Origin of the sequence: Bradyrhizobium sp. WYCCWR 13022, assembly GCF_030435535.1 — a bacterium.
Lineage (GTDB): Bacteria > Pseudomonadota > Alphaproteobacteria > Rhizobiales > Xanthobacteraceae > Bradyrhizobium.
Map to the genome: position 1 here is coordinate 281,140 of NZ_JAUIZJ010000010.1, position 455,318 is coordinate 736,457.

Sequence of the window (455,318 nt, forward strand, 5' to 3'; positions counted from 1 at the left end):
TTGCCGCTTCCCAGCATCATGCCGAACACGGTGAGCTCGGGCAGCGGCATGCCCAGCGTCTTGATGAGGTCGCCGAGCTCGCGGCCGTCGAACGGGCGTGTCACCATCGAGCGGCCGCCCTGCGCGCCGCCGGGCGCCTCGGCGTGATAGTCCGGGAAGACCAACGGCATGTCGAAACGCAATGCCGTCTTTGTGGTGAAGAAGTCGACGGCCTCGGGGCCGGCACTGAGGAACGCATCGACCCGCGCCGCGTCAAAATTGTTGCCGGCCTCGTGGTGCAGATAGGTGCGGGCCTGCTCCGGTGTCTCCGCGATGCCGTACGCCTTCGCCAGCGACGTCCCGGGGATCCACAGCCAGCCGCCGGAGCGGGCGGTGGTGCCGCCGAAGCGCGGCTCCTTCTCGACGATCAGCACGTCGAGGCCGCGGTGCCGCGCCGTGATCGCCGCCGACATGCCGGAGCATCCCGATCCGGCCACGAGCACATCGCACTCGTAGGTTTCGCTCGCGTTGCGCTCGTTGCCGGCCATGCCTCACCTCACTTCTTCAACAGCGGACATTTGGACTCGGAGACCGGACGGAAGGCGTCCTCGCCCTTCACGGTCTTGATGATCTCCAGATAGTCCCAGGGCTCCTTCGACTGCTCCGGCGACTTCACCCTGGCCAGGTACATGTCGCGGATGACGCGGCCGTCCTCGCGGAGCTTGCCGCCGTGGACGAAGGTATCCTCGATCGGCAGTTCGCGCATCTTCGCCATCACCTTGGCCGGATCGTCGGTGCCCGCGGCCTTGATGGCCTTGAGATAATGCAGAACCGAGCCGTAGACGCCGGTGTGGATCATGGTCGGCATCACATTGGTGCGGGCGAAGAATTTCCTGGACCAGGCGCGCGTCTGCTCGTCCATGTTCCAGTACGACGCGGTCGTCATGTAGGTGCCCTGTGCCGACTTCAGCCCGATCGCATGCACGTCGGTGTCGAACATCAGGAGGCCGACGAGCTTCTGGCCGCCCTGCACGAGGCCGAACTCGCCTGACTGCTTGATGGCGTTGTCGGTGTCCTGCCCGGCATTGGCGAAGGCGACGACGTCGGCCTTCGAGCTTTGCGCCTGCAGCGCGAAGGAGGAGAAGTCCGCGGTGTTGGTCGGATGCTTCACGCCGCCGAGCACCTTGCCGCCCATCTCGTTGATGAAGCGCGTCGCGTCCTTCTCGAGCTGCTGGCCGAAGGCATAGTCCGCGGTGATGAAGTACCAGGATTTTCCGCCCTCCTTGATCACGGCGGAGGCCGTCACCTTGGACAGCGCGTAGGTGTCGTAGGTGAAGTGCACGGTGTTAGGGCTGCACAGCTCGTCGGTCAGCGAGCTCGCGCCGGGGCCGGAGAGCAGGGCGATCTTGTTGCGCTCGCGCACCATGTTGTGCACGGCGATCGCGATGCCGGAATTGGGGATATCGGCGACCGCGTCGACCTTGCCGTTGTCGAACCAGCCGCGCACGATGTTGACGCCGACGTCGGTCTTCATCTGGTGATCGGCGCTGATGATCTCGATCGGCTTGCCGAGCACGGTTGGCCCGAACTCCTCCACCGCCATCCTGGCCGCCTCGACCGAACCCGGCCCCGAGTTGTCGCGGCCCCAGTTCGACAGATCCGTCAGCACGCCGATCCGCACCACGTCGTCGGAGACTTGCGCGCTGGCGATCGTGGTCGTGGCAGCAGAAATCATGGCAGCGAGCATGGCGCAGGCCAAAAGCCCTCTCATCGAAGTTTCCTCTCTTTCATGGGCCGCTTGGCGCGGCCTGATGTTCCGGGCAAAGTTAGATATTAGCAAATTAGTTTGTCAATAGCGAATAAGAGGCGATTCGCCCGGACGACGGTGAGGTGGCTGCGGTGCGAACATCACGCGTCGTGATCACGGTCGCATACAATGCTCCTCCAGGTTGCAACCCCAGCAGCGATTGGCCATGATGCCCCGTGGAATCGTGGGGCGGATGGCAATGACTGTTGCAACGGGGGTCTCCGGCGAAGCGGAGCGGTCGACGACGGCGCATGTGGTGTGGGCAAGTGCGCTCGGCACCGCGATCGAGTGGTACGACTTCCTGATCTACGGCACCGCCGCCGCACTCGTGCTCAACAAGCTGTTCTTCCCGAGCTTCGATCCCTTCCTCGGCACGCTGGCGGCGTTCTCGACCTATGCGGTCGGCTTCGTGGCGCGGCCGATCGGCGGCGCCATCATCGGGCATTACGGCGACCGGCTCGGACGCAAGACAATGCTGGTCGCGACCATGATCGCGATGGGGCTCGGCACATTCCTGATCGGCTGCCTGCCGACCTACAGCCAGATCGGCGTCTGGGCGCCGATCCTGCTCGTCATCCTGCGCTTCATTCAGGGGATCGGGCTCGGCGGCGAGTGGAGCGGTGCGGTCGTCATGGTGGTCGAGCATGCCGGCAACCGCCGCGGCTTCTACGGCAGCCTGGTGCAAATAGGCTTTCCCGTCGGCGTCGCGGCGTCCACCGGCATCTTCGGACTGATGACGCAGCTGCCTGAAGCGGATTTCTTGAACTGGGGCTGGCGTGTGCCGTTCCTGATCAGCATTTTGCTGGTCGGCATCGGCTTCATCGTACGGCTGAGGCTCGCAGAGACACCGCACTTCAAGGAAGTGGTCGAGCGCAAGGAGGTGCTGGCGCAGCCGGTCTGGGAAGTGCTGCGGCGTGACTGGCGCAGCTTTCTGCTGGCGATCGGCATCACGGTGTCCGAGGTCGGGCTCGCCTATCTCCTCACCGTGTTCGTCGTGGTTTACGCCACGGCAAAGCTCGGCGTCCCGCGCCAGGTGATCCTGAATGCCGTCGTCTATGCGGCAATCGTCGAGTTCGCGACGCTGCCGCTCGCCGGCTGGCTCTCCGATATCTTCGGTCGCAAGGCGCTCTATCTCGCCGGCGCCGTGTTCACGGTGGCGCTGGCGTTTCCGCTGTTCTGGTTCCTGAACACAAAGGAGCCGGTACTGATCACGCTGGCACTCGTCGTCACGATGACGCTGACGCATGCGCTGCTGTTCGGACCGAAGGCCGCGTTCATGCCGGAGCTGTTTCGCACCCAGGTGCGCTACAGCGGCGCCTCGTTAGGGGCAAATGTCGCAGCCGCGCTGAGCGGCGGCTTCTCGCCGCTGATCGCAACCGCGCTGCTGGCCTGGGCCGGCTCCTACTGGCCGGTGTCGCTCTACATCATCGCGCTCTCGATCGTCACGATCATCGCGACGCTGATGACGCCGGAGACGGCGCGCGACACGCTCAAGTCCTGAGGCAATTCGTCATCATCTCTGCTGCTCGAACGGGCCGGCGAGGCCCGTTGCCGCGCCTTGCATACACGGCCTGACGCCTTCTTATGCGTGCCTGCCGAAAGCCGATGCAGCGGCCTGATCCATTAGCCGCGTTTATGCAGCGGATTTTTACTTCCAATTTTACTTCGCAAAATCCCGGCCATAGCCTCACGCGCAACTGATCACCAAGCAGCCGATCAATGGCGATCGGTACGCGCGTTCATCGTAACCAACGAGGGTTGCCATGTCTGATGAGACCAAGGGGACGTCCGCTTCCGATCCGGCGGGACTGGAAGCCAAGGCGAACGTCAAGTCGTCCAAAAAGCTGAGCCGGCGCACACTCTTGAAGGGTGCGGCGGCCGTTGCGGGCGCGGCCGCAGGGTCGGATGCGATTCGCGGATTCCCGACCATCTGGGCGCAGGAGATCAAGGACATCGAGTTGCGCCATGTCGGTGTGTCGTATTCCGTGGTGAAGGCGATCGGCGACCAGGCGGCCAAGGATCTTGGCTTCAAGGTGACGATGCAGAACCTCGACACGTCGGCTGCCATCAACCGCTTCATAAGCCAGCCTAATACGGTCGATATCGCCGACCTCGAGGGCTGGCAGGCCAAGCTCGCCGCCAAGCGCAGCGTGATCCAGGGCATCGAGGTCAAGAAGATCAAGGAGTTCGACAACATCCTGCCGATCTTCACCAAGGGCGAGATCGATGGTCACAAGATCCCGCGCCAGGGTATCTCGCCCTATGAAGCCATGTACATCGCCAAGCCTGACTCCACCGATCTCCACGATGGCGTCACGGAATGGGCGACCTTCCTGCCGCAGGTCTACAACGCCGACTCCATCGGCTATCGCCCTGATCTCGTCGGCCACGAAGTGACCGAATGGAAGGATCTGATCGATCCAAAATTCAAGGGCAAGGCCGCGATCCTCGACGTGCCTGCAATCGGCATCATGGATGCCGCGCTCTGCTTCGAAAGTGCCGGACTGATCAAGTACGGCAACAAGGGTAACATGACCAAGGAGGAGATCGACTTCACCTGCAACAAGCTGATCGAGCTGAAGAAGGAAGGCCAGTTTCGCGCGACCTGGACCACCTTCGACCAGTCGGTGCAGCTGATGGCCGCGGGCGAAGTGGTGATCCAGTCGATGTGGTCGCCGGCGGTTGCCGCGGTGCGCGTCAAGGAAATTCCCTGCGTCTACGCGCCCGTCAACATCAAGAACGGCAAGGAAGGCTATCGCGGCTGGTGCAACGGCATGGGCCTGATGAAGCATCTCTCCGGCAAGAAGCTCGATGCCGCCTACGAATATCTCAACTGGTATCTCTCGGGTTGGCAGGGCGGCTTCGTCGCGCGCTACGGCTACTACAGCCCGGTGCCCTCGACCGCGAAGAAATTCCTGACGCCCGCCGAATGGGCGTTCTGGTACGAGGGCCAGCCAGCGCCTGAGGTCGTCAACGATCCTTACGGCGTGCCGATGGAAAAGGCCGGCACCAGGCGCGACGGCGGCTCGTTCCTCGAACGCGTCAAGAACATCTCGTGCTGGAACACGCTGATGGACGAGGCCGCCTACATGAACAAGCGCTGGAACGACTTCAAGGTGGCCTGAAATCTGCTTTCCCTGACGTCAGGAAGCACCGGCGCCGCCACGCGCCGGTGCGACAAGATCGGCTCCGAGGCGTTTGCTGATATGCAGCCAAGCTCAAGTCCCTCACGTTCGAACCTCGCCGGCTGGCTCTATGTCTCGCCGCTCGTGCTCGTGCTCGTGCCGTTCTTCGTGGCGCCGATCCTGGTGGTGCTGGCCGCGAGCGTCTTCGCCACCGACGGCTTTGGCGGGCTGACACCGGGCTTCACGCTCGCAAGCTATATCGAGGTGCTGCATTCGGCACTGACGTTGAAGCTGTATCTGGCGACCATCAAATTCACCGTGCTGACGTGGATCTTCACGCTGATCATCGGCTTCTTCGTCGCCTATTTCCTGGTGTTCCACGTCCGTAACCAGTTGCTCGCGATCGGCCTGTTCCTGCTGTGCACCGTGCCGTTCTGGACCTCGAACATCATCCGGATGATTTCCTGGATTCCGCTGCTAGGCAAGGAAGGCCTGATCAACCAGGCGCTGCTGGCGATGGGCGTGATCCGTCAGCCGCTGGAAGTGCTGCTGTTCTCCGACCTCGCTGTCGTCATCGCCTACGTCCACCAGCTCACGATCTTCATGATCGTGCCGATCTTCAATTCCATGGCGCGGATAGACAAGAAGCTGATCGAGGCGGCGATCGATGCCGGCGCCAGCCGCTTCGACATCATGCGCCTGATCGTGGTGCCCATGTCCAAGAGCGGCATCGCGCTCGGCACCATCTTCGTGGTCTCGATCGTGATGGGCGATTTCTTCGTGGTGAAGGTGATGTCCGGCGGCGGCTCGGCATCGGTGGTCAGCGCGTTCTACGAGGATGTCGGCGTGCTGCAATATCCGACCGCGGCCGCGAGCGCCGTGCTGCTGACGCTGGTGCTGGTCGCCGTCGTCTCGCTGATCCTGCGCACCGTCGATGTCAGGCAGGAGATTACGCGATGAGCGCGGTTCTCGCCGACATGCCCGAAACGGTCGCGCCTGCGACAACCAAGGCGATCGCGCCGAGCAAGGGCGGCCGGCCCTGGACGTTCTATGTGCTGGTGACGCTGTTTGCGGCCTACGTGATCGCGCTCTATGGTCCGATGTTCTGCATCTACGTCCTGTCGTTCCAGGACATTCGCGGCGGCCTCGTATTCCCGATGAAGGGGCATTCGCTGCACTGGTTCGTCGATCTCTTCACTCAAGTGCGGACCGGCGACGTCAAGGGCTCGTTCGACCGCTCGATCAAGCTGGCCTTTGTCGTCACCATCATCACCGTGGTGGTCTCGTTCCTCGCCGGCCTCGGTTTCCGCAAGCGCTTTCGCGGCGACTCGTTTGTTTTCTACATGATGATCGGCAGCCTGGTCGCCCCCGGCCTGGTGCTCGGTCTCGGTACGGGGCTCCTGTTTCAGGCGCTGGGGCTGAATGCGAGCTGGTACACCTCCGCGCTCGGTGCCCAGCTCTCCTGGACGCTGCCGTTCGGCGTGCTCGTGATGTTCGCGGTGATGTCGCGCTTCGACCATGTATGGGAAGAAGCAGCGTACGACCTCGGCGCCAGCCGCTGGCAGTCAATCCGGCTGGTGATGATCCCGGTGCTGGCGCCCGGCATGGTCGCGGTAGCGCTGTTCGGTTTCACGCTGTCCTATGACGAGTTTGCGCGCAGCCTGCAGACCGCAGGCTCGCTGAACACGCTGCCGCTGGAAATCTGGAGCATGACGCTGAACGTCACCTCGCCCTCGCTCTATGCACTCGGCACGGTGACCACCATCGTCTCCTTCATCGTCATTGGCGCAAGCCTCGGCACCATCGTGCTGATCCAGAGGAAGCGCGGCAGCCAGGCCAAGGGTAAAGAATGAAGTACGATCGCGGCGATATCGAACTGGCGGGCGTCTGCAAGAGCTTCGACGGCGCGACCTATGTGGTTGACGGTGTCAACCTGAGGATCGCCGACGGCGCCTATTGCTGCTTCATAGGCCCGTCCGGCTGCGGTAAGACCACGATCCTGCGCATGATCGCCGGCCATGAGGACCCGACCGCCGGCGAGATCGTCATCGGCGGCCAGAACGTCGTCGGGCTTGCGCCGGTGCAGCGCCGCACCGCGATGATGTTCCAGTCCTACGCGCTGTTCCCGCATCTGACCGTGCGCGAGAACATCGCCTTCGCCTTGCGCGTGCGCGGCCAGTCCAAGGCCGATCGTCTGCGCGCCGCCGATGCCATGATCGAGAAAGTGCGGCTGACGCAGTTCGCCGATCGCCTGCCGGCGCAGCTCTCCGGCGGCCAGCAGCAGCGGGTCGCGCTGGCGCGCGCCGCGATCACCGAGCCGCGCGTGCTGCTTCTCGACGAACCATTGTCCGCGCTCGACGAGCAGCTCCGCGTCCAGATGCGCCAGGAGCTGCGGCGGATGCAACAGGAGCTCGGCATCACCTTCATTCACGTCACCCACACCCAGCTCGAAGCCATCGCGCTCGCGGACCTCGTCGTCGTGATGGAGCAGGGCAGGATCAAGCAGGCGGGCGCCGCGCGCGACGTCTATGCCCACCCGCATGATCGCTACGTCGCCGAGTTCATGGGCGGTCAGAACGTGCTGTCCGGCCGGGTCGAGAAGGTCAACGGCGCCAGCTTCACGCTCGCGCAGGCAGCTCCTTCGGGCATCGAAGTGCCGCTTCAGGCTCGTGCAAACGTCAACGTCGGCGACCAGGTCGATATTGCCGTGCGGCGCGACGATGTCGCGCTTATCAGGCCGGGCAGGGATTTGCCGCCCGGTTATACCACCTCGCTGCCGAGCCGGGTGCTTGCGATCGAATACCAGGGCTACTTCGTCAAGGTCATGCTCGACACCGTGCCGGATGACGAGTTCGTCGCCTACGTGCCGGAAAAGACCTTCTTCGCAGATCCCTTCACAGTCGGCGATGTCGTCATGGCCACATGGGCCGCCGGCAGCGCGTTGCCTCTCGCCTAAAGACCCGTCGCGCACAGGAGTATGACCGTGCAGATATCCTTCACACTCAACGGCCGGCCAACCACTGTCGACGTCGAGCCCGCAACGCTCGTCGCCGAGCTGCTGCGCGAGCAGCTCAATCTCACGGGCACGCATATTGGCTGCGACACCAGCCAGTGCGGCGCCTGCGTGGTGCATCTCGATGGCCTGCCCGTGAAAAGCTGCACGCTGCTGGCGCCCGCGCTCGACGGCGCGACGCTGCTCACCATCGAAGGTCTGCAAGGCGCGCCCGGCTCGAACCAGATGCATCCGATGCAGGAGGCGTTTCGCGAGCATCACGGCCTGCAATGCGGCTTCTGCACGCCCGGCATGCTGATGACCGCGGTGGCGCTCGCCAACGAGAAACCGGACCTGACCGAGGCCGATGTCCGCCACGGCCTCGAAGGCAACATCTGCCGCTGCACCGGCTATCAGAACATCGTCGTCTCGGTGATGGCCGGCGCCGCCGCCATGAACGCCGCCAAGGGAGAGTGACCATGGGCAATGTGATCGGCATCGGCGCCGCACCGAAGCGGAAGGAAGACCAGCGCTTCCTCACCGGCCGCGGCAATTACGTCTCCGATATCAAGCGCCCCGGCATGGCCGCCGGTGTGTTCGTGCGGTCGCCGCATGGGCACGCAGTGCTGCGCGGCATCGACAAGAGCGCGGCGCTGGCCTCGCCCGGCGTCGTTGCCGTGCTGACCGGCGACGACGTCAAGGCCGACGGCCTGGGCTCGCTGCCCTGCGGCTGGGGTATCTCGGACGCCAAGGGCGTGCCGATGAAGGAGCCGCCGTTCCCGATGCTGGCACAGGACAAGGTGCGCTTCGTCGGCGACATGGTGGCGTTCGTCATTGCCGAGACGCCGGAGCAGGCGAACGCCGGCGCCGAACTGCTGAAGGTCGACTACGAGGTGTTTCCCTCCGTGGTAGGCGTGCTCGAAGCAGTCAGGCCGGATGCGCCGCAGTTGTTCGACGACGTGCCGAACAATATCTGCTGCGACTGGGAGCTCGGTGACAAGGCCGCGGTCGAGACCGCGTTCCGCAAGGCCGCGCATGTCGCAAGGCTCAGCCTCGTCAACAATCGCCTGATCGGCAATCCCATGGAGCCGCGCGCAGCGATCGCGGAATACGAGCCCGGCACCGATCGCTTCACGCTGTGGACCACCAGCCAGTTTCCGCACGTCGTGCGCTTCCTGATGGGCGCGCTGGTGCTGAACATCCCGCAGCACAAGCTGCGCGTGGTTGCGCCAGATGTCGGCGGCGGTTTTGGCGTCAAGCAGTTCCACTATGGCGAGGAGGCCGTGATCACCTGGGCAGCCAAGCGCGTCAGGCGGCCGGTGAAATGGGTGGCGAGCCGCTCGGAAGGCTACGTTTCCGATCGCCACGGCCGCGATCACGTCACCGAGGCCGAACTGGCCCTGGATGAAAACGGAAAGTTTCTCGCCTTCCGCGTCAACACGCTCGCCAATATGGGCGGCTATCTCTCGACCTTCGGGCCGAACATCCCGACCAACCTCTATGGTCCGCTGCTTGGCGGCGTCTACACCACGCCGGCGATCTACTGCAACGTGAAGGTGGTCTTCACCAACACTGTCCCGGTCGACGCCTATCGCGGTGCCGGCCGACCCGAAGCGACCTTCGTGCTGGAGCGCATCGTCGATGTCGCGGCCGCCGAGATGGGAATCGATCGCGTCGAGATCCGCCGCCGCAACATGATCCCGAAGGAGGCCTACCCCTATCAGACCCCGGTGCTGGTGCAGTACGATTCCGGCGATCCCATGGGTTGCCTCGATGGCGCGCTGGTCGCTGCCGACGTCAAGAATTTCGGCGTGCGCAAAGCGGCCTCTTCCAGCAAGGGAAAATTCCGCGGGCTCGGCTACTCCACCTATGTCGAGGCTTGCGGCCTCGCGCCGTCGCGCTTTGCGGGGCGGCTCGGCGCGCGCGGTGGCCTCTACGAGAGTGCCACGGTGCGGGTGCATCCGACCGGGCAGGTGACGGTCATGATCGGTACGCACAATCACGGCCAGGGTCATGAGACGACGTTCGCGCAGATCGTCTCGGACAAGCTCGGCGTCGCCTTCGAGAATGTCGACATCGTGTTCGGCGATACCGACCGCGTGCAGTTCGGCATGGGTACCTATGGCTCGCGTTCCCTCGTGGTCGGTGGCGCTGCGCTGTCCAAGGCGACGGACAAGGTGATCGCCAAGGGCAAGAAGATCGCATCGCATCTGCTTGAAGCAGCCGAAGTCGATATCCAGTTCGAGAGCGGCAAATTCTCCGTCGCCGGTACCGACCGCGCGAAGACCTTCGAGGAGATCGCGGGCGCGGCCTATGTCCCGCACAATTATCCGCTCGAAGTGCTGGAGCCCGGGCTGGAGGAGCAGGCCTATTATGACCCTGTCAATTTCACCTATCCCGGCGGCTGCCACATCGCCGAGGTCGAGGTTGACCCTGAAACGGGTACGGTGACGCTGGTCAATTACACCGCGGTCGACGACGTCGGCACGGTGATCAACCCGATGATCGTCGAGGGCCAGCTGCACGGCGGCATCGTGCAGGGCGTCGGCCAGGCGCTGTTCGAGAACGCGGTCTATGACGAAGGCTCCGGCCAACTGCTGTCGGGTTCGCTGATGGATTATTGCATGCCGCGCGCCGACCATCTGCCGATGATGAAGGTCGCGACGCATTCCACACTCTGCACGCACACGCCGATGGGCGTGAAGGGTTGCGGCGAAGTTGGAACCATCGGCTCGCCGGCGGCCGTCATCAATGCGGTCGTCGACGCGCTGTCGCATCTCGGCGTCACCCATGTCGACATGCCGGCGACGCCGAACCGGATCTGGCGCCTGCTGCAAAACGCGTCGCTGCCGGTGGCCGCGGAATAGGGAGGACAACAATGAAGCCGTTCGCCTACCACCAACCCGACAAGATTCCCGACGCGGCGAAGCTTTTGACCACGATCGAGGACAGCAAGCTCGTCGCCGGTGGCATGACGCTGATCCCGACGCTGAAGCAGCGGCTGGCGAGCCCGCCCGCACTGGTCGATCTGTCAAAGCTCGGATCCCTCAAGGGTATCACCGACGATGGTGCGACCATTACGATCGGCGCGATGACGCCGCATGCGGTGGTTGCAGCCTCAAAGTCGGTGCAGGCGAAAATACCCGGGCTCGCGGCGCTGGCCTCGATGATCGGAGATCCCGCGGTGCGCAGCCGCGGCACCATCGGAGGGTCCGTCGCCAACAACGATCCCGCCGCGGATTACCCAGCCGGTGTGCTCGGCCTCGGCGCCACCATCATCACCAGCACGCGCGAGATCGCGGCCGACAAGTTCTTCCTCGGCCTGTTCGAGACCGCGCTCGAGCCGGGCGAGATCATCACCGCGATCCGCTTTCCCGCGCCGCTCAAGGCCGGTTACGCAAAGTTCAAGGCACCGGCGTCGCGTTATGCGCTGGTCGGCGTGTTCGTCGCGAAATTCGCTGATGGTACCCGTGTCGCCGTCACCGGCGCGGGTCCCGGCGTGTTCCGTGTGCCGCCGATGGAGGCGGCGCTGTCGGAGAGTTTTGAGCCGTCGGCCATCGCGGCGATCAAGATAGACAACGACGGCCTCACCTCCGATATCCACGCCGAAGCCGACTACCGTGCGCATCTCGTCACGGTGATGGCCAAGCGCGCCGTCGACGCGGCGCTCAGCTAGCTCTTTAGGGTTGATGATGACTGATGGTTCCGGCCGAGCGGCCTTCCCGCCGGCGCCGACTGGCCTTGGCGCACTTTCTGCAACCGAGATCTTGGCCGGCTACCGGCGCAAGGCGTTCACGCCGCGCGATGTCGTTGACGACACCATCACTGCGCTCGAAACGACGAACGAAGCCTGCAACGCGGTGGTGACACCGATGTACGAGCAGGCGAGGGCGGATGCCGACCGCCTGACGAAGGAGATGCGCGCGGGCGAAGCCAAGGGGCCGCTCGCGGGCGTGCCCGTCACGATCAAGGACCTCGTCTTCGTCGCGGGCGTGCCGGCCTACGCCGGCTCGCCGATGAACAGGAGCTTCGTACCTGATGTCGATGCCGCTGTGGTGTCGGCGCTGAAGGCGTCAGGCGCGATCATCACCTGCAAGACCACGACCTGCGAGTCCGGCTACAAGTTGACGGCCGACAGTCCGGTCACCGGCATCACGCGCAATCCCTGGAATCCCGGTCGTACCAGCGGCGGATCGAGCGGCGGCGCGGCGGCGGGTGTGGCCGCCGGCTGCGGCCCGATCGCGATCGGCACCGACGGCGTCGGCTCGATCCGTGTGCCGTCCTCCTTCTGCGGCGTGTTCGGGTTGAAGCCGACCTTCGGCCTCGTGCCGCGCTCGCCCGGCTTCTCGCCGCCGTCCTGGGCCTCGCTTGCCCATACCGGGCCGATCACGCGCACCGTTGCGGACGCCGCGCTGACACTTGAGATCATCGCCGCTTACGATATGCGGGACGCTGCAAGCCTTCCCGTGTCCGCACGTCGTTTTGATGCGACTGCAGGGCGCCTCGATGGCGTTCGCATCGGCGCCAGCGCCGATCTCGGCTATGCTGCCGTCAGCCCTGATGTGAGCGCGGCCTTCGGCAAGGCGCTCGCCGTTCTCGATTCCTGCGGTGCGCACGTCACCATGGATGGTCCGGGTCTCGATCCCGAGATCCTCGAGCATACGCTGAAGCCGATCGCCTTCACCGAACAGGCCGCCGCGGTTGCGACCAGGACGACGGCCGATCTTGCAGACTCGGAGGCTGACTATCGCGATGTCGTCAGCGCCGGCCGCCACTACAGCGGCACGGACTACATCGAAGCAAGTTACCGCCGCGGCCAGGCGCGCAGTGCTTTCGTGAAGCTGTTCGAGCGCGTTGATGTGCTGGTCACGCCGACCGTTGCCGTGACCGCGTTCGACGCTGGAAAGATCGGCGTCGAGACGATCGATGGCCGCAAGGTCGATCCGCACCTCGGCTGGTCGCCCTTTACCTGGCCGATCAATCTTGCGGGTTTACCGGCGGCGACATTGCCCTGCGGCTTCGATCGCGACGGCATGCCAATCGGGCTTCAGATCATCGCGCCCTGGCTCGGCGAGCCCACGATCTTCCGCATCGCCGCCGCGTTCGAGCAGGCGCAGCCCTGGGCCAAGTTCTGGCCGCAACTCGCGTTAGGTGAGGGGAGAGGGCGCGCCAAGGGGTGAAGCGGCCATGATGCAATCATGCCGGTGTTTTGCCCGACGTGTCAAATCCGGAAAGCATGGTCCGAAAACCGCGCCGCGGCTCTCCGAAAAATGACGCGCGAAAACCCCTTTGCAAACAAGGGCCATTCTACTGTGCATGGGGTTGTTTTCGAGTTTGTGTCGGCCTAGCCCAGCTCGATCGGCGCGCCGCGGCCGCTGAGCTCCTCGTCGAGGCGCAGATAGTGCGCGAGATAGTCGTGTAGCGCGGTCGCCGCCTTCGAGGTTGCGCCGCTCGACTTGTAGAGCAGCAGCTCGATCTTCGGCAGCGGCGGCAGGCCTTCGTTCGGTCCAATCTCGCGCATCGCCGGCACCAGCGCGCTGCGGCCGAGCACCGTGACGGCCATGCCGGCGAAGGCCGCGGCTTGCAGGCCGCCGACGCTTTCGCTGACGCAGGCGACGCGCCAGCGCAAATTTGCGCGCTCCAGCGTATCGATCGCATAGTCGCGATAGATGTTGCCCGGCGGCAGGAGCGCGAGCGGGATCGGTCGCTCCTGATGCGCCGTGGACTGCTCGCCGGTCATCCACACCAGCTGTTCGCGCCGCACGACCTGGCCGCCGGTGAAATCGTTCATGCGAGTGACGAGCGCGATGTCGACGTCGCCGCGCTTGACGAGGCCGACGAGCGGAGTCGACAGCGCGCAGTTGAGCTCGACCTGGACGCGCGGGAACGACTTCCGGAACACACTGAGGATCTGCGGCAGCATGAACGCGGCATAGAGGTCGGGCGTGCCGAGCACGACCTGGCCCTCGATCTCCTGCGATGCCAGCTGCGAGATCAGCTCGTCATGCAACCGCAGGATGGATTTGGCATAGGTGAGGACGGTGGTGCCGTCGTCGGTCAGCATCAGCCTGCGGCCGCCATGCTCGAACAGCTGCTTGCCGGTGAGCTCCTCCAGCCGCTGCAATTGCAGCGTGATGGCCGGCTGGGTACGGCCCAGCCGTCGCGCGGTCTCGGTGATGCTGCCGGTCTCGACCACCGAGATCAGCGACCGGAGCATGCGGATGTCGAGACTGATGAGGTTCATGCGGCGTCCATATCGCCCAGAAATTATGCAAGTTCCATGCTAGTGCGGGAGCGCGCCGGACCGCATCCCTGACGAATAAGCCGGAACCTGGTCGCGCCCGGACGGCGTTGCTGGCATACCGAATATCTGAAATCAGCCAAACCGGCGCGATCTTCAGAACGGCATGGCCGCGGAGAAGAAGCCCTGGGAGATCGGCAGAAGCTTCGATCATGCGGCAGTGCTCGGCCCGATCCATCCGGCGAGCAAGATCGGCCATTTCGAGAAGGGTCGGCACGTCTCTGAATTGCCGGAGTTCCCTCGGCGATTGCCCCGTGTTGGGCCATGAACAAACCTGTTGTGGCCATATTTGGGGGTGAAGTGATTTCCCGTGAGGGAGGCACTCGGATGAACAAGGCTCTGATCACTGGCATCGTGCTGCTGGCTGGCGTGCCCGCAAGCGCCGTTGCGCAGGAGCGTGCTGGCTCCGCGGCGTTGGGCGCAGTGTCCGGTGCGGTCGTGCTCGGCCCGGTCGGTGCCGTCGCGGGCGCCGTGATCGGCTATACGGCCGGTCCATCGATCGCCCGGTCATGGGGCATGGGGGGCTCGCGATCGGCAAGACACCGGCAGCCACCACGCCGCGAGGCGAACCGGGCTCCGTCACGCACGCGCGAGGCAATGGAAGCTAACGGCCAGATGAGGCCTGCGACCACTGCATCGGTTCAAGCCGCTCCTGCCGCTCCACCTGTTCAAGCTGCGCCCGCAGCGACGACGATGCCGCCCGCTCAAGGATTCGAATAAGGGCTGCGGTCTAAGCCGCAGTGGTCTTCGGTCGCAGCCGATCGACCGTTCGCGCGATCAGTGAAGCGACTTCCGCGACTTTCGGCCCAATCCGGAACTCCGGCCCTGCAACGACGACCGAGAGCCGGCGGTCGCCGATCGGCAGCGGGATCGCCGCTCCCGCGAGGTCGCGGCTGTAGTCGGCAAAACTCTGGCAATAGCCGCGCTCGATCGAATTGCGCAGCTCGGCCTCGACCGCCTCGATGCTGATCGGTGTCGACGGGCCGTATTGCCTGAACTCGATCTTGCGATAGACGGAGTCGCGCTCCTCCTGAGAATATTGCAGCAGCAGCGCACGGCCGCTGGCGGTGGCGTGGATCGGAACGCGGTGGCCGATGGTCGCGAAATAGCGGATCGCCGCCCTGGATTCGACGACGTCGATGAACACCGCCATCACGCCCGCCGGCGCAACGATGGACGCCGTCTCGCCGGTTTCGGCGGAGAGGTCGGCGATCAACTGATGCGTCCACGGCGGCAGCGGCTCGACCTCGGAGATCATCCGCGCCATCGCCAGCCACCGCGGCGTCGGATAGAAGCCGGCGCGCGGGCGCGGTTCGTAGAGATAGCCCTTCTCCGAGAGGGTCGCGAGCAGGTTGAAGGTCGACGAGCGCGGCCAGCCGAAATGATCGGCGATCTCGGCAAGCGTCGCCGGCTTCTTCGTTTGCGCGAAGAATTCCATGATCTCCAGGACGTTTGCGGCTTGGCGAACGATCATGGTTTGGATTTATGTCCTGCTCTAGCTCTGGCCGAGGATCTTCTTCGCGGCGCGAAGATGCGGCTTGTCGATCATCTGGCCATCGAGACGCAACGTGCCCGAGTTCGGATTGCTCGCGAACGCCGCGATCACCTTCTCCGCCCAGATGCGCTCTGCGTCGGTCGGATCGAACGCTGCGTTGACGATTTCGACGTGCTTGGGATGAATCAGCGCCTTCGCGGAAAACCCGTCGCGCCGTGCGGCGCGCGTTTCCTGCTCGAGGCCCGCGAGATTGTCGATGTCGGTGTAGACGGTGTCGATCGGCGCGACCTCGGCCGCGGCCGCCGCCATCAGGCAGAGATCGCGCGCCAGGCGATAGGGGCTGTGGAACACCCCGCCCGCTGCCTTTTCGGTGGCGCCGAGCGATGCCGAGAGATCTTCCGCGCCCCACATCAGGCCGGCGAGGCGAGGGGAGCAGCCCTTGTAGCTACCCAGCCCGAAGATCGAGCTGGCGGTCTCCGTCGCCACGCAGACGATGCGGGTTGCGCCGACCGCGATGCCCGATGCGGCTTCCAGAGCTTCGAGCCACGTCGCGACCTGGCGCACATCGTCGCCGCCTTGCGATTTCGGCAGCACGATGCCGTCAGGCTTGCCCGGAATCACCGCAGCGAGGTCAGTGAGCGTCATGCCGGTATCGAGCGCGTTGACGCGGACATAGAGCTGGTGCGAACCGGGGCGGCCCTTCAGCATCGCCAGCGTCAGCCCGCGCGCCTCCGGCTTCCTGTCGGTGACGACGGAATCCTCGAGATCGATGATCAGCGCGTCGGCCTTGCCTTCGCTCGCCTTCTCGAATTTGCGCGGGGAATCCCCCGGCACGAACAGCATCGAACGCATCAGACCGGCCTCTTGTGCATCATCGCCATGCGGCGGCATTTGCCGACGATCTCGTCGTTCTGGTTCAGAGCATGGTGCTCGAACTCGACGATGCCCGCCTTCGGGCGCGATTTGGATTCCCTCAACGAAAGCACCTTCGTCGTCGCCCGCAAGGTGTCGCCATGGAAGACCGGCTTCGGAAAGGTCACGTCGGTCATGCCGAGATTGGCGACGGTGGTGCCCATGGTCGTATCATAGACCGTCATACCGATCATGATGCCGAGCGTGTAAAGGCTGTTGAAAATGCGCTGGCCGAACTCGGTCTTTTCCGCGAAATGCGCGTCGATGTGCAGCGGCTGCGGATTGAGCGTCAGCAGGCTGAACATGGTGTTGTCCATCTCCGTGACGGTCCGGGTCAGCGGATGCCTGAACTCCTGGCCCACGGAAAAGTCTTCGAAATAAAGTCCGGCCATCGCGGTTTCCTCCCAGTCTTGGTGCGATTTGGCCCGCGGGCCGTTAGGGCGGCGCGGCCAGGTGAACTGCTTTTTGCTCGGCGAGCCGCTCGATCTCCTCCGTCGAGAAACCAGCCTCGCGCAAAATGTCGCGGCCGTGCTGACCGAGCGTCGGCGCGGGGCCGGCGGCTTCCGGCTGGGTCACGCTCCAGGTCGAGGGCACGCGCATCTGGCGGATGCGACCCTCCACGGGGTGGTCCACCGTCTTGAAGAAGTCGATTGCCTGGAGATGCGGATCTTCCAGAATCGTCTCCAGCGTGTGCATTGGCATCACCGGAATGTCGGCGCGCTCGAGTAGCTCGCGCCAGTCCGTGGTCGTACGCGTTGCGAAGATGTGGCCAATTTCCGCGTAGATCTCGTCGATGTGTCTCGTTCGCGCAGCGTGGTTGGCAAAACGCGGCTGATCGAGGAAATGCGGTTGCCCGATCGCCTCGAAGAAGCTCCGCCAGTGCTTGTCGTTGTAGATGAGCACGCAGAGATAACCGTCGCTGGTCTTGTAGGGCCGGCGATAGCGCGACAGCAGGCGGGCGTAGCCGCCATGGTCGAGCGGTGGATCGTAGGTGAGGCCGCCGAGATGATCGACCAGCACGAACTCGGTCATCGATTCGAACATCGGCACGTCGATGCGCTGGCCCTGACCGGTGCGCTGCTGGTGGATCAGCCCGCCCATGATGGCGTTGACCATCATCAGGCCAACGATGCGGTCGGCGATGGTGACGGGGACGTATCGCGGCGTGCCGTCGCCGGCGGCAGCTAACAGCGTTGGAATCGTGGCCGCGCCCTGGATCAGATCGTCATAGGCAGGCTTGGCGGCATAGGGACCGGACTGGCCGTAGCCGAATGCGCCGACATAGACCAGCGACGGATTGATCGCGGCCAGCGTCTCGTAGTCGAGGCCGAGCCGCGCCATTGCCTGCGGACGCACATTGTACACCAGCGCGTTGGCGCTCTTCGCCAGCCGCAGCAGCGCGTCGCGCGCTTCCGGCTTCTTGAGATCGAGCACGATGCTGCGCTTGCCGCGATTGGCATTGTGAAACATCCCGCCCATGCCGGGCGTGCGGCCGGGGCCGATCTGGCGAACGATGTCGCCCTCGGGGCTTTCGACCTTGATGACGTCGGCGCCCATGTCCGCCAGCACCTGGGTGCCGTAGGGGCCCATCAGCACCGAGGTCAGGTCGAGAATGGTGAAGCCGGCGAGCGGTCCCATGAGGCCTCACGCGATAAATTCATATAGGTGGAGTTAGGGTTCAGAAATCGACCATGTCAATTCGTGGTTCCTGCCCTGGCGCGCATAGCCCTATGCTTAGTTCATATACTTGACATATAAATTCACATATATGTACATTTTCTCAAGCAATAAGCGGAGCGAGGGCCGAGCGGACCGGCAGCCAGCGGCTGTCGCCTTCGACATTGGACGCGTCAGGGAGAATGAAATGAAGAAGAATCTGGTCCGGGTTGCCACCGTGCTCGCGTTGTCGCTGCCGGTTTCGACGCATCAGGCGCAGGCGCTCGAGCTCAAGGTCGCCGACAGCTTTCCCGCCGGACACTATCTCGTCCGTCTGATGCTCAAGCCCTGGATGGACGACGTCACCAAGCGCACCAACGGCGCGGTGACCTTCACCTATTATCCGAACCAGCAGATCGGCAAGGCCGCCGACATGCTGCGGCTGACACAATCGGGCGTGGTCGACATCGGCTACATCGGGCCGTCCTATGTCTCCGACAAGATGCCGCTGTCGGAAGTCGCGCAACTGCCGGGCGCGTTCGCGACCAGCTGCCAGGGCACGCTCGCTTATTGGAAGAGTGCGCGCGAAGGCGTGCTGGCTAAGCAGGAATATGCGCCCAACAAGATCAAGCTGCTGATGGCCGTCGTGTTGCCGCCCTATCAGGTGTGGACGGTCAAGTCGAAGGTCGAAACCGTCAAGGACATGCAGGGCCTGAAGCTGCGCACCACCGGCGGCGCGCAGGATCTCACGCTGCGCGCGCTCAACGCGGTGCCGGTGCGCATGGCTGCGCCCGATGCCTATGAGTCGCTCTCGCGCGGCACGATGGATGGTCTCTTGTTCCCGCTCGATAGCGTCGTGGCCTATGGCCTGGACAAGCTGGTCAAGCACGGTACCGAAGGCGTCAGCTTCGGCAGCTTCATCGTGGCCTATTCGATCAACCAGTCGGTCTGGGACAAGCTGCCCGACGACGTGAAGAAGGCGATGAACGAAGCATCGGAAGCGATCACGCCAAAGGCCTGCGCCGACGTCGACAAGGAAGGTGCCGTCACCAAGAAGCAGATGCAGGACGAAGGCGTCACCTTCGATCCGCTGCCCGAGGCAACGCGCGCCGAGATGAAGGACAAGCTCAAAGGCGTAGGTCACGAGTGGGCGGCCGGTCTCGACAGCCGCGGCAAGCAGGCCTCTGCGGCGCTGAAGGAGTTCGACGACTTGCTCGCCGCCGGCAGCAAGTAATCCTGAAACGAACAGGGAGACGCGAGGTGATCGAACGGGCAGGGCAGGTGCTCGGCGCGCTGGAGCGCGCGCTGACGGTGATCGCAGTGGTGTTCCTGTTCGTGATCATGGTGCTGGTCGTCACCGACGTGTTCATGCGCTATGCACTGAACAGCCCGTTCTCCTTCACCTATGACCTGATTGGGCTATACCTGCTAGCGGGCGTGTTCTTCTTCACGCTGTCGGATGCCTTGCGCGAGCACGCGCATGTCGGCGTCGACATTTTGCTGTCGCGCTTCTCGCCGGCGGGGCGGCGGCTGTCCGAGATTGTCACCGCGCTCGCCGGCCTGTTTGTGTTCGCCCTGATCTGCAAAGTCGGCTTCGCGCGCGCGCTGGAAAATTACGAGCAGCACGACGTCCTCTCGGGCGCCATTCCATGGCCGACCTGGATTTCTGCCGCGCTGGTGCCGTTCGGCTGCGGTGTACTGGTGCTGCGGCTCGCGCTCCAGCTCATCGGCAATGTGCTGAGTCTGGCCAGCGGACGGGACCTCTATCCGCTGCCGCCGGTCACCGGCGTCGGCGAAGCCCGCGGCTTCGAGTAACGGCAGGCATCCATGACACCTCTCATCGTTCTCGCTCTCCTGTTCGGCCTGCTCGCGCTCGGTACGCCCGTCGGTTTCGCCATGGCGTTTTCCGGATCAGTCGGTCTCGTCATGGTCGGCGGCTTCCCGACGCTATCGGGCATCCTGGAGACCGCGCCGCTCTCGACGGTCTCCTCCTATGAGCTCATCACCATCCCGATGTTCCTCCTGATGGCGGACCTCGTGCTGCTGTCGGGCGTTGCCGATGATCTGTTCAAGACGGCCTCGGCCTGGGTCGGGCGCGTTCCCGGCGGGCTCGGCATGGCGACGGCTCTTGCCGGCGCGGGTTTCGGCGCGATTTGCGGCACCTCGACGGCGTCAGCCGCGACGCTGTCCTCGACCAGCCTGCCGGCGATGATCCGCCAGGGTTACGAGCCGAAGATGGCCGCCGGCGTCGTCGCGATCTCGGGCACGCTGTCGATGCTGCTGCCGACCAGTGTCGCGCTCGTCATCTTCGGCCTGCTCGCCGAGGTGAACATCGGAAAACTCCTGATCAGCGGCATCATCCCCGCGATCCTCGTCACCATCACCATCATGGCCACGATCTATTTCCTGGTCTGGCAGGATCCCTCGCGCGCGCCCGCCGCGAAATCAGTGCCGTGGCGGGAGAAGTTTGCGCTGCTGTGGCAAGTGTCGCCTATGGTGGTGCTGTTCTCGATCGTCACAGGCACGATCTATCTCGGGGTCGCGACGCCGACTGAGGCTTCCGCCTTCGGTGCATTCGGCGCCTTTTTGCTTGCGATCGTCAAGGGCAAGATCACGCCGACCTCGCTCTACAAGACGCTGCTGCGCGCTTGTCACGGCACCTGCATGATCATCATGATCCTCGTCGGGGCCTCGATCTTCGGCTATTTCTTCACGCTCACCCATGTGACCCAGGATCTGGTCGCCTGGATCGGCTCCTTGCCGACCTCGCGCTGGATCATCATCACGCTGATCCTGTGCGGCTATATCGTGCTCGGTTCCTTCATGGACCAGATCGCGATCCTGGTGCTGACCGTGCCGATCGTGCTGCCGCTGATCAAGACGCTCGGCTTCGACCCGATCTGGTTCGGCGTCATCAAGATCGTCACGGCCGAAGTCGGCATGATCACGCCGCCGGTCGGGCTGAACTGTTTCATCGTCGCACGTTATGCCAAGCGGCCGGTGGCGGAGGTGTTTCACGGCACCTTCCCGCACTTCGTTGCGCACCTGGTCGCGATTGCGATCCTGGTGGCGTTTCCGTCCATCATCCTCTGGCTTCCCTCGCAGATGGGGCGCTAAGCTTAACGAGCCTCCACAAGGAGACCATCATGGATTTCGCGCTTACCGATCAGCAGGAAGCCATTCGGGACGCCATCGCCAAGATCTGCGAAGGCTTTCCCGACGCCTATTGGCTGAAGAAGGATCACGACGGCGGCTTCCCGCACGATTTCCACAAGGCGCTCGCCGACGCCGGCTGGCTCGGCATCTGCGTGCCGGAGGAATATGGCGGCTCCGGCCTCGGCATCACCGAGGCTGCGATCATGATGCGCACCATCGCGGAATCCGGCGCCGGGATGTCCGGCGCCTCCGCGGTGCATATCAACGTGTTCGGTCTCAATCCCGTCGTCGTGTTCGGCACCGAGGAGCAGCGCAAGCGCATGCTGCCGCCGATGGTCGATGGCCGCGAGAAGGCGTGCTTTGCCGTCACCGAGCCCAACACCGGCCTCAACACCACCCAGCTCAAGACCCGCGCCGTCGCCAAGAACGACCGCTACATCGTCAACGGCCAGAAGGTGTGGATCTCGACCGCACAGGTCGCGCACAAGATCCTGCTCTTGGCGCGCACCACGCCGCTGGAAGACGTGCGCTCGCCGACCCACGGCCTCAGCCTGTTCTACACGGATTTCGACCGCAAGAAGATCAAGGTCCACGAGATCGAGAAGATGGGCCGCAAGATCGTCGATTCCAACGAGCTGTTCTTCGAGGATTTCGAGATCCCGATGGAGGACCGCATCGGCGAAGAGGGCAAAGGTTTCCAGTACATTCTCGAAGGCATGAACCCCGAGCGTATCCTGATCGCGGCGGAGGCCGTCGGCCTCGGCAAGCTGGCGCTGGCGCGCGCGACCGAATACGCCAAGACGCGCACCGTGTTCAACCGCCCGATCGGCAAGAATCAAGGCATCCAGCATCCGCTGGCAGTCAACTGGGTCGAGCTCGAGGCGGCCTGGCTGATGGTGATGCAGGCGGCATGGCAATACGACAAGGGCTTGCCTTGCGGTGCTGGCGCGAACGCCGCGAAATATTTTGCGGGCGAAGCCGGATACCATGCCTGCGAGCAGGCGGTGATGACCCATGGCGGCTTCGGCTACGCCAAGGAATTTCATGTTGAGCGTTATTTGCGCGAGGTGCTGATCCCGCGCATCGCACCGGTCAGCCCGCAGCTTGCGCTGAGCTTCATCGCGGAAAAGGTGCTGGGCCTCGCCAAGTCGTACTAGAGGGACGGGCTTGCCGGCAGGATCCCCATGAACCCAGACTTTCGCGGCTTGATTCGTGAGGGTGATCTTGTCGTCTGCGGCCAGGCCACGGCCGAGCCGCTTACGTTGACTGAAGCGCTGATGGCGCAGGCCGGAGAATTGCCGGCTTTCCGGATGATGGTCGGGCCGATCTTCTCCGACACGTTCTCCGCAGCCCGCGCACCCAACGTCTCGTTCCAGAGCTACGGCGTGATCGGCAACGCGCGGCGGCTCGCCAGGGCCGGGCGGCTCGACGTGATCCCGAGCAACTACAGCGCCTTCTGTGCCGACTTTGCCTCGCGCCGGCACAAGGCTGATGTCGTCCTTGTGCAGCTTGCGGAGTCCGGTGACGGGCGACTGAGCGCCAGTCTCTCCAATGACTATGTCATCGATGCCGCGCGCGGTGCGCGCCTTGTCATTGCCGAGATCAATCCGGACGCGCCCTTCACGTTCGGGACGGAATGGCCGGACGATATTCCGATCCACATGCGCGTGGCAGCCCGCCGTGCACCGGTTGAATTGGGGTCACCGCCGCTCGACGACATTTCCCGGCGCATCGCTGCGCATGCGGCGAGTCTGATACCCGACGGCAGTACGCTTCAGTTCGGCGTCGGCCGAATTCCGGACGCGATCCTGTCCTCGCTCTCGCATGTACGCGATCTCGGCATTCATTCCGGCCTGATCAACGATGCCGTCGTTGATCTGATCGAGCGTGGTGCCGTGACCAATGCGAAGAAGGGGATCGATGCAGGGATCACGGTCACCAATCAGGTGATAGGCACAGGACGGCTGTACGGCTTCGTGCACGAGAACAAGGCTGTTTCGGTGCGGCCGACGTCCTACACGCACGGTCAGGGCGTGCTTGCGCGGATCAACCGGCTGGTCGCGATTAATTCGGCGCTTCAGGTCGGACTGGACGGGAGCGTGAATTCCGAGACGCTCAATGGCATTGCGATCGGGGCGATCGGCGGGCAGCTCGACTTCGTGCGGGGGGCCAACGCGTCTGCCGGCGGGCGCGCCATCATCGCGCTGCCAGCAACGGCATCTGACGGCACGAGCCGGATCGTCGCCCGTGTCGAGACGGTGACGACGCCTCGCGCCGATGTCGATGCCATCGTCACCGAATGGGGTATCGCGGAGCTGCGCGGCTGCGGTCTTGCCGCGCGCGCGCGCCGCATGATCGCGATCGCGGCGCCAGAGCACCGAGACGTGCTATCGGCGCAGCTCCGCGACGCCGCCGGCTAACTCAGTTCATCATCGCCAGCGTCGGCCGCTGGCTCTCGGGAGATCCGATGACTCCCGGGAGATCCGTGACCTCGCCGGCGATCATGATCGACATCCGCCAGAACAAATGGGCAAGACGGGTGAACACCAGCCGCTCGCGCTCAGTGGCCGCGGTGCCGTCCGGGATCGTCACGGTTTCCAGGCCGACCACTTTCTTGAAGTCCGGCCAGATCATCATCGATTGCGCGATCACGGAATAGCAGTTCGGAGCCTCGTCGCTCTCGTCGGGCGCCTGGGGCAGACCCGGATATTGCGTGGCCGCGGCGTAGAACTTGTAGGCGCCGTAGCCGAGCTGGAGCAGGAACTTTTCGGGCACTGCGACGTCGGCGGCAAAGGACACCAGCCGCGCGTCGCTCAGGATATCCGGGTCGATGGCGCGAAGGTCCTGGGCGCGAAGCGCGGAGCAGAAGGCGAGGTCGCGATTGTGCTCGCGGAGCAGATTGGCCAGCGGCTGCTGCTGTTGCACGGTGTCGGTGAGCAGGATGATGGTCTTGAGCATCGCGTGAGGTCCCTCAGGGGAAGAGATGGCGGGCGGTCGTGACGGCGTCGTCGGCAGCGCAATGTGCGAAGAAGTCGTTGGCGATGCGCCGTCCCGGCTCTATCTCCAGGATGCGGTAGCGGGCCTGCGCTGCTGCCTCGCGTGCGGCGCCGACGTCCTCCTGCCAGGCGCAGAGCGACAGCTCGAGGCGGCCATAGCCGCCGCAATCGGCGGCGTAGGCGCCGGTCACGGCCTCTACGGTCGCGGCCACCGCACCGGGCTCGCTGGCCGAGATGTCACGCAGGATCACGGCGATGCCCTTGCCGGCCTCGGCCTTCGACGTCATGACCATGAAGGCGTCGCGCGCGCCGGTGCGGCCGGCTCGGCGCGCGGAACGCACCAGGCCCGCAAAGGCAGGATCTGGCCCGAGCTCCATCGTCGTCGTCTGCTGCTTGTGCAGGACCGTTGCGCGCATCGCGCCGAGATCGCCCGCAAGTGCGTGATAGGACCGCGGCAGCCACACCGTGTCGAGCGGGACTTGCGAGGATGTCAGGCTCCAGGCCTGGTCGAGCAGATAACCTTCCCAAATCGCAGGGTACGACGCAGCGAGATGCTGCCAGGTGCGCAGCAGCATCTCTGCAGCTCTCGTGCGGCCGAGATAGAGCGTACGCGCCGACATCTCCCAGCGATTCCATTTGTGGAGGGCGACGTCGCAGCCGAGGAAGCACGGCAGCAGCGGCGCTTCCCGCAGCACGGCACCGGCTTCGACGAACAGCAGCGGCTCGCGATATTTGTTCCACATCCGTAGCAGGAACTCCGCTTTCTCGAAGCAGAGCAGGCGGTCGCCGAGCTGGGTATCGATCGGTTCGATATGACAGGCGAGATCAAAGCGCTCGAGCGAATGGCGCAGCGCGAAGGCGGCCGTCGCGTCGCCGCCGCGCGGGTAGCATGAAACGATCCGCGGACGGACGGTGGTGGTATCGGCGGCGGTGAGGAATTTCGACCAGCCGATGCCGCCCCACCACATCTCGTGCGGGCCGTCGGCGCCGCAGGGGCCGACGGTGCCGAATTCGGTCAGCTTGGACTTGAGGAAGTCGGAGCCGGGATTTTCGCCTCCGGGAATGACGACGGCGCAGCCGGGATTGAGCGAGCGGTAGAACAGTTCGGCCGCAGCGCCGCTGAGCGGCTCCTTCAGAATGATGACGCCGCTGCGCCGGTCACCGACGCTTTCGTCCAGCGTCGGCGCGCCGTACTGGCCGGTCAGCCAGTCGAGGCGTTTGCGCTGGGCGCGGCCGAACCTGATACGGCCGGATTGCAGGACGTCATCAAGGTTTGCGTGCATCCCGTCAGTCAATTCCGTGCCTCTCGCGTCACCAGCCAAGCCCTTGGACTTGAACGGCCGGGGCGGCGCGATCAGGCGCACTATTTCGCCGTGGGCCCGAGCGGAGTGATCGCGACGGAGTAGATGGCGATGTCCTGGGTCATCGGGGCGACCGATATCAGCAGGCACGCGTCGTCGCTCTCGGTGCGATAATGAGTGCCGTTCCGCTGCACACCGGCATAGACCAGGCTTTCCTCAGCGATGCCGGTCACATCCTGGCTCTCGGCGGCGTCGCTGATCTCGTCGGCGTATTGGATGGCGACGCCATGAAGGAGGCCTTCCCCGGCGAATTTCGGCAGCGGCAGCGCGATCATGGCGATGCCCATCGCGCGCGAAACCGGAATGCGCAGGCGCAGCTCGCCGAGGCCGGTGCGATAAGACGTTGCAGTCTCCAGCGACGCTTCGCCATTGGCACGGAACAGTCCGATCTGGATCTGGCCACATGGGCTCTCTTCGAAGACGTCGGCGGGCAGGCGGTTGGCTCCGAACAGCGTGTAGAGATAGGCGTTCGACGGCGACAGGCGGGCAAAGCAGCCTGCGAGCCACATCGGCGGGGCGGCAGAGGCGCAGGCGGCGGAGAAGCCGCGGGCAGTGATTTGCCGACGAATGAAATCGCTGTCGATCATCGGCGCCAGCGCGTGCGTGCCGAGATTGACGTCGTGCTTCAATCCGCCGAGCAGCGCCAGCTCATCCTCGTCGGGCAGCAGCAGGAACCGCGCCAGTGTCGCCGTGCACCAGCGCGCAGCGATATCGGGGGCGTCATAAGGAGCGAGACAGAAGTCGAGGGCGACCTCCTCGGCGCTCCCGGCAAAGGCGACGCAGCCAGCCTGAATCTCCGCTGCAAGCGCGATCTGGCTGGCTGGGCGCGGATTGATCTCGCGCAACACCTTGTCGCCGTCATAATCACGGACCGAGCCGTCGGCGGAGCAGCAGATTTGCTCAAGCAATGCGATATTGCGGATCAGCATGCGCTTGATGTGCGGCGTCACCACCAGGTCCGTGATGAAGCCCGCTGCGCTGTCCCGGTCGGCGATATCGTCGAACGCGTCGTCGAGCGAGACCAGGTACGCGCCGTGGAGACGGATCTTGATGCCTGCGAGATCGAAGACGCGGCGCAGCGCCTTCTGCACGCTGCCGGAATAGCCGAGGTCGGCGAGGACGAGATCGGTGCAGTTGTCAAAGTCGGGGATCAAGTGGCGCAGGTAGGCCAGCAGTCGCGCGCGCAGCGCCGCGGCGAGTTCGACGATCTGGCTCGCGTCCATCAGGTCGGGAAGGGCCTCGGCGATGTCAGGTCCGCTTGCGATTCCGTTGGGTGACGCGGCGAAGAAGGCGGCGACCTTGGGCGGCAGGATCTTGATCATGTCGCGGAAGGTCGGCGCATCGATCTTCAGAATTTTGGCTAGGAGCTCGATGAGCGGCTGCATGGTATCGGCCGACGCGATCAGGCTGACCCGCCGGTTGATCTCGAGATAGGCCGATGTGGGGCCGTGCATTTCCTGCCAGATCCGGTGGGATAAGAAGCCGTCGCGGCCGAGGAAGGCGAGGGCGATCGTTCGGCCCGGGCCCGCAACCTCCTGGCAACGCCGGGCGATGAAGGCATCGAACGCCGTCATCACCGGGCCGAGCACGGTCATGCCGAGATGAAAGGCCGGAGATTTCTCGGCGCTGCGGGCGGCGACCATGCGCCGCAAGGTCCGAGCGCCGTGATCGAGCCGAGACGGCGCGCCGGTGCACAACAGCTCGAACAGCGCGGTCTCGCGTTGGAACTTCGAGGCGAGCTGCAGCGTCGCCTGCGGGTAATACCGCGGACGAATGCCGTGGCGCTTTGCGCCCTTGATGTCCGCCTTGTCGTTATCGCCGACGTGAAAGGAGGCGCCGGCGTCGATATCCTGCTCGGACAGGTATTTCGCGAAAAGCGACTCGCTCTTGCCGCTGCCGTGGTCGCAGGAGGCGTAGAGGAAGTCCCATGTCAGTCCGGGGCGGCACGCCCGCAGCAGCCGCGATAGCTGGTCCGAATCCCAATAGGTGTCGGAGATGAACCCGACGCGATGGCCGGCGCGCTTCGTGTCCAGATATTGCCTGATCATGTCCTGATTGGCGCGGCAGAGCTCCAGCTCGGCCGCGAACTCTGATTCGACGAGATCGTTCAGGTGGCTGCGCGCAAGGCCGAACAGCCTGAATGGAAAGAAGGAATAGATTTCCTCGATGTGAACTTCGCTCGTGCCGCGCTTCTCCTTTGCGGTTCTCCGCGCGCGTGCTTCGGCCTGAATGCGATGCTGAACGAAACTCGCAGAAACATCAGGACAAGTTCTTGAAATGTCGGAAAGCTCGTAAGTCCTTTCAAATACGCCATCCGGCGCCGTGCAGGCGCGCAACAGAAATGTATCGAAAACATCGAACGACCAAGCAGAAACAATTTGCGCGCGGCGCTGCGCGCCGGCCGTTGCGATCGTCATGTGCAGAATCCCCGCCAATCAGATCAATTAACGCGCACGTTCACCATGTCAGGCGCCACACGCGCGAAAAAATTCTCGCGCGATTCAAAAACGCATTCGTCACGACTGACAGATTCAAAAAAATCGTTAGGTTCGAAAAAGGTGATTCGGAAAAAATTGCCGAGTGCAGAAGTCGTCTCGCGTTCATTCACACTCGGAAACATTAGCTTCTTGATGCGCATCGCGCGCGTCGCGTTTGATCACCTAGTGCCGCGTAATGTCAGCGTTTTCTTCCAACGACATCTGTTTAGGATGATTGATCCGCCATGGCGCGAGACGATGTGATGATTACCGATGGGCTGCGCGAGAATATCGCGCCCTCGGCAATTATTGCCCGACACTCGGCAAAAGATACCGGCTAACATCTTGAAAAATAACAAAAATTATCCGCCTGGATCGTTCTGGTGCCGCGTTCAACGCCTGGAAGCCATGTGGCATGTGCGCCGCCGGCATTGCGGGTTGGAGATTGCGGGATGAGTTACGCTGCTGATGTCTGGGCTCCCGCCGAGGCCGAGATCGCGACGACGCTTCCGGCTGACGAGATCGTCCCCATGATGCCGTCGGTGCCGCTGGCGCCGGATTCTACGCCTGTTGCCGCCGAAATCGTCTTCGACGAGGACAGCGAACTCCTGGACAAGCTTGCGACGGGCGACGAGGTCGCTTTTCGCATGCTGGTCGAGCGCCACATCGACCGCGCTTACGCGATCGCGCTGCGCATCGTTGGCAATGCCGCGGACGCCGAAGACGTGGTGCAGGACACCATGCTCAAGATCTGGAGCCATCGCGGGCGCTGGCAGCACGGCCGCGCAAAGTTCTCGACCTGGCTCTACCGCGTCATCTCCAACCGCTGCATCGATCTGCGCCGCAAGCCGCGCAACGAAAATGTCGAGACAGTGCCGGAGGTCGCCGACGGCCAGCCCGGCGCCGTCGAGATCATCGAACGCAACGAATTGAACTGCATGCTCGAACTCGCCATGCAGCGCCTGCCCGAGCAGCAGCGCATCGCGGTAATCTTCTCGTACCACGAGAACATGAGCAACGGCGAGATCGCCCAGGTGATGGACACCACGGTGGCGGCGGTGGAGTCCCTGCTCAAGCGCGGGCGTCAGCAGCTTCGCCAATTGCTGCGCAAGCACGAACGCGACATCCGCACGGCGTTTACCGATCGCTAACCATAAAAGTCGGCATCCGAAAATTTTAGCGCCTGATCTCCTTGCGCTCCACCGTTTGAGCGAACGGACGGGGCTGCGGTCCGCGTCGTCAGTCGTCTTCAAAGATGCGGCACGCCATGCCCATCAGCACAGGAGTTTCCAATGCCTGCAATCTCCACCAACACCGCGGCGAACTCCGCGGTCCGTTACCTCAACATCAATTCGGCGCAGGAGAGCAGTGCGCTCGCCAAGCTGTCGAGCGGCTCGCGCATCACCTCGGCATCGGACGACGCCGCCGGTCTTGCGATCTCGACCCGCATCTCGTCGGACGTCACCACGCTGCAGCAGGCCGCGACCAACGCCTCGCAGGCCACCGCGATCCTCCAGACCGCCGACGGCGGTGCTTCCAACATCTCGGACATCCTGGCGCGCATGAAATCGCTGGCTTCCGAGTCCGCCTCGGGTACCACGACCGATTCCAGCCGTGCCTATATCAACTCGGAATTCTCGCAGCTCACGAGCGAAATCGATTCGATCGCGACCGGCACGCGGTACTCCAGCCAGAGCCTGCTCGATGGATCGAGCGTGTTCTCCTCGGGCGTCTCCGTGCTGGTCGGCTCGTCCGGCTCCGACACCATCACCATCACGCTGACGAGCCTGACGTCGTCCTCGCTCGGCGTGACCTCGCTCGATGTCAGCACTCTGTCGGATGCGGCCTCGGCGCTCGACGTGCTCGATACCGCGATCGACACGGTCTCCGCCGCCCGCGCCAGCATCGGCGCGCAGGAATCGCGCTTCAACTTCTCGTCCGACTCGATCTCGACCCAGACCCAGAACCTGCAATCGGCCAACTCGGCGATCAAGGACGTCGATATCGCGGCCGAGCAGGCCACGCTGTCCTCGGCCGAGGTGAAGACCCAGGCCGCAGTGTCGGCGGAATCCGCGGCGAACCAGATGCCGCAATACCTGCTCAAGCTGCTCGGCTAAGCGCTCAAGCCGGGGATTTCCGGGCCGGCTTGACGCCGGCCCGGTTCACCCGGGGGAAGGATCGGGCAGCACAGTGACGTCAGTCAGTTCCAGCACCAGCAGCACGTCGACCGCCAGCTCGAGCACGTCGAGCGCGTCGTCGGTGACTACGACCGGCACCACGACATCGACCAGTGTGGACTGGAGCGCGCTGATCACGGCGGCGGTGAACGCCAAGCTGACGGCGGCCACCACGATCTCGACCTCGATCACCAACAACGAGGCCAAGATCTCGGCCTATCAGACGCTCCAGACCGACCTTTCCACGCTCTCCAGCGGCCTGTCATCGCTCGCGACGGCCGTCGTCAATTCGCTCGCCACCAACGTCTTCGCCACGCGCTCGGCGACCATCAGCTCGAGCGGCGACGTCGGCGCGTCCTCCGCGCTCTCGATGTCCGTCAGCAACGGCGCGGCGACCGGGGACCACACGCTGACCATCAGCCAGGTCGCGACTGCGCAGAAGGTGGTTGGCACTTCGCAGTCGAGCGAGACCAGCGCGCTCGGCTATTCCGGCACGTTCTCGCTTGGCCTCGGCAGCGGCAGTACCGCCAGTATCGACGTAACCATCACGATGTCGCTGCAGGACGTCGTCGACGCCATCAACGCCCAGACCTCGACCACCAATGTGCAGGCCTCGATCGTCCAGGTGTCGAGCGGGTCGTACGAGATGGTGCTGTCGGGCACCGAGGATGCCGCCGACATCAGCTATTCAAGCACATCCGGCGATGACATCCTGAACGAGCTCGGCGTGACCGACAGCACGGGTGCCTTTGCCGACGTGCTGCAGACCTCGCAGGCGGCGGAATTTTCCCTCGACGGCATCTCGATGACGCGAGATACCAACGACATCACCGACGTGCTGACAGGCGTGACCTTCAACCTGCTCCAGGCGACGCCCAGCGGGACATCGCTCAGCATCAGCATCGAGCCCGACACCAGCCAGATCGAGACGGCGGTCGAGAACCTCGTCACCAACTACAACACGTTCCGCGATGCGGTGATCGCGCAGCAGGCGACGGCTTCGGACGGCACCGCGGATTCGAGCGCGGTGCTGTTCGGCGACGGCACGATGCGCGACATCATGGATTCGCTTCAGAATGCGCTCAACAGCACCGTGGGCGGCCTCACCATGGCGGACCTCGGCCTGTCCTTCAACGAGAAGAACGAGCTCGAGCTCGACACCTCGACGCTCTCGAACGTCCTCAGCACGAACTTGAGCGGCGTCACCACGCTGCTGTCGGCGCAAACCAAGACATCGTCGAGCCAGCTCAGCGTCGTCAACACCGGCACGTCGCCGCAATCCTTCACACTCGACCTCGCAGTGGATTCGTCCGGAAACCTCACCTCGGCCTCGGTCGGCGGCGATTCCTCGCTGTTCACGGTGAGCGGCACCACGATCATCGGTGCGGCCGGAACGGCCTATGCAGGCATGGCCTTCTCCTATTCGGGATCGACGTCGCAGTCGATCACGGTGACCTCGACCTCCGGCATCGCCACGCAGCTCTATCAGCTGTCCAAGACCTATTCGTCGAGCACCGGCTCACTGCAGACGCTGATCACGAACCTGACCGATCGCGACACCGAACTTCAGCAGAAGGTCGATGACATCGAAAGCGCCGCGTCCGCCTACCAGACGCAACTCCAGACCCAATACGCGAATTACCAGGCTGCGATCACGAGCGCGAACAACACGCTCACCTATCTCAAGGCCCTGCTTAACTCCAGCTCGAGTAGTTGATGATGCATAATCCGATGGCGTACATGGCCAATCAGGCCTATCGGGGCGCGGCCACCAGTGTGCCGCCACTGAAGGCGGTCTCGATGCTGCTGGCTGGAGCGATTACCTTCCTCCAGAAGTCGCTGGCCGCGCAGGAAGCGCGGCGCTTCGAGGAGGCGCACGACCTCCTGCTGAAGGCGACCGCGATCCTGCGCGGACTCAGCCACAATCTCGACTTCGCCAGGGGCGGGGCGGTGGCCGAGCGGTTGTTCCAGACCTACAACATCCTGATCGTGGCGAGCCACAAGGCGTTCGGCCGGCCGCATGCGCGCGAGAGTTTTCGGCGGATCATCGCTGCCGTGACCGAGTTGCGGGAGGCCTGGGAGCATGTCGATGCGACGGTTCGCGGCGCCAAACCTGCGCCGGCCGATTCGACCCGTACGGGCTGAAAGGCGTTCGCATCCGGGCCGCGCAATCGTCCCGGCGATCCTCTGTCCGGGAGTTTGGGCCACTTTCCGTAGTGGTCCGGGCAGTTTTGGCGCGCGAAGCCGCCGGAAATCGGTTTCCGCCGCAGCTGCGATGCTTTATGACGGGCCTGACCGAGGCGGGATCGGCGGGCGATGGACGTCACCGAGTTTGAGGAACTGATCGACCAGCTGGGCGAGGATCTCTCGCGCTGGCCCGACGATCGACGCTTGCCTGCTGAAGAGCTGCTGAAGCATTCCTCGGCCGCTCAGGCCTCGCTGGAAGAGATGCGGGTCTTGCGCCGCGCGCTTGCCGCTCCCCCGGTCCGGGCACCCGCCGGCCTTGCCGACCGCATCGCCGCCGCGGCGGCGAAGATGAAGAGCGATACCGCCGAGCCGCGCACCGAGGGCGAGACGGCGGAGAGCTGAACGGCTCTTCTGATTTTTCGTATCCCCACCTGCTCCAGGAGATCGTCACGCCCGGGCTTGTCCCGGGCATCCACGTTCTTGAGATTGCGAGCATCCCGCGGATGGCCGGGACAAGTGTGTGGCCCGGCCATGACGCAGTGGAAGCGCTGCACGCGCTTCCACCCGGCAGATTCTGCCTTATCGAAAGCGATCTTTGCAGCGGCGAATCCGCGCCTGAATCCACGCGCCCACGCGTTTCATCAGCACACAGATTTCAAGCGCGCTGACCGACATCGCTGTCGCCGGCTGCGCGGGAAAGCCGGAGTTCCTGATGACTGTTTCCGCAACGAGTTCTGCAACGACGTCGACCACGACGACGTCGTCCTCGTCGAGCACGTCGTCCAGTTCGACGCTGACATCTAGCGATTTTCTCAGTCTGCTGGTCAGCGAGCTTCAGAACCAGGATCCGCTGAACGCGACCTCGACCACCGACTTCATCAATCAGCTCACCTCTTACGCGAATTTCAGCCAGCAGCAGTCGATCAACTCGAACCTGAGTTCGCTCTCCAGCTCGTTCTCGAGCCTCGTGACGCTCAATTCGGTCAACTATATCGGTCACACCGTCGAGGCGAAGACCGACACGTCGACGCTGACGAACGGTTCGGCGACGTTCGGTTACTCGTTGTCGTCGGCCGCCTCCGATGTCTCCATTACCGTCAAGGACTCCTCGGGCAACACCGTCTACACCGGCACCGGCACCGGCAATGCCGGGTCCAACAGCTTCACCTGGGACGGCAAGAATTCCAGCGGCACCCAGCTTTCCGACGGCGGCCAGTACACCATCTCGGTGACCGCGACGGATTCCGCCGGCAACTCGGTCCTCAACTACACGACCGTCACCGGGACCGTGACCGGCATCGACACCTCGACGTCCACGCCCTCGCTGACCGTGAACGGCGTCTCCGTCAGCGCTGCCGACATCATCGGCGTCACGTCCTGATCCAACGTCCTGATCTTCTCGGAGTTTCATCATGAGTCTCACCGGTGCACTTTCCTCGGCGATCTCCGCGCTCAGTGCGCAGAGCCAGTCGCTGTCGATGATCAGCGACAACATCGCCAACTCCTCCACGACGGGCTACAAGACGACGTCGGCGATGTTCGACGATCTCGTCACCGCATCGAGCAATACGACGTCCTACGCCTCGGGCGGCGTCACCGTCTCGGGCCGGGCCAACATCACCCAGCAGGGCCTGCTGGCCTCGACCTCCAACGCCACCGACGTCGCGATCCAGGGCTCGGGCTTCTTCGTCGTGACCAGCGCCACGTCGGGCGGAACCGTCTCCTACACCCGCAATGGCGCCTTCTCGACCGACAACGCAGGCTACCTCGAGAACAACGGCAGCTACCTCGAGGGCTGGCGCACCGATGCGGACGGCAACGTCGTCGGCAATGAATCGGCGAGCAATCTCGAAGCCATCAACACCGAGGTCGCTTCGACCAGTGGCAGCGCCACCACCAAGACGACGATCGCGGCGAACCTGCCGTCGGATGCCGCGACCGGCGACACCTATACCAGCTCGATGACCGTGTACGACTCGCTCGGTGCAGCGAATTCGATGCAGGTGACCTGGACCAAGACCGGGACCAACACCTGGAGCGCAAGCTTCGCCGACCCGACCTCGACTTCGGACACCACGACCGCGACCGGCACGGCTTCGGGCACGGTCGATATCACCTTCAACAGCGACGGCTCGCTCGCCAGCACCAGTCCGAGCCCTGCGACCGTCTCGGTCACGGGCTGGACCGACGGTGCGGCCGACAGCACGATCACGATGAATCTCGGCACGGCCGGAGGCACCGACGGCTTGACGCAATACGCCTCGGGCGAGACGACGCCGACCGTCAACGTCACCAGCATCTCGTCCGACGGCCTGTCCTACGGCAAGCTGTCCAGCATCTCGATCGGCAAGAACGGCATCGTCGACGCCACCTATTCCAACGGCCAGACCATCGCGATCTACAAGATCGCGGTGGCGACCTTTGCCGATCCCACCGGACTGTCCGCCGCCAGCGACGGCCTCTATTCCGCGACGGTGGCATCGGGCAATGCCTCGCTGCAGGCCTCCGGCGAGAACGGCGCCGGCACGATCTACGGCAGCGAGCTGGAATCCTCCACCACCGACACCTCAAGCCAGTTCTCCAGCATGATCTCGGCGCAGCAGGCCTATTCGGCCGCGTCGCAGGTCATCTCCACCGTCAACAAGATGTACGACACCCTGATCTCGGCGATGAGGTGAGCGATGCGCAGCGAGGAGGCCAAGGTCGCCGGAGAGGCGCTGCTGCGCCGGCTGCGACGGCTGGTGGCACGGGCCGGAGCCGTCAAGGAAACCGACCACAAGCAGCTCCTTGCGCTGCTCGACGATCTCGAAACGACGCGCCGCGCGCTGTTGAAGGAATGCGCAGAAGTCGAGGGCGAGATGAGACGGGCGAGCGTCAGGACGACCGCGATCGGCGCTTACTTGCGCAACGCGCAAGTCCATCGCGGCAAACGGCATAGTTAGAAGAAGGCGATGACCATGAGTGTAGCCCAAGCCAATAGCCAAGCCACCAGAGCCGGTGCTGCAAACGGCGATGCACGGATCAAGTCGCTGATCGGACTGATCGACGTCCTGATCGCGCTGGTCGCTGAGGAGAACGCCGAACTTGCCAAGGGCCTGCCGGCCTCGCGCCTCAAGCAGGTCGACGAGAAGAACCGCCTGGCCGAGATTTTCGAGCGGACCGTCGCCGAATGCGCGGGCGGCACGAACACCCTGAACGTGCGGGACCGGATCCTGCGCGAGCAGCTCCTGGACCGGATCCTGAAACTGCGCGCGGCGATGGACGAGAACCTCGTTCGCCTGCGCGCGGCGATCGAGGCCAGCAACCGCCGGATCGAGGCGGTCATGCAGGCGATCCGCGAGCAGATCGCCGCGGTGTCGCCCTATGGCGCCTCCGGCCGCGTTGCCGCGCGTGCCGTCTCCAGCGGCACCAGCCGCAGCGCCTGACGAACAGGGGAGGCAAGCCGTGTCGCTCGATATCGCACGATCGATCGCCTTCAGCGGCCTGTCGTCCACGTCGGTGCAGATCAGCGTGACGTCGTCGAACATCTCGAACGCGGACACGACGGGCTATACCAAGAAGACCGCGAACCAGTCGAGCAGCGTCACCAACGGCGTAGGCACCGGCGTAACGGTGACGGGCATCACCTCGACGGTCGACAAGCTGCTGCTGAAGTCGCTGGTCAGTGCCGATTCCGATCTCGGCTCGGCCGACACGACCAACACCTACCTGACCTCGCTGGAGAAGCTCTATGGCTCGACCAGCAGCACCGACAGCTCGTCGACCGGAACCTCCCTCGCGAACAGCATCGCTTCACTGGAATCGGCGCTGTCGTCGCTGGCGAGCACGCCGAGCAGCGCCTCGCTGCAATCCAACGTCGTCAGCGCGCTCGACGATGTCACGAGTCAATTGCGGGACACATCGAGCGGGATCCAGAAGCTCCGCGCCAATGCCGACCAGGACATCGCGTCCTCGATCGACGACGTCAACACGGACTTGCAGAGCATCGCGGACCTGAACGCCGAGATCAAGCAGACGGCGGCGGCCGGCCAGTCGACGGCCGACCTGGAGGACCAGCGCAACACCGCGCTGCAGGACGTCGCCTCCAAGATGAACATCAGCTACTACACCGCGTCGAACGGCGATCTCCAGGTCTACACCACGACCGGGCAGGCGCTGGTCGACAGTTCCGCGCACAAGATCAGCTATACGGCGGCTGCCAATGTGTCGTCGTCGACGACCTATACGACCGGCTCGTCGTCGAGCGGCTTCAGCGCGATCACGGTGAACGGCGTCGACGTCACCTCGCAGATCACTGGCGGGAGCATCGGCGGGCTGATCACGCTCCGAGACAAGACCCTGCCGGCGGCACAGTCCCAGCTCGATCAGCTCGCGACGCAACTCGCCTCCGCGGTCAACACCGTCTCGAACAGCGCCTCCTCGGTGCCGGCGCCGACAACCCTGACCGGGACGACCAGCGTCACCAGCAGCACGGCGCTATCGGCCACCGGCACGGTACGCCTTGCCGTCACCGACCAGAGCGGCAACCTTGTCTCCTACAGCGATCTCGACCTGTCGTCCTATTCGACGGTTGGCGATCTCGTCACTGCCATCAACGGCATTTCCGGGATGTCGGCGTCGATCGATTCCGATGGTCATCTCTCGATCACCGCGACCGGCTCGGGCAATGGCGTCGCCATCAACGAGATGACGAGCTCGGTTGGAAGTTCGAGCGAAGGATTTTCGAACTATTTCGGCCTCAACGACCTCGTGACCGGAACCAGCGCGTCGGATATCGCGGTCAACAGCAGCATCCTGTCCGGCACCAACGAGCTGCAGCTCGCCACGCTGGACTCCTCGTCGAGCCTCACGGTCGGCAGCAGCGTGCTGACGTCGGGGTCGGCGACGGTGGTCAATTCGTTCTACAGCGCATTGACGGCGTCCCGGACGTTTTCGTCCACCGGCGGGCTCGCAGCCACCACCGGCTCCTTCGCCGACTACGCCTCCGCCATCGTGGCGGACGTCGCGAGCAAATCCTCGCAGGCGACGACCAATTACACCGCCAGGGAGACCGCGCAATCGACCTATGCGAGCTCGCTGTCGTCGCAGTCGGGCGTCAACCTCGACGAGGAATCGGCCAATCTGAGCACGCTCCAGAACCAGTATTCGGCGGCCTCCGCGCTGATCTCGGCGATCAACTCGATGTACTCGGCGCTCATCACCGCCGTGCAGTCGTCGTAAGGCGGGGAGCCGGCCCATGGTCGCGATGCGGATCGCCACCTTCGCCCAGTCGAGCAAGATGATCGCCGACGCGATGCGCGTGGAATCGGTCATGGCCAACGAGCAGGTCCAGGAATCCTCGGGCGTCGTCTCGACCGATTTCGGCGGCTACGGCTCGAACGCGCAGCATGTCGTGAATCTCCAGGTCTCGGTGACGCGCGCGCAGTCCTATATCGATGCGGCGACGCTCGCCGACAGCAAGGTCCAGGTGATGTATTCTGCCGTCGGCTCGATGACCGACATCATCACCCAGCTCCGCTCCCAGCTCAGCGCCGCCTCGACCGGAAGCTCGACCGAGACGACCTCGGTGATCTCCTCCGCCCAGCAGATGCTTCAGGAAATGGGCTCGCTGATGAACACGCAGTATGACGGCCAGTATGTCTTTGCCGGCGGCAAGACCGATACGGCGCCGGTCGACCTGACCAGCTTCTCGTCAGGCACGGGCTCCACGACCACGGCAGATACCAGCTACTATCAGGGCGACGACGAGATCGCCTCGGTGCGCGTCGCCACCGACAACACCGTCTCGTATGGCGTCAGTGCCGACAACTCTGCGTTCGAGGAGGTGATGCGGGTGCTGAAGTTCGTGGCCAACAGCACCTCGCTGTCGTCCTCGGACATCTCCAGCGCGCTCGATCTCGCCGGCACGGCGCTCGACGATACCGCGGCGGTGCAGGCAAGGCTGTCCAGCTCGGCGTCCTCGATCGAGACGGCGAGCGCGCGCCAGACCGACTACAAGAGCTACGCCGAGAGCCTGTCGAACGATCTCACCGGCGTCGACGTCGCCGCCATCACCGCGCAGCTCTCGACCTATCAGGCGCAGCTCACCGCGTCCTATTCGGCGATGTCCAAGATTCTCAGCATGAATCTCGCGAGCTATCTGAAATAAGCGAGGCCTATTCGGCGGCGATCCGCTCCATCGCCATGGCGCGGAGCTTTGCGCGCTGGATCTTGACGCCGTTGGCGCTGTCGGTGACCGGGAAGGAGTCCACGACATAGATCCGTGCCGGAACCTTGTAGCCGGCGATCCGCTCGCGCAGGCGTGCCGTCAGCATATCCTGCTGCGGCGAAGTTTTCGCCGGGATCACGAAAGCGACGCAGCGGGCCTGGCCCTTCAGATCGACCGCGACGACCTGGGCATCGGCGACGCCGTCGCATGATTTGAGTTCATCCTCGATCTCGCCGGGCGCAACCAGGAAGCCGCCGAGCCGCATGGCGTCGCCGGCGCGGGTTTCGTAAACGAAGGCGCCACCGCGGATACGGCCGATATCGCCGGTGCGGAAGAAGCCGTCGGTGGTGATCGCATCGCGCGTCGCATCCGGGTTGTTGAAATAGCCGAGAAAGCGCGACGGCGCGCTGATCTCGATTTCGCCGGAGACGCCGGGCGCGGCAAGCGCGCCGGTCTCGGTGTCGCGCACGCGGACCTTTGCGTCTGGCGACATCGGCCAACCGCCGCCCTCGATGCGGTCGGCGAAGGCGTCGCCGGGGCGGGCGATCGAGAACAGCGCCTGCACCTCGCTGGAGCCGTAGAGACCGAACAGCGGCAGGCCGCGCGACTCGGCCTCTGCGGCCAGCTCACGCCAGCCGGGCTGGAACGCGGCAAAGCCACAGACTTCGAGCTGCGGGAACGGCCGTGGCACGTCGGTCAGCGCAAGGATACGGCGAAACATCTCGTCGGAGCCGAAGGAATGCGTGATCTTGCGCTCGCTGAGGATCTTCAGCGCCGGCGTCGCCTCGAAGGCGTCAAGCACGTGGACGGTTGCACCGCTAGCGATGAAACCGAGCAGACTCGTCATGCCAAAAGTGCCGCAGAACGGCAGCATCGCCAACAGCGAGTGACGCTGCTGTGAGAGCTGTAGCGCTCCGGCCACGGCTCTGGCGTGGCTCGCCAGCGTCCGCTGCGAATGCGCGACCAGCTTTGGTCCTTTGGTGGTGCCCGACGTCGTGTAGAGCAGCACGGGCAGGTCGATATCATCCTGGGTTGGGGCCGGCGGGTAGGGCTTGTCGAAGGCATCGAAGCGCACGCAGGGCCATTGCGCGGGGATCGCATCCGCGCCAACCACCGCGAGCTTTTGCAGAGCGGGCACTTCGTCCTTGCCGATGCCGGCGAGGATGGACGCGAAATCGATCGAGCGGAATGCCGCCTCGACCACCAGCAGTTTGGCGCCGGACAACTTCAGGAGATGTGCCACCTCCGCGCTGCGGTAGCGCGTGTTGACGGCGGCGACGATCGCACCCAACCGGGCGGCGGCAAACAGCAGCGCGATCCATTCGACCCGGTTGACCAGCCAGACCGCGACGACGTCGCCCTTGCCGATCCCCTGCGCCGCAAGCCACGCCGTGGTCTGCCCGACCTTTCGCGAAAACTCCGCGCGCGAGACGGGCCTGCCGTCGAACACGAGGACGGGATCGGTGGGGCTCTCCGATCCAATCAGCGATTGCAATGAAACATCGTCGGCGTGCATGGCAACCGGAGTAGCCCGATCGCGCAAACCTGTCTACTTGGTGCCGAACATCCGGTCGCCGGCGTCGCCAAGACCCGGCACGATGTAGCCGTGATCGTTGAGCCGCTCATCGATCGCGGCGGTCCAGATCGGCACATCGGGATGCTCGCTCTGAAACTGCGCGATGCCTTCGGGCGCCGCCAAAAGGCAGACGAAGCGGATGTCGCGGGCGCCGCGGTCCTTGAGCAGGGAGGCGCCGGCGCAGGCTGAATTGCCGGTTGCCAGCATCGGGTCCATCAGGATCACGGTACGGTCGGACAGGTCCTGCGGGGCCTTGAAGTAATATTCCACGGCCTGCAACGTCTCGGGGTCCCGGTAGAGCCCGATATGGGCGATGCGGGCCGAAGGCATCAGCGCCAGCATGCCGTCGAGGAAGCCGACGCCGGCGCGCAGGATCGGCGCCAGCGTGAGCTTCTTGCCGGCGATCTTCGGCGCCCGCATCGGCGAGATCGGCGTCTCGATCTCGACCAGCTCGAGCGGCAGATCGCGCGTCACCTCGTAGCCGAGCAGCATCCCGATCTCGTTCAGGATCTCGCGAAAGCTCTTGGTCGAGCGGTCCTTCTCCCGCATCAGGGAAAGCTTGTGCTGGACCAGGGGGTGGGCGACGACGTTCACGCTGCTCATGCTCATGCAGCCGATCTAGCACGGTTCCGCAAAACTGCGCCAGATCGCCCGGACGTTTTCCGCAAGGGGCGGGCCGGCCTATCCAGGCATCGCAATCGTCGTGCGTGCCCGGTTGCTCGCCTCCTGGGCAGCGGTGATCAATTCGCGGTCGATCGCGCGGGAGCGATCGGGGAAGAACTAGACCCCGAGGCCGCGCGCGGCGAGCGTGATCACGATCGTCAGAACCGCACCCCAGATCAGGCTCAGCGTCATGGTCAGGATGGTCGTGGTGACCGCGTGCTCGAGATGTCCTTTGAGAAACGGCATTCTAGCTATCCGAAGTGGGTGCCGCCGCAAGCCGCACGCCGAGCAACAATGCGCCCATCAACGCCACCAGGATGGCAATCTTGAGCTCGATCATTCCGCACTACCTCGCGGCGAGGCGTGCCACGAGCCTCCTGGCCTGCGCTGCCAGACTGATCAGCGGATTGCCGCGATTCTCGAGGTCGAGCTCGAAGGTCTCGGTGGGAAACACCAGTGCGCGCCGGCGCGCTCTGGCGGTTGGCGAAATCGACGGCCGATCTCTTGAACAGAAACAGGCCGCCGATGCGGCCGCGCGCCTCGCGCGCGACCCAGAAGTCGGCCGTGTTGCGGCCGATGAAGAAGGCCGGAATGGCGGCGCTGATCACATCGGGGTCGAGCGGCTTGACCTCCGCCACAGGCGGCTGGCGGGGCTGGCGATGTGCGGCTTGAAGAGCAATCGCGGCCATTGCGGCCTCCTCACACATTTGCAAGGTCATGACAGCGCTCAGGCGTGAAGGTGCCAGATATAGATCGCGGTCTTCAGCGCGATCAGGGCAGTCAGCACGCTGCCCATCGTGAGCACCGCAAGCATGCGCAAGGCGACGCGCTTGAGCCGGGCCTTGCGCTCCATGGAGATTCGCGCCGGGCGTTCGGCCCAGTTGAGGGATCGCTCAAAGCCCTGTGTCAGCATCGACATGTCGGAAGTCCTTATCCGCGGAGCGACGAGACGGTCGCTCCAATCTGGCTTCCATGATGGGCATCGCGGCGTAGGATTGCGAGATGGGCGAGGCTGCTGTCATATAGGAGCGCCATAAAGGCGCGGTCCATGATGGAATCCGCGCCGGCCGCTTCAGCGCGCCGCGCGAGTTCAGCCGGGCATCGCCCACAAGCTCGCGATCAGCTCAGCCGATATTCTCGCAGGCCACCGGCTCATAGAGCGCATCCGGGGCAGGACGCACGCTGGGAACGCTCGGCCGCGAGGTTTCGACGGCCAGTGCCTGGACCTCCACGAACGCCGACAGCAGCGCGATCGCGAGGTCGCCGTGGCATCCCTCGACCGCGGCATCGAGCCAATCCGGCAGTTCGCGTTCACGCGACAGCGCGCAGTGCCATTCGCCTTCGTCATAGGCGATGCGGCGGACGTGCCACAGCGGCAGCTCGAGCTCCATCAATGCCAAGGCGGCATCGGTCCAGGCCTCTGCATCGATCAGCTGGGTCAGGCGGGCGGTGCGCTCGCTTTGACGGAGCGAGGGGATTCGCCGGCAGGCCTTGTCAATGATTTCGCGCATCAGCGGACCGGTCATGCCTTGCGCATTGCGCAGGCGGTCGCTGAGGGAGGGGGAATCGTAAGGTCGGAAAGCGACGGTCATGTCAGGCCTCCTGGAAGTGGCGTCGGTCAGTCGGCCGGCCTCTTCAGGATGGCGGGAGGGGCATTGGAAAACGAGATGAAGCGGGGCTGGGAGATATAGGAATTTCATAAAGGTGGGATTCGCTGAGGAGCACGATCCTGTTGCCAACCCCTCCGCCGTCATCCCCGCGAAGGCGGGATCCATAACCCCCGGGGGACGTCGCGGAGTGAAATCGATGACCGCGAGTCATCGCCAAACTCCTCCCTGGGGTTATGGATCCCGGATCTGCGCTTCGCTTGTCCGGGGAGTACAGCGGGGGTGGGCGCGCCGACTTGTTTCGATCGCACCTGCCGCCCGGCCCTTTATGAGATTCCTATAACTTCGCCAGAACCCTCGTCTCGAAAACATATGCTCATGGTGTCACTTCAGCACAGTCAAAAGTCCCGTCTGGCTAACGGAAATGCGTCGGGTTTCGCTTTTCGTCGATGCCGCCGGGTCCACGAGAAAGAGTTGCTCCCGGCATAGGGACGCAACGAGGAGCATCCCATGATGGACATTCTCATGCTGGCGCTGGCTGCGGCGTTCTTCGCGCTGGCGATCGGCTACACTTACGCCTGCGAGCGGTTGTGAAGGAGCGCACCATGATCTTCGACTATGCGCTCGCCGGTGCCGTCTCGTTCGGCCTCCTGATCTACCTCACCTATGCGTTGCTGCGGCCGGAACGATTCTGAGCCGTGCTGCTGCTTGTCGAACTGCTGCTGGCGGACGTTGCGCTCGTCGGCTGCCTGCTTGTGGTGCTCCTGCCGCTGTTGCGCCGGACACCGAGCCTGAAGGGTTGATTCCATGACCATGATCGGTTGGCTCCAGATCATTCTCTATTGTGCGATCATCGTCGCGCTCGCCAAGCCGCTCGGCTGGTACATGACGCGCGTGTTCAATGGCGAAAAGACGTTCCTCTCGCCGGTGCTGCGTCCCATCGAGGCCGGCATCTACTGGATCTCAGGCGTCGACGAGAAGCGCGAGCAGCATTGGCTGACCTATACGGTTTCCATGCTGCTGTTCCATGTCGGCGGCTTCCTCATCATCTACGGCGTGATGCGCTTGCAGGCGCTGCTGCCTTTCAATCCGGCCGGGCAGGTCGCTGTGGCGGAAGATCTTTCATTCAACACCGCGATCTCCTTCATCACGAACACCAACTGGCAGAATTACGGTGGTGAAAGCACGCTGTCTTATCTGGTGCAGATGGTCGGCCTGACACATCAGAATTTCCTGTCGGCGGCGACGGGCATTGCGCTTGCCGTTGCACTGATCCGCGGCTTCGCGCGGGCGTCGGTACGCACGGTCGGAAATTTCTGGGTGGACGTCACCCGATGCACGCTCTACGTGCTGCTGCCGATCTGTGTCGTCTACACGCTGTTCCTGGTCTCGCAAGGCATGCCGCAGACGCTCGGAGACTATGTCGAGGCCACCACGCTCGAGGGCGCCAAGCAGACTATCGCGGTCGGCCCCGTCGCCTCGCAAGTCGCGATCAAGATGCTGGGCACCAATGGCGGTGGCTTCTTCAATGCCAACGCCGCGCACCCCTTCGAGAATCCGACCGCGCTGTCGAACTTCGTACAAATGCTGTCGATCTTCGCGCTGGGTGCGGCGCTGACCAACGTGTTCGGCCGCATGGTCGGTAACCAGCGCCAGGGCTGGGCCATCCTGGCCGTGATGGGCGTGCTGTTCGTCGCCGGCGTGGCCGTCACCTACTGGGCGGAAGCGAACGGCACCTCGACGCTCCAGGCGCTCGGCCTCGCGGGCGGCAACATGGAAGGCAAGGAAGTCCGCTTCGGCATCGTCGCGTCCTCGCTGTTCGCTGTGATCACCACGGCCGCCTCCTGCGGCGCGGTTAACGCGATGCATGACAGCTTTACCGCGCTCGGCGGCATGATCCCGCTGATCAACATCGAACTCGGCGAGATCGTCGTCGGCGGCGTCGGCGCGGGCATGTACGGCATGCTGCTGTTCGTCATTCTCGCGATCTTCGTGGCCGGTCTGATGGTCGGCCGCACCCCCGAATATGTCGGCAAGAAGATCGAGGCGCGCGAGGTGAAGATGGCGATGCTGGCGATCCTGGTGCTGCCGCTGATGATCCTCGGCTGGACCGCCGTCGGCGTGGTCTATCCGCCGGCCGTCGCCTCCATGGCCAATGCCGGCCCGCACGGTTTCACCGAGGTGCTCTATGCCTATACATCGGCGACCGGCAACAACGGCTCGGCCTTCGCAGGCCTCACCGGCAACACCTTCTTCTACAACCTCACACTTGCGAGCGCGATGTTCGTCGGCCGCTTCTTCATGATCGTTCCGGCGATGGCGATCGCGGGCTCGCTTGCCGCCAAGAAATCCATCCCGCCGTCAACGGGCACGTTCCCGACCACCGGCGGGCTGTTCGTCGGTCTCGTCGTCGGCGTGATCCTGATCATTGGCGGCCTCACCTTCTTCCCGGCACTCGCGCTCGGCCCGATCGTCGAGCATCTCGCGATGAACGCCGGTACCGTCTTCTGATGTCTGGAGTGACCTCCATGGAAACCATGAAATTGCAAAAGCGCGCGTCCGTCTCGGCGATGCTCGACCCCAAGATCGTCGTGCCCGCGATCCGCGCGTCCGTCACCAAGCTCGATCCGCGGCTCATGATCAAGAACCCCGTGATGTTCGTGGTCGAGATCGTGGCTGCGCTCACCACGGTGATCTTCCTGCGCGACCTCGTCACGGGTGGGGCCAATCTCGGCTTCACTTTCCAGATCATCCTCTGGCTCTGGTTCACCGTGTTGTTCGCCAACTTCGCCGAAGCGGTGGCCGAGGGCCGCGGCAAGGCGCAGGCGGACTCGCTGCGCAAGACCCGCACTGAAAGCCAGGCCAAGCTTCTGACCGGCGCCGGCCGGGATTTCAAGCTCGTGCCCGGCACGAGCCTGAAGGTCGGCGACATCGTGCTGGTCGAGGCCGGGGATACCATTCCGTCCGACGGCGAGGTGATCGAGGGCGTTGCTTCCGTCAACGAAGCCGCCATCACGGGTGAATCCGCACCCGTGATCCGCGAATCCGGCGGCGACCGCTCGGCGGTGACCGGCGGCACCCAGGTGCTGTCCGACTGGATCCGCGTTCGCATCACGGCTGCGCAGGGCTCGACCTTCATCGACCGCATGATCAGGCTGGTCGAGGGCGCCGAGCGGGCGAAGACGCCGAATGAGATCGCGCTCAACATCCTGCTCGCCGGCCTCACCATCATCTTCGTGTTCGCCACCGTCACCATTCCGAGCTACGCGGCCTATGCCGGCGGTTCGATCTCGGTGATCGTTCTGGTCGCGCTGTTCGTGACGCTCATTCCGACCACCATCGGCGCGCTGCTCTCGGCCATTGGTATCGCCGGCATGGATCGCCTGGTGCGCTTCAACGTGCTGGCGATGTCCGGCCGCGCGGTCGAAGCTGCCGGCGACGTCGACACGTTGCTGCTGGACAAGACCGGTACCATCACGCTCGGTAACCGGCAGGCGACGGCGTTTCGCCCCGTGCGCGGCGTGACCGAGCAGGAGCTGGCGGACGCCGCTCAGCTCGCCTCGCTTGCCGACGAAACCCCGGAAGGACGGTCCATCGTCGTGCTGGCGAAGGAAAAATACGGCATCCGCGGCCGCGGCATGGGAGAATTGGGCGCGACGTTCGTTCCGTTCACGGCGCAGACCCGCATGAGCGGCGTCGATGCCGGCGGGTCATCCGTGCGCAAGGGTGCGGTCGATGCCATCCTGAACTACATCGGCGGCGGTGCCGCGCAGGCGGTCGCCACGGGAAACGCCGTACGCGCTATTCAACCCTCGCCGAATTCCGACATGGCGCGGGAGATTCAGGCAATTTCCGATGAGATCGCCAAGGCCGGCGGCACGCCGCTGGCGGTCGCCAAAGACGGCAGGCTGCTCGGCGTCATCCAGCTCAAGGACATCGTCAAGGGCGGCATCCGCGAGCGCTTTGCCGAACTGCGTCGCATGGGCATCCGCACCGTCATGATCACCGGCGACAATCCGATGACTGCGGCTGCGATCGCGGCGGAAGCAGGCGTCGATGACTTCCTGGCCCAGGCAACGCCCGAGGACAAGCTGAAGCTGATCCGCGACGAGCAGGCCAAGGGCAAGCTGGTGGCGATGTGCGGCGACGGCACCAACGACGCGCCGGCGCTCGCGCAGGCCGATGTCGGCGTCGCCATGAACACCGGCACCCAGGCCGCCCGCGAGGCCGGCAACATGGTCGACCTCGACTCCAACCCGACCAAGCTGATCGAGGTGGTCGAGATCGGGAAGCAGCTGTTGATGACGCGCGGCGCGCTGACGACGTTCTCGATCGCCAACGACGTCGCAAAATACTTTGCGATCATCCCGGCGATGTTCCTGGCGTTCTACCCGCAACTGAATGTGCTCAACGTCATGAACCTGTCGAGCCCGCAGAGCGCTATTCTGTCGGCGATCATCTTCAACGCGCTCATCATCGTCGGCTTGATCCCGCTGGCGCTGAAGGGCGTTGCCTATCGTGCGGTGGGTGCAGGTGCGCTGCTTCGGCGCAACCTCTTGATCTACGGCCTTGGCGGTATCGTCATTCCCTTCATCGGCATCAAGGCGATCGACCTCGTGGTTGTTGCCTTGCACCTGGCCTAACCGTCGTCGCGGGCGCGCAACGCGCGCCTCGCGCCGCGACGAAGAATTGGAGACCCAACATGCTCAGAGAAATCCGCCCCGCCATCGTCCTGTTGCTGGTGCTCACCGCCATCACGGGCCTGGCCTACCCGCTCGCCATGACCGGTATCGCCGGCGCGATCTTTCCCGCCAAGGCGCAAGGCAGCCTGATCGAGAAGGACGGCAAGGTGATCGGCTCTACCCTGATCGGCCAGGAGTTCAAGGACGACAAATATTTCCACGGCCGCCCCTCGGCGACCCTGGCGCCGGACCCCAATGATTCGACCAAGACGGTGTCCGCTCCCTACAACGCCGCCAACTCCGGCGGCTCCAATCTCGGCCCGACCAGCAAGGCGCTGGCCGACCGGCTGAAGGAGGATGTGGACAAGCTGAAGGCCGAAAATCCGAACGCCGCCGTGCCCGTGGATCTGGTCACGACCTCGGCGAGCGGTCTCGATCCCGACATTTCGCCCGAAGCGGCCGAATTCCAGGTGCCGCGCGTTGCCAAGGTGCGGAACATGTCGGAGGATTCGCTGAAGCAGCTCGTCGTCGCCAACACCCAGGGCCGCCTGCTCGGCCTGCTCGGCGAACCCAGGGTTAACGTTCTGGCGCTGAATCTCGCGCTGGATCGTGCCTCCGCGAAGTAGCGCTCTAGGCTGGGGATTTCAGGGTGATTATATTGGCCTGATGGTTCAACAGCGCCGCGATCCCGAACAACGTCCGTCGCCGGAGGCGCTGCTGGAAGCAGCGCGCCGGGAGGAGAGCGCGAGCGGCAAGCTGAAGATCTTCGTCGGCGCCGCCCCCGGCGTCGGCAAGACCTACGAGATGCTGCAAAGCGCCCACGCCAGGCGCAAGGCGGGTATCGACGTCGTGGTCGGCTTCGTCGAGACCCATGGCCGCGCCGAGACCGAGGCACTGGTGCGGGGGCTCGAAGTGGTCCCCCGCAAGCGGCTCGACTATCGCGGCCAGATCGTCGAGGAGATGGACCTCGATGCGGTGATCGCGCGGCGACCGAAGATCGCTCTGGTCGACGAACTCGCCCACACCAACGCGGCCGGAAGCCGTCATCCCAAACGCTATCTCGACGTCGAGGAGCTGCTCTCCCACGGCATCGACGTCTATACCGCCGTCAACATCCAGCACATCGAGAGCCTGAACGACGTCGTTGCCCAGATCACCCATGTGCGAGTGCGCGAGACCGTGCCGGATTCGATCTTCGATCGCGCCGATGCGATCGAGCTGATCGACCTCACCCCCGACGATCTGATCCAGCGCCTGCGCGAGGGCAAGGTCTACGTTCCCAAGCAGGCCGAGCGCGCGCTGGAGCATTATTTCTCGCCAGGCAATCTGACCGCGCTCCGCGAGCTCGCGCTGCGGCGGACGGCCGAGCGGGTCGACGAGCAGCTTCTCACCCACATGCAGGCGAACGCCATCGCCGGTCCCTGGGCCGCGGGCGAGCGCATCCTCGTTTGCGTCAGCGAGGATCCGCGCGCAGCCGGGCTCGTGCGTTACACCAAGCGGCTGGCAGATCGACTGCATGCCCCGTTTACGGCGATCTCGATCGAGACGCGGCGCTCGCTCCAGCTCTCCGAGCAGGAGCGCGACCGGCTCGCCGATACGTTGCGGCTGGCCGAATCGCTCGGCGGCGAGGCCCTGACGATCCCCGCGGTTGGCCGGCGCATCGCCGACGACGTCATCAACTTCGCGCAGGGCAACAACGTCACCCAGATCGTGATCGGCAAGTCGACCCGCTCGCGCTGGTTCGAGATGACGCGCGGCTCCGTCGTGCATGATCTGGTGCGCCGCGCCGGCAATATCAGCGTTCATGTCATTCCCGGTGACGAACTGCCGGACGAGGCGGCACCCAAAACGGCGGTGCAGACCGCCGCGCGGGCCGAGCCGTTCAATCCGCTGCCTTATCTGAAATCGCTCGGCGTCGTGCTGGTCGGCCTCGGTGCCGCCGAACTGTTGCAGCCGCGGTTCGGCATCGAGAACGTCGACCTCGTGCTGATGACCGCGGTCGTCGCGGTCGCGGTGCGCTATGGACTGTGGCCGTCGCTGCTGGCGAGCCTCGCTGCCTCGCTCGCCTATAATTTCTTTTTCCTGCCGCCGGTCTACACCTTCACCATCACGGATCCGACCAACGTCGCTGCGTTCTTCTTTTTCATGCTGATCGCGATCCTGGTCTCGAATGTCGCCGCGCGCGTCCGCACCCAGGCCGACACCGCGATCGGCCGCATCCGCACCACCGAACAGCTCTACGCGTTCAGCCGCAAGCTCGCCGGCACCGCCACCCTCGATGACGTGCTATGGGCCTCGGCCTACCAGATCGCGCTGATGCTGAAAGTCCGCGTGGTGCTGCTGCTGCCGGAGGATGGGCTTCTGACGGTGAAGTCGGGCTATCCGCCGGAGGACCAGCTCGATCAGGCCGACCTCGCCGCCGCCAACTGGGCCTGGAGCAACGATCGCTCCGCCGGCCGCGGGTCCGATACGCTGCCGGGCGCCAAGCGGCTGTTCCTGCCGATGCGCACCGGGCGGGGCCCGATCGGCGTCATCGGCATCGACAACGACCGCACCGGCCCGCTGCTGACGCCGGACCAGCGCCGGCTGCTGGATGCGCTGGTGGATCAAGGCGCGCTCGCGATCGAGCGCGTGTTGCTGGTCGAGGACATGGACCGCGTCAAGCGCACCGTCGAATCCGAGCGGCTGCGCTCGGCGCTGTTGACCTCGATCTCGCACGATCTGAAGACACCGCTCGCCTCCGTGCTGGGCGCGGCTTCGACCATGCGCGACCTCGCCGGGGCGCTGTCCGACACCGAAAAGCGCGATCTGCTCGCGACCGTGATCGACGAATCCGAGCGGCTCAACCGCTTCATCGCCAATCTGCTCGACATGACCAAGCTCGAATCCGGCGCCATCGTACCCAACACGGCGCTGCATGATCTTGGCGAGATCGTCGGCAGCGCGCTGCGGCGGGCATCGAAGATCCTCACCGCGCACAAGGTCGAGCTCGTGCTTTCAGCCGATCTGCCGATGCTGGAGCTCGACGCCGTGCTGTTCGAGCAGGTGCTGTTCAACCTGCTCGATAACGCCGCGAAATATTCGCAGCCCGAGACCACCATTGCGATCAGGAGCCGGCGCGAGCGTGACCAGGTGGTGCTGGATATCGCCGACGAAGGCGCCGGCATTCCGCCCGATGAGCTCGAAAGCGTGTTCGACAAATTCTACCGCGTGCAGAAGGGCGACCATGTGCGCCCCGGCACCGGGCTCGGGCTTGCCATCTCCCGCGGCTTCGTCGAGGCGATGCGCGGCACGATCACGGCTGCCAACCGCAGCGACCGGACTGGCGCCGTCCTCACCATTCGTCTGCCGGTTCCGGCACAGACCCACGCATTGGATACCGCCGCATGAGCGCTGCCCCGATCAAGGTTCTGGTGATCGACGACGAGCCGCCGATCCGCAAATTGCTGCGGATGGGACTGTCGACGCAGGGTTACGAAATCCTGGAGGCGTCGAACGGCAAGATCGCGCTGGAGAAGCTCAGCGAAGAGCCGGCCCTGATCATTCTCGATCTCGGCCTGCCCGATATCCAGGGCCACGAGCTGCTGCGCACCATCCGCGCGCGCAACGAGAGCGTCCCGATCGTGGTGCTGTCGAGTCGCGGCGACGAGGCCGGCAAGGTGCAGGCGCTCGATCTCGGGGCCGACGACTACCTGACCAAGCCGTTCGGCATGGACGAACTGCTGGCGCGGCTGCGCGCCGCGTTGCGGCACCAGCTCCAGGTGCAGGGCGAGCGCCCGGTGTTCCGCACCGGCGATCTTTCGGTCGATCTTGTCCGCCGCATCGTCAAGCTCGGCGAGCGCGAGATAAAACTGTCGCCGAAGGAATATGACCTGCTGCGGGTGCTGGTCCAGCACGCCGGCAAGGTGCTGACGCATCGGTTTCTGCTCAAGGAGCTATGGGACGAATTGACGGATGCACAATATCTGCGCGTCTACGTCCGCCAGCTCCGCCAGAAGATCGAGGCCGATCCGGAGCGCCCGCAATACGTGCTGACCGAGACGGGGATCGGGTACCGGCTGAAGGCGGGGGATTAGGCCCCGCCTTCTTCCGGGCTCGATGCTTTGCATCGCGCCGGAATGACGACTACCCCGCCTTTCGATGTGGCGCCGTCGACCGTTGCGTCTTCCGTGCAGCCCGCCGCCGGCCCGTCGCCCGTCGCCCATGGGACTTCGATGTCGTCTTCTTCCCGCCGCGCCCCTTCAGGCTCTGCTTCAGCGCATCCATCAGGCTGACGACGTTGCTCGGCTTCTCCTCGCGCTCCGGCAACTCGATGGTCTTGCCGCTTGCCTTCCGCTTCACCAGCGCCTTCAGCGCGGCCTCGTAGTCGTCCTTGAATTTGCTCGGGTCGAAATGAGCGGCCTTGGTGTGCAGGATATGTCCGGCGAGCTCGACCATGTCCTTGGTGATCTTCGGGCTCTTGATATCGTCGAAGAACGGGTCCTCGTCGCGCAACTCGTAGGGAAAGCGCAGCGTGGTGCCGAGCAGGCCCTTGCCGAGCGGCTCGATTGCGATGATGTGCTCGCGGTTGGTGAGCACGATCTTGGCGAGCGCGACGCGGTCCTGGTCCTTCATGGCATCGCGGATCACGGCAAAGGCGTCAATCGCGGCCTTGCCTTCGGGCGCGATGTAGTAGGGGTGGTTGAGATAGCGTTGGTCGATCTCCTCGCTCGGGACAAAGCTCTCGATGTCGATGGTGTGGTTGCTTTCGATCTGGGCGGCTTCGAGCTCCTCCGGCTCGATCTCGACATACTTGCCCTTGCGCAGCTCGTAGCCCCGGCCCTTCTGGTCGCTCTCGACGATGCCGCCGGTCTCGGCATCCACCATCTGCTGCTTGAGCCGGTTGCCGGTCTCGCGGTTGATCATGTGAAACCGCGTCTTCTCGGCCGCCGTGGTCGCGGGATACAGCGCGATCGGGCAGCTGACCAGCGAGAGTTTCAACGTTCCTTTCCAATAGGCGCGCGGAGCCATTCCATTCTCCTGTGATTTCAAGGCGTTTTGGAACCCCAACAACCCCATAGGGTTTTGGTTCCGGGTGGGACTTTTGCCATGATAGGCTTCACTGCGATTAGCGAATGCGGGACCGGACGTGCTGCGAAAACTCTCCACCTATCGACAGAAGCGTGATTTCGAGAAGACGCCGGAGCCCTCGGGCGAGGCCGGGGTTGCACCCTCGAAACAGCGGCGCTTCGTGATCCAGAAGCATGACGCCACGCGGCTGCATTACGATTTTCGCCTCGAGTTCGATGGCGTCTTCAAGTCCTGGGCAGTGACGAAAGGGCCGTCGCTCAATCCGCACGACAAGCGATTGGCGGTGGAGGTCGAGGACCATCCGCTCGACTACGGCGATTTCGAAGGGACGATTCCCGAGGGACAGTATGGCGGCGGCACGGTGATGCTGTGGGATCGCGGCACATGGGAGTCCGACAATCCCGAAGCCGGTTTCAAGAAGGGCGATCTCAAGTTCACGCTCAACGGCGACAAGCTGCATGGAAGCTGGGTGCTGGTGCGCATGCGCAATCGCGGCGGCGAAAAGCGCACCAATTGGCTGCTGATCAAGCACCGCGACGAATACGCCAGCGAGGACGAGGATATCTTGGCGGAGGACAAATCGGTCGCCTCCGGACGTGCCATGGCGCAGATCACTAGCGGCAAGGGCCGCGCACCAAAGCCGTTCATGCTGGCGAAAGCCAAGGGCAAGGCCGACGCGGTCTGGCAGTCCGATCGGGCCGAGGAGACGAAAGGGCGGACCGTCAAGCCGGCGCCTCGCGCCGCGTTGAAGAGCGTCAAGTCGTCGAAAAAGAAGGCTACCACCGCGACGACGGCCAAGAAGGTCTCGGAGATGCCGGACTTCGTCGCACCGCAGCTTTGCACGCCGGTCGAGCGGCCGCCGGGCGGCGATGGCTGGTGCCACGAGATCAAGTTCGACGGCTACCGCGTGCAGCTCCGCGTCGAGGACGGCGAAGCCACGCTCAAGACGCGCAAGGGTCTCGACTGGACCGGGAAATTCGCGTCGATCGCGAAGGAGGCCGGTTCGTTGCCGGACGCCTTGATCGACGGCGAGATCGTTGCGCTCGACCATAACGGTGCGCCGAATTTTTCCTCGCTCCAGGCCGCGCTGTCCGACGGCAAGACCGGGGACCTGATCTTCTTTGCCTTCGACCTGCTGTTCGCCGAGGGGCTCGACTATCGTCGCCTGCCCCTTGGCGAGCGGAAACAGCGCCTCAAGACGTTGCTGGAGGCGCGCAAGACAAGATCGAGTCAGATCCGTTATGTCGAGCATTTCGAAAGCGGTGGGGATGCGGTGCTGCAATCGGCCTGCAAGCTCGAGCTCGAAGGGGTCGTGTCGAAGAAGCTGGATGCGCCCTATCGTTCCGGACGCACCGAAAGCTGGACCAAGGCAAAATGCCGCGCCGGGCATGAGGTCGTGATCGGCGGCTACAAGACCACCAACGGAAAATTCCGCTCGCTGATGGCTGGCGTGCATCGGGACGATCACCTCGCCTTCGTCGGAATGGTCGGGACCGGATTTGGTGCCGACAAGGTCAAACGCATCATGCCGTCGCTGAAAGCCATGGAGGCCAGGGAAAGCCCCTTCGGCGGCAGGAATGCACCGAAGAAGACGCGCGATGTGCATTGGCTGAAGCCCGAGCTGGTGGCCGAGATCGAATTCGCAGGCTTCACGGCCGACGGAAATATCCGCCAGGCTGCGTTCAAGGGCCTGCGGCAGGACAAGCCGGCCGAAGAGGTTGAGGCGGAAACGCCCGTCGCTACAGAACTGGTTAAGCCTTCGGCCAGGAAGCGCGTGCCCGCGAAGCCGGCGAAGGGGAACGGCACCGCCGAGGTGATGGGTGTCGTCATCTCGAAGCCGGAGAAAGAGCTGTGGTCGGACGGAGGGGATGGCGAGGGCGTCACCAAGCTCGACCTTGCGCGCTATTTCGAGGTGGTTGGCGCCTGGATGATCGAGCACATCAAGGGCCGCCCTTGCTCGATCCTGCGCGCGCCCGACGGCATCGGCGGCGAAACATTCTTTCAGCGCCATGCCATGCAGGGCACCTCGAACCTGCTCGAACTGGCCAAGGTCTCCGGGGATCGCAAGCCCTACTTGCAGATTGATCGCGTCGAAGGGCTTGCGGCGGTCGCGCAGATCGGCGGCGTCGAGCTGCATCCCTGGAATTGCGCGCCTGACGCCTATGACACGCCGGGCCGCTTGGTGTTCGACCTCGATCCCGCGCCGGACGTGAAGTTCGCCGACGTCGTCGAGGCGGCCCGGGAGATGCGGCAGCGGCTCACTGACGTCGGCATGGACAGTTTTTGCAAGACCACCGGCGGCAAGGGCCTCCACGTCGTGGTTCCGCTGCTGCATGGTGCACGCGACAAGGTGAGCTGGAAGGAAGCCAAGGCGTTCGCGCAAGGGGTCTGCCAGTGGATGGCCGATGACGATCCCGATCGTTACCTGCTCAACATGTCGAAGAAGCTGCGCAACGGAAAGATTTTCCTGGACTATCTGCGCAATGATCGCCTGTCCACGGCAGTGGCGCCGCTGTCGCCGCGCGCACGCGAGGGTGCGAGCGTGTCGATGCCCGTGACCTGGGCGCAGGTGAAGAGTGATCTCGATCCGAAGAAATACACAGTGCGGACCGTGCCGAGCCTGCTGGCGCGATCGAAGGCGTGGGACGGCTATGACGATGCGGCAGCGTCGATCAAGGCGGCGATGAAGAAGCTTGCGGGGAAAAAGTAGGGTGGGTTAGCTGAAAGGCGTAACCCACCCTACGACATCGCACTAGATCCGCCCCATCAGCAGCAGGATCAGCAGAATGACGATGACGAGCCCGAGCCCGCCGCCGCCGTAATAGCCGGTGCCGTAGAACGGTCCGCCGCCGATGCCGCTGAAGCCGCCGAGCAGGGCGATGACCAAAATGATCAGAATGATCGTACCGATAGACATGCGAATCTCCTCCAGCCCTTTGTTGAAAGGGGCGTTGCAACCTGTCCCGTTGTGCGGGGGCAACTTGCCGCATGTTTTAAAGTTCCGGATTTGAAACGGGTCCACAGGTCCCAACTTGCATGGAACCTTTGCGCCGCCACCCGGCATGACTATGTGAGGATCAGCCATCAAAGGGCAGGGCCATGTCAGCACCGCTTGTCGTCTCCATTCCGCATCGTCTCGGCCGCGAGGAGGCGGTGCACCGGCTCAAGAACGGTCTTGGCCGCGCTGCCGCGAGCATTCCCGTGATGCAGGTCGAAGAGGAGCGCTGGAGCGGCGATTCCCTGGCCTTCCGCATCCGCGCACTCGGCCAGATCGCGAGCGGAAAGGTCGACGTCGCCGACGATCATGTCAAGGTCGAGGTGGTGCTGCCGTGGCTGCTGCAACGCTTTGCCGAGGTGGCGCAGGCCACCATCCGCAAGCGCGGGCAGTTGCTGCTGACCAGGGACGAGGGGAAGTGAGCGTCAGGCGCTGGCGCGTTGCCGCGGAGGCCTGATCGCGCTGGCCGCGCGAGCCTCGATGACGGCGGCGGGAAAGTCACCGAAGGCCCGTGCGATCGGAAGCTCGTTGCTCTCAACGGCCGGCACGCTGTAGCCGGTCATGTCGATGGTCGCATCGAAGGCTTCGAGCGTGGGCCACTCGCGGCCACCTTGCGTGAAGGGGGCGAACTGGCGTCCGACCACGACAATCACGGCATTGCGGCCATGGCGGCGGGCAAAGGCGATCACATGATCGGCGTGCGCGCCACGCACTTCGAGCGGCCGATAATCGCCTTGCGTGAAAACGTCTGCGAGACGGTTCCGCAGCTTGAGCAGATGTCGTGTCCAGGCGAGCTTGAGCTGTCCATCGGGCCAGGTTCTCGTCAGCCCGCTCCAGTCCGGCGTTTCCAGCGATGCCAGCGCAGTCTGGCGCGCAGCGAAATCCACCGGGCGGCGGTTGTCGGGGTCGACCAGCGACAGGTCCCAGTATTCGGTGCCCTGGTAGAAGTCGGGGAGGCCCGGTAGCGTCGCCTTCAGCGTGAGCTGGCTCAGTGAGTTCAGCGCGCCGAGCAGTGCGACCCGGCGAGTCATGCTCTGCAATGTATCCAGAAATTCGCCTGACCGCGCCGGATCGAGAATCCTCTCGATAAAGCCGCCCACTCCGCTCTCGTACGCCTCGTGCGGATTGAGCCAGCTCGTTTCCTCCTTGCCCTCGCGCGCAGCTTTCAGCGCATAGGCCTGGATGCGCTCGACGAAGCTGGCATCGTGCCCTTCGAGCGGCCAGGCGCCGAGCAGGGTCTGGTAGAGCATGTATTCGAACGTCGCCGAGGGCGCGCGCAGGGGACCATTCAGTGCGAGATGCGGCGCGTTCAGCACCTTCCAGCGTGCCACTGCACTGGTCCAATCGCCGGGAATTTCGCTCAGCGCCGCGATCCGAGCACGCGCATCCTCACCGCGCTTGGTGTCGTGAGTGGCAGTTGCCGTCATGCCCAGTGGCCATTCCCTGGCACGGGCGCGCATCGCCTCGTGGAAGGCGGGAATGGTGAGCCCGTTGCTCGCGGGATCGCCGCCGACCTCGTTCAGCGCCAGCAACCGGTGGAACTGGTAGAACGCAGTGTCTTCCAGCGATTTCGCCATCATCGGCCCGGTGAATTGCTGCACCTTCAGCGCAAAGCGACGGACACGCGGGGCGCTGTGCGGCGGGCGTCCGGGCTCGAGCAGGTCCATGGTCAGGGCATCGCGCAGGAAGTCGAAGATGCCCTCGTCCGCCGCGAACCATTCCACGCGGGCGCGCGCGATGGTGTCGTCGATCAGCTTGCGGTCGAGCGCGGTCGGGCCGCTATGCGTGAGATAGGTGCGATAGACCGGGAAGTGCAGCACGTAGAGCTCGAGCGCCTGCCGCAGGCTGTCGGCGGAAAAGTCGCGGCTCGAGTAGTGCCCATTGGCGATGCGCGCGAGCAGGCGCGTCAGCACGGTGAATTCGCTGGTCAGCAGCGTCTCCAGCACGCGCCGTTTGGCGTCCTTGACATAAGGCGCCAGCTGCGGCGGACGGTTGCTGATCTGCCGCCAGGTCTCGCCCAGCGCCTCCAGCCCCTTAGGCGCGACCAGCACCTGGGTGATGGCGTTCATCCACTCGTAGCCGGTGGTGCCCTGCACGCCGGCGAAGTGCGGCAGCTTCTCGTGCTCGCACAAGATCTTTTCGATCACCGTGTAGAAGGGCTTTGCGTTGCCCTGCGCGTCGCGCACCAGCCGGCGCAGCCGCTGGCAATATTGCGCGGGATCGCGCAGTCCGTCGATGTGGTCGAGGCGAATACCTTGCAGCTTGCCGTCGGCGATGAGCTGCTTCACCAGCCGGTGCGTGGTGGCGAAAGTGGTAGGGTCCTCGACGCGCAAGCCTGCTAGCCCGTTGACGTCGAAGAAGCGGCGATAGTTGATGTCGCTCGACGCAAGCCGCCAATGGCCGAGCTTGTAGTGCTGCCGCTCCAGCAGGTGATGCAGCGCCAGTGTCTGTGCTGGACGATCCTTTGCCGCGCGATAGGCGGCGAGGCCGTGCGCGATGATGTCGGCGCTGCCGGCGATCTCCTTCAGTTCGGCCTTGAAGGCGGGGGCTTCCTTGCGGCTCGGCCGGCGCAGGCCGGTGTAGCGCGCCGCGAGCGAGTGCAGGCGCTTGCCGGCGACGGTATCGGCGGCATCCGCCTCCTTCACGATCATCCGCAAGATCTCGCCATAGCGCTCCGGCGCGATCGGCAGGCGATGCTCGAAATACCAGGCCGAAAAGCTGCCTTCGTCGGGATCGTAACGCAGCTCGATCTCGCCGCGCTCCAGCGCCTCGCCATAGGATACGCCGAGGATCGGCAGCAGCACGCCGCCGCGGGCACGATAGGGCAATTGGTCCCAGTCGATGTCGAAGGAGACCGCGTGCGGTGAGGCCTGGCCCCATTCCAGCACGTCGAGCCACCAGGGATTGTCGGCAAAATGCACGCCGACATGGTTGGGCACGAAGTCGATGATGAGGCCAAGATCGTGCTGTCTCAGCGCCTCGCTCAGCCGCGCAAAGCCGGCCTCGCCGCCGAGCTCGGGATTGAACTTGCTGTGGTCGACGGTGTCGTAGCCGTGGGTCGAGCCTTGGCGCGCCTTCATGACCGGCGAGGCATAGAGATGCGTGACCCCCAGCGCCTTGAGGTAAGGCACGACAGCCGCTGCCTTGTCGAAGTCGAAATCCGCGGTGAGCTGGAGCCTGTAAGTCGCGAGGGGAATCGCGGGAGGCATATCAACGTCCGAGATGCCAGACGACCGACCAGGGCGGAAGCCGGTCTCCGGGCGCGCCGCCCCAGATCGGCGTGCTCGCGTCGTTGGTGGAATGCGCGATGCCCTCGTCCGACAGATTGGCGGTGAGCCGCAGCGTCGTACCGTCGCCCATGCGCCACTGCGCAGTGAGCAAGCCGCTGTCGGTCGCCTCTGCACCGCCAAAGCGCGCTGCCTTCAGGCGTGGCATGATCTCCTTGTGGCGAAGTGCGAGCAGATCGCGCACCAGTGCGAGCCGCGCGTCCTGCTCCGGTGTGTGGTCGGTCCAGTCGAGCACGGCCGACATCGGCGTGGCCGGATCGAGCGGATCGGGCACCTCGTCGCCGTATTTCGCGTAGGCCCAGGCATATTCCTGCTTGCGTCCATTGCGCACGGCGTCCGCAAGTCCGCCCTCGAAATCGCAGAAGAACGGAAACGGCACTTTCGAGCCCCATTCCTCGCCCTGAAACAGCATCGGCACCATCGGCGCGAGCAGCGTCACCGCGAGCGCGGCCTCGATCTGCCGTGGCGATGCCAGGCTCTCCAGCCGGTCGCCGAGCGGGCGGTTGCCGATCTGGTCGTGGTTTTGCAGGAAATTGACGAAGGTCGCGGGCGGCAGCTCTCCGCTCGCTTCGCCACGCGGCTTCTTGCCCCAGAATTCCGAGATCTCGCCCTGATAGACGAAGCCCGAGGCGAGCGCGCGCGCAAGGTCCATGCGCGGCGTCTGATAGTCGGCATAGTAGCCGTTGAGCTCGCCGGTCAGCATCACGTGCCAAGCGTGATGATAGTCGTCGTTCCACTGCGCGCGATATTTGCCGTTGGGCGGCTCCTGCGCGGCATCGAGCAGGCCGGCGCGGTTGTCGCCGTTCTCGAGCACGAGATGGATGTGCCGCGCCGTCGCCTTGGCGAGCTCGCCGACCGCGATGCTGAGGTCGTGCAGCATCGACTGCTCGCCGGGGATCGCCATGATGTGGTTGGCGGCGTCGAGCCTCAATCCATCGAAGCGATAGTCAGTGAGCCAGGACAGTGCATTCTCGACCGCAAACGCGCGCACCTGCGGCACGCGATAATCGATCGCACTGCCCCACGGCGTGTGTGCGTCGGTGAAGAAGGTCGGCGCGTAGCGGCCGAGATAGTTTCCCTCGGGGCCGAAGTGATTGTAGACGACGTCCAGAAACACCATCAGCCCGCGCAGATGCGCTTCGTCGATCAGCGTCTTTAGTTGTTCGGGGCGGCCGTAGGCACTGTCGGGCGCGTACCAGAGCACGCCGTCATAGCCCCAGCCGCGGCGGCCGGCGAAATCGGCGAGCGGCATTAGCTCCAGCGCCGTGATGCCCGATGCGACGAGATGATCGAGCTTGTCGATCATGGCGCGATAGGTGCCATCGTGCGTGAAGGTGCCGACATGGGTCTCGATCAGCACCGTTTCTTCCCAGGGACGGCCGCGCCAATCCTTCGCGCGCCAATCGAAGGAATCGTGATCGATCACCTCGCTCGGACCGAACACATCGTTCGGTTGGAACGCCGAAGCTGGATCTGGCACGTCGATCTCGTCGTCGATCCTGAACTTGTATTGGCTGCCGACGCGGAGGCCGGCAATCTCGGCAACATACCAGCCATCCTGCCGGCGCTGCATTGCGTGCCGCCGCTCGAGCAGCAGATCGACACGACGTGCACCGGGCGCCCATAAGCGGAACGACACGCCGTCTTTGGTCGGCTTCGCCCCGAAGGATGGCCTCATAACGCCCCCGCGAAGGCGAGCACCGAGCGCGGCGGCGCCTTGCTGTCGCTTCCGGGCAGGAAATCAATGCTGTTCAGCTTGGCATCCGTCGTGTTCAGGATTTGCTGCCAGCTCTTGTATTCGGGCATTTTGGGCAATTTGAATGCGATCTCTTCGGGCGCGGCGTTCAATACGATAAAGATTGCCGCGCTCCCCGGTTCCATCGGCCCCATCACATAAGAGAGGAACCGCCCGTCCGGGAATGTCCAGTCGCTTTCCGTCATCTCGTTGCCCTCGGGCGTCAGCCATAGGGCCCCGTAGGAGATGCCGTCCTTGGGCCGGCCGTCGAGCCATCGATGGCTGCGCAGCTGCGAGAAGCGGCGGCGGATGTCGGCGAGACCCGAGACGAAGTCGACCATGTCGTCGCCCTCCTTGCCGAGATTCTCCCAGCCGACCCAGCCGACCTCATTGTCCTGGCAATAGGCATTGTTGTTGCCGGACTGCGTGTTGCCGACCTCGTCGCCGGCGAGGATCAGCGGAATGCCCTGCGCCAGCATCAGGCAGGCCAGCACGTTCTTGCGCAGCTGCCGGCGCAGCGCGAGGATGTTGGGATCGTCGGTCGGGCCCTCGACACCGCAATTGTTGCTGTGGTTGTCGTTGGAGCCGTCGCGATTGTCCTCGCCATTGGCCTCGTTGTGCTTTTCGTTGTAGCTGAAGAGGTCGGCGAGCGTGAAGCCGTCGTGCACGGTGATGTGGTTGATGCTGGCGCGCGGCCGCCGTCCGTCGTGGTTGAACAGGTCCGAGGACGCCGTCATGCGGCTGGAGATGTCGCCGATCAGGCTGCCTTCGCCGCTCCAGTAGCGGCGCATGGCGCTGCGATAGCGATCGTTCCATTCCGACCATTGCGAAGGAAATGCGCCGACCTGATAGCCGCCGAGGCCGAGGTCCCAGGGCTCGGCGACGAGCTTGACCGTCGCGAGCACCGGATCCTGCCGGATCGCGGTGAGGAACGAGATGCCGCGATCGAAGCCGTTCGGCCCGCGTGCCAGCGTGGTGGCGAGGTCGAAGCGAAAGCCGTCGACGTGGCAGACCTCGACCCAATAGCGGAGCGAATCCATCACCATTTGCAGCACGCGCGGATGCGTCAGGTTCACCGACGAGCCGCAGCCGGTGAAGTCGTCGTAATAGCGCGGGTTCTCACGGTTCAGCCAGTAATAGGAGGCATTGTCGATGCCGCGATAGCACAGCGTCGGGCCGAGATGATTGCCCTCGGCGGTGTGGTTGTAGACGACGTCGAGCATCACCTCGATGCCGGCATCGTGCAGGCGCGCCACGGTCGTGCGGAAGGAATCGAGTGCATTGTCCTGGGCGTAGCGCTGCTCCGGCGCGAAGAAGGACAGCGAATTGTAGCCCCAGTAATTGGCGAGCTTCTTCTCCACCAGCACGCGGTCGTCGACGAAGCTGTGAATGGGCAAGAGCTCGACGGTCGTGACGCCGACTTTCTTCAGATGCTCGATCATCGCCGGCGACGAGAGCCCGCCATAGGTGCCGCGCAGATTCGGCGGCACGTCGTTGCGCTTCTGCGTCAGGCCCTTGACATGAGCCTCGTAGATGATGGTGTCTTCCCAGGGAATGTTGGGCCTTATCTCGCGGCGGCCCCAGTTGAAGGTCTCGTCGACCACGACGGCCTTGGGCATGCCGCGCGCATTGTCGCGCCGGTCGAAAGACAGATCCTCGCGCGCCGAGCCGGTGCGGTAGGCGAAATGCGCATCACTCCAGACCAGCCGTCCGGCGAGCCGCTTGGCATAGGGGTCGAGCAGCAGCTTGTTGGCGTTGAAGCGGTGGCCGTGCTCGGGCTCGTAAGGACCGTGCACGCGATAGCCGTAGAGCTGGCCCGGCGAGACGTCGTTGAGATAGCCGTGCCAGACGTCCTCGGTTCTTTCAGGCAGCTCGATGCGCTCGAGCTCGCGGCGCCCTTGCGTGTCGAACAGGCACAGCTCGACCTTCTGCGCATGGGCCGAGAACAGCGCGAAATTGGTGCCGCGTCCGTCCCAGCTTGCACCGAGGCGCGCAGACGTTCCAGCAGTCAGGCGCATCGGTCAGCTTTCCGGAACGAGGAAGATCGCGGCGAGCGGCGGAATGGTGAGGCGGAGCTCGGGTGCCTTGCCGGCAACCGTCTGTACCTCGCCGATGTTCCCGACATTGGTGCCGCCATAATGGGCGGAGTCGGAATTGAACACTTCTTTCCACTTGCCGGCAAAGGGCACGGGGATGCGATAGTTGCGATAGACATTGGGCGAGAAGTTGACGACCACGAGACACCGTGCGTGCTCGTCAAAACCCTTGCGCAGCCATGCGAACACGTTGCGGTTGGCATCGTCGGTGATCAGCCATTCGAAGCCGGCCTGGTCGCAATCCATCTGGTGCAGCGCCGGCACCGCGCGATAGAGCCGGTTGAGGTCGCGGACCAGCGCCTGGACACCTTGATGATATTTGTATTCGAGCAGATGCCAGTCGAGCGACTGATCGTGATTCCATTCGCGGCTCTGCGCGATCTCGCCGCCCATGAACAGCAGCTTCTTGCCGGGATGGCCGAACATGAAGCTGTAATAGGCGCGCAGATTCGCAAAGCGTTGCCATTCGTCGCCGGGCATGCGGCCGAAGATCGAGCGCTTGCCGTGCACGACCTCGTCGTGAGACAGCGGCAGGATGAAATTTTCAGAAAAGGCGTAGTGCAGGCCGAACAGGATGTCGCCGTGATGATATTTGCGGTGGATCGGATCCTTGCTGATGTAGTTCAGCGTGTCGTGCATCCAGCCCATGTTCCACTTGTAGCCGAAACCGAGCCCGCCGAATTCGACCGGGCGCGACACCTGCGGCCATGCGGTGGATTCTTCAGCCGCCGTGGTCGCCTGCGGGAAGCGCGCGAACAGCTCGGTGTTGAAGCGGCGCAGGAAGTTGATCGCCTCGATGTTCTCGCGGCCGCCATACTGGTTTGGAATCCATGCGCCGGGCGGGCGGCTGTAGTCGAGATACAACATGGACGCCACGGCATCGACGCGCAGGCCGTCGATCGCGTAGCGCTCCAGCCAGAACAGCGCGTTCGACACCAGGAAGTTCGTCACTTCGGTGCGGCCGTAATTGTAGATCAACGTACCCCAGTCGAGGTGGCGGCCCTGGAGCGGATTGGCGTGCTCGTACAGCGCCGTGCCGTCGAAGCTGCCGAGCCCATGCGGATCGTCAGGGAAATGGCCGGGCACCCAGTCGAGCAGCACGCCGATGCCCTCGCGGTGGCAGGCGTCGATCAATGCGGCAAAATCCTCCGGCGAGCCGAAACGGCTGGTCGGCGCATAGAGGCCGGTCGGCTGATAACCCCAGGAGCCGTCGAACGGATGCTCGCTGACTGGCAGGAATTCGAGATGGGTAAACCCCATGTCGCGGGCGTAGGCCGGCAGTTGCTCGGCGAACTCGCGATAGGTCAGCCATTCATTGCCGTCCTTGCGCCGCCACGAGCCGAGATGAACCTCGTAGATCGACATCGGCGCCGACAACGCGTTGATGCCGTCAGGCGCCGGCCGCGGCCGCGGCAAGTGAGCCTCGTCGAACACGATCGACGCCGTCTTCGGCCGCACTTCGCCGGCAAACGCCATCGGATCGGACTTCAGTGGCAGCAGATGGCCGTGTGGCCCGACGATCTCGAACTTGTAGTGATCCCCGGCCTTGGCGTTCGGGATGAACAATTCCCAATAGCCGGCGCCGCGCACCCGCATCGGGTGACGCCTTCCGTCCCAGAAATTGAAATCGCCCACCACGGACACGCGCCGCGCATTCGGCGCCAGCACCACGAAGCCGATGCCGTCGACGCCTTCCAGCCGCATCGGATGCGCGCCGAGCTTGTCGTAGAGGCGCTGATGGGTGCCCTCGCCGAGCAGATAGAGATCGAAATCGGACAGGATCGGCGGGAAGCGGTAGGCGTCCTCGAACTCGACGACATTGTCGCCGAACTTGGCGCGGAGCTGATAGTGTTTCGAGCCGTTCGGTAGAGCGCCGATGAACAGGCCTGATGCGTGGACGCGGTCGAGTGTCGCCACCTCGCCATGGTCGCCGACGGCCTCGACATTGGAGGCCTCCGGCAGGAAGGCGCGCACCACGCTCCTGCCGCCCTCGGGATGCAGCCCGAGATAGTGGAAGGGGTCGGAGTGGCGGCCCTCGATGATGGCGTAGGCTTCGGCAGGCAGTTTAGGCATGGGCTCCGCTCTCGGCACTGGACAGAATGCGAAGCAGGCCGGTCAGTGGCACATGGAGCCCCTCCGGCCGGTGGGACAGCTTGTACTCTACCTCGTCGAACGCTTGATCAAGCAGGAAAAACCTTAATATGCTTTCCGCGGAATGGCCCTCTTTCGGGCTGAGCCGCGGGTCGGTCATGGCCTCGCGATAGGCGGCCAGGAAGGTCGCGGTGGCGTGTTCGCGCCATTCGTCGAGCGCGGCCGTGATCCGGCCCTGTTCGTCACTGCCGCCCGAGAGCGCCCGGTTGAGCGCGGCGTTAACCGAAAGATCAATCGACCGGACCAGGCCAGCGACGTCGCGCGCGGCCGGCAGCTTGCGCCGCTTGTCGGCCAGCGTGAGGTGCGGGTTGCCGTCGAAATCGATGATGAAGATGTCGTCCTTCACGATCAGAGTTTGCCCGAGGCGGAAGTCGCCATGATGACGGATGTTCAACCCGTCGATGTCGGATGGCAAGAGAGCGTCGATGTGGTCCGGCAGGGTCGCGCGCACCGCAACCAGCCGGTCGATCAGCGGCCGGTCAGCCTCGCGGAGGCCGTCCCTGATGTCGGCGAGCCGCTCGAACACGCGCTCGGCCCGCCCCTTGAGGTCGGTTGTCCAGCGCTTGACGTCCGCCTTGCCGATCGGTTCAGGGGCAAGGTCGGTGGATTTTGCGGCGGCGAGCGCCATGTGCAGCTCGGCGAGCCGGCGGCCAATCTGCGTGATGAAGTGGAGATAGGGCGCCTGCTCCTGGGTCTCGCGGGGCGTCTCGTCCACAGGCCCCAGCCGCTGCTCGTCGATATAGCGGTCGAGGTAGCCGGTGGTGACGGCCCAACCGTCGCCCTGGTTCTCGACATAGGCGTGCAGAACGCCGATCGTGCTGCGGCTGTCGCCTTCGACCAGCTCGGCGCTGCCGAGCAGCGCCGGCGTATTGGGGAAGCGAGCGATTTCGGTGAGGTAGCAGCCGATTTCGATCTCCGGATTGATGCCGCTTTCGAGCTGGCGATGGATCTTGGCGACGTATTGGTTGTCGACCAGGGCCGTGCTGTTCGACTGCTCGACCGTGCGGATGCGTGCGGGCTCCTTGATGGTGTACTCGGCGAACCGGCTGGTGGCCTTGAACTCCAGCCGTAGATTGTTTTCGTCCACGACGAGGTTCTGCGACAGGCCGCGCAGGAACAGCCCGATGAAGATCTGGTCGGTAGCGACGTCGAGCAGCGTGCCTTCGCGCGCGCCCTGCCGTACGGCGGCGAGCGCCCTCGGGTTGAAGCGTTCGCGGTCGAAGCGGACCCACTCGATCTGCATGGGCAGCACGTAGCGCGTGGTGACCTCGTCTTGCGTCGTCTCGAAGAACGCGATCCAGGGCCTGTTGTCGCCGATGTCGCTGAACGGCACCGCTGACGTCAGCATAGCTTTGATGTGCTTGGGGTTGTGCTCGGGATACCAGCGTGTCCGCGACAGGAAGCCTGGCAGCACGTCGCGCTCGAACACGCTGCGCTCACGGGCGAGCGACACCCAGTTCGAGTTGACCGGCACCACCAGCGTTTCGAATTCCGGCACCGCCCGCGGCACCACCGGCTCGGATTTGTCGCGCTCCTGGAGCTGGAACCAGTAGAAGCCGTAGGGCCCCAGCGTGATCATGTAGGGCAGCTCGCCGATCGCCGGGAAGCGCGTGCGGCCAAGCATTTCCTGCGGGATGCGGTCTTTCCATGGCGACAGATCGAGCTCGGTCGCCTGCGCGGCGCGCGACAGATTGGCGACGCAGAGGATCACCTCGTCGCGATACTGCCGGACATAGGCCAGCACGGCGCGGTTGGCCGGGCGGATGAAGGTCATGGTGCCGCGGCCGAAGGCCAGCGTCGACTTGCGTACCGAGATCAACCGCTTGGTGGCGCTGAGCAGCGACGAAAGGCTGCGCGACTGCGCCTCCACGTTGACCGAATCGTAGCCGTAGACGGGATCCATGATCGGCGGGGCGTAGAGGCGGGCGGGATCGGCGCGGGAGAAGCCGCCATTGCGGTCGGGGCTCCACTGCATCGGCGTGCGCACGCCGTTGCGGTCGCCGAGATAGATGTTGTCGCCCATGCCGATCTCGTCGCCGTAATAGATGATCGGCGTGCCGGGGAAGGACAGCAGCAGCGAGTTCATCAGCTCGATCTTGCGCCGGTCGTTGTCCATCAGCGGCGCAAGGCGCCTGCGGATGCCGACGTTGATGCGGGCGCGCGGATCGTTGGCGTAGGTGGTCCAGAGGTAATCGCGCTCGACGTCGGTGACCATCTCCAGCGTCAGCTCGTCATGGTTGCGCAGGAAGAGCGCCCATTGGCAGCTCGCGGGGATATCAGGCGTCTGGCGCAGGATGTCGGTGATCGGAAAGCGGTCCTCCTGCGCGATCGCCATATAGATGCGCGGCATCAGCGGGAAGTGGTAGGCCATGTGGCATTCGTCGCCGCGGCCGAAATATTCCTGCACGTCCTCGGGCCATTGATTGGCCTCGGCCAGCAGCAGCTTGCCCTTGGAGTAGGCATCGAGCTCCAGGCGCAGGCGCTTGATGATCGCATGCGTCTCCGGGAGGTTCTCGTTCGAGGTGCCCTCGCGCTCGCAGAGGTAGGGAATGGCGTCCAGCCGGAAACCGTCGACGCCGGCGTCGAGCCAGCGCTTCATCACCTGGATGATGGCGCTGACGACGCGCGGGTTGTCGAAATTGAGGTCGGGCTGGTGCGAGAAGAAGCGGTGCCAGTAGAACGCGCCGGCCTCGGGATCCCAGGTCCAGTTCGACTTCTCGGTGTCGGTGAAGATGATCCGCGTGCCCTGGTATTTCTGGTCGGTGTCGCTCCAGACGTACCAGTTGCGCGCGCTCGAGCCGGCCGGGCTGCGGCGCGCGCGCTTGAACCATTTGTGCTGGTCGGAAGTGTGGTTGACGACGAGCTCGGTGATGACGCGCAGGCCGCGCTTCTGCGCTTCCTGGATGAAGCGCTTGAAGTCCTTCATCGTCCCGAAATCGGGATTGACCGCGCCGTAGTCGCCGATGTCGTAGCCGTCGTCGCGGCCGGGCGAGGGGTAGAACGGCAGCAGCCACAGTGCCGTGACGCCGAGATCCTGCAGATAGGGCAGCTTCTCGGTCAGCCCGGCGAAATCGCCGATGCCGTCATTGTTGCTGTCGGCAAACGCCTTGACGTGGAGCTGGTAGATGATGGCGTCCTTGTACCAGAGCTCATCCACGATCTCGGCAGCCTCGGCTTTCTTGGTGTCGACGGAAGACAGAACATTCATGGCGTGATCCTTACGCCAGGCAGCGGAAGAGCAGGGCCGGATCGCGGTCGGGATCGATACGCAACCTGATCCCGCCCCATTCGATGCGGGACTGTTCGCCTGTCATGAGATTTTCGATTGTCGTGACGGGGCGGCGTTCGCCGCCGACGTCGATGGCGAGGTCGCCGAGGGGCAACCAGAATTCGCGTACATGGCGCGAGAGGGCGATGGCCGCGACGACCATATTGGCCGGCTCGGCTGCTTCCTTGACGAAAGCAATCGTCTCGCCGTCTTCGATGCCGAGGAAGCGCAGGTTCGTGGTCTGCTGGAGCGCGGAATTGTCGTTGCGGATGCGGTTGAGCGCGGTGATCCAGGGCTTGATATTGCCGGGCATGTCCCAGTCGCGCTGGCGGATCTCGTACTTCTCGGAATCCCGATATTCTTCGTGGCCGGGAATCGCCTCGTGCTCGAGCAGCTCGAAGCCGCTATAGAGGCCGTAATTGCCCGACAGCATCGCGGCCAGCGCGACGCGCGACTTGAACATCCAGGCTTCGCCGCTCTGGAGATGATAGGGCAGCAGGTCAGGCGTATTGACGAACAGGTTCGGCCGATAGAAGTCCCGCTCGGGATACCGCGAGAGCTCGCCGAGATATTGCTCCAGCTCCCACTTCCCGGTGCGCCATGGGAAATAGCTGAAAGACTGGGCGAAGCCGAGCTTGGCAAGGCCCTTCATCAGCTTCGGCCGCGCAAAGGTCTTGGAGAACAGGATCACCTCGGGCTGCCGCGCGCGGATGTCGCGGATCAGCCACTCCCAGAACGGCAGCGGCGCAGTGTCGTGATTGTCGATCGCGAAGATGGTGACGCCGTGGTCGATCCAGAACAGCATGGCGTCGCGGAACGCATTCCACAGCCCGATCCGGTCGACGGAGGCAAAATCGGGGATGACGATGTCCGAATAGGGACCATCCGCCACCCGTACCGAACGGTCAGGCCGCCATTTGAACCATTCCGGGTGCTGCGTCAGCCAGGGATGATCCGGCGAGCATTGCACCGCGAAGTCGAGCGCGATCTCGAGGCCGTATTCGAGGCAGGTCGCGACCAGCGCGCGGAAATCCTCGATGGTGCCGAGTTCGGGATGCAGCGCATCGTGCCCGCCCTCCGCCGAGCCGATCGCGTAGGGCGAGCCGGGCTCACCCTCGGTTGCGACGGGCGCATTGTTGCGGCCCTTGCGCCTTGTGCGGCCGATCGGATGGATCGGCGTGAAATAGAGCACGTCAAAACCCATCGCGGCGATATCGGGCACGCGCGCGATACAGTCGCGCAGCGTGCCGTGCTGGCCGGCAACCGCGCTCTGGCTGCGCGGCATCATCTGATACCAGGCGCCGAAGCGCGCTTTGTCGCGGTCGATGACGAGCGGGAAGTTCGGCGAGCGGGTCAGGTCGGGCCGCGCCTGGCTCTCGGCCATGGCCTCGCTCAGCTCATTCGCCAGCAGCGGCGTGACATCGCCGCTGCCGAGATAGTCTTCGCACTGTCTGACGATGACATCAGCGGCGTCCTGTCCCGCGCCATGCGCCTTGGTCAAGAGGCCCGCGCCCTCGATGGCATCGAGCGTGATGTCGCCGCCGGACAGTTGCTTGCGTTCGACCCCGTGACGCCAGGTGGCGAATTCGTCGGTCCAGGCTTCGATCGCATAGACATATTGGCCCGGCTCGGTCGGCACGAACGCGCCGGACCAGCGATCATCGGCATGATGGGTCATCGGCTCGCGCCGCCATTCCCGATCCTGCTCACCACGCCAGACCAGCGCGGCGCTGATGCTGGCATCGCCGTCGCGGTAGATGTCGGCCCACACCTCGACCCGATCGCCCGCGATCCGCTTCACGGCAAAGCGGCCGCCATCGATCAAGGGATAGACGTCTTCGATCAGGAAAGCGCTGCCGGCAGCGGCACTCTCGACAGTTTGAATTGTCTTGTTCACGGTGATGCCATTGACAAGAAAGCAGGAGCCCGTTTCCCTTGTCGGGAACCTACGCTTGATACCAGTATAGAAAGCCGCTTGTGTGTCATTGGTTCCCATGGGAACGGCAGGCGCGGTTTGCGAGTTACCCTTGGCTAACCTCTTCCGCGACCTCGTTAAAATCGATACCCCCGGCCGATCAAAGGCCTGCAAGCTGCGTGCCGAATGGATCTTTTAGCTCAAGCCCGGATCAAGGGCGTCCAATCCGAATTCGTCGATGCCCTCGGCAAGCTGCGGGTCACCGCGCCCGAGGCGCTGAAATCGATCCTCGATGCCCTGCCGGAGAAACGAGTTTACCGTTTCGTCAGCGGGCCGGTCGTGGTTCGCGCGCTGGGCAATCCGCGCACCGAACTTGCGTCCGTTGGCGCGGCGCCGCTGCAGTGGACAATCACCGGCAATGGCCAAATCAGTGAACCCAGTGTGATCGGACAGGGCGAGACGCGCGATCCCGTGATCGCCTGGCCCGCCGGCCTGCCGCTCGGCTATCACCGGCTGACGCTGACCGATGCGGCGGGCACGACGGAAGAGGTGCCGATGATCGTGGCGCCCGAGCGCGCCTTCGGCGGTGATTTCGACCGCGGCTGGCTGCTGGCGGTGCAGCTCTACAGCGTCCGCTCCGACCGCAATTGGGGCATCGGCGATTTCACTGATCTCGCCGGCTTGGTCCGATTGGCCGAGCAGCTCGGCGCCGATGGCGTCGGGCTCAATCCGCTGCATGTGCTGTTCGACGATCATCCGGCCGATTGCAGTCCCTATTCGCCGAACAGCCGGCTGTTTCTCAATCCGCTCTACATCGACGTCGAGGCCATCCCGGAATTCTCCGCCGACCTCGTCCCGGACGCAGCCGCGACCGCCGCGCGGCTGCGCGAGGGTGATCGTGTCCCTTATGCCGACATGGCGGCGCTAAAGTGGCTGGGGCTGCGCGCTGCCTTTGACAGTTTCGTGAAAACCGCGACCGGTGTCCGCCGCAACCAGTTCGATGCCTTCCGCGCCGACCGGGGCGCCTTGTTGTCGCGCTTTGCCTGCTTCGAGGTGATGCGGCATCGTTTCAACGTGCCGTGGTGGGAATGGCCGGTGGAATGGCGGCAGCCGGACGATGCCAAATGCGCCGGCTTGCGCAACGGACCAGACAAGCACGAAGTCGAGTTCGTCGAATTCGTGCAGTGGACGGCGGACAGCCAGTTGCACGCGGCGAAGGCGCTGTCGGCCGAGCTCGGCATGCGCGTCGGGCTCTATCTCGACCTTGCCGTCGGCGTGCAGTCCAACGGCTTCGACGCCTGGAACGAGCAGGCGGCGATCTCGCGCCACCTTGCGGTCGGCGCGCCGCCTGACGTGCTCAACACGGTCGGGCAGGATTGGGGCCTCGCGGGCTTCAACGCGGGTGGCCTCGAGGCGCAATCCTTCGTCCCGTTCGCCGACATGGTGGCCGCCTCGATGCGGCATGCCGGCGCCATCAGGCTCGATCACGTGCTCGGCTTGAAGCGGCTGTACTTGGTGCCCCGCGGTTTCAAGCCTGATAACGGCGCCTATGTGCAGATGCCGCTCGAGGCGCTGCTCGCCGCCGTCGTGCGCGAGAGCGTCACCCACAAATGCATCGTGATCGGCGAAGACCTCGGCACCGTGCCGGAAGGGTTTCGCGAGACCATGCAGGATTTCGGCATCTGGTCCTACCTCGTCATGATGTTCGAGCGCGACGATGCCGGTCATTTCCGCAATGTCGACCACTACCGGCCGAATGCGCTGGTCACGCTGAACACGCATGATCTCTGCACCTATGCCGGCTGGCGCTCCTTCAGCGATCTCAAGATGAAGCGCTCGCTCGGGCTCGATCCCGGCGAGGACGACCAGGGGCGCTGGAATGCGCTCGGCGGGCTCGACGATGTCCTGCGCCAGAACGGCATCAACGCCAACGACCTCTATTCGGTGCTCAATTTCCTGTCGCGCACGCCGTCGCGGCTGCTTGCGGTGTCGATGGAGGATCTGCTCGGCGTGATCGACCAGCCCAACATTCCCGGCACGATCGACGAACATCCGAACTGGCGCCAGCGTCTGCCCATTGCGCTGGACAAGATCGCCTCGAAGGTTGACCTCACGGCCTTGAGAGCCGCGACGCGGGAACGTTCGCTGCACGGCGGGAGTTGATCCGGCGGGGTTTCCAAGGTCCGCTTTGCAAGGCTCGCAACACATTGTCACAGAAGATCGAGGACTATGCGCTGATCGGCGACTGCGAGACCGCAGCGCTGGTCGGGCGCAACGGCTCGATCGACTGGCTGTGCTGGCCGGCCTTTGATTCCGATGCCTGCTTTGCCGCGATCCTCGGCACGCGCGAGAATGGCCGTTGGCTGGTTGCGCCGGCCGACGAGGTCACGACGACTTCGCGCCGCTATCTCGGCGATACCCTGATCCTCGAAACGCGCTTTGAGACCAAAGGCGGCACCGTCGCGCTGGTCGATTTCATGCCGCCGCGCGGCAAGGCCTCCGACATCGTGCGGCTGGTGCGCGGCCTCAAGGGCAGGGTGAAGATGCGGATGGAGCTCGTGATCCGCTTCGGCTTCGGCGTCGACATTCCCTGGGTGCGGCGGATCGACCATTCGCTGATGGCCATTGCCGGCCAGGACATGACGGTGCTGCGCACGCCAGTCGAGACGCGCGGCGAGGATCTGACCACGGTGTCCGATTTCGAGGTCAGGGACGGCGAGACCGTGCCGTTCGTGCTGACCTACGGCCCTTCGCATCTCGATCCGCCCCAGGCGATCGACCCTGAGCTCGCGCTTCAGGAGACCGAGAAGTTCTGGAAGGAATGGAGCGACCGCTGCGATCGCAAGGGCGACTACCATCATCTCGTCATGCGTTCACTCATCACGCTGAAAGCGCTCACCTTCGGCCCAACCGGCGGCATCGTCGCCGCGCCGACCACCTCGCTGCCCGAAAAGCTCGGCGGTGCCAGGAACTGGGACTACCGCTTCTGCTGGCTGCGTGATGCCACCTTCACGCTGCTGGCGCTGATGAACTCGGGCTATTCCGAGGAAGCCCTGGCCTGGCACAATTGGCTGCTGCGCGCCGCGGCCGGCTCGCCCGCCAACATGCAGATCATGTACGGCATCTGGGGCCAGCGGCGGCTGCTGGAATGGGAAGCGGGCTGGCTCGACGGCTATGAGCGCGCCAAGCCCGTGCGCGTCGGCAATGCCGCGCATGCGCAGCTTCAGCTCGACGTCTACGGCGAGTTGATCGACGCCTTCCACCAGTCGCGCATGGCCAAGCTCAAGCTCGATGACGAGGCGACCTGGGCGCTGGAATGCGCCGTGCTCCAGCATCTCGCCGAGGTCTGGGACCAGGCCGATCACGGCATCTGGGAGCGCCGCGGCCAGCCCAGGCATTACGTTTTCTCAAAAGTGATGACCTGGGTTGCGTTCGACCGCGCCATCAAGAGCGCCGAGACGTTCGGCTTCAAGGCGCCGCTCTTGCACTGGCGCGCCCTGCGCGAAGCGATTCATCGCGACGTGTGCAACAAGGGGTTTGACGCGGAGGAGGGGGCCTTCGTCGAGTCCTACGGCTCGAAACTGCTCGATGCCAGTGTGCTGCTGCTCCCGGGAGTCGGTTTCCTGCCGGCATCGGACCCGCGTATCCGCGGCACCATTGCCGCCGTCGAGAAGCACATGATGCGGGATGGCTTCGTGCTTCGCCACGATCCGCGCGAAACCTCGGAGGAGACCCAGCCGATCGAGGGTGCGTTCCTGGCCTGTACATTGTGGCTGGCCGATGCCCATGTGCTCGCCGGCGATGTCGACAAGGCGCAGGCGCTGTTCGATCGTATCGCGGCGCTCGCAAACGATATCGGGCTGCTGGCCGAAGAGTACGACTCCGTCGCACGCCGCCAGACCGGCAATTTCCCGCAAGCGCTGACTCACATCGCGCTGATCAACACCGCGCATAATCTCTCGGCGGCAAGGCACGCCAGCGACAAGCCGGCGATGCAGCGGTCGAAATAGATCGGCGGGGCATGTCCTTCACCTCTCCCCGACGGGGGAGAGGTGAACCATCAGCGGCGACTGACCCGAACGATCAAGCTCTAACCCACCCCGTTCCGCTTCAAAATCATCTCCATCGCCTCGGCAAAACCATCCTGCTCGTTGGTCGCGGTGACGTTGGTGGCCTGGTCCTTGACGCTGTCGGTGGCGTTGCCCATGGCGATCGAGGTGCCGCTGACACGGAACATGGCAAGGTCGTTCTGCATGTCACCGATGGTGGCGACCGCATCCAGGGAAATGCCGAGGCGCCTGGCCATCGCCTCAACGAACGTGCCCTTGTTGACGCCGGGCGGGGTGATGTCGAGATAGTAGGTCTGCGAGCGGACCGCGGTCGCAGCGCTGCCGAGCGCCTGCTGCATCGCTTTCTCGCAGGCCTCGAGGCCTGCCGCATCGGCGCTGGCACCGACGATCTTGCAGGCGCCGGCGAGATACGGCGAAAAATCCGTCACGATGGTCGGGTCGGAGCGGATCGTGTGCTGCTCATGCGCGACGTATTTGCCGCTGGGGTTGTCGATCAGCCATTTGTCGTAGGTGAACAGCCAGATGTCGGCGCCGAACTCCCGCAGGATCTGCAAGCTGCGCTCGGCCGCGTCTTTCGGGATCAGGTGCTGTTCGACCGGATTCATCTCGGGATCGACGATCGACGAGCCGTTGAACGGGCCGACCGGCAGCCACAGCGCCAGCGGCTCGATCAAGAAGCGCATGCCGATCGCCGGGCGGCTGGAGGTGATGGTGAAGCCGATGCCGGCCCGGTGCAGCCGCAGCACAGCGGACCGCGCGCCGTCCGTCAGCGTCTTGTCCTTTGTGAGCAGCGTGCCGTCGACGTCGGAAACGACCAGAGAGATCTTCGTCATGGCAGGACCTTGGAGTTATCCGGCTTTGCTTTTGCCGCCGTCGATTTTCAGCTGCCGTACGATACCGTCGACGATCGCCTCGACCGATTCGTCGATCGAGGCCGTGATGACATGCTCGCTCGCCTCCGGCGGCTCCAGCGTGCTGAACTGGCTGGTGAGAAGCCCGGGCGGCATGAAATGGCCCTTGCGGTGCGCGAGCCGGTCGGCAATCAGCTCCTGCGTGCCCTTCAGGAACACGAAGCGCACGTCGTCACGTCCGCGCAGCAGCACGTCGCGATAGGTATGCTTGAGCGCCGAACAGGCGATGATGACGTGCTCGCCCTCGTTGCAGACCCGCGAGATCTCGTCGGCGATGGCGTTGAGCCAGGGCCAGCGGTCCTCGTCGGTGAGGGGGTGGCCGGCCCGCATCTTCTCGACATTGCTTGCGGGGTGAAAGCTGTCGCCGTCCTCGAACCGCCAGCCGAGACGCTCGCCGAGCGCCTCTGCAACCGTGCTCTTGCCCGAGCCCGACACGCCCATCACGATCAACGCACAAGGTGCTTTAACGCCCGCCACGAATTCCCTCCGGAAGCGCGCCCCTGTCGACCATCCAGACGGTCTCACCATTCGAGCGCGCGCGTAACGCCGGCAGATTCTCGCCATTGAGCAGGCGCGTCAAGATCGGCAGCTTGTCATGCCCTGCAATCTCGAACAGCATCTCGCGGCAGGCCGCCAGCGCGGGAAGCGTCAGCGAGACCCGCGGCACGAAGGGCGCGACATTGGCCTTGGGGACCCCGACTACCCAGCGCGCGGTCTCCTCGACCGCGGGATAGCCCGGGAAGAGCGAGGCGGTGTGGCCATCAGGGCCGGCGCCCATCAGGACCATGTCGAACAGCGGCCGCGCCGGGTCGAGGCTTTCAGACCCATAGAACGCCTTCAGCTCGCGCGCATAGGTTTCGGCACTCTCGTCCGGAGTCTCGGCCGTGGTCGGGATCGGATGGATGTGATCGGCGGGTGCGTTGCGATCCAGAAACGTCGTGCGGGCGACCGTCATGTTGTTGAGGGGATCGGTCGCGGGGACAAACCGCTCGTCGCCGATGAACCAGTGCACGCGACCCCAGGGGATCTTGTCGCGATATGCGTCGCTGCCCAGCAGCTGATACAGCTTCCTTGGGCTCGAACCGCCGGTGAGGCAGATCGCGATGCGGCCAGGATTGGCTGCCATCCGCGCCACGACCCGTTCGGCAGCGGCTTGCGCCATGGCCTCGGCGTCGGCGACGACGATCAGCTTCGGCAGGTCGGCCGCCGCCATCATGAAAACTTCCGCCAGCTGCGGCCGTCGCGGCGCAGCAGCTCGTCTGCACATTTCGGACCGTCGCTGCCGGCCTCATAGGTCTCGATGCCGTTGCTGCCTGCGTTCTTCCAGGCGTCGAGGAACGGTTGCACGGCCGCCCAGCCGGCCTCGATGCCGTCGGCGCGCTGGAACAGGATGTTGTCGCCGATCATGCAGTCGTAGATCAGCGTCTCGTAGCCGGTGGACGGATCGGCGCGGAAATAGTCGCCGTACTTGAACTTCATTTCGACGCCGTCGATGGTGATGCTGGGCCCCGGAATCTTGGCGTTGAACTGAAGCTCGATGGTCTCGGTCGGCGCGATGCCGACGGTGAGGAAGTTTTGCGAGAGACGGTCGACCGTCGTTCCTGAAAACATCGACAGCGGTGCTTGCTTGAACTTGATCGCGACTTCCGTGCGCTTGTGACCGAGCGCCTTGCCGGTGCGAAGGTAAAACGGCACGCCCGCCCAGCGCCAATTGTCGATCATCAGCTTGAGCGCGACGAAGGTCTCGGTGGTGCTGCCGGGTTTGACATCCTCGGTCTTGCGGTAGTCCGGAATCTCGTCGTCACCGATGCGTCCTGCGAGATATTGCGCGCGAACGGAGTTCTTCAGCGCTTCCTCGTGACTCGGCTGCTGGATCGAGGTCAGCACTTCGGCCTTCTCGGAGCGCACGGAATGGGCGTCGAAGCGGGCCGGCGGCTCCATCGCGACCAGCGACATCAGCTGGAACAGATGGTTCGGCACCATGTCGCGCAGCGCGCCGGTGGCGTCGTAGAACCCGCCGCGATGACCGACGCCGAGCTTCTCCTCCACCGTGATCTGGATGTGGTCGATATGGTTGCGGTTCCAGATCGGTTCGAACATCCCGTTGGCGAAGCGCAGCACCAGAATGTTCTGCACCGTCTCCTTGCCGAGATAATGGTCGATCCGGTAGATCTGGTGCTCGTCCATCATCTTCAGCAGCTCTGCGTTCAGCGCCTTGGCCGAGGCGAGGTCGGTGCCAAAAGGCTTCTCGATCACCAGCCGCCGCCAGGCACCGTTCTCCTTCATCATCCCGGTGCGGCCGAGCTCGCGTGCGGTCGGCGCGAATGCGGCCGGCGGCGTCGCCAGATAGAACAGGCGGTTGCCACCGGTGTCCTGGGCGCATTCCAGCGAATCCAGGTGTTCGCGCAGGCGATCGAACGAGGGCGGGTCCTTTGCGTCCGCCTCGACGAAGGTCACGCATTCCAGCAGCTTGCGGGCGATGTCGTCGTCCACGGGCCGCGTCGCGAACTGGCGCAGCCCCTTCGACAGGCTGTCGCGCAGTTCGTCATCCGACTGACCCTTGCGGGCCACGCCGACGACGCAGAATTTTTCCGGCAACAGGTGCTCGGCCGCGAGATTGTAGAGTGACGGCATCACCAGGCGATGGGTGAGGTCGCCGGTGACACCAAAAATCACGAAGGCGCAGTTTTCCGGCTTGCGCTTGGCTTGCGGGTCTTTTGTCACGAACTGATGGCCTTCGCTTTGTTGCTTACTTGGTCTTCGAAGCGTCCGGCTGCTTCGGCTCCTTGTGGCCGCCGAACCCTGCGCGCATCGCAGAGAGAATCTTTTCGGCGAAGGTGTGTTCCTGGCGCGAACGGAAACGGGTATAGAGCGCCGCGGTCAGGACTTCGGCGGGCACCGCCTCGTCGATCGCCGCATTCACGGTCCAGCGTCCTTCGCCGGAATCTTCCACGAAGCCGGAGTATTCGGCGAGCTGCGGGCTGTCGGCGAGTGCGGTCGAGGTGAGGTCGAGCAGCCAGGACGGGATCACGCTGCCGCGCCGCCAGACTTCGGCGATGTCGGCGAGATCGAAATCGTAGCGATGATCGGCGGGCAAGGCGTCGATGTTGGCGTTCTTGAGGATATCGAAGCCTTCGGCATAGGCCTGCATCAGGCCGTATTCGATGCCGTTGTGGATCATCTTGACGAAATGGCCGGCGCCAACAGGGCCGGCATGGATGTAGCCCTGCTCGATGCGGGGATCGCGTCCATCGCGTCCCTCGGTGCGCGGAATGTCGCCGGCGCCGGGTGCGAGGGCGGCGAAGATCGGATCGAGGCGGTCCACGACGGGCTTCTCGCCGCCGATCATCATGCAATAGCCGCGGTCGAGACCCCAGACGCCGCCTGACGTGCCGACGTCGACATAGTGGATGCCGCGCGCCTTCAGGGCCTTGCCGCGACGGACGTCGTCCTGCCAGAACGTGTTGCCGCCGTCGATGATGACGTCGCCGTCCTGCATCACGCCCGCGATCGTCTCGATCGTCTGCTCGGTGATGCGGCCCGCAGGCAGCATCACCCACGCCGTGCGCGGCCGCTCCAGTTTCGAGATGAACTCTTCCAGTGTTGCCGAGCCGACCGCGCCGTCAGCGGCAAGGCCGGCGACGGCCTTGGCGTCCTTGTCATAGACCACGGTCGAATGTCCGTGGCGCATCAGCCGGCGAACGATGTTGCCGCCCATCCGGCCGAGGCCGATCATGCCGAGTTGCATGTGAGAGATTCCCTTAATTCAGTGCGTCGTTGAGCGCGGCATTGAGCGCGGCGAGACCTTTCTTCAGCGGCCCCTTCAGGTGCACCCGCAGCGCGCGCCGGCCGCGCTCGGTGAGCACGTCGAAATCGCCGCGGGCCTGCGCCGCCTTGATCACGCCGAAGCTGGCCTTCTGGCCCGGCACGGCGAGATCCTTGGCGTCGTCGGCGGTGATCTGGAGGAACACGCCGCTGTCGGGCCCGCCCTTGTAGGCCTGGCCCGTGGAGTGCAGGAAGCGCGGGCCGAACTCGGCGGCGGTCGCCAGATGCCGCTTTTCGAGCACGGCCGTCCGCATCTCCTGGAGCGCCTCGATCGTGGCCTTGTCGCGCGCGATATAGCCGAGCAGGGCAAAATAGTCGCCGCGCCGCGAGCGCGTGATATGCGCCTTGAGCCAGGAGGTGAGGTCGCCATTGGCTCCCATCGTGCGAAGCGCGGCGGCGTTGGTGTCGTTGGTATAGAGATCGAATTCTTTGGTGCTGACGACCGGCTCTTCGGGCGGCAGCGCACCGGTCTTCTCGTAGGCCGACGTCAATTCGCGGGTCTTGGTCTTGGCTGCTTCCACGTCGGGCTGGTCGAACGGATTGATGCCGAGGATCGCACCCGCCACCGCCGTTGCCATCTCGAAGCGGAAGAACTCCTGACCGAGATGGTCGATCGATTTCATCACGATGCGCACGACGGGGTGACCGGCCGCCTCGAGCGCAGCGAGCTTTGCGTCATGGCCGGCATCGGCCTCGCCTTCGGTGCGGATGTCGATGAAGAACCGGTCCGTACCGTAGACGGAAGGATCGCCCAGCGGCTCGCCGTCGATCGGGATCAGGCCCTTGCCCTCCTTGCCGGTCGATTCCGCGATCAGCTGCTCGGCCCAGGCGCCGAAATCGGCGATCTTCTTCGACGACAGGATCGTCACCTTGTCGCGGCCTTCGAGGCCGGCGAGGCCCATGGCAAGACCGAGCTGCACGCCCGGGTTCTCGCTCGGCGGCACGTCCGGTCCGCAGGAGCGGGCCATCGAGAGCGCATGCTTGATGAAGGTCTTGACGTCGATGCCAGCGGTGGCCGCGGGCACGAGGCCGAACGGCGACAGCACCGAATAGCGGCCGCCGATCGAGGGCTCGCCATGGAAGATGCGGGCGTAGTTCAGCTTCCTGGCCGCCTTCTCCAGCGACGATCCGGGATCGGTCACCGCGATGAAGCGGAAGCCGGTCTTGGCCTTCGGGCCGAGCGCCTGCGCGACGCGCGCGTGGAAATAATCCTTCATCGCGTTCGGCTCGGTGGTGCCGCCGGACTTGCTGGAGACGATGAACACCGTGTTGGCGATGTCGATCTTGGCCTCCATCGCCCGCACCTGTGCCGGATCGGTGGAATCCAGCACGTGCAGCTTCGGGAAGCCCGCCTTCCGCGCAAAGGTCTCGGCCAACACTTCGGGGCCCAAGCTCGATCCGCCCATGCCGAGCACGACGGCGTCGGAGAATTTCTGGCCCTTCACGCGGCTCGCATAGTCCTCATAGTCGGCGACGTCGGCCTTCGCCGCGCTGTCGAGCCAGCCGAGCCATTTGTTCTCGTCGGTCCCGGTCCAGACTGATTTGTCGCGCTGCCACAGCCTGCGGATCCTGGCCGATGCGCGCCATTCCTCGGTGCTCTTGGCCACGGCCTTGCCGAGGCCGTCGCCGAGCGAAAGCTGCTGGCGGTCGATCGCCGGCCCGAGCACGGTGGCGCGCTTGTGGGCGACCGCGCCGTAGAGCTTGTCGGCGGCGTCGGCGAACAGCTTGACGCCGTCCTTGACCAGTTCCTCGGTGATGGCGTCGAGCGAGATGCCGGAGCGCTCCAGCTCGTCCAGCACCCGGTGGGCGTCCTCGACATTCTCCTCGAGGCTGTCGCGCGGCTTGCCGTGGTCGCGGAACGCATCGAGCGTTGCCGGCGGCACGGTGTTGATGGTGTCGGGGCCGATCAGCTCCTCGACATAGAGCACGTCGCTGTAGTCCTTGTTCTTGGTCCCGGTCGAGGCCCACAGCATGCGCTGCGGCTTGGCGCCCCTGGCGGCAAGCTTCTCCCAGCGCGGCCCCGAGAACAGGCGCTTGTAGTCCTGGTAGGCCACCTTGGCGTTGGCGATCGCGATCTTGCCCTTCAGCGCGGCGAGCCGCTCCTTCTCGGACGGGTCATTGGCGCGGGCGATCTTCTCGTCGAGCTGCTTGTCGACCACGCTGTCGATGCGGCTGACGAAGAAGCTCGCCACGCTCGCGACATGGGAGGGGTTGCCGCCGCCGGCGACGTATTTTTCGAGGCCGGCAATATAGGCCTCGGCGACCTGGAGATAGACCGCCTTGGAGAACAGCAGCGTGATGTTGATGCTGATGCCATCGCCGATCAGCGTCTGGATCGCCGGCAGGCCCTCGACCGTCGCCGGCACCTTCACCATCAGGTTCTTGCGATTGACGTCCTTCCAGAGCCGCCGTGCCTCGGCGACCGTGCCTGATGTGTCCATTGCCAGATAGGGCGAGACCTCGAGGCTGACATAGCCGTCACGGCCTTTGAGTTTGTCATAGACCGGACGCAGCACGTCGGCGGCGTTCTGGATGTCCTCGACCGCGACCGCCTCGAACAAATCGGCCACGGTCCGGTCGCCGCGCTTCAGCGCCTTGCCGATCGGGGCGTCGTATTCGTCCGAGCTGCCGATCGCCTTCTCGAAAATGGAGGGATTGGAGGTGACGCCCTTGACGCCGTCGGTGTCGATCAGCCGCTTCAGGTCGCCCTTGGCGATGAAGCCGCGGGCGAGGAAGTCCAGCCAGACGGCTTGTCCGTGCTTTTCCAGTTCTTTGACGGGATTCATGGTGCTTTTTATCTCCAAGCCTGCGGGCGGAGGGGGTTTCCGCGAGGGTCCTGACGCGCTATCCTTTAGCTCACATGCTCCCGGGAGGGAACCAATCCAGGGCGTAGGCGTCATACTCTCAGTTTAACTCCGTCGCGATCATGGCGATCCAGGCGGCAGTCGCGGTTTTGCGTAATAAAAATTTGGCCGGGATGGTCGGCCGATGTCTTGTTGCGTGAGGTCGGTCTGTCGCGTCGGAGTGTCATCGGTGGATCATCGATCCGCCTGATCGTCATAGGCTGGGTCGCGAATGGCCATGCTGGGGGAAAGCATGCACGCACGTCCTGATGGCGTTGTCATCGCCGATAGCCGGCAATCGATCGCGCCGGCCGTCTGCATCGATGCATCCCATGATCTCGAAATCGGTCCATGTGTCATGCGCCTGCGGCTGCTGGTCGCGGCGGGCTTCGCGATGACGCTGTTGAGCGCAAACCTCGCCTTCGACTGGTGGGGCCACATCGGCGGTTACGACGGGGCGGTGGGTTATGTTGGAGTCGCGCTGTTCGGTCCCATCACCGCCTGGCTGATCTGGCTGCTGCCGACCGAACGCGGGCCGGTGGTGATCGTCACCCCCTATGGCATCCGCGACTTGCGGATCGGCAATGAATTTCTGCTCTGGGAGTTCATCTCGGATATCTCGGCCGAAGACATCAGGGGGCACAAGGCGATTGTGCTGACCCCGACGCCCGCCTTGCAGCGGCAGCTCGCTTGCATCCGCACCGCGGCGCGCTGCAAACCGGACCGGATCGTCATCCGTTCGGAGGGGCTGGCGGCCGATTTTGACACATTGCTGCGCGCTTGCCGCGATTGTCATGCTGCACGGAGCCAGGCCGCTGCGGGCACTCGAGCCACCGCAATGCAGCAGGAAGATGAACGCGGCACGCAAGGCATTGCCCTGCAAGCGTCATAAGTTTGCCGCTCGCGGATTGTCATGTTGCAGTGCCGGAGAGGCTCGCCCCGGTATTGCCCGGATGTGGCGAGCCAGTGACAAATTCTGGAAATACGCCAAGATGGTTGGAGATTCGCACAAATTACAGGCAAGTGCCTGTTCGTAGTTCAGCGAGTGCCTACCTTGTGCGTTGCGTCGTGTTGGCACCCGGGTGTCCAATGATCGTCATGTGCTCACGCTGATTCGAGAAGCGGCCTGAGGAACGGTCCAGTAACTGCTTTCGTTTCAGCTTGTAGCGGAACTCACGCGGAGAGGGATCATGTACAACGATTCTCTATTCAACGCTTTCGCTCGGTCGTTCGAGGCGAGAAGCCAGCACGACATGTCGATGGCGGAATACCTGGAATCGTGTCGAAGCGATCCCATGAAATACGCGAACGCGGCCGAACGGTTACTAGCGGCGATCGGCGAGCCTCAAACGATTGACACGGCCAAGGACCCACGCCTTGGCCGTATTTTTTTGAACCGCACGATCCGAACCTATCCGGCCTTCGCCGGCTTCTACGGCATGGAAGAGACGATCGAGCGCATCGTCGGATTCTTCCGGCACGCAGCGCAAGGTTTGGAAGAGCGCAAGCAGATCCTCTACCTGCTCGGCCCCGTCGGCGGCGGCAAGTCATCGCTCGCCGAGCGGCTGAAGTCGCTGATGGAAGTGCATCCGATCTACGTGCTCAAGGCCGGCGACGAACTCTCGCCGGTGTTCGAGAGCCCGCTGAGCCTGTTCGACCCCGATCAACTCGGGCCGATGCTGGAAGAGAAGTACGGCATTCCGCGCCGCCGCCTCACCGGCCTCATGAGTCCGTGGTGCTACAAGCGGCTGGAAGCCTTCGGCGGCGACATCTCGCAATTCCGCGTCGCCAAGATTCAGCCGTCGCGGCTGCGCCAGATCGCGATCGCCAAGACCGAGCCGGGTGACGAGAACAACCAGGACATCTCCTCGCTGGTCGGCAAGGTCGATATCCGCAAGCTCGAGACCTATGCGCAGAACGACCCCGACGCCTACAGCTATTCCGGCGGCCTCAATCGCGCCAACCAAGGCGTGCTCGAATTCGTCGAAATGTTCAAGGCGCCGATCAAGATGCTGCATCCGTTGCTGACCGCAACGCAGGAAGGCAATTACATCGGCACCGAGAATATCGGCGCGATCCCGTTCACCGGCGTCATCCTCGCGCACTCCAACGAAGCGGAGTGGGCGAGCTTCAAGGCCAACAAGAACAACGAAGCCTTCATCGACCGCATCTGTGTGATCAAGGTGCCCTATGTCCTGCGGGTCACCGAGGAGCAGAAGATCTACGAGAAGTTGATCCAGGGCTCCGAGCTGGCATCGGCGCCGTGTGCGCCGTCGACGCTGGAGACGATGGCGCGGTTCTCGGTGATGTCGCGCCTGCGCAAGCACGAGAATTCCACCGTGTTCGGCAAGATGCGGGTCTACGACGGCGAGAGCCTGAAGGAATCCGATCCGAAGGCGCGCAGCGTCCAGGAATATCGCGATGCCGCCGGCGTCGACGAAGGCATGGACGGCGTCTCCACCCGCTTCGCCTTCAAGATCCTGGCAGCGACCTTCAACCACGACCCGCAGGAAGTCGCCGCCGACGCCGTGCATCTGATGTACGCGCTCGAGCAATCGATCAGACGTGAACAACTGCCGGAGGAAGTCGAGAAGCGCTATCTCGAATTCATCAAGGCCGAGCTTGCGCCGCGCTATGCCGAGTTCATCGGCAACGAGATCCAGAAAGCCTATCTGGAATCCTACTCCGATTACGGCCAGAACCTGTTCGACCGCTACGTCGACTACGCCGATGCCTGGATCGAGGATCAGGACTTCAAGGATCCCGACACCGGCCAGTTGCTCGATCGCGAACTGTTGAACCAGGAATTGACGAAAATCGAGAAGCCGGCGGGCATCGCCAACCCCAAGGATTTCCGCAACGAGGTCGTCAAATTCTCGTTACGCTCCCGGGCCCAGAACGGCGGCAAGAATCCGACCTGGACATCCTATGAGAAGATTCGCGATGTGATCGAAAAGCGGATATTCTCCCAAGTCGAGGACCTGCTTCCGGTCATCTCGTTCGGTTCGAAGAAGGACGGCGAGACGGAGAAGAAGCACGGCGAGTTCGTCGCACGCATGGTGGAGCGCGGCTACACCGAGCGTCAGGTTCGCCGACTGGTCGAATGGTACATGCGCGTGAAGCAAGCCGGTTGAGACGGATGAGAAAGTGGCCATTCACATTATTGACAGGCGCCTGAATCCAGGCGGCAAGAGTCTCGAGAACCGCCAGCGGTTCTTGCGTCGGGCCAAATCCCTGGTGCAGGGCGCCGTCAAGAAGACCTCGCAGGAACGCGACATCAAGGATGTCCTGGAGGGGGGTGAGGTCACGATCCCGCTGGACGGCATGCACGAGCCGCGGTTCCGCCGTGAGGGCGGGACCCGCGACATGGTTCTGCCCGGCAACAAGAAATTCATCGAGGGCGATTATCTCCAGCGCCAGGGCCAGGGCAGCGCCAAGGACTCGGGTCCGGGCGAGGGCGACAGCGAGGACGCCTTCCGCTTCGTGCTGAGTCGCGATGAATTCGTCGATCTCTTCCTTGACGATCTCGAATTGCCGGACCTCGCCAAGCGCAAGATCGCGCAGACCGAGAGCGAAGGCATCCAGCGCGCCGGCTACACCACGTCAGGTTCGCCCGCCAATATCTCGGTCAGCCGCACCGTGAAGCTGGCGCTCGCCCGCCGCATCGCGCTCAGGCGTCCCAGCAAGGACGAGATCGACGAGCTGGAAGCTGCGATCGCAGCCGCCACCGACGAGGACGAGCGTGCCGAACTCGTCGCCCAGCTCGAAAAGCTGAAGGCGAAGACCAAGCGCATCCCCTTCATCGATCCGCTCGACATCCGCTACCGCCGCTACGAGAAGGTGCCGCGGCCGGTCGCGCAGGCCGTGATGTTCTGCCTGATGGACGTCTCCGGCTCGATGTCCGAGCACATGAAGGATCTGGCGAAACGCTTCTACATGCTGCTCTACGTGTTCCTGAAGCGGCGCTACAAGCATGTCGAGATCGTCTTCATCCGCCACACCGACCGCGCCGAGGAGGTGGACGAGCAGACCTTCTTCTACGGCCCGGCCTCGGGCGGCACTCTGGTTTCCAGCGCGCTGCAGGCGATGCACGAGATCGTGCGCGAGCGCTTCAATCCGTCGGACTGGAATATCTACGCGGCGCAAGCTTCCGACGGTGACAACTCCTATTCCGACGGCGAGCTCACCGGCCTCTTGCTGACCGAGAAGATCCTGCCGGTCTGCCAGTTCTTCGCCTATCTCGAGGTCGGGGAGTCAGGTGGCAGCGCCTTCGACCTCTCCGATTCCTCGCTCTGGACTCTCTACGAGCGCCTTCGCAACGGCGGCGCACCGCTCTCGATGCGCAAGGTCTCTGAGCGCAGCGAGATCTTTCCGGTGTTCCACGATCTGTTCCAGCGCCGCGAAACTGCCCAGGAGAAAGCCGCTCCATGACGGAACGCTTGTTCGAAGGCGCCGATTGGGATTTCCACACCTTGCAGCGCATCACCGATGCCTGCGAGGAGGTGGCGATGAAGGATCTCGGGCTCGACGTCTACCCGAACCAGATCGAGGTCATCACCGCCGAGCAGATGCTGGATGCCTATTCGTCCGTCGGCATGCCGCTGTTCTACAAGCACTGGTCGTTCGGCAAGCATTTCGCGTATCACGAGGCGTCGTACCGCAAGGGCCTTATGGGCCTTGCCTATGAGATCGTCATCAACTCCTCGCCCTGCATCTCCTACCTGATGGAGGAGAACACGGCGACGATGCAGACGCTGGTGATCGCGCACGCCGCGTTCGGCCACAACCACTTCTTCAAGAACAACTACCTGTTCAAGCAATGGACCGATGCGGAAGGGATCCTGGATTATCTCGACTTCGCCAAGAACTACGTCATGCAGTGCGAGGAGCGCTATGGCCGCGCCGAGGTCGAGCGCACGCTGGACGCCGCGCATGCGCTGATGTCGCACGGCATCGACCGCTATCCCGGCAAGAAGCAGCTGGATCTGCGCGAGGAGGAGAAGCGGGCAGGGCGCCGCCGCCAGCACGAGGAGGAAGTCTTCAACGACCTCTGGCGTACCGTGCCCAAGGGCGCCTCGAAGGCCCGGACCGCGATCTCGCTCGAACGGCGCCGCAAGCTGCTCGGCCTGCCGCAGGAAAACCTGCTCTATTTCCTGGAGAAGAGCGCGCCGCGCCTCGCTCCCTGGCAGCGCGAGCTGCTGCGCATCGTCCGTCACATCGCGCAATACTTTTACCCGCAGAGCCAGACCAAGGTGATGAACGAGGGGACGGCGACCTACGTCCACTATCGCATCATGACCAGGCTGCATCAGCAGGGCCGCATCACCGACGGCAACTTCCTCGAATTCCTGGGCTCGCACACCAATGTGGTGTTCCAGCCCGAATTCGACGATCCGCGTTACTCCGGCTTCAATCCCTATGCGCTCGGCTTTGCCGTGATGCAGGACATCGAGCGCATCGTCACCAATCCGGAAGATGAAGATCGCGAGTGGTTCCCTGACATCGCCGGCAAGGGCGACGTGATGGGCGTGCTGCGCGACGTCTGGGCCAATTACCGCGACGAAAGCTTCATCGGCCAGTTCTTGAGTCCGAGGCTGATGCGGCATTTCCGCATGTTCCACCTCCACGACGATCCCGAGGAGCGCGCCGGCATCCGGGTCGACGCCATTCACGACGAGCGCGGCTTCCGCCGCGTCCGCCGCGAGCTGGCGCGGCAGCACGATGTCGGCTTCATCGACGCCAACATCGAGGTGGTCGACGTCGATCTTTCCGGCGACCGCCGGCTGATCCTGCATCACCGCGTCATCAAGGGCGCGCAGCTCAACGAGACCGACACCAAGCGCGTGCTCCAGCACCTCGCCGATCTCTGGACCTACGATGTCACGCTGATCGAGGTCGATGCCAACGACAAGGTGCTGCGCGAATACGTCGTCAGCCCACGCCCGATCCCGGCGGCGGTGGCGTGAGGCCGCTGATTGCGCGGCGGGATGCGCGTGAATGTGCCCTCGCCCCTTGTGGGAGAGGGCAACGACGCTGGTAGATGCAAATTCACTGGGGTGAGGGGTATCTCTCGGCATTTCCCTGCTGATAGAGACCCCTCATCCGGCGCTTCGCGCCACCTTCTCCCACAGGGGGAGAAGGGAAGACGTCCGTGGCTGTACTCCTATTCGGAACGCTTTGCCGGTTTCGTCTTCGACATATTCAGCTCCACCGCCGCGCGGATCAGCGCCTTCAACGCCTTCTCGTTGATCTTCGCGCCCTCGCCGATGTCGATCGCGCGCCGCACGTTGCCGTCGAGGCTGGAGTTGAACAGGCCGGCCGCATCGTCCAGCGCCGCGCCCCTGGCAAAGGTCAGTTTCACCACCGCCTTGTAGGTCTCGCCCGTGCAGATGATGCCGTCGTGCTCCCACACGGGAACGCCGCGCCATTTCCATTCCTCGACGACATCAGGATCGGCCTCCTTGATCAGCGCGCGGATACGCTTCAGCGTCTCGCCGCGCCAGTCGCCGAGCTCCTTGATCCGGCCGTCGATCCGCTTCGAGGGTGACGGGCCGTCCGCCTCCTTCACGCTGCTCTTCTTTGCGGTCACGGCTTTCTTCATGATCGTGCCTCGTTCACGCTGCTGCGACGACCAAGATAGGGCTGAGCAAACATGTATAGCCCGGTCGCAAGCAGTGGAATCAGCGGCACGAAGGCCATCAGGCCAATCCACGTCGCTTGAATCCGCATGGTCAGCGCAACGATGTTGGCGATGACGGCAAGTGTGAAGGCAATCGACAGCCAGCGATGGATCTGCCTGATCCACATGTTCGAACTCATCTGAAGTCTCCTCCGCGTAAAATCGGGATGGACGTCTGGGCCGGACTATTCGGTCCGCGCCAGCAGCTCGTCCAGCTTGGTGAAGAACTGCTTCCAGCCGGCATGCGCGCCGCCATAGGCCTGCTTCTGGCTGGGACGGAAGCCTGCCTGCTCGACGCGCAGATGCGTGCCTGATCCTTGCGGCGTCAGCGTGAACGTCACCACACTCTTGAGGTCGTAGGCCGCATCCTCATGCGTGAAATTCCAGGTGTAGGCGAGGGAACGCTGCGGCTCGATGGCGAGCACCTCGCAGTCGAGCACGCCGCCCCATTCGCCGCGCAGATTGAAGCGGTGACCGACATCAGGCTTGAAGTCGTTCTTCATCAGCCATTCCTCGATCAGGTGCGGCTGGGTCAGCGCCCGCCACAGCCTTTCAGGTGGATAGGCGAATTCGCGCTCGATGATGACGGAACGTGTTTCGGTCGCAGCTTCGGTCATTGGTCCATCCTCTTCAGGAGATCGTCGAGCGCATCGAGCCGGTTCTGCCAGAACCCGGCCATCTGGCCGGTCCAGTCGATCAGCGGATTGAGCGCACCGGGCTGCGCGCTGTAGTGGGTCTGGCGTCCCTCGTGGCGGTCGCGCACCAGGCCCGCCTGTTTCAGCGCGCCGAGATGCTTTGACACCGCCGGCTGGGAAACCCCTGACAGCGCCGTCAGTGCCCCGACCGTCTGCTCGCCCTCGCGGCACAGCCGCTCGAAGATCCCCCGCCGTGTCGGGTCGGCGAGCGTCCGGAACAGAAGATCGGGTGTGGTGGACATGCAAAATCCATAACTCAAAGGTTATGGATTAACTCATAACCGCAGGGTTATGGGTAAGTCAAGTGCCTCTCCACCGTCATTGCGGAGGACGAGATGACCCTTCGCGGCTCACGGCCGCAAATACAGATACCCCTGCGACTGAAGTTCGGCCAAACGAACCACGCCGCCTTTCTCCGCACTCACGAATCCCGGCAGCAGATCCTTCAGTGTGATGTTCTGCGCCTTCATCGTGTTGCCGCAGGCGGCGAGCTCGACGCCGTCCTTGGAGAAATCGCCGATCCGCTTGCTGATATCGGGATTGGCTTGCGCGGAGTGAAACGCCTTCAACGCCGGGCCGTGGATCACCAGCGCGAGCGTGACATGGTCGGGGCCGCCGACGCCGTCGATGTGGTTCTGGATGTTGCCGAGCACGAAATTGACCTTGTCGGCGTCAGCGAGGTGATAGACGACCTTCAGCTTGTCCGGTTTGTTATCTGACTTTTCAGTCGCAGCCGTTTCAGTTGCAGCCTTGGCGCGCGATGCGGCAAAGGCTGCGCCCAGCGCCGAGACGGTGCTCCACAAGATGTTCCGGCGGTTCATGGCGATCTCCCTCAATTTTGCTGAGAGACATATCACTTGTGGCGCAGCGCGGCGAGTTCCTTGCGGTCGGTCACGAGCGCGGCGCACTCGCTGTTGTCGACCCGGTCGAGCCGGAAAATCCCGTCGTCCTGGCCTGCGACCAGCGTTCGGTCTTCATCTTCAGTCGGATTGTCGTGCAGCCAGATCCTGATGCTTTCGAACCGCACGATGGCTGACTTGTCGTCCTTCGACAGAGCAATGCCGAGGCCGCCGCCCTCGCAATCGACGCCGCAGCCGAGGCGGACCTCGTTGCCGTCCTTGGTGAATACCGCGTGGTGGCAGGAGCCGCTGGAGTCGAAATCGCTGCTGCGGTTGCGATAGCGGAAGCCGAGCCGGAACGAGTTGCGCAGCTGATTGTCCACTTCGTAGGTCTCCGCCGAGACCAGCAGCTTCATCGAGGCGACCTTCTGCTTCGGATGCTGCGCCAGATGTGCGGCATCGTAGCGGCGGACGAAGCAAGCATAGGCCGTCTTGCCGGGCGGTCCCGCATAGATGCGCGCGTTGAAGGCCTCGGCCTCGCTCGCGGTGGCCTCGTGGATGTCGCCGGCCTCCTCGGCCCGGGCGACGCCGATGAAGGCCACAAAGGCCAGCGGAAGGATGAGGGCAAGCTTCATGATGACACCGGGGCTTCAGCCATGGACGGCCCGCATCGCGCGGCGAGGGCCAACTGGCCGTTAGTCGCAAGCCGCGCATGGCGCGTTCAACTGCGCTCCGGCAGCCTCGCGCAAGGTTCCAGGCTTCCCCCTTGCGCAGGAGAGGTCAAGGACCGATGCCGGTAATGCGTCACCGCAGGCTGGCGTTGATCTTGTCCAGCACCGCCGAGCCCGGGCACAGCGTGTCCGCTTCCAGCGTGTTGAGCGGCGTTTCGACCGTGTTGAGATGGCTGTGCAGATCTTCCGCGTCCGGGTCGACATAGAGCAGCCCGGTGACGATCTGGCCCTTGGCCGCGTGCTTTGCGAGGAAGGTCTGGGCGCCCAGCCGGTCATGCGGATCGTAATCGGCGTCGATCTTGCGCAGCGCGATCTTGCTGCCGTCATGCTGCTCGACCACCTGCACCGTGCCTGGCGCATAGTCCACCGCGATGGGATCGCGGCCGACCAGCACGTCGAGCCGGTTCACGGCATCGTTGTGCTCGCGGACGTAATCAAAACTCTTGGTCGAGCCGGCGTGGTTGTTGAAGGCGATGCAGGGGCTGATGACGTCGATGAAGGACGCGCCCCTGTGCCGGATCGCGGCCGCGATCAGCGGCACCAGCTGGGTCTTGTCGCCGGAGAACGAGCGCGCAACAAAGGTCGCCCCCAGCTGCAATGCGATCGCGACCAGGTCGATGGCGTTGTCGGTGTTGGTCACGCCCTTCTTGCTCTTCGAGCCGCGGTCGGCGGTGGCCGAGAACTGGCCCTTGGTCAAACCATAGACGCCGTTGTTCTCGACGATATAGGTCATGTTGACGCCGCGCCGGATCGAATGCGCGAACTGGCCGAAGCCGATCGAGGCGGAATCGCCGTCGCCGGAGACGCCGAGATAGATCAGGTCGCGGTTGGCGAGGTTGGCGCCTGTGAGCACGCTGGGCATGCGGCCGTGCACGGAGTTGAAACCGTGCGAATTGCCGAGGAAATAATCCGGCGTCTTCGACGAGCAGCCGATGCCGGAGATTTTTGCCACCCGGTGCGGCTCGATCGAGAGTTCGTAGCAGGCCTCGATGATCGAGGCCGTGATCGAGTCGTGGCCGCAGCCGGCGCACAGCGTCGAGATCTTTCCCTCGTAGTCGCGGTGCGTGTAGCCGAGGTCGTTCTTCTTCAGACCCGGATGATGGAACTTCGGCTTGGCAATATAGGTCATGACACGGCCTTGCGGAGCGGGGTCACCTTGAGGTGATCCTGGTGGTCGCCAATGGCTTTTGCGATGAAGCGCGCGGTGATCGGGGTGCCGTCATAGTGCACGATCGGCACGAGGCGGACGGGATCGATGCCGTTCTCGTTGACGATGAGTTGACGGAGCTGGCTGTCGCGGTTCTGCTCGATGACGTAGACGAAGTCGTGCTCGGCGAGGAAGCTCGCCACGCTGGAGTGGAACGGGAAGGCGCGGATGCGCAGTCGGTCGAGCTGATGCCCGCGCGCCTCGAGCAAGCCGATCGCCTCGTCCATCGCCGGGGAGGTCGAGCCGAAATAGATCACGCCATATTTTGTCGGCCGTTCGGCATTGGCCTGCAGCGGCCGCGGCACCAGGTCCTGCGCGGTCTCGAACTTGCGCACGAGCCGCTGCATGTTGTCGGCATAGACCGAGCCTTCCTCGGAATAGCGCGCATAGCGATCACGCGAGGTGCCGCGGGTGAAGTAGGAGCCCTTGGTTGGATGTGTGCCGGGATAGGTACGATAGGGGATGCCGTCGCCGTCGACGTCGAGATAGCGGCCGAAGTCGCGACCTTCTTCCAGCATCTCCGCGGTCATCACCTTGCCGCGGTCATACTGCTTGGCATCGTCCCACTTCAGCGGCCGGCAGAGCCGATGGTTCATGCCGATGTCGAGGTCGAGCATCAGGAAGATCGTGGTTTGCAGCCGCTCGGCGAGATCGAAGGCGGCCGCCGCGAACTCGAACGCCTCGGCCGGATCTTCCGGGAACAGCAGCACATGCTTGGTGTCGCCGTGCGAAGCATAGGCGCAGGCGATGATGTCGCATTGCTGGGTGCGGGTCGGCATGCCCGTGGAGGGGCCGGCGCGCTGGATGTTCATGATCACGGCCGGGATCTCGGCAAAGTATGAGAGGCCGATGAATTCGGTCATCAGCGAGATGCCGGGGCCAGAAGTGGCGGTGAAGGCGCGCGCGCCGTTCCAGGAGGCACCGATGACGATGCCGATCGATGCCAGCTCGTCCTCGCCCTGAACGATCGCATATTTCGCCTTGCCCGTTTCGGGATCGTGCCGGTACTTCTTGCAGTGGGCGGTGAAGGCTTCCGCCACCGACGAGGACGGTGTGATCGGATACCAGGCGCAGACGGTTGCGCCGCCGTAGACGGCGCCGAGGGCGGCTGCGCTGTTGCCCTCTATGAAGATGCGATCGCCGACCTTGTCGGATTTCTTCACCCGCAGCCCGATCGGGCATTTCAGGTTCTGCAGAGCCCAGTCGCGGCCGAGATGCAGCGCGTGGACGTTGGAGGAGAGCAGCTTCTCCTTGCCCTTGTATTGCTCGCCGATCAGTTGCTCGATCAGTTTCGGGTCCATCTCGAGCAGCGCACTGAGCGCGCCGAGATAGATGATGTTCTTGAACAGCTGGCGCTGGCGCGGATCGGTGTAGGTCGAGTTGGTGATGGCGGTGAGGGGAACGCCGATCACGGAGATGTCGTCGCGGAATTTGGTTGACGGCATCGGCTTGGTGGAATCGTAGAACAGATAGCCGCCCGGCTCGATGCCGGCGACGTCCTTGTCCCAGGTCTGCGGATTCATCGCCACCATCATGTCGACGCCGCCGCGGGCGCCGAGATGGCCGTCTTCGGTCACGCGCACCTCGTACCAGGTCGGCAGACCCTGGATGTTGGAGGGGAAGATGTTGCGCGGGGACACCGGTACGCCATGGCGCAGGATCGCCCGCGCGAACATCTCGTTGGCGCTGGCCGAGCCCGAGCCGTTGACGTTGGCGAAGCGGACGACGAAGTCGTTTACGCTGCTGATCGGCTTTTTGTCGGACATGTCGAACCTGCGTGAGTCATCTCGATGAAATATTTCTGCATGTCCCAGGCCCCGGTGGGACACCGCTCGGCGCATAGCCCGCAATGCAGGCAGACGTCCTCGTCCTTGACCATGACGCGCCCGGTCTTGAGATCGGAGGAGACGTAGAGATCCTGGTCGGGGTGCGGCGAGGGCGCCTTCAGCCGATGGCGCAGATCGCCTTCCTCGCCATTGTCGGTGAAGGTGATGCAATCCATCGGGCAGATGTCGGCGCACGCGTCGCACTCGATGCAGAGCGAGGTCGAGAACACCGTCTGCACGTCGCAGTTCAGGCAGCGGTGCGCTTCGCCGAGCGCGAGCTTGACGTCGTAGCCGAGCTCGACCTCGGTCTTGATGTCCTTCAGCGCGATCACCTTGTCGCGATGCGGCACCTTGAAGCGCTTGTCGATCGAGATGTCGTTGTCATAGCTCCATTCGTGGATGCCCATCTTCTGCGAGGAGACGTTGACCTCCGGCAGCGGCCGTTCGGTGATGTCCTCGCCCGACAGCATCTTGTGGATCGACAGCGCCGCATCATGACCCTGCGCCACCGCCCAGATGATGTTCTTCGGACCGAACGCCGCGTCGCCGCCGAAGAACACCTTCGGGTTGGTCGAGACGAAGGTCTTCGGGTCGACCTTGGGCATGTGCCACTTGTCGAACTCGATGCCGCAATCCTGCTCGATCCAGGGGAAGGCGTTCTCCTGGCCGACCGCGACCAGCACGTCGTCGCAGGGAATGGTCTGATCGGGGTCGCCGGAAGGCACGAGGTTGCGGCGGCCTTTGGCGTCATATTCGGCCTTGACGTGCTGGAAGGTGACGCCGATGAGCTTGCCGGCGACATGCTTGAACGCCACGGGCACCATGTAGTTGAGGATCGGAATGTCCTCGTGGATCGCGTCCTCCTTCTCCCAGGGCGAGGCCTTCATCTCCTCGAAGCCGGAACGCACGATCACAGTGACTTTCTCGCCGCCGAGGCGGCGCGCGGTGCGGCAGCAGTCCATCGCCGTGTTGCCGCCGCCGAGCACGATCACGCGCTTGCCGATCTTGTCGGTGTGGCCGAACGACACGGACGAGAGCCAATCGATGCCGATATGGATGTTGGCGGCGGCTTCCTTCCGACCGGGAATGTCGAGCTCGCGGCCGCGCGGCGCGCCGGAGCCGACGAAGATCGCGTCGTATTTCTCCGCGAGCAGCGCCTTCATGCTCTCGATGCGGTGACCGCCTTTGAACTCGACGCCGAGACCCAGGATGTAGCCGGTCTCTTCGTCGATGACGGAATTGGGCAGGCGGAATTTCGGGATCTGTGTCCGCATCATGCCGCCGGCTTCGGGATCGCCGTCGAACACGGTGCAGTGATAGCCGAGCGGTGCGAGATCGCGCGCCACCGTCAGCGAGGCGGGACCGCCGCCGACGAACGCGACGCGCTTGCCGTTCTTCGCGGTCGGATGCGGCAGGCGCTGCTTGATGTCGTCCTTGAAGTCGGCGGCGACGCGCTTGAGGCGGCAGATCGCCACCGGTGTCTCCTCGACGCGTCCGCGGCGGCACGCCGGCTCGCACGGACGATCGCAGGTGCGTCCCAGGATTCCGGGAAACACGTTCGATTTCCAATTGATCATATAGGCGTCGCTGTAGCGGCCTTGCGCGATCAGTCGGATGTATTCGGGAACCGGGGTGTGCGCCGGACAGGCCCACTGACAATCGACCACTTTGTGAAAGTAGTCGGGGGCCGCGATATCGGTCGGTTTCATTCCTACCCTCGTCCGCGCAGGCTCAAAGACCCGGCGGCCTCTTCTTGAGCTTGTCGGACGCTTAATGTGCGTCGATCTGGTTTCTGAATGACGTCATCGGGTTAGCTTATTGGAACGGTTCCGAAGTACAACGCCAAATTTGCGCGCTTCCCCGCTTTCATGGGAGCTGCGCGCGTACAGCATTAACGGCCTCAAGCAAGATGCGTGCGGTGCAATATGTTGCAATGCGGATAGACGCTCAGCGGCTCGCAATGTCGCCCTTTGCGAGATCCCACATCAGGTTGTAGGTGCCGACGGAAACGGGCAGCGGGAACGGCGCGGCGGCCGGGCCGGTGAAGCGTTCGGCAATGACGGCCGAGACCGCGCCGACATGCGTGCCATCGATCAGCACGAACCAGTCGCGTGCACCTTCGTTGCGCACGGCTGGAATATCCGCCGTGGCGCCCGACAATTCCGCCTCGCTTTCGAGCAGATGCATCGAGATGATGCTTGCGCGGTCTTGTGGCGCCAATTTTTCTTGCAGTGCATCACGCCATGCGCCGGCATTGTCCGGCGTGGGGCGCAGCCGCACCAGGCCGAGCGCGGCGCCGCGGCCGGTGCCCTTGCTGATGGTGATGCGTGCGACCACGCGCAGCATGTCCTTGAAATGCGCCATGGTTCGCCGCGACCATTCGGTCTGGTTGGCGAGCCGGGCGCGGTAGGCGGGACTGTCGAGCACCTCCAGCGTCGCGGTCGAGTACAGCGAGAGATATTTGGGATTGGCGGCGTGCGCGACATAGCGGCGCGCCTCCAGAAAGCCATCGATCGCGACGCGCTCTTCCAGATGCTCGCGATCGTACCAGCGGTTGAAATCGGCTTCGTCCGCTGCGTCGATGTTCATCGACGTCAGCAGCATGCCTGTCCCGGCGAGCGGCATCGTTCTTGTTGCCCTTGCTTTCGCGCGTCAGCGCGCGGCCTTCGACGCGAGATCGGCGATCGACTTCATGACCGCGTCCCGCACGCCGGCATCATAGAGCGAATGTCCGGCCTCTTCCACGATCCTGACCTCGGAACCCGGCCAAGCTTTTGCGAGCCGCGCGGATGTCTCAGGAGGGCACAACAGATCGTAGCGGCCCTGCACGATGATGCCGGGAATGCCTTTGAGCCTGTCAGCGTTTCGCAACAGCTGGTCTTCGCTCATGAAGGAGTTGTTGATGAAATAATGCGCCTCCATGAACGGCGTCGCCGGCAGCGTGCGCCAGACGTTGAGCGAGGCGAGGTCGATCCGCGTCTTGGCCGCCTTGTGCTCCGACAGCGCGCGCTCGGTATCGTGCCATGCGCGCGAGGCCGGGCCGTGCACGGCGGGATCGGCATCGAGGATGCGGCGATAATAGGCTTGTACCGGTTGGGCGCGCTCTTCCGGCGGCAGCACGCTCAGAAAATCCTCGTAGAGCGCGGGATGGAATTCTGCCAGGCGCGAGGTGAAAGCGGTCTCGACTTCGCCTTGCGTGCCCAGAAACGTCGCACGCAGCGCAATGCCGGAAACGCGCTCGGGATGGGCCTCTGCATACGCCAGCGCCAGCGTCGCGCCCCAGGAGCCGCCGACCACCATCCAGCGTTCGAATCCGAATTTTTCGCGGATCTTCTCCATGTCCGCGATCAGATGCGCCGTGGTGTTGTGCTCGCGCGAGCCCTTCGGCCGGCTGCGGCCGCAGCCGCGCTGGTCGAACAGCACCGCATGCATGCGCTCGGGATCGAACAGCCGGCGGTGATCGGGCTGGCAGCCGGAGCCGGGGCCGCCATGCAGATAGACCGCGGGGATGCCGCCGGCGCAGCCGACGCTTTCGACATAAAGCTCGAAGCCGTCGCCGACGTCGAGCATGTCTGAGGTAAGCGGCGCAAAGGGATCGGCGCGTCTGGCCGCTGTGCCAGCGTCGGCGTCAGGCATCATTCCCGGATTCCAGGGTGCCGCCGGCGAAGTTGCGGTAGAGGAAGCGGTTGGTCTCGCCCTCGGCCTCGCGCTCGGCCTGCTTGAAGATGGTCTCGTGCAGCGGCGACAGCGCGCAGGCAGGGTCGGTGTTGGCGGCATCGCCGGTCAGCGCGAAGGCCTGGCAGCGGCAGCCGCCGAAATCGATCTCGCGGAATTCGCAACTCTTGCAGGGCTCCTTCATCCAGCCGGTGCCGCGATAGCGATTGAAGGCCTCCGAGTTCTGCCAGATCCAGGCGATCGAATGGTTGGAGCGCACCGATTCGAACTCGAGCCCGGTGATGCTCTCGGCGGCGTGGCACGGCAGCACCTTGCCGGCGGGCGAGATGTTGAAGAACTGCCGGCCCCAGCCGCCCATGCATTTCTTCGGTCGCAGCGCGTAATAGTCGGGCACCACGTAGTCGATCGCGAGCGTGCCCTTCAGCCGCTCGCGCGCCTCCTCGACGATGCGGGTGCATTCGTCGAGCTGCGCCACGGTCGGCATCAGCGCGGCGCGGTTCTTCAGTGCCCAGCCGTAATACTGCACATTGGCGACCTCGAGCCGGTCGGCGTCGAGATCGATGGACATCTGGATGATCTCGGGGAGCTGGTGCAAATTCTGCCGGTGCATCACTGCGTTGACGGTCAGCGGCAAATCCAGCTCGCGCGTCCACTTCGCGACTTCGAGCTTCTTGCGGTGGCCGCCCTTGTAGCCGGCGACACGATCGGCGAGGCCTTCCTCGATGCCCTGGAACGAGATCTGCACGTGGCACAGTCCGGCGTCCGCAAGCTCGCTGAGCCGCTCGCGCGTCAGCAGCACGGCAGAGGTGATCAGGTTGGTGTAGAGGCCGACGTCGCTGGCATGCTTCACCAGCTCGACCAGGTCTTTCCGCGCCGTCGGCTCGCCGCCGGAGAAGTGCACCTGCAGCACGCCGATCTCGGCGAGCTCGCTCAGCACCTTCTTCCATTCGTCCGTGGTCAGCTCCTTGCCCGAGCGGTCCAGCTCGACCGGGTTGGAGCAATAGGGACATTGCAGCGGGCAGCGATGGGTGATCTCGAGCAGCACGGCGAGCGGGATGCCGAAGGTCTCCGCCGTCGAGCGTTGCTTTTCCAGCACCGCGAGGCTGTCGCCGGCATCAGGCGGGACGATTGGGAGCACATCGCTCATGGCGTCTTCTCCCTGGCCTCCGTGAGAAAGCCCTTGTCGGCGAGATCCTGCAGCATGGCGATGACATCGGTCAGGATCGCCTCGCGCGGAGCCGCGTATTTCGCCGCCAGTTGATCGGACACGTCGCCGACATTGCGCTTGCCGTCGCAGAGCTGCAAGACCTCGACGGCGATCTCGTCGGGCGCCAGCACGCGTTCCGGCGCCAGGATCACCCAGACCTTTCGCGTCTCGTCGTATTTCAGCTTGGCATGCCGCGGCAGCACGGGGCGGCTTGCCTCGCTGACGCTGATGTTCCGCGGCCCGGCCATCGTTGCGATCCCTCAACTCGCCTTGGGCACGAACGCGCCCGGCGGAATGTTGCCCTCGACATAGGCGTGCTGGAGCGCATCGAGCTGCACCCACAGCACGTTGGTCTTGAAGATCAGCGCGTTGCACACAAGCGCGCGCTGCTCCGGCGTCGTCGCATGGGTCCTGACATAGTCGAGCGCGAAGTTGGCATCGCGCGGCGCCTGCGTCAGGCGGCGCTTGAAATAGCTCATGATATCAGGATTGACGAAATCGTAATGCTGTAACATGCCGGCGATGCGCTCTTCGTGAATGCTCGGCGCGAACAGCTCCGTGAGCGAGGAGGCGATCGCCTCCAGCGGGCTCTTCTCGCGGCAGTAATGGACGTAAGCCTCCACCGCAAAGCGCGTTGCAGGGAGAATTCCCTCGGTCGATTCCACATAGGCCGTGTCGAGCCCGAGGCCTTCGGTCAGCTTCAGCCAGCGCTCGATGCCGCCTTCGGAGCCGACATCGCCGTCATGGTCCTCGATGCGGTGGCGCCATTCCAGGCGCGTGGCGCGGTCGCGGAAGCGCGAGATCACCACGGCGTCCTTGATCGGGATCGTGCTCTGGTAATAGTAGCGGTTCAGCGCCCAGGCCTGTACCTGGCCCTTGTTCAGCTTGCCGCCGTGCAGCAGCTTATGGAACGGATGCAGGCTGTGATAGCGCGTCGCGCCGATATGGCGCAGCGTCGCCTCGAGCTCTTCGGCCGAATTCAGCCTGATGTCCTTGCCGATCGAGAGCGCAGTCATTCCAGTCATGTTTAGTCCAGTCTTGGACGTGGCATTCACAGCACGATCTCCGTTCCGTCGGCCGGTATCTGCCATCCCGCCGCCTCGGCAATCTTACGTTCGGGCGAGGCGGGCAGCAGCGCCGGGTTCGAGTTGTTGATATGCAGAAATATCTTCCTGTCGATATTGAGGTCTGCCAACCGTGCAATCGCACCGTCGTCGCCCGACATTGCGACGTGGCCCATGCTCTTGCCGGTCTTGTGGCCGAGCCCGGCCCTGATCATCTCGTCGTCCTGCCACACCGTGCCGTCGAAGAACACCAGCGCCGCACCGTCGATCTCGGCCTTGAGCGCGTCGGTGATTTCGGCGCAGGCGGCGATGAAGTAGAAGCACTTGCCTGATGACTTGTCGGTGATCTTCAGCCCCAGCGTATCGCCGTCGCCGCTCTCGCCGCCGGGATGCGCCTTGCCTTCCAGATACCAGGCCGACTTGCCGGGCACCGCGAAGGCCAGCACTTCGAGGCCTGAGCGCGCGCCGTCGGGCAACCGTGGCTCGAACGGCTCGCTGATCCCGATCGGCTGGCGCTTGACGTTCTTCTCGTTCAGCACGTTGAAGATGCTGTTGCTGGCCAGGATCGCCAGCACCTTCTCGTGCGCATAGACCGTGAACGGCGAGCCCTCGCGCATCGACAGCAGGCCCGCGACCGCATCGACCTCGCTGTTGGTCAGGATCACGCCTGCGACAGGCGTGTGGCGCAGCGCGCCCGCCTTGGGATGGAGCTGCGGCGTGGCATTCAATTGCTGGCGCAGATCAGGGGAGGCGTTGATCAGAAACCAGTGCTCGCCGTCGCCGCTGAAGGCAACCGAGGCCTGGGTTCGAAAAAGCTCATGTCCATGGCTGCGGGCCGCGCGGCAGCCCTGACACCCGCAATTCCATTGCGGGACTCCGCCGCCAGCCCCGGCGCCCAGGACGACGACGCGAAGCATGATCCGTCTCCTGGAGGCAACGTCGCGAGGTGGATCTCAGGCCGTCACGGTTTCCATCGTGCGGAAACGGATCGTGACAGAAAGACCCACCTGCGCAGAACGCATACTCACCAACCGCTCACTTGCGGGTGGCGCTCACATACATGTTGATTTCCATGCCGCAGGGCACTTCGACGATCTTGGGGGCTTTCCAGGCCATCTCGGCTCTCCTTATTCGCGAATTCGGACGTATCCGCCCGGGGTTAAATTACTGCGGGCGTGAAAGTTCGCCAGTGAAATTTTCCCGAGCATGGGCATGTTGCGTCGCGAAACTCGGCTGGGGAACAGTACTTTCTGGTGATACGGCCTTGCGTCTGGCGCATTCGGTCGCGAACCCTGTCCTGATAAAGCAGTTGTGAGTGCAGTGCAGCTTTCAATCCGGTACAGGCGGCTCTAGCTGGATCTCGTGATGCCCAAATATTTCTTCAACACCCGTATCGGCGATGAACTGATCGTGGACCCCGACGGCGAGGATCTGCGCAACCCCGATCGCGCCTGGGAGGTCGCCCGCCAGATGATCCTGGAGGTTGTGAAGTCCGAAGGCGCCCAGCCGGCCCTGCTCGAGGCGGTCATCGAGGTGACCGACGACGACGGCGAGATCGTGCTGGAGTTTCCCTTCAGCGAGGCCCTGCTGGATATGCCGGACGAGTCGGCGACGAGGCACTAGGCGAAAGGGCAAGTTGCGAGCGTGGCGGGGAGGTGAGCCAACTTGCTCCCCTGCGAAATCCGCATGGCTTTGCCGCGGTCCCGGCGCTAAAAGACGCCGGTCACACGGAGCACGTCATGCAAGATCTCTGGCGCCTGTCGGCTGCCGACCTCGCGACCCTCGTCAGGTCCAAAAAAGTATCCGCCCGGGAGGCGGCCGAGGCCGGCCTCGACCGTCTGGACGCCGTCAATCCCAAGCTCAACGCCGTGATCGACCACCGGCCGGAGGACGTGCTCAAGCAGGCCGACGCCGTCGATGCGGCCATCGCCCGGGGCGAGGACCCCGGCGTGCTCGCGGGCGTGACCGTCACCATCAAGGCCAATGTCGACCAGGAAGGCTTCGCCACCACCAACGGCCTGAAGCTCCAGCGCGACCTGATTGCGCGCGAGGACAACCCTGTCGTCGCCAATTTCCGCAAGGCCGGCGCGGTTCTCCTTGGGCGCACCAATTGCCCGGCCTTCTCCTATCGCTGGTTCACCACCAACCTCGTCCATGGCGACACCAGGAACCCGCGCGATGCGTCGCTGACCCCCGGCGGCTCGTCCGGTGGCGCCGGCTCGGCGGTCGCGGCCGGCATCGGCCACATCGCCCACGGCACCGACATCGCCGGCTCGATCCGCTATCCCGCCTATGCCTGCGGCGTGCACGGCCTGCGTCCGACCCTCGGCCGTATCCCCGCCTTCAATCCGGCGCTGCCGGAGCGCCCGATCGGCCCGCAGATCATGGCGGTCTCGGGTCCTTTGGCCCGCACGGTCAACGATCTCAGGATTTCGCTCGCCGCGATGTCGGCCCGCGACGTCCGCGATCCCTGGTATGTGCCGGTGCCGCTGGAAGGCCCCGCGCGCGAGAAGCGCGCCGCGATCTGCCTCAACCCGGACGGCCTGGCCACCACGCCTGAGGTGAAGGCGGCCGTGACCGACGCCGGCAAGCGCCTCGAGCGCGCCGGCTGGACCGTCGAAATGATCGAGAACACCCCGCCGATGCGCGAAGCGGTCGAATGGCAGCGCAAGCTCTGGCTGGGCGATGCCTTCGAGGCGCAACTCGAAATGGCGGAGCGCGAGGGCGATCCCGGTGCGCTGGCGTGCCTGCGCGGCAACCGTGCCAAGGTCACGCCGATGGACCAGGCCAACTACGCGAAGGCGCTGACCCGCCGCGCCACGCTGACCCGCGACTGGATGCTGTTCTTCGAGAAATACGCCGTGGTGCTGACGCCCGTTTCCGGCGAACTGCCGTTCCCCGATCATCTCGACCGCAAGGACGCCGCCTCCTTCGAGCGCGTCTGGGAGGCGCAGCTGCCGCAGATCGCGACGCCCTTCATGGGATTGCCGGGCCTCGTCGTCTCCACCGGCCTCGTCGGCAAAACGCCTGTCGGCGTGCACATCGTCTCCGGCCGCTATCGGGAGGATCTGTGTCTGCTCGCCGGCGAAGCGATCGAGGCGGGCGGCGTGCCGCCGTCGCCGATCGATCCCGTGGGTTAGCGATGTCTGATCTCTACGACTTCAAGGCCAATTCGCTCGCGGGCGAAGAAGTGTCGATGCGCGCCTACGAGGGGCAGGTGCTCCTGATCGTCAACACCGCGAGCAAATGCGGCTTCACGCCGCAATATCGTGGGCTGGAAGATCTGCACCGCGACCTGTCACCGCGCGGCTTCTCGGTGCTCGGCTTTCCCTGCAACCAGTTCGGCGCGCAGGAGCCGGGGCAGGCGGCCGAGATCCAGGCGTTCTGCTCCACCAATTACGACGTCACCTTTCCGCTGTTCGAGAAGATCGACGTCAACGGCGCCCACGCGCATCCCTTGTACGAGTACCTGAAACGCCAGCAATCCGGCCTCTTGGGCGCCTCCATCAAATGGAATTTCACCAAATTCCTGGTGGACCGTGCCGGCCAGGTGATCGCGCGCTACGCGCCCACCGCGCGGCCGGAAGGATTGCGGCAGAAGATCGAGACCCTGTTATGAGCGAGACATCAATGAGCGAAGAATTTCCGGACCGCCTGTCGGTCGACCCCAACAGCCCCTATTACAACGCCGATATCCTCCAGCGCGACGTCGGCATCCGCTTCAAGGGCGTCGAGAAGACCAATGTCGAGGAGTACTGCATCAGCGAAGGCTGGGTCCGCGTCACCGCCGGCAACGCCAAGGACCGCTACGGCAACCCGCTGACCATCAAGGTGCACGGGCCCGTGGAGCCGTATTTCAGGGACAAGAAGTAAGCACCTCAAGCTCTCTCCTCGTCATTGCGAGGAGCCCTCGCGACGAAGCAATCCGGAATCCATCCGCGGTGACAGACCGGATTGCTTCGCTTCGCTCGCAATGACGAAAGGAATCCCCCATGTCCGTCCGCATCGTCGACGTCCGCGAAATCACCAAGCCGATCTCGTCCCCGATCCGCAACGCCTATATCGACTTCACCAAGATGACGACGAGCCTCGTCGCCGTCGTCACCGATGTGGTGCGCGACGGCAGGCGGGTCGTCGGCTACGGCTTCAACTCCAACGGCCGCTACGGCCAGGGCGGCCTGATCCGCGAGCGTTTTGCCGCCCGCATCACGGAGGCCGATCCGAAGTCGCTGCTCAACGTATCAGGCGACAATCTCGACCCCGACAAGGTCTGGGCCGCGATGATGACCAACGAGAAGCCGGGCGGCCATGGCGAGCGCTCGGTCGCGGTCGGCACCATCGACATGGCGGTGTGGGATGCGGTGGCGAAGATCGCGGGCAAGCCGCTGTTTCGTCTGCTGGCCGAGCGTCACGGCGTCAAAGCCGACCCGCGCGTGTTCGTCTACGCCGCCGGCGGCTATTACTATCCCGGCAAGGGCTTATCGATGCTGCGCGGCGAGATGCGGGGCTATCTCGATCGCGGCTACAACGTCGTGAAGATGAAGATCGGCGGCGCCGATATCGACGAGGACCGCAAGCGTATCGAGGCCGTGCTGGAAGAGATCGGCAAGGACGCGCAGCTTGCCGTCGACGCCAACGGCCGCTTCAATCTCGAGACCGGCATCGCCTACGCCAAGATGCTGCGCGACTATCCGCTGTTCTGGTACGAGGAGGTCGGCGATCCCCTCGACTACGCGCTGCAGGCCGCCCTCGCCGAATTCTATCCCGGCCCGATGGCGACGGGCGAGAATCTGTTCAGCCACCAGGACGCCCGCAACCTCATCCGCTACGGCGGCATGCGCCCCGACCGCGACTGGCTGCAATTCGACTGCGCTTTGTCCTATGGCCTGTGCGAATACCAGCGCACGCTCGAAGTGCTGAAGACCCACGGCTGGTCCCCCAGCCGCTGCATCCCCCACGGCGGCCACCAGATGTCGTTGAACATCGCGGCGGGCCTCGGCCTAGGGGGCAACGAGAGCTACCCCGACCTGTTCCAGCCCTATGGCGGTTTCCCGGACGGCGTCCGCGTCGAGAACGGCCACATCACCATGCCCGACCTTCCGGGCATCGGCTTCGAGGGCAAGTCCGATCTCTACAAGGAGATGAAGGCGCTGGCGGAGTAACGGCGGTCGTTGGACTACGACGACTGCGCTATCCACTCCTCTTGGAATCTTCCCCACGCTCGCAATGGCGTGGAAAGAGCGTTTGCCCCCTACGACAACCGCATGTCCAGCAGCCGTCGCCCTTCGCCCTTCAGCAGCTTCTTCACTGCGCTGGAGGCAACGACCTCGCCGTCATTGGCGTAGGCTTCGTGGTTCTTCTCGATGTCGTCGAGGCGGTAGAGGTAGTTGACCATCACGCCGGCGGATTCGCGCAGGCCCTTGGGCGAGAGGTCCCCCAACCAGTTGATGCGCTCGAGGCGCGCGCCGTTGCCGAGGTGGAAACGGGCGACGGAATCGATCAGGCGGCCCTTCGCGGTGCGCGCCTTCAGGAAGTAGTGGGCGGCGAGCGGCTCGATCACGCCGCGCAGCTGCGCCGTCGTCTCCGGGTTCTCGAACCATTTGGGATCGTCGAGGCGCTTGAGGATCTCGCGGTCCTCCTCCGACAGCGGCAAATCCTTGTCCTGCTTGATCCATTGCATGAAGCCCGGCACCGGCGACAGCGTCACGAAGGTGTCGAGCTTCGGCGTTTCGCGGCGCAGCTCCTCGACCACCTGCTTGATCAGGAAGCTGCCGAAGGAAATGCCGCCGAGACCGCGCTGGGTGTTGGAGATCGAATAGAACACGGCGGTGCGCGCCTTCTCGATCGGCAGGTGCTGGCGATCGACCGCCAGCAGCGGCGCGATCGCGCCGGGAATCGTCTCGGTCAGCGCCACCTCGACGAAGATCAGCGGCTCGTCGACCATCGCCGGATGGAAGAAGGCGTAGCAGCGGCGGTCGACCGGATCGATGCGGCGGCGCAGATCGTCCCAGTCGCTGATCTCGTGCACGGCCTCGTAGCGGATGATCTTTTCGAGGATGTTGGCCGGGGTCGACCAGTCAATCCGGCGCAGCACGAGAAACCCCCTGTTGAACCACGACGAGAGAAGATGCGAGACGTCGCGGTCGAGCGCGGCGAGATCGGTGTGTCCGTTCATCATGCCGAGCAGGTCGGCCCGCATGGCGACGAGATCGCCGGTGCCGCCCGGCGCGCGGTTGAGGCGGCGGATCAGCTCCTGCCGCCGCGGTTCCGAGGCGAAATGCAGCGCGCTCGCGTCCTCGTCGCTCGGTTGAGTGCGCCATTTCTCGATCGCCTTGGTCAGGCGCTCGTGGTCCGGGCCGAAATCGCGCACCAGCCCTTCGAAGAAGGCGCGGCGGCCTGCCGGATCCAGCTCCTGGTAGATGTCGAGCACCTCTCGCGCCATGGCGGTGCCGGAGGCCTCGCCCCGGCCCGACAGCAGCGCGCCGCAGAGCTCGATCAGCCCGTCGGCATCCTGCTTGGCGTCAGTGGCATCCCCCCGGCGCAGCAGCGTGCGGCCGCGCTCGGAAATTGTGGCGAGCAGGTCGGAGAAGAAGGCATTGGCCATCTGGGCTTTTCGAATCCGGGTTTGTGCGGTGCGGAAGCTTACACGGGATTTAGGCGGATGCCGATCACAATCAAGCGGTGGAGTTTTGTATCTTTAGTGGTGCCATGCATCCCCGAAGACGCAGTCATGCCCCGGTCAGGCCGGGCGATGACACCGAGTGCGTGGCAAACTCCGTCGGCGTCCGTCCCGTCACCTGGCGGAACGCGGCCGAGAACGCGGGCACGCTGGCATAGCCGAGCTGCGTCGCGAGCTGCTTCACCGACACATTCGCGTCGGTCGACAGCCTCCGGATCGCCGCCGCGATCCTGGCGCGCTGGCACCAGCTCTTGAAGCTGAGCTGTGTCTCCGTCGAGAACAGCCGCGACAGCGTGCGAGCGGAGGTGCCGACTTCGCGCGCGAGCGTGTCGATGTCGTGGAGCCCGGTGGGATCGTCGAGCACGATCATCGCGGCGCGCCGGCAGCGCGGCTCGTGCGGCAGCGGCACGAAGGTCGCGGAATCCTCGGCCTGGTGCAATTCCAGCATCACCAGGCGCACCAGCAGCTCGGTGCGTTCCTCGGTGTTGCGCGGGTCGAACAGCGCCAGGATCGCCTGGTTGAGCAGCGGCGACACCCGCACCACGAATTCCCGGGTCAGTCCCTCGTAGCGCTTTTCGCGCTTCAGCCAGGCCACGTCGAAATACAGCGTGCGCATCTCGATGTCGGCGAGCAGGTCGATGGCGTGCTGGAGCCCGGCCGGCACCCAGACCGCACGGTCCGGCGGCACCAGCCAGCGCCCCTCGGGCGTGTTCACCTGCATCGTGCCCTTCGCCGCATAGATCAGCTGGGCCTCGCGATGCATGTGCAGGTCGATCCGCATGCCTCTCGGATAGTCGCGCGCGACCAGGTGCACGCCCGCGGTGGAGCGGTGGTTGCCCTGGACCTCCCTCAGGATTGGCGTTTCCAAGACAGTCATTGGCAGCATCCCGTCATGGCTCCGACATATAACTCATTTCGGAGCAGGAGAGGATTCCGAATGAACAGCCCCGTCAGGGTCATCAGTTTCGTCAATGCCGGTCATTTCATCGACCATTATGCGATGCTGATCTTCGCCGCCGCCGTGATCATCATGGGGCCGGCGCTCGGCATGGCCTATTCGGAACTGCTTCCCTACGCGACCCCCGGCTTCATCGCCTTCGGCGCGGGCTCGCTGCTGACCGGCTGGCTCGGCGACCGCTGGAGCCGCCGCCACATGATGCTGATCTTCTTCGTCGGCATCGGCGCCTCCATGATCTCGGTCGGCTTCGTGCAGACGCCGGTGCAACTCGGCGCCGCGCTGCTCGCGATCGGCGTGTTCGCCTCGATCTATCACCCCGTCGGCACCGCGATGATCGTGTCCTATGCCGAGAGACTCGGCCGCGAGATGGGCATCAACGGCGTCTGGGGCAATCTCGGCGTTGCCTCCTCGGCGCTGGTCACCGGCGTGATCGGACAGTATCTCGGCTGGCGCTTCGCCTTCATCATTCCCGGCATCGTCACCATCCTGATCGGCATCGCCTTCGCGATGCTGGTCGTGCACGAGGACCGCAAGGGCTCGAAGCAGGCGGCCGCGCAAGCGCGCGTCGCCAAGCAGGACATGTGGCGCGTGGTGCTGTCGCTGCTGATCGTCGTGATCGCGATCTCGACCACCTTCAATGCCGTCACCGTGGCGCTGCCAAAGCTGTTTGCGGAGCGGCTCGCGGACCTGACCAGGAGCCCGGCGCTGTTAGGGGTCATCGCGGCCTGCGTCTACGTGTTCGGGGCGATGACGCAGTACACGATCGGCCGGCTGCTCGATCGCTATTCCCTGAAGACGGTGGCCTTGCCGCTGTCCTTCATGCTGGCGCCGTTCCTGTATCTGGCCGCAAGCCTGAACAATCTGCCGCTGATCCTGGTGTCGATCGGCATCGTCATGGGTGCGTTCGGCCAGGTCACGGTGAACGACGCCATGGTCGGCAAGTACACCAGCGAAGAATGGCGCTCGCGCGCCTACGCCGTGCGCTATTTCATCGGCTTCACCGCGGCCGGCGCGTCGGTGGGCCTGGTCGCCTGGCTCTACGAGCAGGGCGGCTTCGTCACCATGCTGCACGCGTTTGCGGGCCTGTGCCTGCTGGCGATCGCCGCCGCGATCATCCTGCCCCGCGAGATCAGGACGCCGGCGGCGGCGTGAGCGAAGGCGCGCGCTCAATGTTTCGGGTTGCGGCCGCGGATGTGGTCGAAGCCCTGCTTGATTGCGGCGAAGCGCGCTTCGACGATCGGCTCGAATTCGAGGTCGGTGAAGATATATGGCCAGTCGTTTTCGACGCCTTCGCGGACGAGTTCACCGACATAGAGGGGATCGATGCCCTGAGAGACGCGTTCGCGGATCAGGTTGATCCGCTCGGCGACGGGGCCGGAAGTCGGCATGGCAGGAACGCCCTCCTCGAAGCGTTTGGGGACATTGCGCCTCGAGTTGATGATTTGAGTGCGGATGAACCCGGGACACAGCACCGATACGCCAATTCCGCGGGGCGCGAGCTCCTGCCGTAGTCCCTCGGACAGCGCGACAACGCCATACTTTGAAACGTTGTATGCAGTGCTCGCCCCTGAAATCAGGCCAGCGATCGAGGCTGTGGAGACGATATGTCCACCTTCGCCATGCCGTTCGATCAACGGCCCGAAGATCTCGATCCCCCAAATGGTCGCCATCAGGTTGACGCCGAGGGTCCAATTCCACGACGCCTCGGTCCAGGCCCCATAGGGCCCGCCGCCGCCGACGCCCGCATTGTTGACGAGGATATGCACCTTGCCGTAGCGGGCAGTCGTGGCTTCGGCGGCCGCCACGAGTTCGGCTTTGAGTGAGACGTCGGCTTTCACGCCCTCGACATCGACGTTGGTGAGCTTCAGTTGCTCGAGCGCTGCGGACAGAGCCTCTTCTTCAATATCGCAAAGCATGACCTTCGCCCCCGCCTGGGCGAAAGCGGTCGCGATCCCCAGGCCGATGCCTGACGCTGCACCCGTCACGAACGCGGTCTTTCCAGCGAGTTCTTTCACGCGCATTCTCCTCCGGCAAGCCGAGACTTTTGCACTGAAACTTCAGGTTGTTTCCGGAGGGCATATGATCGCACTTTCGAGCGATTTGGAAGCCTGCCGGATGTCCGCGTCTGGCCGCGCGGTGCCGCCATGGGCGTCGACCGTATCCAGGCCGACCACCTCTCCTTCGGCGGCGTTGCCGACGCGGTGCTGCGGCAGTCGAAGGTCCCGGTGCTGCTGGTCTCCAGCGGCGAGGCGCCAAGCGAGAAGGCCTGAGCGACGCTGCGCTCGCAATGACGGAGGGGGCAGGTCACGAACGCCTCCCATGATGCCATTATGCCGGTGTTTTGCCCGACGGTGCAAGCAATTTTCGGCAAAATCGAATATCTCGCGCCATTTCAACCCCATGTCTACTGTGCATGGGGTTGTTTTGGCGATTTCGTCCGAGCAGCCTCTAGGACTTCAGGACTTCAGCGGCCGCATTCGCCTTCGGCGCCTTCTTCGAGGCGCGCCAGTTCTCGAAGCGCTGCACCACCACGAAGAAAGCCGGCACGAACAGGACCGCGAGGCAGGTCGAGGCCAGCATGCCGGAGAACACGGTGATGCCGATCGACTTGCGCGCGCTGGCGCCGGCGCCGGTCGCGAGCACCAGCGGGACCACGCCGAGAATGAAGGCGAACGACGTCATCAGGATCGGACGGAAGCGCGCGCGTGCCGCCTCGATCGCGGATTCGATGATCGGCTTGCCGTCGCGGCCGTGCAGCTCGAGCCCGACCTCGACGATCAGGATCGCGTTCTTGGCCGACAGCGCGATCAGCAGGATCAGGCCGATCTGGCAATAGAGGTTGTTGTCGATCTTGAGGCCCGAGAGGATCAGCATCGGCCCGAGCAGCGACAGCGGCACCGCGAGGATCACCGAGATCGGCGCGTACCAGCTCTCATACTGGCCGGCGAGCACGAGATACACCAGCAGCATGGCGAGCCCGAACACCCAGTAGATCTGGTTCGAGACCGCCTTCTCCTGGTACGACATCGCGGTCCATTCATAGCCGGTGCCCTGCGGCAGCGTCTTGTCGGCGATCTCCTCCATCAGCTTCAGCGACTGGCCGGACGAGTAGCCCTGCGCCGGCAGGCCGATCACGGTCGAGGAGGGATAGAGATTGTAGAGGCTGATCAGCGACGGCCCGGTGGCCGGAGTGATCGTGGCGACGGTGCCGATCGGGATCATGTCGCCGTTCGAGTTGCGCACCTGCATGTTGGCGATGTCGCGCTCGGTGACGCGGAAGGCGGGATCGGCCTGGGTGTAGACCTGGAACACGCGGCCGAACTTGTTGAACTGGTTGACGTAGGACGAGCCGAGATAGGTCGACAGCGCCGCGAACACCTGGTCGGTCGTCACATGCAGCGTCTGGGTCTTGATGCGATCGATCTCGACGTTGAACTGCGGCACCGACGAGCGGAACGAGGACTGCACGCGCTGGAGCGCGCTCTGGCTCTGGCCGTTGCTGACCATCGCGCCCGTGATCGCTTGCAGCTTGGCGAAATCGCTGTTGCCGTCGCGAAGCTCGACCTGCATCGAGAAGCCGGCCGCGTTGCCGATGCCCTGGATCGGCGGCGGCGGCAGCACCAGGGTGCGCGCCTCCATGATATCAGCGACCTTGTCGTTGAGGCCGTAGACCAGCGAGCGCAGATCCTCGCCCTTGCCGCGCGACTCCCAGTCCTTCAGGATGATGTAGGCGACGCCGGCATTGGCAAGGCTGGCGCTGTTGTCGAGCGCGGAGATGCCGGCGATGGTGATGACCTGCTGGACGCCGGGCGTGCCCTTGATGATGTCGGCGGCCTTGTCGAGCACCTTCTGGGTTCGCTCCAGCGAGGCGCCGTCGGGCAGCTGCACGGCCGCGATCAGATAGCCCTGGTCCTCGATCGGCAGGAAGCCGGTCGGCACCCGCGACAGGCCGTAGCCGCTGCACCCGATCACGACGAGCGCGAACGCGACCGAGATCGTCGCGTGCTTCACCAGGAAGGTGATCAGCCGGGTGTAGCCGCGCTCGACCTTGTCGTAGACCGCGTTGAAGCCGCGATAGAAGAAATTGCGCTGCTCCGGCGGCGCTGTCGGCCGTAGCCACAGCGCGCACTGGGTCGGCTTCAGCGTCGCGGCGTTGATGGCCGACAGCAGCGCGGTCGCCGCGATCACCAGCGCGAATTGCGAATAGATCCGCCCGGTGAGACCGGCGAGGAACGAGGCCGGCAGGAACACCGAGATCAGCACCAGCGTGATGCCGACGATCGGCGCGAACAGCTGGTCCATCGCACTGATCGCGGCGTCGTGGCCGTTCATGCCCTTCTCGATATTGTGGGCCGCGCCTTCCACCACCACGATGGCGTCGTCGACCACGATGCCGATCGCCAGCACGATCGCGAACAGCGTCGACATGTTGATGGTGAAGCCGAGCGCCGCCATCGCGGCGAAGGCGCCGATGATGGTGACCGGCACCGTGGTCGCCGGCACCAGCATCGCGCGCCAGTCCTGCAGGAACACCAGGATCACGACCAGCACCAGCAGGCCGGCCTCGATCAGGGTCATGTAGACCTCGTGCACCGAGGCGTTGACGAATTTCGTGGTGTCGAACGGCGTGTCGTATTTGATGCCCTCGGGAAACCGCTTGGCGAGCTCCACCATCTTCTTCTCGACGGCCTGCTCGACCTCGAGCGCGTTGGCGCCGGGAGACTGGAATACGCCGATGCCGGTGGCCGGCTGCTTGTTCAGCGAGAAGATCTGGCTGTAGGTCTGCGCGCCGAGCTCGACCGAGCCGACGTCGCGCACGCGCGTGACGTCGCCGCTGGTGCCCGTCTTGACGATGATGTTCTCGAACTCGCTGGTGTCGTCGAGCCTTCCGTTGACGTTGAGCGTGTACTGGAACGCCTGTCCCGGCGGTGTCGGCGGCGCGCCGACCTGTCCGGCCGAGACCTGCTGGCTCTGCTGCTGGATCGCGTTGATGACGTCCTGCGGCACCAGGCCGCGCACCTGCAGCTTGTTCGGATCGAGCCAGACCCGCATCGAATACTGGCCGGCGCCGAACACCGTGACGTTGCCGACGCCGGGCAGGCGCGAGAGCTCGTCGCGGATGTTGATGGTGGCGTAGTTGCTCAGGTAAAGGCTGTCGAACGTCTTGTCCGGCGAGGTCAGCGTCACGAACAGGAGGATCGAGGTCGACCGCTTCTGCACGGTGACGCCCTGGTTCTGCACGGCGGACGGCAGTTGCGACAGGGCGCTGGAGACGCGGTTCTGCACCAGCACCTGCGCGAAGTTGAGGTCGGTGCCGATCTTGAACGTCACGGTCAGCGTGTAGGTGCCGTCGGAGCCGCTGTAGGACTGCATGTAGAGCATGTCCTCGACGCCGTTGACCTGCTGCTCGATCGGCAGCGCGACGGTGTCGATCACGGTCTTGGCGCTGGCGCCGGGATAGCGCGTCGTCACCTGCACCGTCGGCGGCACCACATCAGGGTATTGCGCGACCGCGAGGTTGAACAGCGCGACGCCGCCGATCAGAATCATCAGCAGAGCGATGACGTTCGAGAGGACGGGCCGTTCGATGAAGAACTTTGAGATCATGACGCGCGGCCTCTCACTTGCCCGAGGCCTGCGGCTGCTCGATCTTGGTCTGCTGCGGGTCGATCTTCTGGCCCGGGATCACGCGCAGCAGCCCCGACGTGACCACACGGTCGTCGGGCTTCAGGCCGCTCTCGATCACGCGCAGGCCGTTGTCGGCGGGACCGATCTGCACCTTGCGCTGCTCGACGACGTTGTCCTTGTTGGCCACCAGCAGATAGCGCCCGCCCTGGTCGCTGCCGAGCGCCGTATCGGGGACGAGGAGGGCCTCCTTCTCCTGGGTGAAGGGCACGCGGACGCGGACGAAATAGCCTGGCAGCAGCACCCGCTTGTCGTTGGGCACGATGCCGCGCACGGCGAGCGTGCCGGTCGACGAGTTGAGGGTCGGCGCGACGTAGTCGAGCTTGCCCTCATGCGGATAGCCGGTCTCGGTCTGCAGGCCGATTTCGATCGGGAGCTGCTTGAGATCGGTCGCGGTCATCCCGCGGCGTTGTGCTTCGGCGCGGATGCGCAGCACGTCCTGCTCGTTGACGGTGAAGTTCACATAGATCGGATCCATCGCGACGATGGTCGCGAGCTGGGTCGGGGAGGAGACGCCGACGAGCTCGCCGATCGAGACCAGATGTGCGCTGACGATACCGTCGAACGGCGCAGTCACCTTGGTGTAGCCGTAGTTGACCTCGGCGAGCCTGGTGTTGGCCTGGGCCTGCTGGAGGTTGGCCTGGGCGTTGTCGCGGGTCGATGTCGAGGTGTCCAGGGTCGCCTGCGAGACCGCCTGTCGCTGCACCAGATCGGCCTGCCGCTTGTAGTCGGCCTCGGCCTGCTTGAGCGAGGCCTGTGCGCCGGTCTCGGCGGCCTGCGCCTGGTCGAGCTTGAGCTTGTAGGTTTCGGGTTCGATCGTGAACAGCTGGGTGCCCTGCTTGACGAAGGTGCCGTCGGTGTAGTCGATCGTTTGCAGAAATCCCTGCACGCGCGCGACCAGATCGACGCTCTTGATCGGCGCGGTGTTGCCGGTGGCCTCGACATAGCGCGTGAGCGGGCGCTGCACCGGCGTGGCGACGTCGACCTTCGGCGGCGGCGGGGCGACATACGCATTCTTGTCCTCGCAGCCGGCGAGGGCAGCCAATGCGGCCAAGGCAGTCAGCGCTCGCCCGATCTGTCGCCACTCTTCGTTCCGATGTGCGAGAGAAGCGGGATTCGCGCAGGTCATTCGATGGCCCCCGATGATTGTCTGTCGGAGCGGCAGGCTAGCAACAAATCACCGGCCGTGGAACACCATAGCCATGGCAGTCACAGCCCTTGCGTTGCAGGGAGCGGCGTGACCTTTGACAGATTTGTCACGATAAACCGCTTTTCACCGAGCGCATGATCGACCAGAATTGTGTCAAAGGCCGCATGCCCTGGCGCGAGGACCGACTTCAGGCAATCGGACAGCACAAGAAGAAACGCGAGGAGACGATGATATGCCAACGCCATTCCGGTCGGCCTGCGCCGGCCTCGCTCTTGCCGCCACGGTCGCGATGCCCGCGCTAGCCGATGGCCTGAAAGACGAGATCGCTCCGACCGGCAGACTGCGGGTCGCGATCGCAATCAGCCCGGCGGGCGGGGCGTTCTGGTCGACCAAGACCGAAGCCGGCTATGCCGGCGTGCCCGTCGACCTCGGCAAGGAGATGGCCGCCCAACTCGGCGTGCCCGTCGACTATGTCGTGTACCAGAATTCCGGACAGATCACGGACGCCGCCGGCAAAGGCGCCTGGGACGTCACCTGGTTGCCAAAAGATCCCGAGCGCGAGACCAGGATGATGTTCGGCCCGATCTACGAGGTCGCGGACGCCACCTATATCGTCAAGGCGGGGTCGAGCGTCACCAGTTTCGCCATGCTCGACCAGCCCGGCATCAAGGTCGCGGCCGTCAATGCCACGACCACGATGCGCGGCGCCGTTGCGCATCTGAAGAATGCGAAGGTCACGGGTTATCAGACCTATGATGAAATCTTTGGCCTGCTGAAGGGCGGCGAGATCGATGCCTTCGCGCTGTCGCGCGACCAGCTCAACAAGATGGCGCAGAAGATTCCGGGGACCAAGGTGCTCGACGAGACCTTCAAGAAGACGGTGACCGCCGTTGCCGTCCCGCTCGGCCACAGCCAGGCTCTGGCGTTCGTCACCAGGTTCATGAACGAGGCCGTAACCAACGGCACCTTGCGCAAGGCCTATGATAACAACGGGCTGAAGGACGCGCCGATCCGCACCGAATAGGCCGGCCATATTGGATTTCGCCGGGCACACATGCATGGACACTGGATTGCAGCTGCGATGGTGTCGCTGGTCTTGACGATGCAGAGCGCTCAGGCCCAACCGCTGACGATGGATCCTGAAATGATCGTCCCCGTTGCCGTCCCGGTTCGGCATGGAGCCGCCTGCGTCCGATGTGCCGCCCGAATGCCGCCGCGGCGCGGCCGACAAGATCAAGCAGCTCTGGCTCGATGCCGACAATGACCGCCTCTACAAGCAAGAGCTGATCGGCGAAACGGCACCTCCGCTGCCCGAGTCCGGTCACCTCGAGATCGAGCCGCCGCGGGCGAGGCGAGCCTGTGAATAATTTTGTCCGAACAACTGCGCAAAATGTGTTTGCGTCAAACTGACACAGCTCTGTCACCCGTGATCGCTAGGGTTGCCGGGTCAATCCCTCGGGGCAAACAGAGATGAAAACCAAATTCTTGACGACGGCTGCGGTTCTCGCGGCCGCGACGACGCTTGCCTGCAGCATTCCGGTGTTCGCCGACGATTTCGATCGTGACCATGATCGCAATCATCATGCGCATCACATGCACACCGAAACGCCGATCAAGCATCTCGTGGTCATCTTCAACGAGAACCGTTCGTTCGACCATTATTTCGCGACCTATCCGCATGCCAGCAATCCCTCGGGCTCGATTCCCTTCGTGCCGAAGCCGCATACGCCGAAGGTCAACAACCTCGCCAACGCCAATCTGCTGGTGAACAATCCGAACACCAATCCGGCGAACGGTGCTGGCGCGACGGACCCCTTCCGGCTCGACCGCACCCAGGCCAACACGCAGTCGCAGAACCACGCCTACACCGCGGAACAGCAGGCCTATGACAACGGCAAGGCCGATCTGTTCCCGAAATATACCGGACGCGGCACCTCGGGCGGCGTCGGCGCGTTCGGCACCACCGGTCAAGTCATGGGCTATTTCGACGGCAACACCATCACCGCACTCTGGACTTACGCGCAGCACTTCTCGATGAACGACAATGCCTACACCGACACCTACGGTCCGTCGACGGTCGGCGCGCTGAACGTGATTTCGGGCCAGACCAATGGCGCCGTGGCCGTGCTCGGCAATGCAGCGACGCAAATCATCCCGGACGGGCAGGGAGGCCTCACGGTGATCGGCGATCCCGGTCCCGCTTATGATCCTTGCAGCACCCCGGGATACACGACGCAGGTCACGATGACCGGCAAGAACATCGGTGACCTCCTCAACGACGCCGGCATCAGCTGGGGTTCGTTCATGGGCGGCTTCGATCTGGCCGTGACCAACGCGAACGGCACGACCGGCTGCGCGCGCAGCACGTTCTCGACCGTGGTCGGCGCTTCCAAGGCGGACTACGTCCCGCATCACGCCTGGTTCCAGTTCTACAAGTCGACCGCCAATCCGAACCATCTGCGGCCCAGCTCGGTGCAAGCGGTCGGTCACACCTACGAGAAGGACGGCAAGACCCTCGATCCCGCCAATCACGGCTACGACCTCGAGGATTTCTACGCGGCCGTAAAGGTCGGCAATTTCCCGGCGGTGTCCTACGTCAAGCTGCCGGCCTACCAGGATGGCCATGCCGGCTATTCCGATCCCCTCGACGAGCAGCAGGGCATGGTCGAGCTGATCAACTTCCTCCAGAAGCAGCCCGAGTGGCGCGAGACCGCCGTCATCATCACCTACGACGATTCCGACGGCTGGTATGACCACGCTTACGCCAGGTCGAGCAGCGCTTCCTACGACCCGACCGCCGATCAGCTCAACGGTGCCGGCCAGTGCGGTCTCGGCGTCACCAAGCAGCCTCAGCTGCCCGGTGTCGGCGGCAAGCCGGTGAACGGCCGCTGCGGCCCCGCGACCCGCGTGCCCTTCATCGTGATCTCGCCCTACGCCAAGACCAACTTCGTCAGCCACGCCGCCATCTCGCAGGCCTCGGTGGTGCGGTTCATCGAAGACAACTGGCTCAAGGGCAAGCGTCTCGGTGGCGGTTCGTTCGATGCCACCACCGGGTCGATCATGGACCTGTTCGACTTCGAGCATGATCACAGCCATGACTTCCGGACCGACGCGCTGTTTCTCGATCCGACCGCCGGCACGGTCATCGTGAGCCCGCCGGACGAGCATCACCACCACTAGCCCAACGGTACGCATTTGATGAACAGCCGCTCCATGTGGCTCCTCGGCGCCGGCCTGCTCTGTCTGGCCGGCGCCGTCCTTGCTGCCGAGACGGAGGGGCTTGCGGAGGCAAATCTGGTCGGTGCGAATCCGAATCCGGTTCGCCTCATGCGTCCGCCGGTCGCGCCGCTGTCCGCGATGGCTCTCCTCGGCAAAGAGATCTTCTACGACGCCTCTCTGTCGTCCTCAGGCAGGCTCTCCTGTGCGTCCTGCCACAGTCCGGATCACGCCTACGGCCCGCCGAACGACGGGCCGGTGATGCTTGGCGGCATCGACCTGACGCGGCAAGGCGCACGCGCCGTCCCGTCGCTGACCTATCTGGAGCGCCAGCCGAATTTCAGCATCGGGCCCGACAAGGGCGATGACGACAACACCATTGATCTCGCGCAGATGGCGGCGCTCGGCCAGCAGTCCGTGCGCACGACCAAGACCGCGGGCGGCACCGGCGCGTCGGCGAACATCGTGCCGCAGGGCGGCCTGTTCTGGGACGGCCGTGCCGACACGCTCCAGGATCAGGCGCTGTTCCCGCTGCTCGATCCCAACGAGATGGACGGCGGCAGCGCCGAGATCGTCGCGGACAAGCTGCGGCACGCGCCTTATGTCCGGCGCTTCGTCGACCTGTTCGGCGCCGGCGTGCTGAGGAACCAGCGGCTGCTGATCGCGGAAGCGATGTTCGCGGTGGCGCGCTATCAGGTCGAAGAGCCGAGCTTCCATCCCTACACCAGCAAGTACGATTACTGGCTCGAGGGCAAGGCGCGGTTGTCGGAAAGCGAATTGCGCGGCCTGCAAGTGTTCAACGACCCCGACAAGGCCAATTGCGCCGGCTGCCATACGTCGGCGCCGACGCGCGACAGCCTGCCGCCATTGTTCACCGACCATCAGTATGAGGCGCTCGGCGCGCCGCGCAACGCGGCGCTCGCCGGGAATCGCGATCCCAATCATTTCGACCTCGGCGTCTGCGGTCCGCAGCGCACCGATGTCGCCGCGCAGACGCAATATTGCGGCACGTTCCTGACGCCGACGCTGCGCAACACCGCGACGCGTCATGCCTTCTTCCACAACGGCGTCTTCAAGACGCTCGAAGAGGTGCTCGACTTCTACAATTTCCGCGACACGAATCCGGAAAAGGCGTTTCCGCGCATTGCCGACGGCACGGTGCGCAAATACGACGACCTGCCCGAAAAGTATCACGCCAATGTCGACGTGACAGATCCGCCCTTCGATCGCCATCCCGGCGACAAGCCGGCGATGACGGAGCGGGACGAGGTCGACATCATCGCATTCCTGAAGACGCTGACCGACGGCTACAAGCCGGAGAATTAACGACCCTTGATCTCCGCGTATTTCACCATGGCCTTCTCGAACTTCCGCTTGAACAGCCACATCGCACCCAGGATCTCGCGGAAAGTCGCCGAGCTTCGCGCCCGGTCCATCTTGCCGAAGGCGAAGATGCTGTTGTTGCGCAGGTGCTTCATGATGGTGGGATTGGATACCCGGTAGTTCAACAGGTCGCCTGATTTGAGGGCCGATCGCGTCGGCGTCGGGATGATCTGGATCAGCTCGAACAGCTTCATCTGCTCGATCGGATCGGGCAGCGTCTTCACGATGACAGGGATCCCGGCAAACAGTTCCGCATGCGCGTTCATGAGGCCGTCGCGCACGTTGGTCCAGTGGTTGAAGCGGCGATCGGTGCCGCCGGACCGTGCTTCTTCCTTGTCGTCGCGCGCATTCAGTGCGGGATCGGCGGCCGCGATCGTACCCTTGATCGCCTCCCATTTGCGCTGACCGTTGCGGTCCTCGGACGGGCCGGTCTGGAAGCTGCCCATGTAGCTGTTCGAGCGCGCATTGCGGACGTTCTGCTTGCCGTTCGTCTCCGCATAGAACAGTCCCAGGCTGATGAGGCCCGCGGCGTCGGCGTCAACGGGTTTGAGCCCCTTGGCGCGTGCGATCGCAGTACCGAGGTCGACGACGTCCTTGAACGGCGTCGCCGAATTCTGTGCGCTCGCGGGCGGCGCCTCCATGACGTCGAAGATGTCGGCGTATTCGTCGACCAGCGGTTCGATCGCAGCATCGAAATAGGCCGGCGGAATCCCGAACTTGTTCGGTTTGCCGATCCGCGACGGCACGGCGTCGGTGAGATCCTTGTAGGTGCTGATGACAGCGACGCGTGCCAGGTAAAGGGCCTGGCCCGGCAGGTTCGGCAGCTTCTGCTTCGCCTCGATCTGGCGGCGCCGCTCGGCCAGGATCGATTTGAAATCGCCGAGCGCGCGATCGTAGGCGGCTTGCGCCTCCGACTGCGCCGGCGTCAGCGCTTGCGCCTGGCTCGTGGCCGCCGCCGTGAAGAGCAGCCCAAGCACCGCCATGACTGTGGCGATGTGGCGTCGTCGTTCCATGGCTGCCTCCCACGTCCAGGAGATTCGCTGGTCATGGGATCGTAAGCATCAAACCCGCGGCCTGGCGAGCCGCAAATCGGGCTCTCCGATCTCATCCCGCCGCCCGATACTCCGGCGCCGACGCGAGGAACCTGGCATAGTCATCAGCGTCCGGCGGGAGGAAGTGTCCGGCGGGTCCGCCGCGCTTCTGCGTCTTGGCGCCGATGTCGGCCATCAGCTCGTCGAAATGACGGTAGTGATACGGCGCGACGCAGAGGCCGCCATAGACGCCCGCGGCCGGCCGCTCGACGCGCTTGAAATGCAGCATCATCTCGATGTTGTCGCGCATCTGCTGCGCCGTCGGCTGGTTCTCGAGTTGCCCATCGGCATAGCGCACCAGCCAGTTGGCGGCGAGGTCGGCGCAGAGCACGGTGCAGAACGACGAGTTGAAGCCGACGAAGCCGAGGTCGGGCAGATCAGGATTGGCGATCAGGCGATAGAGCCGGTACTGTCCGTCCGCATCGACCAGCTTTTGCCGATAGGCGTCGGGGAGGAAGGGTACGCCGAGCTTGTAGCCGATCGCGAGCACGGCGACATCGGCACCGATGCGCTCGCCGCCGCTCATCACGATGGTGTCGGCTTCATAATGGTCGAAGCTGCCGAACACGGCCTTGATGCGGCCGTCGGCGACCATCGGATAGAAGCCGGGCGTGGCGATCGGGACCGAGCAGTTGACGCCGTCCTCGATCCGCTCTTTCGGCACCATCTTGCACTTGTTGAGCTTGAGCTGCGCCTTCAACAGGCTCTCCAGCCCCCGCCAGTTCGCCCAGATCAGCGGCGCGGCGAGGCGGTACGCGAGCCGCGACATCGTGCCGATGCCCCAGCCCGGGAACATCTCCTCCTGTGCGCGGATGTAGAGGATGCGCTTGAAGTTCACGAGCCCGCCGATGAAATAGGGGATGCGCCAAACCGGCTCGCGCATCACGATGGTGACCTCTCGCGCGCCTGATGTCACAGCGTTCACCGCAATGTCGGTCGCCGATTTCGATCCGCCGAGCACGACGACGCGGCGCCCCTTCGCCAGCGTGGCATCGCTGTATTTCGACGAGTGCAGGATCTGTCCGCCCTGGTCCAGGAAACTGCCTTCGCCGCGGCAATGCAGCTCGCGCGGCTCGTTGAATTGTCCAGTGCACACAGCGACGAAATCGAAATCCTCGTTCGTGATGGCGCCGTCCTTGCCTGATAGCGCCAGTGTCCAGCCCGGTTTGCCGTCGGTGCGCCGCGCCATGCCGGCGACCGCAGTATCGAGGCGCAGCATGCGGTCAAGGCCGAAGCTTTTGGCGTAGTCGGCGAGATAGGCGTGGACCTGCGGCCCGGTCGGCCATTCCGGATAGGCATCAGGCATGGCGCGATCGGTGTAGCGATAGAGATCCTTCGGGCTTTGCGTCTGCACATCGGGATAGGAGCGCGCGGGCTCCCAGACGCCGCCGAGATCGGCGCTGCGTTCGACGATCGTGACGCGGTGGCCGCGGGTGGAGAACGCCTTTGCGGTGGCGAGGCCGGAGACACCAGCGCCGATCACGCAGACATGCTTGGGGCTGACCATGGGATGGCTCGCAATCGATGTGTTTTGCGCGCAAGCGGCCTCGTTCGGCCGCAAGGCGCGGCCGGCGGAGCTGCAAGCAGATGAAATCGGACGAGGAGGCGAGGCGCCTAGTCGTTCGCCTCGGGCGGCAGGAAGTCGACCTCGTGCAGCGCCGAGATGCGTACGACTTCGGCGGGGTCGGTCAGATTGTGCAGCTGGTTGAACAGCGCCTCCAGCTTTTGCATCGGCGAGACCCAGAACAGCGCGCGGCACGGCTTGTCGGACTTGTTGAAATAGCCATGCGGGATGCCGCGGGGCATGCGCACGAGATCACCGGCATGAGCCTTGACCCAGACGCCGTCGAGCTTGAGGTCGAGCGTACCTTCCTGCACCAGGATGAACTCGTCCTGGGTCGGGTGGATGTGCACCGGCACGAACTGGCCAGGATCGCTGTTGGTCTCGAACGCGAAGGTGGAGTCGGTGACGGCCTTGGGGAAATACACCTGGCCAAGGATGTTCCAGGTCTTGCCGCCGTAGCCTGTGCCGTTCGCGGTAATGCCCTTTTCGAGTGTAGTCATGGCTCGCCTCCTGTTGAATTCCGGCGAGGATGGAGCTTCGGCCACGTGCGGGCGGCTGTCTATCCGCTAAACGAATCCGGACATGGCTGTTGCCATGCAGCACGACGATCTTGCGACATGACCCTTTTCGCGCCCTGCGAACTATTATAGGCTTAAAGCAATTCCGCGACGCGAAGCGTGGTCTATGATGTCCGCAGCCGTGCTGGAAATGAGCGCAAGGCCACCCGCATCCGAACGGCTTGCGGCCTTCGCGCGCGTCGCCACCGACGATGTCGATGAGGCGGCCGAACAGATCGGTCGCATCTTCTGCCCGCATGATCTCAAGCCCGCGCAGGCCCGTGCGTCCGGATTCTCCGCCCGGCACAATTGCGCGGCGTTTGAAGGCTTTTCCATCAACTACGTCAGCTATGGCGGGACAGTCAGCATCGATCCCGGTTGTCTCGACCGCTTCTTCCTCGTGCAGATCCCGCTCACGGGTACCGCTCACATTTCTGCGGGCACCGGCGGCTTCGATGTCGCGCCTGTCAAGACGGCGTCGCTGCTATCGCCGACCATCCCGACCAGGATGATCTGGGCCGAATGTGCGCAGATCATCCTGCTGCTCGACCGCCGCATGGTCGAACAACGGGCTGCGGCGCTGTCGGGCCGGGCGGCCGGCGCAGTCGAGTTCGATCCGGTCATCGACCTGAACGCGCCCGAAGGGCTTGATCTCCGGGCCCGGCTCGATGAGTTGATGCTGCTCGCCGAGCGTCTCGGGCCGTCCGGCCTGATGTCGCCGGTCGCGATGGCGGACTGGCGCGAGGCGCTGCTCGATCGCCTCCTCACTGGCCAGCGGCACGGCCTGTCGGATGCGATCAGGACGTTCTCGGGGCAAGCCGAGCGCCTGCCGCGCGCGCTCCGCGCCGCGCGGGACTATCTTGCGGACAATGCCGACGAGCCGCTCGACCTCGCACAACTCGCCTGCGCGTCCGGCGTCGGCATCCGCGCGCTTCAGCTCGGCTTCCGCCGTCACTTCGGGGTGTCGATCTCGGAGATGCTGCTCGATATCAGGCTTGCCAGCCTTCATGCCCGGCTCGCGCAAGCGCCACCAGACATTTCCATCACCGGCATCGCCTTCGATCTCGGCTTCACCCATCTCGGTCGCATGGCCGGTGCGTACCGCGCAAAATTCGGCGAGACGCCGTCGGCCACGCTGCGACGGCGGATGAGCTGACAGCGGTCATTAGTTCCCGCGATCGTCGCTCGTTTGTTTGCGCAAGAAGCCTTCGACCTCGGCCTGCACCGAATAGGGCGTCGGGATCGCATCGCCCGCGGCATCGACGGCGGTGTCGAGCGAGCGGCGCAGCATGCGTGCGAGCTCGGCCTTGCGGTATGGCTTTGTCAACAGCGGTGCGCCCATGGTGGCGCCGCCCGGCGCGTGCTGGGAGTCGTGTGCGTAGCCCGACGTGAACAGCACCCTGAGCGACGGCCGCGCGGCCACCATCCGGTCGGCGAGCTCGCGCCCGTTGATGCCGCCGCCCATCACGATGTCGGTGAACAACAGGTCGAACGGCGTGCCGTCGGCCGCGATCTCAAGCGCTTCGGTGGCGTTGGCGGCGGGGATGACCTTGTAGCCGAGGCTTTCGAGCTGCACCGTGACGTAATGGCGGACGTCGCGGTCGTCCTCGACGCAGAGGATGGTCTCCGTTCCGCCGACGATCTTGCGCGCATCATAGCTCGCGGGGCGAAGGGCGCTGGTTTCGGCCTTCGGCAGATAGATCGCGAAGGTCGTGCCGCGGCCTTCCTCGGACCTGACCTTGATGCCGCCGCCCGACTGCTTGACGAAGCCGAACACCATGCTGAGCCCGAGGCCGGTGCCCTTGCCGACCTCCTTGGTCGAGAAGAACGGATCGAAGATGCGCTCGACGATCGCCTGCGGAATGCCGGTGCCGGTGTCGCCGATCTCGATCTCGACATAGTCGCCGGGATATCCGGCGCCGACTGCGACGGCTTCGCGCACTCCGAACACCACGTTGCGCGTCGTCAGCATCAGGCGGCCGCCCAGAGGCATCGCGTCGCGGGCATTGATCGCGAGGTTGAGCAGCGCGGAGGAGAGTTGCCCGCGGTCGGCGAAGGCGAGCCAGATATTGCCGTCGAACTTCCGCACGATCTCGATCTTCTTGTCGAAGGTCGCCAGCAGCAGCTTTGAAAGCTCCTCGAGCAAATCGTTGACGTCGATCTCGGCCGGATGCAGCGCCTGCTTGCGCGCAAAGGAGAGCAGGCTCGAGGTCAGCGCCGCGCCGCGATCGGCGGCCTCGCTGATCAGCTTGGCGATGGTGGCGAGCCGCGGATCGTCCTTCACGGCGTCGGCGAGGATCTCGATCGTGCCCGTGATCACCGTGAGCATGTTGTTGAATTCATGCGCGATGCCGCCGGTGAGCTGGCCGACTGCTTCCATCTTCTGGGATTGAATCAGCTGCTCCTCTGCGGCGCGCTTCTGCGTGATGTCCTTGACGAAAACGTTGATGATGGTGCGGCCACCGAGGCGGAGCGCTGTGCTCGACGCCTCGATCAGGATCTCGTCGCCGTTGCGGTGCACGAGGCTCGCCTCGAAGCGGATACCGATCGGGGTGTCGGACAATTCCGGCAATATTCGCATCATGCGTTGTCTGAAGCCCGATCGCAGCGGCTCGGCGACGAGCAACTCGACGACGTCGGCGCCGATCGCCTCGGCCCGCGACCATCCGGTCAGGGCTTCGGCCTGGAGGCTCCACTCCAGGACGATGCCGCGGTCGTCGGTCTGCACGAAGGCGTCGAGCGCGGTCTTGATGACGGCTTGCGTCATCTGCGCGCTGTCCGCGCGTGCCTGCAGCTGCTCGGCCAGTCGCGCGTCGAAGTGCTTGTTCCGTGATGTCGCGATGCTGCCGGCGCAAAGGCGCGCAAGCAGCACCGCAGCGGCCGCACTTGCAAGCAGGGCAACGAACTGGGCAACGCCGAATCCGGGTCCGGTCACGGCATAGGAGGCGGAGAGAGCCACGGCGGTCACGACGGCCTGCGCGGCCATTGCTGATGTCAGAAGCCCCCTGAGTTTCATGCTCTCGTACCACCGACGTCAGCCGCGGACCCTCAACCATCCGCCCAGTCGCACGAGTCCGGCTCCCTGTGAGCTACAGACTCCCTGCGGCGGCGTCGAGGGCAAATTCTGGCGCTATCTGGGCGAGATATTCCGAGGGCGTCAACCTGGTGGCGAATCGGTTTGGCGCAGGGTCGTGACCCAAATCACCCGTGCCGCCTGCTGGGTCGGGTTGTCAAACATGTGCGGCACGATGCTCGGGAAACGAAAACTGTCGCCCGCTTCCAGCACGTGGGCCTGGTTGTCGAGCCACAGGCGGAGGCTGCCGGAGAGGATGTAGCCGGCCTTCTCGCCGGTGTGCTGGAGGAAGTCGGTGCCCGAGGAGGCGCCGGGATTGAGCGTCAGCTCGTAGAGCTCCATCTGGCCCTTGCCTTCCGGCGTCAGCGCTTCCTTGACGACGCCGCTGGCGGTGAGGCGCAGCAGGCGCCTGTTGTTCTTGCGCACGATGTAGCGCTGCACATCGGCGGCGGGATCGCTGGTCTCGAAGAAATAGGAGATCGGCACGTCGAGCGCGATGCTGAGCAGGCGCAGCGTGCGGATCGACGGCATCGCGCGCGCGCGTTCGAGCTGGCTGATCATGCCGTTGGAGAGGCCGGTCTTGTTGGCGACGTCCTGGATCGAGAGACCCGCGCGCTGGCGCAGCAGCCGCACGGTCTCGCCGAGGCGCTGGTCGACAGCATCGTCGGTTTCGATCGTCGGGGTATCCTTCGGACCGTCAGTGTCGCCGCGACCATCCATGTCGCTCTCCCAAGCATTTCCGCGCCGCCGGATTGGCCGGCGGCGGTGTGAAAAGGTCGCGCATCCTAGCAATCTGATTGACAGCTGTATTTAGTCATGATGAACTTTTGGCTGAAAAATTTAGAAGCACTAAAGCCCACTCCTGTCCCTTTGCCGGGGTCCTGGGGCGCGGGAGAGGTGCCGCGTGCGGGAACGGAGACTGGTCATGGCAGATGACACCGGCAAGTTCAGCGTTGGCGGACTGCATCATCCCGGCATTCCAAATCGCCGACAATTCTTCCAGCTTGGCGCCGGTGCCGCCGCGGGATGGACGCTTTCGGGCAGCGCCCTTGCGCAGACCGAGCGTCCGGGCACTCCGCCGGACAAGCCGCGCGGGCAGGTGATCGCCGCATTGTCGCAGGAGCCGACCGTCTTTCATCCCTTGATGCCCGGCATCGAAGTCGACCAGGGCGTCTGGTGGCAGGTGTTCTCGCCGCTCTGGTTCATCGATCCCGACGGCAAGTTCGTGCCCGACCTCGCGAGCGAAGTCCCGACGGTCGAGAACGGCGGCCTGTCGGCCGACGGCCTGACCTGGAAGATCAAGCTGCGCAAGGACGTGAAGTGGCACGACGGCACGGCCTTCACGGCGGACGATGTCAAATTCTCGCTCGACCTGATCAACAATTCCGATTTCCGCGCGCGCAGCCGCGTCGGCCACAGTCTGGTCAAGGACATCGAGGTCGTCGGGCCCGACGAGATTCATTGGCGAATGGAAGCCGCCTATTCGCCCTATATGTCGATCTTGGGATCGCTGACCTTCATCGTGCCCAAGCACATCCTCGAGAAGGTGTCCGATCCGAACGCCTCGCCGTTCCACAACGCGCCTGTCGGCACCGGGCCGTTCCGCTGGGGCGAGCGCGTGCCCGGCGACCATATCCTGCTCAATGCCCACACCGGCTATCACGGCAAGGGACCTTACGTCGAACGCGTGGTCTTCAAATACATTCCTGACCTCACCGTCCTCTACACCCAGTTCCGCACCGGACAGGTCGACTACACCGGCTTGCAGGGCATCCTGCCTAACTTCGTGCAGGAGGCGAAGACGCTGAAGGCGCGCAAGATCGTCGTTTCGTCGACGTCCTCGGTGGAGCATATCGCCCCCAATCTGGAGTTCGGGCCCTTCGCCGATCACGCGGTGCGCGAGGCGCTCTATCTCGCCATCAACAAGCAGGCGATCATCGATGCGCTGAACTACGGCCTGCCGACGCAGACCGAGAGTTTCGTGCCGCAGCAGGCGTGGTCGTTCCAGCAGGGTCTGCCGCAGCACAAATACGATCCGACCAGGGCCAACGCGCTGCTCGATGCCGCGGGGTGGGCTCGTGGCTCCAGCGGCGTGCGCGAGAAGGGCGGCGTGAAGCTCGAATTCACCAACTCGACGACCGCAGGCAACGCCGTGCGCGAGCAGACCCAGCAGCTCCTGATCCAGGGCTGGCGCGCGATCGGCGCGAGCATGCGCGTCAACAACATGCCGGCCGCCGTGATCTGGGGCGACTTCTGGCAGCAGTCGAAGTTCAACTCGGTGATTGTGGGCGTGAACTTCATGCTGGGCAGCGATCCCGACGTGACGCCACGGTTCGGCTCCGGCGCGATTCCCGCCAAGGGCGGCCGCGGTTACAACACCTATCAATACCAGAGCGCGGAGGCTGATCGGCTGCTCGCGCAAGGCGCCAGGCAATTCGATATAGCGCAGCGCAAGACCACCTATGGCGACCTGCAGAAGCTGATCCGCAACGACCTTGCGATCCTGCCGCTGTTCCAGGGCTTCATCGCCGAGGGCGTGAAGGAAGGGCTGCAAGGCTTCCGACCCAACATCAACACCTCGATCAACTGCTGGAACATCCGCGAATGGTACTGGGCCTGATGCCTCAGGCCGGCTGGATCGCCTGAGATGGCCCGTTACGTCCTCAATCGCCTGGCGCAGGCGGTGATGCTGCTGGTGATCGTCTCCGCAATCGGCTTCGCTCTCCTGCATCTGGCGCCCGGTGGTCCGCTGTCGCAATTCGCGGCCTCCGCGCAGATGACGCAGGAGGATCTCGACCGCGTCAGCAAGCAGCTCGGGCTCGATCGGCCGTTGCCGATCCAGTATCTCGATTGGTTCGGGCGCATGCTCAGGGGTGATTGGGGCAAGTCCTATCGCGACGGCGAGGCGGTGCTGTCGGTGATCTCCTCGCATCTCGGCGCCACGCTGGAGTTGATGACGACGGCGACCATCATCGCCGTGCTGCTCGGCTGCTGGATCGGCATATTGGGTGCGCTCCGCCGATATTCGTTGTTCGATTCGCTCGCCACCGTCGGCGCCATGATCGCGCTGTCGATCCCGACCTTCTGGTTCGGCCTCGTCACCATCTACGTCTTCTCTGTGACGCTCGGCTGGCTGCCGGCCGGCAACCGCGAAACCGTCGGCGACGGCTCCTTCCTCGACCTGCTGCATCATCTGATCGCGCCGGCCATGGTGCTGGCGCTGGTCGAGACCGCGATGTGGGGCCGCTTCATGCGCTCCTCCATGCTCGAGGTCATCAACCAGGACTACATCCGCACCGCGCGTGCCAAGGGCATGCCGGAATGGCGCATCCTCACGGTGCATGCGCTGCGCAACGCGCTGCTGCCGATGATCACGGTCGCGGGCCTGCAATTTCCGACGCTGCTCGGCGGCGCGCTGGTCGCGGAGACCGTGTTCACCTGGCCCGGCATGGGCCGGCTGTTCCTGGATTCGATCGGCTATCGCGATTATCCCGTGGTGATGGGCATCCTGATGTTCTCGGCGACGATGGTGCTGATCGGCTCGCTGATGGCCGACATCCTCTATGCCGTCGTCGATCCACGTATCCGGGTGAGCTGAAGCGATGGCGACCGCAGTCCTGTCCGCCGCTCAACCCACACCTGGCCAGGGCGCCTGGCGACGCTTCTGCCGGCATCGGCTCGCTCTCGCCGGCGCCGTAATTATCGTCGTCCTCGTGCTCGGCTCGGCGTTCGGTCCTTATCTCCTGCCGTTCGACGACACCTATATCGACATCATGAAGCGTTTCGCACCGCCGTTCTCGGGCGCGCACATCCTCGGCACCGACGAACTCGGCCGCGACGTGCTGGCGCGGTTGATGATGGGGGCGCGTGTCTCGCTGTCGATCGGCTTCGTCGCCATGGTGATCGCGATGGTGGTCGGCATCGTCGTCGGCGCCTTCGCCGGCTTCTATGGCGGTGTGGTCGGTGCAGTCCTCATGCGGCTGGTCGATGCCGTGCTGTGCTTTCCGACCATCTTCCTGCTGCTGGCGCTGGCCGCGCTGACCGAGCCCGGCCTCATCGTCACAACGGTGCTCATCGCGGCCACCGCCTGGATGAGCGTGGCGCGCGTCGTCGAGGCCCAGATGCGGTCGTTGCGGGAGCGCGAGTTCGCGGTCGCCGCGCTTGCCTTCGGATCCTCGAACCCGCGCATCATGTTCCGTGAGCTCGTGCCCAACGCGATCGCTCCGATCATGGTGGCCGCGACGCTCAATATCGCGAACGCGATTTTGCTGGAATCCTATCTCAGCTATCTCGGCTACGGCATCCAGCCGCCGGCGGCGAGCCTGGGCAACATGCTCAACAATGCGCAGATCTATCTCACCAGCGCGCCCTGGCTTGCGATCGCGCCGGGTGTCGTCATCACGCTGGCGGTGACGAGCTTCAACTTCCTCGGTGACGGCCTGCGCGATGCGCTCGATCCGCGGATGAACATCCCATGACGAAAAGCCTCGAACTGATCTGCAGGAGTGCATCATGTCCCCGCCGCTCAACCGTATAAGCAGCGACGAACGCCTGCCGGCGCAGGCGGATGTCGTCGTCATCGGCGGCGGCGTCATCGGCGTCTCCGCGGCCTATCATCTCGCCAGGAAGGGTCTCTCCGTCGCGCTGGTCGAGAAGGGCCATGTCGGCGGCGAGCAGTCGAGCCGCAATTGGGGCTGGTGCCGCCAGCAGGGCCGCGCGCGCGAAGAGATTCCGCTGGCGCGCGAAGCGCTGCGGCTTTGGGAGGACATGCAGAACGACGCCGGTGTCGATGCGGGCTTCCGCCGCACCGGTGTGCTTTTCCTGACCAAGAGCAAGGACGAACTCGCGAGCTGGGAACGCTGGGCCGCGGTCGCGCGCGAGATGCAGGTGCACTCGACCGTGCTGACGCCGGCCGAAGTCGCCGAGCGCATGCCCGGGAATACCGACAAATGGGTCGGCGGCCTGCACACGCCGAGCGATGGACGTGCGGAGCCGTCGATGGCCGTGCCTGCGCTCGCCACCGCTGCGCGAAAGCATGGCGTCACCATCCACCAGGGCTGCGCCGCGCGCGGGCTGGAGACCTCAGGCGGGAAGGTCAGCGCCGTCGTCACCGAGAAGGGCGCCATCAAAACCCAAGCCGTGCTGCTGTCGGGCGGCGCCTGGTCGTCGCTGTTCTGCCGCCGTCATGGCATCGAGCTGCCGATCGGTCTCGTCAATGCGACTGCATGCCGAACCACGCCGGCGCCGGAGATCACCTCGGGCGCACTCGGCACCGATCTCTATTGCATCCGCCGCCGCCTCGACGGCGGCTTCACGCTGGCGCTGCGCAATCGCGGTACGGTCGAACTGTCGCCGGACCTGTTCCGCTATGCGCGCACGTTCTGGCCGACCTATTTGCATCGCAAGAACGGATTGAAATTGTCGTTCGGCAAGTCGTTCTTCGATCAGATCGTGCGCGGCACCGGCTGGAGCTTCGACAAGCCGTCGCCGTTCGAGACCGAGCGCGTGCGCGATCCCGCGCCCGACATGTCGCTGGTCAATGCCGCGATGGCTTCGCTGATCAAGGCGAATCCGGAGCTGAAGGACATCGAGATTGCGGAAGCTTGGGGCGGCACCATCGACTGCACGCCGGATACGATCCCGGTGATCTCGCCGGTCGATGCATTGCCGGGCTTCTTCCTCGCGACCGGCTTCTCCGGCCATGGCTTCGGCATCGGTCCCGCGGCCGGCAAGCTCGCCGCCGACATCGTCACCAACGCGACGCCACTGGTAGATCCTGCCGCCTACAGCCACAAGCGCATGATCGACGGGCGCCGGCTCGCGCCGGTCAGCCCGTTCTGAGGGCTGCATGAGCGTCCTCTACAAGGCCAACATGTTGCGCGGGGCGGAGTGGGCGACCTTCTTCGCCGAGCGCGCGCCGCAAGTGCCGTTCCGGCTCTGGCCTGACATCGGCGATCCCGCCGACGTGCGCTATCTCGTGGCGTGGGTGCCGCCGGAGGACATCGCGGCGACCTTTCCAAACGTCGAACTGGTCTTCTCGGTTGGAGCCGGCGTCGACCAATTCGATGCAACGAAACTCCCGGCGCACATTCCGCTCGTACGCATGCTGGAGCCCGGCATTGCCGAGACCATGGTGGAATACGTCACGATGGCGGTGCTGGGCCTGCATCGCGACCTCCTGCACTTCATCCATCAGCAGAAGGAACAAGTCTGGCGCGAGATCCGGATCACGCCGGCCAAGCGCCGGCGCGTCGGCGTGATGGGGCTCGGTCAGCTCGGGCAGGCCGTGCTCGAACGGCTCAGAGGATTCGACTTTCCGCTATCAGGCTGGAATCGATCGCCGCGCGAGATCGAGGGCGTGATCTGTTACGCGGGCGCGGACACCTTGCCGGAATTTCTCGCGCAAGCCGACATCCTCGTTTGCCTGCTGCCGCTGACCGACGAGACCCGCGGCATCCTCAACGCAGATCTGTTCGCGCGCCTCCCGCGTGGGGCGGGGCTCGTCAGTGTCGGACGCGGCCCGCATCTCGTCGAGGCCGATTTCCTCGCCGCCCTCGACAGTGGTGCTTTGTCCGGCGCGGTGCTTGATGTCACCGATCCCGAGCCGCTGCCATCAGGCCATCCGTTCTGGAGCCATCCGCGCATCCTGCTGACCCCGCACAATGCCAGCATGACGAGCCCGGATACCGCGGTCGATTTCGTGTTGGACGTCATCGCGCGTCACCGCCGCGGCGAAGCGCTGCCGGGGCTGGTTGATCGCAAACGGGGTTACTGATGAGCATCGGCGCAACGAGACCCGACCAAGTCGTCGCGGAGGCACAGTCGCCCGTGCTGACGGTCTCGGACCTTACCACGTCTTTCCTGCGCGATGGGCAATGGATTCCCGTCGTTCGCAGCATCTCCTTCGACATCGCGCCGCGCGAGACCGTGGCGATCGTCGGCGAGTCCGGGTCGGGCAAGAGCGTCACCGCGCTGTCGATCATGCGGCTCCTTCCGAAGGAGAGTGGCCGTAGCGAGGGCTGCATCACGCTCGCCGGCCGCGATCTCCTCGCGCTCCCCGAAACGACCATGAAGGACATCCGCGGCAACGACGTCGCGATGATTTTCCAGGAGCCGATGACGAGCCTCAATCCGGTACTCACGATCGGCTTCCAGATCGCGGAAGCGCTGATCCAGCACCGCGGTCTGTCGCGCGCGGCGGCGGAGGTCGAGACCATCCGTCTGATCGACCGGGTCCGCATTCCCGCGGCAAAGTCGCGCTTTCACGAGCATCCGCATCGCTTTTCCGGCGGCATGCGCCAGCGCGTGATGATCGCGATGGCATTGGCCTGCAAACCAAAACTCCTGATCGCGGACGAGCCGACCACCGCGCTCGACGTCACCATCCAGGCCCAGATCCTGGAGCTCTTGAAGGAGCTTCAGCAGGAGGAGGGGATGTCAATCCTCTTCATCACCCACGACATGGGCGTGGTCGCCGAGATCGCCGACCGCACCGTCGTGATGTATGGCGGGCAGGCGGTGGAGACCGATGCGACCGCGCGTATCTTTGCCGCGCCCTCGCATCCCTATACGCGCGCACTGCTCGCGGCCGTGCCGCGGCTCGGCTCGATGGACGGCCGCCCACGCCCGATGCGCTTTCCCATCGTCGACAAGGTGACGGGCACCTCCGACGAGCCGGCTGAAACGCCTGATACGGTCTCGACCGTCGAGCGGCCGCTGCTCGAGGTCTCGAATCTCACCACGCGCTTCCCGATCCGATCGGGCCTGTTCGGCAAGGTCTCGGGTCGCGTCCACGCGGTCGAGAACATCTCCTTCACCTTGCGCGCGGGCGAAACGCTGGCGCTGGTTGGCGAGTCCGGCTGCGGCAAGTCGACCACGGGCCGCTCGATCCTCAAGCTGACGGAGCCCGACGCCGGCACCGTCCTGATCGACGGCCATGACGTGCTCGCCATGACCGGCCGCACCTTGCGCGACTTCCGCAGGCACATGCAGATCGTGTCTCAGGATCCGTTCGCGAGCCTCAATCCGCGGATGTCGGTGGGAACGGCGATCGCAGCCCCGCTGCTCGCCAATGGCCTCGCAACCGCTGCGCAGGCGCGTGAGAACGTCGCCGACCTGCTCGTACGCGTCGGCCTCACCGCCGACATGGCCGCGCGCTTTCCACATGAATTCTCCGGCGGTCAGCGCCAGCGCATCTGCATCGCACGCGCGCTGACGCTCGGACCGAAGCTGATCGTCGCGGACGAAGCGGTCTCCGCGCTCGACGTTTCGGTCAAGGCGCAGGTCGTGAACCTCATGCTCGACCTGCAGGCCAGCATGGGCCTCGCCTATCTCTTCATCTCCCACGATATCGCCGTGGTCGAGCGCATGAGCCACCGCGTCGCCGTGATGTATCTCGGCGAGATCGTCGAGATCGGCCCGCGCGCATCCGTGTTCGGCAATCCGCAACATCCCTATACGAAGAAGCTGATGGCGGCGGTGCCGGTGCCGGATCCCGCGCGCCGCGGCAGCAAGCGCGAGGTCGCCAACGACGAGATCAGAAGCCCGGTGCGCGCGCCCGACTATCAGCCGCCGGCCCGGCAATATCGCGAAGTGTCGCCCGGCCACGTCGTGCAGGTCTGGGGCGAGGAGTGGTCGGCCTGAGGCGATTGCGCTCTACGAGTTCACATGCACGAAATCCCGCAGCAGCGGATAGATTTCGTTGTTCCAGCGTTTGCCGGAGAATACGCCGTAATGGCCGACGCCGGCCTGCATGTGATGGACCCGGCGATAGGCGCGGACGCCGGTGCAGAGGTCCTGCGCCGCGAGCGTCTGGCCGATCGAGCAGATGTCGTCCTTCTCGCCCTCGACCGTCATCAGGCCCATGCGGCCGACGGCCCTGGTGTCGACGGGGCGGCCGCGATGCATCAGCTTGCCCTGCGGCAGCAGGTGCTCCTGGAACACGTCGCGCACGGTCTCGATGTAGAACTCGGCCGGCAGATCCATCACCGCGAAATACTCGTCGTAGAAGGTCTTGATGCTCGCCGCCTTCTCCGTCTCGCCCTTGGCGATGTGGTTGGCGAGATCCATGTGCTGCTTGATGTGGCGCTCGAGATTCATCGAGACGAAGGCGGTGAGCTGCACGAAGCCGGGATAGACCTTTCGCAGCGCGCCACGGCACTGCACCGGCACGTAGTTGATCAGGTTGCGCTCGAACCATTCGATCGGCTTGCTTTTCGCGAAGTCGTTGACCTTGGTCGGCTGGATGCGTGTGTCGATCGGACCCGCCATCAGCGTCAGCGTCGCCGGCCGCGAGGGATGATTGCCCTCGCACATGATCGCGGCGGCAGCGAGCGCCGAGACCGACGGCTGGCAGATCGCCACCATGTGCGGGCGTGGGCCCAACTGGCCGAGGAAGTCGATCAGGTGCTCGGTGTAGTCGTCGAGTCCGAAGCGGCCCTCGCTGCGCGGAATGTCGCGCGGATTGTGCCAGTCGGTGATGTAGACGTCGTGGTCCTGCAGCAGTGTCTTCACGGTGCCGCGCAGGAGCGTTGCGAAATGGCCGGACATCGGCGCCACCAGCAGCATGCGCGGCTGCTCGCTGATGCCGTCCTTTTTGAAATGCAGCAGCGAACCAAACGGTGTGGCGTAGGCGATCTCCTCGGTGACGCCGACCGCGCGGTTGCCGACCATCACGCTGTCGATGCCGTAGGCCGGCCGGTCATAGGTGAGGGTGGAGCGCGAGATCAGCTCCAGCGCTGCCGAGAGCCGGCCGACGACCTGGTCCGACATGCCCTGCGGTACCAGATTGAGGAATTTCAGCGCGGACGAGGCTCCGGCCCGCCATGGCGCTGTCAGGTCCATCTGATTCTGAAAAGCCTGATAATACATCGACATCATACTGAAGCGCCCACCTGTCCGCTGCCGCCATGCAATATCGGAGCCAGACAGGCGGTGGCCGCCCCTGGAATTGGCACGTCGCTTGCTGCGCGTTTGGCCGGAAACGTGAGGGAAGGGCCCTATGGCGAAGGCGACACTGACCATCAGCAGCAAGAACTACTCGTCCTGGTCGCTGCGTGGCTGGCTGCTGACGAAGTTCTCCGGGCTTGATTTCGAGGAGATCATCACGGCGCCGGACGATGCCTCCGCGCGCGCCGAAATCCTGCTGCTGTCGTCCTCGATCCTGGTGCCCTGCCTGCGGCATGACGGCGCCACGGTATGGGATACGCTCGCGATCGCCGAATATCTCAACGAGGCGATGCCGGACGCAGGGCTGCTGCCTGATGATCGCGTGCAACGCGCGCATTGCCGCTCGATCTCAGGCGAAATCCATTCCGGCTTCACGACGCTGCGCGCCTCGCTGCCGGTCAATCTGAAGGGGCATTTCCCCGGCTTCAAGATCTGGTCGCGCGCGCAGGCCGACATCGACCGCGTCTGGTCGATCTGGCGCGAATGCCTGGCGAAATCAGGCGGGCCGTTCCTGTTCGGCGAGAAGCGCACCATGGCGGACGCGATGTACGCCCCCGTGGTGACGCGCTTCGTCACCTATGACGTCAAGCTCGAGCCGCGGCTGAAGGCCTATGCCGATACCATCATGGCCATGCCCGAGATGAAGGAGTGGATCGCGGCGGCGAGGGAAGAGCCGGCCGAGATCGAGGAGCTCGAGGTCGAATATTAGGCAGGCGACGCGGCGCCTTGCCTGTTTCCGGGGCGCTGGCATCAGGCCGCCTCGCCGGCCTCTATGTCTTTGCCAACGTTAACTTTTGCCGAAGGTATTGGCCGAGCGCCGATCTTGCGCCGCGCAGATATTGTGCGCCTCGGCGACGCCTTGTCGACATCTAGCCGTGAACAGCCGCGTACGGGGCCACCAAGCCGATTCGGACGTGATTCGTTCGGGGCGCGTTCCATTCGTTAAGGCGGAGCGCGGCCCCGTTGCATTATGAGACAGAGGCGGCCTTCAGGCCGAGTGTTTCAAACGCGGCCGGCGCCAGCCGATGACGGTGGCTTCCACCGCGATGCCGGCCTCGTGGTTCTGCCAGCGTCCCTCGACATAACGGCAGGCAAACGGCAGTTGATACGTCCCGCTGTGGTCCTCGCACAGCACTTCGAGTGGCAGGCCAGGCGGCGGTTCTCCGGCGCCATCGAATTCCGCCAGACGTCTTTCGCGCGTTGCCATTCCAGAAATCTCCCCTAATCAAAGCCACGGAAAGAGCGCCCACTTTTTCCGCGCACGGTTTAATGCTCCCCGTCCGAGGGAACGGCCCAAGCTCACCGCGAGAATGCGGTGCCAATGTGGTAGCCTCGAGCGGCTGTGCGCCATCGGCGCACATTGCCGTGATCGATTTGATGAGGAACCTGAATGCCGCGCCGGATCGCTGCTGCTTGTTTCGCTATGTTACCTCTCGTCGCGCACACGCCGGTGCGCGCGCAGGACGTCCCCGGCATCGAGATCTGCACGGTCGAAAAGACGATGGAGCGGCGCACCAGCTGCCTGCAGAGCAACGTCGATTTCCTCCAGAAGACCATCACGAAACTCAACCTCGATCACCAGCAGAAGCTCGATGCTGCCATCAGGCAGATAGATGCACTGAAGGTGGCGCTCACGAGTTTGCAAAAGACGATCGGCGATCTTCAGGCGGCGCAGGCAAAGACGGCCGAGGATTTGAAGAAAAAGCAGGACGCGCCGCCGCCGAAGGATGCGAAGGACAAGTAACGTTTGACCGCAACGCCGATCAAACGGGGCATCTCGCGATCGTCTAGACCGGCCTTGCTTCGAACGAGAGCCCTAACCCATGAACCCAGCTCAGCGCGCGCTCTGGTACATCGAAAGCCATCTGGCCGAGCCGATGACGCTCGACGAGATCGCGGCGATCGGTGGCGTGTCGCGGTTCCACATGGTGCGTGCGTTTGCCGCAGCCACCGGTCTCCCGGTGATGCGCTACGTGCGGGCACGCCGGCTGAGTGAAGCGGCGCGCAGCCTTGCCAGGGGCGCGCCGGACATTCTGTCGCTGGCGCTGGAGGCAGACTACGGCTCGCACGAAGCATTCACCCGCGCGTTCCGCGACCAGTTCGGCACCACGCCCGAAGCGGTGAGGGCGGCGACGTGCACCGGCCAGCTCAAGCTTCAGGAGCCGATCCTGATGGAGTCCTCCATGCTCGACAATCTCGACGCCCCCCGTTTCGAAACCGCAAAAGCCTTCCTCGTCGCCGGCCTCGCCGAGCGCATCGCCTGCGACAACGGCGCGGCCATTCCGGGCCTGTGGCACCGCTTCCACCAGGAGGTCGCCGACATTCCCGAGCGCGTCGGCAACGTGGCTTACGGCGTCTGCTGCAACGGCGATGATTCCGGCAATTTCGACTACATCGCCGGTGTCGAGGTCGCCGATTTCTCCGACCTCGCGCGCCGCTTCGGCCGCATCCGCATCCCCGAGCAGCGCTACGCGGTGTTCACCCACGCCGACCACGTCGCCTCGATCAGACGCACCGTCAACACGATCTGGAATCAATGGCTGCCGGCCTCGGGCTACAAGGCAGCGGATGCGCCGAACTTCGAGCGCTATGACGAGAAGTTCGATCCGGTGACCGGCAATGGCGGCTTCGAGATTTGGATACCGGTCAGGGAGTAGCGCGCAACGCTGGCATACCATCCCGCTTGCTTGGCAAGGGAGATCGACTTTGTCATAACCGCTGGCAAAACTTGCCAGCGGGGCCCGTGCCGGACATCCCGAGCAAGCCATAACAAGCAGCCGGGAGGGTCCCCAATGTCTGACATCCGCGTCCTCGCCACCGACCTCGAATTTCCCGAAGGCCCGGTGGTGATGCCGGATGGTTCGGTGGTGCTGGTGGAAATCCGCGGCCAGCGCCTGACCCGCGTTCATCCCGACGGTCGCAAGGAGATCGTGGCGAAAGTGCCGGGTGGCCCGAACGGTGCGGCGCTCGGTCCCGACGGAAAAATCTACATCTGCAACAATGGGGGATTCTCCTGGATTCCGACCCGCAACATGATCATGCCGGGTCCGCAGCCCGAGGACTATCTCGGCGGCTCGATCCAGCGTGTCGACCTTCAATCCGGCAAGGTCGAGATCGTCGTGACCAAATGCGGCGAGCACGATCTGCGCGGTCCGAACGATCTGGTCTTCGACAAGCACGGCGGCCTGTGGTTCTCCGACCTCGGCAAGCGCCGCGCCCGCGAGATGGATGTCGGCGGCATGTACTATCTCAAGCCCGGCATGACTGACATCGTCGAGGTCGTGCACGGCATACTGCCGGCCAACGGCATTGGTCTCTCGCCGGACGAAAACACCGTCTACATCGCGGAGACGCCGACGGCGCGGCTCTGGGCCTATGAGCTCTCCGCGCCCGGCACGCTCAAGCCGCGCGACGTGATCTATCGCGGCGAGCGGGGCAAGCCGATCTGCGGCCTCGGCGGCTATCAGATGTTCGACTCGCTCGCGGTGGAAGCAGGCGGCAACGTCTGTGTCGCGACCCTCGTCTCCGGCTGCATCTCGGTGATCGCGCCCGACGGCACCCTGGTCGAGCAGGTCCCGACCGGCGACCGCGTCACCACCAACATCGCCTTCGGCGGCCCCGAGCTGAAGACCGCCTACATCACGCTGTCAGGCAAGGGCGAACTCGTCGCCATGGACTGGCCGCGCAGCGGTTTGCCGTTGAATTTTTTGAATAAGTGAGAATGTGTTGAGCCGGCATTCTGAACGTGCTGTACAAATTCCGCCGTCATTCCGGGATGCGTGCGCAGGCACGCAGGCCTGGAATCCATAACTCCGGCACGTGGATATGGATTCCGGGCTCGCCGCTTCGCGGCGCCCCAGAATGACGATCAGTCGTTTTCTTGGAGACAACCTCAATGCCCTGGCCCGATCCCGTCACCCTGCGTGGACAGCACGCCCGTCTCGAGCCGCTGTCGAAAGAGCATCGCGATGGCCTGATGGAGGCCGTGAAGGACGGCGAGCTCTACACGATCTGGTATACCGCGATCCCGACGCCGGAGAACGTGGCCAAGGAGATCGACCGTCGTCTTGGCCTCCAGGCTGCGGGCTCGATGCTGCCGTTCACCGTGTTCGACGCCGGCGGCAAGATCGTGGGACAGACCACCTACATGAACATCGATGCTGCCAATCGCCGCGTCGAGATCGGCTCGACCTGGTATGGCAAGAGCGCACAGCGCGGACCGCTGAACACACAGTGCAAGCTGCTGCTGCTGACCCACGCCTTCGAGACGCTGAACTGCATCGCCGTGGAATTCCGCACGCATTTCTTCAACCACCAGAGCCGCCGCGCCATCGAGCGTCTCGGCGCCAGGCAGGACGGCATTCTGCGCAGCCACCAGGTCGCGCCGAACGGCACGCTGCGCGATACCGTCGTCTACAGCATCACCGCCGCCGAATGGCCGACGGTGAAGGCACATCTGAACTATCAACTCAACGAAAAGCCACGCTAGGGGCGGCCGAGGCATCATGGATAGATTTGACTATGTAATCATCGGCGCGGGCTCCGCCGGTTGCATCCTCACTTCCAGGCTCAGCGAAGACCCGAATGTCAGCGTCTGCGTGCTCGAGGCGGGACCCTCCGACTGGCACCCCTACATCCATCTGCCTGCGGGTTTCATCAAGACCTTCCACATGAAGAGCATCAACTGGGCCTACCAGCAGGAGGTCGGGCCCTATACCGGCGGACGCAGCATCTACGCGCCGCGCGGCAAGACGCTCGGCGGCTCGTCCTCGATCAACGGCCACATCTACAACCGCGGCCAGCGCATGGATTTCGACACCTGGGCGCAGATGGGCAATCGCGGCTGGGGCTATACCGATGTGCTGCCTTACTTCAAGCGGCTGGAGAAACGGGTCGGCGAGGGCGACAGCACCTTTCGCGGGCGCGACGGCAATCTCACCGTCACGACGATGGACTGGCGCGATCCGCTCTGCGAAGCCTTCATGGAAGGCGCGGTCTCGCTCGGCATTCCCCGTAATCCCGATTACAACGGCGCGAAGCAGGAGGGCGTCTCCTACTGCCAGCGCACCATCGACAAGGGCCTGCGCGTCTCCGGCTCGACCGCGTTCCTGAAGCCTGCGATGAAGCGGCCGAACGTGCACGTGCACACGCACGCGCATGCGACCGAGATCATCTTCGAGGGCAAGCGCGCCGTCGGCGTGCGCTACACCAAGGGCGGTCGCGGCGGCACTCCGGTGGAGGTGCGCGCCAACAAGGAGGTGATCCTGTCCGGCGGCACCTATAATTCGCCGCAGCTCCTCCAGCTCTCCGGCATCGGCTCGCCCGATCTGCTGCAGCAACACGGCATCGCCGTGCGTCACGCGCTGCCGGTCGGCGAAGGCCTGCAGGATCATTACGCCCCGCGTACCGTGGCGCGCGTCAAGGACATCAAGACCATCAACGAGCTTCGTCGCGGTTTCTCGCTGTGGATCGAGGCGCTGAAATGGGCGACCGCCCGCCGCGGCCTGCTCTCGCTGTCGCCGACCATGGTCTATTGCTTCTGGCACTCGGGCGAGAGCGCCGACAGCTCCGACCTCCAGCTCACTTTCACGCCGGCCTCTTACAAGGAAGGCGTGCAGGGCCAGCTCGAGGACGAGCCCGGCATGACGGTGGCCTCCTGGCAGCAGCGCCCGGAGAGCCGCGGCTATGTCCGCATCCGCTCGAATGATCCGTTCGCGGCGCCGATCATCCAGACCAATTATCTCGATGCCGAACTCGACCGCCGCGTCATCGTCGGCGGCATGAAGCTCGCGCGCAACCTGCTGAAGAGCGCGCCGCTGTCGCCCTATTACGCCTACGAGGATTTCCCCGGCCCCAACGTCAACACCGACGACGAATTCCTGCATGCCGCCACCGAGCGCGGCACCACGACGTTCCACCCCGGCTGCACCTGCCGCATGGGCCCGGCGGATTCATCGTGGGCCGTGGTCGACGACCAACTCCGCGTCCACGGTCTCGAAGGCCTCCGCGTGATCGACGCCTCGGTCATGCCGCGCATGATCTCGGCGAATTTGAACGCCTCCACCATGATGATCGCCGACCGCGCCTCGGACCTCATTCGCGGCAAGGCCCCAATGGAAGCCGCGCGCATCCCGGATGCCGCGGTGGCGTGAGAAACACCCGCTTCTATGGATGCGGAAGGGAAAGAGGTGGGTTACGCTGAAGCTACCCCACCTCACGAGCTCTACACATGGAAAGGCGGCAAATGCCTCAAACCGGCGCCGAGCGACAATCGGTTCGCCAGATGGCCATATGCGGCCTCGTCTTTGTCTGCACCGCTATTTCGGTTGGTCTGCTGTTACGCGTGGGTTGGCGGGATTGGACCTTGTTTGCCGGGCTCTGGGCGGCAATGTACTTCATGGGCGGAATGCGATGGTTTCCTTGGGGCACGCCATTTCGCAAGGCGTTCTCAGCCGGCGTGTTCGTCGGCACGGTACTTCCGGCTCTTGAGTGGGCAGCGAAATTGCAGGCCTCATAACGTCGGGCAAAACACCCGCCACCCCGTCAACCCCTCTCCGCAAAAATATTCCACTTTACCGAAATTCGGAATTGCGGCATAAATCGAAACAGCCCGGCCCGACGATGAGGGGCGGTTCGCGAGTCGTTCGAAGCGCGGGCCGGGTTGCGGTGGACGCGGTAGCGTCGGCACGAGATGGGACGGGCAGGGCGGGTAGTCCCCGTGAGCCCGAGACCCGCGTGTGAACGAACGGCGCTGTCAGGTTCGTCTCGCCGACATTCTTTCGGTGCGTGTGCACGCCGCCGAGGGACCCTGTGGTGTCGATGGACGCGCGTACGGCAAAACCGTGTGGTCCTGGCCGTCGTCGCTACGGTCAAGCTTTCGCGGAGGTGCAGGAATCCCAACCGGGTGAACTGCATCGTCAATTCGCGGGGTGAGGGAGGCCAGAGGGAATTCGGCTCCCGGGAGAGCACGGCATAAGCCGTCGAACCACTGCGTAGGGAAGGCCGTGTGTTCGGCTTCACCTGTATGCCGCTGTGCATTTCTCATTGCGCTACATGCGCACAGCGGACCGTGGGTGCCAGCCGGCACCCGGCCTTCCCTGCGCCCTCCGTTCGAAGAGGGTGCGACAGACGAAGCAAAGCTCGGGCGAGATGCGCCGCGAGGACGCGAAGGTGTGTCTGCGCCACCCCCTTACTGTCATCCGTGCGGCCAGCGCGCAATTGCGCACCAGGACCGGGCGATCCATTATTCCAGAGCTTGTTGTGATTGAATCGAGAAGCCGCGGCGTACCGGATGCCCCGGTCAAGCCGGGGCATGACACCGTCAGTGTGGCTGCAGCGACGTGCGACCGCAGGAGCGCTCGCCCTTACACTTCACGTCGGCTCAAGAATGCCAGTCGCTCGAACAGATGCACGTCCTGCTCGTTCTTGAGCAGCGCGCCGTGCAGCGGCGGGATCAGCTTGCGCGGGTCGCGCTCGCGCAATTGCTCGACGCTCATGTCCTCGTTGAGCAGCAGCTTGAGCCAGTCGAGCAGCTCCGAGGTCGACGGCTTCTTCTTCAGGCCGGGCACCTCGCGTACCTCGAAGAAGATGCGCAGCGCCTCCTCGACCAGGCGCTTCTTGATGCCGGGGAAGTGGACGTCGACGATGCGGCCCATCGTGTCGGCGTCCGGGAACTTGATGTAGTGGAAGAAGCAGCGGCGCAGGAAGGCGTCCGGCAGCTCCTTCTCGTTGTTCGAGGTGATCATCATGATCGGGCGCTGCTTGGCCTTGATGGTCTCGCCGGTCTCGTAGACATGGAACTCCATGCGGTCGAGCTCGAGCAGCAGGTCGTTCGGAAATTCGATGTCGGCCTTGTCGATTTCGTCGATCAGCAGCACCGGGCGCTGCTCGGCGGTGAAGGCTTCCCACAGCTTGCCGCGCTTGATGTAGTTCTTGATATCCGAGACGCGCGCATCGCCGAGCTGGCTGTCGCGCAGGCGCGACACCGCGTCGTATTCGTAGAGGCCCTGCTGCGCCTTGGTGGTGGACTTGATGTGCCAGGTCAGCAGCGGTGCGTTCAGCGCCTTCGCCACTTCCTCGGCCAGAACAGTCTTGCCGGTGCCGGGCTCGCCCTTGATGAGGAGCGGGCGCTCCAGCACGATCGAGGCATTGACGGCGACCTTGAGATCGTCGGTCGCAACATAGTCCTTGGTGCCCGTAAATTTCATTGCGCGTCCTTGTTGGTCGTCGGCCGGAAGAGCGCCCCGGTCGCGACAGGGGAGCGGCCGCACGCGGCACCCGCTCCTGGTTCGGTCAGGCTTTCAGGCCCGTCTTATCAGCGAAAGGATGACCAGCACAATCACCGCGCCGATCGTGGCATCCACGATGGCGCCGATCGTGCCGGTGGCGAGCTCGATGTGCAGTTGGGGCAGCACCCAGCCGGCCACCAGCGCGCCGATGATGCCGACGACGATGTTGCCGATCAGCCCAAATCCCGCCCCGTGGACAATCTTGCCGGCCAGCCAGCCGGCGATCGCACCAATGATGAGCGCTGCGATAATTCCCATTGCAAACGTCCCCAAAACAAACCTGTGACGCCCTCAATTCTAGAGCAAATAGCCTCCCGGTCCAGCGCCCGGCGCTGCCCTCCGCCCCTTGACGTTCGCCCCCCGACGGGCAATCTGTCATCCATGTTCCTGCAATTCTTCACTTCTCTGCGCGATGCGCAGGTCCCCGTGACGCTGCGCGAATACCTCACGCTGATGGAGGCGCTCGACGCTGATCTGTCGGACTATTCGGTCGAGAATTTCTACTATCTGTCGCGCACCTCGCTGGTGAAGGACGAGCGCAATCTCGACAAGTTCGACCGCGTGTTCGGCACGGTGTTCAAGGGGCTGGAAAGCCTGCTCGACGCCATGGAGAAGGCGGAGATCCCCGAGGAGTGGCTGAAGAAGCTCGCCGAGAAATACCTCAGCGAGGAGGAGAAGAAGCAGATCGAGGCCATGGGCTGGGACAAGCTCATGGAGACCTTGAAGAAGCGCCTCGAGGAACAGAAGGGCCGGCACCAGGGCGGCTCGAAATGGATCGGTACCGCCGGCACCTCGCCGTTCGGCGCGCATGGCTACAATCCCGAAGGCGTTCGCATCGGCCAGGAGAAGAACCGCAACAACCGCGCCGTGAAGGTCTGGGACAAGCGCGAGTTCAAGGATCTCGACGGCAATGTCGAGCTCGGCATCCGCAACATCAAGGTGGCGTTGCGGCGCCTGCGCAAATTCGCGCGTACCGGCGCGCCTGACGAGCTCGATCTCGACACCACCATTCGCGAGACCGCCAATCACGGCTATCTCGACGTTCACATGCGCCCCGAACGGCGCAATGCGGTCAAGCTCCTGGTGTTCTTCGACATCGGCGGCTCCATGGATTCGCATATCGAGCAGGTCGAGGAGCTGTTCTCGGCGGCGAAGAGCGAGTTCAAGCACATGGAGTATTTCTACTTCCACAACTGCCTCTATGAAGGCGTGTGGAAGCAGAACAAGCGCCGCTTCACCGATCGCACGCCGACCTGGGACGTGCTGCACAAATACCCGCACGACTACAAGGTCGTGTTCGTCGGCGATGCCTCGATGTCGCCTTACGAGATCATGGTGCCGGGCGGCTCGGTCGAGCACGTCAACGAGGAGCCCGGCTCGGTCTGGCTCGACCGCATCATTCGCACCTATCCGCATACTGTGTGGCTCAATCCGGTCGCGCAGAAGCACTGGGACTATTCGGAATCCACCGCCATCATCAAACGGATCTTCGCCAACCGCATGTACCCGATCACGATCGAAGGTCTGGAGAATGCGATGAAGGAACTGACGCACTAGCTGTAGGCGCGGCCGACAAGAGGGAGAAGCATATGCCCCAAAACATCACCCGCGGCATCAAGGCGTTGATCGACGAGGCCAATGCCGAGATCGAGACGCTCTCCGCCGTGGACGCCATCGAGATCTCCAAGAACGGCGACGTCGTCATCGTCGACATCAGAGACCCCCGCGAGATCGAGCGCGACGGCCGCATCCCCGGTGCGTTCTCCTGCACTCGCGGCATGCTCGAATTCTGGATCGATCCGCAGAGCCCGTACGCCAAGCCGATCTTCCAGGAAGACAAGAAGTTCGTGTTCCACTGCGCCGGCGGCCTGCGCTCCGCGCTCGCGGCCAAGACCGCAAAGGACATGGGCCTGAAGCCCGTCGCCCACATCGCCGGCGGCTACGCCGCCTGGCGCGACGCCGGTGGGCCGACGGAGCAGTGGGAGCCGAAGAAGAAGGGGTGAGGAGGAGCTGTTGCGCTCTCCACTCGTCATTCCCCGCGAAAGCGGAGAGTCCAGTACGCGGCGGCCTATCTGTTGAGTCACGGCCGTCTCGGGGTACTGGATCGCCCGTCAAGCCGGGCGATGACAGCAGAGTTCGACGCGTGCTGCTTCCATCTCGCTCGCGCTGTGCGCGCCCCGGAATGACCACAAGGAAAGACCAATGACCGCCGCCGATCCCCTCGTCTCCACCGAATGGCTCGCCGCCCACATCAACGACGCCAACGTCAAAGTGCTCGACGCCAGCTTCAAGTTGCCGGGCGTGCTGCCGCTGCCGAAGGATGATTATCTCGCCGCGCATCTGCCTGATGCCGCGTTCTTCGACGTCGATGCGGTGTCGGATCACTCCAACCCGTTGCCGCACATGTATCCGAGCGCGGAGCAGTTCGGCCGCGATGTCGGCAATCTCGGCATCTCCAATGCCGACACCGTCGTGCTCTACGATGCCGGCGGCTGGGTCGCGGCGCCGCGCGCGTGGTGGATGTTCCTGGCCTTCGGCCACGGCAATGTGCGCATCCTCAATGGTGGCCTGAAGAAATGGCGCGCCGAGGGACGCCCCGTGGAGAGCGGCGAAGTGAAGCCGAAGGCGGCGACGTTCAACGCGAGCTACGATCCGAAGCGCGTGCGCAGCATGCAGCAACTGGTCGCCAACGTCGAAAGCCGAGCGGAGCAGGTGATCGACGCGCGCGCCGCCGACCGCTTCGAAGGCCGCGCGCCCGAGCCGCGCGCAGGCATCCGCTCCGGTCACATCCCCGGTGCGCGCAACGTGCCTTATGGCCAGCTGTTCGATGCCGCGACCGGCACGATGAAGCCGCTCGACGATCTGCGCGCCGCCTTCACCGGGGCTGGCGTCAAGCTCGATGCACCAATCGTCACGAGCTGCGGCTCCGGCGTCTCTGCCGGCGTGCTGACGCTCGCGCTGTATCGCTTGGGCGTTACCGACACCGCGCTCTATGACGGCTCGTGGTCGGAATGGGGCCAGGAGAAGGGCCCGCCGATCGCGATCGGGCCGGCGTAACCCCGTCGCGAGGTCAGCGCGCGCGGGCGGCCGTCGTGGCGAGCGTCTGCTGTTGCTGGCCGAACGGATCGAGCGCCTGCTGGATCTGCTGAGGCGGCGGGCGTCGCACGATGCGGTGACGCTTCTTGGGCTTGTGCGCGCGCGGCTTGCTCTCGGGCGCCGTGCTGGCGGCCTTCGGTTTCGCCGGCGCGAGGTCGTTCAGCGCCGCAACCCTTGCCGCGGCAAGGTCGCTCACGCGCGATGCCAGTGCCGGTGTCGCGGTTCGCGGCACGTCGGTGGCGGACAACGTTGGGGCCGGCGTCGCCGCGGCGATGGAGACGGTCGTGTCGGCCGGGGTCAGTGTGTCGGTGGGCGCGGGAGCCGCGGTCTCGATCGGGGCTGGCTCGGGAGCCGGCGCTTCGACGGCGGGTGTAGTCGTCTCTGCAGCCGGCGCAATGGCAGCGACCTGGGCCTCGGGCTGGGTTTCGAGCATCACTGCGGCCATCTGCTCGGGGCCGGTCTCGACCGCGGGCAGCCCGATGCTCGGGATTTGCTCGGGCATCGCAAGCGCCGCCTCATTGGCATCAGGCGGGGCCGGCTCCACGCGCAGCGCTGCAAGCACCGGCTGGGCCGGTTCGGGGCTCTGCGCGAACACCTGCTCCTGCGGACCGTTCCGCCAGGAGGGGTTGCTGACGTACTGCTCGTGGCTCGCCCGCAGCAGCGAGGCGGCGCCCAAGCCGAACACCAGAATGGAGGTAGACACCAGGATCGCGGCAAGCAGGAAGCGAAAGCCGGGAAGCATCGACGGATTGCGAATTTCCGCCCCGGCGGCGTATGGCCAGGGCCCATGAGCCATCTGAACGCGGTGACGGTACTGGGTGCCGCGTTCGCCACGCAGGAATTCGAGCTCAAAGCGGTGGCGAATCAGGCTGATTCGACCATATCGCAACGTCTCTGCGCCGTTCCGTAAAAATCAGGGCTGATGCTCCGGCAATCTACGGCAAAATGCGATTTCCGCCCCGTGATGCAACGGAGCAACTGTGTGCGATTGCATCACAAATCGCTAAATCAGGCACAGATCAGCAGGTTATGTCTTGAATGTGCCGCTATCTTCGGTCATGTGGCCGTCAACGGCTCGGACGGGGCCCGGGGACTTACAAGAGCGATGATGATCAAACATTTTCTGACGATATGCGCTGCCGCAACAGTCGCTGCGGCGGGAACCTCGCTTGTGCAGGCCCAGAGCTATCCGGTTCAACAGGCGCCGAGCTATGGCGCTCCGAGCGAATACCGGCCCGGCGACCGCACCCCGAATTTCGACTCGCTGGAGGATGACGACGACGCGCAGGCCTCGCTGCCGCCGCCTGGTCCGGCCGACGACCCGCGCTACGGCCGCCCGGCCGGCGCTCCCCCGGTTTATTCGGCCGCCCCGCCGCAGGGTCCGGTGATGTCCCCGGATGATCCGCGCTACGGCCGCCCGGCCGGCGCTCCCCCGGTTTATTCCGCCGCTCCGCCGCAGGGACCGGTGATGTCTCCCGATGATCCCCGTTACGGCCGGCCCGCAGGTCCGCCCCCGGTGATCTATGGCGATCGCTCGGGCCAGGCGCCCGGCAACGACGGCATGCGTCCGCCGGAAGCCGTCGGTGGTCCGGCCGCGACCGGCGCGGTCTCGCCGCAGCCCGGTGCCGATGGCCGGCCGATGTCGGTCGCCTCGTTGCCGCCCGAGGAGCAGCCTGACGCTGCACCGGCGCAGCTTCCGCCGAACCTGCGTCGTCAGGAGGTTGCGTTCCAGACCAAGGAGCCGGCCGGCACCATCGTCGTCGATACCCCGAACACCTACCTTTATTACGTCCTCGGCAATGGGCGCGCGATCCGCTACGGCGTCCGCGTCGGCCGCGACGGCTTCACCTGGACCGGCGTGCAGAAGATCACCCGCAAGGCCGAGTGGCCGGATTGGCATCCGCCGGCGGAAATGATCGAGCGCCAGCCCTACCTGCCGCGCTTCATGGCCGGCGGCGAAGGCAATCCGCTCGGTGCCCGCGCCATGTATCTCGGCTCGACCGTGTATCGCATCCACGGCACCAACCAGCCTTCGACGATCGGCAAGTTCGTTTCCTCCGGCTGTATCGGCATGCTCAACGAAGACGTCTCGGATCTGTTCGACCGTGCCAAGGTCGGCACCCGCGTGGTCGTCTTGCCGGGTAATCCGCCTCCGGGCACGACGACCGCTTCGGCGGCACCTGCGCCCGGTCAGGCGCCGATGGCCGCCCAGGCCGGTCCGGTCCCGGGTACGCAGCCCACAGTCGTGCCGCCGCTGCCCGCGCCGGTCACCGTGCGCTAGGCGCTTCGAGATATCTGGAATTGAGAAGGGCGTGCCGTCGGCACGCCCTTCGTCGTTTGAGGTCGGTGTCGTTCAGGCCAGCTTTCGCGGCAGCTCACGGCCCTTGGTGAAAGCGTCAATCGCCTCGACCATCTGGCCGTAATGGATGCGCAGCCCGTCCTCGGTCGCGTAGCCGAGATGCGGCGTCAGCACGAGATTGTCGAGCTTGCGGAAGGGATGGTCGACCGGCAGCGGTTCGACCGAGAACACGTCGATGCCGGCGCCGGCGATCTTCCGTTGCTGCAAGGCCTCCAGCAGCGCCTGCTCGTCCACGATCGGCCCGCGCGCGGTATTGACGAGGAAGGCGGTCGGCTTCATCCGCGCAAGATCCGCACGGTTGACGAGGCCGCGCGAGCGATCGCTCAGCACCACGTGGATGGTGACGATGTCGGCCTTGGCGAACAACTCCTCCTTGGTGGCATAGCCGACGCCGGCGGCCGCGCACTTCTCCGGCGTCAGGTTCGGGCTCCAGGCAATCACGTTCATGCCGAACGCCTTGGCGACGCCCGCCATCTTGGTGCCGAGCTTGCCGAGGCCGATGATGCCGAGCGTGAGGCCCTCGATCTCCACGCCGGCAAAGGTCTGCCAGGGTTCGCCCGCATGCATGCGCGCATTCTCGCGGCCGATGCCGCGGGTCAGTTCCAGGATCAGGCCCATGGTGAGCGGCGCGGTCGGGTCGCGCGAATATTGCGTACCGCCGATCACGACGCCGCGTTCCTTCCCAGCCTCCATGTCGATCGCGGCGTTGCGCATGCCCGACGTGAGCAGCAGCTTCAGCTTTGGCAGCTTGTCGAACAGGCTCCTCGGGAACGCGGTGCGCTCGCGCATCGCGCAGATGATGTCGAAATCGGCGAGCGCGCTGGCCGCGGCCTGCTCGGAGGCGAAGGGGTGGCTGAACACGGTGGTGTCGATGCGGTCGGACAGTTTCGACCAGTCGGCGACGTCGAGGGCGAGGTTGAAATAGTCGTCGAGAATTGCACAGCGCAGCCGCGTCATCAGCGTTCATCCATGGCCAGAGTTGACGGCGAGAGGTGAGACGCCAAGCGGAAGGCGCCATCGTCGGAACCGGGCCATGGTTGCGCGCAATCAGCCTCGCGCGCAAGCAGTCAGGGTCTTCAAAAGTCCGATAGGGAGAGAGGGGCTCAGAGATCGCGGGGCTTCAGCCGGATCGGCGCATCCATGCCGTGCTTGGCGCGCCAGGCGGGACCCGGGCCGCGCATGTAGTGCAGTTCGGGCCGGTAGGGGTTGAAGGCCGTGGCGAAGAAGCTTTTCCAGAAACCCTTGACCTCGGAGACGAGCGTGGAGGCGCGGCCGGCTCCTGCCGGAACGGGAAGGGAGTTGGTCTCGATCAGAGCCATGATAGGCCTCGCTGTGCTCCCCATTCATTCTGAGCAGGGGGCGCTGTTTCCGCGCGAAACCGAGCTTTGGCCTGATTTATTAAAAGATGGTTTCAATTGTCCGGAATGGGGTCCGGATGGTGTCCGACCAGTATTCATCCGTGGTGAACGGAGGGAAAACATTGCCCTTTGGGGGCGGGATCGCTACATCGCTGGCTAAGCAAATCTCCTCAAATCGAAGGTTTCACGGGACCGATGGCGCGCCAGTTCGTCTACTTCATGGAAGGCCTGACCAAGAGCTACCCGACCCGCAAGGTGCTCGACAACATTCGCCTCAGCTTTTACCCGGACGCCAAGATCGGCGTGCTCGGCGTCAACGGCTCCGGTAAATCGACCCTGCTCAAGATCATGGCGGGCCTCGACAAGGAATATACCGGCGAGGCCTGGGTCGCCGAAGGCGCCCGCGTCGGCTATCTCGAGCAGGAGCCGCAGCTGGACCCTGCTCTTTCCGTCCGCGAGAACGTCATGCAGGGCGTCGCCAAGCAGAAGGCGATCCTCGACCGTTACAACGAGCTCGCGGTCAACTATTCGGACGAGACCGCCGATGAGATGACCAAGCTGCAGGACGAGATCGAGGCCCAGGGCCTCTGGGATCTCGACAGCAAGGTCGACCAGGCCATGGACGCGCTGCGCTGTCCGCCTGATGATGCCGATGTGACCAAGCTCTCCGGCGGTGAACGCCGCCGCGTCGCGCTGTGCCGCTTGCTGCTCGACCAGCCCGAACTTTTGCTGCTGGACGAGCCGACCAACCATCTCGACGCCGAGTCGGTGTCGTGGCTCGAAGGCCACTTACGCAACTATCCCGGCGCGATCCTGATCGTCACCCACGACCGCTACTTTCTCGACAACGTCACGGGCTGGATCCTCGAACTCGATCGCGGCAAGGGCATTCCCTACGAGGGCAACTATTCGTCCTGGCTGGTGCAGAAGCAGAAGCGCCTCGAGCAGGAAGGCCGCGAGGACGCCGCGCACCAGAAGACGATTGCGCGCGAGCAGGAATGGGTTGCGTCCTCGCCGAAGGCCCGCCAGGCCAAGTCGAAGGCGCGCTACCAGCGCTATGAGGAGTTGCTCAAGCAGGCCAGCGAGAAGCAGACCCAGACCGCGCAGATCATCATCCCGGTCGCCGAACGTCTCGGCGCCAACGTGGTCGACTTCGAAACTCTCAGCAAAGGCTATGGCGAACGCCTCCTGATCGACGATCTCACCTTCAAGCTGCCGCCCGGCGGCATCGTCGGCGTGATCGGTGCGAACGGTGCCGGCAAGACCACGCTGTTCAAGATGATCACCAAGCAGGAGACGCCGGACAAGGGCACCATCACGGTCGGCGAGACCGTGCATCTGGGCTATGTCGACCAGTCCCGCGACGCGCTCGACGGCAAGAAGACCGTGTGGGAGGAGATCTCCGGCGGCAACGAGCTGATCCTGCTCGGGAAGAAGGAAGTGAATTCGCGCGGCTATTGCTCGTCGTTCAACTTCAAGGGGGCCGACCAGCAGAAGAAGGTCGGTGCGCTCTCCGGCGGTGAACGCAACCGCGTCCATCTCGCCAAGATGCTGAAGTCCGGCGCCAACGTTCTGCTGCTCGACGAACCGACCAACGACCTCGACGTCGATACGCTGCGTGCGCTCGAAGAGGCGCTGGAGGATTTCGCCGGCTGCGCCGTCATCATCAGCCACGATCGCTGGTTCCTCGACCGCATCGCGACCCACATCCTGGCCTTCGAGGGCGACAGCCATGTCGAATGGTTCGAAGGCAACTTCCAGGATTACGAGAAGGACAAGATGCGCCGGCTCGGCCAGGACAGCATCATTCCGCACCGCGTGAAGTACAAGAAGCTGACGCGGTGATCTCGGCATGATGCGACGGACGCTCATCGCTGCGGTGATCGCGATCACCTGCTGCTTGTCGTCCGCCAGCGCCTCCGACGCCGCCTTCTCGCAGTTCATCGCCTCGCTCTGGCCGGAAGCCCAAGAGGCTGGCGTCTCGCGCGCGACGTTCGACCGGGAGACGCACGGGCTCGAGCCTGACTACAAGCTGCCTGATCTGATCCTGCCGGGACGACCTGCGACCGGCGCGCCCTCGCAGGCCGAGTTCGTGCAGGTGCCGGCCGACTACGTCAGGGAAGCCTCGATTGCGAATCTCGCAAGCGAGGGACAGCGGCTGCTCCAAAAATACAGCGCCGCGCTGACGAAGATCGAGAAGAGCTCCGGCGTGCCTGTGACCGTCATGCTCGCGATCTGGGGACGCGAGACCGATTACGGCCGCTATACGCTGCCTTATGATCTGGTTCGCGTGCTGGCGACGCAGGCCTATGTCGGCAGGCGCAAGGATACTTATCGCAACGAGTTCATCCTCGCGCTGAAGATCCTCGGCGAGGGCGCGGTGACGCGCAAGGACATGCGTTCGTCCTGGGCTGGTGCCACCGGGCTCACGCAGTTCCTGCCGTCCGAATATTACAAGCACGGCGTCGATTTCGACGGCGATGGCCGCGTCGACATCTGGCACTCGGTACCGGATGCGCTGGCCTCTGCTGCGCAGCAGCTCGTCAACAAGGGCTGGCAAAGCGGCCTGCGTTGGGCCTATGAGGTGCAGGCACCCGCGAAGGTCGATTGCACGACGGGCGTGCCCGAGCTGACCAAGCCGATCGGCCAGTGGCTGCGTGAAGGCTTTGTACCGGTGCGCGGCCAAAAGCTGAGCGCCGCGGAACAAGCGCAGCCGGCTTCGTTGCTCCAGCCCGAGGGCATCTATGGTCCAGCGTTCCTGACCACGAAGAACTACTTCGTCATCAAGGAATACAATTTCTCCGACCTCTACGTGCTGTTCGTCGGTCATCTCAGCGACCGCATGACGAGCCCGTTGCCGTTCGCGACGCCATGGTCGGCGTCGAAGCAATTGCGCACGAAGGACGTCGAGGCTATGCAGCGCGGGCTCACGCGCGCCGGGCTCTACAAGGACAAGATCGACGGCAAGGCCGGCATGCAGACGCGCGCGGCTCTCGGCGCCTATCAGAAGTCGGCGGGGCTCAAGGTCGATTGCTGGCCGAGCGAAGCGGTGCTGCGGTCGATACTGGCGACGCGCTGACAAGTTGGTCAAAGAAAAAGCCCGGCCGAGAAACTCGGCCGGGCTTGGATCTCGGCGCTTGGTCAGCGCCGTGCGATCAGATCAGTAGCAAACGCGAACCGGGCGAACGACCCAGCCGTAACCGTCCCAATAGCGCTGGCGCTGCCAGTAGCAGGGCGGCGGGGGCGGGCCGGGCTCGGCTACGTAAACCGGACCACCATAGGCCGGACGGCTCGACGCGATGGCGCCGCCGATGATCGCACCGCCGAGCAGGCCGGCAGCAATGCCGGCGCCGACGCCGTCATGGGCTTGGGCGGACGGCGTGGCGGTCACCAGCGAACCGGCGACTGTCGCAACCGTGAGGGCGGCAACAATAGTCTTCTTCATGCTCTTGGCTCTCCTGAGAGAAGGACGTTCCTTGTTAGGAACGTCCGGGGTTCAAAGGTTCACGCAGACTCTAATGGAATTGGCCTTGCAGCAAGGAAGCGCGCAAATGGTCAACCCACGGTAAACGCACACGCAGCTGTGACGAGGAAAAGCGGTCTTTTTCGGGCCTTGAGATGAACGGCGCATCCATAGCGAACCGGCCCAACTGAATCAGCTCGAGCGAAGCGGTTTAACGCGCCTCAGCCGCAGACTCTGACGCGGCGGACACGCCAGGCGTAGCCGTCCCAGAAGCGCTGCTTCTGCCAGACGCAGCCGCCGCCGTAATAGTCGTCGGCGACGTAGCCGGGTCCCGGCGCGTAATAGCGGGGCGGATAGTAGCCGGGGCCGTAACCCGGGCCATAGGCATAGCCTGGTCCGGGTCCGTAATAATACGGAGAGGCCAGGGCGCCGCCGACGATGGCACCCCCAATGATCCCGGCAGCGACGCCGGCAGCGACACCGCGTTGCGCATGGGCCGGCGTTCCCGCGGCCAGAACCAGGGTGGCGGCGGTAGCGACCGCCATAAGCGATTTCTTCATTGGGGCGACCTTTCACGGCAAGCGCGGAACTCTTGCGGCCAAAGTTCCATACTTCGCTTGAATGATCAATGAACGGACGGTCGGCCGGGCGCGACCAAATGTTAGAAATGGCGGCTTTCCAGCCCGGGAGGCGACGATGAATGTCCTGACCAATGCCCTGATCGCCCTTGGGGCTGTGGGTGTGGTTGGCTATGCCCTGATGACCCATTTCCAGAACCGCGCCCCGCGCCCCCGCGCCAGGGCGGGTGGTGACGGCGGAGGCAGCGATGCCTATTCGGATACGACGAATGACGGCCTCTCGCTGGGAAGCTGGTTCTCAGGCGACAACTCGGGAAGCTCGACCGACGGCGGGAACTGCTCCACCAGCGACAGCGGGAGCAGCGGCGGAGATTGCGGCGGCGGCGATGGTGGGGGAGGCGGGGGCGGCGACTAAGACCGATCAGCACATCGCCTTGATCCAGCGCAATTCCCATTTTTAGAGCCGTTCTAGGCTGTATGCGGGCTAGTTTGGAATAGCTTAAAATACCGGTTTTTCCTTTTGCATCCGGACGACCCCTTAAATATCGATGATGACGCATCACCGAAGGGCCTACCGCTTCCATGATCGTTTGTTCCTGTAACGTGCTGAGCGATGACGACATCCGCGCCGCCGTCGCCGAGTCCGACGATGCTGTGCGTCATGCCAAGCAGGTCTATGGATGCCTCGGGTGCAGCGCCGAATGCGGTCGCTGTGCGCGGACGATCAAGACCATCATCGACGAGGCGCTCGGTCCTTGTGCGCAGTCCTGCTGCACCGGTTGCCCACATAGCCACACGGTGGCTGCGAACGACGAGACCGCCGAACCCGCCGAGTTCGCCCTCGCGGCCTGCTGAAATCTTCCGCATTCCCGGCTGAGCTTTTCCGCAGCTGCGTCCCCGCAGCCGGTTGCCCTCGTGTTTGATCTCAATTAGAAGCGTTCTAAACCGGTTAGGGCCGATTTGGACTGCAAGAGCTGGAGTGAACCATGCAGGGCGACGCAAAAGTCATCGACTATCTCAACAAGGCGCTGCGTCACGAGCTGACTGCGATCAACCAGTACTGGCTGCACTACCGCTTCCTCGACAATTGGGGCCTGCTGGACATGGCCAAGGTCTGGCGCAAGGAGTCCATCGAGGAGATGGAGCACGCCGACAAGCTCACCGCGCGCATCCTGTTCTTCGACGGCTTCCCGAACATGCAGGTGCTCGATCCCCTGCGCATCGGCCAGAACGTCAAGGAAATCATCGAGTGCGATCTCGCCGCCGAGATGAGTGCACGCGCGCTCTACCAGGAAGCGGCGACCTATTGCCATGGCGTCAAGGACTACGTCACGCGTGACCTGTTCGAGAAGCTGATGAGCGACGAGGAGCACCACATCGACTTCCTCGAAACCCAGCTCGATTTGATCGGCCGCATTGGCCTCGAGCTCTATACCCAGAAGCACGTCGGCGGGCTCGAGGGGGAGGGGCACTAAGCTCCATCGTTAGCCGCATAGTTACGAGGCCGTCCCGACTTTCGTCGGGACGGCCCTTTTTGTTCGAACGTCCCGTTACAGCTGTGTCTTGTAACGCTCCTCCACGATCTCCTGGCTCTCCGGCTCGCCGAGATTGGTCTGGTCGTGGATGACCTCGCTGATGCTCGGCATCACCGAGCGCTGCACCTTCTCCGGCGACCACAGTTTTGAGCGCATCAGCGCCTTGCCGCAGTGGAAGTAGACTTCGCTGACGGCGACGCTGAGCACCGCGCGCGGCGGTTTGCCGAACTCCACCATCGTGGCGAGAATATCCGGATCGGCCGAGAGCGTGCCGCGCCCGCCGACGCGCAGCGTCTCGTCGATCCCGGGCACGAAGAACAGCAGATGCACAAAGCCCGACCCTTCGACGACGTTGCGAAAACTGTCGATGCGGTTGTTGCCGGCACGATCGGGCATCAGCAACTGATTGGGGCCGGCGACGTGCACAAAGCCGATGCCGCCGCCGCGCGGTGAGGCGTCGACGCTGCCATCGAGTCCCGATGTCGCGAGCACGCAGAACGGCGACATCTCGATGAACATCTTCGCATGCGCATCGATGGCGGGACGCGCTTTCGCGATCACGCGCTGGGTCGGCTTCGCATAGAGGGTGGCGAGGTCTTCGGCGCAAAGGTCGGTCACGAGAGTCTCCCTGATTGAAGCTTCGAGGATATCACTCTCCGGCCTGGCCGCTATCCCTCTTGTGGCGCCGCCACGGCCAGTCGATCACGTCGGCACAGTACAGCGCCCACCAGATCAACACCGGCTGAAGCGCCAGCCTCGGCCCATGATAGAACCAGCTGTTGGGGATGGGCGGAAGGTCGATGCCCTCGATGGCGTGCTTGATGTTCGCAGGCCACACGCAGAGCGCATAAAGCGCGAGCGCGACGCCGGCCCACCAGCGCAGGGGTTTCGTTACCAATGCGATGGCGCCTGCAATTTCACAGACGCCGGTGACGAAAATCAATTGCGTTGCTAGCGGAACCCATGACGGTGTGATCGCAAGCAGCTTGTCCGGAACACGGAGATGCGCAATGCCGGCAGCAAAGTAGAGCGCCGCCAGCACGAAGCGCATTGCAGCGCGGGTTCGAACGTTTGCAGAGACCATCAGCTGACCTAGCACGCGAGGTGCCAAGACGCCATCGCGCGCGCTGCACCGCGTCCGCAGGCACGAAGCAGCTGATGATGATGGCGCCGCGGTGGTGGACGTACCACACCACGGCTTGACCGACCGGATTGCCGCGATCACGGATGATGGCACGCTCAGGCACCTCCATCCATTGTCCCTCGATCGGCACCCAGTATGCACCTTTGCGCACGTCGTAGTCGGTGCGGTGGCCATCGGAGATGTCGCAGCAGGGTACGCCGTTCGGCGTGATCACGCTCTTGAACCAGGCGCGGATGTCGGGTGGGACGCTGTCGTACTGACCATTGTCGAACGCGAGCGCGGTGCCCGCCATCGCGGCGAGCCAAACGCACAGCGCTGGCCTGTGCATGCAAAGCCCCTCATCGCGTTTTCGATTCGTATCGTTGACGCGATTAAGCCCGAGCCGCCGGCTCATTGCATGCTCAAATAATATGCGGCGCCGAGGCGCCGCATATGATGCGTTGCGATAGCGGGCCAGCTCCGACGATGTCTACATCGTCCGCTGCGGTGCGGTTTGCAGCAATTGTCGGACCTGTTCGCTGTAGAATTTTGCGTTGCCGGTCGTGCCATGGCCGCGCGTCTCGGTGCTCGCGGGGATGAGGTACAGCTTGCCGTTCTTGACCCGCTTCATTGCGGCATCCGTGATCCCGGTCTCGGGCGGATTGCGCTCGTCGTCGGCGGAATCGATCAGCAGCAGCGAGGCCTCGATAGCCTCCAGCTTTTCGGCAGCGTTGTAGTCATGCGAGGACTCCCATTGATAGACGTAGTCGTTCGCGTCAGCGGTAATCGACGTTGCCAGCCGCTCGTCGACGATCTTGTCGGCCTTCGCCGCGGTCGGCGCCTGTTGCTGATAGGCGAGCGTGCCACCGATGCTGGCGATGCCATAGGCGGTGATCGCATACTTCATCATCCGTGGCTGGCTGGTGTAGTTGCCGCCGTTGTAGTCGGGATCGTTCCTGATCGTGTCGAGCATGATCCGTCGCAGCATCCAGTTGCGTGACGCCATCTCGGTCGGTTGCGAGGCCATCGGTACCAGCGCGTCCATGTCCTTCGGATATTTCTCGCCCCACAGCCACGTCTGCATGCCGCCCATGGAGTTGCCGATCACGAGCCGCAGGTGCTTGACGCCGAGGCCTTCAGTCACGAGGCGATGCTGCGCCTCGACCATGTCGTCGTAATCGTATTTCGGAAAGCTCGTCTTCATGCCATCGGAGGGCTTCGACGACTTGCCGTGGCCGATCGAGTCTGGGAGGATGATGTAATATTTGGACGCGTCGAGCGGTTGGCCGGCGCCGAACAATTCGCCGGCGAAGGCGGGGCTCAGCATGCTCGCGCCCGAGCCGCCGGTGCCGTGCAGCACCAGCACCGGCTGTCCGGTCGGTTCGCCGACCGTGGTGTAATGCAGCTTCAGTTCCGGCATGACCTCGCCGGTGTGGAATTTGAAATCCTTGGCGACCCAATCGCCCTGCTTTGGCGCCGGGTAGTCTGCCGCGAATGCTGATGCGGAAACGGACAGCAGAACGGCCGACAGCGCTGCACAATGAGCTTTCATGTTCCTCTCCCCAGGCGGCTCATATCCGGCGGCCGCGTTGGTGTGGACCTTAGCAGAAGTGGGCGGAACGATGTAGGATTTCGGCTTGGCCGATCGTCTATGAGGAAACCACCGGAGAGACTGCATGTGCCGCAACATCAGGACGCTGTTCAATTTCGAGCCGCCGGCGACGGAGGATGAGATCCATGCCAGCGCGCTTCAGTTCGTGCGAAAGCTCTCCGGCTTCAACAAGCCGTCGCAGGCCAACGAGGCGGCCTTCGACCGCGCGGTGGCCGAAGTCTCGGAAGCGGCGCGAAAGCTGCTGACCTCGCTGCACACCCACGCGCCGGTGCGCGACCGCGAGGTCGAGGCGGAGAAGGCAAAGGAGCGCTCGCGGCTGCGGTTCAGCTAGCGGGCCAGCAACGCCCGAGCGTGATCTGGCTCACGGAAGCGGTGGCCGTCACGCGCGATGGTGTCCGCCGGGGTTTTGACAGCCCGGAGCACGATCATGAGCCGCCACCTTATTCCCCTGAAAGCCGGTGCCATCGTTTTCACGCTGTTGTGGACCGCGTGGATGATGTGGTGGAGCGGCTCGTTCTCGAGTGCGAATGTGGTGATCCTCGCCGTTTGCGGGGCGGCGGTCGGCTATCTCTGGTACCGCGCCATGCGCTGGCAGTTCGAGCGCATGGGCATGTTGCCGCGACACGAGGATCAAGCGAAGTAGCCGCACCTAGTCCCTGTGGCCGTGCTTCTTCTTTTTCTTCTTTTTCTTGTGGTCGTCGCCTTCGTCCTCGTTGCTTTCGTCGTCGGCGGAGGCGTCGTCAGCTTCGTGCACGGCGGCTTCGAGCGCAGCGCGCTCGGCGGCCTCCTGCTCGCGCTGGCGGCGGCGTTCGTCCCAGGCGTCGAACAGCTGCTCGAGCCACGGCAGCACCTGCTCGATCGACGGCAATCGGCCCGGCGGGCCAGCCTCGCCGCGCGGGCCCTGAGGGCCGGCAGGTCCTTGCGGGCCCGCACCACCTTGCGGTCCGGCTGCGCCCCGCGGGCCGGCCCCGCCCGTCTTGCCCGGCAGACCGGGCTTGCCCTGCGGTCCGGCCTTTCCGACCGGCCCAGGCTTGCCCTGCGGGCCCGGCTTGCCGCGGGCGCCGTCCGGGCCCCGCTTGCCCGGATGACCTTGCGGCCCCGGTCGTCCCGGTTCGCCCTGCCGTCCGCGCGGACCCGGAGGTCCCTGCCGTCCCTGATCGTCTGCCACGCCGATGCTCCTTCTGCGCACGCAAGCTACTTAGCGGCGTTTGACGACAGCAGCAATTCCGCGCGCGCCTCATGCCGGGCTTGATCAACATCAATCGGTGCCTGGGTGCGCCGTGTCATTGATCGCGCACGGCACAATTGTTGCGAGGAGCGGCCAATGCGCGCAGCGTGGAAAATCCTTTGGCCGTCGGCAATCACCCTTGCCGCGGCTGTTGGCCTGGCGCATCTGCTGGTGCCCGATGTCGTGCCGGTCGGCTACGCCGAACAGCCGCAGGCATCATGGGCGATACTGACCGCCTTCGTCCTGCGCGCGATTGCGTTGACCGCGGCCTGGGTCGCGATCATCACGTTGACGCTGCTGATCGGCGCCAGGCTGCATCAGATGCTCTTCCGCGCAGATCGCGCGCGGAGTGACCGCACCGTGATGCGCTAGTCATGATAGGCCGGCACCACGATGCCGGAGGCCGCATAGATTTTGATCTTGTTGCGCAACGTGCGCACCGACAGGCCGAGCACGCGCGAGGCACGCGTGCGGTTGCCGTCGCAGCGCGCGAGCGTCTGGAGCACGAGCTCGCGCTCGACCTCGCCGACGGTCGCGCCGATCAGCAGCGGAACGATTTCATTGGGTGCAAGGAACTGCGCGCCCTGCTCGGGCGCCGCGACATGAACAGTGGTCATCAACACACTCCCCGATCAACGCCCGCTCCCATCGTTGGAAGCGGATCGAGAACAAACGACCCCCAAGCCGCATATCCTAGCCGTAAATCTACGGTGGGTGGGTTTGGTTAACGAAAGGTTAATTCCGCAGCATCGCACGAGATGACCTTGGGAATGCCGCGATCGCGCCGCGATTGGCACGAGATGCATAGCGATGCGGACTCATCTCGCTCACACCGTGCGATATCCGCCGTCCACCATCACGATCGTTCCAGTGACGTAAGACGATAGATCCGACGCGAGGAAGATTGCAGGGCCCACGATGTCCTCGGGCTTGCCGGTGCGTGCGAGCGGCGTGTGATCGACGAAGGCCTGCACCAGCGCCGGATTGGTCGCGCGCACGTTGGCGTTGATGTTGGTTTCGATGAAGCCGGGGCCGATCGCGTTGACGCGCACGCCTTCCTTTCCGAGCTCCACGGCGAGCGCCTTGGTGAAGCCGAGCACGCCGTGCTTCGAGGTGGTGTAGGCCGCCGAGCTCGGCGTGCGCAGATGCACGAAGGACTGGATCGAGCCGATATTGACGATGCGGCCCTTGGCGGCACGCAAGGGTGCGAGGAAGGCCTGCGTCATGTTGAAGACGCCGTTGAGGTTGAGCGCGATGATGTCGTTCCAGTCCTTCGCCACCGTCTCGGTGTCGGCGGTGAAGGCGTTGCGGCGGGTGATGCCGGCATTGTTGACGAGGATCGAGACCTGCCCGACCTTGTCGGCGACTTGCCTGGCCAGCGCAAAGCAGTCGTCGCGCCTGGTGACGTCGAGCGCAAAGCTCTCGGCCTTGCCACCGGCCTTGCGGATCTCATCGGCGGCCTCCGCGACCGTGTCGGCGTTGACGTCGAGCAGCACCACCTGCGCGCCCTCGCGGGCGTAGCCGGCGGCGATTGCCCGGCCGATGCCGGACCCGGCGCCAGTCACGACGGCGGTGTGGTTTGCGAGCAAAGCCATGGCAATTTCCTCCCGGATTCGTTTCTAAGTTTCATGAAAGGCTAACTCGAAATTAAGGGGTCGGAAACGGCAGCCTTGGCATACTCATCTTCATTGCTAAACGTTGCGCGCATGATGGAACGACTCGAATCCTGGAAATTGGCGCTCGAGCGCCTGCGGTCGGCGGACACGGCCGATTGGGCCGAGGCCGGCCGGCTGGTGGCCGAGATCGTCAGGATGAGCACGGATGCCACGCTGCGGCAGGCCGCCGAGCAGGCGCTGCCCGTGCTGCGCCAGGCCGCAGACAATGACGATCAAGGCGTGACGCTGGCCGCCCGGCGCCGCATCGGCGTGATCCTGGATGTCGTCCACGATTTGACCGCGCCGCGCTTCGGCCGCCGCAACGCCGCTCCGAAGAAGCTGTCCAGCGAGGATCGCGCCCGCAAGATGCTCGGCCTGCCGCTCGCGGTGCAGCTCACCTGCGACGACATCAACCAGGCCTATCGCCGCGCCGCCAAGGGCATGCATCCCGACCAGGGCGGCAGTGCGCAGGCTTTCATCGACCTTTCCGCCGCGCGCGATGTCTTGATTCATCCCGGCGCGCACAAGGACGCCTGAGAGCGCTGAGCTCTCGTTCACGCTGTTCGGACAAGGCCGCCAATGGCCTCGTTCAAAAAAACGACCGGGCAAGGATGCTGGCATCGCATCCTTGCCCGGCCCTTGTCGTCCGCCGATCGAATTCTTACCAGCTGCAGTGACCGGACTTGAGCGCGCTATCCTTCATCGCGAGCGCGTCGAGGAAGGAAGGCACGGAGGCGCTGGCGCGGTGGTAGCCGGCGGGCCACGGCGTGGTCGGAATGCTCTCGTCCCAGATCTGGCACAGGCCGCTGTCCTGCCAGCGGATCAGGTGATAGCCGGCTTCGGCCGGGCTTGCTGCCGCGAAGGCGACAGCGGCAAGACCGGCGGCAGCGCAGAGCATGGAAATACGACGCATGGATCAGCTCCTCGAATTGAAAGATGTGATGCGCCTCCCGACAATGACGGGGAGGAGGGTGCGGGGCGCTCCTCAGCGTGCGCCCCGGACAAGAGGTGAGTAGTTCCGTCTGCTGATCAGGTTCAAAGCGGCCGCGCGGCAAAATCGCGGAATTCGCCGGACGAGATGGGCGGCTCAAAAGGAAAGGGCGGGCTGCTCGCGCAACCCGCCCTCAAACAGAATTGGCCCGACAGCTCAGAGCGTGCAGCGGCGCTCGCCGCGCATCTTGATCTGGAGCTCCGAGGCCTGGGTGAAAGTCGGGAACGGCTTGCTGACGACCTTGTAGGTCGACGCGCCCCACTGGAACGGCTTGTACTTCAGGTCTTCGTTCCAGACCTGGCAGATGCCGGTGTTGTCCCAGCGGATCACGTAATAGCCGACCTTCGCGGAGGCGGGCACGGCGAAGACGGAAGTGGCGATACCGGCAACGGCACAGAGGGCGAGAACGCGACGCATGAAAAATCTCCTGATGACGGCGTGACGCGGATGACGGCGTGACGGGCAAACTCGTGCGGCAAAACCGCCCGTCTTGCAAGCCGCAGCAGGGCTGTTCACGGATATGTCAGGCGCATGGCTGCGGACGCGGCTTGACTATGCCTTGGCCAGCGACGCCACCGCCTCGATCTCGATCAGCATCTTCGGATCGGGCAGCGCCTGCACCACGCAGGTGGTGCGTGCCGGATAGGGCGGCGGCCCGAACGCGCCGGCATAGAGCGCGTTCATCGCGGCAACGTCGGCGGCGCGGGTCAGCAGCACGTTGACCTTGACGAGGTCGCGCATGGTGGCGCCGGCCTCGTCCAGCACGCGCTTGACGTTGACGACGACATTGGCGAACTGCGCCTCGAACCCGTCGGGCAGCGCGCCGCCAGCGTCGAAGCCGGGAATGCCGGAGACGAACAGCAGGTCGCCGACGCGCGTCGCAAAGGACAGCGGCGGCGCCTTGACGTGCGGCGGGGGCGCGAAATGCTGGATCGGCATGGGGACCTCGGGGTGATGGAGTTCTCGGAAAGCCTAACCGTGTGCGGGGCGGGCTCCAACACAAAACGCGAAAACAACCCCATGCACAGTAGAAACGATTGGACGAATCTAATTTCGGGAATGCAGAAATATTCATTGACCCGTCGGGCAAAACACTGGCAGGATGACATGATGGGATGACGCGGGTGTCCCATCCCCCATCATGTTGCCGCCGTGATCGATCGGATAGATTGCAGCGTCTGATTCGTTCGTCCCTCCCTTGAAAAATAGCCCCGGAGACGCCCCATGAAGATTGCTTCCACCCTGCGTGCCGCGCTCGTCGCCATTGCCGCTCTCGCCGGCCTCTCGACCGCGGCGCAGGCCGACGGCGGCACCGTGGTGCTGACGATCTACAAGGCGGGCTGGTTCATCGGCGGCTCCGGCGGCTCGGGCGTGCTGAACTTCCACGGCCGCTCCTATGCGCTCTCGACCGGCGGGCTCGACTACGGCCTCGTCTTCGGCGGCTCCAAGACCGTGCTGCGCGGCCGCGTCTCCAACATCGTCAGGCCCTCCGACGTCGCCGGCGTCTACGGCGCCGCCGGTGCGGGCCTTGCCGTCGGCCGCGGCGCCCGCGCCATCGTGCTGACCAACCAGAAGGGCGCGGTGCTCGAGCTGTCGGGCACCCAGGTCGGCTTGATGGCGAACGCGGATCTGAGTGGGCTTGCGATCACGATGCGGTAGAGGACGGTGCCGTGGGGTGGGTTGGGCGAAGCCTAACCCACCCTACAAGACCGCGGACGACCCGCTCACCATCGCATGAACCCGCTCGCAATGCGCGACGAGGTTCTTGTTCGCGGCGACGAACGCCTTCAGCGGCGTCGGGATCGGAAAATAATAGATGTTCGCGATGAAGCCGTAGATGCCGGCATCTACGCTGGTTGGCCGCTCGCCATCGACGAAACCGTTCGCGGGCACGATCTCGGCCAGCACCTGCAGATCGGCAAGTCCCCGCGCGTAGGCCTGCTCGGGCGTGTAGCGGCCGATGCCCTGGTAGTGATAGCGCTGCGCGTTGTACGCCTTCGCCTTCTCGAATCCTGTTACGTCGATCTGCGGATGCTGCGCGATGAAGCCGTCGCGGAACGACGGGTAGTAGCGCTCGTCCTTCCAGCGCGAATAGGACATCACCCAGTAGAGATCGTCCAGCATCCGCGTGACGAGATGATGGGTGCGGCGCTGCGCCGGAGACAGCGCGGCATCGATGGTCAGGCGATATTTCGCGATCGCATGCGCGATGATGGTTTCGCTGTCACCGATGGTCTCGCCGTCGTCGACGATGTAGGGCAGCTGCCCGCGCGGCGCCGCGGAGGCGTCGAACACATGCTCGTGCACGAACGGAACGCCCGACAGTTTCAGGAAGGCGTAGACCTTGAGCCCGTAGCCGTTGTTGTCGGCGACGCCGAACAGGTCCGGGTAGGAATAGAGGGTCAGCATCGACGTCACGCTCCCTGGCTCGCAATTGATAGAATCAAGCTCTGTCGGCGGTCCGGCACCTCTCCCCAGCGGGGAGAGGTCGGATTGCTTTGGCGCGCCATTGCGCGCCGGAGCAATCCGGGTGAGGGGCCGCAGCGTCAAGTTAAACTGTAACCCCTCACCCGGATCGCATCTATCGATGCGACCCGACCTCTCCCTGCGTGAGAGGTGATCGGTTTCCGGGCCTCCATCGAGTCAATCAATCTCAGCGCGCCGATTGCTCGGCCTTGTCGTCCGTCGTGTTCGCCTGCGCGCGCTTGCCGGAGCGGATCATCAGGAACGATCCTGACGCTCCAGGCAGCCGCCAGCGCCCGTCGATCTCGGTCGCCTCGCCGTTCATGATGCCGTCGTAATGGACGGTGTCGAAGCCGTAGCCCGGCGGCTCGTAGCGTTTGACGAACGACACCACGCTGCCGGCGCGATGGCCCGTGATCGAGGCATTGTGGGTCCGTACCGGGCAGCGCGGATTGGAGCAGGGTTCTGTGACGCTGCCGCCGATCGCGCCGCCGGCCTCGATCAGCGTCGCCGTGAACGTGACCATTCCCGTGCCGGGCTGGATGTATGTGCCGTCCCAGACACCGGAGAGATCGTCGCTCATGGCAGCGGCTTCCTCGACATGATCTGCGCCGGTTGAGGCCCGGCTGTTTGACGCCCTGAGTTCCTTCCACCCAAAGTCGTATCGCTGCCACCACGGCCTTGCAATAGGCCGCGCGCGACGTCGATCGAGGAGGATGGGCGGTTTCATCCGGTGAGTGGATCGGGGACGGGTCCGAAAAATTCCCATGCAGCTGTCGGAACGATGCACCCGGCCGCGTCCTTGGCAGTGTGGCTTGCAGCCGCGCGCCCGGTCCGAGACGAAAGGATATTGCATATGACCTCCATCACGCCGTTTCTCTGGTTCGACAACAACGTTCCGGAGGCCGTCGGCTTCTACAAATCGGTGTTCCCGAACGCGAAAGTCGAGATCGTGAGCGACTTCATGGCGGTGTTCGAGCTCGAAGGACAGCGCTTCCACGCACTCAACGGCGGGCCGCAATACCGTTTCAACGAGGCGGTGTCGTTCTTCATCAGCGTGGAGACGCAAGAGGAGGTGGACTATTTTTGGGAAGCGCTCACTGCCGACGGCGGCGCGGAATCGCGCTGCGGCTGGCTCAAGGACAAGTTCGGCCTGTCCTGGCAGGTGGTGCCGTCAGCGCTCGGCCGCTATCTCGGCGATAGCGACCGGACCAAGGCGAACCGCGTCATGCAGGCGATGATGGGGATGCGGAAGATCGTGATTGCCGATCTGGATAAGGCGGCGGCGGGGTGAGGGGTGACAGTGCCGTAGGGTGGGTTAGGCGAAGCCGTAACCCACCACATCTGTTGCCGCGGAAGCTGGCGACTGCGCTTTGCGCAGCCGCGAGCTAACCCACCCTACGAAGCGCATCTTCGCCAATCCGCCTTGCATCGCTATACTGCTGCTCATCAGCAGGATGGTGATCTCATGGCAAGAGAACTGGAAGGCAAGGTTGCCGCCGTAACCGGCGCCGCATCGGGCATCGGGCTCGCAAGTGCCGAGGCGATGCTGGCCGCCGGCGCGCGCGTGGTGATGGTCGATCGCGACGAGGCGTCGCTGTCGGCGCTCTCAAGCAAGCATGGCGATGCCGTGATCCCGCTGGTCATCGACCTCCTCGATCCCTTGGACTGCGCAACGCTGCTGCCGCGTATCCTGGAGACCGCAGGACAGCTCGACATCTTCCATGCGAACGCGGGCACCTATGTCGGGGGCGATCTGGTCGATGCCGACGTCTCCGCCATCGACCGGATGCTGAACCTGAACGTCAACGTCGTGATGAAGAACGTGCACGACGTGCTGCCGCACATGATTGCGCGCGGCACCGGCGACCTCATCGTCACCAGCTCGCTGGCGGCGCATTTTCCGACGCCGTGGGAGCCGGTCTATGCCTCGTCCAAATGGGCGATCAACTGCTTCGTCCAGACCGTGCGGCGCCAGGTGTTCAAGCACGGCATTCGTGTCGGCTCGATCTCGCCCGGCCCCGTCGTCACCGCGCTGCTCGCGGACTGGCCGGCCGAGAAACTTCAGGAAGCGAGAGATTCGGGCAGCCTGCTGGAGGCCGGCGAAGTGGCTGAAGTGGTGATGTTCATGCTGACGCGCCCGCGCGGCATGACCATCCGCGACGTCGTGATGATGCCGACGAATTTCGATCTGTAGGGTGTATGCGGGATGCCTTGCCGATGAACCGCGAACATCTGGCTGTCGCCTATGCGGCACCTGGCCGCCACTATCACAATCTCGCGCATATCGAGGATTGCCTGGCCGCGCTCGCGCGGGTTGGCGGTCTTTCGGCCGCCGAGCGCGAGATGCTGACGGAGGCGATCTGGTGGCATGACGTCGTGTACGATCCGACCCGGTCCGACAACGAGGAACGCAGCGCCGAGCTCGCCGAGCAGCACGTCCGCGGCGAGCTTCGCCACGAGGTCGGCCGCCTCATCCGCCTGACCAAGACGCACGATGTGGATGCCAGCGATCGCCTGGGCGCGATCCTGATTTCGATCGACCTCAGCATTCTCGGCGCCGATCCCGCGCACTACGACGCCTATGCTGCCGCGATCCGCCGCGAGTTCAGTCATGTCAGTGAAAGCGATTATCGCGTCGGCCGCGCCCGGGTGCTCCGCCGTTTCGCGGCGCGCGAGGTGATCTATCCCGACCCGGATTTCGCCGCGATGTACGACCGCCCGGCCCGAGCAAATCTCGCGCGGGAGCTGGAGGCGCTGGGGCAGGATTTTGCCTAATCCTCAGTGTCGTCCCGGCCTAGTGCGCAATTGCGCACGGGGGCCGGGACCCAAAACCACAGGGAGTGGTTGGGGGCGAAGCTGGCAACTCCGAGTCTTCGCAAAACTGCTGCTGCGGCGTATTGGTCCCGGCCTTCGCCGGGACGACGCGTGAGTGTGCCGCGCTGCCGGTGGCTTACCTGAGCGCAGCAACCCACCTTCCCAACTCCCGCCACGGCTCCAACGTCCAACGCCCGGACGCCGCACCCGACGGCGACGGCAGCACGAAAATCTCCGGCGAGCTGTCGTCTCGCGGCTGCCGCCCCAGCACAATCCCGCTCGACGGCTTGCCATAGAACAAACTCGCCGCCTTCTTGCTCGTGAACGCAATCGTCTGCGGCCGATATTTTTCCATCTTCGCCCTGAAGCCGGGCACGTCGATCGTCTCAGCCGCGATCTGGTGATCCATCCCCGCGCCCGACTTGGACAGATCGGTGAAGCCGATCCCGAGCGCGATCAATTCCGCAAACTCACTTGGCTGATACCGCCGCGGCGTGATCCCGGCCTCGTGGATCGCGCGCCAGAAGCGGTTGCCGGGATGCGCATAGTAGTGCCCGAGCTCCGCCGAGCGCGTCGAGGCGGCGGTGCCGACGAAGACGAGGCGGAGGTTGGGGCGGAGTTGGTCGGGGAGGCGGTGGATGGTAGCACGTGGCAAATTACAATCCGTCGCATGGCAGGATGAGAGCAGCCGAGCCAGAGAGAAGCTCAACCAATAAAGGATCCAGTTTTTAATTGTTTAGGTGCCGCTTGCCGCGAAAGCTCTTCCTCGATCTCTTTTCGGTACCAATCGACGAACATGGATCGCGTTCTTCCTAAGGTCGCCCAGATCGCCTCGTTGACTGCCGGCCATTTCCCGAGATGCTTTGCAAGTGCGAGCAGGAGGTTTCCACGAGACATTGGGTATTGTCGGGTGAACAGCTTTGGAACGAGCGAGGCAACGATCCGTTCATCGGAAGACCACTCTGTATTTAGCAGAAGTCTCCTTATTTCTTGGACGGTCCAGTCGGCAAACTTGGCTTTATCGCCTTGATACCGCAAAAGAGCAGACTTTCCCACAGCCGGGTTATCGAGGATCGATGCTACTAAAATTGCAACGCGTTCCTCTTGGCGGCGAGTGCGAGAAATTTGCTCCAGCAAAGCTTCGATATTCTGTCCAATGTCGGCTCCATAACTACCTTCCGACAATAGGGTCGTCGGTCTTGCATTTGGTTCCGGCTCAAATTCGAGCAGAAGTTTCGCGAGAACCTTTGGGAGATCGATGGCGGCTTGATCTTGTTGGGTGAGAGCAGATAGGTCGAACGTGATTATTCCATTAGTGGTTATCTACCCACTCTCGGAAATCTGGCCGACCGCCGGTTAATTTCGCCATGTGTGTTGTCTACTTTGCATCGCAATGTCCTGACGATGCCACCGGTCGATCCCACCTGCAACCGGAGAGCGCAAAAAAACCGGGCTTCGCCCGGTTTTGATGCTAGTTACCCAGAATGGCGGATGAGCCCTCACAACACCCGATTACTCTCCTTCACCTTCTCCGCATCCAGATAAACGCTTGAGCCCATCTCCTTGAACTTCGCGCTCATCCTGGCCATGCCGTCCTCGGCGGTGCCCTGCATCGACATGCCGACGCTGTTCGGATCGTTCAGCGTCGCCGCGTAGTCGCGCACGTCCTGCGTGATCTTCATCGAGCAGAATTTCGGGCCGCACATCGAGCAGAAATGCGCGACCTTGTGGGCTTCCTTGGGCAGGGTCTCGTCGTGGAAGTTTTTCGCGGTGTCAGGGTCGAGGCCGAGGTTGAACTGGTCGCTCCAGCGGAAGTCGAAACGGGCGCGGGAGAGCGCGTCGTCGCGCAGCTGGGCTGCCGGGTGGCCCTTGGCGAGATCGCTGGCGTGGGCGGCGATCTTGTAGGTGATGACGCCGGTCTTGACGTCGTTGCGATCGGGTAGCCCAAGATGCTCCTTCGGCGTGACGTAGCAGAGCATGGCGCAGCCGAACCAGCCGATCATGGCCGCACCGATGCCTGACGTGATGTGGTCATAGCCCGGCGCGATGTCGGTGGTCAGCGGTCCAAGCGTGTAGAACGGCGCCTCGCCGCACTCCTTGAGCTGCTTGTCCATGTTGATCTTGATCTTGTGCATCGGCACGTGGCCGGGGCCTTCGATCATGACCTGGCAGCCCTTGTCCCACGCAATCTTGGTGAGCTCGCCGAGCGTCTCCAGCTCCGCGAACTGGGCGCGGTCGTTCGCGTCGGCGATCGAGCCGGGACGCAGGCCGTCGCCGAGCGAGAACGAGACGTCATACTTGCGCATGAGGTCGCAGATCTCGTCGAAATGGGTGTAGAGGAAGCTCTCCTTGTGATGCGCCAGGCACCACTTCGCCATGATCGAGCCGCCGCGCGAGACGATGCCGGTGACTCTGGCAGCGGTGAGGTGGATGTATTGCAGGCGCACGCCGGCGTGGATGGTGAAATAGTCGACGCCCTGCTCGCACTGCTCGATCAGCGTGTCCTTGTAGAGCTCCCAGGTCAGCTTGACCGGATCGCCGTTGCACTTCTCCAGCGCCTGATAAATGGGGACCGTACCGATCGGCACCGGCGCGTTGCGCAGGATCCACTCACGCGTGGTGTGGATGTTGCGGCCGGTCGAGAGGTCCATCACGGTGTCGGCGCCCCAGCGGATCGCCCACACCATCTTCTCGACCTCTTCCTCGACCGACGACGTCACCGCCGAGTTGCCGATATTGGCGTTGATCTTGGTCAGGAAGTTGCGGCCGATGATCATCGGCTCGAGCTCACTGTGGTTGATGTTGGAGGGGATGATGGCGCGGCCGCGCGCGATTTCGCTGCGCACGAACTCCGGCGTGATGAAGGCGGGCACCGCGGCGCCAAAGCTCTCGCCGTCGGCAAGGGCTGCTTCCGCGCGCTCGAGCTGCTGTTTGCGACCGAGATTTTCGCGGGCGGCGACGTAGATCATCTCCTTGGTGATGATGCCGGCGCGGGCGAATTCGAGCTGCGTGATCTTGTGGCCGTCGAGGCCGCGCAGCGGCTTGTGATAGGCGGCAAAGGAACGCGCGGCGTTGTCGGTGGAGACGCTGCCGTTGTCCTCGGGCTTGATCTGGCGCCCGTCATATTCCTCGACGCCGCCGCGCTCCAGCACCCACGCCTTGCGGCCGCGCGCGAGACCTGCGTTGACGTCGATGGTGACATCGGGATCGGTGTAGGGGCCCGAGGTGTCGTAGACCGGCAGGTTCGGCTCGCCGGCGCCCTCGGAGAGGATGATCTCGCGCAGCGGCACGCGCATGTCGGGCGCGGCGTCGGGCGATGCGAAGATTTTTCGCGACGAGGGCAGCGGGCCGGTAGTGACGGCGGGCACGGTCTTGTCGGGGTTGGAGCGGATGTTCATGGGATCCTCCTTAACTCAGTTCGTTGGTGTCGCTGCGCGAGCGTCGATTACAGCTGTCATCCCCGCGAAGGCGGGGATCCAGTATTCCAGGGGCGGTGATGGGATACGGAGAAGCCGCGGCGTACTGGATCGCCCGGTCCTGATGCGCAATTGCGCATAAGGCCGGGCGATGACGGTTGAGGGTGTGGAGAGAGCGTGCGCATCACGCAGCCTCCTTCTGGCCGAGCCATTGCCGCACCCGCGCATCGGGATCGGCATTTTGGGTGACGTCGGACACCACGGCGATGGAATCGGCGCCCGCGGCAAAGATCTCCGCGGCGTGCTCGAACTTGATGCCGCCGATCGCAACCAGCGGGATGTTGCCGATGCGCTTCTTCCATTCCGTGATCTTCGGAATGCCCTGCGGGGCGAAGCGCATCGATTTGAGCGTTGTGAAGAAGATCGGGCCGAGCGCGACATAGTCGGGCTTGGCCTTGAGCGCGGTTTCGAGCTCCGCGTCGTCATGCGTGGAGACGCCGAGCGACAGGCCGGCTTCGCGAATGGCCTTGAGGTCGGCGTCGGCGAGATCCTCCTGGCCGAGATGCAGATATTTCGCGCCGGCGACGATCGCCGCGCGCCAATAGTCGTTCACGACGAGCTTGGCTTGCGTGCCCTCGGTGATCGCCAGCGCGTCGGTGACGATCTGCAGCGCGTCGGCGTCGTTCAGCTCTTTCGCGCGCAGCTGGATGGTGCCGACGCCGAGCTTGGTCAGGCGTTCGACCCAGTTGAGGCTGTCGACGACAGGGTAAAAGCGATCAGGATACGCGTTGCGATCAGGATACGGCATGCCAGAACGGGGTCCCAACGACAGGGGTGGAGGGGGAGGCGAAGTCGCGAGCGTTCATCAGCCCGGCCTCGTATGCGGTGCGGCCCGCCTCGATACCGAGGCGGAAGGCATTCGCCATCGCGACGGGATCGGCGGCCTTGGCGATGGCGGTGTTGAGCAGCACGGCGTCGTAGCCGAGTTCGAGCGCTTCAGCCGCGTGGCTGGGTGCGCCGATGCCGGCGTCGACCACCAGGGTGATGTCCGGCAACCGCTCGCGCAGCAGCTTGAGCGCATCGCGGTTGATGATGCCCTTGGCGCTGCCGATCGGCGCGGCCCACGGCATCACCACCTTGCAGCCGGCATCGACCAGGCGATTGGCGACCGATAGATCCTCGGTGCAATAGGGGAACACTTCGAAGCCGTCCTTGATCAGGATGGTGGCGGCCTCGACCAGGCCGACGACGTCGGGCTGCAGCGTGTCGTTGTCGGCGATGACCTCCAGCTTGATCCAGCTGGTGCCGAACAATTCGCGCGCGAGTTTTGCGGTGGTGACCGCTTCGCGCACGCTGCGGCAGCCCGCGGTGTTCGGCAGCACCGATACGTCGAGCTCGCGGATCAGCTTCCAGAACGCATCGCCCGTCTTGCCGCCGGCGGATTCGCGGCGCAGCGACACCGTGACGATGTTGGAGCCGGAGGCGCGGATGGCGTCCTGCATGATCGCAGGCGATGGATAGAGCGCGCTGCCGATCAGCAGGCGCGAGGCGAAGGTCTTGCCGTAGAAGGTCACCATGGCTTCACCCTCCCTGCCGCGGCGTGATGATCTCGATCTCGTCGCCGGCCTTCAGCGCGGTCTCGGCCCAGCGGCTCTTCGGCACGACGTCGTAGTTCAGCGCGATGGCGAAATGCGTGCCCTCGTAGTCGAGCTCGGAGAGCAGCGCATCGACGCTGGCTGAACTGATCTCACGCTGCTCGCCGTTGACGATCACGCGCATTGCATCACCTCATTGTCGATCTGACCGCGCTCGACAAAGCTAAGCGTCAGCTCGGCGAGGGCAGGGGCGATCAGGAAACCGTGGCGGTAGAGCCCGTTCACGCTGATCTTGCCGCCACGCACGCCGATGCGCGGCAAATTGTCGGGATAGGCGGGACGAAGGCCCGAGCCGAATTCGACGATGCGGGCTTCGCCGAATGCCGGATGCACGGTGTAGGCGGCACCCAGCAGTTCCAGCGCCGAGCGGACGCTGACGCCGGTGTCCTCGGCCTCGATCGAGGTCGCCCCCAGCATGAACAGATTGTCCTCGCGCGGGATCACGTAGAGCGGCCAGCGCGGATGGATCAGGCGCACCGGGCGCGACAGCTGCACCTCGCCGGTCTCGATCAGGATCATCTCGCCCTTGACGCCGCGCAGCTCGCTCTGCTCGTCGCGCGCACTGATGCCGCGGCAATCGATCACGATGCCATCAAGGTCGGCGGCACGGACGTCGCTGCCGAACTTGATGGTGCCGCCGGCGGCCTTGATGCGTTCGTGCAGTTTCGGCAGAACGCGCCGCGGCTCGACATGGCCCTCGGTCGGGAAGAACAGCGCGTCACGAAAACGGCCCTCCAGCGACGGCTCGAGCGCGGCGAGGCCGCTCGCATCGAGCCGGTGGTGGCCCTCGGTCATGCGGGCAAAGCGCTCGAAATCGTTGCGCTCGCGCGGATGGGCGACGACGAGCGAGCCGTTGAACGGCGTATCCGGCAGCTCGCGCCGCCAGATGTCGAGGGAGCGCTGGCCGAGCCTGGAGATGACGGGTTCGGCGACCTCCGCCTCGCAGTAGGGCGCGAGCATGCCGCCGGCCCAATGGCTGGTGGCATCGGCCATCGCCGCGTCGCCGCGCTCGTGGAGCGTCACGGTGTGGCCGGCCTGCGCGAACAACAGGGCCTGCCAGGCTCCTGCAATGCCTGCGCCGATGATGGATACCGGTGAATCCGGTCGCTTGGTCGTCTGCAACATCCCTGTCCCTTCGCCGGCATGACCCGGATCAGGTTCAAAGGGTCACCGCGGTCCTGGGCGGGCTTGCCCATTTAGCGGTATCTCAGCTCCTCCTCGGAGCACCCCTCGGAACGGCTCTAATGTAGGCTTGTGGAGGCCTGTGTCAACGCGTTTGGCTGGAACGGGGGATTATCTGAGCGACTGCGCCCGCGCGTTGCGGACGTGCAGGCTGAGCTTCCTGTGCGGCGCGGCGCCGAACATCGGCTGCGGATTGCCGTTGGGCTCGAGCTGGGGCTCGAAGCTCGCCTGCTGCAGGGCCTGCCGGCGCTGCTGCTTTGCAACGTAGTAATAGCCGCCCGCGAAATAACGCACGGCTCGGTCGTGGTCGCCGTTGGCGGCGTGATAGGCGCCGGCGAGGTATTTGACGGCATAGGTGAGATTGGTGTTGGGGTCGCGGAGACCTGCGGCATCGCCGGTGTAGCCGAGGCCGCGGGCGGTCGCGAGCTTGATCTGCATCAGCCCGATTGTGCCGCCATGGCCGACCAGGCCCGGCTGATAGCGGCTCTCGCGCATGATGACGCGATGCACCAGCGCCTCCGGCACGCCGTTGGCGCGCGCATGCATCGCGACCATCTCGGCATATTCGGCCTGGCCCGCGACTGCGGCCTGCGATGACACCAATCCGGCCGCGAGCAGCGCGGCGATGCGTAAAATCTTCATCTGAAATCCCGGCTTGCCTGAATGGCCTGCGCCCGGCCGCCGTTAGGCCTGCCGAACGCGGCGATGATGTGACCAAACGCCGCCGCTGACGTTTTTGCGGCGCAGAGCCGCGGTTACGACGCAATGCCGGCGCAGAAGTTCCCTCAGGCAGACAACTCGCGGCAGCGAGCCTGTCTATTCGCGTCAGCCCGCGAAAGCGAGTATGAAGCGCCCTGCGAATCGGGAGAGGTGCCATGACAAAAACAACCATGGTCGACACCCATAGCGGCGACATGTCCGGACAAGATCTGCCCACACAGAACCCGTGTGCCCAGTGCGGCGCGCCGATCGCGCAGCCCGACTGGATCGAGCCGGGCGAGGGACGCGTGTCCTATCTCTGGACCTGCCACGCCTGCAATTATCGCTTCGAGGCGATCGCGATCTTCGACGAGCCCAAGGTTGTCGAAAAGGCTGCCGAATATCCGCCGCTCGCGGCGTAGGGCGCTGTCCTAAGCCGCCAGCCGCGGCTGCTGCCAGACCGGCAATTGCATCCGCACGATCAGCCCGTGCGGCTGGCGGTCGTGCAGCGACAGCTCGCCGCCATGGGCGAGCGCGATCGCGCGCGCGATCGACAGGCCGAGGCCGAAGCCGGTGGAATCGTCCATGGTGCGCGCGTCGTCGCCGCGCACGAACGGCTCCAGCATCTCCTGCTTGCGCGCATCCGAAATGCCGGGACCGTCATCCTCGACGTCGATGACGAGCCTGGTGCCGGCGACGTCCAGGCGGATCGTCACTTCCGCACCGAAGCGTACCGCGTTCTCGACGAGGTTGGTAACGCCGCGATGCAGATCGTCGGGCCGCGCGGCGGCGGTCGCGGAAGCGGGGCCCTCGTAGTGCACGACATGGCCCATGTCGCCGAACTGGTCGGCGACGAGTTGCAGCGTGCTCGCGATGTCGACCAGCGTGATCGCCTCGATCTGGCGGTCGTTGCGCAACAGCGACAGCACGCTCTCCAGCATCGAGCGCATCTGGTCGAGGTCGATCAGCATGCGCTTGCGGTTGCCCTCGTCCTCGATGAACTCGGCGCGCAGGCGCAGCCGCGTGATCGGGGTGCGCAGGTCGTGGCTGATCGCCGCCAGCATGCGGGTGCGATCCGACATCAGCCGCGCGATGCGCTCGTGCATGCGGTTGAGCGCGCGGGCGACCGAGCGGATCTCCTCCGGGCCGCGCTCGGGCAGCGGCTCCGCTTCGCCGTCGAGGCTGAAATTCTCGGCCGCCTTGGCAAAGGACGACAGCGGCGTCGCCAGCGCGCGCGCCGCCCACAGGCCGAGCACGGTGATGCAGATGAAGGCGGTCATCAGCGTCACCAGCCACGGCGCGCCCCAGAACCAGGGACGCGGACCGTTCTCGACGTGGCCCGCGATCATGCTGCCGTCGGGCAACTCCACGCCGATGCGATAGGCGTCGCCGTCGGGCGAAAGCCGTCCCACCTTGAAGCCGTAGCCGAGGTGGCGGCGGATCCCGTGCAGGTGCTGGCTGTCGCTGTCCGCGACGATCGTCGCCGTGCCGGGCGCGAGCGTCTCGATCCGGAGTTTCGGGAAGGCGCGGACCAGATCGGCGACGAGGCGCGGACGATCGCTCTCGGCAGCTGAATTCAGCAGCAGCGCCGCATCGGTCAGTTGATGGGCACCGTCCGGCGGCGCGTCCGGACGGTCGGGCCGGCTGATCAGGAAGGCGGTGGTGACGACGAGATGCAGCGCGACGGTCGAGGCCAGCACCAGCGCGGCGATCTGGCCGCCGATGCCCTTGAGGTGGAAGAACCCGAACGGCCTCATCGTCGCACGCCCTGTCAGTTGCTCAGGGGCGTCGTAACCGCTTCCGTTCTGGGCGTAAACAGGTAACCGCCGGAACGCACCGTCTTGATGATGGTGGGGTCGGCCGGATTGGGCTCGATCTTGCGGCGGATGCGGCTGACCAGAACGTCGATGGAGCGCTCGAACGAGCCGGTGTTGCGGCCCTGCGTGAGATCGAGCAGGCTGTCGCGCGACAGCACCCGGCCGGGACGCTCGCAGAAGGTGCGGAGCAGGTCGAACTCGGCGCTGGTCACCGCGACGCGGGCGCCTTCCGGATTGCGCAGCTCGCGCAGGCGCAGATCGATGCGCCAGCCTTCGAAGGCGAGCGTCGAGGCCCCCTCGATCGAGCTTGCGGCCTGGGCGGAGGCCTGGCGCCGCAGCACCGCGTTGATGCGGGCGAGCAGTTCGCGCGGGTTGAACGGCTTCGGCAGGTAATCGTCCGCGCCCATCTCGAGGCCGACGATGCGGTCGACGTCCTCGCCGCGCGCGGTCAGCATGATGATCGGCGTCTGCGCCTCGGAGCGCACCTTGCGGCACAGGCTGAGACCGTCTTCGCCGGGCAGCATGACGTCGAGAATGATGAGGTCAACGCGGTGGTCGGCCATGGCGCGCGACATCTCGCGCCCGTCGCTCACAGCGGTCACGTTGCAGGAGTTGTTGCGCAAATATTTCGCAATCAACGTCCGGGTTTCGCGGTCGTCCTCGACGACCAGGATGTTGGGAGAGGGAATGGCCATGGGCCTTGTTTGTCCAAGATTCGGGCCAAAAGGCGAAGATTTTTGTTTCCGTTTGTTTCGGAATGTATTTCCGCAACAAAGGGCAACGACTGCGTCGTCGTGCGGCAAGGTCCCGTTAAGCCCGTTAACCATACCGTGGCGCAGTTGCGTCCGAAACCCCGCAAAAACCACGGTGCCATCCATGACTTCGATTTCGGCGGCTTCCGCCAGTCATCACCAGTCGCCGCTCCAGCGGCTACAGCAGGAATTGCAGTCGGAAGTGTCCGACGGCACGATCTCGTCCTCGGACCAGTCCGCGCTCACGACCGCCCTGCAAGACATCGACACCGCGCTCCAGCAGAGCCGCTCCAGCGATCAGTCCAGCGGCACCAGGCCGTCCAAGGACGGGCTGAAATCCAAGATCGACGATCTCATCTCGAACGAGGTCTCGAGCGGGACGCTGACGTCGGATCAGGCCGACGAACTGAAGGGCGTGTTTCAGTCCGCCTTCGCCAAGGGCCCCGGCGGTCCCGGTGGCGCGGGCGGCCCGCCTCCCGGTCCGCCGCCGTCGGATGACGGCTCTTCGGATTCCTCGTCGTCGACGGATTCGACGAGCAGCAGTTCGACCGACAGCAGCACGGCCAAGATACTCGAGCAGTTTCTCCAGGCGTTGCAGCAGTCGCAGTCGTCGAACTCCTCCTACGGCGCCGACGGCACGACGAGCGCGTCGAGCAGTTCGGATTTTTCGGCGCTGCTGATCGACTACAAGAGCTGACCTGCGCGACGCTGGTCGGCGCGTTCCTCGCCGCGATCGTGCTTCACCCAGGGCGCATGATCGTCGGCGGGGAACTGTGCATCTCGCACGTTCCCGAGCAGGAACTTCTGCTCGCGCCGCTGCACCGCGATGGCGCAACGAAATTGCCGCACGCTAGGAACTGCGCGTGATCGTGGCTGTTCTCTCCGCACAAGTTTTCTGCTGAAGGAGAGGACAACAATGTTGATGAAATCGATCGCCGCCGGCCTTGCCGGCACCGCTCTGCTTGCGACCGTTGCGTTTGCGCAAAATCCGGCCGCCACCACCACGACCACCACCGACAAGTCGCCAACGGCTTCGACGGCGACGACCACGACGACGAGCGCGTCGGGCGAATGGCGTACCTCGAAGATGGACGGCGTCAAGGTCTACAACGAGGCCAACGAGAACATCGGCTCGATCAACGACCTGCTGATGGACAAGAGCGGCAGCATCAAGATCGCCGTGATCGGCGTCGGCGGCTTCCTCGGCATGGGCGAGCATCTCGTCGCCGTGCCGTACGAGAAGCTGAAGTTCGTCAACGAGGCCGTCGCCTCTACCACGACGACAAACCCGAACGCCAAGCCGGCCGCGACCACGACGACCGGCGCTGCGACCAGCACCGAGAAGACGACCACGACCACGAAGAGTTCGTCGTCGAAGTGGTATCCCGACCACGCCGTGTTCAATGCGACCAAGGACCAGCTGAAGAACATGCCCGAGTTCAAGTACTCGGAGTAATGCGGATCGCGTGAGTGCCGAAACGAAGCGCGCCCGGTTTTCACCGGGCGCGCTGTCGTGTCTTTTGTCACTGTGAAGAGCCCGCGACAAAATTGCAGAGCAATTTTGCGCTGGTGCGACGAAGCGATCCAGACCGTCGCCGCAGAGGGATTTTGGATTGCTTCGCTACGCTCGCAATGACGGCGGAATAGAGCCAACCTCACTTCACCAGCGGGCAGCCGCCCTTGTCGAGCGGGCGGAAGGCTTCGTCGCCGGGCACGGTGGCGATCAGCTTGTAGAGGTCCCACTCGCCCTTGGATTCCTCGGGCTTCTTCACCTCGTACAGATTCATGTCGTGGACCATGCGGCCGTCGATGCGGATCTTGCCGTTCTTGGCGAAGAAGTCGTTGATCGGCATCTTGCGCATCTGCTCCATCACCTTCGGCGCTTCGTCGGTCTTGATGGCCTCGATCGCCTTCAGATAGTGCATCGTCGCCGAATAGAGGCCGGCCTGGATCATGGTCGGCATGTGGCCGACCTTGTCGTTGAAACGCTTGGAGAAGGCGCGGGTCTCGTCATTGGTGTCCCAGTAGAACGCATCGGTGATGATCAGGCCTTGCGTCGCCTTGATGCCGAGCGAATGAACGTCGGTGATTTCCATGAGCAGCGCGATCATCTTCTGGCCGCCTTGCGTGATGCCGAACTCGGCGGCCTGCTTCAGCGCATTGGTGGTATCGCCACCGGCGTTCGCCAGCGCGACCACCTTGGCCTTCGAGGCCTGGGCCTGGAGCAGGAACGACGAGAAGTCGGACGAGTTGAGCGGGTGGCGGACGTCGCCGAGCACCTTGCCGCCGCTCTCCTTGACGACGTTGGCGGCGTCGCGCTCGAGCGCCATGCCGAAGGCATAGTCGGCGGTGACGAAGAACCAGGTATCCTCGCCGCGCTTCACCATCGCCTTGCCGGCGACATTCGACAGCGCGTAGGTGTCGTAGGTCCAGTGCACCGTGTTGGGTGAGCAGGCGACGCCCGTGATGTCGGAGGAGCCACCGCCGGAATTGATGTTGATCTTGTTCTTCTCGCGCGTCAGTGCCGAAATCGGCAATGCGACCGATGAGGTCGGCACGTCCATGACCGCGTCCACCTTGTCGTTGTCGTACCAGTTGCGGGCAATGTTGACGCCGACGTCGGGCTTGTTCTGGTGATCGGCGGACACGACCTGGATCGGGACGCCCGCGACCTTGCCGCCGTAATCGGCGACGGCCATCTCGACGGCGGCGAGCGACCCCTTGCCGGTCGCGTCGGCATAGAGGCTCGACATGTCGGTGAGCACGCCGAGCTTGACGACGTTGTCGGAAATCTGGGCCTGCGCCGTGCCGCATGTTGCGGCCATGGCGAAGCTGGCCGCGACCGCGGCGATGAGTTTTTGCATATTGTTCTCCCTCAGTCTTGTTGTTGGGGTTTTGTTTGCGGGGACTGTTCTAGCGACAAACCGGCGCTGGGGCAAAGGCCGGGGAATTGCGAGGTGGGGTGAGAAATAAGGTAGTGCTCTCCGTCATTCCGGGGCGCGCGCAGCGAGAGCCCGGAATCCATCGTGCCGCAGCGACGGTGGGTGAATGGATTCCGGGCTCGCGCCCAAGAGGGCGCGCCCCGGAATGACGTTGGGGGCGCTCAGCCGCCGCCCTTGAGCCGCTCGTTGCGCCGGCGCAGGGCTTCCAGTGTCGCGAGGAGGATGACCGAAACCGTCGTCAGGATCACTGCGGCCGCCGTGATGGTCGGGCTGATGTTCTCGCGGATACCGCTGAACATTTCGCGCGGCAAGGTGCGCTGCTCCGGTCCCGCCATGAACAGCACGATCACGACCTCGTCGAAGCTGGTCGCGAAGGCGAACAGGGCGCCCGATGCCAGGCCCGGCAGGATCAGCGGGAGGATCACACGGCGGAATGCTTGAAGCGGCGATGCGCCGAGCGAGGCAGCGGCGCGGGCGAGGTTGGTGTCGAAGCTCTGCAGCGTCGCGCCGACCGTGATCACCACGAACGGCGTTGCGAGCGCGGTGTGGGCGAGAATCAGGCCGAGATAGCTGCCGGTCAGCCCGATCGGCGCGAAGAAGAAATAGAGACCGACCGCGGTGATGACACCGGGCACAACGACCGGCGACAGCACGAAAGCCAGCACCAGCGGTTTGAACCGGCTCTTCCATTGCGCGAGCCCAAGAGCTGCCAACGTCCCGAGCGCCATCGATAGCAGCGTCGAAGCGACACCGATGATCATGCTGTTCTTCAGCGAATTCATCCAGCGCGGCGAGGTGATGAATTCGTCGTACCAGCGCAAGGAGAGGCCCGGCAGCGGATAGGTGAGATACGAGCCCGAGCTGAAGGACAGCGGCATGATCGCCAGGATCGGCGCGATCAGGAAGACGAACACCAGCGCGGAGATGACCATGGTTGCGGTCCACGCGATGCGCTGGCTGGGTGTGCGCAAGGAGGGAGCGTCGCTCAATTCTTCATCCCTCCCGCGACCTGCTGGCCCTGCACCAGCTTGCCGTAGACGAGGGCGAGCAGAATTGTGGCGAGCAGCAGCACTGCCCCCAGCGCCGAAGCCAGGCCCCAATTGGCTGTTTCGGTGGTGTAGAGCGCGATGAAGTAGCTGATCATCTGATCGGCGGCGCCGCCGACGAGGGCGGGGGTGATGTAGTAGCCGAGTGCAAGGATGAAGACGAGCAGGCTGCCCGCGCCGACGCCGGGCAGGGTTTGCGGCAGATAGATCCGCAGGAAGGCGGTAAGGGGCGGCGCGCCGAGCGAGGCGGCGGCGCGCATATACGCCGGCGAGATCGCCTTCATGCTGCTGTACAGCGGCAGGATCATGAACGGCAGCAGCACGTGGGTCATGGCCACGCAGACGCCGAACCGGTTGTAGATCAGGCGCAACGGCTCGTCGATGATGCCGAGCCAGTGCAGGCTGTCGTTGACGACACCCTTGCTCTGCAGCAGCACGATCCAGGCGCAGGTGCGGACCAGGAGCGACGTCCAGAACGGCAGCAGCACGAAGATCATCAAGAGGTTCGACTTGCCCGGCGGCAGCGCCGCGAGCAGATAGGCGACCGGAAAGCCGAGTATCAGGCAGAGCGCTGTGACACCGAGGCTGATGAGGAAGGTACGGGCGAAAACCTCGCGGTAGATGGCCTGATCCGGCGGGGCTGCGACGATCGCGCCGTCCGCGTTCCTGACGAGGTCGAGCGCCCCCAGAAGGTAGAAGCTGGTGACCGGGCCACCGGCGTCCTTGATCGTCGTCCAAGTTGCGCGTTCGCGCCAGGCTGGGTTGATCTTGCCCAGCGTCTCCCTTGCCGTGCCTGCTTCCGGCACGGTCTTCAGATTGCGTGCGGTGCCGATGAGGATCGTGCGAAAACCGTTCAGGGCGTAATTGAGCCGTTTGGCCGCGATGGCGATGGTGCCGGCGGCGCGCGCCGCCTGGATGTCGCTTGCCAGCGCCGCGTATGTCTTTTCGTCCGGCAGATCCTTGCCATCCCAGCCGGCGAGAGCTGCGATCGTTTGCGGCAGAACCTGGCGCACCTCCCGGTCATCGACTGCGTGCCACAGCATGCCTGCGATGGGCCCGGCGAAGGTGAACAGCAGAAACAGCAGCAGCGGCACAACCAGCGCCAGGGCCTTGAACTGACGTGCGCGCTCCGCCCGCTTCAGGCGGCGCTTGAGCGGCACGCTGGTCTTGCTATCGGCGCCGGTCAGGGACGCTGCTGTCATGAACAGATCATTCCGGGCAAGGGACTGGGCGCAGGCGAAGGGTATCCACTCTCTGCCTGCGCCACGTGCCGGTTCGGTCGCGCGCTACTTCGCGGCCCATTTGTTGAAGCGCTCGGTGAGGCGGTCGATGTTCTCGAGCCAGAAGGCGACATTGATCTCGACCGCGTTCTTGATGTTGTCGGGCGCGGTCGGCAGGTCCTTCAGAACCGCGGGCTGCAACAGACCGGCCGCGTCCTTGTTCGAGGTGCCGTAGGCGATGTTCTCCGACAGCTTCGACTGGTTCTCCGCCTTGCCGGCGAAATCCAGGAACTTGTAGGCGGCGTCCTTGTTCGGGCTGCCCTTCAGGATGACCCAGCTGTCGAGGGTGAACAGCGCGCCGTCCCACACCATGCCGAAATTCTTCTTCTCGTTCTTGTTCGCAGTATCGATGCGGCCATTGTAGACCGAGGTCATCGCCACCTCGCCGGAGGCGAGCAATTGCGGCGGCTGCGCGCCGGCCTTCCACCAGACGAGGTCGCCCTTGATGGTGTCGAGCTTCTTGAACGCGCGATCGACGCCCTCGTCGGTCGCCAGCACCTTGTAGACGTCCTTCGGCGCGACGCCGTCGGCCATGAGAGCGATCTCGAGCGTGGTCTTCGGACCCTGGCGCAGGGCGCGCTTGCCCGGAATCTTCTTCGCGTCGAAGAAGTCGGCCCAGCCCTTGGGCGCGTCCTTCAGTTTGTCCTTGTCGTAGCCGAGCACGAAATCATAGAGGATGGCGCCGACACCGCAGGGATTGACCGACGGCTTGATATAAGCACCCTCGCCGCCGATCTTGGAGTAATCCAGCTTCTCGTACAGGCCTTCTTCGCAGCCGACCGCGAGCTCGTCGCTCTCGACCTGGACGACGTCCCAGGTGGCCGCGCCGCCCTGCACCTTGGCGCGCAACACGCCAACGCCGCCGTCCCAGGACTCGTCGTTCATCGGCACGCCCGATGCCTTCTTGAACGGCTCGAAATAGACCTTCTTCTGGGCATCCTGATAGGCGCCGCCCCACGACACGACGGTGAGGTCTCGGGCGTGCGCCGATGTGGCCAGCGCAGCGCCGGCGGTGAACGCCGCGACGAAACCCAGAGCAATCTTGCCAGTCTTGCGCTTCAGCATGGTCCTTGTTCCTTCTTCATATGCGTTGCGGTTGAAGTCGAGCGATGCAGAATTCGTTGGGATCAGACGGGATCGAGCGCGAGGCAATCCTCGGGGCGGAAGGTGATGAAGACGCTTTCGCCAGGACTCAGGCTGTCATGCGCGCCCGGCTGAAGCTTGACCATGAACTCGGCATTCCCGGCGACGTCGAGCACGGCCAGCGCGTGGTCGCCGAGATAGATGGTGTTCTGCACCTTGGCCGGCAGCCGGTTCGGTCCGTCGCTGGAGGCGCCGTCAGCGACAATCGCGATGCGCTCCGGCCGCACCGACAGCGAGGTCGCTGCGCCCGCGCCTGAGACGTTGACCGCACGGGCCATGACGGTGCCGCCCGCCGCCAGCGCGACGCGGCAATAATCCTTGTCTGATGTCTCGACGGTGCCATCAAGCACGTTGTTCTCGCCGACGAAATTGGCGACGAAGCTGTTCACCGGACGCTCGTACAGCGCGTCGGGCCGGTCGATCTGCTGCACGATGCCGTCGTTGAACACGGCAATGCGGTCCGACATGGTGAGCGCTTCGCTCTGGTCGTGGGTGACATAGACGACGGTGATGCCCATCGTCTCGTGCAACTGCTTGATCTCCAATTGCATCTGCTCGCGCAGGCGCTTGTCCAGGGCGCCGAGCGGCTCGTCCATCAGCACGAGCTGCGGATTGAAGACCAGCGCGCGGGCCAGCGCCACGCGCTGCTGCTGGCCGCCGGACAGCTGCCCGGGCCGCCGCTGCGCCATCGTTTCCATCTTGATCATCCGCAGCGCCGCCTTGACGCGTTCCTGCGTTTCCGCCTTGTTCGTCTTGCGAACGGACAGCGGGAAGGCAACGTTCTCCTCGATCGTCAGGTGCGGAAACAGTGCATAGTTCTGGAACACCATGCCGATGTCGCGCTTGTGCGGCGGCATGTTCTTGATCGGGCGGTCCGCGAGGTAGATCTCGCCCTGGGTCGGAACCTCGAAGCCGGCCAGCATCATCAGCGTGGTCGTCTTGCCCGAGCCCGACGGGCCGAGCAGGGTGATGAACTCGCCCTTCCTGATGTCGAGATCGAGGTTCTTCACCACGAGATGCTCGCCATCATAGGTCTTCTGAATGCCGGAAAAGCGCACCAATGCCGGCGCAGGCGTGACCATGCCGGCTTCCATGTTGTCCTCGCGTTGTCGCCTACGATGCTGTCGGCACCTCGTTCGAGGTTGCGGCGATCAGCTTAGCATCCTCCAACGAGAATGCCAGCGGCGCAAGCGACAAGAGGCTGCGCGGATTCCGTGCATGAAAGCGCGCTACATCCCCGACAGCTTGGAGACGTACACGTTCAGCGTACCGCCGGCTTCAGCGACCACGCGCAGCGTCTTGGAATCGAAGGCGATGTCGGCCAGCGTGAGGCTGCTGATATCGGCCTCGACCTTGACGCCGTCCTCGCTCTTCTGGAAGTCGGCGATGACGGCGGCGATCTTCTCGCGCGCGTTGGCGGCGATCGGCTTCAAGTCGAGCGTCGCCTTCTGCACCAGCGCCTGCTGCATCTGCGGTACCACTGCACGGGCGGCAGCGCCGAGCAGGCCGAACGCCGCCTCGGATTCCACCGCGAGCTGGATGTCGGCAAGCCGCAGCGTCTGCTGCGCCTGGTCGAGCATCGGCCGGCCCCAGATGTGCACGGTCGCCTCGGCGCCGAGCCCGAGCCAGCTCTTCTTTTCCTTGGCGCGCACCAGCAGCGAGATCAGCAGCCGCTCGCCTGACGGGATCACGTTGACGCCCTTCACGGTGACCTCGACCGGACCTGAGCCGTCCTCGGGATAGGTGTGGCCGACCATCTGCGCCGCGATCAGCTTGTTGATCTCGGTGAAGGGCACGTCGATGGGCACGCCAATGTTCACGCCGGTGCCGGTCGGCGGCACGATCGAGATCTTGTCGGGGAACGGGCAGTCCGGCTTGGTCTGCGTCGAGGTCACGCGCGTCTCGGCCTCGAGGCCGAGCAGCAGCGTGACGGCCTGCGCATCGACGCGCGGCTGCGCCGCGATCGCGCGGGTCGGCTTCATCTCGAGCCAGAGCGGCGGCAGCGCAGCCGAGGAACCGCTGCCTTGCAGCGGGATCGAGCGGCAGGCCTTGGCCCATTGCAGCTTCGCGTTCTCGCGCAGGCTGGGATCGTTGCGGATGCGCTCGGCGACGACGTTGAGCTGCTCGCCGACCGTCTTGTCGATCAGCGGCTTCACCTGCGCGGGCACGTTGACCTTGGCGCCGGCGACGTTGAGGTTGGTGTCGCCGAGATTGACCTGCGCGCCGAGATTGGGCTCGAGATGCCAGGCAGCCGCGAGCTTCGGGCGCGAAGTGACGACCACGCTGCCCTTGATCTCGGCGCTGGCGTTCAAGTTCTTGATGTTGACCGCGCCGATCCGTTTCGCCGCGTCGCCGCCGAGCACGCTGCCCAGCGCATCGCCGAGCGCGCCGGTGGCTTTCGCCGACAGCGAGCCCGTCACGTTCAGCTTGCCGGTGATCGGCGTCGACAGCGTCAGCACGTCCTTGTCGCCGGTCGCCGACATCGGTCCGCGGGAGGCGGTCCAGCCGATATCGGCGTCCTGCAGGATCTGCGAGATCGGGTTCTCGGCCTTGCCGGCGAAATTGCGCGGTGCAGCCTTCTCGGCCTGCTCCCGGATCGCCGACAGCGCAATCGCGACCGGCGCCACCACGATCGAGCTCTTGGACACCGGCGGCAGCGGCGGCAGTTGCGCGACCGGCGGCGCCGAATTGGTCGCGCGCGGCGACAGCAGGTCCATCACCTTCAGGCTGATGAAAAACGATGACGCCAGCACCGCAATGGCGATCAGCACAGTCTTCAAGTTCAACGTCAGACGCATCGATCCCCCAAGCCGCCCCGACAGAGGTTTTACAGGGCAGGCGAGGAGGGCGCTAGAGCGCACCGGTGGGGTGGAATTGCGGCAAATGGGTTAACGGCTGCGACCGCGTGCTAGCTGCGCCTGGGGCGGCGCACCGCTCTCACCTTGCCGGAGGCGCCGCCGCCGCAGAACAGGCGGTCGCCGCCGTCGGATTCCAGCCCCGAAACCATCGTCCCCTCCGGCATATCGACCTGCTCGAGCACCTTGCCCGTGTCAGGGTCGATCCGCCTGATGTCGCTGTCGTCGCCTTCCCAGGTGCCATGCCACAGGTCGCCGTCGACCCAGGTCACCCCGGTCACGAAGCGCTTGCTCTCGATGGTGCGGAGGATCTTGCCGGTGTCGGGGTCGATCTGATGGATCCTGCGGTCGCGGTATTGCCCGACCCAGAGCGAGCCTTCGGCCCAGGCTAGTCCCGAATCGCCGCCACCGCCCGGCGCGGGGATCGTGCCGAGAACCGCGCCGCTCGCCGCGTCGATCTTCTGGATGCGATCCTCCGCGATCTGGAACAAATGGCGGCCGTCGAATGCCGTACCCGCATGCGCGGCGACGTCGAGCGAGCGCGCGACCTTGCCGCTCTCGGGATCGACCGCATTCAATTTGTCGCCGGACGCGAACCAGACATGCCTGCCGTCATAGCTGACGCCATGCACGGCCTCGACGTCCGGAAATGGTCCGTACTCCCTGACGATCTCGGCAGTGGAACGCTTCATTGGCTCGACCCCTGTGATGCGACCAGCCTACGCCTTTGCCAGCGGCGAGGGGAGTAACAAGCCTGTCGGGAATCCCGGCACCGGCGGGGTCATCCAGCGCCGCGCGCGGCCGTGTCCGAACGACTGCACCTTGTTCGATCGCGCGAGTTCCTCGAGCGCCCGCTGCACCGAGCGCGCGCTCATTCGAAGCGCGAGTGCGAGCGCCGAGCTCGACCACGGCTCGCCGTCGGCGAGAATGGCAAGGACCGAGGCGTGCTTTTCCTCGACCGGGCGTGCCAGCACGATGACGTCGCGCGTCTTCTTTGGGGCCAGCTCGAAGCCCTGCCTGGTGGCGCTTATCCCGGCGAGCGGCTTGAGCTGGGTGCGGAGCCGCCCGATCTCGACGCGCAGCCGCGCGCGGTGGGACTCGTCGACGTGCTTCGCCTGGAACGCGCCCGAGATCAGCGCCTCGCGCGAGACATCCGCGGGCCATGCCTGCGCCAGAAGACGGGCGAGCGCGAACAGCACCGGTCTTGTTCCGAGCGATACGGCCGTGCCCTGCCTGCGCACGACGTGATGGAAGGTGTCGACGACGAGCGCGGTCGATGTCGCGAGGCGCTCGACCTCGCCGAGCAGCAGCGGGTGCTCGCTGCCGCGCGCGATCAGGCGTGCGGCCGGTGTGTTGAGGATGAGGCTCGCGCTGTCGACCTCGGCGACGAGCGCCGGGATTCCGGCTTGCAGCGCCGCCTTGCCGGCGCGATCGAGCGCGGCGCGGGCATCCCTGGTTTTCAGCCGCCTGATGGCGATGCCGGCAACCACGAGATCGCGAACGACCAGGGATGCAGGCGGCAGCGGAGAAGCTCCGATCTCGGCCAGCGTGCGCTCGGCCTCGTCGATCCTCCCGAGCAGGAGCAGGCGGCGCGCCTCGATATGGCCTGCATGGGCGGCATTGGCGAGATCGCCATGGCTCGCGAGGCTCGCGCGTGCGCCAGCGAGCGTCTTGGCCGGCCAGCTCAAATCGCGCGAGACCAGCGCGATCTCGGCCTCGGCCACCACGCACCGCGCACGCGCCACCGCCTCTCGCGGTCCAAAAGCGCGGGCGGCGCTCCGCAGCAGCGTCTTGGCTTTGGCGAGATCGCCGAGCTGCGCCATCGCGATGCCGCGCAGCGCCAGCGACGGTGCATCGTTGCGCAGTGCGACGCGGTTCAGCGCGCCTAGCGGATCGCCGGCCTCGAGCGCCCGTGCTGCAGCCGTGATCAGCGACTCCATGAAAATCCCGCCACACTTGTTACTCCCACCGCGCAACCGCTTGGTGCGAGAACTCGCCCACGGCCGACGATGTGCGGTGAGCGAGAGATTTGGAGAATCATGATGACGTCAGCAGACAAGGCAGGGACGAACGGACAGACCGCCATGCAGACACCGCCGGTGGTGTCGCCGCAGGACTGGGAGGCAGCCCGTCAGCAACTGCTCGTGAAGGAAAAGGCGCATACCCGCGCCCGCGATGCACTCGCCGCCGAACGCCGGCGCATGCCGTGGATGGAAGTGGACAAAGCCTACGCATTCGAGGTGCCCTCGGGCAAGGCCAGTCTGCTCGACCTGTTCCAGGGCCGGCGCCAGCTCATCCTGTACCGGGCCTTCTTCGAGCCCGGCGTGTTCGGCTGGCCCGACCATGCCTGCCGCGGCTGCTCCATGGTGGCCGACCAGGTCGCCCATGTCTCCCATCTGAACGCCCGCGACACCACGCTGGTGTTCGCCTCGCGCGCCCCGCAGGCCGATATCCTCAGGCTGAAGAAGCGGATGGGCTGGGAGATCCCGTGGGTCACCATCACCGACAGCTTTGATGCCGATTTCGGCGTCGGCGAGTGGCACGGCACCAACGTGTTCTTCCGCGACGGGACGCGCATCTTCCGCACCTATCTGATCAAGAGCCGCGGCGACGAGCAGATGGGCGGCACCTGGAACTATCTCGACATCACCCCGCTCGGCCGCCAGGAGCCTTGGGAGGACTCGCCCCCAGGCTATCCGCAGAGCCCGACCTACAAATGGTGGAACTGGAACGACAGCTACGAGGCGGGAGCCGCGCCCGACAAGAAATGGGTCGAGGTGTCGGACGCCGGCGAGATCGCGCTCCGTGCCAAGGGCGCGCAGTGAGCGAGACCCATCCCGCCGGCGCCCGCCCCGACGGCGGCAAGGCCGCATCCCACCTCGCCCGATGGCTGGGTCTCGCGGCCACGCCCACCTTCGCGATCATGGCCGTGTTGACGGCCATGATCGGTGGCGGCCCGGCGGACATGCTCTGCGCCGCCGGTCACGGGCTGTCGCTCGGCGGGATGGTGCCGATGTATCTCTTGATGAGCGCGTTTCACTCGGCGGCGTGGCTGCGGCTGCTCTCGGGGCGGTCGTGAGCGACGAGCGCGAGAGCAAACAAAAACGGCCCCGACATCGCCGGGGCCGTTCGTATCTCAATCTTGTTCGTGCGCTGCGTTAGCGAAGCTCTGCGCGGCGCTCGGTCATCGGCAGCACGATCACCTTGGTGCCGACGTTGACGCGGGCGTAGAGGTCGGTGACGTCGGCGTTGGTCAGGCGGATGCAGCCTGAGGAGACGTGCTTGCCGATCGTATCGGGGGCGTTGGTGCCGTGGATGCGGTAGACGGTGCCGCCGAGATACATCGCTCGGGCGCCGAGCGGGTTACCGGGGCCGCCGGCCATGTGGCGCGGCAGATAGGGCTGGCGCTGGATCATTTCCGGCGGCGGGGTCCAATCCGGCCACTCGGCCTTCTTGGTCACCGACTGCGTGCCCGACCAGGTGAAGCCGTCGCGGCCGACGCCGATGCCGTAGCGGATCGCCTGTCCGTTGCCGAGCACGTAATAGAGATAGGTGTTGGGCGTATCGATGATGATGGTGCCCGGCGCCTCGCGCGTCGCGTACGAAACCGTTTGGCGACGGAAGCGCGCCGGCGTCTCGACGGCATCCTGATCCTCAGACGGCGCGGTCTGGTAGGTCGGTGCAGAATAGGGCTGGTAGGGTTGAAGCGGCTGCGGCGCAGTCATCACCGGCAGCGGCTGGAAGAACGGAAACAGCTGCACGGGCGCGGCCTTGGCCGGGCCGGCAAATGCAATTGCAGCAACGGCCACCGCACTGACGGCAACGGCGCGCGAATACGTCTTGAACGTGTCCAGATTGAACATTGGTCGCCCCTGTTTGCGTGGTGTTTCTTGGTCACCCCGGCACCGTTGCGGTGCTCCGTTGCCTAATTCCCTAACGGAAAGAAGTTTCGGGACGTTTGCGCGGAAAACCGAAAACGGTTTCATCGCGGCAAGGATTGTTTCATGACAGTTTCGTGGCCGGGCGGACGCGTTAACGAACAAAACAGCGGGCCGACACTTCTGTGACGTCACACGCCTGAAATATCCGTGGTTGATGGTCCTCAGCCGAGAATCATCAAACTCTCGGGATTCCCCAATGCGGGTATTAATCGCGACTGACGCCTGGCATCCGCAGGTCAACGGTGTAGTCCGCACGCTGACTTCGCTGGCTGCCGCCGCCAAGGCCCTCGATGTCGAGATCGACTTCCTGACCCCTGATGGCTTCCGGTCCTGGCCGCTGCCGACCTATCCGGGCCTGCGCATTGCGCTGCCTTCCGGCAAGGAGATCGCGCGCCGGATCGAGAGGTGCGCGCCGGAAGCGCTGCATATCGCCACCGAAGGCCCGATCGGCTGGGCCGCGCGGGCCTATTGCCGCCGCAACGGGCTCGCCTTCACCACCTCCTACACCACGCGCTTTCCGGAATACGTCTCGGTACGAACGGGCATTCCCGATGCGGTCGGCTACGCCGTGCTGCGCCATTTCCACGATGCCGCCGCGATGACCATGGTGGCGACGCCGTCGCTGCGGCAGGAACTCGCAGGCCGTGGCTTCAAGCGGCTCGGCTTCTGGGGCCGCGGCGTCAACACCGAGCTGTTCCACCCCGATAGCCCGGCCAAGCTCGACCTTCCGCGTCCGATCTTCATGACCATGGGCCGCGTCGCCGTGGAGAAGAATCTCGAAGCGTTCCTCTCGCTCGATCTGCCCGGCACCAGGGTCGTCGTCGGCGACGGCCCGCAGAAGGCGGCGCTCGAAAAGAAAAACCCAGATGCAGTCTTCCTCGGCGAGAAGAAGGGCGCGGATTTGACTGCTCATCTCGCGGCCGCCGATGTCTTCGTGTTCCCGAGCCTCACCGACACGTTCGGCGTCGTGCAACTCGAAGCGCTCGCCTGCGGTACGCCGGTTGCGGCGTTTCCGGTGACGGGCCCGAAGGACGTCATCGCCGATCATCCGATCGGCGCGATCGACAGCGATCTGCGCGCCGCGTGCCTGCGCGCGCTCACGATGTCGCGCGAGGCCTGCCGCCACTTCGCGCTGGAGCGCTCGTGGGAGAACAGCGCGCGCCAGTTCGTCGGCAACCTCACCTCACTTCAGCCCAGCCGCGTCCTGCGCGCCTCGCCTCGGATGGCGCGGCGGCCGGTGCGCGGTTGATCCATATTTGACCCACAGCGAGAACCTCATCGATGGCTAAGATCATGAACCTTGACGGCACCCAGCAGCTCGACCTCACCCGTGGCTCGGTCGAGCAGGCCTATGACCGCTGGGCACCGGTTTACGATCTCGTGTTCGGCGGTGTGTTCGCCAAGGGCCGCCAGGCCGCGATCGCAGCCACCAACAAGATCGGCGGTCGCGTGCTCGAAGTCGGGGTCGGCACCGGCATCTCGCTGCCGCTCTATGCCCCGAACCTGCGCATCTTCGGCACCGACATTTCGGACGCGATGCTCGACAAGGCGCGCCGCCGCGTCAGCGAAGGCAACCTCAAGAACGTCGAGGGCCTCGCGGTTATGGACGCGGAGAAGCTCGAATTCCCCGACAATTCCTTCGACGTCGTGATGGCGCAGTATGTCGTCACCGCCGTGCCGAATCCGGAGAAGGCGCTCGACGAATTCGCCCGCGTGCTGCGTCCGGGCGGCGAGCTGATCATCCTCACCCGCGTCAGCGCCGATACCGGCATGCGGCGCTTCATCGAGCAGAAGCTCCAGCCTGTGGTGCGTCCGCTCGGCTTCCGCACCGCCGAGTTCGCCTGGTCGCGCTACGCCAAATGGCTCTCCGGCGCCAAGGGCATCGAGCTCGCGGAGCGCCGCCTGATTCCGCCGCTCGGCCATTTCTCGCTGGTGCGCTTCCGCAAGGTCGACATCGCCAAGGCGGCTTGAGCACGGCTGCAGGAGCGGCGGTCATTCCGCCGCTCACGCGTTCGCGTGCGTCACCGCGTCGCTGCACATCGTCACATGACAAAATGATGATGTCACACGGCGTACATCGAATCCCTGTAAATCCTGAACCCGAAAGCATTTTGGGGGAGAGCATGATCAAGAACTACCTCGAGCAGCTGCGGATCCAGCGCTGGGACGACCATCGCTACTATCACCACAGCCGCATCAACCAGAGCCTGCACTTCGTCAGCGCGCTGAGCTTCCTCTTTGCCTATGTCTGGCTGTTCGTCGATCCCATGATCTCGGCGCTGGTCGGCTGGCTGGTCTCGATGACCTCGCGCCAGGCCGGTCACTTCTTCTTCGAGCCGCACGATTACGACCACATCAACCATGCGACGCACGAGTACAAGGAAGAGATCAAGGTCGGCTACAACCTTCAGCGCAAGGTGGTGCTGATGGCGATCTGGGCGGCATCGCCGCTGGTGCTGTTCGTCGATCCGACGCTGTTCGGCCTGTTCACCCCCTGGGCGAGCGCCTCCGACTTCGTGCGGCAGGTGGCCAAGATCTGGCTCGCGGTCGGCGGCGGCGGTCTCCTGTTCCGCACCGTGCACCTGTTCTTCATCCGCGACGTCGAGACCGGCCTCGTCTGGATGACCAAGATCCTGACCGATCCCTTCCACGATCTGATGCTGTATCGCAGCGCGCCGCTCGCCTTGATGCGCGGCGAGCTGATGGACCCCGGCCTGCATCTCAACCCCGAGCACACGCTGGGCCTCGTCTCCGAGCCCGCGCTTGAAGAGCAGCACGCCTGATACGCCGCTACCCAGACCGCGAATGTCTACGGTTTACGTCATGCCCGGGCTTGTCCCGGGCATCCACGTCTTGGAGTTCATGCGCGGAAACGCGTGGATGGCCGGGACAAGCCCGGCCATGACGGCTTCGGAGTACGCAGCCTCAACGCCCGAAGCGCCTGGCCAGCATCTCTTTCAGGATCTGCCGCTTGATGTTCTTGTTGGTGAGCACGCCGTCGTGCCACCAGAAGCCGTCGGCCTTCATCTTCTCGGCGGCGCGGACGAAGCGGTCGGCGACCTCCGCGAAGTCAGCGTCGGTATAGTTGAGGCTGAAGATCAGCCGGCCGGTACCGACCCAGCTCAGCGCGAGGCCCTCGGCGCGCAGGTAATATTGCAGCATCCAGTTGTAGCGGGACGGGGTGGTGTATTTCACCGTCCAGATCGACGAGAAATTGGCGAACTGCACCGGCAGCCTGGCGTCGGTCATCATCTGGTTGAGCTTCTGGACGCGGCCGTTCCAGGTCGCATCCAGGCCGTCATAGATGGCGCGGAAGTTCGGGCTGGCGAGCCGGCTCAGGAACTCGTCCATCGCCGTCATGACATAGGGATGCGAGTTGAAGGTGCCGCGGGCGAAGCAGATGTCGGCCGGACGATCGTCGCGGAAGCGGCGCATCAGCTCACGCTTGCCGCAGACCACGCCGACCGGGAGGCCGCCGGCAAGGCTCTTGCCGTAGGTCACCATGTCGGCCCTGACGCCAAAATATTCCTGGGCGCCGCCGGCCGCGAGACGGAAACCGACGAAGACTTCGTCGAAGATCAGGACGATGCCGCGCTCGGTGCAGATCTCGCGCAGCTTCGTCAGCCATTCGGTGTAGGCCGCGCGATCGAAATTGCCGCCGCGAGAGGAATCAACCAGCGAGGAATCGCCGGGCGCGTTGACGTTCGGGTGCAGGCCCTGCAGCGGATTGACCAGCACGCAGGCAATGTCCTTGCGCGTCTTCAGCACATGCAGCGTCTTCTCCGACATTTCGGAGAGGGTATAGGTCTCGTGCGCGGCAATCGGATTGCCGACGCCGGGCTGCACGTCGCCCCACCAGCCGTGATAGGCGCCGGCGAAGCGAACCAGATGCGTGCGCTTGGTGTGGTAGCGCGCGAGGCGCACCGCCTGCATCACGGCTTCGGTGCCGGACATGTGGAACGAGACCTCGTCGAGCCCCGAAATCTGGCAGAGCCGCTGCACGTTCTCGAGAATGACGGGGTGGTAGGGACCAAGCACGGGGCCGAGCGCGTGCGCGCGCCTCTCCGAGCCCTCGATGCATTCCTTGTAGAAGTCGTTGCCGAAGATGTTGACGCCGTAGGAGCCCGTGAGGTCGTAGGAGGTGTTGCCGTCGACATCGGTGACGGTAACGCCGCTCGAGGATTCCATGAAGGTCGATGTGCCCAGATGCTCGCGAACGAGGCGCGAGAACTGGAACGGCACGCGGTAGCTTTCGGTGAAGTTGAGATCGGAGATCGTCTCGGCCGCTTCCTTCGTCATCGCGCGACCCCTGGGGTAGCGATCGGCGTAGAGCCTGGCGAGACGGAAAAAGGCGTCCTTGCGTTGGGCCACGATGTTCGCCGGCGCGCCGTCGCAGCCGAAATATTTATCACCGTCAAACTCGTAGAACGGCAGCAGCTTTGCCACCCGGCGCGACATCTTGGAGTGCCCGGCGAGCGAGCGATGCTTGGCGCGGGACAGTTCGACCCGCGCCTTGATCTTCGGGAGGACGGCGGCAGCAGACGCTGCCGCGGCCACGGACATCGAGAGAATCGGGAGTGTCGTTTCCATGACAACAAGCGCTAATACTGTGAGCTGACAGATTCATGACAGTCAAAGCCCTCATCGCCTCTTTCACCCAGCAGGAAGACCTCAACTTCCTGCTGACCAACCGCATCCCCCGCGCAGCGCTGACCCGCTTCATGGGCTGGTTCTCCAAGATCAGGAATCCGCTGGTGCGGGACTTCTCGATCGCGCTGTGGAAGCTGTTCTCCGACCTCGATCTGTCGGAGGCGCGCAAGACACATTTCACCAGCCTGCACGACTGTTTTACGCGCGAGCTGAAGCCGGGCCTGCGTCCGTTCGATCCGGATCCTTCCGTGGTCGCAAGCCCGTCTGACGGAATCGTCGGCGCCCATGGCCGGATCGCCGACACTGAGCTGTTCCAGGTCAAGGGCGCGCCCTATTCGCTGCTCGATTTGCTCGGCGATCCCGCGCTGGTCGAGCAGCATCGCAACGGCAGCTTCGTCACGCTGCGGCTGACCTCGAGCATGTATCACCGCTTCCATGCGCCTTATGATGCGCATATTGAGCGCGTCACCCTGATCCATGGCGACGTCTGGAACGTCAACCCGATCGCGCTGAAGCGGGTGGAGCGCCTGTTCTGCAAGAACGAGCGCGCCGTGATCCGCACGCATTTGTTGACCGGCGAGGCCGTGACGCTGGTGCCGGTGGCCGCGATCCTGGTCGCCAGCATCCGGTTGCACTTCCTCGACATGGTGCTGAACGCGCAGACCAGGGGGCCGGTCAATTTCCCCTGCGATGTCGATGTGACCAAGGGCGAGGAACTCGGCTGGTTCGAGCACGGCTCGACCATCATCATCCTTGGGCCCGGTGATTTTGCGTTCTGCGACGGGATCGCGGAGGGGACGCGCATCCGCGCGGGTCAAGCGCTTCTTCGGCGGAACTAGTCTTCATTCCGCCGCGTCCGGCGTCTATATCGTCCATGGGGACAAGTCGACGACACGGCGGGATTTCTGATGGCGCGGGCGCCGGTGATGGCGGCGGGAGGTATTGTGCTGCGGCGTGGCGACACGCCGCTGATCGCCATCGTGCGGCAGCGCAAGCGCAATGAATGGGTTTTGCCCAAGGGCAAGCTCGACGACGGCGAAACGCCGAAGGAGGCCGCGCACCGGGAGGTGCTGGAGGAGACCGGCCACGACGTCGCCATGCACGAATTCCTGGGCACGATGGCCTATCAGTCGGGCGGGCGCTCGAAGGTCGTGCATTTCTGGCGGATGGAAGCCGATGGCGGCCCTGTTCGCAAGCTGATGAACGACATCAAGTCGGTCGACTGGCTGACACTCGATGACGCGCTCGCGCGTCTGTCGCGCGAATATGAACGCGCCTTTCTCACCCAGGTCGGCCCGATCGCGATCGCGGCGGCCGGCCTCGCGCCGTCGCCAGCACCGACGCCAACGCTCGCGGCCGACGATATCGATGCGGCCTTGCAGACGCTCACACCAGCCGAGGCTGCCTCTGTCGACGAATTGCGGCACGGGTTGTTGCAGAAGGTAAAGGCCTGGCTGCGCGGCGAGGCGTGAGCTCTTCTGTTCGTCTCTCTCCACGTCGCGATGACGGAGAGGGAGCGGAGCCTTCCAGCCTATCGCTTTTTCTTTTCCTTCGGTGCCGGAGCCAGGGCGGGCTTGCGCGGCGCGGCGGGGCGTAGCGCGCCGGGCAGGCGTTGCAAGCCAGGCTGGCGCGGCGCAGCGCCTTGTTGCGGCTGGACGCCCGACTGCGTGCCGGGCTGCAATCCAGTGCGTGGCTGGGCGGCCGGCCGTCCGGCACCCTGCTGTTGACCGGGCCGCTGTTGATTCTGTCCCGGGCGTGGCGTGCCCGGCTGCACGGCGCCGCCTTTGCGCTGCGGCTGCTGCGTGCCCGCAGGCGTTCCCTGACGGTTCGGCGCGGCACCCGGCTGCTGCTGACCCGGACGGTTGTCCTGACCGCGCCGACCGTTCGGCCGCTGCGGCTGCTGTTGGTTCGGTGCCGGGTTCGGACGCAATTGCCGTTGCTGCGGCGGCTGCGCCGGTTGCGGAATCCGGCTCACTGCGGCCGGGTTGGCGCGGCGGAAGTCGCGTTGCTCGGTCACGATCTGGCGGCCGGTGGTCTGTGCGGCGTGCACCTGGCTGACGAAGCCGCGGTCGCGCGCGATCTGCTGCGGCGGAATCGTGATCGGCACTGCGGCGAAGCGCATGCCGCCCGGGCCGCCGGCACCTGGCCGGATCGCAAAGCCGCTCGCGGCTTGCGTCAGCGAGCCGAGCCGCGTGCCGCTGGCGCGGTCGTTGACGTCGATGTGGCCGACGCGGCCGTCGGCATCGGGATAGAGCTTGATGTTGACGTTGCCGGCGCTGGTCGCGGCCGCGTTCTCGGGCACGTCGACGACGCCGGTGGTGCCGCGAATGCCGAGTGTCGCGGTCGGTGTCGCGATCTTCATGTCGCCGGTCCTGGCCACGGCTGCGGCGACGAAGGCGACCGTACCCTTGCCGATGTCGAAGATCGCCGAATTCTGCTTGCCGCCGTCCTCATAGACATAGGTGTCGATGGTGATCTTGGCGCTGGCGGACAGGTTGAACGTGGTGGCGTCGTTGAAGGTAATGCCAAGCGAGGAGTTCGAGGACGTCTGCACGATGTCGTTGAGATAGATGTCGTCGCGCACCTTCAGCGGATACGAATTCTTGTCGCGGATCACGGTTGCGATCCCCGTCACGGTGGCGACGTTGCCGATCGGCTCGACGGTGGTCGCCTGCGCATCGGCGGCCGGCGCTGGCGAGGCCGATGGCGCCGTCGTCGATTGGGCCTGCGGCTGCGCTTGTGCCTGGACTTGTGCGAGCTCGATTGCTTCGGTTGCGCACGCGCTGCCCGCGCCGGCCAGCGGAAGCGCCAGCAGCGGCAAAACGAACACGAAGCGGCGCCAAGCCACCATCAAAGCCACGAATGAGGTCCCGGTGAGAATGCGAGGCGAGATCGGCCGATATCAGCCGGAGATTGCTGAATGGCGGATGAACGCCCGTCGTACGGGACCGGCGAACGTTCAAACGCCACGTCCCGATATCGGGACGTGGCGCCACTCGGGAACGAGACCCTTGCCAGCGGCGATGCGTGTGGCCTCAGCTCACGCGCTTCCAGGTCTGGCCGCCGCAGAACATGCCGCCGAAGGCGCAGCCCTGCACGCGCATCGCGTTCGGGCCCTTCATCGCGATCGTCGAGTCGTAGTTGCGGCCGGAGTTCGGATCGTGGATGCGGCCGCTCCACTTGGCGCCATCGGGCTTCATGTTGATCAGGATCCGTTCGTTGGTCTTCTCGGCATAGCCGCAGAGATTGGTGCCGCACTGTTCGACGCGAACGTTGCCCTTGTTCTCCTCGGTCGCCCACACGCCGATCGGTGTGTTCGCCGCCTGCACGGGAGCCGGCGCCGGTGCCGGTGCCGGCGCAGCGGCAGCAGGTGCGGGGACGGCAACAGGAGCGGGGGCTGCAACCGGCGCAGGCTGCGTGGTCGTGTCGACGGACGGTGCGGCGGCAACGGTCGGGGCAGGGGCGGCGGGCACGACAGCGGGTGCGGTCGGCGCGGCGGCCTGCACTGGCGCAGCCTGAGCGGGCTGTTGCTGCACCGGAGCCGGCGCGGGGGTGGCCGTCGTTGCCGGCGGCGTGGTGTCGTCATCGTCCTTGGAGCCAAGGCCGTTGAGGTTGATGTTGTTGAGCCTGATCGGCTTGTTCGACAGACCCGGCGCCACGATGGTGACGCAATCGAGCGAGGCGCAGTTGCGCGGCGTCTCGATGCGGATGCGCTGGCCGTCGATCTGGAACGAGAGCGAATTGCCGGCATGCGCGGCAGCGCTCGAAGCCAGGAAGAGCGCGGCGGCGGCGATGGTGAGCTTGTTCATGACAACCTCCTGATGGCGTGGGTCCCGAGATGGACTGAAGTCGGTCGTGGATCGGATGTGGTTCGACCCTATGCCGACGCCGACCGGCCTTCTGTGATGGACGTCACAGCTGCTTTCTGGGTGCGCCGGCGCAAATTCGTCCGCCGGGGGAAGGGCTGCAGGCCCTGTCCAATTTGTAATCGTCCTGCACCGAACCCGCATTTGCCTTGCAAGCGACCGATGGCTGACGACGCATGCAAGGAGAGTGCGCATGAAGCGCATCGGCAGACATTCTGGCCACATCGCTGCGTTGCTGACCGGCAGCGCGATCTCGGCTCGCGCCGATACCGACATCCGAACCAATGTGCTGAAGCAGAAGCGGGGCGAGGACGCGCTGAATGTCGACAGCTCGTTCTGCGACGCGCGGCTCGGCGGCGCGGCCGGCATGGTTAAGGAAAGCTGAACCCGACACGTTGAAGAGTCTTTAAGTAAATTCACCGAACGTGCGCGCATGACGCGCGGAGTTCGTTTGTATCTCGTCGGCTCCATCGTCCTCGTTTCGCTCGCGGGTTGCGGACGCGGCTTCTTCCAGGCCGAACGCGAACCGTGGCGGGCCGAGGCCGAAGCGGCGTGCCTGAAATCAGGCGCCGTGAAAGAGAGCGCCGACATCGTCCGGATCGATCCGATCTCCGGTCCCGGCATGTGCGGAGCCGAGTTCCCGCTGAAGGTCGCCGCCATCGGCGAACCCTCCGCCAGCTACGGTTTCGCCGACGAAGATCTGCGACCACCAGGCAGCATCGGCAACCAGCCGCGTTGGCCGGTGCGGCAGCCGCAATCGAACTATCCGGCATCCGGCTATCCGCAGCGATCGAACTATCCTGAAAGCGCGGTGCGCCAGCCCGCCGGCTATGGCGCATCTTCGGGTCCGGTGTCGCTCAGCGCACCCGGCGTGGCGCCGCAGGAAGACGAGATCGATTTGCCGCCCGAGGGCACGGACGCCGCAGGCGCTGCGCGCTACATGAATGCGCCGAGCTATCCGGCGCGTCAGCCTGGTCCCGGGCCGTATTCGCAAGCGCCTGCGCAACCGCAATTGCCGCGGCTGGGTCCCGCGCAAGGCAATCCCGTCACCGCCGTCGGTCCGGTCGCGGTGAAGCCGACTGCGACGCTCGCCTGTCCAATCGTGTCCGAGCTCGACCGCTGGTTCGCCGACACCGTGCAGCCCTCGGCGATGCGCTGGTTCGGCGCCCGCGTGGTCGAGATCAAGCAGATCTCCGCCTATTCCTGCCGCGGCATGAACGGCAATCCGCACGCCCATATCTCCGAGCACGCCTTCGGCAACGCGCTCGATGTCGCCGCCTTCACGCTCGCCGACGGCCGCCGCATCACCGTGAAGGACGGCTGGCACGGCATGCCGGAAGAGCAGGGGTTCTTGCGCGACGTCCAGTCGGGCGCGTGCGCGCATTTCACCACGGTGCTGGCGCCGGGCTCGAACGTCTATCACTACGATCACATTCACGTCGACCTGATGCGTCGCGCCAGCCGCCGCCTGATCTGCCAGCCGGCCGCAGTCTCCGGCGAAGAGGTGGCCGCGCGCGCGCAGCGGCGCAATCCGTACGCGAATTCGCGCGATCCCTACGTGACCGGCTCGCTCGGTGCGCGCAAGGGCAAGCACGACAAGGTCAACGAGGAAGACGAGTTCTCGGACGAATAGCCGAAGCGCGATCCGACATGCCCGCCGACATCGTCCGCTATCTCACCCACCCGCAGTTGCAGATCGACCCTGATGTGCCGGTGCTGCTCTGCCATTATGCCGGCCATGCCGTGGATCGTGTCCACGATCAGCCGGCTGGCGGCGGGAATATCTTCGCCTTCGCGCGCGAGACACGTCAGGTCCTGCATGGCTGGCGCCGCATGGACGATCCGGACCTGCCGTCCACACACTGAGGCCAGTCTGCTCAGCCCGCGCTGCCTCTTCGGCAAACCGCATCTCGGGCGCAAAAATTTGCGCGTTCGAGATTTTCGTCCAAGGCATTGAACTGCAATCGCTAATCTGGCCATGGCGGGCTTTTCCGGCGGTTGGCACGGTCGCTGCAATGAGGGTGCTGCAACGAAGCGGCGCGGCCGGCGCCGTGAGTCAACGGAACCCGTCATGCAGATGTCTGTCACCCCGCCTTATTCCGATCTCGAGCAGCGCGTGCTGTCGCGCATCACGGAAGAGCGCTGGCTCGAACTGGCGTCGGAACTGATCCGCACCGGCCAGCCGCGCTCCGGCAATCCGCTCGATCCCGACCTGCCGCCCGCCGAGGAAGAGGCGATCTCCATGCTGGTCGCCGGCAAGCTCGAAGCTCTCGGCATGGAAGTGACAAAACACAGCGCGCAGCCGCATCGGCCGAACGTGCTCGGCGTGCTGAAGGGACGCGACGGCGCGCCCTCGCTGATCCTCAACGATCATCTCGACACCTATCCGGCCGTCGAGCCTCACAAATGGCACATGACGGATTTCGATCCGTTCAAGGCGACGCGTCACGGCGATCGGCTCTATGCGCGCGGCACCTCCGACACGCGCGGCAATCTCGCGGCATCGCTGCTCGCGGTGCAGGCGTTGATCGAAGAGGGCGTGAGGTTCGAGGGCACCTTGATGTGCTGCTACACCGTCGACGAGGAGCGCAACGGCACCGAGGGCTCCATCTACATGCTGAACAAGGTCGGCCTGACCGCCGACTACGAGATCACCGCCGAGCCGACGGCGTGGGGCGACGTATCAGGCGATTGGGGCATGAACCTCTCGGTCGCCAATTCCGGCCATTGCCTTGTCGAGGTCACGGTCGAGGGCATCAAGTCGCACATCTGGCGGCCCGACATCAGCGTCAACGCCATCATGGAGGCGGCCAAGCTGCTGCCGAAGCTGAAGGAGATGGCGTTCACTCACGTGCCCAGCGAATTCATGGGGCACACGCCGCCATGCTGCTCGGTGGTGCGCATTCGCGGCGGCCTGCCCGGCGAGATGCAGTTTTCTCCGGATGCCTGCACCATCACGCTCGCCGTGGTCGGCATCGTGCCGGGCATGACGCTGGACAGCGTGATCTCCGACATCGAGCGCCTCGGGCAGGCGACGTTCGCGGGCGTCAACGACGTCAAGGTCGTGGTGCGCCAGGTGCCCGGTTCGCTGTTCGTCAACGCAACCGAGCCGGTACCGGTCGAGGAGGAGCCCTGCCGCTCCTTGCGCGCGGTCTACCGGCGCCTGCTGGGCCGCGAGCCCGGCGTCAACCGCAAGAACGCCTTCAACGACACCATCCGTTTCCGCGAGGCCGGCATCAACGCGGTGACCTTCGGTCCCGGCGAGGACGGCTGGGCCGTCGACAACGAGAACATCTCGATCACCAAGTCGGTGATGGCGACGCGGATCTATGCGCTGACCATCATGCAGATCCTGGGAGTTCGCACATGAGCGTCGAGGCTAGCCCCATGGCCATTCCGATCTCGGCCGATCGCACGCGGCGGGGTACGCTGCGATTGAGACTGCCGAAGGTCTCGCGATCCGTTCTGCTCTCGGCGCTCACCATCGTCGTGCTGCTCGCGGCATGGATCGTCGTCACAGAGATGGGCTGGGCCAACGAGCTCTTTCTGCCGAAGCCGCAGGCGGTGTGGGCAGCCTTCATCAAGACGATGACCAAGGGGTATCAGGGTGCGACGCTGCTTCAGCATCTCGGCGCCAGCCTGTATCGCATCCTCGTCGCCTTCTCCCTGGCCTGCCTGATCGGCATCCCGCTTGGTGTTCTCATGGGCGTCTCGCGCAATGCGCGCGCACTGCTCAATCCGCTGATCGAGTTTTACCGGCCGTTGCCGCCGCTCGGACTCTATACGCTGCTGGTGATGTGGCTCGGCATCGGCGAGAGCTCGAAGCTGTCGCTGCTGTTTCTCGCCGGCCTGCCGGGCATCGTGATCTCGACGATCCAGGCCGTCACCAGCGTCGATCCCGTCTATGTGCGCGCCGCGCAATCGCTCGGCGCGACACGGCGCCATCTGCTGTTCCACGTCTATCTGCCGGCGGCGGGCCCTCTGATCCTTGCGGGCATGCGTATCTCGCTCGGCTTCACCTACACCGTTCTGGTCGCCGCCGAGATCGTCGCGGCCTCCGCCGGCATCGGCTGGATGATCTGGGATGCCGCCAAGTTCCTGCTGTCCGACGTCGTGATCATGGGCCTGATCGTGCTGGGCCTCACCGGCGTCGTGCTCGACCTGATTATGCGCGGCATCGCCAAGCTTCTGATGCCGTGGGCCTGAATTCAATCCAAGGGGAGATCCACATGATGAAGAGACTCGTTGCCACGATCGCACTTGCCACGCTGGCGCTCACGACGACGGTTCGCGCCGAGGACAAGCCGGCCAAGATCACCGTCGGCTATCTGAACCTGGTGAACGCGCAACTCGTGACGAAGCATCTCGGCCTGCTCGCCAAGGAGATGCCGGGCGTCGACATCAAATACGTCAAGGTCGGCGGCGGCGGCGACATGCTGCGCGCGATCGCCGGCAACGACGTCGACTTTGGCGGTCTCGGCAATCCGCCGACCGCGATCGGCGTGACACGCGCGCTGCCGATCAAGGGCATCTTCGTCGTCAACATGCTCGACTATGTCGAGGCGATGGTGGTCCGCACCGACAAGAACATCACCTCGCTCAAGGACCTCAAGGGCAAGACCGTCGCCGCGCCGTTCGGCTCGACCACGCATTATCTGCTGCTTCAGGCGCTGAAGGACGAGGGTGTCGATCCCGCCTCGATGAAGATCCTGGACCTCGCCCCCTCGGATATCGCAGCGGCCTGGCTGCGCGGCGACATCGATGCCGCCTGGTTCTGGGAGCCGAACCTCGACAAGGCCGTGAAGAACGGCGGCAAGATCCTCATCACCTCGGGCGAGATGGCCAAACGCGGCTACCCGACCTGGGACATCGGCGTCGTCATGAATGCGTTCGCGGACAAATATCCCTCCTATGTCGAGAAGTTCCTCAAGGCCGAATGCGAGGGGATCGATTTCTGGCTGAAGAATCCGGCGAAGACGGCCGAGATCATCGCCGAAGAGCTGTCGCTGCCGCTCGAGGATGCGACGCGCATGATGAAGGGCACCGGGATGGTTCCCTGCAACAAGCAGCTCACCGGGGAGTATCTCGGTTCATCCGTGAAGAAGGGCAAGTTCGTCGATACGCTGGTGGCGACCGCCGACTTCCTGGTGAAGCAGGAGCGCCTGCCGAAGCTGCTGCCGCGCGCCGACTTCGAGGCGTTCATCCAGCCCACCTATCTCGAGAAAATCATCGGCCACTGAGGCCAGCGCCGGCGGGCCAGTCTCGCCGGCATAGTCCCGTTCCTGCAGGCACATGACCGCCATGGATATCTCGCCCAGCCATCTCCGCGCCGCTTATCGCAGCGGCGCGCTGAAGCCGTCCGATGTTGCCGCGCATGTGTTGTCGCGGCTTGCCGACGCCGACCAGAGCGGGGTCTGGATTTCGAAAGCCCAGCCCGAGAAGGTCATGGCTGCTGCGCGTGCGATGGATGCGCGCGTCGGTGAGATCGAGAGGCTGCCGCTCTACGGGCTGATCGTCTCGGTGAAGGACTGCATCGATGTCGCGGGCGAGCAGACCAGTTCGGCCTGTCCGGAATTCGCCTATGTTGCGAAAGACACCAGCCCGGTCGTCGCGGATGCCATCGCCGCCGGCGCGATCTACATTGGCAAGACCAATATGGACCAGTTTGCAACCGGCCTGGTCGGCGTGCGCTCGCCCTACGGCATCGCGCGCAACCCACACAATCCCGACTACATTCCCGGCGGCTCCAGCTCCGGCGCGGCGGTGTCGGTCGCGTCAGGCACGTCGTCCTTCGCCTTCGGCACCGATACCGGCGGATCGGGCAGGGTGCCGGCGTCCTATTGCGGCGTCACCGGCTTCAAGCCGGCGCCCGGTGCGTTCAGCCAGCGCGGAATGGTCTATGCCTGCCGAAGCTTCGACACGATCTCGCTCTACACGCAGACGCCGGGGGACGGCTATGACGTCTATCGCGTGCTGGCGCGACGCGATCCCGAGGACTGCTTTTCGCCTGACGATTTTGCCGGCTGGAGGGAGTAGGCATCGCCGGCGCGGCCGCTTCGGATCGCGACGCCGCGTCAGGACCAGCTCAGGTTCTTCGGCAACGCGGAGACGGAGCGGCTGTTCGGCGACGGGCTTCGCAAGCTGCGGCAGCTCGACATCTCGATCGCCTCTGCGGATTTTTCGCCGTTCACTTCGATCAACGACCTGATGTTCTTTGGGCCGTTCCTCGCCGAGCGCGATGTTTCGGTCGGCGCATTCCTCGACGCCAATCCGGATGCCGGCGTCAGGATCGTGCGGGATCTCGTCATCGGCAGCCGGAAGTTTACGGCGGCTGACACCTATCGCGCGCTCTATGAGGTCAGGGAAGTCCAGCGCATGCTCCGTGACTTCTGGCAGATCCACGACGCGCTGGTCGTGCCGACGGTCGGAACCGTGCTCAGCATCGACGACGTCGCGCGGGATCCGCTGACCGCCAATTTCAACAACGGCTACTACACAAACTACGCCAATCCGCTCGGGCTTGCCGCGATCGCGGTCCCGAACGCGGTGACCGGGGCCGGCGTGCCCTATGGTGTCACGTTTCTGGCACCGGCGGGACGGGAACGCCTGCTCACCGACCTCGCCTGCGCATTCATGGGAGCCGCAGCCCGTTCCTGATATCTGCGTCGCGTTGCAATCCGACCGGAGACCTCCTAGCCTTCGAGCCGTCACTCGAAGGGAGATCGATCGTGGGGCGCAGTCATGCGCATGAGGTGGCCGATCCAGGTGAGCCTTCAGGCGAGCCATGCGCCGAGGTGCAAAGGGCCGGGACCGGACGTTATGTGCTGAAGGCGCTGGGCAAGGCCGATCTCGACCTGGTGATGCGGACCGGCCGGCAGGCCACCTACCAGAACCGCGAATATCTGTTGCGGGAGGGGGAGCCCGCGAACGGCGTCCACGTCATTCTGAGCGGAATCGTCGAAAGCACCCATGCCGGCACGCAGGGACGCGAACTGATGCTGGCGACCTGGGAGGCGGGCGACTTCGTCGGCGCGCCCTACATCCTCGGCGATCACCGCCATAGCTGGTCGGCCCGCGCGCTCGGGCGGGTCGAGGCACTACATCTCGACCAGATTGCAATCCGCACGCTGATCGCACAGTCGCCATCGTTCGCGGTTGCGCTGATCGAGTGCCTCGGCTTCAAAGGCGAGACCTATTCGATGCTGGCGCAGACGCTGGCGGGACAGAAAGCGGCCGAACGGCTGGTGCTGCTGCTGGTAAAGCTGTGCGAAAACGCCGCGCAAGACGAGAACGGACCGATTTCGCTCGGCCGCATCACGCAAGCCAATCTCGCGCGCATGATCGGCGCGACACGGCAGTCGATCAGCCTGATCCTCAGTCGCCTGCAGGACGACGGCATCATCTCGACCGGCCCGACCAAAATGGTCGTCAACGATCTCGCGGCGTTGAGGAAGCAGGTCAGCGACTAGATGAATGACGCGGCAACGATGACAGGTATCGATTTCGAGCGCATTGTGGATCGCATCCATGAAGCCGCGACGGCTCCGGAGCTGTGGCCGGACGTTCTGGAAGAGGTCGCGCATGCCGCTGGTGCGCATGGCATGGTCATGATCACCTCGGACACCGATCAATGGGCCGGCGTCTGGAACGGCGTCGTGACGTCGCCGTCGATCCAGGAGGCATTCTCGGCGTTCATGAGCGAGGGCCTGTCCAGTCGTACGGAGACGACACCCAGGCTCCTGGCGCGGGATCACCCCGGCTTCGTCAGCGAACAGGACGTCTTTTCGCTGGAAGAATGGGAACGCGACCCATATCGGGAGTGGAACAAGAAATGGGGCTTCGAGCACGCCTGCGCGACCGCCGTCCACAGCCCCTCCGGTGAGCTCATTGTTTTTCACATGGAGAGATTGGCCGGCCGGCCCGCGTTTTCACGGCAGGATCTCGAATTCCTCGACCGGTTTCGTCCCCACCTCGCGCGGGCGGCTCTATTGTCGACGCGCTGGCGCCTCACCCGGATGCGGGCGGCGACCGAGGCGCTGGCGCTCGTCGGTCTGCCGGCGCTCGCGATTGCGCGCTCCGGGCGGGTCCTGGCGGCGAACGTCCTGATCGAAGGCATGACGGAGGTCTTGCGCTGGTTGCCCAGAGACCGGGTCGCGATCAGGGATGAGGCGGCTGATACCCTGCTGCGCGCCGGCCTGACTCAACTCGGGTCGCCGCTCAACAAAGCCGTGTGTTCCTTTGCCGCGCGCGGCGCAAACGACCAGGAACGGCTGGTCTTCCATCTCGTTTCGATGCCGGGCGAGGCGCGCGATCTCTTCGATGGGGCCGTCGGCCTCCTCGTCGTAACGCCGGTGACGACGCCCCAGGCGCCGAGTCTTGCGTTGATTCGTGGTCTTTTCGATCTCACCCCGAGCGAGGCGCGCGTTGCGCGCGGAATCGCACAAGGACAGACCATGGGCGACATTGCGGCACATCACGGCTTGAGCCGCGAGACGATACGCACGCAAATCAAGGCGGTCCTCGCCAAGACCGGCACGCGCAACCAGAAGAGCGCGGCCGCGCTCTTCGGTGCAATTCCCAAAGTGCCACTGAACGATTGATCCCCAAGCGTTCGGTTGCCCCCGATTCTCGCCGATGCGCGGCCCTTTTCACCCGAATGGGTGAAGACACGGCCGGTTTCTGCGGGATCAACTTCGCCTGAATTGGGAGTTGGACGAAAAGCCGCACGGATGGAGCGACCCGAGTTTCAGTTTTTCGAAGTGGCTTTGGCGCAGCGCAGGCGCAGGACATGGGCGTGGAGCATCCGTACCAGCCAGGGGGAGGTCGTGATGCGCGGCCGGGGAGCGAGCCGGCCGGCCGCGAAGTACCAGGCCGACAGAGCGCTGTTCCTGCTGCTGCTGACCGCACCCTATCGATCGCGGCTTTCGGCGTAATCTAGCGGGCGCCATTCGTTCAGGAACGCGCCTGCGACACTGCGGAACGCTGCCGGGAACGTCAGGTCGAGGTCCGCTTCGACGGTGCGGGAGCGAGTCCCATGCAGCGTTGCACCTCGGCCGGGACGCTGTAGGTTCGCATGATATGGCGGCTGTCGCGCAGGCCGGTTGCCTCGCGTTGCACGACGAACATCCACAGTGCCTGGCCGGCTTCCATCACCAGCTTGCGCCTCGCCGGCTGCATTGCGGCCGGCGTTTCCGCCAGCGCGTGGGTGGCGTCGAATTCGCGCAACTGCGCGAGCGCCTGTTCGAGCGCGCGACCCATTCGTCCAAGCGCCGAGGCTTGCTCCTGGACGATTTCATAGTGAAGGATATCGACCGGCGGGCGAAGATCTCGGGACATGTCAGCCAATATAGTGCCGCGCGAGGCGCATGCGCAACGCGTTGGCCGGCTGCCGTTACTTCGCCTTGTAGGCGCCCAGGAACATCCGCGTCGCACTGTCGATCACTTCCGCCATGCGCTGTTCCGACGGCGGCGGCGCGGCCTGGAAGACGAAGGGCAGGAAGAGCGAGGCCTTGCACAGTTCCATGAATTGCGACGCGGCGAGGTCGCAATCGTCGATGGCGAGATCGCCGGAAGCGACATGCGCTCTCAGATATTCGGACAGCCGGTTGATGGTCTTGTCCAGCACGCGCATGTAATAACGGCGGCCGACGTCGGGCATGCGTTCGGCAATCGCCATCACGGTGCGGATCGCCGACCCGCCGCCGGGCCGGCAGAGCAGATGCAGATAGGCCTGGCCGAAATCATTCAAAGTCGTCTCGGCGTCGCGCGCGGGATCGAAGTTGAACACGACCTGGCCGTGAAACAGCGCCTCCTCCTCGAGGATGGCTTCGAAAAGCGCGCTCTTGTCGGCGAAGTAGACGTAAAGGGTGCCCTTGGAGACGCCGGCCGCTCGCGCGATCTCGCCCATGCTGGCGCCGTCAAAACCCAGATCCATGAACACCTTGTGGGCGCCTGCCAGGATCTGGCGGCGCTTGGAGCTGTCCTCCTCCTGGAGGACGTGGACATGTTCGCGGCCGGCTACAACCATTGATTTAGCGTCTCGGTAGGTTTTCGTATCAGGGGTCGAGGCATGAAACCTAAATAAAGGATTCGAGCCAGTAGGGTTCGGCTCGGGAATATTAAGTATATTGACCGAACCGTTCGGTCAATGGTATTTGGGATGGGTGAGCGGGACTGCGGCCGTGCGACGGCCGCCGCCCGCATCGCGTTTTGATTGGGGAGGCCTTATGGCCACATCGAGAGACCAGGCTGCGCGCGTGCTTCGCCAGGAAGCGGTGGAGACGAGTTCGGCGAACGGTGAAGCTGCGCCCGAGAAATCCGCAGCGTTTGCCGAACAGTTGCGCTCGCATGTGGTCGAGGAGACCAAGCGCCGCACCAGCGAGGCGCCGGAGAAACCCGTGACCGACCAGCCGGCCCCGACTGCATCGGCACCCGCCGCTTCCGCGCCAAAATCCGGCAAGCGCAAATTCGTCATGATGGGCGTCGGTCTCGTGCTGGCGCTCGCGGCGGCAGGCTATGCCGGCTACTACACGCTGGTCGGCCGCTTCTTCGTCTCCACCGATGACGCCTATGTCCGCGCCAACAACACCATGCTGGGCGCGCGCGTGACCGGCCACATCGCCTCGATTCTGGCCGCTGACAACACGCTGGTGCATGCCGGCGACACCATCCTGCGCATCGACGACGGCGACTACAAGATCGCGGTCGATGCCGCCGCGACCCGGATCGCGACCCAGCAGGCCACCATCGATCGCATCGGCCGCCAGATCGCGGCGCTCGACAGCCAGGTCGCGCAGGCCAAGGCGCAGCTCGATTCGGCGGAAGCGGGCCTCAAGCGCGCCGACCTCGACTATGAGCGCCAGCAGGCGCTGAGCAACAAGGGCTTTGCCTCGCGCGCGACGTTCGAAACCTCGGAAGCCGGCCGCGATCAGGGCGCCGCCGCGGTCAAGGCCGCGCAGGCTGCCTACGACGTTGCGCTCAGCAATGTCGACGTCGCCAAGGCCCAGCAGGCCGAAGCCCAGGCGCAGCTCGCCGAGCTCAAGACCACGCTCGCCAAGGCCGAGCGCGATCTCGCCTTCACGGCAGTGCGCGCGCCGGTCGACGGCATCTTCTCCAACCGTCTCGTCAACGCCGGCGACTTCATCGCGGTCGGGCAGCGCCTCGGCAATGTCGTGCCGCTCGACCACGTCTATATCGACGCCAATTTCAAGGAAACGCAGCTCAAGCGCATCCGCCCCGGGCAGCCCGTGACGATCAAGGTCGATGCCTACGGCATGCGCAAGTTCAGCGGCGTCGTCGACAGCATCGCGGCGGGCGCGGGCTCGGTGTTCACGCTGCTGCCGCCCGACAACGCCACCGGCAACTTCACCAAGATCGTGCAGCGCGTGCCGGTCCGCATCCGCGTGCCGAAGGCCGTCGCCAGGCAGAACCTGCTGCGCGCCGGCATGTCGGTCTACGCCACCGTCGACACCAACAAGGGCGCCGCCGACGCCGACAGCGAGATCGATCTCGACGATCCCACGATGATTCATCCGCAGTAGGATTTGGTGACATGAGCCGCGCCGCTGCCTCCGGTGCAGGTGCGCACCCTCTCCCGCTTGCGGGAGAGGTGTTGCCAACTCGCAGACTGCTCTGACCCGAGTTAAGACCATGGCGAACGCCACGACCGCTTCACCTGCCATGATGGCATCAGCCGCTTCGGATCGCATCGCGCCGAAGCGGCTGATCGCGTTCATCATCATGGTGTTCGGGATGTTCATGTCGATCCTGGACATCCAGATCGTCTCGGCCTCCTTGAGCGAGATCCAGGCCGGCCTGTCGGCAAGCTCGAGCGAGGTCTCTTGGGTCCAGACCGCCTATCTGATCGCCGAGGTGATCGCGATCCCGCTGTCCGGGTTCCTGTCGCGCGCCTTCGGCACGCGTCTGTTGTTCGCGATCTCGGCGGCTGGCTTCACGATTTCGAGCCTGCTCTGCGGTTTCGCCACGACCATCGAGGAGATGATCCTGTGGCGCGCGCTTCAGGGTTTTCTCGGCGCCGGCATGATCCCGACGGTGTTCGCCTCGGCCTACACCGTGTTCCCGCGCTCGAAATTCCACATCGTCGGTCCCATCATCGGGCTCGTTGCGACGTTGGCCCCGACCATCGGCCCAACGGTCGGCGGCTACATCACCGATCTGATGTCGTGGCACTGGCTGTTCTTCATCAACGTCGTGCCCGGTATCGGCATCACCCTGGGTGTGCTGGCGCTGGTCGATTTCGACGAGCCCCATTTCGAATTGCTCGACCGCTTCGACTGGTGGGGCCTGCTCTTCATGGCCGGCTTCCTCGGCACGCTGGAATACGTGCTGGAGGAAGGTCCGCAATATGAATGGCTGCAGGACACCTCCGTGGCGATCTGCGCCTGGATCTGCGTCGTGTCGGCGATCGCCTTCTTCATACGCGTCTTCACCGCGGCCGAGCCGATCGTCAATTTGCGCACCTTCACCAATCGCAATTTTGCCGTCGGCTCCACGCTGCAATTCTGCGTTGGCATCGGCCTCTATGGCCTGACCTACATCTATCCGCGCTATCTGGCCGAAGTGCGCGGCTACAGCGCGCTGATGATCGGCGAGACCATGTTCGTTTCGGGCGTCACCATGTTCCTGGTGGCGCCGCTGGTCGGCCGGCTGATGGCGAGCCTCGACATGCGCTACATGGTCGCATTCGGCCTGATCGTGTTCGCGATGGGCTCCTACCAGATGACCTGGATCACGCGCGACTACGATTTCTACGAGCTGCTGATCCCGCAGATCCTGCGCGGCGTCGGCATGATGTTCGCAATGGTGCCGACCAACAACATCGCGCTCGGCACGCTGCCGGCCGACAGGGTGAAGAACGCCTCCGGGCTGTTCAACCTGATGCGTAATCTCGGCGGAGCGGTGGGTCTTGCCGTCATCAACACGGTGCTCAACGACCGCACCGACCTGCACATCACGCGTCTTCAGGAACGCGTGACCTGGGGCAATGCGACCGCGACCGAGACCCTGACCATGCTTCAGCAGAAATTCCAGGGCCTCGGCGACTCCACGCTGATGGCGATGAAGCAGCTCAGCCAGATCGTGCATCGCCAGGCTGTGGTGATGAGCTTTGGCGACGCCTTCTTCGTGCTGACGCTGTTCTATCTCGGCCTCAGCCTGCTGGTGACGCTGTTGAAGAAGCCGGCTTCGCCCTTCGGCGCCGGCGCTGGCGGCGACGCGCACTGACGCGACGCGGTCGGGCCAGCTCGAGGCTCCACCCGCACCAAAATGCAACACTCGTGCGTGATCTCGCGCGGGCCCCGTTGCAAACCGCAAATGACACATCTATAAAGCGCACCTCATTCAATCGAACCGGGGAGAGATTTGCATGATTTCGTCGCATTCGCAGATCGCGTTTCCGCGCTCGATGATGGTCTGGCTCGGTAATCTTTCGGCCTGCTAGAGGCCGCTTCCGCCAGCTTCGATTGGGCCAGGGTTTCGACCAAGCGCCCCAATCGCTCCGTTTCCACAGTCAAAGTCAGTTTTAAGTGACGCCGTCCCGGCCTTGCGGCCGGCCTGCGTCCATCGATGGAGCCGGCCCGCGCCAACAGCGGCCGGATGATGCCATGACCGCTTTGTCGAAAAAGCCCGCGGCTATCCGTGTGGTGCTGCCCTTCGTGTTCCGGCACTGGCTGAAGCAGCCGGGGCGCACGCTCGCCATCGCCGCGGCGCTGTTGGGCGCGACCGTCGCCGACCTGTTCATGCCGGTGTTTTCAGGACATCTGGTCGACGCGCTCACGCGCGGGCCATCGAGCCCCGAGGCGCGTCATGCCGCGTTGGTGGCGCTCGGCGGCATCGTGGTGCTGGGCGCGGCGTCGATGGTGTTGCGCCTGAGCGGACTGCAGGTGATCGTGCCGTTCACGCTGAAGATCATGTCCGACGTGGCGCAGGATGCTTTCCTGCGTGTGCAGCGCTTCTCGACCGACTGGCACGCCAACTCCTTCGCAGGCTCGACCGTGCGCAAGATCACGCGCGGCATGTGGGCGCTCGACCTTCTGAACGACACCGTATTGCTGGCGCTGCTGCCGTCGCTGGTCGTGCTGGTCGGATCGATGATCCTGCTCGGGGTGCACTGGGCCTCGCTCGGCGTGGTGATCGCGCTCGGCGCGCTTGCCTACGTCACGATGACGGTGCTGTTCTCGACGCGCTACATCGCGCCGGCCGCGCGCGTTTCCAACGCCTGGGACACCAAGGTGGGCGGCACGCTGGCGGATGCGCTGACATGCAATGCGGTGGTGAAGTCCTTCGGCGCCGAGGCGCGCGAAGATGCGCGGCTCGCCCGCGTCATCAAGCGCTGGAGCGTGCGGGTGCGGCGGACCTGGTTGCGCTACAACTACACCGCCATGGCGCAGCTCTCGCTGCTGCTATGCCTGCGAGGGTCCGTGATCGGTGGCTCGGTGCTCCTGTGGATGTACGGGCACGCCTCGCCCGGCGACGTCACCTACGTGCTGACGAGCTACTACGTCATCCACGCCTACTTGCGTGACGTCGGCATGCACATCAACAACCTCCAGCGTTCGGTGAACGACATGGAGGAACTGGTGGCGATCCACGACGAGCCGATCGGCATCGCCGATACTGAAGGCGCGCGGCCGATCGTGATCGCGGGCGGCGAAATCGTATTCGACGACGTCACCTTCCATTATGGCGGGCATCGCGCCCCGCTTTATGACGGGCTGTCGATCAAGGTCCGCGCGGGCGAGCGCGTCGGCCTGGTTGGCCGCTCCGGTTCCGGCAAGACGACCTTCGTCAAGCTGGTGCAGCGGCTCTACGACGTCACCGGCGGCCGGGTGCTGATCGACGGGCAGGACATCGCGAAGGCGACGCAGCAATCGCTGCGCAGCCAGATCGCGATCGTGCAGCAGGAGCCGATCCTGTTTCACCGCACGCTCGCCGAGAACATCGCCTATGGCCGGCCCGGGGCCAGCCTCGAGGCGATCGAGCAGGCGGCGCGCCTCGCCAATGCGCACGAATTCATCCTGCGCCTGCCGAAGGGCTACGGCACGCTGGTCGGCGAGCGCGGCGTGAAGCTGTCGGGCGGCGAGCGTCAGCGTGTGGCGCTGGCGCGGGCTTTCCTCGCGGATGCGCCGGTGCTGATCCTGGACGAGGCGACGTCGAGCCTCGATTCGGAGTCGGAAGCACTGATCCAGCAGGCGATGGAGCGGCTGATGAAGGGCCGTACCTCGATCGTGATCGCGCACCGGCTGTCGACGGTGCGTAGCCTCGATCGAATCCTGGTGTTCGACCGCGGCGAGATCGTCGAGCAGGGCACGCATGCCGCGCTCGCGGGCAAGCCAGGTGGCATCTATCGCAGCCTGTTCGAGCGCCAGGTCGTGGAGCTCGGACATATCGCAGCAGCGGAATGACGCGCGGCGGCAGGGCGCAAGTCCAGTCGTCACGTCGGCAAAGGTGGAATGAGATGAAGGACCTGACGCGCGGCTCCATCGCGAGCCACATCCTGAGCATGGCGCCGCCGATCGTGGTCGGCATGATCACGATCATGATCTGCCAGCTGGTCGACCTGTACTTCGTGTCCGGGCTCGGCGATGCCGCTGTTGCCGGCGTCGCCGCCGCCGGCAACGCAGGCTTCCTCGTCAACGCGCTGATGCAGATGCTCGGTGTCGGCACGGTTGCGCTGATCGCTCATGCCGTGGGTCGCAAGGATCGCGACGACGCCAATCTCGTCTTCAACCAGTCGGTCGTCCTGTCGGTGCTGTTTGGTCTGTTGACGTTGCTCGGCGGCTTTGTGCTGGCGCGCCCCTATATGCGCGCGATCGCCGCCGACGCGGCGACCATCGAGGCCGGCACCACCTATTTTCACTGGTTCATGCCGGCGCTGGCTCTTCAATTCGTCACGCAAGTGATGGCGGCCGCGCTGCGGGCCACCGGCATCGTGCGGCCGAGCATGCTGGTGCAGGTACTCGCCGTGGCCATCAACATCGCGCTGGCGCCGGTGTTGATCACGGGCTGGGGCACTGGGCACGCGTTCGGTGTCGCCGGAGCGGGCCTTGCAAGCTCGATCGCAGTGTTCATCGGCGTGCTGATGCTGTTCGCCTATTTTCGCAGGCTGGAGCGCTATGTCGCCTTCCATCCGGCGCAGTGGCGACCGCAATTGCGGCAATGGAAACGGATCCTCAATGTCGGCGTGCCCGCCGGTGGCGAGTTCGTGATGATCTTCATCTTCATGGCTGCGATCTACTACGTGCTGCGCAACCTGGGCCCGGCGGCGCAGGCCGGATTTGGCATCGGCACGCGCGTCGTGGGCCTGATCCAGATGCCGGCCCTTGCCGTCGCCCTCGCGGCAGGGCCGATTGCCGGGCAGAACTTCGGTGCGGGCAATTACGAGCGGGTGCGTGAGACCTTCGTCAAGGCGGCGCTGATCGCGACGGCCGTGATGATAGCGCTGACGATCCTCGCGCAGCTCGCGCCCGGATTGCTGCTCGCCGGATTCTCGAACGATCCGGAGACGATGGCGGTTGCCTTGCTGTTCCTGAAGATGATCTCGCTGAACATGGTGGCGCAGGGGCTGATCTTCACTTGCTCCAGCATGTTCCAGGGCCTCGGCAACACCAAGCCGGTGTTGTGGAGCTCGGCGACGCGCGTGCTCACTTATTCGCTGCCGGCGATCTGGCTTTCGACCCGGCCGGGCTTTCGGATCGAGTACGTCTGGTACTTGTCGAACGCGGCGACGACGCTGCAGGCCATCCAGAGCCTGTGGTTGCTGCGCTGCGAGTTCGGGACGCGGCTGGTGACGCGTCAGCAGGCGGATGCTCCGAAGCAGGCGACGCCTGGGCCCGCGGCACCTTCGCTACGCGAGCCGGCGTAACGAGGCAGCATCCACGCTTGTCGCCCGCCCACGGCTCCGGCTAGTTTTGCCGCGCCGTGGGATGGTCCTCGCGAGGAAAGCCTAGTCTAGAACGAGCCGACGCTGTTCCAGACCAGGGTCGCGCCCGACAGGAACAAGAGGCCGAGCACGACATCGCCGAAATGCTTGTCGCTCAGCGCGTGATAGACGCGCGCGCCGGCCCATGCGCCGATCAGCGTGCCAGGGAATGCGACCATCGCGAGCCAGACCACCTTGAAGGCGACCAGGCCCGAGGCCGTCTGCAACACCAAAGCGGTCGCAAGCACCGTGAAATTGAAAAGCTGGAAGATGCCGCGCCGCTCGTGCTTGTTCCAGCCGCGGATGTTGGCCCACAGGATCGGCAGCGGCCCGGACAGGCCGGCGAGCCCGCCCAGGATGCCGCCGGCAAAGCCGATGGCGCCGTCGGCGATGCGGCCGCCGAAGGTGACGGCGAACTGCTTCTTGTTGAGGTACAGTGCGCTCGAGAAGATCAGCAGCAAGACCCCGACGCTGAGCTTGAAGACCTTGGGATCGGCGGATGCGACCAGCGTGGTTCCGATCGGCACGCCGATCAGCCCGCCGATCAGGAACGGCCACACCAGCGACAGGTCAAAGCTCTTCCACATCGAGGGCAACGTCGAGGTCTGCGCGATCACCGAGCAGATCAGCACCAGCGGCACCGCGAGCGAGGGCGGCAGCACATAGAGCCATATGCCGAGCGCCATCAGCGCCGTGCCGAACCCGGCGAGTCCCGAGACGAAGCCACCGGCCAGCGCGCCGAACAAGAGCAGCGCGTAAGTGAACGTTTCCACCAATCAATCCCTGTCGTTCCCAGCGATCCCAAAGTCGCGATTGCCTCATCGCGCATAGCACAGATGCGGCCGCTAGCATCAGAAGTTTGCTAGACGATCTGCCTGATGTCGGCGGGCTTGAGCAGCGCGCCGACGAGGATGCGCAGCGCCTCGGTCAATTCGGACCTGTTGCGCGCCGCCCCAAGCGAGACCCGCGCCGCATGCGGCGATGTTCCGTCGACGGTGAAGGCGTCGCCGGCAACGACCGCGAGCCCGTTGCGAAGCAGATGCGCCGCGATGTCAGGCCGCCCCTCCGGCAAATGCAGCCACAAATGATGTGCAGCCGGTTTCGCCCGGAACTGAACCCCCTTCAGGGCGCGTTGCGCCAGTTGCTGGCGGCCGACGGCTTCGTTGCGGATGGCGGTGATGATGCGATCGGCGACGCCGCTCTCGAGCCAGTGAGTCACCAGCGCGACCATCAGCGGCGCCGGCATCTGCACGGTGGCCTGGAGATGGCCGCGCATCTGAAGCTGCGCACCAGAATCGGGTGCCAGCAGATAGGCGACGCGCAACGCCGGCGCGATGCATTTCGACAGCGTGGTCGCAAGATATGTCCGCTCGGGAATGAGGTTCGCGATCGGCGAGGCCGATCGGTCTAGCAGCCCGTAGGCATCGTCCTCGATCAGAACAGTGCCGGCATCGCGGATGATTTTTGCGATTTCGCTACGACGATCGGCGGACAGCGTCGCCGTGGTTGGATTGTGCAGCGTCGGAATGAGATAGACTGCCTTCGGCTTGTGCGTGCGGCAGGCTTTCGCCAGCGCATCGGGCAGGATTCCGCCGTCATCCATCGACACGCCAACGAGATTGACGCCGAGTTGCGCTGCCGCGGCCTTAATGCCGGGGAAGGTGAGCGCTTCCGTCAGCACGACGTCGCCCGGCCGCGCCAGGTGCGCGAGCAGGTTGAACAGGACCGTCTGCGCGCCGGGAAAGATCACGAGCCTGTCGGCATGTGCATGCGGCACGCGCGAACGTATCCAGCGCGCGGCGACCTCGCGCTCATGCGCGCTGCCGCCGGGCGGCTGGTAGTTCAGGAACGCGGTCAGGCCCGATTGCGCGCGAATGGCTTCGAGGCCGGCAATGATGCGCTCGTCGAGCTGTGCTTCGAGCGGGTGCGGCGGCACGTTCATCGAGAGGTCGATCGCGACGGGATGCGGCAGGTCGACCGCGCGGCGCGCGCTGGTCTCCGACACGAACGAGCCCTGGCCGACGCGGGCCTCCATGATGCCGCGACGACGCGCCTCGGTGTAGGCGCGTGTCACCGTGGTCAGGTCGATGCCGAGCGCTTTTGCGAGTGCGCGCTGTGTCGGCAATTGCTGTCCCCGCACCAGCCGGCCGGCAGCGATGTCGGCCTCCATGGCTTCGACGATGCGCTGGTAGCGCGGCCCCGACAGCTCCGAGATTGTAGGAGTCCAATCCATGCAATTTGGCCCCATATCCTTTGAATGTATGGATGCAAGATATTATTGTATGGGCCATCAGAACGGAAGAGGTGTCGTCATGGCGACCGATTCGATCTCCCTGGCAAAGGCGATGTGGCGCGGCTTTCGCGGCAAGTGCCCGAACTGCGGCGAAGGCCATATGTTCGGCCGTTTCCTGAAAGTGGCAGACGCTTGCGATCATTGCGGCGAGGAGCTGCTCCACCAGCGCGCCGATGACTTCCCGGCCTATCTCGTGATGGTCGTGGTCGGCCACCTCGTGGTGCCGGCAATCCTCGCGGTCGAGACTGCCTATGCGCCGCCGGTCTGGCTGCAACTGGCGGTGTGGCTGCCGGTGACGCTGTTTGCTTCGCTCGCCCTGCTGCAACCTACCAAGGGCGCCATCGTCGGCCTGCAATGGCAGATCGGCATGCACGGCTTCCAGGCGAGCAAGCTGCGGCGGGAAGCCACCCAGCTTGTGCCGGCGTTGGTGAAGGCGCCGCGCGCGGCCTGAGCCACAGCGTTTACATAGCGCGTTCGGCCGCTACACTCCATCGCTTCAAACAAGAACGATGGAAACACCGATGGCCGCACGCGCGAAAACCTTTCTGCTCTGTCACGGCGCGTGGTCCGGCGGATGGGCCTGGAAGAAGATGCATCCGCTGATGGCGCAGGCCGGCCACCGGCTGGTCGCGCCAACCTACACCGGGCTCGGCGAGCGATCGCATCTCGCCAGCGCCGCGATCGATCTCGATACGCACATCCAGGACATCCTCAACGTCATCAAGTTCGAAGACTTGAGCGACATTGTGCTGCTCGGCCACAGCTATGGCGGCATGGTCGCGACAGGCGTTGCCGATCGCGCGCGCGAGCGCGTCACGCAGCTGATCTATCTCGACGCCTTCGTGCCGCGCGACGGCCAGTCGCTGTTCGATCTCAACGAAGGCGGACGCGAGCCGATGCGCAAGGCGGCTGCCGCCGCCGACGGCTATCGCATCCCGCCGAACCCGCCGCCGCCGGACACGCCGCAGGCCGATCTCGACTGGCTCAACGCGCGCCGCATCAACATGCCGCTCAAATGCTTCGAGACGAAGCTGAAGCTTCAGCGCGGCGAACCCGCGATGCCACGGAGCTACATCTATTGCGCCCGCATTCCGCCGGGCGACGTGTTCGGCCAATTCGCAGGGCGCGCAAAGAGCGAGGATGGCTGGCGCTACTTCGAGCTCGACGCCAGCCACGCGCCGAATGTCACGGCGCCGGAGGCGTTGATGGGTGTGTTGAACGAGATTGTTGCATGAACTTCTGCCGTCATTCCGGGGCTCGTGCTGCGCACGCCCCGAAAATGACGGCGGCGAAATTGGTGAGGGGCCCGATGCGTCGGCATCGGACCCCTCGTCGCAAGATATCAGCCGGCCTGTAAGCCGGGTTCTGTAGGGCACCGCCTGCTTGCGCAAGCGATACGTGACGGCCATTCCTCTGGGGCCGTGTTTGCACATGGCCTCGAGCAACCTACCCGGACGGCGGGCCTGACATCGCCCCGCGGCGTTATCGCTTGCGCGAACAGCCCGCTACGCCGCCCCTATTCGGTTTTGCTCCCGGTGGGGTTTACCATGCCGGCTCCGTTGCCGGACCCGCGGTGCGCTCTTACCGCACCTTTTCACCCTTACTTCCTCCGAGGAGGGAGCGGTTCGTTCTCTGTGGCACTTTCCCTGGGGTCGCCCCCGCCGGACGTTATCCGGCACCGCATGTCAAGGGAGCCCGGACTTTCCTCCCCGGCGGCCTTTCGGCACGTGCCGGAGCGGCCGTCCGGCCGACTGACTGACAAGGCAATGGGCATTTGTGACGGTTTCGTCAAGCCAAGATCGTGGCGCACGCAGTAAGCGTAAATAATTTATCCTGAAGCTGTCGTCGGGCGCGGACCCGGTTCGACTGGATGTCGGCAATCCAGCCGAACAACAGGAGTTGAGCCATGCAGTACCTGCTGCTGATCTATCGAAGCGAAGCGGAAATGAGCAAGATGACCCCCGCAGACCGTCAGGCTATGGCGGCGGAGTACGGCTCTTACACGCAGTCCATCGTGCAGAGCGGCCATTTCAAGGCCGGCGATGGGCTGCAGCCGAGCACCACGGCGACCACCGTGCGCGTGCGCGAGGGCAAGACCCTGACCACCGATGGTCCTTTTGCGGAGACCCGCGAGCAACTCGGAGGCTATTATCTGGTCGAGGCCAAGGATCTCGATACAGCCATCGCGCTGGCCGCGCGAATTCCCGGGGCCAGGGAGGGCTCGATCGAGGTCAGGCCGGTCATGATCTACAAGTGATCGCGGCCACCGACATCGACAGGATCTTCCGCGACGAGGCGGGGCGGGCGCTGGCCACGCTGATCCGCCTCGTCGGTGATTTCGATTTGGCCGAGGACGCGCTCCAGGACGCTTTCGCGGTGGCGCTGGAGCGCTGGTCGGCGGGCGAACTGCCGCACAATCCGCGCGCATGGCTCGTCAATGTCGGCCGCAACAAGACGATCGACCGTATCAGGCGCCAGGCCGCGTTCCGCGGCAAGCAGCAGGAGCTTCTGCATGAGCTCGAGCTCAACGCGGAGGCGCCGGCCGAGCCGCCGGCGATGCTCGACGACGACATGCTGCGGCTGATCTTCACCTGCTGCCATCCGGCATTCGCGGCCGAGGTCCAGGTCGCGCTGACGCTGCGCACGGTCTGCGGCCTCTCAACCGCGCAGGTCGCGCGCGCCTTCCTCGCCGGTGAGGATGCGATGGCGCAGCGCCTCGTTCGCGCCAAGCAGAAGATCAGGCTCGCCGGCATTCCCTACGAGGTGCCCGAGCGCGACGCGCTGGCGCCGCGGCTCGATGGCGTGCTTGCCGTGATCTACCTCGTCTTCACCGAAGGCTATGTCGCAACCTCGGGTGCAGACTTGATGAGGCCCGATTTGGCCGTCGAGGCGATCAGGCTCGGCCGCCTGCTTGACCGGCTGATGCCCGATCGCGCCGCGATCAAGGGCCTGCTGGCGTTGATGCTGCTGCACGATGCACGCCGCGCCGGGCGCGAAACCGCGGCCGGCGACGTCGTGCTGCTGGAAGAGCAGGACCGCACCCTCTGGGATCGCACGCAGATCGAGGAGGGCCTGCGGCTCGTCGATGACGCGCTGCGCGTGCCGGGCCGACCGCAGGCCTATGCGGTGCAGGCTGCGATTGCCGCGCTGCATGCCCGCGCCCCGAGCTTTGAGCAAACCGATTGGCGGCAGATCGCCGGGCTCTACGAAGTGCTGCTGCGCATCAGCCCGTCACCGGTGATCGAGCTCAACCATGCTGCCGCGATCTCGATGGTCGACGGCCCGGCGCGCGCACTCGATCTCGTCGACGCGGTCGCCGCGCGCGGTGGCCTCGATGGCTACGAGCTGTTGCCCGCCGTGCGCGCGGATTTACTGCGGCGGCTGGAACGAAAGCAGGAAGCGCGCGAGGCCTATGCTGCTGCGACGGAAGCGACGCAGTTGGAGCCGTTGCGTCGGCTGTATGCGCGGCGGGTGAGGGAGATGGAGTAGACGCCACGCTCCGTCACTTCGACGCGACCGTCGTTCCATCCGCCGGCAGGCTGGCCAGCAGCGCCTGCAAGGTCGACAGCGTCGAGTGATCGGCAACGCCATCCAGCCGCGCGGGGCGGAAATGGCGCTGGAAGGCGGTGACGACTTCCATCGTCGCGGCGTCGTATTTGCCCGATAGCGGTACGCCATAGCCGTAGCGGGCGAGCGCCTGCTGGAGGCTCAGCACCTCGTCGCTGATGGTTCCGAGCATGAGGGTTTCGCCGCGCACGATCGGCGCGGGCGTCACCCAGTGACCGACGCCGGAATTCGCCAGGGAATGCCAGGGAAATTTTTCGCCGGGATCCTTCTTGCGCGCGGGCGCGACGTCGGAATGGCCGAGCACCCGCTGCGGCGCGATCTTGCGGCGAAGGATGATGCCGCGGCACAGCGCGATCACGGCGGCGATCTGGCGCAGCGGATATTCCGGGTAACCCCAATCGTGGCCACGATTGATGATCTCGATCCCGATCGAGCAGGAATTGATGTCGTCCTCGCCGGCCCAGGACGACACGCCGGCGTGCCAGGCGCGCCGCGCTTCGGGCACGCATTGCACGATGCGGCCGTCCTCCAGCACCACATAATGGGCCGACACCTCGGTGCCGGCGGTGCACAGCCGCGCCAGCGCGCCCTCGACGTCGGGCATGCCGGTGTAGTGCAGCACGATCATGTCGGGCTGGCGGCCCTTGTTGCGCTCGCCATGGTTGGGCGAGGGGATGATGTCGGAGACGATCGACGAATCCGGCTCGAATGTCCGCATGTTCGCCGCGGCCTTGGGAACCGGGAGAACGCGCTGACGCTTCGAATCAGTACCGGATGGCGTGGACGGACCGGACGACATAAACAACTCAGGATAGGACGAAGAGGAGCCAAGCCCTTCTCTTTACTATTCCTTTACCCTCCGGTCCGCGCAATCGCTCGATGCGGTTAACGGGTACATTTTGGCCCCAGTGTGTGGATGACGCATCACCGTTCCGCGACCTTTTCGAGATGTAACGAGCCGATCAACGCTTTCTTAACGCTAAGGGCCGTTACTGAGAGATGAAGAGCCGACCCGCGTCCGGAGGCGGCCAGAAGCGATTTTGGCTCGAAATCCCATGGTTGCCCAACATATTCCGCTGGGAACACCGGGTCTGCCGCCTGGGACGACCGGGCGCGGCGCGCGCGTTGGACTGGGGCTTTGTCGTGGAACCGCCGCGACGCGGAATGATTCGAGGCGTGATGGGCTGCTTCGCCCCCGATTTTACCTGCGGCCGCGACAGGCGCGATGCATGAGCGACGCGCCGCACATTCCCGTGCTTGGCCGCGAGGCGATCGCGCATCTCACGCCGCGCGAGGGCGGCGTCTATGTCGACGCCACTTTCGGTGCCGGCGGTTACAGCCGCGCCATCCTCGACGTGCCGGGAACCCGCCTGATCGCGATCGACCGCGACAGCACGGCGATCGCCGGCGGTGCAGAACTGGTCGCGCAAGCCGCGGGCCGGCTGACGCTGGTCGAAGACCGTTTCTCGAATCTCGCCGAAGTCTGTGCGGCGCAAGGCGTCGATGCGGTCGACGGCGTCGTGATGGATGTCGGCGTCTCCTCGATGCAACTCGACCAGGCTGGTCGCGGCTTCTCGTTCCGTCTGGACGGTCCGCTCGACATGCGGATGGGACAGACGGGGCCGACGGCCGCCGATGTCGTCGCGCGCGCCTCGGAGAGCGATCTCGCCGACATCATCTATCTCTTCGGCGAGGAGCGCCATTCGCGCCGCGTCGCCCGCGCCATCGTGGCTGACCGGCAGGAGACGCCGTTCACCACCACGCGCGCGCTCGCCGATCTCGTCGGCAGGGTGGTGCGCTCGAAGCCCGGCGACATTCACCCGGCGACCCGGACGTTCCAGGCGCTGCGCATCTTCGTCAATGAAGAGCTCGAGGAGCTCCAGACCGCGCTCGCCTCCGCCGAACGCGTGCTCAAGCCCGGCGGCCGTCTTGTCGTGGTTTCCTTCCATTCGCTGGAAGACCGCATCGTCAAGAATTTCCTGGCCGAGCGCTCCAGGACCGGCGGCGGCTCGCGGCATCTGCCGGAAGTGGCGCAGACCGCGCCGAGCTTCCAGCTTTTGACGCGGCGACCGGTGATCGCCGGCGAAGCGGAGGTTGCGCGCAATCCACGTGCCCGTTCCGCAAAGCTGCGCGCCGCCGAGCGCACCTCGGCGCCGGTGCATGCCGACGACGAGCCATCGTCCTGGCCAAAACTGTCCGACGTGATGAGGGGCGGTTAGCACATGCGCTTCATCCACCTCCTCGTCATCGGCGCGTTGGTCTTCGCGGCCGCCTATGTCTACCGGATCAAGATGGACTCGACCGCCCGCGTCGAGAAGGTGCTGCGACTGCACGCCGAGATCCGCGAGCAGCGCGATGCGATCGCGCAGTTGCGCTCCCAATGGGCCAAGCTCGATGCCCCCCTGCGCCTGCAGGGCCTCGTCGAGCGGCATCTGCCGCTCAAGCCCGTCAACGGGACGCAATATGATTCACTGAAGAACCTGCCGGACCGTCCGCCGCGGATGTTCCGGCCAGGCGAGCCTGATCCGATCGGGTCCATGATCAACACCATCGAAGCCGCGAGCGATCCGGACAGCGTGACGGGCTCCGTGCCGCAGCCCGAGGACAAGCAATGAGCGCTGTTCCGGCCAAACCGACCGAGCGGTCAGCCGAGCCTTGGCGGCAACGCCTGATCCGCAGCCTGCTCTACGGGCGCAATGTCGATCGCGCCGCCAAGGCGCGCGCGCGCGTGGGTCTCGCGATACTTGCTTTTGCCACGGTCTACACCCTGATCGGTGGACGGCTCGTGATGTTTGCGATCGGCGCCGATGCTCACGGCGCGCGTCGTGCCGCCGCGCAGGAAGTGGTTGCGACCGCGCGGCCCGACATCGTCGACCGCAACGGCGCGATCCTGGCGACCGACGTCAAGGCGTCCAGCCTGTTCGGCGAGCCGCGCCGCATCATCGACAAGGACGAGGCGATCGAGCTTCTGACCGGGACCGTGCCCGACCTCGACGAGGCCGAGGTGCGCGACCGCCTGTCGTCGCGCAAGGGCTTCGTCTGGCTGAAGCGCGAGATCACGGCGAAGCAGCAGCAGGACATCCACAAGCTCGGCTTGCCCGGCATCGGCTTCTTGCGCGAAAACAAGCGCGTCTACCCGACCGGAAACGAGGTCGCTCACCTCATCGGTCTGGTCAATATCGACAACCAGGGCATCGCGGGCATGGAGAAGTGGCTCGACAATCAGGGCCTCGCCGATCTCCACCGCGCCGGCTTTGCCATCGACCGGCTGCAGAAGCCGGTCGAGCTCTCGGTCGATCTGCGCGTCGAGCACGCGCTGCGCGACGAGCTGCTCAAGGCCAAGGAAAAGTTTCACACCAAGGCGGCCTCCGGCCTCGTGACCAACGTCAATACCGGCGAGATCATCGCGATGGTGTCGTTGCCCGACTTCGATCCCAACAACCCGAAGGAAGTGCACGATCCGGATCGCATCAACCGCCTGACGACCGGCGTCTACGAGATGGGCTCGACATTCAAGGCGTTCACGCTGGCGATGGCGCTCGACACCGGCAAATACGGCCTCGATTCGCTGTGGGATGCGCGTGCGCCGCTGCACTACGGCAAGTTCGCGATCCATGACGACGAGCCGAAGGGCCGCTTCCTGACCATGAAGGAGGTGTTCACTTTCTCCTCCAACGTCGGCGCGGCACGGATCGCGCTGTCGCAGGGCGTGGAAGCGCACAAGGCGTTCCTGCGCAAGATGGGCCAGCTCGAGCGGCTCCGTACCGAACTGCCTGAAAGCGCATCGCCGATCGTGCCGCGGCATTGGGGCGATCTCAACACCATCACCATCGCGTTCGGCCATGGCATTGCGGTGGCACCGCTGCAGGCGGTGATGGGCGTCAGCGCGCTCGCGAATGGCGGCCTTCTGATTCCTCCGACCTTCCTCAAGCGCTCCGAGGAGGAGGCGCGGGCAATCGCAAAGCGCGTGATCAAGCCCGAGACCTCGGACAAGATGCGGTTCCTGATGCGCCTGAACGCCGAAATCGGCACGGCTCGCAAGGCGGACGTGAAGGGCTATTATATCGGCGGCAAGACCGGTACCGCGGAAAAGGTGGTCAACGGGCGCTATGCCAAGAAGAAGGTCCTGACCGCGTTTACCGCGATCATTCCGGCGGACAAGCCGAAGTACCAGCTCCTGATCATGCTCGACGAGCCGCAGCCGCTGAAGGAAACCTACGGCTTCATCACCTCGGGCTGGAACGCCGTTCCGACCGCTGGCAACGTCATCAGCCGTATCGGACCGCTTCTCGGCATCGAGCCCCGCTTCGACCTGCCGCCCGCGGACCGCCTTATTCTTGCAGCATCCAGGACAACCCAGTAATCAACTGGGTAGGCCGTGACCGCCGCTGAGTCGGGATTTCCGACAAGATTCGGCTTTCCGGCGCGGCGACCGGAAGACCATGAAGCTGGCTGATCTCTTAGGCAATGATGCCGCAATCGAGCCCGGAGTTGCGGCGCTCGAGGTAACAGGCGTTGCCCTCGACAGCCGCGTGGTCAGGCCCGGCGATCTCTTCTTCGCGCTTGCGGGCGCGAAGACCGACGGTGCCCGTTTCATCGATGCGGCTATTGCGGCCGGCGCCGTGGCCGTGGTCGGAGATCATGCGCCTGACGGATGCAAGGTGCCGTTCATTGCCGTCGCCAATCCGCGCCGTGCGCTGGCGCTGTCGGCGGCGCGATTTTTCCCGGCACAGCCTGCGACGATCGCGGCGGTAACGGGAACCAGCGGCAAGACCTCGGTCGCTGCGTTCACGCGCCAGATCTGGGAGCGGCTCGGCCATAGCTCGGCCAGCATCGGCACCATCGGCCTCGTCTCGCCGAAGCGTACCGTCTATGGCTCGCTGACGACGCCCGATCCGATCGCGCTGCATCGGCAGCTCGACGAGATCGCGCGCGAAGGCGTGACGCATCTCGCGTTCGAGGCGTCGTCGCATGGGCTCGATCAATACCGCCTCGATGGCGTGCGCGTTGCCGCCGGCGGCTTCACCAACCTTACGCGCGACCACATGGATTATCATCCGACGGTCGCGCACTACCTCGCGGCAAAACTGCGACTGTTCCGCGAGCTCGTGCAGCCCGGCGGCGCCGCGGTGATTTCGGCCGACCATGATTGCTCGGCAGAAGCACGCGATGCGGCGAAGTCGCGCGGCCTGCGCGTGATGGCGGTGGGCCGTCACGGTGATGGAGCAGGTGAGGGCATTCGTCTCGTCGATGCCGTGGTCGAAGGCTTCTCGCAAAAGCTCGGCCTCGAACATCGCGGCAAGACCTGGGCGGTACGGTTGCCGCTGGTCGGCGAATTCCAGATCGAGAATGCGCTGGTCTCGGCCGGTCTTGCGATCGGCACCGGCAGCGATGCGGCCCATGTGTTTGCGAGTCTCGAACATCTCGAAGGCGCCAAAGGGCGGCTGGAGCGCGTCGGTGAGCGCAACGGCGCACCTGTTTTCGTCGACTATGCGCACAAGCCCGATGCGCTGGCGAAGGCGTTGCAGGCGCTGCGTCCTTACGCCAAGCGAAGGCTGATCGTCGTGTTCGGCGCCGGCGGCGATCGCGATGCCGGCAAGCGGCCGATCATGGGCGAGATTGCGGTCGAGAATGCCGATCGCGTCATCATCACCGACGACAATCCGCGCAGCGAGAAGCCGGAAGCCATTCGCGCCGCAATCCTCGCCACCGCCAGGGGTGCACGCGAGATCGGCGACCGCGCGGCCGCGATCCGCGCCGCGATCGAGGAACTGGAGGAGGGCGATGCGCTGCTCGTCGCCGGCAAGGGCCACGAAACCGGGCAGATCGTCGGCAGCCAAGTCCTGCCGTTCAGCGATCACGAGGCGGTTGCCGCCGCATTAGCAACGAGGGTCGCATGAGCGGGCCGATATGGACGGTTGCCGAGGTGTCGCGTGCGCTGGGTGCGAGCGGATCATTCCCTGATACCCCGATCGATTTCGTCACGCAGGACAGCCGTCTGGTGAAGCCGGGCAGCCTGTTCGTGGCGCTGAGCGGAACGCCGAGCGGCGGCTTCATCTCCGCCTTTGCCAGCTCGCGTGACGGCTGGGAGTTCGCGGACAAGGCGGAAGCGTCCGGCGCGGTCGCGATGATCGTGCCGCACGAGATCGCGGGCATCAGTGTTCCGCAGATCGTCGTGAAGGACACGCTGATCGACGGTCTCTGGCGCCTCGCGCGTGCAGCACGCGCGCGCTTCAAAGGTCCGGTGATCGGGCTCACCGGCAGCGCCGGCAAGACCAGCACCAAGGAATTCCTGGCAGCCTATCCCAATGCCTATGCAAGCCCGTCGAGCTTCAACAATTTCTGGGGCGTGCCGCTGACGCTGTGCAATGCACGACCTGATGCGAGCCTCTGGGTCGTCGAGATGGGCATGAACCAGCGAGGCGAGATCGCGCGGCTCAGCGAATTGACGCGGCCGGCCGTCGCACTGGTCGTCAATGTCCAGCCGGTGCATCTCGAAAAACTCGGTTCGCTCGACGCTATCAGGCGCGAGAAGGTGTCGATCGCGCTCGGCCTGCCAGAAAACGGCGTGCTGGTGCTGCCTGTAGGCATCAAGGCGCCCGACTGGAAGGGCAAGGTGGTGCGCTTCGGCGAGAAGGCCGAGGTGCACGAGGTCGCCCACGCGCCGCATGGCGAGAGCTGGCAGGTCGTGGCCGGGATCGGCAAGAAGGAGATCGCCTTCAGCCTGACGCCCGGCGCGCCGCACCGTGTGCAGAATGCGCTCGCCGCACTTGCTTCGATCCATGCAGCCCATCTCGATGTCGCAACGCTCGCGATCAAGCTCGACCGCGTCGGGATCATGACGGGGCGCGGCGTCGAGCAGGCGGTCGGCGGCGTCACCGTGATCGACGACAGCTTCAACGGCAATCCGGCAAGCGTCGCTGCCGCGCTGCAAAGCCTGCAGGCGCGCAACGTCACCGGCGGTCGCCGTATTGCGGTACTCGGCGACATGCTGGAGCTGGGCGAGGACGCGCCTGAATACCACACTGCGCTGACCTCGCATCTCGACGGCATCGACGGCATCTATTGCGTCGGGCCGCTGATGCGCCACCTCTATGACGCGCTTCCCGCCGGGAAAGGGCTCGGCTGGCACGACGATCCCGCGACGCTTGAGGCGAGCGAGGTCGCTAGCTTGCTGAAGGCAGGCGACGTCGTGGTTGTCAAGGGCAGCAAGAAGATGTTCTGGGTCAACAAGTTTGTGCCGGGGCTAGTGGCCGCCTTGCAGGCAAAGGCGTAAACTGCTTGGAAGGCGCTGTTCCCGAATCCCACCCTTTGCGGCGCGCCGCCGTCCGGTTTTTTTGAGGTCGCCCGACCCCATGATGAAGGCCAGAGAATGCGCGTGAGACACGTTCAGGCCGTCGCGAAGGCCGCGAACGACAGGCGCCATAGGACCGACTGAATGTTTTACTGGCTGATCGAGCTCTCCAACACTATTCCGGGTTACGGTGCAGTGCGCACCGTTTTGAACGTCTTCCGCTACATCACCTTCCGCACCGGCGGCGCCATCGTCACCGGCGCGCTGTTCGTGTTCCTGTTCGGACCCTGGATCATCGATCATCTGCGCATCCGCCAGGGCAAGGGCCAGCCGATCCGCACCGACGGCCCGCAATCGCATCTGGCCAAGAAGGGCACACCCACCATGGGCGGGCTGATGATCCTGTCCGGCCTCACGGTGGGCACCGTGCTGTGGTGCAATCCGCTCAATCCCTACGTCTGGATCGTGCTGGCGGTGACGCTCGGCTTCGGCTTCGTCGGCTTCTATGACGATTACCTCAAGGTGACCAAGCAGACCACGAGCGGGTTCGGCGGCAAGCTGCGCCTCTTGATCGAAGGGATCATCGGCCTCGTTGCCTGCTATGCGCTGGTGCGGCTGAACCGCGATCCCGCGTCGACCGCGCTGACGATCCCTTTCCTCAAGGACACCGTGCTGCATTTCGGCTGGTTCTTCGTCGTGTTCGGCGCCTTCGTCATCGTCGGCGCCGGCAATGCGGTGAACCTGACCGACGGCCTCGACGGCCTCGCCATCGTGCCCGTGATGATCGCGACCGCGAGCTTTGCGATGATCGCCTATCTCGCCGGCAACGCGGTGTTCGCCGACTATCTCCAGATCAAATATGTTGCGGGCACCGGCGAGCTCGCGGTGCTCTGCGGCGCGCTGCTGGGGGCCGGCCTCGGCTTCCTCTGGTTCAATGCGCCGCCGGCCTCGATCTTCATGGGCGACACAGGCTCGCTCGCGCTCGGCGGCATGCTGGGGTCGATCGCGGTCGCGGTGAAGCACGAAATCGTGCTCGCGGTGATCGGCGGCCTGTTCGTGCTGGAGGCGGTCTCCGTCATCGTGCAGGTGGTCTCGTTCAAGCTCACGGGCAAGCGCATCTTCCGGATGGCGCCGATTCATCACCATTTCGAGCAGCTCGGCTGGACGGAGCCGCAGATCGTGATCCGCTTCTGGATCATCTCGGTGATGCTGGCGCTGGCCGGCCTCTCCACGCTGAAGCTGCGCTGACGGTTCCGCGATGATCCCGGTCACATCCTTCGCCGGCAAGACGGTCGCGGTGTTCGGCCTCGGCGGCTCGGGGCTCGCCTCCTGCCACGCGCTGCAGGCCGGCGGTGCCGAGGTGATCGCCGCCGACGACAATGCCGAGAATGTCGCCAAGGCCGCGCAGGCGGGTTTCATCACCGCGGACCTGCGCAGCGTTTCCTGGGCGAATTTCGCGGCACTCGTGCTCGCGCCCGGCGTGCCGCTGACCCACCCGGTGCCGCACTGGAGCGTGCTGAAGGCGCGCGAAGCGGGTGTCGAGGTAATCGGCGACATCGAGCTGTTCTGCCGCGAGCGGCGGCGGCATGCGCCGAACGCGCCGTTCGTCGCCATCACCGGCACCAACGGCAAGTCGACCACGACGGCCTTGATCGCTCACTTAACGAAAGTCGCCGGCTACGACACCCAGATGGGCGGCAATATCGGCACCGCGATCCTGTCGCTGGAGCCGCCGCGCATGGGCCGCGTCCACGTCATCGAGATGTCGTCCTACCAGATCGACCTCACGCCCTCGCTCGATCCGTCCGTCGGCATCCTGCTCAATGTCAGCGAAGACCACATCGATCGTCACGGCACGATCGAGCGCTACGCTGCGGTGAAGGAGCGCCTGGTTGCGAATGTGCAAGGTGGCGGCACCTCGATCGTTGGCGTCGACGACGGTTATTGCCGCGACATCGCCGATCGGCTCGATCGTGCCGGCAAGAACGTGGTGCGGATCTCCGTCAAGAACCCGCTGGCTTCCGGCATCCACGTCGAGCACGGCACCATCGTGCGCACCGCGGGCGGTGCGCGCAGCGAGGTCGCGACGCTCGGCGGCATCGGTTCGCTGCGCGGCCTGCACAATGCGCAGAACGCGGCGTGTGCCGCTGCGGCCGCGCTGGCAATGGGCATCGGCCTCGACGTGCTTCAGAACGGCCTGCGCAGCTTTCCCGGTCTTGCGCATCGCATGGAGCAGGTCGGCCGCCGCGGCAACGTACTGTTCGTCAACGATTCCAAGGGCACCAATGCGGACGCCACCGCGCATGCGCTCTCATCCTTTGCCGACATCTTCTGGATCGCCGGCGGCAAGCCGAAGGCGGGTGGCATCACGGGCCTCACCGGCTTCTTCCCGCGCATCCGCAAAGCCTATTTGATCGGCGAAGCCGCGCAGGAGTTTTCCGGCACGCTCGGCGCGCAGGTCGCGCACGAGATCAGCCAGACGCTCGACGTTGCCGTCGAACATGCCGCACGCGATGCCGAAGCGTCGGGGCTCGCTGACGCGGTCGTGCTGCTGTCACCGGCCTGCGCCTCGTTCGACCAGTACCGCAATTTCGAGATCCGCGGCACCAAGTTCCGCGAACTGGTGCAGGGGCTGCCGGGCGTGAAGCCGGTGGTCTAAAGATGTCGCGACGACGCTGGATCGGACTTGTCGTCGCTCTCGCTGTCCCGGTTGGTTTCCTCTGTGTTGTCCTCGTTGACAACGTGATGCACCAATTCGGCGCCTGCCGTGTCATTCGCCAGCGTGCATTCGCCTCCCCAGGCGGCGGTCAGTTGGTTGTCGTGGTCTGGAAGTCGTGCGGAGCAACTGACAGCACGCAAGCCAGCGTCGTGGCCCGCGGTCGGACGTTCTCGCCGGAGAGCACGCCGACCTTTGTCAGCGTGCGCGGACATCCCGAGGTCGTCGTCGCCTGGAGCAGCGAGCGGGCGGTCAGGATCGGTTTCATTCCGGAACCAGGCCAGGTCGACAAGCGCGATCAGCGCGCGGGGGACGTCGCGATTACCTACGAATAGGGGTGTGGGGCGGCTACCCCTTGCGCCGCTGTCATCGCCCGGCTTGCCGTCTTCGCTAAAGCTTCGGCGGCCGAGCACCCTTGTGGCGCCGGCGTAGCTTTTGCGGAGCCGGGACCGGGCGACCCGGTCCTCCAAGTCGGCCGCGATTGAGAAGGCGCGGGGTACTGGATGCGCTGGTCAAGCCGGGGCATGATCCTGAGTTGTGTGGTGGCAGCGGGGATCATCTCCACTCATCCGCATTTCCTTAACCCTGCGGTAACCAACCTCGACGACCAATGGACGGACCTCTGTCCGAAAGCGGCCGCCCATGCTCTCCCGTGAAGAACGCACCCCCTTTTCCGAGTGGTGGTGGACCGTCGACAAGCCGCTGATGGGCGCCATCCTGGCGCTGATGCTGATCGGCGTGATCCTGTCGCTGGCGGCGAGCCCGCCGGTCGCGACCCGGATCGGGCTCGATCCCTTTCACTTCTTCACCCGCCACGTGATGTTCCTGGCGCCGTCTTTTATCGTGCTGCTCGGCGTGTCGTTCCTGTCGCCGCGGTCGATCCGGCGCTCGGCGCTGATCATCTTCACGATCAGCATCATCCTGATCGTGGTGACGCTGGCTGTCGGCCCCGAGGTGAAGGGCTCGCGACGCTGGATCACGCTGCTCGGGGTCAACATCCAGGCCTCCGAAATCGCAAAACCATCGTTTGTCGTCATCGCGGCCTGGCTGTTCGCGGAATCGACCAAACGGCCGGAGATGCCCGCGACTTCGATGGCGCTGGTGCTGCTCCTGATGCTGGTGTCGCTGCTGGTGATGGAGCCGGACTTCGGCCAGACCATGCTGATCCTGATGGTGTGGGGCTCGCTGTTCTTCATCGCGGGGATGCGCATGATCTGGGTGTTTGGTCTGGCAGGCCTCGGCGCGGCCGGTCTGTTCAGCGCCTATCTGCTCGTCCCGCACGTCGCCGGCCGTATCCAGCGCTTCATGAATCCAGCCTCCGGCGACACGTTCCAGGTCGATACCGCGATGGAGGCTTTCTACAATGGCGGCTGGTTTGGCCTTGGACCGGGCGAAGGGATTGCCAAGCGAAGCCTGCCGGACAGCCACACCGACTTCGTGTTTGCGGTCGCCGCCGAAGAGTTCGGCATCATCCTGTGCCTCGCCATGCTGGCGCTGTACGCCTTCATCGTGATCCGCACGCTGTCGCGCGCCTATGCCAATGAGGACATGTTCTCCCGCTTTGCGGCGTCCGGTCTCGCGATCCTGTTCGGCGTGCAGGCCGCGATCAACATGTCGGTCAATCTCCAGCTCATCCCCGCCAAGGGCATGACGCTGCCCTTCATTTCCTATGGCGGCTCCTCGATCGTGTCGCTCGCTTATGGCGTCGGCATGATGCTGGCACTGACGCGGCTGCGTCCGCGTACCGAGGTCGAGGCGAGCGGCCGCGCCGAGGCGATGCGGAGTTACGCGTAAGTCGTCATTGCGAGGTACACGCGCGACAATATTGCGCAGCGATCTTGTGCTGGTGCGACGAAGCAATCCGGGCTGTTCCGCGGAGGTAGTCTGGATTGCTTCGCTCGCAATGACGTGAGAGAGCCTGTAAAAGGGCACTTATGGACCAATCCCCCTTGATTCTTCTCGCCGCGGGCGGCACCGGCGGCCATCTATTTCCGGCTGAGGCACTTGGCGTCGAGTTGATCCGGCGCGGCTTTCGCGTCCGCCTCGTCACCGATGACCGCGCGTTGCGCTACAGCGGGTTGTTCAGCAAGGACATGATCGACGTCGTCGCGAGCGAGACCGCGCGCGGTCGCAATCCGCTTCAGCTCGCCTATGCCGGCCTGACGCTTGCCACCGGTACGCTCGCCGCGTACCGCCTGATCAAGCGATTGAAGCCCGTTGCCGTCGTCGGCTTCGGCGGCTATCCGACATTGCCGCCGCTGGTTGCCGCAAAATTCGCAGGTGTGCCCGGCATCATTCACGACGCCAATGCGGTGCTCGGCCGCGCCAACCGTTTCCTGTCGAGCCGCGTCCAGGCTATCGCAACGTCGTTGCCGGGCGTGCTCGACCGCGATCCGGCGCTGGCAGGCAAGACCACGATGGTCGGCACGCCGATGCGCCCCGCGGTCCTCGCCGCGGCTGCGGTGCCATATGCCCCACCCGAGGTGAATGGACTGCTGCGCCTGCTCGTCGTCGGCGGCAGCCAGGGCGCGCGCATCATGGCCGACATCGTGCCGGGTGCGATCGAGCGGCTCGAGCCCGCATTGTGGGGCCGGCTCATCCTGACCCAGCAGGTTCGCGACGAGGACATGGGCCGCGTGCGCGCGGTCTATGACAAGCTCAAGATCAAGGCGGAGTTGGCGCCGTTCTTCACGGATCTGCCGGCGCGGCTCGCCTCCAATCATCTGGTGGTGTCGCGCTCCGGTGCCGGCACGGTGGCCGAACTCGCCGCGATCGGCCGGCCCTCGGTCCTGGTGCCGCTGCCGAGCTCGATCGACCAGGACCAGTTCGCCAATGCCGGCGTGCTGGCCAAGGTCGACGGCGCCATCCGCATACCGCAGACCGAGTTCACTTCCGACCGCCTCGCTGCCGAGATCTCCGGCTTTGCTGCCGAGCCGGCGCGTCTTGCCGCCATGGCTGCTGCGGCAAAAGGGGCAGGCCGGCTCGACGCCGCCGAGCGGTTGGCCGATCTGGTCGTCAAAGTCGCGGGAATCTGACGCGAAAAAGCCCTTGTCTTCGTCTTCCAAAGCGGGGCATCCAGTACGAACGGCGCGGCCGATTTGGCCGTGACCTTTGCCAGATGCCGCCTGCGCAAGGCGGCGAGGTCAGGGAACAGAGCATGAGACTGCCGCGCGAGATCGGACCCATCCACTTCGTCGGGATCGGCGGGATCGGCATGAGCGGCATCGCCGAGGTGCTGGTCAATCTCGGCTATGCCGTGCAGGGCTCGGATGCCTCGGACAATTACAATCTCGACCGCCTGCGCAAGAAGGGCGCCAAAGTTTCGGTCGGCCACAAGGCCGAGAATGTCGACGGTGCCGAGGTCGTCGTGGTCTCCACCGCGATCAAGCGCGACAATCCCGAATTGATGGCGGCGCGCGAGCGGCGCATTCCCGTGGTGCGCCGTGCCGAGATGCTGGCCGAATTGATGCGGCTCAAGAGCTGCGTCGCGATTGCCGGCACGCATGGCAAGACCACCACGACCACGATGGTCGCAACGCTGCTCGATGCCGGCGGGCTCGATCCCACCGTGATCAACGGCGGCATCATTAATGCCTATGGCTCCAATGCGCGGTTAGGGGCCGGCGACTGGATGGTGGTGGAGGCCGACGAGAGCGACGGCACGTTCCTGAAGCTGCCGACCGATGTCGCGATCGTCACCAATGTCGACCCCGAGCATCTCGATCACTTCAAGACGTTCGACGCGGTACAGGACGCGTTCCGCCACTTCGTCGAGAACCTGCCGTTCTACGGCTTTGCCGTGATGTGCATCGATCACCCCGTGGTGCAGAGCCTTGTCGGCAAGATCGAGGATCGCCGCATCATTACGTACGGCGAGAACCCGCAGGCCGATGCGCGATTGCTCGATCTCACGCCGATGGGGGGCGGCTCGAAGTTCAAGGTCGCGTTCCGCGATCGCAAGACCGGCGCTGTGCACGAGATTCCTGATTTGATGCTGCCGATGCCGGGCCGTCACAACGCGTCCAACGCGACGGCCGCGATCGCGGTGGCGCGCGAGCTCGGCGTCTCGGACGATGCGATCCGCAGGGCCATCGCCGGCTTCGGCGGCGTCAAGCGCCGCTTCACCAAGACGGGTGAGTGGAACGGCGTCACCGTGATCGACGATTACGGCCATCACCCTGTCGAGATCGCCGCGGTGCTGAAGGCGGCGCGGGAATCCACCAACGGCAAGATCATGGCCGTGGTGCAGCCGCATCGCTACACCCGCCTGCAATCGCTGTTCGAGGAATTTTGCACCTGCTTCAACGATGCCGACGCGGTTGTCGTCGCCGATGTCTATGCCGCGGGCGAGACGCCGATCGACGGCGTCGACCGCGACCATTTCGTCGCAGGCCTGCGCGCGCATGGCCACCGCGAAGTGATCCCGCTGCCGGCGGTGACGGAACTCCCGGGCATCGTCAAGGGACTGGCGAAGTCCGGCGATCTCGTCGTGTGCCTCGGTGCCGGCAACATCACGCAGTGGGCGTATGCCTTGCCGGACCAGTTGAAGGCGTTGGGGTGAGCGCTCTTATGAGAGTCTCACAAACAGCCACACGGCAAACTGCGCTCCCTCCGCCCTTGTGGGGGAGGGCGGGGGAGAGGGGTAGCCACAAACTCCGATCTCGCTTGGGGCTACCCCCCGCCCTTTCCCCCAAGGGGGGAGGGAACGGAAACAGCGTGCCTTCCTCACTTGAGGGCGCCGCATGAGCTTCCCCGACATCACGCCCTCACTCAAGGCCGCGATGCCGGAGTTGCGCGGCCGGCTGCTGGCCAACCAGTCGCTCGCCGAGCTGACCTGGTTTCGCGTCGGTGGTCCGGCGCAGGTGCTGTTCACGCCGGCCGATGAAGACGATCTCGCCTACTTCCTCGCGCATCTTGCTTCCGAGATCCCGGTCTATGTCGTCGGTGTCGGCTCCAATCTCATCGTGCGAGACGGCGGCATTGCCGGCGTGGTGATCCGCCTCGCGCCGCGCGCTTTCGGCGAGACCACAGCGAGCGGCGATGTCGTCACTGCGGGTGCGGCCGCGCTCGACAAGCGCGTGGCGGAAGTCGCCGCCGGCGCTAATATCGGCGGGCTCGAATTCTATTTCGGCATTCCCGGCACCATCGGCGGCGCGCTGCGCATGAATGCGGGCGCCAATGGCGGTGAGACCAAGGATGTCCTGATCGAGGCGCGCGGCGTCGGGCGTGATGGCACCAAGCACGTCTTCTCCAACGCGGACATGAAATTCGTCTACCGCAATAGCGGCGTCGATCCCTCCATCATCTTCACGACGGCGCGTTTTCGCGGCGAGATCAGGGATGCTGAAACGATCCGCGCGCGAATGGCTGAAGTGCAAAGCCATCGCGAGACCGCGCAGCCGATCCGGGAAAAGACCGGCGGCTCGACCTTCAAGAATCCGCCCGGCCATTCCGCCTGGAAGCTGGTCGATGCTGCCGGCTGCCGGGGCCTGCGGGTCGGCGGCGCGCAGGTCTCCGAGATGCATTGCAATTTCCTGATCAACGCGGGCGATGCGACCGCGCACGACATCGAGACGCTCGGCGAGACCGTGCGCGAGCGAGTGAAGGCGAATTCCGGAATTGAGCTGCACTGGGAAATCAAGCGGATTGGAATTCCCGATTGATGGTCATTCCGGAGCGCGCGAAGCGCGAACTATGGTGCGCAATTGCGCACCTGAGATTCTCGAGATTCCGGGTCTGGTGCTTGCGCACCATCCCGGAATGACGGCACAGAGGTAACTGAGAACATGCGCATCACCATCCTCTTCGGCGGCTCCAACCGCGAACGTCTGGTTTCAGTCGCCTCGGCCCAGGCGCTCCATCAGGCGCTGCCCGAGGCCGATCTCTGGTTCTGGGACGTCGAGGACAAGGTGCATGTGGTCCAGTCGAAACGGTTGCTCGAACATTCCCGGCCGTTCGAGGACGAGTTCAGGCCGGGCACCTCAGGCATTTCACTGGCGCAGGCGCTCGACCAGGCCAAGGCGGAAGACCGCGTCCTCGTGCTCGGCCTGCATGGCGGATACGCGGAGAATGGCGAATTGCAGGTGATGTGCGAGGCGCGCGGCGTGCCGTTCACCGGCTCGGGCTCGGCTTCATCGCATCTCGCCTTCGACAAGATCGCGGCCAAGCGGTTTGCCGCGCTCGGTGGTGCGACGCCGCCTGCGGGCATCGCGCTCGAGAACATCGACGACGCCTTCGCCGAATACGGCCGGCTGATCGCAAAGCCGGCGCGCGACGGCTCGAGCTATGGCCTGATCTTCGTCAACGCCAAGCAGGATCTCGTCGCCGTTCGCAACGCGGCCAAGCACGAAGAATATGTGATCGAGCCCTACATCGCCGGCGTCGAGGCGACCTGCGGTGTCTTGGAGCGCACCGACGGTTCGCTCATCTCGCTGCCGCCGATCGAGATCATTCCGGGCGAGGGCAATTTCGACTACGCGGCCAAATATCTGCTGTCGACGACCCAGGAGATCTGTCCGGGTCGCTTTTCGGCGGAGGTCACCGCCGCGCTCAAGACGCAGGCCATGCTGGCGCACCGCGCGATGTCCTGCTCCGGCTACTCCCGCTCCGACTTCATCGTCTCGGACAAGGGGCTGATGTATCTCGAAACCAACACGCTGCCCGGGCTGACCAAGTCCTCGCTCTACCCCAAGGCGCTGAAAGCCGAGGGCATAGCCTTCGTTGATTTCCTCCGCGACCTGATCGAGCTCGCCGCGCGCCGGGTGCGGAAATAGTTAGGATTGGTTAACGGCCGGAACGGCCAAAACGGCCGGTTTGGCGGCCAAAACCGGTAAAATACCGGACATCGTGGCGCAACTGCCTCACTTGCCTAGGCAAAAAGCATCCCGCGTTAACGAACTTTACCTTTTGTTTACCAGGACATCCGAAGGTTAACGCTGGCGGCGCATATGGCGTTTTGGCTGCCGGCGCGTGAGTCGTTTCGGATGTTTCCGGTCGGCGAACGCTTTGAAGGGGAGCGGTTTCTTCAGCCGAAGACCATCACCCGGCCCGGCACGACCGAGACGTCATGTTCGCCAGGACCCGCGCGGTGTCGCGGGCAAACTGTTGACGAGCTCGTGCAATGGATGGTGCAGGAAGCCTCACCCGGTCGTTTGTGAGATCGCTGAGGCCCCAAGCTGACCTGAAGGCGGCCGCTATCGGAGCGGTCGTGCTTCTGCGCGAGTGGGTGCAGGACAAGCGCGCGGAGAAGCGCGCGAGCGCCAAGCAGAAGTTCAAGGCCAAAGCCGTCATCGAGCGCGAGCCGCCGCCGCGCCTGGTCGCGCTGATCGAGCGCTATCTGCCGCGCCGGGTCGGGATTACCATGACCGTGCTGCTGCTGATCGGCAGCTGCGGCCTCGGCATCGTCAAGGGCGGTCATCTCCAGGATTTCATCACCGCGGTCAGCGACGCGCGCAACGCGATGGCAAATTCGGCCGGCTTCCGCATCACCTCGGTCGTGATCAACGGCCGCAAGCAGCTCAGCCAGGACGAGATCCTCGCGATCGGCGGCGTCAGCGGCCGCTCATCGCTGCTGTTCCTCGATGCCGACGACGTCCGCGACAAGCTCAAGGCCAATCCCTGGATTGCGGACGCGACCGTGCTGAAGCTCTATCCGGGCCAGCTGATGATCGAGATCACCGAGCGCAAGGCGTTCGCGCTGTGGCAGGAGGCCGGCCGGCTCTCCGTCATCGCCGACGACGGCGCGCTGCTCGAGCCCTATGTCTCGCGCCGGTTCCTGTCGCTGCCGCTCGTGGTCGGCAAGGGCGCCGACACGCAGGCCCGCGATTTCCTGGCTTTGCTCGCCCGCTATCCGCAGGTGAACTCGGTGACCAAAGCCGCGATCTATGTCGGCGAGCGGCGCTGGAACCTGAGGCTGAAGGACGGTCTCGACGTCCGCCTGCCCGAGCAGGACGTCGGCAACGCACTCGCCGCGCTCTCCAAGCTCGACAAGGACGAACGCCTGTTCTCGAAGGACATCGTGGCGATCGACATGCGCCTGCCCGACCGTCTGGTGGTGCAGCTGTCCGACGACGCCGCCAAGGCGCGCGATGATCTGTTCAAGGACAAGAAGAAAAAGAAGGCCGGGGACGCCGCATGACCGGTCTTGATCGCACCCAGACGCCGAAGACGCGCCCGATGCCGCACAAGCGCGGCGGCCTGGTTGCCTGCCTCGACATCGGCACCAGCAAGATCGCCTGCATGATCGCGCGGTTGAAGCCGTCGCCGCCGAGCGAGGCGCTGCGCGGGCGCACTCATGCGGTGGAGTTGATCGGCTACAGCCAGATCCAGTCGCGCGGCATGAAGGCCGGCGCGGTGGTCGATCTCGGCGAATGCGAGCAGGCGGTGCGCCAGGCCGTCGGGCTTGCCGAGAAAATGGCCAAGGTCCGCGTCGAGTCCGTTTTGCTGTCGGTCTCCGGCGGCCGGCTCGCGGGCCAGCTGGTCGAAGCCGCGGCCGATATCCGCGGTGGCGCGGTGACGCCGGCCGATGTCAGCCGCGTAACCTCCACCGGCATGCGTCACGCCACCGGCGAAGGCCGCACCGTGCTGCATGCGCTGCCGGTCGGCTACACGCTCGACGGCGTCAAGGGCATCCGCGATCCTCGTGGCATGGTCGCACATCAGTTCGGCGTCGACATGAACGTCGTCACCTGCGATGCCACCGTTGCGCGCAACCTGATGCTGGCGGTGGAACGCTGCCATCTCAACGTCGAAGCCATGGCGGCAAGCCCTTATGTCGCCGGCCTGTCGGTGCTGACCGACGACGAGGCCGATCTCGGCGCCGCCGTGGTCGAAATGGGCGCAGGCACCACCACCATCGCGGTCTATTCCGGCGGCCGTTTCGTGCACGCGGCCGGATTTGCGGTCGGCGGGCAACACATCACGATGGATCTCGCGCGCGGACTCTCGGCGACCATTGCCGATGCCGAGCGAATCAAGACGTTATACGGCACCGTCATCACCGGCGGATCGGACTCGCGTGAGCTGATGTCTGTACCGACAGCCGGTGACGATCAGGATCTGCCGCAGATCGTTTCGCGCGCCACCATCGCCAACATCGTCAAGCACCGTGCCGAGGAAGTCTTCGAAATGGTTCGGGACAAGCTGAAGGATTCGCCCTTTGCGGCAGAGCCCAAGGGCCGCGTCGTGCTCTCCGGCGGCGCCTCGCAGCTCACCGGCCTCGTCGAGCTCGGCACCCAGATTCTCGGCCGGCCCGTGCGCGTCGGCCGCCCGCTCGGTTTCGGCCGGCTGCCCAACGAGGCGAAGAACGCCGCGTTCGCTGTGCCGGCCGGCCTTCTCGTCTACCCGCAATATGTTCACCACGAGCATGTCGAACCGCGGCATACGCGGCAGCAGGTCAAGACAGGGACCGGCGGTTATTTCGGAAAGGTCGGACGATGGCTACGCGAGGGCTTTTGATGACCGCTTTCCGCAAATGTCTGATTTCACCAACTCCCGCGGCCGCAGGCCGGGGCGAACCCACGCGCGCGTGATCGAGAGGCAAACATGACCATCAGCATCAACGTTCCTGATATTCACGAGTTGAAGCCCCGGATCACCGTGTTCGGCGTCGGCGGCGCCGGCGGCAACGCCGTCAACAACATGATCACGGCGGGCCTTCAGGGCGTCGACTTCGTGGTCGCCAACACCGACGCGCAAGCGCTGACGATGTCGAAGGCGCAGCGCATCGTGCAGATGGGCACCGCGGTGACGCAAGGGCTCGGCGCAGGTTCGCAGCCGAACGTCGGCGCTGCCGCTGCCGAAGAAGTCATCGACGAGCTGCGTGATCATCTCTCGGGCGCCAACATGGTGTTCGTCACCGCCGGCATGGGCGGCGGCACCGGCACCGGTGCAGCTCCCGTCATCGCCAAGACCGCGCGCGACATGGGCATCCTCACCGTCGGCGTCGTGACCAAGCCGTTTCACTTCGAGGGCGGCCGCCGCATGCGCACCGCCGAAGCCGGCATCGCCGAGCTGCACAAGGTGGTCGACACGCTGCTGATCATCCCGAACCAGAACCTGTTCCGGGTCGCCAACGAGAAGACCACCTTCGCCGACGCGTTCGCGATGGCCGACCAGGTGCTCTATTCGGGCGTGGCCTGCATCACCGACCTGATGGTCAAGGAAGGCCTGATCAACCTCGACTTCGCCGACGTCCGCGCCGTCATGCGCGAGATGGGCAAGGCGATGATGGGCACCGGCGAGGCCTCCGGCGACAAGCGCGCGCTGACCGCCGCGGAAGCCGCGATCGCCAACCCGCTGATCGACGACAGCTCGATGAAGGGTGCCAAGGGCCTCCTGATCTCGATCACCGGCGGCAAGGACCTGACCCTGTTCGAGGTCGACGAAGCTGCAACCCGCATCCGCGAGGAAGTCGACCAGGACGCCAACATCATCGTCGGCGCCACCTTCGACGAAGCGCTCGACGGCCTGATCCGCGTTTCGGTCGTCGCCACCGGCATCGAGCAGGCGGCAATCGCCCGCAACAGCCAGGCGACCTCCGCTCCGGTTGCGAACGCCGCACCGCAGCAGGCTCCGGCGGTTCCGGCGGCTGCCGCCGAAAGCCGTCTCGCCGACCTCACCGCACGCCTCCGCGCCGACAACCAGCGTCTGGCCGAACGCGCCCAGAAGATGGAAGCGCAGATCCCGGCCGCGGCCCCGGTCGCTGCCGCGCCCGTCGCACCCCGTCCCAACGTCGAGCGCGCCGCGCTTGCCGCGATCGCCGCAGCCGTGTCGGAAGTCCCGCCGGCGTCCGCGCCGCAGACCTACGGCGACGTCACCGTGCGGCCGATCGCGCAGAAGCCCACGCTGTTTCCGGAGCCCGAGCAGGCCCCGCTCGCCATGCACGAGCCGATGACGCCGGAAACCTTCATTCCGCCGCAGGCCGAGCGCGCTCCGGCCCGCGCGCCGCGGATGCCGCGCCTCGAGGAACTGCCGATGCCGGCCCAGGCCGAGCTTCGTCAGGCCCGTGGCGAAGTGGAAGAAGAGACGCCCCAGAAGACCCGTCTGTCACTGCTTCAGCGCCTCGCCAATGTCGGCCTCGGCCGTCGTGACGAGGAGAGCGAGGCGCCGATCGCGGCTCGCACCTCCGGTCCCGCCATGCCGGCGCTGCCCGAGCGCAAGCCGCAGCGGACCGTGCAGCAGCAGATCGCTGCCAGCGAGCCGGTGTCCGAGTATGCCCGCCGGCCCGCCCCGCAGGGTCTCGACGCCCATGGCCGCCCCGCACCTGTTGCGCCGGCGCCACAGGGAGACGACCATCTTGATATCCCGGCCTTCCTGCGGCGGCAGGCGACCTGAGGATTGTTACAATAAGGCAGACGCAAAAAGGTCCCGGCGGGAAGCTTGCCGGGACCTTTCCTTTTGTCCCGCGCATTTCCGGATTGCGTGTTCAAGCAACTGATTTTAAATCATTAATTAGCGGTTGGGTGCTTCAGTAAAGCTGCTGATATCAGTCCCAAACCGAGGTGCAATTTGGTTAAGCCTTGGCGCGAATACGGCGGGTTTGGGGTAACAATCGGTAAAAAAGCGTGAGTTGGCGCTGTTTGAGGCAGTGACTATGGTTTGCCGTGACTTGGGGATACGGAGATTCGGTCGGTCGATCTCAATCGATCAGTCGAGCCTCGTATAAGTCGCAGTGGGTCGTAGTGGGGCGGGTTCCTGATGAAATTTAGCCGGCAAACAACGCTTCGCGCGCAAGCCACCGTGGCCGGCGTCGGCGTTCATTCCGGTCTTCCAGTCACCCTGACGTTGGGACCTGCACCTGTCGATGCAGGTTTTATTTTTGTCCGCACTGGCCTCGAGGGAAGTGACCGCGAGATCCAGGCGACTGCCGACCAGGTGATCGCGACCGATTTCGCGACCGTCCTCGGCGACCGTACCGGTCCGCTGGTGTCCACCGCGGAGCATGTGCTGGCTGCGCTGCGGGGCATGGGTGTCGACAACGCCACCATCGAGATCGACGGTCCGGAAGTGCCGATCATGGACGGCAGCGCCGCGGCCTTCGTTGCTGCGATCGATCAGGCCGGCATCGTCACCCAGCCGGCTCAGCGCCGGTTCATCCAGGTTTTGAAGCCGATTTCGGTCAAGATCGGCGACTCCTTCGGCGAGATCCGGCCCTACGCCAACGGTTTCCGCGTCGAGGTCGAGATCGACTTCACCAACCCCGTCATCGGTCAGCAGAGCTACGCCTTCGAGCTCAACCCGGAGCGCTTCCGCCGCGACGTCGGCCGCGCCCGGACCTTCGGTCTGATGGGCGACGTTGCCCGGCTCTGGAGCGCGGGCTACGCGCTCGGTGCCTCCTTCGAAAATACCGTCGTGTTCGACGAGGAGCGGCTGCTCAACACCGAGGGCCTGCGCTACGCTGACGAATGCGCCCGCCACAAGGTGCTGGACGTGATCGGCGATCTCTCGCTGGCCGGACTGCCGCTGCTTGGCGCCTATCGCTCGCTGCGTGGCGGCCACAAGCTCAACCACGCCGTCCTGACCGCACTGCTTGCCGACCGTACTGCTTGGCGTGTGGTCGAGGGCGAGGCCGTTCGCCGCACCACGCGTGCCGTGGTCGAGGTTGGCAGCGGTATTGTTGGCGGCCGGATCGCCGCGGCCTATGGGCCGGACGTGTCCTGAAAGCCCGCTGCGGCAAGCGGCCAAGCGCCGATTTCTCCGGGAAACTCCTGGTAACCATGATCGACTAGGATTGCGGCGATTTCGCCTTAATCCGGGCGGAATGCCTGCCTATCCGATAGGTTAACAATCGTTTTTCGGTTACACCGACGTGGTCGCATGGCAGGCACCACGATCACATTTCGCGGCCGTGACGGGGATCACGGGCTGGCGGGCACCGCATCACAGGGCGTCAGGTCTTAAATTCATGTCGGCACAGCGTATGACGCGCGGATTTTTCTTGGGATCTCCAAAGGCTCCGGTCGAGACCCGCCGGCTGCTTCAGGCCGCGACCCTCTTCCTGCTCGCGCTGCCGCTGGCCGGCTGCGGCACCGGCTCCCTCTGGGACAAGTTTACCGCCAAGGACGATACCTTCGTCGAGGAGCCCGCCGACAAGATCTACAATGAGGGCTTGTACCTCATGAACGAAAAGAAGGACATGAAGGCGGCGAACAAGAAGTTCGAGGAAGTCGACCGCCAGCATCCCTATTCCGACTGGGCGCGGAAATCGCTGTTGATGTCGGCCTACGCGTCCTACCAGGGCGGCGACTATGACAGTTGCATCGGTGCCGCGACCCGCTACGTCACTCTGCATCCCGGCAGCCCGGATGCCGCTTACGCGCAGTACCTGATCGCCGCCTCGCATTACGACCAGATCCCGGACATCAATCGCGACCAGGGCCGCACCGAGAAGGCGATCGCCGCGCTGGAAGAGGTAGTGCGCAAATATCCGACGTCCGAATATGCGACCTCCGCCAAGGCCAAGATCGAGGGCGCACGCGACCAGCTTGCCGGCAAGGAAATGGCCGTCGGCCGCTACTACATGCAGAAGAAGGACTACACGGCCGCAATCAACCGCTACAAGGCCGTGGTGACGCAGTACCAGACCACGCGTCACGTCGAGGAGGCGCTCTACCGCCTCACCGAGGCCTATATGTCGATCGGCATCGTCGGCGAGGCCCAGACCGCCGCCGCCGTGCTCGGCCACAATTTTCCTGACAGCCGCTGGTACAAGGACGCCTATAATCTTGTAAAATCCGGCGGTCTCGAGCCGAGCGAGAATCAGGGGTCCTGGATCAGCCAGACCTTCAAGAAGATAGGCCTCTAGGTCTCGGCTAGGAAATCTGGTTCCATGCTGGCGCGTCTGTCGATCCGTGACATCGTCCTGATCGAACGGCTCGATATCGAATTCGCCACCGGACTTGCGGTTTTGACCGGCGAGACCGGTGCGGGCAAATCCATCCTGCTCGATGCCTTTGCACTGGCTCTTGGCGGCCGCGGTGACGCCGGCCTCGTGCGCCATGGCGCGGAGCAGGGGCAGGTGACCGCCGTCTTCGATATCCCGAAGAATCACCCTGCGACGAAAATCCTGGCCGAGAACGGGCTGGACGATACCGGTGAGATGATCCTGCGCCGGGTCCAGCTCGCTGACGGCCGGACCCGCGCCTTCATCAACGACCAGTCCATCAGCGTGCAGACGCTGAAGGCGGTCGGCGCTGCGCTGGTCGAGATCCACGGCCAGCATGACGAGCGCGCGCTGGTCGATGCCGCCACCCATCGCCGCCTGCTCGATGCCTTTGCCGGCCTCGAAAAGGACGTGGCTGGCCTCGAAGCGCTGTGGGAAGCGCGCCGCACCGCCAACACCGAGCTGGAAGAGCATCGCGCCGGCATGGAGCGCGCGGCGCGCGAGGCCGACTATCTGCGCCACGCCTCCGACGAGCTGAAGCAGCTCGCGCCCAAGGACGGCGAGGAGACCTCGCTCGCCCACCGCCGCACCACCATGATGCAGGGCGAGAAGATCGCCTCGGATCTGCGCGAGGCGCAGGAGGTGGTCGGCGGCCATAACTCGCCGGTTGCGGCGCTGTCCGCCGCCGTGCGCCGGCTGGAGCGTCGCGGCGTCAATTCGCCGGCGCTGGTCGAGCCCGCGGTGAAGGCGATCGACATCGCGATCAACGCGCTGGAGGAGGCCGACCAGCATCTCCTGGCCGCGCTCGCAGCGACCGATTTCGATCCGGCCGAGCTCGAGCGCATCGAGGAGCGGCTGTTCGCCTTACGCGCCGCCTCGCGCAAATATTCGACGCCGGTCGATGGCCTGGCGGTGCTCGCCGCCAAATACGCCGCCGACGTCGTGCTGATCGATGCCGGCGCCTCGCGCCTGAAGAAGCTCGAGCAGGCGGCGATCGAGGCCGACGCGCGCTATGCGGCGGCGGCGAAGAAGCTCTCCGCGGCGCGGCAGAAATCCGCCGAGAAGCTCAACAAGGCCGTCAACGCCGAGCTGGCGCCGCTCAAGCTCGAGCGCGCAAAGTTCATGACCCAGGTCGCGACCGACGAGGCTGCTCCGGGCCCGCAAGGTTTCGATCGCGTCGAGTTCTGGGTGCAGACCAATCCAGGCACCAAGCCGGGCCCGATGATGAAGGTCGCCTCCGGCGGCGAGCTGTCGCGCTTCCTGCTGGCGCTGAAGGTCGTGCTGTCCGACCGCGGCTCGGCGCCGACCCTGGTGTTCGACGAAATCGACACCGGCGTCGGCGGCGCGGTGGCGGATGCCATCGGCGCGCGGCTCGCGCGCCTCGCCGGCAAGGTCCAGGTGATGGCGGTGACGCATGCTCCGCAGGTCGCCGCCCGCGCCGACCAGCATCTCCTGATCTCCAAGGATGCGCTGGACAAGGGCAAGCGCGTCGCCACCCGTGTCAACGCACTGGCTGCCGACCACCGCCGTGAGGAAATCGCCCGCATGCTCGCCGGCGCCGAGATCACGGCCGAGGCGAGGGCGGCCGCAGACCGGCTGCTCAAGGCGGCGACGGCTTAGTGGTGCTCTCTGGGCGCGGCGCGTTGCGCCGCATCCGGGGAACAAAGAGACTAACCCGCCTTTACCGTCCCTCCCGCTCCGTCGTATCCAAGCACCATGGCCAGAGCAGCAAGATCAAAACCGCTTCGTGACGTCGCCGACCTCACCAAGGCACAGGCCAAGGTCGAGCACATCAGGCTGTCGCTCGAGATCGAGGGACACAACGAGCGCTACTATCAAGAGGACGCGCCCACCGTCACCGACGCCGAATACGATGCGCTGCGCCACCGCCTCGACGCGATCGAAAAGCGCTTTCCTGAATTCGTCAGCGGGGATTCCCCCTCGCAGAAGGTCGGCGCGGCGCCGTCCGGGCGCTTCAGGAAGGTGTCGCATTCCGTTCCGATGCTGTCGCTCGACAACGCCTTTGCCGAAGAAGACGTGCGCGACTTTGTCGGCCGCATCGTGCGTTTCCTCAAGCTCGACGACGACAAGATCAATTTCTCCGCCGAGCCCAAGATCGACGGTTTGTCGATGTCGCTGCGCTATGAGGGCGGCGAACTCGTCACCGCGGCAACGCGAGGGGATGGTGCGGTCGGCGAGGACGTCACCGCCAATATCCGCACGCTCGAGGACGTGCCGCAGAAGCTGAAGGGGCGCAACATCCCTGATGTCTGCGAGGTGCGCGGCGAAGTCTATATGACCAAGAAGGCCTTCCTCGCGCTCAACGAGCGGCAGAAGGCGGCCGGCGACACCATCTTCGCCAATCCGCGCAACTCTGCCGCGGGTTCGTTGCGGCAGAAGGACCCGACCATCACCGCTTCGCGTCCCCTGGGCTTCTTCGCCTATGCCTGGGGCGAGATGAGCGCGATGCCCGAGGATACGCAGAGCAGCATGATCCACTGGTTCGAGCGCTGCGGCTTCAAGACCAATCCGCTGACCAAACTCTGTCACTCGGTCGAGGAGCTGATCGCGTTCCATCATTCCATCGAGGAGCGGCGTGCAAGGCTCGACTACGACATCGACGGCGTCGTCTACAAGGTCGATCGTATCGACTGGCAGGAGCGGCTCGGCTTCGTCTCGCGCACGCCTCGCTGGGCGATCGCACATAAATTCCCGGCCGAGCGGGCCATGACCGTGCTGCGCGACATCGAGATCCAGGTCGGCCGTACCGGCTCCTTCACGCCGGTCGGCAAGCTCGAGCCTGTCGGGGTCGGCGGTGTGATCGTACAGAACGTCACCCTGCACAACGAGGACTATATCAAGGGCATCGGCAACAAGGGCGAGCTTCTGCGCGAGGGGCGCGACATCAGGATCGGAGACACCGTCGTGATCCAGCGCGCTGGCGACGTGATTCCGCAGGTCGTCGACGTCGTCCTCGACAAGCGGCCGAAGAGCGCCAGGGAATATCACTTCCCGAAGACCTGCCCGTGCCCGCTGCACACCGACGTCGTGCGCGGGGAGACGGCAGCCGGCGAGGAGGAATCACGCGCCCGCTGCACCGGCGAGTTCGCCTGCCCCTACCAGAAGATCGAGCACCTCAAGCTGTTCGTGTCGCGGCGCGCCTTCGACATCGACGGTCTCGGCGAGAAGCAGCTCCAGTATTTCTTCGATGAGGGATGGGTCAAGGAGCCCGCCGACATCTTCACGCTGGAGAAGCGCAATGCAAAGCTCAAGCTCGAGGAGATCGAGGGCTACGGTGCGACCTCGGTGCGCAATCTGTTCGGCGCCATCGAGAGCCGCCGCAGTATCGCGCTGGAGCGCTTCGTCTATGCGCTCGGTATGCGCCATGTCGGCGAGACCACGGCGCTCGCGCTTGCGCGCGGTTACGGCTCCTGGAATGCCTTCCACGACGCCTGCCTCAAGGTCGCCAAGGGCGACGAGGAGGCGATGGCGGAGATGGACGCGCTGGACCAGATCGGCGATACCGTGATCAAGAGCATCGCCGATTATTTTGGCGAGAGCCACAATCGCGGCATCGTCGAACGGCTGACCAGGGAGGTCGAGATCGTCGATGCCGAGAAGCCGAAGAGCAACTCCGCGGTGGCGGGCAAGACGGTGGTGTTCACGGGCTCGCTGGAGAAGATGACGCGCGATGAGGCCAAGGCCACCGCCGAGCGGTTGGGCGCGAAGGTCTCGGGTTCGGTGTCGAAGAAGACCGACCTCGTCGTCGCCGGCCCCGGCGCGGGCTCGAAGCTCGCGGACGCCAACAAGCACGGCGTCAAGGTGCTGACCGAGGACGAGTGGTTGAAGTTGATCGGGGAGTGAAAGGTCGTCCTCCGCGCCGCTCACTCCTCTGCATTCGTCGCCCGGCTTGACCGGGCGATCCAGGATTCCGGAGACAGCGCGACAATACGGAGAAGCCGCGGCGTACTGGATCCCCCGCTTTAGCGGAGGATGACACCGTTCTTGTGGAGGCATTCGAGCCCCCTCACATCATCCCCGCCTCTTCCTCTTCCGCCTGTTCGATCAATTCCTCGCTCACCACCAGCTCGCGGCGCGGCACGATGAAGGTCATCGTCGCGGCGCAGAGCAGCGAGATCGCAAGCACCGCCGAGGTCAGCGGCAGCGTCGTGGCGGAATGGCCGCCGAGATAGGCGCCGAACTGCGACATCAGCGCACCGATCCCCTGTTGCAGAAAGCCCATGGCACCCGACGCGGTGCCGGCGGCTTCGGGGCGGATGCTGATGGCGCCGGCGGCGGAGTTCGCCATCACGAAGGCGTTGCCGACCATCACGATCATCTGCGTGCCGAACAGCCAGCTTGGCGCTTCGTTCCAGCCCGTAAAGCTCCAGAACAGGTTCAAGAGGCTGCCGCAGAGTTGCAAGGCGAGCCCGAACCAGATCAGCTTCTCCAGCGAGTGTCGCGGCGCAAAGCGCACGCAGAGCAGATTGCCGACCAGATACGCAAATCCCGTCGTCGCGAACCACGCGCCGTATTCGGCGCTGGTCCGGCCCATCTGCGTCACGACGATGTAGGGACCGCCGCCGGCGAAGGTGAAGATGATCTGGGACGCCAGCACCTGGCACATCACGTAGCCGATGAAGGCGCGGCTCTTGATCAGGGTGCCGACGTCGCTGCGAAAGCCGCCGCTGCCGACAGCGCGGTCGCGCCGCGTCTCCGGCAGTGCGATTGCGATGCCGACGGCGACTGCGATCGCGCCGAATGTGACGGCGTAGAAAATCGCGCGCCAACCGAACGCGGTCTCGATCAGGCCGCCGGTGAGCGGAGAGACCATCTGGCCGATCATCAGGGCGGCGACCACGAGGCTGATCATGGAGGCGACACGATCTCGCTCGTAGATGTCGCGGATGATCGCGCGGCTGATCACCATGCCGGAGGCGCCGCCGAGGGCCTGGAAGAAGCGCGCCGCGATCAGCTGCGGCAGGGTCTCGGCGAAGATGCAGGCGACGCTCGCCGTCACCATCAGCGCAAGGCCGCCGAGCAGCACCGGGCGCCGGCCGAACCTGTCCGACAGCGGCCCCATGATCAGCTGCGAGAGTGCGATGCCGACCATGTAGAGCGACACCGTCATCTGCGCGATCGAGATATCGCGGCCGAAGGTCGTCGCCAGCACCGGCAGCGCCGGAACCAGGATGTACAGCGAGATCGGCGCGATCCCGGTCATGACGACGAGCAGCAGCAACACCACGCGCGAGGTCGCGATGTTCCTCGTCGCCGCGTCCTGCGGCCTGCTGATCATGCCGTGCATGCGTATCCGTCTTTCGAATTCGAGTCGGACTGTAGCCTGCTCGCACAAGACGGATATCGGCGTTTCGGAATGCGGCTATACCGATTCCGGAACTGTTACCGTGACGGCGTGCAGGAAGCCGTCGTTTTACGGCGAAGCGTGGCGAGGAACGCACCAGGCCGGCCGTGATCGCGGGGCGAGGGCCGCTGAGCCTTGCGCTGATCGCGTAGCGCCATGCGGGCACCGTCTAGGCTGTCAGCTCCGCCGTGGCCTGATCGAGCCAGGCCTTCGTCGTCTCATCCAGCGCCGGCCCCACTTCAGTGCGGACGCGGGAGTGGTAAGCATTGAGCCAGGCGAGCTCGTCGCGGTTCAGCATGGCGGCGTCGATCAGCCGGCGGTCGATCGGCGCCAGCGTGAGCGTCTCGAATGCGTTCATCGGCTTCTCGGCGCCTTTGATGTCGGCGGCGACCACCAGCTCGAGATTCTCGATGCGGATACCGAAACCGTCGGTCTTGTAATAGCCGGGCTCGTTGGAGAGGATCATGCCGCGCTTCAGCGGCGTGGTGCCGAGCTTCGAGATCCGTGCCGGTCCTTCGTGCACGCTGAGATAGCTGCCGACGCCATGGCCGGTGCCGTGCTCGAAATCGACGCCGGCGGCCCAGAGATATTGCCGCGCCAGTGTGTCGAGTTGCGCGCCGGTGGTGCCGTCGGGGAAGACCGCGCGCGCGATCGCGATATGGCCGCGCAGCACACGGGTGAAGCGGTCGCGCATCTCCTCCGTCGGCTCGCCCACGGCCATGGTGCGGGTGACGTCGGTGGTGCCGTCTTCATATTGCGCGCCGGAATCGATCAGCAGCAGATCGCCGGGCACGATGCGCCGGTTGCTCTTGCGGGTGACGCGGTAGTGCACGATGGCCCCGTTCGGCCCCGTGCCCGAGATGGTCGGGAACGACACGTCCTTCAACGCGCCGGTGTCGCGGCGGAACGTCTCCAGCGCCTCGACTGCGTCGATCTCGGTGAGCTTGCCGCTTGGAGCCTCGCGATCGATGAAGGCGAGGAAGCGCGCCAGCGCGATCGCATCGCGACGGTGCGCCGTCTGCGTGCCCTTGATTTCGGTCGCGTTCTTCACGGCCTTGAGCAGTGCGATCGGATCGCTGCCGCGCACCGGCTTGCCGCCGCCGCCCTGGATCAACCGGCTGAGCGCATCGGCCGCCGTGGCGTTGTCGAGCGCAATCGCCGCGCCGCTCTTGGCGAGCGCCATCAGCGTCGGCGTCAGCGCATCGGGCTCGCGCACATCGGCCGATTGCTCGAGATGATCGCGCGTCAGGTTGGAGAGCTTGCGGTGGTCGATGAACACGGTGGGCCGGCCGACCTTGGGCACCAGCGCGTAGGACAGCGGCAGCGGCGTGTGCGCGACATCGGCGCCGCGGATGTTGAAGGTCCAGGCGACCGCATGGCTGTCGGAAAGCACCAGCGCGTCGGCGCTCAGCTTCTCGATCTCGGTCTTGATCTGCGCCACCTTCTCGGCCTCGGCGACGCCGGCATATTGCAGGCCGTGGATCGCGACAGGCGCGATCGGGGCTTGAGGCCGGTCCTGCCAGACCGCGTCGAGCGGATTGCTGTCGACCGCCACCAATTCGGCGCCGGCTTTGGCGCAGGCGGCGGAGAGGCGTTCGGCTGCCGCAAAAGTGTGCAGCCATGGATCAAATCCTAGGCGATCGCCGGTTTTGAGATGCGCCGAGATCCAGCTCTCCGGCGGCGGATCGATCAGCGATTCGACCGTCCACGCCTTTGCGTCGACCTGCTTGGCCGCCTGGATCGTGTAGCGGCCGTCAACGAAAAGTGCGGCTTCCCGGGCCAGCACCACGGCAAGCCCCGCCGAGCCGGTGAAGCCGGTCAGCCAGGCGAGCCGCTCTTCGGAGGGCGCGACATATTCATTCTGCTGCTGGTCGGCGCGCGGAATCACAAAGCCGGTCAGCTTGCGACGGGCGAGTTCATCACGGAGCGCAGCCAGACGTGCCGTCAACGCGACGCCGGCCTCCGGCTCCTCGAATGTCTGGAAGTGTGCTTCGAACATGGCTCAGTTTAGGATCATGGGGATCAGTCCGCAATGTAGACGCAATTGCGATCTCATCTGGCACGGACTGTGCTTGAAAATGTTCCATTCGAATTGAGTGGAGTAGTGGATGCGGCAGTTGCGCTTCGTCCGGATGTAAGGGAAATTCGAGCAGGTGGTTCATCTCAACGGCGAGGGGACACACGATGCCAGCGTTCACCTTTGAGAAGATTTCGCCGCCGGTGCGCCGCGCACCTGTCGCAACGACACCGAAGAAGCCGCGTGGCCTCATCAGCCAGATGATCGACCGCGTTGCGGCGCGCCGCGCAAGGCGGACCTTGCATGCGGAGCGCGCGATGCGCCGGGACGACAAGCCCGAGGAGTAGCGCGTTGCTCACCTCTCCGCGCAAGCGGGGCGAGGGTGCACACCTACCTGCTCAATCCACCTTCCTTAGCAGCAGGCTGCTCCAGCCCTCGATCCGCAGATGGCGGAGAGGTATGAGGCCGCGTGCGCGGTAGGCGGCGATCACCGCAGGGGCCTGGTGGGTCAGCAGGCCGGAGAGGATGACGCGGGCGCCGGGCGCCAGATGCCGGGCCATCGGACCCGCCAATTGCCGGAGCGGATTGGCAAGGATGTTGGCCAGTACCAGGTCGAACGGGCCGCGTTTGGCAAAGTCCGGCGCAGCGAAGCCGGTGGCACGGATCACCCGGACGTATTGACCTGTTTCGTTCAGTGCCGCGTTTTCGGCCGCGACTCGCACCGAGGGCGGGTCGATGTCGGAGGCCAGCACCGCGCGGTGCAGCGCCTTGGCGGCTGCGATCGCCAGCACGCCGGTACCGGTGCCGAGATCGAGCACGCGCCTCGGCCGGGCATGTTTCAGGACATGGTCAAGCAGAAGTAAACAGCCACGCGTGGTGCCGTGGTGTCCGGTTCCGAAGGCGAGCGCCGCTTCGATCTCGACGGCGAGCTTGTTCGGCGCCACCCGATCGCGGTCGTGGCTGCCATGGACGACGAAGCGTCCGGCCGGGACGGGGACAAGATCTTCCAGGCTCGCCTTGACCCAGTCCTTGGCCTCGACCGTGTCGAAGGCAAGCGTGGCGACGACGTCATTTCCTGCTGAAGTTGCAACGAGTTCGTGCAGCAATGTCTGGTCCGGCGCCTCGGCAAAATGCAGCGTGACATCCCATTGTCCGTCCGGCCGCTCGAAGGCGGCGACGGCGGTATCGCCTTCGAAAAAGACCTCCGTGAGTACGTCGACGACGCGCCTGGCGGCAGCCTCGCTTCCGATCGAAAAGCTGGCTCGGTGGGTAGGGGAAGGCTGCATTCTAGGGGCCCCGTTGGGTTCAATTTGGGGAACTTTTGTTCCCGTTTTTCCGGATAACTTGCGGTTCCCAAGTTAACTGGACCGTAGGTTGCGCTCCGTAGATTCTCGGATGTTGGAACCAAACAACACACCCTGGAATGGAGGCGAGTCTTGAAGCGCATGGTTTCGAAATTCTGGTCGGACGAGTCCGGCGCAACCGCGATCGAATACGGCCTGATCGCGGCCGGGATCGCGCTGGCGATCATCACCGTGGTGAACAGCCTGGGCACCACGATGAACGACAAGTTCGGTTCGATTAGCAGCTCCTTGAAGTAATTTCTGCCTCCCATTTCCCAGCGGGGGCCACTTTCTTCATAGACGGCTTTTTCGACGATCGCCCGCTGGGGGAATTGCCCCCTTGGCGGGCGAAGTCGTATTGGGAGGTCTCTCCACAGGAACTCAACATGATGTCCGCGCATCGCCGGCCGCTCATCCACCGGCTTATGCACGGCCTTTCCCGCCCTTTCTCCACAGCCTGATCCGGACTTGTACCCAACGGTCGCTCCAGGTTTCCACGGCTTCACCACAGCTTTGCCAACAGACCTGTCCACGGTTCGTCCACAGGCCTATCCACGGCTTGCGAACAGGCTGCGGTGATCTCTCAAAATCACCTGCGCGGCGTTGTGGCCCGGGGCGCCGGTGACGCCTCCGCCGGGATGGGCGCCGGAGCCGCAATGGTAGAGGCCCTTCAGCGGCCCACGGTAATCGGCATGGCCCAGCATCGGCCTGGCGGAGAAAAGCTGGTTCAGCGTCAGTGCGCCGTGGAAGATGTCGCCGCCCAACAGGCCGAACTGCCGCTCGAGATCGAGCGGCGAGAGGATCTGGCGGCCGCGCACGCTGGCCGCGAAGCCCGGCGCGTAGCTATCGACAGTCGCGATCATGAGATCGGCGACCTCGTCGCGATGGTCGTCCCAGGACCTGCCATCGGGAAGCTCCGGCGCGACGTGCTGGCAGAACAGGCTTGCGACGTGCTGCCCCGCAGGCGCGAGCGTGTCGTCGAGCGTGGAGGGGATCAGCATCTCGACGATCGGCATTTGGCTCCAGCCCTGTGCTCGCGCGTCGAGATACGCGCGGTCCATATAGCCCAGGCTCGGCGCCAGGATGATGCCGGAGGTGAGATGATCGCCTTGGCCCGGCAACGCCGTGAAGGAGGGCAGGCGGTCCAGCGCCACGTTCATGCGGAAGGTGCCGGAGCCGTTCTTCCAGTGGCGGATGCGTGCGAGAAAATCCTGCGGCAGAGCATCGGCCGCGACCAGCCGCGTGTAGAGCAGTTTGGGATTGACGTTGGCCGCGACATACTTCGCCCGAACGGAAGTGCCGTTCTCCAGCACCACGCCGACGGCGCGGTCGCGCTCGACGATTACTTCGCGCACGCCGGCATCGGTATCGATGGTGACACCTCGAGCCCGCGCGGCGCGCGCCATCGCCTGTGTGATAGCACCCATGCCGCCGATGGCGTGGCCCCAGACGCCCTTCTTGCCGTTCACCTCGCCGAAGGCGTGATGGAGCATCACATAGGCCGAGCCGGCGGCGTAGGGGCTCGCATAATTGCCGACGATGGCGTCGAAGCCGAATAGCGCCTTGACCAGATCGTGCTCGAACCGCTCGTCCAGCATCTCGCCGGCCGAGCGGGTGAAGAGATCGAGCAGGCTGCGGCTCTGCTCCAGCGAGAGCCCGCGCAGGATGTTGGCCGTCGAGAGTGCGTTCGCGGCCTCGCGGATCGCGCCAAGGCCAATACTGCCGAGCAGGTTCGGCGGCGCGCGCAGCACGAACTGCCGCAGCACGTCGGCGATGTCCTCGAGCTCGCGCGAAAACCCGTCGAGGGCATCGGCATCGCGCGCGCTGAGCCGTGCGACCGACGCCTTGGTCCGGCCCTCGCCGGTGAGGAGATAGTTGCCGTCGGGCGCGGGCAGAAAATTCTGCGCACGCCGCTCGACCACGCGCAGGCCGTGTTCGGCAAGGCCGAGGTCTCGGATGACCCGCGGATTGAGCAAGCTCACGGTGTAGGCCGCGACCGAATTGCGAAAGCCCGGGTGAAACTCCTCCGTGACCGCGGCGCCGCCGACCACGTTGCGGCGCTCCACCACATGCACGCGCAAGCCCGCCATCGCGAGATAGGCCGCGCAGGTGAGGCCGTTATGGCCAGCGCCGATGATGACGACGTCGGTTTCGGTCATGAGGGATTCGCGTTGTTTCTGCCTGCCGTCATTCCGGCGCGCGCAGAGCGCAGACCCGGAATCTCGAGATTCTCCGGTGCGCAAATGGCGCACCGTAGGTCGATGCTGACGCATCGCCCCGGAATGACGTTCTATATCAAGCATTCCTCGCTGCAACATCACGAGACCATTTATTGCTCGTTCAGGCGCGGTGTGCTCCATTGCGCGCGCCCGGCGCCCACCGGGGGAAAGCCGGAGCTTCCATGGATTCGATCGTGCAACCCGCCGCCACGGAGCAGCCGTCCTCCTCGCGCAACCGGCTGCTGCTGACGGTCTACACCGCCGCGATCTTCGTCAGTGCGCTCTTGCTGTTCTCGGTGCAGCCGCTGTTCACGAAAATGGTGCTGCCGCGGCTCGGCGGCTCACCGGCGGTGTGGTCGGTGGCGATGGTGTTCTTCCAGTCGCTGCTTCTCGCGGGCTACGCTTATGCGCACCTGCTCATGCAGATCAGAAATCGCGTGATTCCGGTCGCGGTGCATCTGGCGCTGCTGATCGCAGCCTTCGTCACTTTGCCGCTGGGCATCGCCAGCGCCTATGGCGAGCCGCCAGCGTCCGGTTACGCATTCTGGCTGCTCGGCCTGTTCGTGATGTCGATTGGGCTGCCGTTCTTCGCGCTCGCTGCCAACAATCCGCTTCTGCAAGCCTGGTTCGTCCGCACCGGCCACCCCGACGGCCACGATCCGTACTTCCTCTATGCCTCCTCCAACATCGGCAGCTTCCTCGCGTTGCTGTCCTATCCGTTCCTGCTGGAGCCGATGTTCACGCTGCACACGCAGAATCGGCTCTGGACCGGCGGTTATGGCCTCCTGATCCTGCTGATTGCGGCCTGCGGCGTTTTGCTGCTGCGCGCGCCGAAACTGGCTTTAGTCGATGCGCGAACCGAAGAGGCAACTGCGCCGGCACCCACTTTGACGACGCGGCTGCGCTGGATCTTCCTCGCCGCAGTGCCGTCGGGCCTGCTCATCGCGGTCACCGCGCATATCTCGACCGACGTCGCAGCGGCACCGTTGCTGTGGGTGCTGCCCCTGTCGTTGTACCTGTTGACCTGGGTGGTGGTGTTCCAGTCACGGCCGCTCTTGCCGCACAAATGGATGCTGATGCTCCAGCCGGTGGCGATCGCAGGCGTCGTCGTCCTGCTGGCCTTCGGCGGCGAGCAGAACCTGCTGCTCACGCTCGGCGGTCATCAATTGTGCTTCTTCGTCATCGCCATGGCCTGCCATGGCGAGCTGGCGCGAACCCGCCCTGCAGCCAAATATCTCACCGGCTTCTATGTCGCGTTGTCGTTCGGCGGCATGGTCGGCGGCCTTTTTGCCGGTCTCGTCGCGCCCTTCACCTTCTCGTGGATCGCCGAATACCCGATCCTGGTCGCACTCGCGGCGTTGTGCCGGCCGTCGGCGAACGAGCGTTTTGCGGGCATCGTGAGATGGTACTGGCTGGCGCTGGCCGTGCTCGCGGCGGGGCTGGTTGCGCCGTCCACCATGACGGGCAATCTCTCGACCTGGTTCGAGGATCAGCGCGTCTGGGTCGCCGGTGCCGTCGGCGTGCTGGCCGCGGTGCTGGCGCTGGCACTCAATGCCGACCGCTGGAAGATCTTTGCCACCGTCGCGCTGGCGCTGGCCGTGACGCGGATCTATCCGGCCGACGAAGGCCGCGTTACCACCGTCCGCAGCTTCTTCGGCGTGCACAAGATCGTGGAGACGCCGGGCGGCTATTTTCACGTGCTGATGCACGGCACCACCATTCACGGTGCCGAGCGCTTCCGCAACAATGACGGCACGCCGGTCACCGGCCGGCCCGAGCCGATCACCTATTACCACAAGGACGGCGGTATCGGTCAGGCCATCACGGCGATCCGCGAACGCAAGGGGGCGCCGTTGAGGGTTGCGGCGATCGGCGTCGGATCGGGTACGCTGGCCTGCGCCGCCGAGCCCGGCGAGGACTGGAAGTTCTTCGAGATCGACCAGTCCATGGTCGATGCCGCGCGTGATCCGAAGAATTTCCGCTACATCTCGAGCTGCCAGCCGGGCCTGAAGCCGGTGATTGGCGACGCGCGCGTCACCTTCGCCAGGGAGCCCGACGGCATCTACGACCTCATCATTGTCGACGCCTATTCGTCGGATGCGATCCCGATTCATCTGGCGACCGAAGAGGCGATGAAGATCTACAAGGACAAGCTGGCTCCGCACGGCGCCGTCGTGATGCACGTTTCCAACCGGCATCTCGATCTCGAGCCTGTCGTGGTCGGCGTTGCCGATGCCAACGATTTGAGAAGCTGGGTCTTTGATGAGGATTCGGGCCGCGACGCCGACTACATTTTCTCGACCGACGTCGTCATCTCAGCGCGCGAGGAGGCCGACGTCGGCAAGCTCGCCTCGTCCGACCAGTGGGAGGAGACCGATCCCGACGAGGAGGTGCGGGTCTGGACCGACGACTACTCCAACATTCTCGGCGCACTTTATCGGCGTCTGCGGTTCGGGGAGCAATAGCTCCGGCGCCTACGGCTGGACCGGCGTCCCAGCCGGCAGCGCTATTCCCTTCTCGCCGGCGACTTGCCGCAGCAGGTCCGGCCTGTCAGAGATGATGCCGTCGACGCCGAACTCGATCATGCGCGCCATGTCGTCGGGCTTGTTGACGGTCCAGACCACGACACGCAACCCCTGCGTATGGGCTTCAGCGACAAGAGCCGCTGTGATGTCGCCGAAATAGGGCGACCACACCGCGCCGCCCGCGGCCTTGATCGTGCGCGGCAGCGAGCCGCCGTGATCGGCGGGGTTGAAGTCCGCCGTCCAACTGGTGGCCCTGTCGAGAGCGTTGGTCGGCATCGAGCCGCGCTGGATCGTCAGGTACACGGTCGGAATGCTCGGGGCGCGCTGCTGGACGAGGAGTAGCGTCCGCCAATCGAACGACTGGATCATGACGCGGTCGGAGAATTTTTCGCCCTCGATCACTGCGAGCAGCTTTTCGACGAAGGCCTGTGGCTGAAGCGATTCATCCGGATGATTCGGATCGATCTTGGTCTCGATATTGAAGCGCACGCGGTCGTTGCCGGATTTGCGCACCAGTGCAAACAGTTCCTTCAGCGTGGGAATGCGGGTCCCCGGCACGGCGCGCTGGTCGGGAAACTGCTTGGCATAGGCGCTGTCCGGCCGGATCTGGCCAACGTCATAGGCTCTGACGTCGGCGAATCGCAGCTTCACGAAGGGTGTGCCGGGCGCGGCGACATAGGCGCCGTGCGCGTCCCGTGCGAGGTCGGGATTGAGCCCGCGTTCATGTGACACGACGACCTCGCCATCCGCGGTGATGCCGACATCGAGCTCCAGCGTGTCCACGCCCATCGTGAGCGCATTGGCAAACGCCGGCAGGGTGTTTTCCGGCAGCAGCGCCCGCCCGCCGCGATGCGCCTCGAGATCGAAAGCCATGGCGTTTCCCGAAATGAGAAGTGACAGCACAGTCAAAATTCTCGCAGTACGTGATGTCATCGCAGCTCCGATGGCAAGTGCTTGAGCGTGGCCGAGCGCGCAGGGCCTGCTTTATGGGCTTTTGCGCCTGTTGAAACCTGGGGCTTCGGCTCGGGTTGCGCCCGCTCTGTCGTTATGCACTCATGGAAGTCGCCTTCCCCTCCCGTGCAACAGAAACGTTCGGTGCGCAGCCCTTCGTCACCCGTGACGACAACAGCCGCAATCCCGGCGTGATGGCCTGTCTACCGCCTGTCCGATCCGCAGACGCATTTGCGCATCGGTGTGCAGGTGGCGCTGTCGCTGGCCTTCCACGCCTGGGGCAACCCGCCGTTCAGAATGCTTCTGCTGGCCTCGCGGACAATCGTCGAATGCGGCGACGCCGCGTTCAAATAGCTCAGTTCTGATAATAATAGCCGCGCGGCTGGTAATACTGCCGGGGCTGCGGCTGATAGTAATAGCCCTGCTGGCTATAGGCGGGGTCGTAGGTCTGCTGCGGTTGCGGCAGTTGCTGGTAGACTTGGGTGCCGTACGGGCGGGCGATCGGCCGCGGCGCCGGGTAGCGCGCGCCGGTGTCACTGCCGTCGGCGGGATAGATGTAGTTGTCGTCCTGCGGCACGTAGCTGCGGGCAGGCTGCATCGGCGGCGCCAGATTCACCGGGCCGCCTGAGGTGGCGTATTGCTGCTCGGCCGGCTGCTGGGCGCGGGCGATTGCGTTGTTCGTACGGCCGCGCGGATTGCGCGCAAGCGCGACCTGTGCCGAGCCTGTGAGCGTCACCGTGGTGTTGAGCACACCCTGCTCCTGCACCAGCGCGTAGAGCGTCGAGGCGTTTTGACGCGACAGGCGTACGCAGCCGTGCGAGGCCGGCGTGCCCAATCGTCCGACCGAGTCGGTGCCGTGGATGGCGTGCCCGACCTTGGTGAAGAAGATCGAGTGCGGCATCGGCGCGTCGTCGAATTCCTTGGAGAAGTGATCCTCTTCCATGCGGAAGGCGCGGAAGGAGCCGTTCGGCGTCTCGCGCGAGGGAATGCCTGTCGACACCGGCCAGTGATAGCGCGTCACGCCGTCGACCACGACGGTCATCTGCTGATTGTCCTTGTCGACCGTAATGTCGACCTTGGCCTGCGCGGTGCCCGCGCTCAAAAGCATGAGCGAGGTGAAAGCGATAAAAAATGAACGCATCTGACGTCTGGCCTCCGGCCTGTTCACGCTAGGCGCCGCGGCTCTCCGTCCCCCGGCATGCACTATGCCCGCAATCCGGCTTTCGTTCCAGCGGCCTGCCAAGCTAACCTTCCTGCCATCGTTAACGTGATGCGGGGCGCAAGCAAGGCCACTTTGTGCCGTGCTGCCTTTGCTGGTGCTGACATTTTCGCGATTGGACGCGCGTTCACAACGCCGACAATTCGTCACAAAGGTGCAACCATTTGGCCGCCTCGCGCGTTGAATATCCGCCTACCATTGGCGACCGTAGCCGCCGCTTACCCCTGGGACCGAAGATGAACAAAGCCCGTCTTGCCGCCGCGCAGCTGCCGGCTGGCCTGCCTACCCGCATGCTGTTTGCAGCCGCCGCCGTTCTGCTTGCTCTGGCTTGCTTGCCGCAACCTGGTCATGGCCAGGGGATTGTGCGCGGCGCCCGGGAAGGCGCGTACGAAGGCAATCGCATTGCTGGTCCCGTGGGCGGCGCCGTTGGTGGTGTCGTTGGCGCCGGTGTCGGTGGCGCCGTTGGCGCCGTCGACGGTATTTTGGGAATCCCCTATCACGGCCATCGCCGCTGCCGCGGTTATTACGACGGCTATCACCATTTCCGCTGCTATCGGTAATGGTTGGGCTCAGTTCTTCAGCCGATAGCCCGTCCGGAAGATCCACCAGATCACGGCGAGACAAATCGCAAGGAACGCGACCGTCATGCCGATGCTGACGGACACGCTGACATCCGCGATCTCGTAGAAGCTCCAGCGGAATCCCGAGATCAGGTAGACGACGGGATTGAGCAGCGCGAGCGTGCGCCAGGTCGGCGGCAGCATCTCGATGGAATAGAAGCTGCCGCCGAGGAAGGTCAGCGGCGTCACCACCAGCATCGGGATCATCTGCAGCTTCTCGAAGCCGTCGGCCCAGATGCCGATGATGAAGCCGAACAGGCTGAACGTCACCGCCGTCAGCACCAGGAAGGCCAGCATCCAGACCGGATGATGAATGTGCAATGGCACGAAGAGGCCGGCGGTCGCCAGGATGATCAGGCCCAGAATGATCGACTTGGTCGCGGCGGCGCCGACATAGCCGAGCACGATCTCGAGGTACGAGATCGGCGCCGACAGGATCTCGTAGACCGTGCCGGTGAATTTCGGAAAGTAGATGCCGAACGAGGCATTGGCGATGCTCTGCGTCAGCACCGAGAGCATGATCAGGCCGGGCACGATGAAGGTGCCATAGCTGACGCCCTCGACCTGGCTGATGCGCGAGCCGATCGCAGCGCCGAACACCACGAAATAGAGCGAGGTCGAAACGACAGGCGAGACGATGCTCTGCAGCAGCGTGCGCCAGGTGCGCGCCATTTCGAACAGATAGATGGCGCGGATGGCGCGGTGGTTCATGACGTCCTCACGAGGTCGACGAAGATGTCCTCGAGCGACGATTGGGTCGTGTCGAGATCGTTGAAGCGGATGCCGGCGGTGCGCAGGTCGCTGAGCAGGCTGGTGATGCCGGTGCGCTCGCCCTTGGTGTCGTAGTCGTAGATCAGCGTCGCGCCGCCGTCGCAGAGGTCGAGCTCGTAGTGCGCGAGGCTCTCCGGCAGCGCAGTGACCCTGCCCTGCAAATGCAGCGTCAGCCGCTTCTTGCCGAGCTTCTGCATCAGGGTCGCCTTGTCCTCGACCAGCACGATCTCGCCCTTGTTGATGACGCCGATGCGGTCGGCCATCTCCTCGGCCTCCTCGATGTAGTGCGTGGTGAGGATGATGGTGACGCCGGATTGCTGCAGGCCGCGCACCACCTCCCACATGCCCTTGCGCAGCTCGACGTCGACGCCGGCGGTCGGCTCGTCCAGGAACAGGATCTGCGGCTCGTGCGAGAGCGCTTTGGCGATCATCACGCGGCGCTTCATGCCACCGGACAGCGTGATGATCTTGTTGTCCTTCTTGTCCCAGAGCGAGAGGTCCCTCAGCACCTTCTCGATGTGAGCTGGATTCTTCGGCTTGCCGAACAGGCCTCGGGAGAAGCTCACCGTCGCCCACACGCTCTCGAAGGCGTCGGTGTGCAATTCCTGCGGCACGAGGCCGATCAGCGAACGGGCCTTGCGGTAGGAGGTCTGGATGTCCTCGCCGCCGACGAGGACCTTGCCCTCGCTTGGATTGGCGATGCCGCAGATGATCGAGATCAGCGTGGTCTTGCCCGCGCCGTTCGGCCCGAGCAGGGCGAAGATCTCGCCGCGCTTGATGTCGAGATTGACGTTCTTGAGCGCCTTGAAGCCGGACCCATAGGTCTTCGACAGGTTGGCGACGGAAATGATGGAAGACATGGGAGCCGGGTGGGTGGGGGAGGGATTCGCCGGAACCCGCACCTTTTTTGGGCGGAAGACCAGCGGAGCCCTGAAATAGGAATGGCCTTGCCCGGCCGCAATTGGCGAGAGAAAAATGGTCTCAAAACAGGCTGTTCGGTGGCGAGTTTCGGGCAGGTGTTGCGCGTTGGTCACGGATTGCGGCTAAGATCGCCATTCACGCGGCTCTTTGTTGCGTCTGCGAGCAGGCCAAGGCTACGATTCCGGCCAATCGCGAAGCGTATGTCCCCAGGGAAAAGATCGATGAGACTGAACGGCCGTCACACCGCCGGCGCAAGCCAGTTGTCCGCCATCCGCGTATGGGCGATCTGCCTGCTCCTGCTGTCAGCTGTTGCCATGAGCCCGACCACCGCCAAGGCGGCGCCGACCCAGGCCGCTGCGACGACACATGTCTATCTGCTTCGCGGCGTGCTCAACATCTTCTCGCTTGGGCTGGACACGATCGGTGCCCGCCTCGAGGCGCAGGGCATCCCGGTGACCGTCGCGAACTTCATATCCTGGTCCTCGCTCGCCGATGAGGCCGCGACCGCCTACAAGGCCGGCCGCATCAAGACCATCGTCCTGGTCGGCCATTCCTCCGGCGCAACCGCGCTGCCCGACATGATCGCCAAGCTCAACCGTCTCGGCGTTCCCGTGAAGCTCGCGATTGGCCTGGACTCCGTGTTCAAGACCAAGCTGTCGACCGGCGCCGAGCGCTACATCAACATCTATATCGGTGACGGTCCTGGCGAACCGGTCCGTGCCGCCAACGGTTTCCACGGCAAGCTCGACAATGTCGACGTGCGCGGCAGCGGTGTCGGCCACATCACCATCGATAAGAACGAGGCGATCCAGCGCCGCGTCATCGCCGAGATCGATGCCGCGATCACCCGATCGCGCGGCGGCCCGGCCGGACCGGTTGCCGAGCCTCACGCTCCACGGGCTGCGCGCTCGGCCGCGGCAGCGGCGCCGGCGAGGAACTAGTCTGGCAGCACTGGCCTGCGGAGCCGGGGCAGGTTCCTTGCCCCAAATTCCGCCAATTCGGTGGTCACTAAGCGCCGCGATGGAGGCCTTTGCCTGCCGTGGTGGGACTGCGCGACTTGATGATCAATCCAGGGCGACTTGTGGTGTTGGCGGCTTGTGCGCTGCTCGCCTTGAATCCCGGCGTGGCCGCAGCTTCGCCCGCCAAGCCGAAGCCGGCTGCGATCCCCGCTGTCGCGCCATCGCCTCCCGCTCCGCCAGCCGAGCCGCTGCCGCCGCCGAAGATCTATCTGTTCCGGGGTGCCATGGGGCCGATCTTCTCGACCGGCATAGACCGGCTCAGCGAGAAGCTGACGAAGGCCGGATTCTCGGCCGACGTCTACGAATTCACCTTGTGCCGCCTGATCGGCAACCGCGCCATCGCCAGCTACAAGGAGAGCCCGGCGCCGATCGTGCTGATCGGGCATTCCATGGGCGGGCTGTGCTCGGTCCTCATCGCCGAGATGGCGGCCAAGGAGAATGTCCCGATCAGCCTCGTGATCACCATCGATCCTGCGCATGCGACGGACGACGTGCCGCTCAATGTCGAGCGCTTCATCAATATCTTCCTGTCCGACAGCGTGCTTGGTGGTGGCGACGTGGTCGCGGTGCCCGGCTTTCGCGGCCATTACGCGAGCTACGATCTGAAGCTTAACAAGCGCGTCTCGCACATCAACATCGAGAAATCAGACGACATCCACCGTCAGATCGTCGAGATGGTGACGCAGTTGCCGCGCATCCAGGCGGCGCAGACCGAGGCCGATGCCGTGCCGCTGCGCTATCAGGTTCCCGCGGACACGCTGGTCGAATTGTGGGACAGCGGCGTGCGCATTCCGGTTCGTGCCGGCGACACGATGGAGAGCATCGCTGCGGCCCATCGCGTGCCGGCCTGGGCAATCGTGCAGAGCAACTCGCTTGAAGAGAACGCGCAACTCACCCCGGGTCAGAGCATCATCGTCCCGCGCCACCTGACGCCGCCGGAGCCTGCGGCCGCGATGGTGGCGCCGCCGCCCGCTCGGCGGAAGTAAGGTCGCGACACATGCCCGGCATGCGCATGTTCAGCAGATCGAGGTCACACCAGGAGATCATGCTGCACATGACCATGCGGGACATCAGACGGGGCTAAGCCGGGCGGGACGTGTGTGCCGTGGTTCAAGTGCGGACTATCGGCGGCTGTCGCGATGTCGTCGTGACCGTGGCTGTGTGTCGCGCCATCATGATGATCTGGCGGCACTGGGTTGTCGTCCAGGAACATCATGCCCGTCTTATCGATCGCCGGATTCACGAAGTTGAAGGAATCGCTCAGTCCGGGCGGACTCGCCGGCGCGTTTCCGTGGCGACCATGCGTGCCGTCCGCCGCGGAATGAAGCTGGTCGCTGGACCCATCGGACGCCTCCATCGCAGCATGACTGTGCTCGCTGGCCTGAGATGGACTAGAGTGAGGGCCGTTGTCGTTCACGTGGCCGTTCTGGGCGCCGTCATCGAGCGCGCCGTCGGTATCGGTCATACCGGCACGGCCATGAGACTCCGCGGCCTTGCCGTTGCCGAGATGAGGGTCGATGGCAGGAAGCGTCTCCGGCATGCTGAAAGTTGCGGCATGATTTGGTTCCGACATGTCGGTTGTACCAATTTCCTTCGGATGGACGCTGTCGTCGGACTCGGATGGTTCGAAGACGAACTTGAAAGGCTCCATCGATAGCGAATGGATTGCCGCTTCCGAGGGGCCTGGTGGTGTTGCCGCCTCGTCCGGGGTGGAGGAGGTGATCTCGTTGCTCCATCCGTTGTGATCCCAACCCTTTTCAAAGAAGTTGCTCACATCGATTGCGGTCGAGCTTCCGTTCAACGAAACGGAGCCGTCACTGTTCGTCGCCTTGATGGAGGCGTCGGAGGTGCTGGACGTCGTGACCACCGCGTCACTCAGCGTGGCCGCGGCTGGATCGAGGGTATCGCTCACCGCCAGGACCGGTGCCGCGGCTTGATCGACGATGAAGTCCGACGAATCGATGGTCGCGACACCCTGAAGATGAACTTCCAACAAGCTGGAATCGCCGATCTGGAGCGTTTGATCGGTCGGGTTGACGTACACGACGGTTTCGTTGGCCGAACTGTCGTAGATCCAGGCGATGGTGTGGGGCGGCACGGACGAACTCGTCGAGTTCAGGGCCAGGATCACGAATCCGAGTGCGCCGAGCGCTGTCAAATCGATCTTGTCGGTGCCCGATATGAAATCGGTGATCGTATCGAACCGGCCGGTCCTGGAATCCGCCACCGACAGATAGACGAAGGTATCGTCGCCATTGCCGCCCGACAGCGTGTCCGCGCCGAACCCGCCGATGATGGTGTCGTTCCCGTTGCTGCCGTCGATCTTGTCTTGCCCGGAACCGCCGTAGATGACGTCGCTCCCGTTGTTGCCCTTGATCGTATCGTTGCCGGATCCACCGTAGATGGTGTCGTTCACGCCGGTTCCGTTGAGAGTGTCGTCGCCGGCGCCTCCGTAGATGATCTGGGAAATGCTGCCGCCACCGGCGACGCTATCGCCGCCAGGCGTGCCATAGACAAACGGGGGATCTGATACGACGGTTGATCCCATCGCCAGATTGTCGAAATCGTTGGGGTCTGCGTCGCTGGCGCCATGAATGGCGATCGATATCTCCTGCGTGGTGCCGTCGATCGACGTCACCGTGAAATGGTCGGTGAGCGTGTCGCCGACATTCAGCGCATCCACCACGGCGTTGTTGTTGTCGAGCGTGTACGTCCACAGCCCGGACGCGGTCATCGTGAACGTGCCGTAGCCGCCGTCGCTGATTGTCGGCGAAGTCACCGCCGCGAAGGTGTTGGCGGGATTGTCGATGTCGGTATCGGTCAGCGTGCCCGTTGCAATTGGTGTCCCCGTGGAGAAAGTGCCGGCTTCGAGCACCGAGCCTGTCGTCGTCCCGGAAATGAAAGCGGCGTCATTCCTGCCGTTGATCGTGACAGTCACCAGTTGCTGCGTGCCGTCGACTGTGGTCACGGTGAACTGATCGGTCAGCGTATCGCCGACATTGAGCGCCTGTACCGTGGCGTTGCCGTCGTCGAGCGTATAGGTCCACGTGCCGAGTGCGGTCATCGTGAAGGAGCCGAAACCGCCGGCGCTCGTCCTTGGCGCGGTGACCGGAGTGAAGGTGTTGAACGGGTTGTCGGGGTCGACGTCGGTCAACGTTCCGGTCGCGGTCGGCATGCCAGGCGTAGCATTGGCGACACCTCCGGCCTCGATCACAGAGCCTGTGGCCATCCCGGAAATGACTGCGGCGTCGTTGCTGCCGTTGATGGTGATCGTCACGGTCTGCGCCGTTCCGTCGGCCGTGGTGACCGTGAAACTGTCGGCCAGCTTATCGCCGTTGTTGAGGGCCTGCACCGCGGTATTGGTGTTGTCGAGCGTGTAGGTCCACACGCCTGCCGCGGTGATGGTGAAGCTGCCGTAGCCATGCGCGCTTGCCGTCGGCGTTCCGACCGGCGCGAACGTGTTGGCGGGATTGTCGACGTCGGTATCGGTGAGTGTGCCGGTCGCGACCGGCGTGCCGGAGGAGATGACGCCGGCTTCGAGCACTGAACCGGTCGTTGTTCCGGAAATGATGGCAGTATCGTTCGCGCCGTGGATCGTGATCGTCACCAGTTGCTGCGTGCCGTCGACCGTGGACACGGTGAAATGGTCGGTCAGCGTATCGCCGACATTGAGCGCCTGCACCACGGCGTTGCTGTCGTCGAGCGTGTAGGTCCACGTGCCAAGCGCGGTCATCGTGAAGGTGCCGAAGCCGCCGGCGGCCGCCTTTGGCGTGATTACCGGAACGAAGGTGTTGAACGCATTGTCAGAATCGATATCGGTCAACGTTCCGCTTGCAGTCGGTATGCCAGGCGTAGCATTGGTCACGCCTCCGGCCTCGGTCACCGAGCCGTTGACCGTTCCGGAGATGATCGCCGCGTCATTGCTGCCGTTGATGGTGATCGTCACCGTCTGCGCCGTGCCGTCGACGGTCAACACCGTGAAACTGTCGGTCAGCGTGTCGCCGTTGTTGAGCGCCTGCACCGCGGTATTGGTGTTGTCGAGCGCGTAGGTCCATACGCCGGCCGTTGTGATGGTGAAGCTGCCGTAATTTTGCGCGCTTGCCGTCGGCGTGCCGACCGGCACGAAGGTGTTGGCCGGGTTGTCGACATCTGCGGCGACAAGCGTGCCCGTTGCCACCGGTGTGCCGGGCGAAGCGCCACCCGCCTCGACGACTGAACCACTCGTGCCGCCGGAGACGACAGCCGCGTCGTTGCTGCCCTGGATCGTGATCGTCACGACCTGGGGTGTGCCGTCGATACTGGTCACGGTGAAGCGATCGATCAACGTGTCGCCGGCATTCAGGGCCTGTACTTTGCTGTTGCTATTGTCGAGCGTATAGGTCCACACGCCGCCGGCCGTCATCGTGAAAGTGCCGTAGCCGCCCGCGCTCCTCGTCGGTGAACTGATCGTCGTGAAGGTGTTGGGCGGATTGTCGACATCAACGTCCGTGAGTGTGCCGGTTGCGGTCGGCATGCCGGCCACGGCATTGGCGACTCCGCCCGCCTCCACCACGGCGCCGCTGGCGTTGCCCGAGATCAGGGCTGTGTCATTGACGCCGTCAATGTTGACGACGAAGGTTTGACTCGTCGTGAACTGGCCGTCCGAGACGGTGATGACGAAGCCCGCGGTCGTCGGCGACGACAGGGCATTGATGGCATCCGCGTTCGGAACGAATGCGTAGGCGCCGGATGCGCTGTTGAGATAAAGAGTGCCATAAGGGCTAACCTGCGAGAGGTCGTATGCCTGTCCATTCAGGACCGTGGTGCCGGCTGTCCCGCCACTGAGGCCGTAGGTGAACACGACATGGAGCGGACTGCTGGCGGTGAAAGTGCCTGATGTCGTGGCGAACGTGTCGTTGAACCTGAACGTGTCGATTTCGGTTGGGCCGCCCGGCACGTTCAGTGCGGGCAGCGGGTACTGTACCAAGGTGGCTTCGACCTGCGGCAGGGCCTGGATCAGGTTCTTCAGAACGATCGAGTGATCCGAGTTGAAGTTGATGGGTTGTAGCTGGAGCGTGTCGAGGGCAGGCGGCGTACCGGATCCCGTCGGGCCTCGCGTGAGATTGGCGAGCACGTCCTGTTGAGCTGTGTGCAACTCCTCCATGCGAGCGGCGCTATTGGCAACTTGATTCACGCTGACCGAGGAGCCGATCCTGTTGAGGACGACCGTTTCGCCTGGATCATCGACAATGATGTGCCGCGGCACCCGCTCCTTGGTGATGAGTTCGAATACGCCGTGCTGAAGGTGTTTGTAAGTGATCGTATCGTTATCGAGAGAGACCGCGTCAGGATCCGCGCCTTGCGCTTCCTCCATCATCGAGAAGGTCAGCGCCGCCATCGTCAGAATGCCGAAGCCCGTCGAATGGGAGCGGCCGCGAACGCTGCCAAGCGGCGTGTCGACCGTCAGTGTGCCGCCGTTTGCCAGCCGGCCCGCTGCGAACGCAAATCGTCCGCCGGTGACTGCGACGATCGTCGCGTGTGATGCGGAATCGGAGGCGTACTCGCGCAGTTCGACACGAGCTCCGCTGGCGACGTTGAAAACGGTGTCGTCGAGAAGCCGGATTCCGATTTGCGCATCGGCCGCCGTTTCAATTACGTCAAGGTGGCAGACAAGGTCCCCGATGCTGACCTGTATGGCCTGGCCGTTATCGCGCGTGAGGGTGACGTATCCCGACGCGCTCCGAACGATGCCGATGATCTGGAGGGCTAACGGTCTAACGGCCCCATTCTGGGGTACGCCAAAAGCAACTGACATGGCCGTGGCCTCGCGTGCCGAATAACTCGGGCTCGGCGCGGTGCCGCGGTCTTCTTGTCGGTTTTGCTACGCCAGAGGGGAAATAAGCAATTTTTGGCGTTTGCAACCCCAGGCCTGCACGCCGAAGACATTTGATAACAACAGGGACTTTATGTGTCTTGCCAGGATGATGTGGGTTCAGCGGAGATGTTTCTCAGCGCTTGCAATATGCGCTCGCAAGAAGTTGACGGTCGAGCAGCGCAAAATCTAGCTTACTTTCGCTGGTCCGGCAAACCTCTTTGAGCCTAAGATCAAGATGGGACGACATACTTAGACTGGAGCGAAGTCCCCCAAGGACTGATCCAGGTTGTAGATGGTGACGATGCACGAATTGCGAGCTTGGCCGGGGCTCATACCAGCTCCACCGAGCGGATCGCAAAAAGCTCTTCTTGGAAAGGGCGGGTCATGTGCAGGCATATTGCGGTTTTAGTGACTGGTTTCATTTTGGCATCCGCGAGTGTCCTCGCTGCGCAAGCGCAAACCCAGGTCAATCCCACGACACGCGGCCTCGATGACGCTGCGCCAAAGGCCATCGGCAAGGTCGTAGCCGTTACAGGTTCGGTCTCGATCGAGCACACAGGTGCGGCCGTCGTCCAGGCGAAGTTTGGCGATCCGGCTGCTCAGGCCAGGACTGGCGATGTCGTGTATCTGCGCGACGTGGTGCGAACCGGCGCGGATAGCCGGGTCAGCATCAATTTCAACGATGGCTCGTCGTTCAATCTGTCGAGCAACGCGCGCATGACCCTGGATGACTACGTGTACGAGCCGGACGGCAAGTCCAACGCAACGTTCTTCAATCTGGCCAAGGGCACGGCGACCTTTGTCGCAGGCCAGATCGCGAAGACCGGCGACATGAAGGTCGATACGCCCGTTGCAACCATGGGAATCCGCGGCACCACGCCGCACATCGAAATTTCTGACGACGGTGCGGTCAAGTTTTCGACGCTCATCGAAGAGGGCAAGAGCAAATTGGCGAAGAAGCGCATGACTGCTGCAATGCCCGAGCAGGGAAGCGGTCCCAGGACGAACATCTGCCGAGGATGCTGAAGCGACACGGACATGACCATCAGGGCCGCCATCACCGCCAGCGTCGCGCCCGTTCTTTTGCTGCTGTCGCAGGGTTCGCCGGCGGCCGCACAGCAGCCGCATAAAATTGACCTCATCGAGAGCATCGAGCAGTGCAACGGCACGGACCGCATTCCGGCCCGAGCCCGGGTCGCCGCCTGTACGGCCCTCATCAATTCAGGTGACGCCAAGCCGGAGGCGTTGGCTTTGGCTTACAACAATCGTGGCAATGCTTATGCCGCAGCGGCGGAGTATGACCGTGCGATAAGCGATTTCGATCGCGCGATCGAACTGGCCTCGGGCTATGTCAAGCCCATGAACAATCGCGGCGTCGCTTATTTGAAGAAGGGAGCGTATGAAGACGCGGTCAAGTCTTTCGACCAGGCGATCAGGCTCGACCCGGGCTATGGCAGCGCCTTCGCCAACCGCGCGGAAGCACACCTGAAGCTGAGCCAGTATGATCGGGCCGCGCTGGATTTCAACGAGGCCATCCGCCTCGAGCCGAATTTGACATGGGCAAGGAGCGGACGCTGCTGGACCCGGGCGGTCATCGGCGACTTGCAGGCCGGGCTCGACGACTGCGACAGGGCGATCCAGTCGGGATCGAATGATGCCGCAACCTACGATTCACGCGCGCTGATCCACCTGAAAATGGGCCAACTCGCCGCTGCGATTGACGACTATAGTTCGGCGCTGCGCCTGGCGCCAAACCTGGCAAGCGCGCTCTATGGGCGCGGACTTGCCAGGCTCAGGCAGGGCGACAGCGCCGGCGGCGATCGTGACGTCTCGGCGGCAAAGCTCATCGACGTCAAGATCGCGGACGCCTTCATCCGCTACGGTGTGCAGTAAGGCCGGGGTTGGCTCGCCGGGATTGGCGTCGGCCGGCTAGACGTTCGAGCCATGGATCGCGTCGATCACGGCATCCGTCACTTCCCTCGTGGTAGCCTTGCCGCCGACGTCAGGTGTCAGCACGCCCGCCGCGCAGACGTGTTCGACCGCCTTCATCAACCGCGCTGCGGCATCCTTTTCGCCCAGATGCTCGAGCATCTGCGCGCCGGTCCAGAAGGTCGCGACCGGGTTGGCGATGCCCTTGCCGGTAATGTCGAAGGCCGAGCCGTGGATCGGCTCGAACATCGAGGGAAAACGGCGCTGCGGATCGATGTTGCCGGTCGGCGCCACGCCGAGGCTGCCCGCGAGCGCGCCGGCGAGGTCGGAAAGGATGTCGGCGTGCAGATTGGTGGCGACGATGGTGTCGAGGCTCTTCGGGTGCAGTGTCATGCGCACCGTCATGGCATCGACCAGCATCTTGTCCCAGGTCACGTCAGGGAATTCGGTCGCGACTTCGGCGGCGATCTCGTCCCACATCACCATGCCGTGGCGCTGCGCGTTCGACTTGGTCACGACGGTGAGGAATTTGCGCGGCCGCGACTGCGCAAGCTGGAACGCATAGCGCATGATGCGCGTGACGCCGACGCGGGTGAAGACGGCGACTTCGGTGCCGACCTCTTCCGGCAGGCCCTTGTGGGCGCGGCCGCCCATGCCGGCATACTCGCCTTCCGAATTCTCGCGCACGATCACCCAGTCGAGATCGCCGACGCCGACATTGCGCAGCGGCGAGGCGACGCCGGGCAAAATCTTGGTCGGCCGCACATTGGCGTATTGGTCAAAGCCCTGGCAGATCGGCAGGCGCAGGCCCCACAGCGTGATGTGATCGGGCACATCGGGCGCGCCGACCGCGCCGAAATAGATGGCGTCGAACTTCTTCAACTCAGCAAGGCCATCGGCCGGCATCATGACGCCGTGCTTCTTGTAATAGTCCGAGCCCCAGTCGAAGGTCTTGACGTTGAAGGCGATGTCGCCGCTGCGTTTTGCCAGCGCCTCCAGCACGCGGACGCCGGCAGAGATCACCTCGGGGCCGATGCCGTCGGCGGGAATGGCTGCGATCGAATGGGTGCGCATGGGAGTGCTCCGTTAGGGATGTCAGTGTGATTGCGGGACGGGTTCGACGGGCGCGGTCTGCGCGCGCGACAATAGCAGGGTGATGGCCGCGGAGAGAACGAGCAGGCCGCCAACAAAATAGAGGCCGCCGACAAAGCTGCCGGTCTGGTCCTTGATCCAGCCGATCATGGCGGGACCGACGAAGCCGCCGAGATTGCCGATCGAATTGATGGTGGCGATGCCGGCCGCGGCAGCGGGACCGGAGAGGAACAGCGTCGGCATGCTCCAGAGCGGCGGCTTTGCCGAGGAGATGCCGATGTTGACCAGCGACAGCGCGACGAGGACCGCAATCACGCCGCTCGCAAGGCCGGCATAGACAAGGCCCGCGGCGGCCATCAGGCAAGCGAGTATGACGTGCCAGGTGCGCTCGCCGGTGCGGTCCGAATGCCGCGCCCACAACACCATGGCGACGACGGCAGCCGTGGCGGGCAGCGCATTGAGGAAGCCGACCTGGAGCGAGGACAGGCCGAACTGCTTGATGATCTGCGGCGCCCAGACGCCGAGCGTGTAGAGGCCGGCCGAGGTGCCGAAATAGATCAGCGACAGTGCCAGCACGCGCGGATCGGCAAGCCCGCGCCAGATGCTGTGGCTCGCGGTTGCGGCCTTGCTGGTGGTCTCCTCGTTCATGGTCTCGACCAGCCAGCGGCGCTCGTCATCGGTGAGCCACTTGGCCTTTTCGGGGCGATCGGTCAGGAATGCCAGCACGACGCAGCCGAGGAGCACGGCCGGCAGCGCCTCCAGCACGAACAGCCATTGCCAGCCCTTGAAGCCGAGCAGGCCGTCCATCTCCAGCAGCGCACCGGAGACCGGCGAGCCCAGCACGGTCGAGAGCGGCGCGGCCGCCATGAACAGCGCGGTCACGGCAGCACGCTGGCGCGCCGGGAACCAGTAGGAGAGATAGAGGATGATGCCGGGAAAGAAGCCGGCTTCCGCGACGCCGAGCAGGAAGCGCAGGATGTAGAAGCCGGTCGCGCCTTGCACGAACGCCATCGCCGCCGAGACCAGACCCCAGGTGATCATCACCCGCGCGATCCAGATCCGCGCCCCGACCTTGTGCAGGATGATGTTGGAGGGCACCTCGAACAGGAAATAGCCCCAGAAGAAGATGCCGGCACCAAAGCCGTAGACGGTCGGCGACAGGCCAATGTCCTTGTTCATCGTCAGTGAGGCAAAGCCGATATTGACGCGGTCGATGAAGGCCACGAAGTACAGCAGCATGATGAAGGGAACGATGCGCCAGCTGATCTTGCGCAGCACGCGCGTCTGAATCTCGCTCGCCATCCTGGCCTCCCACGGTTCCGGTTTTGGTTGTGTGGCCGTGAGCCTAGGCGGGGCTTTGAGGTCGACTCAATTGGCGCTGGTTTATACAAAAAAATGATATAATTCTCTTGCAGCGAGACGAGAGGATTTTCATGGAATTGCATCAGCTCCGATGCTTCGTGGCGGCGGCCGAGCAGTTGCATTTCGGCCGAGCCGCGCAGCATCTCCAGATGCTGCCGTCCGCGCTAGGCCGGCAGATCAGGCTGCTGGAGGAGGATCTGGGGACGCGGCTGTTCGCGCGGACCACCCGGGCCGTCTCGCTCACCGAGGACGGCACGACGCTGCTGCGCGATGCCCGCGCCATCCTTGCCAAGGTCGAGGCGGTCGAGAGCAATCTGCGCAACCGCTCGCGTGCGGGAGCCGCGCGCCGGCTGCGGATCGGCGCCATCGACAGCGCTGCAGCGGGGCTGCTGCCGCTGCTGCTGCGGGACTTCCGCGCCGGGCATCCCGAGGTTTCGGTCCAGCTTCTCGAGGACAAGACGATCAGGCTGTTGCCAAAGATCCTGACTGGCGCGCTCGACCTCGCCTTCGTCCGTCCGCCCGACCGGGCGGACAAGCGGCTCGAGTTTCGCCCGCTGCTCCAGGAAACCGCGATCGTGGCGTTTCCGCAGCGTCATGCGCTGGCGGCGCGCAAGTCGATCACCCTGGCCGACATCGCCGACGAGGCGATGCTGGTGCCGGACCGCCGCTCGCGACCGCACAGCCACGATCTCACCATCAAACTGTTCGAGCAGGCAGGCCTGACGCCGCGCATCGTGCAGGTGGCCGACGAGAAGCAGACCATCATCAATCTGGTGGCGACCAAGCTCGGCGTCGCGATCGTGCCGCGCTGGACCACGCGGATGGCGGTTTCCGGCGTGCGTTTCGTGCCGCTTCGTCCGAAGCAGAGCGGTCCCGTCGGCCGGCTGCCGCTGGCCGCGGCCTGGTTGCGCGGGTCGCGCGATCCGGCCCGTGATGCCATGCTCGCAGTGCTGGAAGCGCGCCTGCGCAGCTATGCGCGAGAGGCGTGAGCGGCTATGACATGGGGCTTGGCGGGAAGATGGATACGATGACTGATCAGAAAACCTCGAACGAATTGCGGGTGGCTATCGCGGGGCTGGGCTCGATCGGCAGCAAGGTTGCGACCGCGCTCGATCAGGGCATCGAGGGGCTGACGCTGTCAGCCGTGGCGGTGCGCGATCCCGCCAAGCATCAGGTATTTCTGAGCGGCCTGCGCCATCGGCCGCAGATCATGCCGATCGATCAACTGGGCGCCGCCGCCGACATCGTGGTCGAGTGTGCGCCGACCAGCCAGTTGCGCGCGATCGTCGAGCCGGCGGTGAAGCGCGGCAAGTCCGCGGTCGTCGTCAGCGTCGGCGGGCTGCTCGACAACTACGATCTGATTGATCTCGCCCGTGCCAATGGCGGTCGGATCCTCGTGCCGACAGGCGCGCTGATCGGGCTGGATGCGGTCAACGCGGCAGCGGTCGGCACCATTCATTCGGTGAAGATGGTCACGCGCAAGCCGATCGACGGACTGAGGGGCGCACCATTCATCGTTCAGAACAAGGTCGACATCGACGATCTGCGCGAGCCGCTCAAGCTGTTCGAGGGCAGCGCGCGCGACGCGGTAAAGGGCTTTCCGGCAAACGTCAACGTCGCGGTTGCGCTGTCGCTGGCGGGCATCGGGCCCGATCGCACCCAGGTCCAGGTCTGGGCCGACCCCACCGTGACGCGCAATGTTCATCGCATCGAGGTCGAAGCCGATTCGGCCCGGTTCTCGATGGGGATCGAGAACATCCCGTCCGAAAATCCCAAGACAGGGATGATCACCGCGCTGTCGGTGATCGCGCTACTGCGCAAGCAGCGCGCGACGCTGTGCGTGGGGACGTGATCTCTACGCGCCGGTGACGCGCCAGATCACGTTGCCGACGTCGTCGGCCATCAGCAGCGACTTCTTGTCGGGACCGATGACGACGCCAACCGGGCGGCCGTAGGATTCCTTTTCGTCCGGGGACAGAAAGCCCGACAGGATGTCGCGACCGGGGCCGGAAGGCTTGCCGTTCTGGAACGGGATGAACACCAGCTTGTAGCCGGACAACTTGCTGCGATTCCACGAGCCATGCTGGCCGATCACCATGCCGTCTCCGAAGCCGGGCAAGGTCCCTGCGGGCATCCAGCACAGGCCGAGCGAAGCGGTGTGACCGCCGAGCGCGTAATCGGGTTGAAGCGCCCTGGCGACCATCGCCGGCTCCTGCGGCACGCGGTCGTCCACCGTCTTGCCCCAGTAGCAATAGGGCCAGCCGTAGAAGCCGCCGTCGCGCACCGAGGTGAGATAGTCTGGCGGCGTCTCGTCGCCGAGGCCGTCGCGCTCGTTGACGACAGTCCAGAGCACACCTGTCGTTGGCTCCCATGCGAGGCCAACAGGGTTACGCAGGCCGGCGCCAAAAATGCGATGCGTGCCGGCAACGAGATCGAGCTCGTAGACCGCGGCGCGGCCTTCCTCGACCTCCATGCCCATCTCCGCGATGTTGCTGAGCGAGCCGACGCCGGCATAGAGCTTCTTGCCGTCGGGGCTGGCGAGCAGGCTGCGCGTCCAGTGGCCGCTCGGCTTGAACGTCGTGAGCCGCTTGCCCGGCGCCTTGATGCTGTCGGCGTTGGCGACATAGGGGAAGGCCATCACGCCGTCGGTGTTGCCGACATAGAAGGTGTCGCCGACCAGCGCCATGCCGAACGGCTGGTTGAGGTTGTCCATGAAGGCGCCGCGGATTTCAGCGACACCGTCGCCGTCCTTGTCGCGGAGCAGCGTGATGCGGTTGGCGGACACGCCGAGCGCTGCGGCGCGCCGCATCGTCGCCTGCATCGCGTAGTGGAACACGCTGCGCGGAGGACCGGCGATCTGCGTCGCTTCCGCGATCAGCACATCGCCATTGGGCAGCACCTCGATCCAGCGCGGATGATCGAGATCGGTCGCGAATGCGTTGACCTTGAGCCCGGCTGCAACAGTCGGCTTCTGGCCTTGGCTCCAGCCGCGCGCGGTCGGCATTTTCAGGGTCGGAATCGCGCCTTGCGGCTTGGCTTCCGGAATGGCCGGGGCCTGTCCCCAGGCCGGCGCGGCTTCGGTGCCCGTCAGCTTCCGCCATTGCAGCGCAATGCCGCCGAGGACTGCGACGAACTGCGCGAAGATACTGGAAAAAGTCATGAGAAGCCCCTGTCGAACCCTGCGGCACGGTCCGGATCGCACCAAGCCCCGCGCGGGCCAGGAAACTAATCTCTGCCTGATCGTCGATCTCTCCAGATCCACGATGGAACGTCGTCGTGCCTTTTTTGCGCGCGCATCCAACTGGCTGGCGGTCAAAAGGTCAACCGGGGCGGAACTCGATCGGCGTCTATTCCCGTGGAATGGCTGCCGATCGAATTTGCATGGGGAGGTGCTGGGACAGTTCGCGTCCCGTCGTCACCGCGACGACATGAACGGAACGATCATCGGCACGCGGCGGCAATAAGCGCCGTAGGCGTCCTCACCGAGCTCCTTCGACAGGAACACCTCCTCCATCCGGCCCTTCTGCCACATGCCGAGCGAGATCAGGATGGCGCCGAGGATCGTCGTCACCAGGCCGATCGCCACGCCGGTCACCAGCATGCCGAAGATCAGCCCCGTGTAGATCGGGTGACGCACGATGCCGTAAGGGCCGGTGTCGATGACGCGGTGGTCTTCCTTGTGGGTGATGGTGTTGGACCAGAATTTACCCAGATGCAGCCGGCCCCACCAGGCGAAGGCGATGCCGGCGACCGAGAGGACCGCGGCGATGGTGATGCCCGTGTTGCCGAGCACCCAGAGCGGCTTCCAGCCCAGGACCTGTGCAATCCACGGCGTGTAGAGGATGCCGCCGACCAGGATCGGCAGGCGATAGCGCTGCGACTCCAGCGTCATGACCTGCTTCTTGGTCCGCCCCTGCCAGAACGAGGCGCCCACCCAGCTGGCGAGAAAGGCGAGCCAGATCAGGGCCAGGAGTTCGGTCGGCCAAGTCGTGGTCCAGCCGCCCCAGGCGACGGAGAGAAGCTTGCTGAAATCGAAGGACATGCGGGAAGGTTCTTTGGTTTGGGCGGCGGCCTTAGCCTGCGCGCGAGGAGAGCGCGTGATGCTTGATGGCGCCGGAGGGCTGCTGGCCGTTGCGGGCGAGCAGATGGGTGATGGTTTCGCGCAGCACCGGCTCAATCGGGCGCGGCGCATAGCCGAGCTCGGTGCGCGCCTTGCCGATCGAGAGGTCGCTCGCGGCGAGCGCGATGCGCACGCCTTCGGCGGTGCCGTTGGGCGGACGATGGGTGATGCGATCGGAGATCGATTCCAGCATGATGGCGGAGAGCTCCGCGATCTTGCCGGGGACGACGACGGGATATTGCCGGCGGCCGCTCATCGCCGACATCATCCGCAGGATCTGGCCAAGCCGGACGCAATCGCCGCCGAGGATATAGCGCTGGCCGACGCGGCCGCGTTCCATCGTCAGCACGAGGCCCATGGCGACGTCGCGGACGTCGACGAGGTTGACCGGGAAGTCGAGATGCGGCTGTACCTTCTTCTGGAGGAAGTACCACAGCATTGCGGTGGGCGGCGTCAGATTGTGGTCGGCAGCGCCGATCGGCATGGTCGGGGTGCCGATCACGAGCGGGAAGCCGTTCGCTGCGGCCTTCGCGGCGTGATGCTCGGCGAGCGACTTCGAGCGCGTGTAAGCGCCGGGCATCGCGTCGGCCGGCTGAAGCGCCTCTTCGGCGGCAACGCCGTTGAGGTTGGCGTAAGGGAACAGGATCGATTCCGTCGAGCAATGCAGGAAGCGCGACACACCGCGCTTCATCGCAGCTCCAAGCACGACTTCGGTGCCGCGGAAATTGACGTCGTGAAAGTCCTGCTTGTTGGCGACCCACATGCCTGGCAGGCCGGCGAGATGATAGACCTGATCGACTCCCGACAGCGCGGCATCGACGGCGGCACCGTCAAGCACCGAGCCGTGCACATGCTCGACGTCGGTGTTCGCTGTGGCCGGCGGCCGGACGTCAAGAACACGTACCCGCTGCCCACGGGCGCGGAGCGCTTCGACGAGATGCTGTCCGATGAAACCGCTGCCACCGGTAACCAGTACGGGAGTCATGAAGTAGGTTTTGCTGTTCCGCTTCGAGAAAGCTATCGGGTTGAAAGGGAGTTGGTCGGAAGAGGCGCGAGAATCGCGGCGAGGTCGCGACGAAAACCCAGTGCAATGAACAATTTTGCCATGACGAACATCGGTCCAAGCAGGAAATGCGTGGGGTGGTCGACCATCGACGGCTGTCGCTCCTCAAACACCTTGTGGCCGACGATCTGCGCCGCGACGCCAAACCCGATCAGCGCCGCAAAAATCGACCACATCATGGCGGTCGAGACCTGGTTGCCGATCGTGGTCGCGACCCAAAGCAGCACAATCATCGACACGAGGATGCCGAGTCCGACCCCAGCGTCCAGCATCAGCCAGTATACCAGGACCGGCAGGGCCAAAATCACGGCCAGGCTCACCTCGACCCCGAACATGGGAAATACGACCCGCGTCAGCGGCAGCGTTGCGCCGGTGAAGAGCAGGAGAATACCGACCACATGCATCGCGCAATTCCAGGGATCGCGATGGTATTCGACATAGTCGGCCAATTGGCGTTGAAAATAGCCAGCCATTTCAGTCTCGTGCGGCACGGGGCGGGGAAGGGTGAAGACAGCCTATAGCATCTGACAGGGCGGTGCACAAACCGGCGCTATTGTCGCGCAAGGCAGCAATGTCGCGCTATGAGACAGGTCACAAATCAGTCAGAACTTCAACGAGTTCCAACCCGTATGAAGGCTGCGCGCTCAACGCTTCTTGGCAGGCTTTTTTGCCGCAGGCGCGGTAGCGGCCGCAGGGCGCGCAGGCGCATCGTCGGGCAATTTGGCAAAGGTCAGGATTTGCAACTGGCCGTTGACAGCCGAGGTCGGCTTGGCGCGGTCGAGGAACTGCTCCTCGCCGAGGCCGATCGGCTGAAGCCGCTTGGTCGAGATCTTGAACGTGTTCACCAGCACGTCGCGGAGGGCGTCAGCTCGACGCTGGCTCAGGATCGCGTTGGCCTCGCGCGTCTTCGAATTGGATTCGACGTGGCCGACGATGAGGAACGTGTAGGGCAGCAGCGACGTGTGAACCAGCGCGTCGGCGATCCGGCCGACGGTCTGATAGGACTCCGGCTGGATGATCGGGGTGTCGGCGTCGAACTGGATCTGGGCGTTGAAGGCGGGCAGCCTGGCGAGGTCAGGTGCGATCAGCGGCCGGTTGACCGGACCCGGATCGTTCTTGATCCTGGCCTTGGCTCGCTCCATCACCTGCTGCTTCAGCGCGGGAAGATCGAGTTCGGGCGCCTCCTCGAAATGATTGAGCTTGCCGACGATGTCGTCGCGGGTCGGCGCCGTCTGCGCGCCGGCTGTGCCTGCGAGCAGAACGAGACCCAGCGCGATGCCGAATCCGGCGGCGACATGCCCGGTTGCGCGCATCATCGATACCCCGCCTCGTCGACGGCCCTCAGGCAGTTGTTGCTGATGCCCTTGGGCGTCGCGATCAGGCAGGGGATTGACTTGCTGGTCTCCTTGGTCGAGCCGCCGCAGACCTTGACGATCTCGCGCTGGCAGGCGTTCGCGACCGTGACACGGGCGGCGATGCGCTTCTGGATCGCGTCGAACGCGGTGAGGTAGTCGCTCTGGCACTGCTGGGAGAGCGCGTCCCGGTTGCGGGACAAGCATTCCTTCAGGCGCGTCGAGTCCGGGTTGACGCCGCGGCAATTGGCGACGATGTCGGCGCCGCAGCTCTTGGCCAGCAGGCCGAGCGAATCGCCAAAGCTCATGGTCTCCGCCGTCGCAAGCGACGGCATCCCCAATGCAAGCGCGATCAGTGTGATTGAGCCCCGGACCATGGTTGCATCTGATACGGGGAAGTTCGCCATGGTCAAGGGCTGTTCGGGGGAGAACCGTCGAGAGTCCGGCCGGTGCGGCGACCAGTCCTCACTCCGCAGCGTGGGCGTGGGTCGGCAATTCGATCAGCGCGACCATGTAGTTCCTGAGATCCCCAGCAACCTCTGGATCGGCTTTGAGTTCGGTCAGCGTCCTCGGTCGCGGAAGCTGGCGGCCATCCTCAATCAGGTCCTGCGCATAGAGCTCAAGCGCCTCCGGCGCATTCTCCATCGCCTCGTCGATGTCGTCGCCGCCCGAGAAGCAGCCGGGCAGATCCGGAAACCACACTCCAACGGCGTGGTCGGGGCCTTCGTCCTCAATGATGGCAATATAGTGAGCCATTTCGACCTCAGTCGGGCTTCCAGCCCGCGTCCTTATAGATGGTAGATGGCACGGACCAGCCCCTTTCCCAACTCCTTCTTGGGGTGTGGGACAACAATAGTAGCGCTCGAGACAGCGCTTTTGAACACATGGTGTGACCCGGTCACGCGCGCGAGCTTCCACCCTTCTCGCTCCAGGCGCCGAATGATATCGCGGCTCGCGGTCAGCACGGCATTTCTCCAAGAATCATCTGACCACAAAATTACAGCGCAGCGCGCGGCGTTAAGTGAGCGCGACGCTAACGGCCATCACGCCCGCTGCACAAAGCTGTCCACGACCTTCTTCTCGCCCGCCTTGTCGAAGGCGATGGTGAGCTTGTTGCCGTCGATCTTGGTGACGCGGCCGTAGCCGAATTTCTGGTGAAAGACGCGGTCGGAGAGCGAGAATTCCGACGTCGTGCCGGTGGATTTGGCGACCAGTTCGCCTTCGATCGTCAGGGGACCGCGGCGGCGCGAGGAGAAGCTGCCGAAATCAGGACCGGATGACGAAGACGATGAGAACGTCGCGGCCTGTTCCTCGAAGCCACTTCTGCCGCCACCTCCATTGCGGGCACCACCGCGGTTGCGATTGGCCTGAGCGCGCTGCCAGCCCGGTGTCGAATAGGTGGAGCCGAAGGCTTCCATATCGTCGAAGCGCGAGGCGCCGTAGCCGCCGGTGCCGCCCCAGGCCGAGCCGCCCTTGGATTCCGTGATTTCGACATTGGCGGCCGGCAATTCGTCGAGGAAGCGCGACGGGATCGTGGTCGACCAGGTGCCATGAATCCGCCGGTTGGTCGCGAAATAGATCATCGCGCGCCGCCGTGCACGCGTGAGGCCGACATGGCCGAGCCGGCGCTCCTCCTCCAGGCCGGCGCGGCCCTGTTCGTCCAGCGTACGCTGGCTCGGGAACAGGCCTTCCTCCCAGCCCGGCAGGAACACGTTGTCGAATTCGAGACCTTTGGCCGCGTGCAGCGTCATCAAAGACACCGCATCGTCCTCGGCGCCGCCCTCGCGGTCCATCACCAGCGAGATGTGTTCCAAAAACCCTTGCAGGTTCTCGAACTCCTCCATCGAGCGCACGAGCTCTTTCAGGTTCTCCAGCCGGCCCGCGGCGTCGGCCGAACGGTCCTTCTGCCACATCTCGGTATAGCCGCTCTCGTCGAGCACGATCTGGGCCAGATCCGTGTGCGCGGTGACCTCGCGCTGGGCGCGCCATCGGTCGAACTGGGCGACGACGTCGCGCAGGGATCCGCGCGCCTTCGGCTTCAGCTCGTCGGTCTCGATCACCGCGCGCGCCGCCTCAAACAAGGGGATGCGACGCTTGCGGGCGTGGTCGTGCAGCATCTGCACGGTGGCATCGCCAAGGCCGCGCTTGGGCACGTTGACGATACGCTCGAAGGCCAGGTCGTCGGCCGGCGAATTGATGACGCGCAAGTACGCCAGCGCGTCGCGGATTTCGGCGCGCTCGTAGAAGCGCGGGCCGCCGATGACGCGATAGGGCAGGCCCAGCGTGACGAAACGGTCTTCGAATTCGCGCATCTGGTAGGAGGCGCGCACCAGAATGGCGATCTCGTTGAGCTTCGCACCCTGGCGCTGGATCTGCTCGATCTCCTCGCCGATGCCGCGGGCTTCCTCTTCCGAATCCCAGGAGCCTGTGACCGTGACCTTCTCGCCGTCCTGGTCCTCGGTGCGCAGCGTCTTGCCGAGCCGGCCCTCGTTGTGCGCGATCAGATGCGAGGCGGCGGCGAGGATGTGGCCGGTCGAGCGATAATTGCGCTCGAGGCGGATGACCTTGGCGCCCGGAAAATCGTGCTCGAAGCGCAGGATGTTGTCGACCTCGGCGCCGCGCCAGCCATAGATCGACTGGTCGTCGTCGCCGACGCAGCAAATGTTCTTGACGTGGTTCTTCTCCCTCTCCCCGTCCTTCACGGGGGCGCGACGAGCTTCGCTCGCGCTGAGAGCGTCGGGGTGAGGGGCCGTCTCGACAAGCTCGGCGCTCGGGGAGTCCCCCTCACCCCCCGCGTTTTGCGCGTCGGCCTCTCCCGGCAAGCGGGGAGAGGCGAAAGAAGAAGGCGCCTGCGACAGCAGCCGCAGCCACAGATATTGTGCGACGTTGGTGTCCTGATATTCGTCGACCAGGATGAACTTGAAGCGCTGTTGATACTGCCGCAGGATGTCCGGGTGCTCGCGGAAGATGCGGATGTTCTCCAGCAAGAGATCGCCGAAATCGGCGGCGTTGAGGATCTTCAGCCGCTCCTGATAGCTCGCGTAGAGCTTGCCGCCCTTGCCGTTGGCGAACATCGCGGCTTCGCCCGAGGGCACCTGCGAGGGCATCAGGCCGCGGTTCTTCCAGCCGTCGATCAGGCCGGCCAGCATGCGCGCCGGCCAGCGCTTGTCGTCGATGTTCTCGGCCTGCAGGAGCTGTTTCAAGAGCCGCACCTGGTCGTCGACATCGAGCACGGTGAAGTTCGACTTGAGCTGCGCCAGCTCGGCATGGAAGCGCAGGATGCGGCCGCCGATGGAGTGGAAGGTGCCGAGCCACGGCATGCCCTCCACGGCGTGGCCGAGCATCTGGCCGAGCCGGTGCTTCATCTCGCGCGCGGCCTTGTTGGTGAAGGTCACCGACAGGATCTCGGCAGGGCGGGCACGGCCCTGGCTCAGGATATGGGCGATGCGCGTGGTCAGCACGCGCGTCTTGCCGGTGCCGGCGCCGGCCAGCACCAGGACCGGGCCATCCAGCGTCTCGACAGCCTCGCGCTGCTCGGGATTGAGCCCGGTCAGATATTTCGGGCCCACCGAGGCGCGTGCACGCGCGGCGATGCCGCCGGCTGCGGGCTGGTGGTCGGGTACGCCTGTGATCTTGCTCGGCTCGGTCATGCGAATCATTGGCCCCACGATGGCACCGCGGGGTGGCGGAAGGGAGCCTTCTTAACAGGGATTGGCCCCTATATGGGGCGGCCCGGCTGGGTTTTCCACGCGCGCGGCAGGTCGATTTTGTTCCTCAGCGCGGTGCGAATTTCCAACGGCTGGCGGCCGGAACCAATGTTCCGAGGTGACGATTGTTTCCGCAAGTGAGGCGCCTCAGCGCCGATCGCGGACAGACATCGAAACAGAGGTTTTGACCATGCTGAGCTGGGTTGTGACGTTTCTGGTTATCGCACTGATCGCCGGTATCCTGGGCTTTGGCGGCCTTGCCGGCGCGTCGATCGAAATCGCCAAGATCATCTTCTTCGTCGCGGTGGTGCTGTTCCTGGTCTCGGCCGTGGTCGGTCTCGCCCGCGGCCGCAGGATCTAGCGCTATCTCTTCGAGGGCATCGCCACGTTCCGGCCGATGCCCTCGGGTCGCGCCAGCGCGCTATGGGCCTTGGCGATGCCTGCGATGCGACGTTGAATATCGGGTGGAAAGGCCGCAACGCGACGTGCGTGCATGTCCATGTGCAGCGACATGTTCTCGGACGTCGCCGACAGCCAGCCTTCGCTGCCGTGGCGCATCTCCTCGAACGTGTGCAGCCGCTTGTCGTCGGCCTCCAGCAGCCACACCAGGATCTGCACGGGATCGCCGAGATGGATTTCGCGCAAATAGCGGACATGGCATTCGGCGGTGAAAGTCGAGCCCTGGCGCTCTTTCTTGTAGACCGGCCCAATTCCGAGCTCGAGCCAGAACTCGTCGATCGCCCGGTCGAACATCACGTTGTAATAGGCCATGTTGAGATGGCCGTTGTAGTCGATCCATTGCGGCTCGATCTGCATGATCGAGGAGCGGAACGGCTCGGCGGGCTTCGAAGCGGCACTCTCCGGCATGTCTCATTCCCTGGCTATGCGTCCGGTCGCTTGACTTGACCGGTGAGATGTCCTTTGCCACGGTTTCCAGTGTCGGGAGGACGATCCGTGGGTACGACCATCACCAATAATCCGCCGCGGCCGGCGCCGAAAGCCCTCGCAAGCGCGCTGGAGCAGCTTGCCGCACGCTTCGGCAACCGTCTCATCACGTCGCAGGCCGTCCGCGAGCAGCACGGCCATACCACCACCTGGATCGTCAACCAGCCGCCTGATGGTGTGGTGATGGCGCAGGAGACTGCCGACATCCAGGACGTGGTGCGGATCTGCGCGAAAAACGGCGTACCCGTCATCGCGTTCGGTACCGGCACCTCGCTCGAAGGCCAGGTCAACGCGCCCGCAGGCGGTATCTCGATCGATTTGCGCGATATGAACAAGGTGCTCGCGGTACATGCCGAGGACCTCGACTGCGTGATCCAGCCCGGCGTCACCCGCAAGGCGCTCAATGAGCATCTGCGCGACCAGGGCCTGTTCTTTCCGATCGATCCCGGCGCCGACGCCTCGCTCGGCGGCATGGCCTCGACTCGCGCCTCCGGCACCAACGCGGTGCGTTACGGCACCATGCGCGACAGCGTGCTCGCTTTGAAGGTTGTTCGCGGCGACGGCGAGATCATCACCACAGGCACGCGCGCTAAGAAATCGTCGGCCGGATACGACCTGACGCATCTGTTTGTCGGCGCTGAAGGTACGCTCGGCATCATTTCGGAGTTGACCATTCGACTCCGCGGCATCCCTGACACGATCGCGGCCGGCGCGGTGTCGTTCGAGACCGTGCATGGCGCCTGTCAGGCGGTGATCCTGGCGATCCAGACGGGCATTCCCGTGGCGCGAATCGAACTGCTCAACGCTGCGCAGGTGAAGGCCTGCAACGCCTATTCGAAGCTGACGCTGCCGGAGACGCCGCTCTTGCTGATGGAATTCCACGGCAGCGAGATCGAGGTCGGCGAGCAGTCCAAGGCGTTCGGCGAGATCGCCAGGGAGTGCGGTGGCGGTGATTTCTCCTGGACCACCAAGCCGGAGGACCGCACGAAACTTTGGCAGGCGCGGCACGATGCGTACTGGTCCGTCAAGGCGTTGCGGCCCGGCGACAGCATCGGCGTGGTCGCGACCGACGTGTGCGTGCCGATCTCGCGCCTTGCCGATTGCGTCAGCGAGACCGAGGAAGATCTCAAGCGGCTCAATTTGTTGTCGCCGATCGTCGGTCATGTCGGCGACGGCAATTTCCACTGCTCGCTGGTGTGCGACACCAACGACCCTGCCGAGATGGCGCGCGGCGAGGAGTTCATGCATCGCCTCGTCGAGCGCGCGCAGGCGATGGACGGAACCTGCACCGGCGAGCACGGCATCGGTCAAGGCAAGCAGAAATACCTCAAGGCCGAGCTTGGTCCCGAGGCGCTGGATGCGATGCGTGCGCTGAAAAAGGCGCTCGATCCGCAAAACATCTTCAACCCCGGCAAGATCGTGCCTGAGGCGTAGCCGGCGGCGTCGCGGTCGCGGAACTTTCCGCGGCCGTGCCGGTTCCAATTTTCGATGCCTCAATGGCGCGGCTTCTCTCGGGAGGATGCGATGTTGCGACCGAGTGCTGGAATCGCCGTGATGGTGCTCGCCTGCATGTTGGCGGGTGCTGCTCTTGGCAAAGGTGGACACGGTGGCGGCGGTCACGGTGGCGGGCACGGCGGTGGTCATCACGGTGGCGGGCATGGCGGTGGCCATCATGGTGGCGGGCATGGCGGTGGGCATGCGCATGGCGGCGGGCATCATGGCGGGCCTCGCTTTGCGGTCGGCGCTCGACATGGCGGTCCGAACTTCGGTCAGATCCGCAATGCGGCCGTCCGCCCGGCGAATTTCCGCAACGCGCTCAATCCGCGTTCCAGTGCCTTCCGCAACGGTCGCCTGATCAGCAATCCCGCGGCGCGCGCCCAGATCGCAGCGGCGGCAGCACTCGCCGGCTGGCATGGTGCGAGCAGCGGATGGTGGCAACATGCAGGAGGCGGTTACGGCTGGGTCGGACCGCTATTCTGGCCGTTCGCCTACAATGACCTCTACGACTACACGATCTGGGGCGACGGGCTCGGCTTCTGGGGCTACGGCTTTCAGGACATCTATGCCGGCCTGTTCGGGCCCTATGGCTATGATGGTTTGTCGGCCTATCTGCCGCCGCGACCGCAGGGACGTCGGCAAGCGCGCGGCGTTGCGCTGGATCAGCTTTGCGGCAGTGATCGCCGCGAGATCGTCGGTCTGCCGATCGACCAGATTGCCGCCGCGGTGCAGCCGACCGACGCGCAGGGTGCAAGCCTCGACGAACTCGGCAATGCCTCGACCGATGCGGCCGGGATGATCCGCGCTTCCTGTCCGACGCAAGTCGCGGCGACGGCGCCCGGCCGGCTGGCGGCGATGCAGCTGCGCATCGAGGCGATGGAGAAGGCCGTCGATCTCGTTCAACCGGCCCTCGATAAATTCTATGACTCACTCACCGACGAGCAGAAGGCGCGCTTCAATGCGCTGGCCGACGACCAGCGGCGCGCGACGGCTTCGGGCAACGCCGGGGCGTCGCTGGTCCAGAACTGCGGTGCGCCCGCTGCGCTCGACTGGCCCGGCGCCGACATCGAGGCGAGGCTTCGTCCCGACGATACCCAGCGCGCAGCGCTGCAAGTGCTTCAGGATACCAGCGCCAAGGTCGGCGCATCGCTGAAGGCGGCGTGTCAGCCGGGCGACGTAATGACGCCGCCGGCGCGCATGGCCGCGGTCCGCAAGCGGCTCGATGTCATGCTCGACGGCGTCAAGTCGGTTCGCGCGGCGCTGGAGGATTTCTACGGCACGCTGAGCGACGAGCAGAAGGCGCAGTTCGAGGCCATTGGACCGCGTCGAACATCCTGAATGCGCCCAGCGAAAGATCGTGACGTAAAAATCGTCTCGCCGATCTCGATTGGTCTCTCTATGCTGAGTTGAGCCTGAAGCGCGGCAGATCGGCGGCCGGAAGACCGCGGGTGGTGGGCGATGAAGTGGTTCGCGAAGCGGAAGGCGGCGGACATCTGGGATGAAGCGATCGAATGGCCGCTCGGCGACATCGAGGCCGCCGCGCGAATCCGGGCCATCTGTGACGCCGCGGCCCAGAGCGCCGCCGGACGTGCCCGAAACGACAAGCACGACAGTGCGCGCTATGAGCGTGCGGCAAAAGTCGCGATGGAGATCGCGATGAAGATCTCCGACAGCCTGATGCGCGACGACGCGGTGCGTCGCATCGTCGATCTCTGCATGATGGCGAACGACCTCAAGACCGCGCAGATCCTGTTCCGCGCGATCCATGCCAGCTGGATCCGCGAAACGGCGCAGCGGGATCATCCGGCGCTGGTTCAGTAACGGCGGTTACTTCGCCAGCCGGTGTACGGCCTCGTCCACGCTGTGGAAGACGTGCTCCTTCGGCAGGACATCGAACAATTCGAAGCGCTCGAACGCGTCCTGCGCGCGTACCGATTCCAGCCGAGCCAGCGCGACCGTGATGCCTTGTGCGTTACATACCTTGAAGACCTCGAGCAGTATCTGCGCGGCCGTGAAGTCGATCTCGACCATGCCGCTTGCTTCCAGAATCAGGAGTTGCGGCGTCGTCGTGCTCAGCACCTTGGTCACGTCGCTGCGGAAGCCCGGCGCGTTGAGGAAGGACAGCGGTGCTTGCAGCCCGATCACGGCAACGCCCGCGACGCGCTCACCGGTAATGTGCGGATGCGCCGGCCACCAGATCGTGGTGCCCGGCACGCGCTCGAACTCGACGAGACGTGCGCGCGTCGTGCTCCAGATGCCGTGCAGCAGCGACAGCACGATTCCGAGGAAGGCGCCCTGCTGGATCGGCAGCACGATGATCAGTGCGGCGGTGGCGACGATCAACAGGAATTCGCTGAAGGACTGGCGGTAGATCGTGACGATCTGCCTGGTGCGGATGATCCGCAAGGCGACGAACAGCAGGATGCCGCCGAGTGCCGCGTCAGGCACATGGCGCAGCAGCCCCGTTCCGAACGCGAGCAGCAGCAGCACGATCGCCGCTGCCGCAAGGCCCGCGAGCTGCGACTGTCCGCCGGTCTCGGCGACGATACCCGTGCGCGGCGGGCTGGCATTGACCGGAAACGCACCGAACAGGCCCGACAGCACGCTGCCGGCGCCGGCGCCGAGGAAGTCGCGATCGACATCGGCGGGCTTGTCGGGATCGGACGGGAAGGATCGCGTGGTGGCCGCCGTCTGCACCATCACCACCACCGTCACCACGAAGGCGAGCGGCACCAGCCGCACCCAGAGCTCGGGTGCAAGCGCGGGGAAGGTCGGTCGCGGCAGCGTGCCCGGCACTGTGCCGACGACGCTGACGCCCTTGCTCTCGAGACCGAGTGCGATCGTGGCCAGCGTCGCGGCGACGAGCCCGATCAGCGCGCCCGGAATTTTGGCGCTGATCTTCTCGGAGATGAAGACCACAGCGAGTACGCCGAAGCCGATGCAGAACGTGATCGGATTGGTGCGGCCGATCTCGCTCGCGAGCACGCCGATGCGATCGAGCGTCGGGCCGCCAGGCGATTCCAGCCCCAGCACGCCCGGCAATTGCGATACGATGATGTGGACGGAGATGCCGGCAAGGAAGCCGACCATCACCGGCATCGACAAGAGGTTCGCGATGCCGCCGAGCCGAAACGCGCCGCCGGCGAGCATCATCGCACCGACCATCAAGGCGAGCGCGATCGCGAGGCCCTGATATTCAGGTGAGCCGGCAGTTGCCACTGCGGCAAGCCCGCCGGCGAAAATCGGCGTGATCGTGGAATCGGCGCCGCAGGACAGGAAGCGGTTGCCGCCGAGCAGAGCAAAGCCGAGCGAGCCCGCCACGAAGGCGAAGAAGCCGATCTGCGGTGCGAAGCCGCCGAGCCGCGCGGTCGCCATCTGCTCGGGGATCGCAATGGCCGCGAGGGTCAGCCCCGCCATGAGATCGCCGGGCAGGGCAAAGGACGCGAGCGAGCCGAACAGCGGCCATGAGCCTTTGGTTTGAGCGTCGTTTGGCATCGATGTCGAATCCCCGAAAGCGCGTGTCGGTCGATCAGACTACAGCATTTCCGCGTTCGAGGGCGGCAGATGATGCCAGAGCTCCGCCATCAACAGAAATGTCCGCAAGCGACGCTTGCGGACACTGGTCTCTATCGCAGTGCGGCGGTCTCAGTATCTGCCGCGATCGTTGTGATAATCGCCGCCACGGCCTCCGCCGCCCATGCCCATGCCGATGCCAATCCCGATGCCGATGCCTTGCATCACCGCGCCGGGGGGCGGGCCGGGAGGCGGCGCGTGCTCGACGACGACTTCGTCAGGCGGCGGCCGGCGTTTCGGCGGCGTGTTGACGACCTTGCGCTTGGGCGGTGTGTCGTCGACGCGCTTCTTGATCACGGGCGCAACCGCCGGGTTGATGGGCGTCGCCGGCGGCGTGGGTGCAGAGCACGGACAGGTCGGCGCCATGGCGACGGCGACCGGCACTGCAGCGGCGGCAACCGGCAGGGCATAATTGCGGTTCTGAACACGGAGCAGCAGCCGGCGCGCAGTCGCGGCGAGGTCGCTGTTGTCCCAGTTCGCCAGGTAAGCCTCGAAGGAGGCGCGGGTGTTGATCGCCACCGCACGGTCCCAGGCCAGCATCTGGCGCCGGCGCTCCAGCACCGAGCGCAGGCGTGGCGTGCGGACGTCCTGCGCGTAAAGCTCGATATAGGCTTGATACGCAGGGACGGTGTCGTCGGCGATCACGAGATCATAGGCGGTCTTGGCGTCCTTGCCCTGCAGATCCTTGCGCCAGTCCTCGACGCCGCGCGTGGCGCTGGCGAGCGCCATCGAATTCGCACCCGGAGCAGACGGCTGACCGCCGCTGCCGTCGCCGAAGAATTTGAAGTCGCTCGTCAGCGACGAGCTTTCCCAGGGGATCTGCCGACCATCGGTGGATTGCGCCACCGCGATGCGGATGCGCTTGAACACTTCCTCGATCGGCAAGTTCGGTTGCTTGGCGACGGTCAGCGCTGCCGTGGTGTAGGGGCTGTCGGCGCCATTGCCGTCCTCGGCTTCCGCACCGGGCGAGGTCGAGTACGAGATGAAAGAGCCCGGCGCGCCGGCCTTGGTGTCGACGATGGCCAGCCCGTGGCCCGCACCGCTGAGTGCCGGGAACGGATTGTTACGGCAGGCATCGAGCATGAAGATGCGCGCTCGCGTCGGCAGCGCGCCGAGCGTGTTGAGCAGATCGTTCAGCCGCACACCCTGCAACGGAATGTCGGCCTCGCGCTTGGGATCGAGATCGACGGGTACGAGATAGTTCTCGCCGTCGATCTGAAGACCGTGGCCGGCGTAGAACACCAGCGCGACGGTGTCGGCGCCGCTGGTGCCGACCTTGCCGGCGAAATCCGAGATCGCCTGACGCATCTCGTTCTGCGCGAGGTTCGGCGCCGCGGTGACGGCGAAGCCGGCATTGCCGAGCAGTTCGGCCATGCCCCTGGCGTCATTGGCGGCGTTGGGCAGTTCCGGCACCGTGCGATAGGCTGACTGGCCGATCACCAGCGCAAGCCGCGCTTCGGCCGCGGCCTGGGTCGGTGTCATCAACTGGGCGAAGGCAAGGAGGCCGGAGGCAAAGATCAGATTGCAAAGGACTGGACGGCGCATGGCGTCACCTCCATCGGCAATGGCGCGAGGATGTCACCTTTTCTAGTCGTCTGCCATTGCCCTGTCTGTGCGCTAGCTCACGCTCGAGCATGATCCGGCAAAGTGTGCTGCGGTTTTCCAAAGTTCGTGCCTAAACAACAACCTAAAGCGCGATGACCATTCGTCGTGCTTTAGGCGTGCGGCAAAATGGGGCAGGGGCCCTGCCTGAGCCGACGCGTTGCGCCGTGCGATGTCAGAATAGTCCGCGGTCCCAGGGTGTAACAGGTGCAAAGCGTGCGGCGAGGAAATCGATGAAGGCGCGCACCTTCGCCGGCGGCCGTCGATCGGGCAGGTAGACCGCATGCACCGCGGAGGATTGCATCTCCGGCTGGTCGAGCGGCAGCGCAACCAGCGTGCCGGCGCGCAAGTCATCGGCGACGATGAATGTCGGCTGACGCGCAAGGCCAAGGCCGGCCAGTGTTGCCGCGCGCAGCGCATCGCCATTGTTGGCACGCAGATTGCCGGAGACTTGAACACGGATCTCGCCGTCCGCGCCGAACAGCCATTCCGCCGCGCTTGCCTGCTGCGAGAGCGTGTAGCCAAGGCAATTATGTGCGGCGAGGTCGGCCACGCTGCGCGGCGTACCGTGCTTCGCGAGATAGGAAGGCGCGGCGCAGACGACGAGGCGGTTCGGCGCCAGCTTTCGCGCCACCATGCTGGAGTCGCGTAAGCGTCCGATACGGATGGCGAGGTCCCACCCTTCCTCGGCGAGATCGACGAGGCGATCATTGAGGCCAAGCTCGATCGTGACCTCAGGATGGCGCTCCGAGAAGTCCGCAATCAGTGGCGCGATCTGGCGCGTGCCGAACACGACGGGCACGTTGACCCGCAACGAACCGCGCGGCTCGACGCGCTCGCGCGCGACCGCGGCATCGGCCGTCTCCATGTCGGCGAGAATCCGCTCGGAGGATTCAAGATAGAGTCGACCGGCCTCGGTGATCGACAGCCGCCGCGTGGTGCGGTGGAACAGTTTGACGCCAAGCCGCAACTCCAGCGAGGCGACGTGCTTGGTCACCATGGTTTGCGACAGCCCCATCGCCCGGGCGGCGCCGGACAGGCTGCCGTTTGCCGCGACCTTGGCGAAGACTTCCAGGCTGGTCAGGCGGTCAAGCATCTATCTCACTCTAATGGTGTGAGGTATATTTCCAAAATAGCAGATTATCATTCCCCTGAGAATAGATCATTGATCGGCCAACAATGGAGACCGCTATGATCGATTCCCGTACCGCTCCCTACGCCGCGCTGGTGCTGCGCGTGACCCTGGGGGCGCTGTTCCTGGCCCATGCCAGCTTGAAACTGTTCGTTTTCACGCCCGCCGGGACTGCAAAGTTCTTCGGCAGCCTCGGCTTCCCGCCTGAACTCGCCTATCTCGTGATGACTGTGGAAGTTCTCAGCGGTATTGCCCTGATCCTCGGCGTCTGGACCCGCTATGCCGCGCTGGCCGGCATTCCCGTCCTGCTTGGCGCGATCTTCACGGTGCATGGTGCGGCCGGCTTTTTCTTCACCAACCCGAAGGGTGGCTGGGAATTTCCCGCGTTCTGGGCGATCGCGCTGGTCGCGCAGGCGCTGCTCGGCGACGGGGCCTTCGCACTGCGGCCCTCGCGCGATGTCGAGGCGGCGAGCGGACAGCTGAGCGTCGCGCCGTCGCGCTGATCCGCTCTATCGATGAAATGAAAGAGCTGCGGGATCTCGGTCCCGCAGCTTTTTGCTGCGCAGCCATCAATCTGCGTTCGGCATTGATCCATACCTGAATTGGATCGATCTGCGTCAATCTTGCATAGCCTTCGCTCGGCCGCGATGCGGCATGATCGAAAACATCGGCAAATATAGGCGTTCCGCTACGATCTGTGCCGTTGCGCCTGCCGCTCGCGCGCCCGCATCTCCCCGGCCGCAAGCCTTGCCTGCCCCGTCGCTTTGGCCATACAGTCCGCGCAACAGGCCGTGGCAACGACTGCGGCCAACGAACAATAAATATTGGGGAGAGACACCATGACCATCGTGCCCTTCAGCCGTCGCACGTTCATCAAGTCGTCGACGGCGGTGACCGCCGGCCTCGTGCTCTCTCCCGCCATCATCGGCCGCGCCGAAGCGGCAACGCTGAAGCTGAAATGCTCCTCCTCGCTGCCGAACGATCCCAAATTCGCCAACGGCCGCGTCTACTACGACAACCTCGTGAAGCAGATCAAAGCCAACGGCCTCGGCGAGCAGGTCGAGGTCGCCTTCTTCCCCGATAACCAGCTCGGTCAGGAAATCGACGTCATCAATTCGGTGAAGCTCGGCGTCATCGACCTCATGGTGTCGGGCTCGTCGATCTCGGCCAATCTCGTGCCGCTGGTCGGCACCTACGACCTCGGCTTTCTGTTCGCGAGCTTCCCGCAGCAGACCAAGGCGTTCGATGCCGGCGCCGCCAAGCCGATCGAGGACGCCCTGCTCAAGGGCAGCAACATCCGCATCATCGCCTGGGCCTATAATTTCGGCTCGCGCAGCGTGCTTGCGAAGAAGCCGGTGAAGACGCCGGAGGATCTCGCCGGACTCAAGATCCGCACGCTGCCCAATCCCGTCATCACGGAATGCCTGCGCCTGATGGGCGCGGCCGCAACCCCGCTGGCCTTCGGCGAAATCTACACGGCGTTGCAGGCCGGCGTGCTTGACGGCCTCGAGCACGATCCGCCGACGATTCTCGCCAGCAAGTTCTACGAGACGGCAAAATCCTACGCGCTGACCCAGCACAATTTCTCGCCGCTTGCGATCTACTTCAGCGACATGACCTTCAACCGCATGGATCCGAAGCTCCGTGAAGGCTTCCTCGACGCGGCGAAGAAGGCCGCGGTCGACACGCGCGCCCATGGGCTTGCGGTCGAGAAGGAGGCGCTGGCGGCTCTGACCGAGAAGGGCGTGACCGTGGCCGAATGCGACCGCGAGGCGTTCAAGAAGCGCGTGGCGCCCCAGATCGAGAACTTCATCAAGGCGCGGCCGGAATCCAAGGCCGTCATCGACATCATTCGCTCGACTCAAGCCTGAGATGGCCAAATCCGGGTTGGCCAGATCCGAGTTGACGGTGTCGGAAGCCGTGGCGCTCTCGGGCGGTCGACACGGGAGCATTGCGCTGCTGCTTCGTTGCAGCGACGCGATCGCGGCCATCTTGCTGGCCGCCGATCTCGCGGTCGTGTGCGGCTCCGTGCTGCTGCGCTTCTTCTTCAATGCGCCGGTCGAGTGGTCCGACGACGTCGCGCGCGGCTTGATGGTCGGATCGGCCTTCTTCGGCGCGGCGAGCGCGCTCGCGCGCGGCGAGAATGTCGGCGTGTCCTTCTTCCGCGATCTGCTGCCGGGGCAACTGCGTACGCTCGTCGATGCCGCGAGCGCGGTGCTCGTCGTGCTGATCTCCGGCTATGTCGCCTACAACGCGATCAAGCTGGGATCGCTGACATCAGGACAGACCACCGGCTCGGGCCTGCCGCTGGAGCTCACCTTCTACCCGATGGGGATCGGCGCGCTGTTCATGACGGTGTTCGCGATCGATCACCTCTGCGCCAGGCCGCTTCCTGACATTGCAAGGGGGCTCGCTGCGGTCGCCGTCGTGACCGCCCTCTATCTCGCCTGGGATCATCTCTCTCCGTCATCGGTGCCGTCGGCGGGCGCGCTGATGCTGGTCGGCTTCTTCGCGACGTTGTTCGGCGGTCTGCCGATCGGCTTCGCGCTGGCGCTGGCCGCGCTGATCTTCATCTGGGTCGAGGGGGCGCTGCCCGGTGTCATCTTCGCCCAGCAGATGGCGCGCGGCATCGACAATTTCGTGCTGCTGGCGATCCCGTTCTTCATCCTGGTCGGCTACCTCATGGAAGCCAACGGCATGTCGGTGCGATTGATCGAGCTGTTGCAGCGTGCGGTCGGCCGCATGCGCGGCGGCCTGAACGTCGTGATGGTGGCATCGATGGTGCTGTTCTCCGGCATCTCAGGCTCGAAGATGGCCGATGTCGCGGCCGTCGGCTCCGTGCTGATCCCGGCGGCGCGCCGCTCGAAGCAGAATCCGGGCAGCGCGGTGGCATTGCTCGCGGCGTCCGCGGTGATGGCGGAAACGATCCCTCCGTGCATCAATCTGATCATCCTGGGCTTCGTCGCAAACCTCTCGATCGGCGGCCTGTTCATGGCGGGGCTGCTGCCGGCGGCGCTGATGGCGGCGGTGCTGATCGCCTTCTCCATCATCTTCGGCAAGACGCCTGACGACGCCGAGGAGGTCGAGCCGCAGGTTCCGGTGTCGGGCCTGTGGAGCGGTGCGGTCGCCTCGTTTGGTCTGATCTTCATGATCTTCTTCGGCTTCAAGAGCGGCTTTGCGACGGCCACGGAAATCTCGGCCTTTGCGGTCGCCTACGCGCTCGTGGTCGGCAGCGTCGTGTTTCGCGAGCTCAGCTTCAGATCGGCCGCGCATAGTTTCGTGCAGGCGGCGACGCGTGCCGGGCTGGTGCTGTTCATCGTCGCCGCCGCGCAGTCGCTGGCCTTCACGCTGACCTTGCAGCAGGTGCCGCATGCGGTCGGCGACTTCATGCTGGGACTTTCCAAGACGAGCGGAACCTGGCTGTTCATCCTGCTCGCCATCGCCGTGCTGATCGTGATGGGCTCGGTGCTGGAGGGCGCGGCCGCGCTGATCATCTTCGGGCCGTTGCTGTTGCCGGTCGCGGTGCAGCTCGGCATCGATCCCCTGCATTTCGGCGTCGTGCTTGTCATCGCGATGGGCGTCGGCCTGTTCGCGCCGCCGCTCGGGCTTGGCCTCTACGGCGCCTGCCTGATCGGCAACGTGCCGATCGAGCAGACGGTGAAGCCGATCCTGGGCTATCTCGGCCTGTTGTTCCTCTGCCTGCTCGTCATCGCCTTCGTGCCGTGGCTGAGCACCGCGTTGCCGCGCGCATTCGGCTACTGAGGGAGTGTTGCCGTGAAAGTCCTGCTGGCTCATACACCGGAGATGCGTCGCAATTATTACGGCGATCGCAGCCTGAATGGCCTGCGTGCGATTGCCGACGTGATCCTGCACGAGGGCGATCAGGCGCTGGATTCCGCGAGCCTCGTCAGTGCTGCGAAGGACGCCGACATAATTGTCGCCGATCGCATGACCGAAGGCCGCGGCGAGATTTTTGCGCAATTGCCGCGCCTGCGTGCCTTCGTTCGCTGTGCCGTCGATATCAGGAACGTCGATGTCGATGCCGCCTCGCAAGCCGGCGTGCTGGTGACGCGTGCCGGTCCCGGCTTCGTGCAGGCAGTCGCCGAGCTCGCGGTCGGCTTCATGGTCGATCTCTCCCGCGGCGTGTCGCGGGCCACCGCCGACTACCAGGCCGGCCGCAAGCCGGAGGCGCGGATGGGCCGCCAGCTCGCCGGCAGCACGATCGGCATCATCGGCTATGGCAGCATCGGGCGATATCTCGCCGAGATCGCCAAGGTGATGCGTATGGAAGTGCTGGTCTCCGATCCCTTCGCGACCGTTGCCGACGGCGCCATCAGGCAGGTCACGCTCGATGAGCTCCTGGCCGCATCGGACTACGTCGTCTGCCTCGCCATCGCCAACGAGCAGACCGAGAAACTGATCGGGGAGGCGGCGCTGGCGCGCATGCGGAAGCAAGCCGTCTTCATCAACCTGTCGCGCGGCAATCTCGTCGACGAAGCCGCGCTCGCGAAGGCGTTGCTGGAGAACCGCATCGCCGGTGCTGCGATGGATGTCGGCCGCGCACCCGACCAGATGCCGACGCCGGAGCTGGCAAAGCTGACCAACGTCGTCGCCACGCCGCATGTCGGCGGGCTGACGCCGCAGGCGATCGAATATCAGTCGCTGGAAACCGTGCGGCAGGTCGAGGCGATCATCAAGGGCGAGGCCCCGCAGGGCGCCGTCAACGCCGAGCGCTGGACGCGGCGGCCGTGAACTGTCCTACAGCCGGTCGATCGCCTTGAACGTGCCGTCCTTCCGGATCACCGTCAAGAACACCTTTGGCGGCGTCTCCATCGCACGCACGCCGACGGTGACGATGCTGCCGCTGATGTCGAAGCGGCCGACCTCGTTGATGGTGCGCAGCAGGCCCGCGCGGGTCGGGTCAGGTCCGGTCTTTTCCAGCGCGGCTGCCGCGAGGCGGCCGGAGAGATAGCCTTCGAGCGAGACGAAGTCCGGTGCCAGCGTCGGATCGAACGCGCTCTGTGCAGCCTGGTAGTCGGCGACGAGCCTGATCGAGCGATCCCAGGGAAACGGCACGACCTGCGCGACGACGACGCCTTCGCCGTCCGGGCCGAGCTCCTTGGCGAGCGCGGTGGCGCCGACGAAGGAGATGTTGGCGAAGGTCGGATAGACGCCGCTACGGTGCGCGAGCTTGATGAACTCTGCACTGGGTCCATAGGTCCCGACCATGACGATAGCCTCCGGCTCGGCGCGCTTGATCGTGCGCCAGGCAGCGCCGACCGCGCGGGTGTTGCGTTCGAAGGTGCCTTCGGCGGCGAGTTCGAGGCCGCGCCTGGCGAGCGCGTTCTTCACACCCGTGAGGCCGTCACGGCCGAAGGAATCGTCCTGGTAGAAGATGCCGATCCGGGTGAAGTGGCGGTCCTCGACGAGATGCTTGATCAGCGTTTCGGTCTCGGCGCCGTAGCTTGCGCGGATGTTCACGACGTTGGCGAGTTCGAGGTCGCGCAGGAATTTGGCTCCGCTGAACGGTCCGATGAAAGGGATATCGCGAGCGCTCGTTATCGGAATCGTCGCCATTGCAGTCGGCGTGCCCACCGCACCGATCAGCGCAAACACCTTGTCGTCGTCGATCAGCCGCAGCGTCTGCGCCACCGAGCGGTCGGGGTCGTAGCCGTCGTCGCGGCTGATCAATTGCAGCTTGCGCCCGTGGATTCCGCCCTTGGCGTTGATTTCGGTGAACGCCGCGACGATGCCATACCGGAGCCGCTGCCCGAGCGCCGAAGACGGACCTTCGAGCGCGGCCGCCTGACCGAACAGGATTGCGTCGTCGCTCACGCCGACCTCGCCGGCTCTGGCCGCGAAGGCGATCGCGGCCAGCAACACGGAGATCAGAACGAGGCGTGTCGCCGATCGAAGTCGAGTCATTTGAAAGTCACGTCGGACGCTGGGAAAGACCTGCGCAATGTAACCCGGCAGGCTGAATCGCGGACTAATCTGGAGCGCGATGCGGCCCCCGTAGTACTCCGGGTAAAACCGGCAGTTTAGGCGAGATGTGCGCCTTCACGCCTGCATTTCGTTAACTACCCGGTGCAATGCGGGAAGGCCGGGTTCCGAAATTGGGCAGTTCTTAACCGCGGTCCTTGTCCGATGGCCATCCCGGCGGCTCAACCAGAAGTTCAGTCCGCCGCGGAGAGGGGACGACGGCTTCGGAAATGGGCGATCGCGATCAGAATGATCAGGATCGGAAACGTGCGACCGCGCGGCGTCTCGCGACGTTGATCGGGCTCCATCGTCCTGCGCTCGTGGCAGCCGGCGTCGGCCTGCTGTTCTCGCTGGCGGGCGCCGCCGCGGTGGCGCGATGGGAAGATCGCGTCAACAAGCTCGAATTCGAAAACGCGGCCGAGACCGAATCGATCGTCATGCAGAACGGCATGAGCGAATATATCAGCCGGCTCGTAGCATTGCGGACCCTGTTCGAGTCGGCCAACGACGAAATCACCCGCAGCGAGTTCGAGACCTTCAGCGCCCGCCTGTTCGAACGCCATCCGGGCATGTTGCGCGTCGCCTGGCTGCCGCTCGTCAACCGCAAGGAGCGGGCCGAGTACGAGGCCGCCGCGGTCGCCGACGGCATCTCCAGCTACCATATTAAATCGCTTCAGGGCGACAAACTCGCGATTGCTCCCCAGAGCGACGAATATTTTCCCGTCTTCTACTCGACCCAACCGAAGACCTCGCCCGTCTATGGAATGGACTACGGAAGTGTTCCGGAACGTCGTGTTGCGCTTGAACGCGCGCGTGACAATGACCGGATCGTTGCGATCCGCGGACCGCTCTATGCTGTGCGTGAGACGGGCCACCAGCACGACGTGATCGTCTCCGTGCCCGTCTATGCCAAAGGCACCTCGCGTGACACGATCGCGGACCGTCGCCGCAACCTCGCGGGCTACGTCGTCGGCGTGTTCGACCTGCCGCTGTTGATGCAGGCCATTCGCGTGACGACCGGGGCAAACCCTGCGGTGAGCATCAACATCTATCCGCCCTTCACGGGACGGATTGTCAGTCTGGCGGAGACTCTCCCCGACTTTGCATCGGCGACCACGGCGCCGCGATCGATGCGCGACGTGGCCCGAGGAAGGCATTGGTCGGGCCATCTCAGGATCGGCGATGCCGACTGGCAGGTCCGCGCAATGCCGGCCGCCGGCGGTGCGCTGGAGACGAGTTATGATCGCGCGGGCGCCGTGCTGATCGTCGGCATGCTGCTGACGCTGTCGCTGTCGACCTATCTGATGCTCGCCAGCCGCAATTCGCGGCGGCTCTCGCTGGCCAACCGGCGCGTGCTGGAGCTGGCGCAAACCGATGTGTTGACCGGATTGCCGAACCGCGCCTTCTTCCTCTCCCGGCTCGACGATCTGAACGGCCAGCTGGAGGACGGCGGCGGCTGGACCTTCTCGATCCTGATGCTCGATCTCGACCGTTTCAAGAACGTCAACGATTCCCTCGGCCATGGCGCCGGCGATGCGCTGTTGCGCCTGGTGGCGCAGCGGCTGAAATCCGCGGTGCGCGCCACCGACGTGCTGGCGCGGCTCGGCGGCGATGAGTTCGCCGTCATCCAGGAAGGCTGCGAGGATCAGCGCGCTTCATCGACCGAGCTGGCGGCGCGGATCGCCAAGCTGGTCGCCGAACCGTTCCTGCTGCCGGGACATCGCGTCGAGATCGGTACCAGCATCGGCATTGCGATCGCGCCGGATCACGGCAGCGACCAGGAGCAACTGCTGAAGAAGGCCGACCTCGCGCTCTATCGTTCGAAATCGGCGGGCCGCAACTGCTTCACCATCTATGACGAGGCGATGTCGGTCGAGCTCGAGGCGCGCAACACGCTGGAAGGCGATCTGCGCGATGCCATCGCGCGCTGCCAGCTCGAGGTGCACTATCAGCCGTTCATGGATGTCGGCGCCGGTGTGCGGCGCGGCTTCGAGGCGCTGGTGCGCTGGCGGCATCCGGTCCGCGGCCTGATCCCGCCGGATCAGTTCATCGCGCTCGCCGAAGAGACCGGGCTGATCGTGCCGCTGGGTGAGTTCGTGCTGCGCCGCGCCTGCGCCGATGCGGCGGACTGGCCGTCCGACCTGATGGTCGCGGTGAACCTGTCGCCGATCCAGTTCAAGGAAGCCGATCTGTTCGACGTCATCTGCGCGGCCTTGCGGGATTCCGGCCTGTCGCCGCAACGGCTCGAGATCGAGATCACCGAATCCGTCCTGCTGGAGCGCGGCGCGGAGAACCACGCCTTCATGCAGCGGCTCAAGAACATCGGCATCGAGCTCGCGCTCGATGATTTCGGCACCGGCTACTCCTCGCTGAGCTATCTCACCGCGTTTCCGTTCGACAAGATCAAGATCGACAAATCGTTCATCCGCAGCCTCACGCATCAACCGCGCTCCTCCGCCATCATCTCCTCGATCGTGACCCTGGCGCGCGGGCTCGACATGTCGGTCACCGCCGAGGGTGTCGAGACTTCGGAGGAGTTCGAGCGGCTGAAGGCGCTCGGCGTCAATTTCGCGCAAGGCTATCTGTTCGGCCGCCCGCAGCCGATCGACCAGATCGGGCTCGACGCGCCGGCCGAGGGCTCGCAGCGCGACGCGGCCTGACGCTGCCACGCAACCGGCCTTCGCGAAATTCGCTTGACCGGCGTGCGCCCAGATGGTCCGAAGGACCGTCCAGGGATGAATAAGAAAATGCGGCTTCGATTCTTCTACGGCTGGGTCGTGGTCGCCGTGACCTTCGTCACCATGGCCATCGGCGTCAACGCACGCACCTCGTTCTCGCTGTTCTTTCCGCCGATCCTGTCCGAATTCGGCTGGGAGCGCGGCGTCACCGCGGGCGCCTTCTCATTCGGTTTCGTGGCGTCCGGGGTGGCGAGCCCCCTGATCGGCCGGCTGATGGATCGCGCCGGGCCGCGCGCGGTGATGGAGCTCGGCGTCGCGCTGATGGCCGGCGGGCTGCTGCTCGCGCCGTTCACCACCCAGCCCTGGCATCTCTATCTGACGATCGGTGTCATGGTCGGTGCCGGTTCCGTGTGCCTCGGCTATTCCGGCCAGTCCCTGTTCCTGCCGAACTGGTTCATCCGCAAGCGCGGCTTTGCCATCGGCATCGCCTTTGCCGGCGTCGGCGTCGGTTCGGTGACGCTGCTGCCGTGGGTGCAGCACATGATCGAGCAGACCGGCTGGCGCACCGCCTGTACCGCGATGGGCCTGATGATCCTGATCGTGCTGGCGCCGATCAATCTGCTGCTGCACAAGCGTCCAGAGGACATCGGCCTCCAGCCGGACGGCGACGCTGCGCCGGCGGCGGGTGCCGCGAAGCCGGTTTCCAACGTCGTCGATCCCGTCTGGGCCGCCACCGACTGGACGCTGAGGCGGGCGGTTGCGACCACGCGCTTCTGGTGGATCGCGCTCGGCTATTTCTGCGGCCTGTACATCTGGTACGCTGTGCAGGTGCACCAGACCAAATTCCTGCTCGACATCGGCTTCAGCCCTGGTGTCGCGGTATGGGCGCTCGGCGCCGTCAGCCTGCTCGGAATTCCCGGGCAGATTTTCCTCGGCCATATCTCCGATCGCATCGGTCGGGAAGCAGTCTGGGCGATCAGCTGCGCCGGCTTCGCGATCTGCTTCGTGGCGCTGATCGCGCTGAAATACCAGCCGTCGTTCTGGCTGGTCTGGCTGATGGTGTTCACGCAAGGCGCGCTCGGCTACGGCCTCACCTCGATCATGGGCGCAGTCGTGTTCGAGATCTTCCAGGGCCGCCATCAGGGCAGCATATTCGGCATGATCATGCTTGCGGCGCTGGCGGGCGGGGCGGCCGGCCCCTGGTTGACGGGTCTGCTCTACGATCGCGCCGGCGACTACACGCTCGCCTTTGCCATCGCCATCGTCGTCAGCGGCCTGTCGGCGCTGTCGGTCTGGCAGGCTTCGCCCGGCAAGGTGCGGGCCGTGGCCGGCCGGTTGCACAAGCTCCAGGCGGGAACCGGCGCAAGCTAGGTTCCTTCTGCACCGGATTACCTTCGTATCCTTCGCGGAATGTTAAGCATGTCGCGGCTTGGCTGCGTGCGAGCCGGTTGCAAGAACGTCTTGGACACCATCGACGCGTTAACTTGGGACGGATTGCCGCATTTTCTCGATGCTGCCGGGTCCAACGATGACTGCTTCCGACTGCCCCGTGACGGACATGCCAGACGTGCTGCGCGCGGCGTTCGAATGCGCCGACGACGGCATCGTCATCGTCGATGGCGCGCATCGCATCACCCATTTCAACGCCGGCGCTGAGCGGATCTGGAGGCTCGCGCGCGCCGACGTGCTCGGCAGCGATTCGCAAATCCTCTCACTCAAATGCCTTCAGGCCGATCCAGTCGTTGATTTTCGTGACGAGATCAGCCTGGTGCGGCGCGACAGCAGCCGGATCAAGGTTCTGATTGCACTGTCGTCGGCGACGATCGAGGGCGTCAGCCATCACATCGTGTTTGCACGCGACGTCACCGCCGAGGCCGAGCGTCGCGTCAGGATCGGGCTGCTCAACGCGGTCTCCGACCAGACCAATCGCGCGGTGATCATCACCGACGTCGAGCAGAACATCCGTTACGTCAATTCGTCCTTCACGACGCTGTTCGGCTACACCAGCGGCGAAGCCGAGGGGCGGCGCGCAGGCGAACTGATCGCCGGCTGCCACACCAACCGCACGGCGATTGCGAAGCTGGTCAAGCGGCTGCTCGACGGCGGCCGGCGCGGCGAGGTCGAAACGCTGGTCTATACCAAGGACGGCGAGGAGATCTGGGTCTCTGCCCGGGTCGACGCCTTCCGCGACAAGAACGGCCGCGTCAAGCACATCTTCGCGTTGCTCGAGGACATCACCGAGAGCAGGCAATTGCGCTCGCTGCAGCAGCTCATCATGAGCGCGCTCGCCGACGAGGTGCCGATCACCGAGATCGCCGACCGGCTGTGCCGCCGCGTCGAGCAGATTGCGCCTGACGTCGTCTGCTCGCTGCTCCATGTCGATTCCGCAGGTCTGATCCATCCGCTCGGCGGTCCGAGCCTGCCGGATGATTATTCCCGCGCACTGGACGGCATCCCGATCGGCCCCAATGTCGGCTCCTGCGGCACCGCGGCATTCTATGGCGAGCCGGTGCTGGCCGAAGATCTCGACACCGATCCGCGCTGGCAGCCCTACAAGGCCATGCCGCTCGAAGTCGGGCTTCACGCCTGCTGGTCGACACCGATCAAGGCCAAGGACGGCCGTGTCATCGCCACCTTCGCCTTCTACTTCCGTGAGCCGCGCGCACCGAGCAACTGGCACCGGCGCATCGTCGATGCCTGCGTCAACCTCGGCGCCTTCGCGATCGAGCGCAAGGAGGCGCGTGCCGAGATCGCGCGGCTCGCCTATCACGACATCCTCACCGGCCTGCCGAACCGCGCGCAGCTGCGGCACCTGATCACGACCGCGATCGATGCCTGTCCGACCGGCGGGCATGTCGCACTCGCCTTTCTCGACGTCGATCATTTCAAGGACGTCAACGACACGCTCGGCCACGCCGCCGGCGACGAGCTGCTGATCCAGCTGGCGCAGCGCCTGCGTGAGCAGATCGGTCCCGAGGACATGCTGGGCCGCCTCGGCGGCGACGAATTCGTCATCCTGCTGCCCAGCCGAAATGCCGAGGGCGCCGAGCGCGTGGCGGCCGGGATTGCCGAGGCGCTGGCTGCGCCCTTGCGGCTCGGATCGAAGCTGATGCCGTTGTCGGCCAGCATCGGCATCAGCCTCTATCCCGATCATGCCACCGACATCGACACGTTGATGCAGCAGGCCGACGCCGCCATGTACATGGCCAAGCAGGCCGGACGTTCGACCCATCGGATGTTCTCTGCCGAGATGAACGGCCTCGCCGAGCAGCGGCTGGCGATGATCGCGGCGCTGCGCCGTGCCATCGCCGACAATGCGCTGAGCCTGAGCTACCAACCACAGATCCGCAGCGGCGACGGCGCCATCCACGGCGTCGAGGCGCTGGCACGCTGGCACGATGCCGCGCTCGGCGATGTCTCGCCGGCAAGGTTCATTCCGCTCGCGGAAGAATGCGGCCTGATCGAGCAGATCGGGCTGTGGTCGGTGCGCGAGGCCTGCCGGCAGATGGCGAGCTGGCGCAGCGCAGGACTCAACATTCCCTCCGTCTCGGTGAATCTGTCGCCGATCAATTTCCGCAACGTCACGCTGGCCGCGCGGCTCGAGGACATCCTCGCCGAATACCAGCTGCCGCCGGATGCGCTGATGCTGGAGATCACCGAAGGCACCTTCATGCAGGACGGCGCCGCCGCGCTGGAGACGATGCACGCGATCCGTGCGCTCGGCATTGGCCTGTCGGTCGACGATTTCGGCACCGGCTATTCCAGCCTCAGCCGCCTCGCGCATCTGCCGATCCGCGAGCTGAAGATCGACCGCAGTTTCATGCGCGACATCGAGAAGGATGCCGGCGCGCTGGCGATCGCCACCGCCGTGGTGCGCGTAGGCCAGGGCCTCGGCATGACCGTCGTCGCCGAAGGCGTCGAGACCGAGGGCCAGCGCAAGATGCTGGCCGAGCTCGGCTGCGACGTCGTCCAGGGCTTCCTCTACGCCCCCGCGCTCGCGCCTGTCGCCTTCGAGCGCTGGCTGATCGAGCATTGCGCCGAGCAGGCGAGGGCGATGCTCGGCCGGCTCGATGTCAGGCCGGTGGATCTTAGTGCGGTGAAGCGATCGGCTTAGGCGACCACTTTCTTTTCATGAGCTAAAGTCCGTCGCCAATCCCGTCCTGCGCCGCAAATCCGTGATCGCGCGCAAGAAGCTGTCGGCCGGCGTGGTCTCAGGGTCGATCAGGCGGTGAAGGCGGAAGCCGTCGTCCAGCGCCAGCACGACGGAGGCCATCCAGGGCGGGTTCAGCGTCTCGCCCTTGGCGCCGTCCTTCAATGTCGCCTCGATGATGTCGGCGATCAGCTTGCGTCGCGCCCGCAGGCGCTTGGCGAGTTCGGGCCGGCGCTTCTCGGCGCGTGCGACGAACAGGATCATCTCGATATGCAGGAGGGGCGAGCGGGCGAGGGGATCCTGCCGGCCGAGATCCATCGTCTTCAAGGCTGCGATGAAGTCGTCCAGATTTTTGTGCCGCGCCAGGATCTCCATGTTGCGCCGGATCGATCGCTCGACATGGTCCTCGAGCATGGCAAAGATCAGTTCGTCCTTGCTCCCGAAATTCGAATAGAACGCGCCGCGGGTGAAGCCCGCCTCCGCCGCGATCGCCTCGATGCTGGCGCCGCCGATGCCGTCCTGTTCGAACACGCGTGCGGCCGCCTCGAACAGCGCCTCGCGCGTGTCGTCCCTGGTCGGTCTGGTTCTTACCCTTGACATCGAGCCATTTTAGGGCAGAATGCAACTCGATACAACAATGTATCGAGTTGATAATTCACAGGGATGGTTACGCCGGGCTTCGGGGCAGGCCTCGCGTATCGTGTCATGCGGCAACCGATGTGAGGTCACCGTGAACGAGCAAGTGCAACCCGCAGGCGGACCGCTGTTCAACCCGCTGTCGCCGGACTTCATCCGCGACCCCTATCCGCATTACGAACGGCTCCGTACGATCGATCCGATTCATGTGACGCCGTTCGGCCAGTTCGTCGCCAGCCGCCACGCCGACGTCAGCCTGGTGATGCGCGACAAGCGCTTCGGCAAGGATTTCGTCGAGCGCTCCAAGCGCCGCTACAGCCCCGAGATCATGAACGAGCCGGTGTTCCGCAGCATGAGCCATTGGATGCTGCAATCCGATCCGCCCGATCACACCCGCCTGCGTGGCCTCGTCGTGAAGGCCTTCACCGCCCGCCGCGTCGAGGACATGCGGCCGCGCATCCAGGAGATCGTCGACCAGGCGATCGATGCCGTGATCGACCGCGGCCACATGGACCTGATCGAGGATTTCGCCTTCCGCCTGCCTGTCACCGTCATCTGCGAGATGCTCGGCATTCCCGAGGATCATCGCGAGGTCTTCTACAAGAGCTCGCGCGACGGCGGGCGGCTGCTCGATCCGGTGCCGCTCTCGCCCGAGGAGATCGCCAAGGGCAACGCCGGCAACATGATGGCGCAGATGTATTTCCAGCAGCTGTTCGAGCTGCGCCGCCGCAATCCCGGCGACGACCTCATCACCCAGTTGGTGCAGGCCGAGGAAGACGGCAACAAGCTCACCAACGAGGAGCTGACCGCCAACATCATCCTCTTGTTCGGCGCCGGCCACGAGACCACCGTCAACCTGATCGGCAACGGCCTCCTGGCGCTCCATCGCAATCCGGACCAGCTCGCGCTGTTGAAGGCGCAGCCGGACCTGATCACCAACGCGATCGAGGAGTTCCTGCGCTACGATTCCTCGGTGCAGATGACCGGGCGTGTCGCGCTGGAGCAGATCGACGATCTCGGCGGCAAGACCATCCCCAAGGGCGAGACCGTCCTTTGCCTGCTTGGCTCTGCCAATCATGATCCGGCGGTCTATCCCGACCACCCCGACAGGCTCGACATTACCAGGCCGAACGTTCGGCCGTTGTCGTTCGGGGGCGGCATCCATTTCTGCCTGGGTGCCCAATTGGCGCGGATCGAGGCCGAGGTCGCCATCGCCACGCTGCTGCGGCGGCTGCCGGATTTGCGCATCGACGACGTCGAAAACCCGGAATGGCGCCCGACCTTCGTGCTGCGGGGCCTGAAGCAGCTTCCGGCCAGCTGGTAGGCCGGGGGCGCGTTAACCTCCGTGCGCAACAGTCGCTGTGACTTCGCCACACTTCCCCCTATATAAGGGGCAGTTCCGGCGCGCCTGAAGCTTGGTTTGTCAGCTTGGGTTTGACCCGGGTGCCGGATTGGCCGAGGGGAGACCCGTGCAGACGACGCTGCTCGGATTGGCGATTGCCTTCATCTTAGCGCTGCTGGCCGCGCTGATCGGGCCTTATTTCATCGACTGGAACCAGTTCAGGCCCCAGTTCGAGGCGGAAGCGACCCGGATCATCGGCGTGCCCGTGCGCGTGGCGGGTGAGCTCGATGCGCGGCTCCTGCCGGCGCCGACGCTGCGGCTGCGCTCGGTGACCTTCGGCGGCAACAATGATCTCGGCCGGTTGCGCGCCGACAAGCTCGATGTCGAGTTCAGCCTGAGCTCGCTGATGCGGGGCGAGTGGCGCGCCACGGAGCTCTCGGTCGGCGGCATGGCGGTGGATCTCGGTCTCGACGCCAAGGGCAAGGTCGACCTGCCGTCCACCGCGAGCGGCACCTTCAATCTCGCGTCCCTCGCCATCGAGCGGCTCAACCTGAGCGGCCGTATCGCGCTTCACGACGCCGCCAGCCGCTCGACGCTCGAGCTCAACGACATCGTCTTCTCCGGCGATGTCCGCTCGCTCGCAGGCTCGGTGCGGGGCGACGGCAACTTCACCGCCAACGGGGTGCGCTATCCGTTCCGCGTCTCCTCCGGCCCCAGCCCAGACGGCAGCGCCACCCGCGTGCACCTCAACATCGATCCCGGCGAGCGCGCCGTCCTCGCCGATCTGGAAGGTGTCCTCGCCTTTGACAACCGCCAGCCGAAATTCGACGGCGCGCTGACGCTGGCCGTGCCGCCGACGAAGAAGCCGGGCGAGGCGGGGCCAACGCCGTGGAAGGTCGCCGCGAAACTCAAGGCCGATCCGGCCGGCGCCAAGTTCGACCAGATCGACGCGAGCTTTGGCCCCGAGGACTCCGCGTTGAAAGTCGGCGGCGTCGGCGACCTCAGGTTCGGCGCCTCGCCGCTGCTCCGCGCGGTGCTGTCGGCGCGGCAGGTCGATGCCGACAAGCTTGCCGGCCGCGACGATGCCGAACCGTTGCGCATCCTGCCGGCCCTGCGCGCAGGCCTTGCCGCAATCCCGCAGGCGCCGATCCCGGCGCAGATCGAGTTCAACTCCGACCAGATCATGCTGGGCGGCCGTCCGCTCCAGAACATCACGACCGAGCTTCAGACCGATGGCCGCTCCTGGACGTTCCGGCGGCTCGATCTGCGCGCACCCGGCATGACGCAGCTCTCGCTCAACGGCGCCACGCCCGGCGCCGACAGCTTTAGCGGCCGCCTCAGCGTCGAATCGTCCGATCCCGATACGCTGGTGGCCTGGCTGCAGGGGCGCAACGAAGTTGTCAGGCGTAGCACGCGGCCGCTGCGCCTTGCCGGCGAGGTGACGATCGAGGCGAACCATCTCGCCATCGACAGGCTGAAAGCCGACATCGAAGGCGGCACCGTCGAGGGCCGCATTGCCTTCGTGCAAACAGGCGCCAGCAAAGGCTCGCGGATCGATGCCGACCTGAAGGCGGATCGTCTCGACCTCGACGCCGCCGCGAGCTTTGTTCGCGCGCTCGCAGGTCCCCAGGGCGAATGGCCGGAGGACGCAAAACTCTCGCTCGACATCGGCCGGGCGATATCGGCCGGCCAGGAACTGCGCCCGTTCGCGGCGAAGCTCGGCTACGGTCCGACCTCGCTGTCGCTGGAGCAATTGCGGTTCGGCCAGGCCAACGGCGTGACCACGGAGGCAAGCGGCAGCTTTGACCGCACCAAAGCCACCGGCAGATTGGCCCTGAAATCCTCCGCGAATTCGCTGCGCGATCTCACCGCGCTGCTCGAGCCGATCGCCCCTGCGGTGCGTGCCCGACTCGATGCCATCCCGGCATTGTCGGGCGCGACGCACCTGAAGCTCGACCTCAGCCTCGACAAGAATGCCGAACATGCCGATCGCAGCGATGCCCGCGCCGTGTTCGACCTCGATGCGCCGCAGCTCAAGGCCACCGCGACCCTCGCCGCGCAGACGCCCGTGGCGGCGGTCAACGGCATCGACGTCGAGAAATTGCGCAACAGCGACTTCACGCTGGAGTCGAAAGTCTCGGCGCCGCAGGCCGCCGTTCTGACGGCGCTGCTCGGCCTCGATCGCATCGTCGCTGCGGGCGAAGGTGCCTCGCAGATCGAGGGCAGGCTGAGCGGCTCGTGGCGCAGGCCGCTGCAACTGAACGTCAAGGTCAGCGGCGGCGGGCTCGATGCGGATGCGAAAGGAAGCATCGAATTGTCGGCGCCGGAGCCGAAGGGCAGCGTGAATCTGCGCGTGCGCAACGCCGATCTGGCGCCGCTGTTCGGGACCGGCCCGGCCGACAAATCGGCGCGGAACGTGAGCCTGTCGTCACGCGTCAATCTCTCCGGCAATCGCCTGAGCTTCGACGACCTCGACAGCACGGCATCCGGCTCGCATCTGCGCGGCCACCTCGCCATGACGCTCGACGCGGAGAAGAGCGTCGATGGCGAAGTCGGGCTCGACACGCTCGATCTGGCGCCGGCGCTCGCGCTTGCCGTCGGCGCGGCCGGGCGTGACAGCGGCGAGCCGCTGAGTGCCGGGCTCGTCAGCGGCTGGCGCGGCCGCGTCGCGTTCCAGGCCTTGCGCGGCAGCCTGCCCGGCGGAATCGAGATCCGCCCCTTCAGCGGCATGCTGAGGAGCGACGGCCAGTCGCTCGCGCTCGACGCGCTCAAGGGCAGCCTCGGTGGTGGCGAGATGACGGCAAGTCTCGATGCGCGCAACGGCCCGAACGGCCTGGCGTTGAACGCGCATCTCGATCTCACCAATGTCGATGCGGCCTCGCTGCGCTATCGCGATCTGGCGCTGCCCAAGGGGCGCGCCTCGGTGCAGATGACGCTGACGAGCCAGGGCCGCAGCGTCTCGGCACTGACGGGAGCGCTCGCCGGCAACGGCACGGTGACGCTGGATTCGGCGGAGATCGGCGGCCTCAACCCGCGCGCGTTCGAGATCGCCATCCGCGCCAGCGACGGCGGGCAGGTGAGCGACGATAACCGATTGCGTCAGCTCGTCGAGCCGGCATTGTCGGCTCCGATTGCGGTCGCCTCCGCACAGATTCCGTTCACGATCCGCGACGGCCGCCTGCGCGTCGGCGCAACCCCGCTCGAGGCGAAGAACGCCCGCGCCATCGTCTCCGGTGGCTACGACATTCCCGCCGACCAGGCCGATATCCGCGCCAGCCTGACGCCGATCATGAACGGCCTTTCCGGCGCCCCGCCGGAGATCCAGCTGTTTGCGGCGGGTCCCCCCGACAAGCTCAGCCGCACCGTCGATCTCACGCCGCTGTCGTCCTGGCTTGCGGTGCGCACGATCGATCGCGAGACGCGCCGGCTGGATGCGATCGAGCGCGGCGAGCCGCCGCCGGCGACGGCCGCGCTGCCAACGCTGGTCTCGCCCGAGCCCGCAGCTGAGCCGCCGTTGACCGACGTGCCGATGCCCGGCCGCGATCCCCGCCGCGCGCCACCGAAGGCGAAGGTTGAACCCAAGGTCGCACCAATGCCGAAGCCGCCACTTGCGGCGCCCGCCGGGCCAAGCGTGCCGCTGGCACGCCAGCAGGTCGCACCCTTACCGCCGCCGATCGAGGTGCGTCCCGCTGCGGTCCCGCCGCCCCCAAAGCCCCGGCCGAAGCCGCCAATGGTGCTGACGCCGCAGAATCCGTAGACCATTTCCGTCATGCCCGGGCTTGTCCCGGGCATCCACGTTCTTGGGTGCCGTGCTGCGAGGCGTGGATGACCGGAACAAGGCCGGCCACGACGACTGGGGATGCATCCGCGCGTCAAACGCGGGTCTTGCGCGCCGGTTACCACATTCGCTCGCATTTGAATGAATTCTTGTCGGCAAAACTGACGTGACGGTTTTACTGGATTCTCGCGTTTGATCTCTAGCGTTGGTCCCAGAGGAATTCGGAGTCCTGCCCGCAAGAGCAGGACGGCGCCGAAGAACTTCCAAGAACTGGGGTGATCGAAATGGACGGGGCGAAGACGCTTCTACAGGACCTGGACGACGCAATCGCGCGCGGCACCGACGAGAGCCGGGCGAAGGCGTTGTGGCATGCGACGGATCTTCTGATCACCGGGCGCTACGTCGACGACGACATCAGCACGTTCGGCGAGGTCATCGGCCGGCTTGCCGACGAGATCGAAGTCGCCGCGCGGGCGCAACTCTCCGAATTGATGGCCGGCTGTGATCATGCTCCGCTCAACGTCATCGAGAAGCTCGCGCTGGACGACGAGATCGAGGTCGCAGGCCCCGTGCTGCGCGACTCCAATCGCATCGACGAGAAGGTGCTGGTCGAAAGCGCCATGACCAAGGGCCAGGCGCATCTGCTCGCGATCTCGCAGCGCGAGGCGATCGGCGAAGCCGTGACCGATGTGCTCGTCAAGCGTGGCAACCAGGAGGTCGTGACCTCGGTCGCCAGGAACGAAGGTGCGCGCTTCTCGGGCTCGGGCCTGCTGCACATGGTGCGGCGCGCCGAGGGCGACTCGATCCTCGCCGAGCAGCTTGGCTTGCGCAAGGACGTGCCGCGCCACATCTTCCAGCAACTCATCTCCAAGGCGTCGGAAGACGTCCGCCGCCGGCTCGAGACCGAGCGTCCCGAGATGATGTCGCAGATCCAGAGCTCGGTGACCGAGGTCACCGGCGATCTGCAGTCCAAGTTCGGCCCGTCCTCGCGCAGCTATTTCGTCGCCAAGCGCGTGGTGACGACGCAGTACCGGCAGGGCAACCTCAACCAGGTCTCGATCTCGAACTATGCGCGCCAGCACCGCTTCGACGAGGTGCAGATCGGCCTGTCGCTGCTGTCGTCGCTCCCGGTCGACGTGATCGAGCGGGCGCTGATGGACCGCAACCGCGAGATGATCCTGGTGCTGTGCAAGGCGCTCGATTTCACCTGGGACACGACGATGTCGCTGTTGTTCCTCGGCGCCAAGGATCATCTGATCACGGCGCGTGAGCTCCATGACAACGAGCGCGATTTCGGCCGACTCAAGATCGAGACATCGCGCAGCATTCTGAAATTCTACCAGTCGCGCAAGAACAGCGTCGGCGCCGATCCCGCGACGGGTCGTCAGCCCGAACTCCAGGTTCACTGAACGGGACATCGAGGGAGTATTTGCAATGTTGCCTCAATTCGGTACCGCAGTCCGCAAGAACAAGAGCCTCGCCAGGAACGTCACCGCCGAGATCGGCGGTGCGGCTCCCGAGAAGGCCACGGTCGACGCCGCATGGCTCGTGCTGGAAGCAGCCAACGACCTCGGCGACCACGCCGCGATCGAAGCCTGCCGCCGCGTCATCGATGCCGAGCTGAACGGCACGGTGCCGGGCAGCGCGGATACCGATCTCGTGGTTGGGTATTTCCGGTAAAGAGACTGAAGCCGTAGGACTTCTGACGCCGCCGGTTTCGTCGCGCCGACCGGCAGCGCGTCCCAATGCCCCACCTCTACCTTTGCGCTTATTTCAGACATGATGTAGCCTCCGCTTGCGGTCGCCGAAAGGCGGTCGCGGGCAATGGGGTTCGGAGCGGTCGCTATGGGCGGCGTGGCTTCCTTGTTGGCGATCTGGCGCAAGCGCGCAGGCGCTCCGAGCGTCGTTTTCTACATGACATTTTCTGGAAGGCCTCCGGTGCTGCACGTGGCGCATCGGTAGCGCACGATTGCTGATTGCCAGGTAGCGACGGCATTGATGCCGTCATGATTGAGAGCTTCACAACGATTGGAGCTGATTATGAAATTTGATGTGCGCGTAATATTGATTTCCTTCGCGGCCCTGTTTGGCGTCATCATTTTTGCTGCGGCCGAAGACAAGCCTCCGTCGGACAACCCCGTGCATCTGCGGCAGGGCTGGACGGCCGACACGGCCGATCGCTGGCATTTCATCTCTCAGGGAACAGCGATCTTCCCCTATGAATGGTTTCTCGCGCTCGAGCAGCCGGGCCAGCAGCCCGGGCAAACCGAACTGATCAGCGCGCCGGAGAATTTGCAGCGGCTCGGCTTCCTCGCCGAGCCTGCAAACCCGACCAGCAATCCCGATGGACTTCCCGTCGGGCTCTACAAGACGCAGGTCGATTTCCCCGATGGCAAGCACGCGTGCTGGAGGGGCAGCTGGCTCGGATTGGGCTGTGCGGGTTGTCACACCGGGCAAGTCAATTATCGCGGCCAGCAGATCCGCATCGAGGGCGGACCGTCCCATATCGATATCGGCGGCCTGACTGGCCAGCTTTCCGCCGCGCTTGCCAAGCTCGGGGATCCGCAGGTCGCCGCGCGGTTCATGGCGCGCGTGAAGCTTCCGGTTCCCGTCGTGACCGCGGGATTGGGATGCTTCGCTCAGCTTCCTTCGTTTCCGACCTCGCCCGGGACCCCGGATACGATCGGCGGGGCGGGGAGATTGGACGCGCATGGGGCAGGCCTGAACCAGCTTCTTGCCGGCCCCCTGAACGAGCCCAGGAATTATGCGCCGCTGACCGCGCCGGTGAGATATCCGGTGCTGTGGGATACGCCGCGCTTCAGCTGGGTGTTGTACAACGCGTCCATTCGCCAGCCGCTGACGCGTAACCTGATCGAGGCGCTCGGCGTCCAGGCGCCCATCAAGCATGACCCCACGATGCTCACGCTCAACGTGACCCATGCGGTCGAGATGGAGAATGTGGTCTGGGGACAGCGGGCGCTGATGGATTTGCGTTCGCCGCGCTGGCCCGATGCGATCCTCGGGGCACCCGATCTCAAGCTCGCCGCGCTCGGTCAGGCGCTGTATGCGAAGACATGCGCCAATTGCCATGCAGTTGCGCCGCCGGCCGCGGCCCCGGGGGCCTGCGACGAGATCCAGATCCCGGTGTTCGACCTCACGCAGATCGGCACCGATCCCGAGCAGGCGAAGACGTTCGCGAACCGCAGGGTCACGTTGTCGAAGATCAGAGGGCCGGACGATATCGCCAACTATGACGCCGCCAGGATCGTCACGGGTAACGTCGCGGAGCAATGGATCGCCAAATCCAACGACAATGCGGCAGCTGCGGCTGCGATCAATTGCGGGCGTCCAAACGAGTACCGGGGACTGCTCCAGTATCGCGCAAGGCCCCTTAACGGCGTCTGGGCGATGGCGCCCTATCTGCACAACGGCTCCGTTCCGTCGCTCCATGATCTCCTGCTGCCGCCGGAGCAGCGGCCCAAGACATTCTTTGTCGGCAATTGGGAGTTCGATCCGGTCAACGTCGGATATGCGATGGCGAGCGAGAGCCCCACCGCGTTCAAATTCGACACCACCTTGCTCGGCAATTCGAACGCCGGACACGCCTATGGAACGGATTTGAACGAGGACGACCGGAGGGCGTTGATCGAATATCTCAAGACGCTGTGAGCCCGCTGCAGTCCCTGCAGTCAGTCCTTGCGACAGGTGAAGCAGTAATAGGGACACGTGCCGTCGGCAAAGGATGCATGCAGCTGCGTGCCGGGAATTCCCGCGAATTCGTGCGATACGCCGAGCAGCACCCGCGGCACGATCTCGTCCGCCAGTGCCGTTCGCCGCGCGCCGTCGAGCTCCAGCGCGCGTGCCACGTTGGCGGTGATGTCGTCCTCGCAGGTGAGGCGCAGGCGCGACTTGGCCAGCGACTCGCGCGGATACACGTCTTTCGACCGGTCCTCGAAACAGGCCATCAGGAACACGCCGCCCGGCCTGAGCACGCGGTGGACCTCGTCCAGAAAGCGTCCCATGTCGCCATAATGCTGGGCGCTCTCGACGTTGACCACGACGTCGAACCTCTCGTCCGCGAACGGCAGGCTGAGCGCATTGCCGACCTGGAATGCCAAATTATCCTGATCGGCATAGCGCGCCTTGTTGAAGCGGATCGCCGGCTTGCAGATGTCGAGCCCGGTGTAACTGCGCGGATGGAGATAGCGCGCAATGTAGGATGCGCCGCCGCCGCGACCGCATCCGACCTCCAGCACATCCTTGCCCTCGATCGCAGCTCCCGACACCGTGTGGTGGTAGAGCTGGATCGCATAGCGATCGGGCTCGTCGACGGCTTGCAGCGCGACCTGCTCGCCGTTCAGCGAGGCATAGCCGTAATTGAGAAATCGGATCGCGGCGTCCTGGTCGAGACTGCTCAGCAGGGAGTACCAGGCGTTGGTGAAAAGGTGGCGCGCGGCGCGCGAATAAAACAGCTTTACGACGGCCTGATGTATCGGGTTCGCCGCTGTCGGATACGGATCCTGCTTCACGGATGAATACTCTCACGCGAAAATGGGGAACGCTTCCACCGGAAAGCATGGGCCAGTGCCTTCGATGCGTCAACAATGGCGACGCTTGCCTGCCACGATTGACTTCATTTCGAGGGGGCATATACTTTAGGTTTAGTACAGATAATGCTGGACCCGCGTGGATGACTGGGCAGGTTGCTGCCTGGTTGGAGAAGGTCGGCCTCCCTCAATACCAGAAGTCCTTTTCTGACCACGGCATTGATTTCGATATTCTTTCCGAGATTACGGATCGCGATCTCGCGACCATGGGCGTCGTGCTCGGGCACCGGCGCAGGCTGTTGCGTTCGATTGCAGAGCTGGACGTTCCGAAGGCGCGTCTCGTCGCACCCAAAGTGGACGCGGGCGCCGAGCGGCGGCAGCTCACGATCATGTTCTGCGATCTCGTCGGCTCGACGGCTCTGTCGCAGCAATTCGATCCCGAGGAGATGCGCGAGATCCTGCAGGCCTATCGCGAGGCGGCGACTGCCGTCATCGCGAGTTACGACGGCATCGTCTCGCGTCTGGTGGGCGACGGCATCCTTTCATATTTCGGCTATCCGTCCGCGCACGAGGACGATGCCGAGCGCGCCGTTCGTGCCGGGCTCGAGATCACTGCGGCGGTCCAGGCCATCGACGTGCAGCCGGGCTTGCGGCTGGAGGTGCGGATCGGCATCGCGACCGGGCTCGTGGTCGTCGGCGATCTCATTGCAAAGGGCGCCTCGAGCCGGCTCGAGGTGATCGGCGAGACGCCCAACCTCGCGGCGCGGATGCAGGCGTTCGCCGATCCCGGCTCGGTCATCATCGCGGCCTCGACGCGCCGGCTGGTCGGCAATCTGTTTCAGCTCCGCGAGCTCGGCACGCGCGCGATCAAGGGATTCAGCGATCCGGTCGAAGTCTGGGCGGTGGATCGTCCATCGCCGCTCGCGAGCCGCTTTGAAGCCTATCGCTGCGCGGGCCTCGCCGGATTCGTCGGCCGCGAGCACGAGCTCGAGCGCCTCGCCGAGTGCAGGCAGCGGGCCTGGCGCGGCCAGGGGCAGGTCGTGCTGATCTCGGGCGAGCCCGGCATCGGCAAGTCGCGACTTGCGGAGCATTTCCTCGATGAGCGGATCGGCGCGGAGCCGCACATCCGCCTGCGCTATCAGTGCTCGCCGCATCATCGCGCCAGCGCGCTCTATCCCGTCATCACGCAGCTCCAGCGCGCCGCGAAGATCAGCGCCGGCGACGGCAACGCGCAGCGGCTGCGCAAGCTCGAAGCGCTGCTCGGGCGCAGCGACCTGAAGACGCCGACGCTGGTGCCGCTGTTTGCGGATCTGCTGTCGATCGCCACCGGCGGACGCTATCCGCCGCTCGACTGGACGCCGCAGCAACTGCGGCGCAACACGCTGGCCGCGCTGATCCAGCGCCTGCAGCGCCTGTGCGCCGAGGCACCGGTGATCTGCATCGTCGAGGACCTGCATTGGGCGGACGCGACATCGCTCGAGCTGCTCGGGCTTGCGGTCAGGCTCGCCGACCAGCTTCGTCTGCTGCTGGTCCTGACGTTCCGCAACGAATTCAAGCTGCCATGGATGGGCCCGGCGAATTTGACGACCCTGGAGCTCGGACGGCTCAAGGAAACCGACGTCCAGCGCTTGATTGCCGAAGTGATCGGAAGTCGCGCGGTCCCGTCCGAGCTGGTCAGTCAGATCGCGGCGCGGACCGATGGCATCCCGTTGTTCGTCGAGGAGCTGACGCGCACCGTGCTCGAGATGGGCGTCCTCGAAAAGGGAGCGGGCGGCCGCTACCGGATCGCCGGCAGCCTGCCGCGCCTGTCGATCCCGACCACACTCCAGGATTCGCTGATGGCACGGCTCGACCGGCTCGGGCCGGCGAAGGAGATCGCGCAGATCTGTGCCGTCATCGGCCGCGAATTCTCCGACGGGCTGCTGCGCGAGATCGCCGACAGGGACGACGCCGAGCTCGATGCCCGGCTCGCCCAGCTCGAAGGCGCCGAGTTGATTTTCCGCAACAGGTCCGCGCCTGAAGGCGTCTATGCTTTCAAGCACGCGCTGGTGCAGGACACCGCCTATGAGAGCCTGCTCAGGAGCAGCCGGCGGCGCTTGCACGAGCGCATCGCGGTCGTGCTCCAGGAGAAATTCAAGGACATCGCCGCAGCTTCACCTGAGATTGCCGCGCATCATCTGACGCAGGCCGGTCTCGTCGAGGACGCCGTTGAGTGGTGGGGCAAGGCCGGCGACCGGTCCCTGCGCAGCTCGGCCTATCCCGAGGCGATCGCGCATCTGACCAAGGCCATCGGCCTTGCGGAGGGCCTGAGCGAAAGCCCCGCAGGGCAGAGCCGGCGGCTGCAATTGCAGATCGCCTATGGCAACGCGCTGATCGCAACGCGCGGCTATGGCGCGCCGGAGACCTCGGTCGCGTTCGCACGCGCGCGCGAGCTCGCCTCCGGGCTCAAGGGCGCCCCCGAACGGTTCGCCGCGACTTACGGCCTGTGGGTCGGAAGCCTCGTGCGCAGCGAGCTCGGATCGATGCAGGAGCTGGCGCAGGCGTTCCTCGACGATACCGCCGACCGGCCCGATGCGCCGGAGGCGGGGATCGCGCACCGTGTTTGCGGCATGACGCGCTGGTTCGAGGGCAATTTCGTCGATGCCAGGCGGCATCTCGAGCAGGCGCTCGCGATCTACCGCGACGAGCACGACCGCAATCTCGCGTTCCTCTATGGCCACGACTACGGCATCGCGGCCGCCATCTACCTCGCGCTGGTGCTGTGGCCGCTCGGCGAAGTCGATCGCGCCGAGCAATTGGCGCAGGAGGCGATCCGCCGTGCCACCGACAGTGGCCATATCGCGACGATGGTCTACGCGCATTTCCACAAGATCGTGCTCGACGCGGTGCGCGGCAATCCTGAAGGCGCGCGGCCCCATGTCGATGCCGTGATCGAGCTCAGCCGCGAGCACGGACTTCTGCTCTACACGCGGGCCGGAAAATTCTGGAACGGCTGGATCCGCTGCCGTCTCGGCGAGCCGGCCGCGGGACTCAAGGAGATGGAGGATTCCATCGCGCTGCCGCTGGTCGGCAAGATGGCAACCGGGCTCTACGTGCCCTTGACCTGGACGCTGCTGGCCGAAGCCAAGGCCGGCGAAGGGCAGTTCGACGAGGCGCTCGCGATCCTCGACGAGCAGCTCGCCGAGGTGGAGCGGACGGGGCAGGAGTGGTTCACGCCGGAGATCCAGCGCTGGCGCGGCGAGCTGCTGCTGCGCAAGGACCCGATCGATATCGTCGCCGCGGAAGCGGCGTTCACCCGGGCCATCGCGACCGCGCGGGCACAGCAGACTGCGACATACGAGCTGCGCGCCGCGCTCTCGCTGGCGAGACTCTACCAGGCGAGCGGAACGGATGCGCAGGCGCGGAGCGTGCTCGGTCCGGTGATCGGGACATTCACCAGCGCGAAGGAGTTGCCGGAGATTGTCGAGGCACGGGCGGCCATGGAGCGTTCCAGCAAGACCAGCCCATGCGCAAATCCATGCGACTGAAAACATTCTTGTACTTTGCCGATTTCGTGTTCTACCCCCTCGCAAGTGCCGCGCTGGTCGTGGTCGCGTTGCAGTTGAAAGAGCCGCTGCGCTGGGACGAGGCGGCGATCGGATTTGCCTGCGGGCTATTGCTCTGGAGCCTCGCCGAATACGTCATTCACCGTTTCGCCCTGCATGGTCCGGCCTATCTCGCCGCCCTGCACGACATGCACCATTCCGATCCGCGCGCGCTGGTCGGCTCGCCGCTCTGGCTGAGCCTGGGCTCGATCTGTCTGGGATCGTTGCTGCCGGTATGGCTGCTGGTCGGATTCGGCAGCGCCTGCACCGTCACGGCGGGACTGATGCTGGGCTACATCTATTTCGGTGCGCTTCACCACATCATCCACCATCTTCCGGTGAAGCGCGGCGGCTATCTCTGGCGGCTGAAGCGCCGTCATGCGCGCCATCACTACGGCCAGCGGCCGTGCAATTTCGGCGTGGTCACCAGCATGTGGGACCGCGTGTTCGGAACGTATTGCCCCGAATAGCCGGCGGTCGGCGCATGCTTCGATGAGTGCGGTTGCCAGCTACGTATTGCGGCCACTTCTCCCCGTCGGGGAGAGGTGGAAGCACCATCATCCGCAATTCCAGATCGCGCCGATCGGCGTCCGCGTCCAGCACGGACCGAAGCTGCCGCCGTTGTAGCGGGATCCGCCGAAGCCGGGCCGGCCGAAATAGCGCCACTCGCCGTCGTAGTAGCGGTAATAGCTCGGCACCGGGTCGATATACCAGGGACGCTGGTTTTCGCGCGCGTAGCGCCGGAAGCCGTTCTTCTGCATGAAGATCGGCTGGCTGTTGCTCAGCGGCTGGCGATAGCCCGGCAGGAAGCCGTAGCCGCGCCAGGCTTGCCCGTGCTTTTTGTGAATGGACGCCGCAGGTGCGGTGACCGGCAGCAGCGACAAAGTGACAGCAACAAACAGACACAGGAAGCGCGACATGATCAGACCATAGACAGCCGATGGCGGGAAAGCCATTCAAATCAGAGTCGGATTCACCTTGCACGCCGGTTCGAACATGGCGGCGTGCCCCGGTGAGGGTTACAAGTCGACAAGTGCTGGTTCGATGAAAGGTGCTCCATGGTTGAACGTTCCGACCGTCCCGAAGGTGCTCGGCAATCCGGCTTTGCCGGTGTCACGCGCAAGATTCTCGAACGTCTTCCATTGCCCGGCAACCAGGAGCTCATGGTCGTCGAGGTCACCTATCCGCCCGGCGGTGTCGCTCCGTTGCATCGGCATCCCGTCGCGGGCGCGATCTACATCGTCGAAGGCGTTGCCGAGTCGGCCTATGGCAGCGACGAGCCGCGGCAATATCGCGCGGGCGAGACGTTGCAGGATCGGGCTGATCTCCCGCACACGCACTTTCGCAATTGCGACCCGGATCGCCCGCTCCGCTTTCTGACCATCTACGTCCTCGAACCCGGGCGCTCCTACACGCTGGAGCCGTGAGCCGTCGCCCGTTGCCGGCGGAACCGACAGGTTTCATGCGCGCCATCGCGAGAAAGCCAAAAACGCGTGTTGCACTCCGCGCGCACCGGAACATTCACGTCGCGTCGGATCGCCGGCCGGCCAAAGGCAAGCATGTCGGAACCGCCGTCGATCCTGATCGTGGAGGACGAATATCCGCTTCAGGGCGTGCTCGAAAGTGCGCTGGCGGAGGCAGGCTTCGCCTCCGACATCCTCTCGTCCGGCGAGGAGGCGATGACGGTGTTCGTGGCGCGGGGAAAATATCACAAGGCGCTCGTGACCGATGTCTATCTCGGCGGCACGCTCAACGGCTGGGATCTCGCCCGAAGAATGCGGGAGAAGGATCCGGACCTTCCGGTCGTGTACATCACCGGCGGCGCCGGCGCGGCATTGTGGAGGTCGGAGGGCGTGCCCAACAGTGTCCTCCTCGAAAAGCCGTTCCATCCCGAACGGCTGGTTGCGGCGCTCATGAAGCTGTGAGCTGCCGCCATGTCGTCGACTATCTCTTCCGGCTTGCGTTCGGCGCCGCGTTCCTGCTGCTGGTGACACGACGGACGTGAGCGGACCCTGTTTCGGCGGCTCCAGGCCGATATCGACGATCGCCTCCAAGCTCGCGCGGAACGGGCCGCGTCGATCTCGGCCATGGCGAACACGCGCCGGATTTCGTCCTCAGGATTGCGGCTCGTCGCTCGCGAGAGCGCGAAGGTCGTCGAGAAGCGCGGCCTCTATTTCGCGGATATGCGCCGCCGTCGGCCCGGTCGGGAACTCCTTGGCGAGCTGGCGGCAGCGCTCGAGACGCTCTTCCAATATCCGCTTGTCCCGGTCCTGGTTCATGGCTCGAGCATATTCAGTCGATGAGAATGCAACACGTCAAAGCAGGTAGTCATGGGAAGCAGGTACGACCGCATGATGCGAACCGCCATTGCCGTGGCTCGCGGCATGCTCGTCCGGCGCAATGGCGGTCGCCTGGACGATCATATCGAGGTCCTTTTGCTGGCCGGGCGGAACGTGCGAATCGAGCAGGTTGTCGAGCTGTTGAGGTTCAACGACCGCGGCGGCGGGTGCCGTCGCCAAATTATCGAAGCGGAACACCAGTTCCGGATCTGCTCCGCTGGCCGCGGACGCAGCTTGAGCCGGCTGTGCGGCGTCGACCGCGCCGGTTGCGTCGCTCGGTACGACGATCTCGGCTGTATCAGGCGGGCTTGCAGGAGCCGACTGTGCATCGTGACCGGAGTTGCCGTGTTCGGTCGGGTCTGTCGTCGTCACTGCCGCTGACGCATCCGCGATGTCCGCAGCCGGATCGTGATGCCCGTTGCCATTCCCGCCGCTATTGCCCGGCGTGGGGTCGGCTTCAGCCGACGCCGTGGCCGCCGCCTTTGCAGGCCCTGGCTCCGACGCGTGCTGTGAGTTGCCGGGGCCCGCGCTGTCGGCCGTTGCGACGTCCGGATCGACGCTCTGAGTTGCATCTGGTGTGCTTGCAGAGGCTACCTCTGCATCGTGGCCCGAGTTGCCGTGTTCGGTCGGGTCTGTCGTCGTCACGGCCGCTGACGCACCCGCGACGTCCGCAGCCGGATCGTGATGCCCGTTGCCATTGCCGCCGCTATTGCCCGGCGTGGGGTCGGCTTCAGCCGACGCCGTGGCCGCCTTTGCAGGCCCCGGCTCCGACGCGTGCTGTGAATTGCCGGGGCCGGCGCTGTCGGCCGTTGCGACGTCCGGATCGACGCTCTGAATTGCATCTGGTGAGCTTGCAGAGGCTGACTCTGCATCGTGGCCCGAGTTGCCGTGTTCGGTCGGGTCTGTCGTCGTCACGGCCGCTGACGCATCCGCGATGTCCGCAGCCGGATCGTGATGCCCGTTGCCATTGCCGCCGCTATTGCCCGGTGCGGGGTCGGCTTCAGCCGACGCCGTGGCCGCCGCCTTTGCAGGTCCCGGCTCCGACGCGTGCTGTGAGTTGCCGGGGCCCGCGCCGTCGGTCGTTGCGACGTCCTGCCCGACACCGTCGGCTGCTTTCGACGCGTTTGCGGAGGCTGGGTGATCGGAGTTGCCTTGTTCCTTGTCGTGTGCTTCTGCCGCCTGGGCTGAGCCTTGCTCCGAAGCGTTCTGCGAGTTGCCGTGGCTCGCACTGTCGGCCGTTACGACGCCCGGTTCGACACTGTCGGCCGCGTCCGTCGCGTTTGCGGAGCCTGAGTGATCGGAATTGCCGTGTTCCTTGTCGTGTGCTTCTGCCGCCTGGGCTGAGCCTTGCGCCGAAGCGTTCTGCGAGTTGCCGTGGCTCGCGCTGTCGGCCGTTGCGGCATCGGGTTCGGCGCTGTCGGCCGCGTCCGTAGCGTTTACGGAGGCTGAGTGGTCGGAGTTGCCATGCTCCTTTTCGTGTGCCTGCTGCGAGTTGCCGTGGCTCGCGCTGTCGGCCGTTGCGGCGTCGGGCTCGGCACTGACGGCTGCGTCCGCGACGCTTGCGGAGGCCGAGTGGTCGGAATTGCCGTGCTCCTTGTCGTGTGCCTGCTGCGAGTTGCCGTGGCTCGCGTTGTCGGCTGTTGCGGCATCGGCGGTACTGACGGCTGCGTCCGCGACGCTTGCGGAGGCCGAGTGGTCGGAGTTGCCGTGCTCCTTCTCGTGTGCCTGCTGCGAGTTGCCGTGGCTCGCGCTGTCGGACGTTGCGACGTCCTGCTCGACACTGTCGGTTGCGTTGGCAGAGTTTGAGTGTCCGGAATTGCCGTGCTCGTTGTCGTGTTCTTCTGAAGCCGCGGCGCGATGCTCGCCGCTGCTGCCCGGTGCGGAGTCGGCTTCAGTCGCCCCTGTGGCCGTCACCACGCTCGTTTGGACGATCTCGCTCTGGGCCGTCGACGAGACACTCGTGTTCGCATTGGTCGGCTCACTCTTCGATGCGGGATTTTCATTTGCCGCAACCGTCACCCGATGAGCATGCACGACTGATGATGGGGGAGCAGACGCGGCAGGCGGGCCATCGCTCTCCTCCGTTGCATCCGCCGGATCGCCGGTGAAACTGACTGACCTCGCCGAGTTCCCTGAGCCGTCTCCGATCTGCCGGAACAGGAACCTTGAACCGTCGTCGGCCAGAATGCTCCAGGCGCCTGAAGTCCCGAATGCGCCGTCGCTCGATCCGGCGGTGCCCTGGACATTGTCGGTGCTCAGCGCAGTCTCTTCGGTTGCGATCGCCGATGGCAACGCTTGTTCGAGCTGCTCCAGTGTGACCGCGATGGAAGCGGCTTCCGGCTGAGCGACGAAATCCGACTCCGCAACGGAAACGATCCCCTGCAGATGGACTTCCACCAGGCCGCGATCGCCGATATCGAGGCTATGATCGGTCGAATTTACATAGACGATCGTTTCGTTGCTTGCGGCGTCGTAGATCCAGGCAAGGGTGTGTGGCGGTATCGACTTGCTTGCTGCCGTCATATGCAGCCAGGCGAGCGCTCCGAAAGCCTCGAGACTGATCCTGCTCGATCCGGATGCGAAATCGAAGGTGGAGGCGGACGAGGTCGAACTGGAATCGCTCGGGGGAGGCTGAACGGCGTTTTCACCAACGTGGCCCTCGATCATTTGATCGCGGCCATATGCTTCAGCGCCGGCATCGTGACCAAGGTCCGTTGAGCCAACGGGTTGGAGGTTGTCCCCCACGGCGCCATCGCCGGTTTGGCCCCGAGGTTCTCCAGCGGCGCTTTCGTGCCCGGTGGTCACACCAGCGGAAGGCTGGTGGGACTCAGGGAAAGCCGGGGCCGGGTCGTCGACATGATGAGAGCCCGCGTCGGTGATCGCGGCCAGTTTTGTCGTCGCATTTTCTCCAGCCGGACCCAGGAAACCGTCGATGGACCCTTTGCCCGCCTCGTGCGCCTGTGCGGCAAGATGCGGGTCGTTCAGCGCGTAGATCAACGCGCCGGTGAGAGCGGCGAAGGTGCCATACCCTCCTTGAAACGACATCGGATTGGAGGGAGGGGGTGGGAGTTGATGGTCCGGGGGCAGGTCACCAAGCTGCGCGTCGCTGGCACCTCTCGGCAAAAGCGCAGGAAGACTGGGCGTGCTCGATCCTACGGGACCGTGGTCATTCCACGGTTTGGGGCCTCCAACCTGCTCGGCCGCGCGCAGCGCTTCCATCGCCGTCGCCGCGGTCGTGACTTGGCCCATCTTGGCGAGAAAGTCTCGAAGGGTAGGCGGAGGCGTCTCGCTGGATTCCCAGGCGATGCGGTGCCGGAGAATGGCCTTCTTCCAGGGCTCATACTCCGTATGCTGGCTCGCGTGGCCGATGCTGCCGTCATTCGAAAGCCTGTCGTTCGCTCCCGACGCCTTGACCGCTTCCGACGCCTTGAGTTCGTCCTCGATGGCGAACGCCAGGAAGGCCAGCGCGAGGGTGCCGAAGACGGAGGTGCGTTGCAACAACGCGATGGTCGCGAGCACGGTCCTGTTGGTGATCTCGAGCTTCTGGAAAATATTGTGAAGGTGGACCTTGACCGTCCCCTGGGACACGTTGATCTGGCGCGCGATCTCCTTGTTCGACATGCCTTCCGACACCAGTCGGACAATTTGACGTTCCCGTTGCGTCAATTGCCCTAGCAGCTTTTCAATTTTGCCGACGTCAGCGTCCTTGCCGGCCGGCGAGAGATCGGACCGCTCCAGCGACACGCCGCGCTTCGCCATCAGCCTCAGCGATCGCAGCATCGTCTCGGGGGAGTCGTACTTCGAGATTGCGCTGCAGGCGCCGGCAGCAATGGCTGCGGCCAGTTCGTGGTCGGTGTCGGATTCGGTAAAGAACACCAGGCGCGTGGGAAGGTTCTCGGCTTTCACGATCGCCAGGATCTCGGATACCGTCAGATCCGGCAGGGTGTCCGCAACGAGCGCGACGTCGGGTGTCAGATTCCGGATGGCTTCGAGGCAGCTCGTCCCGTCGCTGGACGATGCGACCACGTCGAATTCCTGCTGCGCCCCCAATACCGACTTCAGTCCCTGCAGAACGATCGGTTGTCGGTCTACGATCACGAGCCGGATGCGCTGAAATATCCACTGCTTCGCAGTCACGTCTAACATGGACTGTGCCTCGGCCCGGCGATCTATGTCCTTCGGCATATGGCCGGGGCCGGGTGGGGGCATTAAAATACAATTAATCGTTGGTAGAAAGAGACTTAGCAGGGTTAACCCTACCTAAATCGCGCGTCTCGACGGTATACAGGTGTGGAATATGACCTTTGACCCAATGGCCGTGGCGGTTGACTGGCTGGATGCCTACCGCGCTGGGGATATTGAATCGATTTTGGATATGTATGCCGATGACGCCGTGGTTCGCTGCGGCTTCGGCTCGGTCAAGACCATCACCGGCCGCGAGGCACTTCGCGCCGATTGGATCGATCGCCTCCGCAAGTATCCGGCAGGCACGTTGGACGATCTCAATCCCTACCACGACGGAACCATTCTCTCGTACGTCACGAGTTCCGGCGTGGTCAGCGCGCTCTTTGAGTTCGACGCCGCTGGGCGGATCAAAGAGCTGAACCTGGCTCCGACCCACTAGACCCGCGGCGCGATCCGGGCGCCGCAACCGCGCGCTTGCTGGCCCCGGCAGCGCCAGGCGCCAACATCTGCTTCGAAATCACTCGCGGACATCGCAGGAACTTCCGGCAACGCGCGGCTTTGTCTGCCGCGCGTCTCGAAACGGGCGTGCCCGAAAGGACCGCCGGCGAAGAGGTGCGCGACGCCCATAGCCGGCGGATCCCAAGGGCGGACGCTGCCTCGACGGTCCGGAGTGTCGCGCAAGTTTTGGCGTCGATCCATCTGCACCGATGGAGTTGCGGACCGAAGCCGCAGCAAGCGATCGAGCATTGTCACTCGATCTCGAGGATCTGATCCGCGCGATCGAGGCTCGGAGCGTTTTGGGCTTCCTCCATCGAGGCGCTTCATAGATACCAAGCGGGCACTCTCACGATCCGACGTTCGAGGCGTCCTGCGGGCGTTCGAGAACGTTGCGTGCCCTGAGCGCGATCAACCACGGACGAGCGCGCCTATCAGGGCGCTGTCCGATCAAATCCTGGCCTTGGCTACGTATACCCCCGCGACGCATTTGTAGCGATCGATGTGCCAATCGTCCCCCCGGTAGATGGGATGAGCAGTCTTCCATCGCGCCAAGCTTGCTTGGCCGCCAAGCATGCAGCTCTGGAAAGTGAGCCTTGAATCCAACGCGGAATTTGTGACGACCACCTCAGTGCAGTCCTGGGCAGAAAGATGACAAAGCACAGCAACGACGGTGACGAACATATGCATAATCCAAATCTGTAGTCGGCCAGGCAGTAAATGAAGAGAACATACACTTATCGTTCAGTTGATAATGTAGGCGCGAGTCTGCTTACGGCGGCCGTGACCGTCGTTTGTCAGGATACTCAAAGCACCAATCTCATCGATGGCAGATCGGGAGATCGATGTGCCGCAAACCGCCCTGATGGCGGCCTCCTTTTCTCTGGGCAATCAAAAGAAGAAATCTGGAAGATGCGAAACACCGACCGGAGCTATGTGATCAACTTGGTCCAGGACGTGCTGAGGCAGCGTCACCTCGGCCAATGATGTGCCCGATGGGCCAGTTTGGACTGGTGGCAGTTCCGTTGGGAGGTGAGCCAGTGCTTGGTCCGGCGCGTGGTCAAAGACTTGAGCTGGAAGCGTTGATGGTTTTGCCATTACGAAACTCTCCAAGGAGGAAGACCCGCCCTCTGGAGGTTTCGTCTTTGCGGGACGTCAGAGGGCGGGCGGCAGAGATATCCGTATGCGTAGCGCCGAAGCGCCGAAAGAACGCTACGCTTGTCGGGAAAAAGTAGCAATTACCCTTTGAAGCCCCTTGATCTCGGGCAAAAGGGTAATTTGATACGGGGCGCCGGGGCTGGGCATTTGAGCACCAACATCATTTCAACCGGCAGGGGGCTGCTGCGAGGTAGCCCCTTTCGATTCAACCGGTGCCGGCTGAAAGAGCCCGCCAGCTGAGGCGGTCTCTTTTCATTGCTGTCGAACAACGCCGCGACAGCCGAACTCAACTCGGAAAGCACGCCTGAGCCGTTAGCGTCACCGGCGACAGATTGAGTATTTGTGGAAATTGGAACGCGTAACTTGCGCTCACCTGGTTGCCACAGTTCGACGCCGAATAAGCGAATGTCTGCGCCGGAAGGGCGAGTCCGAAGGCTTGCTGCGCGGCGTAGCCTGTGATGGCGCCGCTGTTCGGACACAGCGATGGATTGACGGTCGCACACCGCGCGGCCATTTCAGTCCCATGTTGAAGGCCGAGTTGAGTCCAGAAAAGCAATCCAAACTCGATGATGCCAAATAGGAACAGAAAAAAAACGGGGGCGGTCAGTGCAAATTCCAGCGCCGTTGTCGCCCGATTGTCTGCCCATATCGCTGCGAGCTTCACTGCAGCCTCGTCGTGGATTGGGCATTGTATGTGTACGCGACTGCGATGATCTGGTAGTTGATCAGTGTATAGTAGGTCGCTTGGGCCGAGACAGTCGCATAAGTACCAGCCTGCGCGCCGCCCGTGCAGACCGTGCCGGCGCTCACAACGCTCACCCCTGTGCCCGTCGGGCAGCCGTAGAATTTAACCGGTCCGGGTGAAGCCGTAACGGCAGTGGAGTTGGTTGCGCTCGTTACGGCGCTCGAGATGCCGCTCGCGTCAAAGCCGTGAATGATCGCGTATTGCGCTCCGGCTTGCGCCGCGTCCTCGACCTGCATCTTGCGAAAGACCGCGAGCCCGATGTCAGTCACTGAAACGACCATGAGCGACAGTATCGGGATCATGATCCCGAATTCGATGGCTGCGACGCCTCGCTCATCATGGATGGCAGCGCGCACGCCCCTCGCCAGGGCTTCGAACATGCGACCACGGCTTCCAGGTGACGATTTCCGAGTTCGCGTCATGGCCGACCTCATTCGACGAGTTGGGCAGTTTGCGAGCCGATCGTTGCAGTGCCGCCGAGCGCGGAGCAATCGACCTGGAGATTCGAGGTGCCGGTGAATGTCAGCGTGTCCGCAATGATCTTGGTGCACGAGGTACTCGTACCGTTGCCGCCGCTGAAACTGAGATTTGCCTTCGGCAGATAGATGGCTCCCCCGAAGTTCTGCGTGCTGCCTCCGGTGAGGTTGAAAGCGGTTCCGGCCGGCATCTTGCGGTCGCCATAGATGACGATTCCCTGCGTGGAGCCGCTGGTTGGCGCCGTCAGGTTGATGTTCGCGTTGCTGCCGATCGAAGCGGTTCCCCAGTCACTGCCCGAGCCCGTAAACACCAGGGTCACGCCAGTGCCGGTAATCGTGGCGTTGCCCGCGACGCTCAAATTGGCGCCGTCGAGGTAATAGATGCCGGGATTGAGGTTCAACGTCGCTCCGGCGTTGACCGTGATACTGCCGCTGTAGCAGCCGGGGTCGAGGGAACTGGTCTTCCCGTTGGAATTGACGGTGATCTTGGCGTTGGTGCAACTCGGCTCCGAGGGAGGAAGCACGTTCGCATAGGGATCGGCAATCGGTTGAACGTGCGTTTTAACGCCGTTGGTGGTCGTGATGCTGCTGGCCCCGGATACATCGCCGACCACTCCGACCTGGTTGGCAGAAACGGTCGCGCTGCCAGCAACGTTGAGCGATGGGCTTGCGCCGGAGTTGCTGTAGAGGTTGCACTTGATCAGATTGAGCTGGTTTCCTCCGCTTACGTTGACGGCTGGGCTCGCGCTCGAATTGAGTGCAAGCACGCAGCCTGTCCCGGAATTGGGGAGGGCAACCGCCCGCGCGGTGATGAGGACGGGATCCGAGCCGAACAACGCCGACAGCAGCCGCTGTTGTGGCTGACTCACGACGACCTCGATTGCCTGGAGATTGGACGTATAGCTGCCGGCTTTCGGCGGATTATTTACCGCAACCGTGACGTTGTTCACCGAATTCGAGTAGCCGTAGTTCGCTGTGACGGCGTCGGCTTCCGCCAATATATCCCCGCCGGCGCTTGCGGCCGTTGCAGCGCTCACGGCGCCGGAGTCGGCCGCACTTTGCATGTTCTTGTGCTTATAGTACCACCATCCGACCTCGGTTCCGAGGCCGGCCGTGCCGACCAGAACGGGCATCAGCAGCGCGGAAATAATGACGTAGCTGCCCGACTGATCTCGGACAAATTGCCGGAATATCCCACTGGCGTCGTGGCCTGTGATTTTTCGGTGGGGCGGCGAAGCGCGCAGTGTTTGTCTGATATCCATCTGTCCGACCCGATGCCGCTTGCCATCTTTTCCCGATGTGAGCTTCGCTTGGACCGATTTAAGGCTACCTCAATGGGCCGGGTAAAATTTTAACGAGGCATGCGAGCAAGCTGGTGGCGGGAATTGGGGTGGACGGGTCAACCCGCGCTCAAATGTTCTCGTTGGGCCGCTGGTTGCCTGTACGTATCTTGACTCAAATCAATCGTTATCCCGCGCGTTTCGAGATCGATTGCCATGGAAGCGAGTTCATCCCTGACAGGAGGCGAGGATGCGGGTGTTGGCAATAGCTGCTGTCTTGAGTCTGACGCCGGTTTCGGCTTACGCCGTCCCGGACTGCCGGGTCACCGGCAACCCATCCGTGTTCGGCGTCGATATGACGGCTTACTTCGCGGTCAGGTCGGGTCAGACGTGCAATTTCCCGATCCGGATTCCGGGAGCGATGCGTAGCTCGGGCGTTTCCCGCAAGCCTGCGCACGGGACGCTCAGGCAGCTCAACGTCACGACGTTCAGGTATACCGCTGCATCCGGTTACAAGGGCAGCGATGCGTTTGCGATCTATGGTGAAGGCGAAGGTCCGTACGGCTCAGGCAGGTCGGTCATCTCGGTGAATGCAACGATCGAATAGGCGGCGGTCCTGATGCCGCGCTTCGACCGACCGACGATAACCGGCCTCGGCCGGCTATCCGCATTGGCGCCGTTGACGAGCACATGCAGATCGCCCCGACGCGCAGCAATTCGGGATGCATCCAGTCTCGTCCAGCGTCGGGAAGCATGACATGCGGCGATCCCCGAGCGCACGCGGGCGTTGATCTGGATCAACGCCGTTTTTGAACGCGCGTGGCTTTCTTGCAGGCGACGTAACGCGACACCGCCAGGGCAGTATTAGAGACGGAGGCAGATATGAACGCCGCTCTATTTTCGCTCGCGCTGCTTGCGAGCCCTTCGTTGGTGGAAATCTCGGATCGAATTCCGGAGCTCAAGGTCGAAGCCTTGTGCAAGGCGACGACGGAGACCGACAAGGCCATGGGATTGGCGCTCGCGCAGAGCTTTGCCGATTGCATGCGGGATGAGACCGCGGCGCAGCAACAACTTGGCACGCTCTGGGCGACGACGAGGCCCGCCGTCCGCAACGCGTGCGAGAGCGAAGCCACCATCGTTGGCCAAAGCTATGTCGATCTACTCACCTGCATTCAGATGACGGACGTTGCGACTGCGACATCGACGACGCCGGCGCTCAGGGGCGCGAGCAAAAATCGAAACAGGCAATAGAAGCCATTGCTGCACCGACGGCCTGTTGATTCAGTTCGACAACGGTACGATCCCGGAGCGCGACATTCCACCGGCCCTGCCGCGTGTGCGCGGATGATGATCGGGCGTATGCGAGCCTGCGCGCGGCAACCCGAATTGCCGGGACCGCGGGGCGAGCCGCGATGACGCGCGGCTCGCCCCGTCCGGTATTGACGCAGTCCAGTTCAACGGCTTGCGCGCCCTCGTACCGGCGCCCTCAATAGCACGGCGGATAGGGGTAATACCCACAAGCCCGGCGATAGCCGTAGGCCCCGTAGGCAGCAGCTCCCGCCGCCGCCGCGCCGTAATACGCCCGCCGATGGACCCTGCGGTTGACGCCTGCGACGCTCATCGGCGTAAGGGGGCGCCCGACGCGGGCCTCGGCGGTGTCGACCGACACGGCGACCGTCGCCATCGGCGAGTAGTGAAACGACAGGGGCGCTGCCGTGAACAGCGCAGCGGTGACGAACAGTCCGATCAGCTTGGCACGTGCACTCATGTGCTCTCTCCCATTGCAGGACGACGCAATCGTGACAGGCCGATGAGGGGGACCATTGAGACAAATCAATGCTGCCGAACTTCCAAATGGAGTTCGTGCGCGATCGCGACGTCGCAGGTCACGGGGCTTGCCGTATGGGCCGGCACAGGATGCAAATGTCAGCGCCCAACCCGGATCGCCCATGCTGCCATCATGCGCCTGTTTTGTCCGACGGGTCAACGGATTTTCCGAATTTTCGTCCGGCAACCTTCGCGCAGGCGCAAGCCGTTGATTTCACGACCTCGTCTACTGTGCATGGGGTTGTTTTCGCAGTTCTGGTCTCGAGAGAGGCTAGCCCGCGCCGAGTGCGACCGCGAAATTGTAGGTCAGCAGGCTCGCCGCATAGGCCAGCACCAGCATGTAGGCGAAGGTCGCCGCCATCCAGCGCCAGCTGCCGGTCTCGCGCCGGATGACGGCGAGCGTGGAGGCGCATTGCGGAGCGAAGATGTACCAGGCCAGCATCGACAGCGCGGTGGCGAGCGACCATTTCGTCGCCAGCACCTGGCCGATCTGCTCGGCGGCTTCCTTGCCGCCCTCGATCGCGTAGACGGTGCCGAGTGCAGCGACCGCGACCTCGCGCGCCGCCATGCCCGGGATCAGCGCGACCGCGATCTGCCAGTTGAAGCCGACGGGATGAAGCAGCGGCTCGATCGCCTTGCCGATGATCGCGGCGAGGCTGAAGTCGATGGCGGGTTCGGTGCTGCCGGCGGGCGGCTGCGGGAACGAAGCCAGGAACCAGATCAGCACCATCATCGAGAAGATCGTGGTGCCGGCGCGCTGCAGGAACATCTTGGCGCGGGTGTAGATGCCGATCAGGATCGATTTCAGCCGGGGCATCTTGTAGTCCGGCAACTCCAGCATGAACGGCGCCGGCGCATAGTCGCGCAGCATGAAGAACTTGATCAGGAACGAGACGGCCAGCGCGCTGACGATGCCGGCGGCATAGAGCCCGAACATCACGAGGCCCTGCAGGTTGATGAAGCCCCAGACGTCCTTGGCCGGAATGAAGGCGGAGATGATCAGCGTGTAGACCGGTATGCGCGCCGAGCAGGTCATCAGCGGCGCGATCAGGATCGTGGTCAGCCGGTCGCGCTTGTTGTCGATGACGCGCGTCGCCATGATGCCGGGAATGGCGCAGGCAAAGCTCGACAGCAGCGGAATGAAGGCGCGGCCGTGCAGGCCGGCGCCGCCCATGATGCGGTCCATCAGGAACGCCGCGCGCGCCATGTAGCCGAAATCTTCCAGGAGCAGGATGAACAGGAAGATGATGATGATCTGCGGCAGGAACACGATGACGCTGCCGACGCCCGAGATCACGCCGTTCTGAAGGAAGCTCTGGAGCAGGCCGTCGGGCAGGGTGGCGTGCACGAACTCGCCGAGTGCGTCGAAGCCGGATTGCAGCAGCTCCATCAGCGGCTGCGCCCAGGCGAACACCGCCTGGAACATCACGAACAGGATCGCCGCGAGCACGATCAGGCCGCCGACCGGGTGCAGCACGATCGCATCGATCCGCGCGGTCCAGGTGTCGGGCCTGGCAGGCAGGCTGACGCAGTCCGAGATGATGCGGTCGGCCTCGCGCTGGGTCGCGCGCAACTCGGAGACGCTGAGTGCGCGCCAGCTGTTCTCGGCCGGCTCGGCGGCGAGCTTGGCGGAGATCTCGTCGGTCAGCGCGAGCAGGTCGGCCGTGCCGCCCTTGCGCACCGCGATCGAGGTGACGACGGGTACGCCGAGCTCCTTGGCGAGCCTGACGACGTCGACGGAGATGCCGCGGCGGCTCGCGATGTCGAACATGTTGAGCACGAGGACCATCGGCCGGCCGGTGCGCTTGAGCTCCAGCAGCAGGCGGATGGTCAGACGCAGATTGGTGCTGTCGGCGATGCACAGCACGAGGTCAGGCACGATCTCGCCGGAGGCCTTGCCGAGCACGAAGTCGCGGGTGATCTCCTCGTCCGGGCTGCGGCCGCGCAGCGAGTAGGTGCCGGGCAGGTCGACGACGGAGACCTGGCGCCCCTGCGGGGTGACGAAGAACCCTTCCTTGCGCTCGACCGTGACGCCCGGATAGTTCGCGACCTTCTGCCGGCTGCCGGTCAGGGCATTGAACAGCGAGGTCTTGCCGCTGTTTGGCGTGCCCACCAGGGCGAGATGAAGCAGGGGTAATTCCATGGATCGAATATCCGGTCGCGCTTCTAGGCGACGATGATGGCCATGGCCTCGCGGCGGCGCACCGCGATGGTGATGTTGTCGACACGCACGGCGATCGGGTCGCGCCCGACCAGCCCCTCGTGCAGGACCTCGACCCTTGCGCCCTCGACGAAGCCGAGCTCGATCAGCCGGCTCTCCAGCTCGATGTCCGAGAGAGCCGAGCCTGCGTCCCTGGCAGAGAGATGCTGAATGACGCCGGTATAGCCGCGCTGGGCCAGGCCCAGCGGCATCTCGCGGCGCGTGTCATGAGTGTCGGTCATGCCCTGTATTTTCAACGCAGGGCATCGAGGTCAAGCGCGCGTGCCCGCTGAAACTGCACCTTAGAGGGATTTTAAAGTGCAGATCACGAAGGCGTGGGCAAACCGCCCCGGCGCTACTGCGCCGGGACCTTCTCCGGCTGGATGGCGGCCATGGCGCGGCTCTTGAAGTAGTCGAGCACGAACAGGCGGATCGCCGAGGACAGATTGCCCTGCTGGCGGGCGCCGTCGATTTCGCCGACGAGCTCGGACAGCGTCATGTTGCGAAGGCCCGAGATCTCCTTCATGCCGTTCCAGAACGCCTCTTCCAGGCTGACGCTGGTCTTGTGGCCGGCGACCACGATCGAGCGCTTCACGACGGGCGACTTCATGGCTGCTCCTCGCGATCGATCCGATGCTGGTCCAGATGTGCCTTCGCCTGGTCCGCCTGCTTCTCCTCCGCCGATCGCTCGGCCTTCGTGCGGCCGAACTTCGTTCGGTTGACGTCCGCCTGCTTCGCCGATGCCTCCCGCTCGGCGCGCTTCCTGAAACGATTCAGGTTGATGACGTTCCCCATGCCGCGTCTCCATCATCCTCTCCTCTTCAGGCTGGATGAAACTTCCAGAAACAGGGCGCCGCGTTGCGCCCCACAAGACTTGATCGTCATTCGCTCGTCCTCGTCAATCGGCCTCGCGGGCCATCAAACGATGAATTTCGCCCCGTCAAGGGCGGTGGGGCTTCTTGCGTAGCAGGTGCCCCCGCCGCCACATTGACGGTAATCAAATCCCGTCCCTTAGGCCTTACAATTTATGGGCTTTGGGGCTCCGTATCATTACGGATAACTATCGGAATTCGGAATTTTATCCGGGCCGCGTCATCTTCTCGGGCTGCACCAGGCGGTCGAATTCGTCGGCGGAGACGAAGCCGAGCCGCAGCGCCTCTTCCTTCAGCGTGGTGCCGTTGGCATGGGCGGTCTTGGCCACCTTGGCGGCGTTGTCGTAGCCGATCTTGGGCGCGAGTGCGGTCACCAGCATCAGCGAACGCTCCATCAGCTCCTTGATGTGCTTCTGGTCGGCGCGGATGCCGCTGACGCAATGCTCGGTGAAGGAGCGCGCCGCGTCCGCCATCAGGCGGATCGAGTGCAGCATGTTGTAGGCGAGAACGGGCTTGTAGACGTTCAGCTCGAAATGGCCCTGGCTCCCGGCGACCGTGATCGCGGTGTGATTGCCGAACACCTGGCAGCACACCATGGTCATCGCCTCGCACTGCGTCGGATTGACCTTGCCCGGCATGATCGACGAGCCCGGTTCGTTCTCCGGCAGGATCAGTTCGCCAAGCCCCGAACGCGGGCCAGATCCGAGCAGGCGGATGTCGTTGGCGATCTTGAAGAGGCCCGTGGCGACGGAGTTGATGGCGCCGTGCGCCGCCACATAGGCGTCGTTGGAGGCCAGCGCCTCGAATTTATTGGCGGCGCTGCTGAAGGGCAGTTTGGTTATTCTGGCAACGTGCTTTGCGAATAGCTGCGCAAAGCGCGGTTTGGAATTGAGGCCGGTGCCGACCGCGGTGCCGCCCTGCGCCAGGGGATGGATATCCTTCACCGCGACCTTGAGCCGCGCGATGCCGCTCTCGACCTGCGATGCATAGCCGGAAAATTCCTGACCCAGCGTCAACGGCGTCGCATCCTGGGTGTGGGTGCGGCCGATCTTGACGATCTTGGCGAACTCCTTCTCCTTCTTGCGCAGCGCGCGGTGCAACTCGCCAAGGGCCGGGACGAGGTCAGCGGTGATGCGGCTTGCGGCCGCGATATGCATGGCGGTCGGGAACGAGTCGTTCGACGACTGGCTCATGTTGACGTGGTCATTGGGATGCACCGGCTTCTTGGCGCCGAGTTCGCCGCCCAGGAGCTCATTGGCGCGGTTGGCGATGACCTCGTTGAGGTTCATGTTGCTCTGGGTGCCCGAGCCGGTCTGCCACACCACCAGCGGAAAGTGATCGTCGAGCTTGCCCTCGATCACCTCGTGCGCGGCGCGGATGATCGCGCCGGCGCGGCGCTTGTCGAGCAGGCCGAGTTCGAGGTTCGACTGTGCGGCCGCGAGCTTGACTGTGCCGAGCGCATGCACGAGCGAGATCGGCATGCGATCGATGCCGATGCGGAAATTCTGCCGCGAGCGTTCGGTCTGCGCCCCCCAATAGCGGTCGGCGGGGACCTCGATGGGACCGAAGCTGTCGGTCTCGGTGCGGGTTGGGGGGCGGGCGGTTTTCGCAGCTTTGGCCATGAGCACATCCATTCTGCCGCGGGAAACTCCGCGCGGCCTCATCATGTGCTCTTCTATATAGGGTGTTTGGCCGGCTGCGACGGTCTCGCGCCCAACCTGGATCATTTCTTGCGGAAACGATCCAGCCGCACGACCTCGGCGCCGCCCTGGTTCGGCGGGGTCGGCTCTTCCGCGGTCTCTGCCGTCTCGGCGGCCGGGACAGGCGCCGCGACAGCTGATGGGGCCGGGGCGGCCGGCAAATTCTCACCCGCCAACTCGGTGACGTCGGAGGTGTCGAACTGGAGGCCGAACTTCACGGACGGATCGAGGAAGCTCTTGATGGCGCTGAACGGCACCACCAGCCGCTCCGGAATGCCGCCGAAGGACAGGCCGACCTCGAAACGATCCTCGAGCACGGTCAGGTCCCAGAACTGGTGCTGGAGGATGATCGTCATCTCTTCCGGATATTGCGCCAGCAGCCGGCTCGAGAGCTTCACGCCCTCGGCCTTCGATACGAAGGTGATGAAGAAATGATGCTCGCCCGGCAATCCATGGGCCGCGGCATCGGTCAGTACCTTGCGCAGCACGCCGCGCAGCGCGTCGCGTGCCAGCACATCGTATCGGATATGATCGGTCGCCATGGTGGTCCTGTTACAGTCCAGGAGACGGGCCCTGCCGGTCCGACTCGCCAAGCCGCAATAGTACCGCGCCTCACGGGTCAGCAGGAGTCCCCGCCGGGAAGGAAATCAGAGGTAAGTGGAGGCTTCTGTTGCCAGGTGCCTCCGAACCCCGCCTAACGGAGCTTAACCCGTTAGGACTTTAAGATGGTCTTTCAAACTGCGTTACGCAGCCTGAGCAACCGGAGCAAAGTTGTCGTTGGCAACTATTGCAGTAGCCCGATAACGGCGGAACAATACCGGGAAAAAGCACGCCCTTTACGCCCTCGTCGATCCTATTTCGCCCCCGCCAAAGCCCGCTGTCGGGTGAGCCCGCCGGTGGGCTTTGGTGGAGGCGCCGGGTACCGCCCCCGGGTCCGAATGGTTTATTGCGACGACCGTTTATTTCCATAGCCGGCGAACCGGCACCCCCAATATAGGGGGCAAAGGTTTCAAAAAACAGAGGTTTCGAGCGAAGAGGGCGCGGTTCCCTTTGGATAGGTCGGGGATGGTCGCAGTCCTGATCTTGGCCGAACGGCGAACTGCGTTCTAAGCTGCTGACATGTCCACGGATTCAGCACCGGCCGCCCAAGAGCCGGAAATTCCTGCTACCCGCGCCGCTCCGCCCGGCTTGCTGGCGCTGTTTCTGGCCTTCGCCCGGATGTCCCTGGCCGGTTTCGGCGGGGTCCTGGTTTTCGCCAGGCACGCCATCGTCGACCAGTACCGCTGGATGACGGCGGACGAGTTCAACGAGACCTTTGCGCTCTGCCATTTCCTGCCCGGGCCCAATATCGTCAATCTGTCGATGGTGTTCGGCTCGCGACTGCGCGGCATCGCGGGCGGCGTTGCCGCCTTCACCGGGCTGTTGCTGCCACCGACGCTGATCATGACCGTGCTCGCGATCATCTATGCCAGGTTCGGCGACGTGGAGGTGCTGCGTCGCGTTCTCGCAGGCATCTCCTGCGCGGCAGTCGGGCTGCTGATCGCGGTCGTCTTCCGCATGATGACGCCGCTGCTCAAGCGAATGGAGGTCGTCGTGCTCATCCTGATGCTCGGCGTGTTCATCGCCATCGGCGTTCTTCGCCTGCCGCTTCAGGCCGTGCTGCTGGTCGCGATCCCGCTCAGCATCGGCGTCACCTTTTTGATGCGGCGGAAGGTAGCAGCATGAGCAGTGAGAACCCGATCTGGGCGCTGATTTCCACCTTTGGTCTAATGTCGCTGTTCGCTGTCGGCGGTGCGGCGGCGGCGGTGCCCGAGATGCATCGCATCGCCGTCGATGTGCATCACTGGATGACCGACAAGCAGTTCGCAGATGCCTATGCGATCGCGCAGCTTTCGCCAGGTCCGAACGTCCTGATCGTCACGTTGATCGGCTACGCGGTTGCCGGCATTGCCGGCGCGCTGGCGGCGACGCTGGCGATGTGCCTGCCAACGGCGCTGCTCGCCTATTATGTCAGCCGGCTCCTGAACCGGCCGAGCCAATCGCGTTGGCCCGCTCTGATCCAGGCAGCACTGGTTCCGCTCTCGATCGGATTGATGGCGGCCAGTGCCCTGATCCTCGCCCAATCGACAGATCGCAGTATTGCTGCACTGCTCCTGACCGCGACGGTTGCTCTGATCGCCTCCGTCTCGCGCGTCAATCCTCTGTGGCTTCTGCTCGCAGGGGGCCTGTTGGGTTTCGCTGGCATTGTGTGATGAAAATCGCTAGGCAATGATCCGGGCCGGGGATCAATTTCCAGCCGATTAGAACAACAGTGCTCGTGACTTACGGGTCGCGGAGGAGACATGCATGGCCGATACAATGGGCCACTCGGCGACGACAGCCACCAGAAACACGTCGGTAGCTCTCGGCTTCTGCCTGCTGGCCATCGCGCCGCAGATTTTCGAATTCATCTGGTCGATCGGGACGATCTTTGGCTGGGGCGCCGGGCGCGGTCCGGCCACGGTCTTGATCAGCCACGCCACGGCGCTGGTTGCCGGCGCGCCCGCTGCGCTGTTTGGCGCCATCGGCGGTGAGACCAAGAAGGCGTCGTCGGACGTCTTGCTGGCGCTGATCTATTCCTATCCGCTGTTTGCCGTGGCGATCGTCACGCTGTTCATGACGATCAAGTCGGCGCAGGACTACATCGGCGGCGTCATCCTGATGGCGCTCGCACTGTTTGCGCTCTGGGCTTCGAGCGATCTGCAGGGCATGCGAGGTTTCTCGTTCGGCGCCGGCACCGCGCCGAGGATGTTCGGCGGGCTTCTGGTTGCTCTGTCCGCCGGCATCGCCTTGACTGGCCTTTTGAACGAGGGACCGGCGCTTGCACATTATTCATGGCGCGGGCCGCTGTTCGTGATGTGCGCGATCCTGTTCTTTGCGCTGGCGATCCGGCCGCTTGGCCTCGTGGTCTCGGCGTTCGTGAGCTTCATGATCGCAGCGCTAGGGTCGCATGAGACGCGCTGGGTCGAGGCCGCCATCGTTGGTGCTTGCCTGACTGTCGGATGCGCGCTTCTCTTCCCCTACGTGCTCGGTCTGCCGATGCCGATGTTCCCGCGCTTCCTGGCTCAGTGAGGCTGTCATGGAGATTTTTGCCAACCTCGCTCACGGTTTCGTCGTCGCGTTTTCTCCGATCAACCTGCTGATGTGCCTGATCGGCGCGCTCGTCGGCACGCTGGTCGGCGTGCTACCGGGCATCGGCACCATCGCGACGGTCGCGATGCTGCTGCCGATCACCTTCGGACTGCCCCCGGTCGGCGCGCTGATCATGCTCGCCGGCATCTATTACGGCGCCCAGTATGGCGGCTCGACCACCTCGATCCTGGTGAACATTCCAGGCGAAGCGACATCGGTCGTCACCGCCATCGACGGCCATGCGATGGCCAAGCAGGGCCGCGCCGGTCCGGCGCTGGCGATCGCCGCGATCGGCTCGTTCTTCGCCGGCTGTGTCGCGACCGTTTTGATCGCCGTCCTAGGCGCACCGCTCACGAAACTCGCGCTGGCGTTCGGTCCGGCGGAGTACTTCTCGCTGATGGTGCTCGGCCTGATCTTCGCGGTTGTGCTCGCCAAGGGCTCGGTGCTGAAGGCGATCGCGATGATCGTGTTCGGCCTGCTGCTGTCGATGGTCGGCTCGGACATCGAGACCGGAGCCTCGCGCATGGCCTTCAACATTCCGGAGCTCGCCGACGGTCTCGGCTTTGCGACGGTGGCGATGGGCGTGTTCGGTTTTGCAGAGATCATCCGCAATCTCGACGCCGGCGCCGAGATGAATCGCGATCTCGTGCAGCAGAAAATCACCGGCCTGATGCCGACGAGGAAGGACCTCGTCGACTCGACGCCCGCGATCCTGCGCGGCACCGTGCTCGGATCGATCCTCGGCATTCTGCCGGGCGGCGGCGCCGTCATCGCGTCGTTCGCGGCCTACACGCTCGAGAAGAAGCTCGCCAAGAACCCGTCGCGGTTCGGCCGCGGCGCGATCGAGGGCGTGGCGGCGCCCGAAAGCGCCAACAACGCGGCGGCACAGACCTCCTTCATCCCGCTGCTCACCCTTGGCATCCCGCCTAACGCGGTGATGGCGCTGATGGTCGGCGCGATGACCATTCACGGCATCGTGCCGGGCCCGCAGGTGATGCAGAAACAGCCGGATCTGGTCTGGGGCATGATCGCCTCGATGTGGATCGGCAATCTGATGCTGATCATCATCAACCTGCCGCTGGTCGGCATCTGGGTCCGCCTGCTGCGCGTACCGTACCGGCTGATGTTCCCCTCGATCGTGATCTTCTGCGCGATCGGCATCTACTCGGTGAACAACGCGCCGGTCGACGTCATCCTCGCAGGCGTGTTCGGTCTGGTCGGCTACTGGCTGATCAAGCACGATTTCGAGCCGGCGCCGCTGTTGCTCGGCATGGTGCTCGGACCGCTGATGGAAGAGAACCTGCGCCGCGCACTGCTGATCTCCCGCGGTGATTGGAGCGTGTTCCTGACGCGTCCGTTGTCGGCGGTGCTGCTCGCGATTGCAGCATTCCTATTGGTGCTGACGCTGCTGCCCATGCTGCGTGCCAAGCGCGACGAGGTGTTCACCGAATCGGAGAACTGATCGCGGCGCGTGCCTGCGTCGGCGTGTCACGCGTCGGCCCGCCGCATTCGGAAGTCCAATCGACTTGCGTGATGTCTTCGTGAAATGAAAATGCCGGCCGCGAGGCCGGCATTTTTCTTGTGTCGGGAGATCAAGATGACATCCATTCGCGCGCTCACGTGCGCATGTGCCGCCGTGCTCGCATCGCTGTGCGGCTTTGTCGCATCAGGTGAAGCGCAGACCTATCCGACGCGCAGCATCACCATGATCGTGCCGTTCGCGGCCGGCGGCCCCACCGACGTCGTTGCGCGCATCGTCACCTCGCACATGGCGCAGACGTTGGGGCAGAGCATCATCATCGAGAACGTGGTCGGCGCCGGTGGCACCACCGCGACCACGCGCGCCGCGCGTGCGGCCAATGACGGCTATACCCTGATCACCGGTCACATGGGTACGCACGCCGCCTCCGTGCCGCTCTATCCGAAGCTCGCCTATCATCCCGAGAAGGATTTCGAGCCGATCGCGTTGGTCGCGGGCACGCCGATCCTGATCCTGGCGCGCAAGGATTTTCCGCCGAAGGATCTCAAGGAATTCATTGCTTACGTGAAGGCCAACGCCGAGAAGGTGAATGCCGCGCATGCCGGCGTCGGCTCGGTCTCGCATGCCTCGTGCGAGTTGTTGCACTCGATTCTCGACGTCAAACCGGTCGGCGTACCCTTCAACGGCACGGGCCCTGCGATGAACGCGCTGGTGGCGGGCCAGGTCGACTACATGTGCGATCAGATCGTCAATGCGGTGCCGCAGATCAACGCCAACACGATCAAGGCCTATGCGATCGCAACGCCGGAGCGCAATCCGTCGCTGCCGAACGTGCCTACCACGGCCGAAGCCGGCCTGCCGACATTCCAGGCCTAGGCCTGGAACGCGATGTTCGCGCCCAAGGGAACCCCGCCTGCGATCGTGGCGGGCCTGAACGCTGCTGCCGTCAAGGCGCTCGACGACGAGACCGTGAAGAAACGCCTGCTCGACCTCGGCAGCGTCATCCCGGACCCGGCAGACCGGACGCCGGAGGCGCTGGCCGCCCTCGTCAAATCCGAGATCGCGAAGTGGACCCCGGTGCTCAAGCCGGTAACTTAACGAGCACTTTCAAGCCGATAGGCGAGGGGCGGACGCAGGTTCCGCCCCTTGTCGTTCGCCCCGGGAACACTCACTTTTCGGGGTATAATTAGTGGAGGCAGCGAATCGCCGCTGTCGCAGCGCTGGAAGCGTCGTTAAGTTCGCCGCCTCCCCAAAGGCTCATCGGCACATGCACCAGTATCAGGACCTGCTCGAGCGGATTCTTTCAGACGGCGCCGAGAAGACGGACCGGACCGGTACCGGCACGCTGTCGGTGTTTGGCCATCAGATGCGCTTCAATCTGTCCGCCGGCTTTCCGATGCTGACCACCAAGCGGTTGCCGCTCAAGGCGATCGTGCATGAGCTGCTGTGGTTCCTGAAGGGCGACACCAACATCAAATATCTCAGGGACAACGGCGTCACCATCTGGGACGAGTGGGCGGACGCCAATGGCGATCTCGGCCCGGTCTACGGGCATCAATGGCGCTCCTGGCCCGCACCCGATGGGCGCAGCATCGACCAGATCGCCAACGTCGTCGACATGATCAAGCGCAATCCGGACTCGCGTCGCCTGATCGTGTCGGCCTGGAATCCGGCCGAGGTCGACAAGATGGCGCTACCGCCGTGCCACTGTCTGTTCCAGTTCTACGTCGCCAACGGCAAGCTGTCGTGTCAGCTCTATCAGCGCTCGGCCGACGTCTTCCTCGGCGTGCCCTTCAATATCGCTTCCTATGCACTGCTCACCATGATGGTGGCGCAGGTCACCGGGCTGAAGCCTGGCGACTTCGTGCATTCGTTCGGCGATACCCATCTCTATTCCAACCATCTTGAGCAGGCGCGCCTTCAGCTCACACGCGCGCCGCGCGCGTTGCCGGTGATGCGGATCAATCCTGATGTGAAGGACATCTTCTCCTTCCGCTACGAGGATTTCGAGCTCGTCGGCTACGATCCGCATCCGCATATCAAGGCGGAAGTCGCGGTCTAGAGCCGATGGCGTTGAATATTCACCGCGCGCGTCCTGGCCAAGCCGGGCTCGTTCTTGATTTCGTCCGCGAACTCGCCGCGTACGAAAAGCTCTCGCATGAGGTCGAGGCGACCGAGGCCGACATCGCGGAGGCCTTGTTCGGAGGCGATCCCAGGCTGTTTTGTGCGATTGCCGAATGGAACGGCGAGCCGGTCGGCTTCGCGGTGTGGTTCCTGAATTTCTCGACCTTCAGCGGCCGCCACGGCATCTATCTCGAAGATCTCTATGTGCGGCCCTCGCACCGGGGCAAAGGCCTCGGCAAGGCGCTGCTGGTCTATCTGGCGAAGGAATGCGTCGACAACGGCTGGTCGCGCCTCCAATGGGCGGTGCTCGACTGGAACGCAACGTCGATCGCGTTCTACAAATCGCTCGGCGCCGCGATGCTGGACGACTGGACGCTGTGCCGCGTCTCCGGCCCTGCGCTGATCCGACTTGCAGGGAGCCCGTCCTGATGGAGATCGTGTTCGTCGTCGCGATCGCGGAGAACGGCGTCATCGGCGCGGGTAACGCGATCCCGTGGCGATTGAAATCCGACATGGCGCGCTTCAAGGCGCTCACCATCGGCAAGCCCGTGATCATGGGTCGAAAGACTTTTGAATCCTTGCCCGGGCGCCGGCCGCTGCGTGACCGCACCAACATCGTGATCACGCGCGATCCAGCCTATCGCGCCGCTGGCGCAGTCGTCACGACGTCGGCGGCGACCGCTGGCGCAGTTGCGCTTGGTGATGCCCTGCGGCGTTCAGCCGCTGAAATCGCCGTGATCGGCGGTGCCGAAATCTACCGGCAATGGCTCGATCGTGCCGACCGCCTCGAGATCACCGAAGTGCATGCGCGGCCCGACGGCGACACGCATTTCGACATCGACAAGGCGCAGTGGGAGGAAACAAGCCGCGTCCGCCATCCCGCCGGACCGGACGACAGCGCCGACTTCTCCTATGTGACATATCGTCGGCGGCCGTCCCATTAACTGCATTCTCCAATGTTTACATTGACTTTTCCGCCCCCGAGCATAGCTCGTGGGTCGGTCAGGCTTGCGTTGTAAGGGCCCTTTCGGTCCCCTATAAAGCCGGACCGGACAATGCGGGCCGGCTTAAGTTCTAGTCCCGGTCTGCCGAGGAGAGCGTCGAATGCCGTGGAAGAATCAGGGCGGTGGCCCTTGGGGCTCGGGTCCGAAGGGACCATGGGGCACAGGCCCGCAACCGGTCGGGCCGAGGCCGCCGGATCTGGAAGACCTTCTGCGGCGCGGCCAGGACCGGCTCCAGCAGATCATGCCGGGCGGCTATTTCTCCGGCATCGGCATCACGCTGATCCTGCTCATCATCGTCGCGCTCTGGCTGCTGTCGGGCTTCTTCCGCGTGCAGTCGGAAGAGCAGGGCGTGGTGCTGCGCTTCGGCAAGCATGTGCGCACCGTCGACCCCGGCCTGAACTATCACCTGCCCTATCCGATCGAGACCGTGCTGCTGCCGAAGGCACTGCGCGTGTCCACCATTTCCATCGGCATGACGCTGATCGACGATCCGGCCCGCCGCGGCCGCTCGATCCGTGACGTGCCGGAGGAGAGCCTGATGCTGACCGGCGACGAGAACATCGTCGACGTCGATTTCACCGTGCTGTGGCGCATCAAGCCCAACGGCGTCGGCGACTTCCTGTTCAACATCCAGAATCCCGAAGGCACCGTGAAGGCGGTCGCCGAGAGCGCGATGCGCGAGGTGATCGGCCGCTCCGACATCCAGCCGATCCTGACCGGCGCGAGGACGCAGACCGAGACCACCGTGCAGGATCTGATGCAGAAGACGCTCGACGGCTACGGCGCCGGCATCCAGATCACCCAGGTGCAGATGCAGAAGGTCGATCCGCCGGCGCAGGTGATCGACGCGTTCCGCGACGTGCAGGCGGCGCGCGCCAATCTCGAGCAGCTGTCAAACGAAGCGCAGACCTATGCCAACAAGGTTGTGCCGGAAGCCCGCGGCCGCGCCGCCAAGATCCAGCAGGATGCCGAGGGCTACAAGGAGCAGGCGGTTGCCGAGGCCAAGGGCCAGAGCGCGCGCTTCCTGAAAGTGTACGAGGAATACAAGAAGGCACCTGACGTGACGCGTGAACGGATCTACCTGGAGACGATGGAGCGCTTGCTCGGCGGCGCGGACAAGCTGATCTACGATCCAGGCGCCTCGGGCCAGGGCGTCGTGCCCTACCTGCCGCTCAATGAATTGTCGAACAAGAAGCCTGCGATAACGGGTCAGCTGCCGAGCGGAGGTACCCGATGAGGTCTCCCGTTACTGGCATTGTCGTGCTGCTCGCGGCGCTTCTGGTCGTGATCGTCGGCTATATGTCGTTGTTCACGGTGCAGCAGACCGAGCAGACCATCGTGCTGCAATTCGGCGCGCCGGTGGAGGTCGTCACCGAGCCCGGACTGCACTTCAAGGCGCCCTGGAACTCCGTGATCAACATCGACAAGCGGATCCTCGACCTCGAGAACCCGTCTCAGGAGGTCATTGCCTCAGACCAGAAGCGGCTCGTGGTCGACGCCTTTGCGCGCTACCGCATCAAGGACGCGCTGCGCTTCTATCAGAGCGTCGGCTCGATCCAGGCGGCGAACCTCCAACTCACCTCGCTCTTGAATGCGGCGCTGCGCCGCGTGCTCGGCGAAGTCACTTTCATCACGGTGGTGCGTGATGAACGCGAGAAGCTGATGGGGCGTATCCGCGAGCAGCTCGACCGCGAGGCCGGTGGTTATGGCATCCAGGTCGTCGATGTCCGTATTCGCCGTGCCGACCTGCCGGAGCAGAATAGCCAGGCTGTCTACGACCGGATGAAGTCCGAGCGCCAGCGCGAAGCGGCTGAGTTTCGAGCGCAGGGCGCCCAGAAGGCGCAGGAAATTCGCTCCAAGGCCGACCGCGATGTGACGGTCATCATTGCCGACGCGAACTCCCAAGCCGAGCAGACACGTGGTGTGGGTGACGCCGAGCGCAACCGCCTCTTTGCCGAGGCCTATGGCAAGGATGCTGACTTCTTCGCCTTCTACCGGTCGATGACGGCCTACGAGAACGGGCTGAAGAAGGACGACACCCGCTATTTGCTGCGGCCGGACTCGGATTTCTTCCGGTATTTTGGTAACCCGTCAGGGAAGACGGCAGCCGAGACACCGGCGAAACCGTAAGCTAGACAAGGGCGGCAGGTTTGGCCGCCCTTCGTCCAGACAAGAACAGCACACCGGGAGGTTCCAATCCGATGAGGTCCATTGCGTTCGCCGACTTCCTCATCGGCTTAGGCATCCTGTTTGTGCTGGAAGGCTTGATGTTCGCGGCAAGTCCGAACTGGATGCGCAAGGCCATGAAGAGCGCCATCGCCACGCCGGACAATATCCTGCGCGCGGTCGGGATCGGCTCGGCTGTGGCTGGCCTGATCCTGATCTGGGTGATGCGACGCCCGGTCTAGCCGTCGCGCCAACGCCAAAGTGAAGGCGAGAGGCGGGTTTTCGCCTTATTATCCGGGTCTTGAGGCCCGTTAAGCTCCGCGCTTGCGCCGTGCCCTCGTTCGAGCGCAGTCTTGAGGCCGAATCCTTTTTCCTGGAGACCACAATGACCGCTGCCACCATTGTCCCGACCCGCCTGCGCCAACATGCGCGACTTGGGCTGGCCGCGCTTGCCGTTGGCGCTTTCAGCATGTTCGGCGCGCCGGCGCAGGCGCGCGGACCGGAAGGCATCGCCGACGTCGCCGAGAAGGTGATCGACGCGGTCGTCAACATCTCGACCTCGCAGACGGTGGAGGCCAAGGGCGGCGGCAGCAACACCATGCCACAACTGCCGCCGGGCTCGCCCTTCGAAGAGTTCTTCGATGACTTCTTCAAGAATCGAAAGGGTCCCGGCGGAGGCAAGGGCGGTGACAACGGCCCGCCGCGCAAGACCAACTCGCTCGGGTCCGGCTTCATCATCGACACCTCCGGTATCGTCGTCACCAACAATCACGTCATCGCCGACGCTGACGAGATCAACGTGATCCTCAACGACGGCACCAAGATCAAGGCCGAGCTGGTCGGCGTCGACAAGAAGACCGACCTCGCCGTCCTGAAATTCAAGCCGCCGAAGCCGCTGATTGCGGTGAAGTTCGGCGACTCCGACAAGCTGCGTCTGGGTGACTGGGTGATTGCGATCGGCAACCCCTTCAGCCTCGGCGGCACGGTGACCGCAGGCATCGTCTCGGCCAAGAACCGCGACATCTCCTCGGGCCCCTATGACAGCTATATCCAGACCGACGCCGCCATCAATCGCGGCAATTCCGGCGGTCCGCTGTTCAACCTCGAAGGCGACGTCATCGGGGTCAACACCCTGATCATCTCGCCGTCAGGCGGCTCGATCGGCATCGGCTTTGCCGTACCGTCGAAGACGGTCGCCGGCGTCGTCGACCAGCTCCGCCAGTTCGGCGAATTGCGTCGCGGCTGGCTCGGCGTGCGCATCCAGAGCGTCACCGACGAGATCGCCGAGAGCCTCAACATCAAGCCGGCGCGCGGCGCGCTGGTGGCCGGCATCGACGACAAGGGCCCGGCCAAGCCCGCCGGCATCGAGCCCGGCGACGTCGTCGTCAAGTTCGACGGCAAGGACGTCAAGGACCCGAAGGACCTGTCCCGCGTCGTCGCCGACACCGCGGTCGGCAAGGAGGTCGACGTCGTCATCATCCGCAAGGGCGAGGAGCAGACCAAGAAGGTCACGCTCGGCCGCCTGCAGGATCCGGACAAGGTGCAGGCTGCGGTGAAGACCGACGAGCCGGCGCCGGAGAAGCCGGTGACGCAGAAGGCGCTCGGCCTCGATCTCGCCGTGCTGAACAAGGATCTGCGCACGCGCTACAAGATCAAGGACAGCGTGAAGGGTGTTGTCGTGACCAATGTCGAGGCCAATTCGGACGCTGCAGAGAAGCGGCTCTCCGCCGGCGACGTCATCGTCGAGGTCGCGCAGGAAGCGGTCTCCAGCGGCGCCGACGTCCAGAAGCGCGTCGACCAGATCAAGAAGGACGGCAAGAAGTCCGCCCTGCTGCTGGTGTCGAACGGCGACGGCGAGCTGCGCTTCGTGGCGCTGAGCGTGCAGTAGCTTGATCCGTCATTCCGGGGCGATGCGAAGCATTGCCCCCGGAATCGCGAGGTTCCACGGTACGCAATAGCGCACCTGAGCGTGTCAGGCCTCCACAAACTCCGAGCGCTTGTAGCCCTGCGCATAGAGCAGCGCAGTGAGATCGCCGTGGTCGATCCGCGCAGCCGCCGCTGCCGCCACGGCCGGCTTGGCGTGATACGCCACGCCCAGTCCCGCGGCCTGGATCATCGCCAGATCATTCGCACCGTCGCCGACGACGACCGAGTCGATGTCGTCGAGATCGAACGATTCCATCAGATCCACCAGCGTCGCGAGCTTGGCGGCGCGGCCCAGGATCGGCTCCTTGACCTCGCCGGTGAACTTGCCGTCGCGCACGACGAGCTCGTTGGCGCGGTTCTCCTGGAAGCCGATCTTGGCAGCGACGGCGCTGGTGAACAGCGTGAAGCCGCCGGAAACGAGGCAAGTATAGGCGCCGTGGGCGCGCATGGTCGCGACCAATTCGCGGCCACCCGGGGTCAGCGTGATGCGCTTGGCCAGCACTTCGTCGACGACGCCGGCGGGGAGGTCCTTCAGCAGCGCGACACGCTCGCGCAGCGCCGGCTCGAACTCGATCTCGCCGCGCATTGCGCGTTCGGTGATGGCGGCGACATGCGCCTTCATCCCGACGAGATCGGCGAGTTCGTCGATGCATTCCTGGCCGATCATGGTGGAATCCATGTCGGCCAGAAAAAGCTTCTTGCGCCTGAAGCCAACAGGCTGCACGACGATGTCGATGGGCAGGTCGCCGCGCAGCTCGCGGAGCCGCTGTTCGATGGCGTGACGGTCGCCTTCGAGGTTACTGTCGGCGCCGAAGGGAATGTCGACTGCAACCCCGTCGAACAGCCAGTGCGCAGGCGCGGCCTGCGGCAGCACGGCGCGGGCGCCGTCGACGATGGTGGAGTCGAGGGCGGGATTATTGGGATTGCAGATCAGCGTGGCGACGAGGGACATTTGAGGTTTTCGTGAGCGAGGGGCATCCGATCAAGGCCGTGCTTATCGCAGGACCGACCGCCAGCGGCAAGTCGGCGCTGGCGCTGGAGCTTGCCCTGAGCGCGCGGGGCGTGGTCATCAATGCCGATTCCATGCAGGTCTATCGCGACCTCCGCATCATCACCGCGCGTCCCGCGCAGGATGAGGAGGCGCGCGTTCCGCATCGTCTCTATGGTCATGTCGACGCGGCCGTGAATTTCTCCGCAGGCGCCTGGGTGACCGATGCTGCGAAGATGTTGGAAGAAGCCGAGGCCGAGAGCCGCCTGCCAGTTTTCGTCGGCGGCACCGGGCTTTATTTCAAGGCGCTGACCGCGGGCCTTTCCCTAGTGCCGCCGATCCCTGCAGAGGTGCGCGAGGGCGTGCGCGCGCGACTGGAACGGAACGGCGTCGAGGCGCTACACGCGGAACTCGCGCTCCGCGATCCACGCGCGGCCGAGCGACTGAATCTGCGTGACCGTACGCGTATCGCGCGCGCGCTCGAAGTTGTCGAGGCAACCGGCCGCTCGCTGCTCGACTGGCACAATGAAGGCCAGCCGCCCTTATTGTCGAAGGACAGCTTTCGCGCGGTGTTTCTCGCGCCCGAGCGCGATGAGCTCTATGCCCGCATCGACGCCCGCTTCGAGGCCATGCTGGGCGGCGGCGCGCTGATCGAGGTCGAGCGGCTTGCCGCCAGAAACCTCGACCCGCAGCTGCCGGCCATGAAGGCCCACGGCGTGCCGGCCCTGATCCGGCATCTGCGCGGTGAGCTCAGCCTGGAGGAGGCTGCCATGATCGGCCGGGCCGATACCCGCCACTACGCCAAGCGCCAATTCACCTGGTTCCGGCACCAATTGCCCGAATTCGAGTGGGTGAAACCGGAAGAGGCCAGGGGATGGCTCGCGACTGCCCTCGGGACCGCCCGGGCTCCCCGATGACGTGCTTTTGTGTGCGGGTTCCCGCAATTACCTCTCGCCGAACCCAGGGAACACCGCTACACTGCCAAAATCGCGCGGGAACGGCCGCTTTGCCTTGACATCGAGGCTTTGGTCGTTATGTTTCGCGCAACCTTTGGGAAGCCGAGCGCCTGCCATGCGTAACATTATTACCAAACTCCTTATCGCCGTCGTACCCAGGCACACCGCCGGGGGTGGCTAGCTGCCATCCAGATGACAGGCGGTGTGCAGGGTCCCTCTTCGGGGCCTTTTTTATTTCCCGAGCCAGACACGAACGAAGCCGCTGACAACAGCGCATCCGGAGCAAGCCAATGAGCGACAAGAGCCACGATCCGAACCAGATGACCGGCGCCGCGATGATCGTCCGCGCGCTCATCGACCACGGCGTGACCGACATTTTCGGCTATCCCGGCGGCGCGGTGCTTCCGATCTATGACGAGATCTTCCAGCAGAGCGAGGTCCAGCACATCCTGGTCCGCCACGAACAGGGCGCAGGCCATGCCGCCGAGGGCTATGCCCGGTCAACCGGCAAGCCCGGTGTCGCGCTGGTGACCTCCGGCCCCGGCGCCACCAACATGGTGACGCCGCTGACCGACGCGCTGATGGACTCGATCCCGCTGGTCTGCATCTCCGGCCAGGTGCCTACGCATCTGATCGGCAACGACGCGTTCCAGGAATGCGACACGGTCGGCATCACGCGCCCCTGCACCAAGCACAATTGGCTGGTGCGTGACGTCAACGATCTCGCGAAAGTGCTGCACGAGGCCTTCTACGTTGCGACCACGGGCCGTCCGGGCCCGGTGCTGGTCGACGTTCCCAAGGATGTGCAGTTCGCCACCGGCACCTATCATCCGCCGCGCAAATCCGATGTGCACCGCTCCTACGCGCCGCGCGTGAAGGGCGATGCGACGCAGATCCGCAAGGCCGTGTCGTTGCTCGCGGGGGCCAAGCGTCCCGTGATCTATAGCGGTGGCGGCGTCATCAATTCCGGCCCCGAGGCGACCAAATTGCTGCGCGAACTGGTCGAGGTCACGGGCTTCCCGATCACCTCCACGCTGATGGGCCTGGGTGCCTATCCGGCGTCGGGCAAGAACTGGCTCGGCATGCTCGGCATGCACGGCACCTATGAAGCCAACATGACCATGCATGATTGCGACGTCATGCTGTGCGTCGGTGCGCGCTTCGACGACCGCATCACCGGCCGCGTCGATGCGTTCTCGCCGAACTCGAAGAAGATCCACATCGACATCGATCCGTCCTCGATCAACAAGAACATCCGGGTCGACGTGCCGATCATCGGCGATTGCGCCAACATCCTGGGCGACATCCTCCAGGTGTTCAAGGCCGAGGCGAAGAAGCCCGACATCAAGACCTGGTGGCAGCAGATCGCGCAGTGGCGTGCCCGCAACTCGCTCTATTACAAGAAGAGCAACGACGTCATCCTGCCGCAGCACGCGATCCAGAGCCTGTTCGAACTGACGCGCGGCAAGGATACTTACATCACGACCGAGGTCGGTCAGCACCAGATGTGGGCGGCGCAGTTCTTCGGCTTCGAGGAGCCGCATCGCTGGATGACGTCGGGCGGTCTCGGCACCATGGGCTACGGCCTGCCGGCCGCGATCGGGGTGCAGGTCGCGCACCCTGACAGCCTCGTCATCGACATCGCGGGCGACGCCTCGGTGCAGATGACGATGCAGGAGATGTCGACGGCGGTTCAGTACGAGCTGCCGATCAAGATCTTCATTCTGAACAATCAGTACATGGGCATGGTGCGTCAGTGGCAGCAGTTGCTGCACGGCAACCGGCTGTCGCATTCCTACTCCGAAGCGCTGCCGGATTTCGTGAAGCTCGCGGAAGCCTATGGTGGCGTCGGTCTCCAGGTCACCAAGCCGTCCGATCTCGAAGGCGCCATCAAGGAGATGATCTCGGTCAAGCGCCCGGTGCTGTTCGACTGCCGTGTCGCCGCGCTGGAGAACTGCTTCCCGATGATCCCCTCCGGCAAGGCGCATAACGAGATGCTGCTGCCAGAGCAGGCCAACGACGAGGCGACGGCCAAGGCGTTCGCCGGCGGCAAGGCGTTGGTGTGACGTCATGTTCGACCTGACGGAGCTCGAGCGCGCACATGCGATCGTGGGACAGGCGGTGCCGGCAACGCCGGCGCACCGCTGGCCCTTGCTCGCTGGGCGCCTCGGCACCGAGGTCGTCGTGAAGCATGAGAACCACACGCCGATCGGCGCCTTCAAGGTGCGCGGTGGGCTGGTCTATCTCGATCGGCTCAAGCGCGAGCGGCCGAATACGCCCGGCATCATCTCGGCGACCCGCGGCAATCACGGCCAAAGCCTGGCCTTTGCCGCGAGCCGTCATGGCGTTCCCGCTGTGATCTACGTGCCGCGCGGCAATTCGGTCGAGAAGAACCGCGCGATGAAGGCCTTTGGTGCCGAGCTCGTCGAGCATGGCGAGGACTTTCAGGCCGCGCGCGAGGAGGCCGAGCGTCGTGCGCAGTTCGCCGGCCTTCATATGGTGCCCTCGTTCCACCCGGACCTCGTGCTGGGCGTCGCGACCTATGCGCTCGAGCTGTTTCGTTCCGCGCCTGATCTCGACGTGCTCTATGTACCGATCGGACAGGGCTCCGGCATCTGCGGTTGCATCATGGCACGCGATCTTCTGGGCCTGAAGACCGAGATCGTCGGCGTGCAGTCGACAGAAGCGCCGTCCTATGCGCTGTCGTTCGCGGCCGGCCAGATCGTGACGACCGAGACTGCCAACACGCGCGCCGACGGCATGGCGACGCGCATCCCGGACGCGGATGCGCTCGCGCTGATCCGCAAGGGCGCCTCGCGCATCGTGCAGGTGACCGACGACGAGGTCGCCGCGGCGATCCGCGCCTACTGGACCGATACGCACAATCTCGCCGAAGGCGCCGGCGCTGCCGCGCTCGCCGCGGCTATGCAGGAAAAGAGCAAGCTGAAGGGCAAGCGCGTCGGTCTCGTGCTGTCCGGCGGCAATATCGATTTCGATCTGTTCCGCCGTTGGGTCGGAACGGATGCGCCGGCGATGGCGTGAGGAAGAGACAAGAGGGGACGACAATGAACCAGCCCGCATCCGCCTACTTCATCGAAGAGCGTCACGATCCCAACGAGACGCATACGCTTGCGGTGCTCGTGCAGAACGAGCCGGGCGTGCTCGCGCGCGTCATCGGCCTGTTCTCCGGCCGCGGCTACAACATCGAGAGCCTCACGGTTTCGGAGACCGAAGCGCAGAAGCATTTGTCGCGCATCACCATCGTTACCACCGGCACGCCGATGGTGATCGCGCAGATCAAGAATCAGCTCGACCGCATGATCCCGGTCTACCAGGTCGTCGACATGACCCAGACCCGTCGCTCGATCGAGCGTGAGCTGGCGATGGTGAAGGTGCGCGGGCAGGGCGAGCATCGCGTCGAGGCGCTGCGGCTTGCCGATGCCTTTCGCGCCCGCGTGATCGATGCCACCACCGAAAGCTTCGTGTTCGAGATCACAGGCAATACGGATAAGATCAACCAGTTTATCGACCTGATGCGCCCGCTCGGCCTCGTCGAGGTGTCGCGCACCGGTGTTGCCGCGATCGGTCGCGGGCCTGAGGGGATGTGAACCATGCTGGCGCGCGACTGGTACTATAACGAGCGGAACCGGATGGGCATCGAGCCCGCGGTGGCGTCGATCTACGACGCCCACGACGATGCCGATCTGCGGGCGCGCGCCGCATTGAAGATGCTCGGGGTTCAGCGCGGCTGGCGCATCGCCGATATCGGCTGCGGCAACGGCGTGCTCGCCACCGAAGCGGCGCTGATGGGCGCCGATGTCGATGCCATCGACATCTCTCCGGCGATGCTGGCGCTCGCCGAGATCTATGCCCGCGACCGCAAGGCGCCCGTGCGCACCCAGTCCGCCGGCCTGCTCAGCTTCGCCTACCGGCCGGAATCCTACGACCTGATCGTCAGCGAATTCACGCTGCATCATTTGCCCGACTTCTGGAAGGTCGTGGCGATGTCGCGGATCTTTCGCGCTTTGAAGCCGGGTGCGAGCTTCTATCTGCGCGACATCGTCTACGCCTCGATGCCCGATGCGATCGAACGCGACGTCGAGCAATGGGCCGACTATCAGATCAAGAACCACGATTTCTCGCGTGAGAGCGTGGTGACGCATATGCGGGACGAATACTCGACCTTCGGCTGGGTGATGGAGCGGATGCTGACCGACGTCGGCTTCACGCTGGTCTCGGCCGACTATCACGCGCCTATGCACGGCACTTATCTCCTCCGCAAACCGAAAGCCGGCGAGCAAGGCTAGACCAGAAGAACAAGCAGGGCTGCACGATAGGGCAGAACCGGAAACAACAATGAAGCCGGCCGACATCCTCATCGCCCTGCTGGTGGCGATCATCTGGGGGCTTGCCTTCGTGGCGAGCCGGATCGCGCTCGACGAGTTTTCGCCGGAGCTGATGACAGCGATGCGCTTTTCCATCGCCGCGCTGCCGTGCCTGTTCATTCCCAGGCCGAAGGTCGCCCTGTCGCTTCTGATCGCGATCAGTTTCACGCTGTTTCTCGGCCAGTTTCTGAGCCAGGCCTACGGCATCGCTCATGGTGTGCCGGTCGGGCTCACCAGCGTGGTCGTGCAGAGCCAGGCGCTATTCACCATCGGCTTTGCCGCGATCGCATTCGGCGAGCGTCCGACGCAGGTGCAGACGCTCGGCATCGTCATCGCAGCCATCGGGCTGCTCATGATTTGCGGTACCGTCGGTTATGATTTCAGCGTCGGCGCTTTCGCCGTGCTGATGATCTCGCCGGTGTGTTTTGCGATCGGCAACCTCCTGCTGCGCGGCGCACGCGGCGCGCCGATGTTCGACCTGTTCGCGTGGCTTTGCCTCACCGCCGCGGTGCCGCTGTTCGCCCTGGCGCTCGCCGTCAACGGGCCGGCGCCGACCTTCCATTCGCTGATCCACATGTCGCTCGCCGGCCTTGTCTGCCTGGTGGTGATCGGCGCGATCTCCACCAGCATTGCCTATTGGCTATGGGGTCGGCTGCTGCGCGACTACCCGGCCGCGCAAGTGGTGCCGTTCGCGCTGCTGGTGCCGTTCGTGGGCTCGGCGGCGTCAAGCATCGTGTTCGGCGAACGGTTCGGACCGCTGCGCCTCGCGGGCATGCTGACCGTCATCGGCGGCATTGCGGTGATGGTGCTGGCGCAGCGCCGGCAGCCGCTGGCGAAGACCGCGTGAGGTGAGGATGTCCCAGTCGTTGCTCTACGCCTTCATCATCTTCGCCCTCGTGATGTTCTTCACGCCGGGGCCGAACAACATCATGCTGCTCTCGTCGGGGCTGACCTACGGCTTCCGCCGCACCATCCCGCACATCGCTGGCATCACTATCGGCTTCGCCTTCATGGTCGGCGCCGTCGGCCTCGGGCTCGGCACCGTGTTTCTGGCGTACCCGATCCTCCAGACCATCCTGAAATATGCCGGTGCGGCGTACCTGATCTATCTTGCCGCCGTGATTGCCATGTCCGGCCCGGCCAAGCCGGACGAGGCGGACGGCCGCGGCCCGATGACCTTCTGGGGCGCCGCCATGTTCCAGTGGATCAACGCCAAGGGCTGGGTGATCGTGATCGGTACCATCACGGCTTACGCGGCAATTGCCCAGTTCCCGGTCAACATCGCGATCCAGACCCTGATCAGCCTTTTGGTCGGCACGGTCTCGACCGTGGTCTGGGCTTTCTTCGGCACTGCACTACGACCGGTGCTGACCTCGGAGCGGCTGGTCCGCGCCTTCAATATCCTGATGGCGCTCCTGCTGCTAGCCTCCCTCTACCCCGTTTTCATGGATGCATGATGTCGCGGATTTCCATGCAGAAACGGGTTTCCCTCAGGGGCCGAAATGCTCTAGACAGCCCCCGAAATCCGCAAATTACACCCTTCGGACACTGACCATCGGCCGATTTTGGCCCTGAACGAGGAAACGACTATGCGTGTTTATTACGATCGCGACGCCGACCTGAACCTGATCAAGGGGAAGAAGGTCGCCATCGTCGGCTATGGCAGCCAGGGCCACGCCCATGCGCTCAATCTGAAGGACTCCGGCGTCAAGGACGTGGCGATTGCGCTGCGCAAGGATTCGGGATCGGTCAAGAAGGCGGAAGCCGCCGGCTTCAAGGTGATGGAAGTCGCCGATGCCGCCAAATGGGCCGACCTCGTCATGATGCTGACCCCGGACGAGCTCCAGGGCGACATCTATCGTGAGCACCTGCACGACAACATGAAGAAGGGTGCCGCCCTCGTGTTCGCGCACGGCCTCAACGTCCACTTCAACCTGCTCGATCCGCGCGCCGACCTCGACGTGCTGATGATCGCGCCGAAGGGCCCCGGCCACACCGTGCGCTCGGAGTATCAGCGCGGTGGCGGCGTGCCCTGCCTGATCGCGATCGCCAAGGACGTCTCGGGCAACGCCCATGACCTCGGTCTGTCCTACGCCTCTGCTGTCGGCGGCGGCCGCGCCGGCATCATCGAGACCACCTTCAAGGAAGAGTGCGAGACCGACCTGTTCGGCGAGCAGGTCGTGCTCTGCGGCGGCCTGGTCGAACTGATCAAGGGCGGCTACGAGACCCTGGTCGAAGCCGGCTACGCCCCGGAGATGGCGTATTTCGAGTGCCTGCACGAAGTGAAGCTGATCGTCGACCTGATCTATGAAGGCGGCATCGCCAACATGAACTACTCGATCTCCAACACGGCCGAGTACGGCGAGTACGTCACTGGCCCGCGCATCGTCACCGCAGAGACCAAGGCCGAGATGAAGCGCGTTCTCGCCGACATCCAGGGCGGCAAGTTCGCCCGCGACTGGATGCTCGAGAACAAGGTCAATCAGACCTCGTTCAAGGCGACCCGCGCCAAGCTCGCTGCGCATCCGATCGAGGAGGTCGGCGCGAAACTCCGCGACATGATGCCTTGGATCAAGAAGGGCGCGCTGGTCGACAAGTCGAAGAACTGACGGCATCGCCGTCATTCCGGGGGCGAGAAACGCAACCCGGAATCTCGACCCACGACCTCTGGATTCCGGGTTCGCGCTAACGCGTGCCCCGGAATGGCGAGTGAAGCAAAAGCTTCGCTCGCCAAACCAAATCTTAAATCTTCGCGACTATATCTGAGCGAGACCGCAAACAGCGGTCTCGCTCTTTTCTTCTCGCGCGAAACATTGCTGCTTCATTCAAATTCTTCGCGAGATGAAGTGCTCTCAGAGAGCCAAGAACTGACGCTTAAACCACATTCTTGAGTTCGCGTCGTTTTTTCAGAATTTTTTCGGAAGTCGTGGTCGCCAAAAGCGCTTTGTGCTCAGAGTCTAGGATTAGACTCTTCATCCGCGTTCTCAAGATGCAATCAATCGCATTCCGCGACGTTTGTACGGCACTTTATCTTAAGAACCTGCACCTGATGCGCCTTCTTGCGGCGCAACGGGGGCCCGGAAAAGACCATCTGTGCGCGGGCTGAGTACCGGGCGGCATTGCGCTGGCGCAGCCCCCTCCTACATGATCGCGGGGCACTAAAGGGGGAGAGGACTATGCGATCTGTCGTCGTCACCGGCGCGTCCACCGGTATTGGCTGGGCCATTGCGAAATTCCTGATTGGGCGCGGCTACCGCGTCTTCGGCAGCGTCCGCAAGCAGGCCGATGCCGACAGGCTCGCGGGCGAGTTCGGCGCAAACTTCACGCCGCTGCTGTTCGATGTCACCGATGAGGCCGCCGTGCTGGCCGCCGCGCGCCAGGTCCGCGAGGCGCTGGCCGGCGAGACGCTGGCGGGCCTCGTCAACAATGCCGGCGTCGCGGTCGCCGGTCCCGTGCTCGAACTGTCGGCGGATGATTTCCGCCGCCAGATGGACATCAACGTCATCGGCCCTGTCATCGCGACCCAGGCGTTCGGGCCGCTGCTTGGCGCCGACCCGTCGTTGAAGGGGCCGAAGGGCCGGATCGTGATGATCAGCTCGGTCGCAGGCAAGAACGGCAATCCGCTGTCGGCCCCTTACTGCACCTCCAAGCACGCGATCGAAGGCCTCTCCGAGAGCCTTCGCCGCGAACTGATGCTGTTCGGCATCGACGTGATCATCGTTGCCCCCGGCGCGGTGAAGACGCCGATCTGGACCAAGGCCGAACAGATCGACCTCTCCATCTACAAGAACTCGCCCTATCTGCCGGCGCTCAACAAGGTCATGGCCTTCATGATGGAGCTCGGCGCCAACGGCCTGCCTGCCGATCGGATCGCGGAGATCGTGTTCGAGGCACTTACCTCGCCGAGCGCCAAGGTACGCTACCAGATCACGCCGGACCGGCTGCGCCATCTGATTGGGGCCGTGCTGCCGAAGCGGACATTCGACCGTATCATCGCCAAGCGGCTCGGCCTGCTGCCGCAGAGCTGATCGACGTTCAGCTCGCTTCGGTCGTCCGCCCGCGCGGGTGGGCGGCCATCGCGATCATCTCCACGGGACGCCATTTCGCTCATGGAAGCTCCGCCGAACTGACGCGCGACAATGCCGAGCTCGTTGCGCCGACCGCGCGGATGCTGGCTGAGCGGCCGCTGAACCTGCTTGCCCGGGCGGACGAGGTGATCGAGTAGCGAGTGCCGCGATCGAGGCAGGCTCTCGAACCTCAGGCTGCGGAGCCGGGGTGCGGCTTTTTCGCCTCCCGCTAACATTAAGCGAAGGTCGCATCGCCGCGCGCGTTGCCTGTCCATGACCGTTCCATTACAGTTTTGTGACACGGTGCAACCGGCTGCGCCGGACGCCCTGGCCGTCTTGAGGCCGGCCAGAGGGTTGGCATCACCGCGCCGGACTTGAGTTCAGCGTGTCGTCGATGGCGTCCGCGCCCAATTCCGGTCCTTCCGCCACCACCGCCGTCCTGGCGAGCGTTGCCGCGCTCGGCATCTGGCGGCTGCTCGCGGTGGCCGCGCCGCATTTCGCTGCACTGGCGTTGATGTACGAGACCGAGACCGATTTTGCCTCGCGCCTCTCCTTCCTGCTCGCCTGGGGCATTCTCAACTTCTTCTGGATCACGCTGCTGCGCCGGCCGGCGCTGTCGAGTGCGCTGTCGCTGACCATGGTCGTGGTGCTGGTGCTGCTGTCGCGGCTCAAGCACGACGTCGCCCAGATGACGGTGAACTTCATCGATTTGATGATGATCGACCGCGACACCGTCGCCTTCCTGTTCACGATCTTTCCGAACTTGCGCTGGTCGGTGATCGGGGCTGGCCTCGTCACGCTGCCGCTGATGTATGCGCTGTGGTGGCTCGATCCGTTTCGCATTCGCCGCCTGCCGGCGCTCGCCTGCAAGCTCGCCTGCCTTGCCGCCCTTGTCTTCTATTCCGTCTATCATCCCGATGAGGCCTGGCGCGGCTATTACGACGATGGCTATCTCTCGAAATTCTTTCGCTCCGGCGTCACCGCGGTCTCCGATTTCGTCCAGTACGGCTTCATGGAATCGGCCGCCGCGACCAATGAACGACTCAACATGCCGCTGGTCGACGCCTGCCATCCGGCGGGCCGCCGGCCGAATATCGTCATGATCCACGATGAATCGAGCTTCGATATTCGCGCCGCGCAGGGCATCAAGGTGCCCGCGGGCTACGGCAACCATTTCAAGTCGTGGGACGGCAAGGAGCGCACGTTCCTCGCCGAGAGCAATGGCGGCCCCAGCTGGTTCACCGAATACAACGTGCTTGCAGGTCTTTCGTCGCGCTCGTTCGGCCGCTTTGCCTATTTCGTGACGCGCATTGCGTCGGGCCGCGTCGAGCGCGGCCTGCCGCTGGCGCTGCGTCGTTGCGGCTACGATACGATGTCGCTCTATCCCGCCTATGGCGGCTTCATGGGCGCGCGCAGCTTCCAATTGACGACCGGCATCGAGCGCTTCTTCGACTCTCATGATCTCGGCGCCAAGGACGTCGAGCCCGATAGTTTCTTCTATGACAAGGCGCTGGGGTTGATGGGCGAGCGGACGCCGAACAAGCCGCTGTTCACCTTCATCTATCTCGCGGCCAATCACTTTCCCTGGGAGACGCGGTTTCGCCCCGACCTGCTTCCGAACTGGCGTGCACCGGGCAACGCGCCGTCCATCGACGAATATCTGCGCCGGCAGGCGATGAGTGCCGAGCAATACGAGAACTTTATCTCGGGCATGAAAAAGAAATTTCCGGGCGAGCCTTTCCTGATCGTGCGCTATGGCGATCACCAGCCCGAGTTCGCACCTGGCATCCTCGAGCCCGGGCTCGACGAAGGGGCAATCGGCAAGAAGCTCGACGCTTACGATCCACGCCTCTACGCGACCTACTACGCCATCGATGCCATCAATTTCGAGCCGGTCAAAAGCGACGCGGTGATGGACACGATCGACGGTCCCTATCTGCCGCTGGTAATTCAGGAAGCCGCCGGCATTCCGCTTGATCCGTCCTTCGCGGAGCAGAAGCAGATCATGCTTCGCTGCAAGGGCATTTTTTACGGCTGCAAGAATGGCGCCGAAGCGCGGCGGCTGAATCGGCTGTTGATCAATGCAGGGATGATCCACGGACTTTAGCGATCACTTCTCCATTCTTGCGGCGAAGATAAATCGCATTACGATATATTAATCTCCGGTCGCAGGAGTTTGGCTTCAAACTAAAGTCTGAGCCGAAAAGTGCCGGAGATCACCTACTTGTAATTGGTGCGGCGCTTCGCTTCCCAAACTTTGTCACGATTTCTCCCATCATCCGGCAAGCCGTCGCCATCGTCTTCAGGCGGCGCGCTGTCCATCTCTGGTCCATTTCCTTGCAGGAGTATCGTCCATGCGAGCGCTTGATGCTGCGCGTCTTGCATTTGCCCTGATGTTGCTTGGCCCCACCGCTTACGCGGCGGAGCCGGCTCACGACATCAAGGGCCTCTATCTCATGACCGACTATCCGGCGGTCACGGTGCGACCGGGGACCACGACCAACGTGTCGCTGCGGTTGCAGGATTACGGTCTCGCGCCGGAACGCTACCAGCTTTCGGTCGCCGGCGTGCCGAGCGGCTGGACCGCGACGCTGCTGGGCGGCGGCCAGCCGGTTGGTGCGGCGATGCCGGCGCCCGATGGCAACGTCGCGCTCCAGCTTCGGCTCGACATCCCCGCCGGCAGCGATCTGAGCGCGCATACGCTCACGGTCAAAGCCGAGGGACAGGGCACCAGCGCCGAACTTCCCATCGCCGTGTCGCTCGCGAAGGAGCTGCCCGCCAAGCTCAGCGTGAAGTCCAGCCTGCCGTCTCTGCGCGGCAGTCCGAAATCGAATTTCGACTACACGCTCTCGATCAAGAACGATTCGGGTCGCAACCTCGTCGCCAGCTTCGCCGCCGATGCACCCGCCAATTTCGAAACTTCATTCACCGAAGCCTATGGTACCCAGGAGCTGTCCTCGATCCCGATCGACGCCGGTCAGTCCAAGGACATCAAGTTGAAGGTGCGACCGCCCAGCGCGACCGGTGCCGGCCATTTTCCGGTGAAGGTGACGGTCAAGGCGGGGGACGCTTCAGCCTCGACCGAGCTTGCGCTCGACGTCGTCGGCGAGCCGCAGCTCCAGGTCTCCGGTCGCGATGGTCTGTTGAGTGCACGGGCCGTCGCGGGCAAGCAGAGCTCGATCCCGATCGTCGTGAGCAACAGTGGGACGGCGCCCGCCGAGAATATTACGCTCGCCGGAACAGCGCCGAACGGATGGAAGGTGACGTTCGAGCCTGCGACGATCGATCATCTCGTGCCCGGCAAGGACAGCGAGGTCCAGGCGCTGCTCACGCCCAGCGACAAGTCACTGGCCGGCGATTATCAGGCCAACATTCGCGCCACCTCGAAGGGTGAAACCGCTTCGAGCCAGTTCCGCATCACGGTCGGCACCTCGACCGTATGGGGGGTGGCGGGCGCCGGTGTCATCGGTGTCGCGCTGCTGTTGATGCTGGGTGCCGTCGCGAGGTTCGGACGGCGATGAGCGAGCAACAGATCGAGACCAGGAGCCCAGCGCACGTTCCGGTCATCCATGCGCGCGGCCTGACCAGGCGTTACGGCGATACGGCGGTGGTCGATGGCATCGACTTCGACATCGTCAGAGGCGAGGTGTTCGGCCTGCTCGGTCCGAATGGTGCAGGCAAGACCACGACCATCCTGATGATGCTCGGCTTGACCGAGATCTCGTCGGGTGAGATCAGCGTGCTCGGCTTCAATCCGGCGCGCGAGCCGCTCAGGGTCAAGCGCCGCGTCGGCTATCTGCCGGATGCCGTGGGCTTCTACGACCAGCTCACGGCCACGGAGAACCTCGCCTACACCGGTAAGCTGATGGGGCTCGCTCGTGCGGAGCGTGCCCTCAGGATCGAACAGGCGCTCCAGCGCGTCGGGCTGATCGACGTCGCCTCGAAGCGGGTCGCGACCTTCTCGCGCGGCATGCGGCAGCGGCTGGGGCTGGCCGAGATCATCATGAAGCGGGCCGAGATCGCGATCCTGGACGAGCCGACATCGGGCCTCGATCCGCAGGCGACCCAGGAGTTCCTGGGATTGATCGGAGAACTCAAGGCCGAAGGCATTACGGTGCTGCTGTCGTCCCATATGCTCGACCAGGTTCAGCGCATTTGCGACCGGGTTGCGTTGTTCAAGGCCGGTCATATCGTGCTGATGGGTGGAGTGGCTGAGCTTTCAGTCAAGGTGCTCGGAGCCGGTTTCGTCGTGGAGGTCGAGGCCGAGGGGCCGGGGATCGCCCGGCGGCTTGCCATGATTCCCGGTGTCACCCAGGTCGAGACGCTCGCCGCCGATCGCTTCCGCATGACCGCGGAGCGCGACGTGCGACCGGACGCGGCGCGCGCGGTCGTCGCGGTTGACGGCGCCTTGCGTAAACTGTCCGTCGACGAGCCGAGCCTCGAAGCGATCTACGCGCGCTATTTCCAGAGCCAGCCAACCGGAGGCGTGCGTCATGCGGCGTGAGGGATCACCGTTCCAGGGATTGTCGACTGTCTTCGTCAAGGAACTCGCCGACCATATCTCCAGCGTCCGCATGTTGATGCTGGAGCTCCTGATCGTCTTCACCGCACTGGCCGCACTGTACGAGGCGATCAACAGCCTCAGGCAGACCACTGCCGAGGATCCGTTCCTGCTGCTGCGGCTGTTCACGATCGACCAGGCGCCGTTGCCGTCCTTCGTCGCGATCCTCGGCTTCCTCATTCCGCTGATGGCGATCGGATTGGGCTTTGACGCCGTCAATGGCGAGCACACAAGGCGGACATTGTCGCGCATCCTGGCGCAACCGATCTATCGGGACGCCTTGCTGATGGGGAAGTTCCTGGCGGCGCTTGCCACCATCGGAATCAGCCTCGCCGCCTTGTGGTTGCTGGTGATCGGCCTCGGCCTGATCTTTCTCGGCGTGCCGCCCGGCGGCGAGGAAGTCGCGCGATCACTCGTGTTTCTGGTCGTGGCAATCTTCTATGCCGGCGTCTGGCTGTCACTGGCGATGTTGCTGTCCACGGTGTTCCGGTCGGCTGCCACCGCGGCCCTGGTTTCGCTGGGTATCTGGCTGTTCCTGACGGTGCTCTGGCCGATGCTGGCTCCGGCCCTGGCACAGGTGGTCGCGCCGGCCGACCCGCGGTATGCGCTGCTCGGCCTGAACGATCCGGCGACCGCGGTGTGGACACAGGAGTTGTTGCGGTTTTCGCCCAACGACCTGTTTGAGGAAGCGATGCTCGCGGTGCTGTCACCCACGACCCGTGCGCTTGGCCCTGTCTTCCTCGATCAGCTTCGCGGCGCAGTCATGGGCGCGCCGCTGCCCTTCGACGAAAGCATCATGATCGCGTGGCCGCAGACCGTCGGCCTCGTCGCGGGAACGATCATTCTCTTTGCGTTCAGCTACGTGCTGTTTCAGCGGCAGGAAGTGAGAGCGTGAGCTGACTTGTGCTTTGCCCTCTCGACCTCCAGGAGAGGGCAGGAGGGGGTAGCCGAACGTCCCCTGCGGCTGCCCCCTCAACTCTGCCGATCGTGGCCGGCCCCCTGTTGCTTTGCCACCGCATCCATCGATAGTCTCGTTGCGTCGTCCTCCGAACGGGGGATGCGACGAAAGACGAATCCGGTTAACGGGGGCGCTCGACAGAACCGCAAACGACAGGAGCCGTCATTGGCAATTTCCGTCAAACAGATGCTTGAAGCCGCCAACGCCGCCGTGACAAGGATCACGCCGGCCCAGGCCAAGGAGATGATCGAGAAGGGCGACGCGCTCGTGCTCGACGTGCGCGATGCGCCGGAAATCGAGAAGAGCGGCAAGATTCATGGCGCGGTGAATGTTTCCCGCGGCATGCTGGAGTTTCGCGCAGATCCCGAGTCGCCGTACCACGACAAGGCGTTTGCCAAGGACAGAACCGTGATCCTCTATTGCGCCTCAGGCGGTCGCTCCGCCCTGGCTGGCAAGCTGCTTCAAGACATGGGTTACAGCGACGTCTACAACGTCGGCGGTTTCAAGGATTGGGTCGACGCCGGCGGCACGATTGAAAAGCCGGTCTTGTAGCAGCGGTGGCTGTGTGGGAGGGCGCAGGATGCGACTAGTCTAGCGCCCGCCGACTTTCCCCCACAGCCACTTCGCCACCGCGTCCGGCGACGAGTTGGCGTCATTGCCGCTGGCGCGCAAATTGGCCTCGCGCATGGTGGCGATGTCGATCTTGCCCAGGAGCGGGCTCAGCGCCGCCTTGAGGCGCTCGTCGCTGGCACGCTTCGGCGCAAGCAGCAGGATCGCATCATAGGGCGGGATCGCCTGCTTGGGATCGTCCAAGGCCACCAGATCGTATTTCGCGATCAGTCCGTCGCTGGTGTAACCGGCGATGACGTCAACCTCGCCGCTGGCCGCCGCCGCATACATGAAGTCCGGCTGCATCTGGCGCTGGGTGCGGAACTGAAGGCCATAGGCCTTTTGCAGTGCTGCCCATTCCGGCCGCGAGAAGAACTCGTAGTCGCCGGCGATCGACATCGTGGAGGTGTGCGCGGCGAGATCGGCGATGGTATGAATGCCGAGCGCGTCGGCACGCTTTCTCGGCATCACCAGCGCATAGGCATTCTCGAAGCCGAGTTCGCCGAGCAGGGTGATTTTGTCCTTGGCGAGCGACGTCTTCAATTCAGCCACCAACTCCGCCCGCGGCTTGATGTCGGTGCGGTGCAGCTGGTTCGCCCACAGCGTACCGGAATAGTCGACATAGAGGTCGATATCGCCGGCCTTCAGCGCCTCGAAGATCACGCTCGAGCCGAGGCCGGATCGCGCGGTGGCGGAGAGGCCGGCTGCCTGGAGACGATCCTTCAGCAGGGCCGAGAGCACATATTGCTCGGCAAAGGTTTTCGCGCCGACCACGTAGCCGGATGACGAGCGCCCCATCGTCGGCACCAGTGTCGCTGCGACCAGTGCCGCGATCCCCGCCGCGCCGAGCGCGGTGCGCAGCCGACCGCGCTGACGCAACCCGCTTTCGATCAGGCCGAGCAGCTGATCGACGGCGAGCGCGAGCGCGGCCGAGGCAAAACAGCCGAACAGCACGAACACCCAGTTCTGGGTCTGGAGCCCGGCAAATATGTAGTTGCCGAGGCTGGTCTGCCCGATCGGGGTCGACAGCGTCGCGGTACCGATCACCCACACCGCGGCGGTGCGGATGCCTGCCATCATCACCGGTAGAGCCAGTGGCAGCTCGATCATCACCAGCGACTGCCGCGCGGTCATGCCGACGCCCTTGGCGGCTTCGATCAGTGCGGGGTCGATGCCGTTCAGTCCCGTGATGCCGTTACGCAGCACCGGCAGCATCGAATAGAGCGCCAGCGCCAGCATCGCCGGCAGGAAGCCGAAGGCAGAGAAAGAAACTCCGAACCAGGCCAGTGTCACGGAGGCTGCGAGGAGCAGCAGCGGATAGAACAAGGCAAGCAGCGCCAGTCCCGGCACGGTCTGCACGACGCTTGCAAGCGCGAGCAGGATGGCGCGCGGCGCCGGTCGGTTGCGCGTCAGGATCGCCAGCGGCAGGCTGACGATCAGGCCAAGCGCGAGCGCAGCGAGGCTCACCCGCACATGGTTGCCGAGATAATCGGGCAAATGCGCCAGCGCCTCGCCCCAGCGCGGATCATTGAGGAAGCTCATGCCGCACCGCTCTGCGGCAGCAGCGCGTTCAGCCGTTCGACCTGGCGGCGCGGCGTGCGCAGCAGCTCGAGCACGTAGGCGTCGCCACTTGCTGCAAGCTCCGCCGGCGTGCCCTGCGCCAGCAACTTGCCGCCACGCATCACCGCGATGCGGTCGGCGAGCAAAATCGCCTCCGTCACGTCGTGCGTGATCATTACGGTGGTCAGGCCCAGCTTGTGGTGCAGCTGGCGGAAATCCTCGCCGAGGGCGTCGCGGGTGAGGGGATCGAGCGCGCCGAAGGGCTCGTCCATCAGCACGATACGAGGCTTGGCGGCGAGCGCTCGTGCCACGCCGACGCGCTGGCGCTGTCCGCCCGAGAGCGCCTCCGGCAGCCGGTCGCGATGGGCGGCGCGGTCGAGCTGCACAAGCGCGATCAACTCGTCGACGCGCACCGCGATCTCGGTTGCGGGCGCGCCGAGCAGTTTTGGCGTGATCCCGATGTTGTCGGCGACACTCAAATGTGGAAACAGACCGGCGTTCTGGAAGACGTAACCGATCCGGCGTCGCAGTGCGACCGGATCGATGTTTTGGACGTCCTCTCCCTCGACCGTGATGGTGCCGCCATCTGCCTCGATCAGCCGGTTGGCGAGCCGCAGCAACGTCGTCTTGCCCGAACCCGACCCGCCGACGACGGCCAGAAATTCGCCCTCGGCAATATCGAGCGACAAATCGTCGACGGCCCTGAGAGGACCGAAGTTCTTGGTGACGTGCGCATAGCCGATCATCGGCCGGGACTGCATTGGGCGACGCTCACTTCGTTGACCCGCCCGATGGGGAGGGGATGACAGACCCATGCGTAGCACGCTTGGCCGGTTGATTGAACTTGGCCGCGCGAGAGGCTAAGGCATCAAGCCGGGTTCGGAGGAAACACATGACAACGCCCATGGCGGTGGCGCTGGAAGATGCCAAGGTTGCGTTCCGGCTGGGGGACGGGAGGGTCTACACGGCGGTGGAGAAGGCCCATCTGACGGTCGCGCAGGGCGAGTTTGTCGCCATCGTCGGGCCGACCGGCTGCGGAAAATCAACCTTGCTCAACGTCGCCGCCGGGCTGCTCAAGCCTGCCTCCGGCGGCGTCAAGATCTTCGACCGGCCGCTTGCGGGGTTGAATCGGGATGCCGGCTATTTGTTCCAGGCCGACGCCTTGTTCCCCTGGAAGACCGCGCTCGACAATGTCGCGATCGGGCTCGAGATCAAGGGCGCGCCGCGCGCCGAGGCGTTGCCGCAGGCGCAGAAATGGTTGACTTCCGTCGGCCTCGGCGCCTTTGCGGGCCGTTATCCGCATATGCTCTCCGGCGGCCAGCGCAAGCGCGTGGCGCTGGCGCAGGTCCTGATCCGCGATCCCAAGATCCTGCTGATGGACGAGCCGTTCGGGCCGCTCGATGCGCAGACGCGCCAGGTGATGGGCAATCTGCTGCTCGATCTCTGGAACGCCGACCGCAAGGCGGTGCTGTTCGTGACCCATGATCTGGAAGAGGCGATCGCGCTCGCCGACCGCGTCGTGATCATGTCGGCCGGACCGTCCTCGCGCATCATCGGCGACTGGCGCGTGAGCTTGCCTCGCCCGCGCGACATCTTCGAGGTGCGGCTGGACAAGGATTTCCATGCGCTGCATCGCGAGATCTGGAGCGTGCTCAAGGACGAGGTGATGAAGGGCTACGCGCAATCCACTCACGCGGCGGAGGCGGTCTGATGTCCCGTGTCACGCTGCTTGCGCTGCAAGCCCTGGTCGCGATCGTCTGCATCGCGCTGTGGCAGTTCTTTTCGAGCGTTCCGGTCTTTGGAAAAGTCCTGCTGCCGCCGTTCTTCTTCTCCAATCCGGTCGATGTGTTCAGCCAGATCGTAAAGTGGTTCGCGAGCGGTGTGATCTGGAAGCACCTGGCGATCACGCTATGGGAATCCGTCCTCGCCTTCGTGATCGGTTCGGTTGGCGGTGTGCTGATCGGCTTCTGGTTCGCGCGACAGCCGCTGGTCGCAGCGGTGTTCGACCCCTACGTGAAGATGGCCAACGCATTGCCGCGCGTCGTGCTGGCGCCGATCTTCGCGCTATGGCTGGGGCTCGGCATCTGGTCCAAGGTCGCGCTCGGCGTGACGCTGGTGTTCTTCATCGTGTTCTTCAACGTCTATCAGGGCGTCAAGGAGGTCAGCCGCACCGTGCTCGACAATGGCCGCATGCTCGGGATGAGCGAGCGGCAATTGATGCGACACGTCTATTGGCCCTCGGCGCTGTCGTGGATGTTCTCCTCGCTGCACACCTCGGTCGGCTTTGCCGTGGTTGGCGCGGTCGTCGGCGAATATCTGGGGTCGGCCGCAGGTCTTGGCTATCTCATTCAGCAGGCCGAAGGCGTGTTCGACGTTGGCGGCGTGTTCGCCGGCATGTTCGTGCTGTCGGCCTTCGTCATCCTGATCGATTTTGGCGTCACGCTGGTGGAGCGGCGCCTGCTGGTGTGGCGACCGACCGTGGACGGGCACGGCTAACGCAAAAGAGCCCGCGCACCGGTGGGAGCCCTGCATCGCATCCGGCGCCGAAGGCGGCGCTGACCGACACCCGACGACAAGGCGGTTCATGATGATGCTCCCCATCGGGAATGGTCTTGTACGCCTATCGTTGCGCCGAAAGACCAATGGCTGGTGCCACTTAGCGGTGCTTCTCAAGCCGGTCCCGCTGCTCTATGGTGCCGCAGCCGAACGGAGGAAACCAATGAAGAACACGATTGCCAGGCTCGCCGGCGCGCTGCTGGCGCTGACGCTCACGACGGGTCTTGCCGCAGCGCAAAGCAAGGTCACCATTGCGGTCGGCGGCGGCTCCTGCCTGTGCTATTTGCCGACCGTGCTGGCCAAGCAACTCGGCGAGTACGAGAAGGCCGGCCTCAATGTCGACCTGGTCGACCTCAAGGGCGGCTCGGACGCGCTCAAGGCCGTGCTCGGCGGCAGCGCCGACGTGGTCTCAGGCTATTTCGACCATTGCGTCAACCTGGCGGCCAAGAAGCAGGAGCTTCAGGCCTTCGTGGTCTATGACCGCTATCCCGGCCTCGTGCTGGTGGTCGCCCCCTCGCATACGGGCGACATCAAGTCGATCAAGGACCTCGCCGGCAAGAAGGTCGGCGTCAGCGCGCCCGGCTCCTCCACCGATTTCTTCCTGAAATATCTGCTGAAGAAGAACGGGCTCGATCCCGCCGGCACCGCCGTGATCGGCGTCGGCCTCGGGGCTACGGCTGTGGCGGCCATGGAGCAGGGACAGATCGACGCCGCGGTGATGCTCGATCCCTCCGTCACCGTGCTCCAGGGCAGCCATAAGGACCTGCGAATCCTCAGCGACACCCGCACCCAAAAGGACACGCTCGAGACCTTCGGCGGCGAATATCCCGGCGGCGCACTCTACTCGACCGTGGCCTGGATCAACGGCCACGAGAAGGAGACGCAGGCGCTTACCAACGCGATGCTGGCCACGATCGCCTGGATCCATTCGCATTCTCCCGAGGAGATTATGACGAAGATGCCGGAGGAGATGGTCGGCAAGAACAAGGACCTCTATCTCGCCGCGCTCAAGAACACGATCCCGATGTTCTCAGAGACCGGCAAGATGGACCCGAAGGGCGCGGACGCCGTGCTCGCCGTGTTCAGCCTCGGCTCGCCCGAAGTTGCGAACGCCAAGGTCGATGTCAGCAAGACCTTTACCAACAAGTTCGTCGACCAGGCCAAGAAGACCACGGGGAGCTCCAAATAGCCGACGCGATGGCCTGGTAATCACGCGTCATGACCGCATCGACCATTCATCGCGTCACGACGCTTGATCTTGCCGTGCGTCCCGTCGTCTGGCCGTTCGCCGAGGAGCGGCGCTCCGAGATCGCCGCGCATTTCGCCGAGCAGCAGCGCACCCGGCCGAAACTCTGGAACGGCCGGGTCCTGCTCGGGCGCGATGCTGTCTTCACAGGGGGGCATCTCGCGGCGACCTATTTCGAGACGGATTTCGCCAGCTTCCTGGCCTGGCGGGACTGGGGCTTTCCCGATCCGGCCGTGTTCAACGGGTTCGGCATGGGGGCGCTGCGCACCTCCGATGGCGCCTTCGTGATGGGCGAGATGGCGCATCACACCGCCAACGCGGGACGAATCTACTTCGCGTCGGGTACGCCCGACCTCGACGATGTCAGGGACGGCGCGCTCGACATTCCCGGCAGCGTCGTCCGCGAGCTCGAGGAGGAGACCGGCCTGTCCCCTGCCGACTACTCGGCGGAGGCGGACTGGCACTGCGTCGTCACCGGCACCTCACTTGCCATGATCCAGATCCTCAACCTGGATATGCCGGGTGAGGCAGCTCGCGCGCGGATCGAAGCCAATCTGGCGCGCCAGGAGGAGCCGGAGCTTTCGGCCATCCACCTCGTTCGCGGGATGGACGATCTCACGCCGACCATGCCGCGATTTGTCACGGCCTTCGTCGCGCAGCAGTTCGCCTCGCGCTGACGCACGAGGCTTGACATCGCGCGGCCGAGCCCATGTGATGGGCGAAAAGCAAAACAAAAGACGCAATGCACAATCGTCCAGGGAGGTTTAGATGCGCCTGCGCATGGCTGCCCGCTTGGTACGTGGGCTGTTGATCGCGATTGCCGCGATGGGGCTGACCGTTTCGGTCCAAGCTCAAGACAAGAAGATCAAGATCGGCGTGATATTCGACCTGACCGGCCCGCTCGCGGGCGGCGGCTCCGAGCTCGAATATCTCGGCACCAAGATCATCCTCGACCATTTCAGCAAGACCGGCGTCGAAGGCTACAAGGTCGAGGCCGTCTATGCCGACGCGCAGAGCAAGCCCGATATCGCCATCAACGAATCCGTCCGCCTGCTCGAGCAGGAGAAGGTCGATCTGGTGCTTGGCTTCTTCTCCTCGGCGCAATGCGTGCCGGTCGCCGCCCGCGTCGAGCAGCTCAAGAAATTCATGTGGATGACGACCTGCATCTCGTCCGCCGTCTTCGCCGACAAGAACTACAAATACGTCTTCCGCCCGCAGGCGAGCGGTGATCAGTTCGGCGCGATGACGATGGATTTCATCGCGCAGAATTCGAAGGAGAAACTGGGCAAGGAGCCGAAGGATCTCCGCGTCGCCATCATCCACGAGGACGGCGCCTACGGCGTCGACGTCGCCAAGGGCAACGAGGCCGGCGCGAAGAAGGCCGGCTTCAACATCGTGCTGAAGGAGGGTTATTCGGCCACCGCGCCGGATCTTTCGGCGCTGGTGACCAAGCTGAAGCGCGCGAAGCCCGATGTCATTTTCCACACCGGTTACAACCCCGATATCACGCTGTTGCTGCGGCAGGCGCGCGAGCAGGGCCTGAAGTTCGCGGCACTCGTCGGTCACGGCGCCGGCTACGGCGTCTACGAGAAGCTCAAGGAGGGGATGGGCGCCGACGCGAACTACATCTTCAATACCGATCCGATATCGATCTGGCTCGCCAACCAGAAGACCATGAACCCGAAGCTTGCACCCGTCATCAAGATGGTCGGCGAGGAGTTCGACAAGATCAAGCCGGGCGTCGCCATCCGCTCGGCCCATGTCGGCATCGGCGCGTCCAACACCTACGTCTTCATGGATGACGTGTTGCCGCGTGCGATCAAGAAGTATGGCGGGGTCGATCCCGAAGCGCTGCGCAAGGCGGCGCTCGACACCGACATTCCCGAGGGTGGCACGATGCTCGGCTTCGGCGTCAAGTTCTACGGTGAGGGCACGCCGATGGCCGGCCAGAACGAGCGGTCATTCCCGGTCGTGATCCAGTACATCGACGACAAATCCTCGGTGGTATGGCCCAAGAGCCAGGCGCAACGCGAAGCCGTGCTCCCGCTGCCCAAGGGCACTACCTACAGCAACCAGTAGCAGCGGAGCGGGGCGGTGCTGGAGGTCAGCGGGCTGGTGAAGCGGTTTGGCGGCTTCACCGCCGTGAACAACGTGTCGTTCAAGGTCGATCAGGGCGAGATCCTCGGCCTGATCGGCCCCAACGGCTCGGGCAAGAGCACGATCTTCAACATGCTCTCGGGTACGCTGGCGCCGAGCTCCGGCTCGATCCTGTTCGATGGCTCGGAGATCGCGGGCCTCGCGCCGCACCGGATCATCAACCGCGGCGTCGGCCGCACCTTCCAGATCCCGCGGCCGTTCCGGCGGCTCTCCATTTTCGAGAACGTCGCGCTCGCCGGATTCTACGGCCAGGGCCGCCACAGCCGTGTCAAGGCCGAGGAGGCGGCGGAGCGCTCGCTCGCGATGGTGGGCCTGCCGACGGATCGCCACGCCGGCGTCGACGGTCTGGGCGCGGCCGGCTTGAAAAAGCTCGAGCTTGCGAAGGCCCTCGCCACCGCGCCAAAGCTGCTTCTCGCCGACGAGAGCCTCGGCGGCCTCGACGAGGCCGAGATGGGCCAGGCGGCCGACATGCTGCGCAATATCCGCGACGAGCTCGGCATCACCATCATCTGGGTCGAGCACATCATGGGCGTCTTGATGCGCGTCGTCGATCGCGTCATGGTGCTCGATCACGGTGAGAAGATCTCCGAAGGCCTGCCCAGCGCGGTCGCGGGCGATCCGCGCGTCATCGAGGTCTATCTCGGCACCGATGCCGAGACCACGCAGGCGGCGGCCGCCGAAGCGCGCCGCCGCGCGGGAGGGTAGTCGATGCTGGAGCTGCGATCCGTCGACGCCGGCTATGGAACGTTCCAGGTGCTGTTCGACGTCAATCTCGACGTCAATGCGGGTGAGGCCGTCGGGGTCATCGGGCCGAACGGCGCCGGCAAGACCACGTTGATGCGCGTCGTCTCCGGCCTGATCCGCCCTTCGCGCGGGTCGATCGCGATGGAGGGCATCGACGTTCTGGCTACTCCGCCGCACAAGATCGTCAGCCTCGGGATCGCGCATGTGCCGGAGAACCGGCGGCTGTTTCCGCAGCTGTCTGTCGACGACAATCTGAAGATGGGCGCCTTCATGAAGGAAGCGCGCGGTCGCTATGCCGAGCGGCTCGAGGTCGTGTTCGACCTGTTCCCGCGCCTGAAGGAGCGCCGCCATCAGATGGCCGGCACGATGTCCGGCGGCGAGCAACAGATGTGCGCGATCGGCCGCGCGCTGATGTCGAACCCAAAGCTCCTGCTGCTCGACGAGCCCTCGGCGGGACTGGCGCCGGTCGTGGTGCAGCAGGTGTTCGAGCTGGTGAAGCGAATACGTGCCAGCGGGCTGACGGTGCTGATCGTCGAGCAGAACGTGCAACAGGTGCTGAAGGTGGTCGATCGTGCCTATCTGATCGAGGCCGGCACGATCCGCGCGTCGGGCACCGCGGCCGAGATGCTGGCGAGCGACACGGTCAAGGAAGCGTATCTCGGGGTGTGAGGGGCCATGCAGGCGTTCCTGGATATTTTCGACATCTACCTGCTGGAGGCCGTCATCAACGGCATCCTGCTCGGCGGCGTGCTGGCGCTGCTCGCGCTCGGGCTCAACCTGATCTTCGGCGTCATCGACGTGACCTGGATCTGCTACGCCGAGCTGGTGATGATCGGCATGTATGCCATGTATTTCATGGTCCAGTATTACGGCATCAGCTATTTCATCGCGGCACCGCTGACCATCCTGCTGGTCGCGATGCTTGGTGCTCTCCTGCATTACCTCGTGATCGCGCCGCTGCTCACCGCGCCGCCGATCAACCAGTTGCTCGCGACCGGCGGAGTGCTGTTCGTGCTGCAGAGCTTTGCCACCGTCGCCTTCGGCATCGACTTCCGCAACCTGGGCATCCGCCTGCCGGTGCTCGCCTTCGGCGACATGAATTTCAGCTACGCACGACTTCTGTCGTTCCTGGCGGCGCTGGTCGGCATGGTCGCGGTCTATCTGTTCATGACGCGCACCTTCACCGGCACCGCGATCCGCGCCATCTCGCAGGACCGCCAGATCATGGCGCTGATGGGCGTCGACACCAAACGCATCTATCTCATCACGTCGGCCATCGGCGGCGGGTTGGCCGGGCTCGCCGCATGCCTGCTGGTGCTGCAATATGACGTGCATCCCTTCGTCGGCCTTTCCTTCGGGCCGATCACGTTCCTGATCTGCGTGCTCGGGGGCCTCGGCAATTTCATCGGCGGCTTCATCGCCGCCTTCGTGTTCGCCGAGATCATCTCGCTCGGCGGCCTGTTCTCCGACCTGGAATGGGGCTACGTGCTCGCTTTCGCGTTCTTCATCGTCATGATGTTCATCCGGCCCGCGGGCCTGCTCGCGAGGCGTCGATGACGGGGCAAGGCAGGCTTGCGGCTTGGGGGATCGGTCTGGCGGCGCTGGTCGCGCTGCCCTTCGTTTATCGCGATCCCTACCATCTGCACATTCTGGTGCTGATCCTGATCTGGTCGTTCGCCTATACGTCGTGGTCGATGATGGGGCGGTTCGGCCTGGTCTCGCTCGGCCATGGCGGCTTCATGGGCATCGGTGCCTATGTCACCGCGTTGCTCTGGAACCATCTCGGCCTCTCGCCCTGGATCGGCATCCCCATCGGCATGGTCGCGGCCGGCGCGCTGGCGCTGATCGTCGGTTATCCCTGTTTCCGCTTTCGTATCACCGGGCATTATTTCGTGCTGGTGACGCTGGCGCTGTCGGGCATCGTGCTCCAGGTCATCACGGCGACGCGCGACTATACCGGCGGCTCGCTCGGCTACACGCCGAACCGTGCGGCCGGCAACAAGCTGCTGGCGCTGCAATTCGACGACAAGACCACGTGGTACCTGATCGCGCTTGCGGTCTGGCTCGGCGGAATCGTCGTCTGGCACCTGGTCGATCGCAGCATGAGCCGCTACGCGCTCGAGGCGATCTCGGAGGACGAGGATGCCGCGGCCGCGGCCGGCGTCGACGTCACCGCGGAGAAGCTCAAGATCACGCTGATCAGCGCCCTGATGACGGCGCTGGCCGGCGCGATCTATTGCCAGTACCAGATGTTCATCACGCCCGACACGGTCAGCGGCATCGCAGTGTCGCTTCAGATGGTATTTGCGGCCATCGTCGGCGGCCTGTTCGTCTCGCTGGGTCCGACCGTCGGTGCCGTCATCACCATCCTGCTTGCGGAAACCTTGCGCATCGGCTTCGGCACCAAGGCGGTCGGCTGGGACAATCTCGTCTACGGCGTGCTGCTGGTGCTTTTCATCATATTCCTTCCCAAGGGCATCCTTGGTAGCGTACTCGACCGATTGAAGTCGCAACGCAAGGTGCCCCGCGCTCATGAACAAAAAGCCGTCCAAATCGCTCGCCCAGGAACTTGACCGTTACATCACGCCATTCCGCCACGACGGGTCCGGCAAGTTCCACCTGAAGGACTACAAGACCAACGATAGGGGCGATCTGGACAAGGACGCGGCGCAAGACATTCTCGACGCCAACAAGAAGCGGCTGATCGAGTTTCAGGAGAAGCTTTACGCCCAGGACCGCTGGTCGGTGCTGATCGTGTTCCAGGCCATGGACGCCGGCGGCAAGGACAGCGCGATCAAGGCGATCTTCGAGGGCATCAATCCGCAGGGCTGCGACGTCCACGCCTTCAAGGCGCCGAGCAGCAAGGAGCTCGACCATGATTTTCTCTGGCGCCATGTGATTGCGCTGCCAGAGCGGGGCAGGATCGGCATCTTCAACCGTTCCCATTACGAGGAGTGCCTGGTGGCGCGCGTGCACCCGGATATCCTCGCGAAGGAGAAGTTGCCCTCGAGGCTCGTTACCAAGAATATCTGGAAGGAGCGGTTCGAGGACATCTCCGCCTTCGAGCGCTATCTCTCCCGCAACGGCACCGTGGTGCTGAAATTCTTCCTCAATCTCTCGAAGGAAGAACAGCGCAAACGCTTTCTCGACCGGCTCGAGGAGCCGGCCAAGCAGTGGAAGTTCTCGATGGGCGACATCAAGGAGCGCGCGCTGTGGCCGCGCTACCAGGCGGTCTACCAGGACATCGTCCGGCACACGGCAACGGCTCATGCGCCCTGGTACGTCGTGCCCGCCGACCACAAATGGTTCGCCCGCGTCGTGATCGGCTCGGTCATCGTCGCGGAGCTGGAAAAGCTGGACTTGCGCTTTCCCCGTGCAGACAAGGCTTCGCTGGCGGAGTTCGACAACGTGCGCGAGGCGTTGGAGCGGGAAGCGAAGGGGAACAAGAAGCGGGCGAAATGAAAGGGCGCGAAACAACCCCATGCACAGTAGCCGGCGACAGCGGAATCAACAGCCTGGCGTCATCGTTCGGATTTTAAGAATTTTCGTTGACCCGTCGGGCAAAACACTGGCATAGTGCCATCATCGTCATCCTTGTGGTGGGGGCTCTGCGCCAAGGCAGCTCTCACCATTTTTGTGGAAGCAGCCCCACACCCTGACCCTCTCCCCGCAAGAACGGGGAGAGGGAGGATAATCAATACCCCCGGCCCCACCAATAGCAGAACCGCTCGACATTGGCCGGCAGGCCGGCCTCGTAATTCGCCCACTTCTCGTATTTAGGCAGCTTCACCTCCTTCATCGCGGTGTCGAAGCATTTGCCGGCGTCGGCCGCCTTCTTCACCTCGGCCGAGAGATCCTCCATGTAGGCGATGTCGTCCGCGACATCCTTCTTGGTGCCGAGCCGGCCGCCGGCATTGGGGTGGCCGGGGATCATGCGTTCCCAATCCAGCGAGGCCAGCTTCTTCAGCGAGGCGATATATTCCAGCGGCGAGGCGTTGTCGGGGATGTTGCGGAACTGGACGCTTTCGATCGGCGCGAAGTCGACGACGAAGACCAGCTTCTCCTTCGGCAGCCGCATCACCAGCGAATTGTCGGAATGGTTGCGGCCGACATAGTCGAGCTCCAGCGTGGTGCCGCCGAGCGTGATCGTCTTGATGTCGTCGACCACCTGGTCCGGCATCACGATGTCGGCCAGGAGCGCGTTCTGCTTCTTGAGCTCGAGCAGCCGCTCCCGGGTGCGGCGATGCGCGATGAAGGTGGCGCCAAGGTCCTTGAAGGGCTGGCCGCCGGCGATGTGATCGTAATGGTGGTGGCTGTAGATGACGTATTTGATCGGCTTGTCGGTGACGGCCCTGATCGCGTCGATATAGGGTTTGGCGGGACGCAAGTAGGAGATCGGATCGGTCGCGATCACGCCCTTCGGCGTCACCACGAACATCGACTGATGGCCGCCATAGCGGAAGATGTAGACGTTGTCGGTGCCGTCGACCTTTCTGGTCGAGGTCTGCGGCGGGGTCTGCGCGAAAGCGGATCCGGTGACGAGGGTCGCGAGAACGGCGATGCAGGATAATGCTTTCATCTCTGGCTTTCTGAAAAAGGGATGGGGCGATGCGACGAGTATGATCTCTCGTACAAACGCTGCGAGAAGGGATTTATTCCGCGCTCTCACTCGGTCAGTCTGCCGCGGAACAGGCGTGCAAATGTGATCCGCAGGCCGTTGATCCCGCTTGACAGTTTTATGTCACGGGAGGAGCATCACGATGGTCGCAGACAAGCGACGCGCAACGTCCACCTCATGAGCAAGGGGAGGTCTATGACTCCACCTCCGCAAATCCAGCCGCGTTAAGTGCGACGGAGCTCGTTCGGTCTATCGCATAGCGGCGGAAACCGCGAACGGCACGCCGGGTAAAGGTCTAGAGGGCTGCATCAGTGAGGCAAAGCCCCTACCTGCCCGGCGCTGTGCGTTTTTGAACCCATCGCGTTGACTATGCTTTCTTCTCCACGCCGAAGAGATCGCCGAGCCATTGCCAATAGACCGGCTGCTTCTCGTGCAGCGTGGCGCGGTTGTTGGGCGGGCCCCCCGATTTCCGATCAGCAACGTCGCATGCTTTTGCGACATCGACCACACGGTTCCCTCCGGTCTGCGTTGGCGGAAATGCCAAGAGAATGTCGCCTGATTGGCAAACTTCCGACACAGGGACGGGGCGAATAGCCACGATCCGACATGACGCAGTGCTTCGCGCGGTCACGATTCCGCCGGCGCATTTCATTTATCCTGGGGAATCCGCGTGTCGAACAAGCTTGCCTCTGCGCTGCTCGCCGCCTTCTTTCTCGCCGTCTCGTCTCTCGCCGCGGCTCGCGCCGAGCCGGTCAGGCCGGCCATGCCGGCCGCCAATCCTGCGGCCGCGCTGTCGCCAGACGACGCCAGGCGGGCGCTGGAAACGCTCCAGGACGACAAGAAGCGCACGCAGATGATCGACACCCTGCGCGCGATCGCGAATGCGTCCGGTCCGCAGCCGGCACCCGCGCCCGAGCAGAAATCGCCGATCCCGCTATCGGCCGACGGCCTCGGCGCGCAGCTTCTGCTCACGGTGTCCGAGGAGATCGGCGAGATCTCGCGCGATGTTGCCGGGATGGCGCGGACGCTCACGCATTTTCCGGCGTTCTACTACTGGATCGTGCGGACCGCGAATGACCCCGACGCCTACAATCTCCTGATCGAGATCGCCTGGAAGCTGGCGCTGGTGTTCGGCTGTGCGCTCGCGGCCGAGTGGGTTGGCGTCCGCCTGATCCGGCGTCCGGTCGCGTTCCTGGAAGGGCGCGCGCCGCAAGCCGCGCGGCTGCCGATGCAGGCACTGCCCATTGCCGATCCACCGTCATCGGTCGCCGATGTCACGCCCGCGCCTGAATTGCACAAGCGCCGGCACAGCCTCGCCCGCGTCTGGCAGACGTTGCTGCGGCTGCCCTTCGTGCTGGGACGGCTGCTGCTCGAACTGCTCCCGGTGGTCGTCTTCGTCAGCTTGGCGACTGCGCTGCTCGGAACGGAAATCGGCGAGCCCGCGACCGTGCGCCTCGTGATCCTTGCCGTCGTCAACGCCTACGCGTTCTCGCGCGGGCTCATCTGCGTCGTCCGCGCGCTGGCGGGGCCATTCGGCCTGTTTCCGGTGCGCGCCGAGACCGCGGCCTATGTCGAGATATGGGCGCGTCGCATCGTCGGCGTTGCCGTGACCGGTATCGCGTTCGCCAATGTGGCGCTTCTGCTCGGTCTGCACCGCGCCGGTTACGCCGCGCTCATTCGCATGGTGATGCTAGTCGTGCATCTCTTCGTCGTCGTCATCATCCTGCAATGCCGCCGCCAGGTCGCCGATGCCATCCGCGCGCCGGCGGACAGGCAGGGGATCGCGGCGCGCCTGCGCAACCGCATTGCCGGCGGCTGGCATTATCTCGCCATCGCACTCGATCTGGCGATGTGGGCGGTCTGGGCGCTCAACATCCGCAACGGTTATTCGCTGCTGCTGCAATATTTCGTCGGCACCATCGCGGTGGTGCTGATCACGCGGGTCGCCATCATGGTGACGCTGGGCCTGATCGACCGGGGCTTCCGTATCCAGCCGGAAATCCTGCAGCGCTTTCCGGGGCTCGAGGTCCGCGCCAACCGCTATCTGCCGCTGCTGCGCAAGATCGTTTCCAGCGTGATTGCCTTGATCGGCTTTGTCGCCGTGCTCGAGGTCTGGGGCGTCGATGCCATCGTCTGGTTCTATGGCGGCCAGATCGGCAGCCGGCTGCTCTCGGCGGTGGCGACGATCGGCGTTGCCGTATTCATCGCTGCGGCGATCTGGGAGGCCAGCAATGCGCTGCTGGACCGGCAGATCAACACGCTGTCGCGCGACGGACACTATGCCCGTGCGGCGCGCCTGCGTACCTTCCAGCCGATGCTGCGCACGGCGCTGCTGTGCCTGATCGCCACCGTCGTCGGCCTCACCGCGCTCAGCGAAATCGGGGTCAATGTCGCGCCGCTGCTCGCGGGCGCCGGCATCGTCGGCATCGCCATCGGCTTCGGCTCGCAGAAGCTGGTGCAGGATCTCATCACCGGCCTGTTCCTGCTGCTGGAGAACACGGTGCAGGTCGGCGACACCGTCAGCGTGTCGGGACTGTCGGGCGTGGTCGAGAACGTCTCGATCCGCACCATCCGCCTTCGCGCCGGCGACGGGGCGGTGCACATCGTGCCGTTCAGCGCGGTGACGACCATCACCAATGCCAGCCGCGGCGCCGGCAACGCCTCCGTCAGCGTCAACGTCGCCTACAAGGAGGACACCGACCGCGCTGGCCAGATCCTCAAGGAGATCGTCGAGGAGATGCGCCGCGAGACGGAATTCCGCCCGCTGATCCGCGGCGACCTCGAGCTCTGGGGCATCGACAAGGTCGATGGCGCGATGGTGTCGATCGTCGGCCAGATCCGCTGCACCGAGGCCGGCCGCTGGCCGGTCCAGCGCGAATTCAACCGGCGCATGAAGCAGCGCTTCCAGCAGAACGGTATCGAGGTCGCATCCGCCACCCAGACCATCTTGATGCACGTTGCGCCACCGGCGGATCATGCCGGAAATCTCACGCCGCGGCGCGCCGCCGGATAGCGGCTCGGTCAACTCACCGCTTGCCTCGACGGTGCCTGCAGCCATTCCGGCCTGATGTCCGCAACCTTCACGGCGGGCCACCATCTCTCGATCCCGGCCATTTGAAAGGCGCCGAGGGCTGCGGGCGATTGCCGCTCGGCCTCCGTTGGAATGTCGGGAGCGGACGCAGGCCGTGTCGGCAAGGTCACCGCGAACGCCTTTGACGAAGATTGTCCGCGGCCTTGCTCCGCCTCTCCCGCAAGCACCCGGGGAGAGGGAGCCCAGTGCCGATGCCGCCGCATCGATGCGGATCATCGTCCGCAGACGCGCGTTCCGCGCTCCTCCCCATGAGGGTGAGTGCGTTGCTGCGTCAACTTTTGGTCGCGCGCAACCGCCGATCGATCGAGAAAATCTCGCTGCGGTGCGAGATCACAATCGGTGCCCGTGTCGCTCGGTGCTTGATCTCGCCTGAGCGCTGGCCGACAATGTTTGCCCTTCAATAAGAAACTCCCTGGGGGAATTCGTGAATAAAGCTGCTCGGGTCGGCGCCCATTCGACCTCATCCGATTCCGCGCAAGGCATGACGCTGCTGCGCGATCCCCTGCTCAACAAGGGCACGGCCTTCACGGAGGCGGAGCGCGCTGCGCTCGGGCTGCGCGGCCTGCTGCCGCCTTGCGTGCTGACGATCGAGACGCAGGTCGAGCGCGTGCTGACCAATCTGCGTACGCTGCCGACCGATCTGGAAAAATATGTCGCGCTGAACGCGCTGCATGACCGCAACGAAGCGCTGTTCTTCCGCGTCGTCGTCGACAATATCGACGAGATCCAGCCGATCATCTACACGCCGACAGTCGGGCTCGCCTGCCAGAAATACGGCCTGATCTTCCAGCGCCCGCGCGGCATGTTCATCTCCTCGCGCGATCGCGGCCAGATCGCCGAGATCCTGAAGAACTGGCCCTATCCGGCCAAGCTGATCGTCGTCACCGACGGCGAGCGTATCCTGGGGCTCGGCGATCTCGGCGCCAATGGCATGGGCATTCCGGTCGGAAAGCTCTCGCTCTATTCGGCCTGCGCCGGCGTGCATCCCGAGCAATGCCTGCCCATCGTGCTCGACGTCGGCACCAACAACGAGGAGCTGCTGGGCGATCCCTACTATCTGGGTCTGCGCGAGCGGCGACTCTCCGGCGAGGCCTATGACAGCTTCGTCGACGAGTTCATGACCGCCGCGCGAAAGACGTTTCCGGGCGTGCTGATCCAGTTCGAGGATTTCGCCAACCATGCCGCGTTCAAGCTGCTGCACAAATATCGGGACGACGCCTGCGTCTTCAACGACGACATCCAGGGCACCGCGGCGGTCGCGCTCGCCGGCCTGTTCTCGGCGCTCAAGGTGAGCGGCGGCAAGCTCAGGGATCAGCGCATCCTGTTCCTGGGCGCCGGCGAGGCGGCAACCGGCATCGCCGATCTCGTCGTCTCCGCGATGATGGCGGAGGGGGCAACCGAGGCCGATGCGCTCCGGCGCAACTGGCTGGTCGACTCCCGCGGTCTCGTCGTCAGCGGCCGCGACGGCCTGCACGGCCACAAGCTCCGCTATGCCCATACCGACCAGGCGCCGATCTCCGACTTCCTCACCGCGATCAAGACGCTGAAGCCGACGGCGATCATCGGCGTCGCCGCGGTCGGCGGCGCCTTCACGCCCGACGTGCTCAAGGCGATGGCGGAGCTCAACGAGCAGCCGATCGTGTTCGCGCTGTCCAACCCGACCTCGAAGGCGGAGTGCTCGGCGGAAGATGCCTATCGCTATACCGGGGGACGCGCGCTGTTCGCCTGTGGCAGCCCCTATGATCCGGTCAAGCTCAACGGCCGCACCTTCGTGCCGCGCCAGGGCAACAACTCCTACATCTTCCCCGGCGTGGGGCTCGGCGTCATCGCCAGCCGCTCGCGGCTCGTGACCGACGAGATGTTCATGGCGGCGGCTCATACGCTCGCCGATTGCGTCGGCAAGGAGGATCTCGATCAGGGCAGCCTCTACCCGGCGCTGCCGCGCATCCGCGAAGTCTCGGCCCGCATTGCGGTTGCTGTCGCCGATGTCGCCTACCAGCGAGGGCTCGCCGACGGACCCGCGCCCAACGACGTGAAAGGCCTGGTCCAGTCGCAGATGTACGAGCCGAAATACTGAGGCCCGGGGGCCACGGCCGGCCGATCGTCTGGCGCGTCGTATCGGAGTGATTTACCGCTGATCTGTATCGATTCAGGACAGGTGACTGTGGTGGATTCATCACAGCCGCCGCCAAACGATGCTGGCCGCAAGGCCGCTTTCGTTCAGACAAGGTTCCGCCCTGATTGCCCACCGAAACTTGGGCGTGTTCGGAGGGCGCATCATGTCTCGCTTTGCAAGTGCCGAAACGACCCTGCCTTCGGCGGCAACCTCGACGCGGTTGCTGCTTGCCGTCATCGGTGCCGCATCGCTCGCGGCATGCGCGCAATCGCCGGTCGGCCGCCAGAGGGCCGATCTTGCCACCACCAGCCGGCAGGCATCGGTCGAGCGCCCGCATCGCGTGGCGGCGCTGCATCCGCGGCCGATCAGCCGGCCGCACGTCCACACAGATACGGTCGACGCGAAGCCGACCGCCTCGCATGGCGTGGCCAGCTTCTATTCGGACACCGAGACCGCGAGCGGCGAGAAGTTCGACAAGAACGAGATGACCGCGGCTCACCCCACATTGCCGTTCGGCACCAGGCTGCGCGTCACCGATGTCTCCTCCGGCCGCTTCGTGACCGTCAGGGTCAACGATCGCGGGCCCTTCGTCCGCGGACGCGTGGTCGACATCTCGCCGTCCGCGGCCGAGGCGCTCGGCATGGTCGATAAGGGCATCGCCAACGTCCGGCTCGACGTCGTGCAGTAAGGCGCGGTTGATCGACACCGGCGGTGTCGCGCTTAACCGACTGTTAGCGGCTCTCCCGCACCATGGGCGCCCGGCAATCCGGGGCTTTGGGGGAGACGGCGCTTGAACACGATCCAGCATCTCGAAGATCAGGCAGCGCGTGCCGAGCGACTTGCCAAACGGATCACGGATACGCTGACGATCGAAAAGCTCCTGACCTTCGCCGGCGAACGCCGCCGCGAGATCGAGGTCATCGCCGCCCGGCGACGCGCCTAACTTCCGTAAAACCATGCATTGAGCGCATTTGCCCTCGCCGAAAGGCGCGGAACTTCTTGTCGTCTCCGGCGTCATGTCAGTCATGAACGTGGAGGAGGAAGTCATGGGCTTTGGACGAGGTGCCTTGCTCTGGTTGCTGGGCGTGCCGCTGCCGATCATCCTGCTGCTGGCGATCTTTTGGCATCACTAGGAGCATGCCAAAGGAAAAGCGCCGCGGCAGCGGCGCTTTTTTGTTGCCTCCGGTTTGAAGGGTCTCGCGAAGGCGATGCGCGCTCAGCTATGGCTCTCGACGAAATCGCTGAGATAGTCGGGCAGCGTCACCCCGTCGATGTCGCAGCGCGACTGGATCTCGCCCGCGACATCGGTCGAGATGTCCTTCATCCAGTGCTCGAGCGTGTTGAACGAGATCACCTTGATGGGATCGCTGAAGCAACCGGCGACGAGATCGTTGATCGTCGTGTCGAGATCGCTTCGCTCGACACGAATTTCGGTTGCCTCGTCGAGGCGATCGATCACCACGAACAGGGTCTGGTCGGCGCCATAGGGCACGACCGGGGATGGCACGCCAGCTTCAAGCATCTGAGATACTCACGTCTTGGCTTTCCGATCTCCGCTAACGGGAAAAACCGGAAGAAGGTTCCTGCCCGATCGCAAGAAGCAGACGAGAGGGTCGTACGCGTGAGGCGGCGGTGTTCGCATACAGTCAGAGAAATTCCCTCAACCGCGACAGCTCGATGACATGCTCGGGCGAGAGAACGTCCGTGACCAGCGGCGGCTGCGCCGCCGTGCGGATCTCATAGAGATGCCTGGTCGGCGCGGGCTTTGCCATGAACTCCGAGATGCAGGCGTCGAGCGTGCCTTCGCTCACCTGATACGGCTCGCGGTCCGGCCGGCGCTGATTTCCGAGTGACGGCCATTTTTGCAGTACGGCGAGCGCGCTGAAATCGACCTTTGAAGCCGAAGATGATGCGTCCCCCATTGTCCCTGCCTCACGCAAAAAGGACCCCGGCACGCAAAGCCGGCGTGCCAGGGCCCATGACCCATCTGCATCTCAATGCCAGGTCGTGAGAACGCGCCGGCCGGGAAAAAGTTCCCGGCCGATGGCAACTCAACTCGCGGCCGCCGCGATCTTGTGCCCTGGGCTCGCATGGCCGTGGCCGGTCTCGTCGCCGCGGCTGACCTCCGGCGGCAGCCCTGCAAAGCGCCGCAGCGCTTCGGCCATCTGCGTCCGGCCCTGGACGCCCGTGATCACCACATCGACCATCGTAAAGGACGAGTGGAAATGGCCGTGCGCTTTGAGTTGCTCGACCGGGACGCCGGCGGCGGCCATCGCCTCGGCATAGGCGATGCCCTCGTCGCGCAGCGGATCGAACTCGCAGGTGACCACGAAGGCCGGCGGTAACCTTTCGACCTTGCCGCGCAGCGGCGAGACGCGCGGATCGGTGCGGTCATCGGGCGAGCAGTAGAGGTCCCAGAACCAGTACATCAGCGAGCGCGTCAGGAAGTAGCTGACCGCGTTGTCGTTGTAGGACGGGCGATCGAAGCTGCAGTCGGTGACCGGGCACACCAGCAGCTGGCCCGATATCTCCGGCCCGCCGCGGTCGCGCGCGAGCTGGCAAGTGACGGCGGCGATGTTGCCGCCGGCGCTCCAGCCCGCGACCAGCACAGGGCCCTGGATGCCGCCGAGCTCGGCCAGATGCTCCGAGATCCAGCGCGTCGCCGCATAGCCGTCCTCGGCCGCGGCAGGGAAGCGATGCTCCGGCGCGTGGCGATAGCCGACGCTGACGAAGGTCATGCCGGTCCGCCGCACCATGTCGCGGCAGAACGGCTCGTCCGACTGCTCGTCGCCGAGCACCCAGCCGCCGCCGTGGAAATAGACCACGACCTGATGCGGTCCCGGCGTCGCCGGCTTGTAGACACGATAAGGCAGCGGGCCGTCGGCGCCGGGCAGGGTGCCGTCGACGATCTCGCCGATCAACCGTCCCGCAGGGCGGGCCTTGTTGAACTCGCCCACGAAGGCGCGCGCGCCGGCCGCACCCATCGACTCGATCGGCGGCAGGTTCAGCGACGCCAGCAGGTTCAGCACCAGCCGTACGTCCGGCTGCAGCCGCACCACCTCGCCGTCATTGCATTGTGTGGCGACGTTTGGGCCGGTGAGCCTGAAGCCGAGCATGCCGCGGCTGGTGACCTCGTCGCAGATGCTGCGATAGGGACCGACGCCGCCGGTATAGGGCATCAGGCCCTGCACCTTGCCGGGCACGTTGGCGCCCGTGTACCAGGTGTTGGCGAGCCGATGCAGCGTCAGCATCGAGCAGTCCGCCATGTGCCTGCCCCAGCCGGCCTGCGCCGTCTCGGTCGGCTCGATCGTGGTGAAGCCGGCATCGCGCAAGGCTTTGATGCGGTCGACGACCCAGTCGACATGCTGCTCGATCGAGACCGCCATGTTCGACAGCACCGACGGGCTGCCGGGCCCCGTGATCATGAAGAAGTTCGGGAAGCCCTCGACCGTGAGACCGAGATAGCTCTGCGGCCCCTGCGCCCAGACGTCGGTGAGCGACTTGCCGCCGCGCCCCGTGATCGGATGCACGGCGCGGATCGCGCCGGTCATGGCGTCGAAGCCGGTCGCGAACACGATGACGTCGACATCGACGTTTCGCTTGCCCGTGGTGATGCCACCCGCGGTGATCGCCTTGATCGGCTCCTGGCGCAGATTGACCAGCGTGACGTTCGGCCGGTTGTAGGTCGCGTAATAGTTGGTATCGAGGCAGGGACGCTTGGCGCCGAACGGATGGTCGTGCGGCATCAGCGCGGCCGCCGTCTCAGGATCCTTCACCGCCGCCGAGATCTTTTCGCGGATCAGGTCCTGGACGATCTTGTTGCCGCCGGCATCGACGCCCTGGTCGGCCCAGAGCTGCGTCAGGATGTGGACGAGGTCGCCCGCCGCCCAGGCGCGTTCGAACCGCTCACGACGCTCGGCATCGCTGAGCTGCCAGCTCACGACGGTTTGCTGCGGATAGGGCACGCCGGTCATCGACTGGCGCGCCTGCTCGCGATAGGCGGCGCGGTCGCTCTGGAACAGGTCCCTGCGATCCGCAGGCGACGGGCCGTTATGCGCGGGCAGCGCGAAATTCGGCGTGCGCTGGAACACCGTCAGATGTGCGGCCTGCTCGGCGATCAGGGGGATCGATTGAATGCCCGACGAACCGGTGCCGATCACGGCGACGCGTTTGCCTGCGAGATTGACGCCGTCATGCGGCCAGCGTCCGGTGAAATAGATCGCGCCCTTGAAATCCTTGACGCCGTCGATCTCCGGCGGCTTTGGCGCCGAGAGACAGCCGGTGGCCATGATGTAATGGCGGCAGGAGACCGGCGCGCCGTTGTCGGTGCTGAGCTGCCAGCGCTCGGCCTGCTCGTCCCATCGGGCCTCGGTGACCTTGGTCCTGAAGCGGATGTCGCGGCGCAGATCATAGCGATCGGCGACGAAGCCGAGATAGCGCAGGATCTCCGGTTGCGTCGCGTATTTCTCCGACCAGGTCCAGAGCGTGTCGAGCTCCGGATCGAACGTGTAGCTGTAGTCGATGGTCTGGATATCGCAGCGCGCGCCGGGATAACGGTTCCAGTACCAGGTGCCGCCGACATCGCCGGCCTCTTCGAGACCGACGGCGGAGAGGCCGGCCTTGCGCAGGCGATGGAGAAGATAGAGGCCGGCAAATCCCGCGCCGACCACGGCAACATCGACCTGCTGGACGGTTCCACTCGCCGCCTTGGACTCACGTGCGGCGACCATTGCGTCAGGCATGGCATTCCTCCCGTGCCTTTTGTTTAGCCGGCAGGCTAGTCCCGCAGGCTCGGCTTGTCATTAGAGCAGGTGCAATCTTCGGTAGTCCGTTTGCGGCATCATCGTGGCGGCGCGAACGCGGTTTGAAAGCACGCATCGCGATGCACAATGGCCGTGATTGCCCGGGCTAATCATGGACGATCCGCCTGTGTATGCTTGCGATTACTAGCCACGCGTAGCGACCGACCGGGCGTCATGACAGAGTTGAGTGAGCGAACCAAAGCCAACATGGACGTCGTCCTGGAGGAGACGTGCCGTCAATTGCCGCATGGCGGCGACCACGACAGCCGCAGGTTCATCGCCGAACGCCTGATCGAGGCGGCGCAGTCCGGCCACTCCACGCTCGGCGAGCTCGGCATCATCGCGCGGCGTGCGCTCGCGGAGATCATTGCGAAGGGGAGCTAGCGTTCACGACAGCGCTTGCCTCTTCGCGCGTCGCAGACGTAACCTGTCGGGGAGATCATTTCCGCGCATCGAGATCCCTAGAAGATGCGATCCCCGCTTGCGCTCATTGCAGCTCTTGCATTGCTCTGCACCGGCTCCGCCGCCGCCCAGGCGGTCGGCCAATTTCCATTTGCATTGACGCGCGAAGGCCAGATGCTCGGCGCGGTCCAGGGCGAGGTGGCCTCCTTCAAGGGGCTCGCTTATGCCGCGCCCCCGGTCGGCAGCCTGCGCTGGCGTGCGCCGCAGGCCCTGCCCGAGAGTTCGGAGATGAGCATGGCTTACGACTACGGCGCGCCTTGCCTCCAGCCATCGCTGCCGGCCGCGCGCGAGGATTGCCTCACGCTCAACGTGTTTCGTCCCTTCGGCGTCGACGGGCCGCTTCCGGTGATGGTCTTCGTCCATGGTGGCGGCTTCGTCCGTGGCACGGCCAACGACCCGTTGTTCGACGGCTCGAGGCTTGCGCAAGCGGGCCTCATCGTCGTGACCGTGAACTATCGGCTCGGCGCGCTCGGCTGGCTCGCGCATCCCGCGCTGCTGGACGATGGCTCCGGCAATTTCGGCCTGATGGACCTGGTCACGGCGCTGCGCTGGGTGCACGACAACGTCGCGGCCTTCGGCGGCGATGCGAGCAACGTGACGCTGTTCGGCAACGGGGCCGGCGCGACATCGATCGCGCTGCTGATGCTGTGCGCCCAATCGCGCGACCTCTTTCAGAAGGCAATTCTGCAATCGCTGCCCGGCCGCGCGCGCCTGCCGTCGTCGCAGGAAGCCAAGGCCGCAGGCCAGCAGTTTGTCGCCGCGATTGGGAAGACGGCAGATTTGCGCGCCATCGAACCGGCGCGTCTGCTTGCCGCCGAAAGAAAGCTGCTGGAAAAATCGTCGCGCAGTTTCGTGCCGGCGATGGACGGAAAGCTGGTGACGGAAGACATCGCCGCGGGATTTGCCGCCGGGCATGAAAGCCGCATTCCCCTGATCATCGGCTCGAATGACGACGAGACCCGCTTCGACAGCGAGCTGGAGGTCAAGGAGGCGCTGTCATCTTCGACCGAGAGCATTGACCAGCTGCGCAAGCTCTATCCTGACACCAGGAGGCCGTCCGACGTTGCGGCGAGCTTCTACACCGACAACGTTTTTTCCGAGCCTGTGCGGATGCTCGCCCGGCTTCATGCCGCAACCGGCGCGCCGACCTACCGCTACCGCTTCGCCTATGTGCCGGAAGCCCGGCGCGGCAATCCCGACGAGGGCCACGGGCGCGAGTTGCAGTTCATCTTCGGCGTGGAGGGCGTGCCGGGCGCGGGCATCTTCTCGCGGCGGGATCGCGAGGTCGCAAACCGCATGCGGGCCTATTGGATCAACTTCGCGAAGAACGGCGATCCCAACGGCGCGGAGCTGCCGCATTGGGATGCGGCTGCGGACCGCGACCATCTGCTGCTGATCGCAAACGATCGCACCGCGAGCGGCGACGACCCCTTGACGGAGCGTCTGGACCGGTTCGCGCGCGGCATCGGGAAGTGAGTTGGAGCTAGGCCGCGAGTTCGACGCGCGGCGCCGGGGTCAGGCGCTCTTCTTCCAGATAGTCCATCGCGCCGTCCTTCTCGACGGCATAGAACTGCTGGCCTTCCTTCGAGCGGTAGGCGGCGCGAACGACACCGCGGCGGCCCTTGTCAGAGTTGACGACGTCCCCCAGCGCAAACTTCTTCATTCTACGTCCCGCTTGTCTTCTGGCCGATTCCTGCGGCCACGGCGAGATTGTGGGCGGTAAATCGTTAACGACTTGCTAACCATACCGGTTTGCCTATGCTCGCCGCGAAGTGCGCGGGCGTCTGATCCGCGCACGGATGTCTTCGAGGCGAGCCGGCACCATGACGCGATTTCCGACCTTGTTCTTGTCCCATGGCGGCGGCCCCTGGCCCTTCATGGAGGACCGGCGGGTGCAATATGCCAAGACCGCCGCGGAGTTCGGCCGGCTGCCGCAGCTTCTCCCTGAAAGACCGAAGGCGGTGCTGGTCATCACCGGCCATTGGGAGGCCGACGCCTTCACCGTGTCGACCTCGGCGCATCCGCCGATGGTGTACGACTATTACGGTTTCCCCGAGCATACCTATCACATCAAGTACGCGGCGCCGGGACAGCCCGAGCTGGCCGCGGAGGTGAGGGCGCTGCTCGAGCACGTCGGCCTCGATTGCCGGGAAGACCCCAACCAGGGTTTTGACCACGGCACCTTCGTGCCGCTCGGCCTGATGTACCCGAATGCCGACATGCCGATCGTGCTGCTGTCGCTGAAGTCGAGCTACGATGCCGCCGAGCACATCAAGGTCGGGCAGGCGATCGCATCGCTGCGCGACGAAGGCATTCTGATCGTCGGCAGCGGGCTCACCTATCACAACATGCGCGGTTTCGGCCGGGCGGAGTCCAAGCCTGTCTCGTATGATTTCGAGGCCTATCTGAACGAGGCGATCAGCAATCCCGACGCGGCGCGCCGCAACGCGATGCTGGTCGATTGGGAGAATGCGCCGAGCGCACGTCTCGCCCATCCGCGCGAGGACCATCTGTTGCCGTTGATGGTCGCTGCAGGCGCCGCCGGCAGCGACGTCGGCAAGCGCGTCTTCGTCGACGAGGTCGCAAGCGTCGCGATGGCGTCGTACGTGTTTGGGTGAATGATCTCTTCCTTCTCCCCTTGTGGGAGAAGGTGGCGCGAAGCGCCGGATGAGGGGTATCTATCCGCTATCTCAAATGAGAGTTGGACTCGCGGGGAGATACCCCTCACCCGTCTCGCCGCGATGCGGCGAGCCACCCTCTCCCACAAGGGGAGAGGGACAATCTCACCTGCCGCGCGACGCCATCAGGCTGCGATACAGCGCCGCGTACTCGCCGGCGCGGTGGCGCCAGGACACGTCGGCCGCAAGGCCGCTCAATTGCAGCCGCCGCCAAATCGCCTTGTTGTGGAAGGCGGCATTGGCTTTCCGCAGCGTGCCGGCGAAAGCGTCTGCGGTCACCGGACCGAATTTGAAACCGGTGGGGTCACGACCGGTCTCGCCGATGTCGACGATGGTGTCCTCGAGCCCACCGACTCGGGAGACGATGGGGACGGCGCCGTAGCGCAGCGCGCAGAGCTGGGTGAGGCCGCACGGCTCGAACCGCGAGGGCACGAGCAGCGCGTCGGAGCCGGCCTGGATCAGATGCGCGAGAATCTCGTCATAGCCGATCATGACCCCGATGCGGCCGGGATTGGCGCGCGCGGCGGCCTGATAGCGATCCTGGAGATCGCGGTCGCCGCTGCCGAGCAGCGCAAGCTGCATGCCCTGCTCCAGGATCGTCGGGATCGCTTCGAGCAGCAGGTCGAGCCCCTTCTGCCATGACAGCCGGCTGATGACGCCGAGCAGCGGCGCCTCGTCCGAGGAATCGAGATTGAATTGCTGCTGGAGCACCGCCTTATTCGCGGCTCGAAACGTGAGGTCCTGCGCGCCGAAACGATAGGCGATATGCGCGTCGGTTTGCGGATTCCAGACGTCGGTGTCGATGCCGTTGAGGATGCCGCTCAGCACGCTCGCGCGCTCGCGCAGCAGGCCGCCGAGCCCCATGCCGCCTTCGTCGCTCTGGATTTCATGCGCGTAGGTCGGCGACACCGTGGTGATGCGATCGGCCAGTTGCAGGCCGGCCTTCAGGAAGCTGATGCCGCCGAAATATTCGAGGCCGTGGACGTCGAACGAGGCATCGTGCGGCAGGCCGATCGCGCCAGCCAGCGCGCGGTCGAACTTGCCCTGATAGGCCATGTTGTGAATGGTCATCACCGTGCCCGGCCGCGGCCCGCCGTCATAGTGCAGATAGGCCGGTGCGAGTCCGGCCTGCCAGTCATGGGCGTGCACGATGTCGGGCACGAAGGCTGGAACGAGACCGTGGCCGATATCGGCCGCGACGCGCGACAGCGCCGCGAAACGCACGCCGTTGTCGGGCCAGTCGACGCCCTCGGCGGTAACGTAAGGATTGCCGGGCCGTGCATAGAGATGCGGCGCGTCGAGCACGAACAGATCGAGCCCGTCGTGCGAGCCCGCAAGCAGGCGGCCTGGGCCGCCGAAATAATCCGGCCAGCGCCGGACTTCCTCCGCACCCGAAAGCCGCCGGATCACATCAGGATAGCCCGGCATCAGCGTGCGCATCTCGACGCCATGCGCCTTCAGCGCAACTGGCAGCGCACCGGCGACATCAGCGAGACCGCCGGTCTTGACGATGGGATAGACTTCAGAGGCGACCGCGAGGACGCGAACAGGCGTCATGTATTGAGCCTGTCGATCATCGCCTGGGTGATCAGCGAGATGCCCTGCTCGGTGGTGCGGAAGCGCTTGGCGTCGAGTTCCGGATCCTCGCCGACCACGAGGCCTTCGGGGATCTCGACGCCGCGGTCGATCACGACGTTCTTCAACCGCGCGCCGCGCCCGACATTGACATAGGGCATGATCACGGCGTTCTCGACATTGGCATAGGAGTTGATGCGCACGCCGGTGAACAGCAGCGAGCGGCGCAGCGAGGCGCCGGAGATGATGCAGCCGCCCGACACCAGCGAACTCACGGCCTGGCCGCGCCGGCTCTCCTCGTCATGGACGAATTTCGCGGGTGGCGTGATCTCCGCATAGGACCAGATCGGCCAGGCGCGGTCGAACAGGTCGAGCTCGGGCACCACGTCGGTCAAATCGATATTGGCGGCCCAATAGGCGTCGACCGTGCCGACGTCGCGCCAATAGGAGCGGGGGTCGTCGCCGGAACGAACGCAGGAGGTCGAGAACTGGTGCGCCAGGGCGCGGCCGTTCTTGACGATGTAGGGGATGATGTCCTTGCCGAAATCGTGACTGGAGTTCGTATCCTCGGCGTCGCGCTTCAACTGATCGAACAGGAATTTCGCATCGAACACGTAGATACCCATGCTGGCGAGCGAGACATCGGGCTTGCCCGGCATCGGCGGCGGATCCTTGGGCTTCTCCAGAAACTGCTGGATCCAGCCGGTCTCGTCGATATGCATGATGCCGAAGCCCGAGCATTCCGCGCGCGGCATTTCGAGGCAGCCGACGGTGACGTCGGCGCCGCTGTCGACGTGCTGGCGCAGCATCACCTCGTAGTCCATCTTGTAGATGTGGTCGCCGGCAAGCACCACGATGAAGCGGGCATTGTGCGACTCGATGATGTCGATGTTCTGGTAGATCGCATCCGCCGTGCCGACATACCACATGCTCTCCGAAACGCGCTGGCTCGCGGGCAGGATGTCGAAGCTCTCGTTGCGTTCGGGGCGGAAGAAGTTCCAGCCCATCTGGAGATGCCGGATCAGGCTGTGCGCCTTGTATTGGGTGGCGACAGCGATGCGGCGGATGCCGGAGTTGACCGCGTTCGACAGCGCGAAATCGATGATGCGGGATTTGCCGCCGAAATAGACCGCGGGCTTGGCACGCCGGTCGGTCAATTCCAGCAGCCGGCTGCCGCGACCGCCGGCCAGGACAAACGCCAAAGCCTGGCGGGCAAGCGGTTCATTTCCGGCGGCACTCATGTCATCCTCCCACTCGTCCGGCGCAAGCCAAATTCTGGCGCAACCCAGGAGGCCTTCGCGAAATGCCTTCCGGCCGCGCACCATTGGAACCGATAGTAACGGCACGAATAGTAAATCGGGAAGGTGCTTGTTGGTTGCGAACGCATGGGAAGCTTAACGCTTTGCCGCGGCGCCGGCGCCCATCCGTCGTGGTCGTCCGCCGGTCATATTTGAAGCATGCACGGCGGTCTTGTGCGCTGCACGCGAAATTCGAGGCTTTGACTTGACGCAAGGATGCAAGATCATGGCATGCGATCCTTTACCGAACGAAACGTCAGACAGGGAGTAAGACGATGAGTATCTGGAAAACGGCGATTGCCTGCTCGCTGACGGTCGGGGTCATGACCGGTCAGGTCGGGCAGGCGACAGCAGCGCCGATGCCGACCAATGTTGCGTCCATGAAGGCTGCAGCCGGCGATGAGGTCACGCAGGTGCATTGGCGGGGCGGCGGCTGGGGCTGGGGCCTCGGCGGTTTTGCAGCGGGTGCCATCATCGGCAGCGCCATCGCCGGCGCGCCTTACGGCTATTATGGCGGCGGGCCGTATTATGGCTACGGCTATCCGGGTTACGGCTACGGTTACGCACCCGCCTATTACGGCTATGGCTATGGGCCGGTCTATCCCAGGTACTATCGGCCCTACCGTCCGTATTACGGCTATCGCTACGGCTACTACCGGCCCCATTACCGTCACTACTACCGCCGCTATTGGTGATGGCCGAAGCCTGAGCGGCGTTCGGGAGATCGAGCGAGAGCCACACGATCAGGCTCATGCAAGCAAAATGCGTGAGCACGATCACGGCGTTTGATTCCGCGTTCGCGGCTGCGCGCCGGTGAGATTCGAAGCGCATCTGCACCTTCACAAACGGTAACAATGTGTGAAGGCCATGTCGGGCATTGCCCGGCATGTTACCGGAACCTTCGGGAACCGGACAGCGTTGCGACGCGGGGCAGGGCTAACCGGGAGCGGTGCCGTGCGAGCGCAACCGACACTCTTGTTTTGTCTGACCACTTTCTCGCTTTCTGCATTTTCCGTCGCCCACGCCGAAAGCGGACTTGCCTCATATTATGGATACGGCAAAGCCGCGAAAAACGGCGAGTTGACCTGTGCGCACCGGACGCGCCCGTTCGGCAGCATGCTCAAGGTCTCCTATAGCGGGCGGACGATTCAATGCCGCGTCAATGATCGCGGACCCTTCATCCGCGGCCGCATCGTCGATCTCTCGGTGCCTGCTGCCCGTGCGCTCGGCATGATGAGCGCCGGCGTGGTGCGGGTCTCGGTGGAATAGCTCTGCCCTCGCGCTATAGTGCCGTCCCAATCAGGGGGGCGTTATGGCCAGGATCAGGGTCGGACTTGTCGGCTGCGGATTCGTGTCGGAACTGCATATGTATGCGTTCCGGCGCGTCTATGGCGTGGACGTCGAGGTCGCCGCGGTTGCCGCGCGCGGCGACCACGTGGTCGAATTCGCCGCGCGCCACAACATTCCGCGCGTCTATCGCAGCTTTGCGGGATTGATCGCGGACCGCGATCTCGACGTCATCGACATCTGTACGCCGCCCAATCTTCACGCAGGGATGATCGTCGCCGGCATGCAGGCCGGCAAGCACGTCATCTGCGAAAAGCCCTTTGCCGGCTATTTCGGCCGCGAGGGCGACAAGCAGCCGATCGGCAAGCACGTGCCGAAGGCGCTGATGTATGAGCGCCTGATCGAGGAGATGGACCGGACGCGCGCGGCGATCGAGCGTACCGGCAAACTTTTCATGTATGCCGAGGACTGGATCTACGCACCTGCCGTGACCAAGACCGCGGAGATCCTGAAAGCGACAAAAGACAAAATCCTGTTCATGAAGGGCGAGGAGAGCCATTCCGGATCGCACGCCGCGCATGCCGCGCAATGGGCGATGACCGGCGGCGGCTCGCTGATCCGGATGGGCTGTCATCCGCTCTCGGCGGTGCTCCATCTCAAGCAGGTCGAGGCGCGCGCGCGAGGGGAGAAAATCCATGTCGCCAGCGTCACCGGCGATGTCGGCAACGTCACCGCCGTCCTCAAGCCGGAGGAGCGCACCTACATCAAGGCCAATCCCGTCGATGTCGAGGATTGGGGCACGCTGACCGCGACGTTTTCCGACGGCACCAAGGCCAGCGTGTTCTCCGGCGACATGATCATGGGCGGCGTGCGCAATCTGATCGAGACCTACACGTCAGGCGGCTCGCTGTTCGCCAACATCACGCCGAACAATCATCTGATGAGCTACCAGACGTCAGAGGAGAAACTCGCCTCCGTCTACATCACCGAGAAGGTCGACCGCAAAACCGGCTGGCAATATGTCTGCCTCGAAGAGGAATGGACGCGCGGCTATCTCCAGGAGATCCAGGATTTCATGGAGTGTGCGGCGACCGGACGGCAACCGCTGTCGGACCTCGCGCTGGCCTACGAGACGATCAAGGTCAACTACGCCGGCTATTGGGCCGCGGAAGAGGGGCGGCGGGTGGTGTTGTAGGACGCCGACGCGCGCGCTGCTGCCGATCCTGCCACCTACCAGGCTCCGACAGCCATCATCACGACGATGGTCAGGCAGGAGAGGCAGGCAATCGACGCAACATAGAATTCGGGTCTGTTCAATGTTGCCTCCTGAAAACGGATGGCCTTTCCAAAATACTGCTGCCGCGACGCGATTATTCCCGTCCGCGCTTCAATTCGGCCTGGTGTTGCTCGTCCATCCCATCCGGATCGGCGGGATCCTCGTCCGGCAGAAAGGCTTTGGGATGTTTTTCCGTGAGCAGAAGCTGCTTGCGCATCTCGGCAAGACGGGCACGGCAGAATTCCTTGTAGAGCAGCTCGAAAATGGCGGGCATCGTCACCCCCATCGGTGGAATTCGCGTTCCGAGAATATCTGATCCGCGCTGGACGGCATTCGAAATGCGAGCCGGTTTGGCGGTTGTGCCAAAGCCGTCAGCGATTGGCTGATAGGCTTGTATGTACGAAACGACGCGGAGCTAGTTAACCAGATCACACTTTCGAAAGCTTTTGTTTCAAAAAGACCTGGTGTCGCAGCCAGCTTGAGTTGCCCGGCGACCGAAGATCCAACCAAGACGCGAAAATAGTGATCTCTGGATGCATCGGGGGGCAGCTACAACGCGACGAACGATCGCTGTCTGCACCACGCCAATCACCTGCCGCCGGTGACCATCCTCTCTCACGCGGAGAGAGGATGCGTCGTGGCTGCGCGGGCAGCCCGATTTCAGTTAGCTAGGCTCCGTAAGTCGATCCCTTCGGCAGCGGAAACACCGGGTCCTGTGTCCGAATGTTCGTCGGCCACACCACGGAGATATGCTCGCCCGCGTTCTGCATCACCACCGGCGTCGAGCGCTCGTTCTGGCCTGAGAGCGGCGTGCCCGGCGGGAAGAACTTCACGCCATAGCCCTGGATGGTGCCGCCGGGCGGGATGTCGACGTCGAGCGCGGCCTTGCGGATGGCCTCCGGGTCGAAGCTGCCGTACTTCTCCTTTGCGACAGGCAACACGTTGTTGAGCAAGACCCAGGTCTGATTGAACCCCATCGAGCAGTGCGGCGGCACGTCGGTCGCGCCGGTCTTGGCCTGGTAGCGCGTGACCATGGTCTTGATCAGGTCGCCCAAGCCGGGCGCAAGCTTCGACGGATCGAGCAACTGCGCCGGCACCGGATCGATGTTGCAGAAATTGTCGATGTCGGTGCCGAAGGTCGCCCGCAGCTTGTCGAGCTGGCTGTAGCCGGCGCCGTTGCCAAACAGCATCTTGAAGCGCAGCCCGCTCTCGCGCGCCTGCCGCAGCAGCAGGGTGATGTCGGGGTTGTATCCGGCATGCGAGATCACGTCGGCCTTGGCGCGCTTGAGCTTGGTCACGAGCACCGAAAGATCGGGAGCCGATGCCGAATAGCCCTCCTTCAGCACGATCTGAAGACCGGCTTCCTTGGCATAGGCTTCGTCAGCGGCGGCGACGCCGACGCCGTAGGGCCCGTCCTCGTGGATCAGCGCGACTTTGACCTCTTTCGGCTCCATGCCCAGCTTGCCCTTGGCGTGCTCGGCGAGGAAGCCGACAAACGCCTGGCCGTACTGGTCGGAATGGATCTGCGCGCGAAACACATATTGCAGGTTCTTGTCCTTGAACACGGCGGTCGACACCGCGGTCGTGATCCAGAGGATCTTCTTCTGCTGCTCGACCTTGGCCGCCATCGGCACGGCATGTGCGCTGGAATAGACGCCGTTGATGATGTCGATCTTCTCCTGGCTGATCAGGCGCTCGGCCTCGTTGATGGCAACGTCCGCCTTGCTCTGGGAGTCGGCGGGGACGGACACGATCTTGGTCTTGCCGCCAATGCCGCCCTTCTCGTTGACGAGGTCGATGGCGATCTGTGCGCCGATCGAGGAAGCGACCGAGCCGCCCGCGGCGAACGGTCCGGTGAGATCGTAGATCAGGCCGATGCGCAAATTCTCGGCTTGCGCCTGGGCCCGGGTCCAATCGAGGCTGAGCGTGGCGGCGGCAGCCGCCGTACCCTTCAGCAGCTGCCTGCGTGAAGTCGGCATCCTATCCCTCCCTCCAATCAGTCGTTTGCGACTGGTTTATTTTTTGGCGAGTATTTGGAGGGCGTGCACGAAAGTCAACATGCGCCGCACCAGGCAATTCGGGCGCGCAGCCGATCATGATCGTGTCGGCATTTTCCCCTGAGTGTCATTCTTTTGCGCTGCGCCGTCCTTTGGTTCGCAATCATTCGATTGCGCTGCATCAGATCGGACGCGACCATCCGATTGTCGCGCGCGTGTGTTTCCGGCCTCGTCGCGACCGAAGGATCATCTCCCGCAGATGTGATGGCTTTGCTCCACGCGTTCGCAGCGGGACAGGCCTCATGACAGGCATTCGGCTTGTGCGCATCGGAGGTTGCGTGGCATCCTAGCGGGGCAAATTGCACGGGAAGGTCAATTCCCGGCTTGGCCATTGGGCCGCGTTAAGGGTGGAACACAAAAGCTCAGGAGAAGTGATATGGTGTGGACGCTTCGTTTTACGGGGCTCGCTTGCGTTGGCCTGTTGCTGTCTTCGGTCAGCGCCTTCGCAGGGCCCAAGGTCGTGTCTGGTCCGGGCGCCGATCCCGCATGCTTCAAGCCCTGGTCGTCCCAGACCAAGTTCTTCCAATGGGCCAAGAAGCCCGGACCCTACAAGATCGCCCTCGTCAACGGCTTCGTCGGCAACACCTGGCGCATCCAGATGGTGAAGACCGCGAAGGCCTTCGCCGCGCAGCCGGGCATCAAGGAGAACATCAAGGAGTTCAAGGTCGTCTCGACCGGCACCGATGTTGCAGCGCAACTCGGCGCCATGGAGGATTTCATCAATCAGGGCTTCGACGCCATCGTCACCATCGCGGTGGCGCCTGACGGCTTCGACCGGATCATCCGCCTCGCCGACAAGAACAACGTGGTCGTGGTGCCCTTCGACAACATCCTCGACACCGACAAGGTGATGATGGTCAACGAGGACCAGAAGGAAATGGGCCGCATGTCGGCGAAGTGGCTCATCGACGAAAGCGGCAAGAAGAGCGGCGACATTCTCGAGGTCCGCGGCCTGCCGGGCAATTCGGTCGACCGTGACCGCCACCTCGGCTTCCGCGAGGTGATGGAAGCGCCGGGCAACAGCTTCAAGATCACCGAAGTGGTCGGCAATTGGGACACCGGCACCTCGCAGAAGGTGACGGCGGACGCACTCGCCGTGCACGGCCATTTCGATGGCGTGTTCACGCAAGGTGGCTCCGACGGCACCGTTCAGGCGTTGATGGCGGCGAAGCACCCCTTCGTGCCGATGTCGGGCGAGGGCGAGAACGAGTACCGCAAGCAGATCGCCGAGCACGCCAAGGACGGGCTCAAGGGCATGTCCTACGGCCAGTCCCCGGCACTGGTCGCCATCGCCACCAAGGCGGCGATCTCCGCGTTGCAGGGCAACGTCATGCCGCAGCTGATCTCGATCCCGATCCCGGTCGCGACGTACAAGGATTTGAAGCCCGGCACCAATTACTGGCCGGACCTCAACGCCAACTTCTTCGCGCCGAACCAGTTCACCCCCTGCGGCGTCAACTTCACGGCGCCGGAGATCATGTCGCAGAGCGAGAAGAACACCCAGTGAGCGCACTGGAGACGTCACCGTCGCGGCCCGGCCATCGCCGGGCCGCCGCTGCGTGAGTGTGCCATGCCGGATGCCGCCCTGACCCAATCTGCCTTCCTCACGCTGTCAGGAATCTCCAAGCGTTACGCCGGCGTGCGCGCGCTCGAAGGCGTCGACTTCGCCTGCGAGCGCGGCAAGATCCACGCGGTGCTCGGCGAGAACGGCGCCGGCAAGTCGACGCTGATCAAGATCATCGCCGGCGTCGTCCAGCCCGATGCCGGCACCATGCGGCTCGGCGGATCCGAAGTGCACTTTGCGACACCGTCCGCGGCCAACGCAGCCGGCGTCGTCTGCATCTTCCAGGAATTGTCGCTGATGCCCGACCTTTCGGTCGCGGACAACATCTCGATCTCGTCGCCGCCGCGCCGCTTCGGCCTCATCGACGCGCGGGCGCAGCGCCGCCGCGCCGAGCAGCTGCTGGCCGAGATCGGCTGCGAGGACGTCAATCCCCTGATGCGCGTGCGCGACCTGCCGTTGTCGCGCCGCCAGGTGGTGGAGATCGCCAAGGCGCTCGGCAAGAAGCCGCAGCTCTTGATCCTGGATGAGGCCACATCGGCCCTCACCAGCGCCGACGTCGAGAAGGTGTACGCCATGCTGGCGCGGCTCAAGGCCGAAGGCGTTGCCATTCTCTACATTTCGCATCGCATGCACGAGGTCGAGGCGCTCGCCGACCGTGCCTCGGTGTTCCGCAACGGCCGCCATATCGAGACCTTCGACAAGGGAAGGCGCTCCACCGCCGATATCGTCCAGCTCATGATCGGGCGCGATATCGCGGCCCAATATCCGCCCAAGCCCGCGCGCGGATCGCCCAAGGCGGTGCTCGATATCGAGAATTTGAGCTGGGATCGGCATCTCGATCGCATCTCGCTGCGCGTCGGCGCCGGCGAGATCGTCGGCCTCGGCGGGCTCGACGGCCAGGGGCAAAAGTCCCTGCTGCTGGCGCTGTTCGGTGTGCTGCGTGGCGTCTCCGGGCAAATCACCGTCGAGGGCCGCGAGGTGCGTCCGGCATCGCCGGCGGCGGCGAAGTCGGTCGGCATCGCGCTGGTGCCGGAGGATCGCAAGACCGAGGGCCTGATGCTGCCGATGTCGATCGCGGACAATCTCGTGATCGCCTCGCTCGACGCGATCTCGACCGGACCTCTGGTCGATCGCGCCCGAGAGAACGAGGCGATCAAGCGCGCGATCGCGCGGCTGCAGATCAAGATCGGTGCGCCCGGAGATGCGGTCTCGACGCTCTCCGGCGGCAACCAGCAGAAGGTCGTTCTCGCCAAATGGCTGATGACCGACCCCAAGCTCATCCTGCTCAACGATCCCACCCGCGGCATCGACGTCGGCACCAAGCAGGAGCTCTACCGGCTGATGCGCGAGCTCGCCGACCAGGGCGCGGCCATCCTGTTCTACTCGACCGACTACGACGAGCTCATCGGCTGCTGCGACCGGGTGGCGATCATGTATGATGGGCGCATCGTGCGCGAGCTCCAGGGCGACGAACTCACCGAGACCAACATCATCGCGAGCGCGCTGAACATCGACGCGGCGGCGCCGGATGCTCCCGGAGCCGCCCATGCTTGACGATATCGCCATCAGGGTTCGCCAGAACATCGGCATCGTCACCGCCGTCCTGTTGTTCTCCGTTCTCTATCTGCTTTACAACCTGGCGCACCCCAAGGGATTCTCGTCGGCGGTTCTGGTGCAGAACGGCGACGAGATCTTTGCGCTCGCCATGCTGGCGATGGCCCAGACCGTTCCGGTGCTGGCGTCGGGACTCGATCTCTCCGTCGGCGCCGTCATGACCATGGTGGGCTGCTTCGCAAGCTATCTACTCACGGGGGCGGCGGGCGGAACGCCGCTGCATCTCGACATCTTCGGCCTGCAATTCGGCCTCGGCACCTTTCCCGGCGGAGTGAACGGCATCCTGCTCGGCATCGTCGTGTGCCTTGCGATCGGCGCATTGGCGGGCTTCGTCAATGGCTGCGTCGTCGTCTATGGACGCATCCAGCCGATCATCGCGACGCTGGCGACCGGCGCGGTCTATATCGGCATCGCGCTGTTCCTGCGGCCGACGCCTGGCGGCAAGATCGACGACGATCTCAACTGGGCGCTGACCAACTCGCTCGGCGACTTCGCCGCGACCGTTCATATCTTCGATGACGGCGCCGCGAGCTGGTTTGCGCCGGTCGCCTGGATCCCGGTGCCTTTCGTGCTGCTGATCCTGATCGCGCTGCTGGTCTGGGTGCCGTTCCGCCGCTCCGTGATTGGCCGCGCCGTCTACGCGGTCGGCTCGGCCGAAGGCGCCGCCTACATGTCGGGTCTTCCGATCGAGCGCGCCAAGATCGCGGCCTTCACGCTTGCCGGTTTCTTCGCCGGCTGCGGCGGCCTGTTCCTCGCCATCCAGACGTCCTCGGGCAATGCCGACATTCCGCAGGCCGGCGCCTATACGCTCAACTCCATTGCCTCCGTGGTCATCGGTGGGACCTCGCTGTTAGGGGGGACCGGCAGCGCGATCGGCTCGATCTTCGGCGCCATGGTGCTGCGCGTCATCTCGTTCTTCTTCCGCATCTTCGACATCGCGCCGCTGTTGCAGCCGCTGTTCGAGGGCCTGATCCTGCTGGCGGCGGTCAGCATCGGTGCCCTCGGCGTGCTGCGCGTCAAGAACACGCTGGAGCTGTTCCGATGACGACTGCGTCCCTCGGACTCTCCCGCGACGACCGCCCGATCCTGATCGCGGCGCTGTTCATTCTCGTCATCCTCGTCGCCGGCACGGTCTACACCTTTGCCCGCTTCGGCAGCGCGCCGCTGTTGTCGCCGACCTACTTGCTGCAGCAGCTCCAGATCGGCGCCTTCCTCGGCATCGTTGCCGCCGGGATGATGATGGTGATCCTGATCGCGCAGATCGATTTGTCGGTGCCGTGGACGCTCGCCGCGGCCGCGATGATGGCGACGTCGATCGGCGGGCCGCTCGCCATTCCGGTCGGCCTCGGCGTCGGGCTGCTGGTCGGCCTCATCAACGGCATCGGGGTTGCGTATCTGCGCGTGCCCTCGATGATCTTCACCCTCGGCGTCAACGCGGTGATGCGCGGCTTGATGGTCGCGCATACCGGCGGCTACGCCCCGCAGACCGCGGCCACTGATCTGATGCGGATGCTCGCGGGTGACCGCACGCTCGGCATCCCCAACGCGCTGTTCGTGTGGGCCGCCGTGTCGGTGCTCGTGGCCATCATCCTCCAGCGCACGGCGCTCGGGCGTTACGTCTACGCCATCGGCAACAAGGAGGCGGCCGCCTATCTTGCCGGCGTCGACACCCGCCGCATCACCGTGGTCTGCTTCGTGCTCTGCGGTCTTGCCGCCGCGCTCGCGGGCGTCCTCCTCGCCGGCTACTCCACCAAGGCCTATCAGGGCATGGGCGATGCCTATCTGCTGCCGTCGATCGCGGCGGTCGTGATCGGCGGCACCAACATCCTCGGCGGCCGCGGCCGCTATCTCGGCACGCTGATCGGCGTCGTGCTGATCGTGCTGCTCAACAGCGTGCTGTCGATCATGGACATGCCCGAGGCCGGCCGCCAGGTGATCTACGGGCTCGTCATCATCTTCATGCTGCTGGTCTACGGGCGCGGCGAACGTGTCACGAGCTGACGTCGCTCCATCAGAGAAACGGCGACGCCAGGGCCGGCGTTTCGGCCAGCGCGTGAGCGGCGTATTCGAGCGCAGATCTGATCTGTGCCCGCGTTGAAGGACCGCAGATGCAGACCCTGACGGCCTCCGGCGGTGGATCGCTCACGACAAAGGCGTCGCTTGCGACGACGCCGACGCCGGTCTGCCGCATATGCTCCACGAAAGCCGAGCGCCTCCAGGGCGTCGGCAGCGGAACCCACAAATTGAAACTGAGGGGATCGCCGCGATAGGAGCCCTTGGGCAGGATTTCGGCGGCAAGCTTTTGCCGCGCCGTCGTCTCTGCGCGGATGAATCGCAGCATCGTGTCTGCGGTGCCGTCTTCGATCCAGCGCGTCGCGATCGCCACGGTGAGGGGGGATGCCATCACGGTCGCTGAGCGGAGCGCCGAGGCAAACGGCCAGGCCGAGCGCGTGTCGGGCACGACGACGTAAGCGGTGCGCAAGCCCGCGCCGATGCATTTTGCCAGTCCTGCGACGTGCCAGGTCAGATCGGGTGCGATCGCAGCGAAGGGCGCATGGCCGTGGCCGTGCTCGGGAATGAAACCATAGGCATCGTCCTCGATGATCAGCAGCTTGAAGCGTCGTGCGATCGCGACGATCTCGCGCCGCCGCGAATCCGGAATCGTCAGCGTCGTCGGATTTTGCAGCGTCGGATTGAGGTAGATCGCCTTGGGCTTCAGCCTCTTGCAGGCATCGGTCAGCGCCTGCGGCTCGATGCCATCCTCATCCATTGGCAGGCCGACGAGCGTAATGCCGAGCTGTGCGGCGATCGACCTGATCCCGGGATAGGTGATGGTCTCGCACAGCACGACTTCGCCTGCCTTCGCGAGGATCGAGAGGATGCCGAGCAGCGCCGGATGAGCTCCCGGCGAGACAAAGATGCGATTCTGTGCCGGGACCAGCGCGCGGCGGCCGAGCCAGCTCGAGGCGGCATCCTTGTCGGCCTGCGTGCCGCCAAAACCCTGGTAGCGCAGCAGCGATACGACGTCGCGCAACACATGCTCGGCGCCGGCCTGCATCCGCTCGATCAATTCGGGATCATCAGGCTCGGGCGGCAGGTTCATCGACAAATCGACGGGGCGGGGCGGAAAGATTGTCGCCGAGCGACGCGGCCGCGGCTTGTCGCGAACAAAGGTTCCCTGTCCGACCTTGGATTCAATCAGCCCGCGCTTCTGAGCCTCGACATAACCGCGTGCAACCGTGGTGAAATCGACATCGAGGCGCTTGGCGAGCTTCCGCTGTGGCGGCAATCGGTCGCCGATCACAAGCCGTCCGGCGGCGATATCGTCGGCGATCGCGTCTGCGATCGCGAGATAGCGCGGCTTGTCGCTGTTCGAGAGATCGGGTCGCCAGTCGGCCATTGCTCAGTTCCGTCAAGTTACGTCAGTAGAATTGACTGTATATTGTTGCAGGCATCGAGGCAATTGCGTCGCGCAGTTTTGACGTCGTGAGAGGATGTTCCGCCAGAGCGCGTTGCACACCGATCGAGCGCGTTGCCCAGTAATTTCAGGCACCATTTTTCGGGCATTGCGCGCGCATATCCAAATCCAGTCAGGTCTCCATTCAACAATGACTGGATACTTGAATGCAAATTGTATGGTTTGATGATTTGGAGTGCAGAACGTCGTCTGGCACATTGATTGCAAAACCTGATCTCGATCCGGGAGGCCGGACGTGAACAGGAGGTGTCTATGCCAGCAGTGAACATGCCCGCGCGTCAGAAGGGCGACTTTCTTGTTGACTATGAAGAGAAGGTTTTCGAGGACGTCAAAGCAAAGCCGGGTGAGAAGGCGCTGGTCACCTTCCACACCGTCGCCTTCGAGGGTTCAATCGGCCTCGTCAATATTCTCCAGGCGCTGCGCCTGAAGCGGAAGGGGTTCGAGACCTCGGTTCTGCTTTACGGTCCCGGTGTCACGCTCGGCATTCAGCGCGGCTTTCCGAAGATCGGCGACGAAGCCTTCCCCGGCGCGCAGAACTTCAACAACCAGCTCGCAAAGTTCATGGATGAAGGCGGCAAGGTCTATGCCTGCCGGTTCGCGCTACAGGCGCTCTACGGCCATGGCGAACCGTCGCTGATCCCGGGCATCCGGCCGATCAATCCACTCGATGTGCTCGATCTCATCCTGCTTCACCGCAGGGACGATGCCTTCATGATCCACACCTGGACCGTCTGACCTCGGTTGGTTCACGCGACGGACGAGGGAGAAGCACAGTGACAGCGAAACGCACGATCAGGGCTGGCGCGATTCAGATTGCGCCGGATCTGGAGACGCCGACCGGAACGGTCGACCGGATCCTGGCGGCCATCGCGGAAGCGGCCGGCAAGGGAGTCCAGTTCGCCGTTTTTCCGGAGACGTTCGTTCCCTGGTACCCGTATTTCTCCTTTGTCCGTCCGCCGGTCCTGAGCGGCGCCGAACATATCCATCTCTACGAAAACGCCGTCATCGTGCCGGGTCCCGTACCGGACGCGGTGGCGCAAGCGGCGAAGCGCCACGGCATGGTGGTGGTGCTCGGCGTCAACGAGCGCGATCATGGCTCGCTTTACAACACCCAGCTCGTATTCGACGCGAACGGCGCGATCGTGCTGAAGAGGCGCAAGATCACGCCGACATTCCACGAGCGCATGATTTGGGGGCAGGGCGATGGTGCCGGCCTGAAGGTGGTCGAGACCGCGGTCGGCCGCGTCGGCGCGCTGGCCTGCTGGGAGCACTACAACCCGCTCGCCCGCTACGCGCTGATGGCCCAGCACGAGGAAATCCACGCGGCCCAGTTTCCGGGATCGCTGGTCGGACAAATCTTTGCCGACCAGATCGAGGTGACGATCCGGCACCATGCGCTGGAAAGCGGATGCTTCGTCGTCAACGCCACCGGCTGGCTGACCGAGGAGCAGATCGCGAAGGTCTCGCCCGAAGAAGGTCTGCGCAAGGGCCTGCGCGGCGGCTGCATGACCGCGGTCGTCTCTCCCGAAGGCAACCACCTGGTGCCGCCGCTGACCAGCGGCGAGGGCATCCTCGTCGCCGATCTCGATCTTGCTTTGATCACCAAGCGCAAACGAATGATGGACTCGGTTGGCCACTACGCCCGGCCGGAGCTGTTGTCGCTGGTGCTGAACGACCAGGCCGCGCGTCCGATGCACGGCTTTCACCCGAACCGCCTCGCGCCCATTCCGAAAGACCAATCAGATGAGACCGCAGATGCAGCAACCTATGGCGATGCCGACCGAGCAGCTGATCAACGAGTTGCAGTCCTTCGGGGTCCGGCTCGCTGATCCCAAGACCGGGGGCACGAGCCGCCGTGGCGGCGCCGGGCCGTCAGATCACACGCCGTTCACGATCGACGGCGCCACCGTGATGATTCCGGTCCACAACGCACCGGCCTTCGAGAGCCCCTATCTCGTCGAACGTCTGGATGAAGCCGGGCGCAGCCGCATCTCGCGCGACGGCGTCGTGCTCGCTGACGTCTCGTTTCCGTTGCGTCCCAAATTCTACGACCGCACCACCGCGGACGGCATTCCCTATTGGAAGCTTGCGACCCTGCACGGCCGCGATGTTCTCGCCACCACCGTGCTGCAGACCTGCATTCGCTACCAGAGCCGCACCAAGACTTGTCAGTTCTGCGCTATTGGCCAGTCGCTGGCGGCAGGACGTACGGTCGAGCGCAAAACGCCGGCCCAGCTCGCCGAAGTCGCTCAGGCGGCCGTCGAGCTCGACGGTGTCAGGCACATGGTGATGACGACGGGCACGCCGCACACCTCCGATCGCGGCGCCGGCATCCTTACGGAGAGCGCGCAGGCCGTCAAAGCCGCCGTCGACCTGCCGATCCAGGTGCAATGCGAGCCGCCGGACGATTATGCCTGGTTCCAGCGTATGAAGGATTCGGGCGTCGACGCGCTCGGCATGCATCTGGAGGTGATCGGGCCCGCCGTGCGGCAAAGGATCATGCCGGGCAAGGCACAGGTGCAGGTCGAGCAATATATGGATGCGTTCGAAGCGGCCGTCCCGGTCTTCGGCCGCGGTCAGGTTTCGACCTATATCCTGGCCGGCCTCGGCGACGAACCGTCCGAGATTCTCGCACTGTCGCGTCGGCTGATCGATATTGGCGTCTATCCCTTCGTCGTGCCATTCGTACCGATTGCCGGCACGCCGTTGGAGAGCCATCCGACACCGTCTGCGGCGTTCATGCACGAGATCCTGCGTCCGCTCGCCGACATGTTGCGCGTAGGTGGCCTGCGCGCCAGCGACATCAAGGCAGGCTGCGGCAAATGCGGTGCCTGCTCGGCCTTGTCCACTTACGAACGCGGAGCAAGCGCATGATGTTCGAGCCGTTCAAACCGTTCGTTGCGCCGGAATTCCAGGTGAAGTTCGCAACCGAAGCCTGGGAGCGGGCCGCCGCCGCAGCCCTGCGTCGCAGGGTCTTCTGCGAGGAGCAGGGTGTGTTTACCGCCGATGATCGTGACGCGGTCGACGATGTCGCCATTCCGCTCGTGGCCGTGTCGCTGCTCGGTGTGGCCGAGGATGAGGTGGTTGGCACCGTGCGCATCCATACTGATGAGCACGAAGCAGATGTGTGGTGGGGCTCCCGCCTCGCCGTCGAAAAGGGCTACCGCCGGCTCAGCGCGGTCGGCGCCGGCCTGATCCGGCTTGCCGTCTCCTCCGCGCATGCACGCGGCTGCCGGCGCTTCCTCGCCAATGTGCAAAGTCAGAACGCACTGCTGTTCCAGCACATGCATTGGCGCTCGCTCGGCGAGTTCGAGCTCCATGGCCGGCCGCACCATCGCATGGAGGCCGATCTCGATCACTACCCGCCATTCCGGACGCCCGAGACTGGCTTCCGCTCACTTGCAAAGCTGGCGGCCTGATCATGCTGACGGACGCCGCGCTCACAAGCCTTGCCGAAACGCTCCGCCAAAGCCGTGGCATCGTCGCCAAGGCCGACATCGCGGCTGTTGCGGCGGCGCTCGACCTGTCTGGTGGCGACGTCATCCCGGTGGGCGATGATTGCGCGGCGATCCCGGACGGCGATGGCTATACCCTGTTTGCCATCGAAGGTTTCATGAATGAATTCGTCGCCGCTGATCCCTGGTTTGCGGGGTGGTGCGGCGCCATGGTCAACATCTCGGATGTCGTTGCGATGGGCGGACGGCCCACCGCCATCGTCAATGCGATCTGGTCCAACGGGGCTGATAGGGCCGCGCCCATTCTCGAGGGATTGAAGGCCGCGGCGAAGACATTCGGCGTGCCCGTCATTGGCGGTCACACCAATCTGCGCAGCAACCAGAGCCAGTTTGCCGTCGCGATCCTCGGCCGCGCCAAGCGCCTTCTCACCAGCTTCGACGCCAGGCCAGGCGACAAGCTCATCGCAGCGACTGATCTGCGCGGCCGCTATCGCGATCCCTTTGCGAACTGGGAGGCGGCGACCGACGCGCCTGCGGAGCGGCTGCGCGGCGATCTGGAGATCCTGCCGTCTATTGCCGAAGCAGGCCTTGCACTCGCAGCCAAGGACATCAGCCAGGGCGGCATCGTCGGGACCGCGGCGATGCTGGCCGAGTGTTCGCAAGTCGCCATTACGCTGGACGTCGAGGCGGTTCCGATTCCCGCCGGTGCGCCGCTCGAGCGCTGGCTACTCACGTTCCCGAGCTTTGGTTATCTCCTGTCGGCGAAGCCCGAAGATGTCGACGAGATCCTGTCGCGCTTCCAGCGGCGCGGCATCGCGGCGGCCGCGATCGGAGACGTCAGCGTGGGAGCAAGGGTAGACATTCGCGCTGACTCTGCCTGCGCAACCGTCTGGGACTTCGCAGAACAGGGCCTGATTGGCTGTGCGCCAGGCGAGAGCCATCAGCAGCGGAGCGTGGCATGAACGGCGGCGCGTCCGGGCTTCGCATCGCGATTCTCACGCACTCCACCAATCCCCGGGGCGGCGTGGTGCATGCGCTTGCGCTTGCGGATGCCCTTGCGGAGCTCGGACATCGACCGGTCGTGCATGCGCCCGACCCGACAGGCAAGGGCTTCTTCCGCCGCAGCATCGCTTTGACGCGCTCCGTGCCTGCGTCGCCGGCCTCGGGTAACGTCGTCGCGATGGTCGAAGCGCGCATCGCGGATTATGTCAGGCATTTCGAAGATGCCGCCAACAGGCAGTTTGACGTTTTCCATGCCCAGGATGGCATCTCCGGCAATGCGCTCGCGACGTTGAAGCAGCGCGGCCTGATCCAGCGCTATGTCCGCACCGTTCATCACGTCGATGCATTCGGTGACGAGCGGCTCTGCGAACTCGACCGGCGCTCGATCGTCCACGCCGACGGCCTGTTTGTCGTCAGCCGGCTCTGGCAGGAGCAATTGAGGGCGGAGATGTCCCGCGCGGCGACGCTGGTCGGAAATGGCGTCGACACGGCGCGCTATTCGCCCCTCTCGACGGCCGGCGATGATGCGCTACGCGCCCGGCTCGGCCTTCGCGCAGGCCCGATCCTGCTGTCGATCGGCGGCGTCGAGCAGCGCAAGAATACGCTCGGTATTCTCGACGCCTTCCGGCAGGTGTACGCCGTACATCGGTCCGCGCAGCTCGTCATTGCCGGCGGAGCTTCGCTGCTGGACCATGGCCTGTATCGACAACAGTTCAATGCGCGGCTGCGCGACGCCGGACTGCCCGTCGATGCGGTGATCGAGACCGGTCCGCTGACGGATGTCGACATGCCGTCGCTGTATCGCCTGGCCGATGTGCTGCTGTTCCCATCCCTGCGCGAAGGTTTTGGCCTGGCCGTGCTCGAAGCGATCGCCAGCGGTGTGACGGCGGTGGTCTCGCACATCGCGCCCTTCACGGAATATCTCGGCCCCGACGACGTCGCCTGGTGCGATCCGCATCACGCGGGCTCGATCGCAGATGCTGCCCTCAGTGCGCTCACGGCCCCCCTGCGCTCGCGGCTGACCGCGAACGGCACGAGGGTTGCGCGGCGTCATGATTGGAGCCGCACCGCCATGGCACACGTGGCCACCTATCAGGCAATGCGCGAGGTGTACTATGCCTGAGATGCATTTTCACGTGCGCTGGCCCGATGACCCGGTCGAGGCCTGCTATTCGCCCTCGCTCGTCATCAAGGATCATTTCGTCCCGGGCACGACCTATGCGCTATCAGACTTTCGCGAACGCAGCCGCGTTGCGCTGACCATTGCGGCTGAGCGCGTTCGTGAGAAGTACGGCTTTCTGTGCTCGCGTGCGCTCGGGCAGCTCGCACGGATCGAGGCTGCAGCCGCGAAATTCGAGGCCACGCCTGGTGCGTCCGTCACCATCGTCTCTTTTGAAGAATAACAGGAGCTGATCATGACTGACCTTGACACTCATTATCCGGTCGTCGTGATCGGCGGCGGCCAGGCGGGCCTCGCGATGAGTGCGCAACTCATCAAGCAAGGTATTGATCACGTCGTTCTTGAAAAGAATACCATCGCGCATTCCTGGAAAACGCAGCGTTGGGATGCCTTCTGCCTCGTCACGCCGAATTGGCAATGCCGGCTCCCTGGCTTTCCCTATGTCGGCGGCGATCCGCATGGTTTCATGCTGCGCGACGAGATCGTCTCTTACATCGAGGATTTCGCCAGACACATCGATGCGCCGGTCCACGAAGGTGTCGCCGTCACGCGCCTGAGGCCGTCCGGCCGCGGCTTCATGCTCGAGACCACAGCAGGTGAGATTGCCGCTGACCGCGTCGTGCTGGCGGTCAGCGGCTATCACATTCCGAAAGTGCTGCCGTTTGCCGATCGCCTCGATGCATCGATCGTGCAGATCCACTCCTCCGCCTACCGCAATGCGGACCAGTTACCGCCGGGTGAAATTCTCGTGGTGGGAAGCGGGCAATCGGGCTGTCAGATTGCCGAAGATCTGCATTTGGCCGGCCGCAAGGTGCATCTCGCTGTCGGCAGCGCGCCGCGGTGCCCGCGCTTCTATCGCGGCCGCGACGCGGTCGATTGGCTCGACGATCTCGGTCAATATGACCTGCCGGTTGACAAGCACTCGCTGAAGGAGGGCGTTCGCAGGAATGCCAATCATTATTTGACCGGACGGGACGGCGGCCGCGATATCGACCTGCGCAAATTCGCCCTTGAGGGCATGAAGCTCTACGGTCGCCTCAAAGACGGCCGCGGGACATCTTTGCAGCTTGGCGATGATCTTCAGGTCAATCTCGACAATGCCGATAAAGTCTACAACGGCATCTGCCGGCTGATCGATGACCACATCGCGAAGAACAGAATCGCAGCGCCTGTGACGCCGCACTATGAGCCGGTGTGGTCCCCGCCTTCGGTGCCCACGGAGCTTGATCTCGCAGCGAGCGGCATTACAAGCATCATCTGGACAACCGGCTTCCGGTCCGACTGGTCCTGGGTCGACCTGCCGATGTTCGACGGCACCGGGTATCCAACTCACAAGCGGGGCATCACGTCGGTCGACGGCGTCTATGTCGTCGGGCTGCCTTGGCTCTACACCTGGGGCTCGGGCCGGTTCGTCGGCATCGGACGTGACACGGAGTTCGTTGCGGATCACATCACGGAGCGATTGAATGCATCGCCGGCCGACCTGCGTCAGGCCGGCCGGAGCGAGGTATCGCAATTTGCTGCGAGTGGAGCCATGTAGCCCCGCTCGCGCTACACCGCCGCGCGCGTGTTGAGATAGATCGAATAGAGCGAGGTCTGGCCGCAGATGTAGAGGCGGTTGCGGCGCGGGCCGCCGAAGCAGACATTGGCGACGATCTCGCCAATCGGGATCGTGCCGAGATGCGTGCCATCGGGTGCGTAGCAGAACACGCTGCGTCCCGCCGACGTCCAGATGTTGCCGTGGATGTCGACACGAAAGCCATCATAGAGCCCGTCCGGGCACGTGGAAAACAGCGAGGCTTCGCCGGCTGTCTGCCCCTTGACCTCATAGGACCAGATCGTCGGCGGCAGCCCGCGGACATGCGTCGCACCGGTGTCGGCGACATAGAGCCTGCTTTCGTCCGGCGAGAAGGCCAGACCGTTGGGCTGCACCCGGTCGGACACGACGCGCGCGATGGCACCGGAGCTGCCGTCGATCCGGTAGACGTTGGAGGCACCGATCTCGGACGGGCTTTGCTGCCCCTCATAGTCGCTGTCGATGCCGTAAGTGGGGTCGGAGAACCAGATCGAATTGTCCGACTTGACCACGACGTCGTTGGGCGAATTCAGCTTGTGGCCCTCGAACGCGTCCGCCAGCACGGTGATCGAGCCGTCGTGCTCGGTCCTGGTGACGCGACGCATGAAGTGCTCGCAACTGACCAGCCGTCCCTGGCGATCGGTGGTGTTGCCGTTGGAATTGAAGCTCGGTGAGCGGAATACCGACACCGATCCGTCGGTCTCGTCGAAACGCATCATCCGGTTGTTCGGAATGTCGGACCAGATGAGGTAGCGTCCGGCCGGAAAGTAGGCGGGACCTTCGGCCCAGCGGCAACCGCTGGTGAGCTTTTCGAGATTGACGTGGCCGATGACCAGCCGCTCGAAGCGAGGATCGTGGGCGACATAAGGGAGCATGCGTCCTCCTTGATGGCCGCAGATTCTTGGGGCTGCCTGCGTGCAGTCCTTACTGTGATCGACCCTGCCGAATTTGCAAGCGTGCTCCATTCAAGGGTGCAAAGCGAAATGCCCGGGAAGGGCCCGGGCATCACGTGTTTGCGAAGGTGTTCCTTCGATATTTACTGCGACAGCTTCACGAAGTTCGGAAACTTCAGCTTGCCTTCCGCGATCTTCTCCGGCCAGACCACGACCTGCTTCTGGTCCTGCCACTGGAAGACGAGGCCGGTCACCGCGCCCGGACCGGACTTGATGCCGTGGGTGAACTCGTCGTCCTTGCCGTAGAACTGGATCTGGCCGATCGTTCCCTCGAAATTGGTCTTCTCCATCTCGGCGACCATCTTGTCGGGATCGGTCGAGCCGGCGCGCTTGATCGCGTCGGTGATGATGTAGACCTCGTCATAGGCGGTGTAGCCGGTATAGGCCGGCGCTGTGCCGAATTTTGCCTTGAAGGCCGCGGCAAACGGCTTTGTCTTCGACGTGACCGCAACGTCGGGCGTCGCGACCGCCAGCGACGGCACGCCGTCGGCGGCGCCGTTGGTGTCCTTCCAGAAGGTCGGGCTCAACGCCTGCGCGCTGATGCCGAACATCGGGATCGGCACCTGCTGGTTCTTCCACTGCACCGTCGGCTGCACGCCGACATGCGAGATGCCGGTGACGATCACGTCAGGCTTCTTGGCTTCCATGTTGTTGAAGATCGGCGTGAAGTCGGTGGTATCGGGCGAGAAGCGGACGTGCTCGACCACCTTCAGACCCGCCTTGGGCAGGCAGGCCTCGTAGCCGACGTCGAGCGGCTTGGTCCAGGCGGCGTCCTCGCTCATGATCGCGACCGTCTTCATGTGCATCTTGTCGACGAGCAGGTCCTTGGCGGCGTCGCAGACGAGCTGCGCCTGCGCGGCCGAGGTCAGATAGCCGTGGAAGGTGTACTTGTTCTTCTCATAATCGTTGTGGATCGCCTTGGTGATCTCGTTCGAGGCGGCACCCGGGGTGATCAGCGGCATCTTCAAGCGCGCCGCCCAGGGCTCGAGCGCCAGCACGACCTCGGAGATGTAGCTCGCGATCACGGCCGACACCTTGTCCTCGCTCACCGCGCGCTGGAAGGCGCGCACCGAGTCCGCCGAGGAGCTCTTGTTGTCATAGGTGACGATCTCGATCTTGCGGCCGAGGATGCCGCCCTTGGCGTTGATCTCGTCGGCGGCGATCTGCGCGCCGCCGGGGGTCGCGGCGCCCGCGATCGACTGCACCTCGGCGATGACGCCGATCTTGATCGGATCGTTCGACTGCGCGTAGGCGGGGGCGGCGAGGCACAGCGCCAGCGCGGAGGTGAGGAGGGCAGAGCCGAGAGCCGTCGATGATCGCATGGTTGTTTCCCTTTCGTTTTTTCTATTGTCGATACGCGAACTCAAAGAAAATCCGTGCCGGCTTCGGCGGCGAAGCGGCCGGGATCGCCCTCCCAGACGATCGTGGCGTGCTCCAGCACATAGACACGGTCGGCGTGCGGCAGCGCGAAGGTCACGTTCTGCTCGCCGAGCAAAACCGTGATCGACGTGGTCTGGCGCAGCTTTTCCAGCGCCTTGGAGAGCAGCTCGAGAATGACGGGAGCAAGGCCCAATGTCGGCTCGTCCAGGATCAGGATCTGCGGCTGCATCATCAGCGCGCGGCCGATCGCCAGCATCTGCTGCTCGCCGCCGGAGAGCGTCTGCGCCATCTGGCCCTGGCGCTCTCTGAGGATCGGGAACAGCTCGAACAGCCAGGCGAGCTGTGCCGCACGCTTGTCGTCGTCGAGATGCTGTCCGCCGAGATCGAGGTTTTCGCGCACCGTCATCTCGCCGAACAGCTCGCGCGACTCGGGGCACTGCACGAGGCCGCCGCGGGCGATCTTGGCCGGGCTGGTGCCACGCAGCTTCTCGCCGCCGCGGATGATCTCGCCGCTATAGGGCAGGAAGCCGGAGATGGTGTTGAACAGCGTAGTCTTGCCGGCGCCGTTGAGGCCGACGACGGAGACGAACTCGCCCTCGTGGATGTGGATCGAGACGTTCTCCAGCGCCTGCGCCTTGCCGTAGTGGACGCTGACATTCTCGACCTGGAGCAGCGGCACCTTGTCCTTGAAGCTGGTTTCGGGACGCGCGTGGGTCTCGATGGCGCCGCCGAGATAGACCCGCCGCACGGTCTCGTTCTTCATGACGTCGTCGGCCTTGCCGGTCACGATCTCCTCGCCGAGATACATGGCGAGCACGCGGTCGACCAGCGCCGCGACGCTCTTGACGTTGTGGTCGACCAGCATCACCGCGCGGCCCTCATCGCGGAAGCTGCGGATCAGGTCGGAGAAGACGTCGACCTCGGCGCGCGTGAGGCCGGCGAACGGCTCGTCTACCAGCACCACCTTGGGATCACGCGCGATCGCCTTGGCGAGCTCGAGCCTGCGCAGATCGGCGAAGGGCAGCGTCGGTGGGCGGCGGTCCATCACCGAGCCCAAGCCCACACGGTCGGCGATCCATTTGGCGCGCTCGACCAGCGCCTTGTCCGGAAACAGCATTAACAGGCTGTCCGGCAGCAGGGCCACCATGATGTTCTCCAGCACCGTCTGCCGGTTCAGCGGCCGCGAGTGCTGGAACACCATGCCGAAGCCCTTGCGCGCGATCTTGTGCGCGGGCAGGCCCGCAACGTTCTCGCCCTCGAAGATCACGTCGCCTGCGGTCGGGCGCTCGATGCCCATCACGCTCTTCATCGCGGTGGATTTACCCGAGCCGTTCGGCCCGATCAGGCCGAAAATCTCGCCGCCATTGACGTCGAAGCCGAGGTTCTTCACCGCGGTCAAGCCGCCAAAGCGCTTGGTCAGGCCGCGAACTTCCAGCACGGGCCGGTTTGAAAGCCTCTGATCCATTACGAGCGAGCCTCGCGCGAGAGGGCCGCTCCGAGGAAGCCGCCGGGGAAGAACAGGACGACGAGCAGCGCCACTGCCGAGACGATGAAGGTCGCGAGCTCACCGGTCGGGCGCAGGAACTCGCCGGCGACGATCAGGAAGATCGCGCCGAGCGCTGCGCCGAGCACGGTGCGCCGCCCGCCGAGCACCGCGGAGACGATCACGTTGACGCCGACCGCGACGTCGACGACGGTGCCGACCGAGGCGGTGCCGAAATAGAACACGAGCAGCGCCCCCGACAGTCCCGAGAAGAACGCGCTGACGATGAAGGCGGCGAGCTTGTGCTTGACGATGTTGAAGCCGAGTGCGCCGGCCTGCACCGGGTCCTGGCCGCTGGCCTGCAGCACGAGGCCAACAGGCGATTGCGACAGGCCGTAGAGGATCGCCGCCGAGATCGTCATGAAGCCGAGCGCGATCCAGTAATTGGCGCCGGCATTGATGGTGATGACGTCGGGGATGGTGAGGCCGATCTCGCCGCCGGTGAGATCGGCGAACACGACGATGAAGTTCTGCAGCATCAACACCGCGACCAGCGTGGTCAGCCCGAAATAGGGCCCGCGCACGCGCAGCGCCGGCAGCGCCAGCACCAGGCCTGCGATGACGGAGGCGAGCGCACCGAGCACGATGCAGAGATAGACCGACCAGCCGAACTGGGCATTGAGGATGCCGGCGGTGTAGGCGCCGACACCGATCAGGAAGGTCGGGCCGAAATTCACTTCGCCCGCGAAGCCGAACAACAGGTCCCAGGCCATCGCGAACACGCCGAAATAGAACGCGACGGTCAGGAGCCCGAGCACATAGCCGGAGACATAGAGCGGCAGCGTGGCCGCGATGATCACGAGCGCCAGTGAGACGAAGAACAGGCGTGAGGTAAAGAAACCAGCCATCTCAGCGCCTCCCCAGAAGGCCCTGGGGCCGGATGTACATCACGAACACGAGCAGCAGGAGCGCTGGAATGGTGCGATAGGCCGGTGAAACCAGATAGGCGGTCAGCGTTTCGAGATAGCCGACCACGAAGGCTGCGATCAGCGAGCCGGAGACGCTTCCGAGGCCGCCGAGCACCACGATCGAGAAGGCGCTCGCGGTCAGCGGTCCGACGCTATATGAGCTGACCCCCAAGAACATGCCGAGCAGCACGCCGGCGATGCCGGCGAGGATCCCGTAGATCGCCCACACCACGATGTAGATGTTGGTGAGCTCGAGCCCGAGCAGCGTCACACCGCGCGGGTTCATCGAGGCCGCCAGCACCGCCTTGCCGGTGCGGGTGCGGTTCACCAGCAGCCACAGCAGCGCGATGACGAGGCAGCATACGATCGCGGTAAAGATCTCGTTCGTCGGTGTGCGAACGCCGAGGATATCGACGACACCCTCGACGATCGGCAGCACCGTCTTGGCGTTGTTGGTGAAGAAATAGGCGATCAGCTCCTGGATCATGATGCCCCAGAGCAGCGTGCCCGTGAGGACGAAGATCTCCTTCTCTTCGTTCGGAATGCGCCGGGAATCCTGGATCGGCTTCACCACCGCGAAATAAGTCGCGAACGCCGTGAGGAGCGCGACGCCCACCCCGATCAGCGCGCCGGCATAGGTGCCGACGCCGAGGATGCTGGCGGCGGCCCAGGCCGCGACCGCTGCCGCCACCATGATGGCACCGTGGGAGAGATTGAGCACGCCGGAGACGCCGAAGATCAACGTGAAGCCGGTGGCACCGAGAGCGTAGAGAGCGCTGATGGCAAAGCCATCGATCAGAATCTGGAAAGCTCGCATTGATGATTGGCCGCGTGGCAGCCGGGCTGCCGCTTTGAGGGAACGTGCTGCTGATGTCGCAAGTGGAAGCTCCCGGGAGGCGGTCCCGGGAGCAATTCCGATCAGTTGCTGAGCTTGATGAAGCTCGGGAACTTGATGTCGACCTTGGCGATGTCCTTGGGCCAGACCGCGCTCTGCTTGCCGTCCTGCCATTGCAGCATCAGTCCGGTGATCAGGCCCTTGCCGTATTTGATCGAGTGCGTGAACGGATCGTCCTTGCCGTAGAACTGGACGCGGCCGATCGTGCCTTCCCAGTCGGTCTTCTCCAGCGCATCGACCAGCTTGTCGGCGTCGGTCGAGCCGGCGCGCTTCACGGCGTCGGCGATGTAGTAGACCTCGTCATAGGCGGTGTAACCGGCATAGGACGGGTAGTTGCCGAACTTCTTCCTGAAGTTTTCCGCGAACGGCACCGACTTCGGCGTCACCGCGACGCCCGGGCCGGAGACGCCCTGATAGAGCACGCCTTCGGCGGCCTGGTTGGTGTCCTTGCCGAAGGTCTCGTTGGTGGCCTGCGAGGAGATGCCGAACATCGGGATCGGCACCTGCTGGTTCTTCCACTGCACCGTCGGCTGCACGCCGACGTGGGAAATGCCGGTGATGATCACGTCGGGCTTGGCGCCCTCGATCTTGTTGAAGATCGGCGTGAAGTCCGTGGTGTCAGGCGAGAAGCGGATGTGGTCGAGCACCTTCAGCCCGATCTTGGGCAGGCACTCCTCGTAGCCGACGTCGAGCGGCTTGGTCCAGGCGGCGTCCTCGCTCATGATGACCGCCGACTTCATGTGCATCTTGTCGACGAGCAGGTCCTTTGCGGCGTCGCAGACCGACAGCGCCAGCGCGGCCGAGGTCAGATAGCCGTGGAAGGTGTACTTGTTCTTCTCGTAATCGGCGTGAACGCTCTTGCTGATCTCGTTGGAGGCCGCACCCGGCGTGACGAACGGCGTCTTCAGACGCGAAGCCCAGGGTTCCAGCGCCAGCACCACCTCGCTGATGTAGCTGGCGATGACCACGTTGACCTTGTCCTCGTTCACCGCGCGCTGGAAGGCGCGTACCGAGTCGGCCGAAGAGGAATGATTGTCGTAGCCGATGATCTCGATCTTGCGGCCGTTGACGCCGCCGCTGGCGTTGATCTCGTCGGCGGCGAGCTGCGCCGCCTGCGGGATCGATGCGCCGGCGATCGCCTGCGCTTCGGCGATCACGCCGATCTTGATCGGATCGGCCGCAAAGGCCGCACCTGAGGCTGCCAGCAATGCGCCCGCCGCGGCCGCACCAAACGCACTTCGTAACGCACCAGAGAGTGCTTTATTCATATTGTTCTCTCCCTTGAACCAAGCTTCTTTGAGCTATTGTGGCCGGACTATAGCGGCGAGAGAATCCTCGGCAAGTAAAACTGTATTCAGGATTGTACGATGGGGACTAAAGTCTAGCTGCGCAGATATCGGGCACGGCGGACGCGTATTCCGCATGCAGGCATGCAGATTTCGTCGGTGGGCATGCGACAGCAGCACAGGCCCGCAAACGCGTCACCGCGATCGCCGCGGCTGCACATCGAGTGGTTTGAGGCGGGCAGGATCGAATGGAGTGAGGTCGACGTTTCGCGCTGCGCCTTCGACAATCAACTCCGCTGGCGCTTCGCCGCTTGCAGGCGCATTGAGGATATAACCCCAGACACCATGTCCACTCGCAACATGGAGTCCCTCATCCCGCGGCACGCGCCCAATCAAGGGTAAGCCGTCCTCGGTCACCGGACGAAAGCAGGCCTGCTTCGCGATGATCTTCTCCGGCCGGAACAGCGGCGACAGTCGTTCCGACATTTGTTGCAACCAGTCCATAAGATTGGGCTCGGGCTTCACGTCGGCTGGATCGGTGGAAAGGCAGCGGTGTCAGGGCAAGCAGTCGTACACGATGCTCGGGCTGCGCTCACCATGGATTGCGGGCAGGCTCATCCATTGCGCAGCGAGCGGCGACCCTGGACCCATTGCGATCACCACTGCGTCGGCATCGATGACGCTGCCGTCGACTTCGACGCCCTTCACCGTCGCGCCGTCGGCATCGCGCACCGTGCTCGTAACGCGGCCATCACGAAGCTCTGCGCCGTGCACGATCGCCGCGTTCATCATGACCGACTTGAACCTGTGTGGATGAACGATGGCCGTCGTCCCGGTCGTGCCGATGCGCTGCGCGATGACGACGCCGTCGCTGAGCCAATCTAGCGCGGAAGGCGCCGCGCCAGCGCGTCGAACGGCGTGCCCGCACACCAGTCGCGCGCCAGGAAGCCGGCGACCTTGCCGGAGGCTGCGGCCCGCCACCTCTGTCCGCTCGACGACGATGACATCGACTCCATGCAGGCGTGATGCATGGAAACCTTTCGCGTTGCGGGTGAGCAGTGTCGCACGCAAGCCTAAGGCGCCGACGCGAGGGCTGAAAGGCGGCCTCATTGCGGCGGCTTGTTGGCAACGCGACAATTCGTCCGCCCGCGCAGTCAACCAAAGCTTACCGTGAGCATGTCAAGCCTTGACCTCGCTTACGATGCTTCGCAAAACCGTCCGGGGCGAAAGGCCGGAGTTTGCCGTGGGTGTTGCTGTACTGACCATCTTGCTCGCGATTGCGTTTGCGGCCGGCTACTTCCTGCGCGATCTGATGTCCCGCAAACGCCGTGCGGAGGCCCGCCGGTGGCGCGGCTACGCGCAGCCGGACTGGCTCAACGCGCGTCCGCCTGCCAACACCAACGAGGTGACCACCGTCAATCAAATGGCGGCGCCGGCCCCGGCGACCAGCGAGCTCGGCCAGATGCTGGACCGTTGGGAAACCAGGGCGCGCGCCCGCCGCGCGGGGTAGGCGGCCGTCTCAGCTCGCATTCCCGCGCCGTGGACGGCCATGATAGGTCACCTATACTGACCATCTTTTTGGCGTTGCAGTTGCGGTCATTTCTCGTCTAGAAACGGCGCGTTGAGCCTTCCGGCAACCAACCGTCAACGGTTTTGACCGAGGATTTGGGGCTCAAAAGGGTCTGGCAATGCTGATTCGCGGCCAAATCGATGGGATTTCGGGGGAGGTGGCTCTGGCCGCCGCCACGATCCCGGCCGCGCTGCTGCCCACCCTCCTTATTGGCGGCCTTCTTCTTACTTGCCCCTGAGGGCCGGCTGGGCGCCACGCGCCTGGGCGCTCAGGGGTTGGTCGAGATCACCGGACACCTCAAGCGCCCTTAAGACTGACGGCGCGAAAGCTCAAAAGGAATATTGCAATGGCCCCCGCGAACAAGTCCGACAAGGACCGCGTCATCATTTTCGACACCACCTTGCGCGACGGCGAGCAGTGCCCCGGCGCCACCATGACCTTCGAGGAAAAACTCGAGGTTGCCGAGCTGCTGGACGATATGGGCGTCGACGTCATCGAAGCCGGCTTCCCGATCACCTCGCAGGGTGACTTCGAAGCGGTGAGCGAGATCGCCCGCCGCTCCAAGAATGCCGTCATCGCCGGTCTGTCCCGCGCCCATCCGGCCGACATCGACCGCTGCGCCGAAGCGGTGAAGTTTGCCAAGCGTGGCCGCGTTCACACCGTGATCGCGACCTCGCCGCTGCACATGCGGGTGAAGCTGAACAAGACGCCGGAAGAAGTGTTGGAGACCTCGGTCGCGATGGTCGCGCGCGCCCGCAACCAGATCGACGACGTCGAATGGTCGGCCGAGGACGGCACCCGCAGCGAGATGGACTATCTGTGCCGCATCGTCGAAGCCGTCATCAAGGCCGGTGCGACCACGGTGAACATCCCCGACACCGTCGGCTACACGGTGCCGGAGGAATACACCCACTTCATGAAGACGCTGATCGGGCGCGTGCCGAACTCGGACAAGGCCGTGTTCTCGGTCCACTGTCATAACGACCTCGGCATGGCCGTGGCGAACTCGCTGGCCGGCGTGGTCGGCGGCGCGCGCCAGGTCGAGTGCACCATCAACGGCATCGGCGAGCGCGCCGGCAACGCCGCGCTCGAAGAGATCGTGATGGCGATCAACGTGCGCAACGACAAATTCCCCTACTGGAACAAGATCGACACGACGCAGCTGACCCGCGCTTCGAAAGTGGTGTCGGCGGCGACCTCGTTTCCCGTCCAGTACAACAAGGCCATCGTCGGCCGGAACGCGTTCGCGCACGAGAGCGGCATCCACCAGGACGGCGTGCTGAAGGACGCCTCGACCTACGAGATCATGCGGCCCGAGATGGTCGGCCTGAAGCAGTCCTCGCTGGTGCTCGGCAAGCATTCCGGCCGCCATGCCTTCGTGCACAAGCTGGAAGAGATGGGCTACAAGCTCGGCCCGAACCAGCTGGAAGATGCGTTCACGCGGATGAAGGCGCTGGCCGACCGCAAGAAGGACATCTACGACGAGGACATCGAGGCGCTGGTCGATGAGGAGATGGCGGCCTCGCACGACCGCATCAAGCTGACCTCGCTGACCGTGATCGCCGGCACCCATGGCCCGCAGCGCGCGACCATGAAGCTGGACGTCGACGGCCAGATCAAGATCGAGGAAGCCGAAGGCAACGGTCCGGTCGACGCGGTGTTCAACTGCATCAAGCGCCTGGTGCCGCACGAGGCCAAGCTCGAACTGTATCAGGTTCATGCCGTGACCGAAGGTACCGACGCGCAAGCCGAGGTCTCGGTGCGGCTGTCGCATGACGGACGCTCGATGACCGCTCGCGCGGCGGATCCGGATACGCTGGTGGCGTCCGCAAAGGCCTATCTCGGCGCGCTCAACAAGATCGTCATGAAGCGCCAGCGCGACACCGTGACGACGGCTGCTGCGAGCTGAGAAGCGAAGCTTGTCATTCCGGGTCTGGTCCGGCGGACCATCCCGGTATGACGGTGCTTTGGCTGCGAATAGCTGCCCTGCTAACGGCCGGTAGCGGCTCGATGCGTGAGCCGCTATTGATGCTCCCGGCTCGAGGACAGGCCGCCCGCATGGGGCGGCCCAAGAGAATAACAGGGAGAGAATATGCGCACCTTCGCGATCGCGGCATCCGTCGCGGCATTGGTATTGGGTCTCGCCGGCCCCGCCAGCGCCGACCCGATCATCATCAAGTTCAGCCACGTCGTCGCGACCGACACGCCGAAGGGCAAGGCGTCCGAGAAGTTCAAGGAACTCGCCGAGAAGTACACGGGCGGCAAGGTCAAGGTCGAGGTCTATCCGAACTCGACGCTCTACAAGGACAAGGAAGAGCTCGAGGCGCTGCAGCTCGGCAGCGTGCAGATGCTGGCGCCGTCCAACTCGAAGTTCGGCCCGCTCGGCATCCGCGAGTTCGAGGTCTTCGACCTGCCCTACATCCTCCCCGATCTGAAGACGTTGCGGAAGGTGACCGAAGGCCCCCTTGGCGCGCGGCTGCTCAAGCTGCTCGAGCCGAAGGGCATCACGGGCCTCGCCTATTGGGACAACGGCTTCAAGCAGATGAGTGCCAACAAGAAGCTCGTCACGCCGGCCGACTACCAGGGCCTCAAGTTCCGCATCCAGTCCTCGCGTGTGCTCCAGGCCCAGTTCAAGGCGCTCGGCTCGCTGCCGCAGGTGATGGCGTTCTCGGAAGTCTACCAGGCGCTGCAGACCGGCGTCGTCGACGGCCAGGAGAACACCTGGTCGAACATCTATACCCAGAAGATGCACGAGGTGCAGAAGTACATCACCGAGACCAATCACGGTTACATCGGCTACGTCGTGATCGTGAACAAGAAGTTCTGGGACGGCCTGCCGGCCGACATCCGCGACCAGCTGTCGAAGGCGATGAAGGAAGCGACCGATTTCAACAACGCGCAGTCGCAGAAGGAGAACGACGACGCGCTCGCCGAGATCAAGAAGAGCGGCAAGAGCGAGATCATCAAGCTCACGCCGGAGCAGGACGAGGCGATGCGCAAGGCGATGGAGCCGGTCTACAAGGACGCGGCGAGCCGCGTCGGCCAGCCGCTGATCGACGAATTCCAGAAGGAAGCCAAGAGCACGATGAACTGAGTGCACGACGAACGAGGCTCGACGCGATCTCGCTTGAACGAATGATGAATGAAAGGCTTCCGTGCGGATCGCACGGAAGCCTTTGTTGCGAACGATTTCCGATTGCGGCTGAATTAAAATTCATGGCCGTTACATCTTCGTAAGAGCGCTCTCTCTGTCCAAGTTGTAAGTTGCACCTTGGCCTTGCGACGCCCATCTTCAGGACATCCTTCCAGAGGAGGTTCTTATGAGGAAGTTCACCATCGCCGCCATCGCCGTGCTCAGCATCGCCGGCTCGGGCGCGGTCTATGCCCAATATCACCGCCCGTGGATGGAGCACTTCCACCACATGCGCATGAACCCGGAAGATCGCGCCGCCATGGTCGACGCGCGGATCGCCGCCGTCCATGCCGGGCTGAAGCTCAACGCCGATCAGGAGAAGCTGTGGCCGCCGGTCGAGGCCGCGGTGCGCGACTTCGCCAAGCTGCGGATCGACCGCGCCAATGCCCGGATGAACGCAGGTCCCGGCGACAACGACGCCGGCAAGCCGGATGATCCGGTCGCCCGCCTGCGCCAGCGCGCCGACGACATGGGCGCAACCTCCGCGGCGCTGAAGAACATCGCTGACGCCGCCGACCCGCTCTACAAGACCCTCGATGACGGCCAGAAGCGGCGCCTTGCCCTGCTGACCCGCCACCGCGGTCCGTTCGGCGGCGGCGAGGACGGACCGCGCCACCACTTCATGGAGCGGGGCATGGGCCGCATGATGGAGCGTGGCATGGACCACTTCCGGGGCGGCGACCGCGATGGTGGCCCCGACCGGGAAGGGCGTCTTTGAGCGCACCGGGATTCCCCGGATATTAACCTCTGAGAAGCCGCTGGAATCCAGCGGCTTTTCGCGTTTCCAGGGCTGTAGAAGAACCTTGGAAAACATGCGTCACATCGCTTGCCATACCCGGATCGCTTTGCTAAACGACCGGCCTCGCAAGGCATTGACCGCCTTTCGGGCGCATAGCTCAGTTGGTAGAGCAGCTGACTCTTAATCAGCGGGTCCCAGGTTCGAGCCCTGGTGCGCCCACCAAACAAATCAAGACCTTAGCGACAGAAACCGTTTGAGAGAGCCGAACTAAAACGGTTTTTCAAACGGTGATTTTGGCGGTCGATCGGCGGATCCACTCGCGGCATTGTGATCTACTTTGCTCGGCCGGGCGCAAGCGAAGCCGACTCGAGGGCCGCCCGACAGAACCGCTTTTCAATGCGCTATCTGGGTCAGAGCCGCCCGACATAGCCGGCATTTTCCCACTTCTGTTCTATATCATCGGCGACGCATTGGGGCAGCTGCGCCGCGCTCCCATCGAAATAGTGCTTAAAGTCGACGTGAACCCTCATGTTGTCCGGCCGGTAAGCCGCCATGCGGTCATAGAGGAGAACTGATCCTGCCTCGAAGCGCTGATAGACTGATTTGTGCATCGGCGATTTTGATTCCCCACTCTCAATATCGGTAGGAAGATCGCGTACGCCGGCCTTGAGGAAGCCGCCCGCCTGCTCGTTGTGCTGGGGACCCGCGGGATTGGGCGACAGCCGCAGAACACTGCCGTCGTGTTTCAGGCCGCCCGGGATGAGCGAGGCTCCGGCGAGCAGCCAGTTGAGGGCGACGTCCGAGAGCCGCGCCTCATTCTCGAGATAGCCGCCGCCGACATCGGCGTGCACGCCCGGAAACCAGACCTGTTCGAAATAGAGGTTGCCGTGCGCGTCGCGTACGTCCTGCTTCTCGGCCGTGGGCGACCAGCCAACGCGCTTGAAGTCGGCGCGGTTCTCGTCAATCGAGATCGCATGCTTGGCGTAACCGACATTGGGATTCAGCGTCGTGTCGTAGAATTTGTGCTTCGGCGGGGCGAAATGCACGGTCTGGAGGCGCTTCAAGATTCCATAGCCGGGCAAGGACGGCGCGATCTTCAGATAGTTCTTGAGAAAGACAATCAGGGCTGTGGCGATGCCGAGGTAACTCAGAAGCCAGGCCCCCCATCCCGCCCATGGAACGACCGGCTGAAGGAAGCCACCGAGCCAGTGCAGCCCGATCAGCAGCGCAATGCCGGAGGTCACGAGCGTAGTGCCAAGATATTTGTGGCCGAGGGCGGCGACCGTATCAAACACGCCGATGAAGTATGGAAACACGTTCGCCCGCTCGGCGCCGTCGATGGTGGTTGTGCTACCGTACTTCTGTCTGAATTGTGCGGCGATCGCGTCCCGGGTCTTCAACAGAAACTGCCGGTACCCAAGAGTCTTGCGCGAGTAGGATGGGCAGAATTGATAGACATCCTTGACGGCGTGCTCGGCCAGCTTGTGGATGCTCTTTGGATCGCGGCGCAGCGGCGAGCCATCGGGCATATGGCGCGGGACGCCGCAATAGGTCATGACGCCGGCAACCGATCGCACAGTGTAGGCCCCGCGGCTGAAACCGATCAGGAAGACGCGGTCGCCTTCCTCATAAAGGGCAATGATCGCGGCGTAGCAATCAACGATGTTCCGGGTGATCCCCAGGCCCGTCGCCATGCTGGCGAGGTTGTAGAGCCAGCGCATCCAGCCAATCTTGAAATGACCGCCGTCCGACGCCGAACCAAGGCCGGCATCGTAGAAGGCGACCTGTTCGGATGGTTCGACCTTCGTGTCCGGACCGACACGGCAGGCGCGGTAGAGCTTGTAAACGTTCGTCCGCGCTTCGTCGAAATTGATGCCGCCGGCCTGGCCTGTACCGTCGGAAAAGATCACAATATTCTTCGCCATTGCACACCATTCCCCCAAAGTGCGCCAAAGGCCAGTCTATATCATAGATTGCAGGCGCCGACATGTGAGCTGGCCCACTTGCGCACAGCCGACGGGTAGCATGGTCGCCGCATTTTGAGTCCGGCGACGAGGCGCATCTATTGCTGGCCGCGTTCCCAACATCGCCGGCACCACGATAAAGTTAGGAATGGGCCTTACATCGGTCAGGTTACTCCAAGTTGAATTTTTGGCCGACCATGAGCTGCCGCAACAATTCGATAGGTCGGGCAAATTCCCTGCAATACTGACGTCACGAGAGGTCCACGGATCGTACCAGCGTATAGAGTCAACGGATGGAGAGTTGCGACTCAATGCGGCTGTGGTAGTACGCCCACTCTCGAATCGAGGAGCTAAAAGTGGCGAAGAAGGCAAAGAAGACGGCTACGAAGAAGAAAACTGTGCGTCGCGAATACACAAAGGCTGACGTGAAAGAGCTGCGCGCTCATTCGAAAGCGAAGACGCCGGTTGCAAAAATCGCGAAGCTCACAAAGCGCTCCGAAGGCTCACTCCGCCAAAAGGCGCTCAAGCTGGGAATCCGGCTCGGTCACCAGCGCTAGAGGCGGTATCATGACGCTCTTCAATAGAGTGTTCTCGACCAGAACGTTGTTGCAAATCATCTGCGTGCTCGTCGTTGTTGTCGCAATGAAGTTGCTGAGCGCTCACTATGACTTCAGCTGGACAACTGCAGTTGGCGGTTGACTAGAGGAACATCTTGGAAGGTTGCAGGAAAGAAGCCCATCTGAACGCCGCATGATTAGCGATTTGATCGCGTTTTTTGCGCTCCGGCTGGGTCGTTTCTGGTGCGAAGCCGGTGCGGTAACGCCTGCTCGCGCAGATGAGCCGGGCTTGACACCTGTAAGCTCTCGAAGGACTGTTCTGGCTCAACGACGAGCAATGGGCTCTGATAAGCCCACATCTGCCAACGAACCAGACCGGCCCGGCGCGCGATGATGATCGACGTATCATCAGCGGCATCATTCACATGCTTCAGTGCGGTGCGCGCTGGCGCGATTGCCCGCCCGATTATGGCCCGTACACGACGATCTACAATCGTTTCAATCGCTGGGCTAAGCGCGGACATTGGCAGGCGATCTTTGAAGCGCTCGCCCGCTGTGGCAAGGACAGCGTGACTTTGTCCATCGACTCCACCACGATCAAAGCGCATCGCTCGGCGAGCGGCGGAAAAGGGGGGAGCATGAACAGGCGATCGGCCGCTCGCGCGGTGGGCGGACCACGAAAATCCACGCGCTGAGCGCCCCTGATTGCAGACCTTGCGCATTTCATCTCACTCCGGGGCAAGCCGCAGATATTGCCGCAGGACCGGCCCTTTTGAAGCTCGCGCCGCCCATGTCTAGCCTTATCGGGGACAAAGGCTACGACGGCGACGGCTTTCGGGCCGAAATCGTCGATCGCGGCGCGAAGCCCGTCATTCCAAACAAATCCAACAGGGTGGTCCTCCACAGCTTCAGCAAACATGCCTACAAAGGACGCAATGTCATCGAGCGCTGTTTCTGCCGGCTCAAGGATTTCAGGCGTGTCGCTACTCGGTATGACAAACTCGCCAGGAACTTCTTAGCCGCCGTCCACGCCGCCATCGTCGCCTACTGGATCAATTGAGTCTGAACCCTAGCACTACTTTGGCAGATTGTTGATTTTGCCGCGTTTTATAGGATTCCCGAATCAATTTTTCAATGATTCATGGGTGGTCGGCTCTTGGAGGGCTGACCATGCCGGGATGGGAAGACGAACTCGAACGCTGGCTGATGCCGTTCTTGGACCGGCTGGGTCATAAGACCCGGCAGCGGATGTGTCCTCTGTATGTTGCGGGATTGATCGGTCCTGGCGATCGCAAGAGCGTTCAGCCGATGGCGGAGCGCCTTGCCACGAGCAACTACGACCAGTTGCACCATTTCATTGCGGACGGTGTCTGGAACGCGACGCCGCTGGAGACGGAGCTGCTCAACCAGGCGGACCGACTTGTCGGCGGCAGGGATGCGGTGCTGGTTATTGATGACACGTCACTGCCGAAGAAGGGTGAGCGATCGGTCGGTGTTGCGGCTCAATACGCGTCGGCTCTCGGTAAAACTGCAAATTGCCAAACGCTGGTGTCTTTAACGCTTGCGCGCGGCGAAGTGCCAGTGATGGTCGCGTTACGTCTCTTTCTGCCTGACGGCTGGACAAGCGACATGCCCCGGTTGAAGCGCGCTCGCGTGCCAGTCGAACACCGAACGCCACGGTCCAAGCCGGAGATCGCTTTGGCCGAGATTGACCGCGCGATGGCAGCCAACATACGCTTTGGATGCGTGCTGGCGGACGCAGGATACGGCCTCAGCGCACCGTTTCGACAAGGGCTAACAGAGCGCGGGCTGGCCTGGGCGGTCGGTATCCCTCGGCACCAGAAAGTGTATCCGGTCGATGTGAAGCTCATTTGGCCGATCACCAAAGTCCGCGGCAAGCCACGAAAGCACCACGTGCCCGATATCTTATCGATTGCGGCAGAACAAATGTTGGCCAGCGCCAAATGGAAAACCGTGAGTTGGCGTAGCGGGACGAAAGGTCGGCTCAAAGCCCGATTTGCTGCTCTCCGTGTCCGGACTGCCGACGGCCCTCCGCAGCGGATATGGGATAAAGGTCAGCAGCATCTCCCAGGCGACGAAGCCTGGCTCATTGGCGAGCAACGTGCCTCCGGGGAGAAGAAATACTATCTCGCCAATCTTCCGGCGACGACGGATCTGCGCACGCTGGCCGCCACCATCAAGGCACGGTGGATTTGTGAGCAGGCGCATCAACAGTTGAAGGAGGAGCTTGGACTTGATCACTTCGAAGGGCGATCATGGCAAGGTCTTCATCGCCACGCCCTTATGACAATGATTGCCTACGCCTTCCTGCAACATCGTCGCCTCGCATACGCGGGGCGGAAAAAAAAGAATCAACGGGCCTCCGCCTCAACCAACCATGCCCGCCGTACGTCACGCCATCGTCGATCTCATCCTTCGGCCGCCGCCTCAGCAGTGCCCGTATTGCCGAAAGCAAATCCTTGAAAAACAGCGGCGAAAACACATTCTGCCAAAGTAGTGCTAGATCGTCGCTTCGGAGATTCCGTGCTTGCGAGCCAGATCGGCCGTCTGCGCCCCGCCTTCATGCTCCTTCACCGCGAAAATCTGCTCCTCCGTAAACCTTGCTCGCTTCATCTGTCCGTCGTTCTTCAGGCCGGACTCTAGCCCCTTGTGAAGAAAATACGCAGTGGCAGGTCAAGGTCAGCCGGAGATTTGCTGGCATGTCGATCCCTGGCCTTTGGTGAACAAGATTGAGGTCTGAATTAAGCCAGCGCCGCTGAGGTCCAGCAGCTCGTTTGTGTCCGGCGTTTCGGTTTCTATGAACGGGCAGTGAATCCAGCTAACCGCGTCTTGGCCCCCATCATCGTGGGAGCAGCTCAAAGCAAGCACTCTCGTTGGGATTTCATCTCAAACTCGATGTCCAAGAAGTAGGCGCGACTCTCGCCTGGCATGAGCACCGCTTCGGTTCCATTCACCTTGGCGCTTGTGCAGGGCTCGATCGCAAGCACACAAGCATGTGGCCGCAAATCGTGCCAAAGCTGAAGATGTGGAAGGGTGCTGGCATCGAATTTGATGGCGATCTCTAGCGTCATGTCGTTGTTCAACGGTGTTGCCAGCTTGCAAGTCGCGGAGGTGTCTTCATCGCCAGCGGGAAAGCTGACGGACTCCGACAATAACGAGACATCAGGCAGTGCCTTGACCTCCAGCAGACGCCGCGAGCCAAGGGTCACGGATGATCCCGGCGCGAGAGCGGGGTAGCCAAAATTGAAGTGATAAAGGCTCGCTTGCGGCGTGGGATCGTTTGAAAGGTTGGTCACCTCGTCGCGAATTCGCAAGAGGTTGCCGCCAATTGGCGCCTCAAGCCGGCGCCTGACGCGCAACGCTTCGCCGCCAAACCGAAACTGCATGACCTCGCCCTGGCAGAACAGCACAGGCTCAGACCGGTTCCAGTCTTCGCCCTGGGCGGTCACACGCGCCGGCGTGAACGGCAGCCGGCCGTGCATAGGATGACCAGCAATGGGTTGTCGAAAATGGTCGAGGCCACACGTGACGAGGAATCCGGAATTGGTGCGGCTGTAGCCGCGCCCGTCTTCTTCCTCCGGATGGTGCAGATGCGGGCTGCGGAAGCCGGCCATGCTCTGCCAGGCCACCGGCATGCCCCTCCACCACAGCGGTCCGATGTCGAGCGACCGGTCGGCGAGCGCCCAGAAATCGAGGCCACCTCCGTTGGAGAAGGCGAGCGCGGCCACGCCGCGCTCCACGCCGTCATCGAGCACGACGCGCCGGACGCTCGCGAACTGCCTGAGATCGCCGACCTTGGCGCGCAGCTCCCCGGCCATCACGATACCTCGCGTTGGGCTGCCGGTCCCGGCAAGTCGAGCCTGCCGAAAGCTTCGGGCGGCGCCTCGTTGGCCGCCATCAGACGCGCCATCAGCGCGACAAGGCGCGCCTCCTGTGCTCCGTTCTTCACGGGCTGCTGCTGGCCTGGATCCTTCGCAAGATCATACAGCCGCGTGTCGTTCTCAAGCAGCGCGCCCGGGCCGTAATTGAGATACATCGGCGAGCGCTCGATCACGGGGACCTTGAGCAGCTTTGCGCCCTTGGTGAATGGGAAGCCGTCCGACAGCGATGCGCCAGCGAGTTCCTCAGGCAGGAAGGGCGAGCGGATGTGCGTCGGCATCACCGTGTACTGGAAGATCTCCTGCGTCTTCAGATCGGCGGGAAAGCGATGATAAGTATAGTGGCCATCGGTGATGTTCACGGCGCCGCCGAAATACCCGAACAGCGCCGCCTCCCGTAACGGCTGGGCGGAACGCGCAGCCTTCAGGATCGAGTGCCCCTCCATCTCGGGCGGCGGCGCCACGTCGAAGAGATCGAGGAATGTCGGCGCGAGATCGATGGACTGGGTGAGGACTCCGCTTCGCGCGCCGGGTTGCGGGCGCCGCGGATCGTGCACGAACAATGGAATGTGCACGATCTCTTCGTAAAGGTTCATGCGGTTCTTGGCCCAGAAATCGTGCTCGCCGAGCAGGAACCCGTGGTCGGTGGTGACGACGAGGGCGGTATCCTTCCACATGTCGCGGCGGTCGAAATCGTCGAGCAACTGCCCGAGCAGGAAGTCGCACATCGACACCACGGCGTAATAGTTTGCGCGCAATTCCTCGCATTCGGCCGGGAGCTCGTCGACCCGGCCATAGCGCGGCCAGTCGCGGATCGGACCATTCCAGCCGCTGTCGAACGGCGCCTTGAACCGGGCCGGCGCGTGGAACGGCTCATGCGGATCGAAGGTCTCGAGCTGGAGCAACCAGTTGTCGGCGTCGTAATTGCGGTCGAGGAAGTCGAAGGCGTGCGCGAAGCACTGCACCGACGGAAAGTCCTTCTCCTCCTTGATGAACTCGCGGTTGATGATGTTCTGCGAGTGGTACTTGCGCCGGTCGGTGGTGAACTGGCGCGCGTGATACATCTCGCGCAGCCGCTCCCAATGCGGCTGCACCATCGCCTTCCAGGGATCGCCTTCCTGGCCGCGCACGAACTCATAACTGTCGTAGCGATTGTGATAGGTCGCGCCGCCGTCCTCCCAATAATGGAAGTGATCGGTGATGAGGTGACTATAGATGCCGGCGTGATGCAAGAGCTCCGGCATCGCGTTGTCGAACGGCTCGAGCGGGCCCCAGCTTCGGTGCAGAAAGCTGAGCCGGCCGGTGAGGAGATCGCGCCGCGCCGGCATGCAAGGCAGGCTGCCGACATAATGGCGATCGAAGGTCAGCGTCTTCGCGGCGAGGCGATCGAAGTTCGGTGTCGGAATTCGCTTGCCGCCATAGGCGCCGAGCAGATGGCGGTTGAGGGAATCAAAGAGAACGAAGACCGTCTTCATGGCATTTCCTTCGTTGGTCGCGTCTTATTTCACGGCGCCTTGCGTGAGCCCCGCCACGATGTAGCGCTGGCCGATGATGAGCAGCACGAGTGCGGGCAGGATCGACAGCGCGGCGGCGGCCGCCATCTGCGTGTAGAGAATCTCGTAGTCCTGGGCGAATTTAGCGATCGCGACCGGCACGGTTGCGGTCTGCTTCATGGTCAGCGTCAGCGCGACGCCGAAATCGTTCCAGCTGAACACGAAGGTCAGAATGCCGGTCGCAGCGAGGCCTGGCGCGATGATCGGCAGGACGATCCGCCACAGCAGGACCGGCGTCGTGGCGCCGTCCAGCCGGGCGGCCTCCTCGAGTTCGACCGGCACGTCGCGCACGAATACGCCCATCAGCCACAGCGCCATCGGCAAGTTGAGCACGGTATGCGCGAGCACCACGGCGCTCAGCGTGTTGTCGAGGCCGACCGTGCGCATGATGGTGAACCAGGCGCTCGCCAGCGCCAGCGGCGGGAACATGTGAAACACCAGCGCCCAGCCGAGGAAGATGTGCACGAACCAGCGCGGCCAGGACATCCGGTTGAGCGACCAAGCGGCGAGCGTGGCGGCGACGAGGCAGATCAGCGTGCTGAGCGTGCCGACGACGAGCGAGTTGCGGTAATTGACGAGGAAGTCCGAGGTCTTGGAAAACAGCACCTCGTTGAAGTTCTTCAGGACCGGCGTGAACCAGAACGCGCTTGACAGCAGCGAGATCTGGGTGCGGAATCCGGCAGCGACGACCCAGACCACGGGGATGAGCACAAGCAGGGCCGCGGCGATCAGCAGCGCATGAACGATCAAAGAGCCTGCTCTCGGAGGCGTCGTCATTTCGCAGCCCCCATCCGTCCGCGCGCCGCAAAAGCGGCCGACAACAGAATGCAGGTCATGAAGATGATCGCGACCGACATCGCCGAACCATATCCGGTCTGGTCCTCTCGGAAGAAGCGCTGGTAGAGCGTGAAGCTCATGACCTGGGTCGACGTGCCCGGCCCGCCGCCTGTCAGCAAATAGACCTCGTCGAAGACCTTGAACGCAAGCACGAGGCGGAAGGCGAAGGTCACCATGATGGTCGGCAGCATCATCGGCAGCGTGACATATGTCAGCTCCTGCCAGCCGCTGGCTCCGTCGATCTTGGCGGCTTCGTAGACATTCTGGGGCAGCGATTGCAGGCCTGCCAGAAACAGCAGGAAGCAGAACGGTGTCCAGTGCCAGATGTCGACGAAGATCACCGAAGCCAGGGCCGTGTTGGGCGAGCCGAGCCAGTTGAGGGGATCGATACCGACTAGCGCGATGGCCTGGTTGACCAGGCCGAAATCGAAATTGAGCAGAAGTTTCCAGATCGCGCCGACGACGATGCCGGGAACCAGGATCGGCAGGATGAAGATGGTGCGATAGAGCAAGCGACCACGTGTAACGCCGGTGCAGAGCAGCGCGAGCACAAAGCCGCATAGCATCTGCCCGCCGACGGCAAACACCGCGAACAGAATGGTGTTGAGAATGCCGGCGCGGAACAGCGTGTCGCCGGCAAGCGCGCGGTAGTTGTTCAGGCCCGCGGCGGCGAAGCTCGAATGGCCGCCGCTCCAGCTCACGGTGAAGAAGCTCGTCGCGAACAGATTGACCAGCGGCAGCACGCTGAGTGCCAGCAACAGCAGCAATGCCGGCGACAATGTCAGCCAGCGCCACAGCCGCTCGTCGAGGCCGCGCTGGAAATCAGCCGCCGTCGGCTGCCCCGCCGAAGCGGATGGTTCTGCCATCACCGCGCCGATTTGCGCGGTGGCGCTCGCGGTAGGCTTCATCATTGGCCTCAGGGCAATGCGGGCAGCTTGCCGGTATTGTAGCTGTGCTTCGACATCACGCCAAAGATCTGCTCGGCCATGCTGTTGAGAGCCTGCACCGACGTGGCATTGCCGGCGACGGCCTGATTGAGGCCGAGTTCGAGGATCGAGATCACCTCGCTCGCTTGCGGGAACTGGTAGATGTTGACCGCGTGCGGCAGGGCCTCGCCGAGCGGCTTCATCCAGCGGTAGCGGCGCTCCTGCGCGATCGGGTCGCGAGAGCTCGCCGCACTGACGGGAATGCCGCCGACCTTGGTATAGGCGAGCTGGGCCTCCTTGGTCTGGAACCAGCGCAGGAATTCGAGCGCGCTGCGCTTGCGATCATCGGGCACGTTGCGTGCGATGCCGCCCAGCCAATGGCCGAGGCCGGGACCGGTCGAGAAGCCCTCCGCATGCGGAGTGACCGCGAACTCCACCTTGTTGACCACGGCGGATTTGTCGGGATCGTCCATCTGCGACCATGCCGAGACCACCACACTGATGTGCGCGGCCTTGCCGGTCAGCATGTTCTGGATCACCTCGGCCTGGTCGAGGGAGGCGGTCTGCGGATGGCCGGCTTCCTTGGCGAGCCGCAAGTAATAGTCGAGCGCGGTGCGACCGGCCTCGTTGTTGAGCGTGACGGTATAGTCGCCGGCCGCCTGGTTCTTGAAGATGCCGCCGCCGAAGCCGTAGAGATAGGGATAGAAGTCGTAGCTGACGGAGGCCGGGCCGCGGGCGCCGCGCTGGACAATGCCATAGCGGCTCGGCGGCTTGTGCAGCTTCCTGGCATTGGCCTCGAGCTCGGCAAACGTCTCCGGCGCCTTCAGTCCCGCTTCCTTGTAGAGATCGCCGCGATAATAAAGCAGCGGGATCAGCGGCGAGATCGGCACCGACATCAGCTTGCCGGAGGCCGACATCGTCTTCTTGTCGGCATCGAAATAGACGGTGTTGTCGAGCGTGTATACATCAGGATCGAGCTTGAAGGACGGATCGATCGCGGCGATCGGCTCGACGAAACCGCCGAAATACATTTCGGCGACCCATCCGGAATTCATGATCAGCAAGTCGTACTGGCCGTTCGCGGCACGCACGGAGTTGCGCTGCTTCTCCAGCGATCCCGCAAAGGGATTGACGTCGAGCTCGACGTGGTTGCCGGTTTCCTTCTCGTAGAGCTCGACCGTCTTGCGGAAGCTGTTGAACCAGGGCGACTGGTTGATCACGATGGTCATCGGCGCGACCTTGGCCGCCGCCGCGTATCGCCACGGCGCAGCGAACCCCAGCGCAGCCGCGCCACCTGCACCCACGACCTGACGGCGCGTCAGGCCACGCTTCCCGCTCTGTCCTGGCATCTCAATCCTCCCCGCGTTTCGGCCGATTCCGGCTCTCTATCGGGGCCAAGCAAAACAGGATTCAGGTATTCTTACAAAGAGATAATTGTGCCACTGACATAGATAAAAGCTATGGCTTCCCTTTGCGGCTCGCTATCTCCGCAGCGCAGACTGCCTTGAGCGCCTCGATGATCCCCGCGGCCGCCGGCGAGACGAAGCCGTCCTTGCGCGTGATGATGCCGGCATCCCGCGTCAGTGCAAGTTCGGGAACATTGAGCATCACGAGGCCATCGCCTTCAGGTGTTTGCAGCGTTTTCGACACGGTGGTTGCGAGCGCGTCGGACTGTCGAAGTACGTTGAGCTGAAGCGCCACCGATCCGCTTTCGAGTACACTCGAGGGCGGCGGGAGATCATTGGCGACAAATAGCGAGTCGAGCCGTCGATGAGCCCGAGTCGCATGTGGTGGCTTGATCCAGGGATACTGCAAAAGATCGCTCATTCTGACTCGCCGGCGTCGGGTCAGCGGATGACCGCGGCGGCAACAGACACCGAGCCGATCGGATGTCAGTGTCAGAGTCTCGAACTCCCGCTGGTCCTCGATCGATGGGATTTCTGCGACCACGAAGTCGAGCTCACCTTGCCTCAGCGCGCGAAGCAGCGACTCGTCGAAGCCGGCCTCAACACGGACCCGAATTGACGGATATGCCGAGACCGTGCGCGCAAGCGCTGCCGGAAGATACCGACGCAACCATGTCGGGCCGGCACCGATCACCACGGTCCCGACCGCACCGGAACGCTGAGCGGCAATCTCGTGACCAGCATCTTTGATCTGAACATGTACGGCCTCAGCGTGGCGTAGCAACGTAGTCCCGAACGATGTCAGTGCAACGCCGCGTGGTAAGCGCTCGAACAGCTTCACGCCAAGCTGCTCTTCCAGCAGCTTGATGCTTTTGGTTAGTGTCGGCTGCGCGATGCTCAGATCGGCTGCAGCAAGAGAGATGCTCTTACGCTCTGCCACACGCAGGAAGTATTCGAGCTGCCGTAGGTCCATTCACTCCTCGTACTCCGAACGAGGCCTTGCCTTCAACAATTACCTCACCTGAGAAAGAAGTTCTTCCGCGAAGCGAGGCGCTCTAGCACGAATGAGTTGATTCAGGATATTCAAGCGGGAAACCCATCAGAGCATTGCAGCCTCGATTCCAGAGCCAAGCGGGCGGGCCTGAGGTCGCCAAGGCGGACCATCAGCCGTTCTCGGCGTCTGCTCGATGCTCAGGATATGACATTGAGCTGCTGCCGGTTTGATGGACGTTAGGTTAAGCTAATCCCACCTTGCGCTCGTTTAAAGGGCCGATTGCCATGCCGGGATCAACGCTTACTCCGCGTTCAGCGCGCCTGGCCTGATACGCGGCCAGTATGTTGGACCTAGCGGGAATTGGCCGTAGCTATTCGCTCTACTCGCGATGGCGTACAGCGCGACGAACCAATCATCAGAATCGTCTGGCGATCTCCTCTAGTCGGCGATACGCCACCTCGCGAGCGGCGCGCAGCGACTCGGCCGGCCCCGTGGTTGGTCCGATCGGTACGAAGCGCACGTCGGTGACGCCGATGAAGCGGAGTGCCTCGCGCAGATAGGGCGTCGCCATGTCAATGCGACCGCGGTTCATGCCGGTGGCAAAGTCGCTGCCGGAGGCGAGGATCACGATGGTCGGGCGGTCCTTGAGCAGCGGAATGTAGCCCTGCGCCGGGTCGAAGCGGAACGTCAGGCCGGGCTGGATGATGATGTCGAACCATTGCTTCAGCTTGTAGGGGATGGCGAAATTCCACATGGGCGTCGAGATCAGCACGCGGTCGGCCAGCGAGAAGCGCGTCGCAATTCGTTCGGCCTCAGCGAAATTGTTGCGCTGGGCGTCGTTGAAGGTCTCCGCCCTCATGCGCGCATATTTGGCCTCGACGATGGGACCGGCGAATTCCGGCATCCGTTCCTGCCAAAGATCGACGACGTCGATGTCCCAATCGGGGCGGGCCTTGCGAAAGCCGTTAAGAAAGATGCGCGCACCGGCGCTCGACTCGGAATCGACGCGCGGCGAGCAGGAGAGGTGCAAGAGCTTTGCCACCGCTCATCCCAGCGCTCTGATGACGGCATCCGCGCGCGTGACCACGGCGACGTTCTGCATGGCAAAGTTGATCGAGGCCGAGTGCCAGTCCGCATTCATGGTCGAGCAGCAATCCTCCGGCACGATCATGAAATAGCCCTTGTCGGCGCCGGTGCGGGCGGTGTGTTCGATCGACATGTTGGTCCAGGCACCGGTGTTGATGATCATGTCGCGGCCAGTGGCTTTTAGGATCGTCTCCAGCTTGGTGCCTTCCCAAGCACTCATCCGCATCTTCTCGACCACGTAGTCGCCGGGCCGCGGCTCGAGGCCTGACACCGGCGCAGCGCCCCAGCTGCCGCGCACCATCGCCTTGCTGTCGACCAGCCCTTCGAACAGCGGCGCGTTCAGCGTCACACCAGGCGCACCGGGCTCGACCACGAACCAGACGTGGATGATGGCAACGCCGCGCGACCGCGCGGTCTCCGCCAGGCGCCGGACGTTCTCGACCACATGCTGCTGCTTGGCGTGGCCTGGCGCACCGGAGTCAGCGAAGGCGCCGCCATCCATGATGACGTCGTTCTGGAGATCCTGGATGATCATGGCGCAGCGCTTCGGATCGAGGCGCAACTCGCCATCAGCTAGGATCGGTGGAGTGGCGGCAGAGGCTGTGCTCGTGGCTCCCCCGCTGCTGCGCCTGCCGCTCATATAGGGCTCGTGTCGCGGTCCGGTCCTGGTTGTGATGGCATAGACTGAATGCGTGGAGGTCAAATAGAGCGTGCGGAAATCAGCTCCACCCCAGGCAAGGTTGGCGACCAACTCCGGCACGCGAACTTTTCCGAGCTGCTCGCCGCGCGGCGAATAGACCCAGACGCCGCCGGGCGCTGTGACCCAGACATTGCCGTGCTGATCGCATTTCATGCCGTCGGGGACGCCCGCCTCGAGCTCGGAGCGGATGCCGCTCGCGAATACGCGTGCGTTTGCCAGCATCCCGTCGGCGTTGACGTCGAACACGCGGATCAGCGCCTGCGCGGTGTCATTGACATAGAGTAGTCTTTCGTCGGGCGAGAAGCACAGCCCGTTCGGCTGTTCGAACAAGCTTCTGTCGACCACCAGCTTCGGTTCGCCGCCGGGCACGACGCGATAGACGCCTTGGAAGCCGAGCTGGCGCGGCCGCTCGACGCCATAGACCGGCATCCGGCCATACCAAGGGTCGGAGAAATAGATCGCACCTGAGGAGTGCACGCAGACGTCGTTTGGACTGTTGAGCTCCTGTCCGCCAAAGTGCGAGGCGAGCACCTCGCGCCGCCCATCCGGCCGTTCGCGGATCAGCGACGACGTCGCGTGCTCGCAGACGATCAAATTGAGCTCGGCATCGTAGGTCATGCCGTTGCATTTGTTCGACGGACGCTTGACCTCGGCAACGCCGCGCCGCGCATCCCAGCGTCGGCGTACATCGCCCGGCATGTCCGAGAACAGAAGGTAGTGATCGACGGGATGCCAGATCGGTCCTTCCGTGAACTCAAAGCCTGTGCCGACCTGGGCAACGGGTGCGTAGGGGTCGATCAGGGTCTCGAATTCAGAACGTAAGGTGACGTGTGTCATCGGACGATCCTCACATCATGCTAGGCCGGGAACCAGTTGCGAGCGGGCAGGGACTGCACGATCGGTCCGGGGACCTGGTCGTGCAGCCGGCCCACGACATTGCCGCCTTCGATCTTGGCGGGGCGGTCGTGCACCGGCAACAGATAGCGCGAGTTGCTGAGCAGCTTCTTGATCGCAGCCTTCTCGGCACGCTTGCTGGTGCCGTGGTTACCCGTGGTGCGCGGCTCCCAGTCATGGATCTCGTGGAAGGGCGTGACGATCTGGTCGTTGAAATCGTAAATCACGTCGCCGCAGATGGTGGCGATGCCGTCCGCGGTCTCGACGATGATGTTCATCGAGCCCTCGGTGTGGGCATTGGCGGCGTCACAATAGACACCCGGCATCAGCTCGATCGGGCCGGTGATCTCCAGGTCGAGGAAGCGCAGCGCGCTCTTGGTGTGCAGACGGTCGATCAAATGTTTGATGTCGGGCGCCGGATATTGCGGGTGCATCAGGCCGGAGACGGAATATTCCAGCTCCTTGCGGTTGAGAACGACAGTCGTATTCATCGGGAACAGATCGTCCTTGCCCGCATGATCGATGTGCAGATGGGTGTGGCAGACGAAGCGCACGTCGCCCATGCGCACGCCGTGGCGGGCGAGCTGGTTCTCGATCATGTGTTCGTGGTACTGCAGCCCCCGCATGCCCAGCGTCTCCATGATCTGATTGGAGCGATAGCCGGTGTCGACCACGACAGGATATTTGCCGCCGAGAATCAGAAAGCCCAGCGTGAGGACGCGGCGGGTGCGGCCGCAGTCGCGACCGAGCACCAGGAAGCTCGATTCCAGCTCGATATCGCCGTAGTCCAGGATCTTGATCTCCAGCGCCATTCGTTTCCCTCCCTGTGTTCTTTCTTGTCTTTCAAAGCCGATAGACGCGAGTTGCGGTACCTCGGAAGATCGCATCCCGTTGCTCGACGCTCAGCGGCGCGGCCGCTGAGCGGAATGCGTCAACAAGCTCGCGATAGCTGGTCCACAATTTCTCGATCGGGAAATTCGAGCCGAACAGGCAGCGCTCGGCGCCGAAGATGGCGACGGTGTCCATGACCACCGCAGCGATATGCGCGCGATCGTTGCGGTGGATGAAGGTGCCGAGCCCCGAGAGCTTCGAGACCACGTTCGGGCAGGTCGCGAGCCGGGCCATGCCGGCGCGCCAGGCCGCACGGCCCGCTGACGAAAGGTCTTCGAGCATGCCAGCATGCTGGAGGATAAAGGTCACCTTGGGGCAGGATTCGGCGAGATGCGCGGCATCGGGCATCTGCGGCGTGAAAACCTGCAGATCGAAGCTCCAGCCGTAGTCGGCGAGCCGCGCGACGTTGCGGCGGACCATGGGATCGATGCAGAGATCGGGCCTGGCCGCGAAACGATAGAGCGGGTTTTCATGCCAATGCAGCTGCATGCGCACGCCGCGAACCAGCGGATAGCGCTTCAAGCGGTCAAGCTGCGGACGCACATCGTCGACAGCGAAATTGGCATAGGCGACGATCGCGTGCGGCCAGCCATGCTCGTCGGCGGTCCGCTGTACCCAGGCCGCTTCGTTCTCGAAACGGTCATTGGCCCAGTTGGCCTGGACGTAGACTGAGCGGGTGACGCCGGTGCCCTTGAGGTCGTCGAAATACTCGTCGATCGGATAATCGCGCCTGATAGCCTCGTAGGGTCCGAAGATGCGAGGTTGCATCGCGCCGACCAGCCAAGGCAGGTCGGCCTGCCGCCAGATATGATGATGCCCGTCGACAATCTCGGTCACGCAACTCTCCTTCGTCCCAAGGCCAGGACAAGGGCGACGATCGACGCGCTCGATCCGCCATCGACGAGGTCGTCAACGAAGCGCTCGATCGCAACGAGCGCCCCCGTCTGCGGACGGAATCTTGGCCCGCTTGCAAGCGGCGTCAGCCAGCTCACGCGCCAGGCCCGCCGCGATAGCTTTGCCACAGCATCACGCAGGGCATCGGGCTCGCCGCGCTCCAGCCCGTCCGAGACGATGACCACGGCTGCCCCGCGCGCATAGCCGCCGAAGCGAGGCACCGCGAGGAAGGCTTGGAGCGCATCGCCGATACGGGTGCCCCCGTCCCAGTCGCTGACGAGATGCGCGGCCGCGCTCAGTGCCTGCTCGCGGCGCTTCACCCGCAGCGCGCGGGTGACGCGGGTCAGCCGGGTGCCGAAGGTGAAGACCTCGACATTGGGCGCGGCCTGCACCAGCGCATGCGCCAGCTTCATGTTCTCCTCGGTGCGGCTTTTCATCGAGCCGGAGACGTCGATCAGCAGCAGGAACTTTCGCGGGCGCTGGCGCCGCTTCATATGCCCGAGTCGCAAAATCTCCCCGTCGCTGCGGACGGAGTCGCGCAAAGTGCGGCGGAGATCGGCAAATGGTCCGCGCCGGGCGCGCATGCGGCGGTGACCGCGCCGTCGCGGCAGGCGCCGCGGCGCTTCGCGAGACAGCCGGCGCAACGCCTCGCTCGTGGAAAGCTGCGCGAAGCGGCGCTCGACCAGCGCCTCGGTACGGGTCGCGGTCAGGCCGGACTCGTTGGCGTCGTCGGAGGGCAGCGGCTCCTCGTCGCCGCGACCTTCTTCCTGGAGGCGGACGGCCTCGTCATCCTCGCCGTCATCGGTGTGCTCGACTGCCTCACTGCCGCGGAAGTGAAGATCGAATAGCCGGTCAAAGGTCACGCGGCGCTCGGGTGGCAGGGCGAGGGTGGCCAGAGCGGCCTGCCTGATGTCTCCGAGGTCGCGCGGGCCGAGCAGTTCGATCGCTGTGAGAAACGCGGTGGTCTGCTCCGGCGCGACGGCAAAGGCGTTGGCGCGCAGCAGTGTGACGAAGGAGACAAAGATGCGGGCGCCGCGCGGAAGCTGAAGCTCGGTGCTCATGCGGTGGCCTCCGCGAGCATCGCGTCGAGCCGGGACGAGATGAAATGCAGATCCTCCTCGTCCTTGAGCGCCACGCCGATCGAGCGCTTGAACGCGTCCGGCCATCGCGCGCCGCCCTTGTTCAGGAGCGTCGCGGCCTCGGCCCAGTCGACAGCTTCCGCGATGCCGGGCGCCTTGCTCAGCGGTTCGCGCCGGAGTTTGCCGACCGCCGCGACGACGGCCCGCGCAGTGGCTTCGGCGACACTGGAGGCTCGTAGCATCACGATGCGCGCCTCGCGCTCCTCGGTCGGATAGTCGATCCAGTGATAGACGCAGCGGCGGCGAAGGGCTTCGTGCAGGTCGCGCGTCCGGTTCGACGTCAGCACGACGACGGGGCGCTCGGCGGCACGTACCGTGCCGCGTTCGGGAATCGAAATCTGGAAGTCGGATAAAAATTCGAGCAGGAAGGCCTCGAACTCCTGATCGGCGCGGTCGATTTCGTCGATCAGCAGCACGGTAGAATCAGGCGCGCGCAACGCCGCCAGCATCGGCCGCTCGATCAGGAACGTCTCGCCATAGATGTCGATGCTCTCGTCGCCGGCCTGGCGGATCGCGAGCATCTGGCGCGGATAGTTCCATTCGTAGAGCGCCGCAGAGGCGTCGATGCCCTCGTAGCATTGCAGGCGGATCAGCCGGCGGCCGAGCACGGCGGCGATGGCTTTTGCCGCTTCCGTCTTGCCGACACCCGGCGCGCCTTCCAGCAGCAGCGGCTTGCCGAGCGCAAGGCTGAGATAGGCGGCGGTCGCAAGGCCTTCGTCGGCGAGGTAATAGGCCGCGCGCAGCGCCCTCTCCAGCGCCTCCGGGCTGTCGATGCCGACGATGTTGCTGCGGACCGCCATGAACCAAAACCTCTAGCGCCGCGCCTGCGGCCGCGCGCCGCCCTGGGCCTTGATCGCGCGCAGCACCTTTTCAGGCGTAATCGGGAGATCGTCGATGCGTACGCCGACCGCGTTGAAGATCGCGTTGGCTACGGCCGGCAGCACCGGGTTGGCGCACATCTCGCCGGGGCCCTTGGCGCCGAACGGACCATCAGGGGCAGGGCGTTCCAGCACGGCGATATCGTGCGGGCAGATGTCCCCGGGGCCGGGCATCAGATATTCGACGAAGTCGCGCGGGCCATGCACGGGTTCGGGATAATACGGCTCCGGCGTCTCATACAGCGCGTGGCTCACGCCCATCCAGGCGCCCCCAACGAGTTGCTGCTCGACCAGGCGCGGATTGAGCGCGCGTCCGAGCTCGTAGGCCGAATCCATTCGCACCATCGCGACCTCGCCGGTCTCGTCGTCGACATCGACCTCGGCGACGAGGCAGGCATGGGCATAGCAGGTCGCCGGCGACATCTCGCCGGTCTCCGGGTTCACCTCGGAGAGGGGTACCAGGAAGATGCCGCGGCCGGAGATGGTCTTGCCCTGCTTGAACTGCGCGGCAATCGCGACGTCCTTGGTCGAGATCGAGCGGTGCGGCGCGCCCCTGACGTGAATGTTGCCACGCCCGTCGGTCTCGAGATCGGCGGCGTTGACTTCCAGCTCCTCGGCGGCCGCTTCCATCATCACGCCGCGCGCCTCGCGGGCCGCGGCCATCACAGCATTGCCGACGCGATGGGTGCCTCGTGATGCGAACGAACCCATGCAATGCGGGCCGGTATCGGAATCGGCCGTGTCGACATAGACGTCCTCGACCGGCACGCCCAGCGTCTCCGCGCAGATCTGCCGCGTCACCGACTTCATGCCCTGTCCCAGGTCGATCGACGACAGCGTCACCGTGAACTTGCCGCTCGGGTTGGAATGCACCAGCGCCTGGCTGGGATCGCCGCCGAGATTCATGCCGATGGGATAATTGATCGACGCGATGCCGCGTCCGCGATGCCGGGTCATCTAGCGCCTCCTGGTGCCGAAGACGGAGGAGAAACGGGTCGCGCCATGCGATGGCGCGGCGGGCCGCGGCGAGGGCGGCGGCGGGGCAGGTGGTGGTGGTTCGCGCGGCGGTTCGCGGGTGACGGTCGGCGGCAGGCGGTCATAGCTAGTGCGCTGTTGAGCCGGAGAAGCGGAGCGCGCGCGTCCGTCCGTTGGCGTGGACGGGATGGTCGCGCGGCTGCCGCCGCCGTCCTTGCGCGAGGACGCTCGCTTGAATTCCTCGCGCAGCGGCCATTTTGCCTTCTCGGCCGCGACCTGCACGCATTCGATCAGTGCCGTGTTCTTGGCCTCGCGCCGGTGCGCCTTCATGTCTCCGTCGCGATAGGCGTTGAGGATCCGGAACTCCATCGGATCCATGTTGATGAGGTTCGCCAGCTTGTCCATCTGGCACTCGATGGCAAAATCCATCGCGGTGACGCCGAAGCCGCGCATGGCGGTCGCCGGCGTACGGTTGGTGAAAACGCAATAGACGTCGCCATAGACGTTCGGGATGGTGTAGGGGCCCGGCAGATGAGCGGCGCATTTCACCGCGGCGTAGCTGGACAGCCGCGTATAGGCGCCGCTGTCGAAATAGGCGCGGATCTTGCGCGCGACGATGCGGCCATCGCGCATGACGCCGTCCTTGATGTAGATGCGCTCGGCGCCGCGCGGCGGGCCGTACTGCATCTCCTCTTCGCGCCCGAACACGTAACGTACAGGCTTTCCGGTCAGCATCGCGCCGAGGATGGCGAGCGGCTCGGTCAGCGTGTCGACCTTGCCGCCAAAGCCGCCCCCTACGGTGCCGCCGATGAAGTGGAAGGTGTTGGACGGGACGTCCAAAATCTTGGCGCAGGTGTCGACCGAGAAGAACAGCGCCTGGGTCGAGGTGTAGACGACATAACGGCCATTGGTGTCGGGGGCCGCGATCGCGCCGTTGGTCTCGGTCGGCGCGTGCTCGATCGGCGACATCTGGTAGCGCTGCTCCAGCACGTGATCGGCGGTCGCCAGCGCCGCATCGGCATCGCCAAAGCGCAGCCGCTGGTGATCATAAGTCTCGTGATAGGTGAAGGTGTTCTTCGGATAGGTCTCGTTGACCACGGGCGCGCCGGGCTTGAGCGCATCCTCGACGTCGAACACGGCCGGCAGCGGTTCGTAGTCGATTCTGACTTTCGCGATCGCCTCGAACGCCTCGCGCTCGCCGTCGGCGACGATGGCGACAATGGGCTCGCCCTTGTAGCGGACCTTGTCGACCGCCAGCGACGGCTCGTCGTCCTTGCCGAAATTGATCAGGCTCAAAAGCGTGTTGAGATTGACCGGTACGTCGGCGCCGCGGATGATCCTGCGCACGCCGGACGAACGCTCGGCCTCGGCCGTGTCGATGCGGCGGATGCGTGCATGTGCCTGCGTCGAGCGCACGACCTTCAGATGCAGCATGCCCTGCAGTTTGTGGTCATTAAAGTAGCTCGACGTACCCGTGACATGGCCAAGCATGTCCTGGCGCTGGGTGCCCTTGCCGATTTCCTTCAAGTTATCGTCGCGCTCGTCGGCGAAAATGTCCTTGCGCAATTCCAGCATGGCGACGTCCTTCAGGCGCTGACCCGGCCGCCGGCGGCGGCGAGGATGGCATTGATGATCGGCTCATAGCCGGTGCAGCGGCAGATATTGCCGGAGATGGCCTCGATGACCTCGTCGCGGCTGGGCGAGGGATTGCGGTCGAGCAGGGCTTTTGCGGCCATCAGCATGCCCGGCGTGCAATAGCCGCACTGGGCGGCAAAATTGTCGGCGAAGGCGCGCTGGAGCGGATGCAGGTTCGGACCCTGCTTCATGCCGTCGAGCGTCTCAACGGAGCGGCCCGCGACTGTTTCCGCCAGCGTCAGGCAGGAGAGGTGGAGTTCGCCGTCGACGAGCACGCTGCAGGTGCCACAGCCGCCCTGACCGCAGCCGAATTTCGGCGTCATGTCGCCGATCAGCTCGCGCAGCGCGACCAAGAGATTGGTGCCGCCGTCGACGAAGATCGCGACGTCGCGGCCATTGTGACGAAATTGCACGGGTATCTTGGACATGCGGTCTATTCCTGTCCGGACAGCAGGCGGCGCAGATGAACGCCGACGATCTCGCGGCGGTACCAGGCGCTGCCGAGCGCGTTGTCGGAGGGTGACGTTCCTTCAGTTGCGGCAGACGCAGCGGCCGCGATGGTCGCCGCATCCAGCGAACGTCCTTCCAGCGCCCGCTCGGCGGCGCGGGCGCGGATCTGCGTCGGCGCCATCGAGCCCAGCGCGATCCGCGCGCCGGCGATGCGGCCGCCCGAGATCGGCAGATGCGCGGCGAGCGTGATGACCGAGCCGCCCTTCGGCTTGATGCGGGCGATCTTGCGGTAGCGGAACGCCTCGGTGCTTGCAGGGCGTGTGCAGGAGATCGACAAGACCAGCGATCCAGCCTGCCGGTCGCGCGCCTGCAAGAATTCCTCGATCGGGATGTCGCGCGAGCCGAAGCCGCCTGCGACGGCCACGGTCGCATCCAGCGCGAGCAGCGCAACGGTGAAATCGCCGTAGGGATTCGGCGCAAAGAGATTGCCGCCGACCGTCCCCATATTGCGCACGGCAGGACCGCCGATCGAACGGGCAGGGGCATGCAGGAAGCCAAGGTCACGCTCGGCCAAGACTCGCGCGAAGGTGACGCCGGCCCCGATCGTCACGCGTGGGCCTGATGCGTCGATGCGTGCCAGCGCCTGGTCCTCGGCGCGCACCACGGTCGAGATCTTGACGTCGCCTTCATTCAGGGCCCGCATCACTAGCGTGCCTCCGCCGAGATAACGCGCGGTGCGATCTGACAACAGCGCCCCGGCCGCCTCGCTGGCACTGGCAAAAGTCTTCACTGTTACGGCCATCTAGGCGGCCTCCTTGAGATGCCGGCGGATTGCTTCGAACCCGGCCTGATAAATGTCTTCCGCGACCATGTGGCTGATGCGATCGCGGTCTTCCGGTCTGGTCGTGAAGCGCGACTCCCAATGCCAGAAGGTGCGATCGCCATCGGTGACCGGCAGCAGGCGGACATGGGCGACATAGTTGAACATCGGGATCGGAGTATCGAGCAGGCAGTAGCTGAAGCTCTGCTCGAGGTCGGACAGTGCCAGCAATTGCTCACGCAGCTCGGCCCCATCCTTCAGCTTGAACCGCCTGATGCAACCGATCTTGTCCGAGGAATGGGCGCGCTCGATCGAGGAGGTCGCCACCGCCGGATGCCAGCGGTCGTGCCCGTTGAAATCGCGCAGCATCGCCCAAGCCGCATCGGTTGGCGCGTCCAGGATCGTGCTTTTGACGATATGCGGCACGGATCTCAGCCTCCGAACACGCGCTTGAGCGCATCAAAGCCGCCCTGGAACACGCCGCCGCCGATATTGCCGACAAGCTCGGTCTCGCGCTCCGGCGCGCAGTCGAACTCGGCGGTCCATTCCACAAAGGTCTGGTCGCCGTCGGTGACCGGCGTCAGGCGCAAGGTCGCGACGTAGTTTTCGACACCCATCGGGGATTCAAGGATCGAATAGGTGCAGAACATGTCGTAGTCGGAGAGGCCCAAAAGCTTCTCGCGGATGCGGTCGCCATTGCGCAGGCGAAAGTCTCTGATGCAGCCGATCTTGTCGGCGGGCTCGCCGCCCTCGATGCGGCTTTCGGCAATCGCCGGGTGCCAGTTCGGCAGGCCGTTGAAGTCGCGTACACGCGCCCAGACGCGGTCGTTGCGCGCATTGACGACGGTGGAGACGTAGACGCGGGGCATGGGTCGGACCTCAGCTCTTCTTCCGCGGAGCGCGGTCGGCCGGCGGTTCGCCGCCGCCCTCGGCCGCAGGCGGGGAGGCCGCAGGTTTGTCGCCGCCCGCACCGCCCTTGCGCGCGGACTCCTTGATGCCCTGCATGTCGCGGGCCTCGCGGATCAGACCCGGCATCTTGGAGAGGCTGCCGCCCTCGACGCCGATGTCGGACAGGAGGGAGTCGATCAACGGCGCCTGCACGCGGTAGCGCAGCGCGGAGTCGATCACCTCGTCGGTGGCGCTGCGGCCGCCGTTGCCGCCATGGCCGTTGCCGTTGAGGCCGTCGACCTGGAGGATGCGGATGCCCTCGATCTTCTCCATCGGCCTGACGCTCTCGCGCACGATGCCTTCGATCCGGTCGAGCAGCTTGCGGCGGAACAGCGAGTAGCGCGCCTGGTCGGTGAGCACGTTCTCGGCCTCATTGAGCATCCGCTGCGCCTCCGCCTCGACGGCGGCGCGGACGCGTTCCGCTTCGGCGGCGATCCGCGTTTCCTCGGCCTGCTTTTCGGCGAGCAGCACTTCGACCGTCTTGCGGCGTTTTGCGATCTCGCTTTCGCGGGCGGTGACGACGCGCTCGGCGGCTTCCGTCGCGCGTATACGGGCCTCTTCGGCGGCCGCGCGTGCGGCGGACTCTTCGAGCGACTTCTGATGGATGGCGATCGCCTTCTCCATCAGGACCGTTTCGACCTCCTTCTCGCGGTTCACTTCAAGCTTGCGCAGCTCGCGCTCGCGGCCGATGCGGGCCTCATCGAGGCCGCGGTCGGAGGCGATGCGGGCACGCTCGACTTCCTCGCGCGAGACAATCTCGGCCTCCTGGAGCGACTGCACGCGGGCGACCTCGAGCTGCTCGATCGCGCGGCGGCGTTCGAGCCGGGCGGCTTCCAGCGCCTGCTCGCGCGAGACGTCAGTGGTCTCGACCTCCTTGCGAGCAACGATCTCGGCCTGCCGGACCTGCCGATCGGCGTCGATCCGTTCGGACTTCTTGGCGGAGAGGGCGATCACGCGGTCCTCGTCCGCAATCTCGATCGCCTTCTTCTGCTCGATATTGAGCACCTCGCGCTTCTTGGATGAGGTGATCCGCTCGGCCTCCAGTGCGAGATCGACCGTGATGCGCTGGCGCTCGGTGGCATCGCGCCGCTTCAGCTCGGCAGCCTCCAGCACGCCGGTCCGCTCGATCTCCAGGGAACGGGTGTCGCGCTCGGCCTGGATGCGTTCGGCCGCAACCGCCTTTTCCTGGGCGATACGGGCTGCCTCGATCGCTTCGCGGGAGGCGATATCGGCTTCCTCGACGGCGCGGTTGCGCGCGATTTCCAGCGAGCGGACGCGCTCTTCCTGGGCAATACGCGATACCTCGGTGGTCTCGCGTGCCGCGATGCCGGCGACTTCGAGGCTCTGGTTGCGCTCGATCTCCAGCTGCCGGGTGTTCTGCTCGGCGGCGATGCGTTCGGCGGCGAGCGTCCGCTCGCGGGCGATCCGGGCGGCCTCGACCGCACGCTGCGCCTCGATCTCGGCCTCCTGGATGGTGCGGACCTGCTGGATCTCCAGCGCGCGGGTGCGCTCGTCGGAGGAGATGCGTTCGACATTGACGATCAGCGTCTGGGCGATACGGGCCTTTTCCGTGGCTTCTCGGGCGGCGATTTCGGCCTCGTCGACGGCGCGGGTGCGCTCGATCTCGCGCCGCCGCGTCTCCTCCTCATTGGCGATGCGGGCGTCGGTGACGACGCGGTCTTGCTGGATCCGGGCCTTCTCGATCGCTTCGCGGGCGGCGATCTCGGCTTCCTCGACGGTGCGCATCCGCTCGATCTCGCGCTGGCGGACCTCGCGTTCGCTGGCGATTCGCGTCGTGTCGATCGAGCGCTGGTTGGCGATACGGGTCTTCTCGATCTCCTCGCGCGCCAGCAGTTCCTTCTCCTCGATGGTGCGGGTGCGCTCGATCTCCTTCTGGCGGGTTTCGCGCTCGGAGGCGATGCGGGCTTCCGCGATCGCCTGATCGTTGGCGATCCGGGATCGCTCGATGGCCTCGCGCGCCGAGATCTGCGCCTGCTCGGCCTCGGTCTCGCGCAGCGCGCGCTCGCGGGCCACTTCGGTGCGCTGGAGCGCGCGACGCATCTCGATGTCGCGTTCCTGCTCCAGCCGCGCGGTCTCGCTCTCGCGCTCGATTTCGAGCGCCTGTCTCTCGGCCTCGAGATTGCGTGTGCGGATCTTGATCATCGAGTCCTGCTCGATGTCGTTGCGCAGCTTGCGCCTCGCTTCGATGTCCTCCATCAGCCGGGTCAAGCCTTCGGCGTCGAACCGGTTCGAGGGGTTGAAGAACTCGAGGTCGGTCTGGTCGAGGTCGGTGATGGCGACGGACTCGAGTTCGAGGCCGTTCTGCGCGAGGGCTTCGGCGGCGTTGGTCTTGACCCGCGCGACATAGTCGCCGCGGCGCTCGTGCATCTCCTCCATGGTCATTTCGGAGGCGACCGAGCGGATCGCCGAGATGAACTTGCCGGCGAGCAGCGCGTGGAGCTGTTCCGGCTCCATGGTGCGGCGGCCCAGCGTCGCAGCGGCGATCGATACGGCCTCGCGGGTCGGCTGCACGCGGACATAGAAGTCGGCTTCGATGTCGACGCGCATCCGGTCGCGGGTGATCACCGCGTCCTGCCGCGAACGCACGATACCCATCGGCAACACGTTCATGTTGACAGGCGTGTAATCGTGAATGAACGGCAGCACGAACGCGCCGCCGTTGATCACCACGCGTTCGCCGAGGAAACCGGTCCGCACGAACGACACCTCCTTGGAGGAGCGGTGGTAGAGCCAGTTGACGATGTAGACGCCAACCACGATCACGATGATGGCGACGATCAGCCAGAGGATGAGCTCGCCGACCAGGATCCCTGACATGTTTCTCTCCCTCAATCCTAAAAGGCGTTACGGCGCGCCGATCGCCTTGAACTTGCGGACCTGCTCTGTCAAAGCCCGCTCCACCGGCAGCCGCTCCATCGAGGAGGCGCCGTAGAAGCCGTGGCAGTAACGCGTGTTCTTCATGATGAAATCGGCATCCTGGGGATCCGCGATCGGGCCGCCGTGGGCGAGCACCAGGATGTCAGGGTTGACGCTGAGCGCGGCCGCGGCCCAGGTGTCGATGCGCGCGGGGCAGTCCTTCAGCTTGGGCGCGGTCTGTGCGCCGATCGTGCCGCCGGTGGTGAGGCCGAGATGGCAGACGATGATGTCGGCACCGGCGATCGCCATTGCCGCCGCTTCCTTCTCGCTGAAGACATAAGGCGTCGTCAGCAAATCCTTCTCGCGCGCCTTCGCGATCATGTCGATCTCGAGCGCGTAAGACATGCCGGTCTCTTCGAGATTGGCCCGGAAGATGCCGTCGATCAGGCCGACGGTCGGAAAGTTCTGCACGCCGGCAAAGCCGAGGGCCTTGAGCTGGTCGAGGAAAACATCCATGTCGCGGAACGGATCGGTGCCGTTCACGCCGGCGAGCACGGGCGTCCTGCTCACCACGGGCAGCACTTCTCCGGCCATTTCCACCACGATGGCGTTGGCATCGCCATAGGGCATCAGCCCGGCAAGCGAGCCGCGGCCGGCCATGCGATAGCGGCCGGAATTGTAAATCACGATGAGGTCGACGCCGCCCGCCTCTTCGCATTTGGCGGACAGGCCGGTGCCGGCGCCGCCGCCGACGATCGGCTCGCCGCGCTTCGCCATCTCGCGAAACCGTTTCAGGAGTGCTGCGCGTTCAAACCGGGCCATCGGTCACCTCGCTACTCTCCGGCGTGCCCCGGCGCGTCCGAACAGGGTTCGGAAGGCGCTCACGATGATCGAGGCGAACTCGGGATCGTTGATATTCTGCTTGACGCGAATGAGCTGCCGGTTGCCGGTCAAACGCACTGTGCGTTCCAGCGTCCGGAACAGCGCGGCGTCGGCCTCGGGGTCCCAGAACGGCTGGCCGCGGGCATCGAGCGCGGAAACGCCACCCTCGGGGAGGAAGAAGCGCACGGGCCCGTCCATCTGGTTCAACCGTTCGCCGATCCAGCGGCCCATGCGCTCGTTCTCTTCCGCGGTCGTGCGCATCAGCGTGACCTGCGGATTATGGACGTGGAATTTACGGCCGCGATAGCGCTCGGGGACGGTGTCCGGCGCGCCGAAATTGACCATGTCGAGAGCGCCGACCGAGCCGACATAGGGCAGGCGGGTGCGGATCACGGCGCTGAAGCGATCCTCCGTCGCCGGAAACACGCCGCCCATCAGGAGGTCGCATATCTCGGTGGTGGTGAGATCGATCACGCCGGCAAGCTGGCCGGACTCGACGAGCTTCTCCATGGAGCGGCCGCCGACGCCGGTGGCGTGAAACACCAGGCATTCGAAATCGTCGCGTAAGTCGGCTGCGATCTTCTGCACGGCCGGCGTGGTGACGCCGAACATGGTGATGCCGATCGACGGCAGCCCCGCGCTTGCCGCGCGCTCCCTGTCCTCGCGCTGGTCGAGCCGCGCCTTGACCATGCCGATGATGGCGTTGGCGCCATTCGACAGCACGGCGCGCGAGATCGAGTTGAGGCCCTGCACGTCGGTGACCGAATACATCATGGTGATGTCGGCGGGACCGACATAGGGCGCGACGTCGCCCGAGGCGACTGAAGAGATGATCAATTTGGGCACCCCGACGGGGAGGGTGCGCATAGCGGGGGCGACCAGCGATGCCGCGCCAGAGCCGCCGGCAGAAATCGCGCCGGCGACGTTGCCCTGGCGTTTGATCCAGTTGGCAAACGCCTCCGCCATCGCCGTCACGGCGGCGCCGCGGTCCGGGCCGAACACGGCGGAACCGCCGCGGCCATGGTTCAGCGCGATCTCCTGCGCGGAAACGTCGCAAGTTGCATGCTTGCCGCTGGTGGAGACGTCGACCAGCCGCGTGCGCAGCCCGGCCTCGCCGATGATGTCGCGGATGAAGCGCAGCTCCGTGCCCTTGGTGTCGAGCGTGCCGACGACCAGCACCGCCGGCGGGCCCGAGGCCTGCGCCGTCGTCGTCGGCTCGCGCTTGCGCCGAGCGGTCTCGTCGAGGCGCGAGACCTGCGTTGACAGCGTGCGCGCCACCGCTTCGATGCGGCCGATCGAGACCGGCTGCGACCAGCGCGTCGGCGGGGTGGGGTTGGAGATGTAGACCCGGATCGGACCGCTGCTGCGTGGAGGCTGAGCAGCTGGCTTTGTTTCGCCGCCCGCCGCCGTCACATCGATATCGGGCTCTAGTTCGGCATGCAGTCCGACGCCAAGCAGGCGTTGCTGCAGCTCTCGGTCAGCGGACAGCCGCGCGGAATCGATGATGCGGTTGATGCGGCCGTTGACCATGATCGCGACATTGCGCGAGATCGCGGTAGCGACGCCGATGTTCTGCTCGATCACGAGTACTGACATGTCGCCGTCCTCACCGAGCTGCAGCAGCATCTCCTCGACCTGGGCGACGATGACGGGCGCAAGCCCCTCGGTCGGCTCGTCCATGATCAGCAATTGTGGATTGGTCAGCAGCGCGCGCGAGATCGCGAGCATCTGCTGCTCGCCGCCCGAGAGCTGGCCGCCGCCATGGTCCTTGCGCTCGGCGAGCCGCGGAAAGGTGTCGTAGATGCGCTCGACGGTCCAGGCGCCGGAGCGCATGCCGCCGGCGAGCCGCAGATGTTCGTCGACGCTCAGCGAGCGCCAGAGCCGGCGGCCTTGCGGCACGTAGCCGACGCCCAGCCGCGCGATCTGCGCCGGCGGCCGGCGCGTGATGTCCTCACCGCGCACCCGGATCGAGCCGCCGCTGACCGACACCAGACCCATGATCGCCTTGCACAGCGTGGTCTTGCCCATGCCGTTGCGCCCGACCACCGAGAACACGCCGGCGTCGAGGGTGAGGTCGACACCCTGCAGCGCGTGCGAATGGCCGTAATAGACGTCGAGGCCACGGACCTCGAGTGCGGCGGCGGAGCGGCGGGCCTCACTCATGGCCGCCTCCGAGATAAAGCTCCTGCACCTCGGGGTCGGACTGGATCTCCTCCGGCAGCCCCTCCTTGAAGATGCGGCCGTTGTGCATCATCGTCACGCTCTCGACGACGCGCAGCGCGACATCCATGTCATGCTCGATGATGATGTAGCCGATATGCGCCGGCAGCGAGGTCAGGATCTCGACCAGCTCGGCGCGTTCGGTCGGCGACAGGCCGGCGGCGGGCTCGTCGAACAGCACGAAGCGCGGCGCACCTGCGAGCGCCAGCGCGATCT

General features: G+C 64.5%; 417 protein-coding genes, 1 tRNA gene, 2 other RNA genes, 8 pseudogenes and 1 riboswitch (2 of these 429 only partly in view). Of the genes and pseudogenes, 232 read left to right on the top strand and 196 right to left on the bottom strand.

What is annotated here, in order from left to right; all coding sequences use genetic code 11:
- On the bottom strand, positions 1-527 hold the 5' end (the start) of the coding sequence (locus QY049_RS17025) for an FAD-dependent oxidoreductase (RefSeq protein WP_301269670.1). It extends 1,207 nt beyond the left edge of the window; the window shows 527 of its 1,734 coding nt (coding positions 1-527); its start codon is at positions 525-527; its stop codon lies beyond the left edge, outside the window.
- 8 nt (positions 528-535) lie between these two features.
- Positions 536-1,750: an ABC transporter substrate-binding protein gene (locus QY049_RS17030; protein ID WP_301269671.1), complete on the bottom strand. Its 1,215-nt coding sequence runs from the start codon at positions 1,748-1,750 to the stop codon at positions 536-538.
- Positions 1,751-1,985: 235 nt separating this feature from the next.
- Between QY049_RS17030 and QY049_RS17035 the strand changes: the two genes are divergently transcribed.
- The 9 genes from QY049_RS17035 (at position 1,986) to QY049_RS17075 (ending at position 13,083) form a co-directional block, all read left to right on the top strand.
- Positions 1,986-3,287 carry an MFS transporter gene (locus tag QY049_RS17035; RefSeq protein WP_301269672.1) on the top strand — a complete coding sequence of 434 codons (1,302 nt, stop codon included), beginning with the start codon at positions 1,986-1,988 and terminating at the stop codon, positions 3,285-3,287.
- Positions 3,288-3,549: 262 nt separating this feature from the next.
- Positions 3,550-4,911, top strand: a complete 1,362-nt coding sequence (locus tag QY049_RS17040) for a PotD/PotF family extracellular solute-binding protein (RefSeq protein ID WP_258765614.1) — start codon at positions 3,550-3,552, stop codon at positions 4,909-4,911.
- Between the two features lie 81 nt (positions 4,912-4,992).
- Positions 4,993-5,871 carry an ABC transporter permease gene (locus QY049_RS17045; RefSeq protein WP_258765615.1) on the top strand — a complete coding sequence of 293 codons (879 nt, stop codon included), beginning with the start codon at positions 4,993-4,995 and terminating at the stop codon, positions 5,869-5,871.
- Positions 5,868-6,764 (top strand): ABC transporter permease, encoded by an 897-nt coding sequence (locus QY049_RS17050; protein WP_301269673.1) that lies wholly within the window; start codon positions 5,868-5,870, stop codon positions 6,762-6,764. Before QY049_RS17045 ends, QY049_RS17050 begins: the two co-directional genes overlap by 4 nt.
- On the top strand, positions 6,761-7,867 hold the full coding sequence (locus tag QY049_RS17055; protein ID WP_301269674.1) for an ABC transporter ATP-binding protein: 1,107 nt from the start codon (positions 6,761-6,763) through the stop codon (positions 7,865-7,867). Before QY049_RS17050 ends, QY049_RS17055 begins: the two co-directional genes overlap by 4 nt.
- Before the next feature lie 21 nt (positions 7,868-7,888).
- Positions 7,889-8,380 carry a (2Fe-2S)-binding protein gene (locus QY049_RS17060; protein WP_301269675.1) on the top strand — a complete coding sequence of 164 codons (492 nt, stop codon included), beginning with the start codon at positions 7,889-7,891 and terminating at the stop codon, positions 8,378-8,380.
- A gap of 2 nt (positions 8,381-8,382) precedes the next feature.
- Positions 8,383-10,770, top strand: a complete 2,388-nt coding sequence (locus tag QY049_RS17065) for a xanthine dehydrogenase family protein molybdopterin-binding subunit (protein ID WP_301269676.1) — start codon at positions 8,383-8,385, stop codon at positions 10,768-10,770.
- A gap of 11 nt (positions 10,771-10,781) precedes the next feature.
- Positions 10,782-11,579 (top strand): xanthine dehydrogenase family protein subunit M, encoded by a 798-nt coding sequence (locus QY049_RS17070; protein ID WP_258765618.1) that lies wholly within the window; start codon positions 10,782-10,784, stop codon positions 11,577-11,579.
- A gap of 16 nt (positions 11,580-11,595) precedes the next feature.
- The gene (locus QY049_RS17075) at positions 11,596-13,083 is read left to right on the top strand and encodes an amidase (protein WP_258765619.1); all 1,488 of its coding nucleotides are present in this window, start codon (positions 11,596-11,598) and stop codon (positions 13,081-13,083) included.
- 164 nt (positions 13,084-13,247) lie between these two features.
- On the opposite strand, the gene QY049_RS17080 is transcribed toward QY049_RS17075, so the two are convergent.
- Complete coding sequence (locus tag QY049_RS17080) at positions 13,248-14,147, bottom strand: LysR substrate-binding domain-containing protein (RefSeq protein WP_194479806.1); 900 nt, start codon at positions 14,145-14,147, stop codon at positions 13,248-13,250.
- Between the two features lie 142 nt (positions 14,148-14,289).
- On the opposite strand from QY049_RS17080, the pseudogene QY049_RS17085 reads away from it, so the two are divergent.
- Together QY049_RS17085 and QY049_RS17090 are read left to right on the top strand one after the other, a co-directional pair.
- Positions 14,290-14,415, top strand: a pseudogene (locus QY049_RS17085) (FAA hydrolase family protein); the annotation flags it as partial.
- Positions 14,416-14,531: 116 nt separating this feature from the next.
- The gene (locus QY049_RS17090; RefSeq protein WP_258765620.1) at positions 14,532-14,924 is read left to right on the top strand and encodes a hypothetical protein; all 393 of its coding nucleotides are present in this window, start codon (positions 14,532-14,534) and stop codon (positions 14,922-14,924) included.
- A gap of 10 nt (positions 14,925-14,934) precedes the next feature.
- Here the strand turns inward: QY049_RS17090 and QY049_RS17095 are convergent, their stop codons facing one another.
- From QY049_RS17095 to QY049_RS17110, 4 genes and pseudogenes are all read right to left on the bottom strand, one after another.
- On the bottom strand, positions 14,935-15,678 hold the full coding sequence (locus QY049_RS17095; protein WP_194479808.1) for an IclR family transcriptional regulator: 744 nt from the start codon (positions 15,676-15,678) through the stop codon (positions 14,935-14,937).
- A 21-nt stretch (positions 15,679-15,699) separates the two neighbouring features.
- Entirely contained in the window at positions 15,700-16,551 is an 852-nt protein-coding gene (locus QY049_RS17100) for a CoA ester lyase (RefSeq protein WP_258765621.1), read from the bottom strand.
- A pseudogene (locus QY049_RS17105) lies at positions 16,551-17,015 on the bottom strand (MaoC family dehydratase); the annotation flags it as partial. The gene QY049_RS17100 and the pseudogene QY049_RS17105, both read right to left, overlap by 1 nt.
- Before the next feature lie 31 nt (positions 17,016-17,046).
- Positions 17,047-18,249: a CaiB/BaiF CoA-transferase family protein gene (locus QY049_RS17110; protein ID WP_258765622.1), complete on the bottom strand. Its 1,203-nt coding sequence runs from the start codon at positions 18,247-18,249 to the stop codon at positions 17,047-17,049.
- A gap of 226 nt (positions 18,250-18,475) precedes the next feature.
- On the opposite strand from QY049_RS17110, the gene dctP reads away from it, so the two are divergent.
- Genes dctP through QY049_RS17135 form a run of 5 tightly spaced genes read left to right on the top strand, consistent with a single transcriptional unit; the run spans position 18,476 to position 23,843 of the window.
- Positions 18,476-19,501 (top strand): TRAP transporter substrate-binding protein DctP, encoded by a 1,026-nt coding sequence (gene dctP / locus QY049_RS17115; RefSeq protein ID WP_194479812.1) that lies wholly within the window; start codon positions 18,476-18,478, stop codon positions 19,499-19,501.
- Positions 19,502-19,527: 26 nt separating this feature from the next.
- A complete protein-coding gene (locus tag QY049_RS17120; protein WP_258765623.1) occupies positions 19,528-20,082 on the top strand; it encodes a TRAP transporter small permease in 555 nt (184 codons plus the stop codon).
- A 12-nt stretch (positions 20,083-20,094) separates the two neighbouring features.
- Entirely contained in the window at positions 20,095-21,384 is a 1,290-nt protein-coding gene (locus QY049_RS17125; protein ID WP_258765624.1) for a TRAP transporter large permease, read from the top strand.
- Between the two features lie 29 nt (positions 21,385-21,413).
- Complete coding sequence (locus tag QY049_RS17130) at positions 21,414-22,580, top strand: acyl-CoA dehydrogenase family protein (protein ID WP_301269677.1); 1,167 nt, start codon at positions 21,414-21,416, stop codon at positions 22,578-22,580.
- A 27-nt stretch (positions 22,581-22,607) separates the two neighbouring features.
- Positions 22,608-23,843, top strand: coding sequence for an acetyl-CoA hydrolase/transferase family protein (locus QY049_RS17135; RefSeq protein WP_301269678.1), 1,236 nt, complete (start codon positions 22,608-22,610; stop codon positions 23,841-23,843).
- A 1-nt stretch (position 23,844) separates the two neighbouring features.
- Here QY049_RS17135 and QY049_RS17140 read toward each other — a convergent pair whose 3' ends face one another.
- The 4 genes from QY049_RS17140 to QY049_RS17155 all read right to left on the bottom strand — a co-directional run bounded on the left by QY049_RS17140 (position 23,845) and on the right by QY049_RS17155 (position 28,418).
- Positions 23,845-24,381: a hypothetical protein gene (locus QY049_RS17140; protein ID WP_194479817.1), complete on the bottom strand. Its 537-nt coding sequence runs from the start codon at positions 24,379-24,381 to the stop codon at positions 23,845-23,847.
- Between the two features lie 13 nt (positions 24,382-24,394).
- Positions 24,395-25,702, bottom strand: a complete 1,308-nt coding sequence (locus tag QY049_RS17145) for a hypothetical protein (RefSeq protein ID WP_301269679.1) — start codon at positions 25,700-25,702, stop codon at positions 24,395-24,397.
- Positions 25,703-25,782: 80 nt separating this feature from the next.
- Positions 25,783-28,197 carry a hypothetical protein gene (locus QY049_RS17150; RefSeq protein WP_301269680.1) on the bottom strand — a complete coding sequence of 805 codons (2,415 nt, stop codon included), beginning with the start codon at positions 28,195-28,197 and terminating at the stop codon, positions 25,783-25,785.
- Positions 28,198-28,220: 23 nt separating this feature from the next.
- Positions 28,221-28,418 carry a hypothetical protein gene (locus QY049_RS17155; RefSeq protein ID WP_258765629.1) on the bottom strand — a complete coding sequence of 66 codons (198 nt, stop codon included), beginning with the start codon at positions 28,416-28,418 and terminating at the stop codon, positions 28,221-28,223.
- A 291-nt stretch (positions 28,419-28,709) separates the two neighbouring features.
- On the opposite strand from QY049_RS17155, the gene QY049_RS17160 reads away from it, so the two are divergent.
- Both QY049_RS17160 and QY049_RS17165 read left to right on the top strand, forming a co-directional pair.
- Positions 28,710-29,408: an RNA polymerase sigma factor gene (locus QY049_RS17160; protein WP_258765630.1), complete on the top strand. Its 699-nt coding sequence runs from the start codon at positions 28,710-28,712 to the stop codon at positions 29,406-29,408.
- Between the two features lie 141 nt (positions 29,409-29,549).
- The gene (locus QY049_RS17165) at positions 29,550-30,374 is read left to right on the top strand and encodes a flagellin (RefSeq protein ID WP_194479822.1); all 825 of its coding nucleotides are present in this window, start codon (positions 29,550-29,552) and stop codon (positions 30,372-30,374) included.
- Between the two features lie 45 nt (positions 30,375-30,419).
- Here QY049_RS17165 and QY049_RS17170 read toward each other — a convergent pair whose 3' ends face one another.
- Positions 30,420-30,605 (bottom strand): hypothetical protein, encoded by a 186-nt coding sequence (locus QY049_RS17170; protein WP_258767130.1) that lies wholly within the window; start codon positions 30,603-30,605, stop codon positions 30,420-30,422.
- Between QY049_RS17170 and fliD the strand changes: the two genes are divergently transcribed.
- The 9 genes from fliD (at position 30,517) to QY049_RS17215 (ending at position 38,769) form a co-directional block, all read left to right on the top strand.
- A complete protein-coding gene (gene fliD, locus QY049_RS17175) occupies positions 30,517-32,151 on the top strand; it encodes a flagellar filament capping protein FliD (RefSeq protein WP_301269681.1) in 1,635 nt (544 codons plus the stop codon). The genes QY049_RS17170 and fliD overlap by 89 nt on opposite strands.
- Positions 32,151-32,579 (top strand): flagellar export chaperone FliS, encoded by a 429-nt coding sequence (gene fliS, locus QY049_RS17180; RefSeq protein WP_194479824.1) that lies wholly within the window; start codon positions 32,151-32,153, stop codon positions 32,577-32,579. Before fliD ends, fliS begins: the two co-directional genes overlap by 1 nt.
- A gap of 171 nt (positions 32,580-32,750) precedes the next feature.
- A complete protein-coding gene (locus QY049_RS17185; RefSeq protein WP_258765633.1) occupies positions 32,751-33,023 on the top strand; it encodes a hypothetical protein in 273 nt (90 codons plus the stop codon).
- Positions 33,024-33,333: 310 nt separating this feature from the next.
- On the top strand, positions 33,334-34,002 hold the full coding sequence (locus QY049_RS17190) for a flagellar hook assembly protein FlgD (protein WP_194479826.1): 669 nt from the start codon (positions 33,334-33,336) through the stop codon (positions 34,000-34,002).
- A gap of 31 nt (positions 34,003-34,033) precedes the next feature.
- On the top strand, positions 34,034-35,299 hold the full coding sequence (gene flgE / locus QY049_RS17195; RefSeq protein WP_258765634.1) for a flagellar hook protein FlgE: 1,266 nt from the start codon (positions 34,034-34,036) through the stop codon (positions 35,297-35,299).
- A gap of 3 nt (positions 35,300-35,302) precedes the next feature.
- Positions 35,303-35,563 (top strand): hypothetical protein, encoded by a 261-nt coding sequence (locus tag QY049_RS17200; RefSeq protein ID WP_301269682.1) that lies wholly within the window; start codon positions 35,303-35,305, stop codon positions 35,561-35,563.
- A gap of 9 nt (positions 35,564-35,572) precedes the next feature.
- Positions 35,573-36,046 carry a flagellar protein FlgN gene (locus QY049_RS17205; protein ID WP_258765636.1) on the top strand — a complete coding sequence of 158 codons (474 nt, stop codon included), beginning with the start codon at positions 35,573-35,575 and terminating at the stop codon, positions 36,044-36,046.
- Positions 36,047-36,065: 19 nt separating this feature from the next.
- Positions 36,066-37,841: a flagellar hook-associated protein FlgK gene (gene flgK, locus QY049_RS17210; RefSeq protein WP_301269683.1), complete on the top strand. Its 1,776-nt coding sequence runs from the start codon at positions 36,066-36,068 to the stop codon at positions 37,839-37,841.
- Between the two features lie 16 nt (positions 37,842-37,857).
- Entirely contained in the window at positions 37,858-38,769 is a 912-nt protein-coding gene (locus QY049_RS17215; protein ID WP_301269684.1) for a flagellin, read from the top strand.
- A gap of 7 nt (positions 38,770-38,776) precedes the next feature.
- Here the strand turns inward: QY049_RS17215 and QY049_RS17220 are convergent, their stop codons facing one another.
- The 3 genes from QY049_RS17220 to QY049_RS17230 form a co-directional block, all read right to left on the bottom strand.
- Positions 38,777-40,345 carry an AMP-binding protein gene (locus tag QY049_RS17220; RefSeq protein ID WP_301269685.1) on the bottom strand — a complete coding sequence of 523 codons (1,569 nt, stop codon included), beginning with the start codon at positions 40,343-40,345 and terminating at the stop codon, positions 38,777-38,779.
- 33 nt (positions 40,346-40,378) lie between these two features.
- Entirely contained in the window at positions 40,379-41,014 is a 636-nt protein-coding gene (gene upp / locus QY049_RS17225; protein ID WP_194479833.1) for a uracil phosphoribosyltransferase, read from the bottom strand.
- A gap of 171 nt (positions 41,015-41,185) precedes the next feature.
- On the bottom strand, positions 41,186-41,314 hold the full coding sequence (locus QY049_RS17230) for a hypothetical protein (protein ID WP_256442507.1): 129 nt from the start codon (positions 41,312-41,314) through the stop codon (positions 41,186-41,188).
- Between the two features lie 80 nt (positions 41,315-41,394).
- Between QY049_RS17230 and QY049_RS17235 the strand changes: the two genes are divergently transcribed.
- A complete protein-coding gene (locus tag QY049_RS17235; protein WP_301269686.1) occupies positions 41,395-41,805 on the top strand; it encodes a hypothetical protein in 411 nt (136 codons plus the stop codon).
- Here QY049_RS17235 and QY049_RS17240 read toward each other — a convergent pair.
- Together QY049_RS17240 and QY049_RS17245 are read right to left on the bottom strand one after the other, a co-directional pair.
- Positions 41,796-41,987 carry a hypothetical protein gene (locus QY049_RS17240; protein ID WP_194479835.1) on the bottom strand — a complete coding sequence of 64 codons (192 nt, stop codon included), beginning with the start codon at positions 41,985-41,987 and terminating at the stop codon, positions 41,796-41,798. The two genes, QY049_RS17235 and QY049_RS17240, sit on opposite strands and share 10 nt — an antisense overlap.
- Before the next feature lie 205 nt (positions 41,988-42,192).
- Positions 42,193-42,660: a hypothetical protein gene (locus QY049_RS17245; protein ID WP_301269687.1), complete on the bottom strand. Its 468-nt coding sequence runs from the start codon at positions 42,658-42,660 to the stop codon at positions 42,193-42,195.
- 620 nt (positions 42,661-43,280) lie between these two features.
- On the opposite strand from QY049_RS17245, the gene QY049_RS17250 reads away from it, so the two are divergent.
- The 6 genes from QY049_RS17250 to QY049_RS17275 all read left to right on the top strand — a co-directional run bounded on the left by QY049_RS17250 (position 43,281) and on the right by QY049_RS17275 (position 51,433).
- A complete protein-coding gene (locus tag QY049_RS17250) occupies positions 43,281-43,370 on the top strand; it encodes a K(+)-transporting ATPase subunit F (RefSeq protein ID WP_035698142.1) in 90 nt (29 codons plus the stop codon).
- Between the two features lie 112 nt (positions 43,371-43,482).
- Positions 43,483-45,186 (top strand): potassium-transporting ATPase subunit KdpA, encoded by a 1,704-nt coding sequence (gene kdpA / locus QY049_RS17255; protein ID WP_301269688.1) that lies wholly within the window; start codon positions 43,483-43,485, stop codon positions 45,184-45,186.
- A 17-nt stretch (positions 45,187-45,203) separates the two neighbouring features.
- The gene (gene kdpB, locus QY049_RS17260) at positions 45,204-47,318 is read left to right on the top strand and encodes a potassium-transporting ATPase subunit KdpB (RefSeq protein WP_301269689.1); all 2,115 of its coding nucleotides are present in this window, start codon (positions 45,204-45,206) and stop codon (positions 47,316-47,318) included.
- A gap of 59 nt (positions 47,319-47,377) precedes the next feature.
- Positions 47,378-47,983: a K(+)-transporting ATPase subunit C gene (locus tag QY049_RS17265; protein WP_301269690.1), complete on the top strand. Its 606-nt coding sequence runs from the start codon at positions 47,378-47,380 to the stop codon at positions 47,981-47,983.
- A 40-nt stretch (positions 47,984-48,023) separates the two neighbouring features.
- Positions 48,024-50,747, top strand: coding sequence for a sensor histidine kinase KdpD (locus tag QY049_RS17270; RefSeq protein ID WP_258765645.1), 2,724 nt, complete (start codon positions 48,024-48,026; stop codon positions 50,745-50,747).
- Positions 50,744-51,433: a response regulator gene (locus QY049_RS17275; protein WP_301269691.1), complete on the top strand. Its 690-nt coding sequence runs from the start codon at positions 50,744-50,746 to the stop codon at positions 51,431-51,433. Before QY049_RS17270 ends, QY049_RS17275 begins: the two co-directional genes overlap by 4 nt.
- A gap of 49 nt (positions 51,434-51,482) precedes the next feature.
- Here QY049_RS17275 and QY049_RS17280 read toward each other — a convergent pair whose 3' ends face one another.
- Entirely contained in the window at positions 51,483-52,367 is an 885-nt protein-coding gene (locus tag QY049_RS17280; protein ID WP_301269692.1) for a Ku protein, read from the bottom strand.
- Between the two features lie 118 nt (positions 52,368-52,485).
- Here QY049_RS17280 and ligD point away from each other — a divergent pair, with 118 nt between their 5' ends.
- The gene (ligD, locus tag QY049_RS17285; protein WP_301269693.1) at positions 52,486-55,137 is read left to right on the top strand and encodes a DNA ligase D; all 2,652 of its coding nucleotides are present in this window, start codon (positions 52,486-52,488) and stop codon (positions 55,135-55,137) included.
- Between the two features lie 42 nt (positions 55,138-55,179).
- Here ligD and QY049_RS17290 read toward each other — a convergent pair whose 3' ends face one another.
- Positions 55,180-55,344, bottom strand: coding sequence for a DUF3309 family protein (locus tag QY049_RS17290; RefSeq protein WP_018318514.1), 165 nt, complete (start codon positions 55,342-55,344; stop codon positions 55,180-55,182).
- A gap of 182 nt (positions 55,345-55,526) precedes the next feature.
- Between QY049_RS17290 and QY049_RS17295 the strand changes: the two genes are divergently transcribed.
- Complete coding sequence (locus QY049_RS17295) at positions 55,527-55,844, top strand: polyhydroxyalkanoic acid system family protein (protein ID WP_194479844.1); 318 nt, start codon at positions 55,527-55,529, stop codon at positions 55,842-55,844.
- Positions 55,845-55,847: 3 nt separating this feature from the next.
- Here the strand turns inward: QY049_RS17295 and treY are convergent, their stop codons facing one another.
- Genes treY through QY049_RS17325 form a run of 6 tightly spaced genes read right to left on the bottom strand, consistent with a single transcriptional unit; the run spans position 55,848 to position 69,856 of the window.
- On the bottom strand, positions 55,848-58,631 hold the full coding sequence (gene treY / locus QY049_RS17300) for a malto-oligosyltrehalose synthase (protein WP_301269694.1): 2,784 nt from the start codon (positions 58,629-58,631) through the stop codon (positions 55,848-55,850).
- 1 nt (position 58,632) lies between these two features.
- On the bottom strand, positions 58,633-60,387 hold the full coding sequence (treZ, locus tag QY049_RS17305; RefSeq protein WP_301269695.1) for a malto-oligosyltrehalose trehalohydrolase: 1,755 nt from the start codon (positions 60,385-60,387) through the stop codon (positions 58,633-58,635).
- On the bottom strand, positions 60,384-62,462 hold the full coding sequence (glgX, locus tag QY049_RS17310; protein WP_194479847.1) for a glycogen debranching protein GlgX: 2,079 nt from the start codon (positions 62,460-62,462) through the stop codon (positions 60,384-60,386). The genes treZ and glgX overlap by 4 nt, the downstream gene beginning before the upstream one ends.
- A gap of 3 nt (positions 62,463-62,465) precedes the next feature.
- A complete protein-coding gene (gene glgB, locus QY049_RS17315) occupies positions 62,466-64,613 on the bottom strand; it encodes a 1,4-alpha-glucan branching protein GlgB (protein WP_301269696.1) in 2,148 nt (715 codons plus the stop codon).
- Positions 64,606-67,899 carry a maltose alpha-D-glucosyltransferase gene (gene treS / locus QY049_RS17320; RefSeq protein WP_301269697.1) on the bottom strand — a complete coding sequence of 1,098 codons (3,294 nt, stop codon included), beginning with the start codon at positions 67,897-67,899 and terminating at the stop codon, positions 64,606-64,608. Before treS ends, glgB begins: the two co-directional genes overlap by 8 nt.
- A gap of 10 nt (positions 67,900-67,909) precedes the next feature.
- Complete coding sequence (locus QY049_RS17325; protein WP_301269698.1) at positions 67,910-69,856, bottom strand: maltotransferase domain-containing protein; 1,947 nt, start codon at positions 69,854-69,856, stop codon at positions 67,910-67,912.
- A 204-nt stretch (positions 69,857-70,060) separates the two neighbouring features.
- On the opposite strand from QY049_RS17325, the gene malQ reads away from it, so the two are divergent.
- Together malQ and QY049_RS17335 are read left to right on the top strand one after the other, a co-directional pair.
- Entirely contained in the window at positions 70,061-72,037 is a 1,977-nt protein-coding gene (gene malQ, locus QY049_RS17330) for a 4-alpha-glucanotransferase (RefSeq protein ID WP_301269699.1), read from the top strand.
- A gap of 44 nt (positions 72,038-72,081) precedes the next feature.
- Positions 72,082-73,884: a glycoside hydrolase family 15 protein gene (locus tag QY049_RS17335; RefSeq protein WP_301269700.1), complete on the top strand. Its 1,803-nt coding sequence runs from the start codon at positions 72,082-72,084 to the stop codon at positions 73,882-73,884.
- An 80-nt stretch (positions 73,885-73,964) separates the two neighbouring features.
- Here the strand turns inward: QY049_RS17335 and QY049_RS17340 are convergent, their stop codons facing one another.
- The 6 genes from QY049_RS17340 to QY049_RS17365 are packed head-to-tail and all read right to left on the bottom strand — an operon-like array spanning position 73,965 to position 81,466.
- Positions 73,965-74,777 (bottom strand): HAD family hydrolase, encoded by an 813-nt coding sequence (locus QY049_RS17340; RefSeq protein ID WP_194479853.1) that lies wholly within the window; start codon positions 74,775-74,777, stop codon positions 73,965-73,967.
- A 15-nt stretch (positions 74,778-74,792) separates the two neighbouring features.
- Positions 74,793-75,332 (bottom strand): gluconokinase, encoded by a 540-nt coding sequence (locus QY049_RS17345; protein ID WP_194479854.1) that lies wholly within the window; start codon positions 75,330-75,332, stop codon positions 74,793-74,795.
- Positions 75,319-76,068: a 6-phosphogluconolactonase gene (pgl, locus tag QY049_RS17350; RefSeq protein ID WP_301269854.1), complete on the bottom strand. Its 750-nt coding sequence runs from the start codon at positions 76,066-76,068 to the stop codon at positions 75,319-75,321. The genes QY049_RS17345 and pgl overlap by 14 nt, the downstream gene beginning before the upstream one ends.
- Positions 76,068-77,579 carry a glucose-6-phosphate dehydrogenase gene (zwf, locus tag QY049_RS17355; RefSeq protein WP_194479855.1) on the bottom strand — a complete coding sequence of 504 codons (1,512 nt, stop codon included), beginning with the start codon at positions 77,577-77,579 and terminating at the stop codon, positions 76,068-76,070. Before zwf ends, pgl begins: the two co-directional genes overlap by 1 nt.
- A 25-nt stretch (positions 77,580-77,604) precedes the next feature.
- Complete coding sequence (gene gnd, locus QY049_RS17360; RefSeq protein ID WP_301269701.1) at positions 77,605-78,603, bottom strand: phosphogluconate dehydrogenase (NAD(+)-dependent, decarboxylating); 999 nt, start codon at positions 78,601-78,603, stop codon at positions 77,605-77,607.
- 13 nt (positions 78,604-78,616) lie between these two features.
- Positions 78,617-81,466 carry a bifunctional transaldolase/phosoglucose isomerase gene (locus QY049_RS17365; protein ID WP_301269702.1) on the bottom strand — a complete coding sequence of 950 codons (2,850 nt, stop codon included), beginning with the start codon at positions 81,464-81,466 and terminating at the stop codon, positions 78,617-78,619.
- Positions 81,467-81,755: 289 nt separating this feature from the next.
- On the opposite strand from QY049_RS17365, the gene QY049_RS17370 reads away from it, so the two are divergent.
- The 4 genes from QY049_RS17370 (at position 81,756) to QY049_RS17385 (ending at position 87,489) form a co-directional block, all read left to right on the top strand.
- On the top strand, positions 81,756-82,415 hold the full coding sequence (locus tag QY049_RS17370) for an STM3941 family protein (RefSeq protein WP_301269703.1): 660 nt from the start codon (positions 81,756-81,758) through the stop codon (positions 82,413-82,415).
- 298 nt (positions 82,416-82,713) lie between these two features.
- Entirely contained in the window at positions 82,714-84,657 is a 1,944-nt protein-coding gene (locus tag QY049_RS17375; protein WP_194479859.1) for a PrkA family serine protein kinase, read from the top strand.
- A 13-nt stretch (positions 84,658-84,670) separates the two neighbouring features.
- Positions 84,671-85,954, top strand: coding sequence for a YeaH/YhbH family protein (locus QY049_RS17380; RefSeq protein ID WP_246755707.1), 1,284 nt, complete (start codon positions 84,671-84,673; stop codon positions 85,952-85,954).
- Positions 85,951-87,489: a SpoVR family protein gene (locus QY049_RS17385; RefSeq protein WP_301269704.1), complete on the top strand. Its 1,539-nt coding sequence runs from the start codon at positions 85,951-85,953 to the stop codon at positions 87,487-87,489. The genes QY049_RS17380 and QY049_RS17385 overlap by 4 nt, the downstream gene beginning before the upstream one ends.
- Before the next feature lie 197 nt (positions 87,490-87,686).
- On the opposite strand, the gene QY049_RS17390 is transcribed toward QY049_RS17385, so the two are convergent.
- The 16 genes from QY049_RS17390 to pqqA form a co-directional block, all read right to left on the bottom strand.
- Positions 87,687-88,124: a DUF1801 domain-containing protein gene (locus tag QY049_RS17390; RefSeq protein ID WP_301269705.1), complete on the bottom strand. Its 438-nt coding sequence runs from the start codon at positions 88,122-88,124 to the stop codon at positions 87,687-87,689.
- The gene (locus tag QY049_RS17395; protein WP_301269706.1) at positions 88,121-88,342 is read right to left on the bottom strand and encodes a hypothetical protein; all 222 of its coding nucleotides are present in this window, start codon (positions 88,340-88,342) and stop codon (positions 88,121-88,123) included. Before QY049_RS17395 ends, QY049_RS17390 begins: the two co-directional genes overlap by 4 nt.
- A 45-nt stretch (positions 88,343-88,387) precedes the next feature.
- A complete protein-coding gene (locus tag QY049_RS17400) occupies positions 88,388-88,819 on the bottom strand; it encodes an SRPBCC domain-containing protein (protein WP_194479863.1) in 432 nt (143 codons plus the stop codon).
- On the bottom strand, positions 88,816-89,139 hold the full coding sequence (locus QY049_RS17405; RefSeq protein ID WP_194479864.1) for a helix-turn-helix transcriptional regulator: 324 nt from the start codon (positions 89,137-89,139) through the stop codon (positions 88,816-88,818). The genes QY049_RS17400 and QY049_RS17405 overlap by 4 nt, the downstream gene beginning before the upstream one ends.
- Before the next feature lie 108 nt (positions 89,140-89,247).
- Positions 89,248-89,718, bottom strand: a complete 471-nt coding sequence (locus QY049_RS17410) for a DsrE family protein (protein ID WP_301269707.1) — start codon at positions 89,716-89,718, stop codon at positions 89,248-89,250.
- A gap of 32 nt (positions 89,719-89,750) precedes the next feature.
- Entirely contained in the window at positions 89,751-90,371 is a 621-nt protein-coding gene (locus tag QY049_RS17415; protein WP_258765665.1) for a hypothetical protein, read from the bottom strand.
- 169 nt (positions 90,372-90,540) lie between these two features.
- Positions 90,541-91,596, bottom strand: coding sequence for a 2-oxoacid:ferredoxin oxidoreductase subunit beta (locus QY049_RS17420; protein ID WP_194479867.1), 1,056 nt, complete (start codon positions 91,594-91,596; stop codon positions 90,541-90,543).
- Positions 91,593-93,440 carry a 2-oxoacid:acceptor oxidoreductase subunit alpha gene (locus QY049_RS17425; protein ID WP_301269708.1) on the bottom strand — a complete coding sequence of 616 codons (1,848 nt, stop codon included), beginning with the start codon at positions 93,438-93,440 and terminating at the stop codon, positions 91,593-91,595. The genes QY049_RS17420 and QY049_RS17425 overlap by 4 nt, the downstream gene beginning before the upstream one ends.
- The gene (locus QY049_RS17430) at positions 93,410-95,209 is read right to left on the bottom strand and encodes an FAD-dependent oxidoreductase (protein ID WP_194479869.1); all 1,800 of its coding nucleotides are present in this window, start codon (positions 95,207-95,209) and stop codon (positions 93,410-93,412) included. The genes QY049_RS17425 and QY049_RS17430 overlap by 31 nt, the downstream gene beginning before the upstream one ends.
- Before the next feature lie 238 nt (positions 95,210-95,447).
- The gene (locus tag QY049_RS17435) at positions 95,448-96,125 is read right to left on the bottom strand and encodes a DUF4286 family protein (protein ID WP_301269709.1); all 678 of its coding nucleotides are present in this window, start codon (positions 96,123-96,125) and stop codon (positions 95,448-95,450) included.
- A gap of 27 nt (positions 96,126-96,152) precedes the next feature.
- Positions 96,153-97,139, bottom strand: coding sequence for a prolyl aminopeptidase (pip, locus tag QY049_RS17440; RefSeq protein WP_301269710.1), 987 nt, complete (start codon positions 97,137-97,139; stop codon positions 96,153-96,155).
- Positions 97,129-98,322: a pyrroloquinoline quinone biosynthesis protein PqqE gene (gene pqqE, locus QY049_RS17445; RefSeq protein ID WP_301269711.1), complete on the bottom strand. Its 1,194-nt coding sequence runs from the start codon at positions 98,320-98,322 to the stop codon at positions 97,129-97,131. The genes pip and pqqE overlap by 11 nt, the downstream gene beginning before the upstream one ends.
- Positions 98,319-98,630 carry a pyrroloquinoline quinone biosynthesis peptide chaperone PqqD gene (gene pqqD / locus QY049_RS17450; protein WP_194479873.1) on the bottom strand — a complete coding sequence of 104 codons (312 nt, stop codon included), beginning with the start codon at positions 98,628-98,630 and terminating at the stop codon, positions 98,319-98,321. Before pqqD ends, pqqE begins: the two co-directional genes overlap by 4 nt.
- Before the next feature lie 12 nt (positions 98,631-98,642).
- A complete protein-coding gene (gene pqqC / locus QY049_RS17455; protein ID WP_194482611.1) occupies positions 98,643-99,398 on the bottom strand; it encodes a pyrroloquinoline-quinone synthase PqqC in 756 nt (251 codons plus the stop codon).
- 35 nt (positions 99,399-99,433) lie between these two features.
- Entirely contained in the window at positions 99,434-100,363 is a 930-nt protein-coding gene (pqqB, locus tag QY049_RS17460) for a pyrroloquinoline quinone biosynthesis protein PqqB (RefSeq protein ID WP_301269712.1), read from the bottom strand.
- Positions 100,364-100,481: 118 nt separating this feature from the next.
- Positions 100,482-100,562, bottom strand: coding sequence for a pyrroloquinoline quinone precursor peptide PqqA (gene pqqA, locus QY049_RS17465; protein WP_007595659.1), 81 nt, complete (start codon positions 100,560-100,562; stop codon positions 100,482-100,484).
- A gap of 249 nt (positions 100,563-100,811) precedes the next feature.
- On the opposite strand from pqqA, the gene QY049_RS17470 reads away from it, so the two are divergent.
- The 5 genes from QY049_RS17470 to tarD all read left to right on the top strand — a co-directional run bounded on the left by QY049_RS17470 (position 100,812) and on the right by tarD (position 104,608).
- On the top strand, positions 100,812-101,069 hold the full coding sequence (locus tag QY049_RS17470) for a hypothetical protein (protein WP_194479875.1): 258 nt from the start codon (positions 100,812-100,814) through the stop codon (positions 101,067-101,069).
- A gap of 116 nt (positions 101,070-101,185) precedes the next feature.
- Positions 101,186-102,586 (top strand): amidase family protein, encoded by a 1,401-nt coding sequence (locus QY049_RS17475; protein WP_301269713.1) that lies wholly within the window; start codon positions 101,186-101,188, stop codon positions 102,584-102,586.
- Positions 102,587-102,588: 2 nt separating this feature from the next.
- Positions 102,589-103,065 (top strand): glutathione peroxidase, encoded by a 477-nt coding sequence (locus tag QY049_RS17480; RefSeq protein ID WP_194479878.1) that lies wholly within the window; start codon positions 102,589-102,591, stop codon positions 103,063-103,065.
- Complete coding sequence (locus tag QY049_RS17485; protein WP_194479880.1) at positions 103,062-103,319, top strand: DUF3297 family protein; 258 nt, start codon at positions 103,062-103,064, stop codon at positions 103,317-103,319. Before QY049_RS17480 ends, QY049_RS17485 begins: the two co-directional genes overlap by 4 nt.
- Positions 103,320-103,438: 119 nt before the next feature.
- Complete coding sequence (gene tarD / locus QY049_RS17490) at positions 103,439-104,608, top strand: D(-)-tartrate dehydratase (protein ID WP_194479882.1); 1,170 nt, start codon at positions 103,439-103,441, stop codon at positions 104,606-104,608.
- Positions 104,609-104,697: 89 nt separating this feature from the next.
- Here tarD and QY049_RS17495 read toward each other — a convergent pair whose 3' ends face one another.
- Entirely contained in the window at positions 104,698-106,050 is a 1,353-nt protein-coding gene (locus QY049_RS17495) for a malonyl-CoA decarboxylase (protein WP_194479883.1), read from the bottom strand.
- Positions 106,051-106,174: 124 nt separating this feature from the next.
- Positions 106,175-107,002, bottom strand: a complete 828-nt coding sequence (locus QY049_RS17500) for a helix-turn-helix transcriptional regulator (RefSeq protein WP_194479885.1) — start codon at positions 107,000-107,002, stop codon at positions 106,175-106,177.
- Between the two features lie 60 nt (positions 107,003-107,062).
- Between QY049_RS17500 and QY049_RS17505 the strand changes: the two genes are divergently transcribed.
- Positions 107,063-108,235 (top strand): MFS transporter, encoded by a 1,173-nt coding sequence (locus QY049_RS17505; RefSeq protein WP_301269714.1) that lies wholly within the window; start codon positions 107,063-107,065, stop codon positions 108,233-108,235.
- 14 nt (positions 108,236-108,249) lie between these two features.
- Here the strand turns inward: QY049_RS17505 and QY049_RS17510 are convergent, their stop codons facing one another.
- Positions 108,250-109,098, bottom strand: a complete 849-nt coding sequence (locus QY049_RS17510) for an SDR family NAD(P)-dependent oxidoreductase (protein ID WP_194479889.1) — start codon at positions 109,096-109,098, stop codon at positions 108,250-108,252.
- A gap of 129 nt (positions 109,099-109,227) precedes the next feature.
- Here QY049_RS17510 and QY049_RS17515 point away from each other — a divergent pair, with 129 nt between their 5' ends.
- Complete coding sequence (locus QY049_RS17515; protein WP_301269715.1) at positions 109,228-109,353, top strand: hypothetical protein; 126 nt, start codon at positions 109,228-109,230, stop codon at positions 109,351-109,353.
- A 178-nt stretch (positions 109,354-109,531) separates the two neighbouring features.
- Here QY049_RS17515 and QY049_RS17520 read toward each other — a convergent pair whose 3' ends face one another.
- A complete protein-coding gene (locus tag QY049_RS17520; protein ID WP_301269716.1) occupies positions 109,532-112,690 on the bottom strand; it encodes an efflux RND transporter permease subunit in 3,159 nt (1,052 codons plus the stop codon).
- 13 nt (positions 112,691-112,703) lie between these two features.
- The gene (locus QY049_RS17525; protein ID WP_194479892.1) at positions 112,704-113,897 is read right to left on the bottom strand and encodes an efflux RND transporter periplasmic adaptor subunit; all 1,194 of its coding nucleotides are present in this window, start codon (positions 113,895-113,897) and stop codon (positions 112,704-112,706) included.
- A 253-nt stretch (positions 113,898-114,150) separates the two neighbouring features.
- Between QY049_RS17525 and QY049_RS17530 the strand changes: the two genes are divergently transcribed.
- The 4 genes from QY049_RS17530 (at position 114,151) to QY049_RS17545 (ending at position 118,460) form a co-directional block, all read left to right on the top strand.
- The gene (locus QY049_RS17530) at positions 114,151-114,942 is read left to right on the top strand and encodes an ABC transporter substrate-binding protein (RefSeq protein WP_258765679.1); all 792 of its coding nucleotides are present in this window, start codon (positions 114,151-114,153) and stop codon (positions 114,940-114,942) included.
- A 133-nt stretch (positions 114,943-115,075) separates the two neighbouring features.
- Positions 115,076-115,285, top strand: a complete 210-nt coding sequence (locus tag QY049_RS17535) for a hypothetical protein (protein WP_301269717.1) — start codon at positions 115,076-115,078, stop codon at positions 115,283-115,285.
- A 103-nt stretch (positions 115,286-115,388) separates the two neighbouring features.
- A complete protein-coding gene (locus tag QY049_RS17540; RefSeq protein WP_301269718.1) occupies positions 115,389-117,098 on the top strand; it encodes a phospholipase C in 1,710 nt (569 codons plus the stop codon).
- Between the two features lie 18 nt (positions 117,099-117,116).
- Entirely contained in the window at positions 117,117-118,460 is a 1,344-nt protein-coding gene (locus tag QY049_RS17545) for a cytochrome-c peroxidase (protein WP_301269719.1), read from the top strand.
- On the opposite strand, the gene QY049_RS17550 is transcribed toward QY049_RS17545, so the two are convergent.
- From QY049_RS17550 to QY049_RS17560, 3 genes are all read right to left on the bottom strand, one after another.
- The gene (locus QY049_RS17550; protein WP_301269720.1) at positions 118,457-119,530 is read right to left on the bottom strand and encodes a hypothetical protein; all 1,074 of its coding nucleotides are present in this window, start codon (positions 119,528-119,530) and stop codon (positions 118,457-118,459) included. The two genes, QY049_RS17545 and QY049_RS17550, sit on opposite strands and share 4 nt — an antisense overlap.
- Positions 119,531-119,621: 91 nt before the next feature.
- The gene (locus tag QY049_RS17555) at positions 119,622-121,130 is read right to left on the bottom strand and encodes a flavin-containing monooxygenase (protein WP_367401196.1); all 1,509 of its coding nucleotides are present in this window, start codon (positions 121,128-121,130) and stop codon (positions 119,622-119,624) included.
- A 92-nt stretch (positions 121,131-121,222) separates the two neighbouring features.
- The gene (locus QY049_RS17560) at positions 121,223-121,672 is read right to left on the bottom strand and encodes a cupin domain-containing protein (protein ID WP_301269722.1); all 450 of its coding nucleotides are present in this window, start codon (positions 121,670-121,672) and stop codon (positions 121,223-121,225) included.
- A 187-nt stretch (positions 121,673-121,859) separates the two neighbouring features.
- Here QY049_RS17560 and QY049_RS17565 point away from each other — a divergent pair, with 187 nt between their 5' ends.
- The gene (locus QY049_RS17565; protein WP_301269855.1) at positions 121,860-122,885 is read left to right on the top strand and encodes an AraC family transcriptional regulator; all 1,026 of its coding nucleotides are present in this window, start codon (positions 121,860-121,862) and stop codon (positions 122,883-122,885) included.
- A 9-nt stretch (positions 122,886-122,894) separates the two neighbouring features.
- Here QY049_RS17565 and QY049_RS17570 read toward each other — a convergent pair whose 3' ends face one another.
- Both QY049_RS17570 and QY049_RS17575 read right to left on the bottom strand, forming a co-directional pair.
- Positions 122,895-124,745 carry an ATP-binding protein gene (locus QY049_RS17570; RefSeq protein ID WP_301269723.1) on the bottom strand — a complete coding sequence of 617 codons (1,851 nt, stop codon included), beginning with the start codon at positions 124,743-124,745 and terminating at the stop codon, positions 122,895-122,897.
- A 141-nt stretch (positions 124,746-124,886) separates the two neighbouring features.
- Entirely contained in the window at positions 124,887-125,522 is a 636-nt protein-coding gene (locus QY049_RS17575) for a cupin domain-containing protein (protein WP_194479908.1), read from the bottom strand.
- Between the two features lie 205 nt (positions 125,523-125,727).
- Between QY049_RS17575 and QY049_RS17580 the strand changes: the two genes are divergently transcribed.
- From QY049_RS17580 to QY049_RS17605, 6 genes are read left to right on the top strand one after another with little or no spacing between them, the layout of a single operon-like run.
- Positions 125,728-127,422: a peptide ABC transporter substrate-binding protein gene (locus QY049_RS17580; RefSeq protein WP_301269724.1), complete on the top strand. Its 1,695-nt coding sequence runs from the start codon at positions 125,728-125,730 to the stop codon at positions 127,420-127,422.
- 27 nt (positions 127,423-127,449) lie between these two features.
- A complete protein-coding gene (locus QY049_RS17585; protein ID WP_301269725.1) occupies positions 127,450-128,400 on the top strand; it encodes an ABC transporter permease in 951 nt (316 codons plus the stop codon).
- 4 nt (positions 128,401-128,404) lie between these two features.
- On the top strand, positions 128,405-129,280 hold the full coding sequence (locus QY049_RS17590; protein ID WP_301269726.1) for an ABC transporter permease: 876 nt from the start codon (positions 128,405-128,407) through the stop codon (positions 129,278-129,280).
- A gap of 34 nt (positions 129,281-129,314) precedes the next feature.
- Positions 129,315-130,643, top strand: coding sequence for an FAD-binding oxidoreductase (locus tag QY049_RS17595; RefSeq protein ID WP_301269727.1), 1,329 nt, complete (start codon positions 129,315-129,317; stop codon positions 130,641-130,643).
- 7 nt (positions 130,644-130,650) lie between these two features.
- Positions 130,651-131,577 carry a glyoxylate/hydroxypyruvate reductase A gene (locus QY049_RS17600; protein ID WP_301269728.1) on the top strand — a complete coding sequence of 309 codons (927 nt, stop codon included), beginning with the start codon at positions 130,651-130,653 and terminating at the stop codon, positions 131,575-131,577.
- Positions 131,577-133,445 (top strand): ABC transporter ATP-binding protein, encoded by a 1,869-nt coding sequence (locus QY049_RS17605; protein ID WP_301269729.1) that lies wholly within the window; start codon positions 131,577-131,579, stop codon positions 133,443-133,445. The genes QY049_RS17600 and QY049_RS17605 overlap by 1 nt, the downstream gene beginning before the upstream one ends.
- A 12-nt stretch (positions 133,446-133,457) precedes the next feature.
- On the opposite strand, the gene QY049_RS17610 is transcribed toward QY049_RS17605, so the two are convergent.
- A complete protein-coding gene (locus QY049_RS17610) occupies positions 133,458-134,681 on the bottom strand; it encodes a polyhydroxyalkanoate depolymerase (protein ID WP_301269730.1) in 1,224 nt (407 codons plus the stop codon).
- A gap of 121 nt (positions 134,682-134,802) precedes the next feature.
- Between QY049_RS17610 and QY049_RS17615 the strand changes: the two genes are divergently transcribed.
- Entirely contained in the window at positions 134,803-135,459 is a 657-nt protein-coding gene (locus QY049_RS17615) for a glutathione S-transferase family protein (protein ID WP_194479919.1), read from the top strand.
- A 279-nt stretch (positions 135,460-135,738) separates the two neighbouring features.
- Here the strand turns inward: QY049_RS17615 and QY049_RS17620 are convergent, their stop codons facing one another.
- The gene (locus QY049_RS17620; protein WP_194479921.1) at positions 135,739-135,957 is read right to left on the bottom strand and encodes a hypothetical protein; all 219 of its coding nucleotides are present in this window, start codon (positions 135,955-135,957) and stop codon (positions 135,739-135,741) included.
- A 216-nt stretch (positions 135,958-136,173) separates the two neighbouring features.
- On the opposite strand from QY049_RS17620, the gene QY049_RS17625 reads away from it, so the two are divergent.
- The 6 genes from QY049_RS17625 (at position 136,174) to QY049_RS17650 (ending at position 141,267) form a co-directional block, all read left to right on the top strand.
- Positions 136,174-136,494, top strand: a complete 321-nt coding sequence (locus tag QY049_RS17625; RefSeq protein WP_194482613.1) for a hypothetical protein — start codon at positions 136,174-136,176, stop codon at positions 136,492-136,494.
- Positions 136,495-136,573: 79 nt separating this feature from the next.
- Positions 136,574-137,407, top strand: coding sequence for an AraC family transcriptional regulator (locus QY049_RS17630; protein WP_194479923.1), 834 nt, complete (start codon positions 136,574-136,576; stop codon positions 137,405-137,407).
- 135 nt (positions 137,408-137,542) lie between these two features.
- Positions 137,543-138,469: an SMP-30/gluconolactonase/LRE family protein gene (locus QY049_RS17635; protein WP_301269731.1), complete on the top strand. Its 927-nt coding sequence runs from the start codon at positions 137,543-137,545 to the stop codon at positions 138,467-138,469.
- 176 nt (positions 138,470-138,645) lie between these two features.
- Positions 138,646-139,239: a GNAT family N-acetyltransferase gene (locus QY049_RS17640; RefSeq protein WP_194479926.1), complete on the top strand. Its 594-nt coding sequence runs from the start codon at positions 138,646-138,648 to the stop codon at positions 139,237-139,239.
- A 16-nt stretch (positions 139,240-139,255) separates the two neighbouring features.
- Entirely contained in the window at positions 139,256-140,902 is a 1,647-nt protein-coding gene (locus tag QY049_RS17645; protein ID WP_301269732.1) for a GMC family oxidoreductase, read from the top strand.
- Positions 140,903-140,979: 77 nt separating this feature from the next.
- Positions 140,980-141,267: a hypothetical protein gene (locus QY049_RS17650; RefSeq protein ID WP_301269733.1), complete on the top strand. Its 288-nt coding sequence runs from the start codon at positions 140,980-140,982 to the stop codon at positions 141,265-141,267.
- Positions 141,268-142,114: 847 nt separating this feature from the next.
- Here the strand turns inward: QY049_RS17650 and QY049_RS17655 are convergent.
- Positions 142,115-142,957 (bottom strand): MoxR family ATPase, encoded by an 843-nt coding sequence (locus QY049_RS17655; RefSeq protein WP_008140272.1) that lies wholly within the window; start codon positions 142,955-142,957, stop codon positions 142,115-142,117.
- 93 nt (positions 142,958-143,050) lie between these two features.
- Complete coding sequence (locus tag QY049_RS17660) at positions 143,051-143,296, bottom strand: GlsB/YeaQ/YmgE family stress response membrane protein (protein ID WP_301269734.1); 246 nt, start codon at positions 143,294-143,296, stop codon at positions 143,051-143,053.
- Between the two features lie 123 nt (positions 143,297-143,419).
- Here QY049_RS17660 and QY049_RS17665 point away from each other — a divergent pair, with 123 nt between their 5' ends.
- The 3 genes from QY049_RS17665 (at position 143,420) to sseA (ending at position 146,095) form a co-directional block, all read left to right on the top strand.
- Entirely contained in the window at positions 143,420-144,595 is a 1,176-nt protein-coding gene (locus QY049_RS17665) for a VWA domain-containing protein (RefSeq protein WP_301269735.1), read from the top strand.
- 32 nt (positions 144,596-144,627) lie between these two features.
- A complete protein-coding gene (locus QY049_RS17670; RefSeq protein ID WP_301269736.1) occupies positions 144,628-145,041 on the top strand; it encodes a rhodanese-like domain-containing protein in 414 nt (137 codons plus the stop codon).
- 199 nt (positions 145,042-145,240) lie between these two features.
- A complete protein-coding gene (gene sseA / locus QY049_RS17675; protein WP_301269737.1) occupies positions 145,241-146,095 on the top strand; it encodes a 3-mercaptopyruvate sulfurtransferase in 855 nt (284 codons plus the stop codon).
- 13 nt (positions 146,096-146,108) lie between these two features.
- Here the strand turns inward: sseA and QY049_RS17680 are convergent, their stop codons facing one another.
- Entirely contained in the window at positions 146,109-146,876 is a 768-nt protein-coding gene (locus QY049_RS17680) for a hypothetical protein (protein ID WP_301269738.1), read from the bottom strand.
- Between the two features lie 45 nt (positions 146,877-146,921).
- Between QY049_RS17680 and QY049_RS17685 the strand changes: the two genes are divergently transcribed.
- Together QY049_RS17685 and QY049_RS17690 are read left to right on the top strand one after the other, a co-directional pair.
- The gene (locus QY049_RS17685; RefSeq protein WP_301269739.1) at positions 146,922-147,044 is read left to right on the top strand and encodes a hypothetical protein; all 123 of its coding nucleotides are present in this window, start codon (positions 146,922-146,924) and stop codon (positions 147,042-147,044) included.
- A 198-nt stretch (positions 147,045-147,242) separates the two neighbouring features.
- Positions 147,243-148,415: a L,D-transpeptidase gene (locus QY049_RS17690; RefSeq protein ID WP_301269740.1), complete on the top strand. Its 1,173-nt coding sequence runs from the start codon at positions 147,243-147,245 to the stop codon at positions 148,413-148,415.
- A gap of 72 nt (positions 148,416-148,487) precedes the next feature.
- Here the strand turns inward: QY049_RS17690 and QY049_RS17695 are convergent, their stop codons facing one another.
- Together QY049_RS17695 and QY049_RS17700 are read right to left on the bottom strand one after the other, a co-directional pair.
- Positions 148,488-149,450: a D-2-hydroxyacid dehydrogenase family protein gene (locus tag QY049_RS17695; RefSeq protein WP_301269741.1), complete on the bottom strand. Its 963-nt coding sequence runs from the start codon at positions 149,448-149,450 to the stop codon at positions 148,488-148,490.
- Positions 149,451-149,596: 146 nt separating this feature from the next.
- Positions 149,597-149,812, bottom strand: coding sequence for a hypothetical protein (locus QY049_RS17700; RefSeq protein ID WP_194479943.1), 216 nt, complete (start codon positions 149,810-149,812; stop codon positions 149,597-149,599).
- Positions 149,813-150,046: 234 nt separating this feature from the next.
- On the opposite strand from QY049_RS17700, the gene ettA reads away from it, so the two are divergent.
- Both ettA and QY049_RS17710 read left to right on the top strand, forming a co-directional pair.
- Positions 150,047-151,696 carry an energy-dependent translational throttle protein EttA gene (ettA, locus tag QY049_RS17705; protein WP_258765700.1) on the top strand — a complete coding sequence of 550 codons (1,650 nt, stop codon included), beginning with the start codon at positions 150,047-150,049 and terminating at the stop codon, positions 151,694-151,696.
- A gap of 7 nt (positions 151,697-151,703) precedes the next feature.
- Positions 151,704-152,930, top strand: coding sequence for a lytic murein transglycosylase (locus tag QY049_RS17710; protein ID WP_301269742.1), 1,227 nt, complete (start codon positions 151,704-151,706; stop codon positions 152,928-152,930).
- Between the two features lie 81 nt (positions 152,931-153,011).
- On the opposite strand, the gene QY049_RS17715 is transcribed toward QY049_RS17710, so the two are convergent.
- Together QY049_RS17715 and QY049_RS17720 are read right to left on the bottom strand one after the other, a co-directional pair.
- On the bottom strand, positions 153,012-153,296 hold the full coding sequence (locus QY049_RS17715; protein ID WP_194479948.1) for a hypothetical protein: 285 nt from the start codon (positions 153,294-153,296) through the stop codon (positions 153,012-153,014).
- 239 nt (positions 153,297-153,535) lie between these two features.
- Complete coding sequence (locus QY049_RS17720; RefSeq protein WP_301269743.1) at positions 153,536-153,874, bottom strand: hypothetical protein; 339 nt, start codon at positions 153,872-153,874, stop codon at positions 153,536-153,538.
- Between the two features lie 136 nt (positions 153,875-154,010).
- Here QY049_RS17720 and QY049_RS17725 point away from each other — a divergent pair, with 136 nt between their 5' ends.
- The 3 genes from QY049_RS17725 to bfr all read left to right on the top strand — a co-directional run bounded on the left by QY049_RS17725 (position 154,011) and on the right by bfr (position 155,367).
- Positions 154,011-154,307, top strand: coding sequence for a hypothetical protein (locus QY049_RS17725; RefSeq protein ID WP_301269744.1), 297 nt, complete (start codon positions 154,011-154,013; stop codon positions 154,305-154,307).
- A gap of 167 nt (positions 154,308-154,474) precedes the next feature.
- Positions 154,475-154,747, top strand: coding sequence for a bacterioferritin-associated ferredoxin (locus QY049_RS17730; protein WP_194479954.1), 273 nt, complete (start codon positions 154,475-154,477; stop codon positions 154,745-154,747).
- Positions 154,748-154,878: 131 nt separating this feature from the next.
- Positions 154,879-155,367 carry a bacterioferritin gene (bfr, locus tag QY049_RS17735; RefSeq protein ID WP_011089420.1) on the top strand — a complete coding sequence of 163 codons (489 nt, stop codon included), beginning with the start codon at positions 154,879-154,881 and terminating at the stop codon, positions 155,365-155,367.
- Between the two features lie 75 nt (positions 155,368-155,442).
- Here bfr and QY049_RS17740 read toward each other — a convergent pair whose 3' ends face one another.
- The 4 genes and pseudogenes from QY049_RS17740 to QY049_RS17755 all read right to left on the bottom strand — a co-directional run bounded on the left by QY049_RS17740 (position 155,443) and on the right by QY049_RS17755 (position 158,102).
- Positions 155,443-156,045 (bottom strand): MSMEG_1061 family FMN-dependent PPOX-type flavoprotein, encoded by a 603-nt coding sequence (locus QY049_RS17740; RefSeq protein WP_301269745.1) that lies wholly within the window; start codon positions 156,043-156,045, stop codon positions 155,443-155,445.
- 31 nt (positions 156,046-156,076) lie between these two features.
- Complete coding sequence (locus QY049_RS17745; protein ID WP_194479958.1) at positions 156,077-156,511, bottom strand: DoxX family protein; 435 nt, start codon at positions 156,509-156,511, stop codon at positions 156,077-156,079.
- Positions 156,512-156,557: 46 nt separating this feature from the next.
- Positions 156,558-156,899, bottom strand: a pseudogene (locus tag QY049_RS17750) (hypothetical protein); the annotation flags it as partial.
- A 141-nt stretch (positions 156,900-157,040) separates the two neighbouring features.
- Entirely contained in the window at positions 157,041-158,102 is a 1,062-nt protein-coding gene (locus QY049_RS17755) for an alpha/beta fold hydrolase (protein ID WP_301269746.1), read from the bottom strand.
- A 124-nt stretch (positions 158,103-158,226) separates the two neighbouring features.
- Between QY049_RS17755 and QY049_RS17760 the strand changes: the two genes are divergently transcribed.
- Entirely contained in the window at positions 158,227-158,493 is a 267-nt protein-coding gene (locus QY049_RS17760; protein ID WP_258765708.1) for a DUF2277 domain-containing protein, read from the top strand.
- A gap of 96 nt (positions 158,494-158,589) precedes the next feature.
- Positions 158,590-158,805, top strand: a complete 216-nt coding sequence (locus QY049_RS17765) for a hypothetical protein (protein WP_194479963.1) — start codon at positions 158,590-158,592, stop codon at positions 158,803-158,805.
- A 6-nt stretch (positions 158,806-158,811) separates the two neighbouring features.
- Here QY049_RS17765 and QY049_RS17770 read toward each other — a convergent pair whose 3' ends face one another.
- Positions 158,812-159,330: a collagen-like protein gene (locus QY049_RS17770; RefSeq protein ID WP_301269747.1), complete on the bottom strand. Its 519-nt coding sequence runs from the start codon at positions 159,328-159,330 to the stop codon at positions 158,812-158,814.
- 156 nt (positions 159,331-159,486) lie between these two features.
- Between QY049_RS17770 and QY049_RS17775 the strand changes: the two genes are divergently transcribed.
- Positions 159,487-159,762 (top strand): hypothetical protein, encoded by a 276-nt coding sequence (locus QY049_RS17775; protein WP_301269748.1) that lies wholly within the window; start codon positions 159,487-159,489, stop codon positions 159,760-159,762.
- On the opposite strand, the gene QY049_RS17780 is transcribed toward QY049_RS17775, so the two are convergent.
- Positions 159,759-160,007 (bottom strand): helix-turn-helix domain-containing protein, encoded by a 249-nt coding sequence (locus QY049_RS17780; RefSeq protein ID WP_301269749.1) that lies wholly within the window; start codon positions 160,005-160,007, stop codon positions 159,759-159,761. The two genes, QY049_RS17775 and QY049_RS17780, sit on opposite strands and share 4 nt — an antisense overlap.
- A 210-nt stretch (positions 160,008-160,217) precedes the next feature.
- Entirely contained in the window at positions 160,218-160,985 is a 768-nt protein-coding gene (locus QY049_RS17785) for an SDR family NAD(P)-dependent oxidoreductase (RefSeq protein WP_301269750.1), read from the bottom strand.
- A gap of 111 nt (positions 160,986-161,096) precedes the next feature.
- Here QY049_RS17785 and QY049_RS17790 point away from each other — a divergent pair, with 111 nt between their 5' ends.
- On the top strand, positions 161,097-161,582 hold the full coding sequence (locus QY049_RS17790) for a J domain-containing protein (protein WP_258765712.1): 486 nt from the start codon (positions 161,097-161,099) through the stop codon (positions 161,580-161,582).
- A gap of 124 nt (positions 161,583-161,706) precedes the next feature.
- On the opposite strand, the gene QY049_RS17795 is transcribed toward QY049_RS17790, so the two are convergent.
- The 3 genes from QY049_RS17795 to QY049_RS17805 form a co-directional block, all read right to left on the bottom strand.
- The gene (locus QY049_RS17795) at positions 161,707-161,958 is read right to left on the bottom strand and encodes a hypothetical protein (protein ID WP_194479973.1); all 252 of its coding nucleotides are present in this window, start codon (positions 161,956-161,958) and stop codon (positions 161,707-161,709) included.
- Positions 161,959-162,192: 234 nt separating this feature from the next.
- Positions 162,193-162,453: a hypothetical protein gene (locus QY049_RS17800; protein WP_194479975.1), complete on the bottom strand. Its 261-nt coding sequence runs from the start codon at positions 162,451-162,453 to the stop codon at positions 162,193-162,195.
- A gap of 135 nt (positions 162,454-162,588) precedes the next feature.
- Entirely contained in the window at positions 162,589-162,975 is a 387-nt protein-coding gene (locus QY049_RS17805; protein ID WP_194479976.1) for a RidA family protein, read from the bottom strand.
- 285 nt (positions 162,976-163,260) lie between these two features.
- Here QY049_RS17805 and QY049_RS17810 point away from each other — a divergent pair, with 285 nt between their 5' ends.
- Positions 163,261-163,695: a hypothetical protein gene (locus QY049_RS17810; RefSeq protein ID WP_194479978.1), complete on the top strand. Its 435-nt coding sequence runs from the start codon at positions 163,261-163,263 to the stop codon at positions 163,693-163,695.
- Between the two features lie 42 nt (positions 163,696-163,737).
- Here the strand turns inward: QY049_RS17810 and QY049_RS17815 are convergent, their stop codons facing one another.
- Entirely contained in the window at positions 163,738-164,445 is a 708-nt protein-coding gene (locus tag QY049_RS17815; RefSeq protein WP_258765714.1) for a glutathione S-transferase family protein, read from the bottom strand.
- 244 nt (positions 164,446-164,689) lie between these two features.
- Positions 164,690-165,082, bottom strand: a complete 393-nt coding sequence (locus QY049_RS17820) for a hypothetical protein (RefSeq protein WP_301269751.1) — start codon at positions 165,080-165,082, stop codon at positions 164,690-164,692.
- A 273-nt stretch (positions 165,083-165,355) separates the two neighbouring features.
- On the opposite strand from QY049_RS17820, the gene QY049_RS17825 reads away from it, so the two are divergent.
- The 3 genes from QY049_RS17825 to QY049_RS17835 all read left to right on the top strand — a co-directional run bounded on the left by QY049_RS17825 (position 165,356) and on the right by QY049_RS17835 (position 167,277).
- Complete coding sequence (locus QY049_RS17825; RefSeq protein WP_301269752.1) at positions 165,356-165,793, top strand: VOC family protein; 438 nt, start codon at positions 165,356-165,358, stop codon at positions 165,791-165,793.
- A gap of 174 nt (positions 165,794-165,967) precedes the next feature.
- Complete coding sequence (locus QY049_RS17830) at positions 165,968-166,696, top strand: SDR family oxidoreductase (protein ID WP_301269753.1); 729 nt, start codon at positions 165,968-165,970, stop codon at positions 166,694-166,696.
- A gap of 23 nt (positions 166,697-166,719) precedes the next feature.
- A complete protein-coding gene (locus QY049_RS17835) occupies positions 166,720-167,277 on the top strand; it encodes a phosphohydrolase (protein ID WP_301269754.1) in 558 nt (185 codons plus the stop codon).
- 175 nt (positions 167,278-167,452) lie between these two features.
- Here the strand turns inward: QY049_RS17835 and QY049_RS17840 are convergent, their stop codons facing one another.
- From QY049_RS17840 to QY049_RS17875, 8 genes are all read right to left on the bottom strand, one after another.
- On the bottom strand, positions 167,453-167,971 hold the full coding sequence (locus tag QY049_RS17840; protein ID WP_301269755.1) for a mismatch-specific DNA-glycosylase: 519 nt from the start codon (positions 167,969-167,971) through the stop codon (positions 167,453-167,455).
- A 50-nt stretch (positions 167,972-168,021) separates the two neighbouring features.
- Positions 168,022-168,501 (bottom strand): hypothetical protein, encoded by a 480-nt coding sequence (locus tag QY049_RS17845; RefSeq protein WP_301269756.1) that lies wholly within the window; start codon positions 168,499-168,501, stop codon positions 168,022-168,024.
- A 314-nt stretch (positions 168,502-168,815) separates the two neighbouring features.
- Complete coding sequence (thiC, locus tag QY049_RS17850; RefSeq protein WP_301269757.1) at positions 168,816-170,714, bottom strand: phosphomethylpyrimidine synthase ThiC; 1,899 nt, start codon at positions 170,712-170,714, stop codon at positions 168,816-168,818.
- Positions 170,715-170,916: 202 nt separating this feature from the next.
- On the bottom strand, positions 170,917-171,540 hold the full coding sequence (locus QY049_RS17855; RefSeq protein ID WP_194479994.1) for a thiamine phosphate synthase: 624 nt from the start codon (positions 171,538-171,540) through the stop codon (positions 170,917-170,919).
- Positions 171,527-172,309, bottom strand: coding sequence for a thiazole synthase (locus tag QY049_RS17860; protein WP_301269758.1), 783 nt, complete (start codon positions 172,307-172,309; stop codon positions 171,527-171,529). Before QY049_RS17860 ends, QY049_RS17855 begins: the two co-directional genes overlap by 14 nt.
- Positions 172,310-172,313: 4 nt before the next feature.
- Positions 172,314-172,511, bottom strand: a complete 198-nt coding sequence (gene thiS / locus QY049_RS17865; RefSeq protein WP_194479998.1) for a sulfur carrier protein ThiS — start codon at positions 172,509-172,511, stop codon at positions 172,314-172,316.
- Complete coding sequence (locus tag QY049_RS17870) at positions 172,502-173,512, bottom strand: FAD-dependent oxidoreductase (protein WP_301269759.1); 1,011 nt, start codon at positions 173,510-173,512, stop codon at positions 172,502-172,504. The genes thiS and QY049_RS17870 overlap by 10 nt, the downstream gene beginning before the upstream one ends.
- Positions 173,500-173,628: riboswitch (TPP riboswitch) on the bottom strand. Its footprint overlaps the gene before it by 13 nt.
- Positions 173,629-173,680: 52 nt before the next feature.
- Positions 173,681-174,211 (bottom strand): lytic transglycosylase domain-containing protein, encoded by a 531-nt coding sequence (locus QY049_RS17875; protein ID WP_194480002.1) that lies wholly within the window; start codon positions 174,209-174,211, stop codon positions 173,681-173,683.
- Between the two features lie 233 nt (positions 174,212-174,444).
- Between QY049_RS17875 and QY049_RS17880 the strand changes: the two genes are divergently transcribed.
- Positions 174,445-174,690: a hypothetical protein gene (locus tag QY049_RS17880; protein ID WP_301269760.1), complete on the top strand. Its 246-nt coding sequence runs from the start codon at positions 174,445-174,447 to the stop codon at positions 174,688-174,690.
- 9 nt (positions 174,691-174,699) lie between these two features.
- Here QY049_RS17880 and QY049_RS17885 read toward each other — a convergent pair whose 3' ends face one another.
- The gene (locus QY049_RS17885; RefSeq protein WP_301269761.1) at positions 174,700-176,025 is read right to left on the bottom strand and encodes an ATP-binding protein; all 1,326 of its coding nucleotides are present in this window, start codon (positions 176,023-176,025) and stop codon (positions 174,700-174,702) included.
- Between the two features lie 14 nt (positions 176,026-176,039).
- Complete coding sequence (locus tag QY049_RS17890) at positions 176,040-176,780, bottom strand: response regulator (RefSeq protein WP_194480007.1); 741 nt, start codon at positions 176,778-176,780, stop codon at positions 176,040-176,042.
- 181 nt (positions 176,781-176,961) lie between these two features.
- Here QY049_RS17890 and QY049_RS17895 point away from each other — a divergent pair, with 181 nt between their 5' ends.
- The gene (locus QY049_RS17895; protein ID WP_194480009.1) at positions 176,962-177,534 is read left to right on the top strand and encodes a hypothetical protein; all 573 of its coding nucleotides are present in this window, start codon (positions 176,962-176,964) and stop codon (positions 177,532-177,534) included.
- On the opposite strand, the gene QY049_RS17900 is transcribed toward QY049_RS17895, so the two are convergent.
- The gene (locus QY049_RS17900) at positions 177,522-177,686 is read right to left on the bottom strand and encodes a hypothetical protein (protein ID WP_194480011.1); all 165 of its coding nucleotides are present in this window, start codon (positions 177,684-177,686) and stop codon (positions 177,522-177,524) included. The two genes, QY049_RS17895 and QY049_RS17900, sit on opposite strands and share 13 nt — an antisense overlap.
- A 67-nt stretch (positions 177,687-177,753) precedes the next feature.
- Here QY049_RS17900 and QY049_RS17905 point away from each other — a divergent pair, with 67 nt between their 5' ends.
- On the top strand, positions 177,754-178,293 hold the full coding sequence (locus tag QY049_RS17905) for a PRC-barrel domain-containing protein (protein ID WP_301269762.1): 540 nt from the start codon (positions 177,754-177,756) through the stop codon (positions 178,291-178,293).
- A 199-nt stretch (positions 178,294-178,492) separates the two neighbouring features.
- Here the strand turns inward: QY049_RS17905 and QY049_RS17910 are convergent, their stop codons facing one another.
- The 8 genes from QY049_RS17910 to QY049_RS17945 form a co-directional block, all read right to left on the bottom strand.
- Positions 178,493-179,701 carry an ABC transporter substrate-binding protein gene (locus QY049_RS17910; protein ID WP_258765728.1) on the bottom strand — a complete coding sequence of 403 codons (1,209 nt, stop codon included), beginning with the start codon at positions 179,699-179,701 and terminating at the stop codon, positions 178,493-178,495.
- A gap of 239 nt (positions 179,702-179,940) precedes the next feature.
- Positions 179,941-180,768 (bottom strand): ABC transporter permease, encoded by an 828-nt coding sequence (locus QY049_RS17915; protein ID WP_301269763.1) that lies wholly within the window; start codon positions 180,766-180,768, stop codon positions 179,941-179,943.
- On the bottom strand, positions 180,765-182,027 hold the full coding sequence (locus QY049_RS17920) for an ABC transporter permease (RefSeq protein ID WP_301269764.1): 1,263 nt from the start codon (positions 182,025-182,027) through the stop codon (positions 180,765-180,767). Before QY049_RS17920 ends, QY049_RS17915 begins: the two co-directional genes overlap by 4 nt.
- Positions 182,028-182,111: 84 nt before the next feature.
- Positions 182,112-183,170 (bottom strand): ABC transporter substrate-binding protein, encoded by a 1,059-nt coding sequence (locus QY049_RS17925; RefSeq protein WP_301269765.1) that lies wholly within the window; start codon positions 183,168-183,170, stop codon positions 182,112-182,114.
- A 62-nt stretch (positions 183,171-183,232) separates the two neighbouring features.
- On the bottom strand, positions 183,233-184,342 hold the full coding sequence (locus QY049_RS17930) for an ABC transporter ATP-binding protein (RefSeq protein ID WP_301269766.1): 1,110 nt from the start codon (positions 184,340-184,342) through the stop codon (positions 183,233-183,235).
- A 135-nt stretch (positions 184,343-184,477) separates the two neighbouring features.
- Positions 184,478-186,046: a DUF4403 family protein gene (locus QY049_RS17935; RefSeq protein ID WP_194480029.1), complete on the bottom strand. Its 1,569-nt coding sequence runs from the start codon at positions 186,044-186,046 to the stop codon at positions 184,478-184,480.
- A gap of 110 nt (positions 186,047-186,156) precedes the next feature.
- Positions 186,157-186,795 (bottom strand): PQQ-binding-like beta-propeller repeat protein, encoded by a 639-nt coding sequence (locus QY049_RS17940; RefSeq protein ID WP_301269767.1) that lies wholly within the window; start codon positions 186,793-186,795, stop codon positions 186,157-186,159.
- Positions 186,796-186,822: 27 nt separating this feature from the next.
- Entirely contained in the window at positions 186,823-188,043 is a 1,221-nt protein-coding gene (locus QY049_RS17945) for a helix-turn-helix domain-containing protein (protein ID WP_301269768.1), read from the bottom strand.
- A gap of 99 nt (positions 188,044-188,142) precedes the next feature.
- On the opposite strand from QY049_RS17945, the gene QY049_RS17950 reads away from it, so the two are divergent.
- Positions 188,143-188,928, top strand: coding sequence for a thioredoxin family protein (locus QY049_RS17950; protein ID WP_258765735.1), 786 nt, complete (start codon positions 188,143-188,145; stop codon positions 188,926-188,928).
- The gene (locus QY049_RS17955) at positions 188,925-189,182 is read left to right on the top strand and encodes a hypothetical protein (RefSeq protein ID WP_301269769.1); all 258 of its coding nucleotides are present in this window, start codon (positions 188,925-188,927) and stop codon (positions 189,180-189,182) included. The genes QY049_RS17950 and QY049_RS17955 overlap by 4 nt, the downstream gene beginning before the upstream one ends.
- A 79-nt stretch (positions 189,183-189,261) precedes the next feature.
- Here QY049_RS17955 and QY049_RS17960 read toward each other — a convergent pair whose 3' ends face one another.
- Positions 189,262-189,966, bottom strand: coding sequence for a L,D-transpeptidase (locus QY049_RS17960; protein ID WP_194480039.1), 705 nt, complete (start codon positions 189,964-189,966; stop codon positions 189,262-189,264).
- A gap of 274 nt (positions 189,967-190,240) precedes the next feature.
- Here QY049_RS17960 and QY049_RS17965 point away from each other — a divergent pair, with 274 nt between their 5' ends.
- The 3 genes from QY049_RS17965 (at position 190,241) to QY049_RS17975 (ending at position 192,827) form a co-directional block, all read left to right on the top strand.
- Positions 190,241-191,293 carry a glycosyltransferase family 1 protein gene (locus QY049_RS17965; RefSeq protein ID WP_301269770.1) on the top strand — a complete coding sequence of 351 codons (1,053 nt, stop codon included), beginning with the start codon at positions 190,241-190,243 and terminating at the stop codon, positions 191,291-191,293.
- 32 nt (positions 191,294-191,325) lie between these two features.
- On the top strand, positions 191,326-192,015 hold the full coding sequence (locus tag QY049_RS17970) for a methyltransferase domain-containing protein (RefSeq protein ID WP_194480042.1): 690 nt from the start codon (positions 191,326-191,328) through the stop codon (positions 192,013-192,015).
- Between the two features lie 152 nt (positions 192,016-192,167).
- Complete coding sequence (locus QY049_RS17975) at positions 192,168-192,827, top strand: hypothetical protein (protein ID WP_301269771.1); 660 nt, start codon at positions 192,168-192,170, stop codon at positions 192,825-192,827.
- Positions 192,828-192,969: 142 nt separating this feature from the next.
- Here QY049_RS17975 and QY049_RS17980 read toward each other — a convergent pair whose 3' ends face one another.
- Positions 192,970-194,634, bottom strand: a complete 1,665-nt coding sequence (locus QY049_RS17980) for an aminotransferase class III-fold pyridoxal phosphate-dependent enzyme (protein WP_301269772.1) — start codon at positions 194,632-194,634, stop codon at positions 192,970-192,972.
- Positions 194,635-194,669: 35 nt separating this feature from the next.
- Here QY049_RS17980 and asd point away from each other — a divergent pair, with 35 nt between their 5' ends.
- Together asd and QY049_RS17990 are read left to right on the top strand one after the other, a co-directional pair.
- Complete coding sequence (gene asd / locus QY049_RS17985) at positions 194,670-195,533, top strand: archaetidylserine decarboxylase (protein WP_258765741.1); 864 nt, start codon at positions 194,670-194,672, stop codon at positions 195,531-195,533.
- Positions 195,534-195,602: 69 nt separating this feature from the next.
- Positions 195,603-196,166: an NUDIX hydrolase gene (locus tag QY049_RS17990; RefSeq protein WP_301269773.1), complete on the top strand. Its 564-nt coding sequence runs from the start codon at positions 195,603-195,605 to the stop codon at positions 196,164-196,166.
- Positions 196,167-196,225: 59 nt separating this feature from the next.
- Here the strand turns inward: QY049_RS17990 and QY049_RS17995 are convergent, their stop codons facing one another.
- Both QY049_RS17995 and QY049_RS18000 read right to left on the bottom strand, forming a co-directional pair.
- Positions 196,226-197,545, bottom strand: coding sequence for a FecR domain-containing protein (locus QY049_RS17995; RefSeq protein WP_301269856.1), 1,320 nt, complete (start codon positions 197,543-197,545; stop codon positions 196,226-196,228).
- A 184-nt stretch (positions 197,546-197,729) separates the two neighbouring features.
- Complete coding sequence (locus tag QY049_RS18000) at positions 197,730-198,503, bottom strand: DUF2147 domain-containing protein (RefSeq protein ID WP_258765743.1); 774 nt, start codon at positions 198,501-198,503, stop codon at positions 197,730-197,732.
- 250 nt (positions 198,504-198,753) lie between these two features.
- Here QY049_RS18000 and QY049_RS18005 point away from each other — a divergent pair, with 250 nt between their 5' ends.
- The 9 genes and pseudogenes from QY049_RS18005 to QY049_RS18045 all read left to right on the top strand — a co-directional run bounded on the left by QY049_RS18005 (position 198,754) and on the right by QY049_RS18045 (position 207,160).
- A complete protein-coding gene (locus QY049_RS18005) occupies positions 198,754-198,945 on the top strand; it encodes a hypothetical protein (RefSeq protein ID WP_258765744.1) in 192 nt (63 codons plus the stop codon).
- 48 nt (positions 198,946-198,993) lie between these two features.
- Positions 198,994-200,193 carry an extensin family protein gene (locus tag QY049_RS18010; RefSeq protein ID WP_301269774.1) on the top strand — a complete coding sequence of 400 codons (1,200 nt, stop codon included), beginning with the start codon at positions 198,994-198,996 and terminating at the stop codon, positions 200,191-200,193.
- A gap of 17 nt (positions 200,194-200,210) precedes the next feature.
- Entirely contained in the window at positions 200,211-200,426 is a 216-nt protein-coding gene (locus QY049_RS18015) for a hypothetical protein (protein ID WP_258765746.1), read from the top strand.
- Positions 200,427-200,631: 205 nt separating this feature from the next.
- On the top strand, positions 200,632-201,930 hold the full coding sequence (locus QY049_RS18020; RefSeq protein ID WP_301269775.1) for a M20 family metallopeptidase: 1,299 nt from the start codon (positions 200,632-200,634) through the stop codon (positions 201,928-201,930).
- Entirely contained in the window at positions 201,927-202,766 is an 840-nt protein-coding gene (locus tag QY049_RS18025) for an ABC transporter permease (protein WP_194480063.1), read from the top strand. The genes QY049_RS18020 and QY049_RS18025 overlap by 4 nt, the downstream gene beginning before the upstream one ends.
- A 23-nt stretch (positions 202,767-202,789) precedes the next feature.
- Entirely contained in the window at positions 202,790-203,800 is a 1,011-nt protein-coding gene (locus tag QY049_RS18030) for an ABC transporter substrate-binding protein (RefSeq protein ID WP_194480073.1), read from the top strand.
- 61 nt (positions 203,801-203,861) lie between these two features.
- Positions 203,862-205,217 (top strand): annotated as a pseudogene (locus tag QY049_RS18035) (amidase family protein).
- A gap of 71 nt (positions 205,218-205,288) precedes the next feature.
- Positions 205,289-206,029 (top strand): Crp/Fnr family transcriptional regulator, encoded by a 741-nt coding sequence (locus tag QY049_RS18040; protein ID WP_194480076.1) that lies wholly within the window; start codon positions 205,289-205,291, stop codon positions 206,027-206,029.
- Between the two features lie 132 nt (positions 206,030-206,161).
- A complete protein-coding gene (locus QY049_RS18045) occupies positions 206,162-207,160 on the top strand; it encodes a helix-turn-helix transcriptional regulator (protein ID WP_301269776.1) in 999 nt (332 codons plus the stop codon).
- A 394-nt stretch (positions 207,161-207,554) separates the two neighbouring features.
- On the opposite strand, the gene QY049_RS18050 is transcribed toward QY049_RS18045, so the two are convergent.
- Both QY049_RS18050 and QY049_RS18055 read right to left on the bottom strand, forming a co-directional pair.
- Positions 207,555-207,896: a DUF6665 family protein gene (locus QY049_RS18050; RefSeq protein ID WP_194480080.1), complete on the bottom strand. Its 342-nt coding sequence runs from the start codon at positions 207,894-207,896 to the stop codon at positions 207,555-207,557.
- Between the two features lie 55 nt (positions 207,897-207,951).
- Positions 207,952-208,587, bottom strand: a complete 636-nt coding sequence (locus tag QY049_RS18055) for a TetR/AcrR family transcriptional regulator (protein ID WP_258765752.1) — start codon at positions 208,585-208,587, stop codon at positions 207,952-207,954.
- Between the two features lie 199 nt (positions 208,588-208,786).
- On the opposite strand from QY049_RS18055, the gene QY049_RS18060 reads away from it, so the two are divergent.
- From QY049_RS18060 to QY049_RS18075, 4 genes are all read left to right on the top strand, one after another.
- A complete protein-coding gene (locus QY049_RS18060; protein ID WP_301269777.1) occupies positions 208,787-210,100 on the top strand; it encodes an HlyD family secretion protein in 1,314 nt (437 codons plus the stop codon).
- A gap of 109 nt (positions 210,101-210,209) precedes the next feature.
- Complete coding sequence (locus tag QY049_RS18065) at positions 210,210-211,802, top strand: DHA2 family efflux MFS transporter permease subunit (RefSeq protein ID WP_258765754.1); 1,593 nt, start codon at positions 210,210-210,212, stop codon at positions 211,800-211,802.
- A gap of 380 nt (positions 211,803-212,182) precedes the next feature.
- Positions 212,183-213,982, top strand: a complete 1,800-nt coding sequence (locus tag QY049_RS18070) for an ABC transporter ATP-binding protein (RefSeq protein ID WP_301269778.1) — start codon at positions 212,183-212,185, stop codon at positions 213,980-213,982.
- Positions 213,983-214,035: 53 nt separating this feature from the next.
- Positions 214,036-215,442, top strand: coding sequence for an MATE family efflux transporter (locus tag QY049_RS18075; RefSeq protein ID WP_301269779.1), 1,407 nt, complete (start codon positions 214,036-214,038; stop codon positions 215,440-215,442).
- Between the two features lie 86 nt (positions 215,443-215,528).
- On the opposite strand, the gene QY049_RS18080 is transcribed toward QY049_RS18075, so the two are convergent.
- Both QY049_RS18080 and QY049_RS18085 read right to left on the bottom strand, forming a co-directional pair.
- Complete coding sequence (locus QY049_RS18080) at positions 215,529-216,272, bottom strand: sulfite exporter TauE/SafE family protein (RefSeq protein WP_194480090.1); 744 nt, start codon at positions 216,270-216,272, stop codon at positions 215,529-215,531.
- A gap of 89 nt (positions 216,273-216,361) precedes the next feature.
- Entirely contained in the window at positions 216,362-217,732 is a 1,371-nt protein-coding gene (locus QY049_RS18085) for a PLP-dependent aminotransferase family protein (protein WP_301269780.1), read from the bottom strand.
- Between the two features lie 49 nt (positions 217,733-217,781).
- On the opposite strand from QY049_RS18085, the gene QY049_RS18090 reads away from it, so the two are divergent.
- Both QY049_RS18090 and QY049_RS18095 read left to right on the top strand, forming a co-directional pair.
- On the top strand, positions 217,782-218,243 hold the full coding sequence (locus tag QY049_RS18090) for a DUF983 domain-containing protein (RefSeq protein ID WP_194480094.1): 462 nt from the start codon (positions 217,782-217,784) through the stop codon (positions 218,241-218,243).
- 70 nt (positions 218,244-218,313) lie between these two features.
- Positions 218,314-219,027: an alpha/beta fold hydrolase gene (locus QY049_RS18095; protein WP_301269781.1), complete on the top strand. Its 714-nt coding sequence runs from the start codon at positions 218,314-218,316 to the stop codon at positions 219,025-219,027.
- A gap of 103 nt (positions 219,028-219,130) precedes the next feature.
- On the opposite strand, the gene rnpB is transcribed toward QY049_RS18095, so the two are convergent.
- Positions 219,131-219,547: RNase P RNA component class A (gene rnpB, locus QY049_RS18100), an RNA gene on the bottom strand.
- Between the two features lie 151 nt (positions 219,548-219,698).
- Between rnpB and QY049_RS18105 the strand changes: the two genes are divergently transcribed.
- Complete coding sequence (locus tag QY049_RS18105; protein ID WP_301269782.1) at positions 219,699-220,049, top strand: YciI family protein; 351 nt, start codon at positions 219,699-219,701, stop codon at positions 220,047-220,049.
- On the top strand, positions 220,049-221,281 hold the full coding sequence (locus QY049_RS18110) for an RNA polymerase sigma factor (RefSeq protein ID WP_301269857.1): 1,233 nt from the start codon (positions 220,049-220,051) through the stop codon (positions 221,279-221,281). Before QY049_RS18105 ends, QY049_RS18110 begins: the two co-directional genes overlap by 1 nt.
- A gap of 13 nt (positions 221,282-221,294) precedes the next feature.
- Here the strand turns inward: QY049_RS18110 and QY049_RS18115 are convergent, their stop codons facing one another.
- Positions 221,295-222,077 (bottom strand): N-acetylmuramoyl-L-alanine amidase, encoded by a 783-nt coding sequence (locus tag QY049_RS18115; protein ID WP_258765759.1) that lies wholly within the window; start codon positions 222,075-222,077, stop codon positions 221,295-221,297.
- Between the two features lie 511 nt (positions 222,078-222,588).
- Between QY049_RS18115 and rsmH the strand changes: the two genes are divergently transcribed.
- The 7 genes from rsmH to murD all read left to right on the top strand — a co-directional run bounded on the left by rsmH (position 222,589) and on the right by murD (position 231,312).
- On the top strand, positions 222,589-223,578 hold the full coding sequence (rsmH, locus tag QY049_RS18120) for a 16S rRNA (cytosine(1402)-N(4))-methyltransferase RsmH (RefSeq protein WP_301269783.1): 990 nt from the start codon (positions 222,589-222,591) through the stop codon (positions 223,576-223,578).
- A gap of 3 nt (positions 223,579-223,581) precedes the next feature.
- A complete protein-coding gene (locus tag QY049_RS18125) occupies positions 223,582-223,974 on the top strand; it encodes a hypothetical protein (RefSeq protein WP_194480104.1) in 393 nt (130 codons plus the stop codon).
- Entirely contained in the window at positions 223,971-225,722 is a 1,752-nt protein-coding gene (locus tag QY049_RS18130; protein WP_194480105.1) for a penicillin-binding protein 2, read from the top strand. The genes QY049_RS18125 and QY049_RS18130 overlap by 4 nt, the downstream gene beginning before the upstream one ends.
- A gap of 79 nt (positions 225,723-225,801) precedes the next feature.
- The gene (locus QY049_RS18135) at positions 225,802-227,259 is read left to right on the top strand and encodes a UDP-N-acetylmuramoyl-L-alanyl-D-glutamate--2,6-diaminopimelate ligase (protein WP_301269784.1); all 1,458 of its coding nucleotides are present in this window, start codon (positions 225,802-225,804) and stop codon (positions 227,257-227,259) included.
- Positions 227,256-228,635 (top strand): UDP-N-acetylmuramoyl-tripeptide--D-alanyl-D-alanine ligase, encoded by a 1,380-nt coding sequence (murF, locus tag QY049_RS18140; protein ID WP_301269785.1) that lies wholly within the window; start codon positions 227,256-227,258, stop codon positions 228,633-228,635. Before QY049_RS18135 ends, murF begins: the two co-directional genes overlap by 4 nt.
- A gap of 162 nt (positions 228,636-228,797) precedes the next feature.
- Positions 228,798-229,901 carry a phospho-N-acetylmuramoyl-pentapeptide-transferase gene (gene mraY, locus QY049_RS18145; protein ID WP_194480109.1) on the top strand — a complete coding sequence of 368 codons (1,104 nt, stop codon included), beginning with the start codon at positions 228,798-228,800 and terminating at the stop codon, positions 229,899-229,901.
- Between the two features lie 10 nt (positions 229,902-229,911).
- The gene (murD, locus tag QY049_RS18150) at positions 229,912-231,312 is read left to right on the top strand and encodes a UDP-N-acetylmuramoyl-L-alanine--D-glutamate ligase (RefSeq protein ID WP_258765763.1); all 1,401 of its coding nucleotides are present in this window, start codon (positions 229,912-229,914) and stop codon (positions 231,310-231,312) included.
- Positions 231,313-231,460: 148 nt separating this feature from the next.
- Here the strand turns inward: murD and QY049_RS18155 are convergent, their stop codons facing one another.
- Complete coding sequence (locus QY049_RS18155) at positions 231,461-231,637, bottom strand: hypothetical protein (RefSeq protein WP_194480113.1); 177 nt, start codon at positions 231,635-231,637, stop codon at positions 231,461-231,463.
- 374 nt (positions 231,638-232,011) lie between these two features.
- Between QY049_RS18155 and ftsW the strand changes: the two genes are divergently transcribed.
- The 12 genes from ftsW (at position 232,012) to ligA (ending at position 249,115) form a co-directional block, all read left to right on the top strand.
- Positions 232,012-233,163 carry a putative lipid II flippase FtsW gene (gene ftsW / locus QY049_RS18160; RefSeq protein WP_194480115.1) on the top strand — a complete coding sequence of 384 codons (1,152 nt, stop codon included), beginning with the start codon at positions 232,012-232,014 and terminating at the stop codon, positions 233,161-233,163.
- A gap of 140 nt (positions 233,164-233,303) precedes the next feature.
- On the top strand, positions 233,304-234,404 hold the full coding sequence (murG, locus tag QY049_RS18165; RefSeq protein WP_301269786.1) for an undecaprenyldiphospho-muramoylpentapeptide beta-N-acetylglucosaminyltransferase: 1,101 nt from the start codon (positions 233,304-233,306) through the stop codon (positions 234,402-234,404).
- 122 nt (positions 234,405-234,526) lie between these two features.
- Positions 234,527-235,930, top strand: a complete 1,404-nt coding sequence (murC, locus tag QY049_RS18170) for a UDP-N-acetylmuramate--L-alanine ligase (protein WP_301269787.1) — start codon at positions 234,527-234,529, stop codon at positions 235,928-235,930.
- Positions 235,931-236,111: 181 nt separating this feature from the next.
- Positions 236,112-237,032 carry a UDP-N-acetylmuramate dehydrogenase gene (gene murB, locus QY049_RS18175; RefSeq protein WP_301269788.1) on the top strand — a complete coding sequence of 307 codons (921 nt, stop codon included), beginning with the start codon at positions 236,112-236,114 and terminating at the stop codon, positions 237,030-237,032.
- A gap of 123 nt (positions 237,033-237,155) precedes the next feature.
- Positions 237,156-238,142 (top strand): D-alanine--D-alanine ligase, encoded by a 987-nt coding sequence (locus QY049_RS18180; protein ID WP_301269789.1) that lies wholly within the window; start codon positions 237,156-237,158, stop codon positions 238,140-238,142.
- A 347-nt stretch (positions 238,143-238,489) separates the two neighbouring features.
- Positions 238,490-239,506, top strand: a complete 1,017-nt coding sequence (locus QY049_RS18185) for a cell division protein FtsQ/DivIB (protein ID WP_301269790.1) — start codon at positions 238,490-238,492, stop codon at positions 239,504-239,506.
- Positions 239,503-240,825 (top strand): cell division protein FtsA, encoded by a 1,323-nt coding sequence (gene ftsA, locus QY049_RS18190; protein WP_258765770.1) that lies wholly within the window; start codon positions 239,503-239,505, stop codon positions 240,823-240,825. Before QY049_RS18185 ends, ftsA begins: the two co-directional genes overlap by 4 nt.
- A gap of 87 nt (positions 240,826-240,912) precedes the next feature.
- Positions 240,913-242,703, top strand: coding sequence for a cell division protein FtsZ (gene ftsZ / locus QY049_RS18195; RefSeq protein WP_194480127.1), 1,791 nt, complete (start codon positions 240,913-240,915; stop codon positions 242,701-242,703).
- Positions 242,704-243,066: 363 nt separating this feature from the next.
- Positions 243,067-244,029: a UDP-3-O-acyl-N-acetylglucosamine deacetylase gene (gene lpxC, locus QY049_RS18200; protein WP_194480129.1), complete on the top strand. Its 963-nt coding sequence runs from the start codon at positions 243,067-243,069 to the stop codon at positions 244,027-244,029.
- A 244-nt stretch (positions 244,030-244,273) separates the two neighbouring features.
- A complete protein-coding gene (locus tag QY049_RS18205) occupies positions 244,274-245,173 on the top strand; it encodes an outer membrane protein assembly factor BamD (RefSeq protein ID WP_194480131.1) in 900 nt (299 codons plus the stop codon).
- A gap of 24 nt (positions 245,174-245,197) precedes the next feature.
- Complete coding sequence (gene recN / locus QY049_RS18210) at positions 245,198-246,871, top strand: DNA repair protein RecN (protein WP_301269791.1); 1,674 nt, start codon at positions 245,198-245,200, stop codon at positions 246,869-246,871.
- A 96-nt stretch (positions 246,872-246,967) separates the two neighbouring features.
- Positions 246,968-249,115: an NAD-dependent DNA ligase LigA gene (gene ligA, locus QY049_RS18215; RefSeq protein ID WP_301269792.1), complete on the top strand. Its 2,148-nt coding sequence runs from the start codon at positions 246,968-246,970 to the stop codon at positions 249,113-249,115.
- 163 nt (positions 249,116-249,278) lie between these two features.
- On the opposite strand, the gene QY049_RS18220 is transcribed toward ligA, so the two are convergent.
- On the bottom strand, positions 249,279-250,559 hold the full coding sequence (locus QY049_RS18220) for a multidrug effflux MFS transporter (protein ID WP_301269793.1): 1,281 nt from the start codon (positions 250,557-250,559) through the stop codon (positions 249,279-249,281).
- A gap of 226 nt (positions 250,560-250,785) precedes the next feature.
- Positions 250,786-252,615, bottom strand: a complete 1,830-nt coding sequence (locus QY049_RS18225) for an aminopeptidase P family protein (RefSeq protein WP_301269794.1) — start codon at positions 252,613-252,615, stop codon at positions 250,786-250,788.
- Between the two features lie 185 nt (positions 252,616-252,800).
- On the opposite strand from QY049_RS18225, the gene QY049_RS18230 reads away from it, so the two are divergent.
- A complete protein-coding gene (locus QY049_RS18230; RefSeq protein WP_194480140.1) occupies positions 252,801-252,980 on the top strand; it encodes a hypothetical protein in 180 nt (59 codons plus the stop codon).
- 51 nt (positions 252,981-253,031) lie between these two features.
- Here the strand turns inward: QY049_RS18230 and QY049_RS18235 are convergent, their stop codons facing one another.
- Positions 253,032-253,919 (bottom strand): 50S ribosomal protein L11 methyltransferase, encoded by an 888-nt coding sequence (locus QY049_RS18235; RefSeq protein ID WP_194480141.1) that lies wholly within the window; start codon positions 253,917-253,919, stop codon positions 253,032-253,034.
- A 150-nt stretch (positions 253,920-254,069) separates the two neighbouring features.
- Here QY049_RS18235 and QY049_RS18240 point away from each other — a divergent pair, with 150 nt between their 5' ends.
- The gene (locus QY049_RS18240; RefSeq protein ID WP_187435185.1) at positions 254,070-254,234 is read left to right on the top strand and encodes a Flp family type IVb pilin; all 165 of its coding nucleotides are present in this window, start codon (positions 254,070-254,072) and stop codon (positions 254,232-254,234) included.
- Between the two features lie 290 nt (positions 254,235-254,524).
- Here QY049_RS18240 and QY049_RS18245 read toward each other — a convergent pair whose 3' ends face one another.
- The gene (locus QY049_RS18245) at positions 254,525-256,135 is read right to left on the bottom strand and encodes an NAD(P)/FAD-dependent oxidoreductase (protein ID WP_301269795.1); all 1,611 of its coding nucleotides are present in this window, start codon (positions 256,133-256,135) and stop codon (positions 254,525-254,527) included.
- Positions 256,136-256,377: 242 nt separating this feature from the next.
- On the opposite strand from QY049_RS18245, the gene QY049_RS18250 reads away from it, so the two are divergent.
- On the top strand, positions 256,378-258,660 hold the full coding sequence (locus QY049_RS18250) for a fused MFS/spermidine synthase (RefSeq protein ID WP_301269796.1): 2,283 nt from the start codon (positions 256,378-256,380) through the stop codon (positions 258,658-258,660).
- Between the two features lie 9 nt (positions 258,661-258,669).
- Here the strand turns inward: QY049_RS18250 and QY049_RS18255 are convergent, their stop codons facing one another.
- Complete coding sequence (locus tag QY049_RS18255) at positions 258,670-259,653, bottom strand: glycerophosphodiester phosphodiesterase (RefSeq protein WP_301269797.1); 984 nt, start codon at positions 259,651-259,653, stop codon at positions 258,670-258,672.
- 249 nt (positions 259,654-259,902) lie between these two features.
- Between QY049_RS18255 and QY049_RS18260 the strand changes: the two genes are divergently transcribed.
- Complete coding sequence (locus QY049_RS18260; RefSeq protein WP_256442509.1) at positions 259,903-260,025, top strand: hypothetical protein; 123 nt, start codon at positions 259,903-259,905, stop codon at positions 260,023-260,025.
- A 1-nt stretch (position 260,026) separates the two neighbouring features.
- Here QY049_RS18260 and QY049_RS18265 read toward each other — a convergent pair whose 3' ends face one another.
- On the bottom strand, positions 260,027-260,812 hold the full coding sequence (locus tag QY049_RS18265; RefSeq protein WP_258765781.1) for a L,D-transpeptidase: 786 nt from the start codon (positions 260,810-260,812) through the stop codon (positions 260,027-260,029).
- A gap of 314 nt (positions 260,813-261,126) precedes the next feature.
- On the opposite strand from QY049_RS18265, the gene QY049_RS18270 reads away from it, so the two are divergent.
- The gene (locus tag QY049_RS18270) at positions 261,127-261,450 is read left to right on the top strand and encodes a hypothetical protein (RefSeq protein WP_246755714.1); all 324 of its coding nucleotides are present in this window, start codon (positions 261,127-261,129) and stop codon (positions 261,448-261,450) included.
- 9 nt (positions 261,451-261,459) lie between these two features.
- Here the strand turns inward: QY049_RS18270 and QY049_RS18275 are convergent, their stop codons facing one another.
- Both QY049_RS18275 and QY049_RS18280 read right to left on the bottom strand, forming a co-directional pair.
- Positions 261,460-262,221: an ABC transporter permease gene (locus QY049_RS18275; protein WP_301269798.1), complete on the bottom strand. Its 762-nt coding sequence runs from the start codon at positions 262,219-262,221 to the stop codon at positions 261,460-261,462.
- Positions 262,218-263,141 carry an ABC transporter ATP-binding protein gene (locus QY049_RS18280; protein WP_301269799.1) on the bottom strand — a complete coding sequence of 308 codons (924 nt, stop codon included), beginning with the start codon at positions 263,139-263,141 and terminating at the stop codon, positions 262,218-262,220. Before QY049_RS18280 ends, QY049_RS18275 begins: the two co-directional genes overlap by 4 nt.
- 282 nt (positions 263,142-263,423) lie before the next feature.
- Here QY049_RS18280 and QY049_RS18285 point away from each other — a divergent pair, with 282 nt between their 5' ends.
- Together QY049_RS18285 and QY049_RS18290 are read left to right on the top strand one after the other, a co-directional pair.
- Complete coding sequence (locus QY049_RS18285; RefSeq protein ID WP_194480158.1) at positions 263,424-264,143, top strand: hypothetical protein; 720 nt, start codon at positions 263,424-263,426, stop codon at positions 264,141-264,143.
- Positions 264,144-264,262: 119 nt separating this feature from the next.
- Positions 264,263-265,207, top strand: coding sequence for a LysM domain-containing protein (locus QY049_RS18290; protein WP_301269858.1), 945 nt, complete (start codon positions 264,263-264,265; stop codon positions 265,205-265,207).
- Between the two features lie 44 nt (positions 265,208-265,251).
- On the opposite strand, the gene QY049_RS18295 is transcribed toward QY049_RS18290, so the two are convergent.
- The gene (locus QY049_RS18295) at positions 265,252-270,015 is read right to left on the bottom strand and encodes a VCBS domain-containing protein (protein WP_301269800.1); all 4,764 of its coding nucleotides are present in this window, start codon (positions 270,013-270,015) and stop codon (positions 265,252-265,254) included.
- A 378-nt stretch (positions 270,016-270,393) separates the two neighbouring features.
- Here QY049_RS18295 and QY049_RS18300 point away from each other — a divergent pair, with 378 nt between their 5' ends.
- On the top strand, positions 270,394-271,101 hold the full coding sequence (locus tag QY049_RS18300) for a FecR domain-containing protein (protein WP_367401192.1): 708 nt from the start codon (positions 270,394-270,396) through the stop codon (positions 271,099-271,101).
- A gap of 12 nt (positions 271,102-271,113) precedes the next feature.
- Complete coding sequence (locus QY049_RS18305; protein ID WP_194480162.1) at positions 271,114-271,968, top strand: tetratricopeptide repeat protein; 855 nt, start codon at positions 271,114-271,116, stop codon at positions 271,966-271,968.
- A gap of 36 nt (positions 271,969-272,004) precedes the next feature.
- Here the strand turns inward: QY049_RS18305 and QY049_RS18310 are convergent, their stop codons facing one another.
- Both QY049_RS18310 and QY049_RS18315 read right to left on the bottom strand, forming a co-directional pair.
- Positions 272,005-273,078: a tartrate dehydrogenase gene (locus QY049_RS18310; protein ID WP_194480164.1), complete on the bottom strand. Its 1,074-nt coding sequence runs from the start codon at positions 273,076-273,078 to the stop codon at positions 272,005-272,007.
- A gap of 21 nt (positions 273,079-273,099) precedes the next feature.
- The gene (locus QY049_RS18315; RefSeq protein ID WP_194480166.1) at positions 273,100-274,398 is read right to left on the bottom strand and encodes an MFS transporter; all 1,299 of its coding nucleotides are present in this window, start codon (positions 274,396-274,398) and stop codon (positions 273,100-273,102) included.
- 131 nt (positions 274,399-274,529) lie between these two features.
- On the opposite strand from QY049_RS18315, the gene QY049_RS18320 reads away from it, so the two are divergent.
- Both QY049_RS18320 and QY049_RS18325 read left to right on the top strand, forming a co-directional pair.
- Positions 274,530-275,447 carry a LysR substrate-binding domain-containing protein gene (locus QY049_RS18320; RefSeq protein ID WP_194480168.1) on the top strand — a complete coding sequence of 306 codons (918 nt, stop codon included), beginning with the start codon at positions 274,530-274,532 and terminating at the stop codon, positions 275,445-275,447.
- Between the two features lie 38 nt (positions 275,448-275,485).
- A complete protein-coding gene (locus QY049_RS18325; protein WP_301269801.1) occupies positions 275,486-276,310 on the top strand; it encodes an aspartate dehydrogenase in 825 nt (274 codons plus the stop codon).
- Between the two features lie 3 nt (positions 276,311-276,313).
- Here the strand turns inward: QY049_RS18325 and QY049_RS18330 are convergent, their stop codons facing one another.
- From QY049_RS18330 to QY049_RS18370, 9 genes are all read right to left on the bottom strand, one after another.
- Entirely contained in the window at positions 276,314-277,618 is a 1,305-nt protein-coding gene (locus QY049_RS18330; protein ID WP_194480171.1) for a sorbosone dehydrogenase family protein, read from the bottom strand.
- 255 nt (positions 277,619-277,873) lie between these two features.
- On the bottom strand, positions 277,874-278,500 hold the full coding sequence (locus tag QY049_RS18335; protein ID WP_301269802.1) for an isoprenylcysteine carboxylmethyltransferase family protein: 627 nt from the start codon (positions 278,498-278,500) through the stop codon (positions 277,874-277,876).
- Positions 278,501-278,531: 31 nt separating this feature from the next.
- Positions 278,532-279,563 carry an NAD-dependent epimerase/dehydratase family protein gene (locus tag QY049_RS18340; protein WP_194480175.1) on the bottom strand — a complete coding sequence of 344 codons (1,032 nt, stop codon included), beginning with the start codon at positions 279,561-279,563 and terminating at the stop codon, positions 278,532-278,534.
- A 32-nt stretch (positions 279,564-279,595) separates the two neighbouring features.
- Entirely contained in the window at positions 279,596-280,114 is a 519-nt protein-coding gene (locus tag QY049_RS18345; RefSeq protein ID WP_194482618.1) for a DUF962 domain-containing protein, read from the bottom strand.
- Between the two features lie 171 nt (positions 280,115-280,285).
- Positions 280,286-280,954: an OmpA family protein gene (locus QY049_RS18350; protein WP_194482619.1), complete on the bottom strand. Its 669-nt coding sequence runs from the start codon at positions 280,952-280,954 to the stop codon at positions 280,286-280,288.
- Positions 280,954-281,370, bottom strand: coding sequence for a hypothetical protein (locus QY049_RS18355; RefSeq protein WP_194480177.1), 417 nt, complete (start codon positions 281,368-281,370; stop codon positions 280,954-280,956). Before QY049_RS18355 ends, QY049_RS18350 begins: the two co-directional genes overlap by 1 nt.
- An 88-nt stretch (positions 281,371-281,458) precedes the next feature.
- Complete coding sequence (locus tag QY049_RS18360; RefSeq protein WP_194480179.1) at positions 281,459-281,749, bottom strand: type II toxin-antitoxin system HicB family antitoxin; 291 nt, start codon at positions 281,747-281,749, stop codon at positions 281,459-281,461.
- A 32-nt stretch (positions 281,750-281,781) separates the two neighbouring features.
- Positions 281,782-281,958: a type II toxin-antitoxin system HicA family toxin gene (locus QY049_RS39040; RefSeq protein WP_194480181.1), complete on the bottom strand. Its 177-nt coding sequence runs from the start codon at positions 281,956-281,958 to the stop codon at positions 281,782-281,784.
- 78 nt (positions 281,959-282,036) lie between these two features.
- Positions 282,037-284,652 carry an ATP-dependent helicase gene (locus tag QY049_RS18370; protein WP_194480183.1) on the bottom strand — a complete coding sequence of 872 codons (2,616 nt, stop codon included), beginning with the start codon at positions 284,650-284,652 and terminating at the stop codon, positions 282,037-282,039.
- A 238-nt stretch (positions 284,653-284,890) separates the two neighbouring features.
- Here QY049_RS18370 and QY049_RS18375 point away from each other — a divergent pair, with 238 nt between their 5' ends.
- A complete protein-coding gene (locus QY049_RS18375; protein WP_045006173.1) occupies positions 284,891-285,061 on the top strand; it encodes a DUF1328 domain-containing protein in 171 nt (56 codons plus the stop codon).
- Positions 285,062-285,063: 2 nt separating this feature from the next.
- On the opposite strand, the gene QY049_RS18380 is transcribed toward QY049_RS18375, so the two are convergent.
- Positions 285,064-285,567 (bottom strand): thioesterase family protein, encoded by a 504-nt coding sequence (locus QY049_RS18380; RefSeq protein ID WP_194480185.1) that lies wholly within the window; start codon positions 285,565-285,567, stop codon positions 285,064-285,066.
- An 87-nt stretch (positions 285,568-285,654) separates the two neighbouring features.
- On the opposite strand from QY049_RS18380, the gene QY049_RS18385 reads away from it, so the two are divergent.
- The 3 genes from QY049_RS18385 (at position 285,655) to QY049_RS18395 (ending at position 288,963) form a co-directional block, all read left to right on the top strand.
- Positions 285,655-287,079 (top strand): FAD-binding oxidoreductase, encoded by a 1,425-nt coding sequence (locus QY049_RS18385; protein WP_194480187.1) that lies wholly within the window; start codon positions 285,655-285,657, stop codon positions 287,077-287,079.
- A 90-nt stretch (positions 287,080-287,169) separates the two neighbouring features.
- Positions 287,170-288,480, top strand: a complete 1,311-nt coding sequence (locus QY049_RS18390) for a Spy/CpxP family protein refolding chaperone (RefSeq protein ID WP_194480189.1) — start codon at positions 287,170-287,172, stop codon at positions 288,478-288,480.
- Positions 288,481-288,600: 120 nt separating this feature from the next.
- Positions 288,601-288,963 carry a hypothetical protein gene (locus QY049_RS18395; protein WP_194480191.1) on the top strand — a complete coding sequence of 121 codons (363 nt, stop codon included), beginning with the start codon at positions 288,601-288,603 and terminating at the stop codon, positions 288,961-288,963.
- 6 nt (positions 288,964-288,969) lie between these two features.
- Here QY049_RS18395 and QY049_RS18400 read toward each other — a convergent pair whose 3' ends face one another.
- From QY049_RS18400 to QY049_RS18410, 3 genes are all read right to left on the bottom strand, one after another.
- Positions 288,970-290,637 (bottom strand): SulP family inorganic anion transporter, encoded by a 1,668-nt coding sequence (locus QY049_RS18400; RefSeq protein WP_194480193.1) that lies wholly within the window; start codon positions 290,635-290,637, stop codon positions 288,970-288,972.
- Positions 290,638-290,787: 150 nt separating this feature from the next.
- Positions 290,788-292,260 (bottom strand): caspase family protein, encoded by a 1,473-nt coding sequence (locus QY049_RS18405; protein WP_194480195.1) that lies wholly within the window; start codon positions 292,258-292,260, stop codon positions 290,788-290,790.
- Between the two features lie 232 nt (positions 292,261-292,492).
- Entirely contained in the window at positions 292,493-293,413 is a 921-nt protein-coding gene (locus tag QY049_RS18410; protein WP_194480196.1) for a LysR family transcriptional regulator, read from the bottom strand.
- 95 nt (positions 293,414-293,508) lie between these two features.
- Here QY049_RS18410 and QY049_RS18415 point away from each other — a divergent pair, with 95 nt between their 5' ends.
- The 4 genes from QY049_RS18415 to QY049_RS18430 all read left to right on the top strand — a co-directional run bounded on the left by QY049_RS18415 (position 293,509) and on the right by QY049_RS18430 (position 298,201).
- Positions 293,509-293,952 (top strand): DoxX family protein, encoded by a 444-nt coding sequence (locus QY049_RS18415; protein WP_194480198.1) that lies wholly within the window; start codon positions 293,509-293,511, stop codon positions 293,950-293,952.
- Between the two features lie 336 nt (positions 293,953-294,288).
- Complete coding sequence (locus tag QY049_RS18420; protein ID WP_194480200.1) at positions 294,289-295,320, top strand: TRAP transporter substrate-binding protein; 1,032 nt, start codon at positions 294,289-294,291, stop codon at positions 295,318-295,320.
- 1 nt (position 295,321) lies between these two features.
- Positions 295,322-297,211 (top strand): TRAP transporter large permease subunit, encoded by a 1,890-nt coding sequence (locus QY049_RS18425; protein WP_246755716.1) that lies wholly within the window; start codon positions 295,322-295,324, stop codon positions 297,209-297,211.
- A gap of 12 nt (positions 297,212-297,223) precedes the next feature.
- Positions 297,224-298,201 carry a hydroxyacid dehydrogenase gene (locus QY049_RS18430; protein ID WP_194480204.1) on the top strand — a complete coding sequence of 326 codons (978 nt, stop codon included), beginning with the start codon at positions 297,224-297,226 and terminating at the stop codon, positions 298,199-298,201.
- Between the two features lie 6 nt (positions 298,202-298,207).
- Here QY049_RS18430 and QY049_RS18435 read toward each other — a convergent pair whose 3' ends face one another.
- The gene (locus QY049_RS18435; RefSeq protein ID WP_194480206.1) at positions 298,208-299,374 is read right to left on the bottom strand and encodes an ABC transporter substrate-binding protein; all 1,167 of its coding nucleotides are present in this window, start codon (positions 299,372-299,374) and stop codon (positions 298,208-298,210) included.
- Between the two features lie 287 nt (positions 299,375-299,661).
- On the opposite strand from QY049_RS18435, the gene QY049_RS18440 reads away from it, so the two are divergent.
- The 3 genes from QY049_RS18440 (at position 299,662) to QY049_RS18450 (ending at position 306,223) form a co-directional block, all read left to right on the top strand.
- A complete protein-coding gene (locus QY049_RS18440; RefSeq protein ID WP_194480208.1) occupies positions 299,662-302,091 on the top strand; it encodes an EAL domain-containing protein in 2,430 nt (809 codons plus the stop codon).
- Between the two features lie 87 nt (positions 302,092-302,178).
- A complete protein-coding gene (locus QY049_RS18445; protein ID WP_194482620.1) occupies positions 302,179-303,480 on the top strand; it encodes an MFS transporter in 1,302 nt (433 codons plus the stop codon).
- Between the two features lie 157 nt (positions 303,481-303,637).
- Positions 303,638-306,223: an EAL domain-containing protein gene (locus QY049_RS18450; RefSeq protein WP_194480209.1), complete on the top strand. Its 2,586-nt coding sequence runs from the start codon at positions 303,638-303,640 to the stop codon at positions 306,221-306,223.
- A 15-nt stretch (positions 306,224-306,238) separates the two neighbouring features.
- Here the strand turns inward: QY049_RS18450 and QY049_RS18455 are convergent, their stop codons facing one another.
- On the bottom strand, positions 306,239-306,859 hold the full coding sequence (locus QY049_RS18455) for a TetR/AcrR family transcriptional regulator (RefSeq protein WP_194480211.1): 621 nt from the start codon (positions 306,857-306,859) through the stop codon (positions 306,239-306,241).
- Between the two features lie 130 nt (positions 306,860-306,989).
- On the opposite strand from QY049_RS18455, the gene QY049_RS18460 reads away from it, so the two are divergent.
- The 5 genes from QY049_RS18460 (at position 306,990) to QY049_RS18480 (ending at position 315,684) form a co-directional block, all read left to right on the top strand.
- Positions 306,990-308,219 (top strand): cytochrome P450, encoded by a 1,230-nt coding sequence (locus QY049_RS18460; RefSeq protein ID WP_194480213.1) that lies wholly within the window; start codon positions 306,990-306,992, stop codon positions 308,217-308,219.
- A gap of 145 nt (positions 308,220-308,364) precedes the next feature.
- The gene (locus tag QY049_RS18465; RefSeq protein ID WP_194480215.1) at positions 308,365-311,994 is read left to right on the top strand and encodes an AsmA family protein; all 3,630 of its coding nucleotides are present in this window, start codon (positions 308,365-308,367) and stop codon (positions 311,992-311,994) included.
- A gap of 305 nt (positions 311,995-312,299) precedes the next feature.
- On the top strand, positions 312,300-313,424 hold the full coding sequence (locus tag QY049_RS18470; protein WP_194480216.1) for a DUF2336 domain-containing protein: 1,125 nt from the start codon (positions 312,300-312,302) through the stop codon (positions 313,422-313,424).
- A 25-nt stretch (positions 313,425-313,449) separates the two neighbouring features.
- The gene (locus QY049_RS18475; protein ID WP_194480218.1) at positions 313,450-313,695 is read left to right on the top strand and encodes a hypothetical protein; all 246 of its coding nucleotides are present in this window, start codon (positions 313,450-313,452) and stop codon (positions 313,693-313,695) included.
- Between the two features lie 360 nt (positions 313,696-314,055).
- Entirely contained in the window at positions 314,056-315,684 is a 1,629-nt protein-coding gene (locus tag QY049_RS18480; protein ID WP_194480219.1) for a di-heme-cytochrome C peroxidase, read from the top strand.
- A gap of 20 nt (positions 315,685-315,704) precedes the next feature.
- Here QY049_RS18480 and QY049_RS18485 read toward each other — a convergent pair whose 3' ends face one another.
- Complete coding sequence (locus tag QY049_RS18485) at positions 315,705-316,544, bottom strand: class I SAM-dependent methyltransferase (RefSeq protein WP_194480221.1); 840 nt, start codon at positions 316,542-316,544, stop codon at positions 315,705-315,707.
- 161 nt (positions 316,545-316,705) lie between these two features.
- Here QY049_RS18485 and QY049_RS18490 point away from each other — a divergent pair, with 161 nt between their 5' ends.
- Both QY049_RS18490 and QY049_RS18495 read left to right on the top strand, forming a co-directional pair.
- A complete protein-coding gene (locus tag QY049_RS18490; RefSeq protein WP_194480222.1) occupies positions 316,706-320,089 on the top strand; it encodes an adenylate/guanylate cyclase domain-containing protein in 3,384 nt (1,127 codons plus the stop codon).
- A complete protein-coding gene (locus QY049_RS18495; protein WP_194480226.1) occupies positions 320,080-320,616 on the top strand; it encodes a sterol desaturase family protein in 537 nt (178 codons plus the stop codon). Before QY049_RS18490 ends, QY049_RS18495 begins: the two co-directional genes overlap by 10 nt.
- 87 nt (positions 320,617-320,703) lie before the next feature.
- On the opposite strand, the gene QY049_RS18500 is transcribed toward QY049_RS18495, so the two are convergent.
- The gene (locus tag QY049_RS18500; RefSeq protein ID WP_194480229.1) at positions 320,704-321,066 is read right to left on the bottom strand and encodes a hypothetical protein; all 363 of its coding nucleotides are present in this window, start codon (positions 321,064-321,066) and stop codon (positions 320,704-320,706) included.
- 138 nt (positions 321,067-321,204) lie between these two features.
- Between QY049_RS18500 and QY049_RS18505 the strand changes: the two genes are divergently transcribed.
- Positions 321,205-321,573, top strand: a complete 369-nt coding sequence (locus QY049_RS18505) for a cupin domain-containing protein (protein WP_194480231.1) — start codon at positions 321,205-321,207, stop codon at positions 321,571-321,573.
- A gap of 132 nt (positions 321,574-321,705) precedes the next feature.
- On the top strand, positions 321,706-322,071 hold the full coding sequence (locus tag QY049_RS18510) for a response regulator (RefSeq protein ID WP_194480233.1): 366 nt from the start codon (positions 321,706-321,708) through the stop codon (positions 322,069-322,071).
- A 189-nt stretch (positions 322,072-322,260) separates the two neighbouring features.
- Here QY049_RS18510 and QY049_RS18515 read toward each other — a convergent pair whose 3' ends face one another.
- Both QY049_RS18515 and QY049_RS18520 read right to left on the bottom strand, forming a co-directional pair.
- Entirely contained in the window at positions 322,261-322,425 is a 165-nt protein-coding gene (locus tag QY049_RS18515; protein ID WP_194480235.1) for a hypothetical protein, read from the bottom strand.
- 36 nt (positions 322,426-322,461) lie between these two features.
- Positions 322,462-326,631 (bottom strand): LuxR C-terminal-related transcriptional regulator, encoded by a 4,170-nt coding sequence (locus QY049_RS18520; RefSeq protein WP_301269803.1) that lies wholly within the window; start codon positions 326,629-326,631, stop codon positions 322,462-322,464.
- Positions 326,632-326,782: 151 nt separating this feature from the next.
- On the opposite strand from QY049_RS18520, the gene QY049_RS18525 reads away from it, so the two are divergent.
- A complete protein-coding gene (locus tag QY049_RS18525; protein WP_194480238.1) occupies positions 326,783-327,109 on the top strand; it encodes a nuclear transport factor 2 family protein in 327 nt (108 codons plus the stop codon).
- Positions 327,110-328,609: 1,500 nt separating this feature from the next.
- Here QY049_RS18525 and QY049_RS18530 read toward each other — a convergent pair.
- The 3 genes from QY049_RS18530 to QY049_RS18540 are packed head-to-tail and all read right to left on the bottom strand — an operon-like array spanning position 328,610 to position 330,806.
- Positions 328,610-328,987: a TadE/TadG family type IV pilus assembly protein gene (locus QY049_RS18530; RefSeq protein WP_246755717.1), complete on the bottom strand. Its 378-nt coding sequence runs from the start codon at positions 328,985-328,987 to the stop codon at positions 328,610-328,612.
- Positions 328,984-329,448, bottom strand: coding sequence for a TadE/TadG family type IV pilus assembly protein (locus QY049_RS18535; protein WP_246755718.1), 465 nt, complete (start codon positions 329,446-329,448; stop codon positions 328,984-328,986). Before QY049_RS18535 ends, QY049_RS18530 begins: the two co-directional genes overlap by 4 nt.
- A gap of 50 nt (positions 329,449-329,498) precedes the next feature.
- Positions 329,499-330,806 carry a TadE/TadG family type IV pilus assembly protein gene (locus tag QY049_RS18540; RefSeq protein WP_301269804.1) on the bottom strand — a complete coding sequence of 436 codons (1,308 nt, stop codon included), beginning with the start codon at positions 330,804-330,806 and terminating at the stop codon, positions 329,499-329,501.
- Positions 330,807-331,074: 268 nt separating this feature from the next.
- On the opposite strand from QY049_RS18540, the gene QY049_RS18545 reads away from it, so the two are divergent.
- Positions 331,075-331,431 (top strand): hypothetical protein, encoded by a 357-nt coding sequence (locus QY049_RS18545; RefSeq protein WP_246755719.1) that lies wholly within the window; start codon positions 331,075-331,077, stop codon positions 331,429-331,431.
- 275 nt (positions 331,432-331,706) lie between these two features.
- A complete protein-coding gene (locus tag QY049_RS18550; protein WP_258765819.1) occupies positions 331,707-332,075 on the top strand; it encodes a hypothetical protein in 369 nt (122 codons plus the stop codon).
- Positions 332,076-332,310: 235 nt separating this feature from the next.
- On the opposite strand, the gene QY049_RS18555 is transcribed toward QY049_RS18550, so the two are convergent.
- The 8 genes from QY049_RS18555 to ssrA form a co-directional block, all read right to left on the bottom strand.
- A complete protein-coding gene (locus QY049_RS18555; RefSeq protein ID WP_194480243.1) occupies positions 332,311-332,592 on the bottom strand; it encodes a hypothetical protein in 282 nt (93 codons plus the stop codon).
- Between the two features lie 330 nt (positions 332,593-332,922).
- Positions 332,923-334,794 (bottom strand): ferrous iron transporter B, encoded by a 1,872-nt coding sequence (locus QY049_RS18560; protein WP_301269805.1) that lies wholly within the window; start codon positions 334,792-334,794, stop codon positions 332,923-332,925.
- 23 nt (positions 334,795-334,817) lie between these two features.
- Entirely contained in the window at positions 334,818-335,093 is a 276-nt protein-coding gene (locus tag QY049_RS18565) for a FeoA family protein (protein WP_301269806.1), read from the bottom strand.
- A gap of 113 nt (positions 335,094-335,206) precedes the next feature.
- Complete coding sequence (locus tag QY049_RS18570) at positions 335,207-335,461, bottom strand: ribbon-helix-helix domain-containing protein (protein ID WP_027529561.1); 255 nt, start codon at positions 335,459-335,461, stop codon at positions 335,207-335,209.
- Positions 335,458-335,646: a DUF4169 family protein gene (locus QY049_RS18575; RefSeq protein WP_194480248.1), complete on the bottom strand. Its 189-nt coding sequence runs from the start codon at positions 335,644-335,646 to the stop codon at positions 335,458-335,460. Before QY049_RS18575 ends, QY049_RS18570 begins: the two co-directional genes overlap by 4 nt.
- A gap of 283 nt (positions 335,647-335,929) precedes the next feature.
- Positions 335,930-337,357, bottom strand: coding sequence for a class II fumarate hydratase (gene fumC / locus QY049_RS18580; RefSeq protein WP_301269807.1), 1,428 nt, complete (start codon positions 337,355-337,357; stop codon positions 335,930-335,932).
- Positions 337,358-337,446: 89 nt separating this feature from the next.
- Positions 337,447-337,965, bottom strand: a complete 519-nt coding sequence (locus QY049_RS18585) for an SspB family protein (protein WP_258765822.1) — start codon at positions 337,963-337,965, stop codon at positions 337,447-337,449.
- Between the two features lie 114 nt (positions 337,966-338,079).
- Positions 338,080-338,446: a transfer-messenger RNA gene (ssrA, locus tag QY049_RS18590) on the bottom strand.
- A 96-nt stretch (positions 338,447-338,542) separates the two neighbouring features.
- On the opposite strand from ssrA, the gene QY049_RS18595 reads away from it, so the two are divergent.
- The 12 genes and pseudogenes from QY049_RS18595 (at position 338,543) to QY049_RS18650 (ending at position 349,256) form a co-directional block, all read left to right on the top strand.
- The gene (locus QY049_RS18595) at positions 338,543-339,148 is read left to right on the top strand and encodes a chromate transporter (protein WP_194480254.1); all 606 of its coding nucleotides are present in this window, start codon (positions 338,543-338,545) and stop codon (positions 339,146-339,148) included.
- Positions 339,145-339,675 (top strand): chromate transporter, encoded by a 531-nt coding sequence (locus QY049_RS18600; protein WP_194480256.1) that lies wholly within the window; start codon positions 339,145-339,147, stop codon positions 339,673-339,675. Before QY049_RS18595 ends, QY049_RS18600 begins: the two co-directional genes overlap by 4 nt.
- Positions 339,676-339,769: 94 nt before the next feature.
- Positions 339,770-340,534 (top strand): tripartite tricarboxylate transporter TctB family protein, encoded by a 765-nt coding sequence (locus QY049_RS18605; protein WP_301269808.1) that lies wholly within the window; start codon positions 339,770-339,772, stop codon positions 340,532-340,534.
- A gap of 7 nt (positions 340,535-340,541) precedes the next feature.
- Entirely contained in the window at positions 340,542-342,056 is a 1,515-nt protein-coding gene (locus QY049_RS18610) for a tripartite tricarboxylate transporter permease (RefSeq protein ID WP_194480259.1), read from the top strand.
- A gap of 135 nt (positions 342,057-342,191) precedes the next feature.
- Positions 342,192-343,172 (top strand): annotated as a pseudogene (locus QY049_RS18615) (tripartite tricarboxylate transporter substrate binding protein BugD).
- 169 nt (positions 343,173-343,341) lie between these two features.
- On the top strand, positions 343,342-344,136 hold the full coding sequence (locus QY049_RS18620) for a thymidylate synthase (RefSeq protein WP_074118390.1): 795 nt from the start codon (positions 343,342-343,344) through the stop codon (positions 344,134-344,136).
- Positions 344,137-344,141: 5 nt separating this feature from the next.
- Positions 344,142-344,627 (top strand): GNAT family N-acetyltransferase, encoded by a 486-nt coding sequence (locus QY049_RS18625; protein WP_194480263.1) that lies wholly within the window; start codon positions 344,142-344,144, stop codon positions 344,625-344,627.
- Positions 344,627-345,142: a dihydrofolate reductase gene (locus QY049_RS18630; RefSeq protein ID WP_301269809.1), complete on the top strand. Its 516-nt coding sequence runs from the start codon at positions 344,627-344,629 to the stop codon at positions 345,140-345,142. Before QY049_RS18625 ends, QY049_RS18630 begins: the two co-directional genes overlap by 1 nt.
- 160 nt (positions 345,143-345,302) lie before the next feature.
- Positions 345,303-346,439: an FtsH protease activity modulator HflK gene (gene hflK, locus QY049_RS18635; protein ID WP_194480267.1), complete on the top strand. Its 1,137-nt coding sequence runs from the start codon at positions 345,303-345,305 to the stop codon at positions 346,437-346,439.
- Positions 346,436-347,332, top strand: a complete 897-nt coding sequence (hflC, locus tag QY049_RS18640) for a protease modulator HflC (protein ID WP_194480269.1) — start codon at positions 346,436-346,438, stop codon at positions 347,330-347,332. Before hflK ends, hflC begins: the two co-directional genes overlap by 4 nt.
- 71 nt (positions 347,333-347,403) lie before the next feature.
- Entirely contained in the window at positions 347,404-347,610 is a 207-nt protein-coding gene (locus tag QY049_RS18645; RefSeq protein ID WP_027560516.1) for a DUF2065 domain-containing protein, read from the top strand.
- 143 nt (positions 347,611-347,753) lie between these two features.
- The gene (locus QY049_RS18650; RefSeq protein ID WP_194480271.1) at positions 347,754-349,256 is read left to right on the top strand and encodes a Do family serine endopeptidase; all 1,503 of its coding nucleotides are present in this window, start codon (positions 347,754-347,756) and stop codon (positions 349,254-349,256) included.
- Positions 349,257-349,340: 84 nt separating this feature from the next.
- Here QY049_RS18650 and serB read toward each other — a convergent pair whose 3' ends face one another.
- The gene (gene serB, locus QY049_RS18655) at positions 349,341-350,246 is read right to left on the bottom strand and encodes a phosphoserine phosphatase SerB (RefSeq protein ID WP_258765829.1); all 906 of its coding nucleotides are present in this window, start codon (positions 350,244-350,246) and stop codon (positions 349,341-349,343) included.
- Between the two features lie 11 nt (positions 350,247-350,257).
- Here serB and miaA point away from each other — a divergent pair, with 11 nt between their 5' ends.
- The 14 genes from miaA to QY049_RS18725 all read left to right on the top strand — a co-directional run bounded on the left by miaA (position 350,258) and on the right by QY049_RS18725 (position 365,761).
- Positions 350,258-351,199 carry a tRNA (adenosine(37)-N6)-dimethylallyltransferase MiaA gene (gene miaA / locus QY049_RS18660; protein ID WP_301269810.1) on the top strand — a complete coding sequence of 314 codons (942 nt, stop codon included), beginning with the start codon at positions 350,258-350,260 and terminating at the stop codon, positions 351,197-351,199.
- Positions 351,200-351,528: 329 nt separating this feature from the next.
- On the top strand, positions 351,529-353,304 hold the full coding sequence (locus QY049_RS18665) for an acetolactate synthase 3 large subunit (protein ID WP_194480276.1): 1,776 nt from the start codon (positions 351,529-351,531) through the stop codon (positions 353,302-353,304).
- Between the two features lie 4 nt (positions 353,305-353,308).
- Entirely contained in the window at positions 353,309-354,280 is a 972-nt protein-coding gene (locus QY049_RS18670; RefSeq protein WP_194480278.1) for a threonine dehydratase, read from the top strand.
- A gap of 23 nt (positions 354,281-354,303) precedes the next feature.
- Positions 354,304-354,846, top strand: a complete 543-nt coding sequence (gene ilvN / locus QY049_RS18675) for an acetolactate synthase small subunit (protein WP_028137987.1) — start codon at positions 354,304-354,306, stop codon at positions 354,844-354,846.
- A 3-nt stretch (positions 354,847-354,849) separates the two neighbouring features.
- Positions 354,850-355,545, top strand: coding sequence for a class I SAM-dependent methyltransferase (locus QY049_RS18680; RefSeq protein ID WP_194480279.1), 696 nt, complete (start codon positions 354,850-354,852; stop codon positions 355,543-355,545).
- Between the two features lie 49 nt (positions 355,546-355,594).
- Positions 355,595-356,470 (top strand): EamA family transporter, encoded by an 876-nt coding sequence (locus QY049_RS18685; RefSeq protein WP_301269811.1) that lies wholly within the window; start codon positions 355,595-355,597, stop codon positions 356,468-356,470.
- A 7-nt stretch (positions 356,471-356,477) separates the two neighbouring features.
- Positions 356,478-357,080 carry a LysE family translocator gene (locus QY049_RS18690; protein WP_258765833.1) on the top strand — a complete coding sequence of 201 codons (603 nt, stop codon included), beginning with the start codon at positions 356,478-356,480 and terminating at the stop codon, positions 357,078-357,080.
- A gap of 132 nt (positions 357,081-357,212) precedes the next feature.
- On the top strand, positions 357,213-358,232 hold the full coding sequence (gene ilvC, locus QY049_RS18695) for a ketol-acid reductoisomerase (RefSeq protein WP_258765834.1): 1,020 nt from the start codon (positions 357,213-357,215) through the stop codon (positions 358,230-358,232).
- Positions 358,233-358,799: 567 nt separating this feature from the next.
- Positions 358,800-359,651 carry an SDR family oxidoreductase gene (locus QY049_RS18700; protein ID WP_194480285.1) on the top strand — a complete coding sequence of 284 codons (852 nt, stop codon included), beginning with the start codon at positions 358,800-358,802 and terminating at the stop codon, positions 359,649-359,651.
- Between the two features lie 433 nt (positions 359,652-360,084).
- Complete coding sequence (locus tag QY049_RS18705) at positions 360,085-361,797, top strand: sulfatase-like hydrolase/transferase (protein ID WP_301269859.1); 1,713 nt, start codon at positions 360,085-360,087, stop codon at positions 361,795-361,797.
- Between the two features lie 247 nt (positions 361,798-362,044).
- Positions 362,045-363,211: an NEW3 domain-containing protein gene (locus QY049_RS18710; RefSeq protein WP_194480287.1), complete on the top strand. Its 1,167-nt coding sequence runs from the start codon at positions 362,045-362,047 to the stop codon at positions 363,209-363,211.
- Positions 363,208-364,194 carry an ABC transporter ATP-binding protein gene (locus QY049_RS18715; protein WP_194480288.1) on the top strand — a complete coding sequence of 329 codons (987 nt, stop codon included), beginning with the start codon at positions 363,208-363,210 and terminating at the stop codon, positions 364,192-364,194. The genes QY049_RS18710 and QY049_RS18715 overlap by 4 nt, the downstream gene beginning before the upstream one ends.
- Complete coding sequence (locus QY049_RS18720; RefSeq protein WP_194480290.1) at positions 364,184-365,146, top strand: ABC transporter permease; 963 nt, start codon at positions 364,184-364,186, stop codon at positions 365,144-365,146. The genes QY049_RS18715 and QY049_RS18720 overlap by 11 nt, the downstream gene beginning before the upstream one ends.
- Positions 365,147-365,374: 228 nt before the next feature.
- Entirely contained in the window at positions 365,375-365,761 is a 387-nt protein-coding gene (locus QY049_RS18725) for a rhodanese-like domain-containing protein (RefSeq protein ID WP_194480292.1), read from the top strand.
- A 39-nt stretch (positions 365,762-365,800) separates the two neighbouring features.
- Here the strand turns inward: QY049_RS18725 and QY049_RS18730 are convergent, their stop codons facing one another.
- Positions 365,801-367,360, bottom strand: coding sequence for an ABC transporter permease/substrate-binding protein (locus tag QY049_RS18730; RefSeq protein ID WP_194480293.1), 1,560 nt, complete (start codon positions 367,358-367,360; stop codon positions 365,801-365,803).
- Complete coding sequence (locus QY049_RS18735; RefSeq protein ID WP_194480295.1) at positions 367,357-368,139, bottom strand: ABC transporter ATP-binding protein; 783 nt, start codon at positions 368,137-368,139, stop codon at positions 367,357-367,359. The genes QY049_RS18730 and QY049_RS18735 overlap by 4 nt, the downstream gene beginning before the upstream one ends.
- Positions 368,140-368,270: 131 nt before the next feature.
- On the opposite strand from QY049_RS18735, the gene QY049_RS18740 reads away from it, so the two are divergent.
- The 10 genes from QY049_RS18740 (at position 368,271) to QY049_RS18785 (ending at position 377,543) form a co-directional block, all read left to right on the top strand.
- A complete protein-coding gene (locus tag QY049_RS18740; protein ID WP_301269812.1) occupies positions 368,271-369,089 on the top strand; it encodes an ABC transporter ATP-binding protein in 819 nt (272 codons plus the stop codon).
- Positions 369,089-369,874 (top strand): ABC transporter permease, encoded by a 786-nt coding sequence (locus tag QY049_RS18745; protein ID WP_258765839.1) that lies wholly within the window; start codon positions 369,089-369,091, stop codon positions 369,872-369,874. The genes QY049_RS18740 and QY049_RS18745 overlap by 1 nt, the downstream gene beginning before the upstream one ends.
- A 223-nt stretch (positions 369,875-370,097) precedes the next feature.
- The gene (locus tag QY049_RS18750; RefSeq protein WP_301269813.1) at positions 370,098-371,123 is read left to right on the top strand and encodes an ABC transporter substrate-binding protein; all 1,026 of its coding nucleotides are present in this window, start codon (positions 370,098-370,100) and stop codon (positions 371,121-371,123) included.
- 29 nt (positions 371,124-371,152) lie between these two features.
- Positions 371,153-371,857, top strand: coding sequence for an NUDIX hydrolase (locus QY049_RS18755; protein ID WP_194480302.1), 705 nt, complete (start codon positions 371,153-371,155; stop codon positions 371,855-371,857).
- A gap of 91 nt (positions 371,858-371,948) precedes the next feature.
- Positions 371,949-373,259, top strand: coding sequence for an ABC transporter substrate-binding protein (locus tag QY049_RS18760; RefSeq protein ID WP_194480303.1), 1,311 nt, complete (start codon positions 371,949-371,951; stop codon positions 373,257-373,259).
- A 15-nt stretch (positions 373,260-373,274) separates the two neighbouring features.
- The gene (locus QY049_RS18765; protein ID WP_301269814.1) at positions 373,275-374,042 is read left to right on the top strand and encodes an ABC transporter ATP-binding protein; all 768 of its coding nucleotides are present in this window, start codon (positions 373,275-373,277) and stop codon (positions 374,040-374,042) included.
- A 3-nt stretch (positions 374,043-374,045) separates the two neighbouring features.
- Positions 374,046-374,750 (top strand): ABC transporter ATP-binding protein, encoded by a 705-nt coding sequence (locus tag QY049_RS18770; protein ID WP_194480305.1) that lies wholly within the window; start codon positions 374,046-374,048, stop codon positions 374,748-374,750.
- Between the two features lie 6 nt (positions 374,751-374,756).
- Entirely contained in the window at positions 374,757-375,638 is an 882-nt protein-coding gene (locus QY049_RS18775) for a branched-chain amino acid ABC transporter permease (RefSeq protein WP_128964792.1), read from the top strand.
- Positions 375,635-376,654 carry a branched-chain amino acid ABC transporter permease gene (locus QY049_RS18780; protein WP_194480307.1) on the top strand — a complete coding sequence of 340 codons (1,020 nt, stop codon included), beginning with the start codon at positions 375,635-375,637 and terminating at the stop codon, positions 376,652-376,654. The genes QY049_RS18775 and QY049_RS18780 overlap by 4 nt, the downstream gene beginning before the upstream one ends.
- On the top strand, positions 376,614-377,543 hold the full coding sequence (locus QY049_RS18785) for a polyphosphate kinase 2 family protein (RefSeq protein ID WP_301269815.1): 930 nt from the start codon (positions 376,614-376,616) through the stop codon (positions 377,541-377,543). The genes QY049_RS18780 and QY049_RS18785 overlap by 41 nt, the downstream gene beginning before the upstream one ends.
- Before the next feature lie 232 nt (positions 377,544-377,775).
- Here the strand turns inward: QY049_RS18785 and QY049_RS18790 are convergent, their stop codons facing one another.
- Positions 377,776-378,660 (bottom strand): MBL fold metallo-hydrolase, encoded by an 885-nt coding sequence (locus QY049_RS18790; protein ID WP_194480310.1) that lies wholly within the window; start codon positions 378,658-378,660, stop codon positions 377,776-377,778.
- A gap of 406 nt (positions 378,661-379,066) precedes the next feature.
- Positions 379,067-379,207, bottom strand: a complete 141-nt coding sequence (locus tag QY049_RS18795; protein WP_301269816.1) for a hypothetical protein — start codon at positions 379,205-379,207, stop codon at positions 379,067-379,069.
- Between the two features lie 162 nt (positions 379,208-379,369).
- Between QY049_RS18795 and QY049_RS18800 the strand changes: the two genes are divergently transcribed.
- Complete coding sequence (locus QY049_RS18800; protein WP_301269817.1) at positions 379,370-381,712, top strand: mechanosensitive ion channel family protein; 2,343 nt, start codon at positions 379,370-379,372, stop codon at positions 381,710-381,712.
- Positions 381,713-381,720: 8 nt separating this feature from the next.
- On the opposite strand, the pseudogene QY049_RS18805 reads toward QY049_RS18800, so the two are convergent.
- Positions 381,721-381,918 (bottom strand): annotated as a pseudogene (locus QY049_RS18805) (hypothetical protein); the annotation flags it as partial.
- Between the two features lie 296 nt (positions 381,919-382,214).
- Between QY049_RS18805 and QY049_RS18810 the strand changes: the two are divergent.
- The 4 genes from QY049_RS18810 to QY049_RS18825 all read left to right on the top strand — a co-directional run bounded on the left by QY049_RS18810 (position 382,215) and on the right by QY049_RS18825 (position 385,039).
- On the top strand, positions 382,215-383,867 hold the full coding sequence (locus QY049_RS18810) for an NAD-dependent malic enzyme (RefSeq protein WP_194480314.1): 1,653 nt from the start codon (positions 382,215-382,217) through the stop codon (positions 383,865-383,867).
- 202 nt (positions 383,868-384,069) lie between these two features.
- Entirely contained in the window at positions 384,070-384,594 is a 525-nt protein-coding gene (locus tag QY049_RS18815) for a septal ring lytic transglycosylase RlpA family protein (protein WP_194480315.1), read from the top strand.
- Positions 384,595-384,696: 102 nt separating this feature from the next.
- Complete coding sequence (locus QY049_RS18820; RefSeq protein ID WP_258765849.1) at positions 384,697-384,849, top strand: hypothetical protein; 153 nt, start codon at positions 384,697-384,699, stop codon at positions 384,847-384,849.
- A 28-nt stretch (positions 384,850-384,877) separates the two neighbouring features.
- Positions 384,878-385,039, top strand: coding sequence for a hypothetical protein (locus tag QY049_RS18825; protein WP_301269818.1), 162 nt, complete (start codon positions 384,878-384,880; stop codon positions 385,037-385,039).
- Between the two features lie 83 nt (positions 385,040-385,122).
- Here QY049_RS18825 and QY049_RS18830 read toward each other — a convergent pair whose 3' ends face one another.
- The 3 genes from QY049_RS18830 to QY049_RS18840 form a co-directional block, all read right to left on the bottom strand.
- Positions 385,123-385,428: a hypothetical protein gene (locus tag QY049_RS18830; RefSeq protein ID WP_194480318.1), complete on the bottom strand. Its 306-nt coding sequence runs from the start codon at positions 385,426-385,428 to the stop codon at positions 385,123-385,125.
- A 124-nt stretch (positions 385,429-385,552) separates the two neighbouring features.
- The gene (locus tag QY049_RS18835) at positions 385,553-385,828 is read right to left on the bottom strand and encodes a hypothetical protein (RefSeq protein WP_194480320.1); all 276 of its coding nucleotides are present in this window, start codon (positions 385,826-385,828) and stop codon (positions 385,553-385,555) included.
- Between the two features lie 129 nt (positions 385,829-385,957).
- Positions 385,958-388,648: an alpha/beta hydrolase fold domain-containing protein gene (locus tag QY049_RS18840; protein WP_301269819.1), complete on the bottom strand. Its 2,691-nt coding sequence runs from the start codon at positions 388,646-388,648 to the stop codon at positions 385,958-385,960.
- 234 nt (positions 388,649-388,882) lie between these two features.
- Here QY049_RS18840 and QY049_RS18845 point away from each other — a divergent pair, with 234 nt between their 5' ends.
- Both QY049_RS18845 and QY049_RS18850 read left to right on the top strand, forming a co-directional pair.
- Positions 388,883-389,092 carry a hypothetical protein gene (locus QY049_RS18845; protein WP_194480331.1) on the top strand — a complete coding sequence of 70 codons (210 nt, stop codon included), beginning with the start codon at positions 388,883-388,885 and terminating at the stop codon, positions 389,090-389,092.
- Positions 389,093-389,176: 84 nt separating this feature from the next.
- Complete coding sequence (locus QY049_RS18850) at positions 389,177-390,646, top strand: carboxylesterase/lipase family protein (RefSeq protein ID WP_301269820.1); 1,470 nt, start codon at positions 389,177-389,179, stop codon at positions 390,644-390,646.
- Positions 390,647-390,653: 7 nt separating this feature from the next.
- On the opposite strand, the gene QY049_RS18855 is transcribed toward QY049_RS18850, so the two are convergent.
- Complete coding sequence (locus QY049_RS18855) at positions 390,654-390,833, bottom strand: hypothetical protein (protein WP_209957892.1); 180 nt, start codon at positions 390,831-390,833, stop codon at positions 390,654-390,656.
- Between the two features lie 160 nt (positions 390,834-390,993).
- Between QY049_RS18855 and QY049_RS18860 the strand changes: the two genes are divergently transcribed.
- A complete protein-coding gene (locus QY049_RS18860) occupies positions 390,994-391,788 on the top strand; it encodes a class III extradiol ring-cleavage dioxygenase (protein ID WP_301269821.1) in 795 nt (264 codons plus the stop codon).
- A 165-nt stretch (positions 391,789-391,953) separates the two neighbouring features.
- On the opposite strand, the gene glgA is transcribed toward QY049_RS18860, so the two are convergent.
- Entirely contained in the window at positions 391,954-393,405 is a 1,452-nt protein-coding gene (glgA, locus tag QY049_RS18865) for a glycogen synthase GlgA (protein ID WP_301269822.1), read from the bottom strand.
- Entirely contained in the window at positions 393,402-394,664 is a 1,263-nt protein-coding gene (gene glgC / locus QY049_RS18870) for a glucose-1-phosphate adenylyltransferase (protein ID WP_301269823.1), read from the bottom strand. The genes glgA and glgC overlap by 4 nt, the downstream gene beginning before the upstream one ends.
- Before the next feature lie 332 nt (positions 394,665-394,996).
- Between glgC and QY049_RS18875 the strand changes: the two genes are divergently transcribed.
- The 3 genes from QY049_RS18875 to QY049_RS18885 all read left to right on the top strand — a co-directional run bounded on the left by QY049_RS18875 (position 394,997) and on the right by QY049_RS18885 (position 397,203).
- On the top strand, positions 394,997-395,416 hold the full coding sequence (locus QY049_RS18875; protein WP_194480349.1) for a hypothetical protein: 420 nt from the start codon (positions 394,997-394,999) through the stop codon (positions 395,414-395,416).
- A 259-nt stretch (positions 395,417-395,675) separates the two neighbouring features.
- The gene (locus QY049_RS18880; protein WP_194482625.1) at positions 395,676-395,990 is read left to right on the top strand and encodes a septal ring lytic transglycosylase RlpA family protein; all 315 of its coding nucleotides are present in this window, start codon (positions 395,676-395,678) and stop codon (positions 395,988-395,990) included.
- Between the two features lie 43 nt (positions 395,991-396,033).
- Positions 396,034-397,203 (top strand): Gfo/Idh/MocA family protein, encoded by a 1,170-nt coding sequence (locus tag QY049_RS18885; protein ID WP_301269824.1) that lies wholly within the window; start codon positions 396,034-396,036, stop codon positions 397,201-397,203.
- Positions 397,204-397,378: 175 nt separating this feature from the next.
- On the opposite strand, the gene QY049_RS18890 is transcribed toward QY049_RS18885, so the two are convergent.
- Positions 397,379-397,558 carry a hypothetical protein gene (locus tag QY049_RS18890; protein WP_301269825.1) on the bottom strand — a complete coding sequence of 60 codons (180 nt, stop codon included), beginning with the start codon at positions 397,556-397,558 and terminating at the stop codon, positions 397,379-397,381.
- Between the two features lie 394 nt (positions 397,559-397,952).
- Entirely contained in the window at positions 397,953-399,263 is a 1,311-nt protein-coding gene (locus tag QY049_RS18895; protein WP_194480360.1) for an ABC transporter substrate-binding protein, read from the bottom strand.
- 454 nt (positions 399,264-399,717) lie between these two features.
- On the opposite strand from QY049_RS18895, the gene QY049_RS18900 reads away from it, so the two are divergent.
- The 4 genes from QY049_RS18900 to QY049_RS18915 all read left to right on the top strand — a co-directional run bounded on the left by QY049_RS18900 (position 399,718) and on the right by QY049_RS18915 (position 404,520).
- Positions 399,718-400,848, top strand: coding sequence for a sugar ABC transporter substrate-binding protein (locus QY049_RS18900; RefSeq protein WP_194480362.1), 1,131 nt, complete (start codon positions 399,718-399,720; stop codon positions 400,846-400,848).
- Between the two features lie 63 nt (positions 400,849-400,911).
- A complete protein-coding gene (locus QY049_RS18905) occupies positions 400,912-402,459 on the top strand; it encodes a sugar ABC transporter ATP-binding protein (protein WP_301269826.1) in 1,548 nt (515 codons plus the stop codon).
- A complete protein-coding gene (locus tag QY049_RS18910) occupies positions 402,452-403,564 on the top strand; it encodes an ABC transporter permease (RefSeq protein ID WP_258765864.1) in 1,113 nt (370 codons plus the stop codon). Before QY049_RS18905 ends, QY049_RS18910 begins: the two co-directional genes overlap by 8 nt.
- Positions 403,561-404,520 (top strand): ABC transporter permease, encoded by a 960-nt coding sequence (locus QY049_RS18915; RefSeq protein WP_194480366.1) that lies wholly within the window; start codon positions 403,561-403,563, stop codon positions 404,518-404,520. Before QY049_RS18910 ends, QY049_RS18915 begins: the two co-directional genes overlap by 4 nt.
- Positions 404,521-404,530: 10 nt before the next feature.
- On the opposite strand, the gene QY049_RS18920 is transcribed toward QY049_RS18915, so the two are convergent.
- Positions 404,531-405,919, bottom strand: coding sequence for a PLP-dependent aminotransferase family protein (locus QY049_RS18920; protein ID WP_301269827.1), 1,389 nt, complete (start codon positions 405,917-405,919; stop codon positions 404,531-404,533).
- A 330-nt stretch (positions 405,920-406,249) separates the two neighbouring features.
- On the opposite strand from QY049_RS18920, the gene QY049_RS18925 reads away from it, so the two are divergent.
- The 8 genes from QY049_RS18925 to QY049_RS18960 are packed head-to-tail and all read left to right on the top strand — an operon-like array spanning position 406,250 to position 413,174.
- Positions 406,250-406,732, top strand: coding sequence for an MSMEG_0572/Sll0783 family nitrogen starvation response protein (locus tag QY049_RS18925; RefSeq protein ID WP_027526573.1), 483 nt, complete (start codon positions 406,250-406,252; stop codon positions 406,730-406,732).
- A 38-nt stretch (positions 406,733-406,770) separates the two neighbouring features.
- Entirely contained in the window at positions 406,771-407,826 is a 1,056-nt protein-coding gene (locus QY049_RS18930) for a Nit6803 family nitrilase (RefSeq protein ID WP_301269828.1), read from the top strand.
- Positions 407,753-408,871, top strand: coding sequence for an MSMEG_0568 family radical SAM protein (locus QY049_RS18935; protein ID WP_301269829.1), 1,119 nt, complete (start codon positions 407,753-407,755; stop codon positions 408,869-408,871). Before QY049_RS18930 ends, QY049_RS18935 begins: the two co-directional genes overlap by 74 nt.
- Complete coding sequence (locus tag QY049_RS18940) at positions 408,868-409,416, top strand: MSMEG_0567/Sll0786 family nitrogen starvation N-acetyltransferase (protein ID WP_258765867.1); 549 nt, start codon at positions 408,868-408,870, stop codon at positions 409,414-409,416. Before QY049_RS18935 ends, QY049_RS18940 begins: the two co-directional genes overlap by 4 nt.
- A gap of 2 nt (positions 409,417-409,418) precedes the next feature.
- Positions 409,419-410,414, top strand: coding sequence for a sll0787 family AIR synthase-like protein (locus QY049_RS18945; protein WP_301269830.1), 996 nt, complete (start codon positions 409,419-409,421; stop codon positions 410,412-410,414).
- Positions 410,411-411,577, top strand: a complete 1,167-nt coding sequence (locus QY049_RS18950; protein ID WP_301269831.1) for an MSMEG_0565 family glycosyltransferase — start codon at positions 410,411-410,413, stop codon at positions 411,575-411,577. Before QY049_RS18945 ends, QY049_RS18950 begins: the two co-directional genes overlap by 4 nt.
- Positions 411,570-411,857, top strand: coding sequence for an MSMEG_0570 family nitrogen starvation response protein (locus QY049_RS18955; RefSeq protein ID WP_301269832.1), 288 nt, complete (start codon positions 411,570-411,572; stop codon positions 411,855-411,857). Before QY049_RS18950 ends, QY049_RS18955 begins: the two co-directional genes overlap by 8 nt.
- 12 nt (positions 411,858-411,869) lie before the next feature.
- Complete coding sequence (locus tag QY049_RS18960) at positions 411,870-413,174, top strand: MSMEG_0569 family flavin-dependent oxidoreductase (protein WP_301269833.1); 1,305 nt, start codon at positions 411,870-411,872, stop codon at positions 413,172-413,174.
- A gap of 11 nt (positions 413,175-413,185) precedes the next feature.
- On the opposite strand, the gene QY049_RS18965 is transcribed toward QY049_RS18960, so the two are convergent.
- From QY049_RS18965 to QY049_RS39050, 8 genes are all read right to left on the bottom strand, one after another.
- Positions 413,186-414,085 carry an SMP-30/gluconolactonase/LRE family protein gene (locus QY049_RS18965; protein WP_301269834.1) on the bottom strand — a complete coding sequence of 300 codons (900 nt, stop codon included), beginning with the start codon at positions 414,083-414,085 and terminating at the stop codon, positions 413,186-413,188.
- 161 nt (positions 414,086-414,246) lie between these two features.
- On the bottom strand, positions 414,247-415,485 hold the full coding sequence (locus QY049_RS18970; RefSeq protein ID WP_258765873.1) for an ABC transporter substrate-binding protein: 1,239 nt from the start codon (positions 415,483-415,485) through the stop codon (positions 414,247-414,249).
- Between the two features lie 41 nt (positions 415,486-415,526).
- A complete protein-coding gene (locus tag QY049_RS18975; RefSeq protein ID WP_301269835.1) occupies positions 415,527-417,008 on the bottom strand; it encodes an ATP-binding cassette domain-containing protein in 1,482 nt (493 codons plus the stop codon).
- Positions 417,008-417,934, bottom strand: a complete 927-nt coding sequence (locus tag QY049_RS18980; RefSeq protein ID WP_194480394.1) for a branched-chain amino acid ABC transporter permease — start codon at positions 417,932-417,934, stop codon at positions 417,008-417,010. The genes QY049_RS18975 and QY049_RS18980 overlap by 1 nt, the downstream gene beginning before the upstream one ends.
- A 1-nt stretch (position 417,935) precedes the next feature.
- Positions 417,936-418,811, bottom strand: coding sequence for a branched-chain amino acid ABC transporter permease (locus QY049_RS18985; RefSeq protein ID WP_194480396.1), 876 nt, complete (start codon positions 418,809-418,811; stop codon positions 417,936-417,938).
- Positions 418,812-418,912: 101 nt separating this feature from the next.
- Positions 418,913-420,157, bottom strand: a complete 1,245-nt coding sequence (locus tag QY049_RS18990) for an ABC transporter substrate-binding protein (protein WP_194480398.1) — start codon at positions 420,155-420,157, stop codon at positions 418,913-418,915.
- Between the two features lie 213 nt (positions 420,158-420,370).
- Positions 420,371-420,700 carry an NAD(P)/FAD-dependent oxidoreductase gene (locus tag QY049_RS39045; protein WP_367401193.1) on the bottom strand — a complete coding sequence of 110 codons (330 nt, stop codon included), beginning with the start codon at positions 420,698-420,700 and terminating at the stop codon, positions 420,371-420,373.
- A 30-nt stretch (positions 420,701-420,730) separates the two neighbouring features.
- Positions 420,731-421,246 carry an FAD-dependent oxidoreductase gene (locus tag QY049_RS39050; protein WP_367401194.1) on the bottom strand — a complete coding sequence of 172 codons (516 nt, stop codon included), beginning with the start codon at positions 421,244-421,246 and terminating at the stop codon, positions 420,731-420,733.
- A gap of 130 nt (positions 421,247-421,376) precedes the next feature.
- Between QY049_RS39050 and QY049_RS19000 the strand changes: the two genes are divergently transcribed.
- The 5 genes from QY049_RS19000 (at position 421,377) to QY049_RS19020 (ending at position 425,899) form a co-directional block, all read left to right on the top strand.
- Positions 421,377-421,685, top strand: coding sequence for a hypothetical protein (locus QY049_RS19000; protein WP_194482626.1), 309 nt, complete (start codon positions 421,377-421,379; stop codon positions 421,683-421,685).
- Positions 421,686-422,091: 406 nt separating this feature from the next.
- On the top strand, positions 422,092-423,654 hold the full coding sequence (locus tag QY049_RS19005; protein WP_301269836.1) for a 2-isopropylmalate synthase: 1,563 nt from the start codon (positions 422,092-422,094) through the stop codon (positions 423,652-423,654).
- A gap of 183 nt (positions 423,655-423,837) precedes the next feature.
- On the top strand, positions 423,838-424,839 hold the full coding sequence (locus QY049_RS19010) for a TRAP transporter substrate-binding protein (RefSeq protein WP_258765877.1): 1,002 nt from the start codon (positions 423,838-423,840) through the stop codon (positions 424,837-424,839).
- Positions 424,840-425,065: 226 nt separating this feature from the next.
- Positions 425,066-425,656, top strand: coding sequence for a Spy/CpxP family protein refolding chaperone (locus QY049_RS19015; RefSeq protein ID WP_301269837.1), 591 nt, complete (start codon positions 425,066-425,068; stop codon positions 425,654-425,656).
- A gap of 167 nt (positions 425,657-425,823) precedes the next feature.
- A tRNA-Lys gene (locus tag QY049_RS19020) sits at positions 425,824-425,899 on the top strand.
- Positions 425,900-426,087: 188 nt separating this feature from the next.
- Here the strand turns inward: QY049_RS19020 and QY049_RS19025 are convergent.
- Positions 426,088-427,602, bottom strand: coding sequence for a DUF2235 domain-containing protein (locus QY049_RS19025; protein WP_301269838.1), 1,515 nt, complete (start codon positions 427,600-427,602; stop codon positions 426,088-426,090).
- Positions 427,603-427,997: 395 nt separating this feature from the next.
- On the opposite strand from QY049_RS19025, the gene QY049_RS19030 reads away from it, so the two are divergent.
- The 3 genes and pseudogenes from QY049_RS19030 to QY049_RS19040 all read left to right on the top strand — a co-directional run bounded on the left by QY049_RS19030 (position 427,998) and on the right by QY049_RS19040 (position 430,682).
- On the top strand, positions 427,998-428,198 hold the full coding sequence (locus QY049_RS19030) for a hypothetical protein (RefSeq protein ID WP_027533616.1): 201 nt from the start codon (positions 427,998-428,000) through the stop codon (positions 428,196-428,198).
- Between the two features lie 359 nt (positions 428,199-428,557).
- Positions 428,558-429,258, top strand: a pseudogene (locus QY049_RS19035) (IS5 family transposase).
- 74 nt (positions 429,259-429,332) lie between these two features.
- Entirely contained in the window at positions 429,333-430,682 is a 1,350-nt protein-coding gene (locus tag QY049_RS19040; protein ID WP_301269839.1) for an IS701 family transposase, read from the top strand.
- A 39-nt stretch (positions 430,683-430,721) separates the two neighbouring features.
- On the opposite strand, the pseudogene QY049_RS19045 reads toward QY049_RS19040, so the two are convergent.
- The 23 genes and pseudogenes from QY049_RS19045 to QY049_RS19155 form a co-directional block, all read right to left on the bottom strand.
- Positions 430,722-430,832, bottom strand: a pseudogene (locus QY049_RS19045) (transposase); the annotation flags it as partial.
- A gap of 242 nt (positions 430,833-431,074) precedes the next feature.
- Positions 431,075-432,037, bottom strand: a complete 963-nt coding sequence (locus QY049_RS19050) for a DUF4432 family protein (protein WP_258765881.1) — start codon at positions 432,035-432,037, stop codon at positions 431,075-431,077.
- On the bottom strand, positions 432,037-433,572 hold the full coding sequence (locus QY049_RS19055) for a sulfatase (RefSeq protein WP_194480800.1): 1,536 nt from the start codon (positions 433,570-433,572) through the stop codon (positions 432,037-432,039). Before QY049_RS19055 ends, QY049_RS19050 begins: the two co-directional genes overlap by 1 nt.
- Before the next feature lie 24 nt (positions 433,573-433,596).
- Complete coding sequence (locus QY049_RS19060) at positions 433,597-434,427, bottom strand: carbohydrate ABC transporter permease (RefSeq protein ID WP_258765883.1); 831 nt, start codon at positions 434,425-434,427, stop codon at positions 433,597-433,599.
- Positions 434,424-435,398: a carbohydrate ABC transporter permease gene (locus QY049_RS19065; RefSeq protein WP_301269840.1), complete on the bottom strand. Its 975-nt coding sequence runs from the start codon at positions 435,396-435,398 to the stop codon at positions 434,424-434,426. The genes QY049_RS19060 and QY049_RS19065 overlap by 4 nt, the downstream gene beginning before the upstream one ends.
- A 5-nt stretch (positions 435,399-435,403) precedes the next feature.
- Positions 435,404-436,762 (bottom strand): extracellular solute-binding protein, encoded by a 1,359-nt coding sequence (locus QY049_RS19070; protein WP_301269841.1) that lies wholly within the window; start codon positions 436,760-436,762, stop codon positions 435,404-435,406.
- Positions 436,763-436,871: 109 nt separating this feature from the next.
- Positions 436,872-437,792, bottom strand: a complete 921-nt coding sequence (locus QY049_RS19075) for a LysR family transcriptional regulator (RefSeq protein WP_194480814.1) — start codon at positions 437,790-437,792, stop codon at positions 436,872-436,874.
- A gap of 436 nt (positions 437,793-438,228) precedes the next feature.
- Positions 438,229-438,855, bottom strand: coding sequence for an FMN-dependent NADH-azoreductase (locus tag QY049_RS19080; protein WP_194480816.1), 627 nt, complete (start codon positions 438,853-438,855; stop codon positions 438,229-438,231).
- Positions 438,856-438,858: 3 nt separating this feature from the next.
- On the bottom strand, positions 438,859-440,436 hold the full coding sequence (locus tag QY049_RS19085; protein ID WP_301269842.1) for an isochorismatase family protein: 1,578 nt from the start codon (positions 440,434-440,436) through the stop codon (positions 438,859-438,861).
- A 20-nt stretch (positions 440,437-440,456) separates the two neighbouring features.
- Positions 440,457-441,305: an MBL fold metallo-hydrolase gene (locus QY049_RS19090; protein ID WP_057758792.1), complete on the bottom strand. Its 849-nt coding sequence runs from the start codon at positions 441,303-441,305 to the stop codon at positions 440,457-440,459.
- Positions 441,306-441,336: 31 nt separating this feature from the next.
- Positions 441,337-442,221 carry an amidohydrolase gene (locus QY049_RS19095; RefSeq protein WP_258765888.1) on the bottom strand — a complete coding sequence of 295 codons (885 nt, stop codon included), beginning with the start codon at positions 442,219-442,221 and terminating at the stop codon, positions 441,337-441,339.
- Positions 442,218-443,339 carry a VWA domain-containing protein gene (locus tag QY049_RS19100; protein ID WP_301269843.1) on the bottom strand — a complete coding sequence of 374 codons (1,122 nt, stop codon included), beginning with the start codon at positions 443,337-443,339 and terminating at the stop codon, positions 442,218-442,220. Before QY049_RS19100 ends, QY049_RS19095 begins: the two co-directional genes overlap by 4 nt.
- Positions 443,336-444,217, bottom strand: coding sequence for a MoxR family ATPase (locus QY049_RS19105; RefSeq protein WP_194480823.1), 882 nt, complete (start codon positions 444,215-444,217; stop codon positions 443,336-443,338). Before QY049_RS19105 ends, QY049_RS19100 begins: the two co-directional genes overlap by 4 nt.
- 12 nt (positions 444,218-444,229) lie before the next feature.
- A complete protein-coding gene (locus QY049_RS19110) occupies positions 444,230-445,252 on the bottom strand; it encodes a xanthine dehydrogenase family protein molybdopterin-binding subunit (RefSeq protein ID WP_258765891.1) in 1,023 nt (340 codons plus the stop codon).
- Positions 445,253-446,845: a xanthine dehydrogenase family protein molybdopterin-binding subunit gene (locus QY049_RS19115; RefSeq protein WP_194480827.1), complete on the bottom strand. Its 1,593-nt coding sequence runs from the start codon at positions 446,843-446,845 to the stop codon at positions 445,253-445,255.
- 11 nt (positions 446,846-446,856) lie between these two features.
- Entirely contained in the window at positions 446,857-447,333 is a 477-nt protein-coding gene (locus QY049_RS19120; protein WP_194480829.1) for a (2Fe-2S)-binding protein, read from the bottom strand.
- A gap of 5 nt (positions 447,334-447,338) precedes the next feature.
- Positions 447,339-448,157 carry a xanthine dehydrogenase family protein subunit M gene (locus QY049_RS19125; RefSeq protein ID WP_301269844.1) on the bottom strand — a complete coding sequence of 273 codons (819 nt, stop codon included), beginning with the start codon at positions 448,155-448,157 and terminating at the stop codon, positions 447,339-447,341.
- On the bottom strand, positions 448,158-448,601 hold the full coding sequence (locus tag QY049_RS19130; protein WP_194480832.1) for an SRPBCC family protein: 444 nt from the start codon (positions 448,599-448,601) through the stop codon (positions 448,158-448,160).
- A gap of 5 nt (positions 448,602-448,606) precedes the next feature.
- A complete protein-coding gene (locus QY049_RS19135; protein ID WP_194480834.1) occupies positions 448,607-449,044 on the bottom strand; it encodes an SRPBCC family protein in 438 nt (145 codons plus the stop codon).
- A gap of 10 nt (positions 449,045-449,054) precedes the next feature.
- Positions 449,055-451,961 (bottom strand): flotillin family protein, encoded by a 2,907-nt coding sequence (locus QY049_RS19140; RefSeq protein WP_194480836.1) that lies wholly within the window; start codon positions 451,959-451,961, stop codon positions 449,055-449,057.
- A gap of 27 nt (positions 451,962-451,988) precedes the next feature.
- Entirely contained in the window at positions 451,989-452,822 is an 834-nt protein-coding gene (locus tag QY049_RS19145) for a phosphoenolpyruvate hydrolase family protein (RefSeq protein ID WP_194480837.1), read from the bottom strand.
- Positions 452,823-452,825: 3 nt separating this feature from the next.
- Positions 452,826-455,045 carry an ABC transporter permease gene (locus QY049_RS19150; protein WP_258765893.1) on the bottom strand — a complete coding sequence of 740 codons (2,220 nt, stop codon included), beginning with the start codon at positions 455,043-455,045 and terminating at the stop codon, positions 452,826-452,828.
- Positions 455,038-455,318, bottom strand: partial view of an ABC transporter ATP-binding protein gene (locus QY049_RS19155; RefSeq protein ID WP_194480841.1) — the 3' portion only. Its footprint extends 502 nt past the window's final position; the window shows 281 of its 783 coding nt (coding positions 503-783); the start codon falls outside the window, past its right edge; its stop codon occupies positions 455,038-455,040. Before QY049_RS19155 ends, QY049_RS19150 begins: the two co-directional genes overlap by 8 nt.

Excerpts from the sequence above, each read along its gene's own strand:
- QY049_RS19040 (WP_301269839.1), top strand. The coding sequence starts at position 429,333 with ATGATTCATGGGTGGTCGGCTCTTGGAGGGCTGACCATGCCGGGATGG.
- hflK (WP_194480267.1), top strand. The coding sequence starts at position 345,303 with ATGCCGTGGAAGAATCAGGGCGGTGGCCCTTGGGGCTCGGGTCCGAAG.
- QY049_RS17160 (WP_258765630.1), top strand. The coding sequence starts at position 28,710 with ATGAGTTACGCTGCTGATGTCTGGGCTCCCGCCGAGGCCGAGATCGCG.
- pqqD (WP_194479873.1), bottom strand. The coding sequence starts at position 98,630 with ATGGCCGGGCCGCGGAACATCAGCGTCAGCGAGGCAAGCCGCCCCGTG.
- QY049_RS17730 (WP_194479954.1), top strand. The coding sequence starts at position 154,475 with ATGATCGTTTGTTCCTGTAACGTGCTGAGCGATGACGACATCCGCGCC.
- QY049_RS18540 (WP_301269804.1), bottom strand. The coding sequence starts at position 330,806 with ATGGATATCAGACAAACACTGCGCGCTTCGCCGCCCCACCGAAAAATC.
- QY049_RS18355 (WP_194480177.1), bottom strand. The coding sequence starts at position 281,370 with ATGGTCCGGGGCTCAATCACACTGATCGCGCTTGCATTGGGGATGCCG.
- QY049_RS18985 (WP_194480396.1), bottom strand. The coding sequence starts at position 418,811 with ATGCGAGCTTTCCAGATTCTGATCGATGGCTTTGCCATCAGCGCTCTC.
- QY049_RS17245 (WP_301269687.1), bottom strand. The coding sequence starts at position 42,660 with ATGACCGTCGCTTTCCGACCTTACGATTCCCCCTCCCTCAGCGACCGC.
- QY049_RS17215 (WP_301269684.1), top strand. The coding sequence starts at position 37,858 with ATGGTCGCGATGCGGATCGCCACCTTCGCCCAGTCGAGCAAGATGATC.
- QY049_RS17295 (WP_194479844.1), top strand. The coding sequence starts at position 55,527 with ATGTCAGCACCGCTTGTCGTCTCCATTCCGCATCGTCTCGGCCGCGAG.
- QY049_RS18285 (WP_194480158.1), top strand. The coding sequence starts at position 263,424 with ATGAGACTGAACGGCCGTCACACCGCCGGCGCAAGCCAGTTGTCCGCC.
- QY049_RS18225 (WP_301269794.1), bottom strand. The coding sequence starts at position 252,615 with ATGTTCGAAGCACACTTCCAGACATTCGAGGAGCCGGAGGCCGGCGTC.
- QY049_RS18845 (WP_194480331.1), top strand. The coding sequence starts at position 388,883 with ATGACAGAGTTGAGTGAGCGAACCAAAGCCAACATGGACGTCGTCCTG.
- QY049_RS18135 (WP_301269784.1), top strand. The coding sequence starts at position 225,802 with ATGAAGCTGGCTGATCTCTTAGGCAATGATGCCGCAATCGAGCCCGGA.
- QY049_RS17140 (WP_194479817.1), bottom strand. The coding sequence starts at position 24,381 with ATGCTCAAGACCATCATCCTGCTCACCGACACCGTGCAACAGCAGCAG.
- QY049_RS17930 (WP_301269766.1), bottom strand. The coding sequence starts at position 184,342 with ATGGAAGCCGGCATGGTCACGCCTGCGCCGGCATTGGTGCGCTTTTCC.
- QY049_RS17960 (WP_194480039.1), bottom strand. The coding sequence starts at position 189,966 with ATGTTCAATCTGGACACGTTCAAGACGTATTCGCGCGCCGTTGCCGTC.
- QY049_RS17920 (WP_301269764.1), bottom strand. The coding sequence starts at position 182,027 with ATGACAGCAGCGTCCCTGACCGGCGCCGATAGCAAGACCAGCGTGCCG.
- QY049_RS18050 (WP_194480080.1), bottom strand. The coding sequence starts at position 207,896 with ATGTCCCGAGATCTTCGCCCGCCGGTCGATATCCTTCACTATGAAATC.
- tarD (WP_194479882.1), top strand. The coding sequence starts at position 103,439 with ATGTCCGTCCGCATCGTCGACGTCCGCGAAATCACCAAGCCGATCTCG.
- QY049_RS17885 (WP_301269761.1), bottom strand. The coding sequence starts at position 176,025 with ATGAGGCCGTTCGGGTTCTTCCACCTCAAGGGCATCGGCGGCCAGATC.
- QY049_RS18415 (WP_194480198.1), top strand. The coding sequence starts at position 293,509 with ATGATCGATTCCCGTACCGCTCCCTACGCCGCGCTGGTGCTGCGCGTG.
- QY049_RS18890 (WP_301269825.1), bottom strand. The coding sequence starts at position 397,558 with ATGCCCGCCATTTTCGAGCTGCTCTACAAGGAATTCTGCCGTGCCCGT.
- QY049_RS18755 (WP_194480302.1), top strand. The coding sequence starts at position 371,153 with ATGACCGCATCGACCATTCATCGCGTCACGACGCTTGATCTTGCCGTG.
- QY049_RS17155 (WP_258765629.1), bottom strand. The coding sequence starts at position 28,418 with ATGCGCATCAAGAAGCTAATGTTTCCGAGTGTGAATGAACGCGAGACG.
- QY049_RS18155 (WP_194480113.1), bottom strand. The coding sequence starts at position 231,637 with ATGAAACCGATCCTGACCGCCCGCTCGCTGCTCCAGGCGACGACGACC.
- pqqE (WP_301269711.1), bottom strand. The coding sequence starts at position 98,322 with ATGAGCGATGTGCTCCCAATCGTCCCGCCTGATGCCGGCGACAGCCTC.
- QY049_RS18830 (WP_194480318.1), bottom strand. The coding sequence starts at position 385,428 with ATGCTTGAAGCTGGCGTGCCATCCCCGGTCGTGCCCTATGGCGCCGAC.
- murG (WP_301269786.1), top strand. The coding sequence starts at position 233,304 with ATGGACCAATCCCCCTTGATTCTTCTCGCCGCGGGCGGCACCGGCGGC.
- QY049_RS18515 (WP_194480235.1), bottom strand. The coding sequence starts at position 322,425 with ATGAACCAGGACCGGGACAAGCGGATATTGGAAGAGCGTCTCGAGCGC.
- QY049_RS19025 (WP_301269838.1), bottom strand. The coding sequence starts at position 427,602 with ATGGCGAAGAATATTGTGATCTTTTCCGACGGTACAGGCCAGGCCGGC.
- QY049_RS18045 (WP_301269776.1), top strand. The coding sequence starts at position 206,162 with ATGGTCATGATCACCTCGGACACCGATCAATGGGCCGGCGTCTGGAAC.
- QY049_RS18380 (WP_194480185.1), bottom strand. The coding sequence starts at position 285,567 with ATGCCGGAGAGTGCCGCTTCGAAGCCCGCCGAGCCGTTCCGCTCCTCG.
- QY049_RS17540 (WP_301269718.1), top strand. The coding sequence starts at position 115,389 with ATGAAAACCAAATTCTTGACGACGGCTGCGGTTCTCGCGGCCGCGACG.
- QY049_RS18440 (WP_194480208.1), top strand. The coding sequence starts at position 299,662 with ATGGGCGATCGCGATCAGAATGATCAGGATCGGAAACGTGCGACCGCG.
- QY049_RS17125 (WP_258765624.1), top strand. The coding sequence starts at position 20,095 with ATGACACCTCTCATCGTTCTCGCTCTCCTGTTCGGCCTGCTCGCGCTC.
- QY049_RS17405 (WP_194479864.1), bottom strand. The coding sequence starts at position 89,139 with ATGTCCACCACACCCGATCTTCTGTTCCGGACGCTCGCCGACCCGACA.
- recN (WP_301269791.1), top strand. The coding sequence starts at position 245,198 with ATGCTGGCGCGTCTGTCGATCCGTGACATCGTCCTGATCGAACGGCTC.
- QY049_RS17805 (WP_194479976.1), bottom strand. The coding sequence starts at position 162,975 with ATGCCGATCCAGCATTTCGCGCCCCCGCCGCACGTCAAGGCGCCGCCG.
- QY049_RS18095 (WP_301269781.1), top strand. The coding sequence starts at position 218,314 with ATGGCCGCACGCGCGAAAACCTTTCTGCTCTGTCACGGCGCGTGGTCC.
- QY049_RS17495 (WP_194479883.1), bottom strand. The coding sequence starts at position 106,050 with ATGGCCAATGCCTTCTTCTCCGACCTGCTCGCCACAATTTCCGAGCGC.
- QY049_RS18500 (WP_194480229.1), bottom strand. The coding sequence starts at position 321,066 with ATGTCGCGCTTCCTGTGTCTGTTTGTTGCTGTCACTTTGTCGCTGCTG.
- glgC (WP_301269823.1), bottom strand. The coding sequence starts at position 394,664 with ATGAGTGCCGCCGGAAATGAACCGCTTGCCCGCCAGGCTTTGGCGTTT.
- QY049_RS18305 (WP_194480162.1), top strand. The coding sequence starts at position 271,114 with ATGACCATCAGGGCCGCCATCACCGCCAGCGTCGCGCCCGTTCTTTTG.
- QY049_RS19050 (WP_258765881.1), bottom strand. The coding sequence starts at position 432,037 with ATGGCCGGGGAGCTGCGCGCCAAGGTCGGCGATCTCAGGCAGTTCGCG.
- QY049_RS18250 (WP_301269796.1), top strand. The coding sequence starts at position 256,378 with ATGGATTCGATCGTGCAACCCGCCGCCACGGAGCAGCCGTCCTCCTCG.
- QY049_RS18600 (WP_194480256.1), top strand. The coding sequence starts at position 339,145 with ATGAGCAGTGAGAACCCGATCTGGGCGCTGATTTCCACCTTTGGTCTA.
- QY049_RS18620 (WP_074118390.1), top strand. The coding sequence starts at position 343,342 with ATGCACCAGTATCAGGACCTGCTCGAGCGGATTCTTTCAGACGGCGCC.
- QY049_RS18785 (WP_301269815.1), top strand. The coding sequence starts at position 376,614 with ATGAACAAAAAGCCGTCCAAATCGCTCGCCCAGGAACTTGACCGTTAC.
- QY049_RS17070 (WP_258765618.1), top strand. The coding sequence starts at position 10,782 with ATGAAGCCGTTCGCCTACCACCAACCCGACAAGATTCCCGACGCGGCG.
- QY049_RS18280 (WP_301269799.1), bottom strand. The coding sequence starts at position 263,141 with ATGTCTTCCATCATTTCCGTCGCCAACCTGTCGAAGACCTATGGGTCC.
- QY049_RS18420 (WP_194480200.1), top strand. The coding sequence starts at position 294,289 with ATGACCATCGTGCCCTTCAGCCGTCGCACGTTCATCAAGTCGTCGACG.
- QY049_RS17995 (WP_301269856.1), bottom strand. The coding sequence starts at position 197,545 with ATGGTGGCTTGGCGCCGCTTCGTGTTCGTTTTGCCGCTGCTGGCGCTT.
- bfr (WP_011089420.1), top strand. The coding sequence starts at position 154,879 with ATGCAGGGCGACGCAAAAGTCATCGACTATCTCAACAAGGCGCTGCGT.
- QY049_RS18565 (WP_301269806.1), bottom strand. The coding sequence starts at position 335,093 with ATGACCGACACTCATGACACGCGCCGCGAGATGCCGCTGGGCCTGGCC.
- QY049_RS18960 (WP_301269833.1), top strand. The coding sequence starts at position 411,870 with ATGACTGACCTTGACACTCATTATCCGGTCGTCGTGATCGGCGGCGGC.
- QY049_RS17515 (WP_301269715.1), top strand. The coding sequence starts at position 109,228 with ATGGGCGTCGACCGTATCCAGGCCGACCACCTCTCCTTCGGCGGCGTT.
- QY049_RS18925 (WP_027526573.1), top strand. The coding sequence starts at position 406,250 with ATGCCAGCAGTGAACATGCCCGCGCGTCAGAAGGGCGACTTTCTTGTT.
- QY049_RS17045 (WP_258765615.1), top strand. The coding sequence starts at position 4,993 with ATGCAGCCAAGCTCAAGTCCCTCACGTTCGAACCTCGCCGGCTGGCTC.
- QY049_RS17665 (WP_301269735.1), top strand. The coding sequence starts at position 143,420 with ATGTTCCTGCAATTCTTCACTTCTCTGCGCGATGCGCAGGTCCCCGTG.
- QY049_RS18595 (WP_194480254.1), top strand. The coding sequence starts at position 338,543 with ATGTCCACGGATTCAGCACCGGCCGCCCAAGAGCCGGAAATTCCTGCT.
- QY049_RS19005 (WP_301269836.1), top strand. The coding sequence starts at position 422,092 with ATGGCCCCCGCGAACAAGTCCGACAAGGACCGCGTCATCATTTTCGAC.
- QY049_RS18750 (WP_301269813.1), top strand. The coding sequence starts at position 370,098 with ATGAAGAACACGATTGCCAGGCTCGCCGGCGCGCTGCTGGCGCTGACG.
- QY049_RS19100 (WP_301269843.1), bottom strand. The coding sequence starts at position 443,339 with ATGAGCACCGAGCTTCAGCTTCCGCGCGGCGCCCGCATCTTTGTCTCC.
- QY049_RS18760 (WP_194480303.1), top strand. The coding sequence starts at position 371,949 with ATGCGCCTGCGCATGGCTGCCCGCTTGGTACGTGGGCTGTTGATCGCG.
- QY049_RS18720 (WP_194480290.1), top strand. The coding sequence starts at position 364,184 with ATGCGGCGTGAGGGATCACCGTTCCAGGGATTGTCGACTGTCTTCGTC.
- QY049_RS17080 (WP_194479806.1), bottom strand. The coding sequence starts at position 14,147 with ATGAACCTCATCAGTCTCGACATCCGCATGCTCCGGTCGCTGATCTCG.
- lpxC (WP_194480129.1), top strand. The coding sequence starts at position 243,067 with ATGAAATTTAGCCGGCAAACAACGCTTCGCGCGCAAGCCACCGTGGCC.
- QY049_RS17030 (WP_301269671.1), bottom strand. The coding sequence starts at position 1,750 with ATGAGAGGGCTTTTGGCCTGCGCCATGCTCGCTGCCATGATTTCTGCT.
- QY049_RS17065 (WP_301269676.1), top strand. The coding sequence starts at position 8,383 with ATGGGCAATGTGATCGGCATCGGCGCCGCACCGAAGCGGAAGGAAGAC.
- QY049_RS18775 (WP_128964792.1), top strand. The coding sequence starts at position 374,757 with ATGCAGGCGTTCCTGGATATTTTCGACATCTACCTGCTGGAGGCCGTC.
- QY049_RS17725 (WP_301269744.1), top strand. The coding sequence starts at position 154,011 with ATGAATGTCCTGACCAATGCCCTGATCGCCCTTGGGGCTGTGGGTGTG.
- QY049_RS17655 (WP_008140272.1), bottom strand. The coding sequence starts at position 142,957 with ATGAAATTTACGGGCACCAAGGACTATGTTGCGACCGACGATCTCAAG.
- QY049_RS17625 (WP_194482613.1), top strand. The coding sequence starts at position 136,174 with ATGTTACCTCTCGTCGCGCACACGCCGGTGCGCGCGCAGGACGTCCCC.
- QY049_RS17040 (WP_258765614.1), top strand. The coding sequence starts at position 3,550 with ATGTCTGATGAGACCAAGGGGACGTCCGCTTCCGATCCGGCGGGACTG.
- QY049_RS18070 (WP_301269778.1), top strand. The coding sequence starts at position 212,183 with ATGACCGCTTTGTCGAAAAAGCCCGCGGCTATCCGTGTGGTGCTGCCC.
- murF (WP_301269785.1), top strand. The coding sequence starts at position 227,256 with ATGAGCGGGCCGATATGGACGGTTGCCGAGGTGTCGCGTGCGCTGGGT.
- QY049_RS17795 (WP_194479973.1), bottom strand. The coding sequence starts at position 161,958 with ATGCGTCGTATTTCCATGCTCTGCGCTGCCGCCGGTCTTGCCGCTGTC.
- QY049_RS18670 (WP_194480278.1), top strand. The coding sequence starts at position 353,309 with ATGTTCGACCTGACGGAGCTCGAGCGCGCACATGCGATCGTGGGACAG.
- QY049_RS18360 (WP_194480179.1), bottom strand. The coding sequence starts at position 281,749 with ATGGCTCACTATATTGCCATCATTGAGGACGAAGGCCCCGACCACGCC.
- QY049_RS19115 (WP_194480827.1), bottom strand. The coding sequence starts at position 446,845 with ATGCTGGAATTGCGCAAGGACATTTTCGCCGACGAGCGCGACGATAAC.
- QY049_RS19140 (WP_194480836.1), bottom strand. The coding sequence starts at position 451,961 with ATGTCAGGGATCCTGGTCGGCGAGCTCATCCTCTGGCTGATCGTCGCC.
- QY049_RS18065 (WP_258765754.1), top strand. The coding sequence starts at position 210,210 with ATGGCGAACGCCACGACCGCTTCACCTGCCATGATGGCATCAGCCGCT.
- QY049_RS18400 (WP_194480193.1), bottom strand. The coding sequence starts at position 290,637 with ATGCCAAACGACGCTCAAACCAAAGGCTCATGGCCGCTGTTCGGCTCG.
- QY049_RS18115 (WP_258765759.1), bottom strand. The coding sequence starts at position 222,077 with ATGCGGACATTCGAGCCGGATTCGTCGATCGTCTCCGACATCATCCCC.
- QY049_RS18480 (WP_194480219.1), top strand. The coding sequence starts at position 314,056 with ATGAAATTTGATGTGCGCGTAATATTGATTTCCTTCGCGGCCCTGTTT.
- QY049_RS18680 (WP_194480279.1), top strand. The coding sequence starts at position 354,850 with ATGCTGGCGCGCGACTGGTACTATAACGAGCGGAACCGGATGGGCATC.
- QY049_RS17135 (WP_301269678.1), top strand. The coding sequence starts at position 22,608 with ATGAACCCAGACTTTCGCGGCTTGATTCGTGAGGGTGATCTTGTCGTC.
- QY049_RS17075 (WP_258765619.1), top strand. The coding sequence starts at position 11,596 with ATGACTGATGGTTCCGGCCGAGCGGCCTTCCCGCCGGCGCCGACTGGC.
- mraY (WP_194480109.1), top strand. The coding sequence starts at position 228,798 with ATGTTTTACTGGCTGATCGAGCTCTCCAACACTATTCCGGGTTACGGT.
- QY049_RS17190 (WP_194479826.1), top strand. The coding sequence starts at position 33,334 with ATGACTGTTTCCGCAACGAGTTCTGCAACGACGTCGACCACGACGACG.
- QY049_RS17800 (WP_194479975.1), bottom strand. The coding sequence starts at position 162,453 with ATGCGTCGCGTTCTCGCCCTCTGTGCCGTTGCCGGTATCGCCACTTCC.
- QY049_RS19145 (WP_194480837.1), bottom strand. The coding sequence starts at position 452,822 with ATGGCCCGGTTTGAACGCGCAGCACTCCTGAAACGGTTTCGCGAGATG.
- QY049_RS18475 (WP_194480218.1), top strand. The coding sequence starts at position 313,450 with ATGTTGCCTCAATTCGGTACCGCAGTCCGCAAGAACAAGAGCCTCGCC.
- QY049_RS18060 (WP_301269777.1), top strand. The coding sequence starts at position 208,787 with ATGGCCACATCGAGAGACCAGGCTGCGCGCGTGCTTCGCCAGGAAGCG.
- QY049_RS18015 (WP_258765746.1), top strand. The coding sequence starts at position 200,211 with ATGCCCGCCGACATCGTCCGCTATCTCACCCACCCGCAGTTGCAGATC.
- QY049_RS17525 (WP_194479892.1), bottom strand. The coding sequence starts at position 113,897 with ATGACCTGCGCGAATCCCGCTTCTCTCGCACATCGGAACGAAGAGTGG.
- QY049_RS18900 (WP_194480362.1), top strand. The coding sequence starts at position 399,718 with ATGGTGTGGACGCTTCGTTTTACGGGGCTCGCTTGCGTTGGCCTGTTG.
- QY049_RS17055 (WP_301269674.1), top strand. The coding sequence starts at position 6,761 with ATGAAGTACGATCGCGGCGATATCGAACTGGCGGGCGTCTGCAAGAGC.
- QY049_RS18560 (WP_301269805.1), bottom strand. The coding sequence starts at position 334,794 with ATGGAATTACCCCTGCTTCATCTCGCCCTGGTGGGCACGCCAAACAGC.
- QY049_RS18130 (WP_194480105.1), top strand. The coding sequence starts at position 223,971 with ATGAGCGCTGTTCCGGCCAAACCGACCGAGCGGTCAGCCGAGCCTTGG.
- QY049_RS17385 (WP_301269704.1), top strand. The coding sequence starts at position 85,951 with ATGACGGAACGCTTGTTCGAAGGCGCCGATTGGGATTTCCACACCTTG.
- QY049_RS17400 (WP_194479863.1), bottom strand. The coding sequence starts at position 88,819 with ATGACCGAAGCTGCGACCGAAACACGTTCCGTCATCATCGAGCGCGAA.
- QY049_RS17390 (WP_301269705.1), bottom strand. The coding sequence starts at position 88,124 with ATGAAGAAAGCCGTGACCGCAAAGAAGAGCAGCGTGAAGGAGGCGGAC.
- QY049_RS18945 (WP_301269830.1), top strand. The coding sequence starts at position 409,419 with ATGCTGACGGACGCCGCGCTCACAAGCCTTGCCGAAACGCTCCGCCAA.
- QY049_RS17475 (WP_301269713.1), top strand. The coding sequence starts at position 101,186 with ATGCAAGATCTCTGGCGCCTGTCGGCTGCCGACCTCGCGACCCTCGTC.
- QY049_RS17820 (WP_301269751.1), bottom strand. The coding sequence starts at position 165,082 with ATGAGCGACGATCTCTCCGGTGTCTGGGACGGCACATACATCCAGCCC.
- QY049_RS17785 (WP_301269750.1), bottom strand. The coding sequence starts at position 160,985 with ATGGCTTTGCTCGCAAACCACACCGCCGTCGTGACTGGCGCCGGGTCC.
- QY049_RS17505 (WP_301269714.1), top strand. The coding sequence starts at position 107,063 with ATGAACAGCCCCGTCAGGGTCATCAGTTTCGTCAATGCCGGTCATTTC.
- QY049_RS18105 (WP_301269782.1), top strand. The coding sequence starts at position 219,699 with ATGCAGTACCTGCTGCTGATCTATCGAAGCGAAGCGGAAATGAGCAAG.
- QY049_RS18185 (WP_301269790.1), top strand. The coding sequence starts at position 238,490 with ATGGATGGTGCAGGAAGCCTCACCCGGTCGTTTGTGAGATCGCTGAGG.
- QY049_RS18315 (WP_194480166.1), bottom strand. The coding sequence starts at position 274,398 with ATGGCGAGCGAGATTCAGACGCGCGTGCTGCGCAAGATCAGCTGGCGC.
- QY049_RS18605 (WP_301269808.1), top strand. The coding sequence starts at position 339,770 with ATGGCCGATACAATGGGCCACTCGGCGACGACAGCCACCAGAAACACG.
- QY049_RS18730 (WP_194480293.1), bottom strand. The coding sequence starts at position 367,360 with ATGAGCTTCCTCAATGATCCGCGCTGGGGCGAGGCGCTGGCGCATTTG.
- QY049_RS18290 (WP_301269858.1), top strand. The coding sequence starts at position 264,263 with ATGATCAATCCAGGGCGACTTGTGGTGTTGGCGGCTTGTGCGCTGCTC.
- QY049_RS17230 (WP_256442507.1), bottom strand. The coding sequence starts at position 41,314 with ATGCCGTTTCTCAAAGGACATCTCGAGCACGCGGTCACCACGACCATC.
- QY049_RS18370 (WP_194480183.1), bottom strand. The coding sequence starts at position 284,652 with ATGATTCGCATGACCGAGCCGAGCAAGATCACAGGCGTACCCGACCAC.
- QY049_RS17970 (WP_194480042.1), top strand. The coding sequence starts at position 191,326 with ATGGCTAAGATCATGAACCTTGACGGCACCCAGCAGCTCGACCTCACC.
- QY049_RS17825 (WP_301269752.1), top strand. The coding sequence starts at position 165,356 with ATGACCTCCATCACGCCGTTTCTCTGGTTCGACAACAACGTTCCGGAG.
- glgX (WP_194479847.1), bottom strand. The coding sequence starts at position 62,462 with ATGCGCCTGACTGCTGGAACGTCTGCGCGCCTCGGTGCAAGCTGGGAC.
- QY049_RS18345 (WP_194482618.1), bottom strand. The coding sequence starts at position 280,114 with ATGGCTGGCTATTTTCAACGCCAATTGGCCGACTATGTCGAATACCAT.
- QY049_RS17715 (WP_194479948.1), bottom strand. The coding sequence starts at position 153,296 with ATGAAGAAGACTATTGTTGCCGCCCTCACGGTTGCGACAGTCGCCGGT.
- QY049_RS17690 (WP_301269740.1), top strand. The coding sequence starts at position 147,243 with ATGATCAAACATTTTCTGACGATATGCGCTGCCGCAACAGTCGCTGCG.
- QY049_RS17760 (WP_258765708.1), top strand. The coding sequence starts at position 158,227 with ATGTGCCGCAACATCAGGACGCTGTTCAATTTCGAGCCGCCGGCGACG.
- ftsA (WP_258765770.1), top strand. The coding sequence starts at position 239,503 with ATGACCGGTCTTGATCGCACCCAGACGCCGAAGACGCGCCCGATGCCG.
- QY049_RS18255 (WP_301269797.1), bottom strand. The coding sequence starts at position 259,653 with ATGACATCACGTACTGCGAGAATTTTGACTGTGCTGTCACTTCTCATT.
- QY049_RS17670 (WP_301269736.1), top strand. The coding sequence starts at position 144,628 with ATGCCCCAAAACATCACCCGCGGCATCAAGGCGTTGATCGACGAGGCC.
- murD (WP_258765763.1), top strand. The coding sequence starts at position 229,912 with ATGATCCCGGTCACATCCTTCGCCGGCAAGACGGTCGCGGTGTTCGGC.
- QY049_RS18030 (WP_194480073.1), top strand. The coding sequence starts at position 202,790 with ATGATGAAGAGACTCGTTGCCACGATCGCACTTGCCACGCTGGCGCTC.
- QY049_RS17205 (WP_258765636.1), top strand. The coding sequence starts at position 35,573 with ATGACCATGAGTGTAGCCCAAGCCAATAGCCAAGCCACCAGAGCCGGT.
- QY049_RS18835 (WP_194480320.1), bottom strand. The coding sequence starts at position 385,828 with ATGGGGGACGCATCATCTTCGGCTTCAAAGGTCGATTTCAGCGCGCTC.
- pip (WP_301269710.1), bottom strand. The coding sequence starts at position 97,139 with ATGATGCCTGACGCCGACGCTGGCACAGCGGCCAGACGCGCCGATCCC.
- QY049_RS17035 (WP_301269672.1), top strand. The coding sequence starts at position 1,986 with ATGACTGTTGCAACGGGGGTCTCCGGCGAAGCGGAGCGGTCGACGACG.
- QY049_RS18555 (WP_194480243.1), bottom strand. The coding sequence starts at position 332,592 with ATGAGTGCACGTGCCAAGCTGATCGGACTGTTCGTCACCGCTGCGCTG.
- glgB (WP_301269696.1), bottom strand. The coding sequence starts at position 64,613 with ATGCCTAAACTGCCTGCCGAAGCCTACGCCATCATCGAGGGCCGCCAC.
- sseA (WP_301269737.1), top strand. The coding sequence starts at position 145,241 with ATGACCGCCGCCGATCCCCTCGTCTCCACCGAATGGCTCGCCGCCCAC.
- QY049_RS17365 (WP_301269702.1), bottom strand. The coding sequence starts at position 81,466 with ATGAATCCCGTCAAAGAACTGGAAAAGCACGGACAAGCCGTCTGGCTG.
- QY049_RS17240 (WP_194479835.1), bottom strand. The coding sequence starts at position 41,987 with ATGTCGATGCTGACACAGGGCTTTGAGCGATCCCTCAACTGGGCCGAA.
- QY049_RS18245 (WP_301269795.1), bottom strand. The coding sequence starts at position 256,135 with ATGACCGAAACCGACGTCGTCATCATCGGCGCTGGCCATAACGGCCTC.
- QY049_RS18910 (WP_258765864.1), top strand. The coding sequence starts at position 402,452 with ATGCTTGACGATATCGCCATCAGGGTTCGCCAGAACATCGGCATCGTC.
- QY049_RS17695 (WP_301269741.1), bottom strand. The coding sequence starts at position 149,450 with ATGACGCGGCTGCGCTGTGCAATTCTCGACGACTATTTCAACCTCGCC.
- QY049_RS19105 (WP_194480823.1), bottom strand. The coding sequence starts at position 444,217 with ATGGCGGTCCGCAGCAACATCGTCGGCATCGACAGCCCGGAGGCGCTG.
- QY049_RS17880 (WP_301269760.1), top strand. The coding sequence starts at position 174,445 with ATGACAAAAACAACCATGGTCGACACCCATAGCGGCGACATGTCCGGA.
- QY049_RS17185 (WP_258765633.1), top strand. The coding sequence starts at position 32,751 with ATGGACGTCACCGAGTTTGAGGAACTGATCGACCAGCTGGGCGAGGAT.
- QY049_RS18270 (WP_246755714.1), top strand. The coding sequence starts at position 261,127 with ATGAACAAAGCCCGTCTTGCCGCCGCGCAGCTGCCGGCTGGCCTGCCT.
- QY049_RS17270 (WP_258765645.1), top strand. The coding sequence starts at position 48,024 with ATGGTTCAACAGCGCCGCGATCCCGAACAACGTCCGTCGCCGGAGGCG.
- QY049_RS18265 (WP_258765781.1), bottom strand. The coding sequence starts at position 260,812 with ATGCGTTCATTTTTTATCGCTTTCACCTCGCTCATGCTTTTGAGCGCG.
- QY049_RS19120 (WP_194480829.1), bottom strand. The coding sequence starts at position 447,333 with ATGTCCAAGATACCCGTGCAATTTCGTCACAATGGCCGCGACGTCGCG.
- QY049_RS19010 (WP_258765877.1), top strand. The coding sequence starts at position 423,838 with ATGCGCACCTTCGCGATCGCGGCATCCGTCGCGGCATTGGTATTGGGT.
- QY049_RS17430 (WP_194479869.1), bottom strand. The coding sequence starts at position 95,209 with ATGAAACCGACCGATATCGCGGCCCCCGACTACTTTCACAAAGTGGTC.
- QY049_RS18090 (WP_194480094.1), top strand. The coding sequence starts at position 217,782 with ATGGGCCATCAGAACGGAAGAGGTGTCGTCATGGCGACCGATTCGATC.
- QY049_RS18510 (WP_194480233.1), top strand. The coding sequence starts at position 321,706 with ATGTCGGAACCGCCGTCGATCCTGATCGTGGAGGACGAATATCCGCTT.
- QY049_RS17965 (WP_301269770.1), top strand. The coding sequence starts at position 190,241 with ATGCGGGTATTAATCGCGACTGACGCCTGGCATCCGCAGGTCAACGGT.
- QY049_RS18715 (WP_194480288.1), top strand. The coding sequence starts at position 363,208 with ATGAGCGAGCAACAGATCGAGACCAGGAGCCCAGCGCACGTTCCGGTC.
- QY049_RS18685 (WP_301269811.1), top strand. The coding sequence starts at position 355,595 with ATGAAGCCGGCCGACATCCTCATCGCCCTGCTGGTGGCGATCATCTGG.
- QY049_RS18770 (WP_194480305.1), top strand. The coding sequence starts at position 374,046 with ATGCTGGAGCTGCGATCCGTCGACGCCGGCTATGGAACGTTCCAGGTG.
- QY049_RS19055 (WP_194480800.1), bottom strand. The coding sequence starts at position 433,572 with ATGAAGACGGTCTTCGTTCTCTTTGATTCCCTCAACCGCCATCTGCTC.
- QY049_RS17480 (WP_194479878.1), top strand. The coding sequence starts at position 102,589 with ATGTCTGATCTCTACGACTTCAAGGCCAATTCGCTCGCGGGCGAAGAA.
- QY049_RS17855 (WP_194479994.1), bottom strand. The coding sequence starts at position 171,540 with ATGCCGTATCCTGATCGCAACGCGTATCCTGATCGCTTTTACCCTGTC.
- QY049_RS18390 (WP_194480189.1), top strand. The coding sequence starts at position 287,170 with ATGTTGCGACCGAGTGCTGGAATCGCCGTGATGGTGCTCGCCTGCATG.
- QY049_RS17680 (WP_301269738.1), bottom strand. The coding sequence starts at position 146,876 with ATGCTTCCCGGCTTTCGCTTCCTGCTTGCCGCGATCCTGGTGTCTACC.
- QY049_RS17775 (WP_301269748.1), top strand. The coding sequence starts at position 159,487 with ATGCGCGCAGCGTGGAAAATCCTTTGGCCGTCGGCAATCACCCTTGCC.
- QY049_RS17765 (WP_194479963.1), top strand. The coding sequence starts at position 158,590 with ATGAGCCGCCACCTTATTCCCCTGAAAGCCGGTGCCATCGTTTTCACG.
- QY049_RS18850 (WP_301269820.1), top strand. The coding sequence starts at position 389,177 with ATGCGATCCCCGCTTGCGCTCATTGCAGCTCTTGCATTGCTCTGCACC.
- QY049_RS18610 (WP_194480259.1), top strand. The coding sequence starts at position 340,542 with ATGGAGATTTTTGCCAACCTCGCTCACGGTTTCGTCGTCGCGTTTTCT.
- QY049_RS18855 (WP_209957892.1), bottom strand. The coding sequence starts at position 390,833 with ATGAAGAAGTTTGCGCTGGGGGACGTCGTCAACTCTGACAAGGGCCGC.
- murC (WP_301269787.1), top strand. The coding sequence starts at position 234,527 with ATGAGACTGCCGCGCGAGATCGGACCCATCCACTTCGTCGGGATCGGC.
- QY049_RS17645 (WP_301269732.1), top strand. The coding sequence starts at position 139,256 with ATGGATAGATTTGACTATGTAATCATCGGCGCGGGCTCCGCCGGTTGC.
- fliS (WP_194479824.1), top strand. The coding sequence starts at position 32,151 with ATGATGCATAATCCGATGGCGTACATGGCCAATCAGGCCTATCGGGGC.
- QY049_RS18405 (WP_194480195.1), bottom strand. The coding sequence starts at position 292,260 with ATGCGCCGTCCAGTCCTTTGCAATCTGATCTTTGCCTCCGGCCTCCTT.
- pqqA (WP_007595659.1), bottom strand. The coding sequence starts at position 100,562 with ATGGCCTGGAAAGCCCCCAAGATCGTCGAAGTGCCCTGCGGCATGGAA.
- treY (WP_301269694.1), bottom strand. The coding sequence starts at position 58,631 with ATGCCTCCCGCGATTCCCCTCGCGACTTACAGGCTCCAGCTCACCGCG.
- ettA (WP_258765700.1), top strand. The coding sequence starts at position 150,047 with ATGGCGCGCCAGTTCGTCTACTTCATGGAAGGCCTGACCAAGAGCTAC.
- QY049_RS17600 (WP_301269728.1), top strand. The coding sequence starts at position 130,651 with ATGAGCGTCCTCTACAAGGCCAACATGTTGCGCGGGGCGGAGTGGGCG.
- murB (WP_301269788.1), top strand. The coding sequence starts at position 236,112 with ATGAGCTTCCCCGACATCACGCCCTCACTCAAGGCCGCGATGCCGGAG.
- QY049_RS18330 (WP_194480171.1), bottom strand. The coding sequence starts at position 277,618 with ATGACTTTTTCCAGTATCTTCGCGCAGTTCGTCGCAGTCCTCGGCGGC.
- QY049_RS17500 (WP_194479885.1), bottom strand. The coding sequence starts at position 107,002 with ATGACTGTCTTGGAAACGCCAATCCTGAGGGAGGTCCAGGGCAACCAC.
- QY049_RS18410 (WP_194480196.1), bottom strand. The coding sequence starts at position 293,413 with ATGCTTGACCGCCTGACCAGCCTGGAAGTCTTCGCCAAGGTCGCGGCA.
- QY049_RS18010 (WP_301269774.1), top strand. The coding sequence starts at position 198,994 with ATGACGCGCGGAGTTCGTTTGTATCTCGTCGGCTCCATCGTCCTCGTT.
- QY049_RS17415 (WP_258765665.1), bottom strand. The coding sequence starts at position 90,371 with ATGAAGCTTGCCCTCATCCTTCCGCTGGCCTTTGTGGCCTTCATCGGC.
- QY049_RS18310 (WP_194480164.1), bottom strand. The coding sequence starts at position 273,078 with ATGCGCACCCATTCGATCGCAGCCATTCCCGCCGACGGCATCGGCCCC.
- ilvN (WP_028137987.1), top strand. The coding sequence starts at position 354,304 with ATGAACCAGCCCGCATCCGCCTACTTCATCGAAGAGCGTCACGATCCC.
- QY049_RS18395 (WP_194480191.1), top strand. The coding sequence starts at position 288,601 with ATGAAGTGGTTCGCGAAGCGGAAGGCGGCGGACATCTGGGATGAAGCG.
- kdpA (WP_301269688.1), top strand. The coding sequence starts at position 43,483 with ATGACCATGATCGGTTGGCTCCAGATCATTCTCTATTGTGCGATCATC.
- pqqC (WP_194482611.1), bottom strand. The coding sequence starts at position 99,398 with ATGACTGCGCTCTCGATCGGCAAGGACATCAGGCTGAATTCGGCCGAA.
- QY049_RS18860 (WP_301269821.1), top strand. The coding sequence starts at position 390,994 with ATGACGCGATTTCCGACCTTGTTCTTGTCCCATGGCGGCGGCCCCTGG.
- QY049_RS17815 (WP_258765714.1), bottom strand. The coding sequence starts at position 164,445 with ATGCTGACCCTCTATTCCTACCCGGACCTGTTCGGCGTCGCCGACAAC.
- QY049_RS18975 (WP_301269835.1), bottom strand. The coding sequence starts at position 417,008 with ATGGATCAGAGGCTTTCAAACCGGCCCGTGCTGGAAGTTCGCGGCCTG.
- QY049_RS18490 (WP_194480222.1), top strand. The coding sequence starts at position 316,706 with ATGACTGGGCAGGTTGCTGCCTGGTTGGAGAAGGTCGGCCTCCCTCAA.
- QY049_RS17950 (WP_258765735.1), top strand. The coding sequence starts at position 188,143 with ATGATGACGTCAGCAGACAAGGCAGGGACGAACGGACAGACCGCCATG.
- QY049_RS17425 (WP_301269708.1), bottom strand. The coding sequence starts at position 93,440 with ATGTCCGACAAAAAGCCGATCAGCAGCGTAAACGACTTCGTCGTCCGC.
- asd (WP_258765741.1), top strand. The coding sequence starts at position 194,670 with ATGACAGTCAAAGCCCTCATCGCCTCTTTCACCCAGCAGGAAGACCTC.
- QY049_RS17340 (WP_194479853.1), bottom strand. The coding sequence starts at position 74,777 with ATGACGAAGATCTCTCTGGTCGTTTCCGACGTCGACGGCACGCTGCTC.
- QY049_RS17545 (WP_301269719.1), top strand. The coding sequence starts at position 117,117 with ATGAACAGCCGCTCCATGTGGCTCCTCGGCGCCGGCCTGCTCTGTCTG.
- QY049_RS19065 (WP_301269840.1), bottom strand. The coding sequence starts at position 435,398 with ATGATGAAGCCTACCGCGAGCGCCACCGCGCAAATCGGCGCGGTGATG.
- QY049_RS18320 (WP_194480168.1), top strand. The coding sequence starts at position 274,530 with ATGGAATTGCATCAGCTCCGATGCTTCGTGGCGGCGGCCGAGCAGTTG.
- QY049_RS17790 (WP_258765712.1), top strand. The coding sequence starts at position 161,097 with ATGATGGAACGACTCGAATCCTGGAAATTGGCGCTCGAGCGCCTGCGG.
- QY049_RS18705 (WP_301269859.1), top strand. The coding sequence starts at position 360,085 with ATGGCGTCCGCGCCCAATTCCGGTCCTTCCGCCACCACCGCCGTCCTG.
- QY049_RS19000 (WP_194482626.1), top strand. The coding sequence starts at position 421,377 with ATGCTTCGCAAAACCGTCCGGGGCGAAAGGCCGGAGTTTGCCGTGGGT.
- QY049_RS19085 (WP_301269842.1), bottom strand. The coding sequence starts at position 440,436 with ATGACACACGTCACCTTACGTTCTGAATTCGAGACCCTGATCGACCCC.
- ligA (WP_301269792.1), top strand. The coding sequence starts at position 246,968 with ATGGCCAGAGCAGCAAGATCAAAACCGCTTCGTGACGTCGCCGACCTC.
- QY049_RS17560 (WP_301269722.1), bottom strand. The coding sequence starts at position 121,672 with ATGACTACACTCGAAAAGGGCATTACCGCGAACGGCACAGGCTACGGC.
- QY049_RS17590 (WP_301269726.1), top strand. The coding sequence starts at position 128,405 with ATGGCGACCGCAGTCCTGTCCGCCGCTCAACCCACACCTGGCCAGGGC.
- QY049_RS17250 (WP_035698142.1), top strand. The coding sequence starts at position 43,281 with ATGATCTTCGACTATGCGCTCGCCGGTGCCGTCTCGTTCGGCCTCCTG.
- QY049_RS17220 (WP_301269685.1), bottom strand. The coding sequence starts at position 40,345 with ATGCACGCCGACGATGTTTCATTGCAATCGCTGATTGGATCGGAGAGC.
- QY049_RS17580 (WP_301269724.1), top strand. The coding sequence starts at position 125,728 with ATGGCAGATGACACCGGCAAGTTCAGCGTTGGCGGACTGCATCATCCC.
- QY049_RS18955 (WP_301269832.1), top strand. The coding sequence starts at position 411,570 with ATGCCTGAGATGCATTTTCACGTGCGCTGGCCCGATGACCCGGTCGAG.
- QY049_RS18915 (WP_194480366.1), top strand. The coding sequence starts at position 403,561 with ATGACGACTGCGTCCCTCGGACTCTCCCGCGACGACCGCCCGATCCTG.
- QY049_RS18885 (WP_301269824.1), top strand. The coding sequence starts at position 396,034 with ATGGCCAGGATCAGGGTCGGACTTGTCGGCTGCGGATTCGTGTCGGAA.
- QY049_RS18275 (WP_301269798.1), bottom strand. The coding sequence starts at position 262,221 with ATGAACCACCGCGCCATCCGCGCCATCTATCTGTTCGAAATGGCGCGC.
- QY049_RS17420 (WP_194479867.1), bottom strand. The coding sequence starts at position 91,596 with ATGACCTATATTGCCAAGCCGAAGTTCCATCATCCGGGTCTGAAGAAG.
- QY049_RS17150 (WP_301269680.1), bottom strand. The coding sequence starts at position 28,197 with ATGACGATCGCAACGGCCGGCGCGCAGCGCCGCGCGCAAATTGTTTCT.
- QY049_RS18920 (WP_301269827.1), bottom strand. The coding sequence starts at position 405,919 with ATGGCCGACTGGCGACCCGATCTCTCGAACAGCGACAAGCCGCGCTAT.
- QY049_RS19150 (WP_258765893.1), bottom strand. The coding sequence starts at position 455,045 with ATGAGTGAGGCCCGCCGCTCCGCCGCCGCACTCGAGGTCCGTGGCCTC.
- QY049_RS18295 (WP_301269800.1), bottom strand. The coding sequence starts at position 270,015 with ATGTCAGTTGCTTTTGGCGTACCCCAGAATGGGGCCGTTAGACCGTTA.
- QY049_RS17585 (WP_301269725.1), top strand. The coding sequence starts at position 127,450 with ATGGCCCGTTACGTCCTCAATCGCCTGGCGCAGGCGGTGATGCTGCTG.
- QY049_RS17550 (WP_301269720.1), bottom strand. The coding sequence starts at position 119,530 with ATGGAACGACGACGCCACATCGCCACAGTCATGGCGGTGCTTGGGCTG.
- pqqB (WP_301269712.1), bottom strand. The coding sequence starts at position 100,363 with ATGCTTCGCGTCGTCGTCCTGGGCGCCGGGGCTGGCGGCGGAGTCCCG.
- QY049_RS19015 (WP_301269837.1), top strand. The coding sequence starts at position 425,066 with ATGAGGAAGTTCACCATCGCCGCCATCGCCGTGCTCAGCATCGCCGGC.
- QY049_RS17410 (WP_301269707.1), bottom strand. The coding sequence starts at position 89,718 with ATGAACCGCCGGAACATCTTGTGGAGCACCGTCTCGGCGCTGGGCGCA.
- QY049_RS18055 (WP_258765752.1), bottom strand. The coding sequence starts at position 208,587 with ATGGTTGTAGCCGGCCGCGAACATGTCCACGTCCTCCAGGAGGAGGAC.
- QY049_RS18735 (WP_194480295.1), bottom strand. The coding sequence starts at position 368,139 with ATGCAGTCCCGGCCGATGATCGGCTATGCGCACGTCACCAAGAACTTC.
- QY049_RS18235 (WP_194480141.1), bottom strand. The coding sequence starts at position 253,919 with ATGCAGCCTTCCCCTACCCACCGAGCCAGCTTTTCGATCGGAAGCGAG.
- QY049_RS17990 (WP_301269773.1), top strand. The coding sequence starts at position 195,603 with ATGGCGCGGGCGCCGGTGATGGCGGCGGGAGGTATTGTGCTGCGGCGT.
- QY049_RS18550 (WP_258765819.1), top strand. The coding sequence starts at position 331,707 with ATGAACGCCGCTCTATTTTCGCTCGCGCTGCTTGCGAGCCCTTCGTTG.
- QY049_RS17940 (WP_301269767.1), bottom strand. The coding sequence starts at position 186,795 with ATGAAGCGTTCCACTGCCGAGATCGTCAGGGAGTACGGACCATTTCCG.
- QY049_RS17905 (WP_301269762.1), top strand. The coding sequence starts at position 177,754 with ATGTTGATGAAATCGATCGCCGCCGGCCTTGCCGGCACCGCTCTGCTT.
- QY049_RS18780 (WP_194480307.1), top strand. The coding sequence starts at position 375,635 with ATGACGGGGCAAGGCAGGCTTGCGGCTTGGGGGATCGGTCTGGCGGCG.
- QY049_RS18990 (WP_194480398.1), bottom strand. The coding sequence starts at position 420,157 with ATGAATAAAGCACTCTCTGGTGCGTTACGAAGTGCGTTTGGTGCGGCC.
- fumC (WP_301269807.1), bottom strand. The coding sequence starts at position 337,357 with ATGGATGTGCTCATGGCCAAAGCTGCGAAAACCGCCCGCCCCCCAACC.
- treS (WP_301269697.1), bottom strand. The coding sequence starts at position 67,899 with ATGAATGTTCTGTCTTCCGTCGACACCAAGAAAGCCGAGGCTGCCGAG.
- QY049_RS18710 (WP_194480287.1), top strand. The coding sequence starts at position 362,045 with ATGCGAGCGCTTGATGCTGCGCGTCTTGCATTTGCCCTGATGTTGCTT.
- QY049_RS18350 (WP_194482619.1), bottom strand. The coding sequence starts at position 280,954 with ATGCGCGCAACCGGGCATGTCGCCGCCGGATTCGGCATCGCGCTGGGT.
- QY049_RS18740 (WP_301269812.1), top strand. The coding sequence starts at position 368,271 with ATGACAACGCCCATGGCGGTGGCGCTGGAAGATGCCAAGGTTGCGTTC.
- QY049_RS17895 (WP_194480009.1), top strand. The coding sequence starts at position 176,962 with ATGACTTCGATTTCGGCGGCTTCCGCCAGTCATCACCAGTCGCCGCTC.
- flgE (WP_258765634.1), top strand. The coding sequence starts at position 34,034 with ATGAGTCTCACCGGTGCACTTTCCTCGGCGATCTCCGCGCTCAGTGCG.
- QY049_RS17395 (WP_301269706.1), bottom strand. The coding sequence starts at position 88,342 with ATGAGTTCGAACATGTGGATCAGGCAGATCCATCGCTGGCTGTCGATT.
- pgl (WP_301269854.1), bottom strand. The coding sequence starts at position 76,068 with ATGGCGGCGGCCGACCTGCCGAAGCTGATCGTCGTCGCCGACGCCGAG.
- QY049_RS19125 (WP_301269844.1), bottom strand. The coding sequence starts at position 448,157 with ATGGCCGTAACAGTGAAGACTTTTGCCAGTGCCAGCGAGGCGGCCGGG.
- ilvC (WP_258765834.1), top strand. The coding sequence starts at position 357,213 with ATGCGTGTTTATTACGATCGCGACGCCGACCTGAACCTGATCAAGGGG.
- thiC (WP_301269757.1), bottom strand. The coding sequence starts at position 170,714 with ATGAACATCCGCTCCAACCCCGACAAGACCGTGCCCGCCGTCACTACC.
- QY049_RS18000 (WP_258765743.1), bottom strand. The coding sequence starts at position 198,503 with ATGAACAAGCTCACCATCGCCGCCGCCGCGCTCTTCCTGGCTTCGAGC.
- QY049_RS18645 (WP_027560516.1), top strand. The coding sequence starts at position 347,404 with ATGAGGTCCATTGCGTTCGCCGACTTCCTCATCGGCTTAGGCATCCTG.
- QY049_RS17530 (WP_258765679.1), top strand. The coding sequence starts at position 114,151 with ATGCCAACGCCATTCCGGTCGGCCTGCGCCGGCCTCGCTCTTGCCGCC.
- QY049_RS18575 (WP_194480248.1), bottom strand. The coding sequence starts at position 335,646 with ATGGGGAACGTCATCAACCTGAATCGTTTCAGGAAGCGCGCCGAGCGG.
- QY049_RS18940 (WP_258765867.1), top strand. The coding sequence starts at position 408,868 with ATGATGTTCGAGCCGTTCAAACCGTTCGTTGCGCCGGAATTCCAGGTG.
- QY049_RS18445 (WP_194482620.1), top strand. The coding sequence starts at position 302,179 with ATGCGGCTTCGATTCTTCTACGGCTGGGTCGTGGTCGCCGTGACCTTC.
- QY049_RS18470 (WP_194480216.1), top strand. The coding sequence starts at position 312,300 with ATGGACGGGGCGAAGACGCTTCTACAGGACCTGGACGACGCAATCGCG.
- QY049_RS17605 (WP_301269729.1), top strand. The coding sequence starts at position 131,577 with ATGAGCATCGGCGCAACGAGACCCGACCAAGTCGTCGCGGAGGCACAG.
- QY049_RS17620 (WP_194479921.1), bottom strand. The coding sequence starts at position 135,957 with ATGGCAACGCGCGAAAGACGTCTGGCGGAATTCGATGGCGCCGGAGAA.
- QY049_RS18840 (WP_301269819.1), bottom strand. The coding sequence starts at position 388,648 with ATGCCTGACGCAATGGTCGCCGCACGTGAGTCCAAGGCGGCGAGTGGA.
- QY049_RS17745 (WP_194479958.1), bottom strand. The coding sequence starts at position 156,511 with ATGGTCTCTGCAAACGTTCGAACCCGCGCTGCAATGCGCTTCGTGCTG.
- QY049_RS18220 (WP_301269793.1), bottom strand. The coding sequence starts at position 250,559 with ATGCACGGCATGATCAGCAGGCCGCAGGACGCGGCGACGAGGAACATC.
- QY049_RS18745 (WP_258765839.1), top strand. The coding sequence starts at position 369,089 with ATGTCCCGTGTCACGCTGCTTGCGCTGCAAGCCCTGGTCGCGATCGTC.
- QY049_RS18965 (WP_301269834.1), bottom strand. The coding sequence starts at position 414,085 with ATGCTCCCTTATGTCGCCCACGATCCTCGCTTCGAGCGGCTGGTCATC.
- QY049_RS18980 (WP_194480394.1), bottom strand. The coding sequence starts at position 417,934 with ATGGCTGGTTTCTTTACCTCACGCCTGTTCTTCGTCTCACTGGCGCTC.
- QY049_RS17945 (WP_301269768.1), bottom strand. The coding sequence starts at position 188,043 with ATGGAGTCGCTGATCACGGCTGCAGCACGGGCGCTCGAGGCCGGCGAT.
- rsmH (WP_301269783.1), top strand. The coding sequence starts at position 222,589 with ATGAGCGACGCGCCGCACATTCCCGTGCTTGGCCGCGAGGCGATCGCG.
- QY049_RS18125 (WP_194480104.1), top strand. The coding sequence starts at position 223,582 with ATGCGCTTCATCCACCTCCTCGTCATCGGCGCGTTGGTCTTCGCGGCC.
- QY049_RS17630 (WP_194479923.1), top strand. The coding sequence starts at position 136,574 with ATGAACCCAGCTCAGCGCGCGCTCTGGTACATCGAAAGCCATCTGGCC.
- QY049_RS17685 (WP_301269739.1), top strand. The coding sequence starts at position 146,922 with ATGAGCCATCTGAACGCGGTGACGGTACTGGGTGCCGCGTTCGCCACG.
- ftsW (WP_194480115.1), top strand. The coding sequence starts at position 232,012 with ATGCTCTCCCGTGAAGAACGCACCCCCTTTTCCGAGTGGTGGTGGACC.
- QY049_RS17640 (WP_194479926.1), top strand. The coding sequence starts at position 138,646 with ATGCCCTGGCCCGATCCCGTCACCCTGCGTGGACAGCACGCCCGTCTC.
- QY049_RS17910 (WP_258765728.1), bottom strand. The coding sequence starts at position 179,701 with ATGCAAAAACTCATCGCCGCGGTCGCGGCCAGCTTCGCCATGGCCGCA.
- QY049_RS17975 (WP_301269771.1), top strand. The coding sequence starts at position 192,168 with ATGATCAAGAACTACCTCGAGCAGCTGCGGATCCAGCGCTGGGACGAC.
- QY049_RS17610 (WP_301269730.1), bottom strand. The coding sequence starts at position 134,681 with ATGATGTCGATGTATTATCAGGCTTTTCAGAATCAGATGGACCTGACA.
- QY049_RS17925 (WP_301269765.1), bottom strand. The coding sequence starts at position 183,170 with ATGCTGAAGCGCAAGACTGGCAAGATTGCTCTGGGTTTCGTCGCGGCG.
- QY049_RS18205 (WP_194480131.1), top strand. The coding sequence starts at position 244,274 with ATGTCGGCACAGCGTATGACGCGCGGATTTTTCTTGGGATCTCCAAAG.
- QY049_RS17710 (WP_301269742.1), top strand. The coding sequence starts at position 151,704 with ATGATGCGACGGACGCTCATCGCTGCGGTGATCGCGATCACCTGCTGC.
- QY049_RS17090 (WP_258765620.1), top strand. The coding sequence starts at position 14,532 with ATGAACAAGGCTCTGATCACTGGCATCGTGCTGCTGGCTGGCGTGCCC.
- QY049_RS19090 (WP_057758792.1), bottom strand. The coding sequence starts at position 441,305 with ATGGCGCTGGAGATCAAGATCCTGGACTACGGCGATATCGAGCTGGAA.
- QY049_RS18875 (WP_194480349.1), top strand. The coding sequence starts at position 394,997 with ATGAGTATCTGGAAAACGGCGATTGCCTGCTCGCTGACGGTCGGGGTC.
- QY049_RS17810 (WP_194479978.1), top strand. The coding sequence starts at position 163,261 with ATGAAGATTGCTTCCACCCTGCGTGCCGCGCTCGTCGCCATTGCCGCT.
- upp (WP_194479833.1), bottom strand. The coding sequence starts at position 41,014 with ATGAGCATGAGCAGCGTGAACGTCGTCGCCCACCCCCTGGTCCAGCAC.
- QY049_RS18340 (WP_194480175.1), bottom strand. The coding sequence starts at position 279,563 with ATGACTCCCGTACTGGTTACCGGTGGCAGCGGTTTCATCGGACAGCAT.
- QY049_RS18585 (WP_258765822.1), bottom strand. The coding sequence starts at position 337,965 with ATGGCGACCGATCATATCCGATACGATGTGCTGGCACGCGACGCGCTG.
- QY049_RS18495 (WP_194480226.1), top strand. The coding sequence starts at position 320,080 with ATGCGACTGAAAACATTCTTGTACTTTGCCGATTTCGTGTTCTACCCC.
- QY049_RS18525 (WP_194480238.1), top strand. The coding sequence starts at position 326,783 with ATGACCTTTGACCCAATGGCCGTGGCGGTTGACTGGCTGGATGCCTAC.
- QY049_RS17575 (WP_194479908.1), bottom strand. The coding sequence starts at position 125,522 with ATGGATGGTCGCGGCGACACTGACGGTCCGAAGGATACCCCGACGATC.
- QY049_RS18325 (WP_301269801.1), top strand. The coding sequence starts at position 275,486 with ATGACTGATCAGAAAACCTCGAACGAATTGCGGGTGGCTATCGCGGGG.
- QY049_RS18950 (WP_301269831.1), top strand. The coding sequence starts at position 410,411 with ATGAACGGCGGCGCGTCCGGGCTTCGCATCGCGATTCTCACGCACTCC.
- QY049_RS17830 (WP_301269753.1), top strand. The coding sequence starts at position 165,968 with ATGGCAAGAGAACTGGAAGGCAAGGTTGCCGCCGTAACCGGCGCCGCA.
- QY049_RS17435 (WP_301269709.1), bottom strand. The coding sequence starts at position 96,125 with ATGCCGCTCGCCGGGACAGGCATGCTGCTGACGTCGATGAACATCGAC.
- QY049_RS18895 (WP_194480360.1), bottom strand. The coding sequence starts at position 399,263 with ATGCCGACTTCACGCAGGCAGCTGCTGAAGGGTACGGCGGCTGCCGCC.
- QY049_RS18905 (WP_301269826.1), top strand. The coding sequence starts at position 400,912 with ATGCCGGATGCCGCCCTGACCCAATCTGCCTTCCTCACGCTGTCAGGA.
- QY049_RS18335 (WP_301269802.1), bottom strand. The coding sequence starts at position 278,500 with ATGTCCTTCGATTTCAGCAAGCTTCTCTCCGTCGCCTGGGGCGGCTGG.
- QY049_RS17700 (WP_194479943.1), bottom strand. The coding sequence starts at position 149,812 with ATGGCTCTGATCGAGACCAACTCCCTTCCCGTTCCGGCAGGAGCCGGC.
- QY049_RS17095 (WP_194479808.1), bottom strand. The coding sequence starts at position 15,678 with ATGATCGTTCGCCAAGCCGCAAACGTCCTGGAGATCATGGAATTCTTC.
- QY049_RS17870 (WP_301269759.1), bottom strand. The coding sequence starts at position 173,512 with ATGTTGCAGACGACCAAGCGACCGGATTCACCGGTATCCATCATCGGC.
- QY049_RS18570 (WP_027529561.1), bottom strand. The coding sequence starts at position 335,461 with ATGAAGTCGCCCGTCGTGAAGCGCTCGATCGTGGTCGCCGGCCACAAG.
- QY049_RS18535 (WP_246755718.1), bottom strand. The coding sequence starts at position 329,448 with ATGTTCGAAGCCCTGGCGAGGGGCGTGCGCGCTGCCATCCATGATGAG.
- QY049_RS18700 (WP_194480285.1), top strand. The coding sequence starts at position 358,800 with ATGCGATCTGTCGTCGTCACCGGCGCGTCCACCGGTATTGGCTGGGCC.
- serB (WP_258765829.1), bottom strand. The coding sequence starts at position 350,246 with ATGTCCCTCGTCGCCACGCTGATCTGCAATCCCAATAATCCCGCCCTC.
- dctP (WP_194479812.1), top strand. The coding sequence starts at position 18,476 with ATGAAGAAGAATCTGGTCCGGGTTGCCACCGTGCTCGCGTTGTCGCTG.
- QY049_RS18005 (WP_258765744.1), top strand. The coding sequence starts at position 198,754 with ATGAAGCGCATCGGCAGACATTCTGGCCACATCGCTGCGTTGCTGACC.
- QY049_RS19110 (WP_258765891.1), bottom strand. The coding sequence starts at position 445,252 with ATGACCCGGCATCGCGGACGCGGCATCGCGTCGATCAATTATCCCATC.
- QY049_RS17650 (WP_301269733.1), top strand. The coding sequence starts at position 140,980 with ATGGAAAGGCGGCAAATGCCTCAAACCGGCGCCGAGCGACAATCGGTT.
- QY049_RS18435 (WP_194480206.1), bottom strand. The coding sequence starts at position 299,374 with ATGACTCGACTTCGATCGGCGACACGCCTCGTTCTGATCTCCGTGTTG.
- QY049_RS17375 (WP_194479859.1), top strand. The coding sequence starts at position 82,714 with ATGTACAACGATTCTCTATTCAACGCTTTCGCTCGGTCGTTCGAGGCG.
- thiS (WP_194479998.1), bottom strand. The coding sequence starts at position 172,511 with ATGCGCGTGATCGTCAACGGCGAGCAGCGTGAGATCAGTTCAGCCAGC.
- QY049_RS17780 (WP_301269749.1), bottom strand. The coding sequence starts at position 160,007 with ATGACCACTGTTCATGTCGCGGCGCCCGAGCAGGGCGCGCAGTTCCTT.
- QY049_RS17100 (WP_258765621.1), bottom strand. The coding sequence starts at position 16,551 with ATGCGTTCGATGCTGTTCGTGCCGGGGGATTCCCCGCGCAAATTCGAG.
- ftsZ (WP_194480127.1), top strand. The coding sequence starts at position 240,913 with ATGACCATCAGCATCAACGTTCCTGATATTCACGAGTTGAAGCCCCGG.
- QY049_RS18020 (WP_301269775.1), top strand. The coding sequence starts at position 200,632 with ATGCAGATGTCTGTCACCCCGCCTTATTCCGATCTCGAGCAGCGCGTG.
- QY049_RS18520 (WP_301269803.1), bottom strand. The coding sequence starts at position 326,631 with ATGTTAGACGTGACTGCGAAGCAGTGGATATTTCAGCGCATCCGGCTC.
- QY049_RS17720 (WP_301269743.1), bottom strand. The coding sequence starts at position 153,874 with ATGAAGAAATCGCTTATGGCGGTCGCTACCGCCGCCACCCTGGTTCTG.
- QY049_RS18650 (WP_194480271.1), top strand. The coding sequence starts at position 347,754 with ATGACCGCTGCCACCATTGTCCCGACCCGCCTGCGCCAACATGCGCGA.
- QY049_RS18375 (WP_045006173.1), top strand. The coding sequence starts at position 284,891 with ATGCTGAGCTGGGTTGTGACGTTTCTGGTTATCGCACTGATCGCCGGT.
- QY049_RS17595 (WP_301269727.1), top strand. The coding sequence starts at position 129,315 with ATGTCCCCGCCGCTCAACCGTATAAGCAGCGACGAACGCCTGCCGGCG.
- QY049_RS17835 (WP_301269754.1), top strand. The coding sequence starts at position 166,720 with ATGAACCGCGAACATCTGGCTGTCGCCTATGCGGCACCTGGCCGCCAC.
- QY049_RS17565 (WP_301269855.1), top strand. The coding sequence starts at position 121,860 with ATGTCCGCAGCCGTGCTGGAAATGAGCGCAAGGCCACCCGCATCCGAA.
- QY049_RS18455 (WP_194480211.1), bottom strand. The coding sequence starts at position 306,859 with ATGTCAAGGGTAAGAACCAGACCGACCAGGGACGACACGCGCGAGGCG.
- QY049_RS17485 (WP_194479880.1), top strand. The coding sequence starts at position 103,062 with ATGAGCGAGACATCAATGAGCGAAGAATTTCCGGACCGCCTGTCGGTC.
- QY049_RS18230 (WP_194480140.1), top strand. The coding sequence starts at position 252,801 with ATGCCAGCGTTCACCTTTGAGAAGATTTCGCCGCCGGTGCGCCGCGCA.
- QY049_RS17635 (WP_301269731.1), top strand. The coding sequence starts at position 137,543 with ATGTCTGACATCCGCGTCCTCGCCACCGACCTCGAATTTCCCGAAGGC.
- QY049_RS17980 (WP_301269772.1), bottom strand. The coding sequence starts at position 194,634 with ATGGAAACGACACTCCCGATTCTCTCGATGTCCGTGGCCGCGGCAGCG.
- QY049_RS17290 (WP_018318514.1), bottom strand. The coding sequence starts at position 55,344 with ATGTCTATCGGTACGATCATTCTGATCATTTTGGTCATCGCCCTGCTC.
- QY049_RS17660 (WP_301269734.1), bottom strand. The coding sequence starts at position 143,296 with ATGGGAATTATCGCAGCGCTCATCATTGGTGCGATCGCCGGCTGGCTG.
- QY049_RS18505 (WP_194480231.1), top strand. The coding sequence starts at position 321,205 with ATGGTTGAACGTTCCGACCGTCCCGAAGGTGCTCGGCAATCCGGCTTT.
- QY049_RS17615 (WP_194479919.1), top strand. The coding sequence starts at position 134,803 with ATGGCGAAGGCGACACTGACCATCAGCAGCAAGAACTACTCGTCCTGG.
- hflC (WP_194480269.1), top strand. The coding sequence starts at position 346,436 with ATGAGGTCTCCCGTTACTGGCATTGTCGTGCTGCTCGCGGCGCTTCTG.
- QY049_RS17060 (WP_301269675.1), top strand. The coding sequence starts at position 7,889 with ATGACCGTGCAGATATCCTTCACACTCAACGGCCGGCCAACCACTGTC.
- QY049_RS19070 (WP_301269841.1), bottom strand. The coding sequence starts at position 436,762 with ATGCCAGGACAGAGCGGGAAGCGTGGCCTGACGCGCCGTCAGGTCGTG.
- QY049_RS17860 (WP_301269758.1), bottom strand. The coding sequence starts at position 172,309 with ATGGTGACCTTCTACGGCAAGACCTTCGCCTCGCGCCTGCTGATCGGC.
- QY049_RS17110 (WP_258765622.1), bottom strand. The coding sequence starts at position 18,249 with ATGGGACCGCTCGCCGGCTTCACCATTCTCGACCTGACCTCGGTGCTG.
- QY049_RS19075 (WP_194480814.1), bottom strand. The coding sequence starts at position 437,792 with ATGGACCTACGGCAGCTCGAATACTTCCTGCGTGTGGCAGAGCGTAAG.
- QY049_RS17890 (WP_194480007.1), bottom strand. The coding sequence starts at position 176,780 with ATGGCCATTCCCTCTCCCAACATCCTGGTCGTCGAGGACGACCGCGAA.
- QY049_RS18665 (WP_194480276.1), top strand. The coding sequence starts at position 351,529 with ATGAGCGACAAGAGCCACGATCCGAACCAGATGACCGGCGCCGCGATG.
- QY049_RS17520 (WP_301269716.1), bottom strand. The coding sequence starts at position 112,690 with ATGATCTCAAAGTTCTTCATCGAACGGCCCGTCCTCTCGAACGTCATC.
- QY049_RS18025 (WP_194480063.1), top strand. The coding sequence starts at position 201,927 with ATGAGCGTCGAGGCTAGCCCCATGGCCATTCCGATCTCGGCCGATCGC.
- QY049_RS18970 (WP_258765873.1), bottom strand. The coding sequence starts at position 415,485 with ATGCGATCATCGACGGCTCTCGGCTCTGCCCTCCTCACCTCCGCGCTG.
- QY049_RS18450 (WP_194480209.1), top strand. The coding sequence starts at position 303,638 with ATGACTGCTTCCGACTGCCCCGTGACGGACATGCCAGACGTGCTGCGC.
- QY049_RS19060 (WP_258765883.1), bottom strand. The coding sequence starts at position 434,427 with ATGACGACGCCTCCGAGAGCAGGCTCTTTGATCGTTCATGCGCTGCTG.
- QY049_RS19135 (WP_194480834.1), bottom strand. The coding sequence starts at position 449,044 with ATGCCCCGCGTCTACGTCTCCACCGTCGTCAATGCGCGCAACGACCGC.
- QY049_RS18425 (WP_246755716.1), top strand. The coding sequence starts at position 295,322 with ATGGCCAAATCCGGGTTGGCCAGATCCGAGTTGACGGTGTCGGAAGCC.
- QY049_RS17280 (WP_301269692.1), bottom strand. The coding sequence starts at position 52,367 with ATGGCTCCGCGCGCCTATTGGAAAGGAACGTTGAAACTCTCGCTGGTC.
- QY049_RS17470 (WP_194479875.1), top strand. The coding sequence starts at position 100,812 with ATGCCCAAATATTTCTTCAACACCCGTATCGGCGATGAACTGATCGTG.
- glgA (WP_301269822.1), bottom strand. The coding sequence starts at position 393,405 with ATGACGCCTGTTCGCGTCCTCGCGGTCGCCTCTGAAGTCTATCCCATC.
- QY049_RS18935 (WP_301269829.1), top strand. The coding sequence starts at position 407,753 with ATGCAGCAACCTATGGCGATGCCGACCGAGCAGCTGATCAACGAGTTG.
- QY049_RS18625 (WP_194480263.1), top strand. The coding sequence starts at position 344,142 with ATGGCGTTGAATATTCACCGCGCGCGTCCTGGCCAAGCCGGGCTCGTT.
- QY049_RS17275 (WP_301269691.1), top strand. The coding sequence starts at position 50,744 with ATGAGCGCTGCCCCGATCAAGGTTCTGGTGATCGACGACGAGCCGCCG.
- QY049_RS18790 (WP_194480310.1), bottom strand. The coding sequence starts at position 378,660 with ATGAAAGCATTATCCTGCATCGCCGTTCTCGCGACCCTCGTCACCGGA.
- QY049_RS17570 (WP_301269723.1), bottom strand. The coding sequence starts at position 124,745 with ATGAAACTCAGGGGGCTTCTGACATCAGCAATGGCCGCGCAGGCCGTC.
- QY049_RS17165 (WP_194479822.1), top strand. The coding sequence starts at position 29,550 with ATGCCTGCAATCTCCACCAACACCGCGGCGAACTCCGCGGTCCGTTAC.
- QY049_RS17755 (WP_301269746.1), bottom strand. The coding sequence starts at position 158,102 with ATGAAAGCTCATTGTGCAGCGCTGTCGGCCGTTCTGCTGTCCGTTTCC.
- QY049_RS17050 (WP_301269673.1), top strand. The coding sequence starts at position 5,868 with ATGAGCGCGGTTCTCGCCGACATGCCCGAAACGGTCGCGCCTGCGACA.
- treZ (WP_301269695.1), bottom strand. The coding sequence starts at position 60,387 with ATGAGGCCATCCTTCGGGGCGAAGCCGACCAAAGACGGCGTGTCGTTC.
- QY049_RS18545 (WP_246755719.1), top strand. The coding sequence starts at position 331,075 with ATGCGGGTGTTGGCAATAGCTGCTGTCTTGAGTCTGACGCCGGTTTCG.
- malQ (WP_301269699.1), top strand. The coding sequence starts at position 70,061 with ATGGATCTTTTAGCTCAAGCCCGGATCAAGGGCGTCCAATCCGAATTC.
- gnd (WP_301269701.1), bottom strand. The coding sequence starts at position 78,603 with ATGCAACTCGGCATGATCGGCCTCGGCCGGATGGGCGGCAACATCGTT.
- QY049_RS18815 (WP_194480315.1), top strand. The coding sequence starts at position 384,070 with ATGTCTCGCTTTGCAAGTGCCGAAACGACCCTGCCTTCGGCGGCAACC.
- QY049_RS18075 (WP_301269779.1), top strand. The coding sequence starts at position 214,036 with ATGAAGGACCTGACGCGCGGCTCCATCGCGAGCCACATCCTGAGCATG.
- QY049_RS17130 (WP_301269677.1), top strand. The coding sequence starts at position 21,414 with ATGGATTTCGCGCTTACCGATCAGCAGGAAGCCATTCGGGACGCCATC.
- QY049_RS17145 (WP_301269679.1), bottom strand. The coding sequence starts at position 25,702 with ATGCACGCAAACCTTGATGACGTCCTGCAATCCGGCCGTATCAGGTTC.
- QY049_RS18690 (WP_258765833.1), top strand. The coding sequence starts at position 356,478 with ATGTCCCAGTCGTTGCTCTACGCCTTCATCATCTTCGCCCTCGTGATG.
- QY049_RS18085 (WP_301269780.1), bottom strand. The coding sequence starts at position 217,732 with ATGGATTGGACTCCTACAATCTCGGAGCTGTCGGGGCCGCGCTACCAG.
- QY049_RS17935 (WP_194480029.1), bottom strand. The coding sequence starts at position 186,046 with ATGCGTCTGACGTTGAACTTGAAGACTGTGCTGATCGCCATTGCGGTG.
- QY049_RS17875 (WP_194480002.1), bottom strand. The coding sequence starts at position 174,211 with ATGAAGATTTTACGCATCGCCGCGCTGCTCGCGGCCGGATTGGTGTCA.
- QY049_RS18630 (WP_301269809.1), top strand. The coding sequence starts at position 344,627 with ATGGAGATCGTGTTCGTCGTCGCGATCGCGGAGAACGGCGTCATCGGC.
- QY049_RS17265 (WP_301269690.1), top strand. The coding sequence starts at position 47,378 with ATGCTCAGAGAAATCCGCCCCGCCATCGTCCTGTTGCTGGTGCTCACC.
- QY049_RS17370 (WP_301269703.1), top strand. The coding sequence starts at position 81,756 with ATGGCCATGCTGGGGGAAAGCATGCACGCACGTCCTGATGGCGTTGTC.
- QY049_RS18180 (WP_301269789.1), top strand. The coding sequence starts at position 237,156 with ATGCGCATCACCATCCTCTTCGGCGGCTCCAACCGCGAACGTCTGGTT.
- kdpB (WP_301269689.1), top strand. The coding sequence starts at position 45,204 with ATGGAAACCATGAAATTGCAAAAGCGCGCGTCCGTCTCGGCGATGCTC.
- QY049_RS17200 (WP_301269682.1), top strand. The coding sequence starts at position 35,303 with ATGCGCAGCGAGGAGGCCAAGGTCGCCGGAGAGGCGCTGCTGCGCCGG.